The organism is Peribacillus sp. NPDC097264 (assembly GCF_050277925.1).
In the GTDB taxonomy this organism is placed as follows: Bacteria; Bacillota; Bacilli; order Bacillales; family DSM-1321; genus Peribacillus.
Genome location: NZ_JBNNSR010000004.1, coordinates 1 through 349,696 on the forward strand (window position 1 = coordinate 1; position 349,696 = coordinate 349,696).

The window sequence follows — 349,696 nt, forward strand, 5'->3', positions numbered from 1 at the left end:
TACGCTCGACGAAAAATCGAGGTAGAGAGTGTTTTTGGTCATATCAAGGGCAATAGGTCGTTCCGTCGCTTTTCGCTTCGGGGCTTAGCGAAAGTACAAACGGAGTTTGGCATCGTAGCCATGGCACATAATTTACTGAAGATAGCTGGGTTACGTCAGCTACTTTCAGTAAATTATTATAGAAATAGAAAAACAGGTGGAGAAAAACAACTCGTTTTTCTCCACCTGTTTTATTTTAGGGACTTATTAGACAGCCCCTTTTTTACCTATTTAATGACCGCATTAGCCGCTTCTTCTGCTTCAGCTCTTTGCTTTGCATAATACTCTTCGGCGATTTTGTCGATTTCTATTTTTAATTCCTCAACCATGGTTTCTTCAGGTACTTTACGGACGATTTTACCTTTTCTGAACAGTAAACCTTCGCCTCGTGCTCCGGCAATGCCTATATCAGCCTCACGTGCTTCACCAGGACCATTCACTGCACAACCTAGGACAGATACCTTGATTGGTGCTTTAATCGTCTGGATATACTCCTCGACCTCATTTGCGATGGAGATAAGGTCGATTTCAATTCGTCCACAAGTAGGGCAAGAGATTAGTGTGGCCATATTAGAAGCAAGCCCGAATACTTTAAGGAGCTCCCTTGCTACTTTCACTTCTTCTACAGGGTCTGCGCTCAACGATACGCGGAGTGTGCTACCTATACCCTGGCTAAGGATGGCGCCGAGTCCAGCCGCACTTTTAACCGTACCGGAGAAGAGGGTGCCCGACTCAGTAATTCCCAGATGTAATGGATAATCAAAAGCTCTTGAAGCTTTTTCATAAGCTTCGACTGCCAAAGTAACATCGGATGCCTTCATTGACACGATGATGTCATGGAAATCAAGATCTTCCAGGATCTTGATGTGGTGCAATGCACTTTCGACCATTCCATCTGCTGTTGGATAGCCATATTTGTCGAGGATTTTCTTTTCAAGAGAACCTGCATTGACACCGATACGAATCGGAATGCCTTTAGCTTTGGCAGCTGTTACTACTGCTTCCACTTTTTCTCGGCGTCCGATATTCCCAGGGTTAATCCGTATTTTGTCCGCTCCGCCTTCGATCGCTTTCAAGGCTAGCTTATAGTCAAAATGGATATCGACCACAAGTGGAATATGGATGCGTTTTTTAATTTCAGGGATGGCATCAGCCGCTCTTTCATCCGGGCAGGCCACACGTACAATTTGACAACCTGCTTCTTCAAGACGAAGGATTTCTGCAACGGTTGCTTCAACATCATGTGTTTTAGTTGTTGTCATGCTTTGGATGATTACTTCGTTATTGCCGCCGATTGTTAAGTTTCCAACTTTAATTGGCCGCGTTTTAGTACGATGTATGATTTCACTCAAGTGGAATTCTCTCCTTTAGGAAAAAATCAATTTTGATTTTTCATTTAGTTCACTAAAATATTGTATCAATGTCCATACCGCTTGACAAGGAATAGGACGCATTACTTTTTTATTATGAAGTAAGTATACTCTTTTCAGTCGAGATTTTCTCGATTGAAGTTCGGCTATTTCTAGAAGACATCAATCCCAGCATCGGATAAGATAGATATATCATTACGGTTTATTAGTATGTGGGTACTTTGTACGTTTTACCAATTTGCATATTTTCAGGTTTTAACCCTTCATTCAAACTTTGGAAATCTGATATGACTTCTTCAATTGGCTTGTTTGATGCTCCCCTTTCATTTTCCATGATGGAGAGTAAGGTATCTCCAGGTTTGATGAGGACTTCTTTATATGCGATTGAAGGGGCCGAAGGTTTACTTACGGGCTCGGATGGCTGAACTGAAGTTGCTGACGATGGGGAGGTGGGTAAAGTTCCTGTAGTCATGTCGAAATAAATGATAAATAGAATGAAACAAATTGAGAAAAACATCAGTAACCTTTTCATTATTTCATCCCCCAATATGGTCTTTCATACATATATATTTGGGAGGATGGTGTATTATGCCTGAAATTGGGCAGGTTTTCCTGAGTGTCTTTTAAATAGAGTTTGTTTGGGCTGTCCTTTTTGAAGTTCATTCAAAAATCCCTTTGGTCATGCCATTTCACCCCTTACATACTGATTAAACTCTTATTATAGGCTTATGTTCGGGAATAGTTTGTCGATTTTAGGTGAACGGGAAAAATGATGACTACAGTCACATATGGTTAGGGAACAGGGGTGTCATATGGAATAACGCCCTGTACAAAAAACCAGACAGGCAAGAGCAAGTCTGGTTTTGATTTATTCTTATGATCCTATTTCTTCAGGATTATCATTCGTTTCTTTAATGGATAAGTGAAGCATAATTAACGACACGAACCAGCTAATGAAGGAAGCGAAGGGGACTTCTGCTTGAAAGGCGTCCATGATTGTGAAGAAAATAGTGGACAGCGTGATGCTATATGCGGCAATCCTCCATAGGTGTCTATACGATATTGAACGCCCCATGGTGCTCCGGAATATCGTCCCGAATGCAGCAAGGATGGTCACTTTCAAGAATGTTCCAGCAGCCGTGAATAAATATAAAGTCAGGAGAAGCAACGGCAGGATGATCGGTAGGACGGATTCCACGGAATGGATCCATTTGTATAAATCTTCATTATTTCCTTCTAAGAGTGAATAAGGAGAAGTTTGTATATTGCCATTCGATACAAATACAAGTTCGGATTTTAAAAGGGCCACTGCTTCATCCGTTTTTTCGGAAACATCTTTTGGAGTTAAGGAACCAGTGCCATCCACGAATATTTGGTAGTTGTCTTTTTTCAAGACGAATGGCTCTTTGTCAGCAGAGGTTAGCGTTCCATTTTTAATTTCAAAATTAGGCATTTCCTCCGAGACAGTTTCTGAAATCGCGTTTATTCCATTCGTAATCATTGTACCTAAGTAAAATGCGGAAGGAAGGAAGAATATGAGGCTTAAGAAAAATACATATAAAATTGTCTTACCAATTCCCTGGTTTTGAAAGGAACCGATATCTTTCGGTGAATAGAGGCTCACCCATAGTTGTTTGAATATGTTCATGATTTCAGCACCTATCTTATGATATTCCCCTCAATTTTAACTAGAGTTATGGAATAAAACAACCTGTATCAGCATTCAATGGTTTCAACCGCATATAAACGGGCAAATATGAAGAGGTAAGGTGTATAAAATAGAAGGGATGTTTTATTTGTGGATACGCTATTTTGGATCATCATTATCCTGATGTTCATCATCGGTTTTGTCGGTTTGATTTTTCCCATCATCCCAAGCGTATTATTCATATTCGCAGGGATTTTGTTATATGGACTTTTTTATTCCTTTGAGCCTTTTGGTTGGTTTTTCTGGACGGTCCAAGTTTTGTTTGTCGTTCTTTTATTTTCTGCGGACTATATTGCGAATATGGTCGGCATCAAAAAATACGGAGGGACTAAGGCAGGTGTTTGGGGCAGTACAATCGGGCTCATTGTCGGTCCTTTTGTGATTCCATTTGTGGGAATATTGATTGGGCCCTTCATTGGAGCATTCCTGGCCGAGATCCTTTTCCATAAAAAAGATGTGGTTACGGCATCAAAAATCGGCCTTGGTTCCGTGGTAGGCTTCATAAGCAGCATTTTCACTAAAGGAATCATCCAACTTTTGATGATTGGGTACTTTTTATTCGTGATCTTCGCCTAAAGAACTATAAAATGAAAATAAATATAGGCATAAGATTTGAAACGGATAAGAAAATTTGGTAATCTAATGTTAACGAGCTTTAGGAATCTGAAGATGACTAGAGCCCCAAAAAACAGCTTACATAGGGAGGAATTTTATTATGGCTTTCGAACTTCCACAATTACCTTACGCATACGATGCGTTAGAACCACACATTGACAAAGAAACAATGAACATTCACCACACTAAACATCACAACACGTATGTGACAAACTTAAACAAGGCGCTAGAAGGAAACGAAGAGCTTCAAAGCAAAAGCGTTGAAGAAATCGTTGCTAACCTAGACGCAGTACCAGAAGCTGTACGTACAGCTGTACGCAATAACGGTGGCGGACATGCTAACCACTCATTATTCTGGGAAATCCTTTCACCAAACGGTGGCGGACAACCAACTGGTGAATTAGCAGACGCTATCACTTCTAAATTTGGAAGCTTTGACAGCTTTAAAGAGGAGTTCGCTAAAGCGGCAACTACTCGTTTCGGTTCTGGTTGGGCATGGCTTGCCGTTAACAACGGTGAATTAGAAGTTACTAGCACACCAAACCAAGACAACCCATTATCTGAAGGAAAGACCCCACTTCTTGGATTAGATGTTTGGGAACATGCTTATTACCTGAACTACCAAAACCGTCGTCCTGAATACATCAATTCTTTCTGGAATGTTGTTAACTGGGATGAAGTTGCAAAACGTTACAGCGCAGCTAAATAATTATACGCACTAATAATAAGGCGGAAATCCTTTCGGGGATTTCCGCCTTATTTGTTTTATGGGAACTAATCGTTTACAACTTACTTATTCCTCTTGGATAATCTAAAGGGATAGGCCTGATTGGGAACGCCGATTCATCAGTTTTCTTTCCCTTTCTCACATAAATGCCATTGTTTTTTCAAACACTAGAGTGGAATTTGAAGGGGAGTTAAAACAATGGGTATTTTAGTAAAATGGAAGGGAGAGGCGGGAGCGAAGAAGGATTTGCAGCTTCTCTTGCTGATTGGCGGATTATATAGCCTGAGTGTCGCTTTATCCAATACATTTGTTAATGTGTATCTGTGGAAACAATCCGGTCAAATTATTGATATTGCCGTTTACAATTTAAGTGTGGTTCTTTTCCAACCAATTACTTTTGTATTTGCCGGACGGTTAGCCAAAAAGGTCGACCGAATTATCGTTTTAAGGTTAGGCGTAAGTTTCATGGCTTTGTTTTATTTGACAGTCCTTTTGGTAGGAACGAGGGCCACGGATTTTCTTTTTCTATTGGGGGCCTTGCTAGGGATTGGCTATGGGTTTTATTGGCTGGCGTTTAATGTTTTGACTTTTGAAATTACTGAACCGGATACGAGAGACTTCTTCAACGGTGTTTTAGGGGCTCTACATTCCTTTGGGGGCATGATTGGTCCTATCCTTTCAGGGTTTATTATATCAAGGCTCGAAAAGTTCACGGGGTATACAATCATTTTTGGTTTATCATTATTACTGTTTACCATTGCCGTTTTTCTGAGCTTTTCCTTGAATAGACGCCCTGCTCACGGAAAATACTTTTTTATGAGAGTATGGAAAGAAAGAAAAAATGATAAGAACTGGCGTATGATCACCCGTGCCCATTTTTTTCAGGGGCTTCGGGAAGGAACGTTCATGTTCATCATATCCATCACCATCTTTGTACAAACGGGAAGTGAACTGGCTATAGGGAGCTATGGACTATTGAATTCAGCGGTGTCCTTCATTGCTTATTTTTTTGTTTCGCGGTACATAAAACAACCCATGCGGAAGAAAGCAATCCTTATCGGAGGCATCTTTCTTTATATGGGAGTCTGGCTCATCGCTTTCGATGTAACATTCGGTAAGCTTCTCGTTTATGGGGCCATCGTTGCAGGAGCATATCCGCTGTTGCTTGTTCCATATATTTCTTTGACCTATGACATCATAGGAAGGGCTAAGGATGCAGCTAAAATGCGAATTGAATACGTGGTTGTCCGTGAACTGTTCGTTCATCTTGGAAGGATTGTTTCTGTAGTAGGTTTTATCTGGATGGTCATGAGCTTTGATTTAAAAGAGAGCTTGCCCTTCTATTTGTTAATCGTTGGTGCGGGACATTTGATCATTTATTGGTTTGTGAGGAAAATCGATATCTATGATCGAGAATGAAAAAAGGCCTTGGAGGGCCTTTTTTTATTGTAAGATGGTGGTAAAAAAACGCGAATGAACGGCTTGAGCGTGCTTTTGGGCTAGATTTTCTTTATGTGTCTAATATTTCTAGAACATGAAGGTAGAAAAAAACAAAATTGTTCTATAGAATAGTATAGGACTATCATGACTATGGATAAAGGAAGTGTGGCTTGGTGTGGTAAATACAAAGAAAAAGAAAAAGACGCATGTACCTTTCAGATTGAATGTTCTTTTCTTTTTAGTATTTGTTTTGTTTTCTGGTCTGATTTTGCGTTTGGGTGTCGTACAGATCGTATACGGCGATGATTACCGACGCGAGATTGAAAGAACAGAAGAAGTAACCGTGAATAATTCGGTGCCTCGTGGCAAAATGTATGACCGGAATTTGAAATTGATGGTCGACAATCAGCCGCTGGATGCAATTACATATACAAGAAAGCAAGGTACGAAACAAATAGAAATGGTTGAAACGGCCGAGAAGCTAGCTAAGTTGATTGATAAAGAAGCCGATAAGGTCACGGATCGTGATAAAAAGGATTTTTGGATCCTGCGTAATCCAGAGCTTGCGGAGAAAAAGATTACGGATAAAGAAAGAAAAAAGGTAGAAGAGGGAGAGCTTGAAGAAGCTGATTTGTACAAGCTACAGCTCGAACGTATTACAGAAGAAGAAATGAAGCTTTCCAAAAAGGAAATGGAAGTCCTGGCCATTTATAGGGAGTTCGCCAGTGGTTATGCACTGACTCCACAAATCGTGAAAAACAAGAAAGTAACCAAGGAAGAGTTTGCAAGGGTGAGTGAAAATCTCGATTCGCTTCCAGGTGTGGATATTTCAACCGATTGGGACAGGTTCTATACCTATAATAAAACGCTTAAGTCTGTGTTAGGAAAGGTGTCTTCTTCAGAAGAAGGATTGCCTAGCGAAAGCCTTGATTATTATTTAGCACGTGATTACAGCCGGAATGACCGTGTGGGTAAAAGTTATATTGAGTTGCAATATGAAGATGTCCTCCAAGGCCAAAAGGCAAAAGTGAAGAATGTAACCGATAAATCAGGAAACGTTGTGGATTCAGAAGTCATTACTGAAGGACAGCGTGGGAAAGACCTGGTGTTGACGGTTGATATGGATTTACAGTTGGCAACAGAGGAAATCATTGAAAAGCATTTAATCAGCAAGAAAAAGATGGGGAACACAAAATTCTTGGATAGAGCGTTTGTCGTGATGATGGATCCGAAAACGGGAGAAGTTTTAACGATGGCAGGTAAAAAATATGACAAGGATGAAAAGACGGGAAAAAGGTCCATTAATGATTTCGCATTAGGAAACATCACGACTTCTTATACGATGGGTTCTGCTGTGAAGGGTGCGACTGTTTTGACTGGTTATCAACAAGGAGCCATTCAGCCCGGAACATTCTTCTATGATACAAAGTTGAAGATCAAAGGTACAAAGGAAAAAGGATCTTATAGCAATTTCGGGAACATAAACGATTTAACGGCTTTAAAAGTCTCTTCCAACGTTTATATGTTCAGGACCGCCATTAATATTGCAGGTGCACATTATGTGCCGAATGAGCCTTTAAACATTAAATCCAGTGCATTTTCAACGATGCGAAATTCGTTTGCCCAGTTTGGTTTAGGGGTTCGTACGGGAATCGATCTCCCGATGGAAATGAATGGTTTCAAGGGTTCCGAAACAACTCCGGGTAAATTACTGGATTTTGCTATCGGTCAGTATGATACATACACTCCTATGCAACTTGCGCAGTATGTGTCCACGATTGCCAATGGCGGGAACCGTATGGAACCCCACATTGTTAAGGAAATACGTGATCCGGTTGATGAAAATGATGAATTGGGTCCCATTTCCGAAGAAGTTTCACCAACTGTCCTGAATCGTCTTGATATGAAGGATGAATGGATTACCCGTGTACAAAAGGGCTTTGAAAAGGTAACGATGGAAGTAGGCGGAACCGCTTATTCTTACTTTGGAAATAAGTCTTATACAGTAGCGGCCAAAACAGGTACGGCGGAAGCATTCTATGATGGTCCGAGTAGATTGGATTATAGCGAGCCTCAAGCCACGATGAATATCACGCTTGTGGGTTATGCTCCAGCCGAAAACCCGGAAGTTGCATTTGCTGTTGTCGTTCCTTGGGCATATCAGGGACATTCAGGTCATTCCATGAGTAAAGAAATTGGTGCGGAAATCATGGATACTTATTTCAAGCTGAAAAAAGAGCGGACCGAGAAAAAAGATACGAATGCATCAACCGATTTGAAAGTTGAGAACGGTAAAGAGATTCAAAAAGAGCAAGCTGAAATAAGAGATAGTCAAGACGAATAAAGAAAAGATACACGCTTTTGGGATCAACCCAAAGCGTGTTTTTTTATGTTCAAATGGGGATGTTCAGGGTGCAACCACTTTTCTCTTAGCATCTTTACACTAGGTGAACAATCATTTACTGAATATTTACAATTCCTTTATACGAGGTTTACAGAGTAATCGTATGATTTGTATGTAGGACAAATTAATCATAAAAAAATATTAGGGGGACTTACGCATGAGATATTTCAAGGGGATGGCGATGACTGTAGTAATGGGTGGAGTGATAGCCATTGCGGCTGGTTGTGGTGCGGATGATTCGACTAAAACAAGCGGTGCAAAAGGGGAAGGCTCTAGCTCATCTTCATTGGCAGGGGAAGTCATCATGGATGGTTCTTCTACTGTATTTCCCATAGTAGAGGCAGTTGCGGAAGAATATATGGCTGAACAACCGGATGTGAAAGTTTCTGTAGGATCTTCAGGAACGGGCGGGGGATTTAAAAAATTCATTGCCGGTGAAACGGATTTAACGAATGCGTCCCGACCAGTCAAAGAGGAAGAAAGTAAATTGATTGATGAAAAAGGTATCGAATATACAGAATTGAAATTAGCATTTGATGGCATCTCGATAGTGGTCAACAAAGATAATGATTTTATTGAACACATGACAGTCGAGGAACTAAAAGAACTATGGGTTGATAATGGAACCGTGAAGAAATGGTCTGATATACGTCCGGAATGGCCAAAGGAAGAGATTAAGTTTTATTCCCCGGGTACAGACTCAGGCACATACGATTATTTCAATGAAGTCATACTCGAGGAAAAACCGATGGTGGAGAACGCGACACTTTCCGAAGATGATAATGTCTTGGTTCAAGGAGTAGAGGGGGATAAGAATGCCATAGGGTTCTTTGGATTCGCGTACTATGCAGAGAATAAGGATAAATTAAAGGTCATCTCCATCGATAATGGAAATGGGGCCGTTGAGCCAACCCATGAAACGATTAAAAGTGGGGACTATGCTCCTATGTCTCGTCCCTTATTTACCTATGTAGCGAACAAATCAGTAGCAGAGAAGGAACAAGTAGCGGATTATACGGAATTCATGATTGAAAATGCGGGAGAACTATCTGAAGAAGTAGGGTACATCAGCCTTCCGGAAGAGGAGTATAAAAAGGATCTTGATAAATTGAAAGAACTAAAGGAATAGACGGTTTAATCATGTCACTCCTTTCCGTCTCCTCATCTGAATTCAGAGCGGGGAACGGATGGTCATTCAAATATTGCGTGTTTGAAATGGAGGATGCATTTTGGAACTGAAACAAGCAGAAGCCTATTCTGTACAGCGAATGATCCTGGAGAGAAAAAATAAAAAAAGGTTCAATCTGGAAAAGCTGATTCCAGTCATGCTGTTCCTAACAGCGGCCATATCGGTCTTCACGACCATTGGAATTGTCTTTACCCTTATTTTTGAGACGTTTATATTTTTTGAGAAGGTATCGATAGTTGAATTTTTTACAAATGGTAAGTGGTTACCTTTTGCCGCCACTCCTTCTTATGGAATTATGCCACTTGTTGTAGGTACACTGAAGATAGCGGTAATAGCCTCGCTAGTTGCGGTCCCCGTAGGACTTGCCACTGCCATTTTCTTGAGTGAATATGCATCAGAGAAAACGCGGAGAGTGATAAAGCCGATTCTAGAAGTGTTAGCGGGGATTCCCACTATCGTTTACGGATTCTTTGCCTTGACCTTCGTTACACCGGTTTTGCGTGATCTCTTCCCCTTCCTGGAAATGTTCAATGCGCTAAGCCCTGGGATCGTCGTAGGAATCATGATCATGCCGATGATAGCCTCTTTATCGGAAGATGCACTTATCTCGGTACCGAAATCGATCCGTGAGGGTGCATATGCTCTAGGTGCCACAAAGCTTGAAACGACGATAAAGGTGGTCCTGCCAGCTGCTGTATCCGGCATTGTGGCTTCCATCGTCCTGGCTATCTCGAGAGCAATAGGAGAGACGATGATCGTGAGTGTGGCAGGTGGTTCGACTCCTAGCGTGAGCATGGACGTCACCTCATCGATTCAAACGATGACAGCCTATATCGTGCAGGTCAGTAGTGGGGATGCTGGGTATGGAACAACGATATACTACAGCATCTATGCGGTCGGAATGACACTGTTCGCTTTTACGCTAATCATGAATCTGCTGGCGCAGTTCATCTCCCGCAGGTACAGGGAGGAATATTAACATGAAACTGATAAATAAAGGTCTTGTAGCAAAGAAAATGCCTGTCCGGCTGGCGATTAACTCAATCTGTAAAGGGTTATTCTTCTTGGCAACCTTATTTGGGCTCCTGATCTTAGCCCTCTTATTCTATCGGATATTTACTCAAGGGATTGGTCACTTGAATGGGGATTTTCTCCAGAACTTCGCTTCCCGAAAACCTGAAGAAGCTGGGGTAAAGGCTGCTCTCATTGGTTCATTATGGCTGATGGCCGTCGTTGCACCGGTTGCTCTTATGTTGGGGGTTGGGACGGCCATCTATTTGGAGGAATATGCGAAAAAGAATTGGATCACCACATTCATCAAAGTTAATATATCTAACCTGGCGGGAGTTCCCTCCATTGTATTCGGATTGCTTGGTTTGACGGTTTTCGTCAGGGCTTTGGCCTTGGATCGCTCCATTTTGGCAGCAGGACTAACGATGAGCCTACTCGTCCTGCCAGTCATCATTGTAGCGGCACAGGAAGCCATTAGGGCTGTACCTCGTGAATTAAGAGATGCTTCTTATGGAATGGGTGCCACGAAATGGCAGACCATCTGGAAAGTGGTCCTGCCAGCAGCGATACCAGGGATTTTAACAGGTGGGATCCTTGCTTTATCCCGGGCAATCGGAGAAACCGCTCCATTGGTGGTGGTCGGCATTCCATTATTCATTGCCTTTTTACCGCAATCAGTCATGGATACGTTTACGGTGCTCCCTATGCAAATCTATAACTGGACATCGCGTCCTCAGGAAGAATTTCAACAGGTGGCTGCAGCAGGAATCATCGTGTTGCTCATTCTGCTCATTTTCATGAATTCAATTGCTGTGGTAATCCGAAATAAATTTCAGAAAAGATACTGATGGGGGGAGAAGATAATATGAACATGACCTTAGCGAAACAAGAGGTTCCACTAATTAAAAATGAAAAAAAGCCTGTTTCTTCAAGGGCTCCCGTATATAAAACGGCAGGGCTCAATCTATGGTATGGGGAAAACCATGCATTGAAAAATATTGATCTTGATATGCATGAGAATGAGGTGACCGCAATCATCGGTCCGTCAGGATGTGGGAAATCCACCTTTATCAAAACGTTGAACCGGATGATCGAACTTGTTCCAGGCGTAAGGACGACAGGACAGATTAAATACCGGAACCGTAATATCCTGGATCAATCTTATAAAGTGGAGGATTTGAGAACGCAGGTGGGTATGGTTTTTCAAAAACCGAACCCTTTCCCTAAATCAATCTATGAGAATGTGATATATGGACCGAAACTTCATGGCATCAAGAATAAAAAGATTTTGGACGAAATAGTGGAAAAAAGTTTAAGAGGTGCTGCCATCTGGGATGAAGTAAAAGACCGTCTTCAAGAAAATGCATATGGACTCTCAGGTGGGCAACAACAGCGACTTTGTATCGCTCGGTGTCTCGCCATTGAACCTGATGTCATTTTAATGGATGAACCGACATCAGCGCTCGATCCGATTTCCACATTAAAAATTGAAGAATTGATCCAAGAGCTAAAAAAAGATTTTAGTATTATAATCGTTACCCATAATATGCAGCAAGCGGCCCGAATCTCTGATAAAACGGCTTTCTTTCTAAATGGAGAAGTCATCGAGTATGACGACACCGATACCATCTTCTCGAACCCGCATGATAAGAGGACCGAAGATTATATTACAGGTAGGTTTGGATGAGAGAAAAGGGGGCAGATGCATGATTGTACGCGAAAATTTCGAACTTCAGTTAAAAGAATTACAAGGGAAAATCGTTGAGTTGGCTGAATTGGCATCAGGCGCAATCACTAAATCATTTATGGCACTCGAGAACAGGGATTTTGAAGAAGCGCTTGGAGTCATCGAGGATGATACGAAAGCAGATTTATTGGAAGAGGAAATTAACGACTTCGCCATTCTCCTAATTGCTAAACAACAACCGGTTGCCATCGATTTACGGAGGATTATTGCTGCCATCAAAATTGCATCCGATATGGAGAGAATGGCAGACTTTGGCGTTAATATAGCCAAATCGGCCATACGAATCGGTGATCAGCCTTTCATTCTTCCGATAACTTCATTGAAAGAGATGTATGATATCACACTGAAGATGATTGAACTTTCCATTGATGCCTTTGAGAGGGAAGATATTACTTTAGCGCGAGAAATCATTGAAATGGACGATGAGGTCGATCGTTTCTATGGGGATATGATCCGAAGTCTCCTAAGATTGTCGGATGAAAAGAACCTACAACAGGTGACTCAACTTTCCTTCATTGCCCGCTATCTAGAACGAACGGCTGATCATACAACGAATATTGCCGAAAATATATACTTCCTTGTGAGGGGGCGTTATATCAGCCGCAGGGATTGAATATAGGCAGTTTTAATAGAGAGACTTTGCCTGGCCGGCAGCCATTCAAAGTCTCTCTTTTATCATTATTGTGTCAGTGTCTTGGCCAATTGTCGATAGGTCATGTTATCCGTGACGACAAATTCGCCAATCTGAATGTTCTTGGAGAAGCCCTGATCTTCAACGTAAGACTCAAAACGTGCAGCGTCATCGATGATTTTTTCCTTTTCCAGTTTCGTTGCTATTTCTAGTGTAGTCATATTGGCTTTCACTTCTAAGGTATAGGAAACAACAGGATTATTCTTTTTGGGAACCTCTTTCTCTTGTTTCTTCTCCTCCTTGTCGATCCTTTTTTCTTCTTTTTCGGAATTTAGCCTTTCGTCTTTCTGCAAGGATACGAGATAGCCTTTTTCATTCAGCAATTTCTTAGCTTCTTCCACAGTCGGTCCAGTTTCTTCGTTGGGCTCCGTCATATAATAAAAACCAGCAAAGATTGTTGTGGAAACAATGAGGCCTGCTGAAAAGGCCTGAAGAGTCACTTTATTCATCTTCTTTTCCCCGCAATCCATATTCTTCAATGACTGAAAGGGTTTGTTCTTTCGTCAAAGAGGATTGTTTGGCGATCTGGTCCAGTGAAAGTCCTTGGTTGTATAAAGAAAGAACCTGGCTCTTTAAGATTTTATGAATGGACTCCCTGTCATTTGAAGGAGTGGTTGCTTTGAGACGGTTTGCCTCAGAGTGGTCTGGCCCGTCCTGGATCACAAATTCCTCTTCAAGAATCTTCACCTTTTTCTTCAATTGGTAGATATCCTGCATATAGGTTATAGTCATTTGTTCTAGATCTTCTTCTAATTTAGCAACCTTGTCTTGTTTGAAAAAAGAAATAATAAGAAGGATGATTGCCAATGAGAATAATAGAATAATTAAGATTTGCATGTTTTCACCTCAGGGAGAAAATTTTCGACATTTACATCTATTTTACACATATTTATTAAAAATTTGGTGATTTTCCTTTTATTATATTTTTAAAATAGCATTTCTTTTCCTAATCTGACGGATTTTCATTCGCTATTTGTCGAAAATGCACTCGTTTTTATAAAAAAAAATAAATATGGATAATAATTTTGATGTAAATCCCTTTATTTCTAAAGTAAATAAATTTCGACAAAATGTGTTTATTGTTCATTGGCGAATTCAATGCTAACATAAATGTAATAAAATAAACTGAAAAATCAAATAGTTTTATTTCTTAAACAAGGTAAAGCCTTTCTTAAAATTAGTGTGTAGGATTATGAGAGATTGAGTGTCACTGTCAGCGCCTATCGTTAAGTGTGATATAAATTCGAAAAGAGAAAGGGATGATTTTTATGAGTTCATTATCCGCATATATGCCACAGGATAACCGGGAAGTATTTCGAAAGGGGTTAAAGGCGGGGCTATGGATGGACGAGAGTTTTGATTGGTATCCTGAAGAGGATATGATGAGTCATCCCGGCGGGGAAATAAGGTCGCTTTTACAAACGTTTACCCAAGGAAAAATAACATTTTCAAAGTTCACGATAAGAAATACGTCCTTTGAGCCTAAATATCCAAAGATGTTCTTTCATTATGAAAACGCTTTCGAAAAGCAAGCGGTCGCTTTTTACAGTCCGGGTGAGCGGGCAATCCTACATGTTGCGACGCAGTCGATTGCCCTATTAGGAGGAGTTGTAAAGGGGAAAGGTATTTCACAATACTGTATTCAGGGGAAAGGGAGTCTCTATCAAGAAGGATGTTTTAAATCGTTGAAAGAAGGGATCCTTGCTTACTCACCACTTGCCAAAGGGGAGGTCACCAGTATGTTCACCCTGGAAACGGAAATCCTGCCAAAGGAATGTGTGGAAGTAGTGGCATGGGCCATACATGCTGAAACAAAAGAAGAAGCAAAACTCCTGAATCACAATCTTCTTCAAACCATGAAAAACGGCGAGAACTAGGAAAAAAAAAGTTAAATTAATTTTTCCCGAAAAACATACTAGCATTTCACAATAAATAATGCTATTATAGAAAAGTCCTATGTGAAAAAGTCAATATGTTTGGAGGGAAATACACATGCGCGTAAATATTACATTAGCTTGCACTGAATGTGGAGACCGTAACTATATTTCTAAAAAAAATAAACGTAACAATCCAGACCGTCTTGAGCTTAAAAAATACTGCTCAAGAGAAAAACGCAGCACAACTCACCGCGAAACAAAGTAAGCAACAGGATTTTCCTGTTGTTTTTTTTTTGCTTTTTTCCCTTTTAGCCATTAATCCTAAAATTCGACAACTTTCTATTTCGGCTTTCGTAAATGAGTTCATTTTATGAGATACTGATAGTAGTAGACTTAAAGGAGTATAAAATGATGAGAGAGAATAAAAAGATAATCAGGCAACGCATTCGAACTCATTTAATGGAAATGAGCAATGAAGAGCATGAGGAGCTATCAAATAAGATTGCCGAAAATCTATTTTCACTTGACGAGTGGAAACAGGCCAAAACCATCGGCATTACCATTTCCATCTACCCTGAAATTTCAACGGTCAGGATCATTGAACAAGCATGGAGAGAAGGCAAGTCGATTGCCGTACCGAAGTGCTACCCAGAAGAGAAGGCAATGGATTTTAAGAAAATCACTTCTTTCAATCAGTTAGAGTCCGTTTATTATGGTCTTCTTGAACCAATGGAGGATACGAAAAAAGCATCCGTCCGTGAATTGGATCTTTTGGTTGTCCCGGGTTTGGCATTTTCGAATGAAGGATATCGTCTAGGATTTGGCGGAGGTTATTATGATCGTTTCCTTTCTCATTACAGTGGAAAGACGTTAGCGCTTGCCTACGATGTTCAAATACTGGATGACTTGCCAATAGAGGTGCATGATATCGCCGTTGGTAAACTGATTACTCCCACGAAAGTTTTACGTACATATGCTCATTAGAGCAAGAAGAGGTTCCATTATTATTTTTCACTCATAAAAATCCTTTCCTGTATCACACTAATGGTAGGAGGGATTTTTATGTTACGAGTAATTGTACAAATATTTTTGATTGGTTTAGTGATTTATGCAGGTTTCAAAAATCGGTATCGTTTGATGAATATAGCCCTATCGAATGGCATGATAAGAAAATATCTAGTGACCAAGTCCTTAAACATGCCGATATTGAGGGATAAAATGATGCAAAGTATGTTTTCACAAACCAAATGATGAGTGAGTAGAAGGAACCTAATGAGAGGGTTCCTTTTTTTATGGGAGGTACATTTCTTTTTTTTACTTTTTTGATCATTTCGTCTATAGTTTGAATTAGATAATATAAGGATTTCATCAGGAAATGATTTGGAAAGTGGGGAATGTTTTGGGGTATAAAGAGGAGTATTTATTTTGGGAGATTGTCCGGCTATTGTCAGTTCAATATGATTACCGCATGATCACTGTCACGGAAAATCATGAGGAAATATGGCTAGAAAGCGAAAAAAACACGGATTTCCCCGTGATAAGATTGATTCGTCATGATCTTGATTGGGCAAATTGGCTTAAAAGGGATATAGACCGGACCTTGAAAAACGGCGAACAAGTCAGGAAAAAATTATATAAAAAACCAATGAGCATTTTAAGTATCTATGTGAGTAAATTTGCTCCTGTTGATGATTTTGAATTCAGCGCACAACCAGCTATGCTTCAAAAAACGAAAGTGAACACCTTTATATTTGCAAGCGAGTCTTTTCAGACTTCCAAACAAAATTTGGAGGCTACCCTGAAAACACCACTTTCGATTTCTGTACCGGAGGATGAAGAAATTGATGAAGGGCAAGTGCTCGAGTTAAAGAAGGTAGCCATCTCAGCTTCCGTCAAAAAGGCTAAGGCTGAACAAAAAGTATTCCAGCAGGCTAAACCATTCTTTACCTATATATTGATAGCGATACAGGTTGCTGTATTCATCTTGATGGGGTTTAGTGGAGGGAGCACCGATTCCAGGACTTTAATCGAGTTTGGAGCTAAATACTCGCCTTACATCCTTCAAGGGGAGTGGTGGAGGTTCTTTACTCCGATGGTTGTCCACATTGGTTTTATCCACTTACTCATGAATACATTTTCGTTGTACTTGATAGGGGCGGAAGTTGAAAGGATATATGGGAATGCTAGGTTTCTATTCATCTATATCTTTGCAGGTTTTGCAGGAACTCTAGGTAGCTTCATTATGACTCCAAACCTTTCAGCAGGAGCCAGCGGAGCTATTTTTGGTTGTTTTGGGGCCCTGTTGTATTTTGGGATGGTGTATCCAAAGTTATTTATGCGTACGATGGGTTCTACCGTCATTCTTCTCATCGTCATTAACCTGGTATATGGTTTTACCGTATCGGGAATCGATAATGCAGGACATATCGGTGGTTTGATCGGTGGTTTCCTAGCGGCCGGGGTGGTCCACCTACCGAAGACGCAAAAGGTGTTACGTCAGATGGCTTTTTTAGTTGGAACTGCCGTACTGACTTACTTTTTGCTGCAATTTGGCTATACTCATCAGAAAAATGATGATGAAACAATGGCCATGTTGGCACAGGATTACATTGAAGATGGTGAGGAAGCGAAAGCGGAGGAAATGTTGGCGGACTATGTGGAGGATAATTCTGATGCACCGATATCTCATTTCATCCTTGGGAACCTATCCTTTGATAATGAGGAATTCGAAGACGCTCGCCACTACTTTGAAAAAGCGATTGAACAAAACCCTAAGTTACATGAAGCACATTACAATCTCGCTTTGGCGTATGCCAAGCTCAACCTGATGGATGAAGCTAAAGAGCAGGCTCAAAAGGCCGTTGAGCTTGCTCCAAAGGAAAAATCATATAAGGAATTGCTAGAAGAATTGGAATAGGAAGTCTATAATTTTTGCCTTAGCAAATATGGGGTGCCGTCTTTACCGGAAAATAAGACGAGGACTTCCCTTTTATCTTTGGCTACTAACAATAGGGGGATGGTACTGCCTTGTGGACTCAAGGTGGTACCGTCCTCTTTTTTTATGCTTATTACATAATTTTTATAAAGGCCTTCCCAAAGTTTACCGACAATTTCTTCCCGCTGGAATGAAGGAAAGCTTGAAAGCCACTGATTTTTTCTGGCCGGTAAATCGGTTAGAGAGATCACTTTATATTGATTTGGGTCAATATCAAAGTGTTCTTCGGCTTTTTGTAAACTATTTTGGGTAATATTCTTGGTTACACTGTCCAGGACATGTTTCCACTCCTTCTGTTCCTCGGAAAGGGGATTATGGAAAGATTGAAAATCAGGTGTGGATATGGCATATAGTTTGTCTTTACTTAATTGTTGTGCGCTTGTGAAAATGGTATCAGAAGGGTGTAATTCGGCATAATGAAAGGTTATCGCATCATAACGCCCACTTTCTTTTTCCTTGAATTTGTCTGACTGTGAGAGCTCTTGTCGATTTTGTTTCCAGTTTTTTAACGTGCCTTCTAGATTCCCATTCTTGTAAAGGAGTGAAACGTCCTGACGCAAATAGGCTGTCTGATCCAATGAGGAGTGAACTTTCCATGTAAGGGAATAGGCGTCCTTTCCTGTTTCTTTCGCTACCAAATGAGTAGAAGCATGTTCAAATTGGAGGGAAGAGTCAATTGGGAAATAAATGATCGTTTCCTCTACCTGGTGTGTGTCCGAAAAATATAGGATAATAAAGATGGCAGCTACCATTAAAAAAACGGTATACTTCAATTGTAGTTTCATTTTTCGCCTCCGTTTTTGGCTGTATGCTATAAACAAGTTCATTTAAAAAGAAAAATGAATAAACGGAATGCTAGATGGAAATACCCACTGTTTCATCATATGAATGGTGCTGGACAAGAAGTACTGAAAAATAACATTAGAGGATTCACATGGCAAATTGATTATGCTGTATGGAGAAAATAGTAAAGAGGTTTAATATGAAAACATACTATGATTTACAACAATACTTGAAAAAGTTTGGGACATTCATTTATTTCGGTGATCGTGTGGCTGAGTTGGAAATGATGGAATCTGAAATCAGGGAAATCCATCAAATGCAAATGATGGACACGAAGGATTACCAGATGGCGATACTCTTGATTAGGCAGCAATTGGCTATTGAAAGAGAAAAAAATGATAAAAAAAGGTGATACGATGGAAAAGGTGCTGTTAGGGGTTGACTTGGGCGGAACCACAACCAAGCTTGCCTTAATCAATGTTTACGGAGAGATTATTCATAAGTGGGAAATTGCGACTGACATTTCCGAAAATGGAAAGAACATCACCATGAATATTGCAAAGGCGATTGATGCAAAGCTTGAGGAACTCAATGAACCGAAAAGTAAAATGCTAGGTATCGGAATGGGTGCCCCGGGCCCCGTCAACTTTACCAACGGATCCATTTATGAAGCGGTCAATCTCGGTTGGAAAGACTACCCATTGAAGGATTTATTGGAAGTGGAGACATCTCTTCCGGCCGTGATCGACAATGATGCTAATATGGCGGCATTGGGCGAGATGTGGAAAGGCGCTGGAGAAGGAGCTAAAGACCTTGTGTGTGTAACGCTTGGAACAGGGGTAGGCGGAGGGGTCATCCATAATGGCAAAATCGTACATGGTATAAGCGGAGCAGCTGGGGAAATTGGTCATATGACCGTCGTTACAGAAGGAGGGGCTCCCTGTAACTGTGGCAAGGTTGGCTGCTTGGAAACGGTTGCTTCGGCAACTGGAATTGTCCGACTTGCATCAGAAGCATTGGGAATGGCGGACGAACCCTCTCTGCTACAAGAAAGAATACAAGAGGGAAATCCGCTATCCTCCAAATTGCTTTTTCAATGCGCACTAGCAGGAGATTCTTTGTCTAAATCTGTGGTGGATCGTGTGGGCAATTATTTAGGACTGGCATTATCCCATGTTGGCAATGTCATGAATCCTGAAAAAATCGTTATCGGCGGAGGGGTTTCTAATGCTGGAGATATACTCCTGGAACCAGTCCGTAAGGCATTTGAACTTTATTCTTTTAAACGAGTTCGCAAATCGACAAAAATCCATCTAGCAACCCTTGGAAATGATGCCGGGGTCATAGGGGCTGCCTGGCTTATTAAAAATCGGTTAAATCCATCATGATCTTACTTGTAATGATTCAACCGATTATATAGGCATGGGTGGATGATGAATAGATGGAATATTGCAAAAGAAGTGACGGGAACTGAATGTAGGTATTGTTTGGCTCGGTCAATGTCCATGGAAAAGAAAGGGTCCTTTAAAAGGGGAGGTTCTTACATGTTTCCCTTTTTCATTTCATAAATATTAAGGAATGAAAGGGGACGATAGTGGATGATAATCATAAGTAGGAATGGTGACAGTTTGGACTATTACAGTAAACTGTTTCAAATCCCACAGGTGTTGGTGGAGGAGGCTAACAGAGATATCCAAGGCATTCTGCAGGAAGGACTTTATGTGAACATACCGGGGTTTATTCTTCAGAAGGAGTCAAGGAACGATTTTGATCTGGTGACAATCTCCAAACACTATCATTTGCCGCTGGATGCATTGATCCTGGTTAATCAGTCAAACCAAGGACCTTTTTCAGTACCCGTTCGAATCATGGGCCCTCTGCTTAATCCGGTCAAGTTCTATGATTATCAGTCACTTCTGGATGATTTGGAGGCTTTAACCGTACATTACCCATTTATCAAGGTGGAGTCGATTGGAAAGAGTGTGTTAGGCAAAGAGCTGTTGGAAGTAAGAATCGGCCAAGGTGAAAAAGTCATCCATTTTAATGGTTCATTTCATGCAAATGAATGGATCACCTCGGCCATTTTAATGAAATGGCTTAATGATTTGCTTCTCGCCCTAAGCAACGATGATCGCATATGCGGCATAGCGTGTTTGCCTTTTTTTCAGGAAGTGACCATTTCGGTCGTTCCTATGGTCAACCCTGATGGCGTAGACCTTGTACTTAAGGGGGAGGAAGCGGCGGAGGGGTGCGTAGATGTGCTCGAAATGAATAATGGCAACCCTGCTTTTTATGCCTGGAAGGCGAATATACGCGGGGTTGATTTGAACAATCAATACCCTGCCAAGTGGGAGATAGAAAAACAAAGAAAAGTACCACAGGCACCTGCACCGAGGGATTTTCCCGGTGAGGTGTGTTTGTCGGAGCCGGAAGCAATTGCCATGAAAGAATTGGCAGAGAAGCGGAACTTTTGCAGAGTCTTGGCACTCCATACGCAAGGTAAAGAGTTTTACTGGGGGTATGAAGGATGGGAGCCTAAGCAAAGTGAGGAAATCGCTAAAGAGTTTGAAGCGAGAAGCGGGTACCGTGCCGTTCAATATGTTGACAGTCATGCAGGCTATAAAGATTGGTTCATTCAAGAATTCAGGAAAGAGGCCTATACAATAGAGTTGGGCAAGGGGATCAACCCGCTTCCTTTATCCCAGTTTCCTTCTATATATGAAGAATCTGTGCATATTTTAATGGCGGCATTATATATGTGACCATGATTTTTGTCGGAATATACTTCCAAATAAATATAAGGTGATTAATCGCCACATTTCTTCTTTTTTACTTTATAATGAAGAACATAAGAGGTTCATTTGTAATCTCTTACTCTTTCTAATGTCTTGCTCACACATATGCCAGGCGTTTAGTTTCAAAGGAAGGTGTGTGGAGATTAAAGTGTTTAATGCAGCCCTCACTCAATTGCTGCCTATCTGTAAGATGGTAAGTATCGTTTTGTTGTGTATCTCCACTACCCTTCTTCTCTCGGCTTGTGAGCCTTCCAATGACCTTAGTAAACCCGTAGCTGATACGGAAAAAGAAAAATCCCAACACAATCAGGAATCTTCATTGAGCACATTAGAAATCCCGGCTTCAGAAAAGGGAAAAATCGAAGCTATTTATGGTTGGCTCGATTCCAACACCATTTTGTTTTCCGAAAAGAAAGATGGTATGGATTCACCACAGCTGATGGAATGGAATTTGAAAACGAATACTTCAGCTGTTTTTTATCAGCCTTCTTCGGATTTTAGTGAAGTGTCAATCAGTCCAACAGGGGCACATGTGTTGATTTCTTCCTTCACATCAGCAGGTAAAACGGCGATTACGATCTTGGACCGAACGGGTAACCCACAATATTCTCTCGTGTTACCTGCCTACGAATTATCTTTTGAGTGGAATTCGTTCCAAGAGGATATGTTGTTTCTAACCAGTTTTTATGAAGATTGGACATACAGCAGTTATGTGATAAACCCAGAAGAGCAAACGGTTCATTCCCTTGATTTTCCACAGCCTTTCGCTCAATGGGATAGTGGAAATGGGTTGATGTTTCTTGATTGGGATAGGGAAGAACCCGCTTTGACGGCTCCTTTAGAAAGAAAAGCGTTGAATGATGGGACAGTGGAAAACTTAATGCTGGATGTCATTCATTTTAAAAAAGTGAAACACGCGCTTATGACTATTCAAGTGGAGACAGAAAAACAAGATCGAGGTACATACGCATTTTATGATGAGACAAACAAACCGATCCATTCTTTTTCCGTACCACTATTGAAAAGCTTTTCAGATTGGGTTATACCAGCCTACGACATGATTGAAAAGAATAAGGAACTTTTAACGTTCGTTCCTGTAGAATCAAAAGACGCTGACCAATATGAAAGTAAGTTTACTTTAACTAAATTGAATTGGGAAACGGGTACACAAGAAGAATTGATGAAGGACATGGAAAATGAACCATTGAGCTGTTCGCTTGATGGCAGTCTATGCTTATATGGGAATCAATTTGAAAAAATCATTGATATGAAAACCCATCAAATAAAAAAATTATTCTAAGAAATATAATGACTAAATCAAAAGCTCGCCACATGGCGAGCTTTTTCTTTTAATGTGCAACTGGAAAACCGCTGTTGATGATAGTCATGACAGTAAACCAGCCAAATACGGCGGCACTGCCTGCTGCGAAAATGAATCCCAAGAAGTTTCTTTTTTTAATTGTGGTAACTACCGCTGCTAAACCAAGTATCGCCACAAGTCCGAAAATGACCATTAATACCATATCAAAACCCCCTTTTCCCTAATTGAAAACCCAATCCCTAATAATATACCCAGAGATTTAAGTAACTACCAAAAATATGTAGAAAAGATTGCATTTGTTAATATTTTAATATTTTTTCAATTATTTGTCGAGGCCTAAAAGATGACACTTCTATGTCATGGGTAAACTGTATCAACAAAAGAGCCAAATTGGTGTAAGATAAGGGTAATGAAAATATGGGAGTTGTTGAAGATGAAATGGACTCAAATACCTCTAGGACCGTTGCAAACGAATTGTTATATCGTTTCCGACGGACAGAATTGCTTAATTATTGACCCGGGCGAGGAGCCGCAGAAAATAATTCAGTACATACAAACTAAAAAGTTTAAACCGCTGGCCATTTTATTAACCCACGCGCATTTTGATCATATCGGAGCACTGGATGCCATCCGCGATCATTATGAAATTCCTGTGTATATCCATGAAAGGGAGGCCAAATGGCTGCTTGACCCTGCCCTGAATGGTTCACAGAACTGGTTCCCCGATAATCCGATGCGCATGAAGCCGGCTGACCATATCCTTGCCAACGAACAGGAGCTTACTATTGGCGGATTCACTTTTGAAGTGCTTGAAACACCGGGGCACTCGCCGGGCAGCGTCTCCTATTATGCAAAGGAAGAGCGGCTTCTCTTTTCCGGGGACGTCTTGTTTCAGGGAAGTGTAGGAAGAACGGACTTGATAGGTGGCAGTGAATCAGTGCTTTTAAAAAGTATTGATACGAAATTATTGCCCCTTTCTGATGATACAATTGTCTTTCCAGGGCACGGTCCCATTACGACCATTTTAGATGAAAAGAATACGAATCCCTTTCTGAAATAAGAGATGCTACAGGTGCCGGATCAGGTACCTGTTTTTCTTTGAATTATAATTGATTGAATATTTTGACTCGTGTAATTATACTGAAGGTACTCGAAAAAAGGAGGTGGGAATTTGGAAAAGTTCCTGTATGAACTGATAGGAAATAGTCCACATAAAAAAATATCCTATCAGGACTATATGGAAGCTGTTCTTTATTCACCTACTTTAGGCTATTATATGCGTGAAAAAGAGAAGATTGGCATGAACGGTGACTTTTATACATCTGGTAATGTTGGCGATGCATTTGGTAGGACTCTTGCTAGGTGGTTTGTCTTCTTAATGAAGGAAAGGGGGTTGCCGCCTTGTGTCGTTGAAATGGGGGCTGGAAATGGAAAGCTGGCCCATGACATTCTTAAGTATATAAGAGAAGAAGAACCAATGATGTGGGAGGATTTTACATATATCCTAGTGGATAGCAGTCCTTATCATAGGAAACTGCAACAAATGCGGATACCTCCATGCGAACAGGTCGTTTTTGCCACTGATCTCGAAGACTTCCCAATAGTGAAGGGAATCTTGTTTTCTAATGAACTTTTTGATGCATTGCCGGTCCATGTTATCGAAAAGAAAAATGGAGAGCTTGTAGAAATATTCATCACGGTGAAAGAAGATAAATTAGTGGAAATAAAGGAATCCCTTGAAAATCAGGAAATCCACTCCTACCTGGAGGAGCATAATATTGCATTGAAAGAAAATCAGCGTTATGAGGTCCCTTTAAAGATGGTAGAGGAATTTGAGAGAATCGTTAATCGCCTCCATGCGGGTATCCTCCTTACCTTTGATTATGGCTATACGGAACTGGAATGGGGCGAACCAGCTCATCAGCAAGGTAGCTTAAGAGGTTTTTATCAACATAACATGGTCAATGACATACTCCAACGACCAGGGGAAGCGGATCTGACTACGCATATCCATTTTGATACCCTAATCAAACATGGGACTAACCGGGGTCTATCCTTGAGAGATTTCCTGGTGCAACGGGACTTTTTACTGAAAGGGGGAATTCTTGAAGGGCTGAGGGATCACGAAGGAACAAACCCATTCTCCGAACATGCTAAGCGTAACCGTGCGATACGAAGCTTAATCATGCCTGGAGGCCAAAGTGAATACTTTAGGGTTTTAGTACAAACAAAGAATATAGACGAAAAGGTGAAATTGTTTCGTGAATGAGACATGATAAAACCCATGGACCAAGAGTCCATGGGTTATGTATTTTGCTCTTAATGTGCAGCGCCTGGGGTCATCATAAATACGCTCCAGTAGGAAAATCCTGCAAAGAAAACGGTAAGATAGGCACCGAAAACGTAAATATACATGCGTTCAGACAACTTCAGGTAACTCAATAGTACAAAAAATCCGGTTTGTGCGAAGAAAAGTAAAGATGTTTGGTACATATCGCCAAGATAAAAGAAAATTGCCATAACCCCTGTCCAAAATCCACAAACTCTAAACATGCGTTCCATCTGAATACCTCCCTGTGTCTAGTCGTGTTCATACTAAATAATTATAAATGAAATTGTAAGGTAATGTAAAGGATGCCTTTTGTTTCTAGGCGAGGATGGATGCCTTATAAGAACATGTTACGCAATTTTCCATCATATTATCCAATTCCACGATGTGGACATTGGTAAACAACGACTCAAACATTCCTTTTAAGAAGGAGTTGTGCATGGTGCAGATAGTGCTAGGGTCAACTTTGGCAACTTCTTTAAAGGGACAGTTATAAATTCTGAAGTGAATTTTATTTTCCGCCTCATCTGCCTGTATTTCAGGAGAGAACCCTGCAATTGATGCTGCATTTTTAAGCATGTTGACTTTTTCATCAAAGGTCAAGTCATCGATTGAGGTTGATTTAAGTTTGATTTGTTGGTGGATCAACTCTTCTCCAAATGTTTTTCCAGTTTCATAGAGCGCCTGTATGCCTGCTTCGCCGAGTGTCATCATAGTCTGGATGGCAATTTTTGAAAGTAACTGATAATCCCTGAAAGGAAAATGAAGTTGAATGACTTTATCCGATAAGTGGTAAATCCTGCTCGGACGGCCACCTTTTCCAGTTTTCCGTGCCTCTGATGTAAGCATATCAACATCTTCAAGTTTTGATAAATGAAGACGGGCAACATTTGGATGGATTTCAAAGGAGTCTGCAATTTGCTGGACTGAGACTCCTTGATGATTATTCACGATATATTGATAGATATAATATCGGGTTGGATCGGCTAATACGTTGGTAATTCTTAACGTTTGTTCCATTGTGCCCTCCTAAAATTCCAAGTTTAACTAATTATATTATAATACAGGCAAAAAAAATTGGAATGAAAGAAAGAACAAATTTCCCTTATTTAAGAAAAAGTTCACATTTCAATTGGATTTATAGTGCAAATGTATATACAAATGTTATACAAATATTGTACAATTCCATTATGGAAATCAAAAACAATAATTTGTGAACGGAGAGTGATGAAGGATGAATCGATTAACTTTCTATTCTTATCCAAGTTGTACTTCTTGCCGTAAAACAAAGAAGTGGTTGAAAGCCAACCATGTTAGCTTTGATGAGCGTCATTTATTCAAAGATACACCGAATGAAGAAGAATTGAAGAGAATCCTTGAATTAACAACCGAAGGAATGGATGAGGTATTGGCAACAAGAAGCGAAGCGTACAAAAAATTAAACGTGAACATTGATGAGATGATGCTTTCCGATGTACTCCATCTATTGACGAATGAGCCTAAATTATTGAGACGTCCGATTCTCATAGACGGTGAAAAGTTAGTGATTGGTCATAATGAAGATGCTTTACGAAATTTGGTTTCCCATAACTCAGAATTGAAAATGAGCATATAAGTCTATTCTCGAATTTTTTTTCGAGAATTTTTTTTATTTAGAAGGAATTTGTCTTATAACGTCGAAATTCTACTACAAGAAAATCTGGAGGTGATGAATGATTGATATCAACTGAAAAAACAGCAGAAAAAATCCTTACCAGTGCCATTAGGCTCTCGGCATCGGACATCCACGTTTTACCACGCAAGGAAGGCCCACTTATTCAATTTAGAATCGACAACAAGCTCGTACCACAAGAAACCCTATCCTTTTTTGAAACCGAGAGGCTCATTTCCCATCTTAAATTTCTTGCCGCAATGGATATTGGCGAGAAAAGAAGGCCCCAAAGCGGAGCCATTACCGTCAATCTCGCCAATAAAGTGGTTGGACTTCGCCTTTCCACCCTACCCACAGCTCACTCCGAGAGTTTGGTTATCCGTTTAATTCCTCAACAGAATATCCTACCTCTAGAACAGTTATCCTTATTTCCCAATACCGCTCAAAAACTGATAGCGCTTTTGAAACATTCCCATGGGATGATCATTTTCACGGGTCCTACTGGAAGTGGGAAAACGACAACATTATACTCCTTGCTTCATCATGCACAAGAAATGATTAACCGAAATGTCATCACGCTTGAGGATCCTATAGAAAATGAATCTGATAAAGTGTTACAGGTCCAAATTAATGAAAAGGCCGGCATTACGTATTCAGTCGGTTTAAAAGCGGCACTTAGACATGATCCCGATATTATCATGGTCGGGGAAATTAGGGATTCCGAAACGGCAAAGATTGCAGTACGGGCCGCATTGACCGGGCATCTAATCCTCACTACTATGCATACAAGGGATGCTCAAGGAGCCATTTCTAGGCTTCTAGAGTTCGGTGTAAGCTGGCTGGAGATTGAACAGAGTTTGATTGGCGTGACGGCGCAAAGACTGGTGGAATTGAAATGCCCGCATTGTGAGGGCGAGTGTGCACCCGATTGTTCCATGACCTACCGAAATAAAAGGGCCAGCGTATATGAGTTGCTGACTGGAAAAAGTCTAGCGGAAGTCTTGAAGGTGACGAAAGAGGAAAAAGGAAAGGGGAAAGCCACCTATCGTCAGCTGAAAGACGAAATTGGGAAAGCGGTAGCGATGGGCTATGTGAATCTCGATGAATTTGAACGGTTGGTTTACGAAGAAACCAAAAAGTAAATGGACGTTGAAAGAACAAGCTGTCTTTATAACGAAGCTGGGCGAATTATTAGCTCATGGTTATCCTTTAGCCGAGGCGATCCACTTCCTGGAATTTCAGGAATCCAGGAAAAAGGCCGGGGATTTCAATCAGGCCATTCAGGATTTAAGGAGTGGGCACCCTTTGCATCAAGTGTTGACGAATCTTACGTTTCATCCAGAGCTTGTAAGTTTTATATTTTATGGCGAACAATATGGCGACCTTGATCGAGCATTGAAGGAAGGTGGGGACTACTGGAAGAAACGGACGGAAGATACAGAAAAAGTGAAAAAACTCATGATCTATCCGATTTTCCTGTTCTTTTTTGTGAGCATTGTATTTTATGTACTGCAAAGTGTCCTTCTCCCCAAGTTTCAGACGATTTTTCAGACGATGAATGTTAAACAGAATATGATCCTGAATGTGTTGGCTGCATCCTCAGTCATCCTCCCGCTGATCCCCTTCATCCTACTTGGAATGCTCCTTATCTTCTATTTATTCAAACAATTCTGGTTCGACAAACTATGTCCATTAAGACAACGGCGATTATTGATGAAGATTCCGTTGGCAGGACCCTTCATCAAGTTGTATGAAACGTATTTTTTTGCAAGTCAGTTCAGCGGTCTCCTCGCTGGTGGACTTTCTATTAATGAGAGCATTAAATTATTCTCCGTAAACCAGCAGCAACCATTTTATCAAAAGCTTTGCTCCATCATTAAAGATGATTTAATGGAGGGCAGGTCGCTAGAAACCATCTTTCAAGAGCAACCCTACTTTGATAAGAACTTGTCGATTATCGCAGCGAATGGACAAAAGTATGGCAGGCTTGATTCTGAGTTACTCCATTACAGCCGTTTTTTATTGGAAAAGATTGAAGAGAGGATGAACACCATCATGAAAGTCATACAACCTCTTCTTTTTTCTATAATCGGGCTATTGATTATTTCTATTTATATGGCTGTCTTATTGCCGATGTTTTCTCTACTAGATGGAATATAAGGTACAAGAAAAAATGGGAGGTGAATCTGCTCAGAAAATATTGAGTGCATTCTTGTTATTTTCGTAATTAGCAGATTAATATGAAGAAATATTTAAACGAAAAAGGCTTTACGTTAATTGAAATGCTTATTGTATTGCTCGTCATCTCGATTCTGCTGATTATCACCATACCGAACATCACGAAGCATCAATCGACCATCCATTCTAAGGGGTGTGAGGCTTTTGTCAAAATGGTTCAGGCCCAAGTCCAAGCTTATGAGATAGACAATTCCAAGTTGCCTTCCGGTATTAATGATTTGGAAACTCAAGGATACCTTAAACAGAAATCCTGTCCGAATGGGGACGGCATCAGCATTGACAATAAAGGAAAGGTTACAGTCGTTGAGTAGAAAATTCGGGGAGGATAGCCCTTCCTCCGGAGGATTCACCATGTCCGAGACCCTGATTGTCCTTGTGGTATTTATTCTATTAAGCACTCTAGGCCTTAACCTATATCCAAGTTTTTCAAAGGGAATGCAAAATAAGATGTTCCTTAATCAATTGAATGAAGATATTTTTTATGCACAACAGTATGCAATAAGTCACGAAAGCTTGATTTATTTCTATGTGGATAACGATATTTACACGATTTACTCTTATAAGGAAGAAGTGATACTAGAGAGAAAGATACCGCCGGACGTACAGTTCATGAATGGGACATTAGGGGCTTCTTTTTATTTCAATCAATATGGAAATGCTTCAAAAGCCGGTACGATGACCATTGATACTTCAAAGGGGAAATACAAGCTGGTGGTCAATATCGGTAAAGGGAGGTTCAGGATTGAGAAACAGTAAAGGATACGTCTACTTAGAAATGATAGCCTCTTTTTCCATTTGTGTATTCCTAGTGATTTCCATGCTTCCTATTCTTGAAGATTCGATGTCCAATCGTAAGAACGTAGTTTTGAGGGCGGATGCCCATCATTTGCTGTATGAAAGATTGTTGGCATATATGGATGGGGAAATACAGGCTATCCACGAAGAAATTACGTACCAGGAAAAATCGTATGAATTGACCTGGAATGTCCAAAAGGAGTTTCCGGATATGGTTGAAGGATGTGTCCGATATGAAAATGCAAAGGGGAAGTATGAATCGATTTGTGATGTTGCGAAAAAGTGAAGGGTTTACCATGATTGAAATGCTCTTTTCCTTAATGATCCTGCTGACCCTTTCCCTTTTTATCCTCCAGTTTTTCTCAATCATTCAATCCCAGATAGGAACAAAAAATAGAATACATCCTAAAGAGTGGGAGATCTTTACGTTGCAAATGCAACAGGAAGTCAGAAGCTCCAAAAGCCAGGATGTTGTGGGGAATAAATTATATTTACTTTCAGGAGAGGATTTGTCTTTAATCGAGCAATATAATGACAAGCTTAGAAGACGGGTTAACGGGGAGGGCCATGAGGTCATACTCCAGAACATTTCGAATGTGAAGGTTGAAAAGGATGGCAACGTCATCGTGCTCAATATAACGGATAAAGCAGGTCAGACCTTTATACGAAGGTTCCATCCCTTCATTAAAAGTGAGTTGGTGGCTGATGAATAATCAAAAAGGAGTCATATTCCCAATGGTTATGATTATAGCTAGTGTTTTTATCATGTTCACGATACTGATGATTGATCAATTCATTATTGATAAAAAATTTTATAAAGAAGTAGAAGAGACCTTACTTTCCGATCACTTAGTGCATCTGGCCGTTAATGAAGTGACAGCCGAATGGGAGGATGAGGTACCCAAAAGCATTCAGGGGGAAATCGCCTATCCTAATGGTGATGTTCACTATAGGTTAACGAAGCAGGATGTGCGATATGCCTATATCGAATTTTCTTCTATCACCAAAAATAAGCGAGCAGGCCGAATCATCATTCTATATGATAAAAAACTAGGTAGAGTGATAGAATGGATAGAAAAACTGAAGGACTAACATGTCGATTTATGGTGAATACGAATATGGAATACGAATATGGGGCATACTTGGTCATGGGTGATAATGTATGTCTACGAACGCTTATATCAAATATATTACACAGCAAATCGTACAGTATTTCAATTTAACCAAGAGAGAAAGAAAAGAAAAGCGCCGTCATCGGAAAGAGGATAAGGAGCCTAGAGTTTCTCACTGGTTTGGGATTGTCCCTTTCGCCGTGTCCATGTTCATTAAAAAAGTCAAAAAAAGAAAGCAGATGTCTTGAATTCATAGACATCTGCTTTTCTTAATGATTGCTAAAGAGACCATTATGCTAATGATTGGTCGGATAAATAGAATAGCCCGCCATTGATGATGGTAATTTGGATATTTGGCTCATATTGGGCTTGCAATGCCTGTTTCTCAGTAAAATAGCTTTCGCTTTTATCTTCCATATCCTTATAAAAATGTTCCAATAGATTCAAGTCTGTCTGCCACCGTTCCATCGCTTCTTCCGCCCAGGTATGATCATCATTCTCGAAGCTTTTACGAATATATGTATCGAGTCTGGATAGCCCGCTTTTAGGCATGATCAAGGGGGAAAGTGTAAAAGAATAATCCGGTATTTTGGGAGTGACCTTGACCGACAGGAGACGCTCATGAAATCCTTCTATGAATTCACCGGAAATTAAATTAAGTCCTATGGACATGAAGATATCTTTTTTTCTGTCACACTGATAAGAGATTTTTACATTTTGGGTGAGCCAAGGAAAAAGTGGACTTTGGCCCGTCTTCAAGGGAGGCCTATCCTCAAAAAGCCTGATGAAACCTGCCAGCCTCTTGGTCGACTGGATAATTTGGTGGAGCCGTGGCGAACCAAAATGAATGATTTCCCCTTTCAAATCAGGCGGTGCCAGTTCGGGATGGGTGATGAACGTAAGCATGCCAGGATTCGGTATCCCACCGGTTTTTTCGAGATAGTGCCAGTAAAAAGGTCTGTTCATGAGTTCCTTATCCATTTCGATCGTTAACTGAACAGTGAGATATGAAGAGGTATTTTCCAACACCTCACATGCGTTGGATTGAAAGTAGGTTATTAAAAAATCATGAATTTCCTGTTGCTGCATGGATTTCACCATCCTTCATAGCTTGTGCGAACTGAATCATGGAAGACAAATTATCCATTTTAATTTTCATTTCTCCTTCTGATTTGGACTCTCCGACAACATCAATTAAATATTCCTCGATATTGTTAATATCCAACTTCGTTAAAATATCATCCAATTCTCCAATTACCTTTTCAAATAAGTGGATTTTTTCATATAGCAATTTCAAAATATGTTCTTCGACTGTATTTTTAGTGGCAAAGTTATAAATCATGACGTCTTCTTCTTGACCAAGTCGATGAATCCGTCCAATCCTTTGTTCCAACCTCATTGGATTCCAAGGCAAATCAAAATTGATCAAGTGATGGCAAAACTGTAGGTTGATTCCTTCTCCTCCGGCTTCGGTGGCAATCAATACCTGGATTTTCTTCTGGAATAGTTCCTTCATCCAATCTTTTTTACCACGCTTAAACCCTCCGCGGAATGGAACGGATGAAATGCCATGCTGTTGCAGGTACCATTGTAGATAAAGCTGTGTAGCACGATATTCGGTGAAAATAATGACCTTGTCATCAATTTTCTTAATCAGTTCCAAAGCCTTCTCTGCCTTTGAATTTTGTTCGGTGAGGTTTACTTTCTCAAACAGATCATCTAATCTTGCTTCAAAGTCAGCCGATGGTTCTTTGTATTTTTCCTTCATATTCTTCAATGTATAGTAGACTGCTTCTCGGCTGCTGCATGCTTCCCTTTGAAGGGTGAGTGAAGAAAAAGCACTTCCTTTTGTTCCGTCTGATATTGGTTTAAACTTCGTTACGGCATCATACAAGGCTTGTTCAGTTGGTGAAAATTCAATGATGATCGTCTCTACACGCCGTTTCGTCCATTCGATTCCAGTATCGGCACGTCGGTTTCTTATCATGACCGTATTGACAAGCTCCTTTAAGTGCTCATCTTCTAGAATGTTCCGGCCTTTCCCTTTGTATTTTTCGGAAAAGAGTGCGGCATTTCCTAGGTGTCCAGGCTTTAATAATGAAACGAGATTAAAGATTTCCTCGATTTTATTCTGAATGGGTGTAGCAGTCAGCAATAAACAGAATTTCTTTTTAAGATTTTGGACAAATTCATAATTTTTCGTTTTATTATTTTTAAGTTTATGAGCTTCATCAATAATGATAAAGTCATATTCTTGATTGAAAATGATATCCCGATGGGGGGCTCGCTTAGCCGTATCGATGGAGGATATGACGATGTCGCATGATTCCCATACATAACTCTTCCTTTGAACGACTGCAGGAATATGAAACTTCGTATTCAGTTCGAAAGCCCATTGGGTGACAAGTGATGCGGGTACAAGGATCAAAACCTTTTTAACCAGTCCCCGAATCATATATTCTTTTAAAATCAATCCCGCTTCGATAGTCTTACCAAGACCGACCTCATCAGCCAATATGGCTTTGCCATTCATCTGTTCAACCACCTGACGTGCAGCCTCTAATTGATGGGGAAGGGGAGTCAGTTGTTGAAGGTGCTTAGGCGCTTGTAAGCCTTCGAAATCAGGAATAATTAGGTTCTCTTCCATTTGGATGGCCAGTTTATAAAGATCCCAATTTCCCCATGGACCGTCGTTTTCCATCTTTTGCAGAAATTCATCATTCCAATCAGAACTGAAGGATATATTGATTTTCATTGATTCTTGCTCCTTCTTAAAACATAATTTTCTTAGTTTCTTTAGACCATGAACTTTTTTATAGGTTAATAAAATCTTTCTCCACGAAAGTTATTGCAGAGTAAAGTATCTTAGGGTAGGATGTAAATATATTTAGAAAATTGCAATAGTAATGAAGTTAGAAGGAAAATATTCTTCTTGGATAATAATTTTAGTTATTATAGTATTAGCATTTGGATAGTGCTTTATCCAAAGATCAACAATGAGCAGATTGGTACCCATTTCACGCAAATGGATGACCATCAGGTGGGAAATTTTCAGTCTTTTCCATCAATATGCGGGTGAGGATAAGGGGAGAGACTACCATCTACATATGTAGCGCCGAAGGAGCAAACTTAGCAGTGAATCTCTCAGGCAAATGAACTCTTATCGGACGCGACTCTGGAGAGCGCCGATTATTTAATGACGGCCACCAAAGGGGAAAACCTATAATAATAGGTAAACTTTCAGGTTTCAGGACAGAGAAAAAGCCATTTTGGCTTTCTCTGTCCTTTTTTGTGTCTTTTTTTAAGGAATATCAGGTGAAAGAAGAGAACAAGCAAAAAAATTGAAGGAGGTCATTTTTTGAGCAATTTAAAAAGAACGCCATTATTCGAGGTTTACAGTGAGCACGGTGGAAAAACGATCGATTTTGGTGGGTGGGAACTGCCTGTGCAGTTTACCGGCATAAAAGATGAACACGAAGCTGTGCGTACAAGAGGTGGCTTATTTGATGTGTCGCATATGGGAGAGATTGAGGTAAAAGGTTTCGGGAGCCTTTCTTATTTACAAAAGATGCTGACGAATGACGTAGCCAAGCTGAAACAGGGAGGAGCGCTATACACAGCCATGTGTTATGAAAATGGGGGGACCGTGGACGATCTTATCGTTTACCAAAAAGCGGAAGAGGATTATCTGCTTGTGGTCAATGCAGCCAACATCGAGAAAGACTTCAATTGGCTTCAGGCGAATGGTATGGAAGGTGTCAGCATCAATAATGTTTCAAACGATTATGCGCAACTTGCTCTGCAGGGTCCTCGAGCGGAGAAAGTATTGCAGAAGATTACCGACCAAACTGATTTAAGCACAATTGGCTTTTTTAAATTTAAAGAAGACGTCCACATTCATAATATATCCACGATGGTTTCACGTACAGGGTATACGGGGGAAGATGGTTTCGAGATATATTGCCGAAGTGAGGATGGTCCAGCCCTCTGGAGAAAAATTTTGGAAGCTGGTAAAGATGATGGGATACAACCGATTGGACTGGGGGCCCGTGATACCCTTCGGTTCGAAGCAAAACTACCGCTTTATGGTCAAGAGCTTTCGCCGGATATCACCCCAATCGAAGCGGGGATTGGTTTTGCGGTTAAACCGGATAAGGCGTCAGACTTTTTTGGGAAAGCCGTGCTTGCCGAACAAAAGGAAAAAGGGGCACCACGTAAGCTTGTTGGCATCGAAATGATTGACAGAGGCATACCTCGGTATGGCTATAAAGTATATAACGGGGAGAAACTCATTGGCGAAGTGACGACAGGGACTCAGTCACCAACATTGAATAAAAATGTAGGATTGGTCCTTATCGATAAGAATCACTCAAGTCTATCCACGGAAGTAGAAGTGGAAATCCGTTCTAAGAGACTGAAAGCCATTGTTATCCAAACACCTTTTTATAAAAATACACGAAAATAGAAGGGAATGGTCCATAAGATGAAACATCGTTACTTACCGATGACAGAGCAGGATAAAAAAGAAATGTTGGAAGTTATAGGGGTCACAACCGTCGATGATCTCTTCAGCGATATACCAGAAAATGTCCGATTTCAAGGTGAATATGACATAAAACCAGCAAAATCAGAGCCAGCCTTAATGAAGGAACTATCGAAACTGGCTTCCAAAAATGCGGATTTGAAAAACTATGCATCTTTCCTTGGGGCTGGCGTGTATGATCATTATTCGCCTGTCATCGTCGATCACGTCCTATCCCGTTCGGAGTTTTATACAGCCTACACTCCCTATCAACCGGAAATTTCTCAAGGAGAGCTTCAGGCCATCTTTGAATATCAAACGATGATATGTGAATTGACGGGTATGGAGGTGGCGAATTCCTCGATGTATGACGGTGGAACAGCCTTAGCCGAAGCGGCCATGCTTGCCGCCGGACAAACGCGCCGGAAAAAGATTCTATTATCATCTACTGTCCATCCTGAATCAAGGGAAGTGGTGAAAACCTACGCAAAGGGTCAACGGGTGGAGGTCATCGAGATTCCTCATAAAGACGGAGTCACAGATATTGCTGCTTTAAAAGACCTGGCTTCGGATGATATTGCAGGTGTCATCGTACAGTACCCCAACTTCTTTGGACGCATCGAACCGTTGAAGGAAATGGAAGCAATCATACATAACGAGAAATCGATGTTTATCGTATCGAGTAATCCGCTTGCACTTGGTGCATTGACTCCGCCGGGAAAACTCGGTGCCGATATCGTGACAGGTGATGCTCAGCCATTCGGCATTCCTGCCGCATTCGGCGGACCTCATTGCGGATATTTCGCGGTCACGAAAAAACTGCTACGGAAAGTCCCGGGCCGTTTAGTCGGTCAGACAGTGGATGAGGATGGAAAACGGGGCTTCGTATTGACGCTCCAAGCACGTGAGCAACATATACGCCGTGACAAAGCTACATCCAATATTTGTTCCAATCAGGCATTGAACGCATTGGCAGCCTCTGTAGCCATGACTGCTCTAGGGAAAAAAGGCGTCAGAGAAATGGCCGTCCAGAATATTCAAAAAGCCCATTACGCAAAAAAGACGCTCCAAGCACAAGGAATTGAAGTGGTCTTTGAAGGACCTTCGTTTAATGAATTTGTCATTAAGTTGCCTCTTCCCTACAAAGATATCAATAAGAGGCTCTTTGAAAAAGAAATGATTGGTGGTTTTGACCTGGGCTCCGTTTATCCCGAGTTGAAAAATCATATGCTAGTGGCTGTAACGGAACTAAGAACAAAAGAAGAAATCGATGCATTTGCGCAGGAACTGGGGGATCAACTATGAATAATCAAGATCAATCACTCATTTTTGAAATCAGTACAGCCGGTCGAATCGGGTATAGCCTTCCTGAAATGGATGTAGCGGATATTCCACTAGAAGAAATCCTGCCTGTGGAATATATACGTACGGAGGAAGCCGAGCTTCCGGAAGTTTCCGAGCTTGATATCATGCGTCATTATACGGCTTTATCCAAACGGAACCATGGAGTGGACTCTGGGTTTTATCCACTCGGCTCCTGTACGATGAAATATAATCCGAAAATTAATGAAAATGTCGCCAGGTACAATGGTTTTGCCCATATCCATCCATACCAGGACCCAGAAACCGTCCAAGGTGCTCTAGAGTTGTTATTTGATCTTCAGGAACATTTGACGGAAATTACAGGAATGGATCAAGTGACCTTGCAGCCTGCTGCCGGGGCGCATGGTGAATGGACTGGGCTCATGATGATCAGGGCTTTCCATGAAGCGAATGGAGATGTAAACCGTACGAAAGTCATCGTCCCCGATTCGGCCCATGGAACGAACCCGGCTTCGGCAACAGTTGCCGGACTAGAGACGATTACGGTAAAATCCAATGAATTCGGGCTCGTGGACCTTGAAGACTTGAAGCGAGTGGTAGGACCAGATACAGCAGCATTAATGCTTACGAATCCAAATACATTAGGCTTATTCGAAGAGGATATCCTGGAGATGGCACAGCTTGTCCATGACGCCGGTGGAAAGCTTTATTATGACGGGGCTAACCTGAATGCTGTTCTTTCCAAAGTGCGTCCAGGAGATATGGGTTTTGACGTTGTTCATTTAAATCTCCATAAAACATTCACTGGACCCCATGGCGGAGGAGGACCTGGTTCAGGTCCGGTTGGGGTGAAGTCGGATTTAATTCCCTATTTGCCTAAACCGATCGTGACAAAAGAGGGCGATCAGTTTGTCCTTGATTATGACCGTCCACAATCCATTGGAAGGGTCAAGCCCTATTATGGGAACTTCGGCATCAATGTAAGGGCTTATACGTACATAAGGTCAATGGGACCGGATGGACTTAAGGCCGTTACGGAGAATGCCGTCATCAATGCAAATTATATGATGCGACGTTTGGAACCATTTTTCGATTTGCCATATAATCGCCATTGTAAGCATGAATTTGTATTGAGTGGTCGGAGGCAAAAGCAGTTGGGAGTCCGTACATTAGATATTGCGAAAAGACTACTTGATTTTGGGTATCATCCACCAACCATATATTTTCCGTTAAATGTAGAAGAAGGAATGATGATCGAACCGACGGAAACGGAGTCAAAAGAAACACTGGACGCTTTCATAGATGCAATGATACAAATAGCCAAGGAAGCCGAAGAAACCCCTGAAATCGTTCAGGAGGCTCCCCATACCACGGTTATTAAACGCCTGGATGAAACATTGGCCGCTAGAAAACCAATTCTTCGTTATCAAGCATGATGCTGAAAAAACCCCTGCCAGATGGCGGGGGGTTTTTTATTTGGTAAAATTCATATGTATCTCGGGAAATAACATGCTTGGCCTGTTAAGCATGAGTTCCCTATTGAACAGTATGATATGTTTCAAAACCGGATAAGATGTAAGGTTTAGGCAATTGGCCTTATTTCTTCGCCTTGATCTTCCCTGTCCACATTTTGAAACCGCCTTTTAAGTGAAAAAGTTCCCTGTAGCCTTTTTTATATAGCATGGCTGCCGCTCTTCCGCTAATGATTTCACTTTGAGCATACAAGTATACAGGCTTGTCCTGCCTAATTTCCACTAAGCGGGTCTTCATTTGTGTCATAGGGATATTTCTTGCCCCTAAGATATGTCCATTATCAAAATCATTAGGTTCCCGTACGTCAATTAATTGAACTTTTCTGTAATTAGCGATAAATTCTTCCTGTGTTAAGGTTTTAACGATTTTACGTTGACGGAACCAATTAAATAGTGAATATGCAACGATGGCTACTATGATGATAATCAGTGTATATAAGATATCCAACCATAAAAACTCCCTTCTACCTAAACGAATACAGACAATGTCTATTATATAATTGGTTTCTCCAATAATCAAAAAAAATTTTATAAATATTTGGTGGAATAGCTTACTTTCTTTTTTACGTTGCTAAACTCTGGTAAACTACTACTTGTGAGTTTTTTTAGAGGGTTTAATAAGCCTACGTGAAAAGAGGGGTAATCGTGACGAAAGAAAAATGGGGATTCATTGATTCAGGCGATTGTTCACCTGCTTATAATATGGCAATGGACGAAGCACTTTTGAATTGGCAGAGTAATGGGGAAATCCCTCCCATGATCCGGTTTTACGGGTGGAACCCGGCTACATTATCCATCGGGTATTTTCAAAGGGCTGAGACCGAAATCGATTTGGCGGAAGTTGAAAGGCAAGGCTTAGGTTTTGTCCGTAGGCCTACAGGCGGTCGGGCTGTTTTGCATGAACATGAACTCACCTATAGCGTCATTGTCCCAGAGTCTTATCCGGGAATGCCGAATACAGTGACCGAAGCATATCGGGTGATTTCTGAAGGAATATTGAAGGGGTTCAGAAACCTCGGACTGGATGCCTATTTCTCTGTGCCTGAAACTGAACAGGATAAAGAGATGCTGAAATCTCCAAAGTCCTCAGTTTGCTTTGATGCGCCAAGCTGGTATGAACTGGTGGTTGAGGGAAGGAAAGTTGCGGGCAGCGCACAAACGAGACAAAAAGGTGTTATCCTTCAGCATGGAGCCATCCTGCTTGAACTTGATGAGGAGAAGCTATTTAGTGTATTCAAGTTCTCCGATGATAAAGTAAAAGAGAAGATGAAAAACAATCTGAGAAACAAAGCAGTGGCCATCAATGACATTGCTGGTAGAAAAATAACTATTTCCGAGGCGAAGGTAGCCTTTGAAAACGGTTTTTCTGAGGGTCTGTCGATTGATTTGAAACCATATGTGCTGAGTGAAAAGCAATTACAGGAAGTGAAGGACATCGCCAAAAATAAATATGAAAGTGATGACTGGAATTTTTTGAGGTAGAAAAAGAGGGGAAGCGAGAGTCGGGAATAAATAAGTTTTTTCAGATTTGTGTGAACAAGCATGTATTCCTTGTAACGTCAGTGCTTTGAAAGAGGCGGGCAAAATGCAATGTTCAAATTCATTGAAATCTGTCTAATTTTTATTATAAATCGACATTTTCCTCCCTTTTACTAACTCAATTAATTGATTCACCGTTTGACAAAATTAAAAGACAATCAACCACAACACAATATATAGTGGTTAAAATAAATACTTAAACACTACATGTTGAATTTTGTGTTTCGCTATGATAAATTTAGTGTAACTTGTTAAGCGAAACGGACATGTAGGTTACATATTGATTTTTGCAACAAGAACGGATCTGAAACATGTAAAGGAGAGGGAATTATGTCGGTTGTAATTAAAGAAGCTTTAAAGGTTGATCTAGAAAGGTTGAATAAAGATATATCTTTATTTCCCCAAGTTCATCCTGTAACGGCTGATATGAAAATGATGCATAAGGGCGTGTCCCGTCTAGTTATGCTTGACCGTTATTCTTTTAAGGATACTGAAAAAATCACACTCTCTGCTGGCGATTTTGTAGTATTGACAATTAAAGAAGATCCGAAATTTCCTGCACGTGGTCTTGGCCATATCGTTGAAATAGATTGGGAATCGAAAAAGGCAAAGGTTTTAGTGGATGAAGAGTTCCGCGGAGTGCTGGATAATCCGGAAGAAGTGGAAACAGGAATCATTAATCGGCCGCTTGATATCATCGAAAAGCCGCTTGAAATATATTACGAGCAAATTGCCAAGCGTAATGCAACTGGTTTGGCTTCAGTGGAAACGACTGAAGAAAAAAGAACGGAATGGTTCAATAAATTTTATGAAGAATTAAAGGACCTTAATTTCGTGCCGGCCGGCCGGGTATTATATGGCGCTGGTTCTAACACGGATGTAACTTACTTTAATTGTTATGTCATGCCGTTTGTACCAGATTCACGCGAAGGGATTTCCGAGCATAGAAAGCAAGTCATGGAGATCATGAGCCGTGGTGGTGGAGTCGGTACGAATGGCTCCACGCTCCGTCCAAGAAACACCCTTGCGAAAGGGGTCAATGGCAAGTCTTCAGGTTCTGTTTCATGGCTTGATGATATAGCGAAATTGACTCATTTGGTTGAACAGGGTGGAAGTAGACGCGGTGCCCAAATGATCATGCTTACTGATTGGCATCCAGATATTGCGGAGTTCATTATTTCAAAAATGCAAAACCCGAGGATTCTTCGTTACCTAATGGAGAACACAAAAGATGAAACCATAAAGAAATATGCATCGGATAAATTGAAGTTCACACCGCATACCGAACAAGAAACGGCGATGTACCAAGGAATCATTAATTATAAAGAGATTCCGGGTCTAGGTGGATTCAGTGAAAAAATCATTAGGGATGCTGAAGAAAAAGTTCGCGTAGGCGGAACGTATAGCGTCCACAATCCGGACTTTTTGACTGGTGCCAATATCTCAATCTGCTTAACCAAAGAGTTCATGGAAGCCGTCGAAAAAGATACGGAGTATGAGTTGCGCTTCCCTGATGTCGAAAGCTACGACGCGGAAGAAATGGCGATTTATAATGATGAGTGGCACAATGTAGGAGACGTACGCGAGTGGGAAAAAATGGGCCATAAAGTCCGGGTTTACCGTAAGATCCGTGCTAAGGAGCTTTGGAACCTGATTAACATTTGTGCGACGTACTCAGCAGAACCGGGAATATTCTTTATTGATAATGCCAATGAGATGACGAATGCAAAAGCTTATGGACAGCAAGTCGTTGCTACGAATCCATGTGGTGAACAGCCATTGGCTCCATTTTCAGTGTGTAACCTGGCAGCGGTCAATTTAGCTGAGATGGCGGATAAAGATAATAAGACCGTTAACTTCGAAAAACTTAAGAAAACAGTTGAAGTGGGCGTGCGGATGCAAGATAACGTCATTGATGCAACCCCTTATTTCCTAGAGGAAAACAAAAAACAAGCACTCGGCGAGAGACGGGTTGGATTAGGTGTCATGGGACTGCATGATTTGCTAATTTATTGTGAAACCGAGTATGGATCAGAAGAAGGAAAAATCCTGGTGGACAAAGTGTTTGAAACGATTGCTACGTCTGCTTACAGGGCTTCGGTTGAACTTGCAAAAGAAAAAGGCAGCTTCCCGTTCCTGAAGGGAACGTCGGATGAAGAAACGAATGAGCTTAGAACGCGCTTCACGAATACTGGATTCATGAAGAAGATGCCTGAGGATATTCGTACAAGCATTGCCGAGCACGGTATCCGGAACTCCCATTTATTGACCGTGGCTCCTACGGGCAGCACAGGTACGATGGTCGGCGTTTCGACAGGTCTTGAACCATACTTCTCGTTCACATATTTCCGTAGCGGACGTTTAGGGAAATTCATTGAAGTCAAAGCGGACATCGTTCAGGAATACTTGGATCGTCATCCTGAAGCCGATCCTGATAACCTTCCTGAATGGTTTATTTCGGCGATGGAATTGGCTCCTGAAGCCCATGCGGATGTTCAATGCATCATTCAACGTTGGATTGATAGCTCGATCAGTAAAACGGTTAACGCCCCAAAAGGGTATACCGTCGAGCAGGTCCAAAAAGTGTACGAGCGCTTATATAAAGGCGGCGCAAAAGGTGGAACGGTTTATGTAGACGGAAGCCGTGACAGCCAGGTTCTTACATTAAAAGCTGAAGAAAACCAAATGGAACAGCAGCTTGAAATGGATGGCTTAACAGATGTGGAAGAAAAGAAAAAAGTCGTTCTGGTTGATACCATCAATGAACTGCGTTCGACTAATGTAACGATAGGTTCGGAAGTGGGTAACACGTGTCCAGTTTGCCGTAAGGGTGAAGTCCAGGAAATGGGCGGATGCAATACTTGTACGAATTGTGGTGCCCAATTGAAGTGCGGGCTTTAAACCAGTAATGAAAAGATGTATCGTTCAAAAAAAACAGCCCTTTGGATTAAGATAGTCCAAAGGGCTGTTTTTTAATGTCTAGAGGATTTCAGTGTGATTTCAAGTAGAGGAATGTTCTATTATTGAAAACCTTTTTATGGATTCCTTAAATAAATATCCCCTATCAATTTTACTAAGTAATATTGATAGGGGATATTATATTTATGCATTGGGCTCTTCTATTTCTTCTTTCAATTCTTTAAACCATTTTAAGTTCACTTGATGATGAGAACGAGAATTTTCGTTCATGCGGCGAAAATAATCGATTTTACCAGGAAATTCTTTTGTGATGGCTAGATAATCATCGAGGAGAGCAATTCGAGCTTCAGTCTGGTCAATTTGTGCTTGAATTAATTTTAATAATTTATATTTATCGAAATCATCTGCAAAGAGTAACGCCACATAGCATTGTAAGTTGACATATTCGGATTTAGTTCCAAACTTCACCATTAATTTTTCGAATTCTTCCATTCCTGAATTTGTGATAGTAAAACGGTGGATTTCGCGCCCATTGCTTAAAATTGTTTGATGAACTTGTTCAATCAAGCCTTTTTCCTCAAGTTGTTGTAAGTTGTAATAAAATGAACCCTTCGTAAAGTTAACGATATACTTATAATGTCGTTTTTCCATTAAAGTTAGTAGTTCGTAGCCATGCGCTCCAGGATTTTGGATCAGCAGGCCAAGTATAAGCAAGGGGATTATGATTGCATCACCTTCATCATTTTTGCTTCAAATTCAGCGTATGTGATTTTGCTTAAAGCCATATTCATACTATGAATATAAATTTGTTCTGTTTTTGAATAGTCAGTATTGGTTTTTAATGATTGTTCTTCATTCGAAAGAGGTGTTAGGACATCGCACTTTTTCGAAAATGCCTCGTAGTAGCGATAACCAAATTTTCGTTGCGAAACAGCGTCCAAATGAATACCGTCCGGATTGGCTGTTAAGCCTTCTGCCGTTACAAAGTAACAGTTTTGCTGAGTATGAGCAAATCGGAGTAACTGTTCATTAACTTGTTGAGACTCTGTTGCGTATTTTCCAAAACCTATTTTCCCTAAAAAGTCACCAAGTCCACCAATGATTAAAGGGACATCTTCAAGTTCTAATTCTTTTCTTAAAGTATCAATAATCAGGACAAATTTCTCATAATATGTTTCATGAAGACCATGGTTGCTATCACTTTCGCCTTGGTGCCAAAGAATACCGCAGATTTCACTAGACTCAAGCGCAAATCGAGCTTCAGATAAAGCATGTTTAAAAAGGGTACCTTCTGGATGCCAATCATTTAAAGAACTGCCGCCTTCCGCACAAGGAATTAAGCCAATTTCATCATCAGGATTGACTTTCGACCATTCCTCTGCAAAAGATGCTGCGAGACTTACACCAGCAACAGGACGATCGTAATTAATCGGTTCGGTCATCATTTGCCATTGACCATTGCGTAGCATTTTTATTTTTTCATTATAGATAGGATCTACTTCATGCAAGAATCCACGTCCTGCCATATTTGACTGACCTAACATTAAAAAAGATTTTGTCATTTAATTTTCACGCCTTTGGATAACTGATATAGCCTAATTAGACTTTCATCATTATATAGTCTAATTAGACTATCATCAACTTGTTTGTCTACAAGGAACTTTTACTAACGAAAAATATAGAATCCCATCATGCTGATTACTTTATATGTCATACTTAAACTTATTAAAAAGCTACAAAGAGTCGTCGAGGTAAGCTAAGGAGCTTTCCTCGACGACTTTTTGAGTTATTCCCTATTAGTACGTCCCAACCCTTTTTTTTGGAAAATGTCTTTATGAAGTATTTTCAGTTTTATGGTTAGACTATTCATTATCAACATTAATGAGGTGTTTGAATGGAAAACCAGAAAGGTAATAGTAAGGTTAGCGTGTGGTGTATTGTAAGCATGGCTTCGATTCCTCTCGTTATGACCCTGGGGAATTCAATGCTTATACCCGTACTACCGGTTTTTGAAGAGAAAGTAAATATCACTTCATTTCAATCGAGTATGATAATCACCAGTTATTCGGTCGCGTCCATCTTTCTTATCCCCGTGGCGGGTTACTTATCTGATCGCATAGGAAGAAAAAAAGTCATACTACCGAGTCTAATATTAGCTTTAATTGGAGGATTGATTGCAGGGTTCGCATCCTGGAAAATGGACAGTCCATATACCTGGATAATCATTGGGCGGATCCTTCAAGGGATTGGAGCATCTGGGGCGTCACCGATTATTCTTCCGTTAGTGGGGGACCTTTATAAGGATGACGATGAAAAGACCAGCTCGACGCTTGGCATCATCGAAACGTCAAATACGTTCGGCAAAGTTTTAAGTCCAATTTTAGGATCTTTGTTTGCAGCTGTCCTTTGGTTCCTTCCGTTCTTTTCCATTTCCTTTTTTAGCCTGATCTCAATCATTTTCGTATTCTTTTGCATCAAGGTTCCAAAAAGTGAAGATGAGCCCCTTAAGTTCAAGGAATTCTTAAAAAAAACGAAGGCTACCTTTAAGAAAGAAGGAAAATGGCTGTTCGTAGTCTTCATATTGGGTGTTTTCGTCATGCTCATTCTTTTTGCGGTGCTATTTTTCTTATCGGATAATCTGGAGAAATTGCATCATCTAAAAGGAGTGAAAAAAGGCTTTATATTGGCTATCCCTTTATTATTCCTGTGTATCTCCTCTTATATAGCGGGGAGGAAAATCAAAGGAAGCATTCCTTTAATGAGAAAGATCATTTTGGTCAGTTTAATACTGATGTCGGCAAGCGTGGCATTTGTAGGATATACAAAGGACAAACTCGTGATCATGCTCATTCTAGTGAGTATATTGGGGATTGCCATTGGGGCGCTACTTCCAACATTGGATGCGCTCATCACTGAGAATATCGAAAAGGAACAACGAGGAACCATCTCGTCTTTTTATAGCGCGGCCAGGTTTATCGGTGTCGCGGCAGGACCACCGCTCATGTCTGTGTTAATGAAAAATCATTTAAACATGAGTTATATTATTTCCGCCGTGATTGGTCTCATCTTGCTATTCCTCGTCTTTAAAATCATTAATAAAAAAACATTGAAACCGGACGACAAGAAAGGGGCTGTCTAATAAGTCCCTAAAATAAAACAGGTGGAGAAAAACGATTCGTTTTTCTTCACCTGTTTTTCTATTTTTATAATAATTTACTGAAAGTAGCTGACGCAATCCAGCTATCTTCAGTAAATTATGCGCCATGGCTACGATGCCAAACTCCGTTTGGACTTTCGCTAAGCCCCGAAGCGAAAAGCGACGGAACGACCTATTGCCTTTGATATGACCAAAAACACTCTCTACCTCGATTTTTCGTCGAGCGTAAATTTGTGCATTCGATTCAGACCAAAGGTTCACTTTTGCTTTCGCTTTTAGTTCTTCATAAACTGGATTAACATGCACTTGGCGATTTCCTGCCGCCTTTGTACATTGCGATTTTAATGGGCAATCCGTACAATCCTCACATTCATAAATTTTAAAGTCACGTGTGAATCCATTTTTATCCGTACGGGTCGAGTAACGCTTAAATAAAACCTTACGGTTATTTGGACAGGTGTATTCATCCTTTTGTTCATCATATGCCCAGTTACTCGCATGACGAATATCTTTTTTATAGCTCCGTTTTTGTTCCGTTAAAAAAGTATTGTAAGGAATCAAAGCTTCAAATTCTTCCTCCAAAGAGTAGAGGTAGTTTTCTTCACTGCCATAGCCGGCATCTGCGATGACGTTTTTCGGGAATGGTAGTGATGTATTCTTCAGTGCTTCTATGTGCGGCTTAAAACACCGTGTATCAGTTGGGCGTTGATGTATCGTATAAAAAAGAATGAATTGATTTTCCGTTGCCATTTGAATATTATAACCAGGTTTTAGTTGTCCGTTATTCATATGATCATCTTTCATTCGCATAAATGTCGCATCCGTATCGGTTTTAGAATAACTATTTCGATCCCCAAATAGAGCGTTTTGTTGTTTATATTTCACTAATCGTGGACCTAAGTCTTCGCGTACTAATTTCAATAGTTTCTTAACCGGACTGAGTTCCCGTCGTTTTTCTTTTCGTACCTGGACATCTTCTTCAAGTTGGATACCAGTCGTTTCTTTTTCCACTTTTTTCACTAACGCCTTTTCTATTTGAGTTAGTTTTTCCTCTGCCGTTAAAGAGGAGGTTTCGTCTTGAGCTGACAGTTCATGACCTTCTTTATCTGTAATGGTCTGAATCTGTTGGTAGGCTTCTTCGATTTTTTCTTGTAGCTTCGCCTCAAATTTGGTCGTCGCCTTTTTCCACACAAATGAATACTTGTTTGCGCTTGCTTCAATCTTTGTTCCGTCTAGAAAGTAGTTCTCCATTGTGATGTGCTTTTCTTCTATTAGTTGATGGATCATTTCTTCAAACAGCTTCGGAAGGAGCTTTTCCATTTGTTGTGTGCGAAATCGATTAATCGTTCGATAATCCGGTTTCTGCAAGGCAGCCAGCCACATGGTTGGGATATTTTCTTCAACCAGTTTGGCGATTTCACGACAAGAATAGACTTTTTGAGAATAGGCATACAAAATGACTTTCGTCATCATTTTGGGATGGTAAGAGCTACGTCCGCCACCATTATAGTGCTCGAAAAAGACTTTATCTTCTACTGATTCAATCATTTGATCAATCACACGCGCCACGTGGTGAGACGGAATGAGATCCTGAATGTCAAAAATCACAGTGGTTTGTTGGTTATCATAGGGAATAAAAGTAGGTGTGGAATTTCGTTTTTGGGGAACGGTAGTTTCCTCTTGAATGGTGAGTGGTAGTTTAGTTTGTTCCATGTTATAATTTTCTGTAGTGATCTTTGGATTGCTCATAAAAAATCGTCCTTTCGTAAATGTTGTCTGGTAACTTCATTTTACTAAAAAGGGCGATTTTTTTGTGTATAAATTTCATAAAAAAAGGGGGATTGCCCTAAAAGTCATTTTCCTGACTTTTGGGACAGCCCCTTTCTCTTTGTTGTATCTGTCAGTTGTTTTCCATTTGTTGGCCGATTTCTTTTTCGGCCAGCTCAAGATTTGCACTTCTTAAAATGGAGTACTTGTCGACAGAGTCTCCAGGGATACGCTGTGAAGTTGGATTTTCATTAACTGTGACAGTCATTTCTTTATTTTCGGTTACTTTTCGGAATGCATTTTGCTTCTTTGACATATTGCATCTCCTTTCCATTATTTACAGAATAAAAACCATCATGAGGATTTTAGAAGTGGCAAAAGCTATCCTTATATATAGGTTGTCTAGTTTAACTAAAACTATGACCGGATCGGTCAATGAATGGAGATGGATATGAAACCCTTTATCCCACAGCTTGTTTATATCGAACCACGGGCCCTTGAATACCCCTTAGGAAGAGAACTGAAAAAGAAGTTTGAGGACATGGGTATCGAAATCCGTGAAACGACCTCTCATAATCAAATTCGGGACTTACCCGGAGATAATGATTTTCAAAAGTATCGTGTAGCTAAATCCACACTGGTTGTAGGTATCAGAAAGACATTGAAATTCGATACCTCTAAACCTTCGGCCGAGTATGCCATTCCTTTGGCCACAGGCTGTATGGGGCACTGTCATTATTGCTATTTACAGACAACGCTTGGTACCAAACCATATATAAGGACCTATGTTAATCTGGATGAGATTTTTGAGGCTGCAGAAAACTACATGAACGAAAGAAAACCGGAAATTACCCGTTTCGAGGCCGCTTGTACATCTGACATCGTCGGCATTGACCATTTGACACATTCATTAAAACGGGCTATCGAATACTTTGGCAAAAGTGAATATGGTGTGCTTCGGTTTGTAACCAAATTTCATCATGTCGATCATCTCTTGGATGCAAAGCATAATGGTAAGACAAGATTCAGGTTCAGCATCAATTCAAGGTATGTGATCAAGAATTTTGAACCTGGTACCTCAAGCTTTGACGAGAGGATAGAGGCAGCACGAAAAGTGGCGGGTGCGGGCTACCCATTAGGATTCATCGTCGCTCCCATTTATAGGCATGAAGATTGGCAGGGAGGGTATTATGAACTCTTCCAACGATTGAGCGAGGGCTTAAAAGGAGTCGACATACCGGATTTAACGTTTGAATTAATACAACACCGCTTTACGGGGCCTGCTAAAAGAGTGATTCAAAAAAATTATCCCAAAACAAAGTTGGAACTGGATGAAACCAAACGGAAATATAAATGGGGCCGTTATGGAATCGGTAAATACGTTTATCAAAATGAAGAAGCAAAAGAGTTGGAAACGACAATAAGAGAGTATATAGAGGAGTTTTTCCCGAAAGCTGTAGTTCAGTACTTTACTTAAAGAGAAAAGTTTCGCCAAAACAGTCATAATAAGCCCTGCTCCTGCTTAAAAATGAATAGACCGGGTGGGGAGGGCAGCTATGATCATTGACGGCGTATTTTCCGGAGGCGGGATAAAAGGCTATGGATTATTGGGTGGATTCCAAGAGTTGGAGGAACGTGGATTTACATTTCATAGAACTGCAGGAACAAGTGCGGGTTCTATTATAGCTGCCTTCATAGCAGCTGGGTATACAGGGGAAGAAATGGAGAAACTCTTTATTGATATAAACCTATCTGGTTTATTGGATAGGAGACACGGTCTTATACCGATTCCTTTTGCAAAATGGCTTTTAGTTTATTGGAAATTGGGATTATACAAGGGGGAGGCATTAGAAAAATGGGTAGCTCAAAAACTGGCTATCAGAAATGTGGTTACCTTCAAAGATCTTCCCCCTCAATCTCTTCGCATAATCGCTTCGGATATCACAAATGGGAAGTTGGTCGTCCTACCTGATGATTTGAAGAACTATGGGATTGACCCTCATACTTTTTCAGTGGCTAAAGCGGTAAGGATGAGCTGCAGCATTCCCTATTTTTTTGAACCAGTCAAGCTGAATGTAGGGAAAAGTACGGCCCTATTCGTTGATGGAGGAGTATTGAGCAACTTCCCCATGTGGTTATTCAATTCTGAACATGTACGAAAGGAACGACCCGTCATCGGTTTGCGATTGAGTGCGGATGAAATATGGAAGCCACATGAGGTAGGAAACGCAGTGGAGTTATTCTCGGCCCTGTTCAAAACGATGAAGGATGCTCACGATGCACGTTATATATCCAAAAAACATGTTAACAACATCGTGTTTATTCCGATGAAGGGTATTTCCGCGATGGATTTCAATATGAATGATGAGATGAAGGGGGAATTAATAGAACGTGGACGAATTTACACAAGGGAGTTTTTAAAACGATGGACCTATTAAAAAGAAAAAAATCGGGCTCCTAAAATGAGGCCCGATTTTTCTTTTTATTTTTTTTTCCTTCAATGACCGTCAAGTGACTCTCCGTTTTCTTACGTGCTAAACCTTTCTTGGACGTTTTCGCTGCCGAAAAGCTAGCCACATTATCCTTTTTCGAAGTTTTGCTCTTTAGCCGCTTTTTCGACTGACGTGCAGCCTTACGAAATGCCTGTTGCTCTTTTTTCACTGGCTTACTCTTTGTTAATCCGGTGTAGATCATATAAATAATCCCAGCGACCGCGGCAATAATCAGAATATTCTTTAGGAGTCCGATTGGGTCAGTAACCATTCTGCTTATCAGTCCGAAGACTCCGAGGGCGATGATTCCGTATATCAAAATAGATATGAAACGTTTCAACAAAGACACCTCCTTAAGAGCATCATAAGCATTTTTAGCTTATTTTAAACATTATCCATTCAAAATATTCCCAAAAAGTAAAGAGGGAGTAATACTTATCATATTATTCCGAAAGTCAGTTATAAGTGTTTTACACAATAACATCCGAGTCTAAACCTTCCTCCGTACTTTTTTCCATCTTTAAGAGCTCATTGAAGGAAGCGAGTGCAACCTCGACCTGATCGTCTGAAGGGGATTTTGTGGTTAACAATTGAAGCCAAAGACCAGGATATCCAAGGTAACGAAGAACAGGAATATCTCTCACTTTATTCGTCAACTGCAATACCTCAAAAGCTATGCCTAGGACGACAGGGATAAGTAAAACGCGATCCACGACACGGAGCCAAAGAGGATCGGTCGGGACGAGAAGGTACACAAACATGCCGACAATGACAGTAAATAGAATAAAGCTACTGCCGCAACGGTAATGAAGCCTTGAACTTGCCTGGACATTGGCCACATTCAATTCTTTGCCACTTTCAAAGCAATTAATCACTTTATGCTCTGCCCCATGATATTGGAACACGCGCTTGATTAATGGGGTCATGGATACTACGTAAATATATACGAGCAGTAGTATCAATTTAAATAAACTTTCCACTAGGATCTGGGCCAGGTGACTAGAGAAAATGGGTCTTGTCAATTCTGCAAGGAAAACGGGAACGAGGGTGAACAGCAATTTCCCGAATAGGAATGATAGAACACCGATAACAGCCACACTTAACCATACACTAAACCTTGAAGACTCCTTGACTTCTTTTTTCTTTTCTACTTTGGTTCCTTCAGCTTCCTCTTCATACTGTTCTGTGGAAAAATTAAGATGTTTAGAGCCATTTGCACTTGATTGTATAAGGGCAACGATTCCCCGTACAAATGGGATTTTTTTTAGCCGATTCATCACAGGCTTTGATTCTCGTGGTAAATGGTAATACACGATCGTTGAATCCTTGCGACGGACAGCGGTGACTGTGTGATGCTTGCCGCCAAACATGACGCCTTCCACGACAGCCTGCCCTCCATAAACGGGTTTTTGAACCTCAGACATTTCTACACCAACCTAAATAGTTTTTCACGTAGCTCTCTCATGAATGCTAACATGTATAGCCAAAATATGTTCAGGTTTTTATAAATCGACCTTTCATCAATCTATTGATGATGAGCGGGGAACTTATTCCTAAACACGAACATAAATGAACCATCTCAGGAAGAAACATTCTTATACATATAAACTTCAACATTGAATGGATATTATCCTTTGAGAAAAGTACATTATTTATGAGTTAATCATACAGAATAATAACAAAAACCTCTAGTAAATCTACCCTCGAAGGCCCAAAAAAGAAAATATTCCTATTTAAGAAAGGACATACTATATATCGGAGGTGTTTAAGGTGTCTACAAATGAAACAGGTAATCATCAGCAAGAGAATAAAAGTTTGTTGCTTGCCAATGTATTTGCCATTGGTATTTTTGGGGGAATCTTTGCTAGTTTAGCCGGAGTGGCGGCACATTATTTTAAGTTTATGGAGTTTAGTCCGAAATTCATCTTAACTTCCTGGTCGGATATGTCCTGGATTGACCGTTGGCAGGGAACGATGATGACTTTGCTAGTGTTCGGAATCCTCTCCATTGGTGTTGCTTTCATATATTATGGGCTTTTAAAAAAAATTAAAAGCATTTTTGCTGGTCTGATTTATGGTGTGATTTGTTGGGCATTACTGGTTTTTGTTTTCAAGCCAATGTTTTCAGATTTGCCCGCTGTTTCGAAGATGTCATCCAATTCCATCATAACCAGTGTTTGCATTTTTATATTATACGGTCTTTTTGTAGGATATTCTATATCCTATGACCATCAGGAATATCTGCGTCAAAAAGAAATCGCTGAAAATCAATCGGGAAGCTGATCGGGCCGTTTGTAAAAAAGTAGTAAGACAATTTGTAATTATGATAGAATATTCATGGAAAGCATTATTTAACCATGAGCAGGTGTTGGAAAGATGATAAAAATTTTATTAATTAATGGTCCGAACCTTAATCGATTAGGTAAACGGGAACCGGTTCATTATGGCTCCTCTACCCTAGAAGATGTGGAAGCCCAATTGAATGAGCAAGCAGAAGGGTTAGATGTGGACTTGAGCTGTTTTCAATCTAATCATGAAGGTGCGATCATCGATAAACTACATTGGTCAGAAGATCATGGATTCGATGGGGTCATCATTAATCCAGGAGCATTCACGCATTACAGCTATGCGATTCGTGATGCGATTGCCGGTATTGATGTTCCGGTTATTGAGGTGCATATTTCGAATATACATGCCCGTGAGAGTTTCCGTCACGAATCGGTTACTGCCCCGGTATCAGCTGGACAGATTGTCGGATTGGGAATACATGGATATGAATTGGCATTACAGGCCATTACGAAAATTGCAAGGGGGAGAATTAAATGAATAAACTGGAACGGTTGCGCGAATCAATGGAAAAAGTGAACGTTGATGGGTTATTAATTACAAGTACATATAACCGCCGGTTTATGACTAACTTCACGGGAAGTACCGGTGTCGTGCTGGTTTCACAGAAAGAGGCTAAGTTCATCACTGACTTCCGATATGTAGAACAGGCCGGGACCCAGGCTAAGGGTTTTGAAATCGTTCAACATAAAGGAACACTCCTTGAAGAAGTCGGGAAACAAGTTGAAGAGATGAAAATTACCAAATTGGGCTTTGAACAAGACCATATGACATTTGCCACATATAAGGCTTATGAAAAGGCTATCAAAGCTCAACTTTTGCCGTTGTCGGGAGTAATTGAGAATTTACGCTTGATAAAGACTTCTTCAGAGATTAAGATATTAAAGGAAGCGGCTGCTATCGCTGATGCTGCCTTTACACATATTCTTGATTTTATTCGTCCAGGCGTCACTGAGCTGGATGTGTCCAATGAACTTGAATTCTTCATGAGGAAACAAGGCGCAACTTCATCTTCTTTCGATATCATTGTCGCATCAGGTGTTCGATCTGCTCTTCCACATGGTGTTGCAACGGATAAGACTATCGAAAAAGGTGACTTCATCACATTGGATTATGGTGCGTACTATAATGGATATGTATCGGATATCACCCGCACATTAGCAGTCGGTAAGCCAAGTGAAGAACTTATTAATATTTATGACATTGTTTTAGAAGCTCAATTACGCGGCATGGCTGGGATTAAACCTGGGATGACGGGTAGGGAAGCGGATGCACTAACTCGCAATTTAATTGAAGAAAAAGGGTTTGGACAATACTTTGGACACTCGACGGGACATGGAATTGGTCTTGAAGTCCATGAAGGTCCCGCATTATCCGTAAGGTCTGATATCATTTTAGAACCAGGCATGGCAGTTACCGTTGAACCAGGGATTTATCTACCGGGCATTGGCGGAGTACGCATTGAAGATGATACAATCGTTACATTAAGTGGTAACGAAGCACTTACTCATTCATCAAAAGAGTTAATCATTCTGTAAACATGTACATGTAGGAGGACAAATTTATGATTTCAGTAAACGATTTTCGCACAGGTGTCACCATTGAAGTAGATAATGGAATTTGGCAGGTTATTGAATTCCAACACGTTAAACCAGGTAAGGGAGCGGCATTTGTACGTTCTAAATTACGTAATCTTCGTACAGGTTCCATCCAAGAAAAAACTTTCCGTGCCGGTGAAAAAGTGGCGAAAGCACATATCGAGAACCGTAAAATGCAGTATCTTTATGCAAGTGGAGACAGCCATGTATTCATGGATAACGAAACATACGACCAAATCGAACTTCCAGCATCAAGTATCGAACGCGAATTGAAATTCTTAAAGGAAAACATGGAAGTACATATCTTGACTTTCCAAGCGGAAACACTGGGCGTCGAGCTTCCTAATACAGTTGAACTTGAAGTTGCTGAAACAGAGCCAGGCATTAAAGGCGATACATCTTCAGGTGGAACAAAAACTGCTGTACTTGAAACGGGCCTTTCCGTTCAAGTGCCATTCTTCATCAACCAAGGCGACAAATTATTGATTAACACAAACGAAGGTTCATACGTATCACGTGCCTAAGTTAACCTAAGTCATAAGAAGTCCGGGATTAATCATCCCGGGCTTTTTTTTATGTTTTTTTAGTCACAAAGATGAATTCAGGCGATGCTTCTTTGATTAGCTTGTCATCATTATATGATTCCCGGCATACATTTTATTGAAAGTGGTGTATACAGGAGGATTGCCTAAATGGAAATGGTACTTTCTTTTCTACCGAAAAAACTATGCGCACATCTCCAAGGGATGACCCCGATGATGATAGAAAAAATAGAAGAGCTGAGGATTCGAGTCGGCAGGCCGTTAGAAGTGATAGTAGGGGGAAATCCTTTCTTTTTCCCTTATGAAGTGACCCCGAGTGATGCAGAGCAATTACTGAATTCTATAGGCCAATTTTCGCTATATACGCTAGAAGAAGAATTAAAGCGCGGTTATATCACCATAGCCGGGGGACATCGTGTAGGACTAGCGGGCAAGGTCATACTGGAAAATGGGATGGTCAAGGCGATAAGGGATATCTCGTCCTTTAATATTCGGGTAGCACGTGAAAAGATAGGGGCAGCTGAACCACTCACGGCTTATTTATATAATGGGGAATGGCAGCATACCCTTTTAATCGGTGCCCCCCAGTCAGGGAAAACGACCATTTTGCGTGATATTGCCAGAATGATCTCGAGTGGAATCGATCGGAAGGGCATCCCTCCTCAAAAAGTGGGGATTGTGGATGAACGATCGGAAATAGCTGGTTGTGTTCATGGAGTTCCTCAACTTGAATTCGGCCCAAGGGTGGATGTCCTTGATGGCTGCCCCAAAGCGGAAGGGATGATGATGATGATTCGTTCTATGTCCCCGGATGTATTGGTTGTGGATGAAATTGGACGGGCAGAGGATACACAAGCGGTACTCGAAGCCGTAAACGCAGGAATTAAACTGATCATCACTACGCATGGCCATACACTGGAGGAAGTGAAAAAACGTCCTTTTGTATCGGAAATCTTAAGACAGAATATTTTTGAACGCTTTATTGAATTACAAAGAAGTAAGACAGGAGACCGGAGTTATAGGGTGTTCGATGCGGCGGGTGGCCAATTATTCTTAGGTGGAGCCGTGAGTCCTCATGTTTAAGATGATTGGAGCGGCCATCATTATTTTAGCCACAACATGGGCGGGCTTTGAAGCCGCCAAGAAATTGAGTATGCGCCCCCGCCAGTTACGTCAACTGAAAGTCGCCATGCAATCGCTTGAAGCTGAAATCATGTATGGGCAGACCCCTTTGAAAGAAGCAGCCCAGAAGCTCTCCAAGCAAATGCCAAAACCACTTTCCCACTTTTTCCATACGTTTGCCAATCGACTTGAATCAGGCGAAACCACTGTAAAAGAGGCTTGGGACGCTAGCTTGAAAAAGATATGGCAGTCCCTTGCTTTAAAGCAAGGGGAGTTTGAAATCCTATCTCAGTTCGGTGAAACCCTCGGGAGAAGTGATAAATATCATCAGCAAAAACAAATCATGCTAACGATGGCACACTTGGAACGGGAAGAGAACGATGCACTGGAACGACAGAGAAAGTATGAAAAGATGATGAAGAGCCTAGGCTTTTTATCAGGATTATTATTAATCATTTTGCTGATGTAGGGCATATGCGGGAGGGATAAACATGGGCATTGATGTGGACATCATATTCAAGATAGCGGGTGTGGGGCTTGTCGTGGCGTTTCTTCATACGATTCTCGATCAGGTAGGGAAAAAGGAATATGCTCAGTGGGTGACACTTTTTGGCTTTATCTATATTTTGTTTATGGTAGCTTCCGTGGTAGAGGATCTATTTCAAAAAATTAAGTCCGTATTCCTATTCCAGTAAAGGGGGTAATCGCGATTGAAATCATAAAAATCGTCGGAATTGCCCTAGTAGCCACCTTTTTAGCCTTGATAGTCAAGGAGCAGAAGCCAAATTTTGCTTTTTTGTTAGTCGTTTTTGTAGGTTGTACAATCTTTCTCTTTCTGGCGGATAAAATATACGAAATCATTTTGATGCTTGAAAAGATAGCTGTGAATGCGAATGTCAATACAGTTTATTTAGAGACAATCTTGAAAATTATCGGAATTGCTTATATCGCTGAATTTGCTTCTCAAATCACAAAAGATGCAGGTCAAGGGTCATTAGCTTCCAAAATAGAACTGAGCGGGAAGATTTTGATCTTGGCCATGGCCATTCCCATTTTGACGGTCATTATTGAAACGGTAATACAGATGCTCCCTAGTTAATGGACTATTCCAACTAGTCAATTGAGGTGAATGTATGAAGCGGCAGATGCCTTTCTTATTCTTCCTATTCGTTTTATTCTTTTTCCTGCATACATCTGTTGGACATGCTGCCGAAAATGGTGAAATCAAGAATGAGCCCATTAAGCAATCTGAGGAAGAACAGACATGGAGGGATAACCAGGAACCAATCATGCAATCAGAACTGGTACAAGCCCAAATTGAAAGATTAGGCGTTGACGAGCTCAAGCAATATTGGGATGACATCGTAACGGAATATGGCGGTTTCTTACCGGAAAGCCAAAAGGGTAGTTTTATGGATTTTGTGAGCGGTGAGAAGAAATTTTCATTCGAACAATGGTTTAAAGGCATAATGAAATTCGTCTTTCATGAACTCCTTGTAAACGGTAAATTACTGGGATCGCTTATTCTTTTGACCGTGTTCAGCATGTTTCTGCAAGCACTACAGAATGCTTTTGAACAGAGCTCAGTGAGTAAGGTGGCCTATGCGATCGTTTATATGGTATTGATCATATTGGCACTGAATAGTTTCCATGTGGCCATTGAATATACAAAAGATACGATTGATCTAATGATTTCCTTTCTAATGGCGCTCCTACCTTTGTTATTAGCTTTAATAGCGGCTTCAGGTGGTCTTGTATCTGCTGCATTCTTTCATCCAATCTTAATGTTCCTGATGAATACCAGTGGGATCTTGATCCAATATGTCGTCCTGCCACTCTTATTCTTCGCTGCCATTTTAAGTATTGTCAGCACATTGTCTGAACATTACAAAGTGACCCAACTCGCGCAATTGCTTCGTAATTTTGCTATCGGGATTCTGGGTGCCTTCATGACGATATTTCTCGGTGTGATTTCCGTCCAGGGTGCCTCATCCGCCGTTGCCGATGGAGTGACGATCAGGACGGCAAAATTCATTACCGGTAATTTCATTCCGGTGATAGGGCGTATGTTTACTGATGCGACTGATACAGTCATTAGCGCATCAGTCCTTCTTAAAAATACGGTGGGCTTGGCAGGTGTCGTCATCCTTCTGCTTATCATTGCTTTCCCCGCCATAAAGATCTTAATGATCGCTTTTGTCTATAAGTTGGCTGCCAGTCTTTTGCAACCACTTGGAGGAGGACCCGTCATCAATTGTCTCGACATTATCAGTAAGAGTATGATTTATATTTTTGCAGCGCTGGCCATCGTATCTCTCATGTTCTTTTTATGCATCACCGTAATTATCGCAGCCGGGAATATAACGCTGATGGTCCGCTAGGAAGGATGAAGTGTGAGTGAGCTTTTTAGCTGGTTGGATAACAAATATTATCGTATTTGTATTGCTGGCAACCGTGATTGATATGCTGCTTCCCAGTTCAGCACTGCAAAAATATGCAAAAATGGTCATCGGACTATTATTGATCGCGATAATCCTTACTCCAATTTTGGGACTATTTCATACGGATTTTGATAAAATTCTTTCCACTGTGACAAGTGAATTTGAAAACCCAAATAAAAAAGATTTAGGAAATTTAACAGAAATGAAGAAAAAAGAAATACAAGCTACCCAAGGTGCATATATTTTAGAACAAATGGCTGTTGACCTACGGACAGAAGTGGAAGAGGAGTTGGTGGAGGAGTACCAAGTGAAGATCAGTTCGATTGAAGTCGGAGTCACGAATGAAGAAAGTCCGAGCTTAGAAGAACTACAGCATATCAATATTTCATTGGAGGAGGCGGAAAAAAGAGACTCATCCTCCGCGATAGAGACGGTGGCTAAGGTGGACATCAGCACCCGGGAAAAGACCACACCTACTATGTTGAACCTCGAAGCCGTCAAGAAGTTTCTGGCAGCAAGTTGGTCTGTCGATGAAGAAATCATTGAAATTGCCGGGGAGAGGAGTGACTGAGATATGAATAAAGATAAGGGTCCATTATCCTGGCTAAACAAACTATTGAACAAAGATCCGGACCAAAAAGATCCGCAAGATAAAAAACCTTCGATGTATATCTATGCCTTAATTGTTGTCCTTTTGGGTGTGGGAATCATGATGGCCGGGAATCTATTGACCACCCCGAACCAAGCCGGGAAGATAACGGGCGATAAAGCGGTATTCAGTAATAATAAGCAGGAAGAAGAGGATGTGGAAACATTCGGTCAGAAAAACCAGACCGACTTCAAGTCGACAAAAGATTACGAAGTATACCTGGCGAACGAAATGAAGGAAGCCCTGGAATCCATTGTAGGTGTGGAGGATGTAAAAGTCGTAATCTATGTGGATGCATCCGAGAAAAAAGTCTATGAAAGAAATAAAACCACTCAAAAACAAGTGACTCAAGAAACCGACCAGGAAGGCGGAAAAAGAACCGTCGAAGACACCTCGGTAGATGAACAGCTTGTCCTGATTAAAAACGGGGAAAAAGAGGGACCAATCATTTCCGAAACCCAAAAGCCAAGCGTACGAGGGGTCCTCGTTGTCGCTAAAGGGGCAGATAATATACAAATTAAGAAATGGATTGTCGAAGCTGTAACACGCTCGCTTGATGTGTCAAGTCACCGGGTTTCTGTCATGCCTAAAAAATAAGGGGGAAAACGAACATGTTATTGAAAAAACAAACGGTTTGGTTATTGACGATGTTAAGTCTAGTAGTGGTGCTCTCGGTCTACTATTTAACGGCTCCTGAAGAAAATGCAGCAGATTTGCCGGCAACGGAAGAACAAAAAAATCAGACAGAAAGTCAAACGGAAAGCAAAGGAGACAGTAAAGAAGAAAGCAAAAAGGAAACGGAGACTTCCACAGGGGATAATGGTTCTTCTGTAACCATCGCTTCCGGTGACGAATTTGAGGCATTAAGAATGCAAATTGAGGACGAACGTGCGAAATTGAATGAAGAGTTAACGGTTAAAATGGGGGATACCGATCTATCCGCTGAAGAAAGAGATGAAGCTTATGCTAAAATCGAACAATTAAGTGAAACGAAAGTGAAGGAAAATATCATTGAAAACTTAATTGTAGCGATGGATTATAATGCTGCGCTTGTCCGGGTTGATGGAACGGATGTAAAAGTGAGTGTAAAAGCTGATAAACAAACGAAGACGGAAGCTAATAACATCATACGCCTTGTACGTAAAGAAGTGGAGAATGCACAAAATGTAGTCGTGAATTTCCAACCGGAAAAATAATTTTAAAGTGAGTGGAAACTGATACACAACAGTTTTTCGAAAAAGGAAATATGCATGCTGGTTCTTTTCTTTAGTAGAAAAGGCCTTTTTTTTCGGAAAAAAATGGATGGTCGCGATTTGGCGGTTCCAAAAAACGGAGACAAAAAAATAAAAATACCTCCCCTCGGCATTATCCAATGTAATCCCTTTAAAGTAATAAAAAAGGCGGTTTTACATGGTTTTTACCGTTTTAATAGGGAGAAATTCCGAATTATATTTTAAAAATAGATTTAAAAAATTCACAATCTTAAGATAAAAGTGTAATATAGAACTGTAAATAGCAAGTCCCAACTAATCTATCATTGAATATATACAAGCTAATATTGTATGATATTAGAAGCAGGTATTAAAAAATTCAAAACTTCCTGCTAGACATATTTTTTGAGGGATTTACTTCTGTTATATTACAGAAGGGGTATGTGAAATGTCTTTCGGTGTTTTAAAAGAAACGGCTCCGGTGCTAGAGACGGCAGAGGCCAAAGACGATGGGCAAATTACATATACATATTGAATTGTCTCAAATTTCCATTAAATCAGACAAGGGGTGCCTAAAATGAAGGTCCAAGAAATTCGTGAAATTATTAAGTTAGTCGATCAATCTAACATCGGTGAATTTGTTTATGAAAATGAAGGAACCAAAATTTTGCTGAAGAAAACGGAAGCTGGTACAGTAGCTTATCCAGCACCTGCTCAAGAAGTCGTACAAGCTAAAGCGGCTGTGGAAGTCACACCTACACCAGCAGCCCAGCCAGTAGCTAAAGCGCCAGAAGCAGCAACACCAGCAACACCAGCAACTCCTATAAATGAGCAAGAAAACTTACATAAAATCACATCCCCAATGGTGGGAACGTTCTATCAATCTCCTTCTCCTGATGCTGATGCATACGTGAAAGTAGGCTCCAAAGTAACGGCGGACAAAATTGTCTGCATCGTGGAAGCTATGAAACTTTTCAATGAAATTGAAGCGGAAGTAAACGGGGAAATTGTAGAAGTACTTGTAAAAGAAGGCCAACTTGTAGAATATGGTCAACCATTATTTTTAGTAAAGCCTGAATGAGGAGCTGTTTCTAAATGATTAAGAAGGTATTGATTGCAAATCGCGGTGAAATTGCAGTCCGGATTATTAGGGCTTGCAAGGAGCTTGGTATTGAAACTGTAGCGGTTTATTCAGAAGCCGACAAAGAGGCACTACATGTACAAATTGCTGACGAAGCTTACTGTATTGGTCCTAAACTATCAAAAGATAGTTATTTAAATACAACGAACATTATCAGCACAGCCAAGAAAACAGGTGCGGATGCCATCCATCCTGGATATGGTTTCCTTGCAGAAAATGCTAACTTTGCGGAGCTATGTCGTGAATGTAATATTATATTCATAGGACCAAGTCCTGAGGCCATCAATAAAATGGGAACTAAGGACGTGGCAAGGGAGACCATGCGTAAAGCTGGTGTTCCTATCGTACCAGGTTCAAAAGGAATCATTAAGGACACGGATGAAGGTGTGGCACTTGCCAAGGAAATGGGCTACCCAGTCATCATTAAAGCTACAGCTGGTGGCGGCGGTAAAGGGATCCGTGTTGCGAGAACGGAAGAAGAGCTCGTCAAAGGCATTAATATCACGCAACAAGAGGCAGCAACGGCCTTCGGCAACCCGGGCGTATATATTGAAAAGTATATCGAGGACTTCCGTCATGTTGAAATTCAGGTGATGGCTGATAACCACGGGAATGCCATTCATTTAGGAGAGCGTGACTGCTCGGTTCAACGACGTTTACAAAAGCTTGTTGAAGAAACACCATCTCCGGCCCTTGATGGGGAGACTCGTGCGGAAATGGGACAAGCTGCCGTTACAGCTGCTCTTGCCGTTAATTATTCCGGTGCAGGTACGGTGGAATTCATTTATGATTATGTGAATAGGAAGTACTATTTCATGGAAATGAATACACGTATCCAAGTGGAACATCCTGTTACGGAAATGGTCACAGGTGTAGACTTGATTAAAGAACAAATCAAAGTCGCTTCTGGCGATAAGCTTTCTCTTTCACAGGAAGAAGTGACCTTTAACGGTTGGTCAATCGAATGCAGGATCAATGCGGAAAATCCTGAAAAGAATTTCATGCCTTCCGCAGGGAAAATCCAGATGTATTTACCACCAGGTGGATATGGCGTCCGTGTGGATTCTGCAGCATACCCAGGATATACAATACCGCCATATTACGATTCCATGATTGCTAAATTAATTGTCCATGCACCGACAAGAGAAGAAGCAATCGAGAAAATGAAACGAGCTTTAGGCGAGTTTGTCATTGAGGGAATTAAGACTACAATTCCTTTCCATATTAAGTTACTTCAGCATGAACAATTTGTTTCTGGAGAATTTAATACCAAATTCCTTGAAATTTATGATGTAATGAACTCATAATGTAAAGGAAGACAGGAGGTGCTTTTAGAATGAGTGAATTGGAAGGCAAGTTACTCGAAATGGATGAATACAATAGTGGACTTGGTAAAGTTGAGATTGCACCTGAGGTTATAGAAGTTATCGCGGGTATTGCTGCATCGGAAGTGGAAGGTGTAGCACATATGCGGGGGAATTTTGCGACAGGCGTAGTAGAAAAGCTTGGCAAGAAGAACCACGGCAAAGGTGTTAAAGTAGACTTAACAGGTGAAACGATCAAAGTCGATCTATATTGTGTGATGAAATTTGGTGTGTCTATTCCGAAAATTGCACAGGAAGTTCAAGACAATATTCGTGAAGCGTTACTAAATATGACTGCTATCGACGCGGGAGAAGTAAACATTCATGTTGTTGGAATAGCTTTCGAAAATGCAAAAAATGAAACGGATTACGAGCAAGAAGTGTAATCGGCATCATTCTAACTAAAACCTGCAAAAACCCGACTATATGTCGGGTTTTTGTTTTGAGTCTTTATTCAATGAATCCATCCCGCTCTCATAATATTCTGTTATACGAACATAATAAGGCGGTGTATGGAAGTTTCCCTTTAATTTACGTGGGTTTTCTGTTAGAGTGTAAAAGATGAAATATGATCATGAAAGCTAAGCAGGGACTTTTGGCAGTTTCGAAAAAATATAACATGATCCGTTGTACAAAAGTTAAATGGCGAAACATCCATTTAACGTGAATCCTCATGAGAAATTGCATAGAGGTTCATGTCATGGAGAGTATTTTGACGTTTTTGTTAGCGGAAAATAGATGAATCTATAGAAATTACGATAAAGAACTTAATATTTTCGATAAATTGTTGATTATTGTTCGTCTGTACTAGCATTTTCATATATAATAGTAGATGTCAAAGGAGTAAGATTATGAAAAGAAGAGTAGCCCGTGAAAAATCCCTTCAAGCACTATACCAAATAGATATCGCCAAGTCAGAACCGGAAGAAGCTATGGAAAGTGTGCTGAACGGTGCACCCACTGACGAGTATTTCGAAACATTAGTTACAGGGATAGCGGAAAAGCGTGAACAGATTGATGGAATGATCAGAGATAATTTGGAAAACTGGACATTGGAAAGACTCGCAAATATCGATCGGAATCTACTGCGTATCGCAGTTTATGAAATGATCCATTGTGAGGATGTCCCGGTAAGTGTTGCGATGAATGAAGCTATAGAAATTGCTAAGAAATTCGGTGATGACCAATCAAGCAGCTTTGTGAATGCCGTTTTATCCAAAGTCAAAGAAAAAGTCGGCAACTAAAGCTATTTTAGGTACTGATGGGTCTCCGCAATTTCTTTAGCAAAAGTTAACTTGGGAGGAACTACACATGTCAGCTCAAATCATTAATGGTAAAGAAATTGCAGAGTCGGTAAGGCAGGATATTAGCAAGGAAGTCCAACAATTACGTGAAAAAAATGTTGTGCCCGGATTGGCCGTTATATTAGTCGGTGACAATCAGGCTTCACAAACTTATGTGCGAAATAAGCAAAAAGCTTGTGAAGATTTAGGCATGCATTCCGTGTTAATCCAAAAACCTGCGGATTTAACACAGCAGGAATTAATACAGAACATCGATGAATTAAACCAGGATGACAGCATTCATGGGATTTTGGTGCAGCTGCCGTTACCTGGACATATTCAGGAAAAAGCGATTATTGAAGCGATTTCACCTGAGAAGGATGTTGATGGGTTCCATCCAATCAACATCGGCAGGATGATGACGGGACAGGATGCTTTCTTGCCGTGCACGCCGTATGGAATTATGGTCATGCTTGAACATATCGATTATAACCTTGAAGGCAAGCACGTCGTTATTGTCGGAAGAAGCAATATCGTAGGGAAACCATCAGGACAGTTGTTTTTGAATGCGGATGCAACGGTTACATATTGCCACTCTAAGACGAGTGACCTTGCTTACTTTACTAAACAAGCTGATGTGGTCGTGGTTGCCGTCGGTAAAAGAGATACAATCACCAGTGCCCACATTAAAGAGGGTGCCGTCGTGATTGATGTTGGCATGAACAGAAATGATGAAGGTAAGCTTTGTGGAGACGTTTCGTTTGAAGAAGTGAAGGAAAAAGCTTCTTACATTACCCCTGTACCTAGAGGCGTAGGTCCTATGACGATTACGATGCTCATGAAGAATACTGTTAAATCTGCTCAGAAAACACTTAACTTGGATAAACAAACAATGAAAAGTTAAAAAAAATGCCAAATTATTTTAAAGAAGCGGACCTCTTGTTTTATAATAACAAGAGACCGCTTTTTTCTATGTAAAGATTAACTGGGACTATAAGTCTGTAGTAAAGGCTGGTTCCCTTTATATCCGATTCTGTCGGAAGGAGACATTATATGAGCGACCAACAATATTTAAGTGTGTCGGCTTTAACAAAATATATTAAACGAAAGTTCGATGTGGATCCGCATTTGCAAAATGCATACATAAAAGGGGAAATATCCAATTTCAAACAGCATACAAGTGGGCATATGTACTTTACTTTAAAAGACGAGAAAGCCCGTTTGCTGGCTGTCATGTTTGCGGCTAACAACAAAGGGATGAAATTCACACCTGAAAATGGGATGAAGGTACTTGTAAGGGGAGATATATCCCTATACGAAGCCAGTGGACAGTATCAGCTCTATGTGAAAAGCATGGCTCCTGACGGTGTGGGGGATCTATACATTGCATATGAACAGTTAAAGAAAAAACTGGAAGAAGCAGGATTATTCCTGGCTAAACATAAGAAAGCGATTCCGCAATACCCCAAATCGGTGGGGGTCATTACATCACCGACTGGGGCAGCTTTAAGGGATATTATAACGACCATCAAGCGGCGTTATCCCATTACTAAAATCATTGTTTATCCAGCTCTTGTACAAGGAAATAATGCTGCTAAATCGATTGCACAGGCGATTTCACTGGCCAATGCAAGAGCAGAATCCGATGTGCTGATAGTTGGGAGGGGCGGTGGTTCCATCGAGGAACTTTGGGCCTTCAATGAAGAGATAGTAGCTGAGTCGATATATGATTCGGATATTCCCATTATCTCAGCAGTGGGGCATGAAACGGATTTCACGATTGCTGACTTTGTTGCTGACATGCGTGCACCGACTCCTACGGGGGCAGCAGAGCTTGCAGTGCCTCACCTGAATGAAATATTGGAAAGGTTGATGAATCGCAAGAATCGTTTGACACGTTCCATCCAGGAGCAAGTGAATGCCAATCGTACACATTTGAGTAGGCTTGAAAGGTCTTACGCATTCCGTTACCCTCATAAAATGTACGAACAAAAACTTGAACAGTTGGATAGGGCAACAGAGAGGTTAGGGAAAACCAGTACGCGATATTTCCTGAAGAAAAGGGATGAATTGAATCAGATGACTGAAGTTCTGAATAAACAGCATCCTGAGCAATTGGTCAGGACTTCAAAGGAAAACCTGCAGCAGTACGAAAAAGCGCTGCGTAAGACTATGGAAGCCATCTATCGTCAAAAATCACAGCGATTCGTTTCAATGACTGCCACTCTATCGGCTCTAAGCCCACTGAAGATCATGGAGCGGGGCTATGGGTTAGTCTTTACTGAAGATGAGACGTTAATTAAAAGCACACAGCAAGTATCCACTGGAGATAAGATAGCTGTTTCGATAAAAGACGGAACACTTGAATGTGAGATAACCGAAATAAAGGAGCGGATTGAGCCATGACTAACAAAAAGGATATTACATTTGAAGAAGCGATGGAGAACCTCGAGAAAATTGTAGAACAGTTGGAAGAAGGAGATGTACCATTGGAAAAAGCCATTTCCATTTATAAACAAGGAATGGATTTATCCAGACTATGCCATACCAAGTTGAAAACTGTCGAGGATCAATTAACGCAAATTTTACGCGAAGATGGAGAACTGGAAAACTTTGCGGTTCAGGAGGAAGAATAATATGAGTACGGCAACGTTCGAAACTTTTTCGAAAGAGTATAAAGCGTTAATAGAGAAAGAAGTCGTTGAATATGTGAAGAAATTGAACGCTCCAGAAAGTGTCAAAGAATCTATGGCCTATTCCTTGGAGGCAGGCGGAAAACGCATCCGTCCTTTATTGGTCTTTTCGGTATTGTCGGCATTCGGAAAAGATTTGAGGTTGGGGATTCCGGCTGCAGCGGCAATTGAAATGATTCATACTTATTCTTTGATTCATGATGACCTGCCAGCGATGGATGATGATGATCTCCGACGCGGAAAACCGACGAATCATAAAGTTTTCGGTGAAGCGGTGGCCGTACTCGCGGGTGATGCCTTACTTACATATAGCTTCCAATTGGTGGCTGAAATGTCTGACCCCGAAGTGAGTGCGGAGATGAAGTTGGATTTAGTAACTGAAATTGCAAAATCCGCCGGTGCAGAAGGAATGGTTGGAGGACAAGTAGCAGATATGGAAGGCGAAGAAAAGCAGCTGACCCTTAAAGAAATGGAGTATATTCATGAACATAAAACGGGGAAACTATTGGCGGCAAGCATCCTTTCAGGTGCCATCTTAGCTGGAGCCGATGCCAATCAACGTCAGCATCTCCGCGATTTTGCTTATCACTTGGGACTTGCTTTTCAAATCCGGGATGATATCCTGGATATTGAAGGTTCGGTCGAGCTTATTGGTAAGCCTGTCGGCAGTGACGCGGCGAACCACAAAAGCACCTATCCTTCCCTGCTGACGCTACAGGGAGCCAAGGACAAGTTGAATCATCATATCCAATTGGCGCATGCTTCCTTAGCGGAAACGAAATTACAAACGGGCCTATTGAATGAATTAACGGATCTAATAGCGAATCGAGATCATTGAGCATTACCAAATTTGTTATCAAACAAAGTTTTATGGTATACTCATTGTGAAAATTTATGCAACAGAAAATGAATTCATAAATGACGATACGTGATAAAATAGGTATATAAAGCCGCCGAAATCACCTGGGTGTTGGCGGCTATTTTTTAACTTAAAAAGAATTTTTCGGTCAAGCCTTCTATAATAGTCGCTTTTGAGGCTCTGATTATGCTTACAACCGGAAATGACAGAAAGTGAGTGGTCCTGTTTGGATCTTCTATCTATAAAAGACCCTTCATTTTTGAAGAAAATGAATAATGAAGAGCTTGTCGAATTAAGTGTGGATATTCGTAAATTCCTCGTGGAAAAATTATCGGTAACTGGTGGGCATATCGGTCCCAATTTAGGCGTGGTCGAGTTGACAATCGCGCTTCATAAAGAATTTGATAGTCCGAATGATAAAATTTTATGGGATGTAGGTCATCAATCTTATGTTCATAAAATCTTAACAGGAAGAGCCGGAGAGTTTAATACGTTAAAGAAATACAAAGGGCTTTGTGGTTTTCCAAAAATGATTGAAAGCCCTCATGATGTATGGGAAACGGGACACAGCTCGACCTCTCTTTCCGCTGCCATGGGGATGGCTGCAGCCCGTGATATCAAAGGTGAAAAGAGTTTTATCCTACCAGTGATTGGGGATGGCGCCCTTACAGGTGGAATGGCTCTTGAAGCCTTGAATCATATCGGTGATGAGAAAAAGGACATGATCGTTATATTGAATGATAATGAAATGTCCATTGCCCCTAATGTAGGCGCCTTGCACTCGGTACTGGGAAGATTAAGGACAGCAGGAAAATACAACTGGGCAAAAGACGAGTTGGAAATGTTCTTGAAAAAGATTCCCGCAGTCGGTGGCAAACTAGCAGCAACGGCCGAACGCTTGAAAGACAGTATGAAATACCTGTTGGTGTCCGGCATGTTTTTCGAGGAGTTAGGTTTTACCTATCTTGGACCAGTAGATGGCCATAATTATGAAGAACTGTTAGATAACTTGAGATTTGCCAAGAAAACTAAGGGTCCTGTCCTATTGCACGTAATTACCAAAAAAGGAAAAGGGTACTCACCTGCTGAGCTTGATACGACAGGCAATTGGCATGGAACAGGCCCATACAAAATTGAAACGGGTGACTTCGTTAAATCACCTAGTAAAGGGCCAGCTTGGAGTGCGTTAGTAAGTGAAACGGTACGTAAGCTTGCACGAAATGACGAACGTATCGTCGCGATAACACCTGCGATGCCCGTTGGATCGAAGTTAGTCGGTTTTGCGAATGAATTTCCTGAGCGTTTTTATGATGTTGGAATTGCTGAGCAGCATGCAGCTACTTTCGCAGCCGGGTTGGCAACCCAGAAAATGAAACCGTTTTTGGCGATTTACTCAACCTTCTTGCAAAGAGCGTATGATCAGGTGGTACATGATATCTGCCGTCAAAACTTGAATGTCTTTATTGGCATTGACCGTGCCGGTCTTGTCGGTTCTGATGGGGAAACGCATCAAGGTGTGTTCGATATCGCGTTCCTACGCCATGTTCCTAATATGGTATTGATGATGCCTAAAGATGAAAATGAAGGTCAGCATATGGTCAATACAGCCATTAATTATGATGATGGTCCCATAGCCATGCGTTTTCCGCGCGGAAATGGACAGGGAGTCGTCATGGATACAGAATTACAACAAATCCCGATTGGTTCATGGGAAGTATTGAAAGAAGGATCGGACGTTGCCATTTTAACATTTGGGACAACTATTCCGATGGCTCTTGAAGCAGCAGCCCAACTTGAAAAAGAGGACTACTCTGTAAAGGTTATCAATGCTCGTTTCATAAAGCCTCTTGATGAAAAGATGCTTAGCAGCTTACTTGGCGAGAAAATGCCAATATTGACAATTGAAGAAGCCATTCTTCAAGGTGGATTCGGTAGTTCAGTACTTGAATATGCACATGACCAAGGGTTCTACGGGGCAATCATTGACCGAATGGGCATACCAGATTACTTCGTTGAACACGGTAGTGTGGACGAGTTACTGGAAGAAATCGGCCTAACAACGGATACGGTTAAGAAAAAGATTAAAATGATAACGCCAAAAAAAGAAAAAAGGGCCTGACAATATGAAAGTAGCGAAAGAAAGATTAGATGTTTTATTAGTAGAACAAGGATTGGCCGAAACGCGTGAAAAAGCAAAGCGTATGGTGATGGCTGGGCTTGTCTATGCAAATGAAGAAAGATATGAAAAACCAGGGGAAAAAGTGCCGGTTGATCTTGAATTGACGATAAAAGGGAAAGTGATGCCTTATGTATCAAGAGGTGGTCTGAAACTTGAGAAGGCATTGAAAGAATTTGATTTACACGTCGATGGAAAGATCCTTCTGGATATCGGCTCATCCACTGGGGGCTTTACCGATTGTGCTTTACAGAATGGCGCCATCATGTCTTATGCTCTTGATGTTGGCTATAATCAACTTGCATGGAAGTTAAGACAAGATGAGCGGGTTAAGGTCATGGAACGGACTAATTTCCGCTATGTCACACCTGCTGATTTAGATGGACAGATGCCTAACTTTGCAAGCATTGATGTATCTTTCATCTCGCTCACTTTGATTTTACCTGTGTTAAAAACCTTGCTTGTTCCAAAAAGCGACGTCGTGGCACTTGTAAAACCTCAATTTGAAGCGGGGAAGGGTCAAGTTGGCAAAAAAGGGATTGTCCGTGAACCTAAAATTCATAAAGAAGTGTTGAACAAGATTATTTCCTTTGCACAAATGGAAGGATACGATATTAAAGATGCTTCCTTCTCTCCTATTACTGGTGGGGACGGCAACATAGAATTTCTGCTCCATTTATTTTGGGAGGGCCCAAAAGAAGTGGGAGATATGCTACTATCCAAAACGGTGGATGATATCGTTGGGGAAGCCCATGCCCAATTTAAAAAAGAATAGATAAGTCTTCGTATGGCTCCTTTGGCTGAATGGTTAGCTAAAGGAGCTTTTTTTCTTGAAATGGTTCATGTTCATGCACCAAGGTTTAGAAAAAGTATGCAAAGAAAGTTTTAGTACAAAATAAGGGATAAGAAATGTATATTAGAGAAAAAAGTTGTACAATTGTATAAAAATCCGCTAACATTAATATTAGCCTCTTTCTTCGACGGTTTTCTTGTGTGTTAGGGACGTTTGTGAGGATTAGGAAAAGTAAAGCAATTACATATGGTCAGCTTGCTAAAGTTAGGGCAACGATGATAATTAAAATGAGCAACAGTTGAGAGGTGCTTCTACTTATGAATAAAGGACAGCGTCATATAAAAATAAGGGAAATAATTACGAATAATGATATTGAGACACAGGACGATTTAGTGGAAGAACTTAAAAATGCGGGGTATAACGTTACACAAGCAACTGTTTCAAGAGACATTAAGGAACTTCACCTTGTAAAGATACCGTTATCTGACGGCAGGTATAAATACAGCTTACCGGCTGACCAACGTTTTAATCCATTACAGAAATTAAAAAGAATGCTGGTTGATGCTTTTGTTCGCATTGATGCTGCAAATAATTTGCTAGTCATGAAGATGTTACCAGGAAATGCCCAAGCAATTTGTGCACTGATAGATAATTTGAATTGGCAAGAAATACTCGGAACCATCGGCGGTGATGATACATGTTTAATTATTTGCCGTTCTGAAGAAGACGCAAAGATCATTTCCGGCAAATTCTTGGACATGCTCTAATATTTTGAAGAGGTGATCTAGATTGTTAACAGAACTTTCGATTAGGAATTTTGCGATCATTGATAGCCTGTCCGTCTCTTTTGAAACAGGATTGACGGTATTAACGGGGGAAACAGGGGCAGGTAAATCCATTATCATTGATGCCGTGCATCTATTGGTTGGAGGGCGTGGTTCGGCAGAATTCATACGCCATGGTGAATCGAAGGCTGAGATAGAAGGCCTATTTCAAATAGAAGATGATACCCATCCGGTATTTGTTAAGGCGAAAGAATTTGGCATCGATATGAATGATGGAATGGCTATCCTGCGAAGGGACATTTCACTGAGTGGTAAAAGTGTATGCAGGGTCAATGGAAAATTGGTTACGATTGCGATATTGCGAGAGATAGGGCGAACATTAATCGATATTCATGGTCAGCATGAACATCAGGAATTAATGGATGAACGACTTCATCTTCCATTGCTGGACCAGTTTGGCGGGGAAAAAATCGCGGCCGCACTTGCTGAATACCAAAAGCTATATAAGAATTATGAAATGACATCCAAGCAGTTAAATAATTTGAGTCAGAACGAACAGCAAATGGTCCATCGATTAGATTTGATCCAGTTTCAGGCCGATGAAATCCAAAACGCGGAGTTGAAGCTTCATGAAGATGAAGAATTGATGGAAGAACGAAAAAGGATTAACAATTTCGAGAAGATTCATGAGGCCCTCCAGACGAGTTATAATGCCTTAAATGGAGAGCAACATGCCGTGGATTGGCTTTCAGTTGCCATGAGTAATATGGAGGAAGCGGCCAACTTGGATGAAGGACTGAAGAAAAGCTCCGAAACCGTCTCAAATAGTTATTTCTTGCTTGAGGAAGCGGTTTCTACTATTAGAGATCAATTGGATTCCTTGGATTACGATACTGAACGGGTGGAGTTCATCGAAAGCCGTCTAAATGAAATTAACCAATTGAAGCGAAAATATGGGCGCAGCATCGAAGAGATTTTAGAGTATGGTGCAGGTATTGAAGAAGAAATCGAAAAGCTTCAAAATCGGGAAAGTCATATCTTAAAACTGGAAAAGGAACTTAAATCAATAAAGGCGGATTTGATTATTGAAGCGAAAAATCTGTCTGAGCTCCGACAAACATTCGCCCAGCAATTAACGAAGAGCATTCATCAGGAATTAAAGGATCTATATATGGAAAAGACCATATTCGAACCACATTTTCATCAAACGGCCTATACTTTTGATGAGCTGTCAGAACGTGGGATTAATCAATCTGGTCTCGATCACATGGAATTTTATATATCCACCAATCCTGGAGAACCTTTAAAACCATTGTCAAAGATTGCATCTGGAGGAGAGTTGTCCCGGATTATGTTGGCGATGAAAAGTATTTTTTCCAAGCACCAAGGGATTACATCCATCATTTTTGATGAGGTAGACACAGGTGTAAGTGGTCGGGTTGCTCAATCCATTGCCGAAAAAATTTACAAAGTGGCCACGGGTTCCCAAGTGCTTTGCATTTCTCATTTACCTCAGGTTGCCGCGATGGCGGATACTCATCTATTCATCGCCAAGAATGTGAAGGCAGGTCGTACCAACACTTCGGTGAAGCCTCTGGTAGAAACCGAGAAAATCCGAGAAATTGGCCGGATGATATCCGGTGTCGAGATAACGGATTTAACCAAACAGCATGCCAATGAATTGATTCAGCTTGCTAAAAAGATGAAAATCACTTCATGATGTTTCTAAGTAAGAAGGTATCAGAACTTATCATAAGCATTCATTGTAAAGCTATCCAAAAACGGATAGCTTTTATTTTGTCCAGCTGTTATAAATGATTGTCATGAGGGCTAAATTAAAGGGGTAGCCATAAAGTTTTAGAGAGCGAGGAGAGTGAATGGATTGAAATTAGTATGGATCAACAGAATCATCGGTGGAATTCTCCTTGTTTCGCTATTAACATTAGGGTTATACCAGCCATTTCGTGAATATTTTTTAATTCCAAATCAGCTTGTACTCTTTGAGGGTAGTCACTATAGTATTTCCAAGTCATTACCTGTTTCAGCAAAAGCTTCAGATTCAAGTCAAGGAATTTCGGTCCATGATGAGAAAGCCTCCATTACACTAGGTGCCGAAAAGCCAGGTACGAACGAAGTGTTGCTTGATGTGGCGGGCTTACCTGCCAAGAAGGTTGATATAAGAGTGCTGAAAGATTTTAAAGTCATCCCCGGTGGGCAGTCCATAGGGGTTAAACTTAACACGTTGGGTGTGCTCGTGGTCGGTCATCATCTTGTTGATACACCTCAAGGAAAAAAATCCCCTGGTGAAAAAGCAAAAGTGGAAGTCGGGGACATCATTACGGAAATCAATGGCCAAACCATAAAAAAGATGGGCGACGTCACTCCTTTTGTCCAGCAGGCAGGTGAAAAGGGAGAACCGTTGAAGATCGTGATCAATCGTGATAATGAAGTGCTTCACAGTTCGCTCATGCCTCTAAAAGATAAAAATGAAGGAATCTTCAAATTAGGTCTGTATATCCGTGATTCAGCAGCGGGTATCGGGACGATGACATTTTATCACCCGGATACGAAAAAGTATGGAGCATTGGGACATGTCATATCGGATATGGATACAAAAAAACCAATCGTCGTGAAAGATGGGCAGATTGTACAATCAATGGTCACTTCCATCGAAAAGGGGAGTAATGGGGACCCAGGAGAAAAATTGGCTCGTTTTTCGGCTAACAGAGAAAAAATAGGTAACATTAATCGTAATAGTCCTTTTGGGATTTTTGGGAAACTAAATCAAGATTTCAAAAATGGTGTTATGGATAAGGCATTACCCATCACCCTTTCTCACCAGGTGAAGGAAGGGCCAGCCAAAATTCTTACGGTGGTGGATGGTTCAGAAGTAGAAGCCTTTGATGTGGAAATAGTCAGCTCCATTCCACAAAAGTTTCCTGCAATTAAAGGAATGGTTTTAAAAGTGACTGATAAAGAATTACTCAAAAAAACGGGCGGGATCGTTCAAGGAATGAGCGGTAGCCCAATCATACAAAATGGTAAATTAATCGGTGCCGTTACCCATGTATTTGTCAATGATCCTACAAGCGGGTATGGAGTCCATATTGAATGGATGCTAAACGAAGCCGGTATCAATATATATGACAAAGAGGATTATGAGAAAGCAAGCTAACCATCGAAGGTATCCAACTGGATACCTTTTTTTACTTGGTTCAATATCAATAGCAACTAAAATGATTTATCTTGGAAAAGAGGTTTTTTGAAAGAATTGTGCTAAAATGAAAATAAATGAAGATTTTTCGACAAAGCAGTTCTTCAGGTAGCAAACGAAGTCGAAAACAAGAGATATCCGGAGAAAAATATTGAATTCCTTTTATTTTTTCGAAAATAAAAGGAATTTAGTTTCCATTGTCGAAAAGTTCAATTACAATAGAATTTAGTCATATAGAAAAAAGACCATTGTAGTTGAGGAGGAAATCAAGAGTGAAAAAAATCAAGGTATGCGTGGTAGATGATAATAGAGAGCTGGTTGGTCTTCTGGAAGAATACATTTCTGCACAAGATGACATGGAAGTAATCGGTGTTGCACATAATGGTCAAGATTGCATGGGGATGCTAGAAAGCGTTGATCCGGATATTTTGATTCTTGACATTATTATGCCTCATTTAGACGGATTAGGGGTATTGGAAAAACTTCGTGAAGTTAAACGGGGAAACATGCCTAATGTAATTATGCTTACTGCATTCGGTCAAGAAGATGTTACGAAGAAGGCTGTGGACTTAGGTGCTTCATATTTCATCCTGAAACCTTTCGATATGGAGAACTTGTCCAACCATATACGTCAAGTGAGCAACAAAGGACAGTCAGTTCTAAAGAACCATAGTCAGTTTAGTTACCGTCCTCAAAATGAGTCAAAACCGAAAAACCTTGATGCAAGTATCACAAGCATTATCCACGAAATTGGAGTGCCGGCACACATTAAGGGATATCTATATTTAAGGGAAGCCATTTCAATGGTTTATAATGATATTGAGTTATTGGGATCCATAACAAAAGTGCTGTATCCGGATATCGCGAAAAAATATAATACAACGGCTAGCCGGGTTGAACGTGCCATCCGTCATGCCATAGAAGTGGCATGGAGTCGTGGGAATATCGAATCGATTTCGTCTTTATTTGGTTATACCGTCAGCATGACAAAGGCGAAACCTACGAATTCGGAATTCATTGCGATGGTCGCAGATAAGCTACGTCTTGAACACAAAGCTTCTTGACAGGGTTAGGGGATACGGATTGTTTTTAATGAACAACTGACCATAAAGAGGCTAGAGCCGCTAAATAAAATATAGTAGAACTCGTGGCGCTTTTAAGTTGATAAGGTGTAGTTGCCTTTTTTTAGGCAAGTATGAGTAAGTCCATGAGTTTTTTATAAACGCCTTTTATTTATTGGATTATTCCTGAAGAATCCAATAAATAAAAGGCGTTTTTGTTTGGATATAGGGCTTTATATAGGATGAATTTTTGCAAATATCAAATTACTTAGTAAAATATGTATGTTTTTAGATTTTTTTATGAGATCATGGCTTATAATTATAGGTATATATTCGTAGGCACGAGGAGGAAAGTTTGTGATTTATGAAGAAAATCAATATTTCATCTTGGAAATGGAAGAAGAAATAGTATATATGACCGTTTTTCAAAAAGGTTTTTCCATTCTGCAATTGAATCCAATCCTGAATAAATATCCACAAATCTCACTGGATAATTTTAAAGATTTAAAGGATGCACTTATACAGGCTAGCGGGGAAAAAATCAAAGTGGGTAAACAAAAACCACTCTTGGAGTGGAAGATAGCGGAAGACAAGCTGACAGCAAGTGTAAAGATTAATTGTTCTGCGGATTATTTGATGAATCACCAGTCAGAAATAGTGGGGATGATTTTACAGGATCTACAACGTGAGAATATTTCAGAAGGAATCTTAATGCATGTCATGCAAAATCAGTTACAAGTGAAAGAATCAATTGTTGTGGCTAAAGGCATTGAGCCGGTTCATGGAACGGATGCTGTTGTCACCTATTACAAAAGGTCGGATAGAAAGCCTGCGATACGTGAGGATGGAAAGGCCGATTATTACGATATGAATTTCCTTGATGAAGTAAAAAAGGGAGAGTGGCTTGGTGAAAAGACCCCTCCTACAGAAGGGACGATGGGAAGGTCCATTACAGGGGACTTTGTTCTCGCACAGAAGGGGAAAAATAAAAAGCTTCAATATGACCAAAAAACTGTGGAGGCAATTGAAAGTGAAGGTAAAATCGTTCTCAGGGCCATGACAGATGGAGTGGTGGAGTTCAAAGGCGGGAAAATCAGTGTAGGAAATCACCTTGTCATTGAGGGGGATGTCGGAATCGAAACAGGTAATATCGAATTCGAAGGAAGCGTTACCATAAAAGGATCGGTTCTTGACAATTTTTCGGTAACGGCAACCAAGGATATATCCATTTTAAGTGAGCTGGGGATAAGTAATGTAAAAGGAATTTATTCGAAAAAGGGGGATGTATTCATTAAAGGCGGTATTTTTGGAAAAGGGGTTTCCGAAATCTCTGCAGGTAGAAATATTTACGTAAAGCATGCTAATGAAAGCCATTTACATGCAGGGGAAAGCATACATATCGGATATTATTCGCTTGGAAGTTTTCTGAAAGCAAAAAATATCTATACTGATGAAAAGAAAGGAAAATTGATTGGGGGCGTTATTGAAGCTCATGGAAAAGTCAGGGCTGCCGTCATCGGGAATAGAATGGAACGGAAGACCATCGTAAATGTACAGGGCTTTAATCGTATGAATTTAAAAGAGGAATTGAATGAAACTTTACTCCGTTATAAGGCAAAGGTTCAAGAGCTGGAATTAATGAAGGAAAAGCTGGAGGTCTATGAAATGTTCGTCGGACAATTGAATGTTTCGCAAAATTATCAATATGAACATACCAAAGATCAGCTTGAACGCTTGAATGGTGAGATTTTTCAAATCGATGAAAAACGTAAATCATTGATGGATACACTTGAATCCAAGGGGGATGGGGAAATTACCATCGGGCAAATGGCATTTCCTGATACTCGACTGCAAATTAAAAGCATGGAGAAAAAATTGAACGACTTAACAAAAGGAACGTTCTATGCGGAAAATAATTATTTGCATTTTGATTAATCTTAAATTAATATCCGACTGCGCCTATTCATAAAATTGAAGATCTACTGAAATTTTTGTGGGGGGCAGTTTTTATGACGTTAATTTTCGCACACCGGGGATCGGCAGGAACCCATCCTGAAAATACGATGGTGGCTTTCCGAGAGGCTGCTCGTGTTGGAGCGGAGGGAATTGAAATGGATGTGCAGCTTTCAAAGGATGGCGAAGTAGTCGTTATTCACGATGAAAAGCTTGATCGAACCACAGGTGTCTCTGGCTTTGTGAAAGACAGGACATTAAAAGAGTTGCAAACCTTGAATGCGGCTTCATCCTATGCGGGTAAAGGGTGTGAAGAGCGAATTCCTACGCTTGATGGACTGTTGAAGTGGTTGTACCATACCCATCTATTTTGCATTATTGAGTTGAAGAACACCTTTTTTATGTATCCGGGACTAGAAGCAAAGGTCATTAGGCTCATCCGGGCGTATGAGCTGGAAGAACGAATCATTATTTCTTCCTTTAATCATTATAGTCTGGTTTTTTGCCATCAGTTGGCACCAGAAATAGAAACCGCACCATTGTACCGGGAATTTATGTATATGCCCTGGGTATATGCACGTGCGATTGGTGGAAGTGCGATACATCCTAGTATCCGATCAGCCCCAGACTCGATCATTCAATCTTCCATGGACGATGGGATCCTGGTTCGGCCCTATACCGTTAATAAAGAAGAAGATATGAAGCGGTTATTCAAATTGGGTTGCAGTGCCATCATCACCGATTTTCCGAAAAAAGCAAAAATAGTAAGGGCAAATTATGAAAAGTAAAAAAACAGGGGGCCATGTGATTCATGCCCCCTTGTTCGACGTGTTTAAAATTTGTTAAATCTACTTTGAACTTTGTCTTTTTTACGATCCCGGTGAAGAATAAACCCTGCGATAAAGGCTATCCCTCCTATCGTTATCAGCAGTCCAATTAAAAATTGGATCCAAAGCATGGGATAGGGAGGTTGGAGAATGCCGAATACCATATCCCGCATTATCTTAATTCCGTACGCGGCAAATGCTCCCGGGATAAAAAGGATGGAAAAAGCGATTAAACGTTTCATGTGTCAAGTCCCTTCCAGAAATTCCATATAAAAAATGATAAAGGATAATATATTTTTGTCAAGTATGGGTAATTGAGAAAATCATTGGAATGTGTGAACGGTCATTTTGGAATCAATATGGTAAAATCAAAGATATCATAGGCGGGAACTTACTATCGCAGAAGGAGGAAGTCATGCAAAAGGTGATGATCGTTGGTGGAGGAAAAGGGGGCAGTGCTGTATTGGAGCTCCTACTGGAAAGCAAAACCCTTTTCATTGATTGTATGGCTGATACGAATGAGGCTGCCGAAGGGATCCTGGCTGCAAAGGCACGAAAAATTTGTACAGTATCAAATTGGGAAAGTGCGATGGATAGGGAATTGGATATCATTATTGATACAACTGGTGACCCTGCTGTTTTTAAGGAGATAAAAAAGAAGACAGGACAGCAAACAATCCTGGTTCCTGGTAGTGTAGCCCATATTCTTGTTAATCTCATCGAAGAGAAGAATCATCTGATTAATAAGTTGGAAAATTCATCCTCCATAATGGACTTGATATTGAATGCAGCGAGTGAGGGCATGTTAGTGATCAATAAGGACGGCTATGTCACCTTATTCAATCATAATGCTGAACGAATAACCAATACAAAACGGGAAACGGTAATTGGCCGACATATCCTCGATCTTGTTCCTTCCAGTGGGTTATTAAGGGTGATGGAGACGAGGGAACGAGAAGAAAACCAACATATTTCCATCAGTAAATCGGGTATGGATTTCATTACGTCCAGGATTCCCTTGGTAAGTCACGAAAATGAAATGATAGGCGCATTCTCGCTGTTTAAGAAAAGAACGGAAGCGGAAGCGGTAAAATTAGCTGAACAAATAACGGATTTAAAAGAGATTCAGACCATGCTTGAGGCCATCATTCAGTCTAGTGATGAAGCAATATCGGTGGTGGACGAACGGGGATATGGTTTATTGATCAATCCAGCCTACTCTAGGATAACAGGATTGACGAAAAATCAAGTAATTGGCAAACCGGCTGCCATTGATATTTATGAAGGGGAAAGCATGCATATGAAGGTCCTTAAGACTAGAAAGCCTGTTCGCGGAGTTAACATGCGTGTTGGTCCTAAACATAAGGAAGTAATTGTGAATGTTGCACCAATCATTGTTGAAGGAGTATTGAAAGGAAGCGTTGGAGTCATTCATGACGTTTCTGAAATTCAATCGTTAACTCATGAATTGAACCGTGCAAGGCAAATCATCCGTACTCTTCAGGCAAAATATTCTTTTGATGATATCATTGGCACTTCGGAAGAGATGAAGTTACCTATCGATCAGGCTAAATTGTCTGCGAGAACCCCTGCTACCGTTCTATTAAGAGGTGAATCAGGAACAGGCAAGGAACTGTTTGCCCATGCTATCCATAATGAAAGTGATCGAAAGTTCAATAAATTCGTCCGTGTTAATTGCGCAGCAATTTCGGAATCTTTGTTGGAAAGTGAGCTATTCGGGTATGAAGAGGGTGCTTTTACGGGAGCAAGAAGAGGCGGAAAAACTGGACTGTTTGAGGAGGCCAACCATGGAAGTATATTTTTGGATGAAATCGGTGAGTTGCCGGCGAGTATCCAGGCTAAATTACTTCGGGTTCTCCAGGAACAAGAACTGATAAGGGTGGGTGGTACCAATCCCATATCTATTAATGTCAGGGTGATCGCTGCAACCAACATTAACCTTGAACAAGCCATAGTAAAAGGGACATTCCGTGAAGATCTTTATTTCCGTTTGAACCGGATGCCCATTTTCATTGCCCCATTGCGGAAGCGAAAGGGAGATATAAAAGAACTGGCAGAACATTTGATTCACAAGATCAACCAGGAATACGGGCGAAGCATCGAAGGAATTACAGATGAAGCAATTCATAAAATGCAAATGTATAATTGGCCAGGTAATGTTCGGGAACTGGAAAATATCCTGGGTAGAGCAATTATCTTCATGAAGTTAACCGAGACCATCATGGATGTCCAACACATTCCGGACTTTATTGAAGATAACATTCCTTTAATACAAGAGAAATCATTAAGAAATGAAGCGTACGTATCGGGAGAAACGCTCATGGAAATAATGGACAGGTATGAAGCGAAGGTTATTCAAGAGGCGATATATACGTATAAGGGGAACAAAACCCTTACAGCAAAGGCGCTTGGCATTTCAGTCAGAAGTTTATATTACAAAATGGAGAAAATGGGAGTGTGAAAAAAAATGCATGCAAATAATTGCACAGTGTGCAAAAAAATGCACGTTCTTGGCGTTTATTATTCTTCGATAAGCAGATGGAATGTATTAAATTAAAAAACTTATAGGATTGGATTTCTCTTCTGCTTCCACGTTTTACATCAATCCCCACTCCCTTTTCACAGGAATATATCCACCATATTTATTTTGTTGGCATGTAATTTGCATGTTATTGAATGGAATATGGATTTTTTGGGTAACAAATCGCGAAATGCGCACTATCATATAGGCAAGAGAACACTAATTAACAATATGAATTTAACCTTTATATGTCAGAAAAGAATGAGGATACAGGATGAGCCTCTCTTTTTTGGCAACTTTGAAAACATCTGAGGGGGATTCCATTATGGAAATTTTCAACTATTTAGAACGATATGACTATGAGCAGCTATTATTTTGTCAAGATAAACAATCAGGTTTAAAAGCGATCATCGCGATACATGATACGACACTTGGCCCAGCCCTTGGTGGTACTCGCATGTGGACATATGCTTCAGAAGAAGAAGCCATAGAAGATGCGCTAAGACTTTCAAAAGGAATGACTTATAAAAACGCGGCAGCAGGCTTGAATCTAGGTGGTGGAAAAACCGTGATTATCGGAGATCCACGTAAAGACAAAAATGAAGAAATGTTTAGGGCATTCGGTAGGTATATCCAGGGATTGAATGGCCGCTATATTACTGCCGAAGATGTCGGAACCACAGTGGAAGATATGGACCTTATCCATGAAGAAACAGATTATGTCACAGGCATTTCACCTGAGTTCGGTTCATCGGGGAACCCTTCGCCGGTCACCGCTTATGGTGTGTACCGGGGCATGAAAGCAGCGGCAAAGGAAGCATTCGGAAGTGATTCTTTGGAAGGAAAGGTGATTGCCGTTCAGGGGGTAGGGAATGTAGCTTATAATCTATGCCGTCACCTGAATGAAGAAGGAGCGAGACTGATTGTCACTGATATTAATAAAGAGAGTGTAAATCGTGCTGTTGAGACATTTGGTGCCAAAGCTGTAAACCCCGATGAGATTTATGGAGTGGACTGTGATATTTATGCACCTTGTGCATTGGGCGCTGTCATAAATGATGGAACGATTGGTAAAATCAAGGCAAAGGTGATTGCAGGTGCGGCCAATAACCAATTGAAGGAACCGATTCATGGGGACCAAATACATGAAAAAGGAATCATTTATGCACCTGATTATGTCATTAATGCGGGCGGTGTCATAAATGTTGCGGATGAACTGAAAGGGTACAATCGGGAAAGAGCCTTGAAAAAAGTTGAAGGTGTTTATGATAGCATTGAACGAGTCATTGAAATAGCAAAACGGGATAAAATCCCGACCTATAAAGCAGCTGATAGAATGGCAGAAGAGCGGATTGAAAGAATGAGAAATTCCAGAAGTCAATTTTTACGAGACGAGAAACATATCTTGAACCGACGTAGATGAGTTAAAAAACAACTTGGATTCCTGTGTTATCAGGATTGACATAGGAATTTCCAACAAGGAGGGATGAACATGGCTGAAGAATATGATCTTGTCATTCTTGGCGGAGGAACCGGAGGGTATGTTGCAGCAATCAGGGCGGCACAGCTTGGTTTAAAAACGGCAGTCGTTGAAAAAGAAAAGGTAGGCGGGACATGTTTACATAAAGGCTGTATTCCTTCCAAAGCTTTGTTAAGAAGTGCAGAGGTTTACCAAACGGCTATCAAAAGTGAGGAATTCGGTATTTTCACAGAAAACGTGAATGTGGATTTCAGCAAAGTCCAGGAACGGAAAAACAAGGTGGTCGACCAGCTTTATAGAGGGGTCCAGCACTTGATGAAGCAAGGGAAGATCCACGTTTACGAAGGAATAGGCCGAATACTTGGACCTTCCATCTTTTCACCAATGCCAGGAACAATTTCCGTGGAAATGAATAATGGTAGTGAAAATGAAATGCTGATTCCACAAAATATCATCATTGCTACCGGTTCACGCCCAAAATCATTACCAGGTTTATCAATCGATGGGGATTTTGTCCTTTCTTCTGATGAAGCACTTCAGCTAGACAGCTTGCCAAAATCAATCATTATAGTTGGTGGAGGCGTGATAGGTATTGAGTGGGCCTCGATGTTAAATGACTTTGGCGTGGAAGTAACGGTACTAGAATATGCAGATAAAATCATTCCCACAGAAGATCATGAAATTTCGGAAGAAATGCTTCGCCTATTGAAGAAAAAAGGCATTACTTTTCATACAGGCGCTAAGGTGTTGCCAGAGACGCTGAAAAAAGATAAATCAGTGTCCATCACTGCAGAAATCAACGGAAAACTCGAGGAGTTCGAGGCAGATAAACTATTGGTTTCCGTTGGAAGAATGGCTAATCTTGAATCGATTGGTTTGGATAATACGGATATCGTCATTGAAAATGGATATATTGTCACCAATGAATTTTTCCAAACGAAAGAAACACATATGTACGCGATTGGAGATTGTATCGGCGGCTTGCAGTTGGCCCATGTTGCTTCACATGAGGGATTGACGGCAGTTGAACACATGGCAGGAAAAAAACCGGAAAAGATCGACTATTCGCTTATATCGAAATGCATCTACTCCAGTCCAGAAGCGGCAAGCGTCGGCATGACAGAGGAACAGGCCAAAAAAGATGGATATGAATTGAAAATTGGAAAGTTTCCATTCCGGGCTGTCGGTAAAGCCCTTGTTTATGGTGAATCGGATGGATTTGTCAAAATCATTTCGGATAAAAGAACGAATGATATTCTGGGTGTCCACATGATTGGACCGCATGTTACGGATATGATTTCCGAAGCTGGCCTGGCAAAGGTACTGGACGCCACCCCTTGGGAAGTGGCAAAGACGATTCATCCCCATCCAAGTCTTTCGGAAGCAATCGGAGAGGCAGCTCTCGCAGTGGATGGCCTTGCCATTCACTCATAAAAAAGGAGGAGGTTTTTTGATAATGGTGGAAACACGTCATGAACAATTGGGTTTGAATGATGAAACCGTATTAGATATTTATCGGACCATGCTGCTGTCACGTAGGATGGATGAGCGAATGTGGCTGTTGAACCGTTCAGGGAAAATTCCTTTTGTGATTTCCTGTCAAGGGCAAGAAGCTGCACAGGTTGGAGCGGCATTTGCCTTGGATCGTCAAAAGGATTACGTATTGCCTTATTATCGGGACGTCGGTGTCGTTTTGTCATTTGGAATGACGGCGAAAGAATTGATGCTATCAGGATTTGCCAAAGCCGAGGACCCCAATTCCGGGGGGAGGCAAATGCCAGGTCACTTTGGACAAAAGAAAAATCGGATCGTGACGGGTTCTTCTCCAGTAACTACACAGGTACCACATGCAGTGGGAATCGCCCTCGCAGGGAAAATGGAAGGAAAGGACTTGGTGACATTCGTCACATTTGGGGAAGGTTCATCCAATCAAGGTGATTTTCATGAAGGGGCCAATTTTGCCGGTGTCCATAAGCTTCCAGTCATCTTCATGTGTGAAAACAACCAATACGCCATATCCGTTCCTATATCCAAACAGCTTTCCTGTGAAAAGGTATCGGACCGGGCCATTGGGTACGGCATGCCTGGAATCACGGTGGATGGCAATGATCCGTTGGAGGTATATAAAGCGGTTAAAGAAGCGGCTGATCGCGCTCGTAGAGGAGAAGGCCCCACTTTAGTCGAAACCGTTTCATATAGGCTGACTCCCCATTCAAGTGATGATGATGACCGCAGTTATCGTGAAGCTGAAGAAGTGGCTGAAGCGAAAACGAAAGATTCCATCATGACTTTTGGAGCGTATTTAAAGGAAGCGGGTATCATGGATGAAACCCTTGAAAAACAACTTAATGATGAAGTGATGAAAATAGTGAACGAAGCTACAGATTACGCCGAACATGCTCCATATCCAAAAGCTGAAAGCGCTATGGATCATGTTTACGAACAAAAGTAAGGGGGGAAAAGGATGTCGGTAATTTCTTATATAGATGCGGTGACAATGGCAATGCGCGAAGAGATGGAAAGAGATTCGCGAGTATTCGTTTTGGGGGAGGATGTCGGGAAAAAGGGCGGAGTCTTTAAGGCGACAAATGGTCTATACGAGCAGTTCGGTGAATCAAGGGTCATTGATACGCCCCTTGCAGAGTCAGCGATTGCTGGTGTAGGAATTGGGGCCGCCATGTATGGATTACGACCTATTGCCGAAATTCAATTTGCGGATTTTATCATGCCCGCTGTAAATCAAATTGTTTCCGAAGCGGCAAAGATCCGTTATCGGTCCAATAATGATTGGAACTGCCCAATGGTCATTCGTGCTCCGTATGGTGGCGGAGTTCACGGAGCGTTATATCACTCCCAATCTGTGGAAGCTATGTTTGCGAACCAACCAGGATTGAAAATTGTGATGCCTTCCACCCCATATGATGTAAAAGGCTTGCTTAAAGCTGCCATTCGCGACGAGGATCCGGTACTTTTCTTTGAACATAAGCGTGCGTACCGTTTGATTAAAGGTGAAGTTCCAAATGATGATTATGTACTGCCAATCGGTAAAGCTGATGTGAAAAGAGAGGGAGAGGACATTACGGTCATAACCTATGGCCTTTGTGTTCACTTTGCTCTCCAAGCGGCAGAAAAACTAGCCATGGATGGTATTTCAGCGCATATTTTAGATTTGCGCACCGTATATCCGTTGGATAAGGAAGCCATCATAGAAGCGGCTTCCAAAACGGGTAAGGTCTTATTGGTTACAGAAGACAATAAAGAAGGTAGCATCATGAGTGAGGTTGCAGCCATCATTGCCGAGCATTGCCTATTCGATTTGGATGCCCCAATCAAGCGACTGGCTGGTCCGGACACCCCCGCAATGCCTTATGCACCTACAATGGAAAAATATTTTATGGTGACCCCTGATAAAGTGGAGAAGACGATGAGAGAACTGGCTGAATTTTAATAGAAAAGAAGGAGGATTAAATGATGGCGATAGAACAAATGAAAATGCCCCAGCTTGGTGAAAGCGTGACAGAAGGGACCATAAGTAAATGGCTTGTTCAGCCAGGAGATCACGTGACGAAGTATGATCCACTGGCTGAAGTGATGACAGATAAAGTAAACGCTGAAGTTCCTTCTTCTTTTACGGGGATTGTTAAGGAGTTAAAGGCGGATGAGAATCAAACGCTGGCTGTGGGGGAAGTTATATGTTCCATTGAGGTCGAATCAACCAAGCCCAAGGAAGAGGAAAAAGAAGACCCAGCAGAGAAAAATGATGATGCAGTTCATAGCACGAAGCCTAACATGGAAACTCCGACTCCGAATAAAGTCCGGTTTTCCCCCGCTGTACTAAAGCTCTCCCAGGAACATGATATCGATCTCTCTCAAGTGAATGGGACGGGGAATGAAGGAAGGATAACGCGTAAAGACTTATTGAAACTCATTGAGTCCGGAAATCTGCCTAAACCGGCAGCTGATGTAAGAACTGCTTCCGAGCCAAAAGAACTTCTGCCCCAATCATTGCCATCAAATGAGAAAGAAACCGTCGTTCCTAGCATGACTGGAGATAGAGAAATACCCGTAACTGGGGTAAGGAAAGCGATTGCTTCGAATATGTCGAAAAGTAAGCATGAGATTCCACATGGATGGACAATGGTTGAAGTTGATGCGACGAATATGGTTAAACTTAGGGATTCACTTAAATCGGATTTCAAACAAAAAGAAGGGTACAATCTAACCTACTTTGCATTCTTTGTTAAAGCGATTGCGCAGGCTCTTACCGAATTTCCTCAAATCAATTCAATGTGGGCAGGCGATAAAATTATTCAAAGAAAAGAAATTAATATTTCAATCGCGGTTGCAACGGAGGATGCTTTATTTGTTCCGGTCATAAAAAATGCAGATGAAAAGTCGATCAAAGGGATTGCTAGGGAAATCAATGACCTGGCATCAAAGGTGAAAGCAGGAAAGTTAAGAGTCGAGGATATGCAAGGCGGTACCTTCACTGTCAATAATACTGGTTCATTTGGTTCGGTCCAGTCCATGGGAATTATAAATCATCCCCAGGCAGCGATTCTACAAGTGGAGACCATTGTAAAAAGATCTGTCGTCATCCATGACATGATAGCAGTCCGTGATATGGTCAATCTATGTTTATCACTAGATCATCGGGTATTGGACGGTCTTGTATGCGGCAGATTCTTAGCCCGAGTAAAAGAAATCATTGAAAAAATAACCTCGGATAATACATCTGTTTATTAATAGGGAAAAAGAAGGAGGTAACCATAAAGGTGCTTCCTTTTCTCTGTGCCTCTGTAACTGTTTATGAATAGAAATATAAGAGTATTTAGAAAATAGTCGACAATATTTTTATTTTTGCTATTATTTTATAGAGGCTCTTCTCATAATTATTCTCCATCTTCTATCATATGGTTTTTTTAACAGGTTTTGATAATAGCTAAAATTATAAGAATATTATGATAGAATATATATAAATTGATGGGAGAGTGTTTTTCTTATGTAATTGACTGAGCGTTCGGTCTACGTATTGACGATTGAACCAGTAGGAAAGCAAAATATAAGGGAGCGATTAAAATGGAATTGAAAGATGTAAAAAACATATCCTTTCCAAAACCTTCATTAGAAGAGTGGAAGGAAGCGGCAGAAACTAGTTTAAAAGGCAGAAGTGTCGAAAAATTAAAAACGAATACATATGAAGGCATTACTTTAAATCCCCTCTATACAGAGGAATCTGTTTCAGATGGAGAACAAACAGAGCTTCCCGGATTTGCTCCCTTTACACGTGGAATTGCTCCGACCGGTTATTACGAGCAGCCATGGTTTGTCGTACAGCCTGTAAGCGGTATCACGGCTGACGAGGCAAATGAAAAGATGCACGCCGCACTAGAGCGCGGTCAGAATATTATCGTCTATCCAGCTCATCTTCTTGCGGAGGGTGCGAGGGTTTCAAAACTTTTTAATGGCCTATCATTAAATGAACTTCCCGTTTTCATTGACCTGAAGGGAAAGCAAAAGGAACTATTCCCTCAATTCAAAGCTGTTGCAAATCAACAAAATGCGCAAATTAAGGGTGTGCTTGCAGAAGATCCGATTGCAGAATGGTTAGTCGGTGGTCAAGTTCCTGAAGATACAGAAACATATTTTGCAGAATGGGCAAAAACAATCCAAGATTATCAACAGATTGGTCCGGACTTAAAGTCAATTCTTGTTAACACGGCTAGTTTTCATAATGGAGGAGCCAATGCAATTCAAGAGCTTGCCTATGGATTGGCAGTTGCTGTCCAATATATATGGGAAGGGCAAAAACAAGGGATTTCCGTACGGGATATTATCGGAAAGATCGTGTTTTCCTTTGCAGTGGATTCCAATTACTTTATGTCGATTGCGAAGATACGGGCGGCTAGAAGACTTTGGGCTGGTCTAGCGGAAGCTTTTGAAGAGGATGCCGAGTATTTTAAAATGGTTATACATGCAGTTACATCCGAGTTGACAGAAACGCTCTATGATCAACACGTGAATATTCTGCGGACCACGAATCAAGCATTTGCTGCAGCAATTGGAGGGATTCAGTACTTGCAGATCCATCCATTTAATCATGCTTCAGGTGAGTGTAATGAATTTTCGGAAAGAATAGCACGCAACACGCATTTAATCCTTAAAGAGGAAACGAATATCACAACGGTGGTCGATCCTGCCGGCGGATCTTGGTATGTCGAGCAATTGACGGATGAATTGGCTGATAAAGCATGGGTGAAGTTCCTTGAGATTGACGAGGCAGGCGGGGTACTTGATGCCATTATGCAAGGGGCTTTACAAGCAGACATAGCAAAAGTCTACGAGGAAAGGGTCCAGAATGCGGCACTACGGAAAGAAAGTATTATTGGTACCAACGTTTATCCGAACCCTACCGATAAAATCAAAGTTCCTACAACTGAAACACAGAGATCATATATGGTGGTTCAGGGGCCAGTAGATATTACACCAATCAAGTTAGATCGTATATCATCCCAATTTGAACAGTTAAGATTACGAAGTGAAGAGTGTAAACAAAATGGCGGGAAAGCACCGACAATCGGCCTTATTAACTTGAATGAACTTAAATCTTATAAGCCTCGTGCTGATTTTATAAAAGGCTTTGTTGCAGCCGGTGGAATTGAAACGATGGAAAGTGAAGGATGCCATGATAGTAAGGAAGCGGTGGATTATATAGCTGAAACTAAGCTTTCCATATACTGTGTATGTGGAAGTGATCTTGATTACTCGGATAAGGCGGAATCCATCATAAAAGAGATTAAACAGCAATACCCACACATCAAGCTATATGTCGCTGGAAAGCAATCGGCAGAATTGGAGACTGTTTTATTGGAGTCTGGAGCGGACGACTTTATCCATGTTAAAACGAATGTTGTGGCGGTCTTGACAGAACTACTACAAGAGCTAGGGGTGAATGAACAATGAAAAAACCAAATTTCTCTACCATAAATCCTGCTAAGTCTGAGCGTAAAGGAACAGTTGAATTATGGAAACAAGAGGCAGAAGCAGCAGTTGGACAAAACATCGAGGAACTTTTATTCGAAACGAATGAACAAATCAAGGTTAAACCATTATATATGAAAGAAGATAGTCAGAATTTGGAGCACATGGAAAGTGTACCGGGAATTGCTCCATATACAAGGGGACCCTATCCATCCATGTATGTGAACCGGCCATGGACAGTACGACAATATGCAGGGTTCTCAACTGCAGAGGAATCCAACGCATTTTACCGCAGGAATTTAGCGATGGGTCAAAAGGGTCTCTCGGTGGCCTTCGATTTGGCAACACATCGCGGCTATGATTCGGATCATCCTCGTGTTGTTGGGGATGTAGGAAAAGCGGGTGTGGCGATAGACTCGATTTTGGATATGAAGATCCTATTTGATGGAATACCACTCGATCAAATGTCGGTATCCATGACAATGAATGGAGCGGTTTTACCTATTCTTGCTTTTTATATCGTTACAGCCGAGGAGCAGGGAGTCACCCAGGATAAGCTTTCTGGTACCATTCAAAATGATATCTTAAAGGAATACATGGTTAGGAATACGTATATCTATCCACCCGAGATGTCGATGAAAATCATTGCTGATATATTTGAATATACTTCAAAATATATGCCAAAGTTCAATTCTATATCCATTTCCGGTTATCACCTACAAGAAGCTGGAGCACCTGCGGATATCGAGCTTGCTTATACGTTGGCGGATGGCCTGGAATATGCAAGGACAGGAATGAAAGCCGGTATCGATATTGATAAATTTGCCCCTCGTTTGTCGTTCTTCTGGGCTGTTGGAATGAACTATTTCATGGAAGTGGCAAAAATGAGAGCGGGACGGTTCATATGGTCAAAACTAATGAAACAGTTTGAACCGAAGAATAAGAAAGCGATGGCTTTACGAACACACTCCCAAACATCGGGGTGGAGCCTTTCAGAGCAAGATCCTTTCAATAATGTAGCACGAACACTGATCGAGGCGCATGCAGCTGCCTTGGGCCATACCCAATCTTTGCATACGAACGCATTGGATGAGGCCATTGCCCTTCCAACCGATTTCTCAGCACGTATTGCCCGGAATACACAGCTTTATCTTCAAGAGGAGACTGGCATTACAAAGGTCATCGATCCATGGGCAGGTTCTTATTATGTCGAATCGCTAACAAATGAACTGATTGAAAGGGCTTGGGCTCATATCGAAGAAATTGAAGGTCTTGGGGGCATGGCAAAGGCGATTGAAACCGGTCTTCCGAAAATGAGGATTGAAGAAGCGGCAGCAAAACGTCAAGCTAAAATCGATTCTCAAGATGAAACAATCGTGGGTGTCAACAAATATCGCCTGAAAAAAGAAGATGCGATTGAAATCTTGGAGATAGATAATACCGCCGTCCGCGAAAGTCAACTTAAGCGTTTAAGCATCCTTAAAGAAAAAAGAGATCAGTCGAAAGTCGATGAAGCTCTTCAGGCATTGACGCAAGCGGCACGAACTGGTGAAGGTAACTTGCTTGAATTGGCAGTACAGGCAACTCGAGTCCGCGCTTCACTTGGGGAAATTTCCGATGCAATTGAAGAAGTGGCTGGTCGTCATAAGGCCACCATCCGTTCTATTAGTGGTGTTTATAGCTCAGCTTATTCGAAAGAAGCGGAAATTGAAGAAGTAATTGCCATGACTGACGAATTTCTTGAAAATGAAGGCAGACGCCCTCGTTTATTGATGGCTAAGATGGGGCAGGACGGCCATGATCGGGGATCGAAAGTGGTTGGTACGGGGTTTGCTGATTTAGGCTATGATGTTGACATCGGACCACTATTCCAAACACCGGAGGAAACCGCTCTTCAGGCTGTGGAAAATGATGTGCATGTTGTTGGGATGAGCTCGCTCGCTGCCGGCCACAAAACACTATTGCCGCAATTGATGGCCGAGTTGAAAAAATTGGGCCGGGAAGACATTATCGTCATTGTCGGTGGAGTCATCCCAGCACAAGATTATGATTATTTAATGCAAAACGGCGCATCAGCGATTTTTGGACCTGGCACGGTTATCCCGCAGGCAGCTAAAAAAGTGCTACAAGAAATATACCATCGCCTAGGATATGAGGAAGTGGCACAGTAATGAGTGAAGATAAGAAGCCGGAATGGGTCGATCCTAACAATCAGGATGGTTTTGCTTCTTCGTTAAAGCCTGGTGTGGAATTGGATGCTGGTCATAATAAAGCATCAAAAAGTAGATTTATCAAAAAGAAAAATGAGAGAATCTCGATACCGCAATTGAAAGATGGAATCTTGACAGGGGAGAGAGCAAAGCTTGCTAAAGGGATCACATTAGTGGAAAGCAATGCCGAACATCATTTCGAGTTGGCACAAGAACTTTTGCACTCAATTCTCCCACACACAGGTGCTTCGCTCCGCATCGGCATTTCAGGTGTCCCTGGGGCTGGTAAAAGTACATTCATCGAAACCTTTGGAACGTTTTTATGTAATAAAGGATATAAGGTTGCGGTACTCGCTGTCGATCCAAGTTCCTCGATTAATGGAGGGAGCATCCTTGGGGATAAGACGAGGATGGAGGAACTGGCACGGAATCCTCAAGCTTTTATCCGACCTTCCCCATCAGAAGGAACTTTGGGTGGGGTGCATAGGAAAACGAGGGAAACGATGTTACTTTGTGAGGCGGCCGGTTTTGATGTGATTTTGATTGAAACGGTGGGTGTAGGGCAGAGTGAAGCGATTGTCCGAAGTATGGTCGACTTTTTCATGTTGCTTGTCCTAACAGGAGCCGGAGATGAATTGCAGGGCATGAAAAAAGGAATCATGGAACTTGTTGATGGTATAGTGGTCAATAAAGCAGACGGTGAAAACATTCCGCTTGCGAACAGGACAAGGTCGGAATACAGTCGTATTCTCCATTTCCTTCAGCCTGCCACTAAGGGGTGGGCTGGAAAAGCGTATACATGTTCTTCTGTTACAGGAAAAGGGATTCCTGAAATTTGGGACGTATTACAGGACTTTTCGCAGACAACAAAGTTATCGGGTGTTTTTCAGGAACGGAGAAGAATGCAATCCAAAGAGTGGTTGTATTCATTAATAGACCATCAGCTTAAAACCATGTTCTATAAAAATGATACTGTCAAAGGCTTACTGCCCAAGCTTGAAAATGAAGTGATGTCCGGTAATAAAACAGTCACTAAAGCCGTACAACAAGCATTTCAATCGTTCTCTGAATCCTTAAGTTCGAATGAGTGCGGTCCCACAGATAACGAACGGATATAGCTCTCCTTTTCTTATCACCAATTGGAATCTTGATGTTTTTAATCATGGCCAGTTAAATTGATTGAATCCGGCTTCGTCAATTGTTATGATAGTGGTGAAGAGAAAAAGCTGGAAGGAGCACTATACTATGAATATGGATTTCAATTTTTTAATGAATGACGTGGTCAAACAAGCTCGCGATGAGATTAAGACTGCTGGATATACAGAACTGACGACTGCTGAGGAAGTAGAAGATGTATTGGCCCAAAAGGGTACGACGCTAGTTATGGTCAATTCCGTTTGTGGTTGTGCTGGGGGAATTGCTAGACCAGCTGCAGCCCATGCGATTCATAACGATAAACGTCCTAATCAGCTTGTAACTGTTTTTGCAGGTCAAGATAAGGAAGCGACTGAGAAGGCCCGTGATTATTTCGAAGGATATCCACCATCATCACCATCATTCGCTCTTCTGAAAGATGGAAAAATCATCACGATGATTGAGCGTCATGAAATCGAGGGTCATCATCCAATGTCTGTAGTGGAAAAATTGCAAGCTTACTTCGATGAATATTGTGAAGAAGTGTAAGACTTTGCTTATGCATTAAGCTTACTAGTATCTTTTAAGAAAACCGCCGAGTTTGGCGGTTTTTTTATTGGTGAATTTGCTTGGAATCGCTTGGGTGCGGAAGAAATTGGGTAGTAAATCAGGTGTATTTTATAGTAGGTAGAGTATTATATTAGAATTTGGTTAAAATAATATTCTAAAAAATAAATTTTTCATTAAGCTTATTGAATAATTATAAGAATGTGTTAAAATACACAAGAGTGCATGAATATTAGTTCGCATACGAGTTTAAGTTTATCGTAATTTGGCCATTGGCTCATACAAGAATCAAAAACTACTTGGAGGAATAATGATGAAATTGAAAAAGCGGGTAGCATTGTTGCTTACTTCTGTTTTATTAGTAGGTATTTTAGCAGCATGTGGAACCTCAGAGAAAAAAGAAGAGAATACATCAGGTAATAAAGATAAAAAAGTACTAGTAATGGGAACATCTGCGGATTATCCACCGTTTGAATATGTTGAAACATCCAAAAGCGATGAAATCAAAGGATTTGACGTAGATATCGCTAAAGCGATCGGTAAGAAATTAGGATATGAAATCCAGGTGAAGGATATTGATTTTAACAGTCTTGTTCCATCACTTGAAAATAAATCGGTAGATTTTGTTATCTCTGGAATGACTCCAACACCGAAACGTGAGAAATCCGTTGATTTTAGTGATATTTATTATACAGCGAAAAACATGATCATTACGACAGATGGCAGCAAGATAAAAACGGTAGATGATTTAAAAGGGAAAACGGTAGGCGTACAGCTTGCTTCCATTCAAGAGACATTGGCAAATGACTTGAATAAAAATGAAAATATCGGGATGAAGATTGAAAAACGGAATCGTATTCCTGAAATCATCCAGGAAATGGTTGCGAAACGTTTTGATGCCGTGATTATTGAAGATACAGTTGCTAAAGGATATTTGAAAGACAATCCGGATTTAGTAGGATATGAGATGGAAACTGGGGAAGAAGACGCTGGTTCCGCTATTGCATTCCAAAAGGGCAGTGATTTAACGGAAGATTTCAATGCTGAACTGAACGAAATGTTGGAAAATGGTGAAATGGAAAAATTAATTCTAAAATGGTTCGGTGGCAGTGAAACTAAATAATACAGAGAAAAGGGAAAACGTTCAGAAGTGATAAAATACGCCTTCTGAGCGTTTTTCCACGCTTTATTGAGTATAAAGTGAATAAGGAAGGCCTTTATAGGTCTTTATAAGAGAGGATGAATGGAGTGAATCTGGATTTTGAAAGGATTATGCCTTCCCTTCCATATATCATGGAGGGAATACCGACTACACTAAAAGTTGTGGCGGTTGCGGCTGTAATCGGTTTTGTTTTGGGGATCATCTTATCCATACTGAAAATCAGCAGAATTAAGCCGTTAAATTGGATTGCTGACTTTTATACATCGATTTTCCGCGGTACACCATTAGTTTTACAATTAATGCTTATTTATTTTGGTTCCCCACAAATTTTAGGGATTCAAATCGAAGCGTTTCAGGCTGCTTTCTTGGCTTTCGGCTTAAACTCTGCCGCGTATATCTCGGAAATCATCAGGGGTGGTATATTAGCGGTCGATAAAGGGCAACGGGAAGCCGCGCTTGCCCTTGGGGTTCCTTATTCAAGTATGATGTTGAATATCATCTTGCCACAGGCCATCAAGAACATTCTCCCTTCTTTAGTGAATGAAATCATTTCCTTAACGAAGGAATCCGCCGTGGTAACCATCATCGGTTTAGGCGATATTATGCGCCGTTCTTATATTGTCGGTGGTGAGACCTATAAATTCTTCGAGCCGATATTATTTGCCGGTCTCATTTATTATGTGATGGTCATGATTCTCACTATCTTAGGTAAAGTAATTGAAAGGAGAATGAGACGCAGTGATTAAAATAGATCAGCTTCAAAAGAGTTATGGCAAACTTAGCGTTCTAAAAGGAATCAGTACTGAAATTGGACAGGGTGAAGTCCTAGCGATAATCGGTCCCTCCGGATCAGGAAAGTCGACTTTCCTCCGGTGTATCAATATGCTTGAAACACCTACTGATGGTCAGATCTGGTTCAAAGATCAAAATATTACGGATAAAAAGACTAATATTATGAAAGTCCGGGAGAATGTCGGGATGGTATTTCAACATTTTCATTTATTCCCACACAAGACAGTGCTTGAGAACCTGACATATGCACCTATGAAGGTGAAAAAGTTATCGAAAGCAGACGCTGTGAAACAGGCAAGAGAGCTTTTGAATAAAGTCGGATTGGCTGATAAGGAAACAACGTATCCAAATCGTCTTTCCGGCGGGCAAAAACAAAGGGTTGCCATAGCACGTGCATTGGCCATGAATCCAGAAGTCATGCTGTTTGACGAGCCGACTTCCGCATTAGACCCGGAAATGGTAAAAGAAGTATTGGACGTTATGAAGTCACTGGCCCATACCGGGATGACAATGTTAATTGTTACGCATGAAATGGGATTTGCTAAAGAAGTGGCCGATCGGGTTCTATTCTTGGATGGCGGCTTGCTTGTTGAGGAAAGTGCTCCGGAAGAGTTCTTTTCCAACCCTAAAAGCCAGCGTGCCAAAGATTTTCTTCAAAAAGTGCTTTAGAATGAAAAAATGAACATGTAGTGAAAAAAGGTAACTTTAGTTACCTTTTTTATTTTATCCAAATAATGTATCATAGGTATAACGAATTATTAATAATTTAGAATTTTCCTTCATAAAGGACTGTAAAATTATCTGAATAGCTGATAGTATTATAATAGAAGTGAAAGAAGCAGGGTGATACATAACAATGTTCAAAATCGGGTATAGAACGATTAAAACTGCTATGGGGGCATCCATCGCAATTATTATTGCACAATTGCTGGGTTTGAATAATTTCTCTTCTGCTGGCATCATAACGATTTTATGTATACAGGTTACAAAAAGGAAATCGGTATTTGCCTCCTGGCATCGATTTTTGGCTTGTATGATCGCAATGCTTTATTCTACTTTACTGTTTCAGGGTATAGCTTTCCATCCCCTTGTAATCGGGCTAATCCTTCTCATCTTCATCCCGACTACAGTTGCCTTGAATGTTAGCCAGGGAATAGTTACAAGCAGTGTCATCATCCTACATCTCTATGGCTCTGGAAAGATTACTATTGCACTGCTCGTCAATGAAACGATTTTGATTGTCGTTGGAGTGGGTGTGGCACTTATCATGAATCTATACATGCCTAGTGTGGAAAAAAAATTAATTGCTTACCAGGATAGAATTGAGATGAATTTTAGTGCTATCTTAATGGCAGTTGTCCGCTATTTACGGGATAATGACCATACATGGGATGGAAAGGAAATTACAAAAACAGCAAATCTTCTTAATGAAGCCAAAAGTCTTGCCTTTAGGGATGTGGAGAATCATTTTCTTCGGGAAGAAGATCTCCATTATCATTATTTCAAAATGAGGGAAAAGCAATTCGAAATTATTGAGAGGATTCTCCCTTTGGTCACAAATATTCCTTTAAGAGTGAAGCAAAGCGGTATATTGGCAGACTTTATAGAGGATTTGGCTGAAAATGTTCATCCTCAAAATACGGCGATCCTTTACTTGAGGAAACTTGAGGAAATGGAAGAGTTTTTTAAGGGGATGGAACTTCCTCAAACCCGGGAAGAGTTTGAATCACGTGCAGCTTTATTGCAGCTTATGAAGGAAATGGAACGCTATTTATTGCTTAAGCATTCTTTCAAGGGATTCCCTAAGGAGAGTCATAATAGAATGAAAAAGAGGCCGTTGGCTTAAACTAAGCAAAAAAGTAAAGGAACTGATAGAAATGAAACGAATCCTTTCTTTATTGTTATTGCTTGTCTTGTCAGCTGTACCATCTCAGGCCCTTGCTCAAACCGTAAATCACGGAGAGCCATTCATTATTATCAATAAAGCGAATAATAAACTGGCTTTCATTGACGACAACGTGGTACAAGAGATACTTCCAGTCGGAACAGGCAAGAGTCAGGAATTGACGCCTGAAGGGTTATTTACCGTCAAAGTAAAAGCGGTTAATCCTTACTATCGAAAAAAGAATATCCCTGGTGGAGATCCCAGAAATCCGCTTGGGTCAAGATGGATTGGTTTTGATGCCAGGAATACAGATGGCAGGATTTATGGGATACATGGAACCAATCAACCATCCTCAATCGGGAAATACATTTCCAATGGTTGTGTGAGGATGCATAAACCGGATGTAGAGCGGTTATATGACAAGGTTCCGATTGGGACAAAGGTTCTAATAACTCTATCAAATGAAAGTTTCAACACGTTAGCCAGAAATATAGGGGCTATCAAATAAGAAAGAGGGAAGCTTTTAGCTCCCCTCCTGCAGCCTATTACAATAAAAATGCGATGCCTGATAGTAAGGTCGTCAATAACATCGAGATAAGCATGAGATAGACAACAACTTTTCTTACTTTTTTATTTTTCATTATGTTCTCTCCTCAAACAGTATGATTATTTTCATTTTAACTTGAACATATAGGAGAAACAAGCAAAAGTGCAATATTCTCATTATTCAAAAGAATGATATAGTTACATAATGAATTGATAGAAAATTCAATAGAGTGAAAATAGTACATAATATGGGGGAATAGTAAAATGATTAAGAATATTGATCATATCGGGATTGCGGTTAAATCAATACATGAAGCCTTGCCGCTTTACACTGAAACATTGAAATTGAAGCTTGAAGGAATAGAAACGGTTGAGAGCCAAGGCGTTAAAGTGGCATTTATCCTAGCAGGGAATACTCGTTTAGAGTTATTGGAAGCGTTATCTCCTGATAGTGCCGTCGCTAAATTCATTGAAAAACGGGGTGAAGGGATTCACCATGTGGCTTTGGGTGTAGAGCAAATAGAGGATCGAATCCAGGAAATAAAAGAATCCGGTCTTCGTATGATTGATGAGACTTCAAGAAAAGGGGCACATCACGCAGATGTCGCTTTTATCCATCCTAAATCGACGTCGGGTGTCCTATATGAGCTATGTGAAAGAACTGAATTAAAGGAGGAGCAAAAATGACTGATATCTATGAAACTATCAATGACTTGTACGATCGACGCCGAAAGGTAGAAATGGGCGGAGGGGAAGATAGAATTGAAAAGCAACACGAAAAAGGAAAACTAACGGCGAGGGAAAGAATCGAACTTCTAGTGGATGAGGGTACCTTCGTTGAGCTGAATCCCTTTATCAAACACCGGAACACCAATTTTGGCATGGAAAAAGCAGAAGGACCGGGAGAAGGAGTAGTAACTGGTTATGGGAAAGTCAATGGTCGTGACATTTACCTGTTCTCTCAAGACTTTACAGTATTTGGTGGGGCGCTCGGAGAAATGCATGCTCTGAAAATTGCCAATGTTATGGATTTGGCTGCGGAAAATGGTGCTCCCTTCATCGGGTTGAACGATTCTGGCGGAGCTCGGATTCAGGAAGGGGTTGTCTCCCTTGATGGATACGGTCAAATTTTCTATCGTAATTCGATATATTCTGGTGTGATCCCTCAGATTTCTGTCATATTAGGTCCATGTGCAGGTGGCGCGGTTTATTCACCAGCCATTACGGATTTTGTTTTCATGGTTGAGAAAACAAGCCAGATGTTCATTACAGGACCGAAAGTTATCGAAACGGTGACAGGGGAAAAAATTTCATCTGAAGGATTAGGTGGAGCGAAGGTACATAACACGGTCAGTGGTAATGCTCATTTCATGGGTGCTTCGGAGGAAGAGGTTTTAGCTGATGTTAAACGTCTTTTAAGCTATCTCCCGCAAAACAACCAAGAAAAGCCACCGGCTCTTGAAGCGACAGATGAAGACGACTATCGTCCAGATCTAACGGATGTTGTCCCATATGAAGGCATTCGTCCATACGATGTCCGAAAAGTGGTCAATCAAATTGTCGACGAGGATTCATTTATGGAAGTGCAAGCAGGGTTTGCGAAGAATATCGTGGTTGGTCTAGCACGCATTAAAGGAAAATCAGTGGGACTTATTTGTAACCAGCCTAAAGTGTTGGCTGGTGGACTCGATATTGATTCATCTGATAAAGCTGCCAGGTTCATACGATTCTGTGATTCATTCAATATACCATTGATCACTTTTGAAGATGTTTCTGGATTTTTCCCTGGCGTTAAACAAGAACATGGTGGGATCATCCGCCATGGTGCGAAACTTTTATATGCCTATTCAGAAGCAACTGTGCCAAAGTTAACGATCATACTCCGTAAAGCCTATGGTGGTGCTTATGTGGCCCTCAATAGTAAATCCATCGGGGCAGACCTTACGTTTGCTTGGCCAAATGCTGAAATTGCGGTGATGGGATCAGCTGGAGCTGCAAACATCATATTTGCCCGTGAAATTAAAAATAGTGAGAATCCTGAAGCCACACGTGCAGAGAAAATTGAGGAATATCGTGAAAAGTTTGCAAATCCATATGTAGCGGCAAGTCTTGGAATGGTTGATGATGTTATTGACCCTCGTGAAACAAGAATTAAAATCATCCAATCGCTTGAAATGCTACGTAATAAAAAAGAAACCCGTCCCTGGAAAAAACACGGGAATATTCCGTTGTAAGTACCAGTATGAGGGGAGCCTGAAACCAGGCTCCTTTTTTTGCTTTTATATGTTTTTATTGAAAGGAGATCTTCCTATCGGATTATTTGCCGGGTAACGGCTTTAGAGATATACTTATAAAGGATTACTTTTATGGAGGTTTAAATGATGATTAATGAAGAACGGTTAGTTAGTGAATTCTTTGAATTGGTGCAAATTGATTCAGAAACTAAAAATGAAGCAGCAATAGCTAAAGTTTTAAAAGAAAAGTTCACGGCACTTGGCGTGGATGTTTTTGAAGATGATACAATGTCTGTTACAGGTCATGGGGCTGGTAATTTAATTTGTACGCTGAAAGGCACGAAACCTGGCGTAGATACCATTTATTTCACATCACATATGGATACGGTCGTACCAGGTAACGGTATCAAACCGTCTATTAAAGATGGATACATAGTGTCAGATGGAACGACAATTCTAGGGGCAGATGACAAAGCAGGTTTATCTGTTATGTTAGAAACGTTGAAAGTGATTAAGGAGCAGAATATTGAGCACGGAACAATTGAGTTCATCATTACCGTTGGTGAAGAATCAGGGTTAGTAGGAGCAAAAGCTCTAGATCGTTCTCTTGTAACTGCAAAATACGGCTTTGCTCTTGACAGTGATGGTAAAGTTGGGAATATCGTCGTTGCTGCCCCTACTCAAGCAAAGGTAGCCGCAACCATTTTAGGCAAGACTGCCCATGCTGGCGTAGCTCCTGAAAAAGGGGTTTCTGCCATTACGATTGCTGCCAAAGCCATTTCAAGAATGCCTTTAGGCCGCATTGATGATGAAACGACAGCCAATATCGGACGTTTCCAAGGTGGACAACAAACGAATATCGTTTGTGATCATGTGGAAATTTTATCAGAAGCAAGATCATTGGTTCCTGAAAAAATGGAAAAACAAGTAGCAAGAATGAAAGAAGCTTTCGAGACTGCTGCCATCGAAATGGGCGGACGGGCCGAAGTGAAAGTCAATGTCATGTATCCAGGCTTTAAATATGGAGCAGGTGACCATGTGGTGGAAGTTGCAAGAAAAGCGGCAGAGAAAATTGGCCGTCCATGCGAATTGGTGAAAAGCGGCGGCGGTAGTGATGCAAATGTAATTGCTGGATTTGGCATTCCTACGGTTAATCTAGCAGTCGGCTATGAAGACATTCATACAACGAATGAAAGAATTCCAGTGGAAGAATTGACAAAGTTGGCTGAAATGGTCATCAGTATCATTCAGGAAGTTTCCGCAGAATAATTACGCGAAGATGGATGAAGCCATTTTCCCCGAGAATATCGTAAATTGGCTTGTTAGCCACAAAAAACCCAATATAGGTAGTGTGTAGCGAATATTGGAAGTCACTTGTCACATTAATAATGATCCCAAAAACTCGTTCATCTTTAGTTGACATAAAAGGGCTACAGGAATATATGTACAGTCATCAGTAATATGATGACTGTTTTTCTTAGAATGAAGCACTACTTCAATGGTTATCAAGGTTAGATTGGGGTATCTTAATGAAGAAGATTTAGTTTATATGGACCCAATTTCCTGAGATTTGTACCAACAAGGATGTGACAGTCACATGAAGGATATGTATCCTAAAAATGGAAAGGTCATTCTCCATGTAGACATGAATAGTTTCTATGCATCTGTGGAAATGTCCTATGATGAATCATTGAAAGGGAAGCCATTAGCGATTGCCGGTAATGTTGAAGAAAGAAAGGGAATCATCGTTACCTGTAGTTATGAAGCCAGAAAGTATGGGGTTAAAACGACCATGCCCATTTGGCAGGCCAAAAAACTATGCCCTCAATTAATCATTAAAAAGCCGAATTTCGATCGATATCGAAAGGCTTCCCTCGCCATATTTGAAGTATTGCGTCAGTATACGGTAATAGTTGAACCTGTTTCCATCGATGAAGGGTATCTGGATATCAGTGGGTGTGCAGAATGGGGTTCACCTTTGGAAATTGCCAAAAGTATTCAAGAGCGTATATATAATACAATGGATCTCCCTTGTAGCATTGGCATTGCCCCAAATAAATTTTTGGCTAAAACAGCATCGGATATGAAAAAGCCGATGGGCATCACGGTTCTAAGGAAAAGAGATGTTCCTAAGGTTCTCTGGCCCTTACAGGTGGTGGAGATGCATGGGATTGGCGGTAAAACGGCAGAAAAACTCCAGACAATCGGTATCCAGACAATCGGAGACCTGGCCAAGGCCAACGAAACCCAGTTAAAACAGTTGCTAGGGATAAATGGCATCCGTTTGAAGGAACGGGCTAACGGAATGGATTCTCGACTTGTTGATCCAGAGGCCATTTTTGACCATAAAAGCATTGGGAACTCGACAACCCTGCCTAAGGATACTACCAATCAAAGAGAGCTGGTCGGGGTATTGGAGAAGCTTTCGGAAAAAGTTGCAGTACGTTTGAAGAATAAACGTTTGCTAGGTCAGAAGATTGGAGTGACCATCCGTTATAAAGATCGGAGGACCATTACAAGAAGTAAGATGGTTTCCAATCCATTTTTTGAAAAAACGGATATTTTGGATTGGGCTACTGAGCTGTTTTTGAAGAACTGGAATGGAGAGGCCATTCGCCTGTTAGGTGTAACGGCTTATGATGTCATTGAAAAAGAATCTGCATTCAAACAACTCGATATCTTTTCCTTTGAAGAGGATGCTGACAAAGAACCTTTATACGAAGTGATGGAACACTTGCAAAATAAGTATGGAGAAAATATTATTAAAAAGGGCCTTACTTTGAAAGAACGGTCAATTGGTACGAATACCAGTTTTAGCAAAGACTTTTTTGAGCGAACCAGAAGTAAAAATGGACTAAGGTGACATACATCCAAATGAAGGGAAGGTAATCATGACAAAACAACAAATTGGCGTTATCGGACTTGCTGTAATGGGTAAGAACCTTGCATTTAATATCGAAAGCAGAGGGTATTCAATTTCCGTGTATAATCGTTCCGCTGCAAAGACGGACGAAATGATGGAAGAAGCGAAAGGCAAAAATGTAGTACCGGCATATACGCTTGAAGAATTCGTGAATTCGCTTCAAACACCAAGAAAAATTCTATTGATGGTAAAAGCGGGTGCCGCTACGGATGCAACCATTGATCAACTTAAGCCGCTTCTTGAAAAAGGGGACATCGTCATTGATGGCGGGAATACGTTCTACAAGGACACGCAGCGCCGCAATGAGGAATTGAGTGAACTTGGTATTCATTTCATTGGAACTGGTGTCTCAGGAGGGGAAGAAGGAGCCCTGACTGGTCCTTCCATCATGCCAAGCGGGCAGAAGGAAGCATATGATTTGGTAGCGCCGATCTTGAAGGATATTTCTGCCAAGGTTGATGGGGATGCATGTTGTACATATATCGGACCAGGTGGTGCCGGACATTATGTGAAGATGGTGCATAATGGAATTGAGTATGGTGATATGCAGCTGATTTCGGAATCTTATTTCCTTTTGAAAAATCTTCTGGGTCTGTCCGCTGAAGAATTTCATGAGGTGTTCACTGAATGGAATAAGGGAGAGTTGGATAGCTATCTTATTGAAATCACTGCTGACATTTTCAAACGCTATGATGAAGAGACAGGTAAGCCCATGGTCGATGTCATTTTAGATAAAGCTGGCCAAAAAGGTACAGGTAAATGGACGAGCCAAAGTGCACTGGATCTTGGTGTACCACTTCCAATCATAACGGAATCCGTTTTTGCACGATACATTTCAGCCATAAAAGAAGAGCGGGTAGAAGCAAGCAAGGTCCTCAGCGGTCCGGAAGCTAAATTTACCGGCGATAAAAAGGCTTTGATTGAAAGCATTCGCAAAGCGCTTTATATGAGTAAAATTTGTTCGTATGCACAAGGCTTCGCTCAAATGAAGGCTGCATCTGAAGAGAATAACTGGAACCTTCAATATGGGGACATCGCGATGATTTTCCGTGGGGGCTGCATCATCCGTGCTCAGTTCCTGCAAAAAATCAAAGATGCATATGATCGCGAGGCAAACTTGAACAACTTGCTTCTAGATCCTTATTTCCAAGAAATTGCCGAAAATTATCAAGGAGCTTTGCGTGAAGTGGTCTCTACCGCTGTGTTGAACGGCATTCCAGTTCCTTGCTTGTCTTCTGCACTCGCTTATTTCGATAGCTACCGTACAGAAACGCTTCCGGCCAATTTAATTCAAGCTCAACGCGATTACTTTGGAGCACATACGTATGAACGGATCGATAAAGAAGGTACCTTCCACACTGAATGGATGGACAAATAATCAAAAAAACTGGCTGGAATAGACATTCTATTTTAGCCAGTTTTTTTATTCGACAACTTAAAAAGAAGGAAGCACAAGTGTGCTCCCTTCTTCTACTAACGTCGATGCTCAACAAGGTCAATGACCCCTAATACAACATGTGCCAATCCGAAACCAAAAACCGTATTAGCGACCATCTTGTTTGAGCCACGGTTCTGCTTCATGGCATAACCTGCAGCAGTTACGGCAGTTCCTAACGCTGTTGGAATTAATCCTTCACGAACATCCATCGTAAAATCCCTCCGCATCGGTTAGTAGTGGTATTCAGATAAAGAACACCATTTATATTGTTACCACAGCTGGACGGTATCATTCGGCTATATGGAAAAAGGAGAGATGAAATAATAAACTGAACTCAATGAAAAAATGGGTACTTTGTATATTTCTTTTTTATGCCGAAAGTAGTAAGATTTATAGCAACCATCTTTAACAGTTTATGTACCTGTATAAAATGTATGGGATGATGAGCGTATAGTGAAGCAAGAAAAGGAGTGGTTGAATTGATGCACTTCATCTGGATGATCGTAGCCCTTGTTTTATTTTTTGTGGTTATTGAATCAAGTGTGACTTTTTGGCTTAATCATGGAACAGATTCAGAATCGAAGGATTTTATCCATGCCATTCGAGAGAAAATCATCAAAAAGAGTGCCTCATAAAATAGAGAAGAGGATGCAGGTTCACTGCATCCTCTTATTAGTTTACTGATTTTTTCTTTTTTCTTTTTCGATTTGCCACCAAACATGTCCATCTTCTGCTAAAAGCTCATCGGATGCTTTTGGTCCTGTCGAACCCGCTTCATAATTGGGGAAAGATGCTTCTTTCGTATTTTCCCAGGCATTCGAAATGGTATCGACAAATTTCCAAGAAAGTGCGACCTCATCCCAATGTGTAAAGTTTGTGGCATCTCCACGCATGCTATCAAATAAAAGCTTTTCGTAAGCTTCAGGTGAATTGATATGTTCGATTCCTTTGTTGGAAACCGTCAATTTCACTGGCTTCGTATTCATCGTCGTTCCCGATTTCTTCACATTTAAGTAAAGGGAAATACCCTCTTCAGGTTGGATATGGATGACAAGAAGGTTTGGTTGCAAGGTTTCTTCGGTTTTGTAATAGAGATTCATTGGAATGTCTTTAAATTGAACAACGATTTTCGTTGATTTTACATCCATTCTTTTACCAGTACGGATATAAAAAGGAACACCCGCCCAGCGGAAGTTATCAATCATCAATTTACCCGCAACATAGGTTTCTGTATTAGATTCAGGATCGACATTCAATTCATCACGATAAGCAGGGAGTGTTTGTTCCCCTACCGTACCTGAGCCATATTGACCACGGACGAAATATTCTTTGACTTCGTCCACTTTCATTTGTCGGAGTGACCGTAATGCTCGGACCTTTTCGCTGCGGACTTCTTCGGTAGTCAAGGCAATCGGAGGTTCCATGGCAAGCAGGGCGACCATTTGCAATAAATGGTTTTGGACCATGTCCCGTAAGGCGCCACTCGTTTCATAATAACGCCCACGTTCCTCGACCCCAAGTGTTTCACTTGAAGTAACTTGGATGTTGGAAATATAACGGTTATTCCATAGTGGTTCGAATAAGGCATTGGAAAAACGGATGACTTCAATGTTTTGTACCATTTCTTTGCCCAGGTAATGGTCGATTCGATAAATTTCATCTTCAGCAAATGCGGTACGTATTTGCTCATTCAAGATTTGTGCTGTTTCAAAACTGTGCCCAAATGGCTTTTCGATGACAAGGCGTTTGTAACCCTTGGTATCGGTCAAGCCTTGGGCTTTTACCTGTTCGGCAATGGTTCCGAAAAACTCCGGTGCCATCGCTAAATAAAAGATACGATTGCCTTCCAGATCATACTGGCCGTCTAAATTATCAGCAACCTGCTTTAATTGTAAATAGGACTCTGAACTAGTTACATCATGTGAATGATAGTGGAAATGGGAAACGAATTCATCGACCTTTTCCTCCGCATGTCCAAATGTCAGGATGGAGTCTTTTACACTTGCTTGAAACTCAGTATTGGTTAATGGCCTTCTGGCGACACCCACCACTGCGAATTTATTGATTTTTTCCTTTTGGAATAGTCGATATATCGAAGGAAACAGCTTTCGTTTCGCTAAATCTCCGGTAGCGCCAAAAATCATGATTAATGCTGTAGGTTTATTTTCTGTCATGTTAGAACCTCAACTTTCTGTAATTTCTGTCTTAAAGTTGGATATGTACTAATTCTTAATTTTACGGTTAGCTTTCCCTCAAAGCAATCTATTTGCGCATTTTTTCGTAATTTCATTAAAATCTTCAAAGAGACCGAATTTTAAAAGTTGAAAAATGAATCAGGGCCTCTGTTATGCTATAGTAAGGTATAAAGTTTTTGCAACGGAGGTAGGAATGTGGATTTTGTTTTTTTAGGAACGGGTGCTGGTGTTCCGGCAAAGGCGCGCAATGTGACGGCAATCGCCCTTCAATTATTAGAAGAACGGGGAAAAGTATGGCTTTTTGATTGCGGGGAAGCGACACAGCATCAAATTTTAAAAACGGCGGTTAAACCACGTAAAATTGAAAAGATTTTCATAACGCATTTGCATGGTGACCACATCTTTGGTCTTCCTGGTCTTTTAAGCAGCAGGTCTTTTCAGGGTGGAGTCGAAAAATTGACGGTGTACGGCCCAAAAGGCATTGATGCTTATATCACGACGAGTTTACAAGTGAGTGCCACTCATTTGAAATATCCATTGGAAATCATTGAAATTGAGGAAGGCGTCATATTCGAAGATGACCAGTTTACCGTGACGGCCCTGGAACTTGATCATGGCATTTATAGTGTCGGTTACCGAATCGTGGAAAAAGATCGGCAGGGGAGTTTACTGGTTGACCAGTTGCGTAAACAAGGAGTGCCACCGGGTCCCCTTTATAAAGCATTGAAAAATGGGGAATCGGTCCGTCTTGAAGATGGCCGGACCATTAATGGGAAAGACTATCTTAGTGCACCACAGAAGGGCAGAATTATTACGATACTTGGTGATACTAGGGTTTGCTACAATGCTCTCGTCCTTGCCGACTCAGCTGATTATCTCATCCATGAAGCAACCTTTTCTGCGGAAGAAACGGAATTGGCAACGGCCTATTTCCATTCAACTACTATACAAGCGGCTGAAACTGCCAAAAAAGCGGGGGTTAAGCACCTTGTTTTAACACATATCTCCTCACGCTATACTCTTGAGGATGCAGAACGGTTAAAAGAGGAAAGCAGTGCAATCCTTTCGAATACAACCATGGCAGAAGATTTATTGTCGATTAAAATCCCTTTATATGTACAAGAATAGGGAAATCATTACGATTATTTGGTATAATAGTTCAATTGCTTATTGGATATAAGGAGGGTGAAAAAATGACTGAACAAAATAATTTACATAACAAGGCGATGGATTTTCTTTTGAAAACAAGTCGTACTTTTTTTATCCCTATTAGTTACTTGCCATCAGGATTACAGGAAGCCATTGGTTCGGCATATCTTTGCATGCGGGCCATTGATGAAATTGAAGACCACCCGAATCTAGGTGCCGAAGATAAAATCGCCCTATTGCAGGCTGTTAGCAGCCTATTGAAAACCGATTATCGTAAAGAGGACATCCAGGATGTTTTTGAACCATATAAGGATGTGCTTCCGGAAGTGACCTTGCAACTTGGAGATTGGATGGATTATTGTCCTCCAGGTGTGCTTGGTAAGGTCCTTGAGTCTACCAAGGAAATGGCTGAAGGCATGGCGAAGTGGGTTTCGAAGAATTGGCTAATACATGATAAGGAAGAGCTTGATGAGTATACCTATTATGTCGCTGGTTTAGTTGGGGTGATGCTCTCTGATATTTGGAAATGGTATGATGGAACAGATACGGATCGCAATCTTGCCATTGCATTTGGACAGGGCCTACAAACGGTCAACATCCTACGGAACCGTGAAGAAGATGCAGAACGCGGCGTGAATTTTTATCCGAATGGATGGGGCTTCAAAGAGATGCTGAGCCATACAGAATATAATCTTGAATTGGCGGATAGGTACATCGAAGACATCGAGACAAAGGATATTGTCCATTTCTGTAAAATTCCTTTGGAATTGGCTAAAGCTACTTTGAAGGCGTTAAAAGAAGGAAAAGAAAAAATCGATCGGTCAACGGTTACCACTATCGTAAACCAGGTCGTCGATAATTAAGAAGAGCCAGCTACTGTATAAAGTTTATACAACTTTATACAGTAGCTTTTTTATTACTTCATAAATGTAATCGTAAAATTCTAAAAATTTAAAAAATATATTGGAATAGTGGCAGTAAACGATTATAATTTAGTACATAAAAGCGGAAAAGTTGACTTCGTTAGAGAGACAGAATTTTTAAAAAAGAGAAAAGCGGAGGAACATTATGAAAAAGAGATTATATTCAACGGCAGCCTTGACCTTGATTACTGGAATTTTACTTACAGGGTGTGGAAATGAAAACGAGAAAGACTCGGCAAAAAACGAAAGTGATAAGGATGCTTTCAAAGTCGGAGTGACACAAATCGTTCAGCACGATTCTTTGGATCAAGCATATGAAGGGTTTCAGGCTGCTTTGAAGGATAGTGACATTAAAGCAAAATATGATCTCCAAATTGCTCAGGGCGATCAAAACAACAGCCAGACGATAGCGAATAACTTTGTCGGGGATAAAGTGGATTTGATTTTTGCTAACTCGACGCCAAGCGCTTTAAGTTCATTGAATGCGACTAAAGATATTCCAATCGTCTTCACTTCTGTAACTGATCCAGTAGCTGCGGAACTTGTTACGTCCATGGAGAAACCAGGTGGAAATGTGACAGGTACGACCGATTCTCATCCGGATGCCATCAAAAATTCCATGAAGTTCCTGGCAGAAGAGCTTGGAGCGAAAACAATCGGGACGGTTTACAATACGGGCGAACAAAATTCAGTCGTTCAAATTAAAAACGTGAAAGCGGAGGCAAAAAAAGCGGGCTTGAAGGTCGTGGAAGCATCCGTCTCGACTTCAGCCGAAGTTAAGCAGGCAACGGAATCGTTGATTGGAAAAGCGGATGCTTTCTATATCATTACGGATAATACAGTAGTTTCAGCGTTAGAATCGGTGATTTCGGTAGCGAATGACCAGGATATCCCCTTATTTGTCGGGGAACTTGATTCCGTGAATGCAGGCGGTTTCGCAGCATATGGCTTCAGTTACTATGATATTGGCTACGAAGCAGGCCAGAAAGCGGTAGAAATATTAAAAGATGATAAAAAACCAGGTGATATCGCGGTTCAATATCCTCAAAAACTAAAATTGGTGATTAATGAAACAGCTGCAAAGGAAATGGGTGTTGAAATAAAAGAAGAATGGAAAGCAAATGCTGAGTTTGTTAAATAAGCTTTTGCGTTATTCCAGGGAAGGAAGATAAAAATGCCAACAGCCATATTTAACTCTTTTGAATCTGGAATGATCTATGCGATCATGGCACTTGGAGTCTATTTGACATTCAGAATTCTCGATTTCCCGGACATGACGGTCGAAGGTAGCTTCGTGACAGGAGCTTCTGTCGCCGCTATTATGATCGTCAATGGTTTCTCGCCGATTATGGCCACGTTTTGCGCCATGCTTGCCGGATTTGTGGCAGGGACGATGACAGGGCTGCTGCATACAAAAGGGAAGATAAATCCGCTTCTTGCCGGTATTTTAATGATGATTGCGCTCTTTTCCATTAACTTAAGGATCATGGGGGCTTCGAACATTCCCTTGCTTTCTCAAACGACGATTATCACGAACATCTCAGAAGCATGGTCTCATACTGGTTTGGATCAAATGTTTAATGGGATTTTTTCAATCATTGGCCTTGGTGATAGTTTGCCAAAAACATGGGGCATTCTCATTGTCATGTTTATTGTAGTAGTAATGATTCAAATGGGGATGTCCGCCTTTTTAAAAACGGATGTAGGCCTTGCGCTTCGGGCAACTGGTGACAATGAAGCGATGGTCAAGAGTTTTTCCGCTCATACAGGGAATATGAAGATATTAGGCCTTGCCATCGGGAATGCCCTAGTTGCTTTCTCTGGTGCTTTAGTTGCCCAGTACAATGGTTTTAGCGATATTGGGATGGGAATCGGGATCATCGTAATCGGTCTGGCCTCCGTCATCATCGGGGAAGCGTTATTTGGCGCAAAAACGATTGTACGCGCCACGCTAGCTGTCATTGGGGGAGCCATCATATATCGTATCGTCGTTACATTGGCGCTACGTGTAAAATTCCTTGATACGGGTGATGTGAAATTAATCACTGCGCTTATTGTAATCGGTGCCTTAGTCATCCCGCAAATTTCCGAAAAACAAAAAGAAAAAGGTCGTAAGAAAAAAAGACTCAAAGAATTGCAACTGCGCCGTATTGAGTCTACAAAGGGGGAAGAGGAATTTGCTGCAGCTAAATCAGATCTATAAGGTCTTCAATGAAGGGACTCCGGATGAAAAGCTTGCCCTTGGCAATCTGGATTTACAGCTGTCAAAAGGTGAATTTGTAACGGTCATAGGCAGTAATGGTGCTGGGAAGTCCACGTTGATGAATATGATTTCCGGTAAGACCCTTCCCGATGCTGGTGATGTCATCATTGATGGCCAAAATGTATCATCGATTGAAGAATATAAGCGGGCGAAAATGATTGGGCGGGTTTTCCAGGACCCCATGCTCGGAACGGCCCCGCACATGACCATTGAAGAAAATATGGCCATCGCGTATGGCAGGACGAATCGAAGGGGTCTTGGCTTTGGGGTAACGAAAAGACGGAAAGAGCTTTTTAACGATAGCCTGAGTACACTCCATTTAGGATTGGAAAATCGGATGAATGCAAAAGTGGGGTTATTATCGGGAGGGGAGCGTCAGGCATTATCGTTATTGATGGCGACCTTCACCGATCCGAAAATCCTGCTTCTCGATGAACATACAGCTGCTCTCGATCCATCCAGGGCAGAGCTTGTTACAAGCCTGACGAAGGAAATTGTTGAAAAGAACCGGTTAACTACATTGATGGTGACTCACAATATGCAGCAGGCCATCGATCTTGGTGATTCTTTAATCATGATGGATAAAGGCCAAATCATTTTCGAGGCAAGAGGCCCGAGAAAACAGGCACTGACTGTTGATAAGCTCTTGAATGAATTCCAGCGTATCAAGGGTGAAAAAATGCTAAATGACCGTGCGGTGTTGATATAAAGTGAAAGAGGCCTAGCGCTCAAGGTGAATGACCTTGGACCGAGGCCTCTTTTTTCGGCGGAATCGGAAGGGTTTACTATCGAGTGACTGAGTCTCGCCTTACGGAAGGCCAAGAGAACGGGTTGACTGCAGAGGACAGTGGACGTTCGGAGAGAATGCAAGGTCCTCCTGCTTAATCGCTATCAGCTGTGCTCCAAGGAGAATTGTCATCTTTTTTGGTTCCAAAAAAGTTTCTCATGAAGGACTTTTTCTTTGTTTTTTTAGCGGCGGCAGCTTCTTCGGTAGCGAGATAAAAATCTGCTGGTGGAATGGTGGCCGCTTCTAATGCTTCAATACGGGCTTCAAGTTTAGTGACGAGCTTATGCATGTCTTCCATTTCACTTCTATGCTGTAATAGTTGATAGGAAACAACGTCATCCGCTTTTGTTTTCAGACTTTTTTCGAGCCTGGAGACTCTTTCGTTTAGGTGATCTTGTCCTTTTTCCGACTCAATAGGTTGTTTAACAGTGGCCTTTCTGGTCTTCTTTTCTGAAATGCTCACCTTTTGTAAGACCACTCCCTCGTTCAGCTGGTCTTGGATTTTCCTCAATAAGTCAATATCCTCCTCCGAAAACTGGTAATGACCTAGCTGATTCCGTTCTACTTCCATGTTCAATTGGGTAACCCAGCGTTGAATGGTACTATGAGAAACGTTCAATAACTTGGCAACTGCACTTGTATTCATCTAGATTCCCCTCCTTTTGGTTGTAGAATTCTAGATAAAAGAAGCGATTCCTTTGCCGTTGACAAAACAAGTACTGATTCGCCAAAGATAGTGGATTTCCTACCTGTTTTTGCTGCCATGTCGATTTTATTTACCGGTACCGTCGTATTTCCAGTGGGTGTTCTTCCCGACGTAATATAATCATTTTGATGGGGAAAACGTATTTGCCAAGTAAGCTGGATAAGCGGGAAGGCGATTTAGAAATATTCCATTTGAAATATGGGTTAATTAATCAGGAAGAATGGATGACAGGTTCTCTTCGTTATCTTAGTCATGGCCATTTAGACACAATAGGCTGTTAACTCCCATTTGGGAGTCAACAGCCTGTTTACTTATTATTATTGGGGAACTACATATTTAGCCAGCTCTTTACTGATTTGATCTCCCATTCGCTTGGATTGCTCGGTGGCATCTTGAACACAGGAGATAAATGCTTCTTGTACCTGATGGGCTTGAAGTGCTTTCAGGCCAGCTTCCGTGGTCCCTCCCGGTGAAGTGACTTCTTTTCGCAGTACCGCTGGTGTTTTTGGCGATTTCTGCAGCATTTCGGCTGCACCGGTTAATGTCTGAAGGATTAATTGCTTTGCTGTTACGGCATCAAGGCCAATGGATTCCGCGGATCTTTCCAGAGCCTCGACCAGATAATAAATATAAGCGGGACCGCTTCCGGATAAGCCCGTTACGGCATCAAGCTGTGTTTCTTCGACGATGGCAACCGAGCCCACCGTTTCGAATAGTGTGATGGCCGTCTGCAATTGCGATTCAGTTGTATGTGCATTGGCCGACAGGGCAGTGGCTGACTGTCCGACGGCTGCCGATGTATTAGGCATAGCCCTTACGATGGCGACCGGTTTGGCTGCAATCCCTTCAAGGCTTACCGTATGGACCCCTGCCACAACGGAAATGATTAGCATATCTTCCCGGATGTATTCCTTTATGGATTGCATCGTGGTTAAAATATCTTTTGGCTTTACTGCAAGTACTACTATGTTCGCATTCTCTAGTAGTTGCGGAAGAGACCGTGTTGGGGTAACCCCATATTGTTCTGTTAGATAAGTGAATCGTTCATCATTTTTCTTGTTGGTCACAAAAATGTCAGCCGGGTTTATTACTTGCTGAGTGACCAAACCGGAAATGATTGCTTCGGCCATTGATCCAGCCCCGATAAAAGCTATTTTTTTCATTTCACTCACTCCTTTAATGCATACTAGTAACGGTCAGTTTTCCCAAATAAAATAAAAAAGACCCCTCATCCAATAAAGGACGAAAGGTCTGGCTTCCGTGGTACCACCTTTGTTCAACTCCTACAAAATAAAAAGGAAGTTGCACTTGAATCCGCTAACGTGGGATGAACGTCAGTTTTACTGAAGGCTCATAAGGTAGGTTCAATAATAGAGAGGACGGTGAAGCTTTTCAGCACATTTAAGAACTTCACTCTCTTTACGCCATCCATTATTTACTTGGCCTCAATCATAGCCGTGCCGTCTTTAATTACTTGTGATTATGAAGGATGCATGAGTACTCTGTCAATAGTAATATATGCTGAGCCTTAAAATATAGTCGTTAATTATGTGAAAATAATGACAATGTTCAGGATTATATGTAAAATAGTGATTACATACACAGTTTTCTAATAAAATAAGGAAATACCAAATTTTACGGATATATAAGCTTATTTAAATATAATATTAAGGTGGAAATAGACATGGTGAATTGGAATGGGGATATCGCAAAGCTTTCTCTGCCGACGCCGTTTGCAGTGGGCGATGTAAATGTTTACATAGTTAAAGGAGATGCCTTAACTTTAATTGATACGGGGGTTAAAACCGTACAATCAAAAGAGGCACTGAATGCTGGACTTGGGGAATTAGGGCTGCAACTATCTGATATTGAACAAATAATCTTGACGCATCATCATCCAGACCATGCTGGTGCACTCGATTTCTTCGATAAGAAAGTCCCGGTGTATGGTCATAAAAACAATCAGCGGTGGCTGACTCTAAGCGATGAGTTCCTTGACACCCATAATTCTTTCTTTCTAGACTTTGCAGGGAAATTGGGCGTGGCTGAAGAATTGAAACATAGATTGACCCATGACAAAGAAGAAATCCAATTCCTTAGTAAAAGGAACATGCAAGCACATTTGGCTGAGGGTGACGAACTTCCGGGCCTTCCAGGATGGCGAGTGATCGAGACTCCTGGTCATGCGCAAAGCCATGTTTCCTTTTATCGGGAGAGTGACGGCTTAATGATTGCAGGAGACCACTTACTTGCAAGAATTTCGCCTAATCCATTAATGGAGCCACCCTTGATTGTGGGTGGCGTTCGTCAACGGCCATTGCTTCAATACAATGCCTCCCTTCAAAAACTATTAGACTTTCCGATTTCTAAGGTTTATTCAGGACATGGGGGAGAAATTGATGGAGAGAAAGTGTCCGATTTGATTCGATATAGATTTGAGCGACAGCATAATCGGGCCATGCAGGTGAAAAGCATGCTCCAAGAAAAACCTTTAACGGGATTTGAAGTGTGTCAGCGTCTCTTCCCAAAAGTTTATCGTCAGGAAGTCGACTTGACACTCTCGGAAACGGTCGGTCAGTTGGATTATCTGGAGGATTTGGGTGAAATCGAATTGGAAATGCAATCGGGTGTCATTTTATATTCAAGTGCGACGACAGTTTCTAAGGGGATAATCTATTGAGTAAATTAAGCAGGAAAGTCATTGTCATTACCGGGGCTTCGGGAGGAATTGGAAAGGAAATTGCGATTCAATCTGCCCGACTTGGGGCAAGACTCGTTCTTTTGGCAAGGAGCCTGGATAAATTGCAGACTCTGAAGGAGAGCCTGACCAGCCAATACGGGGTCGATGTTTTTGTATGGAAGTTGGATGTTTCCGATACAGAACAAGTGGAAAGGGTCTTCGTTGACATCCACGACCAGGTCGGCACCGTGGATGTGTTGGTCAATAATGCCGGGCACGGCACGTTTAAAGAAGTCCTTGATACGGATTTAGAAGAGAGTAAAGGGATGTTTGCTGTCAATGTAATCGGCTTGATGGCCTGTACGAAGTTTGTGCTTCCACATATGAAGCGCAAACAAGCGGGCCACATCATTAATATTGCGTCACAGGCAGGGAAAATTGCAACACCTAAGTCCACACTTTATTCAGCCACTAAATTCGCGGTGCTTGGTTATTCGAATGCTCTCCGGCTTGAATTGATGGAAGACAACATTCATGTGACCACCGTCAATCCTGGGCCAATCGAAACCAACTTTTTTACTATAGCGGATGAATCCGGGACATATATGAAGGGCATTAAGAAATTCATGCTTAAGCCTGAGGATGTAGCAGCCAAAATCGTTGCTGCCATGCTAACTAATAAACGGGAAGTCAATCTGCCCGCCTGGATGAATATGGTGAGTAAGTTTTATACCTTGTTTCCAAGAATCACTGAGACCGTTGGGAAAAAAGCATTTTTTAAAAAATAGATACTTCTAAATATAAGTGAAGATTACTATTTTAATAAGAAATTAAGGGGAGTGTCATCTGACATTCCCTTTTTTTTGAATTTATTTGGATTAACTTTCCATTTTATGTAACCATTTCATTGGTAAATTCGTCTGTTTTATAGGAGGGATTTTGTATGAAGCTCGTTATGGGAAAGTCTTTTATCTTTTTATTCCTTTTTTTCATTCTGGGAAGCTGTCAATCCTTCTCTGAAGAGCAACCCCATAAGTCCATTGGCAAGGGAGAAGAAGGATTCATTACAGATTTAGATGATAAGCGGATTCTGATAAAAGGGACGTATTACAAGGTGAAAAATCATACGTATATACAAGATGAACATGGGGCAAAGCTCAGTTATTCAGACTTGGCAATCGGGATGAAAGTTAAACCATGGTACGGTGGAGAGGTCGAAGAATCATTTCCTTCGAAAGCGGATGCAGAATTGATACGGATTTTAAAGGATGAAGAGAGTCTAGAAGAGCAAAAGGCCGTAACTGCTGCACTTGAGCATGTGACTAAAGCTCCTAGTCAGCGTTTCATGGTTCTTGAAATCATTCATTTCCCTTCCGAGCATGTATACAATATTGAAATGATGAATCGCTCCAACTTGGACGCATCATTTACTGTGACCGTAGACGATTCTACTGAAGAAATCTTATATCTAAAATAATAACAGGGCAGAATCAAATAGATTCTGCCCTGCTTCGTTTTAGTCTTATGTTTTTTTATAAAGTTTTTGCACCCAGGTATTTTGGCGCCCAATAGGAGTTATTCATATCGGTGATGGTAATTCCTTTAGAAGAGGAAGCATGAATGAACTGATTGTTTCCAATGTAGATTCCAGCATGGGAAACACCCGTCTTTCCAGAAGAAGTATCAAAGAATACAAGATCGCCTTTTGATGGCGTTGATACTTTCAATCCGGTATTCGCATAAAGCTGGGATGTTGTCCGTGGTAGGGTAATTCCTTGTGATTTTTGGAATACATAATAGATGAACCCCGAACAGTCAAATCCTGCTGGTGTCGTGCCAGCCCATTTGTATGGCGAGCCTATCAATGTTTTTGCATAATTAATCATGCTTGTATTATTGATATTATAAACACCGAGCGCATTGAAGGTATTTCTTCCTGCAATCCCATCGGCAGTCAATCCTTTAGCTTTTTGAAAGTTTTTTACGGCAGTTGTTGAATAGGTTCCGTAGTAAGTAGTCGATGAACCAGTATATGTGAAATAACCTTTAGTTTTTAATAGGGTCTGTAGTTGTTTGACATCACTATGTGTCATTCCGGGTCTGAGGGTTTGATCTCCAATATTTGCAAACGCCTGAAGTGGCGTCAGCATTAATGCAGAAGCAACAGCAGCTGAGGCAATCCATTTCTTCATGTATCTCATTTCCTCTCTCTATCTCTCTATTTTTCTTTAACAATATTATCCTACAATACCATTGTGACAATCAAACCAGTTTTTGATTACATTTTCATTACAAAAAATAAGTAGTAATACTTAGTGAAAATCAGCGAAATCGTTTTTCTTAAATAGTAAAAGGGTTAAAAGACTCGGTTCCCCTTTTGGGCAAGATACCAACTAATTATATTTATAAAAACTAGTTGGATATAATGGATTACTTTTAAATTAAAGGGTATTTATGGGTATTTAAAAAGTTCCCATAAAAAGGTGGAAATTTGTCATGAAACTTCCATTGAATGCGAACGTTTATTCGTTTAGAATGAGGGATATAATATAAACACGAACGTATATTCTGTATAGGGTGAAGAAAAAATGGATTATAGCATGATGCCGAAACAATCAATTATGTGTATTGATATGAAAAGTTTTTATGCTAGCTGCTCAGCGGTCATGCATGGATTGGACCCGCTCGAATGTTATTTGGCAGTGGTGGGTGATAAGAATAGGGAGGGGAGCATTGTGCTTGCGGCTTCTCCAAAGCTAAAGAAGGAATTCGGTATAAAAACCGGTTCCCGGAAGTTTGAGATACCGAAAGATCGACGCATTCTAGTCGTTGAACCCAAAATGGCCACTTATTTGAGAGTTTCGACGGAGATTACGCGCTTGTTTCACCGCTATGTTCCAAAAGAAGCGATTCATGTATACAGTGTGGACGAAAGTTTTTTGAAAGTTGATGGAGCGGCTTCTTTATGGGGGGATGCCTGGAATATTGCCAGGAAAATAAAAGATGACATTGAAAGGGAATTACAGATTCCAAGTGCAATCGGGATTGGGCCGAACATGCTGATGGCGAAGCTTTCTCTTGATCTCGAGGCCAAACATACAGGAATAGCTGAGTGGACATATGAAGACGTACCAGCTAAGCTTTGGCCGATTTCTCCGCTTCGTGAAATGTGGGGGATAGGAAGGAGGGTGGAAAAGACCCTTCATGGCATGGGAATATTCACTGTCGGGCAACTTGCCAATTATGACCTTCAATTGCTTGAAGCGAAGTTCGGGATTATGGGCAATCAGCTTTATCATCATGCCTGGGGAATCGATTTGTCAGATCTCGGGGCGCCGATCATCGAGGGGCAGGTCAGCTTTGGTAAAAGTCAGATTTTACTCCGTGATTACAAGGAAGAACACGAGATCAAGCAGGTTATGGTAGAAATTTGTGAGGAAGTCGGAAGAAGGGCTCGTACCCATAGGAAGGCTGGACGGACGATCAGTCTGAGCATTGGTTATAGTAAGGATGAGTTTGGCGGTGGGTTTCATCGCTCCCGTTCGATTGAGGAACCGACAAATATCACAATGGAATTGTATAAAGTCTGTCTTGAACTTTTTCATGAAAACTATCATAAGCAAAAAACGGTTCGTAGCGTTTCGGTCACACTCTCGAATATTGTGGATGATAATGAGATGCAGCTGACTTTATTTGATGCTTCACGGTGGAAAAAGCGGGAATTGAGTTATACCGTTGACCGCATTCGACATAAATATGGTTCAAAATCACTGTTGCGCGCGGTTTCGTATACGAAAGCCGGGACGGCCGTTTATAGAAGCGGATTGCTTGGCGGGCATAAGGCTTGACAAAGTCGTCAGAGGAGGAAAAAGAATGATTCATGATCGGGGGCGTATCAAATGGACATCCATGATGCTACCGGAACATGTGAAGATGTTGCGGGATTGGGTGGCGGAGGATAGCCATGAAGCAAGACGCATTCTCGATGAACAGCAGTTTGAAGAAATGAATGCTGTGATGGGGGAAGCGATGGAAGAAGGTAGAGAGGTCATGATTGCCTATTATGACAGAACCCGATACCAGCTTTTAATCGGAAGCATTCATTATTATGATGAATGCTTGCAAAGACTTCATATTATTGACCATTTTCAGCAACCACATTATATTCAACTTTCCCATATAGCGGATGTAAGATTGATGGAATAAGAATGGTGGGATTATCCCCATGGATGCACAAGAGTGCGGGAAAAGGACAGGGGTCCTTTCATCGTTTATAATGGGGGAATGGAACGAATAGGGGGAAATGAGATGTACATTGTATGGACAGATAGAGCAGCCGAAAAACTTTCCGATAAAATACAGGGAAAAGAAGGACATTTACAGTTGAAATATGATACAGATGGCTGTGGTTGCGTAGTAAGTGGCGTGACAGCTCTTTGGCTCGTTGACGAGCTTGAGGAGGATAATCAAAAAGTGGAGACCAATGGAGTTCCCCTTTATGTCGAAAAATCTAAAATGATTTTTCTCGATGATATCATGACAATAGACTTTGTGGTCGAAGCAAACTGCTTTCAGCTAAAAAGCCCGAATCAAATCTTGAATCCAAGGATGAGTTACTTTAATAAACTCTAAAAAAAGCAAAGGGAGAATCCCGATAGTCGTGAGATTCTTCCTTTGTCTATTTCAATACAAGCTGTTCGAGAAATTGGTCGATCCGTTCCTCATATTCCTTGGGATTAGCATTATATGATTGTGCGTGAGCCCCGTTTTTTGCGAGGTAAAGTTGTTTTGGTCCTTTTTTTGCTTCATATAATTCAAGTGTCATGGAAGCGGGAATGAAAGTATCAGGTTCACTATGAATGAACAGCACTGGTTTTTCGATAGTACTAATGAAATCTATCGGTGATACTTCGTTCGTCCAATATCCATCACGAAGTTTGATGAACATGCGCCCAAGTGGAAAGATGCTCCAGGTTGGAAAAGGGATTTCCATACCGATTTGATGTTGAATTTGCTTTTCAAAATTGGAAAATGGACAATCGGCAATATAAAAATCTGCTCCATCTTCAAGCATGCCCGCATATAGAAGAAGGGTCACAGCCCCCATGGATTCACCATGAATGCCGAAGAAAAGGTCTGAACCTTTACGTTTTTTTAACTCGTCAATCACGGCTTTCAAGTCGAATTTTTCATAATGTCCATAGCTGCTTGTTTTCCCACCGGAGTCTCCATGACGACGGTGATCATAGATGACCGCATTGAATCCACGCTTAAGGAAAATGTTCATGTACTTGATCGAGTTCGTTTTATTTTCTGTCACGCCGTGAGCAATAATGATCCACTTATTCGTAGGATGCGGTTCAATAAACATGCATTTCAAGGAATACCCAGATGGAGAAGGTACCCAGATTTCGCTTTTAGGCAGGGTATCAAAATCCTCTTGAATGAACCGTTTAGCCAAGACTTCACGATATTTGATGAAATCATCTTCCTTCTTCTTCATGTACATGAGCCGATTAGAAAAATAAATACCGATGCCGACCATATACGTCAAGATGCCGGCAATTGCGAGACCCCATTTTTTCATGGTGAACCTCCTTGTTTTTAGTTTATTTTACCATGTTGAAAAATAAGAAAATACTGTTAAGAAATCGTCACGGGTAAAACCGGAGTCATGGTATAATAATGTATAATGTCAGGGGGTTTTAAGGATGAAAAAGAAACAGCCGCGCAATCAAAATCAAAGTAAAAAGCAAGATAAAGAAGCATCGTCATCATTGAAACTTGGTGATATGCTCAATCAAGATATCATGTCGCAGCTTCGCCAAAAACAAAAAGAATTAAACGATGCGGAACAAGAGAAGAGAGCAGCAGAAGAAGAAAAGAAACGTCAAGAAAGAAAACAGCGTGAGAAAAATAAATCATTCGAAGAGCTGTTGGGTGAAAGTGATCTTAACTGGAAAAACTATAAATGATTTTAATGAAATCGGGATGTTTATTATGACCCGACCAAAAAAACGATAAATGGAAAGCATCTTCGTTGGTACCCATATACTTATAACGGGGATGTTTTTGTATGAGGAAAATGACATGGAACAAATTAAATTCCTTCGTAATTCTGTTTGGACGGCCGAATCGCTTTATTTTATAAAGCATAACGATTATATTAAAAGTAAGTTTGATAGGTACCCGCTTATCGAATGGACTACTATTAGTTGGTGATGAAATGGAAAAAAGAATAGAATCTGTACTGGAAAATCAACTATGCTTCCTTCTATATGCAAATTCGAGGGAAATGACCAAGAAGTATAAACCACTACTTACCAAACTTAACGTAACGTATCCTCAATATCTCGTTCTGCTTTTACTATGGGAGCAAGACACGCTTACAGTGAAGAAATTAGGGGAGTTACTTGCACTTGATTCAGGAACGCTCACTCCCATGTTGAAACGGATGGAGCAGAATGGGCTCATTGTTCGTGAACGGTCCACTAAAGATGAAAGGTCTGTCATGATTCAGCTGACTCGAAAGGGACTTGATTTAAGGGAAGAAGCCTGTTTCATTCCTGAACGCATTTCAGATATGTCCGGTGAAGATAAGCAAGTGGTTGAGGATTTGAAAGCGTCGCTGCTTCAACTATTAAAAACCTTGCAAGCACTTTGAAGGAATAGAAAAACGCCTGGGTTCACTTCAAACCCAAGCGTTTTTTTGTGAAATTGCTTTATTCTACTTCAATTTCAATGGCAACATCCACATTGCCGTTGATTGCTTTTGAATAAGGGCACATTTGGTGAGCTTTATGAACGAAAGTTTCAAATGAATTTTTATCGATTCCTGATCCCTTTACGACTAATGTTACAGCCAAGCTGTATTGATGCATATCACCCATCAATAAACTGACATTGGCTGTGACGTTTGAAGTAAATGTAGCACCTTCAATCTTTCCAACCGATTGTAAAGCACTATCAAAACAAGCCGCATATCCTGCTGCAAAAAGCTGTTCAGGATTAGAAGCTTCAGGCATCTGTTTAGCCCTTGGCGTTCCGGGCATTGCAATATCAACCGTAAAGTTTCCATCAGCTGAAATGGCCGTTCCTTCTCTTCCTCCATCAACCGTTACGGACGTCGTAAATAGTGTTTTTGTCATTGTTTATCTCTCCAATCTTTTCATTTAGATTGTGCACAATTGAATTGTATAATATCAATTAAGAAATAGCAACAGAAAAGATCTTAGAAAGAACTCACCCTACACTTTTGCAGCTGAGTTATTTAAAAGTGTAGGGTATGACTCCCGGAATAAAAAAAAGCTATCCAACCGTAGGTGTACGGAAAGGATAGCTTTGCAGAGAAATGATTGCTAGTCTTTAAAGGGTGTTCAGGTTAGATTTATTCCCGGTGGTTTGCATATTTGCTTGCTTTGGTGAGTTGCTTCAACAGATCAAGTTCATCTTTTGAAAGAGAAGGGCTGTTGGCAGCCTGACAGTTTTCGCGAAGCTGTTGCACCGTGCTCGCCCCGGCTACGGCAGATGCAACGCATTGGTTCGATAATACATATTGCAGAGCCACAGCATTCAGCTTCTTGCCGGAAATCTTCTCTTTTAATTGTGGAAGTAAGTCCTTGAGTGCTTGATAGCTATAATCGAGGTAGCCGTCCTCACTAGCCTTGTTAAGCATTTTTTCACTTAGCAGCCCTTTGGCGAGAGGCCCCCGAGCAATGATGCTGACCTGCTTATTTTCCAAAAGTGGCATCCACTCTTCCGGACGGCGGTCCAGAAGGCTGTACTGCATCATCACGGAATCAATATCTGAATTCTCGACAAATGCCTTTATTACATTGGGCCGAATCGATGATATTCCATAGTACCGAATCAAACCTTCTTTTTTTAAGTCCTCAAAGGCTTCAATCGTTTCCTCCAAATTATCTTCAATCGTACCGCCATGCAGCTGATAGAGGTCAATATAGTCGGTGCCTAGTCTCTTTAGACTATCTTTTACGGCCGTCTTGATATAGTCACCAGATGGATCCCAGCTCCAGCCTTCTTTATTTTCCGTCCAGCGGTTTCCGACTTTCGTTGCTATGTACACTTGATCGCGAACTGGCTTTAGGCTTTCTCCCACAATTTCCTCGTTCACTCCAAAATCATATAAGTCAGCGGTGTCGAAGTAATTGATGCCTTCATGTAAAGCAGCCTTCACAATTTCGGCTGCCTTTTTTTGATCGGTTCCCAAAGACATGCATCCAAGTCCAATTTCGGATACAAGCAAATCCGAATTTCCTAATCTGCGTTTTTTCATGTTATCCTCTCCTTTATATCTTCATTGTAAAGGAGGAATCATTTTCACTCAAAGATTTCACTTGATCCTTTTTAAGGGGTGAGGTTCTTGTCGATGGATATCTGCAATCCAGTCATTGACATAAACATAGTCACTTTGTAGACTTTTGAGTTTTTGAACAATCTCCCAACTCTTTCCGGAGAAAACAATGCCATTTTCGAACACATGAATTTTCATCAAATCGCCCTCCATCCCTAGTATGGTAAAATGTATGAAGAATCATGCTGTAATTAGAACAGAGGAGTGGACAAGTTGAAAAAATTCGAAGAGAAAACATTATCAAGCAAAAAGATATTCACGGGTAAAGTAATCAATTTACAAGTGGATGATGTCGAGCTTCCTGATGGGAAAACGAGTAAACGAGAAATCATCAAGCATCCCGGGGCAGTCGCAATCATCGCTCTTACAGCTGAAGATAAGATCATCATGGTCGAACAGTACCGTAAAGCGTTGGAGAGAAGCCTGGTTGAAATTCCAGCAGGTAAGCTTGAAAAAGGGGAGGAACCCGTTCGGTCGGCAGAACGTGAACTTGAGGAAGAGACGGGCTATGAATGTGAAAGAATGGAGCATATCATCTCTTTTTATACGTCTCCAGGCTTTGCGGATGAGCTAGTCCATCTCTATTTGGCCCACAATTTGAAAAAGAAAAAAGATGCGGCACCATTGGATGAAGATGAGTTTGTCGAGGTGATCGAGCTGACATTGAAGGAAGCTCAAAACTATCTGGATGAAGGGAAGATCCAAGATGCCAAAACGGCCTACGCCGTACAATATTTGCAGTTGAAAAAGGCGTTGAATGAATAAATGAAAGAATACTATGCTGATTTCCATATTCATATCGGCAGGACGAGAAGTGGGAAGGCGGTTAAGATCACCGGAGCTAAAACGTTGACCTTCAGCAACATAATCGAAGTGGCAAGCGAACGAAAAGGACTCGATATGATAGGGGTTATAGACTGCCATTCTCCTGAGGTTATTGAAGAGATAGAAGCTGGAATTCACAATGGGGAAATTACGGAAATGGAGGGTGGCGGACTTCATTATCGGAACCTCACCATCATCCCAGGGTCGGAAATTGAAATATATGACCACAATTGCCATGGACCGATTCATGTTCTTGCCTATTTTCCAAATATGGAAGTGATGAAGAGGTTTTCATCATGGATGAGTAATTATGTGAAAAATATTACGTTGAGTTCCCAGAGGATTTATTGTGACGGGCGAAAGTTGCAAGAAATCGTCAAATCCCTTGGAGGGCTGTTCATCCCTGCGCATGTTTTCACCCCCTTTAAAAGCTTGTACGGTAAAGGCGTAAAGGAAAGCCTGGCGGAAGTGTTCGATCCGAAGCTCATTGATGCCATCGAACTTGGTTTAAGCTCGGATACCTATTTGGTGGAGGACATAAAAGAATTGAAATCGTATACCTTCCTGACGAATTCCGATGCCCACTCCCTTGGAAAGATAGCCCGTGAATATCAAATGCTATTGCTTCAAGAACCGAGTTTTACAGAGTTGGAAAAAGCGCTTAAGGAAGAAGAAGGTCGTAAAGTGACAGCCAATTATGGATTGAATCCCTTATTGGGTAAATATTATCAAACCGTTTGCGGAAGTTGCCTTCATAAAATGGCCATAAATGCTGAGGCATGCAGTGAATGCGGAGGCAAGAAGGTCATTAAGGGAGTTTCCACACGTATTGCCGAATTATCCGTTTCTGGAAAAGGGGAGGAAAAGAGGTCCCGTCCGCAGTATATTCATCAGGTTCCGCTTGATTTCATTCCGGGCCTTGGCCCGAAGTCCATGGACAGACTGTTGGGGGCCTTCGGAACAGAGATGAATATCCTTCATGAGGTGACTCTCGAACAGCTTTCAGAGGTCGTTCCATTGAAATTAGCCCACTTTATAGATTCCGCAAGAAAAGGGATATTGGGTTTTGATGCAGGAGGAGGCGGCAAATATGGGAAAGTTAAGATGTGATAACACAGGCTTTCCCGATATAAGCTTTTCAAAAGGCATTTCTAGATGGAAGTGCCTTTTGTGCTTGTTATAGATATCTTGGTAGCAATTAGTCTTTTTGTGAAATAGAAAAGGGATTCATTTAACACTTTGTATAATGACTAAAAAGCCAGGAAGTTACACAATAGGAATAGGAAATAAATCATAATAAGGAAGTGACACGAATATAGGCGCAACATGAAGGCGTAAACTCGCGACTGAAATTCCGAGTTTAATTATCTGAGTATTTTGTGAGTTTGTGGGTGACGGATTACATAAAGGAAATGCTTCACCCCTACATTATATAGTAAAATCTCGAACAATTAGGAGGAGTTATAATGACTGAAACAATAAAAGTAAAAGAATTATCTCATTTTATAGGCGGTCAAATGGTTGCAGGGCAAAACGGGAGATTTTCGGATGTATTCAACCCTTCAAGTGGAGAAGTCATTGCGAAAGTACCGTTAGCTTCGATTGAAGAAGTAAAGGGAGCCATTGATAAAGCCAAAGCTGCATTTCCCGCTTGGCGTGACATGTCCGTAGCAAGGCGTGCGGATATAGTGATCAAGTTTCGTAACTTGCTTACGGAACATACAGATGCCCTAATTGATCTGATTTGTACAGAAAGCGGTAAAACGGCAGAAGATGCAAAGGGCGAGATTACCCGTGGAATAGAATCTGTGGACCTTGCCATTGGAGCGCCCCATTTAGTGAAAGGGGAATATTCCGTCAACGTCGGTGGACAGATCAATGTCTATTCGGCGAAGTACCCACTTGGCGTCGTAGCAGCCATTTCTCCATTCAACTTCCCGATCATGGTGCCACTGGCCCAGACGAGCATGGCAATTGCTGTAGGCAATGCAGTCATTCTGAAAGCTTCGGAGCGAGTTCCGATGACAGCTTTATTCGTGAGTGAATTATGGAAGAAAGCAGGATTGCCGGACGGTATTTGGACCGTTATCAATGGTGATAAGGACGCTGTCAATGAATTATTGAGAAATCCAGAAGTGGAGGCAATCTCCTTCGTGGGCTCTACGCCGGTGGCTCAATATATTTATGAGACGGGAGCGAAACATGGTAAGCGTGTGACGGCTCTTGGTGGCGGGAAGAACAATATGGTTGTCATGCCTGATGCGGATTTAGAACAAGTGGCAAACTCTTTTATTGGAGCTGCATATGGAGCTGCATCCCAGCGTTGCATGGCCATTTCAACGCTCATGCCTGTTGGAGAAGAAACAGGGGATCGTTTAATAAAGATTTTAAAAGAAAAAATCGGCGCATTGAAAGTGGGCTCTTACACAGACCGGGAAGTTGACTTCGGACCTGTTATATCCCAACAATCAAAAGAGTTGGTAATTGCTGCGATTGACAAGAGCATTGAAGAAGGTGCAACGGTAGTGTGTGATGGACGGGAATTAGACATCGTGAAAGAATCCAGTGGTTTCTTTGTCGGCCCGACATTAATTGACCATGTAAAGCCAGGAATGGATATATATGAACAGGAAGTGTTCGGACCCGCCCGGAATGTTGTTCGGGTCGCTTCACTAGAAGAAGCGATTAAGCTGATCAACGAACATGAGTTAGGGAATGGTGTCACCATTTTCACCAATGATGGAGCGGCAGCTCGGAAATTCACAACGGAAATTGACGTTGGGATGGTAGGAGTTAATGTCCCGATTCCAATCCCTGTCGGCTACCATAATTTTGCTGGATTTAAAGGGTCTAGATTCGGTGAAGGTCATATGTTCGGACCAGACCAAGCCCGTTTCTTTACAAAAACAAAAACTGTCTCAGAACGATGGTTGACATCGTCCGCCAATACGGGGTCGACATTTGCCTTTCCAAGCAATAATGATTGAAGATTGAAATACAAAGAATCCCTGAAACTATTTTAGGGATTCTTTAGGTCCTTTTAATGAAGCTTCATAGAAAGAGAGTTAATTGGAACGTAAAGTATGGAAAGCCAAAGAGGATTAGTTTTGCTTTTTAAAGCTAATGGAGAGAGTCCTGACAGGGAAATCTGATGCTGCCAGGGCTCTTTTTAGTTTATTGTTTTTGCATAAATGCAAGTGTCTCGTAATGTCTTGCCGTCGGCGCTTAAAGCATCATTATGTAAAATCCCTTCCAGGGTAAATCCAAGCTTTTCAGGAATCCGTTTGCTGGTAAGATTGTTGGGATCACAACGGATTTCAATTCTCTTGGCCCCATAATGATTAAAGGCGAATCTTGTTAACCTTTCTACCACTTCAGTTATATATCCTTTGTTCCTGTATTCCGTATCGATCCAATAACCGATTTCAAACTTGGGGATGTCCCAGTTAATTCGATGGAGGCCAGTGGAGCCTATGAATTGACCGTCTTCTTTCCTATAAATATGGAGTCTAATATCTTCTTTTAAGATAAAATCAGCATATGCTTTCAGGACATTCTTTTCTGAAGCTTCTATTGATGGTTCTTGCTGGGCAAATGGAAGCCAGCTCTTCAACTCGTTTCGTGAACGAACTATGGCTTCATAAACGTCAAGTCCATCTCCTGGTAGGCAAGGTCTTAAATATAAGCGAGAAGTTTCAATTTTTTCTGGAAAATCCATTAGTATAGCTTTCATAGTACCCCTCCAAACAACTTTATGGAAAATTATAACACGTCTTTTGTGAAAAATGTTCTACGACTCTGTAAATTACGCTTGAATCCTTGTCATAAATAAAACAGAAAAAACATAGATTCTAGTAAGTGGAGTTGGGAGGATAGATAAAAGATGAAAAATAGATCTGCCATACAAAATGCTGTAAGGAAACATGTTAACGAACATTCCTCATTATACGTTTTTATCACTGTACTCTTTTTAATGGGTGTCATTTTTGGTGCTGTTCTCGTAAACAGTTTGAGCTTTACTCAAAAGGAAGATTTGTTCTACTATTTATCACAATTCTTCGGACAAGTTTCCAAAGGGGAATTTGCTTCTTCACACGATATGTTCAGTCAAAGTCTTATGCATAACCTTAAATATATTGGGGTCATCTGGATTCTTGGGGTTTCGGTTATCGGTTTGCCAGTGATATTAGTACTGTTATTTGTAAAAGGTATGGTTGTGGGATTTACGGTCGGATTTTTAGTCAATCAAATGGGGTGGAGTGGATTCCTATTATCATTTGTGGCAATCCTACCGCAAAATATATTCATTGTCCCGATCTTTATCGTGATCACGGTTCTGGCCGTATCGCTATCCATGAAGATGATCAGCCGCATTTTTCTTAAACAGGTTCGGGAGCCTTTAAAGCCGATTATTTCCCGCTATGTTTTTTCCTTGATCTTGTCTGGGGTATTTTTAATTGCAGCAGCTGCATTTGAAGCATATTTATCCCCTTCCTTAATGAAAAATGTCGTAAGCTTCTTGGGGTAATGAAGGATAGCTACGCATTCATCATGATTTTTTTGCTATTAATAAGGAAATCTATTTTGACAGTTTTCCCTCATTTGATATAATGTATAAGATAGCGGCGCGGGAGGGAATATTGGTATGGAAATAGAAAATAGAATTGATAGAATAAAAAAGCAGTTGCACTCGTCCAGCTACAAATTAACGCCTCAGCGAGAAGCGACCGTCCGCGTTTTACTTGAGCACGAAGAGGATCATTTAAGCGCAGAAGACGTTTACCTCCTTGTCAAAGAAAAGTCGCCGGAAATTGGATTAGCAACGGTATACCGTACGCTAGAGTTGCTGACTGAATTGAAAATAGTAGATAAAATTAACTTTGGAGACGGAGTTTCCCGTTATGATTTAAGACAAGAAGGCGCAGCGCATTTCCATCATCATCTGGTTTGTGTGGAATGTGGAGCGGTAGATGAGATCCAACAAGACTTACTTGAAGACGTGGAAGCCATTGTCGAGCGTGACTGGAACTTCAAGATAAAAGACCATAGATTAACCTTTCATGGCATTTGTCATCGATGTCATGACAAAGTCGAAGATAAAGATGAATAAAGTCGGACCTTCTCCCCTACCTGGAGAAGGTTTTCTGGTTTTAAAAGAAAATAGTTTGCCTGTTTAACCTGGGTTAGAAATAGATAGAACTTTTTTTCCTCTTCTTTACCGAAAGATGTATAAAACTTGTCCCGATGGGCATAGATTGATACAAAGTGCTCGGATAGGGAGGGGAAAGCATGAAAACGTCATTGAAGCTAGTTTTACATACAGCTAAAGTGATGATACTCTTCGTTAGCTTCACTGTTCTTTTTTACATAGGAATGGTATGGTTAAATCAGGAATATCATAGTTATCATCGGTACGATGAACCAAAAGGCACAGCTGTCAAAGTATCAAAAGCTGTTGATACAGGTGATGATGCATGGTTTGAACGCTTAATGTTGTTTTATTTAAACGGGGAGTAATGAATATGGAGAATCAAATTAAGGATTTCATTCATTTTTTGACCATTGAAAAGGGTCTTGCCAAAAACACACTCGTCTCGTATGAACGTGACTTGAAATCATATTGGGCCTATTTAATGAATGTAGAAATGATTACCGATTGGAATGACTCACGTCGGGCAAACATCTTACACTTTCTTGCTCATTTGAAAGACCAAGGGAAATCGTCGAAAACCATTGCCCGCCATATTGCTTCAATCCGATCCTTCCATCAATTTCTCCTTCGTGAAAAGGTGACTGACCAGGATCCAGCTCTACATATAGAAACACCCAAACCTGAAAGAAGCCTTCCAAAGGTGTTAAGCATGGAAGAGGTGGAAGCCTTATTGGAAGCCCCAAAGGTAATGAACGAATATGGATTACGTGACAAAGCGATGCTTGAACTGATGTATGCGACAGGAATGCGTGTCAGTGAATTGATCTCAATGGATGTGAGCGATGTACATGCGACGATGGGTTTTGTCCGTTGTATCGGAAAAGGGGATAAAGAAAGAATCATCCCTATCGGACAAACAGCACTGGGGGCCATCGGGAATTACTTAGATAGTGCCCGTGGTAAATTTGCCAGTCCAAAGCATCGGACGGATTCACTTTTTTTGAATCACCATGGAAACAGGTTGACGAGACAGGGATTTTGGAAGATCTTGAAAAAACTCGTGAAAGAGGCGAGAATCGAGAAGGAAATTACACCGCATACACTAAGGCATTCTTTTGCCACCCATCTTTTGATGAATGGAGCAGATTTACGGGCCGTTCAGGAGATGTTGGGGCATGCGGATATTTCGACGACTCAAATCTACACACATATTACGAATGTTCGGATAAAAGATGTATATTCTAAATTTCATCCAAGAGCTTAGGAAATTAGTAGATTGAAAGTGTAGGAGGAAAGGCCTCCTGCACAAGTAATGGTGAAACAGCCATCAGGAATAGGTGGCCCAATTTATTGGACCATGATAAGCTGGAACTATAAAAATCTTTTTTGAAATTATGAGTCTGTTTTCCTATATAAAGATTAAGGTACATAACAATTGTCTAAAACGATTGGTATCGTTTACAATAAAGAGGTCAGACTTCTGACGTTTCGGTTATTGTAGGTTAAATGGACAATATACGGGGAATATAAAAGGGTATAATACTATTTACTGGAGGGAATTAGCATGGAAAAAAATTCAGCATTTAAACGCATTTTTGTAGTTGTAATGGACTCAGTTGGGATTGGCGAAGCACCGGATGCAGATTTATTCGGTGATAAAGGAGCCGATACACTTGGCCATATAGCTGAGAGAATGAATGGATTGAACATGCCGACTCTTTCTAAAATGGGTTTAGGCAACATCCGGGATATTAAAGGTATCGCAAAAACAGAGCAACCGATTGCTTACTATACAAAAATGAAAGAAGCGTCAACAGGAAAAGATACGATGACCGGCCATTGGGAAATAATGGGTCTTAATATCACTACACCATTTCAAGTATTTCCGAACGGTTTCCCTGAGTTATTAATCAATGAACTTCAAGCGAAGACGGGACGTTCAATCATAGGGAATATACCTGCAAGCGGAACGGAAATCATTGAAAGACTTGGCGAAGATCACATGAAAACGGGAGCTTTAATTGTGTATACATCCGCTGATTCTGTTTTACAGATTGCCGCTCATGAGGACGTAGTCCCATTAGACGAGTTATATAAAATTTGTGAAATTGCACGAGAGTTGACGATGGCTGATGAATATAAGGTTGGACGCGTTATTGCAAGACCTTTCATTGGAGAGCCAGGAAGTTTCAAAAGAACACCTAACCGTCATGATTATGCATTGAAGCCATTTAACAGAACGGTAATGGATGAAATGAAAGATGCTGGGTTGGATGTTTTGGCAATTGGAAAAATCTCGGATATCTTTGATGGTGAAGGAGTCACCGAATCATTACGTACAGTCTCCAATATGGACGGAATGGATAAATTAATCCAAACCATCGATCAAGACTTTAAGGGATTAAGCTTCTTGAATCTAGTGGACTTTGATGCCTTATATGGTCACCGTCGTGATCCGGAAGGCTACGGAAAGGCTTTGGAAGAGTTCGATGCTAGAATGCCTGAAGTGATAGAGAAGCTGACAGAAGATGACTTGTTGATCATCACGGCCGACCACGGGAATGATCCGATTCATGAAGGTACAGACCACACTCGTGAGTATGTTCCATTATTAGTTTACTCAAAACGTTTCACAAAAGGCACGGAGTTACCAGTAAGAGATACTTTTGCTGATATTGGTGCAACAGTTGCCGCTAACTTTGATATAAAGATGCCTACATATGGGAAAAATATTTTAGGCGACGTGAAATAAGGGAGGGTAAATATGTTTAATAGCATTGAAACAGCTGCTGAATTTATAAAGAACAAAGTGGATGGGACTCCAGATATAGGCTTGATTCTTGGATCTGGTCTTGGGGTATTGGCAGATGAAATTGAAAACCCGATAATTATCCCTTATCATGAAATCCCGGAATTTCCCGTCTCGACTGTAGAAGGACATGCAGGTCAGCTTGTCATCGGAAACCTGAGTGGCAAACAGGTTGTAGCCATGCAAGGTCGTTTCCATTTTTATGAAGGATACTCAATGGAGAAAGTCACTTTCCCGGTACGTGTGATGAAACTGCTTGGTGTTGAAACATTAATCGTAACCAATGCTGCTGGAAGTGTGAATGAAAGCTATGCACCGGGAGATCTGATGATCATTACGGACCATATCAATTTAATGGGAACTAACCCATTGATTGGTGCGAATGAAGACCGCTTTGGTCCTCGTTTCCCTGATATGTCAGAAGCTTATAATAAAGAATTGCGGGCAAAAGCTAAGACGATCGCTTCTACGCTGGGCTTGGATGTAAAGGAAGGCGTCTATATTGGGAATTCTGGGCCGACCTATGAAACTCCGGCAGAAGTAAGGATGGCAAGAGTTCTTGGTGGGGATGCAGTGGGCATGTCCACTGTTCCGGAAGTTATCGTTGCTAGACATTGTGGGATGAAAGTACTGGGGATATCTTGCCTTACAAACATGGCTTCTGGTATTTTGGACCAGCCCCTGTCACACGTGGAAGTTATTGAAACGACAGAAAAAGTAAAAAGCAGTTTTCTGGAGTTTGTTAAGTCGATTGTTAAAGATTTATAAATCGGATTTAAAATAATACAAGCACAGTCGAAACTAAGGCTGTCTTTAAAGAATGGGGAATGACTTATGAGAATGGTTGACTTAATCGCAAAAAAACGTGATGGAAAGACACTTTCCACTGAAGAGATTCAGTTTATTGTGGAAGGCTTTACAAATGGAACGATTCCTGATTATCAAATGAGCGCATGGGCAATGGCAATCTATTTTCAAGAGCTGAACGAGCAGGAGCGTGCTGATTTAACGATGGCCATGGTAGAATCCGGTGATCAAATAGATTTATCGATGATAGAGGGAATTAAGGTCGATAAGCACTCTACAGGTGGCGTTGGTGATACGACCACACTTGTTCTTGGACCATTAGTGGCAGCTGTAGGCGTTCCAGTGGCAAAAATGTCAGGGCGCGGCCTTGGCCATACAGGTGGAACCATCGATAAATTGGAATCCGTTAAAGGGTTTCATGTGGAAATTGAAAATGATGAGTTCATTGAACTTGTCAATAAAAACAAGATAGCCGTTATTGGTCAAAGTGGTAATTTAACTCCTGCAGATAAAAAGCTTTATGCATTACGTGATGTAACGGCTACCGTCAATAGCATCGGGTTGATTGCTGGTTCCATCATGAGTAAGAAAATAGCTGCTGGTGCAGATGCGATTGTTCTTGATGTGAAAACGGGTGCAGGTGCATTCATGAAGACACTTGAAGATTCCGAGAAACTGGCACATGCAATGGTGAGCATAGGAAATAATGTCGGCCGTAATACGATGGCAGTCATTTCAGACATGAGCCAGCCTCTTGGTTACGCAATCGGGAACGCTCTTGAAGTTAAAGAAGCGATTGATACGCTTAAAGGTGAAGGTCCGGAAGATTTAACGGAACTATCTTTAACGTTAGGAAGTCATATGGTGTACCTTGCTAAAAAAGCGGGCTCCCTTGAAGAAGCCAGAACCCTGCTTGAAAATGCAATCAAGGATGGTTCAGCGCTTCGTTCATTCAAAATCTTCTTGGAGGCACAGGGAGGAGACGGCTCAGTTGTAGAACAGCCAGAAAAACTTCCACAGGCTGCATACACTTTTGAGCTTGAAGCTAAAGAAGACGGATATGTATCGGAAATCGTTGCTGATGAAATCGGTACGGCTGCCATGTTATTAGGTGCTGGACGTGCTACTAAAGAATCGGAAATTGATTTGGCTGTAGGTCTTATGCTTCGTAAGAAAATCGGTGAAACCGTGGCTAAAGGTGAATCACTTGTAACCATATACAGTAACTTTGAAGATGTTTCAAAAGTAAAAGAGAAATTATACGAAAACATTACAATTTCCAAGGAAAAAGTTGAAAAACCAACGTTGATCTATAAAGAAATCATGGAATAATGATTCGCCAAGCAGGTCACTCTTTTTAAAAGAGTGACCTTTTTTTACGTTCAGCATAATTTTATTCAGGCAACAAGGTCCTCTGTTTTTGTATATTCCTCATTAAAACTGTCCTCTCCCTTTTTAAATAATAATTCCACCAACTTATTTGTATAAAAATGGCTTATATGGAAAAAATGGAATATATAAAGATTGGAGGCTATGGAGATGAAGCGGATTCTTTCTCTATTTTTAATCGTGTTACTAGCAACTGGCTTTAGCATCCCGCATACTCAAGCATCAGAAAAAAAAGGTGTCAACTTAGCGGAAAATGCAAAATCAGCTATTTTAATTGAACGGGATACAGGTACAGTTTTGTATGATAAAAATGCAGATGAACGTCTTTCGCCTGCTAGTATGACGAAGATCATGACGATGCTCTTAATCATGGAAGCCATCGATAAAGGTGAACTCAACATGAAGGATAAAATCAGGACGAGTGAGTACGCTGCATCGATGGGAGGTTCTCAAATCTTTCTTGAATTAGGAGAAGAAATGACTACCGAACAAATGCTTAAAGGGATCTCGATCGGTTCTGCAAATGATGCATCGGTCGCTATGGCAGAGCATCTTGCTGGATCCGAAGAAGAATTCGTCAAACGGATGAATAAGAAAGCAAAAGACCTGGGATTAAAGAACACGAAATTTCAAAATGCAACAGGCTTACCAGTTAAGGACCATTACAGCTCGGCACATGATATGTCCATCATGGCAAAGGAATTGTTGAAATACGACATGATTACAAGATTCACGGGTACATACGAGGACTACCTCCGTGAAAATACAGATAAAAAATTCTGGCTTGTGAACACGAATCGACTAGTGAAATTTTACCCGGGAGTCGATGGATTAAAAACAGGGTTTACGAATGAAGCCAAGTATTGTCTGACAGCTACGGCGAAAAAAGGGAATATGCGTGTTATTGCTGTGGTGTTCGGTGCGGCTTCTCCGAAGGAAAGAAATGCCCAGGTAACGAAAATGCTTGATTATGCCTTTTCACAATTTATTACCTATCCGATTTACAAACGAGGAGAGGTCTTGGGCGAATCGAAAGTAAGCAAGGGCAGCAAAAAGATGGCAGTAGGGGTAACAAGTGAACCAATATCTGTTTTGACGGCCAAGAGCGGTGCGGCAAAAGACTTTACGAAAAAGGTTATTCTCGATAAAAACCTAAAGGCTCCCATTCAAAAAGGAGATCAAATAGGAACGCTCCAATTGATTAAAGACGGAAAAGTATATGTCGAATCACCGATTGTTTCAAAGGAAACTGTTGAAAAAGCCAGTTGGTGGCAACTGTATAAACGGGCATTCGGCATGTTTACACAAACGAAATGATTAACTTGTCGGAAAGGCGTGTAAATATACTAGTTTAGGCGAATGGCCACTAGTTTTGCCAGGAAGAAGGAATCTGAAGATTAAACAGAGAATTTGACTCATTATAAGACAGTGAAGGAGGCTGTATATAGTGAGTCTTACGATTGATATGGAGGCGAAGAGTAGAATATTATGCATTCGTCTCAAAGGTGATTTAGATCATCATACAGCAGAAAAGTTAAGAAAACAGGCAGAGGCGGCCATTCAAAAGCATGATATCCAACATATCATCCTTAACTTGGATGAACTGCATTTCATGGACAGTTCTGGATTGGGCGTAATTATCGGTCGGTATAAACAGGTACATCAGAAAAATGGTGAGATGGTTGTCTGTGCAATTTCTCCAGCAGTAAAGCGGTTATTTGAGATGTCAGGTTTGTTTAAAATTGTTAAACTAGAACTATCCGAACAAAACGCTTTGCAAAGACTGGGGGTTGCCTAACATGAAAAATAAAATGGAAACGAAATTTTCAGCACTTAGCCAAAATGAATCATTCGCAAGGGTGACGGTTGCGGCATTCATTGCTCAATTAGATCCCACGATGGATGAATTGACAGAGATTAAGACGGTCGTTTCTGAAGCGGTCACGAATTCAATCATTCATGGATATGAAAACGATCCGGAAGGGTGGGTCTACATTTCTGTAGTCATCGAAGGAGATACGGTCGAAGTGACAATTCGTGATGAAGGATTGGGCATTGAGGATGTTGAAGAGGCTAAGCAGCCACTATTCACGACGAAACCCGAACTTGAACGATCCGGCATGGGATTTACGATCATGGAGAACTTCATGGATGAAATCCATATCATTTCGCATAAGGGCGAAGGAACGATCATTCGATTAAAAAAGCACTTAACTACAAGCAGAGCTTTGTGCAATTAAGGGAGACTTGCATATGGATGTGGAGGTTAAATACGAGAAGAGCAAGAAAGGCCAGACCCATTTAAAAGATGAGGAATTGCGTAGGTTGATTAAACTCAGTCAGAGTGGGGACCAGGATGCAAGGAACTTAATTGTCAACAGCAATCTAAGGCTTGTATGGTCCGTTGTCCAAAGGTTCCTCAATCGTGGCTATGAACCGGATGATTTGTATCAGATTGGCTGCATCGGGTTATTAAAATCAGTTGATAAATTTGACTTAACGTTTGAAGTGAAATTCTCGACGTATGCTGTCCCCATGATCATTGGTGAAATTCAACGGTTTATCCGTGATGATGGTACTGTGAAAGTAAGCCGTTCTTTAAAGGAAATGGCGAATAAAATCCGTCGGGCCAGAGAAGAACTTTCAAAAACGCACGGTCGTGTTCCGACTGTCAATGAATTGGCAGAACATCTTGAATTATCACCTGAAGAAATTATCATGGCCCAAGAAGCTAGCCGTAGCCCTTCTTCCATTCATGAAACGGTTTATGAAAATGATGGAGACCCAATTACTCTTCTCGACCAGATTGCCGACCATAATGATTCATCGTGGTTCGACCAAATCGCTTTAAAAGAAGCCATCCAAGAATTGAATGAACGGGAAAGGTTAATTGTTTTTTTGAGATATTATAAAGACCAGACTCAGTCGGAGGTCGCCGTTAGGCTAGGAATATCACAAGTTCAAGTATCACGGTTGGAGAAAAAAATCCTTCAGCAAATGAAAGACCACATGAATCGTTGATTCATGTGGTCTTTCATTTGCTGGGAGAAAAAGTGGGATTTTGGAAATAGTAAGGAAGTGAAGGGGAAGTGTGCCACACAACATTTGGTAGGAATGTTGAAAAGGAAATATATATTTGTGAAAAAAGAAGAAAAAACGAATTTTTTAGTTGAATTTGAAGTTAAAAACGAATATTATAGTAAAGGTCGCTGGTTTCATTCGGATTTAAAACTATTTTCATAAGGTTTTTATCTCGTTGAAATTTGAAAGATGAAGTATTAATGCAAGGTCACCTTTGTGCAAGCGATTGAATGGTGTTTCCTTAATATATGGAGGTCAGAAAAATATGTTTTTAGAAAAGTTTTTTTCCTTAAAAGCAAATGGGACGAATGTTCGCACTGAAATTATGGCAGGTGTTACGACATTCTTCACCATGGTTTATATTATTATTGTCAATCCTGCTTTATTATCTTCAATAGGAATACCATTTGAACAGGTCTTTATGGCGACCGTCATTTCTGCAGTCCTAGGTACCTTAATTATGGGATTATTAGCGAAGTATCCGATTGCCGTTGCACCAGGTATGGGGCTGAATGCTTATTTTGCCAGTGTGGTAGGTGCACACGGTCTTTCTTATCAAACAGTTTTTGGTACAGTTTTCATAGCAGGTCTATTATTTATTCTGGTAAGTGTTACGAGCTTGCGCAAAATGATTATTGATGCCATCCCAAATTCGTTGAAATTTGGAATCACATCTGGTATTGGTCTATTCATCGCATTTATGGGTTTGAAAAATGCGGGGATTGTCGTACCGAATGAAGGAACCATGGTTTCACTCGGGGATTTACACCAACCAGGCACCGTTTTGGCCCTTATAGGTTTATTATTCACTCTAATCTTGATGTCTCGGAATGTTAAAGGAGCTATCTTCATTGGCATGATTGTTACAGCAATCATTGGTTACTTTATGGGGATGCTGAAATTTGATGGAATTCTATCAACACCACCTTCACCGGTCTTTTTCGATATTGATATTGCTGGAGTATTTAGCAATTCTTTATATACAGTCGTATTTGCCTTTTTACTTGTAACGATATTTGACACGACAGGTACATTAATTGGAGTGACGGAACAAGCGGGATTAACGAAGGATGGAAAGATCCCTCGTGCTAAAAAGGCCTTCTTGGGAGACGCTATTGCCACGACGGTTGGCTCGTTGTTTGGAACAAGCCCATCAACCGCTTATGTTGAATCGAGTACTGGAGTAGCAGCTGGAGGACGTACGGGCTTAACTGCCACGGTCGTTGCCATCTTATTCGCTCTTTCCATTTTCTTTTCTCCATTAATAGCGGCCATTTCCTCCGTTTCTGCCATCACGGCACCTGTATTGATAATTGTAGGTTGCTTGATGATGGAAGGTCTTGCGAAAGTGGATTGGAAAACATTTGATGAAGCTTTTCCGGCATTTGCAATCATATTAACGATGCCGCTTACTTCAAGCATATCGACAGGGATTGCAATGGGGTTCATTACCTATCCTTTGATGAAATTCTTCAGTGGAAAAGGTAAATCCGTTCACCCGCTCATTTATATTTTTGGCGTGGTTTTCTTGATTCAAATGATCTTCTTCCCAACTCATTAATTTATAAATATTTTACAAAAAGACATGCTGATATCCGGCATGTCTTTTTTTTATTTCATTTCTTTGAATTAGTAATATTTGGACATCATTTTCTTTCTGCATTTTCACTCTGTTTCCAATCCATACTACTATTATAAGGAAATAAAAGGTCGGGATGTGAAAAGTGATGGCAGTCATTTACACCAGAATGAGGAACCGGGTGCATGTAAATGTAAACCAAAAGGTAAGAATAAAAGATATTGCAAAAATTATTGGTCCTGAAGAATTGGTTTCTAGCATTGAAGGGGCCCTTTTATTAACGGTGAATAGTGAAGATAAGAATATCATTATCATCGATTTGGCCCAACTCATCATGGCCATACAGGCAATCGATCCACATATCGAAGTGGAGACATTTGGTCCCTCCCAGACAATCATCGAAGTCATTTATCCCAAAAAGAAAATGTCTTTCGTTACTTTCTCCGTTATCTGGTTGCTTATGTTCATTGGAGGGGGAATTACCATCATGAATTTCCATGTGGATGTAAGTATGGGAGAAGTTCATCAAAAACTCTTTACGCTAATAACAGGAAGGGTTGATGAAAAGCCTTTGTTGATCCAAATACCCTATAGTTTCGGTATTGGGATTGGAATGATTTTGTTTTTTAATCACTTCTTTAAAAAACGCTTTAATGAAGAACCTAGCCCACTCGAGGTTGAAATGTTCAATTACCAGCAGGATTTAGATCGGTACGTCATTATGAATGAGAATAATGAGAGCGTGCGTCATCTCGATGACAGGTAATATCATTTTCGGGATTTTTGTTGGGCTAGCCGGCGGTGTCGCTACAGGTGCTGGTTTTGTAGCTTTTCTGACTGTACTTGGTGTCATACCAAGGCTGACACAGCTGACAAAAACGTTAAAAATGGTTCGGTATTATGAAGTGGCCATAATTTCAGGAGTGGTCGGAGGAACATGGTTTGGCCTACAGGGGACGACCTTTGCTCTTCCTTCTTTCTTATTAATTCCAATCGGACTTGCGGACGGTATTTTTAATGGAATGCTTGCAGCTGCACTGACTGAGGTGTTGAATGTTTTCCCGATCTTGTCCAAACGAGTAGGCATACAAGATAAAATCATTTATCTGTTAATGGCACTAGTGTTAGGTAAAATAGTTGGATCCTTATTTCAATGGATTTATTTTGTCGATTTATAAGAACGACCATACGCATACCTGATGAAAGGAAGGCTCCTGATGGTGACCAAACGAAAAGTGATATTGATAACAGATGGAGATGTATATGCAAATCGTGCTGTTGAGCTAGTTGCAAGAGAAATCGGAGGGCGCTGCATTTCAATGTCACAAGGGAATCCGTCCCGTTATACAGGTTTGGAGCTGGTAGACCTTATAAAGAAAGCGAAGAATGACCCCGTGTTGGTCATGTTCGATGATAGTGGCTTCATGGGTGAGGGATTCGGTGAAACGGCGATGAAGGTGGTTGCAAGCCATCCTGACATCCATGTCCTGGGCATCATAGCCGTTGCTTCGAAAAGTAGAAGGGAAGAGTGGACTAAGGTGGATGTCTGTATCGATAGGGATGGGCAGTTGACGGAAAATGGGGTGGACAAATTCGGAGCCCAGGAATTTGAGATAGGGAAGATAACCGGGGATACGGTGTATTGCATTGATGAGTTAAAAGCTCCGATCGTTGTAGGCATTGGAGACATTGGAAAAATGTCACACCAGGACGACTTTAAAAAAGGAGCACCAATCACAAAACTTGCTGTGCAAATTATATTGGAAAGGAGCGGTTTTGATGGCATCAGAGGATAAACAAAATATGAAGCCCATTCCGACTAACGTGGTGGAAGTCGATACTTTCATGGAAAAGAGGGTCGGTCTGGGTGTCAGTTTTGATTTAGGCGTAAGGAAAATAAAAGTTTTAAGAAAAGAAGTTCACCTTTATTATGTGAATGGACTTACGGATACGGAATTCATCATTGAACTTCTTAACTCGATGGTCCATTCTCAAAATACGGAAATAAAAACGACAAAAGTATTTGATTTCATGAAAAATTTACTCGTTCACCAATCTGTGGAAGAAATACGTACGATGGATGAGTTGGTTGACCAAGTCCTTTCCGGTTTAATCGTCATTGTGATGGATGGATACGATATAGGGTTGGTTGTCGATGTCAGGAGTTACCCTGGACGACAGCCTGAAGAACCCGATACAGAAAAAGTTGTCCGTGGTTCTAGGGATGGATTTGTAGAAAATATCATTGTAAATACAGCCATCACTAGACGGAGAATCAGGGATGAGAGATTACGTTTCGAAATCATGAAGGTCGGCGAACGCTCTAAAACGGATATTGCGATAGGGTATATTAAAGATATAGCGGACCCGGGTTTAATTGAAATCGTTCGTACAAAATTGGAAGATATAAAAATAGATGGGCTAACGATGGCGGATAAAACGGTAGAAGAATTTATCGTTAAGCAAGGATATAATCCATACCCTCTTGTCCGATATACAGAGCGTGCTGATGTAGCCGCAACACACTTACTGGAAGGCCATGTACTAGTCTATGTGGATACCTCACCTAGTGTCATCATCACCCCTGCTCCCCTCTTCCATCATATGCAGCATGCAGAAGAGTACAGACAATCCCCAGCTGTTGGAACAATGGTACGGTGGACGAGATTTCTCGGGATAGCCGCTTCGTTATTTTTGCTTCCATTGTGGTTGCTGTTTTGTTTAGAGCCTGACTTCCTTCCAGATAAACTAGAATTTATCGGGCCAAATGAAAAAACGCATATTCCGATTGTTGTCCAAATTTTCATTTCGGATATCGGGATCGAATTTTTACGTATGGCCGCCATCCATACCCCGACCCCACTTTCAACTGCAATGGGATTAATTGCTGCGGTCTTGATCGGACAGATTGCTATTGATGTAGGGTTATTTGTGCCGGAAGTCGTTCTTTATGCATCGGTTGCGACCATTGGGACATTTGTCACCCCAAGTTTGGAATTAGGGGTTGCCAATAAACTGTCTCGATTAGCTTTGATCGTTTTGGTTGCCTTGTTCAAGCTGCCTGGGTTAATCATAGGAATAACGCTATATATCATTTTATTAACGAGCATAAAAGCATTGAATACACCCTATTTATGGCCGTTAATCCCGTTTCAACCAAGAGCCTTGTCACATATTATATTAAGAAGACCTTTTCCAGGTTCCAGAGAACGGCCGAGTATCGTCCATCCACAGGACAAATACAGGCAGCCAAGGAAATCTTAAGGTTGATGTTGTCGAAAAGTTGTGTTAATTTAATTTTATTCGAATAAAGCAGTAAAGTGGCTTCACAAAGAGTTTGGGCTCTTTGGAGTTAAACCAATCTGATTTCGAACTACGCAATTATATTTAATGGGAACGTGTAGAAACAGGTAAATAAGAATAGTAAACGAGGAATTTGGATGAGGAGATTTAATGGGATATCATCCTTTTCGAGGAACCTCTTACGATCCCCTCACTTCATTTAACCGTAAGTTTGGATCAGGAAGGTGAGACTATTATGCATTTGTTTGGGACTAGTCATGTAAATGACCGTGGACATCTACAAATTGGCGGAGTGGACACTGTTAAGTTAACAGAAAAATATGGTACGCCGTTATATGTCTATGATGTAGAGTTAATACGCGAACGGGCAAGAGGATTTAAGCGGACATTTGAAGAATTGGGAATACCGGCTCAGGTGGCGTACGCAAGTAAAGCATTTTCATCCATTGCCATGATTCAATTGGCCGAACAGGAGGGCTTGTCACTCGACGTGGTCTCAGCGGGGGAATTATATACAGCCATCAAGGCTAATTTCCCAACCGAACGTATCCATTTCCATGGGAATAATAAAAGTGTCGAAGAGTTACATATGGCACTAGATTACCAAATAGGGTGTATTGTGGTGGACAACTTTTCTGAATTGACACTACTTGAAGAAATCTGTTCAAACCGAGAAGAAAAGGTCAGAATTCTTTTACGTGTGACACCTGGCATTGAAGCGCATACACATGATTATATTTTAACAGGGCAGGAAGATTCGAAATTTGGTTTCGATCTAATTAATGGTCAGGCGGAAGGCGCCCTTAAACAGGCGTTAAAAAGCAAGTGGCTTGAAGTGCTCGGGTTGCACTGCCATATAGGTTCCCAAATCTTTCAAACCACTGGCTTTCTTTTGGCCGCCCAAAAAATCATTGGCAAGCTAAGAGAGTGGCATAAAGCAATTGGTTTTCAGCCAAAGGTGCTAAATTTAGGCGGAGGCTTCGGAATCCGTTATACAGAAGAAGACGATCCGCTTCCAGCATCTCAATATGTAGAAGAAATCGTGAGGGAAGTGCAAATACAGATTGCCCAATCTGATTTAGAAATGCCGGAGATTTGGATTGAACCTGGTCGCTCCTTGGTCGGAGATGCAGGTATCACCTTATATAAAGTGGGTTCAGAAAAGGAAGTGCCGGACGTCCGCAAATACCTAGCTGTCGATGGGGGCATGAGCGATAATATTCGTCCAGCCTTATACGAAGCGAAGTACGATGCGGTACTAGCCAATCGCCCACTTGATCCAGTGGAGGAGACGGTTGCTATTGCCGGGAAATGTTGTGAAAGCGGAGATATGCTGATTTGGGATTTACCCTTGCCAAAAGCTGGACGAGGAGATATTTTAGCTGTTTTCTGTACAGGGGCTTATGGGTATTCCATGTCTAACAATTATAACCGGATTCCGAGACCTGCGGTGGTTTTCGTTGAAAACGGGGAAGCGCGTTTAGTCATCAGGCGTGAAACCTTCGATGATCTTATCCGTCATGATTTAGCTTTTCACGAAGCGGTTGGTTTGAATAAAGAATAATCAAAAAGAGGATGTAACTCCTTTTTTAAAATAGTAAAAGGCAGAAACGTGATGAACGTATCTGCCTTTTGCTATTTATTTACCGGTCGTACTTCTAGGTACCGCCATTTTATTGTGAATCAGCTAAAAAAAGATTTGATAGCATCTATAAGACTATTGAAGACATCCTTTAATTTATCTAGAAATGATTGTCCTTCTTCAGATTCAAGGAAGTTGGACAATTTATCTTTAGCTTCTGTCAATTGGTCACCAACGGCGTTCCAATCAATATTCAATTCTTTTAATTTATTGAATAGATCGATCAGGCTTTGAATTTGCCCTTCATTTAAGACTAGGCCAAGATCATTTGCAGCGGATTCTACGATCTTACGAACATCCTCTGTAGTGGCAGGAGGGTTGTCTGCCATTTTCTCTTTGATTTTCGTTACGAGTGCAGAAGCCTCTTCCGTACCGATTTCATCTCCCAATTCAGCAGTGGTGACCATTTCTTCATTGGCAGCCTGTTTTACATCTTCGGAGATTGCTTTATCAGAAGATAATTCATAGGCTTTAATGACACCTGTTAAGGCAGCTGTACCGGAAACTGGAATAGGTGCTGTGACATAAACGGTAGCATCTTTAACCCCAGCAGTCGCAAGGGCATTGATATACATTTCATCAGTTACCCAATTAATGTTCTTGGATTCCAATTTTAGGCCTGTGCCTTTTTCCTCAAGCGTAATGGCAGAAGAGGATATAGCTTTTGTACCTATTAATCTGCTAGCTATATAATCTCCCAAATATTCATGTTCTTCCGCATTGGTGACTGTCAGGACCTCCACATCGTCAGGTGCTTTCATTTCTGAAAGGAGCATGCTTTTTTGTTCTTTAGACAAATTTTCTCCTAGTGTAACGATCATATCGCCAACTGCGGCATCCGCAAAGGCCTTATAAGGCAATAACAGACATAATAAAATGGTCACAATGACCCATTTTTTTGGACTTTTCATGATTTTCCTCCTTAACTTTTCCTCTGTTCTTAATAGATTATAACCTACTGATAGGGTTACATTAGATTGGACGAATCGAAGCGAAAAAAAGATACAGTTTTTATTAATTTTTTTCACCAAAAATTAGTCCCTATTAAAGTAGCTGAACGATCTTCCATCATTCGTAATGAAGATACAGGCCATGAAACCATTATATCCTTTATCAATGTAGTAAAAACAGAGCGAGATTGCAAGGGGATTTGTCAAAATGTGCTAAGTTATAGTAGAATGAATTCGATATTTAAATAGTTATTCATAAAAATAAAGGGAGTATGGGATGAGAAGGAGTAATAAAACACTTTTACTTATGATGCTTGTTGTGGCTTTGATATGGGGAATTATCTACTGGACATTTATCGCGTAGCACTAGGGAATCTATAATTCAAGTGCTGAAAGTGATGTTGAAACGAATAAAGTTTTTATGTATGATGTAAATGTCATAAGTGAGAGTAATCATCAAAGTGTATAAACTAGATAAACAGGTAAATAATAAAAAACGTTATTTAGTAACGAGGGATATTATGTTGATTAAGTATAAGAAAAGTTATGAAAAGTTTGCCATGGGGTTATTATCTTTCATGCCAAATGAAAAAGAGATAAAAGTGCTTCGGAATACCATGAAGAATTATGAAACAGATGAAAATTTGCAGTTATTCTTATGGAAAGATGAAGAAATCGTCGGCTTGATTGGAATAGAGACAAGTTCCAATTTCATCGAGATTCAACATATATCTGTAAATCCTTCTTTCCGTAAGCAAGGGATAGGCAAAGAAATGGTTAGGTCAGTGAAGGAACAATACCCTGACAAAGAATTAAAGGCAAACGAGCATACGGAAAGTTTTATTGAAAAGTGTTGAAAAACTTATCTAATCAAAAATAGAGGATGCTCTCATGAGCGGTCCTCTATTTTTAATTTCCTTAAGGAAAGTTGTTTGGCCCTTTCCAAGATAACGTCAGAACGATCGCGTGTTAAATGTTTATCGACCAACCCTACATTCGTACAATCACTGTCCATGCACCACGTGTATCCGTTCTGTTTGCATAAGGTTTGGCAATGTGCAAGTAATTCCGGGTCATTAATGGGAAGGTTAATGCTTCTATAGGGTTTTTTAAGCAACATTCGTTCATGTGTCAGTTGAAGCAAATCGAGCAGGGCTTCGGGATCAAGACCCAATTGTCGCAGCTCGGCTTTTTTTAAATGAAGGTTGGATATGGCCTTTGCAAGAGTTCTTGTAGCCCCTGCATTATTGCCCCTGCGATCATGGTATAGGGCAACGGCGATTTGAATCAGGCCGACCCAATGTGAATCACGTTCTTTAGGAGCTGTTTCTTTCCAATACTCTTCAAGTATTTCGTGACACTCAAAGTAATCTCGAGTTCCGTGAAAATGGATGAGGAAAGAGAGATAGTCTTCAGGTAAATGCAATAATAACCCCTCCTTGTGCCTTATTTTCCCTTAGGTTAAGAAAGCTTTTTTAGACGATTACCGCTTTTTAAGTATAAATACCATAGTACCATAAAAAAATGTCCAGAAAAATAAGGAAAGCTGATTGCTATGCAATCAGCTTGTGTCGTCAGTTTTCAATTATAACCAAGAAGCACCGACGATAACTAATAAAATGAATAATACTACGATAAACGCAAATCCGCCACCAAAACCTCCTGCATTGCCACCCATATAAGTACCTCCTTTATTCTGCTTATCTTACATTCTTAGACTATGTTCATTTTATAAATATGATTGGGCAACGACCCAATTTAAAAAATCCGCATGAAAAAACTTTAAATCAAGCAGAGCTTTATTTGTAATGGATAAAGGGCCGGTAATCCTCTATACTTGATTAATGAAGAAATAGGCCAATTAAAGGCCAATTAGATTTAAATGGGGTATTTTGATGGGTTATAATATTAAAATTGATGCATTCGAAGGACCGATGGATTTACTCCTTCATTTGATAAACCGTCTAGAAATAGATATTTATGATATCCCTATGGCTGATATCACAGAGCAATATTTAGGCTATATCCATACGATGCAGCATCTTGAATTAGATATTGCGAGCGAATATTTAGTCATGGCCGCTACTTTACTCGCCATCAAAAGTAAAATGTTGCTGCCTAAGCATGAAGATGAGCTATTGATGGATGAAGATGGGGAATTATTCGAAGAAGATCCTCGTGACGAACTTGTAGAGAAACTATTGGAATATAAAAAGTATAAATCTGCAGCAGAAGAATTCAAAGAACTGGAAGAAGAACGGAACTTGATATTCACTAAACCGCCAAGTGATCTTTCTGAATATGTAAAAGAAACGGAAAGTGAATTGCAGGAGTTAAATGTTAGCCTTTACGATATGTTGGGTGCCTTGCAAAAGTTGCTTCGCCGGCAAAAGATTCAAAAGCCCCTTTATACAAAAGTGACGAAACAAGAGATTTCCATTGAAAAACGCATGGAAGAAATCATGGCAGACCTCCAAACGTTTAAAGGTAAGAAGAGCTTTTTTGATTTGTTTCCAGAGCCAGTCAAGGAGCATATAGTGATTACATTTTTAGCGGTATTGGAACTGATGAAATTAAATGAAATTAAAGTTGAACAAGAAGATAATTTTTCGGAAATCATGATTGTAGCTAAGGAAGGTGTAGAACCAGTTGGAAGTTATTAATTGGAAAGGGATACTCGAGGCCCTTTTGTTTGCATCCGGAGATGAAGGTCTTTCCATCAAGCAAATTGCCTCAGTCCTTGAAATCACAGAATATCAAGCAACGGACATCATTGAAAGTTTAAAGGAAGACTATCTCACGGATACACGGGGGATTCAAATTATTGAAATAGCCGGTGTGTTCCAGCTGGCAACTAAGAAAGAACACTCCGATTATTTAAAGAAACTTGTGGAAACATCCAGTTCACAAGGGTTGACACAGGCAGCTTTGGAAACGTTGGCCATAATCGCCTATAAACAGCCGATTACGAGAGCGGAAATAGATGAGATACGCGGAGTGAAAACAGACCGTCCGATTCATACGCTTGTTACGAAAGTTTTAATTAAAGAGGTAGGTAGAGCTGAAGGGTCTGGTCGCGCTTATTTATACGGCACAACGAAAGAGTTTTTAGATTACTTCGGACTAAAATCCATAAACGAGTTGCCGCCACTTGCCGATAATACGGAAGAAAGCTTCGAAAACGGAGAAGCTGATCTGTTTTTCGAGAACTTCCAAAAAACAATCGAATAACAAATCTTCATGATTTTGTGATAATATAGAAAAAAATGGATGTTTGGAGGGGTTGCAGGTGCGCATTGTAGCGTGCAATGGGTATGCACTTGAAAAAGAAAAATCAAATTCTCCCGAGGAATTCTTTAACCGATCCACTGTCAAATACATACAGGCCGGTGAAGAAAAGGTATTGAACGTATTGTATCTTCGTTACTTCGATGAGATGATCGCCCGTTGGACTCCATATCCCCAAAATCCCGTTTTCAAAAGCCTGAATAGAGATATCTATATGGCTGATATTATCGCTTTGATTTGTCTCATCAAAGAACCAAGTTTGTCCAGCCGAAAGCGAATATATATAAATTCAGAAAAAGAGTTAGCAAGTTACCTTCTAAATATAAACTTTCCAAAACTAGAGGAAGTGTTTAGATCTATTGAACAAGCTAAACCATATGATATTAAAACATATTTAGACTTTTATCAATCATAATCATTATGAGGAGGGTTCACGGTTGGGGAATACATTGGTAAAATCACAGCTTGAGGATGTAAAAAGCTTTTTAGAAACGACAGTGGCTCAGCTAGAGGAGTTTCTGAATGAAACGACTTATTCTAAGTTGCAACAGGAAAAAAATGGTGAAGAAAGCTATTATAAAGGGATTCTCTCTAGTTTAAGAAGAATGCTTGTAAGTTGTGAAGAGGGTTTGGAAGCATGTCAAATCGTTCTTAAAAATGAGGTTTTTAATAAAGCTGCTGCGGAAAAGACGCTATATAGAGTGTATCATCAATGTATCGAAGAGTACTTTTCACCAAAATCGGACCGATGGTTTGAAGACAGTCGTTCAGCTTATACAGGGAAAAACTCCATCAAGTTCCATCAAACGGTACCGGATAGTATCATCACCATTCTTAAGACCGTAGAGAGTGGATTCCAAAACATGCGTGAAGAATTGGAGTTTTACGAAACCGATTATCGAACTAAGATGTTGCAATCTCGATAAGGAAACAGCAGGGCCTAATAGCCTTGCTGTTTTTTTGTTAAGGGTCTTTTCTTTTATTTGGAGCATAAAATGGGTTGATGTCTTATTTGAGATTTTTGGAGGGTGTGCTTATTGGATATAAGACAGTATGTGATGGATGTCAGTGAATGGATCGAACAAATGATGGGGTACATGGAGAGTATTGATATTAAGGATCGACGAATGATAGCAAATATGGAACAGCTTTCACGATGGACAAAGACATTGGAAACCGGAGATATAGATAATGAAGAACTACAAAAGATTGAAGAAGAAATAAACAGGATTTATAGAGAAATCAAAGAAAGGGCAACTGGTTTCCAATCTCAGAACGAAACAGAGGGATCTGTAGCTATCGGGAAACATACGCTGCCCCCCTTGCCATATTCATACGATGCACTAGAACCAATCATCTCGGCAGAAATTATGCGCTTGCATCATGATAAGCATCACCAAACATATGTGGATGGTTTGAATAAAGCGGAGTTAATGATGAAAAAGGCAAGAGAATCCAATGACTTTTCACTTTTGAAACATTGGGAAAGAGAGGCAGCATTCCATGGTTCCGGACATTATCTGCATACATTATTTTGGGAAGGCATGATGCCAGGAGGTGGAGGTCAGCCGAAGGGAGATCTCCTTAAACAGATTGAGAGAGACTTTGGAAGTTTCGAGGCTTTTAAAAGTCACTTTAGCGAAGCGGCCAAACAGGTGGAAGGCGTTGGCTGGGCCATTTTGGTCTGGGTTCCCCGATCACGTAGGTTAGAGATCCTTCAATCTGAGCGACATATGATTTTGACACAATGGGATACCATCCCTGTCCTTGTTCTGGATGTCTGGGAACATGCTTATTATCTTCAATATAAGAACAATAGGGCAGCCTATGTAAAAAAATGGTGGAATGTCATAAATTGGCCGCAAACCACATTACGGTTCAATAAAGCAAAAAAACTGATTTGGAAACAACAATGAATAGTAAATGAGTTCTCGCGAAAAGATAGGAAGGGATGGATGGGGCCATAGTGGTTCCATCTTTTTCGTTTAGATCATTTTCGGGGGTATGAAAAGTATGGAAAAATGACAGGAAGAGGAAATCAGGGACCGAAAGGGAGTGAATACTTCAGGTGAATATTCTCAATTGTAAATTATTGTTATTAGAATTAGGGCGTGATATTTCTTCTAAAATAATTTTATATTTTTCATATTAGTTCTTGATATAGTAATGTGGGTATGTTAAATAGACCATTCATAGGGATTATAACTTGTTTTTATGTATATTAGTATAAAGTTGTGTCGAAAATGTGAACATGACAATTATTAAGTTATATTTATTGACTAGTTACTAAATAATAATTATTATAAACAGGAAGCAAAAAATATTTTTTCTGGAGGAATAATAATATGTCATTAATTAATAAACAAGTTGAAGATTTTAAAGTTCAAGCATACCAATCAGGAGAGTTCAAAGAAGTGACACTAGAAGATGTAAAAGGAAAATGGGCTGTATTCTTCTTCTATCCAGCTGACTTTTCATTCGTATGTCCAACAGAATTAGCTGATCTTCAAGATAACTATGAAACATTCAAAGAAATCGGTTGTGAAGTTTACTCGGTTTCAACTGATTCTCATTTCAGCCATAAAGGATGGGCAGATGCTACTGATACAATCGGTAAAATCGAATACCCAATGCTAGCAGATCCAGCACTAGCTCTATCTCGTCAATTTGGAGTATTAGTCGAAGAAGATGGCGTAGCTTTACGTGGTACTTTCATCGTAAATCCAGAAGGCCAAATCAAATCATATGAAGTGAATGACATGGGAATCGGCCGTAATGCTGAAGAACTTATTAGAAAAGTTCAAGCTGCACAATTCGTAGCAGAACATGGAGATAAAGTTTGCCCTGCTAAATGGACTCCAGGTGAAGATACATTAGAGCCAAGCTTTGACCTAGTAGGAAAACTTTAATTTTAGGATATTTCCCTATACATATATCAACTAGTTGATATATAAAACAGCTATGATTGACAAAAGGCACTTACTTCAATAAGTGCCTTTTGTCCTTTAAAAATAAAATTTTTTAAACAGCAAGGAGATCAACTATGGAAAAAATATATGATTTATTGATTATCGGGGGAGGGCCAGCAGGTCTTTCTGCGGGAGTTTATGCAGGTCGAGCAAAATTAAAAACGATCATCCTTGAAAAAGGAACTGGCGGTGGGCAAGCAGCCACCACTTCAGAAATAGCTAACTATCCTGGTATTCACAACATCTCAGGTCCAAAGCTAGTGGAGGAAATGAAACTTCAAAACGAAGATTTTGGTGTGGAGTTCGCTAAATCAGATGTAACCGGCGTAGATTTCTCTGGGGAAGTAAAAACCGTAAAAACGCTTAGTGGGGACTATCATGCACGCGCTGTAATCATTGCAACGGGCGCCACCCCAAGAAAACTTGGGTTTCCAGGAGAAGAAGAATTCACTGGCCGAGGCGTAGCGTATTGTTCAACCTGTGATGGAGAGTTCTTTGAAGGCTTGGAAGTTTTCGTCATTGGAGCAGGATATGCAGCGGCTGAAGAAGCCATTTTCCTTACTCGCTTTGCAACAAAAGTAACCATTATCGCCCGCGAATCAGCCTTCTCATGTGCCCCTTCCATTGTCGATAAAGTAATGGCCAATGAGAAAATCGAGGTCAAATTCAATACAGAGATTCTTGGTGCTTATGGCGACGGCATGATTCAACGTGCCCGCTTCATCAATAACGTAACAAAAGAAGAGTGGGAATATGAAGCGAAGGAAGAAGATAGTACATTTGGCATTTTCGTGTTCATTGGTTATCAACCTCAAACGGCCATTTTCCAAGGCCATATTGAAATGGACCGTGCTGGCTATATCCTAACTGACGATGATATGAACACAAATGTAAAGGGTGTTTACGCAGCAGGTGACTTGAGACCGAAGTCCTTGCGTCAGATCATTACAGCAGTATCTGATGGAGCGATAGCCGCTACGGATGCGGGTAAATATGTTGCAGAAGAAAAAGACCGCTTAGGCATTAAAGATGAGCCGGTAGTGGAAGAAAAGAAAGAGGAAAAGAAAAAAGCTGCTGCACCAGCAGGTAAGAGCTCCTTACTGAGCGATACGTTAAGAGGCCAACTAAAAGGAATCTTCGATAAGATGGAGAATGACGTGACCTTAGTATCAATCGTGGATGAAAGCCTACCCAAATCGGTAGAATTACGTGATTTCTTATTAGATGTTGCAGAATTAGGGGACAAGCTTCATCTTGAGCTATATAATAAAGGTGAAAATAAAGATATGGAAGAAAAAGTGAATGCCGATAAATTCCCTGTAGTCTCCCTGTTAAATTCGAATGGGGAATACAGTGGGGTCAAATATCACGGTGTACCAGGCGGACATGAACTGAACTCCTTCATTTTAGCTATCTACAATCTTGCTGGTCCGGGTCAAGCGATGGATGCTGCTGTTCGGGATTCAATCAAATCAATTAGCAAGAAGACAAATATTAAAGTCATGGTATCTTTAGCGTGCCACTTCTGCCCTGACGTTGTAGTTGGAGCACAAAGAATCGCCATTGAAAATCCTAATGTTGAAGCTGAGATGGTCGACATCAGTAATTTCCAAGACATTAAGAAAAAGTATAAAGTTATGAGTGTTCCGGCTATGATCATCAATGATGAGGAAGTAGTGTTCGGAGCGAAGAAGATCGATGAAATTGCTGCTTTATTAGTTTAATAGATGAAAAACCGATGGATGGACATAACATGTCTGTTCATCGGTTTTTTTTCGTTTTTTTGTACCTTAACCTAATTGAATTATGCTTGTAACCTTCCTATTATCTTTAAAGACCTTCGATTATTTAATCATAACCCTTGTCCATTTGCATAAACTTGTACAAAAACAAGTAAAGAAACGGGAGGGCACTCATGCGTTTTCTATATAAAGAAATACCCAAATTGTGTATGGTCATTCTCATGTTTTCTTTTCTAGCACCATTACAGAGCGTTCAAGCCAACGTAGCCGTCAGTGCCCATAGTGCCATTTTAATGGACGAAGAAAGTGGAAGGGTCATTTATGAAGTGAATGCTCACGAAAAGAACCGAATTGCAAGTATCACGAAAATCATGACTGCTATCTTAGCTATCGAATCGGGAGAAATGGATGAGACCGTAACAATCAGTAGTAATGCTTTTGGTACTGAAGGGTCTTCCCTTTATTTGAAAGAAGGTGAAAAGATCAAGCTTGAAGATTTGGTTTATGGCTTGATGTTACGTTCGGGGAATGACGCGGCTGTTGCGATCAGCGAAAAGGTGGGAGGGAGCCTTGATGGTTTCATTTGGATGATGAATCAAAAAGCGGAAGAAATCGGTATGAAGAACTCCCACTTTACGAACCCTCATGGATTGGATAATACCAAGAATCATTATTCAACGGCATATGATATGGCTTTACTCACCCGTTATGCTATGCAAAACAAGACATATGCCAAGATAGCCGGCACTAAAGTACATCGGGCCCCTAACTCGACCGAGAATTGGGATTATGTATGGAAAAATAAGAATCGGCTACTCACGCAATTATATGAGTATTGTACCGGCGGGAAAACGGGCTATACTAAACTTGCAAAGCGGACATTGGTCACTACAGCGACTAAAAATAATCATAATCTTATCGCTGTCACGTTGAATGGGCCGGATGATTGGAATGACCACATCAATATGTATGAATCTGCTTTCAAGAATTACAGTTTGACTGAAATTCTTCCTGAAGGCGCCATAAAGGACATAAAGAATAAAACGTATAGAGGGCATGTTTATTTCAAAAATGATTTTTCCTATCCTCTTACTAAGGACGAAAGGAATTCAATAAAGGTTAAAATGAAATTCCTGAAGCCGAAGAAGAGTTGGGAAGACAAACGAAATATTCCGGAAGTAGTGGGCAAGGCTTATATCTATCTGGATGGAAAACAGGTCGGTTCGCGTTCCATCTTTTATGGTGAAACTGTAGAAAGTTTCAACCAGCAATCTTTTCAGTCCTCGTGGGCTGCTCTATTCGAAGCAGTATTGGGAATAGATAGAAATGGTTAATTATATCTGGGTTGGAATGACGGTAATCGGTATAGTATTCGCCATGATTAATGGGACCATGAATCAGGTGAATGAAGCACTTTTTGTTAGCGCCAAGGAAGCTGTCACCCTTTCGATAGGCTTGATGAGCATTCTGGTTTTTTGGCTGGGGTTAATGAAAATCGCGGAAGAATCGGGGCTGCTCGAAAAACTATCCGTTTTGTTCAAGCCTTTAATGAAATGGTTATTCCCTGAAGTCCCTCCCAATCATCCTGCAATGGGCTATATTTTATCCAATATGATGGCGAATACGTTTGGATTGGGAAATGCAGCGACACCATTAGGGATTAAAGCCATGGAGCAGTTAAAGAAATTAAATGGTAATAAAGCGACCGTAAGCCGTTCGATGGTTACCTTTTTAGCGGTGAATACTTCAAGTGTGACATTGATCCCAACGACCGTCATTGCTATAAGGATGAATTACGATGCCGTCTCCCCGACTGACATAGTGTTTCCAACTATCGTGGCTACAGCCATTTCGGCGGTAGGGGGAATAGCGATAGATCGATACTTTTATTACAGGAGAAAGCGGAATGGGAGGGAATAGGAATGCTACAATGGATGACCGCCATTTCGATTTGGTTGATACCACTTTTGATTCTCTCGATTTTATTATACGGTACGTATAAGAAGGTTCCCACCTATGAGACCTTCGTAGAGGGGGGGAAGGAAGGAATCAGTATGTCTTTCTCCCTTATCCCTTTCTTGGTGGGAATGCTCGTCGCCATTTCGGTGTTTAGAGCCTCAGGGGCTCTTGATTCCTTCGTACAGGCATTAAAACCGATTCTGGCCTTTCTTCACTTCCCGGCTGAGGTTTTCCCCCTGGCGATCATCCGTCCTATATCGGGAACGGCTGCATTAGGGATGACGAGTGACTTGATTTCCGTATATGGTCCGGATTCCTTTGTTGGTCGCTTGGCGGCTACAATCCAGGGAAGTACAGATACGACCCTGTATGTGTTGACTGTATATTTCGGAGCAGTGGGAATTAAAAAAATGGGTGATGCACTCAAGGTTGGCTTATTGGCGGATTTAGTCGGGGTTATAGCAGCAGTGGTTGTGGTCACGCTTGTTTTTGGTACAAAGTAAGCCGAGGAAATGGATGTATCCATTTCCTTTTTTTATTGATATCCTATATTTTACGATTTTAAGAAAAGGATACATTTTTTTGCCATGGAAAATTAAGCTATGTTACACTCATTATGGAAACCAGCCTATATAACAGATCTTAAATGGATGAAATAATAAAAGAAACGGCCATATTCACGAAAAACCTTTTGTTTTTGCCTCGCTATATGTAATAATTGTATGATTGTGTATGTACAGACAATAACAAACGAATGATTATACTATGAGGTGAAGATAGATGGAAAGATTACAAAAGGTAATAGCACATGCAGGATTAGCATCGCGTCGTAAGGCCGAAGAGCTAATATTAGAAGGCAAGGTAAAAGTGAACGGTAAAGTAGTGAAAGAATTAGGTGTGAAGGTAGGTCCTAATGACAAAGTACAGGTCAATGAAATCCCACTCGAGAAAGAACCACCTGTATATTTCGTATTCTACAAACCACGCGGAGTCATTTCAGCTGTTTCGGATGATAAAAATAGAAAAGTCGTAACGGATTACTTCCCATTCGTCCAAGAACGGATTTATCCTGTAGGTCGTCTCGATTATGATACTTCCGGTTTATTGGTTTTAACGAATGACGGGGATTTTGCGAATACACTCATGCATCCAAAACATGAAGTCGACAAAGTGTATGTAGCTAAAGTGAAGGGCATTCCTTTACGTGAGAGCCTAAGGAAATTAGAAAAAGGAATCATGCTTGAAGATGGAAAAACAGCTCCAGCTAAGACCAGAGTACTGACGACTGATAAGAAAAAGGAAACGGCCATTATAGAAATCACTATCCATGAAGGGAGAAACCGCCAGGTCCGTCGGATGTTTGAAGCGATAGGCCATCCTGTAATTAAATTAAAACGGGAGCAATATGGTTTCTTAACATTAGATGGACTGACTGCGGGAGATTCAAGAGAGTTAACTCCCCATGAAGTTAAATTAATGCGGACGATGGCATCGACTGACCCTAAACAGCGGAGAATGTAATACGTTTTTTCTCTTTATTAACAGGTTGAAACCGTTACCCCATTCATCCAAGCGGTTGAATGGGGTGGTGGAAAACAGCCTGTAAATTCCTTTTCTTTCATGATACGAAAAAGGTGTCGACGAATCTTCAAAATATGGTCATCGTGTAACATGTTATATTGGTATGGTGAAATATAGAGCTGCCTTAGGAGGATTTCTATGGATAGAAAAAAGCGACGCCTAGTGAGCAGGACCATCATTCTACTGTTATTAGGTGCAGCTTTAGTGTTTGCCCTTTATACGAACTTCACTAAAGATAAGAATGACAGTCTTCAAAAAGGAAAGGAAGCTCCTAATTTTGTTTTGACTGACATGGCAGGCAAAGAACATAAGTTGTCGGATTATAAAGGACAGGGTGTTTTCCTGAACTTTTGGGGTACATATTGTAAGCCTTGTGAATACGAAATGCCTTATATGGAAAGTCAATATCAAACATACAAGGACCAGGGTGTTGAGATATTAGCAGTCAATGTAGGGGAGTCTGAATATTCGGTCAATAATTATGCTGCAAAACATAATCTTACCTTCCCAATCATGATTGATAAAGGCAGGGAAGTGGAGAATGCGTATCGCGTTGATATTTTACCGGTCACCTTCTTGATAGATAAAGAAGGAAAGGTAATAGATATCATTACCGGAGCCTTGACAGAAGAGAGCATCCAAAAGCATATGGAGAGAATTAAACCATAATACTGGGGAGTTTTTGACATGAAAGAAGTAAAATGCGATTGTGGCCATGTAAATCCATATGGTACAAAAATTTGTGAAGTTTGCGGGAGTATCCTGGATAAAGAAGATAAAAAATTAATTGATATGCGCTATGAGGGAAGTGCCAGACGTTCACAGACTTATAACAAAACGATCATTGATAAAGTCTGGAATTTCTTCTCTTCCGTTAAGGTTGGGGTTACCCTTATAGTCCTGGCCTTGGTTGCTTCTGCAATCGGAACAATATTTCCACAGGAAATGTATATCCCTTCTTCTGTAACACCCGCCGAACATTACCAATCGGAGTATGGAACGTTAGGGAAGTTGTATTATGAATTCGGATTTCATAATTTATACAGTTCATGGTGGTATCTAATCATTATAGCGATGTTGGGCATATCCCTTCTGATTGCAAGTATCGACCGCTTTTTCCCATTATATCGGTCTTTAAAGAAACAAGGAATTACTCGCCATGATGGTTTCATGAAGCGACAAAGGGTATCGGGAGTGACGAAGCTTGATGGCCAGGGAGTAGATTTGGAAGAAGTAAAAGAGCGGTTGAAAAAGCAGCGCTATCATATACGTGAGGAAAATGGGAACATTCTTGCAGAAAAAAGCCGTTTTTCACGTTGGGGCCCTTACGTCAACCATATCGGACTTATCATTTTTTTAATTGGGGCTTTACTACGCTCAGTACCTGGAATGTATATTGATAAAGTGCTTTGGCTAAGGGAAGGCGAGACAAAAGAGATTCCTGGTACAAATGGTGAGTATTATCTTAAGAATAATGAATTCACACTGGAAGTCTATGATAAAGAGAATGAAGAAGACGAGCAATTCAGTGCCGCCATTGATAAAACTGGTACGATAGCTAAGACTTATGAAGCAGATGTGACATTGTTCGAGCGTCAAAATGAAGCGTTGCCAGGTGAAAAAGCAGAACTTGATAAAGTTAAGGATTTTAAAATAAAAGTGAATGAACCCTTGAAACACGATCACTTTGCTTATTATCAGGTGGATTATAAATTGGACGAGCTTAGTACCATGTCTTTTAATCTCATCAATAAAGAGACAGAAGAGAAATTTGGAAATATCACGGTGGATTTGAATAATCCGCAGAAGATGTATGAATTGAATAAAGGGTATTCTGTCGAGTTAATGAGTTATTTCCCCGATTTCGAATTTGATGAAAAAGGAGAACCGACGACGATATCAAAGGTTCCGAATAATCCGGCATTTATCTTTAATATGAAGACCCCAGATAAACCAGATGGAGAAGTGAGTTTCGTAGCTATAAAAGAGACGGTGGAACCATTAGGAGAAAATACATATAAACTGGCTTTTGCTGGAGTTGAAACGAAAGACGTTACAGCTTTGACTGTCAGGAAAGATCTTACATTGTGGATTCTTTTCACCGGGGGAATTATCTTCATGATAGGTGTTATCCAAGGTTCGTATTGGAATCATCGCCGTATATGGATTAAAAGAAATGAGAGTGAGATTTTGATAGCCGGCCATACCAATAAAAACTGGCATGGCATTAAGAAAGATATAAAAAATGCGATTGAATCAACACCACTTTGTGAACCAACAGATTTACTAGAAGAGGAGAAATCTTCTAATAAGGGGGAAGTTTTAAATGGCTGATTTGAGCGGTAATTTATTATATGCGGCCTTCTTTTTATATCTAATTGCGACCTTTATTTTTGGAGGCTCGATAAAGGATAAAAAAGGAGCAGAGGAGAAAAAACAAAATAACTGGGCAAAATTAGGAATCACCTTGACCATTTTAGGATTTGCAGCGCAGGTGGGTTATTTTATTACAAGATGGATTGCTGCGGGCCATGCACCTGTTAGTAACCTGTTTGAATTTACAACATTTTTCGGCATGATGATGGTAGGGGCATTCATCTTGATTTACTTTCTTTATAAAACGCCCGTCCTTGGGTTGTTTGCCCTCCCCATTGCATTATTGATCATTGCGTATGCAAGTCTGTTTCCGACGGAAATATCGCCGCTCATACCAGCCTTGCAGAGTGATTGGCTACATATCCATGTAACAACTGCAGCGGCAGGGCAGTCCATTCTTGCCATTAGCTTTATCGCCGCTATCATTTATCTGGTTAAATCGGTGGAACAGACAAAAGCAAGTAAACGGACATTTTTTCTTGAAATCATCATGTATACGTTAGTCAGTACACTTGCACTTGTAATAGTATCCTCCACTTTCTCCATGATGGATTATAAAGCTAGTTTTGATTGGGTTGATAAAAAAGATATGGCAGCCAAACAGGAATATACACTTCCTGCCTTGGTTGGTCCTCATGAAGGGGTTATGATTGAAAAGGGACAATTTCAACCATTGGTGGAGATGCCTGCAATAATCAATGCGAAAAAACTGAACACAGTCATATGGTCGATTGGTGCAGGACTCGTCCTGTATGGCTTGATAAGGTTGATTTCTCGGAAAAGAGTCGCTGCTCTAATAAAACCGCTTGTTAAAAATGTTAATTTGAACTTGCTGGATGAAATCAGTTACCGTTCCGTTCTAATTGGATTTCCGGTCTTCACACTCGGGGCACTTATTTTTGCCATGATTTGGGCCCAGATTGCTTGGACACGATTCTGGGGATGGGACCCGAAGGAAGTATGGGCCCTTATCACCTGGTTGTTTTATGCAGCCTTTTTACATCTGCGTATGTCTAAGGGATGGCAGGGAGAAAAATCAGCCTGGCTTGCGGTCATTGGTTTTGCCATCATGATATTCAATTTGATATTTGTGAATTTGGTTATCGCTGGTTTGCATTCATATGCCTAATTAAGGGAACCTTATCATTAGATGAAGGGGGTCTTTTGATAGTAATGTCGTTAATTTTATCGATATTCCTACCAAACGATCCCTTTTTTATGATTAAAGCGTTATTGCTAGGGAAATAAATCCTAGAGGGCTTTTAGAAAGCTTGTGGTAATTATTGTGACAATATAGTGAAAAGTTAAGGAAGAGCCTATAGAATTGGCTGTTTATCTGGATTTGTTAAGAAATAATATTAGGCATTAAAGCTTTCATTTTGTAAAATAAATGATAGGAGGCTGGTTACGAAATGTATAATGCTATTAAAATTCTTGTGGTGGATGATGAAGAAAGAATCCGCCGCTTGCTAAAAATGTATTTAGAAAGAGAAGAATACATAATTGATGAAGCTGAAAATGGTGATGAGGCTTTAGTGAAAGCTCTAGAAAATGATTATGATTTAATTTTATTGGATATTATGATGCCTGGCAAAGATGGTATTGAAGTCTGTCGGGAGTTGAGAGAGAAAAAAACGACACCTATCATCATGCTTACCGCTAAAGGTGAAGAAGTGAATAGAGTCCAAGGATTCGAAGTGGGGACAGATGATTATATTGTCAAACCCTTCAGTCCACGTGAGGTTGTATTAAGGGTCAAGGCGTTATTGCGCCGTTCTTCCAATGCAAATTACATGCAAACCGAAGCATCAGCAAAAGATGTAATCGTATTTTCCCACCTAACGATTGATAATGATGCCCATCGTGTGCTCGCGGATGGCAAGGAAGTATCTCTCACGCCAAAAGAATATGAATTATTATATTTCTTGGCGAAATCCCCCGATAAAGTTTTTGATCGTGAGCAGTTGCTAAAAGAAGTGTGGCATTATGAATTCTTTGGAGACCTTCGAACTGTGGACACGCATGTCAAACGCTTGCGTGAAAAGTTAAACCGTATATCCGAAAATGCTGCCAAAATGATTGTCACTGTTTGGGGCGTGGGTTACAAGTTCGAAGTTATTAACGACTGATGCTATGGGGCAGTGTTGTTGGTAAGCTTTGGGCAACGATTCTTTTGCTGGTATCCTTTGTTCTGATCGTTTTGACTGTACTTCTGGTTGAATTCTTTGATAATTTTCAGATAGAGAATGTCGAAAATGATTTAACCAAAATGGCACAGCAAATCATTACGGTCACGAATGAACATGGGGGCACTGGAGACGAAGTTCTCCAAATAGCTTCTGAATTGATAGGTGATGAAACGAAAGTGATCATCTTGAATGACAATAAAATGGTCTTTTCATCTGTTGATGAGAATGGGTTTAAGATAACGCCTGAATTCATTAAAGATGATCCCGAATTATTAAAGGTATTTACAGAGAGAAAAACTGTAAAAAAAGAGATGATGCTTTCGACTGAGGGGACAGATGAAGATACATTGTCAGCAATTGTAGTGGGGGTTCCTCTTGAATTAAATGGTCAGCAGGATGAGGTTTTCTTGATTCAGTCATTGGAATCGATGGAAGAAACAACGAAATCCACAACGCAGTTCATCCTCTTAGCTGCAGGGATCGCTATAATATTGACAACGATTTTCGCTTTCTTTTTATCTACGAGAATCAATGCTCCACTAGTAAAAATGAGGGAAGCTGCCTTGGCCATAGCTCGTGGTAAATTTGATACCAAGGTTCCCATCCTCACCCAGGATGAAATAGGTGAGTTGGCCATTGCATTTAATCAGATGAGAAAACAGCTGAAATTCAACATGAATGCCCTCAGTCAAGAAAAGGAACACCTTGCAAGCATTCTCAGCAGTATGGCAGACGGGGTTATTACCTTTAATAAAGATGGTACTATCCTTGAGACGAATCCTCCAGCTGACCGGTTCTTGCAAGCATGGTACTTTGAAAAAGGATACAATCGGGAAGACAATATGAATGTACCATCAGTACTCATGAATCTATTTGACGAATCAGAGTCCTATGATAAGGAACAAGTTGGAGAAATTACTTTACAGGGTAGAAATTGGGGACTGATTGTCAGTCCTTTATATTCAACTGCAGATAATATCCGCGGTGCTGTCGCCATCATCCGTGATATGAGTGATGAACGTCGCATGGATAAACTAAGGACGGACTTCATTGCCAATGTGTCCCATGAGTTAAGGACCCCGATATCGATGCTACAAGGGTATAGTGAAGCCATTGTAGATGATATAGCAGGCAGTGAAGCTGAAAAAATGGAAATGGCTCAGATCATTTATGATGAATCGTTGAGGATGGGACGTTTAGTTAATGATTTATTGGATCTAGCCAGATTGGAATCAGGGAAAATGAACCTTACTTATGACCTGGTTTCCGTCTCCCCCTATTTAAAGAGGATTACAAGTAAGTTCTATGGACTGGCTAGAGATAAAGGGATCACGATTACGACGCATCTTCAAGACGATGGGATCAACTGGAGTTTTGACCCTGATAGAATTGAGCAGGTATTGACGAATTTAATTGATAATGCAATCCGTCATACTCCTGCAGGCGGAAAAATCGATGTCATTCAAAAAATGAGTGATCGCAGAGGCTTGATTATAGATGTGAAGGACTCTGGTTCAGGTATTCCGGAAGAAGACTTACCATTCGTATTCGAGAGATTTTATAAAGCGGATAAAGCACGTACCCGTGGACGGTCTGGTACGGGCCTAGGTCTGGCCATTGTTAAAAATATCATTGATGCACATGATGGATATATTTCGGTGAACAGTTTACCAGAAAAGGGAACAACATTCAGCTTTATTCTACCTCGAATATTGGAAAATGCTGAATAAATGTCAGATTGCTTGGCAAATAATCTTGATACATGAGAAACAGAGTGGGCAAAGGCAATTGGATTCTCCTAATTGCCTTTGCCCATATTTTATTTGCGGGCAGTATATGGAGTGAATTGGGTAATTAGTATAAAATAAGTATGTAACTTTCATATGAAAATATCGACTATAATTATGAACGGATGTGGAGAAATAATGAATTCCATTTTCCACGATCTTTATGAAAAATATCACCAGGAAATTTATCAATTCATTTATTATATGACCAAAGACCGTGAAACGGCAGAGGACCTGGTTCAAGAAGTTTATATAAGGATAATGAAGGCCTATAATCGTTTTGAAGGCAATAGTAGTGAAAAAACCTGGATGTATTCCATTGCGAGAAATGTGACCATTGATTATTTTCGGAAACAAAAAGGATGGAAGAATAAAATCATTCCCAATATTGATTGGGATGGTCAGATGATTAAAGATAATCAGCCGATTCCCGAAGAAGTGGCCATTATGAATGATAATGTCAGAGAGATATATCGTTGCTTGAATCGATGTACTGTTAATCAAAAAGCAGTCATTATTTTACGGTACATACAAGGCATGTCCATTTCAGAAACCGCGGGTGTACTGAATTGGAGTGAAAGTAAGGTAAAAACAACGCAACACCGCGCTTTAAAAGCGATTAAAAAAATGATGGATGATTCATCAGAAGAGGGGAGGAATTCCTTTGAAGAAATCCCGTTGGAAAGAAAGAGAAATTGAGGACTTGCTTCGCCAACTTCCGGAGGTAAAAGATAAACGCTCGAAGAAAGAAGTGTTTTCGAGGATAGAAGGTAAGCAAAGAAGAAACCGTAAAAAACTTTGGATTCCTCGTATTGTGGGCATTGCCTCCTTATTCTTAATGATGATCATTGGATCTTCACTGATGATTGGAAAAGATGAATCTCAAGAGCAGGAGGTTAATAGCCACGGCAATGGAAAATTGGCCATTTCAGAAAGTAAGATCATTTTGGATAAGCAAGAAAAGCATGATATTGAATCACATGAAAAGCAGGATGTAAAGGAAGATATTGAGGGCGAACCAATAGAAAAAAATGAATTGAAAAGTAAATCTCAACAAGTGGAAAAAGAAAAAACACCCATTCGTGCGATCTACTCAGAAGATTTGCGGGGGAAGTCGACAATAACTCTAGGCGTGCCTGATCACCAACAGAATTTTATCGTACCTCTATCTTTTGTAGTCGATACTATCGAAGAAACGGAAGCCTTGGATCAGGTGGTAAAAAAGATGTCGACCATTAATGAGAAAAAATATGGCCTGTCCGATTATTTCCCTCTAGATATTAAGGTATCCCATGTTCCCACCAACAACACAGCAAATATCGAATTACGGGCAGGCAGTAATCTGTTGGATGAGGATATCGTGTTTCTTAGAACCATGGAAGAAACCTTATCCTATCTAAATATTGATAAAGTGACATTTACAACGGACGGAAAATCTGGTGCCAGTTTTGCTCATGCCGGAACAGTAATAGAAGAAGAAATTCCCCAGCACAAGAATCGCACATTCTTTCTTTATCACACGGATAAATCATCTTCAAGTTTCCTTGTGCCTAGCAATATCGATTATCAGAACATGGAAGAGGCCCTACAAGCGGCAAAGGAGGAACCTGGCATAGAAGGGATTTCTTCTGCTCTACCGGAGAGTTTGAAGTGGGAGAACCTAACATATGATGGGGGTTTAGTAACTGTAGAACTGGCACAAGAAGGCCGCTTGAAGAATGATTCAGAGTCGCTTCAAGGTTTGGAAGTCATTCTATTTACAGCTAAAGACTTTGGCTATGCAAAGGTGAAGTTTGAAAACTCCCCTGTAGAAATGGTAGGTTCTCTGAATTTATCGGAAGAGATTACAGTACCCGTTGCTCCTAACTTAGTTAATTAAAGGTCAAGTGCATGCTTGCGATGTGAGAGGCAGATGAGGGTCGTTCAACAAAAAAAGGATGCCCGCTAGTGGGGCATCCTTAAGTGGAAATTATAAAGCTATTCGGGCCATGAAAGTAATTTCTTGTGTTTCCTCTAAGAATTGCTTCATATTATCTTCTAATGGTTTATCGAAACTCAATACCATGATAGCTTCCCCGCCAGCTTCTTTACGACCAACTTGCATAGTCGCGATATTTACGGCATGATCACCAAGAATTTTACCGACGTTACCGATTACTCCAGGTTTATCAGTGTGTTGGATATAAAGTAAATTAGCTTCTGGATGGAAATCAATTTTGAAACCATTCAGATTGACAATCCGGGAACCATAGTTCTCGATATGAGTACCACTAATGGTTAATTCGCGAGTGTCGCCTTTTACTTTTAGACTGATCAGGTTAGAATAACCTAGAGAGTCAGTAGAAACCTTTTCGCCAATGGTAATGCCACGCTCTTTAGCAACCAATAGCGCATTCACTTCATTAACTGAAGCATCTACTCTTGATTTGAAGAAGCCTGCTATTAGGCTTTTTGTTAGAATAGCGGTGTCGAAGTCCAATGATTCACCTGCATAAGTTACGGAAATCTCCTGAATGCCTTCTTTCATGCATTGTGAGGCAATGGAGCCCATTTGTTGGACTAGTTGATAGAATGGCTGAACCTTTTCAAACACCTCTTTAGAAATGGCTGGAAGGTTAATTGAACTTGATACAGGATTACCTTCAAAATAGGTTAATACTTCTTGGGCGACTTGAACGGCAACATTCAATTGGGCTTCTTTAGTGGAAGCTCCTAAATGAGGAGTAGCGATGACGTTATCAAGTTCAAGTAATTTATGGCCAAGCGGTGGTTCTTCAACAAAAACATCCAATGCGGCTCCAGCTACATGTCCCTCGACAATCATTTCATATAAATCATCTTCATCAAGGATTCCGCCACGCGCACAGTTTAATACGTACACGCCTTTTTTACAGGTGAGTAACTTTTCTTTATTGATTAACCCTCTAGTTTCGTCCGTTAGAGGTGTATGTACAGTGATTATATCTGCTTTAGGGAGCAATTCATCTAAAGTCAGGGAAGTTACGGACATTTTTTTTGCACGATCGGCTGTTAAGAATGGGTCATAAACTATGACTTCCATGCCGAAAACTTTTGCGCGTTTGGCAATCTCTCCACCAATTCGTCCGAAACCAACAATGCCTAAAGTTTTTCCGCGAAGTTCCGTTCCTGTATAAGAAGATCGTTTCCATTCTCCATTTTTCAGGGAAGCATAAGCTTGCGGAATATGGCGCATCAAGGAAGCCATCATGGCAAATGTATGTTCAGCTGTTGAAATTGTATTTCCGTCAGGAGCATTCACAACAACGATTCCTCGTTTTGTTGCAGCAGGAATGTCAATGTTATCAACGCCGACACCTGCGCGAGCAATGATCTTTAGTTTTGGCATGCGGTTCATTAAATCTTCTGTAACTTTTGTTGCACTTCTAACCAGTATTGCATCGATCTGATCAAGTTCGTTTGCTGCTTCTTCTACAGTCTTCTGAATAAGAAGAATATTGGATGCCTCTGAAAGCGGTCCGAGTCCTTCTGGTTTGATGGCATCTGCTACTAAAATCTGATACACGTGTAAACACCTTCCTAGGTAAAATTCTCTTAAATTTCAGTTAATTTTACAATTGAAATGGGAAAACTGTCAATTTGGCATACCTATATGTAAGCGCTTTAATTAAAGTTGCTTTGAAATTCACTCGTCCAAAACCGCAAGGGCAAAGGGTTTGAGTCGTAATTTTCTAAAAATAAAAATTATTTTAGACCGAGTAAAATGTCGTGATTATAAATACATATTTTGTTTAAAATGAATAAAAGTGTAATATTCGATTGTCGTAAATTCATAGTTGCGATGAAAATACTATTCAAAAAAAGAAAAATCATTTATAATGAAAATTGTAAATTAATTTTATAGGTCTATCTTCGGGGCGGGGTGTAACTCCCCACCGGCGGTGATGAAGAAAAATTCTTCTAAGCCCGCGAGCCTTAGGGCAGGATTTGGTGAGATTCCAAAGCCGACAGTATAGTCTGGATGGGAGAAGATGGAGGTTCCTGAATGCGTTCAAACAGTCAAGTGCTGAACGTTTGTTTGATGAAACCTTTAATTTATCCCTTTAATTCTGTCGGAATTAAGGGGTTTTTTATTGAACATCAACATTCATGAAGGATCCCTAACCTCTTTTTCAAGGTAGATCAAGAAAAAGAAGGAGAGAGAACTATGAAATCGAACAAAGTTAAAAAGATGGTCACACTTGCAATGCTAGGAAGTCTTTCCTACCTACTAATGCTTTTGAATTTTCCATTTCCGGGATTTCCGCCTTTTCTGAACATTGATTTTAGTGACATCCCAGCACTGATGGCGGCATTGATTTTCGGACCGCTTGCAGGAGTTTTAGTTGAATTCCTGAAAAACTTATTGGATATGGTCATGACTGGAAGCGATACGGGTGTACCGGTTGGACATATCTCTAACTTTATAGCGGGGGTATTATTCATACTGCCAACATATTATGTATATAAAAAAATAAGTTCGAAAAAAGGAATGACATTTGCCTTGCTAGCCGGAACAGTTTCCATGGCGCTAATTATGAGTGTCTTGAACTATTATGTCTTTTTACCGGCATATACTTTCTTTATGGGATGGGATGCCATGACCGCACCAGAGTCAAGACAATTCGTAACTGCGGCAATACTCCCTTTTAACATCATTAAAGGAGTGCTCATTACTTCCGTTTTCATGCTATTATTTGTTAAACTCCAAACATGGATCAATAAAACAAGTGTTATATAAACATGCTTAATATATAAAAAGAGGCAGAAACAACCAGATGATAACTGGGTTGTTTCTGCCTCTTTAATGTATGGGGAGAAGTTTTAAAAAATACATAAAAAAAGCCATTCTCAAAATGAAAATGGCTTTTATTCTTATTCGAATTTTAAAGCGTCGCCCTCGAATGATTCGTCTGCGACTTTGATAGAGTCTGTGGGGCATCCTTCAAATGCATCCATCATGTCATCTATAAGAACATCGGGGATTTCAACGATTCCTTCGTTATCATCTAGCGTAACAAAAGCAATTCCTTCATCATCATAATCATAGATATCTGGTGCTGCAGCTCCACAAGCTCCACAAGCGATACATGTTTCTTTATCAACAATAGTAAATTTAGCCATGAATAAAACCCCTCCTAAGTTGATTTACAACTCAAAACCTTTTTATTATAGATTAACATCTCTTTCTTATTGTAAGACCGAATGCCGAACTTATCAATAGAAAATGTAACGATAATACGGCAGTATATGAAAAGTCAACACAAATTATTGGGAAAATTTCTTTATAACGAGTACGTATTTAGTTGTTTATTCACAAATATCGTTGCATATATGACATAAAAAAAGGCGGTATTTGCAGATTTTTGTTACAATATAATTGGATAAATGGAACAAGGATGTGAGTTTCATGAACAATTATCTTCAAGCAATCATTTTATATGCGATACAAAAGTTCCAAGGTGAGCGTTCCATCTACGCAATTTATCATATGCTTCAGGGTAAAAAATCGTCCCAGACTATTCAGGATGCGCATTTATTTGGTCTGACGAACATATTTGGGACTATGCCTCGTTTTACCCGGGAGGAGTTATCTCAAAACATAAAATTGTTTCTTGAACTGAAACTAATCGAACCAACGGAAAAAAATGATGTGTATTTGATTAGTGAACAAGGAGGAGGGGCGTTGGCCTCTTATTTCAAAAAGTGGCCTCTTCCTTTATCACTAAATGGGTGGAAATACCAAAACATCACCCCGGATTTTTGGAGAAGACTCAATCTTCTTATCCAAACTATATCCCATATTGTCCACAATGAAAGGCCTTTTTATCCGATACAACAGAATCAACGAGTACAGGAATTCGTAAAGGGTTTTTTATATGCCAACCAACAAAATCGAGAGTTACTTGCTCAGCATCTTTTTGATGAATTGGTCACCCTCTTAGAGATGCAAAGTGAGTTGAACCGTGACATTTTTGTTTTGAAAATTACGGGAGTCAATCGAATCGGACTTACGTTTGAGCAGATTGGAAAAAGGAAAGAAATTGATGAGTGGTTTGTGCACTACGTTTTTCTCGATTCATTGCATCAAATGCTCGCAGAGATATCAACAGTACGCGATTACCCTCTGTTGGCTTCTTTAATCCATGATTGGAAAAATGGTGGGCATCCTCATCTAACACAATCGACACATACGACTCTGCAATATATTCAGGCAGGGAAAACGATACAGGAAATTGCAGAGATTCGTCGCTTAAAAGGAAATACGATTGAGGATCATCTCGTAGAAATCGTGCTATCGGACAAAAGTTTTTCGATAAATGACTATGTTCCAATAGAGGATGAAGACAAAATCATTACGGTCATTAAACGGTTGAATACGAGAAAACTCAAGGCAATCAAGGAAGCTGTCGATAATGAGCAAATTAGTTTTTTTCAAATAAGGCTTGTACTTGCGAAAATAGGTGATAGAGGATGAACTTGAATACAGTCCTGAAAGATAAATTTGGATTTGACAATTTTCGTCCTGGACAGCATGAGGTAATCGAATCCTTGCTAGAAGGGACCGACACATTGGCAATGCTTCCCACAGGGTCTGGTAAATCATTATGTTATCAGCTCCCTGCTTACCTTATCAATAAGACGGCTATAATTGTTTCACCGTTATTATCCTTGATGCAGGATCAGGCGGATCAGCTTAAGATGAGAGGGGAAAAAAGTGTTCTGACCCTCAATTCTTTTTTGACCGCGTATCAAAAAAAACAGGCATTTGAACGATTGCAAACGTATCGGTTTATTTTTCTGTCTCCCGAAATGCTTGGGCTAGAAAGTGTAATCCAGTCTTTAAGGAAAATTGACATAGGCTTATTTGTCATTGACGAGGCGCATTGCATTTCTCAATGGGGATATGATTTCAGGCCGGATTACTTGAACTTGGGAGAAGTGAGGCGTAAGTTAAGTAACCCATTAACGCTTGCCTTGACGGCAACAGCAACAAAAGAAGTACGGCAAGATATAATCAGGAACTTGAATATCTCCCAACCCAAGGAAATCGTTTCATCCGTTGATCGGGAAAATATCGCGATACTTGTGGAAAATATATATAGCTACGAAGAAAAGCTTGCCCGTGTCCTCTCGCTTGTCAGGGAATTTCCAGGTAGTGGAATTATTTATTTTTCTTCGAAAAAAGTGGCTGAAGCGGTCTCGGGTTTTTTACAGGAAAATGGAGTCGGTAGTGTCAATTATTATCATGGAGGTATGGAACAGGAGCAAAGAATGCTCATTCAGCAGCAATTCATCTTGGGCCAGTTAAAAATCATTTGTGCAACGAGTGCGTTTGGAATGGGAGTCAATAAAGCTGATGTTAGATTTGTCATCCATTTTCATATGCCATCCACAATGGAATCATACCTTCAAGAAATAGGGAGGGCAGGCCGTGACCAAAAACAAAGTGTAGCCATTTTACTATATAGCGAAGGGGATGAAGGACTTCCGTTGCATTTGATGGAACAACAGCTACCAACTGACCATCAAATTGAGGCCGTTTGTTCGTATTTAAATGAAGCGAAAAGAAGTATGGCTGATTTAAGTCTTTCTGAAAAAGAGCATCTTCTTCAGAGCTTTTCCTTGAATGATATTCAATTCCGTTTTTTTACACAATTTCTGACGGATGATGACTCACCATTGCATAGAACAAGGATGAAAGACTATTGTCATACAAGAAAGATGCAAAATCAGGCAAAGCTGAACGTTTTTTTGAATTGGATTCATACTAAAATATGTAGGCGTTTGGGCATTTTGCATTATTTTGAAGAAGAGCAGCAAAAAGGGAATGACGTATGTTGCGATCGTTGTGGAATAGATGCAAAAAATATCTTGGATGTATGGCCGGCAGTAAAGGAACAGCAGGGTAATTCATATTCTACATGGAAACAGGAATTAGCTTTTATCTTATTGGATAAGGATAATGGGCATGAAAAATAAGCAGGCGCAATTAATTAAACAGCTGACAGACAAACAGTTACTATATAATTTGTTCCTGACCCAAATTATTCTCTTAACGATTGGCTTTTTTTTAGGTATTATCTTATTTGAAGATTTTTCTACCTTTCGTTCTTTATTTGACATTAAAGATATGGATATTTTGTTGATAGGTGTCCCTGCTGGAATCTTAGTGGTCATTTTTGATGTGGTTATGATGAAAGTGACCCCTGTTTCCTATCAGGATGATGGTGGAGTCAATGAACGCATTTTCAGTAGCCTACCATATCCCATGATCTTTATCGTCTCTTTGTTAGTAGCGGTTAGCGAGGAATTATTATTTCGTGGTGTTATGCAGACACATATAGGCTTATTGTGGACGAGCATTATCTTTGCGGCGGTTCATTATCGTTACTTATTTAATTGGTTTTTATTTTTGAATGTGACGCTTTTAAGCTTTCTCATCGGATTTTTGTTTGAATGGACCCAAAATATTTTAGTGACGATCACAGCCCATTTTTTAATAGATTTTATCCTCGGTATATTAATAAGACATAAGTATGTAAAGCTGGCAGTATGTGAAGAGGGTGGTGACTTAGATGAGTCGTGTAAAAGAGAATGAAAACGATCAAGCTGGAGAACTTCGTACGCGATCCGATCGTCATAAGGTGAAGTCATCTTTACCAAAAAGAAGTGAGGTTCATCAGAGTAAAAAGAAAAAAAGCAAAGTGAAGATAAAGTTCCCAATGATTAAATTATTATCGCTATTTTTCATTTTGCTTCCTATAGGATTTTATAGTCTTTATACATACCTTCAGGATAGGCCTGAAAAGGATACCAAAAGTAGTGAAGTGGTGAATTTTAGTGATGACGAAGAAACTATAGAAGAGGCTGTGCCGACAACGGCAACGGCCGGGGATATTAAGGAAAAAGAAGAAAAAGATACTGCTAAGCTTAAAGAAAAAAAGCAAGAGGAAGATAAGGCTGCAGAAGAAAGAGCAAAGAAAAAAGCCAAACAAGAAGCGGAAGCAAAGGCTAAAGCAGAGGCGGAAGTAAAAGCCAAACAAGAAGCGGAAGCAAAGGCTAAAGCAGAAGCGGAAGCGAAGGCCAAACAAGAGGCAGAAGCAAAGGCTAAAGCAGAAGCGGAAGCGAAAGCCAAACAAGAAGCAGATAATAAAGTAGCTTCTGGGGATGCCGCAGCTACCAAATCGGAGGCTGACGGATATAAAGTTGTTTACCATACGGTTCAGGCAGAAGAGACATTGTTCAGGATTGCGATGAACTACTACAAATCGCAGGAAGGCATTGCGCTAATTCAGAAATGGAACGGGCTGAATGGCAATGAGATTTCGAAGGGACAAGTCTTGAAGATACCACTGAAAAAGTAAAAGCAAAAGCACTCTGTCTCTTAAGATCGACAGGGTGCTTTTTTTCCTAAGGTTGGGTTATTTATAGTAAAGGTCCGCCCCCATTATCATTTTTTCCAAGACAACCTCATATCATGATTTGAAGGATTAGGAAAGAGGGGGAAGATAAATGGAACCGGCAATCATTTTATTGGATGATAAAACCGATCAGGCGGCAAAACAAATGTTACAGAATGTTGTGGTCCGCAAAAAAAAATTCGAGACGCTCAAAAAGAAGCATCTTCATAGTTTATGGGCAACAATGATTATCGCTGCTCTTTTCTTGATATATCTTTATTTATATATAGTTGTTCCTTATTCCTATTCGTTCTTTAAGATGTTCAGTGTCTTTGTTGACCATTTTAGCCATTTTTTATTTTTGGCTGCGACGACCGGAATCTATGGTTATATGATGATGATCAAAAAGAAAATGGATAAAGCAGAAAAGGAATTTCAATTGCTTCGATGTGAAATTATCAACAAAAGCAAACAGTTGTGGGAAAAAGAGGATGAATGGAAAAATCGGCACAAGGTATTTGACATGATGAAGAAGAACTATGATATTAACTTATTTCATGAAAATAAATAAACTCCTAGTTAGGAATATTGAATAGCGGGTATTATGGTTTTATGAGTAAGTTTCGGAAGGATTTCGGTAATTGAAAAGAAAGAAGGTTTAATGAAAGATGTTTTTGGTTTATGTGTTTTTGGGTTTGCTACTGCTTATATGTGTGATGGTTTTTTACATGTGGCGTACAGCTAAACAAGATAGGCTACTTATCCAGGATTTATATTTCAGCAACTTTCCGGAAGGATTTGGGGAAATTCGGATTTTTTTTATTTCCGATCTACATCGGAGAATTATATCGGATCGTTTAATCGAAGATGTCGTTGGTAAAGCGGATTTAGTCATTATTGGAGGGGATATCAGGGAAAGTGGAGTCCCCTTAGAGCGGGTAGAAAAAAATATCTTGAAACTGAAAGAGATTGGACCTATATATTTTGTATGGGGGAATAATGATTACGAAGGAGACTTTCATGAATTGGATGCCTCACTTCTGAATCTCGGGGTCAAGATATTGGATAACACTTCCGTTTCTTTTGAGTCGGAATCAGGAGAAAAGGTTGCTCTCTTAGGCATAGATGATATTTCCGTTGAAAGAGACAGACTCGACCTTGCTCTTTCGGACTGCGGGGATGAGCATTTTCGGATTTTGATCAGTCACAATCCACTTGTTAAAGAACAACTAAAGTCAGAAAATCGTATCAGTCTCGTTCTTTCGGGGCATACCCATGGTGGGCAGATACGCATATTTGGATTTGGCCCATATCGTTTGGGAGGCATAAGGAACGAAATGGAATGCATGTACATAACTAGTAATGGATATGGGACAAGTACTGTGCCATTAAGGCTTGAGGCAAAGCCGGAAACCCATCTGTTCACATTGAAAAAAGGGAAATCTACAGAATATGGAGAGGTTTTGGAGAAAATCTATTAGGCCGTTAACTCAATGAGCATATTTGAATTTTACAGAGTGGAATTAATCCACTATAATTTCATCAATGATGTTCTGTTATTGGAGGCCTTGTAAACTTATGCAAGAAGGTAAATATAATATTAAGGCAGTTTCTAAACTGCTAGGTATCCAGCCAGGTACTTTACGGGCGTGGGAAAGACGTTATCACTTTATTGAACCTATCAGGAATGATTCAGGTCACAGATTGTATACGGAAAAGCATCTGCAAATCCTAAAGTGGTTAATCAATAAAACAGACCAAGGGTTCACGATTAGTCAAGCCGTTTCGTTGCTTGAAGGATCTGAAAGGATAGCGGAAGATGTCCACGAAACCAAGCAAAATAATGAACAAACGCTCAAATTAGCGAATGAACTCCTTGATGCACTGTTAAGCTTCAATGAAAATAAGGCCCAGCTGATTATTAGTCAGGCATTCAGTATGTACAGTATCGAGCAAACGGTAGTTGAAGTACTTGGAGGTATCTTGGTTCAAATAGGCAATAAATGGGAAAATGGTGAAATTACTTCAGCCCATGAACATTTTGCTTCATCCATTATCAAAGCTAGAATCAGTTCGATTATGCATACTATCCCGACAAGTGGTTTATTGCCAAAAGCACTAACCGTTTGTGCGCCAGGGGAAAAGCATGAATTCGGTTTGCTGATTTTCACAATCTTCTTAAAAAGAAAAGGGTATGAAACGGTTTATTTAGGTGAATCGATAGCTGATGAAGACCTCTTTACTGTATTGAATATAATCAAACCATCTTACCTCTTTATGTCATGTTCGCTTTCTGAGAATCTCCCGGGAACTTTAAAGTTGATAGATGAGCTATGGCAGGAGTTCCCTGACCTGAAAATAGGTCTTGGGGGAGAAGCGCTGAATCATCTTTCTGACGATGACCGTAATAAATTCAAGCATGTATTCATTGGCGGTCTCCAATCGGATTGGAATAAGTGGTTGAAATTTTAATGTTTTCCTCATAAATAATGGATATGCACCTTGAGACCAAGTCTTCATATGATGTATGAAGATGGAAACCAGGGGGCATTTTTTTATGAAACTGGAACGATTAACGAACAATAAGATTAAGATTTTTTTGACCCTCGATGATTTAATTGATAGAGGCATCACAAAAGAAGACATCTTAGGGAATTCCTTGAAAGTGCACAAATTGTTTCAAGATATGGTGGAAGAAGCTTGTGAAGAGCTCAGTTTTAAAATGAGTGGTTCGATTGCCATTGAAATATTTTCCCTACCTGCTCAAGGGTTGATCATTATAGTAACGAAGGATGAAGAAGAATTATTTACTGAGGAAGAAGAATTTCTGGATTTGCAGGTTAAAGTTGATGAATCTCCCCATATTCTTTATGTTTTCCACGATTTTGAAGATGTAATTCAGTTGTGTCATCGTCTGACCCTCCAAGGGATGCTCAATAGTGCCCTTTATTTTTATGAAGGAAAATACTATTTATTGATTGAGGGTGTTAGGGATGCAACTTATGAAACGGTCATCTCCCTTGCAGCCGAATATGGCCATGCTTCGACGCTGACATTATCCCGCATAAATGAATACGGAACCCGCCTAATTGAAAAGGAAGCCATACATGTTTTAATCACGCATTTCATTTAGTAGAAAAGAGGAGACAGGGCAGACACTTCAAATATAGCCGAAAACGGTTTGCCTGGATAACCTCGTTCCTTTTCGGTTTAACCTCTAAGATTAGGGGAAGTATCAAGTATATAAACGTAAATGTTACCGTTTTCATTTTTTGAATATTTCTAACTTTTAAATTCCCATTTTTACTCTTTGCTTTAATATTGCGAAGGTGTATACTAGCACTGAAGAGCACTTATCACTAATAATAATGGATCTAGATTATATAGGGGGTACTATAATGGAATCGGCAAAAGGGAATAGCCATGTGAATGAGGAAGAAAAACATGACGTGCTAAAGTCTACCCAGACAGTAATACATAAAGCACTGGACAAACTGGGGTATCCTGAAGAAGTATTTGAGCTTTTAAAAGAGCCTTTACGATTATTGACGGTGAAAATGCCAATTCGTATGGATGATGGTTCCGTCAAAATTTTCACAGGATATAGGGCACAGCATAATGATTCTGTTGGTCCTACAAAAGGTGGCATTCGTTTTCATCCGAATGTGACGGAACGTGAAGTAAAAGCACTGTCCATTTGGATGAGCTTGAAATGTGGCATTGTTGATCTTCCTTATGGTGGTGGGAAGGGTGGAATTGTATGTGATCCACGTAATATGTCCTTCCGGGAATTGGAGAGACTTAGCCGGGGTTATGTCCGTGCAATCAGCCAAATCGTAGGACCCACAAAGGATATTCCTGCACCAGATGTATTTACTAATTCACAAATCATGGCGTGGATGATGGACGAATATAGCCGTATAGATGAATACAACTCGCCTGGTTTCATTACTGGTAAACCTCTTGTACTAGGTGGATCTCATGGACGTGAATCTGCAACAGCTAAAGGTGTGACCATCTGCATTAATGAAGCGGCTAAGAAACGCGGCATTGATATTAAAGGGGCACGAGTCGTCATACAAGGATTTGGGAATGCAGGTAGTTTCTTAGCGAAATTCATGCATGATGCCGGTGCTAAAGTGATCGGTATATCCGATGCCTATGGTGCACTTCATGACCCAGATGGTTTGGATATTGATTATTTACTTGACCGTCGAGACAGTTTCGGTACGGTTACAAAACTGTTCAAAACGACAATCACTAATCAAGAACTTCTAGAATTGGATTGCGATATTTTGGTTCCAGCCGCCATTGAAAACCAAATCACGGAAGAGAATGCTTCAAACATTAAAGCTTCCATCGTGGTTGAAGCAGCCAATGGCCCGACTACTATAGAAGCTACGCAAATTCTAACGGATCGTGGAATCTTATTGGTTCCTGATGTCTTGGCTTCGGCTGGGGGCGTTACCGTATCTTACTTCGAATGGGTCCAAAACAATCAGGGATATTATTGGTCTGAAGAAGAAGTTGACGAAAAGCTCGAAAAAATACTAGTGAAATCATTCAATAACATTTATGATCTTTCCCAATCCAGACGTGTTGACATGCGATTGGCAGCATATATGGTCGGTGTTAGGAAAATGGCAGAAGCATCTCGCTTCCGTGGATGGATTTAATAATTTAATGATGTATGATTAACTTGTATTGCTAGAGCGTACGAGCATTATCATTGAAAAGATATGTAAAAAATCCTATCATTTAATGATAGGATTTTTTAATAGGAGAAGAATATAACTTAATATTATTGTTGGAAAGGCAGTGCGTGTAAAATGAATGAAGAAGAAGTAATTATAATCGGTGGGGGCCCATGTGGACTGTCAGCTGCTATTGCTCTAAAAGAAGAGGGAATTCAGGCCCTTGTTATAGAAAAAGGAAACGTAGTCGATTCCATTTATCGATATCCTACCCATCAGACCTTTTTCAGTTCCAGTGAAAAGTTAGAAATAGGGGATACGGCATTCATTACCGAAAATCGGAAACCCGTGCGAAATCAGGCACTGGCCTACTATAGGGAAGTTGTCAGGAGAAAAGAATTACGGGTACATAAGTTCGAGAAGGTTGAAGAAGTGAGAAAACAGGATGACGGACGCTTTTTCGTTAAAACATCTAAAGGTAATTATACGGCGTCACGTGTCATCGTAGCTACAGGTTATTATGATCATCCTAATTATATGTGCATTCCGGGCGAAGAGCTTCCTAAAGTGTTCCATTATTTCAAGGAGGGACATCCTTACTTTAACTGTGACGTTACTGTCATTGGTGGTAAAAACTCAAGTGTGGATGCAGCACTGGAATTGGTCAAGGCCGGGGCAAGGGTTACAGTCCTTTATAGAGGATCCGAATTTTCTACAAGTATTAAACCATGGATTCTTCCTGAGTTCGAGTCATTGGTCCGTAATGGTAAAGTCGTGATGGAATTTAACGCCACTGTAGATAAGATCACTGAAGATAGTGTGGCTTATCATGTTGGTGACGTGCATAAGGTAATTAAAAACGATTTTGTATTTGCCATGACGGGTTACCACCCCGATCATTCATTTTTAGCAGCAATGGGCATTTCGATTGATCAAGAAACAGGAAGACCTACTTATGATGAGAAGACGATGGAGACAAATGTTGAAGGCCTTTATATCGCGGGTGTCCTGGCAGCAGGAAATAATGCCAATGAAATTTTCATTGAAAATGGCAGGTTCCACGGCGGATTAATTGCTCAACATTTAGCTTCAAAGGATATGTAAATAAGGAGCTGGGTAACAATGCAGAAAATATCATTAATCACGACAGGTGGAACGATTGCAAGTAAAGAAACCACGGGCGGCATGTTATCATCAGGCGCTTTGAGTGGAAAAGAGTTGGCATCCCTTTGCGAGCTACCAAAGGAAATTGAAGTTAAACTGGTTGATCTTTTTCAAATACCGAGCATGTCCATGGATTTAAATAGAATGGATGAACTTAAACAAGCAATTCAAGAAGAATTGAAAGATCCGGATGTGGCTGGAATAGTTGTGACCCATGGTACGGATACATTAGAGGAAACGGCTTTCTTCTTGGATCTCACAATTAATGACAATCGCCCGATTGTGGTGACAGGTTCGCAACGGTCTCCGCAAGAAGTTGGAACAGATGTGTATTCCAATTTAAGAAACTCTATCTTAACTGCTGCGAGCCCTCTTCTTGAAAATGTAGGGGTAGTCGTAGTTTTTAACGAAAGGATATATTCGGCAAAGTATGTTAAGAAAGTACATGCTTCCAATTTACAAGGATTCGAATCCTATGGGTATGGGTACTTGGGGATTATTGATAACGAAGTCGTTAGCATCTATCAAAAACCATTATACAGGGAGAGTTTTGAGATTCAACGTAATATACCGAGAGTTGATATCATCAAATGCCACACCGGCGCCGATGGTATTTATATTAAGGCTTCTGTCGAACATGATGCCAAAGGAATCGTACTTGAGGGGGTTGGTAGAGGTCAAGTAACCCCGCACATGGTGCCTGCCATCCAAGATGCAATCGATAAAGGGGTTACCATCGTCATGACTACAGCTGCTGAGGAGGGGAAGGTATACCCCGCATATGACTATGTAGGTAGTGCTGCAGACTTAAAGCATAGAGGAGTGATTCTAGGCGCGGATTATGACAGTAAAAAAGCGCGTATTAAATTAGCAATCATTCTGGCGAGTGAAGCAGCTATAGACGGAAAGCACTTTAAATATTGACCAAGTAAAAAAACAGGAAGACTAATTACAGGATTTTATTTTTCTCCATTCCATGGTACGATTAAGGAAAAGAAAAGAGGTCGGCCATGCTGGTCATTTTGTCAGCGGCTATTGCGCCAGGGTTGGCGTTACTCAGCTACTTTTATTTGAAAGATCAATATGATACCGAACCCATTTCGGTGGTCATCAAAACTTTTCTATTCGGTGTATTCCTTGTTCTACCAATTATGTTTATACAATATGTGCTCGAAACGGAACACATTTTAGATACTAATCTCGCCAATGCATTTTTATGGGCAGCTTTGCTTGAAGAATTTTTTAAGTGGTTCATACTTATCTACGTCATTTATCAGCATATTGCCTTTGATGAACCATATGATGGGATCGTTTATGGGGCAGGAGTTTCCCTTGGCTTCGCAACAATGGAAAACATTTTGTACCTGCTAGCGAATGGTGTGGAGCATGCTTTCAGTAGAGCGATCCTGCCGGTATCGAGCCATGCCTTGTTCGGCGTAATCATGGGGTATTATTTGGGTAAAGCAAAATTTTCCGCTGATAATAATAGGTTGTACGTATTCCTGGCATTGATTATCCCGATTTTGTTACATGGCATCTATGATTATATTTTAATTTCCCAGAAGTTCTGGGTACATTTAATCATGCCCTTTATGATTTACCTATGGTGGCTGGGAATGAAAAAAGTGAAAAAAGCCCGTTTATTGTCAAAGTTTCATGCAGAAAAGATTTCTCAAAATCATTATCTAAGTAAATAATATTATTTCTTATTTCGGAGTGTTGGCATAATTTGCCCACTCCGTTTTTTATTGCCTTGGAATAAAAGCGCGGGTTAAGAAGAAAATAGAATAACGTTAATTCAAGTAAAGAGGAGTGTTTTTGATGAAAGGAATTTCGTCAACGTGGAAGTGGCTCTTGCTACTTTCATGCATAACGATTTGTTTCGGAATTTTCCCGGAAACAAGAACAAATGCCTTTTCGAGTCAAGTTATTCAAAGGGGCGCTGTTGGCGATGATGTAATTGAATTACAGGCACGCTTACAAAACATTGGTTATTATCAAGGGAAAATCGATGGGGCATATGGCTGGGGAACTTATTGGGCACTACGTAATTTCCAAGAAGACTTCGGCCTGCCGATCGACGGTCTTGCAGGGTCAACGACAAAAAAGAAACTTTCAGATGCATCTAATTTCAATAAGGAATTTGTCCATGACCAGATCAATAAAGGAAATGAGTTTACCTATTACGGGGGAGTCGACATTGATAAGCAAGTAAAAGTTAAAGATAAAGAGAATGCCTCAACAAGTAAGGCGAATGACTCTACATCGGATAATAAGTCTACAGGTACCGCTACATCTGCGAACCTTCCAGGAGGATATTCACAGAATGATATCCAACTGATGGCAAATGCCGTATATGGGGAATCCAGAGGCGAACCATATACAGGGCAGGTTGCAGTGGCCGCAGTGATCCTCAATAGGGTGGAGAGCGCTTCGTTCCCAAATACCGTTTCAGGCGTGATTTTTGAGCCTCGTGCGTTCACGGCAGTTGCGGATGGGCAAATTTGGTTGACTCCGAACGAAAGGGCGAAAGAAGCGGTCTTGGATGCGATTAACGGTTGGGACCCAAGCGGTAATGCGGAATATTATTTCAATCCTGAAACAGCAACAAGCAAGTGGATTTGGTCCAGACCACAAATTAAAAAAATCGGAAAGCATATTTTCTGTAAGTAAAGAGGTGATGAATTATGGTTAGGAATATAGTAATTATCCTGCTTGTTCTAGTCGTTGGAGGAACTGCCTTTTGGGGATACCAAGAACATAAAGAAAAAAATGCTGTATTAATTAATGCCGAAAACACGTATCAGCGGGCCTTTCATGATTTAAGCTATCAGGTGGACCTATTACATGACAAAATTGGGAGTACGCTCGCCATGAATTCACAACATTCTTTAAGTCCAGCCCTTACCGACGTTTGGCGAATCACTTCTGAGGCACAGAGTGATGTTGGGCAGCTGCCACTGACCTTACTTCCTTTTAATAAGACAGAAGAACTTTTATCGAAAATCGCAGACTTCAGTTACCGAACGGCGGTTCGTGATTTGGAAAAGCAACCGCTGAGCGATAAAGAATACGCGAATTTAAATTCTTTGTATACTCAAGCTGGAGATATTCAAGGTGAGTTAAGAAAAGTGCAATATCTTGTACTTAAAAATAATTTAAGATGGATGGATGTCGAGTTAGCGCTAGCGACGGGTAAAGAGAATAATGATAATACAATCATTGATGGGTTTAAAACGGTAGAGAAAAAAGTCGCAGGATATGGTGAAACGAATGAAATGAATCCAACATATATCTCTGCAGAGCAGAAGGACAAAAATTATCAAAATTTAAACGGGAAAGCATTGACGAAAAAAGAGGCTGTCACGGCCGCGCGAGCGTATTCAAATAATCAAAGTGAAAATGTAAAAGTAAATGTTGAAGAAAACGGAAAAGGCTCTGATTATGGATTTTATAGCATAAGTATCCTGGATAAGGAAAAGGATACCGAGGTGAATATGGATATGACCAAAAAGGGTGGTTATCCCATCTGGTATATCAATAATCGGGAGGTGCAAAAAACGAATATTGATTTAAATCAAGCTTACGGTAAAGCATCCGCTTTTCTTAAGAAACATGACTTTAGATCGCTTGAGTTGTTTGAAAGTGTGCAATATGGTCACATAGGTCTGTTTAATTTTGTCTCTTCTGTCAATGGAATAAGGGTTTACCCAGACTCGGTCAAGGTAAAAGTGGCTTTGGACGATGGATCCATCATCGGATTTTCTGCAGAAGAATATTTAAAAGCAAATAAGATTAGGGATATTGGTGACGCCACAATTACAGAAAAAGAAGCGAAAGAAAAAATTAATCCGAACGTCAAAATCATGGAGCAGGGAAAGGCATTAATTATAAATGACATAGGTGAAGAGGTACTTTGTTACGAGTTTCTTGGAACGATTAAGGAAGATACCTACCGAATTTTCATTAATGCTGACAACGGCAGGGAAGAAAAGGTAGAAAAATTGAAAAATGCAGAACCTGTTTATGAAAAGTTAATCTAATATAACATCCACACTAATATCTAAAATAAATATAGGGAAAAGTGCCTAGGTACTTTTCCTTTTTCCATTTCCATGACATAATACAAATAAACTTTTTATGGATTATGTGGAATAAATTAAGGGTTTAATTTCATTAATTCCTTCAGTGGTGATCCTTTTTAAGAATAACGAAGGACGTGTAGACACAATGTTTAAAATAGGTGATATGCTGACGCTAGAGCAAAAATACTCTTCCCAAAAGGAAAAGTTTAAATGTATGGTCGTAGAAATGGAATCTGGTTGCGTTTACGTAGACTACCCCATAAATATCGAGACGGGAAAAGTTGTATTTCTAGTGGATGGAACTCAACTGAACATTTCCTTTACGGATGAGGAACAAGCCGTTTATATTTTTGATTCCGAGGTATTGGGCAAAGTGAAAGGGCAAATCCCGATGATTCAACTAATGGTACCCGAAGTAGAGACGTTTGTGAAAATTCAGAGGAGACAGTATGTCCGTCTTGATGTAACGGTGGATATCGCATTGCATCCCATACAGTATGAGTTTTCCCCATTCCGAGCCCTGACCGAGGACATCAGTGCGGGTGGGGCTTCAATCAGGCTTTTAAAAGGGGTGGATATCGGATCTGTCTCAGAACTATATCTATGGATGGCCCTTACATTAAAGTCAGGGGAAATTCAATACTTGCGGTTGAAAAGTAAAGTGATAAGGGTGACGGAGAAGGACCATGGCAATAGGTTACTTCATATTCAATTTATAGACCCTCCAAGAAATGAGGTTCAAACATTGATGAGGTTCATTTTTGAAAAGCAAGTGGACTTGAAGAAAAAAGGTCTGTATATGTAATTGAGGTGAATGAGAAGTCGGATTTCTTTCCATACTGATTGTATTACCTAGTTTGGAAGGGACAGTTCATGAAAACAATTGAAAGGCTTTTAATTAAAGTGATAATCATCCAACTAATCTGTTTGCTTTTTTTTCAACTTCTTCTAAGTAAGGAAGATCGCATCTTTGAGCTGACAAAGCTTTCAAAGTATGAAGGGGTCAATACAAATAACTATACTAAAATTATTGAAACCTTTAATGGGACATCAAAATAAAAGCGCGGGATTCCCGCCTTTTTCTAGATGAACACGCCTTTAGCAAGGAATCTCGGATAAATACCGATAAGGTGTTTTAAACAGACGTGATTTTCAATTGACACGCCCTTTTATTAATCTTTTTCTCGCTAATTGTGATAAAATGAAGGGGTAGTAAACTATCATCATGATCGTAGGATTCTTGGGAGGATTTATGACAAAAAAATTATCAGTTGCAATCGATGGACCAGCTGCTGCTGGAAAAAGTACGGTTGCAAAAATTGTTGCAGAAAAGTTCAATTACATATATGTAGATACAGGTGCGATGTACCGGTCATTAACTTATAAAGCGTTGAATCACGGGGTTGCCCTGAATGATGAGAACGCTTTATTCAATATGTTGATTGATACCGATATATCTTTAAGACCGAGTGAAGCGGGACAATTGGTGTTTGTGGATAATGAGGATGTTACCGCTCAAATTAGAAACAATGAAGTGACTGGGTCTGTCTCAGAAGTGGCAAAGCACAGAAGCATTCGGGAAGAAATGGTTAGAAGGCAGCAAATGTTTGGTGAAAATGGCGGAGTGGTCATGGACGGCAGAGATATAGGTACCCATGTACTGCCGAATGCCGAGGTTAAGGTATTCCTAATTGCTTCTGTGGATGAAAGGGCTCAGCGAAGACATCAGGAAAATCTACTAAAAGGATTCCCTTCTGATATTGAGATCTTAAAAGAAGAAATTGCAACTAGGGACAAGCTCGACTCCGAGAGAGAAGTTTCCCCTTTGAAAAAGGCAGAGGATGCTGTCGAGATTGACACGACTTCGCTATCCATCCAAGAAGTGGCAGAAAGTATCATGTCATTGATAGAAGAAAGGAAAAGATGACCTTGGATTTTTATACTTTTGGTAAAAACGTCGTAAAAGGCGTTTTAATGCCTGCTTATAGGGTTAAAACGTTAGGGAAGGAAAATATACCTGAAGAGGGAGGGGTGCTGATTTGTGCCAATCACATTGATAATTTGGACCCGCCCGTCGTCGGAATGACGTCTCCTAGGGATATTCACTTCATGGCGAAGGAAGAGTTGTTTCATGCACCTATATTAAAGGGTATATTACCTAGGGTAAACGCTTTTCCCGTAAAGCGGGGAAATAGCGATCGGGAATCACTTAGAAAAGGGCTGAAGCTTTTAAAAGAAGGCAAAGTACTTGGGCTATTTCCCGAAGGTACCAGAAGCAAAACGGGTGAATTGCAAGAAGGATTGGCAGGAGCCGGTTTTTTCGCATTGCGATCCGAAGCTGTGATAATTCCTTGTGCGATAATTGGACCATATAAATTATTGCGCCCTCTAAAGGTCGTTTACGGCCCACCAATTGACTTTACAGAATATCGGGAGAAAAGGATTTCAGCTGATGAAGCGACCAAGATCGTTATGGCGCATATCGGAAAATTGATTTCTGAACATAAATAATCCTTTCCGCTTGACAATTCACTGATTTTGTTAGAATTTATAAATTAGGGGTAATATTCCTTTATAGGAATAAAAAAGGTAATTTGACCTTTTTACTCTAAAAAGAGGCTGGTTTATCTTTATAAAAAGTGTATTTATCCAATCACTTTAAATAAAATATATGGCCGATGAATTTGCTGATCAGTCATGGGTTAAGGAGGAGTTAGTAATGACAGAAGATATGAATCAAGTAGAAGTGAACAATTACAATGTTGGGGATCAAGTTAAAGCAACCGTTTCAAAGGTAGAAGAAAAACAGGTCATTGTCGATGTGGAAAACAGCAAGTCCGGTGGAATCATTCCTATCAGTGAGTTGTCAAGCCTGCATGTCGAAAAAGCATCTGATGCCGTTTCAGAAGGAGACATCTTAGAGCTTGAAGTTATCAAAGTGGAAGAAGAAGCTCTTATTCTATCAAAACGTAAAATTGATGCTCTTAAAGCGTGGGATGACCTAGAAGAAAAATTTGAAAATGGAGTCGTATTTGAAGCAGAAATCAAAGATGTTGTCAAAGGCGGACTTGTTGTAGATCTAGGCGTACGTGGTTTTGTTCCAGCTTCTTTAGTAGAAGACTACTTTGTTGAGGACTTTTCTGATTACAAAAACCGAACTTTAACATTCAAGATTGTCGAACTAGAGAAGGATAAGAACCGTTTGATTCTTTCACATCGGGCAGTTGTACAGGAGCAAAAGGAAAAGCAGAAAGCTAGTGTTCTTGATGGAATTGAAAGTGGCCAAGTGATTGAGGGAACTGTACAAAGAATAACCGATTTCGGAGCTTTTGTTGATATTGGTGGCGTAGACGGACTTGTTCATATTTCTCAACTGTCTCACCAACATGTCGATAAAGCGTCAGATGTCGTGACTGAAGGCGATAAAGTACAGGTGAAAGTTCTTTCGATTGACCGTGATAACGAGAGAATTTCTTTATCCATAAAGGATACCCTTCCTGGACCATGGGTGGATATCGCTGATAAAGCAGCAAAAGGATCGATACAAGAAGGTGTAGTTAAACGTCTTGTTTCCTTCGGTGCCTTTGTTGAAATCTTTCCCGGAGTGGAAGGATTGGTCCATATTTCACAAATATCTCACAAACATATAGCAACACCGCAGGAAGTCCTGCAAGAGGGTCAGTCGGTCAAAGTGAAGATTTTGGACGTCAATGAAGCGGATCAACGGTTATCATTAAGCATTAAAGAACTGGAAGATCCACAATCTAATTACTCGTCGGATTATGAAATTCCAGCTGAAACAAAAGGGTTCCAGCTTGGTGAAATGATTGGCGATCAATTAAAAAAACTAAAATAAGATAATAATTGGAGAGAGCCTTGGAGAGAGCACAACGAAAATTAGACCATATAAACATTGCATTGAAAACAGGCCAGCAACGTAAATCCGGGTTTGAAGATGTTTCGTTTGTTCACCAAAGCTTACCTGGGATTTCATTGGATAATGTGGATATTACGGTGGAAATTGGCGGACTTACATTAAGTTCGCCAATTTCCATAAATGCCATGACCGGCGGCGGTGGACTGGAAACTGAAAAAATCAATAGGGAACTGGCCATTGCTGCCAGGGAAACTGGAATGGCAATGGCAGTCGGTTCACAAATGGGAGCCATTAAAGATCCAAGTCAGGAAGCTTCATATAAAGTGGTAAGACAAGAGAATCCTAATGGAATCCTCATTGGAAATCTTGGTGGTGAAGCCACTGTTGAACAAGCAAAGCGAGCGAGCGATATGATTGAGGCTGATGCATTCCAGATTCATATCAATGCCATTCAAGAGTTGACCATGCCTGAAGGAGATAGGGATTTTGCAGGTATACTGTCTAGGATAGAAGAAATCAATAAAAATTTAGGAGTTCCACTCATAATAAAAGAAGTAGGGTTTGGCATGAGTAAGGAAACCGTAGAGCAATTGCATTCTGTTGGAGTTTCCATAATAGATGTGGGCGGTTTCGGTGGAACGAATTTTGCTAGGATTGAAAATGAAAGACGCTCCAAAATACTCGGATATTTTAATGAATGGGGTATTCCCACTGCTGCTTCCATAGTAGAAGCGGTAAATGTTTCACCCGCATTGTCAGTCGTGGGTTCAGGCGGTATTCAGAATCCTTTAGAGATTGCCAAAAGCTTAGCTTTAGGAGCAAGAGGAATAGGGATAGCTGGCCATTTCTTGAAGGTGCACAAAGAAAGCGGTTTAGAGCAGCTAATTAGGGAAATAAATTACATACATGACGATTTTAAGATTATTATGACGGCACTTGGTGCTATTAATATTTCCGAGCTTAGAAAGGCAAAGGTCGTGATCTCCGGTGATACCTATCACTGGTTGACTCAAAGAGGGATAGACTGCACTTCCTATGCAAAATGACAATAAAAGAAGCACCATCTATTGTTATCATGACAATAGAGGTGCTCTTTTTTTAGTGGTCAATGGTTTCTATTTCTTGCATCTTCAGGACTTTCCAGCTTGGTTGCCCCTTTTTTATCGAGGGACTGGTCCCGATCCGATTCCAAACGTTTGCTTTCCCTTAATTTCTTTTCTTGGCGGTCTTTGCCCACGAGATTACACCTCCTTTATTGTCAGGCATGCATTTAGTAACTTATCAAAAAAATCGCCATGTTTATTCTTACCATAAATAACCCATAATGTTTCTTAAAAAGGGGAGAAGCTATTATGGATGGAATATTTTTTTATTGGGTTTCATGGATAGTGTGGGTATGTGTCATGTTTTTTATTCCTAAAACCGTTGCCTATCGATTCGATTTCCTTTTCCATCTGTTAGCTATCATGGTCCTTGTGGGATATACCCTTGAGGTATCCTCCTTTACTATGCATATTAGTGGGCTATATCTTTTTCTTATTCTGTGTGTATACATAAGAAAGCGATCTCCCTTGAAAACAATAGAGCTTGTTATAGGAAGTTTGATTGTCACTCTGGCCTATGCAAGTTTTCAGTTGTTCTCTTTACTAGATCCCATTTGGCTATTTATCAAGGCGCCCTATCTTCTTTGCATTTTCCTGAATTATTTGATTCTCTTACTGTTTAAAGACTGGAAATCGCGCATGTCGGTACTGTTGTTAGGAATGACGCTGGGCGATCTTGTGTATTCAGGCCTCCTTCATTTCCATTCGATGACTTACGTGGCGCTATCTTATGCATGGCATGATAATGTAGTCATGGTATTGACGACCAATGCTCTTTGGCGATTGCTCGAGGTCTTATGTGGATATATTTTTGCATCATCACAAGCAAGGGTATTGTCGGAGGAAAGGAAGGAGAACTTTACCCAATAGATAGGATGAAAATTTGTTTAATATAATACTTTTCATAAGGAGTTTTTGCGGGGAATATTGTAGGAGAATGGGCTTTTATGCATACAATCATTGTTGATTAGTGAGAAATTTGGTACTATAGGATAGTTAGAGGTCTGTAGATAAATCGTAAAGTGCTCTAATTATATTAAATGGAAGCTGTTGCCGAAGGTGTTTTTTGGCTGTCTTCATTTTTTCTTGGCTGTTTTTAATCATGTTTAGCAAGCAGCGGATTTGCCATATGTTCTCTTAGGAACAAGGGGATAGGCGGACTCATGCCTGTATATACTTGATACGTTTAACTTGCCAACAGTATAGGTATTTTCTTGTACTGATGGAAGTTTCCTTTATATGATGATCCATACAGCCTTTTCCTTAAAAAGGAATTAATGAAAATCACAGTGCAGATGAAATATTAAAAGAATGCATTCATGAATTTCGTGACTTTGACAGAGATATAGTAGCAGAAAGGGTGAATAGCAATGCCAAAACCGGTAATTGCGATAGTTGGTCGGCCAAACGTTGGTAAATCAACAATCTTTAATAGAATAGTGGGAGAACGTGTTTCAATCGTTGAGGACGTTCCAGGAGTAACAAGAGACAGGATTTATAGTTCAGGTGAATGGTTAACTCATGACTTTAATATCATTGATACAGGTGGAATCGACATCGGTGATGAGCCATTCCTGGAACAAATTCGTTCGCAGGCTGAAATCGCCATTGATGAAGCAGATGTTATCATCTTCATGACGAATGGACGTGAAGGTGTAACTCCAGCAGATGAAGAGGTTGCTAAAATCCTCTATAGATCGAAAAAGCCAGTCGTTCTTGCTGTCAATAAAGTGGACAACCCAGAAATGAGAGATCAAATTTATGATTTCTATGCTCTAGGTTTTGGCGATCCATTCCCAATTTCAGGTTCACATGGACTGGGGCTTGGTGATCTGTTGGATGAAGCCGCTAAACATTTCCCTAAATACGGTGGCCAGGATTATGCTGACGACGTAATCAAATTCAGTCTGATCGGACGCCCAAATGTCGGTAAATCATCCCTAGTGAATGCTTTATTGGGGGAAGAACGTGTTATCGTAAGTGATATCGAAGGTACGACACGTGATGCAATTGATTCACCGTACAAATTCAATGGCAAAGAGTATGTCATCATTGATACGGCAGGTATGAGGAAAAAAGGGAAAGTGTATGAAAGCACAGAGAAATATAGTGTTCTTCGTGCTTTAAGAGCAATTGAACGCTCTGATGTTGTTCTTGTCGTTCTGAATGCGGAGGAAGGCATCCGCGAACAGGACAAGAAAATTGCTGGATATGCTGATGAAGCGGGTAGAGCGGTTATCATCGTGGTCAATAAATGGGATGCCATCGAGAAAGACGAAAAGACGATGAAGGAATTTGAAGAAAAAATCCGGGATAATTTCCAATTCCTTGATTACGCTCCGATTATTTATCTATCTGCCCTAACTAAGAAACGCACGCATACATTGTTGCCGGTCATTGATCGAGCTAGCGAAAACCATGCTATACGCGTTCAAACAAATATCCTGAATGAAGTGGTTATGGATGCAGTGGCCATGAATCCAACACCTACACATAATGGTAACCGTTTGAAAATTTACTATGCGACACAAGTGGCAATCAAGCCGCCTACTTTCGTTGTATTCGTTAATGATCCAGAGTTAATGCATTTCTCATATGAGAGATTTTTAGAAAATCGTATTCGGGATGCCTTTGGATTCGAAGGAACGCCGATACGGATTTTTGGACGCCAAAGAAAATAGAAAGGCGGTATGTACAATGGTGAATGAAAAAGAAAGCATCGCTGTTATTGGTGCCGGTAGCTGGGGAACCGCTCTAGCCATGGTGTTAGCCGATAACCAGCATGAAGTGAGATTATGGGGACATAACCCGAAGCAGATTGATGAAATAAATGTAGAACATACCAATAATAAATATTTGCCAGGCATTGAGCTGCCATTGGGGATTAAGGGCTATTCCTCCATGGAGAAGGCTTTAAGTGGCATTGAAATCGTTATTTTGGCTGTTCCGACTAAAGCCTATCGTGAAGTGCTTGGGCAAATTGAAGCGGTTCACGATATTCCGTTAACGATTGTACATGTGAGTAAAGGTATCGAGCCAGATTCTCTACTTCGTATTTCCGAGATGATTGAAGAAGTCTCTTCGCCGGAATGGCTTAAAGATATAGTGGTCCTTTCTGGGCCAAGCCATGCTGAAGAGGTAAGTAAGCGCCATCCAACAACGGTTGCCGTATCATCTAAAAATATGAAAGCCGCAGAAAAGGTTCAAGACCTTTTTATCAATCATTCTTTCCGTGTCTATACGAACCCGGATTTGGTTGGTGTTGAAATCGGAGGAGCCTTGAAGAACATCATAGCTTTGGCTGCCGGAATAACGGATGGTTTGGGTTATGGGGATAATGCAAAGGCTGCCTTGATTACGCGTGGACTGGCGGAAATTTCTCGACTAGGAGTTGCAATGGGTGCCAATCCCCTTACATTTTCAGGTTTAGCTGGCATCGGCGATTTGATTGTGACATGTACAAGCGTGCACTCTCGGAACTGGAGAGCCGGAAATTTGCTTGGTAAAGGGCAAAACCTAGAAGAAGTATTAGAAAATATGGGTATGGTCGTTGAAGGTGTCAGAACGACTAAAGCAGCCTATCAGCTAGCTCATAAGTATGATGTGAACATGCCAATCACTGAAGCCCTATATCGTGTGTTATTTAATGGGGAAGAAGTGAAGAAGGCTGTTGATCTCTTGATGAACCGTTCAAAAACCAATGAAATGGAAGAACTTTTTAACATATTGGATAATAGACAGGAAAAATAATTCCATGGACTGTAAATCTGTTAAAAGAATTTCATTAAAATGGGCATTTGAGGATGCGAGTTACAAGGTATCAGCATACAATGCAACGAAAGTAAACTAGTAATTTGACCTCGGCACGGGGGATTTAGTCAAATGGCAGAAGATATCTTATTATCTTCTGCTTTTTTTTATGGAGAAATATCCTTCATATGTTCAAGTTTTTCCCCTGTCAGCAGTAAATGTTAACCAAGGGAACTCATCATCACTCGAATCGTGACTCCACAAGAGGGTTTTGGACGTGTGGAAGTGCCATTGTTTCTATTGGGCTATGAAACAATTCAAAACCATGTGTTGGCCTCTTTTCGGCTAAGTGAATGACTATAGCATCCTTCATGAAAAAAGTTTTTGCTGGGCTGTTATTTTGTCAAACTGGTTATTCTTTTCTTAACTTTTTAAACATTATTTTTAAACGAAAAAGCTAATTGAGCAATAATTTAAACAGTTTGGACAACGATTTAATACCTTTAACGTAATTTGGTATGTTATAATAATTTCTGGAAAAAGGAGTGAAGATGATATGACACCAGCTCTGCAAAAAATGTGGATATCCTTTATAGCGATGGGCTTTATGGTTATCTCTATCCTACTTATTTATGGAAGTCGTTATAAACTAAAAGGAATCTGGAAAGGCTTAACAGCAATTATTGCATACATACTTATGCTTCTAGCCGGCTTGATCATCCTTATCGTTGTTCTGAGCGGCCCAACCACTTAATAGGTGAGGAGATATGATGAGAAATTCTTTCAAAATATTATGTTTATTATGCATCTCTGGATTATTGACAGGCTGTTTGTATCCTCAGAAGCAAAAAGTTCAAAATCAATTACCATATAAAGAACAAATTCAATCCGTTCAAAGCGCTGTTGATCAATTTAAGGAAGACGAAGGCGGGATTCTTCCCATTGTGACGAAAGAAGCGGACACTCCGATTTATCAAAAGTATGTAATCAAGTTCACGAAAATCTCACCAAGGTATATGGCGGAACCGCCTGATAATGCTTATGAATCGGGAGGGGTTTTTCAATATGTCCTAGTGAACGTAGAGAACGATCCGACGGTGAAACTTTTGGATGTCCGGATGGCCCAGAAAATTCAAGATATTTCTTTACGGTTGCAGGCATATCAGCAAAGTAACGGGTATCCCCCTTATAAAGAGAGGATATCGGAAAATGTCTTTACGCTTGATTATAAAAAGATGGGTCTAAAGGAAGCACCAACTGTTACGAGCCCCTATTCACAAAAGGATCTTTATTTAGTGGTGGATGGGGATGGAAATCTTTATGTTGATTACACACCGGATTTATATGATGTACTGCAGCAGCATGATGGAAGAATCAAGACGGGAGAAGATATTCGGGAACTTCTTGTGGATAGTTCGGAATTCGTTCCAGCTTATTCACTGCCATATACCATCGATGAAAAAAGTAAAAGCCCAATATTTCTCACAAAATAGTCATAACCCTTCTTCTACAAAATATATTGTAGGGGAAGGGTTATTTCTTTATCTTCATTTTATCTTACTTTTAAAATAAAAACCCTTATATAAAATCTGTTGGTGGAGGAAGGTATGGGTACGGGAATAATCGGAATAAATTTTTCGGACAACATCATAGACATATAGTGTCCTAAACATGAGTAAATGGATAATCGTGATCCCAAAACGCTAATTCGGGAGGGGATACCTTGGAAAAGGTAGATATTTTTAAAGATATTGCTGAAAGAACCGGTGGAGACATATATTTAGGTGTAGTTGGAGCTGTCAGGACAGGGAAATCCACATTTATAAAAAAATTCATGGAGCTTGTTGTTATTCCGAATATACCGTCAGAAGCAGACCGAGCAAGAGCTCAAGATGAACTGCCGCAAAGTGCAGCGGGAAGAACAATCATGACGACTGAACCTAAGTTCGTGCCTAACCAGGCAGCCTCCATTCAGGTAGCGGAAGGTCTAGAAGTGAACATTCGATTAGTCGATTGTGTAGGGTATACAATACCTGGGGCCAAAGGGTATGAAGATGAAAATGGGCCCCGTATGATTCATACTCCATGGTACGAAGAACCGATCCCTTTCAATGAAGCAGCAGAAATTGGTACACGGAAGGTAATCCAGGATCACTCGACTTTAGGGATTGTGGTTACAACAGACGGGACAATTGGTGAAATTCCCCGCAGTGATTATTTAGAGGCCGAGGAAAGGGTCATCGAAGAATTGAAAGAGGTTGGAAAGCCGTTTATTATCGTCATTAATTCAGTGCAACCCCATCATCCAAATACGGTGGCACTGAGGGATTCTTTACAGGAAAAGTACGATATCCCTGTATTGGCGATGAGTGTGGAAGGGATGCGCGAATCGGATGTATACAGTGTGCTTCGTGAAGCTCTCTATGAGTTTCCGGTTCTTGAAGTCAACGTCAACCTTCCGAGTTGGGTAATGGTCCTCCGAGAAGACCATTGGTTAAGGGAAAGCTATCAGGAAGCGGTCAAAGAGACTGTAAAAGACATCAAACGTCTACGGGATGTTGACCGGGTAGTCGGGCATTTCAATGAGTTTGAATTTATTGACCATGCTGCACTCGCGGGGATAGAAATGGGGCAGGGTGTGGCTGAAATCGACTTATATGCCCCAGATGAACTCTACGACGATATCCTGAAGGAAATTGTCGGTGTCGAGATACGTGGCAAGGATCACCTCCTATCCCTTATGCAGGACTTTGCATATGCCAAGGCCGAATATGATCAAGTAGCAGATGCTTTAAGGATGGTTAAGCAAACCGGATATGGTGTAGCGGCTCCATCTTTGAACGATATGAGCTTGGATGAGCCGGAAATCATTCGTCAGGGAGCCAGGTTCGGGGTCAGGTTAAAGGCGGTTGCCCCATCTATTCATATGATAAAGGTAGATGTCGAATCAGAGTTTTCACCGATCATTGGTACGGAGAAGCAAAGTGAAGAATTAGTCAGGTATTTAATGCAGGATTTCGAAGATAATCCACTCTCCATTTGGAATTCCGATATCTTTGGCCGAAGCCTAAGCTCATATGTTAGAGAAGGAATTCAGGTGAAACTAGCCATGATGCCAGATAATGCTCGGTATAAGTTGAAGGAGACGCTTGAAAGAATCATCAATGAAGGTAGTGGTGGTTTAATAGCGATCATTTTATAAGGAACCGTATTATTAAATGGGACCAATTCCGTTCGTCGGATTGGTCTTTTTATTGTTAGGATTCCATCAGTCCTTATAAGGGTAAAAAGAATCTGACCGATACGATTTTTTAGTAAGTTTTTAATGGAATCTCTAAAAACCCTAGTGTTATGCGATTTTCAGTGGGATTAGGAGTTTACTTTCTATAAAAAAGGGAAATGATGATTAGCGGGAGACAAAATTTATAAATTATACAATTTTTTATGAAAAGATTCCCATTATTTTTTGAATTCCCTTGCTAAGCGAATAGGATTTGTGATAATCTACATACAGAAAACGCGTTATAACAGCGGTTTCAACCTATTTTTAACTTAGCTGATGTGTCCTTTTGAAAAATTATTCAAGATAGGTTACACATGGTTAGCAGTAGGAAAAGTTCCCATTGAATTAAATATCAAATCACTATTATCGTGTTGTAATAATGATTTTTTATAAAGATCCTTTTGGGAGGAGGTGAATGGCATGAACAAAACAGAATTAATTAATGAAGTTGTTACAGCAACTGAAATTTCTAAGAAAGACGCTACAAAAGCTGTTGATGCTGTTTTTGATACAATCTTAGAAGCTCTAAAATCTGGAGATAAAGTACAATTGATCGGTTTTGGTAACTTTGAAGTTCGTGAACGTGCGGCTCGTAAAGGTCGTAACCCACAAACTGGTGACGAAATCGAAATTGCAGCTAGCAAAGTGCCAGCTTTCAAACCTGGTAAAGCACTGAAAGATGCAGTGAAGTAATTTTACCATTACATACGGGTGCTTAACCGACAAAAAGGGCCGCGTGCATACGCGGTCTTTTTTTGCTTCTTAATTTCTATCTATGCTATTATAAAAGGCAGTGAATACTGAAGAAAAGATAATATAATAATAAGTATCAATGAATGCAATGAATGGTACATGAATTATTTATTGATCTTTATACTGGGTTAAAAAGCTTTTTGGTGAAAGAACATTAAATGCCAGGCGTTTTGTCTTGTGTTTTTTTCTAATACATATTAGTTCAATTTAAATAGGGGGTAAGGGAATGGCAAATGTCGACCATGCAAAAATAGAAGAAGCGGTGAAGATGCTTCTTGAGGCAGTTGGGGAAGATCCTGGGAGAGAAGGGTTACTAGATACTCCAGCGCGCGTGGCTAGAATGTATGAAGAAATATTTTCAGGGCTGAATCAGGATCCAAAAGAATATTTCGATACGGTTTTTGGTGAAGATCATGAAGAGCTTGTTCTTGTGAAGGATATTCCTTTTTACTCGGTTTGTGAGCATCATTTAGTGCCTTTTTACGGGAAAGCCCATGTCGCTTACATCCCTAAAAACGGAAAAGTGACAGGCTTGAGTAAGTTAGCCAGAGCTGTCGAGGCGGTTTCAAAACGACCACAATTGCAAGAACGCATAACATCGACCGTCGCAAATGCGATTATGGAGAAGCTGGAGCCACATGGTGTGATGGTTGTAGTGGAGGCTGAACATATGTGTATGACCATGCGGGGCGTGAAAAAACCAGGGTCTAAAACAGTGACCTCAGCGGTGAGAGGGTCTTTTGCAAAGGACCATCGTACTCGGGCCGAAGTATTGGCATTCATTAAAGACTAAGGATATAGGGGGAGAATAGAAATGGACGAAAAATTCTCAAGTGATTTTGTAGTCATTAAAGCCATTGAAGATAGCGTAAACGTGATTGGGTTGACAAGAGGGACCGATACCAAGTTTCATCATTCTGAGAAGCTTGACTCAGGGGAAGTGATGATAGCTCAATTCACGGAGCATACATCGGCCATAAAAATAAGAGGACATGCAAAGATTTACACTCCCTACGGTGAAATGGAAAGTGAGTCAAAAAAGAATCCAACCGTGAAGTAAATGATTCTCACCTAAAAGGTTATTCCTCACCTGGTTCACACATTTAATTAAGAAAACTTCTGCATCCAGTTGGTTAGAAAGAATAAAAGATGGGCTCCTTCCCATTCAGGGATGTATCATTTTATAAACGTTGTTCATTTCAACTGATTGTTTTTATGGTATAATAATGTGTATTTTACACAGAAAAGAAACGAATATGTATGAAAAAATTATCTTTCGGGGATGCAAAGGTGATCTCAATTGTTAAACATAACGAATGACTTAAGACAATTAAAACAAACGATAGAAAAAAAGGCTCAACATCCTTATTTACTTAAATATATCCAAAAGCCATTAGTTGATGAAAATAAACTAACATTGCTTTGGGGCTTGTTTAATGATCTGGACGTTTTAAACGAAGAACGGGATCAATACATTGAATCAACCATGCTCGTTCAAATTGCTCTTGATACCCATGAAATCGTCTCTAATTCATTCGATGGGCCGGAAACGCCTCAGGTTTTGAAAAATCGGCAATTACAAGTCCTTGCAGGTGATTACTATAGCGGCCTGTATTATCAGGGGCTCGCGAGTATCGGAAACATTGAGATGATCCGCGTACTTTCAAGTGCGATAAAGAAAATCAACGATAATAAAATTATTCTTTATCAAAAATGCATAAGCGATCTTCCTACACTTCTAAAAACGTTAAAGGCAATCGAATCCTCACTTGTTTATAAAATGGCCGAATATTATAAACGACCTGATTGGATGGAGATTTCGGAAGACCTGCTTCTTTTAAATCGACTGCAGACTGAAAAGACAAACTATTTGCTTACTGGCCAATCGATTGTCTTTGATAACATGAGAAATATCATCGATGAAGGTAAGCGTAATGACGTCCATTCATCAGAAAAAGAAGAACGAGTAAAGATTGAAATAGATAGATGTCTAAGAGATGTAAGTAAAGCTGTAGAACTTTCCTCTCGGAATGTAACAAAAAAAAATGAAGAAATCTTACAAAGAGTGAGCGAGATACTTAAGCAAACAAAGAATCAAGCGAATTCATGTGTGAAAGAAGGTTGAGCCATGGAACAGTCTAAAGAGCAAAAAGTTCATCATGTTTTTGAAAAGATATACGGAAATTATGACAAGATGAATTCCCTCATCAGCTTTAAGCAGCATCTAAAATGGCGAAAGGCGACCATGGATATCATGAAAGTCCCAAAGGGCGCCCATGCACTCGATGTATGCTGTGGAACGGCGGATTGGACCATTGCGCTCGCTAATGAAGTCGGACCGGAAGGAAAAGTAATAGGGTTGGATTTCAGTAAGAACATGCTGAAAATTGGCGAACAAAAAGTGAAAGATCTTAAATTGGATCATGTTTCTCTTATGCATGGTAATGCAATGGAACTCCCTTTTGATGATAATAGCTTTGATTACGTAACGATTGGCTTTGGCCTTCGGAATGTGCCAGATTACATGCAAGTCCTTAAAGAATTAAACCGAGTGGTAAAGCCTGGGGGAATGGTCGTTTGTCTCGATACCTCGCAGCCAACGATGCTAGGTTTTAAACAGGGCTATTACTTTTATTTTCGTTTTATCATGCCGGTTTTCGGCAAGTTGTTCGCTAAAAGCTATAACGAATATTCTTGGCTTCAGGAATCTGCACGCGATTTCCCGGGTATGAAAAAACTTGAAAGTATGTTTAAGCAGGCAGGCATGGAAAAAGTGAGTTATAAAGCGCATTTTGGTGGCGTTGCTGCAACACATTTCGGATATAAGCCTTTAAATAAAGCATAAAAGCAATGGACAAAGCTGGGTGGAATTTATGAAATATAGAATGATGTATTCCTTCTTGAATACAGATTTGCAATTAATTGAAAAAGAATTAGAAGCGGCAATTATAGCGGATTCCACGGTTTTGCGGGAAGCTTCACTACATTTACTGCAATCAGGTGGAAAACGTATTCGCCCGGTATTCGTCCTTTTAGGGGCGAAGTTTGGCGATTATGATATCCATGTAGTCAAGCATGTTGCAGCGACATTGGAACTGATACACACGGCTTCACTCGTACATGATGATGTTGTAGATGATGCGGATTTACGCAGAGGGTCTGCCACTATTAAATCGAAATGGGACAATCGTGTTGCCATGTATACCGGCGACTTCATTTTTGCAAGAGCACTGGAAATGATGGCAGTGATTGAGACCCCGCTTGCACATAAGATTCTCGCGGATACCATGGTCGAATTGTGCCTCGGGGAAATAGAGCAAATTAAGGATAAATACAATTTCAATCAAAACTGGCGAATTTATCTTCGAAGGATAAAGAGAAAAACAGCGTTACTCATAGCTTCAAGCTGCCAGCTCGGGGCGATTGCTGCCGGTGTTGATGAAAAAATCCATCAAAAGTTATTTAGATTTGGTTATTATGTTGGCATGTCTTATCAAATAACAGATGATATCCTGGACTTCACTGCATCTGAAGAAGAATTGGGTAAGCCGGCAGGCAGTGATTTGATACAGGGAAACATCACCTTACCCGTTTTGATTGCAATGGAAGACCCAATGCTTAAAAAGCTAATCGAAACGGTTAGGGAAGATATGTCCAAAGAAGATTTATCGAAAATCATTACAGCTATCAAGTCTTCAGGTGCCATTGAACAAGCGGCTAAGATAAGTGACCTTTATTTAGAAAAGGCTTTCTCGGAATTGAAAGGACTTCCCGCCATAAAGGCGAGGAAGACATTATCTGACATAGCAAAAAACATCGGAAAAAGGAAGTTTTAAAGCTTGCAGTTGCGAAACTGGACAAACCATGGTAGTATTCTAAAAGGATTGCCTTATAAAGGCAAATAACTATGATACATATTAGGAGTGACAATTATGGAAAAAACATTTTTAATGGTAAAGCCTGACGGCGTTCAACGTAATTTAATCGGTGAAATCGTTTCTCGTTTCGAAAAGAAAGGCTTCCTATTAGCTGGAGCAAAATTAATGGTTATCTCTCAGGAATTAGCTGAGCAACATTACGGAGAGCATAAAGAACGTCCTTTCTTCGGCGAATTAGTGGACTTCATCACTTCAGGCCCTGTTTTCGCAATGGTTTGGGAAGGTGAAAACGTAATTGCAACTGCTCGTCAAATGATGGGTGCTACTAATCCTAAAGATGCTGCAGCAGCTACAATTCGTGGCGACTTCGCAGTTACTGTAGGCAAAAACATCATTCACGGATCAGACTCAGCTGAAAGCGCTGCACGTGAAATTGGTTTATTCTTCAAAGAAGAAGAACTAGTTGAGTATTCAAAAATCGCTAACGAATGGGTTTACTAATTAGGTAGGTAAGAATATAAAAGCGGGTTTTGTCGAATGATTCGACAGAACCCGCTTTTTTTGTATCTTTGCAGTTATTGAAATTAAAGGCGTAAAGCGGCATTATTATTTAAAGAATCCCAAGCCCACTCCGATATAAAGAGAAGAACGACATAAATCAATAAGTTCGGGGGAGTCACAGCAATGCCTCAAGAATATGAAGAGTTTATTCGCAATATTAAAGTGTTGACAGGCATTGATTTGTCATTGTACAAGGAAGGGCAAATGAAACGTCGTCTCACCTCTCTGTATGAGAAAAGAGGGTATCGATCATTCCGGGAATATTTTAAAGACATTCAGTCCAATTCTAAAGTATTAAATGAGTTTTTAGACAGAATGACGATTAATGTTTCGGAATTTTATCGGAATGCGAAGAGATGGGAAGTTTTAGAGAAAAAAGTCCTGCCTTCCCTCTTAGCCAGCAAAAAAAAATTAAAAATATGGAGTGCTGCCTGTTCAACCGGTGAAGAGCCATATACAATTGCGATGATTTTATCGAAGCTTGTTCCATTAAGCCAAATTGAAATATTGGCAACGGATTTAGATGAAAACGTAATTGCCCGGGCCAAAATGGGGGTGTATCCTGAGCGTTCTTTGAATGAAGTGCCAGATGATATAAAGAACAAGCACTTTAAAAAAGAAGATGATTTTTATCGTGTTGAAGATGAAATTAAGCGAACAGTCACCTTTAAGAAACATAATCTACTTGCAGATCGATTTGAACAGGGTTTTGACTTAGTCGTCTGTCGAAATGTCTTGATTTATTTTACTGAAGACGCAAAGTGTCTTTTATATGATAAATTCAGTGCATCTTTGAAAAGTGGTGGTGTCTTTTTTGTGGGGAGTACAGAACAGATTTTTAATCCGGGAAAATATGAATTTGAAACCATAGACACATTCTTTTATAAGAAAAAGTAAATAGATTTACGGTATAGAGGGCTGAATGGAACATTCAGTTCTCTTTTCTATATACGTTATTGGACTAAAGGGCCATTTTTGGTAAGCTGAGAGAGAAGATGGGGGTGAAATGTTAGCTTGGGAAAGATTAAACTATATCGAAATTGTTTGAGAACATGTAAAATAATAAAAGAAAAGTGTTGAAATATAAAGAAATATTGATTTTGCTTTAACTGTATTCCCACTTTTCATAAAATTGTGTTATATTGATACATAAATCCTTTAAAGTGCTAAAAGGGGGCAGGAAAATGAGATATTTAACAGCGGGAGAATCACATGGTCCGCAGCTAACTACTATTATTGAAGGTTTACCAGCGGGTATGCCAATTACAAATGAGGATATTAACAAAGATTTGGGTCGCCGGCAAAAAGGGCATGGCCGAGGAAGAAGAATGCAGATTGAAAAGGATCAAGCCTTCATATCTTCTGGAATCAGACATGGTTACACGTTGGGATCACCGATCGCATTGGTAGTCGAGAATGACGATTGGAAGCATTGGACCAAGATCATGGGAAGTGAAGGTCTATCAGAGGAAGAAGCTGAAGAGATCAAACGCAAAATTACGCGTCCACGTCCAGGTCATGCAGACTTGAATGGTGGCATTAAATACGGTCATCGTGATTTACGGAACGTTTTGGAGCGCTCATCGGCCCGCGAAACGACCGTGCGTGTGGCAGCAGGTGCAGTAGCTAAAAAATTACTGGCTTTGTTAGGAATTGAAGTGGCATCACATGTACTTGAAATCGGTGGTATAAAGGCTGATCCTCCTCAATATGAGTCGATTCAGCAGTTACAGCATGTGACGGAAGAATCTTCAGTCAGATGTTTTGATAAGAATGTCGAGCAACAAATGAAGGATGCCATTGATGATGCTAAACAAAAGGGAGATTCAATCGGCGGCGTTGTGGAAGTCATTGTTGAAGGAATGCCAGTGGGCGTTGGAAGCTATGTTCATTATGACCGCAAACTCGATGCTAAGCTTGCAGCGGCAATTATGAGCATTAACGCTTTTAAAGGTGTCGAGATAGGTATAGGATTCGAAGCGGCTCATCGATTCGGTAGTGATGTTCATGATGAGATAGCTTGGGACAAGGATAAGGGCTACTATCGGAAAACGAATCACCTGGGTGGTTTTGAAGGCGGGATGACGACTGGTATGCCGATTGTTGTACGTGGTGTCATGAAGCCAATTCCGACATTATATAAACCGTTGAAAAGCGTTGATATCGATACTAAGGAAGTATTTGAAGCAAGTGTGGAGCGCTCTGATAGCTGTGCTGTGCCAGCTGCAGCCGTGGTTGCCGAGGCAGTAGTGGCCTGGGAACTTGCGACGGCAATCGTGGAACAATTTCCTTCAGACCGCTTTGATCGATTGGAAGAATACATAAATTCTTATCGGGAAGAAGTAAAGGAGTTTTAACGATGGAATCCATACAAATTAAAACGGCTTCCAAGCAATACCCGGTTGTAATAGGGAAGAATGCGATTCATGAATTATCCGATTTCATTTCCAATGAATATAGTCATGTAAGCAAGATTTTAATCATTACGGATGAAAAAGTAGCAGAATTGCATTTACAGACAGTCAAAAGCGCTTTAATTAAGACGGGAAAACCGGTGTTGCACCATGTTGTTCCGGAAGGGGAGCATGCTAAGACATTTGACGTATTTTATGAGTGCCAAAGCTACGCCTTATCCCAACGACTTAATCGGAAGTCAATGATTATTGCTCTTGGCGGTGGTGCAGTCGGCGACCTAGCTGGATTTGTTGCGGCCACTTTTATGAGGGGAATCCCGTTTATCCAGATCCCGACGACTTTACTTGCGCATGATAGTGCTGTTGGTGGCAAGGTTGCCATCAACCATCCACTAGGAAAAAATATGGTTGGTGCCTTTCACCAGCCTGAAGCGGTCTTTTATGACCTTGAATTTTTACATACGCTTCCATTACAAGAGTTACGTTCGGGTTTTGCCGAAGTAATTAAGCATTCCTTGATTGCTGATGAAGACTTTTACCGATGGTTAAGGTTGAATATTGTGGATCTCACCAATGTAACGGATGAGCAATTTCTAATCATGATTACAAAAGGGATAAGCATAAAAGCATCCATCGTAGAAAAGGACGAAAAAGAAACGGGTATCCGTGCCTATTTAAATTTTGGTCATACACTTGGTCATGCTATTGAAGGCTCTATGGGATATGGTAACTTTACTCATGGCGAATCCATTTTAATAGGAATGGTCTACGCCCTGAAATTAAGTCAGAAGAAACAGGATCTGGATTTTAACCTTAACGAGTTCATACAATGGGTTTCCTCTTTAGGTTATCAAACAACTATACCTCAGCAGCTTGAAAAAGAAGTATTGCTCCATTTGATGAAAACTGATAAAAAGTCCGTCCATGGCGGTGCTACATTTGTCTTGCTAAAACAATTGGGTTCTCCTGTGTTAATGGATATGGAAGATTCGCTACTGTTAGAAGAAATGACTGATTTAATGTGATTGAAGAATGGGGGAATCGTGTGTGATTAGAGGAATAAGGGGCGCAACAACCGTAGAAAATGACACAGAATCAGAAGTGATTTCTGCTGTTGAACTACTGTTGGAAGAAATTATTCGAAAAAACGATATTGAACCTGAAATGGTTGCCTCCGTATTTTTTTCTGCAACGGATGATATACGCTCCGTCTTCCCTGCCAAAGCCCTCAGGAAATTTGAAGGGTGGACATATGTACCGGTCACTTGTATGCAAGAAATTCCTGTGATAAATTCTTTGCCTTCCTGTATAAGAGTGATGCTTCATGTAGAGACGACGAAATCGCAGAGAGATATTGAGCATGTATATCAAGCGGGTGCCACTGTTTTGAGGCCGGATTTAACTAAAAAATTAGAATTCAAGAAAAAAGATATGGTATAATATTTGTACACTTTGTTGCTTTAAAGTAGTAAAAATAGGGGTGAATGATATGAAATGGAATGAAGCGGTCCTTTCCTTGAAATCTTATCAACCGGGAAAATCAACCGATGAAGTGAAGAAAATGTATGGTCTTGAAAAAATAGTGAAACTTGCTTCAAATGAAAATCCGTTTGGGTGTTCCGAAAAAGTTAAAGATAGCATAAAAAATGCAAGCCATTCTTTCGCTATTTACCCTGACGGATATGCAACCTCGCTTAGAGAGGCCGTTGCTATACATACAGGTGTTAAAGAGACACAACTTATTTTTGGGAATGGATCAGATGAGAATATTCAAATAATATCAAGGAGTTTGCTTGGAGCGGGAAAAAATACCGTTATGGCTACGGGGACTTTTTCACAGTATCGACATAATGCCACCCTTGAAGGGGCGGAAATTAGAGAAGTGCCGCACATTGACGGAGGTCATGACCTAGAAGGTATGCTTAATGCTATTGATGAAAACACATCTGTTATTTGGATCTGTACACCTAATAATCCGACAGGAAAATACATTCCCGAACCTGATTTAATTGCATTCCTTGAAAAAGTTCCGGAAGATGTACTTGTTGTTTTAGATGAAGCCTATAGTGAATATGCAGTGGCTGAGGATTATCCGAGAACCAATCAATGGATCAATAAATATAAGAATCTGATTATACTTCGAACATTTTCAAAAATATACGGTCTTGCCAGCTTTAGAGTTGGATACGGATTGGCTGATGAAGACATTATCCAGAAGCTTGATCCATCGCGTGAACCATTCAATGTGAATACATTCGGACAAAAGATTGCCGTCGTGGCATTAGAGGACCAGGCCTTCATAGAAAAATGTAGGACGGAAAACCAAAAAGGTCTACAACAGTATTATGAGTTTTGTGAATCGGAAAATCTCTCATATTATCCATCTCAGGGTAATTTTATTTTCATTCATTTCAATCATGACGCTGATGCAGTATTTCAGTTTTTATTGGAGCGGGGATATATCGCAAGATCAGGTAAGTCATTCGGTTTCCCAAATAGCGTCCGTGTGACGATTGGGTCGACGGAGGAAAATGAAGGAATGATCCGTGCTATTAAATCATTCTTGACTGAAGTAAGTTTGCCTTCTAATTCAATACATTAATTTCATCTAGGTTAGAGGACTAAAGGAGCGGGGGAGAGAAGAGTGAAAGGAAAGGTTTTCGTAATTGGCCTCGGACTAATTGGTGGATCGTTGGCCATGGCTATCCGCCATGCTCATCCTGACGCTGTAATTGTTGGTTATGATTTAAACGAAAAGAATTTACAACTAGCCACCTTATTAGGAATCATTGATGATTCCGTATCTTCTCTTGAAGCTGGCGCCTGTGATGCCGATTTAATCTTAATGGCGGTCCCCGTCAATGAAACGGTCCGGACTTTAGCGGAATTAGCTCATCTGGACTTAAAAAGGGATGTCATCATATCGGATGCTGCAAGTACGAAAACAACCGTTGTGAATGCGGCCAGCAGCTTGATCAATAGAGGTTACACCTTCATAGGGGGCCATCCAATGGCTGGTTCCCACAAGAGTGGAGCGGGGGCAGCCAAATTGCACTTATTTGAGCACGCGTTCTATTTACTTACTCCAGAGGAACATGTCGAGGAAGAAAGAATAGAGCAGTTAAAACAATGGTTAAGTGGCACAAGAGCTAATTTTTTGGTAGTCTCACCTGATACCCACGATAGAATTACAGGAGTGATCAGTCATTTTCCACATATCATCGCCTCAGGCCTTGTCAAACAGGCGGAAGCATACAGTCAGGAGAATGAGCTGATTTCAAGGCTTGCTGCAGGAGGCTTTCGTGAGATTACTAGAATAGCTTCCAGTAATCCCGAAATGTGGCGTGATATTTTATTACATAACCGTGAAGTGCTATTAGTGTTGATGAATGATTGGTTAAGGGAAATGGAATATATCAAAGAACTTGTAGCCAATGAAGATAGCGAAGAAATTTTTCGTTTCTTTACTGATGCCAAGGTATATAGGGATGACTTACCGAGCAATATGAAAGGTGCCATTCCGGCGTTTTATGATTTATATGTTGATATACCAGATTACTCAGGGGTCATTTCAGAGATTACTGGTTATTTGGCACAGGAAGGAATCAGTATAACGAATATACGAATCATCGAAACAAGGGAAGAAATATATGGCGTACTAGTAATCAGCTTCCAGACAGAGGAAGACCGTATTAAAGCTGCTGATTGTGTGGCGAGGCATACTGATTATGAAACGATTCTGGCATAAAATAATACATGGATGAAGGATGGTTGTATGAAGACAAAAAGGTTGCCAACGAACATTCAATCTTTGCGTGGAACGATCGCTGTACCGGGGGATAAGTCTATCTCCCATCGATCTATTATGTTTGGAGCGCTAGCTGAAGGGGTTACGGAGGTTACTAATTTTTTACCTGGTGCGGATTGCTTAAGTACAATCTCCTGTTTCAAGCAGCTTGGCGTGAGCATAGAACAAGAGGGTCAGCTAGTCCGTATAGAGGGGAAAGGATTCAATGGGTTGACTGAGCCTCGTGAAGTCCTGGATGTCGGAAATTCTGGAACTACGATTCGATTGATGCTAGGTATCTTGGCTGGACAAGACTTTTCTGCAGTCCTCGCTGGTGATTCCTCCATTGCTAAACGGCCGATGACAAGAGTGGTGAATCCCCTCCGTGAGATGGGAGCGCTCATAGACGGACGTAAAGACGGCGAATACACGCCCCTTTCCATAAGGGGAGGGCAATTACAAGGGGTTCGCTATCAATTGCCTGTAGCTAGTGCCCAGGTCAAATCTGCTATTATCCTTGCGGGGCTACAAGCTGAAGGAGAAACGATCATCGTGGAGCCGGAAGCGACACGAGACCATACTGAACGTATGATCCAACAATTTGGTGGAAAAATTGAAAAAGACGGTCAAACGATTAAAGTAAGTGGCAATCAGTTGTTCAAAGGAACTACTATACATGTGCCTGGCGATATTTCTTCGGCTGCATTCTTTATGGTAGCTGCAGCGATTACAAAAAATAGTGAAGTTGTTTTGAAAAACGTAGGCCTTAATCCCACAAGAACAGGCATTATTGAAGTGATGAAGGCAATGGGAGCAGATATAACGGTCGATTTACATTCTGGAAAAGGTGAACCCGCAGGAGACGTTACTGTACGGAGTTCCCAATTAAAAGGGACGACGATCAGTGGTGATTTGATTCCTCGTTTAATTGACGAGATTCCGGTCATTGCTCTCCTAGCCACTCAAGCGGAAGGTATTACCACAATCAAGGATGCTAGTGAGTTAAAGGTAAAAGAGACGAACCGGATAGACACGGTGGCCAATGAGCTTAAAATCCTGGGAGCGGATATAACGCCGACTGCAGATGGATTGATTATTAGTGGGCGTAAATCCCTTCAGGGAGGGACGGTCACGAGCCATGGAGATCACCGCATTGGAATGATGCTTGCGATAGCGGCATTAATTACTAATGGGGATGTTCAACTGGAAGACCCAGGAGCCATTGATGTTTCGTATCCGGAATTTTTTGACCATTTAACATACTTGATTAAGTGAATTGAAAAAAGTTTGCAGATATTTTGGTGCTGCAAACTTTTTTTATTTTTTTGTTTTTTGCTCCTATCCCTTTGTAAGCGTTGTCAAAATAACGTTTTATGAAATATAACGGTGGGGACTGATGATAAAGGTCCGATTAATCAAAAAGGAGATTCTCCTTTCCATGGAGAATTAGATAGTAACCTTTTTTTATGAAGAATGGGGGGAACTACATCAATGGAATTACCGGGCTGCAGTATGGTAAACTAAATATTACTGTTTTTACTAAACATCTTCACGATTCGTTTCATCCTTTTTATGATAGGAAAGTTGACGTTTTGCGTGATGTTGTTTGTCTAGAGACTAAGTTTATGCAAAAGGAAGGAAGCAGCTATGAATATAGTAGAACAAGTTATTCAGTATTTAAAAAAAGGGGAATTAACAGAAGCTCTTAAACATATAAATCGAATTAAATCATCAGAGTCGGCAGAGGACATCTTATTGTTGGCTGAGGAAATGTTCCAACTTGGGTTTGTCGAGGAAGCTAAGGATCTTTTTGAGCATCTACTGGCACTGTATCCAGACGAGGGCGAGTTGATTGTTTCTTTAGCAGAAATCCTTATCGATATGGATCAAGAAGATGAAGCCATGCTGATGCTTGAAAAAGTCAGCCCGGAAGATGAGGTCTATCCAAGTGCCCTATTACTAGAAGCAGACCTTTATCAATTACAGGGGATGAGCGAGGTCAGTGAAAGGAAATTGTTGCAGGCTAAGGAATTATTGCCGGATGAGATCATCATTGATTTTGCACTAGCTGAACTATTTTATCATCAAGGAAGAGACCAGGATGCCATTGCAAATTACATAAAGGTATTAGAACGGGAACATGAAATTGCAGGGGTGAACGTCAATCAGCGTCTTGCGGAAGCGTTGAGTAGTTCGGGGAAATTCGAGGAGGCCCTTCCTTACTTCGAGAAGGCCTTAGATGGTAGCGTCGAAATCAATACGCTATTTGAATACGCCTTTACTGCCTTCCAAGCTGGTCTATATGAAACTGCCGTGCGCAAGTTTATCGAACTGAAGGAAATAGACCATGAGTACCATTCCCTCTACTTATACTTAGCAAAAAGCTATGAACATCTAGAGGATCTTGATAAGGCTTTGAATACGGTTAAGGAAGGCATCAAGGCAGATGAGTTCAATAAGGAACTATATTTCTTCGGTGGTAAAATCGCCTTGAAAAGCGGTTTGGAGGATGAAGCGGAAAACCTATTCAAAGAGGCTTTGGCAATCGATCCCGGCTACTTAGAAGCTGCCCTTACCCTACTGAAGCTCTATATGCATAATGAAAGGTATGAAGATATTTTAGAATGCATTGGTGAGGTAAGGAGATATGGCGAGGATGATCCACAGTTTGAATGGATAGCTGCTGTCTGTTATCAAAAAACAGAGCAATATAAAGAGTCATTAACCAGCTATGGTAAAGCATATAATTCTTTCAGAGACAATCCGGATTTTCTGGAGGATTACGGTTTCTTTTTAATTGAAGAAGGAGACAGCGCTACTGCTAGAGAAGTATTTAACAAGCTGCTCGTAATAAATCCGGCAAATGATGAATATGCGATGATTTTGGAACGTTTAGGTGAAAGTTCAGGGCTATAAAAAAAATAGTAAGACAGAGGAGGGAATTCATGGTGGCTACCCCTGTTTCTGTAAATGAGAAAAAGGATTTTATTCGGTGGTTTTTAAATCATTATCAACTTAAAAGAAGAGAATGTGTTTGGATTTTAAATTATCTAATGAGTCACGACCAATTAATGAAAAAGGTCCATTTTGTAGAGAATGCACAATATTGTCCCCGTGGTCTTATCATGTCTACCCATTGTGTGGAGGAAGTGCCTTTCAGATTTTATAAATCCAATATCATGACAACCGATGCAGAGAAATCTTTTCATGATATTCGATTGAATCGGGATGAGGATATCTATATCCAGCTAAATTTTAAATCAGCTTATTCGTCTTATCAATACGCCGCAGTATTGGAAAATAACCCGTTCATGCCAAAATCAACAGCCGCTAATGAAAAAGATCAGCTACTTGCTGAGCAGTTTTTAGAGAAGAGTATGCTTCATTTCGAGAGAGACCGAATACTCAAGGCAATCGATGAAGCGTTGGATAAACATGATGAACAAGCTTTTAAGGATTTAACGGAACAACTCAATCAACTAAAAGTACTGGGATAAATTGCAAAGACCTTTCCTGAAGCAGGAAAGGTTTTTTATTTTTATTTTTTTAAAAAATATGGTTAAAAACTACATTTTTATGAATACTAGGGGTATATGGTAAAGATATTACGATAAATGGTACAATGAAAAGGAGTTGATTCGATAAAGTGGGAGTGGAGTAAAGAATATGAAGTGGTCAGCAAAAGAATTGGATATGTATATCCATGCAAAAGAGTTTGTGGATACGGCACTAATACCATTGGTTCCCCTCTCTTTTGGAGAACAAATGAAACAGTCCGGTTCGAATAACGAATTCATTACTATTTTGAGTATGGAAATCGAAAAGCAAATGAAGGGCAGAATGCTTTTAATGCCAACATTTCACTACCTAAGTGATGAGGAGGACAAGCTTTCCATTCTAAAGCGTTGGTCTGAAAAACTGGAAGCAAACAACTTTAAGCATGTATTTTTCCTTACATCGGATATCGAGTGGAAAAAGAATGAATTGGAATTGGAGCATCATTTGGTTTGGATTCCTGCCATCCCGCTTGAAAATTTAGAAAATGCCCAAGCTAGGGCTATGATTAGCCAACAAGTCAATCAAATTCTAGACATATTTACTCATTACTGGAAAAGCTAATAAAATAAGGGTTTTTTTCATTTTTTGACACATAGTTGCCACCTTTTGGGTTTTACAAATATTGACCTTGGGAAATTATTGATATATCATGGAAATGTCCTAGTTTTATAGTGTTGCTATTTAGTGGTCCAATGGGCTCTCAATATAGTAATAGAGGGGGGGAAAACGCATGAGCAAACATAATGTTTCACGACGTCAATTCCTTAATTACACACTTACTGGCGTTGGTGGATTTATGGCGGCCGGTATGTTGATGCCTATGGTTAGGTTTGCAATTGATCCAGTACTATCAGCTGATAAAGGCGGGGATTACATTGCAACTAAGCAGAAGGTAAGCGAACTGACTACAGAACCAGTCCGAGTTGATTTTAGCTTTAAGCAGGTCGACGGGTGGTATGAGTCTGAAGAAACAAACACAGCTTGGGTTTATAAAACGGATGATGGGAAGTTAGTTGCACTATCTCCAATTTGTAAGCATTTAGGTTGTACGGTAGCGTGGAATACGGATAAATCTAATCCAAACCAGTTCTTCTGTCCTTGTCATTATGGCAGGTACACGAAAGATGGCATGAACGTGAAAGGGACACCACCGATTTCACCTTTGGATGTCTTTGACACGAAAGAAAAAGACGGAATTCTTTATTTAGGTCAACTAAAACCGCACGGGGAGGCGTAAACATTGCTAACAAAGTTATATGACTGGGTGGACGAGCGTTTAGACATTACGCCGTTATGGCGGGATATTGCTGACCATGAGGTTCCGGAACATGTTAACCCTGCGCATCATTTTTCTGCATTCGTATATTGTTTTGGTGGGTTAACTTTCTTTATCACGGTCATTCAAATTTTGTCAGGTATGTTCTTGACGATGTATTATGTACCCGATATCAAGAATGCTTGGGAATCGGTTTATTATTTACAAAACGAAGTGGCCTTCGGTCAAATTGTCCGTGGCATGCATCACTGGGGAGCAAGTCTAGTTATCGTTATGATGTTCTTACATACTCTTCGTGTCTTCTTCCAGGGAGCTTACAAAAAACCGCGCGAATTGAACTGGATGGTTGGCGTATTAATCTTCTTTATTATGCTGGCATTGGGTTTAACCGGATACTTATTACCATGGGATATGAAAGCGCTATTTGCAACAAAAGTTACACTGACCATTGTCGAATCGGTACCTTTAATGGGACCGGCACTTAAGACATTGATAGCAGGAGACCCAACAATCGTTGGTGCACAGACATTGACTCGATTCTTCGCGATTCATGTATTCTTCCTTCCTGCAGCATTATTTGCATTATTGGCGGCTCATTTCTTAATGATTCGTAAGCAAGGTATTTCAGGTCCACTATAAAAGAATATGGAACAAGAATCATAAAAACCTTTTCATAAAGGAGGGGATCATTCAATGCATCGTGGGAAAGGTATGAAATTCGTAGGCGACTCGCGTATTTCTGCGAACCGTAAACCGAATATTCCGAAAGATTATTCTGAATATCCTGGGAAAACTGAAGCATTTTGGCCGAATTTCCTTTTAAAGGAATGGATGGTCGGAGCAGTATTTTTAGTTGGCTATTTATGCTTGACAGTTGCACATCCGTCCCCATTGGAAAGGATAGCCGATCCGACAGATACAGCGTACATTCCGCTGCCTGACTGGTATTTTCTATTCCTTTACCAATTACTTAAGTATACCTATGCTTCAGGTCCGTACAATGCAATTGGAGCCATGGTTATACCAGGTTTAGCTTTTGGAGCATTGCTTCTGGCACCGTTTTTAGATCGCGGTCCTGAGCGTAGTCCAGCTAAACGCCCATTTGCTGTAGGGTTTATGTTATTAGCTATTGCTGGAGTGTTTTATTTAACATGGGAATCGGCGGCCCATCACGATTGGGAAGCTTCTAAAAAGCAAGGGGCCATCGTAGAAGGTGCTGACATCGATAAAGATAGCGATGGTTATAAGCTTATGGATTCAAGCGGATGTATAAGCTGTCATGGAGCAGAATTGACAGGTGGGGCAGGAGCACCTAGCTTGATTGACACCGGTTTAACTCCAGAAGAAGTTTCTAAAATTGCTGTCAAAGGTCAAGGGGCGATGCCAGCTGGTATGTTCAAAGGTTCTGATGAAGAATTGAAGACATTAGCTGAATTCGTTTCTGGTTTATCAGCAAAATAAATGAATTCAGGTAGCATTATTTCGCTACTGTTGAATAAAATGGCTGACAACTCCGTTGTCAGTCATTTTTATTGAATGGCAATTTAAAAGAAAAACTTGGATTTGGAGGATAGAATCTGTAATATGATATATAGAGAATGCGAGGGAAAAGTGGATGAATGTGATTTATAGTTGGTTTGCGCATCGGCAAGTACTTGTTTTATTGTTAATAGTGAATGTATTCGGAACGGCATATGGATATTATTGGTATGGTTATCAATTAGCTGAAACACCTGCTATCTTTTTACCATTTGTACCTGATAGCCCAACGGCTTCTTTGTTTTTTTCACTTGTATTAGTAGGATTTCTACTCAAGAAAAACTTTGGTTTCATGGAAGCCTTGGCAATCATGACTTTATTCAAATATGGTATTTGGGCCGTTGTGATGAACGTACTTACTTTATTGACGACCGGCACATTGCCAATAGAAGGCTATATGTTAATGGCATCCCATTTAGGGATGGCAATTCAGGGGATATTATACGCACCATTTTACAGAATAAAACCTTGGCATTTAATTTTGGCCGGAATCTGGACCATACATAATGATATAATCGATTACGTTTTTAAGATGATGCCCAGTTATCGTGATTTATTTGAGTATATGGATATGATCGGTTATTTCACGTTTTGGCTCAGTATATTGTCCATTTTCGTTGCTTGGTATTTCGGATACAGAAAAGGGAGATTTACGCTTTCTTTCATAAAGTAAAAATGACCTTGTTCATAATTAAATGGGCAAGGTTATTTTTTTATCATGAACATGGTCTACTCATGTTTTTTTGCTCATATCGTTTTAGTAGAGATATGAGGAGGGACGAGTATCATGTTGAAAAAATTCATCTTAACCACTGCCCTTTTATTTTCCGTCTTGAATTTCCCTGTTTATGCACAATCCTCTTCAAATTTGGAGAAGTTGGACAACATTTCGGATAAAGCTCTCGAAATGGCCAAGTTGAAGCGATATGATGATTCAGAAAAGATGCTGACATTTTTTTCTGATCAGTTTATAAAAAAGACTGCAATAGAGCAAATTCTTGATATGGACGAACTTCGAATCATTACCGTTGCTCATAATGAAGCACTGATGACGATAAAGGATAGTAGTAAGGGAGATTCTGAAAAGATTAATTCCGTCACTAAGTTTAGACTTGTTATGGATGCAGTTAAGTCTACGCATCAACCCCTCTGGACTGAAATGGAAGATCAAATGATGAATTCTTTTAGACAAACCAAAGACGCGGCAACCAAACAAGATGCCATCACTTTTAATGATCAATTGAACTTATTCCTCTCGCAATATGAAATGATTTATCCCAGTTTAAAAGTGGACCTTTCCAGGGAAACCATTCAACAGTTGGATACCCGAATTCAGTATATGGATCAATATCGTCCTGAAGTGATTAGGAAAGGTGGAAATCAAAAAGAAATGGAAGACCTGCAGGAAGAATTGACGGCTGTCTTTGAGGAAATGGGAGAAGACGATTCAGACCCCTCTTTATGGTGGGTGATCATTTCAACGGGCAGTATAATAATTATGACGCTATCCTATGTAGGTTGGAGAAAATATAAGGGAGATCGTGAAAAGCCAACCAAGGAACGTAATGATTGAAAGGCGTTACCCTGAAGAACACTATATTTGACATGACCGTCCCGTATCCATAGAATAAAAGTAATTATAGTTCTTAGGAGGAAACCATGTATTTCATTTATTTGGCGATTATCATCTTAATCCCGATTTATGCACAAATGAAAGTGAAGAGTACATATAAAAAGTACTCTCAGGTGCCTGCTTCGTCAGGTATGAATGGTGCAGAGACTGCCAGGGCCATTCTCGACCAAAATGGTCTCTACAATGTAAGAGTAGAGGAAACACCTGGTATGTTATCCGATCATTATGATCCAAGAGATAAGACAGTTCGCTTATCCACAGATAATTATCATGGCCATTCAGTTGCTGGTGTAGCTGTTGCAGCCCATGAAGTTGGACATGCGATACAAGATAAGGAAGCTTATGCATTCTTGCGGATTCGCCATGCGTTAGTCCCAGTTGCAAACTTTGGTTCCAATATATCCTGGATTTTGATTTTGGTCGGGATGTTAGCAAACATACGTGGCTTATTATTAGCGGGTATCGTATTCATGGCTGCAGCTGTTTTATTTCAGGTAGTCACTCTGCCAGTTGAGTTTAATGCTTCCTCACGGGCAATGGATCAACTTGTTTCCGTTGGAGTCATCCGAAATGATGAAGAGAGAGAAACGAGAAAAGTGTTAAGTGCTGCCGCGATGACCTATGTAGCTGCTGCTCTTGTAGCTGTACTCGAATTAGTTCGCCTTCTGCTTATGTACACAGGTATGAGGGAAGAAGATTAAGAAAAGGCATGATTTCATTTTGAAATCATGCCTTTTTCAATCTCTACATTCACGTACGAACTACAGGGATATTTCAAGGATCATCCGAAAGCGTTATCGTATTATTGGATTTTTGTTTTCATCTAACGTAAAACCTTCTCCTAGAACGTCATGTACTTCACTGACAGACACAAAAGCATGGGGGTCGACTGACGTTATAGCACTTTTTAATCGGACAAGTTCATTTTTGGCAACGACACAATATAGAATTTCACGATTGTTTTTTGTGAATGAACCATAGCCTTTCAAGACGGTTACCCCCCGATCCATGTCATGCATGATCCTTTGTGCAATCTCTTCATTTTTCTCACTGATAATCATGGCTCCTCTTGCAGCGTAGGCACCTTCTTGCATAAAGTCGATGACGCGCGCCCCTATGAATACGGCTACGAGGGTATACATCGCTTCTCGATAATCCAAATAAGTTAAAATGGAAAGACCGATGACGACCGCATCGAATATAAACATGGTACGCCCCATCCCCATCCCTAAATAACGATGAGCAAATTGGGCAATAATATCAACTCCGCCCGTCGTTCCACCATACCGGAATATGATGCCCAGGCCAACACCGACAAAGACCCCTGCAAACAAGGCAACCAGCATTAAATCTTGGCCAAGATTTATTTCAAACTGATACCTTTCAAAAATCCAAAGCCAAGCCGATAAACCGACAGTGCCAACGATTGTATAAAAAAAAGAAGTTCGGCCCAAGTATTTCCAACCAACGAAGAAAAGGGGAATATTTAATATCAAATTGGAATATGACGGATTTAAACCAATGAGTTGATATATAATCAAGGTAAGGCCAGTGAACCCGCCTTCTGCCAAGTTATTTTGCATATTGAAATGGACAAGGCCGAATGCAAAAATTCCAGCTCCAATTAGGATGAACAGGATGTTTTTCACTTTTAAACCGTTTAGCATGTCTAGAGACCCCCAAAACGTATGTATTCAAGTAATTTACTTATTATAACCAATTAACCATTTGTGAGCAATTAATTACGGTGGGCGTATCGGTTGTCATCTCTTGCACTTTTAGCTAACATGGAGTAGAAATAAATATTTGTAATCGAATATCAAGAATGGGTGACAAAATGGAACAGAAAACGATTCAACAAATGCAAGCTGAGGTCGATCAATACATAGGACAATTTAAAGAAGGATATTTTAGCCCATTGGCCATGCTTGCACGCATGTCAGAGGAGCTCGGGGAACTTGCAAGAGAAGTCAATCATTACTATGGCGAAAAACCTAAAAAATTGACTGAAAAAGAAAATACAGTTGAAGAGGAATTGGGGGATATGTTGTTCGTGATGATCTGTTTTGCTAATTCCCTTGGCATTGATCTACAAAAATCGCATGATATGGTCATGCATAAATTTACAACCCGGGATAAAGACAGATGGACAAAAAAAGATGAGAACGTAGGGGGAATGAAGGATGAGTGAAGTGAGAGTGATTGTTGCGGGGCCGCGTGGCAGAATGGGAAATGAAGCGGTGAAATTGGTACATCGCACAGATGGATTTCAATTAGCCGCTGTTATAGATCGTAAGTTTAATGGAGAGAACTTATCTACTATCGAGGGGTTCAATGGCATTGAGGCACCAGTGTATTCAGATATTAATGAATGCTTTTCCAAGGCGGAAGCAGATGTATTGATTGATTTAACAACACCGGAAGTTGGGATGTACCATACAGAAACAGCCTTGAACCATGGTATTCGCCCTGTTGTAGGTACGACAGGTTTTTCTAAATCGGATTTAGAGAAACTGGATTCTTTGACTAAGGAAAAAGGCATTGGTTGTATCATCGCACCCAATTTTGCGATTGGCGCAATCTTGATGATGAAGTTTTCACAAATGGCAGCCAAATACTTTCCGGATGTTGAAATTATTGAAATGCATCATGATCAAAAATTGGATGCACCTTCCGGAACTGCCTCAAAAACGGCAGATATGATAGCGGCAGTCCGCGAAACAAAAGAACAAGGGCATCCAAACGAGAAAGAGACGATTCAAGGGGCTCGAGGAGCCAAGATCGATGGCATGCATATCCACAGTGTACGCCTTCCAGGACTTGTTGCCCATCAACAGGTACTATTCGGGAGCGATGGGGAACTCTTGACGGTACGCCATGATTCATTTAACCGTGCATCATTCATGACAGGAGTAAAGCTTGCTGTGGAAACAGTCATGAAACTCGATGTACTTGTTTATGGCTTGGAAAATATTATCGAGTAGGGATTAAGGAGGCGTATGATGAAGATTGCTTTAATTGCTCATGATAAGAAAAAGGAAGATATCATTCAATTCGTAATGGCCTATAAAGATGTGTTTCAACAACATGAACTATTTGCGACTGGTACAACGGGGCAAAGGATTATAGATGAAGTATCTTTGCCAATCCATCGTTTCCATTCTGGACCACTTGGAGGAGACCAAGAAATCGGGGCGATGATAGCTAGAGGGGAAATGGATATGGTGCTATTCTTTCGTGATCCTTTAACTTCCCAACCCCATGAACCGGATGTATCAGCACTTATCCGCCTATCTGATGTCTATGAAATCCCGCTGGCAACGAATATGGGAACAGCGGAGGTCCTTATTCAAGGACTTAAACATGGATATATGGACTGGCTCAAACTTAGAGAAAAACAAGGTGAGATAAATGACAAACAAAAATAATATAGATATCCTGGCATTCGGGGCCCACGCAGACGATGTAGAAATCGGGATGGGGGGCACGATAGCTAAATATGCACAGCAAGGTAAAAAAATTGTTATTTGTGATTTGACCAAGGCTGAAATGTCATCCAATGGGACTGTCCCATTAAGGATTAAGGAAGCATCAAAGGCGGCGGAAATCCTCGGGGTCGATAGAATCTCCCTAGACCTTCCTGACCGTGGGCTTTATATGAAAGAAGAATACATACAGAAAGTAATAGCGGTCATCCGTCAGTATAAGCCCAAACTTGTCTTTGCACCTTTTCTAGAAGATCGCCATCCTGACCATGGAAACTGTGCAAAGTTAGTTGAAGAAGCAGTTTTTTCTGCTGGTGTGAGAAAATATATGGAGAATGCTGGATTGGAAGCCCACCGTGTCAAAAATATGTATTATTACATGATAAATGGTTTTCATAAGCCTGATTTTGTCATTGACATTTCCTCTACGATATCAAAGAAACTTGACAGTCTTAGAGCTTACGAAAGTCAGTTTGAACAGAAGGATACCACAGTGGATACTCCGCTTGTTAACGGTTATATCGAAACAGTCGAAGCACGTGAGCGGATGTTCGGTAAAGAAGTCGGTGTCGATTATGCGGAAGGGTTCATGTCAAAAAAACCATTTTTGGTCGAAAACGATTTGTTAGGGGAAAATTAATCATATGAAATTAAAAATCGGAATTACCTGCTACCCGACTGTAGGTGGGTCAGGTGTCGTGGCTACCGAGTTGGGCAAAATGTTTGCGGAAAAGGGGCATGAGATTCATTTTATTTCTTCAAGTCTCCCGTTTCGGTTAAATAAGATGTACCATAATATTTATTATCATCAAGTGGAAGTGAATTCGTATTCCGTTTTTCAATATCCTCCTTATGATTTGGCACTTGCAAGCAAGATAGCCGAGGTTGTTAAACGGGAAGAACTTGATATTTTACATGTTCATTATGCGATACCTCACGCGGTTTGTGCAATTCTGGCTAAGCAGATGTCAGGTAATAAAGTGAAAATTGTCACAACGCTTCATGGAACGGACATCACGGTATTGGGTCATGACCCATCATTATCTAATTTAATCAAATTCGGTATAGAAAATTCGGATGTCGTCACAGGCGTCTCTCATTCACTCGTCAAGCAAACACATGAGTTGATTGCTCCGGATAAGGAAATTCAAACCATTTATAACTTTATTGATGAACGCGATTATCATAAAACCGACTCAGGATATTTACGGGACGAATACGGATTTGAGAAGAATGAAAAAGTCATCATCCACGTTTCTAATTTCCGGACAGTTAAACGAGTACAAGATGTGGTCCGTGCCTTCTATTTAACGCAAAAAAAGGTGCCAGCCAAGCTTTTACTTGTCGGGGATGGACCTGAAGTGACTACTGTATTGAAGTTGGCGGAAGATCTGGGCATCAGCGATAAGGTTCTATTCTTGGGCAAGCAGGATAACCTGGCAGAATTATATTCAATCAGTGATTTAATTTTATTGTTGTCCCAAAAAGAAAGCTTTGGGCTTGTACTGTTAGAAGCGATGGCCTGTGGAGTTCCTTGCATCGGAACGAATGTCGGCGGGATACCTGAAGTCATTGTTGACGGAGAAACGGGTTACATATGTGAATTAGGAGACGTCGAAATGATCTCTCAAAAAGCGATCAAACTATTAAGTGATCCCACCTTACATGAACAGTTCTCAAAAGCTGCTTTGGATCGTGCCAATACTGAGTTCCACTCAGATACGATCATGAAAGAATATGAAGAAATCTATATGCAGGTGCTTGGGACCAATTCATTGGAGTAGTGAGGAGGAGACATAGTTGGATCGGTTATTTATAGAAGCGGTACCCATTCTTGAAAGAATTGAAGAAGCGGGGTTCGAAGCTTATTTTGTTGGTGGATCGGTCAGGGACTATATTCTCGGCAGGCCCATTAATGACGTGGATATCGCAACCTCCGCTACACCTTTGGAAGTTAAAGGGATATTCCCAAAAACGGCGGATGTGGGAATCGAACATGGAACTGTATTAGTGATACTGGAGTCAGGGACATATGAAATTACTACTTTTCGAACAGAGAGTGGATACACGGATTATCGTAGGCCTGATTCAGTAAAATTCGTCCGTTCTTTGACTGAGGATCTACAAAGAAGAGATTTTACGATAAATGCAATCGCTATGGACAAATCGGGGGTCATCTTCGACCCATACAAGGGCCAACTTGACCTTTTTCAAAAAAAGATAACGACTGTTGGTAACCCACATGATCGTTTTGCTGAAGATGGTCTTAGGATGATGCGAGCATTAAGGTTCGTCAGTCAGCTGAATTTTCAACTTGATGAAGAAACATTCCAATCCTTAAAGGAGAACGGGCCTATTTTACGGGAGATTGCCGTTGAAAGAATTCTTGTAGAATTTGAAAAGCTATTAGCCGGCGACAATCGGATAAAGGCACTAAGTCTTTTACTGGATAGTGGATTATATCAGTTTCTTCCCCAATTTGCTGGTCAAAAGGAAAAGTTGGAAAGGGTATTGCTTCTCCCCCTTCATCAATTGACAGTGCCTGAGTTATGGGCGGTCGTCCTCATCCAGGCAGATATGGAGGATATTGAGGAAGTATTGAGAGCATGGAAGCTTCCTTTAAAATCAATCAGGAATGTCCAACGTATTATACAATTGGTCGAAAAGGAACCTGGATTTGAAGATTCCACTTTTGATGTATTCCAGGCAGGTCATATCGAAGCGGTTCAGGCAGCCAAAGTTAAGGCAATTCTCGAAGGCAGAAACGTATTAGAAGCGGAAAAGTCCATGTCTATCAAGTACGAAAACCTTCTTCTAAAGAGTATGTCAGATCTTGATGTAACTGGAGAGGACTTATTGTCATGGCATATAGAAAAACCGGGTCCTTGGGTTAGAAAATACTTGGAACTGATTTTGGCAGCTGTATTGAATTCGGAAATAACAAATGAAAAAGCTGAAATTAAGGAGTGGCTTATGACATGCAATCTGATTTAAGGACTAAACTGATGCAAGCCCTCTCTAAAGCGAATGGAACATTTATTTCAGGACAGGAAATTGCTGAGTATATTGGCTGTTCCCGTACCGCCGTTTGGAAACATATAGAGGATTTGCGCGGTGAAGGATATATGGTTGAAGCAGTCCGGAAGAAAGGGTACCGCATTGTATCGGCTCCAGAAAAAGTATCGAAAAGTGAAATTCAATTCGGGCTGGAGACGAAAGCCCTTGGAAAGATGATCCAATATCAGGAATCCGTTGAATCGACACAAAAAATTGCCCACCAGCTGGCTAACGAAGGGGCGGAGGAAGGCACCCTTGTGATAGCCGAGGAACAAGTTTCAGGAAAAGGAAGGCTCATGAGATCTTGGCATTCTCCAAAATTCAGCGGAATTTGGATGAGTCTGATCTTACGTCCAAAAATCCCTCTTCATCAGGCGCCGCAGTTAACCTTGTTGGCTGCAGTTGCTGTAGCACAGGCAATCGAGGATGTTACAGAACTTCAACCTCAGATCAAATGGCCAAATGACCTACTTATTAATCGTAAAAAAGTTACGGGAATCTTAACGGAAATGCAGGCTGAGTCGGATAGAATACATTCCGTCATCATCGGGATCGGAATGAATATCAACCAACAAAAAGAAGACTTTCCAGAGGACCTTCAGGAGAAAGCTTCTTCTCTTTCAATAGAAAGTGGAGTGAAGATTTCAAGGGCCAAGGTCATCCAAAGAGTCCTGCTTCGTCTAGAAGATCTGTATACACTTTATTTACAAGAAGGTTTCATGCCAATTAAGCTCCTGTGGGAGAGTTATGCAATCAGTTTAGGGCAAATTCTTAAAGCAAGTACCGTTAATGATACCATTGTCGGCAAGGCACTTGGAATCACGGATGCTGGCGTTCTTCTTCTCGAAGATGATCAAGGGACCATCCATTCTATTTATTCTGCAGATATAGAAATTCAGTAGATTTTTGTAGAATATAAGAAAAATAAATAGAATAATCGAATGTGGCTTGATATAATTCAAGTGGGCAGTATCGTGAAAGAACTGCACCCCAATAACACAAAAATATTTGAAAATCTGCCTTGATCCAAATGATTGGACGGGGACGGAGGGATGAAACTTCTAAAGATACCAAAGAGATCGACTAAAAGGAAAGTACTTTGAACGTTGATGATAAAGGCCATTTGTTTGGCCATTTTTATCTTCACGAACTAGGGACTCTATTTAGTCGGTCTTTTTTGTGCAGCGAATGTTTAGACACCAGTTTTTTAAAACACTGATGTTTTCATCTCCTCTAATAAAGGAGGAAACGTAATGAAGTTGATGTCCGGTGATTTTTTGAAAATGAAACAAAAAGGTGAAAAAATTGTCATGCTGACCGCCTATGATTATCCATCGGCAAAGTTAGCCGAGCAATCAGGGGTTGATATGATTTTGGTCGGGGATTCGTTAGGAATGGTGGTTCTAGGTTACGACTCCACCATTCCTGTGACTGTTGAAGACATGATTCACCATACAAAAGCGGTGAAACGAGGGGCTCCTGATACATTTGTCGTAACGGATATGCCTTTCATGAGCTATCATCTATCTTTGGATGAAACGCTCAAGAATGCAGCTCTCATTATGCAGGAAGGCCATGCCGATGCTGTGAAGGTTGAAGGGGCGGACGATGTGGTCGAAAAGATTTCGGCTTTGACGAAGGCAGGAATTCCGGTAGTCGCACACCTAGGATTGACACCCCAATCTGTAGGCGTGCTCGGAGGATATAAGGTTCAAGGAAAAGATGCCGAAGCTGCCCAAAAGCTAATGGAAGATGCAAGGAAATGCGAAGCGGCTGGGGCTCTGGCCATTGTTTTTGAGTGTGTACCTTATCAAGTGGGAGAGCGTATTACTAAAGACCTTACAATCCCGACGATTGGAATTGGAGCTGGAGCCGAAACGGATGGACAAGTATTGGTTTTCCATGATCTCATTACGTATGGGGTTGAACGGGTTGCAAAATTTGTCAAGGTATATGGAAATGCCAATGAATTAATTGGAAACTCAATTGAAAGTTATGTGAAAGAAGTAAAATCAAGCGATTTTCCGACGAGAGATCATTCATTTACGATGAAGGAAGAACAACTTCATGCGCTTTACGGAGGAGAAAAATGAAAACTTTTACATCAGCAATAGAATTGCAGAAAGTACTCCGTCATGACAGAACCAATAAAAAAAGTGTAGGCTATGTTGCAACGATGGGGTACTTACACGAAGGGCATGCCTCCCTTATAGAAAATGCCCGTAGAGAGAATGATATCGTAGTTTTAAGTATTTTCGTCAACCCGTTGCAGTTTGGACCCAATGAGGATTTTGCGTCTTATCCCCGTGATTTGGACCGGGATGAAAATCTGGCAGTCAATGCGGGCGTCGATTATCTTTTCTATCCGACCGTGGATGAAATGTATGGTGAAAATCCATCAGTCAAAGTAGTTGTTCAAAACCGCACCGATTGTTTATGTGGTAGAAAGCGACCCGGCCATTTTGATGGCGTAGCAACTGTCGTGACGAAGTTTTTTAATATCATCCTCCCTGATAGGGCGTATTTCGGGATGAAGGATGCCCAGCAGGTCGCAATAATCGACGGGTTGATACAGGACCTCAATTTCCCCATTGAGCTAGTGGCCGTTGATATAGTACGTGAGGAAGATGGTTTGGCAAGGAGCTCACGGAATGTCTTCCTGCTTGAGGATGAGCGTCATGAAGCAAAAGAACTGTACCAAAGTTTATTGAAGGCGAAAGATGCTATTATTTCTGGGGAAAGAAACCCTCAAAAGGTGATAGCTCTCGTCGAGGAGCATATCAAAGCCCGGACAAAAGGCAAAATTGACTATGTTGAAATTTATCAATATCCGGAACTGAAGCTACTTGATGTCCTGAATGGAAATATTATCATTGCTGTGGCCGTTAAGTTCAGACATGCAAGACTCATTGATAATATTATAGTAACGCTATAAAACGAATTCGAATAGTAGGGGGAACGATCATGTTTCGGACAATGATGAATGGGAAAATCCATCGGGCAAGGGTGACTGAAGCCAATTTGAATTATGTGGGAAGCATCACGATAGATGAAGATATTATTGATGCAGTGGGCATCGTGCCCAATGAGAAAGTGGCGATTGTCAACAATAATAATGGTGCTCGACTGGAAACATATGTGATAGCGGGAGAACGTGGAAGTGGGGTTGTCTGCTTAAATGGAGCAGCAGCAAGATTAGTCCAGCCTGATGATATTGTCATTATCATTTCTTATGTGATGGTGGCTGAAGAAAGGGTGAGTGATCACCAACCTAAAGTGGCAATCATGAATGAAAGGAACCAAATCATTGAATTGATTTCACACGAACCTGCAGCGACAATCTTGTAAGCAAAGAGGGCGGCTCAACATCTATATGTTGAGCATGCCCCTTTTTTATGCAACCAGACTCCTGAACCTATGTCCATCTGGCAATCGGAGTGTTTCCTTTATTCTGTGTAGTATGGTATAAAAAAGGTATAAAGAATTCCATCAGCTAGTGGAGAAAGTGAAGTTTGAGGTGTACAATTCATGACACAACGATATGTAGTGGTTGACTTAGAAACAACAGGGAATTCACCCAAAAAAGGGGATAGGATCATTCAGTTTGCTGGTGTGGTCATTGAAAATGATCAGATTGTTGATACCTATTCAACATTCATCCATCCTGGGCAGGAAATATCCCTTTTCATTGAAGAATTGACAGGGATAAGTAATGAGACAGTAAAGGATGCGCCAGATTTTGAAGATGTCGCGGAAAAAATTGCCCATCTTATAGAAGGGGCTTGCTTTGTTGCCCATAATGTATTATTTGATTTATCTTTTCTACAGGAAGAATTGGTAAGGTGCGGATTTGAGCCCTTTTATGGTTCTACGCTTGATACGGTAGAATTGGCGAAAATCATGAAACCGACTTCCGATGGATATAAATTGCATCAGCTGGCCAAAGAGGAAAATTTAGACCATTCGAGGCCACATCAAGCGGATAGCGATGCATATGCTACCGCTTTATTATTGTTAGAATTGAAAAAAAAGCTGTTGGACCTACCATTGATGACACTTAAGCAATTATACCGGCTATCTTTTTCCTTACAGAGCGAGGTTTCCGAATTAATAGATGCTTGCATTGCGAGCAAACTTACAAAAGCCGAGGTCCGTTTACCAGGTATTACGACATTTAGAGGACTGGCATTTAAAAAAGTAACCGATGATAGTGAGCATATTGAACAAGAAACAGAATTCCCACTCGATGACGAGGGGAAAATAGCCATGCTTCAAAATGCATACCCCGCTTTTGAAGCAAGAGATGGACAGCTTAGCATGATGAACTTAATTCATGATTCCTTCGAATCCCGACAGCATGCGATAATTGAAGCTGGCACGGGAATTGGAAAATCATTGGGTTATTTACTGCCGGCCGTATATTTTGCCAAGAAACATCATGAACCTGTCGTCGTTTCGACATATACTCTTCAGTTGCAGGATCAGCTCCTTCAAAATGAAGTACCTAAACTGAAGAAGATCCTTCCTTTTTCCTTTCAAGCCGTTTTGCTAAAAGGAAGAAGCAATTACCTGAGCCTGGCAAAGTTTGAGCGGGCATTGCGAGAAAAGGAAGATAATTATGAAACTGCTTTAACAAAAATGCAGATATTGGTCTGGTTGACGGAAACGGCAACAGGGGATAAAGATGAATTGAATCTTACTAGTGGTGGACAATTGTTTTGGAACAGGCTTCAAAGTGATGGTCTTACATATGTAGGTTTGAAAAAACCCTGGATTGAACTGGACTTCTTTGAACGGGCCAAGAAAACAGCCGCAAAAGCAGATATTATCATTACAAACCATTCCTTTTTAATGAGTGACCTCCTTACAGAAGACGCCCTTATTCCCAAAGAAGGGTATTTAGTCTTGGATGAGGCCCATCACTTGGAACAGGCGGCTTCCACACAACTTGGTAGGAGGCTCCATTATATTTCAGTAAAGACCATGCTAAACAGGCTAGGGACCTTCGATCAAAAGCAGTTATTTTATAGACTTGAAAAATTGCTTTCGAACAATGGATGGTCGGATGGCAGTCCAACCTATACATTTGATCAAAAGCTAAGTGACTTTTCATATGAATTCGATCAACTTTTTTATTTCTTGTCCAATCAAGCAGAAAAACTCTCACGGTCTATAGGTCCGAAGCGAATTGCTTTTAAAATAGAAGACCCTTCCTGGAAACAGGCGATACTTATAGCGGAACGGTTAGTGGATCTATCAGGTTCAATGATCATGGAACTTGAGAGGCGATTGCATCGTTTAATGGATAATGAATCATCTTTAGGGAAAAATGCCTTGTTTTACCTGAATGATATCGAAGTGTTGCTTGGACATCTTCAGGATACAAGAGATTCCTTACATGAATGTTTCATTAAGCCTCATGAAGAAAATATTTATTGGCTTGATTATACAAAAGCGGCGCCACAGCACGGTGTTACGTTGACGGTTCAACCGATATCAGGAAGCAAATGGTTGTGGGACTCTTACTTTGGACGTCAGAAGAGTGTAGTCATGACATCTGCTACGTTAGCCGTGAAACATTCCTTCCAGTATTTCAAGGCACAGCTTGGTTTGGAAAAAGAATTGATACAGACGGCCATCTACCCTTCACCATTCCCTTATAAGGACTTGGTAAAAGTGTTGGTGCCGAATGATATCCCCGATATAAACTGTTTAACAGTGGATGAGTTTTCCGAGAATGCAGCTAACCATATAATTGTTGCTGCCCAGGCTGCCAAGGGCAGGATGATGGTTTTATTTACTTCACATGAGATGTTGCGTGCCACATATTATGCCATAAAAGATTCCGAGGTCTTGGATGATTTCACTTTGTTTGCACAGGGGATTTCTGGTGGAAGCAGGATGAGGTTGTTAAGGAATTTCCAAAATTTCGAGAAAGCAGTGCTCTTCGGGACGACGAGCCTATGGGAAGGTGTCGATATACCAGGAGAAGATCTATCATGTCTGGTCATTGTCAGGCTTCCTTTTTCACCTCCCGATGAGCCGGTTACGGCTGCAAAATGTCAGCTACTCGAAAAACAGGGGAAGAACGCCTTTTCGGCATATTCCTTACCTGAAGCACTGTTAAGGTTCCGTCAGGGATTCGGTAGGTTAATCCGTACGCCAGAGGATCGGGGTTTGCTGATCGTATTGGATCGACGTGTTATCACGGCTAAATATGGGCATGAGTTTAAAAAATCGATTCCCCCTATCGATTGGAAAAATGTCTCCATCAGAGAAATGGCGGATTTGATAGAAGAGTGGATTTAATGACTCTTCTATTCTTTTCCTATTATAGGTGGAATTTTGCGAAATAATGAAGAAAAATAACCTATGAACTGGTATAATGTGAAAGGTAGTTATGCCTTCAAATTCCATACATACCAGTGGTTGTTGACAATTTTTAGTTAAAATGGAGGAGCATTTTCATGGAGAGCAAAATTGAAGTGATCTCGACAGTCAGGCTGCAAAATTCACCTGATTTGTATAAGATTGTGGATTCTTTGAATCGAACGTTGAAAAAGGACGATTTGATGTTCGGGCTGGCATTGGATTCACAAGATCAAGAAAAAGCGATATTTACTATTTATCGTACATAGAAAGAGGGAAAGCGGCTTTGAAAAAATGGTTGGTTATTGCTTCTATCCTAGTCCTTTGTTTTATCGGTTTTGTCAGCGGAGCATACATTAAAGCATTACAGCATAAAAAAGAAGCTGGTAATGAGGCTTTTGAAAAGGCAAAGAAAGCAGGCGGAATTGATACCAAGGATGAGTTTTACCTTTATAATGGTCAAACCTTATATTCTGTTATCATTGGCAAGACGAAAAATGGAAGTAAAAAAATCGTCTGGATTCCTGAGGACGAGAAGAAAAAAATAGTTGTGAGGAATTTTAAAGACGGTAAGACAAAAAAAGAAATTTTAAACATAGTGAATGATAAGCTAAAACCTGAAGAAATCATATCTGTTAAGCTTGGTATGGAAAAGGATGTTCCTCTTTGGGAGGTAACATATCTCGACGATTCTGAACGGTATAATTATGATTATTACGATTTCAAAACAGGGGAATGGCTTAAGTATTATCGAAGTATATAGAATGGAGGATTTTACTACTATGAAATTAGCTAATCGGGTTCAGTCATTAACACCCTCAACAACACTGGCAATCACAGCAAAAGCAAAAGAACTCAAAGCACAAGGTCTTGATATTATTGGCTTAGGGGCCGGCGAACCTGACTATAATACTCCTCAACATATTATCGATGCAGCCATGCAATCCATGAATGAAGGACAAACCAAATACACGCCTTCTGCTGGGCTTCCAAAACTGAAAGCCGCGATTGCAGCAAAGTTAAAACGTGATCAAGGCCTAGAGTATAAGCCTTCTGAAATTATTGTCGGATCCGGTGCAAAACATGCGCTTTATACATTGTTCCAAGCAATTTTGGACGAAGAAGATGAAGTAATTGTTCCTATACCATATTGGGTAAGTTACCCAGAGCAGATTAAGCTTGCTGGCGGAAAACCCGTGTATGTTGTTGGCTCTGAAGAAAACCAGTATAAGATCACAAAGGAACAACTCGAAGAATCCATCACTGATAAAACGAAAGCGGTCATCATCAACTCTCCAAGCAACCCGACTGGCATGCTCTATTCTAAAGATGAGTTAGAAGCCATCGGTAAAGTTTGCATAGATCATGATATTTTAATCATCTCGGACGAAATCTATGAAAAATTGGTATATGGAACTGCAAAACATATATCGATTGCAGAAATTTCTCTTGAATTGAAAAAGCAAACGATCATCATCAACGGGGTTTCTAAATCACATTCCATGACAGGATGGAGAATTGGTTATGCAGCAGGTGATGAGGCCATCATCAAGGCCATGACAAACCTAGCTAGCCATAGTACATCCAATCCTACTACCACGGCTCAATATGGTGCAATTGCAGCATATGATGGCCCACAGGAACCGGTAGAGGAAATGCGTCAAGCATTTGAAAGTAGATTGGATACGATTTATGCAAAATTAGTAGATATACCGGGAGTAAGCTGCATTAAACCGCAGGGGGCATTTTATTTGTTCCCGAATGTGAAACGTGCAATTGAATTAACAGGGTTCAGTAATGTCGAAGAGTTTACTACCGCTTTATTAGAAGAAGCTCAAGTGGCGGTCATCCCAGGTTCAGGATTCGGGGCTCCGGATAACATCAGATTATCCTACGCAACATCTTTGGACCTACTTGAAGCAGCCGTTGAAAGAATTCATACATTCGTTAAAGCGAAAATGGCGTAGTATTTGAAAAGCCTACAGGTCCCCTATTTCGTTTAGGGGGTTTGTAGGCTTTTTTATATCTTCCCTATTTTTTATATGGATAAAAGATTATGAGCAGTAAAGTAGACATTTATAGTAGATTAGCTGAATAATTTGCTTGTAATGAGCCCTATAGGTATAATAAATAGAGTAAATTTCTTAGTAGTTAAGTTATATTTGGAGGGAAATTCGGTGAAAATTACAATAAAAGATGCTAGCAAATTTGTCGATCAAGAAGTGACAATTGGAGGCTGGCTTGCTAATAAGCGTTCTAGTGGTAAAATTGCTTTCCTTCAAATCCGCGATGGCTCTGGTTTCATCCAAGGGGTAGTCGTGAAGGCTGATGTAGGAGAAGACCTTTTCTCTACTGCAAAGTCGGTATCACAAGAATCTTCCATGTATGTTACGGGAGTCATTCAGAAGGATGAGCGTTCACCTTTTGGTTATGAGCTACAGGTGAACAATATTGAAATCATTCATGATTCAGTTGATTACCCAATCACTCCGAAAGCTCATGGACCAGAATTCTTAATGGATAATCGTCATCTATGGCTTCGTTCGAAGCGTCAACATGCGGTTATGAAAATCCGTAACGAAATCATTCGTGCTACATATGAATTCTTCAATGATGAAGGTTTTGTCAAAGTGGACCCGCCGATTTTAACTGGTAGCGCACCAGAGGGAACGAGTGAGTTGTTTGCGACAAAATATTTTGATGAGGATGCCTATCTATCACAAAGCGGTCAGCTTTATATGGAAGCTGCAGCCATGGCGTTAGGAAAAGTATTTTCTTTCGGTCCGACTTTCCGGGCAGAGAAATCTAAGACAAGAAGGCATTTAATCGAATTCTGGATGATTGAACCGGAAATGGCTTTCGTGGAATTCAAAGAAAACCTAGAAGTCCAGGAACAATTTGTCACAGCCGTCATTCAGTCTGTTCTGAAGAATTGTCAGCTAGAATTGAATATACTTGGCCGTGACACGACAAAGCTTGAACAAATCAAGGCTCCGTTCCCGCGGATCACTTACGATGAAGCTATCAAGTTCCTTCATGAACAAGGGTTTGAAGATATTCAATGGGGAGACGATTTCGGCTCACCACATGAAACGGCAATTGCTGAAAGCTATGATAAGCCGGTCTTCATTACACACTATCCTACTAAAATTAAACCGTTCTATATGCAACCAGATCCAAACCGGGAAGAAGTCGTCTTATGTGCCGACTTGATCGCACCAGAGGGTTATGGTGAGATTATCGGTGGATCGGAAAGAATCCATGATCAGGAGCTTCTTGAACAGCGCATTGCTGAACATGGTTTGAGTGAAGATGCTTATAAATGGTATATGGAATTAAGGAAATATGGATCTGTCCCACATTCTGGATTTGGCCTTGGCTTAGAACGGACAGTGGCATGGATTAGCGGTGTTGAACATGTCCGTGAAACTATTCCTTTCCCACGTCTTTTAAATCGCTTATATCCTTGATTTGTAAAAAAAACGGTTATTTAGCCATACTGGGCGAATAACCGTTTTTTTCTATTAATTCTGTTAAAATTATAAGCTTATTCGTATCACATTTTTCATGTTATACTAATTTAGAGGTGTCCAAAACATGAATAAAGAACATTTATATGCTTGGTTTAAGGAAGGAACGATAACGATTCCATCCTTTTTGTTGACTCACTATAAGACAATGGGGTTGAATGAGCAAGAGATGGTTCTACTACTCCAATTGCAGAATTTTATCGATGGAGATAATCCATTTCCAGCACCGTCTCAACTTTCCGACCGAATGACATTACAGGAATCCGAATGCCTATTTTTAATACAACGTTTGGTTCAAAGAGGATTCGTCCAGATGGTCGTTGAAAATAATCAGGAAATTGGTCAGGAAAAGTATTCGCTCGATCCACTATATGAGAAAATGATGGACTGTTTCTTGAAGTCTTTGAAACAGGCTGAATCTGCCGAGGTACAGAAGGCAGGGGAGAGCCTGTATACAATATTTGAACAGGAGTTCGGGCGTCCATTATCTCCTTTTGAATGTGAAACCCTGGCAATGTGGATGGAGGATGACCATCAACCAGATATCATCAAGGCGGCTTTAAGGGAGGCTGTCATTTCAGGGAAATTGAATTTCCGTTATATAGACCGAATTTTATTCGATTGGAAAAAGAATGGGATTAAAACCTTGGAACAAGCAAGGGAACAAGGACAAAAATTTAGAGTCCATCAAAAAAGGGACCGTAAAATAGAACCGACACAACCACTGAAAGATGTACCCTTTTATAATTGGCTCGAACAGTAATGTGAATTAAAGGAGAACAAACATGCTGAATAAGGCTCAAATTCGTTATTGTCTGGATACGATGGGCGAGATGTTTCCTGATGCCCATTGTGAGCTGAATCACTCCAATCCATTTGAATTGGTGATTGCTGTTGCTCTTTCGGCTCAATGTACAGATGTATTGGTTAATAAAGTTACTCAAAATTTATTTCAAAAATATAAAACGCCTGAAGATTATCTTAGTGTACCGATTGAAGAATTGGAAAATGATATTCGTTCAATCGGTCTGTACCGTAATAAAGCAAAGAACATTCAAAAGTTGTCTAGAATGCTGATAGACGAATATGATAGAAGAGTTCCTAGGGACCGTGATGAGCTTACCAAGTTACCGGGTGTCGGTCGGAAAACGGCCAATGTGGTCGTCTCAGTGGCTTTTGGCGTGCCGGCGATAGCAGTGGATACCCATGTAGAGCGTGTGTCCAAGCGGCTGGGTATATGCCGTTGGAAAGACAATGTCCTTGAGGTGGAAAAAACCTTAATGACCAAAGTGCCAATGGATGAATGGTCCGTTACACATCATAGACTCATTTTCTTTGGTCGCTATCATTGTAAAGCCCAGTCTCCAAAATGTGAAACCTGTCCGCTTCTTGATTTGTGTCGTGAAGGGAAAAAGCGGCTAAAAAGGATAGAAGCCAAATGAACGATTTAAATTCAATAAATGTGCCGGTCGAATTAGACGATCCATTCTTCTTCCCTAAAGAAATAAAAGCTTTAAAAAAGGAAGACTATCAAGAGTGGAGAAATCCCAATGAAGTTGAAGTGTTTTCATATGAGCTGCTTTTTTACAGGGGGGAAGAAGTTTATTCACCTTGGAAGAGTGGGGAAATGCATATACCTGAACTGTTTGAAAAATGGAGGCTCATTAAAAAGGATTGCGAATTGTTATTTTCAAATAGAAAAGCGGGACTGGCTTTGGAGCCTATGAAAGAAGGAATTGGATTATTCCTTTCGGCAGTCTATTGGATGAATGAAAAACCTGTGCAGCTAAGTGCATGGAAGAAACAGATGGAAGCCTGTCCGGTTAAACCGATAAACTTGGTTGAAAGATTATCTTTCATCATGGAAAGACCGGCGTTTTACCATTCATTCAGACAGCTCAGCGAATTATTCATCGAATTGGAAAAGCTCTTTGTAAGAAGCAAGCTAAGAAAAGCGAAAAAAGGTCTAAGCGGTTAAGCTTAGACCTTTTTTTAATTGCCATTTTCTTTATCTTTGTTTTTATTTTTGTCTTTTTCTGGGTCAGGAGCGGGAGCGGGCTCAGGAGTATCCGCGGGTTTATCCTCATCAACTTTTCCTGGATCCTCATCTTCGACATCCTCATCGTCTTTGGTGGCATCATCATTGCCATTACCATTCCCGTTTCCATTGTTCCCGTTGTTATCCGTGTTGCCCTGGTCTGGGTTTTTATCTTTATCTTCGTCTTCATTACCCTCGTCTTCAGTAGGAGTATCTTGTTCCAGATCCTCATCCTCGGCTGGCTCTTCAATATCTTCCTCTTCCTCAGGCTCTTCTTCAATAGCACTAGGAATCTGTACTGTAGCACCAGCAGGGTCGCTTCGTTGATTATCAACGATGGCTACGACAGAAAAAGTATATTTACTTCCCGGTGTAGGGTTTGGAATGGTTAAACTAGTATCCTTCGATTTTTTCAGAACACTTTTTGAGCCGCCGTCAACAGACATTTGGACTTCAAATTGTGGATCTCCATCACTGTGAGACCATGAAAGCTGAATTTCATTGCTTTCCTGATTATAAGACGCACTGACACTAGGTGTATCTATTTTCTCATATTCTGTGGTAACTTGTGTTGGCTCGTGGCCTTTAACATAGTATTCATAACTGATTTTATCACTTGGAGTGTATTGGTTGGCTTTCACTACAGGATTCGATCCTTTAATGACACCAACTTTTGCAACACTGCTCGGCTGTTCAAAGTCTTTCGTTGTTTTTGATTGGGCCATGTGTTCCATCAAATTCTTAAAGATGTATTTTGGTATTCTTTGAGAAGAATCGCCTAGGTATTCCATCTTTTTACCTGCACTATTATCATAACCCGCCCATATGGCAACGGTATAGTTAGTCGTGTAACCAGCCATCCAGCTGTCCTTTACCCCTGAAGCAGGTATGTTGTTTGCTGCACGTTGTTCGGGCGTGAAGTTAGTGGATCCAGTCTTACCAGCGACTGGAAGCCCAGGTATGTTGGCCAATCTACCTGTTCCGTAACTTTCTGTCATGACGCTTTTCAGCATATCCGTCACGATGAAAGCCGTGGAATCTTTCATGACAGGTTTTGTTTCTGTTTTGTTCTTGATGGTTGTTTTATCACGTAATACAATTTTCTTCACGGTATGTGGTTCGTTATAAATCCCACCATTACCGAATGCCCCATATGCTCCGGCAAGTTCTAGAGTGGAAACATCTGTGCCACCGCCAATTGAAGCGGATTCGTTGATTTCCTTATCTTTATCAAAAGGAACGCCAAGGTCAATTGCAAAATCACGTGCTCGTTCCTTCCCGACTTCTTGGAAAGCTTTCAAGGCCGGTATGTTCAATGATCTCGCGAGAGCTTCTCGAATAGGAACCGTTCCATAATGAGTACCTGATGCATTTTTGAGGGGAGTTCCATCAAAGTAGGTATACTCCTCATCTTTAATAGGTTGATAGGTTGACCAGTTTAAATATTCGACAGCTGGACCATAATCTAAGATAGGTTTGATTGTCGACCCTGGTGAACGCTTAGCATCTGTTGCATAGTTCCACCCGCGTTTGACGTTCGTGTTCCTGCCACCACCAACGGCTTTAATTTCGCCTGTTTGCGTATCAAGCAAAGTAACACCGGCTTGTAGATCTTCACTTGGATAACTAACGATATCATTACTATTCAACATTTTATAAACGTATTCTTGGGCGTCTTTATCAATGGTCGTTTGGATTTCCAGACCATCTGTAAACACATTATAGTCACCCATATTTCCGACTTCTTCTATTACCAAATCTATGAAGGCATCATAAGCAGTCGTATCGATTTGGTTTTTATCGACCTCTTGAAGTCCGGCTGTTATTTTAACGTTTTGTGCCTTTTTCATTTCCTGTTCGCTAATGTATCCATGTTTATTCATGAGATGAAGTACAATATCGCGACGTTCTTTTGCCCGTTCTGGATATTTATATGGATCATAGCGACTTGGGCTTTGCGGTAACCCGACAAGCATGGCCACTTCGTTAAGGTCCAATTTATCCAAGTCTTTCCCGTAATATGTTTGCGAAGCCGTCAGAATCCCGTTTGCACGATTGGCAAAGAAAATTTTGTTCACATACATTTCCAGTATTTCTTGTTTTGTATATTTTCTTTCTAGCTGTATGGCCAGCCACATTTCTTGGACTTTCCTTTTAATCGTTTTATCAGGTGTTAAATAAGAGCGTTTGATAACCTGTTGGGTTAAAGTACTAGCACCTTCTGAACCAAAGCCATTTTTGACATTGGCGAGGACTGCGCTGCCTAGACGAAGGAAGTCAACCCCATGGTGGGAATAAAAACGGGAATCTTCTGTTGCCAGGAATGCGTCTTCGACTAGTTCAGGTATATCTTCATAATTGACAAAGTCACGATTCTCAGTGCCGACCTCTCCAAGTAATTTACCTTCTTCATCAAGGATCTTCGAGGTAACGGGGTCTTTTAAAAGGCTTTCGTCGAGCTTTGGAGCATCACTGATAAAGTAAGCTAATGTAGCTCCTCCAGCAACTAAACAAATAATTCCGATTGTAACGAGAATGAGAAAAACTCGCTTAAGCATGTTCGTGGGTTTTTTCGGCCCTTTTTTTGGTGCCTTCTTCTGTGCCTGACCCTGCTTTCTACGTTCTTCTCTTGTATTATATTTTTCAGCCATTACAGCTAACCTGCCTTTCTAGAAAAAAACTAAAAATTTTCTGCGATAAGTAAATCTACTACTTTAATATAGTCAATTCTCGGTTGAAAGCCAAGCGCAATCTTCTTTGAACTGGTCTTGACCTCTTCAAGGGTAATGGATTTGCGTCCACCGTCTTTCATCCGATTCCAATACAACACCAGTTGTTCGGAGCTCATTAAGTATATACTATCCGTCGCAGAAAAGCGGATAATAACAAATGCAATTCCATCATGCTGAACGATTTGCTTCATATGTTCAACTTGGTGTTCGTGAAAATTCTTGAGAGGGAAAGAGTTCCTATTTTTTGTTTCCTTGGCCTCAAAATCAATATATCTACCTTTATAGACCCCATTGTAATCCGTGGTCGATGCTTGCTTGAAGTAAGCTTCTTTAATAACGGCAGCACTTCTTTTAGGATAGTGGACATCCACAATTTGTACGGGTGTCGGCTTTTTATGTATGACAGCAATCCCGTGCGCTAAATAATACTGATTGGTTTCATTCAAATCATCCTCTAATGTTTTTCCACGATTACTGTAACTGAACTTCTTTAGTGGACTTTTCCTTTCTTTCATGGGCTGCGGTACGAACTTCCGTCCGTTGGGATAATTGAATGCCACTTTTACCCCTCCTTTTTTTTCACCTATCTATATTAGCAAAAAAAGAATCCAAAATGTGAATAAAAAGAATTGTTTCTTAGAACGATAGGATTTAACAATTGAAAAATGTCATAATTCCTGGAAGTGGTGGTTCTTATGTATCAGATTACAAGCATGGAAAAGCAATTGTTATCTATTATAAAAGGTCTAACTGCTAAATGGAACAAAGATAATATATCCAGAACCCAAGCTTATGAAAAATTCTTCCTGCTTCATCCTGAAATAAAATGGTCCTTTCTAGCAGGGATGGTTTCCCGTAATGCAGGTTGGAATATGTGTGATCTTAAAGGGGTCTGGTATTCGCAATTATTAGGTTCTAAATATAAACGGCAGTTATTCCTTGCTTACGAAGAAGCGAATTGGCGGATTTTTGAGGATGCCTATCCGCAGTTACTCATCTATCATTATTCGACGAAATTTAAGCGCCCTTTGTTTCACTTATGTCCATATTTTTTTATTACTGATTTCATCATAAATGAGTGGTACTCTTTTTGGGAGGATGGAAATCAGGAAAGATTAATCACCGCCCTTATTATAAATGAACAGAATATCATTGAACCCATCATAAAAAAGCGATCTCTCGTATTTCATTCCATCTTATTTTTTCTACAGGATTGTATGCATTTTAGCACCGTATTATTTCCCACATGTAAAGGGGTGTTATATGGCGCATCCGTTTCTCATTTTCGGAATCTAGATGAAAGAATCGAATTGGGGAAAAGATTGGCTGATCTTCTTTTTAGGAAAGAGCTTTTTCCATTATTTTTGGAATTCGCCAGTCGAACGGAGCCGACCGGATCGAGGTTTGATTATGAACAGTACAGAAAGATACCTAGGCTACATGAAACGCCGATGCTGCGTATGGTTTATCCAATCATCGATCATCATCCCATTCTCCCGGAGAAATGGTGTATAAAGAAAAGATTAAAAAAAGAATGGTTTTTCGAACCGCAGTGGAAAGAAAATCCTCTTTTGACCGATTGGTTCGATCGAAAACAAAAACAATTGCATACGGTCATCTTGCTCAAAAAGCTGGTCTTGAAAAAGAAGTAGGGAAGGCGATGTTTCCGCCTTCCCTGATGTGTGGTCATACCCCTATTCGTTTAGGTAGAGGGTTTGTTTTCACCACTAAGTTTTGGATTACCTTTTCCTGCCTTTTCTGCCGGCGGCTTTTGTCGTTTTTCGTTTTTTTGCTGTCTGCTTTCATTCGACTGCAAATAAATCACCTCCTACTTGTATTCTTGTTTAAAATGGCCAGCTTCATTCGCTCCATATTGTCGAAGGCCCCTATAAATTAAGAAAATTACACTTTCTTTGCCGATTCCCTTCTAGTTTTGTCAACCTAGAAGGGCTTTTTATTTAAAAAAAGAATAGTAACAGGTATAGAATGGGAGGGGTCAGCATGATCAATAAAAGTGTAGCAACAGAAGAAATTTTAAGTATGATAGCTGAAATTAGTACCAGTCTGGATCAATTGGAAAGTGCTTATGGTGAGACCATGAATACGGCTCGTTGTAAGCTATGGGCGGAGCAGCACAATTTAGTGGATGACGCACAGGAAGCGATGGAGAAAGCCGGGGATTTCTTGGTTGAGACAGAAGAAATAAGCCGACCTTATCCCGTTAAATCAATAAAATCAATGGTGGTACCCAAAATTTTAGCGGAAGTATAAAGTGTATAAGTATGAGTCGCTAGAATTTCATTTTTTCGTCAATTCGATTATACTGTTGGAAACATGCTACGGAGGAATTCATCGTGCAAAAAGAGAAACTTCAAAAATTAACCGAACAATTAATACATTACGTAAGTCAAGCGAATGAAATTTATGAAAGTGTTCGAAAGGAAGGAATAGAAAAAGACTTCTTTACGGAGGTCAAGCCGTTTGCCGATCAAGTCCAAGCAAATTGTGCGGAATGGGAGCATGGAATAAAAGAGTGGATGAAAGAAACGCCATTCAAACATCTATTTCCTGAACAAATCGAACAAACGGCCAATAACCTTTCGGATGTCGCGGTTCAGGCATTCTTTCCGAAGACCAGCTATAAACGGTTTAAAAGCCATGTTCAATCCATTGAGTATATCCTTCACAATGTGAAATCAGAAGTGGACAGATTACTATCATGATCTTCCAAACACTAAAATCCTCTTTTTTCATATAATAATGGAACCATGTCAGGAAAAAAGAGGAGACGCATAGAACATGATGAGATCGGATTATAATCCTGTCTTCCCTAATCAAGAGCAGTACCCGCAATCCATGCCTGAATACTGGGGGGGATATCAGCAACCAATGCCGTACCCTCAGCAGTCACCCATTCAGGACCCGAATATGCACCATTACTCTCCCCAGTATAATGGAGGCTTGGTGCCACCCTATCAAGACCCATACCAGCAACCTGCCTTTCCATCCTACCAACCGGTGCCACAACAGGCCATGAATACAGGGGCGGCCCCGGGCAGTAGTGTAATGCAGCCGATGCCACCGAATCAGACAATGCCACCCATGTCACCAATGCCACCTATTCAACCTATGTACCCCAATCAACAAATGCCTGTCAATCAATACATGCCAAAACAAACTCAAGGCATCAACCCTTTTGATAACCCGCTACAGCCGACGAAACGACCTCCGCAAATGCAACAACAAGTTTATAACCCATATCCAAAACAACAATTCATGCAAAAGCAGCAGCCTTCGGGAATTAAGTCTGTCATGAACCAATTTAAAACACAGGACGGATCGATGGATATTACAAAAATGATGAATACGGCTGGACAAATGATGAATACGGTCTCTCAAGTTTCTTCGATGGTCAAGGGAGTAGGGGGGTTCTTCAAAGTTTAGATGGGTAAAATAAAAAAGTAGACGTAAAAGTGACCCAGCCACTTTTTACGTCTACTTAAGTTTGCCCCTAATTCAACCGTTGATCTCAATTCGATTCCCTTTCACTTTAGGCAGATTAAGCGTTAGGATGCCATCGCGATGCCTAGCCCTTACATTTTGTTCATCGATTGGTTTTAAAAAGGAAATGGTTTTTGTTAACTGACTAGATGATTGCGAATTTTGAATGAAGCCTGGGGGTTGGCGAAACTTTTCCCCTACTTTGGACTTCGTGGAGATGGTCACGGATTGTGGCAATAAATCGATGGAAATTTGGCTCCTGGGAATACCGGGCAAGCTTGCGGTAAGGATATATTCCGAATTTGTTTCATCAAGGTAGATGGGGAAAGTTTGTTCTTTAGCTGAGCCAAAGAATCCGTCCAGGGACTGTAGCATGCCTCTGGCGGGCCTTTCAGAGAACAAACGATCCATTTTGTTAATGAAGTGGGTAAAAGGTTCTTTTCTTTCTTGGGGTTGATCATTCTTTTCAAAAGGGGTCATCACGGTCCTCCTATCTAAAAAACTCCTTTGCCTATAGGCTATGTAGAGGCTAAAGATGTGTGAATGGACATAAGTGGTTTAGATATAGACCCACGGGGAATAACAATATTAAACATAATCTTGGGGATGGGGGATTGAAGATGACTGGAAGCAGTAATTTATCATACATAGATCGAGGCGAAGGAAAAGATACACTATTGTTTATTCATGGATTTTGCGGGAGCCATGAATATTGGCAGAAGCTAATTCCAAACTTGCAGAAAAAGTATAGAGTCATTGCGGTCGACCTGCGTGGCCATGGAGCAAGCGAATCGAATGTAACATCTTTTTCTATTGAAGATATGGCTGAGGATATTGCACTCTTTTTAGAAGACCAGGATATCGAGCAGGTATATTTATTCGGGCATTCTCTAGGAGGCTATATAACTTTGGCCTTTGCTGAGAAGTTCCCGGAAAAATTGAACGGATTCTCACTTATTCATTCTACTGCTTTTCCGGATGATGAGGGAGGGAAGGAAGGGCGCATGAAGGCAGTTGAAAAAATTGAGGCTGATGGTATGCCGCCTTTCATTGATGGACTCATCCCTAAGTTATTTGCGGATTCCAATGACCCTCAAATCGAGCAGGTTAAGAGGATTGGATATCAAACGAGGGAAACAGCGGCAATTGGATCGTTACATGCTATGAGAAATAGAAAAGATAAAAATTACGTCTTACAGGATACCAAGCTACCAGTCCTTTTGGTCGCAGGTGAAAAGGATAAAGTCATCGCCCCGGAAAAGACCTTTTCCATAAAGGGTAAGAATATAAAAGAGGTAGTCCTAGAAGGATGCGGCCATATGGGAATGCTTGAAGACCCTGAAAGGCTTGCGAGTGAAATTGAACATTTCATTGAAGAAGTCAAATAGTAGAAGGTGAAAATTTTATCAATTGGTGAAAGCTAAAATTACACTAACTATGGACCTAAGCAGTTTTAGGTCTTTTTTTGTTTGGCAGTATATCCCAACTGGTCAACCAAACGTTTATTCGGTAAACTATTATGTACAAAGAGGTGACTAGTATGATTGGAAAGAAATCACTTTCGGAATTAATAAAAGAATTAAGGGAAAATGAAAATATCATTAATTGGCATGAAATTGAACCGCGGGAAGCGAAGACGAGACCGTTGCCTTCCAGCGTTGACGATAGAATTAAAAATGCTTTGCAAAAAAGAGGGATTGGTGACCTGTATAGCCATCAATACACAGCATATGAAACATTGAGGAAAGGAGAAAATATTGTAGCCGTAACCCCTACGGCTTCGGGAAAAACACTATGTTATAACCTTCCAGTGTTACAATCCATTGCAGAAAATGGGGAAAACCGTGCGTTGTATATTTTCCCGACTAAAGCTCTAGCCCAAGATCAGAAAAGCGAACTGAACGAGATAATCAGTGAAATGGGGATAGACATCAAAAGCTACACCTACGATGGGGATACTTCGCCTGCCATTCGCCAGGTGGTGAGAAAGGCTGGTCATATCGTGATTACAAACCCGGATATGTTGCATTCGGCCATTTTACCGCATCATACAAAGTGGGTGAGTCTCTTTGAAAATCTCAAGTATGTCGTCATTGATGAACTCCATACATATAGGGGCGTGTTTGGAAGCCATGTTGCCAATGTCATTAGAAGGTTGAAACGAATCTGTAAATTTTATGGAAGTAATCCGATCTTTATATGTACATCCGCTACAATCGCCAACCCGAAGGAATTGGCGGAGCAGCTAACTGGTAATCCCATGCGCTTAATAGATGATAACGGAGCGCCTAGCGGTAGAAAACACTTCGTTTTTTATAATCCGCCAATTGTTAATAAGCCCTTGAACATCAGGAAAAGTGCAACTGTAGAGGTTAACAACCTAGCAAAGGAATTCTTGAAGAATAAAATCCAGACCATCGTTTTTGCTCGTAGCCGAGTTAGAGTGGAAATCATATTAAGTCATTTGCAGGACCTCGTGAAAGGTCAAATCGGGTCGAAATCCATTAGGGGCTATCGCGGAGGATATCTCCCAAAACAAAGAAGGGAAATAGAGCGGGGCTTAAGGGAAGGCGATATTCTAGGTGTTGTCAGTACGAACGCTTTAGAATTGGGAGTGGATATAGGGCAGTTACAGGTATGTGTCATGACAGGATACCCGGGAAGTGTGGCGAGTACATGGCAACAGGCTGGGAGAGCAGGGAGAAGGCATGGGGAAGCTTTGATACTGATGGTGGCAAGTTCTACCCCCATAGATCAGTACATTGTACAAAATCCAGAATACTTTTTTGACCGTTCTCCTGAGTCGGCCCGGATTAATCCGGAAAACTTAATTATTCTGGTTGACCATTTAAAGTGTGCCGCTTACGAACTCCCTTTTAAGGAAAATGAAGAATTTGGTCCCTTGGATGTGAAAGAAATTTTGGAGTATCTAGTGGAAGAAAGGGTTATTCACCAAAATGGTGATACATTCTACTGGGCCAATCAATCTTTCCCGGCTGGAAATATCAGTTTACGGTCTGCGTCCCAAGAAAATGTCGTTATAGTCGATCAATCAGAAACGGCAAATGTAAAAATAATCGGGGAAATGGATAGGTTTAGCGCTATGACACTCCTACATGATGAGGCAATTTATTTACATGAAGGAGTCCAATATCAAGTTGAAAAACTAGATTGGGAACATAAAAAGGCATATGTGCGGGAAGTGGACGTGGAATATTACACAGATGCAAACTTAGCCGTACAGCTAAAAGTACTGGAAATAGATAAAACGGTCAATACGAGGGAATCGTCCATCAATTATGGCGATGTTACCATCAATATCTTACCAAGCATCTTTAAAAAGATAAAACTAACGACATTTGAAAACATAGGGTCAGGTCCCATTTACTTACCAGAGGAAGAACTGCATACTAGCGCAACTTGGTTGGAAATAAAAGAAGTTGATTCCACACTTGGCGAAAAAACACTGGAGCAGCTCCTACAAGGGGTTGCTAATGTTTTGGGACACGTAGTTCCCATTCTTGTTATGTGCGATAGGAATGATATCCATGTCGTTGCCCAAATAAAAGCAGCACATACCCAGCTACCCACTATATTTATGTACGATCATTATCCAGGTGGAATAGGGCTAGCTGAAGATGTTTATAAGCGTTTTGACCAGGTGAAAGAGGCAGCGAAGAATCTTATAAGAAAATGCCCATGCAAAGATGGGTGCCCTTCATGTATAGGGACTGAAATAGAAGGGGTACGTGCCAAAAAGAGAAGTGTGGAGTTGCTAGACCAATTTTAGTTGAAAGAAAGAACGAGTTAATTTTAAAGCTCTCCGGATGTTGAACCTGTATTTTCGGTAAAACCATTCAATGGCCGGATTACATGAATAGAGGTGTAGCTTTTTGTCATTGAAAAATAAACTGAATCGCCTGAAGACCCATATGAACCATGAAACACAAGATAGACAACCACTGATAAAGGAATGCGACGACATGGTGAAAACTGACATTCCATTTCTTGAAAAGTGGCTTGGAAATGACACGAGTGCCTACCATTTTGATGGAGATTATTGCTTCGTCCGTGAAGTTCGTTATCCCTTGGAACATAAACATGGTTTGTATTCGTTCCTGGAGTTGAAGGGGATAGTAAAGGCATGGAATCAATCTTCTGTAGAGCACCCCTTGTCTGCTAAAGGGATTAAGGGCGAAGATCTCTTTTTCTTTGATACGGAAACGACAGGACTAGGTGGTGGGGCAGGCAACACCATCTTTTTACTGGGTTACGCTTATTTTGAAGGGGATGAAGTCGTCGTCAAACAGCATATCCTGCCCCAGCCTGGTAGTGAGGTCCCGCTTTACCAAAGCTTTCTTGAGAACATCAATTATGAAACACTTGTTACGTATAATGGAAAGGCATTTGACTGGCCACAGTTAAAAACAAGGCATACCTTGATAAAGGAACATGTCCCGAAGCTTCCGGAATTCGGTCACTTTGATTTATATCATGCTTCAAGACGGCTCTGGAAAGATAAATTAGAACGAGTGAAATTATCTGCAGTGGAAACGGACATTTTAGGGTTTGAACGCGAAGATGATATCCCAGGGTACTTGGCACCAATGATTTATTTCGATTTTGTTGAACGGAAGAATCCGGACATTCTTTTTGGGATCATGAAACATAATGAATTGGATATTTTATCGCTAATCACCTTGTATATTCACTTGTCCCGAAAAATCCTACAAATGGACGGATATACGGAAGAATCATTGGAGATTGCCCGTTGGTTCGCCTACTTAGGGAAAAAGGAAGACTCTGTGGAGGCGTATGAAAAAATAAGGGAAGTCGGAAATGAGGAAGACCGGATCTCGGCAGGTCATGCAATAGCTTTTCAGAAAAAGAAACAAGGGAAATTTGACGAGGCACTTACAATCTGGAAGGAAGTAGCGTTAAATGGGATACCTCGGTTGAGGATTCAGGCTCAGATTGAATGCGCAAAAATTTTGGAGCACCAATCCAAGAATCCCGCTGCTGCCCTTACTTGCACCAAGAAGGCATATCAAGAAATGCTGGAAATGGGCAATGGGAATAGGCTGAACTTGGAGAAAAAACTTTTGGAATTAGAAAAAAGGATGTTGCGGCTTGAAAGAAAAAATAGACTCCTACAATAAAAGCTCTAATGATTAATAAGTAACTACCAATTGCCAAATTCTTCTTGTGATAAAAATGTAGTAAACAAGTATTGTAGCCTCAAGTCATAATGTGTAAAATGATAGTCGTCGAGGATGAATGTAGAAACATCCATCCGTTCAATAAATTTAATAGTGAAAGCGGAGCGAAGAAATGTATAAAACCACATTATTTCTATTTTTTGTTGTCCTATGTTTGACGATTGTTTTATTTACATCATTAAAAGATAGTTTTTATTCTTTTTTATAAAAAGCACGAGGTAAAGCTGCCCACATAAGATGAAAGGTAGTTTGAATTTTCCTTGATTATTGGATTAATTGATATAAATAGGTTATTTCATCAGTACACGTCTACCCTTTTTTTCATAGTCTGTAATGGTAAGGCAAAACTTATCTTGATGAAAGGGGACGAATTATATATGTATTTTCGTAATTGTGGGGGATATCACTCAAATGTAATGGGAGCACACTCCAATGTAATGGGGGCACAATCCAATGTAATGGGAGCACACTCCAATGTAATGGGGGCACAATCCAATGTAATGGGAGCACACTCCAATGTAATGGGGGCACAATCCAATGTGATGGGAGCAAAATCCAATGTAATGGGGGCACAATCCAATGTGATGGGAGCGCAACACTATCCGACTGCTGTTTCTCCAGTACATGGTCAAACCCAGGCTCTTCCTACGCAAACGGCACCGGCACAAGTATCTCCTACTCAGCAATACGTAAACACAAATGTATCTAATACAGTGATTCCTGTTATTCACCCATCTCATACAACAACGGTTAATAAACATTGCAACACATATAAACACTATTTCCCGCATACTCAATCTGTAGTGAACGAGTGTTACACTCAAAACTTGATTTGTGGTATGCCGCCAGTCAATCCTTGCTGCCCACCTAGGCAATTTGGATACTGAAAAAATTAAGGGCCTAATAAGCCCTTATTTTTCTTACATAATGTCTGAAAGGGGGAGTGGTCTTTAGATGAAGGTTTTGTATCTAACTGGTTATAAAGCATTCGAATTAGGGATATTTAAAAATGATCATGAAGGCGTACAATACATAAAAAAAGCGATTAGGCAACGGCTCATTCCCTTAGTCGAGGATGGACTTGAATGGGTGATCATTTCCGGTCAGTTAGGATCGGAGCTATGGGGGGCTGAGGTGGTATTCGAGGTGAAAGAGGAGTACCCTTCCTTAAAATTGGGTGTACTTACTCCTTTTTTGAATCAGGAAGAGTCATGGAATGAGACGAATCAGGATTTCTACCGTTCCATTTTGACACGTGCCGACTTTGTCGAATCAATTTTCAAGAAGCCTTATGAAGGACCACAGCAGTTGAAAGTTAAAAATCGTTACATGGTCAAGAAAAGTGATGCCATGTTGATTGTTTTCGATCCTGAAAAGGAAGGATCTGCAAAATATCCATATTATGAAGCCATGAAAAAAGCGGAATCCCTAGCCTATCCCATTTACCAGATTAGCTTTGACGATTTGCAGCAAGTAGCGGAAGAGGATAACTGGGCTAACGATTAAACCATAAAGCAATAAATCATGGACTAAATGTTGTTTCCAGAGCATAATCATATTATGATGAAAATTAGAAACAAAAGGTAGTCCTGCAAGTCGAAAAAAATTTGTCCTTATTTTAAATAAAAATGTGTTTGTTTGACAAATCCAAGCAGATTTGAAAAAATAATAAAAAGTCGATTGTATTGGCGAAAGTATTGAGGTGAAGTCTTATGCTATCCGATAAGATAAAATTAACGGCTAAAGATATTCTTGAAAAAGATTTTAAAACGGCTATGCGAGGTTATAAACCTGAAGATGTAGACCAGTTTCTAGATCTTATCATCAAGGATTATGAAGTGTTTCATCAGGAAATTGAAGATCTTAAACAAGAAAATCTTAAATTGAAAAAACAAACCGAAGAGAATCCGAAACGTCCGAGTCAACCTGCTCCAGGAGCAACTCCTGGAACTACAAACTTTGATATTTTAAAACGGTTATCCAACTTAGAAAAGCATGTCTTTGGAAATAAACTGTTCGATTAATTGCTTGGTTTTATTTCTTTTTTGAAATTGTATTGTGTTTTATTTGTTTATGGGTTATAATCATTAATGTTATGTTAACGTTTGGGTAATTGCTGCTGCATTTATGCAGTTGAGGAAAGTCCATGCTCGCACGGGCTGAGATGCCCGTAGTGTTCGTGCCTGGCGAAAAAATAAGCTTGGGCAGCAGTCTTTGACTGTTGACGGCCGGGAAAATGCCTAAGTCCTTTTGGATATGGCATGAATACCTATAAAAGTGCCACAGTGACGGAGCCTTTGCAGAAATGCAAAGGGTGGAACGAGGTAAACCCCACGAGCGAGAAACCCAAATTAATGGTAGGGGCGCTTTCTTCCTTGGAATTGAACGAGGAGAAGGACAGAAGCATCGCTTCTGTAGATAGATGATTACCGCCGAAGTACGAGACGCAAGTCGCTTGCAGTACTGAGGAACAAAACATGGCTTACAGAACGTTACCATATAACAATTAAAGAACAACTCTCCTTGTGAAAGGAGAGTTTTTGTTTTGTTTATGAAATTTTATCTAATCTAAATATGTCAAAACAATGTCGGATTTCCCCTTCTTAACACTACGTGTGTAAAATACTTTATCATGGAAGTATAAACTAGTGTACTATCGGAGGTTTTCAACATGAGGGATATGCAGGTTGGTTTTCCGGAAGTGTTTTCATTGGCTGATACCATGCTGCAGCAAATGCAGGAGGGGGCTTTGGTATATACTGAAGAAGGATTAATTATCCAATGGAATAAGGCGGCGGAGAAAATTATCGGATACTCTGATTTTAATCAATTTGGCCATTTATTTCCTTCTTTATTTGCCAGTGAGCATGAGGTTGAAATGATGAGTAAGGAATTACGAAGTAGTCAATCCTATACTGGCTCTCCAATTATGATCCGTAAAAATGGAGAGCGATTTAAAAGTAAAATGAAAATTAGTGGAATCTCATTAAAGGGACAAATGTTTTACTCTGTTATTTTTGATCATCATGATTTTCAGGTAAGGGAAGAAACAGAAAGGATCCTTGCTGAAAAAATTTACATGAATATTGAAGAGAGTGTCTTATATACGGACAAGCATGGTGTCATTCTATCCGTGAACCCAGCCTTTCAAATCGTGACAGGATATACAGAAGAAGAGGCAATTGGAAAAAAGCCAAATATTCTTCAATCCGGATATCATAAAAAAGATTTTTATGATGCCATGTGGAAAGAGATAGGGGAATGTGGAAGATGGAGCGGAGAAATCTGGAATAGACGAAAAAATGGTGAGGTTTTCCTTGAGTGGTTAACGATTCTTGCCATTACGAATGAATCTGGAGAAGTCACACACTATGTTGCGTTGTTTTCTGATATCACCGATAGGAAGCATCAGGAAAATCAACTGCAAAAATTGATTCGGTATGATGCTTTGACGGGAATGGCTAACCGTTCTTTATTGAATGAAGAGCTGTGCCGCTTAATCAAAATGTCTGAAAAATACAATCAAACACTCGCTGTGTTACACTTAGACCTTGCACGATTTAAAGCGATTAATGAAACACTAGGTCATGGATATGGGGATTTATTGCTGAAAAAAGTTGCAGCAAGAATAAAGAGAATGTTGAAAAACGAAAATGTGCTTGCACGAATTGGCGGCGACGAGTTTATCATTGTCTTGCCCCATTTAAAGCATGTAAAAGAAGCTGTCCACGTCTCTGAGGATGTCATTTCAACACTCAAACAGCCTTTTTATTTATATGACGAAGAGGTATATACATCAGTTAGTGTAGGAATTAGTTTATATCCCTTTGATGGCTCACAGGTTGAAACATTATTAATAAATGCTGAAAAATCGTTACAAAAAGCGAAGGCCAATGGGGTTAATAGCTTTGAATTATATCATGAAGATTTACAAACGGGTAATGATACCCGGAGAAGAACAATAGAAAATAGGCTACATACAGCAATCGAAAACAACGAGCTTCAGGTTCACTATCATCCGCAGGTCCATCTTGAAACAGGGAAAGTGGTGGGTGTGGAAGCACTCCTGCGTTGGAGTGTTCCTGAATTAGGACAGGTTTCTCCTGCCGAGTTCATTCCTATTGCGGAAGAAACGGGACTGATCATCCCAATCAGCCATTGGGTCATTAAACAGGCATGTGAGGAAATTAGAAAATTCCATATTTCTGGATATCCTGATTTAAAGGTAAGTATCAATATATCAGGATTCCATTTCACCCAGGAAAACTTTGCGAAAGAAGTCATTGGCCTCATACAAGACACTAACATCAATCCCCATCGTGTGGAGTTGGAATTGACTGAAAGCATAATCATGCCTAATGCCCAGAATTCGATAAAAAAATTAGTCGCACTCAAGCAACAAGGATTTAAATTGTCCATTGATGATTTTGGGACTGGTTATTCATCATTGAGTTACTTGCGAAAATTCCCTATTGATACTCTTAAAATCGATCAAAGTTTTATTAAAAACGTAGATAATGACAAAGATGACTCGGCAATAGTGATAGCGATTATTACTATGGCTAAGACGCTTAATCTGGAAATCATAGCAGAAGGCGTGGAACTTAAAAAGCAAGTAGACTTTTTGAAAACGCAAAAGTGTGATATCATTCAAGGGTTTTACTTGTCAAAACCGTTACCCGTTACTGAATTGCATGACTTTTTGGAAATGTGGAAACCGATTTTGATTATAGGAAAGAAGGTGCATGACGAATGAAACAATTCGATATTATTGCAACATCAGCAATGGGATTGGAATCTATTGTTGCAAAGGAAGTCCGTGACTTGGGTTACGACTGTGAAGTTGAAAACGGAAAAATTATGTACAAAGGGGACCAAATGGCCATAGCCCGCTCTAATTTATGGTTACGCAGTGCCGATCGTGTGAAAATTAAGGTCGCTGAATTCAAGGCGTATTCCTTTGATGAGCTGTTTGAAAAAACCAAAGCTTTGAATTGGGAAGATTACCTATCTGTAGATGTTGAGTTTCCAGTCAGCGGTAAATCAGTTAAATCTCAGTTGTATAGTGTTCCTGATTGTCAGGCCATCGTGAAAAAAGCGATTGTCGATCGATTGAAAAGTAAGTATAAGCAAGTTTCCTGGTTTGAAGAGACAGGCCCATTATTTAAAATTGAAGTATCGATTTTAAAAGATTTAGTAACACTTACGATAGATACATCAGGAGCTGGATTACATAAACGTGGCTACCGCACTGGGCAAGGTGAAGCACCTCTTAAAGAAACCTTGGCGGCAGCGTTGGTAATGCTCACGAACTGGAAACCAGATAAACCATTCATCGACCCATTCTGTGGTTCCGGGACGATTCCTATTGAAGCGGCATTGATTGGACAGAATATTGCTCCTGGATTTAACCGTGACTTCATTTCCGAAACCTGGTCTTGGATGGATAGCAAGGTTTGGGATGAAGCGAGAACCGAAGCTGAGGATTTGGCTGATTACGATCAGTATTTGGATATTTCAGGATGTGATATTGATCACCGCATGGTCGAAATCTCAAAAGCCAATAGTTTCGAAGCAGGTCTTGGAGATTTGATTGATTTCAAACAAATGCAGGTGAGGGATATCTCGACGAGGAAGGAATATGGCGTCATTGTGGGGAACCCACCATATGGGGAACGTCTTGGTGAAAAGAAAGCCGTTGAGCAGATGTATAAAGAGATGGGAGAGGCATTTAAAAAGCTTGATACATGGTCTATTTACATGATTACCTCAAACCCGGACTTTGAACAGTTCTATGGGAAACCAGCTACGAAAAAAAGGAAGCTGTTCAATGGATTCATTAGGACGGACTTTTATCAATATTGGGGAAAAAGGCCGGCAAGACAACCTAGAGGCGAATAAGTAGGTATAATATAATATAAGATTTTGAAAAGTCAGGACATTTTATCTAAAGTGGGTTCTATTCTTGATTATCCCTTCCATTTCTGTTATTCTGATAGTGAATTATTTTTGTTCAGATTTAAGGAATACCTTATTAATCAGTGAGCAAGGATAGTAATATAATGTGTGGCAAACACACTAGGAGGCAACAAAAATGGAACAAGGTAAAGTAAAATGGTTTAACGCAGAAAAAGGTTTTGGATTCATCGAACGCGAAGGTGGAGACGATGTATTCGTACATTTCTCAGCTATCCAAGGAGAAGGTTTCAAAACACTTGAAGAAGGCCAAGATGTTACATTTGATGTAGAACAAGGTCAACGCGGACCGCAAGCATCAAACGTAAACAAAGCTTAATTCAACCTTATAGTATTTACAGACAGGCTCTCTAGGGAGTCTGTCTTTTTGTTTTTTGGCAATCCCTAGCAATATAAACACCATAGTACATAAAACTTTTTAATAGCCATGACAAAATACCTTGACTATGTGAAGGAATTGAAGGATAATATACTTTTGCCTAGATATATTTTAAAACCTGAATTCATATACTTAAGATAGATAAAAGGGGAGACCAGGATGCTAAAAACACTGCCTTTTTCGGTAACAAAGGAAGATTCTTTTTATGATAAGCTTTCAGAATGGATGGGTGATGTTTTTTACGATATTCTTCCCGAAAAAGGATTCGAGCTACGTGACGAACAAATATTCATGGCTTTTCAACTAGAAAAGGCCTTTAAGGAAAAAAATATAAGTTTCGCAGAAGCTGGGGTAGGGACGGGTAAAACATTGGTTTATCTGTTATATGCAATCTGTTATGCCAGATACACCAATAAACCGGCAATCATTTCCTGCGCTGATGAGACTTTGATTGAACAGCTCGTTAAAGAGGAAGGCGACATACAAAAAATAAAGAGCGCCTTAGGTATTGAAGTGGACGTTAGGCTTGCGAAATACCACGATCAATATGTATGCCTAAAAAAGCTGGATCATGCTGTGAATCATGAGGATTCTGAGGGCATCGATCAGCTATTTGATGAACTCCCTAAATTTGTGCATAACAATTCTTCCATGAATGCTTATACGCCTTATGGGGATCGTAAACAATATCCATACCTCAATGATGAAGATTGGTCTAAAGTAGGCTGGGATCAGTTACAAAATTGCTTTACCTGTGATAAACGTCAGCGTTGTGGACAAACACTTTCCCGTGATCATTACCGGAAATCAAGTGACTTAATCATTTGTTCACATGATTTCTTCATGGAACATGTTTGGACGAAAGATAAGCGCAAGCGTGAAGGACAACTACCGTTATTGCCAGAACATAGTTGTGTAATCTTCGACGAAGGTCATTTACTCGAATTCTCTGCACAAAAGGCACTGACATATAAAGTGGGTGAACAAACCCTCGCTTCAGTTTTAGAGTTGTTAACAGCTAATCAAGTGCGTGAGGAAACGCTGTACATCATAGAAGATTTAATTGATATCAACGAAGAATTTTTTGATTTGCTCGACGAAAAGGCAATTCATGTAAGTGGTTCAAACCGATATGAAATACCGATGTCGAAAGAAATCACCAATTTTGCTAAAAGACTTCATGAAAAGGTGGAAGAACTAGAAGAAAGCCTTGTTTTTGAATCGGAAATGTATACGATTAACGACTATGATTTGAAAGTCACTGAAGAGTATTTAGAACAGTTGGGATACTCACTTTCTCTCTTCGTGAAAGATGAACAAGCCGTTTCGTGGTTTGAAGAAAATGAAATGACTAAAACGTTGGTCATCATGCCTAGACTTGTCCAGGATATTTTATCTGAACAAGTATTCTCGAAAAAAATTCCATACATTTTTTCATCAGCGACCTTATCCGATAATAAATCATTCCAATATATTGCGGATAGCTTGGGGATTAAAAAGTTCGATAGCTTCTCGGTTGAATCTCCATTTGATTATGAAGAAGTGATGAAGATGAACATGCCGACCTTTGAAAAAGGAGATCGGTTAGCTAAGCTCAATTATACAATGGGAACAATCGAGGAAAACAAAGGACGGACACTCGTATTGTTTCAATCAAAAGAAGAGTTGCTTTGGTTCAAGGAGAACTGCAAGAAGGGTGATTATCCTTTCTATTTTGAAGGTGAATCGGAGATTAGCGACCTTGTTAAAAAGTTTCAGGATGAAGAGCATTCCGTTCTGTTCTCCTATCATTTATGGGAAGGCCTGGATGTTCCGGGAGATTCATTGCAGAATGTAGTGATACACTCCCTCCCATTCCCGCCACATGATCCTGTATTCGAAGCTAAGAGGAACTCGGTCACCGATCCATTTGAAGCCGTTGACCTCCCGTATATGCTTCTTCGTTTACGTCAGGGTATTGGACGTTTAATCCGGACCAGCAACGACTCTGGAACTGTACAAATACTGATTGACAATGATTTATCAAATCAAGTTAAAGAAAAAATCATTTCTGTCCTTCCGGTATCTCTTTAATAAAAAAACATGTTAAGGTCCAAGGGAAATCCCCTTGGACCTTTTATGAATTCAATTCGTTCTGATGTGATTTTCCCTTGTATAATATGGTAAAGTGTAATGTGAAAGGGGATGTTTTATTTGACAGGTAGCGTAGAGCAAGTAGAAAGAGAATTTAAAGAATACGTCAAGAAAATATCGGCATATAACGAGGCGCTTGCACTCATATTCTGGGACTTGCGTACGGGAGCTCCCAAAAAGGGTGTGGAGCAACGATCTGAAGTGATTGGGGTGCTCTCCTCTGAAGTTTTCAATATGACCACAAGTTCCGAAATGAAGCGGTTTATTGATGAGCTCACAACAGAGAAAGCAGAACGAAAACTTAGTGAAGTAACGATGAAAATGGTACAGGAATGTAAGAAAACCTTTGAGAGAAATAATAAGATTCCAGCAGATGAATATAAGGAATTCGTGATATTACAATCCCGTTCGGAAAGTGCGTGGGAAGAAGCAAGGGAAAAAGCGGACTTTTCTATATTTGAACCTTACCTTGAGAGAGTTGTCGCCTATACTCGTAAATTTGTTGAATATTGGGGATACAAGGACCAGCCATACGATACTTTGTTAGATATGTATGAACCGGGTATGACCGTTGAGATCCTAGATCGAGTATTTGGTGAGCTTCAGGCGAGCATCGTTCCCTTGGTCAAGCAAATTGCCGATAGTAAGCATCAACCCGGGACGGATTTCCTTTATAAGGAATTTCCTAAGGGGAAACAACAGCAATTCAACCACGAAGTTTTAAAACAAATCGGGTACGATTTTAAGGCTGGTAGGCTTGATGAAACCGTCCATCCATTTGCAACTGGAATCAATAGAGGCGACGTTCGTGTTACGACCCGGTATGACGAACGTGATTTTAGAGGCGCAATTTTTGGCACCATCCATGAGTGTGGCCACGCTATTTACGAGCAGAATATTGCTGAGGAGTTAACGGGTACACTTCTCGATAGTGGGACTTCGATGGGAATCCATGAATCTCAATCTTTATTTTTTGAAAACTTCATTGGCCGAAGCTTAAGTTTCTGGAAAAACCAATATTCGCTTTTAAAGGAGTTTGCTCCCGAGCAGTTCGCGGATGTTGCACTTGAAGATTTCTATCGTGGAATTAATGAATCGAAGCCTTCTTTTATCCGTATTGAAGCCGATGAGTTAACATACCCACTACATATCATGATTCGCTATGAATTGGAAAAGGCTCTCTTTAATGGTGAGCTTGAAGTGAAGGACTTACCAAGTGCATGGAACAAAAAATACGAGGAGTATCTGGGTATCATACCTGAAGATGATGCAGTGGGTGTTTTGCAAGACGTCCATTGGTCTGACGGAAGTTTTGGGTATTTTCCATCCTATGCACTTGGCTATATGTATGCCGCTCAATTTAAACATGCGATGCTGCAGGATTTACCACAATTTAATGAACTTTTGGAAGCAGGTAACATTGAACCTATCAGGAATTGGCTTAACGAAAAGGTCCATAAATTCGGTAAGTTGAAAAAACCCTTAGAGATTTTGAAAGAAACAACGGGGGAAGGTTTGAATGTGCAATATTTAATCGAGTATCTAGAAGAAAAGTATAAAGCGGTTTATAAAGTTAAATAACATGGATAAAGTGAAGCCTTGGCAACTTGCCAAGGCTTTCTTTAATCACCATAATTTAAAACCCTTTGAACCTGGTGGGGCATTTTGAATGATATCAATAAATGGAATGGTATAGGCGAAAAGAATAAGTGCTGCGGTTATTCCAAGCCATAATTTCCAGTTTTCAAAAACGAGAGAAATCGTTGCATCCTCATTTGATTCACCTACTGGGAATTCTTCATTTCCCTTTGGAGCAAAGAAGGCCAATTGGATGAAAATAATAATATATAAAACGATTCCAATAAATAGTATGGTTCCACCGATTGCCTGGGCGATTTGATAAGGAATCCACTCAAGTGCCTGTGCTGACTCCCCATAAGTAGAAAAAGATGAGCGACGAGGTGCACCCAGTAGTCCGGCAATATGCATAGCCCCAGACATGATGGACATTCCGATTGCCCAAAAGATACCTTGAATGATGGCTAATTTATTAAGTTTTTTAGTCAATATCCGTCCAGTCAAATGAGGAACCAGCCAATAAGAAATGCCGAAAAAAGTTAGAATTACTGAAGTGGCCAATGTTAAATGAAAATGTCCCGTTACCCATATGGTATTATGAACAACCTGGTTCAATTGGTTCGATGCATTGACAAGTCCCCCGGCTCCAGCTGGGACGAAAGCCACCATCCCGATAAAAGGAACGGTAAAACGGGCATCGCCCCAAGGGAGTTTTAGGAACCATCCGAATAAACCTGTAGCATTTTGTGAACGTCCGTATTTTTCAAAAGTGCCGAATAAAGAAAAAGCAGTCATTAAAGAAGGGATTACGACCAAGAAAGTTAATACAACTTGTATATATTTCCAAACAGGGTCTATTCCTGGCTCAAGCAATTGATGATGAAGCCCGACAGGAATGGAGAACAACAGAAATAAAATAAAAGACATCCTCGCTAATGAATCAGAAAATATTTTACCGCCAATGATCTTAGGAATCACTACATACCAGCACATATAGGCTGGTAGCAACCAGAAATAAACAAGTGGATGACCAAAATACCAGAACAAAGTCCTGCTTGCTAAAATGTTAATCGAATCAACCCATCCTAAAGACCAAGGAAGAAGCTGGAACAAGACGGTGATAGCGACCCCCAACGTGGCTACGAACCATAATAAAGTATTGACCACAGCCATGAAACTTAATAAGGGGCTGGATTTTCCCTTGTTATTTTTCCGCCATTTATGGTATGTCACCAATAGGGAGCCACCGCTAACCCAACTGCCAACGATGACAAGTGTCAATCCCCCATAGAAAATAGGATGGGCTTGAAGAGGGGCATAAAAAGTATAAAGGACGGAAGCTTCGTTTAATAACACCATAAGAGCCGCCATTGCCGTTCCAACTGTCATTGTCCAAAAACCAACCCAGCCTGAGAATCTTGCCCATTTGGTTAAAGGTCCTATGGTTTTACTGACTGCTGAAAGATGAAACCCCAAAATGAAGAAGGTCGTAAGAATTAGTGCGAGTAAAACGCCATGGACAGTAAGTAGTTGATAATAGGTTATTCCTGCAGGCAATTCGACTTTGCCTGAACGTACAAGTGTTTGAAGGAGTCCCGCAAAGCCCCCTAGTTCCAAGGCAATGATGGCAACATAGAAATGTGCCATGGAAAGCTTCGCATCAAGTGGGTGAATTTTTTCGTTATCAATAGCTTTTGTCATTTTGAAACCACCTCAATTTGAGAGCTCATCATATGGTGACCAACTCCGCAGTATTCATTGCATATAATTAGGTTTTCCCCCACTTTATTGAAAGTAGCGGTATATTCACTGACATAACCAGGTTCAAGCATCATATTGACATTTGTCCCGGCTACTTCAAATCCGTGGATGACATCCTTGGTTGTCGCAATGATTTTGACAGTCGCCCCCTTTGGAATCTCCACCTTTGCTGGGCTGTACGAAAAAGCCGAAGCCACAAATACTAATTCATAATCCCAATCCTTTCCGTCTACTTTATGTAATCCGGGATCATTGAAGGGGGCAGTGGTATCAACCTTTTCAGGGTCGATGGTTACTAAACAGCTTGGTGGCTGGTTCCCTAAATAGAAAGCACTTACCCCTAGAACTGTTAAGAAAATGAGTAGGGCGACCGTTCCTAAAATGAGCCAAATCTTTTCAAACTTATGCATATGCATCATTTATCCTCCTCACTTAACCTAAACGACCCGTAAATAAAAAATAAATGCTGACCCAAATCACTATTAGAAAAATTCCAAGTAGTAAAACCGAAGCGAGTGTGCCTTTCAAATCAGAATCTTGTTTTATTTGTGTTTTGTTCTTGCCAGTAGGTTCGGACATTTTTTCACACCTTTCCCATTAGAAAAAAATAGAGTAACTAAGCTACTTAATCATACAAAAGTACCAGATGAATAGTAGCTGTTTTTTCTCATTTCACAAATTGTTCAATCATTGTCTTAACAAGTTGGAAATAGGGGAATATTGAAACGTTAAGGAAAGTGTTGGTTTGAAAGGAAGGTGTATTGTGAAAGTATTGTGAAGTTTATGAACTTGCCATTTATATTCCATACGAAAGGATATCTCCAAGATATATATTTTTGAATTTTCAAATAACACGAATGATAAACTATCATTTTAATTTAAAGTTCGTTTTTTTATCAAGTTTTTCTTTTCAAATTGTGAAGGCATTGTTATAATTCTTGTATTATTAAAAATAAATTTTTTTCACTCGTATAATCGCAGGAATATGGCCTGCAAGTTTCTACCGGATTACCGTAAATAATCTGACTATGAGTGAGTAATAGATCTTGTCGCGACTTGAAGGGACTTTATATATCCTTTTTCATGAATGCCCAAGAAATATTGCTTCACTCTACTATGTGATGCAATGTTTCTTGGGCATTTTTCATTTACCAGGAAACAATGACATGACTTAAAATAATCAATCATCTTAGATTGGGAGGAATCTTCATGCAACTATTAAAAGAAAAAATATTGTCAGAGGGGCAAGCGTTATCTAAAGACATTTTAAAAGTGGATTCATTCTTGAACCACCAAATGGATCCTGTGCTAATGAAAGAAATCGGTAAAGAATTTGTAAAACGATTTGCACATAAAGAGATAACAAAGGTGCTTACGATTGAATCTTCGGGGATTGGACCAGGTCTTATGGCAGCTTTGGAATTGGATGTTCCATTAATTTTTGCTCGTAAACGTAAATCCCTTACATTGACTGAGGGGCTAGTGACGGCATCGGTTCATTCCTTTACTAAAAAAGAAACCAATACTATTTCCGTATCGGATAAGTATATTAAAGCCGGTGATAAAGTCTTAATAATCGATGACTTTTTAGCTGTTGGACAGGCTGCCCGGGGGTTGGCGGATATTTGTAAACAGGTAGGCGCTGAAGTGGTCGGTATAGGAATCGTTATAGAGAAAGCTTTCCAAAGTGGTGGCAAAGATCTTAGGGACCAAGGTTTCCAAGTTGAATCCTTAGCAAGGATCAAGGAGTTGAACGTAGGCCAAATAACATTCATTGAGGAGCGGGAAGGAGCTATCGTTCATGTCTGAAAATCAATCCCCATTGAAAGTTGCATCGTTAGGGTTACAACACGTTCTTGCAATGTATGCTGGTGCCATTGTTATCCCCCTTATTGTTGGTGGTGCTATGGGATTGAACTCGACACAGTTGACCTATTTAGTTTCAATCGACATTTTAATGTGTGGTATTGCGACTTTATTGCAAGTCGTAAAAATGAAATATTTTGGGATTGGCCTTCCTGTAGTACTTGGTTGTACTTTCACCGCAGTAAGTCCGATGATTGCAATTGGTACTCAGTATGGGATGAATAGCATTTATGGGGCCATTCTGGTTTCAGGTTTGATTGTGGTTTTGATCAGTAAGTTTTTTGGGAAGCTATCGAGGTTCTTCCCGCCTGTTGTAACAGGATCGGTAGTTACAATCATTGGAATTACGCTCATTCCAGTGGCCATTAATAATCTGGGGGGCGGACAAGGAGCGGTTGATTTTGGTTCCTTGAATAATGTAGCCCTTGGTTTTGGAACGTTGCTATTCATCATTTTGATGTATAAGTTCTCAACGGGCTTTGCCAGGTCCATTGCTATTTTACTTGGATTATTCTTTGGGACATTTGTGGCTTTCTTCATGGGTAAAGTAGAATTCAGTGCCGTAGAGGGCGCTTCATGGCTTCATATGCCACATTTTTTCTATTTCGGTTTTCCTGAGTTTAATATCACGGCCATCATAACCATGACCCTGGTTGCTGTAGTAAGTTTAGTGGAATCAACAGGTGTTTACTATGCTTTGGGGGAAATCACAGATAAAGAAATTTCTGAAGATGACTTGGCGCGGGGGTATCGTTCGGAAGGATTGGCCAGTATAATCGGTGGTCTGTTTAATGCATTTCCATATACGGCTTTTTCGCAAAATGTGGGCCTGATTCAATTATCGGGCATCAAAACAAGAAATGTCATTTATGTAGCTGCGAGCATGCTCATATTAATTGGTTTCGTACCTAAAATAGGTGCGTTCACAACGATCATTCCTCCATCCGTTTTAGGAGGCGCGATGGTAGCCATGTTCGGGATGGTGATTGCAGCGGGAATTAAAATGCTGAGCAGGGTGGATTTTTCCTCCCAGGAAAATTTATTGATCATTGCCTGTTCAGTAGGTATGGGAATAGGGGTGACGGTTGTTCCCGAGGTGTTCGCAAATATTCCTGGCGGCATCCAGATTCTAACCGAAAATGGTATCGTTGCTGGAAGTTTAACTGCGATCTTCTTGAATATCATTTTCAATGTTATCCCGACAAAAGGGAGAGTAAAGAAAGTGCGTATCGAAGGACAAAAAGTAGCCTGATTATTTTCACATGATCAAAAAATGAGACTGTCTTCCTTATCCGGTTCGGTGGGGGGGCAGTTTTTATTTGTCCCCTAGATAACTGAATTAAAATGGTTGGTTTAAAAAATAAAAAGGAAACTCTCTTCACTTTCTGAATATATTATTAGTATCTGTTTAAGAAAGAAAGTGATAGGAATGGAAAAAAAATATTGTATGCATTGTCGGACCATTTTGAATCAGGAATGTAGATGTTTTGTCTGTGGGAAAGAGGAATTTCAGAACATCATCATACAAGTACAAAATCAATCTTCCGTGGAGAAAGAAGAATGAAAGAACCCCCTTACCAGATATGAAGGTAAGGGGGTTCTTTCATGTTGAAACTAGCTTTCAATCATCAGAATAATATGAAGGGTTCCAGCCCCTTCGAGGACGACAGGCAAATTGATGGCTTGATTGAAGCCATACATTTTCGTTTGACCGACAAGGACGGTTGGTGGTGTTATATCCATTAAGGTATCATCATTTGCTAAGGAAGATGCGAGATTACCTGCAAGCATATTACCAAGCTCTGCGGCGAATGACTCTAGCATTTCGCCTTCTAGAGGCATTCCAAACATGACTTCACCTATTTTACTTACACAGTCACTTGTTCCTTCGATAATTAATCTACCCCGAACGGCACCCGTCATTCCAATAAGTACAGAGATGGATTCCTGTTCAAAAGGTTGCATAATGAGGGAAGGCTTCTGGACATCCGAAGAAAAAGGAAGGACGGACTTCACTGCTGAAATCGTACCGTTTAAAACTTTCGTAATGCTAGCGCTGATTTCCATTTAAATTCCTCCGATTGTATGGTTAATCCTATAATATCAAATTTATAGGGTGAAATACCTATTTTATTGAAAAAAATAATGAAAAAATACGTATTTAAGACTACGTGGTTTTTTAGAATCAAATTCAAAGGGAATGGGAAGCTTAACCATATATTGCTTAATAAGGAGTGAATTCATGTCATATCTTTTATCTGCTTCCCACATAAAACTCCCTTATCAACTTTCACAGGAAAAAATCATGGAGTTTTCCCGCGAAATTTTCGGTGCATCTTTTAAGAATATAGAACGATTATTGCAGGCGTTCAAAAACGGCCAAGTTGAAAATAGGTATTTTTCCAATGACCTGGATTGGTTTAGGGAAGATCATACTTTTCAAGAAAAAAATGAAGTATATGTTAAACAGGCTGTCGAATTCGGAAAAGAGGCCGTAGAAAAGTGTTTGGCTAATACTGATTTCTTGAAAAATGGGATTCATCCTAATGAAATTGACGCCTTTTTTTATATTTCAAGTACTGGAATAGCCACCCCAACCATAGATGCGAGGATCATGAATGAACTTCCTTTTAATTCTCATATGAAAAGGATACCGATATGGGGGCTGGGTTGTGCCGGGGGGGCAAGTGGCCTATCACGCGCATTTGAATATTGTAAAGCGTTTCCGAAAGCAAAGGTTATCGTATTGTGTGTAGAACTGTGTAGCTTAACCTTTCAGAAAAATGATATTTCCAAAAGTAATTTAATTGGGACCTCTTTATTTTCCGATGGAATTAGCTGTGTCTTGATCTGCGGTGATGATGCTAAGGTTGAAGGAAAATCAAATAAAGACCACCATCTGCATTTCTTGAATTCACAATCCACCCTTATGCCCAATTCATTGGATGTGATGGGGTGGGATTTGAAAGACCAGGGCCTCCATGTCATCTTCTCAAAAGACATACCTACTATCATCAAGGAATGGCTTAAACCGAACGTGGAAGACTTTTTAAAGGAGGAAGGACTTAGACTTGGGGATATTAAGGATTTTATAGCCCACCCTGGCGGAAAGAAGGTTATTGATGCCTATCATGAATCGTTAGGTTTCAACGAAGGGATGACGGCGGAATCAATGGCGGTTTTAAGAGAGTTTGGTAATATGTCATCGGCTACGATTTTGTATGTACTGGAGAGATTCATGAAGCGTAGTGGTCAAACTGGTCAATATGGTCTTGCCGCTGCATTGGGGCCAGGATTTTCATCTGAATTAGTATTAATGAGGTGGAACTGATGCTATTTGGGATTTTTATAGGCTTGATTGCCTTACAGCGCCTTGCTGAATTATACATCGCCAAGCAAAATGAAAAGCAGATGAAGAGAATTGGGGGAGTCGAGTATGGAGTGGACCATTATCGGTGGATGGTCCTCTTGCACTTGAGTTTCTTTTTAGCACTCATATTTGAGGTAGTTGGATTTACTAGAGCTTTTTCTCCCCTTTGGCCGATTTGGTTATCGTTGTTTTTATTGGCCCAAGTAGGCCGGGTTTGGGTGATCATGTCTCTTGGTAAGCATTGGAATACAAAAATCATAGTCGTTCCTGACGCGGAAGTAATCATCAAAGGCCCCTATAGGTATGTTAAACATCCGAATTACCTCATCGTGGCCACTGAAATAATCGTTATTTCACTGTTATTCAATGCTTATTATACAGCAATGATATTCAGCCTTTTAAATGTCTGGATGATGTCAGTGAGGATACCACTAGAAGAAAGGGCTTTAAAAGAACATACGGAATATTCTACAGCTTTTAAGCAAAAATAATAAAAAGTTTGGTTTTCTTATTGAAAATGATTATCGTTCGTGATAAGATTCTAAATGAAGATGAAAATTATTCTCAATGGTTGTATTGAAAAGAAAAACTATGACAATTAAAACTAAAAATGTACGAATATAAAAGAGGATGGTGTTTTGTAATGATTTGGTTATTCATTTTATTGACAGTCGCTACATATACATTTGTGATGAAACATGTGTTGAATAATATCCAAAAACCGGCTAAGGTGAATCGTTCTTTAACCCAGTCAAATAACGAAAATCAAGCTAGTTACCACCCAACACCCTCACCTCGGTAAGAATCTGCATTCAGTAAAGCAATAAGCCTTATGAAAGCCCACAAAATTGTGGGCTTTTTTGAGTTTTCCAATGCATTACGGCGTCTTTTACTAGTAAAACATCAAGCAAACGGTATGAATAACAAACGAAATCGTTTACAATAGGAGTATCAAAATGACGATAGAATAAGGGGTATGGAAAGATGATTTCTGAAGTAACCAAGCAACAGTCTAAATTGGGGATTTTGACTGCCATGTATGAAAAATTCCAATTGGCAGGTGATACGGGTAATGCCGATAAACTGAAACAGTTAATCATGAAAGTGAATAAAGAAGAATTTATCATTGCTTTTTGTGGTCATTTTTCCGCAGGGAAATCAAGCATGATCAATTACTTTTTGGGTGATCAAGTATTGCCTTCGAGTCCGATTCCTACGAGTGCCAATACAGTTAAAGTTCAAAAAGGAGATGACTATGCCAAGGTCTTTTATCATCATCAGCCACCGGTAGTATTTCCTGCACCATATGATTTTAAAAAGGTAAAGAAATTCGCCAAGGACGGCGATTCCGTATCGGCCATTACCATTAGCTCCAATCAGTTTCAATTGCCAGATTCTTGTGCAATCATGGATACGCCGGGAATTGACTCGACCGATGATGCTCACAGGGTATCGACTGAATCAGCCTTGCATCTAGCAGATGTCGTTTTTTATGTTATGGATTATAACCATGTCCAATCTGAAGTGAATTTCCTTTTCACGAAAGAATTAGTAGAAGCGGAAAAACCGACGTACTTAATTATCAATATGATTGATAAGCATGATGAAAATGAGCTGAGCTTCCAGAATTTTAAATTATCGGTTTCAGAAGCTTTTGCGAATTGGAATGTATATCCTGATGGAATCTTTTTTACGTCTGTTAGAGATTTGGACAATAGCGAGAATGAAATTGAAACTGTACGGAATTTTCTGTATGAAATGGCGGAAAATGGTTTGTCGAATGGTAAGGACGCCATTATGCAATCTGCGAATGCTCTTGTTGAAAGACATCTTATCTGGTTAAAAGAGCAGTATGAAGAAGAACATGCCAGTGAATTTGAAGTACTGTCGGAGCTTCCTAATGAAGAGCGGTTAAAGTTGACAGGCCAAGTGGATAAACTAATCAAGGAAAAGGGATCTTTAACGGATCGCTTGGAGAAGATAAAAGCCCAGTTTGCCGAGGATTTGGAAGTCATTTTGAAAAGCGCGTATATCATGCCGGCAACTACTCGCGATTTGGGAAAATCATTCTTGGAATCCGTCCAGCCCGATTTTAAAATGGGATTATTATTTGCAAAGAAAAAAACGGAAGCTGAACGTGCGGAGCGCCTTCAATCCTTCTTAGCTGATTTGCAAGAAAAGGTTAAGACTCAACTTGAATGGCACCTTAAAGAGTTGGCGGTAAAGACTCTTACTGAGGCAGAAGTACATGATGCAACGCTAGAAAGTGATGCCCAGACATTACATATCGAGATTACAGAAGAGTATATCCGGAAATCTCTGAAACCACAGGTCAATGTTACAGGGGAATATGTATTGAACTATACCAATGACCTAGCTTCCACGATTAAAAAGAAGTCCCGTGATGAAGCGGATGTATTTTTCAATAAAGTGATTGTCGCCCTGGAAGAAAGAATTGGTTTACAATCAGAATCCATTGATAAAGAGCTGGAAGGTTTTGCTGATTTTGCAGAAGCCCTTAAGGTTACAGCAGCAATGCACGGTGAAATAGCCGCTCATAAGGAACAGTTGGATGCCATTGCTAATCAGACTGTACAGTCAGCCAAGGAAAGTGATATTGAGGCACTTCTGACTCAATGGGATGAAGAAGATAAAAATATCAAGGTTAAAATAATGAATACGAGTGAAACCGAAGCGGTAAATCAGGAAAAGAAACAGAAGCCATCCCAAACGTCCATGGAAGAAAAAAAGGTGCAAATCGAATCGGTCACCCCTTCTATGAGTAAAGGGGACTTACGTGGTAAGGAAAAATTGATGGATACGGCAAGAAACTTACAAAGTGCAGCCAAACTGATTCAACCTTTGAAAGGTTTCCAATCGCTCTATAAAGAATTAACAGAGAAGGCGAGTAGACTCGAAAAGCAGACATTCACTGTTGCATTATTCGGTGCTTTCAGTGCCGGCAAGTCATCTTTCGCCAATGCATTGATGGGGGAAACCGTTTTACCGGTATCACCGAACCCTACCACTGCCGCAATCAATAAAATCTTGGCTTCGGACAGTGAACATCCACATGGTACAGCGACTGTTAAATTAAAAACCGAAGAAATGCTCCTAGAGGATGTGAAATTGGCTTTAAGTGCGTTTGGCCAAACTGCCAAGTCACTGAGTGAGGCACATCAACTAGCTTTGGAGATTATCGAAAAAGCGGGTGAAGTGGATAAAGGGAAAACTCATCTATCCTTCCTTCGTGCGTTCCATCAAGGAATGCCGCCATACCAAAAAGATTTAGGGTCAGTCATAACGGTGGATTTGGAAGGATTCAAGAGTTTTGCAGCAGAGGAATCGAAGTCATGTCTCGTGGATTTGATTGAATTACGTTACGACTGTGAAATGACAAAGCAGGGCATGGTGCTTGTCGATACCCCTGGAGCGGATTCCATTAATGCCAGGCATACTGGAGCTGCCTTCGAGTATATTAAAAACTCGGATGCGATTCTCTTCGTGACCTATTACAACCATCCCTTTTCAAAGGCTGACCGAGAATTCCTGATCCAACTTGGTCGCGTTAAGGATTCTTTTGCAATGGATAAAATGTTCTTTATCGTCAATGCAGTCGATCTTGCCCAGAATACTGACGAGTTGGAAGAAGTGATGGAGTATGTTACGGATCAATTGAATGGCTTCGGTATCCGTTTTCCAAAGCTATTCCCGCTTACTAGTAAAGGTGCTTTGGCAGAAAAGAAACTTCCTGGTTCATTCAAGCACTCTTTCCTTCAGGATAGTGGAATAACGGAATTTCAATTGCAATTCGATTCGTTCATCGAACATGACTTAACGGGGCTTGCAATCGAATCGGCGCAGGCGGCTGTACGAAGGACCGAAGAATTAATGCGTGATGTTATTACGGCCTCTAAGCAAGATGAGAAAGCCAAGCAAAAGGCCCTTGAGACATTGGCGCAAGAGGCTCAGACCATAACAGGCATTTTGGAAGTCATTAAAGGGGATGCCGAAAAACTACGGTTGAAAAAAGAGATTGATGAATTGACTTTCTATAGTAAACAACGGGTGTTTTTCCGGTTCAATGACTTTTTCAAGGAATCATTCAACCCTGCTGTCATAAAGGACGACGGACAGGACTTGAAACAGGTCCTTAAGTTAGCCTTAAAGGACCTACTCGAATCATTAGGATTCGACCTATCACAGGAAATGCGTGCCACAGCATTGAGGACTGAGATGTTTGTCAATAAATTGTTGAATGAAAAACAAGTCGGTTTGCTCCAACAGATCCAGAATGTCCGAAAAACAATTTCGTTACAACCATATGAACCAAGTGAGAAAGAGTCCCTTGAGTTCACAAGTGCTTTTAACCAAATGGATGCGGGTGAATTCAAAAAAGAGTTAGCTCAGTTCAAGAATCCAAAAAGCTTCTTCGAAAAAAATGAAAAGGTAAAAATGAGTGAGGATATCCAATTGCGCTTGGATGAGCCTGCCTTAATTTACGTGAAAGAACAGGGTGCCCGTCTTTTTGAATTATATACAACGATTCTGGATCAGGAATTGCTATCGATTCAAAAGAAATTCCAAGCGGAAATAGCCGATGTGTTTGCTGGGTTACGTGCTGCTTTAGAGGAAAAGGTAGATTTACCTTACTATGAGGCTGCTGTAGAAAAATTGGTAAAAATGAATTCTTAGAATAATAATGAAAACGAGGTTACTTTATGAAAGAAAACCTTATTTCACTTTTGTCCGAACTTGAAAAGCGTGAACATATTAAAATCATGATGGCTGCTGTAACAGGCAGCCATTCTTTTGGTCTATCATCATCAAGTTCGGATTTCGATGTCAGATTTATTTATGTCCAAAATGAAGTCAAAACCTATTTATCGATAAGCAAGCCTGTCGACTCCATCCAGTTGGTTGAGGGCTCTTTAGACCTCGTAGGATGGGATTTGTTCAAGGCCTCCCGGCTCATGTTAAAGAGTAACCCTTCTGTTTATGAGTTAGTTACGTCTCCCATTCAACTTATCGACGAGCCAACCTATCGCAGAAATATGCTAAGTTTAATGAATGTAGCTTATTCCAAAAAGGTTTTAGGGCATCATTACCTCCGCATGATTATGAGCAATATTCAACGATTGGCTGAAGAAAAGGATACGGAAATTAAAACGTTTAAAACTTGGGTACAAGTTTATCGATCGTATTTGACGTTACACTATCTAATCCAAAAAAAATCGCTACCACCCATAGATGTGTGGGAATTGCTGGAGTCCGTGGTGCTTGAAGAAGATATGAAAAAGAGGATGACTACAATATTCATGGCTAAAAAAAACGAAGATTTTCCGAAACTTGCAAGTGAAGAAAATCTTAAGGTCTTGAAAGGAACATTCCCCTTCTTGGAAGAGAATGTAACAAAGCTTCCGGTGGGAAGGGACATGGAGAAGGAACTCAATCATATAAATTGGTCCATTCTAAAGGGGGAGAGATAGTAAAATGGGATATATAATAGAGGTAGAAGAGTTAATATCCATGAGCAAATTAGAGGATGTCAGAATTTGTGATTGCCGATATAAGCTTGGGTCACCAGAAGTGGGCGGTAAAGAATACGAAAAAGAACATATTACAGGTGCCGTATATTTTGATTTAGAAAAAGACTTATCTGGACAGGTTGAAGAACATGGAGGGAGACATCCGCTTCCGAATTTGGTTCAGTTTAAAAATAAGCTAGAATCATATGGAATAACCAACGATACAATTTTAGTTGCCTATGATGGTGGGGAGGGTAGCTTCGCTTCAAGATTCGTTTGGCTGCTTTCCTATATTGGGCACCAGAATGTCTACATCCTGAATGGTGGATATCAGGCATGGAAGGATGGATGGTACCCTTCGGATTCCAATATACCAGAATATAAACAGGCAGAATATCGACTACACATACATGAACCCATTTTGGCTTCTTACGAAAAGGTGAAGGAGTTTAGCGAAAAGAGACCGGATGACGTGGTGTTGATAGACTCAAGGGAAACTAAACGGTTCTTAGGAATTGTAGAGCTTATCGATAAAAAGGCAGGGCACATACCGGGGGCAATCAATAAGGTATGGACGAATGTTCTTGATGGGGGATATTTCTTGAAAAGGGATGAACTGAAGAAAACATTCGAGGGTATTAGCGGTGATAAGGAAATCATCGTTTATTGTGGTTCAGGTGTGACGGCTTCTCCCAATTATATTGCACTGAAGGAAGCCGGTTTCACTAATGTCAAGGTATATGTAGGAAGCTTCAGTGACTGGATTTCCTACCCGGATAATCCTATAGGATGATTAAGTTATTTCCAATTAACAATCCTCAAAAAGGTGTACAGCTATGGTAAAATAGATATACATCATGATAGAGGTGATAAAGTGTTAACGAATGAAAAAGAACAGCAGCCTTCCTTTATGCTTGTCGATGGAATGGCACTTTTATTTAGAGCCTTTTATGCAACGGCTGTCACAGGCCAGTTTATGATTAATTCTAAAGGGGCCCCCACAAATGCTGTACAGGGTTTCTTAAAGCATATGCTCACAGCGGTAAATCATTTCTCCCCTAGTCATATTGCAGTTTGCTGGGATATGGGTAGTAAAACATTCCGTAATGAATTATTTGATGGGTATAAGGCGAACAGAACGTCTGCCCCAGTGGAAATGATTCCACAATTCGAATTAGCGAAACAAGCGGTCGAGGCTTTTGATATTCCTAATATAGGGCTTCCAGGGTATGAGGCCGATGACTGTATCGGTACCATTGCAAAAGCTTCAGCCAATCATAGTCGCGTCGGAATCCTAACGGGTGACCAAGACATGCTTCAGCTGATTGAAGATAACATTTCCGTTCTCTTACTAAAAAAGGGTTACGGCAATTATGAAGTGCATAACCCCACTAGTTTCTTTGAATGGAAAGGGATTACCCCTAGACAAATGATCGACCTTAAAGCATTGATGGGTGATACTGCAGACAATTATCCAGGTGTAAAAGGGATCGGGGAAAAAACAGCGTTGAAGTTATTGATACAATATCAAAGTATTGAGGGTATCTTGGAAAATGTTGCTTCATTGACGAAGGGACAGCGGACAAAGATTGAATCAGCTCTTGATATGCTTCATTTATCAAGGCAGCTGGCGGAAATCAAATGTGATGTTCCGATATCATGTACCTTAGATCAGGCAATCTATCGATTCGACCGCGAGAAAGTCCAAAATCTTGCCAGGGATCATGAATATAAAACACTATTGCGGATGATATAAAATGAAATGAGCGAATTCCTTATGATAGGGAATTCGCTTTTTATTTAAATAGGGGTTTTTGTCGAAAAATGGATAGGCAAAATCCCTAATTTACGGTAAGATGTAAAAAAGTATGAATGTTGGAGTGGATGCAGTAGTGGGGCAATCAACTGAAGAATATGTGAGATTTCTTGAAGGAAAAGGTTTCTCTTTCGGAGATGATGCCATAGGCTTTATTTATTTTGGCAAACGGTATACGGAAGCGAGTGATACTTTAGTCAATACGGCAATCGAATTGACCTTGAAAATCCAAAAAAAGTTCGATGGCAGTTTTTATATCTCCTTCCTTGAAAACCTAAAGCAAAATGACATTGAAACGCGCTTTGCAGCGGTAGCGTTCGCTAAAGAACAAGGTTTACTTAAATAGGCTGGACTTCGTAAGTAGAAGTCCAGCCTATTTACGTGACTTCCCTTGGTATAGATTTTCTTTGTGGAAGTTCAGCAAGAATCATGCCGGCAAAAATGAATCCACAACCGGTTAAAGAAGCAACTGTCAATTTTTCATCAATCCATATGTATGAGGTCAATGCTGCAAATACAGGTTCCATGGAAAAAATCAAGGCAACCCTAGTGGGCGTCGTATAGGCCTGAAAATAGGTTTGTACAAAAAAAGCAAATGAGGTGGCCATGACTGAAGTTACTAATAAGGCCGTCCAAACCTCTGTCTGTAGCATGACCTCAGCCTTGAAGACTACTGAATAATTCTCACCAAAAATCAAGGCGGAGAGAAAGGATAAAAGGGATACCGTCCCTATTTGTATTAGCGTCAATGGAAGCGCCGGAAGGGTTTTTGCATATTTTGCGGTCGTGATGATTTGCATGGCAAAGCTGATGGCACACAGAAACACTAAGAAATCCCCGACATTCACAGATGAATGGTCAACGAATGCCATTAAGTAAAGGCCAAAAGTTGCAGCAACGACTCCTAGAACCATATTGCGTGACAGCTTCAATTTTAGGAGCACCAACGAAAAAACGGGGACCATCACCACACTTAATCCCGTAATGAAGCCTGTCTTTGCAGGAGTCGTTAACTCTAGCCCTTTTGTTTGAAAGGCATAACCCAAGAAAAGCCAAACCCCGATATGAAGTCCTGCCAACATTGTTTCATTATGGTATCTATTCCCTTTTTTATGTAAAGTCAAAAAATATGGTACAAGCAAAAACAGAAAGGCAATGAAAAAGCGGATAGCATTAAAGCTAAAGGGTTCAAGAAAAGAGATCGCATTTTGAACCATTACGAATGTGACACCCCAAATAAATACCACGAATAGTAAAGTTGCATCAGCAGTCTTTTTCATGTTGATCCTTATTCAGACGTATGGCCCGTCGAGCTAACTCATCCGCCGATTTATTCTCTATACTTGGTATCCATTTCACGAAAAACAACTCTAGTTGGTCGGTTAGTTTAAGTGCTTCATAAAGTAAGGGCCCGTATTTCTTTTTAGCAAATTTCTTTTCAATAGCCTGGTTAATTGCCTGGGAATCCGTACGGAATGAGACGACTTGATAATTACTGGCAACACAAATCTCTAAAGCCTTAATTAATGCATGGTATTCCGCCTCGTGGTTTTCCATACAGCCAAGTGGAATTGAATGACGCTCTACCACACCGTTATTATTTATGAAAATGCCTGCGCCACTTGGTCCAGGGTTTCCGGCACTTGCACCATCTATATACACTTCAATCATGATGTTCCTCCTCGAGTACACAATATTAATATGATATGATTAAAACTTGTTTCCTATATCATTCTCACTTTGGAAACGAAAAATATTTCATTTCCAAAGTGAGAAATTCGTGTTGTTTAGGGAACTACTATAAAGGAATATTATAAGAATATTTATTAGTATATTTTATATTATAGATGGTATTACGGAAAATAGGTATGAAAATTGTCGAACTTAATCGTATGAAATAGAGCGATTTTAAGGAGCTGAAAATCATTGAAAGTAATCATGCATTGGAAATATAAAACCTCCAGGAAACCTTCAGCGGATTTCACTTCAGATTGGCTTGATGCCGGAAGTGCTTTAATCATAGCTGACGACCTTGAAAAAACGGGCCGACTGAAGGACGTAGAATTCAAGGATGATTTCGATACAACATGGACGAAGAAAGAATTAAAGAAACTTTTGACAGTGGTTGAAGAGGAGCCGCAGGATGTGACGGTCTTTTTTGATGGGGGCTACCAAAAAGATCAAAAAACTGCTGGAATAGGCGTAGCCATTTATTATCGGCAGGGAAAAAAACACTTCCGCAATCGCTCGAATGTAAAGCTTGAACAATTGGAATCCAACAATGAAGCGGAGTATGCTGCATTTTATGAGGCGTTGAATCGGATGGAAGACTTGGGTGTGCATCATCAAAGCTGTTCCTTTAAAGGAGATTCCCTTGTTGTATTGAATCAATTGTCGGGAGATTGGCCATGCATGGAAGAGACCCTAAATAAATGGTTGGATCGCATAGAAGCGAAACTGGAAAAGATGAAAATCATTCCGGTCTATAAGCCAATTTCGCGGAAGGAGAATCAGGAAGCGGATCGTTTGGCAACACTCGCTCTTCAAGGTGAATCCATTTTTAGTAATTTGGAAATTATTGATCAAAGGAGTCGTAATAGCGATGAATCGGAAAAAAATATATGAAGAAGTAGAAGAGGTGATTGTATCTTACTGCCAGGATTGCTTTCTGCAAAAACAATTCCGAAAAGATAAAGGTCGTTCATATGCTCATAAGTTCTGTATATCACAGTGTACTGTGGGAGAAAAATTAAGAGAGCTGGGAAACAAACTGGTTGATGATACACAGGTATAAGAAGTGGATCCTACTTTTTTCACAATAACATAGAATAATATGGTATTATGGGGAAAAAGAAGGAAAAGTGTGGAGCTATGAATAAAAGAAAAGGAAAGTTAAATAAAGAGTGGAAAGTACCGCTTACCATTCCCGAAATCGATTCTTTGTTGGAAGAACTGAATAAAAAGACAAAAGAAAACCAAGAGTCGTCAGTTAGTGACCTTTATGATAAACAAAAAATGGGGGATCACCTACACCACCAAATAAACGATATTACGGTACAAATAAAGAATATATTTGATGACATACGCAAAGAAGAGAAAATTCAACGCAGGACAATTGACGGAATTCAAGCGGAAATTGTCCCAGTCATTCAAGAGGCAGCCAGGATTCCGGATATTTACTACTTATTCGAAGAAATGCAGTCCAAAAACGAATATACGTATAAGCATAATATAGGGGTCGGGATCATAGCGACCTATTTAGGGAAGAAGCTCGGATTGTCGAGTGAAAGTCTCTCCAATCTTACATTAGCGGCAACCCTTCATGATGTTGGTAAAACTAGGATACCTGAGAGTTTATTAGACAAGCCGGGGAAACTAACCTTAGCAGAATATGAAGAAATGAAACGGCATACGATTTATGGATACGAGCTACTTAAGAACATACCAGGGCTCCATCCTTCTATAGCATTGACGGCACTTCAGCACCATGAGCGTGAGGATGGGCATGGATATCCATTAAACCTGAACGGGAATAATATTTACTATCTTTCCAAAATCGTAGCAATAGCTGATGTGTTTCATGCCATGTCCTCAAATCGGGTTTATCATCAGGCCATGCCATTTTATATGGTCATCGAACAAATGAACCGAGATGTATTCGGAAAATTCAATCCTGAAATTTTGTTGGTATTCATTAATTCCTTGATGGAAACGCTAGTGGGAAAAGAAGTCATGCTGACGAATCAGCAGATTGGGACGATTATCATGATAAACCCATATGACCCTCTTAAAGTACTGATGAAAACCGATGCAGGTTTCGTGGATTTAAGAATGGAAAAGGAATTACAAATTGAGCGGATCATGAGTTAATGAGAAAAAGAGCCGGATTTAAATATCGGGCTCTTTGTCCTTTGGCTTTACCGAATCGAAATAGGCTTTTAACATTACTCTATTTTCAACGAAATCGGCAATTGTATATTGATCAAGAACCTTAAGAAAAGCGTCTAAGGCATTATTAAGTACAAATTTTAAAGAACATACGGGAGAAATCACACAGTTATCATCATCTTTGAAGCATTCTACTAAGTAAAAATCTTCCTCCGTTTTACGGACCAATTCTCCAACATTTATCTCATCAGGTTTTTTTGCCAGCCGTAACCCACCATTTCGTCCGCGTACTGTCTCAATATAACCCAATTTACCAAGGTTATAGACAATTTTCATCAGGTGGTTTTTCGATATATGATAGACTTCAGAAATCTCTTTTATATTTGTCAACGTGCTTTGTTCCTGGGAAGCTAGGTAAATCAAAACTCTTAGTGAATAATCTGAATAACTCGTTAGCCTCATGTTTTTCGCCTCACATTCTATCCCTTTGACTATATCATAAATGTGAACATTTTTTAACATCAATGCTAAAGTGCTAAAAAGAAGTATTCTAGATATTGCTTTTATCGATATTTGGTTTTAAGATAAACATGTATTTAAAATACTTGTTTTTTTAAAAGAGGAGCCTATACATGTTATCTCAAAAAACCATTGATATCATAAAATCCACCGTGCCTGTATTAGAAGTGCATGGTACTACCATTACAACTGTTTTTTATAAAAATCTTTTTGAAGCCCATCCAGAGCTATTGAATATTTTTAATCACACTAACCAGAAAAAGGGGCGTCAACAAAACGCATTAGCGAACACGGTGCTAGCTGCCGCTAAATATATCGACCAGCTTGAAACGATTTTACCGGTAGTTAAACAAATTGCTCAAAAACATAGAAGCCTTATTGTGAAACCTGAGCATTATCCTATTGTCGGAGAATACTTATTGGCTGCTATCAAGGAAGTGTTGGGAGATGCAGCTACCGAGGAGATCCTTCAAGCATGGGGAGATGCATACGGTGTCATAGCTGATGTTTTCATTAACATGGAGAAGGAAATGTATGACCAGGCATCTAACCAGAATGGGGGATGGACTGATTTCAAACCGTTTACTGTTATTAAGAAGGTACGGGAAAGTGAAGTCATAACCTCTTTCTATTTAAAACCTGCCGATGGAGAAGCTGTCCCATCATATTTACCTGGGCAATATTTAACAGTACGCATCGAAATCCAAGGTGAACAGTATTTATTCAACCGTCAATATAGTTTATCGGATGCACCAGGAAAAGAATATTTCCGTATCTCAGTCAAAAAAGAAAAAACACAAGTCTCTCCTGATGGAAGGGTCTCGAACCACCTGCACGATGCCATTCAAGTTGGGGATAGTATTGAGGCGACGGTTCCTGCAGGAGACTTTACCCTGGACTTAAAAAAACAATCACCAATTGTCTTTCTTAGCGGAGGTGTTGGAATCACGCCTTTCATGAGTATGATGCATTCCCTTGCTGACCTACAGTCTGAACGTGATGTACAATTGGTCCATGCTTGTGAGAATGGGGCAGTTCAGCCGTTTAGAGAAGAATTGGCAGGACTTTCACAAAAGCTAGTAAACTATCAATTATCGTATGTTTTCAAGAACCCTAGTAAAGAAGATCAAGATCTTCCAAACTATGAAAAACAAGGATACATGGATGTTGAGCTTTTAAGTAATCATATTAAAGCGGATGCAGATTATTATGTATGTGGTCCTGTACCATTTATGAAAACGATCATCACTCACTTGAAGGAGCTAGGGGTCGATTCCGAAAAAATTCATTATGAGTTTTTCGGTCCAGCAATGGCCCTTTAAGATTTAGTAAGGCACCTGGAATGTTGTTGACATCACGACGATAATTTTGCATACTATATTAAAACAATGAACGTTGAGAGAAGATTAGTATGCGAAATATTACTGTGACAGAGAGCGGAGTTTATAGCTGGAAGACCCGCGACAGAAAAGCGCAGAACCTGCTTCTTGAGTCCTATGCAAAACATAGGCGCGAACCCTGGCGTTATTAGGTAAAGTGGGATGTATACATGTGCATCCAATGAAGGTGGTACCACGGAGAGAGCTCTTTTCGTCCTTATTTCGAGGATGAAAAGGGCTTTTTTTCATTTTTAAGATAGTTATTGGAGGAAAAAATCGATGGAAAAGAAGCGCATCGTTGTAAAGATAGGAAGTAGTTCTTTAACAAACAACCAAGGTGAAATCGACCAAAAGAAATTTTCCGATCATATTCACGCAGTAGCGGCCTTACGTTCAGCTGGACATGAAGTGGTTTTAGTTTCATCCGGAGCGGTAGCAACTGGCTTTCGTAAATTAGGTTATCCGACAAGACCTGTTACATTAAAAGGAAAACAAGCGGCAGCCGCCGTCGGTCAAAGTCTATTGATTCAGTCCTATATGGAGCAACTGGGCCAATTCGGGATCGTCCCGGCGCAAATTTTGTTAACAAGAAATGATTTTTCGAATAAAGAACGCTATCAAAATGCCTATGCTACATTGATGGAATTACTTGAGCGGGGGATTCTTCCGATAATTAATGAAAATGATACCGTATCCATTGCGGAACTGACATTCGGGGATAATGATATGTTATCTGCCCTTGTTAGCGGCCTTGTCCATGCGAACCAGTTAATCATCCTAACCGATATAAACGGGCTTTATGATTCTAATCCGCAGACTAACCCCATGGCTAGCAGATTCGGCCAGCTTTCTGAAATTACCGAAGAATTGCTGCAAATGGCTGAAGGTGCGGGGTCAAGTGTGGGTACGGGTGGTATGAAATCTAAGCTGATTGCAGCTCAGACAGCCCTTTCCCTGGGAGTTAAGGTGTTTATTGGATCCGGAGAGGGGAGAGAGAAACTCCTTACCATCCTAGAAGGAAACGGTGATGGCACATATATCGGCAATGAGGTCCTAACGACTGTTACCAAAAATAAGCAGTGGATTTCCCTTCATTCAAAAGTATCAGGGGCGATTTACATCGATGAAGGTGCTGAAAAGGCTTTAGTTTCGAAAGGGTGCAGCTTATTACCTGCAGGGATATATGAGATCAAAGGGAACTTCACCAAGGGGGATGTCGTCGAAGTGTTCGGTGCCAGCGGTGTTTTGGGACGCGGAGAGGTTCTATACTCATCCTCCGAATTGAAGCAGGCGATGGGAAAGCGCACGACTGAGCTTGTCCTTTCTTCGATAGAAGTCATCCATCGTGATAAATGGGTGAAAGCTTAATCAAAAAAATTCAAGGGGGTTTATGCATATGAGTGAAGTGTTAGCAAAAGGAAAAGCGGCCAAGAGCGCAAGTTATCAGCTGATCGGCCTGTCTACTGAAGTGAAAAATGAGGCACTTGAAAAAGTAGCTCAACGCCTGGTCTTAGATAAGGAATACATTTTGGCCGAAAACAAAAAGGATCTAGATATGGGCCGCCAAAAAGGAATGAATGAATCGGTATTGGACCGCATCATGCTGAATGGAAAACGGATTGAAGATATGGCGGCGGCCATTCGCCTTTTAGTTGACTTAAAAGATCCAGTTGGCGAAGAACTAGAAACGATTGAAAAGGATAATGGCTTATTGATTAAAAAGCTACGAGTTCCGATTGGGGTCATTGGCATGATTTATGAAGCAAGGCCGAATGTGACCATAGATGCTGCGACTTTATCTTTGAAAACGGGTAATGCAGTCATCTTACGTGGTAGTTCATCCGCCAAATCTTCTAATAAGGCCTTGGTTTCGTCTATCCACAAGGCATTAGAGGGTACAGCCATCCCCGTGGATGCCGTTCAACTAATTGAAGACACCAGTCGTGAAACGGCTAAAGAGCTATTCCATCTTAACGATTATTTAGATGTCTTGATTCCTCGCGGAGGAAAGAATTTAATTGAAACCGTCATGAAAGAGTCAAGTGTTCCGGTTCTTGAAACCGGGGCAGGCAATTGTCATATTTTCATTGATGAAACGGCTGATCCAGCTATGGCGGAGAAGGTAGTCTTGAACGGAAAAACTCAGCGCCCTTCCGTGTGCAATGCCATTGAAAGTTTGCTAGTTCATGAAAATTGGTTTGAAAGCCATGGACATGGTTTATTAGAAGCCTTGGATGAAAGAGGTATAGAGATATTTGGGGATGATACGGTCTGTGCCGCTTTTTCACCAGCCAAAATGGCGACGGAAGAAGATTGGTCCGCTGAATATTTAGCACTGAAAATCAGTGTGAAAATTATCAAGGATGTATCTGATGCCATCGACCATATTAATCGTTATGGTACGAAGCATTCCGAAGCGATCCTTACCAACGACGATTCAAATGCGGCGACCTTCTTGAAAAAGGTAGATGCAGCCGCTGTTTATCATAATGCTTCGACACGCTTTACAGACGGTTTCGAATTCGGATACGGTGCCGAAATTGGCATTTCCACGCAAAAACTTCATGCTCGTGGACCTATGGGATTACCTGCCTTGACCTCAAGCAAGTATTTTATATATGGTCAAGGTCAAATAAGAGAGTAGAAGCATTCTAGTTCATGATGGTTAGTAAAGCATTTTAACGGGTAATGGTATACTACATTACTTTTTAAAGGAGCAGATACCATGGACAAGAGATTTATAGAAATTTTTAATAATGAAAATGAAGCAATGGTAGCAGTTGAACAGTTAAAGAAAGAAGGATATACATCCGATCAGATTTCAGTTGTGGCAAAAGATAGTAAGAATTTGTCTAATGAAATTGAAGAAGTGAGTCCTACTAAAACGGATGGATTTATAGCGGGTGCAACGGCGGGAGGGGCAGTTGGTTTAACTGGTCTACTTATTGGAATGAGTGCACTTGCAGTACCTGGCATCGGACCAATTTTGGCCGCAGGCCCGTTATTTGCCACATTTGGTGGAGCTGCTGCAGGTGCAGCATCAGGTGCAGGTGGATTGGAAAAACCATTGATGGATTTTGGATTGGATAAGGCTGAAGCAAAACAGTATGTAGAGGATATCAAGGCTGGGAAAATCTTGGTCGTTGCAGATACTCATTTAGATAAATGACAGATAGATTAACTATTGAGAAATACATACCAGAACGTTTCTGTTTCTATGTTAGGAATGTTAGTACTTAGAGGATGCTTAGGCATTCTCTTTTTTTTGTGCGTACAGGTTGTTTCGGGCACTTGAGTGAAACAAAATGTCAGGCTATACCTAGACCTGACATGGAGTAGCACTCTCTTATATTATATTATCAATGTTTACGAGAGGTAATGACTCTTATGTAAATAAAAGCTTTGCTGCTTGAATGGAAAAGTATATACCGATTCCTATTAAAGAAACTCCCGATATTATCGAAATGCCTGTGAGTATAGGTTTCGATAAAAATCGTCTAAGGGAACTGGAGACGATAGCCATCGTGAAATCCCATAATAAAAGTCCAAGAAGAATTCCCAAGCTATAAATGAGTAAATGAGACATATCATATTTTGAAACGGAGTTTGCAAGTACCGAACCATAAATACCTAACCAAAACAAAATGGATAAAGGGTTCGAAAGCGACATAATGAACCCAGATAAGAATGAAGAAGCAAGTCGGTCATTGGACTTTTGATTATTTACTTCAATCTTTCCAGCGCTTAGGAGGCTTTCAATCCCTGTATAAGTCAGAACGAAAAATCCAAAAATCCATAAAAACGTCTTCAGGAAGGAGTTGTCCATAAAATGGATAAAACCAAAAAAGACAAGGGCTATAAAGACAGTATCCGCTAAAATGGCGCCCCAGCCGAAAATCCAGGCATGGAAAAACCCTTTCTTAATTCCAATGTCCAATTGAGCAGCATTAATAGGACCGATAGGAACCGCTATTGACAAGCCTAAGAATACGTAGCTTAAAAAAACAACTAAATCCAAAGTATCACCTCTTCGTCGATATGTCTTAATTGAATGTATTCAAACGGGTTGACTCTCAAACCCATTTTTTTATAATCCTAAAAAGATTGTTCAAAAGAGGGGGGAATCTATTAGATGTCGTGTGCTTGATTTATGTATTCATATTAAATATGGGGTGATTCAGACTTAGATTGTGCACAGAACCTTCCAGGTAAAAGTAATAGGTTGGGGATTTTCTCATAGAATGTACAAGTTATTACCTAAACGAATGGAGGGATGCTTTTGAGTGTACATTTACTTTTAAGTTACTTCTTTTTAGGAATAACCCTTGCTGCCCCGATTGGGCCGGTAAATTCCGCTCGAATAGATAAAGGAATCAAGAATGGATTTTGGCATGCGTGGATTGTAGGGGCAGGATCCATGATAGCAGATGCCATTTTCATGATTTTAGTTTATATTGGCATGGTAAGGTTCTTAGAGATACCAGTCGTTCAAATTTTCCTTTGGCTCTTTGGTGGATTCGTTCTCATTTATACGGGGTTCGAAAGCGTTGTTCAGTCCAACAAAATAACCTTAAATCAATATAGAAATAGGGATTCCTTACTTTCCTGTTTTTTAACCGGGTTCATTATGTCGGTAACCAGTCCATTATCCATTTTGTTTTGGTTAGGGATATACGGGTCGATTTTAGCTAAAACCGCATCCAGTTATGGTACGTCACAAGTATTCATTTATAGTGGGATGATATTTCTGGGTCTCACTTGCTGGGATTTTTTTGTAGCCTTATTGACGAATGGGTTTAGGAGATTTTTAACAGAAAGAAGCTTAAGGGTCATATCCATCACCTCGGGTGTATCACTTTTAGGCTTTGGTGGTTATTTTGCTTATCAAGGCATTAAAGCCATCGTTTCATAAGGTTCTAAATCCCTTTAACACATTTCTATTTCATTATGGAACTTCTTTCTAACATAATTCATTGAAGGTTTATTCATACTATGGATGATGGAAGGGGGAATTCTTATGAAAAAAAAGGCCAATTGCAGCTCAGCAAAAGGGAATGCCGCTAAAAACTCTGCATCAAGTGAACAACAAGGTGACATGCAATGGTGGCAGCTATCTTTAGTCGGTGTCGGATGCACGATTGGGACAGGGTATTTTCTAGGTTCGACAATAGGAATTAAAACAACTGGACCATCCATTGTATTTTCCTTTGTATTGGCTGCGTTAGGTACATATATCGTATATAATCTGCTTGCTAAAATGACAACTGCAGACCCTCAAAAGGGTTCATTTTGTTATTATGCTAATAAAGCATTCGGAAGATGGGCTGGCTTTAGCAGTGGCTGGAATTATTGGTCCTCCAATATTTTGATAATGGGGAGCCAGCTAACAGCACTTTCGCTCCTCTCTCAATTTTGGTTTCCAAAGGTGCCATTATGGCTATTTGCCTCTGGATTCGCACTTGTTTCAATAGTGGTCGTTTTGCTGGGAACAAAGGGTTTTGACAGAGTTGAAAACATCCTTGCAGTTATCAAGACAGCGGCTATCTTCATGTTTATTATCATTGCCATATGTGCGGTAGTCGGTTGGTTTGGACTAGATGGTGGGAAGCCGCCTTCATTTCCGAATACGTACCATGAATTATTTCCAAAAGGTATGAAAGGTTTTTGGACATCGCTCATTTATGCTTTTTATGCATTTGGTGGCATTGAAGTGATAGGGCTGATGGCGATGCAGTTGAAAAAGAAAGAAGATGCGCAAAAGGCAGGAACCATCATGCTTTTAGTGCTGACCATCATCTATGTAATATCTTTAGGATTAGCCGTGACAATGGTTTCATTGGATGCATTCAGTGAAAAAGAAAGTCCCTTTGTAACAGCCATTGATAGCTATCATCTTACATTTTTCCCCCATGTTTTTAATGGAGCCATCATCATAGCGGGCTTTTCAACGATGACCGCTTCATTATTTGGGGTAACCAATTTGTTGGTGACGCTTGCGGATGATGGAAATGCCCCTTCATTTTTCATGAAGAAGATAAAGAAGTTTAAAAATCTTCCGTTACCTTCTCTCGTTCTGGCAGCCATCGGGCTCCTGGGGTCCATTATTACAGCTTTACTACTGCCCAGGAAAGATCTATGAATACATTACAACATCAGCTGGTATCTTACTTTTGTATAATTGGGGTTTCATCATACTTTCTTCGCTTAAAATTCTCGAACATAAATTGTGGAGTAAAGTCATTGCTATTTTCGGGATTGTATTAATACTTATAACAGTTAGTGGAACCCTTCTTGAAAAGGAGATACGTCCTGGATTCTTCATCAGTTTATTATTCATCATAATCATCGGGCTTGCTACCATTTATATGAAGTTAAAGGTTTGGAATAAGGACAAGGCGATGACGGCGAGGGCAAAAAGATCGGAACTAGATTAAAAAATGGAACCCGACTTATCGTGTCGGGTTCCATTTTTTGTTTAGATTTTGTTAACGGATTTAACTATGGGAGGAGCTGTTCTTTCTTTGTTCTTCTTCGGCCAGAAACTCAATGAAAACATTCATCGCTAAAAAAGGGTGCTCATTCACTTTTTGATAATAATTAATTTTCCTTGCATCCGTTAGATAGGTACTTTTTTTCATTCTCTCAAGGACAAACTTTTGGCTCATTTTCACTATTTCTTTTTGGTTATGTTTATTTTCTTTCATTAAAGCAAATCCTATTGCACCTATTAGTGCATAAATACATAGTGCTATTTTAGAAATAGGAAAAGAATCATTCATAAACAAGAGGAAAAAAAGATTTATGACGGAAAATCCTATCATTACGGTGGAAAAGAAACCATACTTCATATTTTTCTTCAATAAGGGATTTAATTTCATTTGGATTTTCTTCAATTCACTTTGCATTGAGTGTGGAATATTCTTGACCTTTATATTCATCGTATCCTCCTTTAGTAATCGCTGCTGCTAGTTTTTCCTTCTATATAAAAAGATCATCCATTAATATAATCATTTTAAAAAATCTTTCATAGTAATTCGTGATTACATACATTCTAACGTGTAAAAAATTATTTGTCATTTATTATACGTTAAAGGGGGGACACGAGAAATGGCTAGTAAGAGTGAGAAAGAGTAGAAGAATCTTAGGGATTGGAAAATGGGGGATTATACATGAAAATCTTTAATAATTTAGTAATCACGTATTTTTTTGTCATAAATACATGACTTTTGTTCTGTTTTATCAAGGTTCGGCTAATTAAAATCGAGTTTTCGACTAAATCCAGCTATAATGAGTAAGCTAGAAGGATTTATAAGGTTAAGGAGGAAATAGAATGATGTCATGGACGTTAGCCATTTTGTTTGGTGTGGCAGTTTTACTCTTCATTTTTTCGTTTATAAAGACGGATTCGATGAAAGTAGAACAGCAAATTGAACAGGTTACAAGTACTTTTGGAGACGAAGTAAGCCAATTACAAATGCAAATAAGAAGTCTTGAGATAGATGCTGAAATAATGGCACAAGAAGCAGGTTTACTGTCTGGACCCCCTGAGAAGTGGATTTTGTTGCACGATGTACTAGATTTATATAAACGTGGATATTCAATCGATAGCATAGCAGCAAAAAAAGAACGATCTATTGAAGACATAGAAAACCTACTTGCTCCTTACATAAAAGCAAAGAACGAAAGGAGAAAAGTTGTCAATGACATCTAAATCGATGCGCAGCTTTGCCGGTGGCATTCTTGTTGCAGCAGGTATATGCGGAGCAGCATATTTCTTCGATTCTGAAGAAACGGCTAGCACAAAAACAGTAGAAAAATTATCTGATGATGAGATGAAAAACAAGTTAACTTCTGAAGGGTATGTCATTCATACCGAAATAGAATATCAAGAGCAACTTGATGAATTGAAAGCCAACCAGGAGGTAGCTGAAAAAGGGACGAGCGAAAAGATTATTTATCGGACGGTCCTGAAAGTTACCAAAGGCATGACCAGCATCGATGTTGGTAAACATCTTAAACGGTCGAAAATCATCCCGAATGCCCAAGATTTCTTTAATGAAGTCGAAAAGAAGGGCAAGGCGAACAATTTACGTCCGGGTTCTTATGTGATAGATAGTGAAATGGAGACTGAGGAAATAATCTCTATTATCTTTAAGTAAGCATATTAATGAAGCAACTCATATGAAAAGCCGACTATCAAATGGATAGTCGGCCTTTTATGTCGTCTACAAACGCCATATCATTTTCGAACTGACTACCTGACTGCAGCAGGATAGTTCAATGTTTTCAAATGGGGACCTGGGACAAAAGCGACCCCCTATCTTTCCGATTTTCATAATTAAGGTATAATATAAGTGTGAAAGTTATTTTGTAACGGATTAGGTGAAGAGAATATGAAGCTGATCATTGCCGAGAAACCTGATCAAGGTTCAACATTGGCAGCTCAATTTAAATCGAAGAAACAGCAAGGATATATAGAAATCATGCCAAACGAGCTTTTCCCCGATGGCGCTTATGTAACGTGGGCAGTCGGTCATTTATGTCAACTAGTATCACCGGAAACCTATCATTCTAACTGGAAAAAATGGTCGATTGATACCCTGCCGATGATACCGGAAAAATTTCAATACGAAGTGACCCGCCAAAAGGCCAAACAGTTCAATGTGGTCAAGACTTTGCTGAGTAAACCGAATGTTGATGAAATCATTCATGCTGGGGATGCTGGTCGCGAAGGGGAATTGATTGTACGTAATATCATTTCACTATGTCATGTCAAAAAGCCGATGAAACGTTTGTGGATTTCCTCACTGACTCCAAAGGCCATATATGAAGGGTTTCAAAATCTAATCAGTGAAGAGAAAACCAGGCCACTTTATCATGAAGCGTATACGCGTGCTTGTGCGGATTGGGTAGTAGGCATGAATGCATCAAGGGTATATAGCATTCTCTTGAAAAAAAAGGGTGTATCGGATGTATTTTCAGCAGGTCGCGTTCAGACCCCAACCCTTGCTTTGATAGTCAAAAGGGAATTGGAAATCGAACGGTTCAAATCAGAACCGTTTTGGGAAGTATTTGCAGACTTCAAGATGGATGGAAAGAAGTATCAGGGAAAATGGCAACAAAATAATGATTCGAGAATCCAGACTAAAGAGATGGCAGAGAAAATAGCTGCATTTTGTAAGGGAAAAGAAGCTGAAATTGCCGATATGACAACGGAAAGAAAAGAGTTTCAGCCTCCGCTCTTATTTAATCTGTCGTCATTGCAAGCAACTGTGAATAAGCTCTATAAGTACTCACCTAAAAAAACCCTGGATATCGTTCAAAGTTTATACCAAAAAGGAATTGTATCCTATCCACGGTCGGATTCCAACTATGTCACTAAAGGCGAAGCTGAAACATTTCCGGACATTATGCAAAAATTAAGTGGATTTTCAGAATATCAACCCTTTTTCCCGTTACCTGTCTCCAGTATCAGCGACAATAAACGATTTGTTAACGAAAAAAAAGTTACGGATCACTATGCCATCATTCCGACAGAACAGGTTGTAGATCCAAAACGACTTTCCGGTGAGGAACGTAATATATATGATTTAGTGGTACGTAGACTGATTGCGGCACATTATGAAAAAGCCATTTTTGATTACACGACGATCAAGACAAAGGTCGAGAAGAGGGCCGAGTTTATTTCAAAGGGTAAACAACAGATTCAAGAAGGGTGGCGTAAGGTCATTTTTCAAGATGAGAAAGATGATGATGTTCTTTTACCCCTCCTTAAACAAGGCGATTCTGGGCTAGTGTCCAAGGTAAAAGTGAAAGAAGGAAAAACCCAGCCACCGAAGCGTTATACAGAGGGTCAGCTAATAACCTTGATGAAAACGGCGGGAAAGCATCTGGAAAATGAAGAGCTTGAAAAGGTCCTGATGAAAACAGAAGGCTTAGGAACCGAAGCAACACGTGCGGGGATCATTACCATGCTGAAAGATCGAAAATATATTGATGTTAAGAAAAACCAGGTATTTGCAACCGATAAAGGGAAGGTTCTAATTACAGCAATTGGCGAGAAAATCCTTGCTTCTCCAGAAATGACGGCTAAATGGGAGCAGCGCCTAAGGGAAATCGGGGAAGGTAAGGCTTCCGCGGGTGCTTTCATGGAAGCCGTTAAAAAGATGTCCACAAAGATTATTAGCGATGCCGTTGAGTCTTGTGAAGCCTGGGACTTTCAAGGTCTAGATATCGATTCGATTCAAAGACCGGGTTTTAAGAAAAAAAGTGTGACATCAGTAGGAAGTTGCAAGAAATGTGGTGCTAAAGTTGTCGATAAAGGGGAATTCTATGGATGTGCAAGTTATCAGAAAACCAAATGTAACTTTACCGTCTCAAAAAAAATCCTTAATAAAAAAATCAGTCAGGTCAATGTTAAAAAGCTTTTATCCCATGGAGAAACCGATGTGATCAGTGGTTTCAAAAAAGGGGACAAGACGTTTGATGCTGCTTTAATTTGGTCTGATACCGAGAAGAAGGTAATTTTTAAATTTATATCGGATCAACCAGTTAAGCAAAATTAAGCGTTTCTACCATGCCCTGAGACGATATAATCTTGTTTCAGGGTCGTTTTTATAGTAAGATTTTTAGATATGCGTTTGAATGGGAGGATTCCTGATGCCTACACCGAGCATGGAGGATTACATAGAACAGATATATTTACTTATAGAGGAAAAAGGATATGCAAGGGTTTCGGATATTGCTGAAAACCTATCTGTACATCCTTCTTCAGTGACGAAGATGGTACAAAAGTTAGACCACGAAAAGTATTTAATCTATGAGAAGTATCGTGGTTTGGTTTTGACAGCAAATGGTAAAAAAGTGGGTAAACGACTTGTTTACCGTCATGAATTATTGGAGCAGATGCTACGATTGATAGGGGTCAAGGAAGAAAATATCTACCATGATGTTGAAGGAATCGAGCATCACCTGAGCTGGAATGCGATAGACCGAATTGGTGACCTTGTAGAATTCTTTGAGGAATCACCTAGCCGGGTTGAGGATTTAAGAAATATACAAAAGAAAAATGAAGAAAATGCAAAATAAGCTGCCATGGGCAGTTTTTTTTTGCTCTAAAACCATCATTCGTTTCTTAAATAAGCAACCACATGACGGGGAAAAGAGGATTTTTAGTCTTAAAACAGAATAGGTATTATAAAGGGGATATTTTGAAATACCATAAGATATATCCATTTAAATCATGAAAAAGTGCGATCAGTAAATCTGAAAACTATGTGAAATGGGGAATGACATTTGAATGTAAAAACTTGGCATAAAGAAGCAGAAAAGAAATGGGATGTTTTTGCCCCTACATGGGCGAAGAATTCACAGGAAATGTGGGAGACCGGTAGTCGTAAAAAGATCATCCCTTTCTTTTCCGAGTATGTGGAGTCGGGATCGAAGGTTGTGGATATAGGTTGCGGAGACGGGGTCGGTTCTTCAAAACTCGCCCAAGCCGGTTACGCTGTTACAGGTGTGGACCTTTCAACCGTCATGGTTGAATTGGCTAAGGAAAATGCCGACCAACAACCCGGCCTTTCTTTTACTCAAGGAGATTTTTACAGTCTCCCATTTAAGGATGATGAAATGGATGCCGCTTTGGTGATCAATTCACTTGAATATACTGGTGAGCCACTGACGGTGATGAAGGAAATACATCGAATTATAAAGCCCGGGGGGTATGTATGTTTTGGAATACTTGGACCTACGGCGGAGCCTCGTAAAAAATTTAGCTACCAACGGTTATTAGGTGAAGATGTGATCATGAATACGATGCAGGCCTGGGAGTTTGAAAAGCTTGCACTATCTACTGGTTGGAAGCTAGTCGCTGAGACTGGTGTTGAAAAAAGAGGGGTGGACTACTCCAAGCTAGGTCACTTTTCAAAAGAATTGAAACAATCCGTTTCATTTATGTGGCTCTTCCTCTTTCAAAAAGAAGGTATTCAATGATGGAAAAATATCATATCAATCAATTTGTCGAAAAAACGAAACAGCAGGATAAGGGCCAGGGATTATTTGAATTGGAGACGGAACGAATTCTTGAAATCAATCTCGAACAACAAATCTGGGCCAAAATGGGGACGATGATTTCATACCGGGGCAGTATTAAGTTCGAACGAGAAGGCATGCTGGAGCATGGGATTGGAAAATTATTTAAGAAAGCCTTTACTGGTGAAGGTACCTCTTTAATGAAAGCGACAGGGAAAGGGAAGCTATATGTGGCCGACCATGGAAAGAAGATTTCGATTATACAATTGAATGGAGAGGCCATTTGTATAAACGGCAATGATTTACTTGCCTTTGAATCAAGTGTGAAATGGGACATTAAAATGATGAGACGCATTGCCGGATTGTTGGCTGGTGGATTGTTCAATGTCAGGCTTGAAGGAAATGGGATGGTTGCGTTCACATCACACTATGAACCCCTCACTTTACTTGTTGAAGAGGGAAAGCCAGTCTATACAGATCCAAATGCGACCGTCGCCTGGTCAGGGAACTTACAGCCAGACTTCGTAACGGATGTATCCTTGAAATCATTTTTTGGGAGAGGAAGCGGAGAGTCAGTTCAGATGAAATTCGAAGGACAGGGGTTTATTGTTGTCCAGCCCTATGAAGAAGTATATTTTGGCGATAAAGAGTCTTAAAAAGTAAAATTAGATTCCTTTTTTATGATAATAGAAGAGTAGTAAATGAATGATTTGAGAATGAAGAAAAAGGATGAGTAGATACACGTTTGCATTTAACAGACATAGGTATTCAATATCATTTCATTCTAGTGCGAAATAAAAAAATCCTGAGTTTCTCATCAGGATTTTTCCTTAGACAGATGTGTGGCAGGTTCCCCCAAAAAGGGCAATCAACGGACAAAGACCCTTTTTTTCTTTCGCTTTCAATCCCAATCATATGGCGTGGATTGATAGACGTAATAATTGAGCCAGTTGGAAAACATGAGGCTACAGTGACTTTTCCAACGATGCAACGGAGTTTTAGATGGGTCATTATCCGGAAAGTAGTTTTCGGGGAGCTGGGTTTCGATTCCGCGTTCAATATCGCGTTTATATTCGTCACCGAGCGTTCCCGCATCATACTCGAAATGACCAGTCACCATAATTCTCTTTGAATCGGTGGAAGCGGCTATTAACACACCGGCTTGATCTGATTGTGCTAAGATTTTCAGTTCGGGATGATTCACTAACTTTTGATAATCTATGTCAGTATAGCGAGAATGAGGAGCCAAGAAATAATCGTCGAAGCCACGGACGAGGTCTTCATTCGGTTCAAGAACCTCATGTTTATAGATGCCAAAGCATTTTTCCGGAAGCTCATATTTACCTATACCATAATGGTGGTATAGAGCTGCTTGAGCCCCCCAACAAATATGTAGGGTGGATGTGACATTTTTGCTTGACCAGTTCATGATATCTTTTAATTCTTCCCAATAATTAACTTCTTGAAAGTCCATCTTTTCGACAGGTGCTCCCGTGATGATCATCCCATCATATTTTTTTGAACGAATGTCTTCAAAAGAATTATAAAATTGATTTAAATGAAATTTACTTGTGTTTTTGGATTCATGGGTACTCAAACCCAGAAATGATATATTTACTTGAATAGGCGTGTTGCCAAGAAAACGCAGTAACTGTGCCTCTGTTTTTTCTTTTTCGGGCATAAGGTTTAAAATCAATATATTTAATGGCCGGATTTCCTGGCTGATTGCCCGTTCCTCATCCATTACAAAGATGTTCTCTTCTTCTAAAATCTCTTTAGCTGGCAGGTGTCTTGGTATTTTGATTGGCATAGTTAGCTTTGCCTCCTTTGTGAAATCATAATATTTCAATTATATAGAAAATTTAAAAATAGAAAAGCAATTTTTTTATTTTTTTAGATCCTCATAAGAATTTTGTAGAATGGTAAAATGATGATGAGTTATATAAAACTTGTTTATGACAGTTAAGAATCTAGAAGAGGGGTATATGGATATTGTTTGATCCTACAGCATATGAGAATATGAAAGTGGTATTGGAAGGAGCGGTATATGACCGCGACCTCATTGGGGATATATTGGTTATTGGTCGTGATGATATCGTCAATCTCTCAACACTTGCAAGGAAATATAAAATTGAGTTAGAAATGAAAGAATCAGAGCATACTGATTCTGTGACCGGCGGCTTTGAGGTATACGCTTCACTGGAGAATTTAAGTTCCGAGCTGCTGCAGTCGAACCTGAATGAAACGCATTCCGGTTGTGCCGTGAATTTATTTATTTCCATACCGAGAAAGCTCAACAGCTTGGAAGTTAGAAATATATTAATTGAACTCGAGACCCTTTGGGGGAGTGAGAGAATCATTAAATTGACTACTTCTGAAACGGTTAGTGAAAAAGAACCATCCTCATCATGCCATTCAACATTTGGTATTTCTTTCGGAAGACTTATAAAGGAAGAGCAAATGGAAGATTTAGAAGATATGGTAGAGTATCTGATACAATCTATACAAATTGTTGAAGGTTCTTTAAATAACTAATCAAGAACACTCAAACTGGAAAAGTTTCCTTCACTTAAGGTAAAATGACCTCATCAGGGCTAAAGGGAGAGATCATATATGTCCATTTATGAATTTAAAGTGAAAAAGATCAATGGTGATGTCATTTCGCTTGAGGAATACAAGGGAAAAGTATTGATTATAGTTAACACGGCTAGTAAATGTGGATTTTCACCACAGTATGATGACCTGCAGAGCCTATATGTGCAATACAAAGAGGACGGTCTGGAAGTTCTAGGGTTTCCTTGCAATCAGTTCCTCAACCAAGAGCCTGGCGACGAGCTTGAAATCGATTCCTATTGTAAGCTCAATCACGGTGTAACCTTTCCAATGTTTGCGAAAGTGAATGTGAATGGAAAGGACGCTCACCCGCTATTTAGCTATATAACGGAGAATGCACCAGGAATGATGGGATCGAAGTCAATAAAATGGAACTTCACCAAATTCTTGATCGACCGTGAAGGGAATATTGTGAACCGCTATGCTCCCAAAACAAAACCGCTTGAAATGGAAGAAGATATAAAAAAATTGCTATCATGATTCAATGGCCCACCGTGTTCTTATCGGTGGGCTTTTTATTTAAGGAATAAAAGGGTCCGTAATTTAAAGGGGGAAAAATGGGGATGAAGTGGAATATAATAGGTAACAACTATTTTACCCAGGAGGGAAACAATGGAACGGATTGCATGGGTTACGGACAGTACGGCTTTATTGGACGAGGAACTATCTCAAAATGAACATGTATATGTCGTTCCTATGATTGTCATCATGGATGGTGAGGAATACGAAGATGGTGTCGACCTACTACCTGAAGAACTGTATCGCAAAATGAAGGAGGAAAATAAGGTCCCGACCACCTCCCAGCCATCCGTGGGCACCTTTTACGAGTTGTATAGGAAACTTGAAAAAGACTATGATCGGGTGGTTTCCATCCATCTCTCAAGTAAATTGAGTGGGACGGTCTCCTCAAGCCGTCAGGCAGCACAACTTGTCACGATACCTGTGGATGTTTTTGACACCTTGCTTATATCGTATCCGATGATTCTGTTATTAAAAAGGCTCATGCACTATATTAACAGCGGGTTCTCAATGGAAGAAGCTTTCACCCTTACACGGAAGTATGCAGATAGCCATGAGACATATGTCTTGATTGGCTCATTAGACCAACTACACCGGAGTGGGCGGTTAACGGGGACTCAGTATTACCTTGGAAGTCTATTGAGCTTAAAACCGATCATAACCATAGAGAATGGGTTGCTGCAAACCAAAACGAAAACTCGAAATCTTAAGAAAGCGGAAAATCAAATATTCCATGAATTACGCAAATCCATTTCATTGGGCAAGGTAAAAGAATGCAGTATCTTGTACGGAGGTTCACCTGTTCAGGCCGAACCATGGGAAAAGAGGATTACAGAAGAGTTTCCAGAAGTGAAAATACATATATCACCACTAGGTAGTGCAATAGGGGTGCATACAGGTGAACAGACAATCGGGATCAGTTGGTTCAAGGAAGTTTAGGGCAATTTCCCTTTCTAAAAATTAGAACCATGGTAAAATAGAAAGGACATGGAGTGGTGAAATGCAAAAAACAATAATTGAACAAACGGAATCATTTGTCTACGAACAATTAAAATCTGATGTCAGTGGCCATGATTGGTATCATATCAATCGGGTTCGGAAGCTGGCCTTACATATTGCACGTGAAGAAAAAAAGGGTAATGAATTCATAATCGAGATGGCAGCCCTCCTTCATGATATTCCAGATGATAAATTGAATGATGATATGGAAGCAGGTTGGAATAAGCTCGATGATTGGTTGAAGATGACCGGGGTGGACCTGAATACGGTTAAGGAGATAAAGGAGATTATTTCTACCATTTCCTACAGTGCTGGAGAAGTGAATCTGACGTCCGTCGAAGCTGAAATTGTTCAGGATGCCGATCGTTTGGATGCTCTCGGGGCGATTGGAATTGCAAGAACATTTGCGTATGGGGGTAAAAAGGGACAATCTATGTATGATCCATCTCTCTCGGTCCGTGAAGAGATGACCAAGCAGGAATATCGAATGGGTAAAAGCTCTTCCGTCCACCATTTTTATGAAAAATTATTACGTTTACAAGACTTGCTTAACACAGATACAGCGAAGAATATCGCGAGTGAACGCCATGAATACATGGTTCGTTTTCTAGAAGAATTCTATAAGGAATGGGATGTACGTTTATGAAAGTTTTTAGCATGGAACATGTAATGAAAACCCAAGGAGAGAAGCTTCTTTTTAAAGATGTTTCTTTATCCATCAGTGAAGGTGAAAAGATCGGGATCGTCGGTATAAATGGGACCGGTAAATCCACGCTGTTGAATATTATAGCTGGATTGGAAGAAAGTGACCTGGGTACGAAGGATCATCCGAATGACTATACAATTTCTTATTTATCACAAGATCCTGACTTTGATGAACAATTGACCATTATGGAGTATATGTATGAAAGTTCGACACCCGTATTCTCCTTGATAAAAGAATATGAAAAAACATTGGTGCAATTGCAAATCGATCCCCAAAATAGTGAAGTGCAAAATCGATTATTGAAGCAACAGCAATCTATGGATGCTCTTAATGCCTGGGATACTAGCGCCAATGCCCGGACAATCTTGACTAAGCTAGGCCTTCCTGATCATTCACGGAAATTGGGTGAGCTTTCAGGTGGACAAAAGAAACGGGCAGCATTGGCAAAGACATTGATAGAAACTCCTGATTTGCTCATTTTGGATGAGCCAACCAACCATCTGGATTTTGAAAGTATCACCTGGTTGGAAGAATACTTATCAAAGTATCAGAAATCCGTCTTATTTGTGACCCATGATCGATATTTTCTTGATCGTGTGTCCAATAAAATATGGGAAATAGCTCAAGCTCAGCTTTTTGAATACAAGGGGAATTATGCAGACTACCTTGAATCAAAAGCCATAAGGGAAGAAAATGAATCAACTGAACGTTCAAAAAAAGAGAGTCTCTTCAAAAAAGAATTGGCCTGGATCCGCAAAGGGGCCAAGGCGCGCTCAACGAAGCAAAAGGCTAGGATTCAGCGTTTTGAAACGTTAGAAACCGGTGTTAAGGATAAGCAGAAAAACGAAAGCCTTGAAATGGAATTAAGCGGCGCCCGTCTAGGGAAAAAAGTGTTGGAACTGCAAGGCATCTCCAAATCATTCGGTAATCAGACAATTATCAAAGATTTATCTTTCCTTTTCAAGCCAGGCGATCGTATTGGGATTGTCGGTAATAACGGAAGTGGAAAATCCACACTATTGAATATCTTGGCCGGACGCGAACCGTTGGATGGTGGGAATCTTGAAATCGGGCAAACCGTCAAAATCGGCTACTATACGCAAGAAAGCATCGATATGGATGGAAATCTCCGAATGATCGAATATATCCGGCAAACGGCTGATTCAATTGCTCTTAAAGATGGTAGCTTCATATCCGCTGCACAAATGCTTGAGAGGTTCTTGTTCCCCATGGGTTCGCATGGCACTCCGATACGGAAACTTTCAGGAGGAGAAAAAAGACGACTTTATTTATTGAACATCTTGATGGGTTCACCCAATGTCCTTTTATTGGATGAACCGACAAATGACCTGGATACACAAACCTTGACAGTCCTTGAAGACTATTTAGAAACGTTTTCGGGAGTCGTCATCACCGTTTCGCATGATCGGTACTTTCTTGATAAAACTTGTCACCAACTACTCGTCTTCAAAGATAAAGGTAAAATAGATTTTTATTACGGAAACTACTCTGAGTTTTTAGAGGAAAAGACAGAAGAAACGGTTCCTCAAAAAACTATCGAGCCACAGCCTAATCGGACGGAAAAGAAGAAGAAAAAGCTTACTTATGCGGAAAGTAAGGAATGGGAAGAAATCGAAGGGAAAATGGAGCAAGTCGAAGGTCGCCTGAAGGATATCACAGCCGAAATGTCAGCAGCCGGCAGTGATTTTGAAAAGGTCCGCCTGCTTCTAGAAGAAGAAAAAGAGCTTAACGAAAAGTTAGAGTATACAATGGAAAGATGGACATATCTTGCTGAAAAACTTGAAGGGGAATAAGCTGAAGACTGGGCCAGGATGCGTTAGCTTGGCCCGGTCTTTTTTTCGGTGAATCTCAATTGCATGAGAATCTCTTGCCAGTGTGATAAAATCTAGGACACGAGGAAACGTATTGATAAAGGAGAGAAAAGCATTGAATATTAAATCGATAGAACCTACGCCAAGTCCAAATACAATGAAAATTAATCTTACGGAAGAATTGCCAGCAGGAAAGAGCAATAATTATAAAAAAGATCAAGCGGAACTTGCGCCGAAAATGATAAAAGACATGTTACAAATTGACGGTGTCAAGGGTGTATACCATGTGGCTGACTTTTTAGCAGTCGAACGTAATGCGAAATTTGATTGGAAAGATATTTTGGTCCAAGTTCGCCAAGTTTTCGGTGAGGATACTGGAAAACAAAATCAACAAGCGCAAATAAATGAGCATTATGGAGAAGTTTCCGTTTCCATCCAACAATTTAAAGGTATTCCCATGCAGATTAAAGCAAATGATAGCACACACGAAAAACGTTTTGCGTTACCGGAGTATTTCATTAAGGGCATATCAGCTGCGCAAAAAGAAGATGATAATGTCGTCCTACTTCGTAAATGGAAGGATTACGGCATTCGCTACGGAGAAATGGAAGACATCGTCAAGGAAGTAGCGGCAGAATTGGTTGCAGCTTATCCGGAGGAAAGAATTAATAAATTAGTTGATGCCGCCCAAGAAACCGTGGATAAAAAAGAACCGGTCATCAATCGCCCCAAAATAAAATTGACCGTTGACATGTTAGACGATGAAAGTTGGGAAAAGAGATATCAATTATTGGATCAGATGAGCGATCCGACGGTTGAAGATATTCCGGTACTGGAAAAAGCCCTTGCCGATAGCAAAGTTTCCATTCGTCGACTTGCTGCTGTATATTTAGGGATGATTGAAGACCCAAAAGTCCTTCCTAGCTTATATAAAGCATTGAGGGATTCAAGTGCCGCTGTAAGAAGGACGGCCGGGGACTGTTTATCTGATCTTGGGTTTGAGGAAGCAATGGGTGAAATGGCATTATCTCTATCGGATAAAAATAAACTAGTGAGATGGAGGGCAGCCATGTTTTTATACGAAGTAGGTGATGAATCCATCCTACCTTTTTTAAAGAAAGCTGAACAAGACCCCGAATTTGAAGTCGCACTCCAAGTGAAAATGGCCCTTGATAGAATCGAGAATGGGGAAGAAGCGAAAGGTTCTGTATGGAAACAAATGACGGAATCAAGAAAGTAAAAAATAAGTAAGTTTAAAGACCGAAAGAGGATAATCACAGACCGTGTAAGGACGTGTTTGTTGGTCATCCTCTTTTTTTTATAAAAAAGGGATGAAAGATTAGGTGAAAAATGGATAAAATAATCCATTTATATGAATAAATCCCTTTTCTACTATTTTAGAAAAATGTTTATGTAGAAAACTTTGAGCTAGAATGGTTACATTTGACCACATTTATGTTAGAATTTTTAGAGTATTATAAAAAGTTAATATATTCAATGTTAATTTGCTAAAATGAGGGGGCTACATAAATGTCTACAGCAAAAATGAGAAGCGACATGATTACAAAAGGGGTTGACCGTGCTCCACATAGAAGTCTATTGCGTGCAGCGGGTGTTAAAGAAGAAGATTTCGGCAAACCGTTCATTGCGGTTTGTAATTCATATATTGATATCGTTCCTGGGCACGTCCATCTTCAGGAGTTCGGTAAGATCGTGAAGGAAGCAATCAGGGAAGCTGGCGGGGTTCCATTTGAATTTAATACAATCGGAGTAGACGATGGAATCGCCATGGGACATATTGGTATGCGTTATTCTTTACCAAGTCGTGAAATCATTGCTGACTCCGTAGAAACGGTTGTTTCTGCACATTGGTTTGATGGGATGGTTTGCATTCCAAACTGTGACAAGATTACACCAGGTATGATGATGGGGGCACTTCGTGTCAATATCCCGACGATGTTCGTCAGCGGAGGACCTATGAAGGCTGGAAAAGATAAGAATGGTAAGTCTCTATCCTTAACATCGGTCTTTGAGGGTGTTGGAGCCTATCAAGCAGGTAATATTGAAGCAGAAGACTTAGAAGAAATCGAACAAGTGGCATGTCCTACGTGCGGTTCTTGTTCAGGGATGTTTACTGCCAATTCGATGAACTGTTTAGCTGAAGGATTAGGTCTTGCCCTTCCAGGTAATGGTACTATTTTAGCCGTAGCTGAAGAACGAAAGGAATTCGTAAAGAAATCAGCTAAACAACTGATGGAACTAATCAAAATGGATCGTAAACCGCGCGATATCGTTACGATGGAAGCGATTGATAATGCATTTGCTTTGGATATGGCCATGGGTGGATCGACCAATACCGTACTTCATACCCTTGCTTTGGCCCATGAAGCAGGTTTTGAGTATCCAATGGAGAGAATCAATGAAATAGCCGGAAGGGTACCACATCTTGCAAAGATTGCACCGGCATCGGATTATCATATTGAAGATGTCCATAATGCGGGTGGGGTCAGTGCTATTATTCATGAGTTACTGAAAAAGCCAGGAGCTTTCAATGGTGATTGTTTGTCTGTATCCGGTAAAACGCTACGTGAAAATGTGGAAGGCTGCGAAATCTTGAATACGGATGTCATCCATCCCCTAGATAACCCGCATTCCGAACGTGGAGGACTTGCGGTATTATTCGGGAATCTGGCTCCTCTAGGATCGATCATTAAAGTGGGTGCCGTAGACGAGTCTGTCGGCGGGTATCACCGAGGTCCCGCAATCTGCTTTGATTCCCAAGAAGATGCATTGTCAGGAATTATTACTGGTAAAGTAAAAGAAGGGGATGTCGTGGTCATTAGATATGAAGGACCTAAAGGCGGACCGGGTATGCCGGAAATGCTGGCACCAACTTCGCAAATCGTCGGCAGGGGTCTTGGGGCCAAGGTAGGTTTAATTACCGATGGGCGTTTCTCAGGTGCTTCTAGAGGGATCAGTATCGGTCATATATCTCCTGAAGCAGCCGAAGGAGGACCAATAGCCTTTGTAGAAAATGGAGATATCATTGAGCTGGATTTGAATAACCGTATCATCCAATTGGAAATTTCTGACGAAGAATTTGAAAAACGCAAAGCGAATTGGAAAGGCTTCGAACCAAAGGTAACAAGAGGGTATCTGGGTCGTTATTCCAAGCTTGTCACCAATGCAAGCACTGGCGGCGTCATGAAGATTTAATTCACAAATGAAAGGGTGGCAGCAGATAATTCTGCTGCCTATTTTCTATGCAGGGCTTGGATGTTGGTAAACCTAAATTGTGTGGATTCAAGGTTAAGGTTCGCCTTTCGTAGAAGGTTTAAGCGTCAACTTTGCATTATGAACATAAATTATAGTATCCTTATAGTCATCTAGTTATTTCAAGGGGGAATTATTATGTCTATGGCTTATGATGAATACATGAAACAAATGGTGAAGCCAATGCGTGCTGAATTGGTGCAAGCGGGTTTCAAGGAATTGGAAACAGCTGAAAAGGTTGAGGAATTCATGGAGGCAGCCGAAGGGACTACACTTGTTGTCGTCAATTCAGTTTGTGGCTGTGCTGCAGGTTTAGCTCGTCCAGCAGCGACTCAAGCTGTACTCCAAGCAGAGAAGAAGCCAAATAATCTAGTCACTGTATTTGCAGGGCAAGATAAAGAAGCGACAGCTAAAATGCGTGAGTACTTTAATGGGATTGAACCTTCTTCTCCATCCATGGCTCTATTAAAAGGGAAAGAGGTCGTTCATTTCATTCCTCGCCATGATATTGAAGGCCAGCCTATGGAAGCTATCATGGAAAATCTCTTGGTAGCATTCGATAATGTAAAGTAAAATAAAATAAGTAAAAAAAAGAATGTCCTGTAAAAGGGCATTCTTTTTCAAATTCAGAGTATTAAAGGAGCAGGTACATGTTTGTGACTACAGCTGGACGAGCTGACCAAGATGTTATAGAGTTGGCAAAAGAGTTCGCGATGGATCAAAAGATTCCTTTTGTATCGAGGAGAAAACGTTCGATTCAGGATATCCAAAGGGAAAACGACAAGGATGATTGTCTCGTTTTCGGGAGAAATAGAATGGAAATATACCGGTACGGAGAGAGGGAGCCTTTCTTTTTCCATCCTAACTTAGCGACGATTCGATTGAAGCGATTACTGAATGGGGAGGCTGATCCATTTCTTATTGCAGGGGATATTAAAGAAGGGGACTCCGTGCTTGATTGTACATTGGGATTAGGTGCTGACTCCATTGTCGCTAGTTTTGCAGTCGGTAGTAAAGGGCGTGTGTTAGCGCTGGAGGAAAATAAATACTTAGCATTACTTGTGGACCATGGTTTAAAGACTTGGAGTGATGCAGAAGAGTGGATGTTATCAGTAATGAGGCGGATAGAAGTTATGGAGGCTAATCATAATGAGTTATTGAAAACTTTACCGGATAATCATTTCGATGTCGTCTATTTTGATCCGATGTTTGAGGAGACCATTGAAGAATCTAATGGCATTAAAGGCCTGACCCATTTTGCTGCAAATCATGATTTCACCATGGAAATAATAAATGAAGCCAAGCGGGTCGCACGAAAAAGAGTTGTGTTGAAAGATCATTTTCGCAGTACCCGCTTCCAGAGATTTGGATTTGACGTGTTGGAACGAAAAACCTCAAAATTCCATTATGGCTTCATTTCCATTTTATGAATTCATTCGGTCTGATAATCCCCTTCATCAAGACCCATTGCACAGCCTTCACGGCTGGAATCAGCAGCGCCATAATTCGAACCGTCCAATGGGTTGATTTGTATGGCCTGGACATTACCGATTGAGTGGGGGACTTCATTGAAGGCAAATCCCATTCCTTCGAGGTGTCCCTTGCTGTTCATATCAATCCCGGCTTCCCATTCAATATGTGGGCCCATCGGCGTGAAAATTCTTGGTTCTTCGATTGCCGCCTTTAAGTCCATTTTGAAATCGAGCACATTAATGATGGTTTGGACAACTGAGCTAATGATTGTCGGTCCCCCAGGGGAACCAAGTGTTAAAATGGGTTGATTGTCTTTAAAAATGATGGTCGGACTCTTACAGCTTACTGGTCGTTTATTAGGCTGTACTTCATTCATGCCGCCTGGAATGGAATCAAAATCGGTCAATTCATTATTCAACATGAAACCATAGTCGGAAACCATGATGCCAGAACCGAAAGGGTGCTCAACAGTCGAGGTGCAAGCAGCGATGTTGCCCCATCTGTCGCGCACCGTGAAGTGGGTGGTTTCACTGCGTTCTTCATCATTTGGCTGTTGAATCACTTCCCTTTGCTTCACGGAATCATACTTCCATGGATTTCCGAAATCAATGGCATTGTTCCGTGACTTGAAATTAATGAACTTCCGTCGTTCAGCTATATATTCGTCATGCATAAGACCCGTAAGCGGTAATTCGGCAAATTCGGGATCAGCCAGAAATGCCTTTTTATCTGTAAAGGCCAGACGCATCGCTTCCGCTATCAGATAATATTTCTCCCAGGAACGTACATCATATTGCTCTAGATGGAATGATTCTAATATCTTTAATATTTGAATGACGGTAAACCCTCCCGCGCTAGGAGCCATCGAAGAGACAATTTTATAATCTTTATAGGTGCCGACCATGGGTTCATCAACGGTTGCTTTGTAATCTCTTAAATCGGCCATTTCCATGAATCCGCCTTGTTCCTTGATACAGGAAATGATTCCTTCGCCAATCTCGCCCTCATAAAAAGCAGCTACCCCTTCGCGTTGTAAAATCCTATAAGTATTTGCCAGCTTTTCCTTAACTAATATATCTCCCACCTGGTATGGTTTTCCTTCGGGCATGAAGAAGTTTCGCGCTTCATCACCCAATCGATATTCAAAGTTTTTAAGGGCATCACAAAGTACCCAGTTGACCGGGACCCCATTTTCAGCAAATTCTATAGAGGGTTCAATGAGTTCGGCTAATGGCTTGCTACCATATTCATTGAGCGCTTCATCCATCGCCTTTAGAATTCCTGGAATGCCAACTGCCGTCCCTTTTGTCGAACGCTCTTTAAAGGGAATAACCTCCCCATTTTCATCCAGGAACAATTCAGGATATGCCGCTTTAGGTGCCCTGACATGTCCATCGAATATCTTCGTTTTTTTACTTTTTTCATTATAAACCATAAGGAATCCACTGCCGCCTATTCCTGTCATCATAGGTTCCACGATATTTAATGCAAATTGGATGGCTACTGCTGCATCAACGGCATTTCCGCCATCGCGTAAGATCTTTTCCCCGATTTTAGTCGCAACTGGATGAGCCGTGACGACCATACCAGCTTTTCCTGTTGCCGTTTCCCTTTTATAGTTTTCTTCTTTGGTTTTTTCATCGATGTTTTCCATCAAAATTCCTCCAGTATATCGTCTTAAGTTCTTTCTTGAGCTAGAGACGAACTTCATTGAAAAGAAAACCTTGTCATTAATAGAATGACAAGGACTCTTTCATAAGTATTTTAGTCTTAATCAGCAAATGATAAATATACGAAAAATGCTAATGTAACAAGACATAAAGCCACCATGGCGGTTGTAGTCAAAGCCATTTATAAGCCCTCCTTAAAAAGATACCTGAATCTATTTAAGTTCTACAAATTACCTAATAATCCTTTAATTTATATATTTATAGTGAAAAATGGTATAAAAGATGCAACACGTATGTTGCATATAGGTATTTATCCTTTTTGGCGATTTTTGAAACATGGGGTATTATATATTCGTATTACCTGGAAAATCGCAGTATACTAGAAAAAAGGAACAACAGGAGGGGGGATAATGGTTTGAAAACGGCAACATGGTTTAGGAAAAGTCTTGTCATTTTAGTTTCCGTTTTAACGTTTGGACTTGTCACACCTACAGATTTGGCATGGTTAGCTGATGCTGACTCTCTAAAAGATCCGAAAAAAGGGGTAGTGCAAGAAGACCATACACCATTTCCTTCTGCACAGGAATCTAGTGGCTTCAATCATTTCGACCGTGATAACTTTTTATCGGATATACTTGATAAAGCAGAAGAAAGCGCTTATGTGAAATTTGGTGAAAAAATAAACCCTAAAATAGGTGATGAGTTCAAAATGATCATTTTGCCGAAAATAGAAGAGACGGTAAACGATATGGCGAACCAATTTCCTGATGAAAAACTGCAACAGCTAACTATCACAGAGCGGCCAAGTGCAGGTAGATCCGAAAAAATTTTTCATATTTATGACTCGATAAGTGGAAATGATGTAATTCGATTCCATGTTAGGCAGGAAAATCCACCGTTAGAAGGATATTGGTTTAATTTTCATTATCACACGTACCACGATTCTTTTGCCACGCATTATGACATCGGGAAAATATATTGGGATAAAAACACTCCTCCCAAATGGACGAATCAAGATAGAATATCCTAAATCTCTTCGTTCATTGATTTTATCTAAAGGGAAGAGTATGATGATAATGAACATACATAAAGGTAAGTTCATAATGTTCTTTTTGGATACGTTGTTCTGCAACGTATTTATTTTGTGTGAAATAATACATAGCATGAAAAACTGCGCTGTGCCTCTAGAGAGCACTTGCAGTGAATTTTATAGTTTTGCAGAGGTGCTTTAATCATGTCAGTAGAATTGCTAAATAAAATCTTCCATACCTATTCCCAGTTTTTTGATTGGGATATGTGGGGGGAAGTACTAACAGACCCTGTTAGCTGGGGATTAATTGGGACACTTGTCTTAATGGAAGGCCTTTTATCGGCTGATAACGCTTTGGTATTGGCCGTTATGGTTCGGCATCTTCCGGAAAAACAAAGGAAAAAGGCCCTTTTCTATGGATTATTGGGTGCATATGCATTCCGTTTCTTAGCCATTGGAATAGGTGTCTATCTCATCAAGATTTCTTGGGTAAAAATCCTCGGAGCTGTTTATCTTGCCTGGCTTTCATTCAAGTATTTCCGAGATAAGAGAAATAAACAGGCTAACCAGGATGAAGAGTTACAGGGAATGAGTAAAAATAGTTTATTAATCCGTATGTTCGGTAATTTATGGGGAACGGTTGTCGCTGTTGAGATGATGGATATTGCTTTTTCCGTTGACAGTGTCTTGGCTGCCTTTGGGGTGAGTGAAAAGATTTGGGTCCTCCTGTTGGGCGGAATGATCGGTGTCCTGATGATGCGGGGCGTTGCCGGAGTCTTTTTGAAACTGATTGATAAGATTCCTGAATTGGAAACGGCTGCCTATGTCTTGATAGGGTTCATATCGATTAAAATGCTTCTTTCGGTGGCGAAAATCGAAGTTCCACATGTCATCTTCTTTTTGACCATTCTTGTTATTTTTGGAACGACCATCTTGCTTCATTTTCAGAGAGAAAAAAAGCTTAAAGAACACAGTAAATAATCTTACGGAAAAGAGCTGATACCAAAATGGTGTCAGCTCTTTCTTTGGAAATAAAACTCAAATAGATGAAAAAGGAGAGTGAAAAATGTAAAAAAGAGCAAAGGGTATAACAGGTTTAGCCATAGTGATGTGAGGAATGGATGCAGCAAGATGCCAAAGAAAATCGAAAATAGCAATAGGTCTAGAATGATGAACACTTTTAAACTGTAAATTTCCAGTACTTCCTCGGCTAGTTCATGTGGTTCTGGCAGGATGAGACTTCTGTTAACTGGTTTCATGGTATCACCTTGAACCTTTTTTGATTATATTATTTTATATGAAAATACTGGGTGATCCGTGCCTCGTGAGAAAAGAATATTCCACTTATTTTTACCAAAAATACATCAATCAATTATAGAGGAGTTTCATGTTATACTAGAATAATAAATTGGGATTGAAGTATACATATTTCTTTGAAATATCCTATTAAACCATGGAAAGGATGTAGAAGGTGACAAATAAAAAGTGGATTGGATTATTCATTTTGGCAGGCTGTTTCCTTTCTATGCTTTCCATCTCTTTTGCTAAGGAAGATGGTTTAAAGTGGAGGGACTTGAAAAAAGATAGCCTACTAAGGCAGGCAGCCATTTTTCAGGATCAAGAGACATTACAGAACTTGTTTATATATCCTGTAGATGAATTTGATGAAGAGGAAGCCTTAAACATAGTTGAAACAATCAATAAACTCCCGCATTCCCTTCAAGTGAAAATTATTGATCGGGGTGTGAAAATAAAGCTTTTCAGTGGGAGCCTGACAGACAATCGTTCTGCAGCTCATTTAAAGGGGCAGACACCAAGAGGGTATGTTAATCCCAGCACTACATGGGATGATGTTCCGGGTATGGGGGGCTCGCATATGGTCTTGGTTAAAATCGGCGCGAGCGATAAAGGTAACGGCCATAGTTCTATAAATCTCGAACTCCATGAAATTGCCCATTCCCTCGATAAAATCGTGTATGGCGGCATTCGTGAGGATATGGATTATTTAAGCGTATGGGGAAAAGAAGTAGATGCACTGTTTCCTGGTCAACCTTATTTTTCTACATATCCCGAAGAATACTTTGCGGAAGCGTTTGCGATGTTTTATGTAAATCCGGAACAAAATCAATTGCTAAGACGGAAAGCTCCAGAGACCTACCATTTTATTAAACAACTAGATTGAATGATTTAATTCAATCGTAATTCACATTGACACATTGAACTGGTAACAGTAAAAAGTTAAAATAAGAAGAATGAATGTTGAAAAGGTGGTTTACCATGAAGCAATATTTGGATTTATGTAAGCATGTACTTGAAAATGGAACTCAAAAAGGCGATCGTACCGGAACAGGAACAATCAGCACCTTCGGATATCAAATGAGGTTCAATCTGCGTGAGGGATTCCCTGTTTTGACTACGAAAAAAGTCAGTTTAAAAGCAATCATCCATGAACTCTTATGGTTTCTAAAAGGCGATACAAACGTACAATACCTTCAGGAAAATAATGTGCGCATTTGGAATGAGTGGGCTGATGAAGCAGGAAATCTAGGTCCCGTCTATGGGCATCAATGGCGCTCATGGGGTGCAGCGGATGGAAGGCAAATCGATCAAATCAGTGAAGTGATCGAGCAAATCAAAACGAACCCAAATTCAAGGAGATTGATCGTAAGTGCCTGGAATGTCGGAGAGCTTGAAGAGATGGCCTTACCTCCCTGTCATGCATTCTTTCAATTTTATGTGGCGGACGGTAAGCTTTCCTGCCAACTTTACCAGCGTTCTGCGGACGTATTTTTAGGTGTGCCGTTCAATATCGCTTCTTATGCACTCTTAACGATGATGATAGCCCAAGTATGTGACCTGGAGCCTGGTGAATTCGTTCACTCTTTTGGGGATGTCCATATCTATTCGAACCATATGGATCAAGTGAAATTACAGTTGACACGAGACCCTAAACCACTGCCTACGATGAAAATCAATCCTGCAGTGAAAGATATCTTTGAGTTTCGGTTTGAAGATTTCGAACTTGAAAATTACGAAGCTCATCCCCACATTAAAGGGAAGGTGAGTATATGATTTCCTTAATTGTAGCCATGGATGAAAAACGTGTGATTGGAAAAGATAACAAGCTGCCTTGGCATTTGCCAGCGGACCTTCAGTACTTTAAAAAGGTAACGATGGGTCACCCAATCGTCATGGGGCGCAAAACATTTGAATCCATCGGGCGGATTCTGCCTGGAAGGGAAAACGTCATCGTGACCAGGAATCATGAATTTAAAGCGGAAGGCTGCACCATTTTGCATGATGTTGATCAGATTAAGACGTATGCTGACAATAGCAAACAAGAGGTATTCGTTATAGGGGGAGCGGAAATCTTCAAAGAAATCCTGCCAGTAACCGATCGGTTATATATAACTGAAATACATGAAGTCTTTGAAGGGGACACGTTCTTTCCAATCATTAATGAGACGGAGTGGGAAACCGTGGAGACGACCCCTGGTGTAACAGATGATAAAAATCTATATGCCCATGATTTTATTGTTTTACGAAAAAAATGATATTAGTAACCGATTTATGGTGAATAAGCCATAGTCGGTTTTTTTGTACAAGATCAAAGAGATAGAATTTTTAGAAAAATCAGTTACATACTTATGATAAAGTGCTATAATTATAGAATTGATTAGGAAGGAAATGAGGGATAACTATGAACCAGACAGCATCAGTGAATAGGGGGATTCAGTTGGAGGATATTCTAATTGCCTATAGAGAATTGAAGGATATTGTCTTACATACACCTTTACAAAAGAATCAGCGTTTATCCAGTAAGTATGAATGCAATGTCTATTTGAAACGTGAGGACCTTCAACATGTTCGTTCCTTTAAGTTAAGGGGAGCTTACTATAAAATGAAAAGTTTGACTCAGGAAGAAACAAAGAATGGTGTCGTGTGTGCAAGTGCCGGGAACCATGCACAGGGAGTGGCTTTTTCCTGCAGTGAGTTAGGAATCGATGGGAAAATTTACATGCCTGCTACGACGCCAAGGCAGAAGGTCGATCAAGTCCGGTTATTCGGTAGGGATAATATTGAAATTGTCTTAATTGGTGATACATTTGATGACGCATTCGCAAGTGCAATGGAATGTTGCGAGAAGGAAGGGCGTTCTTTCATCCATCCTTTCGATGATGAAAAGGTGATTGCCGGTCAAGGCACTACGGCGGTTGAAATCCTGAATGATTGTGAAGATAAGATTGATTATGTGTTCGCAGCAATCGGTGGCGGCGGATTAATGGCTGGGGTTTCAAGTTACTTCAAATCAGTGTCCCCTGATACGAAGTGTATTGGAGTAGAACCGCTCGGAGCCGCGTCCATGAAAACTTCCTTCCAAGAAGGAAAAGTCGTTGAACTTGAGAATATCGATACGTTTGTAGATGGTGCAGCCGTGAAGTGTGTAGGGCAAATGACATACCAAACATGTAAAGAGAATCTTGAGGATATCGTTGCAGTGCCTGAAGGCCATATCTGTACGACGATTCTCGATTTATATAATCAGCATGCCATTATTGCTGAACCAGCGGGTGCTATTTCCGTTTCAGCCCTTGATTTTTACAAAGACCAAATAAAGGGGAAAACGGTCGTGTGCCTTGTAAGTGGGGGTAATAATGATATAGGCCGTATGCAGGAAATCAAGGAAAAGTCCTTATTATATGAAGGCCTGCTATATTACTTTATCGTGAATTTCCCACAACGTGCTGGAGCATTAAGGGAATTTCTTGATGAAGTGTTGGGACCCAATGATGATATTAGTCGATTTGAATATACGAAGAAAAATAATAAAGAGAGTGGCCCGGCCCTTGTTGGTATTGAGTTAAAAAACAAATTTGATTATACAGGACTTATTCAGAGAATGAATAAGAAGGGTTTCTCAAGCGTGGAAGTCAATAAAGACAGCAATTTATTCCACTTATTAATTTAAACTAGACAAAATTTTAAATTGGGTTAGAATAATATATATATTTTTACATATTATTCAACTTATCCAGCAGTCGTGTTTTGTCGATAATTGTTACCGTTGTATGACGATTTGCCAGGTTCCTTTCATTTGGCTGAAAATGGTATTATAATTAAAAGCAGAATAGGTTGAATTATAACATCGAGGGGGATGTATTCATGTCGAATATTGGAATACCTGGTCTAATTATCATCTTGGTATTGGCCTTAATCATTTTTGGTCCGAAGAAGCTTCCCGAAATCGGACGTGCTTTTGGACAAACGCTTCGAGAATTCAAGAAATCCACGAGTGAACTGACAAAAGGCGACTATGAAGAGGATAAGAAAATACAACAACCAAAAAATCATGAATGATTAAATGCAGGGCGTAAGATGGACCTTCTTACGTCTTTTGTTCTGTAGCAAAGAAACGGATTTTCAAATGAAGGCGTGATTTATTTTGGAAGATAAAGAATTAAATATCATCGATCATCTCGATGAATTGAGAAAACGGCTAATCATTACGGCTGTAGCTTTTTTCGTCTTTTTTATTGTCAGTTTTATTTATGTGGAAAAAATCTACTATTGGTTTGTTAAGGATCTTGACTTCGAATTAATGGTCTTAGGTCCAAGTGATATCATCTGGATTTACTTCATGCTTTCAGGAGTCGTTGCCATTGCTGCAACGATTCCGATTATAGCACTTCAAATTTGGTTGTTCGTTAAGCCAGCTTTAATGCCTAATGAAGTGAGGGCCACCCTTGCCTATATTCCAGCTCTTTTCATCTTGTTTATTGGAGGCCTTGCTTTTGGTTATTTTGTCATTTTTCCGACCATCCTTCAATTTTTAATTGAGTTGGGTGAAGGCATGTTCATAACCAATTTCACCGCAGATAAGTATTTTTCATTTGTCTTCAATATGACGATTCCTTTTGCCTTTTTATTCGAGCTACCAGTCGTTACGATGTTCCTGACCTCCATCGGTCTTATCAACCCTTACGTGCTTCAAAAATTAAGGAAGTATGCTTACTTTGTTCTCGTGGTCATTGCCGTTTCCATCACACCGCCAGATTTCATGTCGGATTTTTTGGTCACGGTTCCCTTACTGTTACTTTACGAAGTTAGCATTTCGCTTTCTAAAATTGTCTATCGACGAAGGGTAAAACGGGAGAGCTTGCTGGAAGAAACTCTTAATAATGAAGATGGCATATAAAAAAATGGCCCAAAGGATTTATTCCTTCGGGTCATTTTTTATGGCTGAAGTTATTGAATCGGCATCATTCAGCCATAAAGTTGATTAGATCAAAATAAGATATATGCCTTTTTACAAAGTTTTCTTCTGATTTTCAACGTATATGTGTCCAAGAGAATCATTATTCTGAAAAAAATATAAGCTTTAGTTTGAAAGCGTACTTTGAATAGGTATAATACAATAGATACGTTAATTTAGGGATGTGTAAAGATGAATAAAGTGAAGATTGTAACAGATTCAACAGTGGATATGACCCCAGAAGAATTTGAGTATTATGGCATTACAATGGTCCCCTTGTCTATTTCTATTGATGGAGAGACCTTTTTGGATAAAGTGGAAATTGAACAGGATGAATTTTTAAGAAGAATGAATCAGTCAAAAGAACTCCCTAAAAGCTCCCAACCGGCAGTAGGGACTTTTTTAGAAGTATATAATGAACTTGGAAAGGATGGCAGTGAGATTATTTCTATCCATATGACTGGTGGCATGAGTGGTACAGTACGTTCGGCTGAAAGTGCAGCAGGGATGTCCGATGCTAAAGTTACCGTTTATGATTCGGAATTCATCTCAAAAGCCATGTCGTTCCAAGTGATAGAGGCTGCCAAGATGGCGAATGAAGGCAAATCCACCGAGGAAATAATGCAACGGCTTGAGACCATTAGGAAACAGTCGAGTCTAATCATCGTCATTGAAACGCTGGACAATCTCGTGAAAGGCGGAAGGATTGGTAAAGTATCAGCATTCATCGGATCTCTTTTACATATTAAACCGATTGCGCTTCTGGATGGCGGCGTGCTAAATCCCGTTTCAAAAGCAAGGAGCCAATCACAGGTTGTAAAATTCATTTCAAAGAAATTCAAAGAAGATACACAAGGAAAACAAGTAAAAGGCATTGGTTTCGTTCATGCAAATGGCTATGAAATGGCCGATAAAGTTCGCAAAGCGATTACTGAAATTTCAGGGGTCCAGGATATCAAGCTAGAAGCTACAACGGCTGTGGTCAGTACACATACGGGCGAAGGTGCCATGGCTATCATGTATTACTGGGATTGATGTTCGCTTTTAGTACGTCCAAAGAGCAGAAGATGATTGCTAAGTAATGTAGTCAAATGTTCATTTTATGATAAAAATAGTGGCTGTTTTCATACTGGTGGTCTGGTAGAATGAAAGAAGTGACAGAATATTTATACATAAAAGGCGGGGTATGGATGAGGAAGCTGCATTTGTTGAAGGCAGCTATGGGCATTGGGGTATTGTTGATGCTGGCAGCATGTGGTTCAAATGGGGTGCCTGATGCGAAAAATTGGGATATCGAAGATTTTAGTTATGTGGACCAGGATGGGGAACCCTTTTCCAAAGCTGATTTAAAAGGAAAGGTCTGGGTAGCCGATTTCATTTTCACAAATTGTGAGGATGTATGTCTCCCCATGACTGCCAATATGGTGAAGTTGCAACAAAAACTGAAGGATGAGGGAATTTCAGATGTTGAGTTCGTGTCATTTTCCGTGGATCCTGAAGTGGACAAGCCTGATGTCTTGACAGCATTTGGCGACCAGTTCAACGTCGATTACAAGAATTGGCACTTTTTGACCGGTTATGGTCAAGATGAAATCGAGGCGTTTGCCATGGATAACTTCAAAACGATTGTAATGAAGCCTGACAATGAAGATCAGGTGATTCATCAGACAAGCTTTTATCTAATGGATCAAGAGGGAAAAGTCATCCGGGATTACACGGGTCTTCAGGATATTCCTTTTGATGAGATGATTAAGCATATAAAAATACTACAGAACTATTGAACAGGGGAATGACCTGTTCAATAGTTTTTTAGTTCCTATAGTAATCACGTAATGACGCATGGAACAAATAGCTATTACGAAGAATGAATTTACTCATCAGGTACATGCTAAAATTCATGGGATAAGCTTTAATTCCCAGCTTTTTTTCATACTATACAGTGATAAATACAAATAAAACCGACAAGTAAAGGTCAAATTGATTCAATTTTATATTTTCCCCATGATATAATATTTAGGTAGGGAAGGTGAGGTTATGAGACACAAAATCACCTGTCTTTTTATATGCCTAGTTTGGATTTCAGGTTGCTCTCAGAGGACTACTTCAGAACAGCCACACGTTCAGCAGCATAATGTTGTTGAATTAAGCAAAAAGGAAACCATTCCAGCTAGCTTTTTTCCGGATCCTGTTCAAATCGTGTCAATAGGTGATTCCCTAACTCAAGGTGTCGGCGATAGTAAAGATAATGGGGGATATCTCCCTTACTTGCAGAAAAATCTTGAGAAAGAGCCATCTATTACTTCAGTTGAGATGATCAATCACGGAGTTCGGGGAAACCGGACCGACCAATTATTAAAAAGGTTGGATAAATCCCGTGTTCAAGAAGATATTGAACAAGCCGATTCCATTGTCGTCACAATTGGTGGAAATGATATCATGAGAGTATTTAAACAGAATTTCTCCAACTTGGAACTGAACCAATTCGATTCAGCTAAAATAGGGTATGAAAAAAGATTAAGACAGATATTGGATAAGGTGCGCTCTGAAAATCAACAGGCACAGATTTATTTAGTGGGCGTGTATAACCCATTTTCAAAGTGGTTTGCTGATTTTTATGAACTAGATGAAATCATGAATGATTGGAATGATAGCGGAAAAAAGATTATCACCGAATATGATTCTGCATATTTTATCGAAATAGATGATATTTTCCAAAATTCCAAAGAAGACTTGCTATATACGGAAGATTACTTCCATCCCAATGATCGGGGATATGAATTGATTGCAGAAAGAATCTATAATAACATGGAAGTTTTAACAATCGGAAAGGATACAATGGAAGCTAGCGCCAAAGGAGATGATGACCAAGAATGACAAAAGTCAAATGGAAGACTTTGTTTATTACTTTATTAGCCGTTAACATCCTGGTCATCCTTTCAATCCTGGTTTTAATTAATTTACCGGCAAAAGATTCAGATATGAAGCCAGTTGTAACTAAGGAAGAAGATATCCAGTTTCAGATTCATACAAACCGGGAAGATTTGACCCGATTAATCAACCAGTATCTTGATAAAGAAGGCTTGACTGGATTGATACATTATGAAGTGTATTTAAGAGATGAAGTGGAGTTATACGGGAAAATGCCTTTTTTCAACCGTGAAGTGGAAATGAAATTAACATTCGAACCCATTGCGCAAAAGAACGGGGATTTGGTTTTAAAACAAAAATCGATTGCGATTGGCCAGATGAACCTTCCTGTTTCATATGTGATGAACTTAATTAATGAACGGTATAAAATGCCGGATTGGGTCACCATAAATCCCAATGAGGAAAACATATATGTGTCTTTACAGGACATGAAATTAAAAAGTGACGTCAGGGTCAAGGCTAATGAATTTGATTTAAAGAAGGATGATATTTCATTTTTATTAACTGTCCCCTCTTCTTTACAATAAGTGAAAATGAAAGATGAAAAGCCAGGTCAAATGCATCCTGGCTTTTCATCTTTTTTTGTATTAAGGTGTTAAGATAAGTGTTTCTAAGCCAGGTTGACCCTGACTGGTGCCGATTATATAAATGGATAATGGGGTATTTGCCTGAATATCTGTATTGGGTAAGGAGAGGGCTACTTCTTTCGAATCGGCTTTCCTTACTTCAAAATCGACTTGCATGGGGTAGAGATTCAGGTATTCACTTGCTTTGCGATACGGAAGTCTTGAAAATACGACATCGCCATCCTTTACAGCGATATCCACCGGTGACGTATCAAAAGACAAGTGGACAAATCGAACCTTGGATTCATCTTGGGGGACATAAGGATTGTCTTCGAAAGTAAGTAGTTTTGGCATTTCATTGGATCCTGTAGCAACGACAGTATACAGTTTTTCACTTTCCAGATCGACTTTACGGCTAAGGAAGGTGGACGTGGTTTGTCCGGCAGGATATATATCAATTTGGTATTTACCCGGGGGTAAAGATAAATAGTTGCTATTGTCTTTGTAAGCGAAATTCTGAAGGATGCGCATTTCGTTTACATATACATCGACCGCAGGTGCTTTTGGAGCTGCATGTAAAATACGGACCTGTGCCGGTTTTACCGTATTGATTTGTTCACTTCTCATTGGTTGCATGGCTTTTTCCATGCTCTTTAAGTGTTTATGATAATAATAATCATGTAAATGTGGGTTAGTATATTTATAGTAGCAGGATAATGCATCATAATTCATGGCCTTTTGTAAATGTTTGTCTTTATGGTTCATGTCTATCACCTCTCATTTGAATCATTATGAAGACATCATATGGTAGCATGCTTGGGCATGTGTCTTTCGTATACTCAAATTTGATTGGTTTTTTTAATCAGTCCAGTTTCATCAACAAAAGAAGTTTAGACAGCAGATGATTTTACATGACCTTATAAAAGGTTTAAAATGCATTCAATAGAACTTTTCCAAAAAAGGAGGATATTACAGTTGACCAACCATTTAGACAAAGCAACATTTGCTGGAGGATGTTTTTGGTGTATGGTAAAACCCTTCGATGAACAGCCTGGTATTGAATCTGTCATTTCCGGTTATACAGGGGGGACAACGGAGAATCCTACATACAAAGAGGTTTGCTCGGAAACGACGGGACATTATGAAGCTGTCCAGATTACCTTTGACCCTTCCATCTACCCTTATAAAGATTTAGTTGAATTATTTTGGCAACAGATTGATCCAACAGACGCTGGAGGCCAGTTCTTTGATCGTGGCAGTTCCTATCAAACGGCCATTTTCTATCACGACGAAAAGCAACGGGAAATAGCGGAAGCTTCCAGGGCAAACCTACAGGAGAGCGGCATTTTTTCTAAGCCCATTGCCACACCCATTCTACCGGCCAAAACCTTTTATCCGGCAGAAACGTATCACCAGCATTATTATAAAAAGCAACCAGAGCACTACGAGAGATATTCAGTTGGCTCCGGGCGCAAGGCTTTTCAAAAACATCATTGGGGGGAAAAGAAATGAGCAGTAAAGATGATTTGAAGAAAAAATTAACACCCATTCAATATGAAGTCACACAAAATAGCGGGACAGAGCCTGCTTTTCATAATGAATATTGGAATTTGAATGAAGATGGACTGTATGTGGACATTGTTTCCGGTACACCGCTATTCACTTCCAAAGATAAATTTGACTCCGCCTGTGGCTGGCCAAGCTTTACCAAGCCACTGGATGATGGTGAAGTTGTGGAAAATTTGGATACAAGCTATGGCATGAGAAGGATCGAAGTGCGTTCAAAAACGGCCGATTCCCATCTTGGACATGTGTTTGATGATGGACCAGGACCAACCAAGTTACGATATTGCATCAATTCTGCTTCGTTAAGATTCATCCCACTCGAAGATCTTGAAAAAGAAGGATACGGTGAATATAAGAAACTGTTTCTTTAATAAACAAGTAAGCCCCTATCATCCTGTGATAGGGGCTTACTTGTTTTAGTGGTTTGAATCATTGGTGATGATGGAAGAAAGCCGCACATGTGTGGTAGGGAGGTCCTTGGAGGTTTCTCTCCCTGAAACTACAAAACGCACGGTGTGAGGACCGGGAGAAAGGCCATTGGCGATGAATAAATACCTTTCGCGGGCAAAGGGCCACCACGTATGAAGGGATGTATTCAGTTTGCCGTCAATGAATACATCAACTTCTCCGCCATCTGGGCTTCTGAGTAATTTAACTCCAAGTATATTTCCTTCGAATCGGTATTCAATATAACTCCCTGTCTCATCACTTGTGTAATAACCGCCTCTTGGTCTAAACCCCACCATTGAATCATAGTTGTCATTATCTCTTAAATTTATTTCGGAGCCTTGATGAAATTTAGGAGGAAGACTAGCGACAGGTTTTTCTTTTTGTGCATTTTCAATAAACTTTTGGTAAATCGCATTTGCATAGAATTGATAGCCAAGGCCATTTGGATGAATCAAATCTTTCGTCAATTCCTTGTCAGTGAACCCTGAAGAATTGAAAACTGGACGCATGTCAATATTGGTGGCCCCATAATAGTCAGATAACAGACCGATAGCATTCGCAAATTCCTCGTTTTCCAAACAACTTTCCGTAATCGTGAACAATTCAGCATGAGGATATAGGTGCTTTGCTTTTCTAATCAGAGCCTCGTACGTCATTTTGAAATCGTCCACATTCATGTATTTACGATCATTTTCACCGAATACAATGAAAATCAAATCCTTATGGCCCATTCTTTTTATTTGAGAGAGCTTATAAAGACCTTCAAAAGCAGTGGAGCCGCTTTGAACAACGTAATCCCCTTTAAAGGGAACTGAATGGTGCTTGCTCATTTTATTTTCCAGTTGTTTAAACCAAGTTTGACTCGGATTTTCAGCCCCGGACCCCCTGCCTATGCTATCGCCAATAATCAGATAGTCAATCGGCTGACCATCCTGGTATTTTTGGTATACATTTAAGTTCTCATCGGAACCGTATGTTTTTGGAACTTTTTGAAGGATGTAAATGAGAAGGAGTGTGAGGACAATTCCTGCGAATGGAATGAGGGATTTCGAGACTTTTTTCAATTCATTTCCTCCGATTAACATTATTGTAGGTTGGTGTGGTAAGTATAGGCCGAAAAGCATATTTTAACCTTATTATATCGCAAATTTAAGGTAATACAATAAGGTTTGGTTTCATTTCCCGTTTTTAAAACCAATTGATTACACGTTTTATTGAGGGGGATTTATATAGAAGAATGGAGGAGTTTTTGCTTAAATAAAAAAAAATGGGCAAATACACAGACCAAGGCGGGCATATCGACATATGGTAAGGGTGTAAAGAGAAAACAGAAATCAAGAAGGAGTGAAACTTTATGTACGGATATGGTGGAGGATATGGTGGCGGCTGCGGCGGCGGTTATGGTTACGGCGGAGGATACGGTGGCGGATGCGGTGGCGGTTTTGGTTCAGGCTTCGCATTAATCGTTGTCTTATTCATTCTGTTGGTTATCATCGGCGCATCATTCTGCTGCTAAATATAACACTAAAAGACCAGCTATCAGCTGGTCTTTTCTTATGGAGGCCATTCTTTATAACAGAATTACCCAAGATTAAGCCTTGGCTAGGGACTGGCTCAAGGGTGGAGTTTTAAAAGGGATTCGATTAAGAACATATGTTTCTTTTGTGTTATAATCAATAATGAGCCATGATTTTCTTTTGTTCTGTATATCTGCTAAAATAATTTAAGATGTAATATATTTAGGGGGAAAGAGATATGAAACCTTCTCGTTTAAAACGCGGGGATGAAATCCGGGTTATTGCACCATCGAGAAGTCTTGCGATTGTAAAAGGTGAGCAACGCAGACTGGCAGAGGAAAGATTGGTGGACCTCGGTTTTAAAGTTACATACGGTAAAACAGCTTTGGTACATGATGACTTTTTCTCGAATTCGATTGAGGACAGGGTTGAAGATTTGCATGATGCGTTTAGAAATCCGTCTGTAAAGGCAATCCTTGCTGGCGTAGGTGGATATAATGCCAATCAATTGCTACAATATATCGACTACGATTTAATAAAAAAGAATCCTAAAGTTTTGATGGGCTATAGTGATATTACGGCCATCGGTTTGGCCATTTATCAAAAAACTGGTTTGACTACATATTCTGGTCCTGATTTCTCTACTTTTGGGATGAAGACTGGGCTGGACTATACAATGGACTACTTTAAGAAAGCGGTTCTTATGGATGATGGCTTTGATTTAGAACAAAGTGAAACCTGGAGCGATGATTCATGGCATCTGGAGCAGGAGGACCGTTCCTTCCATCCAAATTCGGGATATATGGTCATACAGGAGGGCGAAGCAGCTGGTACCATCTTAGGTGGCAACCTTTGTACGATAAATCTTTTGCAGGGGACGGAGTATATGCCATCGTTACGGGACCGCATTCTTTTTATTGAGGATGATGAAGAAAGCCATCCTTTTAGTTTCGATCGGGATTTACAATCCTTGCTACAGTTGCCTGATGCAGATGGTATCAAGGGAGTTATCATAGGTCGATTTCAAAAGGATTCAGGGATGACACCTTACGCCCTTCAGCAAATCATTGCAACTAAGAGGGAACTGAATGGTATCCCTGTCATAGCGAATGCAAACTTTGGTCATGTCCATCCTTTTGCTACTATACCGATGGGCGAAAGTGTTAAGATGACCGTGAGGAACGGTAACGCGAAAGTGACCATCCTCTCTTGAAAAATAGATGGACTTATCGTCAGACTACCTATATATAGGGCAACTTAAGAGGATGAACCGAGATTATCGGTCATTGTCTGTATCGGTCCCTGTTTTTGGGTAAAATAGGGTTTTATCCCTGTTCATTTTCCTATTTTACAAGCATTATTAGGGAATATGAGGCTAATAGTTCAAATTCTTTATTTTTCTGATATAATACTAAGAGATTTAAAATAGAAAAGGTGATTATGTGTTATTAACAATTCCCGCATCCATTCGTTTAGAAGGCGCTTTATCCGAGTATAATAAAAAAGGCCGGGTAAGCCATACCTGTTTCGTTTGTAACGAAGACACTTCTAATGGGGATGCAAGCAACTTGAATTACTATAAGTTAGGTACTAAAAAAGTCTGTCTTTCTTGCATGAAACATGTCTTGCGTCATCCAACATTAAAAGAGTATGAATACGTACATACCTCAGTCATTGACAAAGCGGCTTTTTATAAAAGTGTGCTGGCCATTTTAAAGGATGAAAGCTTCATAGATTCCATTCGTCAAGACAAACTAAATAGCTCATTATAAGAAAAAAAGTGTATCTCTCGTGGATACACTTTTTTTTGTCGTATTTCCTTACTTTCCCCACGGTGAATAGATTCCCCATCCTTCTAAAACCTTCCTATAAAAATAGTTTGAAAGAGTTGCAACAATTCCTTAGCAAGATTTCCCTAGTAGGGACATACACTTTAGCATAAGCCATAATTGGTGGTAGAAGGAGAGTGTGGGCATGGAGCAGTCTTCATTGATCAAGCCGTTCCTTGGCGTCGCCTATCCGACAATTAGTCATGGGAAGGGCGTCTATTTATACGATAAAGAAGGGAAGGACTATCTGGATGCATCTTCCGGTGCTGTAACCTCCAATATTGGTCATGGGGTGCAAGAAATTGCAGATGCCATGGTTCAACAGGCAAGCCAAGTGTCATTTGTGTATCGTTCCCAGTTCACGAGCGAGGCAGCAGAGAAGCTTGCCCAAAAAATTGCGGATTTAACCAATGGGAAGCTCCCCTATAGTTTTTTTGTTAATAGTGGTTCAGAAGCGACCGAAACTGCACTAAAGATTGCCATCCAGCATTGGCAGGAAAAAGGGAAACCCAGGAAACAAAAGATAATATCCAGATGGATGAGCTACCATGGCATTACGATCGGCGCTCTTTCAATGTCTGGTCACCCTATACGCAGAGAGCGATTTACCGCTCTACTTGAATCATACCCTTCTGTTGCTCCTCCTTATTGTTACCGTTGTCCATATCAATTAGATCACCGAACATGTGGGATGGCCTGTGCTTTGGATTTGGAATCATCCATCCGGCGCATTGGCGCAGATAACATCGCAGCATTTATATGTGAGCCAGTTATCGGTGCAGCAGGTGGGGCAATCGTTCCGCCTAATGGTTATTTTCAGAAACTAAAGAAAATTTGTGAGGAACATGACATTCTATTCATTGCTGATGAGGTTATGACTGGATTCGGTCGGACAGGTAAGATGCTAGCCTCTGAACATTGGGGAGTAGAACCGGATATTATTACGTTTGGGAAAGGGATAAGCGGGGGGTACACGCCTATCGCTGCCGCTGCCATGACAGAAAAAGTGTTGGAACCCATCATGAATGGTTCCCGTTCAATCATGGGCGGACATACACTTAGTGCCAATCCATTGTCGTGTGCCATAGCGCTTGCCGTTTTGGAATATATGGAGGATAACGATCTCGTAGAACACTCTGCTAAAAGAGGGAAGGAGTTATTCAACGGTTTAAAAAAGCTTGCAAAGAAATACTCGTTTATCGGGGACCTCCGCGGTAGGGGTTTATTGATCGGGATGGAATTTGTCCAGGATAAAGAAACGAAGGAACCTTTTCCAAAAACTTTAGATGTGACTGCTGAAATTATAAAGGCGGGGATGAACAATGGGATTATTTTATACCCTGCATCAGCGGGGCTTGATGGCATTAACGGGGCAGCCATCATCATTTCTCCGCCCTTAATCATTACAAAGGAAGAAAGTGCTGAATTGCTAAGGAGACTGGACTCAACCCTCCGTGAATTTAAAGATAAGATCCTCCCTGGATATCTGCCGTCTTAAATAAGGAAGTGAACAGAATTGAATGATAATGCATTCCATAAAGTTTGCCGTTTTGAGGATGTCCTGCACCTCTTTGAAGACGGTCAGTCCATTCTTTTTGGCGGGTTCGGTGGAATTGGCACTCCTCCGGGCCTCATCAATCTAATCTTGGAGACGGGTATACAACACTTAACTTTAATCGGAAATGATACTGGCTTCCCTGATATCGGAATAGGTAGGCTGGTTACTCAAAGGAGGGCAAAAAAAATCATTGTTTCTCATATCGGTTCCAATCCGAATGCCGGACTATCCATGAATAATGGAGAGTTGGAAGTGGAGTTCTCTCCGCAAGGTACACTGGTTGAACGAATCCGTGCAGGGGGGATGGGTCTTGGCGGAATATTAACCGATATTGGTCTGGATAATGATATCGTCAGGAAAGGGAAACAAACCGTCAAAATCGGGGAGAAAAATTACCTAGTGGAACCTGCATTGACTGCCGATATCGCTATCGTTTATGCAGCAAAAGCAGATCCCTATGGCAATCTCATTTTCGACAAAAGTGCTCGAAATACAAACCCACTCGTGGCAACGGCAGGTCAAATCACGATTGTGGAAGTCGAGGAAATCGTTCCTCTGGGCAGCATGGATCCAGAGAAAATCATTGTACCTGGTGCTTTTGTAGATTATATCATTCCTTCAAAAGGAGTCGATTGGAAATGGGTTTGGGAGCCGAGGCGAGAAATCGATTAGCCAAAAGAGCGGCAGCTGAAATTAGGGATGGCATGCTGGTCAATTTAGGTATCGGCATTCCATCTTTAGTGCCGAATCATCTACGAGCCGATCATCAAGTGATGTTTCAAGCAGAAAATGGGATTGTTGGTATGGGAAGCTCTCCAGCCATGGGCCATGAAGACGCACATCTTTGTAATGCAGGAGGCCTCCCCATAACCATCCGGGAAGGAGCATCCTATTGCGATAGTACACTCGCCTTTGGGATGATTCGCCGTGGCCGTGTTGATGTTACGATCTTAGGCGCTCTTCAAGTAAGTGAATATGGGGATCTGGCAAATTGGATTGTTCCCGGTAAGCGAGTACCTGGAATGGGTGGGGCAATGGAACTTGCGGCAAAGGCGAAAAAGGTCATTGTCCTAATGGAGCACACCGACAAAGACGGTATCTCCAAAATAATGAAGAACTGTACATTGCCATTAACGGCGAAACGATGTGTACATAAGGTTATCACGGAACTGGGCGTTTTTTCTGTTACTCCAAAAGGTCTCCTATTAACTGATTTATTCGCTTCCACTACAATAGAAGAAGTCAAGAAAAGAACGGAAGCCGATGTTAAAGTGTCTAGCAAGCTATGTATAGTAAAAGAATGAGAGAGGAGTATGAGGGCATGTATGGAGAGCAAATCAGTGCATGGTTGAAAGAGCATCGAAATGATGGCATTAAATTACTTCAAAAATTAGTGCAGGAACCCAGCAAACGCGGGCAGGAAGGGAGTGCACAAGCCATCGTCGTCGAAAAGTGCCGGCAGATTGGTCTTGACATCGACCTATGGGAGATTGGGGATGGTGCACTAAGAAATCATCCTCATTTTTATTGTGACCGAAAAGATTTTAAAGGGAATCCAAACCTTGTCGCGGTTAGGAAGGGAAGTGGCGGCGGCAGGTCGCTTATATTGAACGGTCATATCGATGTCGTTCCTGAAGGTGATAGAACAGCATGGAAGGATGATCCATTCAGTGGAAAAATAGAGAATGGGAAAGTGTATGGGCGGGGGACGACGGATATGAAAGGCGGGAATGTTTCATTATTATTAGCGCTTGAATCCATCGTTGAAACAGGCATAAGGTTGAAGGGCGACGTGATATTTCAGAGTGTAATCGAAGAGGAAAGCGGTGGGGCGGGTTCACTCGCAGCTGTATTGAGAGGATATAAAGCTGATGGAGCGATCATTCCAGAACCAACGAACATGAAATTTTTCCCCCTTCAACAAGGATCGATGTGGTTTCGACTGAAAATAAAAGGCAAATCAGCACACGGGGGAACCCGGTATGAAGGACAAAGCGCGATAGATAAAGCTTATCTTGTAATCGAGGAAATCAAGAACCTTGAAAAGGAACGTAACCAAAAGATGGATCATCCACTTTATCATAATATCCCCATCCCCATTCCCATTAATATCGGGAGCATCCAAAGTGGGAATTGGCCTTCTTCTGTGCCTGATACAGCGATTCTAGAAGGTAGATTTGGAGTTGCCCCTAAGGAAACCATGGAAGCGGCACAACTCTCCTTGAAAAACAAGATTGACGATTTGAATCGTAAGGATAATTGGTTCAAGGAAAAACCAATTGAATTGGAATGGTTCGGAGCTAGATGGATACCGGGAATCCTGGAATTGGATCATCCGTTGATTCAGGCATTGTCCACCCACTATGAAAAAGTCATGGGAGAACAGCCGACTGTGGAAGCTTCCCCTTGGGGAACGGATGGAGGGTATTTATCTTCGGTCGGTTCCATACCGGTAGTGGTTTTCGGACCAGGCGAAACAAAATTGGCCCATGATGCCAATGAATATATAGAAGTGGATAAAATGTTGGAATCGGCCGAAATCATTGCACGAACAATTTTGGAATGGTGTGGAGTGGAGGGACATATAAGGGGTACCGGGTCTGATTCCTAAAATAGGGTCAGGCCTTCTGTTACACTATTAGATAGAGAAGGAAGGAGAGAGCCGAATGGATATTGTTGAAAAAAGAATTCAATTGTCCCATTCTACACTACACATAATGATGGATCGTTTTAATAAGCGCGTACGGGTCGAAGACTATTTGGGCCATTTTCAAGATTGCGTCGAAGAATCTTTGAAAGCAGCTGATAATATATCAGCGGAGAAAATCATATTCAAGGCACGAACGGAAAATGTACTGGAGCTGCTGAGCAAAGGTTTTTTATATGAGGGAAGTATCGATAAGTTCTTTTTAGGAAGTGATTGCCACTTCCTTGTTAAATATACCCAAGATCAGCGAAGGGCCAGTTCTCATTGGATCAAGGAGGATGAAATTCTAGAAAATGTACAGAAACTTCCAACAAAAGTAGAGCTAGAGGCCCTCCCATCAACCTATATAGGAAGGAAGGCGGAGGAAATAGATGCCGTGAAGCTTGCTGAATTGTACGGAAAAGTATTTGAAATTTACCCAACCCCAATGAATGAACCAGAATATGTGAGGAAATGCATGAACAGCGGGACGGTCTTTTACATATACGAACATGATGGAGTAATCGTCAGTGCGGCATCCGCTGAAATAAATGACTTCTACCGTAATGCGGAAATAACGGATTGTGCAACACTGCCCGATCATCGGCAGTATGGATTAATGAAGCACTTGATTGAGAAGCTTGAAAGTCACCTCGTCTCACATGACATTTATTGTATCTATTCTATCGCAAGGGCGCTATCATTCGGAATGAATGCAGCATTGCATCAGCAAGGCTATTATTACAGGGGTAGATTAGCCAATAACTGCTTCATTTTCGATAAATTGGAGGATATGAACTTATGGGTGAAGAACTATACATGAATGCCCATTTTCGGGCATGCATATGACAAGTTTTCGGCACTACTTCATATATATGATGGAAGGAATGTGAGAGAGGGGGAAGACATTGATCAGTGAATGTTTTAATACAAATCAGGTCTTAGAAGCGATTCTGGCAAGCATTGATGAGGGAATTCATGTAATCAATCCAAAAGGTCAAACGATCTTTTATAATGAAGTGGCGGCCAACCATGATGGAATGAAGGTAGAGGAAGTGCTTGGAAAACCACTGCTTGAAGCGTTTCCGTCCTTAAATCATAAATCTTCGACCTTGCTGCGTGTCATCCAATCCGAAAAGCCCATCTACCATCATAGACAATCTTATGTAAATGCACATGGTCGAATCATTGAGACCTTCAATACAACCCTGCCTATATATGTAGACGGTTTCATAATGGGGGCAATCGAAATTGCGAAAGATTATTCTAGCCTGAAACAATTATCGGAACGCTTAGCAGACTTGGAAAGCTCTCTTAAAACGACGACAAGTAAAGAAAAAAAAGTAGCCACGAATGGTACGTTATACACTTTTGCTGATATTCTAACCCAAGATCCACCATTTGAAAAGTTGATTGCACAAGGGAAAAAGGCTGCCCGGTCATCGTCTTCGGTTTTAGTTTATGGTGAAAGTGGTGTCGGAAAGGAACTTTTCATCCAAAGTATACATCACAACTCCAATAGGCGAAAAAAGCCCTTCATTGCACAAAATTGTGCGGCACTCCCTGAAAATTTATTGGACTCGCTTTTATTTGGGACTTCGAAAGGTAGTTACACGGGAGCTGTCGAACGCCAGGGATTATTTGAGCTGGCGAATGGAGGGACTCTATTTCTTGATGAACTGCAATCGATGCCCATTGATTTACAGGCGAAGCTGCTTCGTGTACTTGAGGATGGGGCCGTTAGGAGGATAGGGGCGGCAAAAAGCATTCAGGTAGATGTCAGGATCATGACTGCGATGAATGTAAACCCGAAGACGGCTGTCACGGAGAAAAAGCTCCGTGAGGATTTATTTTATCGCTTACATGTTTTGAGCTATGAGCTACCGCCGCTAAGAGAGCGTCCAGAGGATATTTTATTGCTTACGGAGCATTTTATTATAAACTTTAACGAGAAGATGAATCGCTCCGTAAAAGGAATCGATGAAGAGACCAAGGGAATCCTACATGCCTATCATTGGCCAGGTAACGTAAGGGAACTCAAGCATACGATTGAGTTCATGATGATACATGCCGAAAGTGAAGTCTTGACAGCGGGTGACTTGCCCCCATTTTTAAAAAAGAGCACAGTTCCTAAAGAGAAGGTATTGCCGCTGCGGGAAGCCATGAAGGAAATGGAAACAAAACTTATATCAGAGGCACTTTTGCAAACCGAAGGAAATGTCTTTCAAGCTTCAAAGCTATTGGACATCCCGAGGCAGACCCTCCAATATAAAATCAAGAAACATACTTGAACGCTAAAAAATCCGGTATATCGTATATAACCGGATTTTTTAGCGTTCATATTTAGTTTTTGGGCAATTTTGGCACCCTTCTTGCATTAAATACTACTATCAAGACTTAGGAGGTATGGCTATGTTATTTGATTTATATAAACCAGATCGTCATTGGAAAGATATAGAGTTATGGAAAGATGTAACTGATGAACAATGGAACAATTGGTTGTGGCAATTGACAAATACAATAAGAACTGTGGATGATTTGAAGAAAGTAATCGACCTTACTCCAGACGAAGAGGAAGGGGTGCGAATCTCCACCAAAACGATTCCCTTAAACATTACCCCCTATTATGCGTCACTTATGAATAAAGAGGACCCTAGGTGTCCAATAAGGATGCAATCCGTGCCCATATCGGAAGAAATGCATAAAACTAAGTATGATATGGAGGATCCACTACATGAAGATGAGGATTCACCCGTACCGGGATTGACTCACCGGTATCCCGACCGTGTGCTTTTCCTGGTGACGAACCAGTGCTCGATGTATTGCCGATATTGTACGAGAAGGCGTTTTTCAGGTCAAATTGGCATGGGCGTTCCAAAGAAACAATTAGATGCAGCAATCGGCTATATTCGGGATACACCAGCGGTCAGGGATGTGCTAATTTCCGGTGGTGATGGATTATTGATCAACGATACCATCCTCGAATATATCTTGAAGAATTTGCGAGACATTCCCCATGTTGAAATAATTAGAATCGGTACACGGGCTCCAGTGGTTTTTCCTCAGCGTATCACTGAAAACCTGTGTAATATTCTAAAAAAATATCACCCGGTTTGGTTAAATACGCATTTCAATACGTCGATAGAAATTACGGAAGAGTCGAAGAAAGCGTGTGAGATGCTCGCGGATGCGGGTGTGCCAGTCGGAAACCAAGCTGTAATCTTAGCGGGCATTAACGATAGTGTCCCTATCATGAAGAAGCTAATGCATGACCTTGTCAAAATCCGTGTACGCCCTTACTATATTTATCAATGCGATTTGTCAGAAGGAATTGGTCATTTTCGGGCCCCGATATCTAAAGGAATCGAGATCATCGAAGGCTTACGGGGTCATACATCCGGTTATGCAGTACCTACATTCGTTGTTGATGCACCTGGAGGCGGAGGGAAAATCACTTTACAGCCAAATTACATCCTGTCTCAATCCCCGACGAAGACAGTCCTACGGAATTTCGAAGGTGTAATCACGACCTATCCGGAACCGGAGCAGTACACACCGGGACTTGCCGATGATTATTTCAAGGGGATTTATCCCGATGTTGAAGCAAAACAGTCAGATTCAGGGATAGCGGGTCTTATGAACGACAAACAATTTAATTTAGTACCTGAAGGCCTGAAACGGATGAACCGTCGTGAAAAGTACCATACCAACCCAGAACATGCCTCTTTAAAAAACCAACGCGAAAAACGTGACCAGCTAAAAGAAAAAAAATTTCAGGCACAGCAGATAAAAAATATAGCTCCACAAAGCGAAAAGGAAGAAGGGGAGTAAAATGGAAGTATGTCCGTGGTGTGAAACAGGAAAACTCTCTTCCATAAAAGGTACAGTTTATTGGGAATTACCTGATGGAACGAGGGCTGTTGAGATTACCGAAACGCCATCATCCTATTGTGAAAATTGTAACGCCCTTTTTCAACGTGATGAAATCGTGAAAGAAATTGAAGACCAGCTGTTTTTAATTGATACGAAACAGCTAGATAAGCAGACTACGTATGAGGAACTATTAAAGATGAAGCGAATGCTGAAACGGAATTATTTTGACTTTTCTTAGGAGGAGCGAATTCTATAAAAAATAAAAACTATGATTTTTGATAAAACATTTATCCGATCCTCGGGATTGGATAGATGTTTTTTTGAATTGAACCTAGATAAAATCGGCTAAACGGACTGATTATAAGTGCAAGAATAGCTGAGGTTTTCTGCAGAAAAAGCCCCTAATATTGTCCACTATAACTCTTTCACACTAATGTCCGACGATCTCTTCTGCAGCAAGTTCCATGTAATAATTAATAGGCTTAGACTAGAATAAGCTACTTTCCTTATTTTATAAGTTTAGAAAAACTTTTCCACATTCGTTTTTATTTTGACTTTAGTTGGTTAGTAACGCGGAAGGGAGGGTGTACGAATGTTCAAAAGGATGGATTATTATAGTTAAAGCCACCATATCTTAATCCTGGTGGCTTTAGGTATATGTTGATCTAGGTGCGTAGTTAGCCTATTTATAGTTTAGGCAAAGTGATGAAAAAACATGTTCCTTTTCCGAATTGACTTGAAACACGTATGCTGCCACGATGGAAATCCACTACCTCTTTGACAATTGCCAGTCCCAGACCAGTGCCTTCTTTTGTCCTAGAAGCGTCCGCTCGGTAAAAACGTTCGAACAAATGAGAAAGTTCTTCTTCTTTAATCCCCATACCGGTATCTCGAAATTGAATGAAAACATCATCGTTTGTTTCTTCAACGATAATTTTAATGGAACCGTTCGGTTTATTGTACTTTAAAGCATTTGTAAGTAAATTATCCCAGACAGTTTCCAATAGACCTTCATCACCATTGAAACGGATTGGTGCAATTTTATAATATAGTTCGATGCCCGAATCTTCAATGAGCCACAAATATTTTTGAATCAGCGTCTTAAGTTGTTCATCCAATGCAAATGAGGAGCGTTTTAATGCACGTGTAGGCTGGTCTAAAAAGGTTAGCAGTAGTAATTGCTTAGTTAAGAGAGATAATCGCTTAGTCTCTGTCTCGATAATCGATGTGTATGTTAGGCGATCTTCTTCTGTAATGCTGGGTGACTTCAATAGTTCAGAATATCCTTGGATATTTAATAACGGCGATTGGAAATCATGAGAAACATTGCTTATGAATTCTTTTCTTGATCGATCTGTTTCCTGTAATTGCTTCGTCATTTGATTGAAACTTGATGCAAGCTGTCCAATTTCATCGCGTCGTTTAACCTTCAGTAGAAGGTCATAATTTTCTTTTGATATTTGTTTAGTGGCTTCCGTTAATTGTGTAATGGGTCGTATTAATTGTTTCGCAACAAATAGCATTCCAATCAGGCTGATTATCGCCATGGATATGATCAAACAAGCCAATATTGTATGCACTTCAGAAAATAATAAGCCAATATTGGGCCGAAGGAAGACCCCATACTGTTCGCCATTATATATAAAGGGGACACCGACAGTATTGATAATTTTATTCGTAAAAAAACCTGTCATGAATGACTGATTTGGATAGTTCTCCATACCATGAAAGATATTTCCTTTAAATACCGTTTCTTTGGCGGAAGGGGGTAATTCTGACGTTTTAAATGCCCCTCCAAAGAACTGAGAATAACCAGATTCCCCGACAACATAAAATTGATACCCTATATCGCCAAGTGTCGATAAATAATGTTCTAAATCCAAATCAGGCGTACTCTCGATATATCGTGTAATATTTTGTGCTATGGCGACATTCTTTTCATCATTTTGTTCCTTAGTAACCACATGGTAATACGTGTTTGTTAAAAAAAAGCCGACAATTGTACTGAATAGCATAAGGCTTAACGTAGTGATAATGAACTGTTGATACAAGGTTTTCATGAATGTTGAACCTCTAATTTATATCCTAAACCACGGATTGTGTTTATTTCAATATTAGCCCCTAGACGATCCAATCGGTTTCTCAGGCGTTTGATATGTGTATTAAGGGTCAGGCCGTCACCTTCATAATCATGTCCCCATATTTGTTCCATGATGGTAAATCGCTCGATGACATAATTGGGCCGATTTGCAAGTAATGATAGCAATTCAAATTCTTTTAAGGGCATGATCAGTGTTTCTGATTCGGTTGACACTTCAAAAATTTTACGATTAATCGTCACATTACCGATCCGAATGATATTTTGGCTGTCCTTATCAAATCTTCTAAGGATGACGGCAATCCGAAATAGTAACTCTTTAGGTTCAAAGGGCTTTACTACATAATCTTCGGAACCTGCTAGAAACCCTCTCGTTTTATCTTCTAATTGATCTTTTGCCGTTAACAGTAGAACAGGAATTTTATAATCTTGGTTGAGTATTTTTGTCAACTCAATGCCATCCATCCCGGGCATCATCACATCAACTACGGCTAAGTCAGGAACTACTTCTTCTAATAAGTAAAGCGCCTCTTTCGCATCATTAGCTTTTATGACATCATATCCTTCCCGCATTAAATGAATACTTACCAGCTGTAATATATGTTTGTCGTCATCACAAACCATTATTTTCAATACAATCACCTCAAACCATTTTTTGCTTTATATGTACATGGGTTCGCTTTCATGAAATCTATACTTACATGCATGTAAACAGGTAAGAACGCAGAGACATGTTGAAGTCTCTGCGTATGGCTTGTATATTTGTTTTTTCTTTTATTTCTTATCTTTCTCAAAGAATAATATTAATGCGGGCAATAGCATTCCACGCACTAAGAATGTATCCATTAAAATACCGATGGCAACGATGAATCCAAAGACGAATAAATCGGCTATTGGCATCGTAGTCAATGCCGCAAAGGTGGCTGCCAAAATTAAACCAGCAGATGAAATGACCCCACCTGTATTCCGAATAGCGATTTCCAAAGCCTGTTTCACTTTTTTTGTTTTGCGTTCTTCTAAGAAACGGGATATTAAAATAATGTTATAGTCTATCCCGAGAGCGACTAAGAAGATAAACGCATAAACAGGTACACGTGTACTTACTGCTTCATAACCGAACAGAACATCAATGAGGAACAGACCTAATCCTAATGCCGCCAAGAATGAAAGTAAAATGGTGGCCATCATATAAACCGACATTTTTACTGACTTCGTTAACACGAATAGGAGGATTAAAATTAATAATGTTTCTAGTAGGACGATCACCCAAATGTCACGATTATTGACATCACGCTCGTCAACAAGTTTCGGAGTAATTCCACCAAAATACACTTCACCGGATATATCTGCTTTACTTAGGATTTCATCATCGTTTTCAATTAACTCCTTCATCATATCGATTGCTTCGACAGAATAAGGGTTAAGGTCAAGCGTCATACTATATTTTACTACTTTCGCGTCGTCAGATACATTTGTTAGTCGAACTGATGTAACATCTTTTTCAGATTCGAGCGTTGTCCGTAATGCTTCGATCTGTTTTTCTGATAACGTTTCTTTTCCTTCGAATAAAATGGATGTTGGAGCCAATTCACCTTTGTCGTATTTCGCTTCGACGATTTCGTAGCCTTCACGTGAAGGTAAATCTTTTGGGAATGATTTCACTGTATCAAATTCAAAATCAAGGTTAAATACATTTAACGCTGACACAACCATTAAAATGGCGATAACCCCGCCAGAAAGGCCTGGTTTATTTATAACGAATTTTGCAACGGGTCCCCAGAAGCGATGTTTCACTTCTTTCGTTTCACCAAACTTCGGTACTTTCGGCCAGAAGGCTTTACGCCCGAATAGGGTGAACAGCGCTGGGACAAGTGTAATGGATGCTAACATGATGACAAACATTGTCGTTCCAAAAATTGGCGCAAAGTTTTGATAATCACGGAAGTTTGCAAAGAATAATACTAGCATTGCGGCGAGTACTGTTCCGCCTGCTAAGAATACTGGCAATCCTGTAGCACGCATCGCATGTTTCATTGCCTCATATTTGGTCTCATGGTGGTTCAGTTCTTCTCGGAAGCGAGAGAATATGAATAATGAATAGTCAATCACGGCCGCGAACAGCAAAATACTCATTATCGATGTAGTTGAATTGTTGATTTCAAGTCCACCAGCACCCATTAATCCGAGTGTTTGATTCACTACTTGGTATACGATTACTGTTGCTAATAGTGGGATAAAAGCCAATAATGGAGAACGGTAAATAACGATGAGCAGGATTAAAATAATCACTATTGTGGTAAATAGTAACACGAAATCTGCTTGTTCGAACAACTTAAGCGTATCTCCAGCAATTCCTGCAGGACCAGTAATACGGAAGGAAGTTTCAGACATACCCTCTGTAGCGCCATTTCCAACCTCAGCCATAGCATCTACGGTTTCGCCAATTTGGCGGCTATCAAGACCAGGGTCTAAAGTCATTGGAATGATGATCGTAGACTGGTCATCTGACTTGAACCCTTCGATTGCTTCTGGCGGTAATTGAGAGATATTGACGATTTCATCGACACCCTCAATTTTAGCACCGATGATTTTATTCATAATGCTTGTAACTTCTTCTAAGTTCACCTTACCATTTTCGTTTTGAAAGGTAAGAATACCAGGCGTCCCTTGATCATTAGGGAAGTATTTTTCTAATTTTTCATTTGCAATAATGGATTGTGCATCGTCGGGTAAGGATTGAAAGTTTGTCACTTTGTAATCACTTACTGCCGGACCGGCACTTAACCCAATCATTAAGACCAGCCATGTGACAATTGTAATCCACATACCTTTCTTAGTTGAAACCCAATCAGTTATTGGGCGTAAAAAAGAATTCATTTAATTATTTCCCCCTTATAGTTTAGAGCTGCAATGTGAAATGCGGACATCACATTTAAGCTCGTCATCACTTTCTATTTCATTGTAATGTAACTAAATGAACTGAAAATGAACTTTTAGTTAAATTATGAAAAATTGGAGGGGTAACCAGCTGGATAATAAAACATTTATCAGCGCCTGAAGATTTACTCTATATACACAAAATTCGTGGTAAAGTATCTAGATGGAATTTATAGTTGAAAGGGTAATTAACAATCAAGACTTGTATAGGTGTAGACGTAAGCGTTAGTTTCCGATATATTAAGATTTAAATCATAGTATTTTGATAAGGGGGCTCGACATGAGACCGTTTTACTTATTTTTAATGAAATATCGACAGCCGAAGGAAATTGATGAATTTACAAAATTCGCAAACCATGCATACGAAGATCACAGTTTTCCAAAGCAATCGGATAATTATCATGAAGTGAGCAGTTACTTGGAGTTAAATGGAGACTATTTAGATAGTATGACTATATTCGATCGATTATGGGATCAATATGTCCAAATAGAAGAAGGACTGCTATAGATACAGGAATAGGGGGAGCCGAAGGATGTTTAGAAGCCTTCAAGCCCGAATTTTGTTTTATTCTTTAATTATATCGAGCTTACCCGTTTTGATATTGGGAATCATTTCTTATGAATCACAACGCTCCTTGCTAGCTAAAGAAGCGAAGAGTACATTGAATTCAGGTTCACTTAATATGGTAAATGAAATGTACAGTTATTTAAATGAACGGATTAGTGATGTTAACTTAATGAGTACGAATACGGTATTGATCAATCCTGATTCTTCTAAAGAGGAGAAGACCGATGAATTGAAAAGATTCACAGAAGCAAAAGGTGAATACTTTGGTGCCGTATATTTAGATTTGGAAGGTACTGTCATGGCTGATACCTCAAATAAAATGGTCGGAACAAGCTTAGCTAATAGAATATGGTTTCAAGAAGGGCTAAAGGGGCATGAATTCCTATCGGATGTATATAAAACGAAAGCATTTGCTGAACCTATTATAGCCTTAAGTGCACCGGTAAATGATAATAAAGGGAAAATGATCGGTGTTGTGTCCCCGGCCTTTCGGATATCAGGCCTTTGGGATATGATGGAGAAAAAGGCCAATGACATTAGTGAAAAGTACCCTGTGAATTTTTATATGATCAATCAGGATGGCATTATGATTTCAAAAAAAGACCCGAATGGCATTCATGAGAGTTCTAATACGACATTGGAAGATATGGGCCTTACAAAAGAAAAGTTATTGGAATCCGCTAATTCCAATAATTTATATAGTGCAGAAAATGGAGAAAAGATATATTCCATTCAATACGTTCAACCGATAGCTCAAACGGAAAATAAATGGTTTGTGGTAGTGGGAGCTGACAAAAAACAAGTATATCAGCCGTTAAATGATCTTTTATCCCGCTATCTTTCTATATACACCATTGTATTTATGTCCATCATTCTAGGCGTCTATTTACTTACGAAATCTCTGGTGAAACCAGTACATAATCTAGTGGAAGTGACGGAAGATTTTATCCAGGGAAAAGAGTTCGTGGTCTCTGATAAAAGAAGTTTTGTAGAAATGGAGAAGTTGAATCATGCGTTTCTAAGGATGATGGATACGATTAAGGATAGGGAAAGAGAAATCGTCCGTACCGAAAAGTTAAAATATGTCGGACAACTGGCCGCAGGGGTAGCGCATGAAATCAGGAACCCATTGACGACCATCAGGGGTTTTCTCCAACTGTTGAAGAAGCAGGATTATGAAAAAGAGTTAATTGAAAAGTACAGTGATGTCATGCTTGGGGAAGTAGATCGAGTGAACGTTTTTGTTACACAACTCCTTGATTTAGCTAAACCCCACCAGCTTGAAATGGAGAATTTGGATCTGAAGGAATTCCTTGATGAACTGGTTGTTGTCTATTCGGCTTCTACTCTATATAAAGATGTCACACTCGTTAATACATTGACAGAACCCGTACATACCTATTCCGATAAAAACCGGTTGCGTCAGGTTATCCTTAATGTCCTGAATAATTCCTGCGAATCGTTTGAGTCAAAAGGGCAGATTGAAATGACCGTCGATACTTCACCTCATTATGTACAATTGAAAATCCGAGACGACGGAAAAGGGATTAAACCTGAGAATTTAAAAAATATCGGGATGCCCTTTTATACGACAAAGTTAAAAGGAAATGGTTTGGGAGTGGCAACTTGCATCCAAATCATGGATGAACTCAAAGGGAAATTTCAAATCGAAAGTAAATATGGACAAGGTACAGAAGTGATCTTGACGATTCCGACAACAAACCGTCTCATTTAAAGAGGCGGTTTTCCTGTCTTGCCCTATTTTTTTGATAGGTTACCATAATAAAAGTTTCTCGCATAACCTATCTAAATGAGTCAAATGCCCCCTCTTTTCCATTAACCACCTTGTTTGTTCATGCATATAATTTACTATCAAACGATAAGGACCATATTGGGGGATGTCTCTTATGGGCAAGAAAAATCAGCCAAAATTCAAATTAGGCGATACAGTCGTAATTATAATGTATGGGACAGTCGGGAATATAACCGATATAAAATATCTCGATGGTTCTTATGTGTATGAAGTAAATTACAGCGAAGGCCTATATATTGAAAAGACATTACAGTCTATAACTGAATACGAAGGAGAAATCCTTTATCAACAGGAACAAATCGATATCGAATATAAATATATTATCGGTGATTTAGTCCAGGTCGATGGATATGAATATGATTATTTTAAGATAATTGGCTATCGAACGGAGATTTGGCGCTATAAAGAGAATGCCTGGGAAGATGTGATATATGAATTATCACGTATCTCCGATGGGGAATGGCTGGAAGCGCATGAAGAAGAATTGACTTTAGTAGCCGATGCCAAACGTGCAGATGCAATCATTCAAAAATTGGGGCTGCTCCTTTCTAATAAGAATAACGAGCTTACTATCATTGCTAAACAAAACAACCCTGGTAAAGGTGAGCGAGATATGACTATGACAAAAAATGAAAAAATGGAAATGATTGATGGACTGTTGGATTTATATAATGATTATTGTAAGCTTTTTCATCACTTTGGCGATGATGAATATCAACATATCATGAAAATAGCTCTTGCTAAAATTGAGAAGGCGGCGGAAGAAATTTACCCAGGTCACAAAAAAGAGCATACGAAATAAAAGGTCTCGAAAAGGGATGTATACACTTTAGCACGAGCCGATGAAGACTCATCTCTAAGAAATTGAATCAACGAATAAAGTGTAGGATATGCGTAAGTTTTGAGAGAAAATGCCCTACTGGCATATTTATACCTATACATTCATACATCTTTAATTAAGGGGGCGATGATTTGCGAGAAATTGAGGTTTTTATTGATACTGAAGAGATAGCGGAATTCTTTTACCAAGAATTATTAAAGCGGGGCTATCTTCCAAAAGAATCTGAAGTTGAAGATCTTGCTGACATCACATTCGAATACCTTCTTGAAAAATGCATTATTGATGAGGAAGTCGATGAATGATGTATCATCAATCAATGGGCAGTTTTCTTGCCATTACTCCTTAAAAATCAACCAAAAAGACGGCGGGTTTCCGCCGTTTTGCTGCGTTCCACCGATCACTTAAAGAGTGTTATATCCTACTTCCTGCAGTAGATAAAGAAGTTCTATTTTCCTAATATGGGGTTGGTATGTTATAGTAATTGGGAATGTCATTTCAACCACTTCAAGGAGGGAATTTTAAGAATGAGCGTACATATTGGTGCTAAAGAAAATGAAATTGCGGAAACGGTTTTGCTTCCTGGGGATCCGTTACGTGCAAAATATATTGCTGAGACGTTTTTAGAGGATGCTAAATTATACAATGAAGTTCGTAATATGTTTGGGTATACAGGAACTTATAAAGGAAAACGCATTTCCGTTCAAGGTACAGGAATGGGTGTCCCTTCGATTTCGATTTATGTAAATGAATTGATGAATAGCTATAATGTCCAAAAACTTATCCGGGTTGGGACAGCTGGTGCCATTCAAAAAGATGTGAAGGTCAGAGATGTAATCCTGGCTATGAGTGCCTCTACAGATTCACAAATGAACCGCATGACATTCGGTGGCGTTGATTTTGCTCCTACTGCTGATTTTGATTTATTGAAAAAAGCTTATGATGCAGGGGTGGACAAAGGGTTGCAATTGAAAGTCGGAAACGTATTTACCGCAGATCAATTCTATAATGATAATAGTGAATTGGAAAAGTGGGCCAAGTACCAAATCCTTGCTATAGAAATGGAATCGGCTGCATTATATACACTTGCTGCTAAGTTTGGTCGTAAAGCATTATCCGTTTTAACGATTTCCGACCATCTTTTAACAGGTGAGGAAACAACCTCCGAAGAGCGCCAAACAACATTCAATGAGATGATTGAGGTTTCTTTAGAGGCAGCGATTCAAGACTGACTATAAACGTTATCATTTACGGGTAGCCAGGAATAGAAGAAACTAAGATATTTAGTTTCTTCTATTCCACGGAGTCCGTATTTTTGCACGTAAATAGAATGTGGATAAAGAATTGGTCTCTATAAGAAAGCTGGATTGGAGCAAGATGGTAGGCACTTACATATCATTCAAAAAATTTGATAACTAAAGTTTTCCGATTTGCTAGAAAGCTGATAAAATAGGATGTATTAGTTAATATTGTCATGAAGAATGAAAGTGGTGAGGCTTCAGTGGAAGAAGAAAATCAACAACAGCCCAAAGATGAAGGCAAAATTGTGAAAATAAAAAAGTTTACGTTTATTATGGGGATTTTCTTACTCATATTTTTGACAGCAGGGATAACTACAATCGCGTTGACCTTTGGCGATGAAAAAGTAGAGTCACTTGCACCGAGTAATCATCCTGAATTTGAAAAGTTATATTCTACATATGATACGATCAAAGATAATTATTATGAAGAAATCGATGAGAACACGCTCGTGGATGGAGCTATAAATGGAATGATAGAATCGTTGGATGATCCTTACTCCTCTTATATGGATAAGAAAGAAGCCTCCAGTTTCCATGAGAGCATCTCTTCTTCCTTTGAAGGAATAGGTGCTGAAATCCAAGAGAAGGATGGACAGATCATGGTGGTTTCCCCTATTAAAGGATCACCAGCTGAAAAAGCCGGAGTCCGGCCTAATGATATTATACTAAGTGTCAATGGCAAAAGCCTTGATGGCTTAAGTTCTTCGGAAGCTGTCTTGAAAATCAGGGGGAAAAAGGGAACAAAAGTGGAGCTTGCCATTTCAAGGGCGGGTGAAAAGGAACCGATTACTTTGTCCATTAAGCGTGATACCATTCCGATTGAAACGGTTTATTCAGAGATGCTTGATGATGGGATTGCCAAAGTGCAGGTTACAAGTTTTTCTGAGCATACGGTGGAAGAGCTGAATACGGCACTTGAAGACATGGATAAAGAAAAGATGAAAGGCCTAATATTGGACTTACGTGGAAATCCGGGTGGATTGCTTGACCAAGCGATCGCGATGGCAAACTTATTTATCCCGAATGGGGAAGTCATCCTTCAGGTCGAGGATCGAAAAGGAAAAAGAGAAGTCTATAAATCCCAGAATAATGGTGAGTTGAAGCTACCAGTGGTCGTATTAATTGATGATGGAAGTGCAAGTGCATCTGAAATCGTTGCCGCCGCTGTTAGTGAATCTGCGGGTATTCAGCTTGTAGGGGTAAAATCATTCGGAAAAGGGACCGTGCAAAAAGCCGCAGACTTTGATGATGGTTCCAACTTTAAGTATACAGCACAAAAATGGCTGACTCCGAAAGGCAATTGGATCCATAAAAAAGGGATTGAACCGGATATAAAAGTCAAGCTTCCCGAGTATGCCAATCTTCCATATATCTCTCCTGATAAAGGATTGAAAGTATCGGATTCCTCGAGTGAAGTAGAAGCAGCGGAGAAAATGCTGAAAGAAGCCGGGTATAATCCAGGAAAAGTGGATAAGTATTTCGATGAAGAAACAAAGGTAGCGGTCAAGGAATTCCAAAAGGATCATAAGATCAAAGAAACAGGTGTCATTAAAGACGATACAACCGTTAAATTGATGGAAGTCATTAGGGATAAAATCCTTAAAAATGATACTCAAGTGAAAAAAGCGGTGGAAGTATTGAAAAAGAAAATCAAATAATCTTTTATAAAAACAAGCGGCCCATCAGCAAGCATTTATTGCTGATGGGCCGTTTTTCGTATGCTTGACTTAGGTGTGTGTGTAATCCATAAGGTGACCATGGAAGAAGTACCAATGGGTGGGGAATGGAAGGGTATCCATGATGAAGTAGAATTTGAAGAAAACGAGCGGTAAACCCTGCTTGAGGAACATGAACTTTCATACAAGGCTAAGAATAATTACTACCGAAAAGCGGCAGAAAAATCAAAGAAGGCTAGATGCCACTCTGACTAAATTCTGCGATTATATCTATCAAAAAGAACCTCGTCAGAATAAATATAACAGGAGCAACTGAATGGGTTTCCAAGGTTAATCGTGAAAAGAATGAAGGGGCTGTCTAATAAGTCCTTATTCCAGTGAATTTCGCAAAAATAAAGAGGTAGAAATGTTGTTAAATCAACGTTTCTGCCTTTTACTATTTATTCAATTTCGGTGTGTAATTACACCTTTTGGGACAGCCCCTTGATCAATCCTTTATAAATAATTTCATTTTACAAAAAGCGGGATATTACTCCTGTAATCAGGTGAAATGATGCCATTTTCGGTAATGATGCTTGTAATAAGAGAATGGGGCGTAACGTCAAAAGCAGGATTGAATGTCTTCACATTTTCTGGTGCTATCCTGACTCCTTGTATAGAAGTGATTTCATCCCCATTCCTTTCTTCGATTGGGATGGAGATACCCGACTCGAGAGATAAATCGAATGTACTTGATGGTGCTGCTACATAGAAAGGAATATCGTAATGCTTAGCTAATATCGCCAAACCCAATGTACCAATTTTATTGGCTGTATCACCGTTTGCCGCAATACGGTCTGCTCCGACTATAATGGCTTCGATTTTTTTATGATGAATGGTGTGGGCTGCCATATTATCCGAGATTAATGTAACGTCCACTCCAGCTTGCATAAGTTCCCATGCGGTGAGTCGTGCCCCTTGCAAGACAGGTCTCGTTTCACAGGCATAGACCTTTATAGGAAAGGATCTTTCCTTGGCCAGGTGGAAAGGTGCGAGGGCAGTTCCGTACCGTGCAGTGGCTATCCCCCCAGCATTACAATGGGTTAAAATAGAATCACCCTCGTTGAATAAAGACAATCCGTATTCACCAATTTTTCGGCACATCTCCACATCCTCTGAAAATAGCTTTTTTGCTTCAGCAACAAGAGCGCTTTTGGCTGAAGCTATGCTATTGGCTGCTTGTAGAGTATTCTCCATTCTTTTCAGTGCCCAAAAAAGGTTGACCGCTGTTGGTCTTGAAGAAGCGAGTGTAGTAACATGTTTCGTGACATTGTGTTTAAATTGCCATAAATCCGTGGTATTTTCCTGGATTGCACCAAGAGCAACGCCAAATGCTGCAGTTAGCCCGATAGCGGGGGCACCACGGACCTTCAAGGTCAAGATGCTGTCATATACATCTTTAACCGTAAAAAGTTCAATGAATTCTATTTTTGATGGCAAGGCCTGTTGATTCAATAAGGTAATATGGGTATCATTCCATTGGACGGAATAGGGTAGTGGCGTTGTAGTTGTCATATGTATATCTCCTTATAGGGCTGAATAGGAAGGCAATGTATATTGCTTTACGGCTTCTATCACTGCTGAAATATTCAGTTCTTTCCGATTTTTGATTATATGGGCCCCGATTTTCAAGGTAGCCGTTTTAGCTGTAATTCTAGTTTCTTTATTCTCAATGCCATTTAAATCAGCAACATGAGATAGGCCAATGGTTCTTCGAATTAGTTCACATCCTGCAAAGCCATATGCATCACCTTTAAACTTGTTGAGTACATATGGAAGATAACCTTCGATCTTACTGTAAGGACTTTTATTTTCAGAATTCCACAGGTTCGTATAGGTTTCTTCAAATGTATTCCAAAATTCCTGAAGATGAGTAAAGATTTCTTCCTTCCCAGTGGCCTCGCGTGTTACTGCCTGGAATAGGAGATTCGCCATGTATTGTCCAAGGTCAAATCCAACAGGACCATAAAAAGCGAATTCAGGGTCAATTACCTTTGTTTCTGTATCACTTGCAAATATACTTCCCGTATGTAAATCGCCATGAAGAAGGGCCTCCTGCTCGGATTCGAAGCTTTGTTTTAACTTAGCCACTTCCAGTATTAAATCAGCATCTTTCCATATAGACTTGGCAGCCTCCAGCAACTCAAGCTCAAACTCGCCTGGATGTTCCTCCAAAAAAGGATCCGTGAAAATGAAAACCTCAGTAATCTTGCAGAGTTCTGGATTCGTGAAGTTCCGGGCAACCTCTTTTTTCGCTGCCGGTTCCAAATGAAAATCAGACGTATAAAAAGCGGTCTTTGCAACAAATTCACCAATGTGTTTGGATAATAGAGGGAAATGATCTCCTTCAATTAATCCGGTCCGGGCGATTTTCAAGTGTGATAAATCTTCCATGACGGTGATTGCAAGCTGTTCATCAGAATAATAGACTTGTGGGACAAGTTCGGGACAATAGCTTCTGAATTGAATTAATGCATTCGCTTCGATAGCCGATCTTTTTAAAGTCAATGGCCAGCTTTCACCAAGAACCTTTGCGTAAGGAACTGCTTGTTTGATGATGACTCCTTTATTTGTTACGGGATTTGTAACGTGAAAAACATAATTTAAATTTCCGTCACCGATTTCATTACATAGTAATGAGTCATCTGAATGCAGTAACCCAAGTTTCTTCGTTAGGTCAATTGCCGTTTCGTTTGTCAATAGCTTGAAATTTGATGGTTGAGTCATTGTTATCCCTCCAAGTACATTAAAAAATATGAAAAAGCCCCTTTCCCATAGAAAGAGGCAGAAGCTTCACTTCGAACCTCTTATCTCCCAGAAAGAATTCTTTCTGGTGGATTTGGCACCGTGCTCTGTGGATATAATCCGGCGGAATTCCCGCCCCATTTCACAATGGTATTACAGTCGGTTGCTGGGCTTCATAGGGCCTTTATCCCTCAGCCTGCTCTTGATAAGAGTATTGTATTTATTTTCAGAAAATTAATCTCGAATGAATGATATCAATATTTCAAATAGTTTGTCAATGGTAAATTAATAAAACTCGGGCCGCCGATCTTCGAAAACGGGTATTTTATTTCTTGCTTCTCCTACTTTTTCTAAGTCAAGGGTGCCGAGTAGAAGTTCTTTTTCTTCACCAGCCTCACAAATGATTTCTCCCCACGGGTCGATGATGATGGAATGTCCGGCAAAATGATTATTTCGGTCAGAACCGGAACGATTCACAGCCACAACGAATGCTTGATTTTCGATTGCCCTGCTGATTAACAGTGCCCTCCAATGATGGAGCCTAGGCTTTGGCCACTCGGCGGTCACGAAGATAACCTCCGCACCTCGTACCGTATGGGCCCGTTGCCATTCTGGAAAACGGATATCATAGCAAATGAATCCGGCGCAAATCTTTTCATCGAGGGAGAATAAGCCATCTTTTTTGCCAGGTTGTAAGTAATGGTGTTCATCCATCAATTGAAACAGATGGAGTTTATCATATTCTTTAACCAGTTTGCCTTCTTTATCGATGATGAGCATTGTGTTATAGATGCCTTCCTTAGTTTTCTTTGCAATCGAGCCACCGATTATGTTAATGTGGTGTTTTTTTGCAAGGGCTTTTAGAAAGGTAATGGTTTGTGCTGCTTCTTCGTCTGCAATTTCATGTAATCTCGTTAAGTCATAGCCGGTTGTCCATAGTTCCGGCAGCATGACGATGTCCGGTTTAGACTGTACAGCTTTTTCAATCCATTGTTTTGCCACCTGGAAATTTATATCTGGCTGTCCAAAGGCAATGTCCATTTGTAAACAGGCGATTTTCCATTTCATCATTTAAAACCTCCATATGTAAAAAAGTACTTTACAAGATTAAGATAAACATATATCATTTGTGACTATAATTTCAAGAAATTTCAGAGAAGGTGCAAAGATGGTGCAATTCGAAAAATCCAGACTTCTTCAAGAGCTTCCAAAGCAGTTTTTTGCTTCTTTAGTCGAAAAAGTTAATAACATAACATCAGAAGGCAAGGATGTCATTAATCTTGGGCAGGGAAATCCAGACCAACCGACTCCTGAACATATCGTGAAGAGCCTGCAGACAGCAGCAGGAAATTCCATGAATCATAAATATTCTCCTTTTAGGGGGCTTCCCTATTTAAAAGAAGCTGCGGCCCTCTTTTATGAACGTGAATATGGCGTCAAGCTAGATCCTAAAACGGAAGTGGCGATTCTTTTCGGTGGAAAGGCTGGTCTAGTCGAATTACCGCAATGCTTGTTGAATCCAGGCGATACAATTTTAGTGCCTGATCCGGGCTATCCAGATTACCTGTCAGGTGTAGCGTTAGCCCAAGCTAAAACGGAAATTATGCCCTTGACCGAAGAAAATGATTTTCTTCCCGATTATAAGGAAATAGATAAAGAGGTTTTTGACAAAGCGAAGATGATGTTCTTGAATTATCCCAATAATCCCACAGGAGCATCGGCGTCAGCAGAATTCTTCGAAGAAACGGTTTCCATGGCAAAAGAACACTCGATATGTGTGGTCCATGATTTCGCATATGGTGCAATTGGGTTCGATGGGAAAAAACCGGTAAGCTTCCTTCAAGCAGAAGGATCAAAAGAAGTGGGGATAGAAATTTACACCCTTTCTAAAACATATAACATGGCGGGGTGGAGGGTTGGCTTTGCGGTTGGCAACCAGAGTGTCATCGAATCGCTTGAATTATTGCAGGATCATCTTTACGTCAGCCTTTTTCCCGCAATACAAGAAGCCACGGCATGCGCCTTACTGGATTCACAAGAGTGTGTGAAGGAACTCGTGAACATGTACGAAGGACGACGAAATGTATTTATCGAAGGGTTACGATCCATTGGATGGGATGTACAGGCTCCAGATGCTTCCTTCTTTGCTTGGCTAAAGGTCCCTGAAGGATATACTTCAGCGAGCTTTGCAGATCATTTACTGGCACATGCCCATGTAGCAGTTGCACCAGGAAATGGTTTCGGTGAATTTGGTGAAGGATACGTCAGGGTGGGACTTCTCACTTCAGAAGACAGACTCCAAGAAGCGGTAGAAAGAATTCGTACATTGAATATATTCAAAGAAAATCAGTGAGATATTGAATAGTTTGAACATTATACCTATTGACAAAGTATGAATTGCGTGAAAGAATATAAAAAAGAATTCTAAATTTTTAGTTAAGATACATAAACGAAAATATAATAGCATTTTCTTATTTTGAGCAGGTGGAGGGACTAGCCCGATGAAGCCCAGCAACCGACTGTAATACCATTGTGAAATGGGGCGGAGATAATACCGCCGGATCATTTTATTGATTCCGTAAGGCACGGTGCTAATTCTTGCAGCTATAGAGCTGGGAGATAAGAAGATGGCTTTTTCAAAGCCTCTTCTTTAGGAAGGGGCTTTTACATTTTTAACAGAGAATTGGAGTGCAACTTTGTTCGCAGATGGTTAGAAGCTTGTTAAAGGAAAGACCAACAATGACAACTTTAAGAATGACTTTTACGTATTGGGAGTGATCAGATGAGCGAAATAATCGCTACGTATTTACTTCATGACTTCAAAGGAGAGCATGAGAAAAAAGCAGAAGGCATTGCTTTAGGATTGACTGTAGGGACATGGACTGAACTTCCTCACTTGGTGCAACAGCAACTGGAAAAACATAAAGGTAGGGTAGTTTCCGTAACACCCCTTCCCGAAGAAGAGCGAGTTAATCTCTATTTCGGTCAAAAAGTGTACCGTTCAACAATCAGGATTGCCTACCCGGCAGGTAATTTTTCTAATGATCTACCGGCTATCTTGACGACAGTATTTGGTAAATTGTCATTGGATGGGGAAATCAAATTGATGGATTTGGACTTTGTCGGCGATATTCAAAAAGCCTTTCCAGGTCCTCGATTCGGAATTAGTGGGATCAGGGAAAAAATTGATGTGTTTGACCGCCCCCTAGTGATGAGTATTTTTAAAGGTGTGTTAGGTCGAGACCTTGCCTTTCATAATGAACAATTGGAGCAACAGGCATTGGGAGGAGTCGATCTTGTCAAGGACGATGAGATTCTTTTTGACCAAGATCAGACGCCTTTCATCAATAGAGTCAAAACCGGAAAGGCCATTTTGAAAGGTATCTATGAGACAACGGGACATCGAACCTTATATGCTGTGAACCTGTCAGGAAAAACACTAGAACTATTGGATAAAGCTGAACTGGCAGCCGAAGCCGGCGCAGATGCCTTGTTATTTAATGTTCATACATATGGATTGGATGTTCTACAGGCTTTACGCGAAAATGACCGGATCAACTTACCGATCATGGCTCATCCGGCATATAGCGGAGCATTAGCTTCATCTTCATTTTATGGACTCAGCTATCCGCTTCTCCTTGGAAAACTGGTGAGGATATCAGGTGCAGATTTATCCCTCTTTCCCTCTCCATACGGAAATGTGGCACTCGATAAAGCAGAGACATTGGCGATTGCTGAAGGATTGACGAGAAATGAAGCATCTTGGAAAAGGACTTTCCCGGTTCCATCGGCAGGTATCCATCCTGGCATGGTTCCAGATCTCATCAAGGATTTTGGGATAGAAAGTGTGATCAATGCTGGTGGGGGCGTCCATGGTCATCCGGATGGTGCAAAAGGCGGAGCTAAGGCCTTCCGTTCCGCAGTAGAAGCTGTCCTTTCCGGAAAATCATTGTCAATCGCGGCTGAGGAAGATGAGGCACTTCAAAAAGCACTGGCCCTATGGGGAGGGCTATAATCATGGTCAAACCGATCATTTTCTGTGATTTTGATGGAACGATCACCAACTCGGATAATATCATCTCAATCATGAAGAAGTTTGCCCCGCCCGGCTGGGAGGCATTAAAAGATGGTGTTCTTCAGCAAAAAATCAGCATTTCCCACGGTGTAGGGGAAATGTTTTCCCTGCTGGATAGCGATTTAAAGGAGGACATCATTCAATATGTGAAGGAGACAGCGGGTATTCGCCAAGGGTTCAGTGATTTTGTGGAATTTACAAAAAAATCAGATATTCCTCTCTATATTGTCAGTGGTGGAATGGACTTTTTCGTTGAACCTCTTTTGAATGACCTCTTACCTGTAGAGAATGTCTACTGTAATCATGCCGACTTCAGTCAGGAAGAAATTATGATTGAGTGGCCGTATACTTGTGATGACCAATGTAATCATGGGTGTGGTTGCTGTAAACCTACGATTATGAGAAAGCTTTCTACAAAGGATCAGTATAAATTGGTGATTGGAGATTCCGTTACCGACTTTGAAGCGGCTAAACAGGCAGATTTTGTTATTGCCCGTGACAGGCTCCTTGAAAAGTGCCGCACAGAAGCCATTCCCCATAAAGAGTTTGAAACTTTCCATGATGTGATTGATATTCTAAAAAAAATGTAGGAGGTGTAAGGGTGACAGCTTCAAAAGAGTGGCAGGAACTAGCGCAAATAAAGGGAGAACTAGCCGAGAGAGATTGGTTCATGGGGACGAGTGGAAATTTATCGATCCGTGAGGCTAATAGCCCTTCTTTTTATATAACCGCAAGTGGCAAGGATAAACGCAAGCAGACAGATTCCGATTTTATTTTGGTGGATTTGTCAGGAAAACCAGTCGAAATGACCGAGCTCAGACCTTCCGCTGAAACTCTTCTTCATACAGAGATTTATCGGAAAACGGATGCCAATTGCGTCCTCCATGTCCATACAGTAGAAAATAACGTGATTTCCGAGTTATATAGTGAAGTTGGGGAAGTGACTTTTTGTCATCATGAAATTATCAAGGCTACTGGACGATGGCAGGAAGATGCAGAATTGAAGATACCCATCATCCATAACCATGCAGATATTCCGTTGTTGGCTGAGACATTCAGTCCCCATGTCGATGCAGACTCGGGGGCGGTGCTTATCAGAAATCATGGTATAACCGTATGGGGAAAAAGCGGGTTGGAAGCAAAAAAAATCTTAGAAGCATGTGAATTTCTGTTTCAATATCAGCTGTTACTTAACCAGCAAAAGATATTGACAGGTTCGCTCAGCTAAAAATATAAAGGAGGAAAAATAATGGCTACAATTAGATTCCAAGAAACAAATGAAGTAATTGAAACAAATGAAGAGGTTCAGAGCTTTTTAGAGACTCAAGGCGTAATTTACGAACAATGGGATATTTCAAAATTGCCAGCCCATCTGGTGGAAAAATATGATCTTACGGATGAAGATAAACAAGAGATTCTTGATGCTTTCCAGTCAGAGATTAAAGAAATTTCGGAAAGAAGAGGATATAAAGCGCATGATATTATCACATTATCCGATTCCAATCCGAATTTGGACCAATTGTTGCAGAACTTCAAGCAGGAACACCATCATGAAGATGACGAGGTACGGTTCATCGCTGGGGGAACGAGTATCTTCGCCATCGAGGGTAGCGAGGGAAAATGGTTCGATGTCCGACTTAACCCTGGAGATTTGATCAGCGTACCTGAATCGACTCGTCACTACTTCACGCTAGCGGAAGATAGAAGAACAGTCGCGGTCCGTATTTTCGTTACAGCGGCCGGCTGGGTTCCGATATATGAAAAAGATGAAGTTCAGGCATAATAAAAGTGTAAAAAAACCAGCTTTCGGGCTGGTTTTTTTATGTGGCCCCGCAGGGTGCTTAAGCGGGAAAAGTATGATAAAATTTTAACGGAAATAAAAATCGTGTACATTATAGGAGAAGATACTAATGAAAACGACCGAAGTATATATATTAGGCGGCTTTCTCGGTAGCGGGAAGACGACGCTTCTTCGAAATATATTAAAGCAGGAAAGTGAAGCGGGTAGAAAAGTGGCCGTGCTTTTAAATGAACTTGGCAGTGTATCGGTGGATAGTGGTTTGATTGGCGATGACGTACCGTTAAAGGAATTGTTTGATGGTTGCATTTGTTGTACCCTTCAGGACAAGCTTGAAATTCAGCTGCAAGAATTGTTGACCGAAAATGATCTAGATGCCGTTTATATTGAAACAACAGGTGCAGCACATCCAGTAGAAGTACTCGATGGAATCATGTCACCATTTTTTGCTAATAAGTTAGAGTATAAAGGGATTATCACGGTGGTCGATTTATTGAGGTGGCGTGACCGCGAACAGCTCTCGCCACAGCTTAGACAGTTGTTGTCCGAGCAAATACACCACGCAGATTTCATCTTATTAAATAAAGCGGATTTGGTAAGTGAAATGGAAGCATCCCAACTCATCTATTCCATTCAGGGGTTGAATCCAGAAGCCGTATGTTTATTGACGGAATATGCAGCCGTATCTATAGGTTCCCTGCAACAAATGCATAGGAACCAACATAAAAACCATCAAAAGCTCGAAGTACATAGCCATCTTCATTTAAGTGCAATCGTGCATACTTTTACAGGGACCATTAATCAAACGGACTTTGAGGATTGGCTCAGGGCCCTCCCTGAAACGGTATACAGGATGAAAGGATATCTTTCCTTCACGCATTCGCAGCATCCTTACTTATTCCAATATTCTTATGGGATGCCATTGTATATGAATGAAATGATTAAAATGCCTTTGAATATCGTCATAATCGGTGAAAAACTGGATAAAGAGAAGATAATCAATGAGTTAAAAGCTTTGGAAGTGAAAGCGACGATATAGGCGTTTACCACCAATCAAAACCGGGAAAAGAGAGGACTAGTTATCGAGGAGGTGGTTATGGATGCCGTGGAACAAAAGCGATTATCCTAATTCAATGAAAAATCTGGATGCAGATGTCCGTGAAAAAGCCATTGAGATAGCGAACGCTTTACTTGATGAAGGATATGAGGACGGGAAAGCTATTCCAATCGCCATTGATCGAGCAAAAATGGCAGTCGGAAAAGAATAAAAAAATCAGGCCCCTTAAAGCATGGGCCTGATTTTTTTATGACTGCAGTCCAAAAGCTGCAAATGTTTTCTCATCTTCAATAAGCCCACATGCTGCGCACTGTACTCGAACTTCAGGACCATTATAGGCTAGGTGAAACGGCTGAAGGGCATCATTTGAGTACTGTTCGACAATCTCACCGGATTGCGGATCTTTCTTAACAGGGGTGGGAAACTGTTCAATGAGATTGAAACGGGATTTATTTGTCCTGCAATTCGGACAACGATATACTTGAGACAATTCACTCACTCCTTTGAAGTAATAAAGTTAAAATATACTTATAGTCTTTACGAAGATGATTTTTAATATGTATAAATTAGTAATGGATGGAAGGGAAATGGATGAAAAAGTTAATGAATGATGAGACAATATTGGAGGCTTATCTAAGCCTATGGAATAACAGGAGGGTATTGAAGGGGGAAGAAGAACCGTCAAAAGTTCTGTCAGAACTTATCCGACGTGAACTCTTGGATGAAAATGCCCATCCTCGGGTAAGGAAGCCAATTCATGATAAATTTCATTTAAGTGTCAATCGGGTGAGGGAATCCTCTCTTACCGATGCAGAAAAGACAGCAATCATTTCAGCTTACCATGCGGTACAGGAACGACTGTTGGCTTCAAAGTGAAGCGGGAGTTGTTCATCATTTTTCTTTTTTGCTTCATACTTTTTTCACATTTTATTGTTAGAATATTTGAAAATAGCTTTTAAACGAATGAGGAGTCAAAGTCATGATGCGGGTCATTCCCCTTTTGCTTGCCGTTGCCCTGCTTTGTGGATGCGACAGCAATGAAACGTATACCAAAATAAACCTGGATAAATCTTTTTTGGCTACTGTCAACATTAAAGATACAAGCTTGACGTTCCTGGATGAAAACTATCAGCGCTTTGCCAGTTGGGATATTTCTGAACCCTTTACAGGAGCTTTGCTCTTAGCGGACAAAGATACGCTCCTTCTGTATGGAAAGGAGATGTCGACGATTGAAATCTTTTCCCTATCCGCTGGTAAACACATAAACAGCTGGAATTCAGGGAAGGGGATCGTCAATATGCTTATGCTAGAAGAAGACAAGGGGATTGTGGCTGTCAACCAATTGAATCATTCCATTTCCTTTTTAGATGAAGAAGGCAAGGAGCAAGACAGGGTCAGGGTTGGTCAAAGCCCCTTAACCGTACTTCAAGGGAAGCAATCACATAATTTGTTTGTCGTTAACTTTGGGGATACCATCTGTTCGGTGATTGATCTTGAAACAAAAAAAGTTGATCGGGAGTTTACGATAAAGAGTTCCTCCACAGGCGCTTTAGTAAGGGAGGAAAATGAAGAAATTTGGATAGGCGGTCATGGTGAGGGAAAAAAGGTAGAAGAAAATCTCTATATTTATTCGACAGAGACGGGAAAGTTGAAGAAAAGGATTAAGGCGGCGACTATGCCAATAAAATTCATTGAAAATGATGACGGGATTTTTATTCTGAGTCATGGTTCAAGTTCTTTATATAAATTGAATGACAAATATGAAGCGATCAAGAGCCTTGTTGTAGGTGTCAATCCTTTTGAAATGGGAAACTTCAAGGAGGATTTGATAGTGGCAGGGTATGACAGTGATGAAGTGTATATAGTGGATACTGAAACCATGGAGGTCAAGAAAACGGCAAAAGTCGGTGAAGGTCCATTTCAAATGTTGGTTAGGGAGTAGATAACATGCATCATTACACCATTTTAATCGTTGATGATGAAGAAGATATGCGTAACTTGGTAGAAATGTATTTGCTTAACTCAGGATATAAATGTCTTCAAGCGGATAATGGGAGAATGGCTATATCCCTGCTTGAAGTTCATGATGTAGATTTGATTTTAATGGATATCATGATGCCGGAAATGGACGGTTTTTCCATATGTGAAAAAATCCGCTCACAATCTGAAGTCCCTATCATTTTTGTCAGTGCAAAAGGTGAGGAATGGGATATGGTAAAAGGATTAGGGATAGGCGCCGATGATTATTTGGTGAAACCTTTTAATCCAGGTGAACTGGTGGCCAGGGTTGGAGCTGTACTACGCAGAGCAGGGAAAATGTCATTGAAACGAGAAGATACAAATAGCATTCAGCTGGGTGAAATTAACGTCAACCTTGATTCCAGAACTGTGTCTCTAGAGGGGAAGCAAGTGATATTGACATTGAAGGAGTTTGAATTGCTCGTATTCCTCATCCGTCACCAAAATCAAGCGCTGAGCCGCGAGCAGCTCCTCGAGAACATTTGGGGCGGAGAATATGGGGGTTCTTTACGTACGGTAGATACCCATATCAAAACGTTAAGGATGAAATTGAAGACTGACGACTATATTCAAACGGTATGGGGCATTGGCTATAAAATCGAGGAAAAACATGTGGAATAAGCGACCGTCCCTATCTATTAAAATATGGGTAACGATTATTGCCGCAATTATTCTATCGGTTCTATTCGCATACTCGCTATCACAATATTATTACAAAAACTTATATGTAAAAAAAATTAAAACAGATTTAGTTAATGAAGCCAGCTTGCTTGGTGTGGACTATTCCGGAGGGGAAATCACTGAAGATTTCGTGGAAAAGGTAGAATGGTTCAATAGTAAAAATGATAGTGAAGTCTTTGTTGTCAGCAACCCAAGGGAATTAAGTGCTTGCCTGCCCTTTGAAATCGATTATGACACCCTCATTTCAGAAGAAGAAAGGCAACTCCTATTGGCCGGACAAGCCGTAGAAAAAGAAGGGTATGAGAAAAGGTTCGATAAGAATATTGTAGCGGCAATTATTCCTTTAAACGATGGAGATCGCCTTGAAGGCATCATCTATACATATATTCCCGTTGATTCGATTACCGATTTACTTAGAGAGTTTGCAGCAAAATGGTTGGGGGCCGTATTTTTATTTTTAATTGTTGTGATTTTCCTTATGACAAAATGGTTGAAAAAGTTGGTCAAGCCGATCAAGGAAATGGAACACGCTGCCAATCGCGTTTCGGATGGTGATTATAATATTAAGCTTCAAGTCAAGAGCCAAGACGAAATAGGGAGTTTGGCTCAAGCATTCAATGAGATGGCACAGTCCATTTATTTAGAAGAAGAAAGAAAAAAAGAATTCCTCGAAAATGTAGCACATGAGCTTAGAACACCATTGAGCTACGTTTTAGGATATACACAGGCCATTAAGGATGGCATTGTGAAAGATGAAGAAGAAAAACAAAAATACCTTCAACTCATTTCAAGGGAAACGCAAAGGCTGCAAAAACTTTTAAGGGATTTAATGAATTTAGCTAAGTTGGACAGTGAACAAATTGGTCTTCATAGTACGCCAATTGCCTTTGCCCAATTCATAGAAGAAGTGTTGGTTAAATATGAGCCTATTATGAAAGAAAGGCAAATCCGGTTGGAGGTTGAACTAGATTCTGACCCGATTATTATGGGTGACGAAGGAAGAGTAGAACAAGTTCTTCATAATATCCTGGATAACGCCATTACATATACGGAAAATGGGGGCACCATCTACTTAACATTGACCCAGCAAAAAGAAGAGTGTGAGCTAATCATCGGAGATACTGGAAGAGGAATACCGGCATCAGATATTCACCATGTGATGGAACGCTTTTATCGAGTGAACAAAGCACGAAGCCGATTTGATGGGGGCTCGGGGCTGGGGCTTTCCATCGTCAAAAAATTGGTGGAGCAGCAAAAAGGTAAAATTACTATAGAAAGTGAGGAACAGATAGGTACAAAAGTTAGCATAGTGCTACCGACTATAGTAGATGAATGGAATTAATAAAAAAGGGGAATGGCAATGAAAAAAATGATGATTGTAATGTGTGTAGCTTTAGCCCTACTGGCTGGTTGTGGTAAAGAAGAGGAGATTCCAAAACTGCTGAATGTAGATCTAACGGTCGAACCTACTAAAGGGGAAAGGGACGAGCCTGTAACATTCAAGGCAAAAGTGACCTATGGTGAAGAAGAAGTGAAGGATGCAGATGATGTGAGCTTTGAAATATGGCTGGCAAATAGTGAGGATCATGAAAAAATAGCCGCCACCCATAAAGGAAATGGAATCTATGAATTGGAAAAGTCGTTTAATGAAGAAGGAACTTATTATGTATATGCCCATGTAACCGCTAGGGATATGCACAATATGCCTAAGAAGGAATTCATAATCGGAACTCCAAGCTCACCCGAGGAAAATGGTGGTTCCAAAAATATGGATGAGATGGATCATGACGAAAGTGATCATTGAAAATAATTTTTTTTGTCACAATTTCTCGTAGTGAAAAAAGGTTCGGTAAAACTCGAACCTTTTTTCAATTCTATTGAATCTTCATTATTTTTCAAAAAAAGAAAGAAAAAGGAACATTATAAATGTGTTTCATACGAAATATTTGTAATATAAAAGTAAAAAAAGTCATATCAATAAGGGTTTATACAAGTTGTCAACTAAAAGTTATTAGTATTCCATGGTAATGGTAATACGTATCTTCCATTGACAAAAAAATCATGGAAAATATATGAATATGTAAGAAATAGCAAAACATTGATAGAATAAGGTTTATCTCTATGACTATGAAACTAGGATAATATTCCTTCCGATCAATTGTTGTTGGATGTGTCATTGGAAATTGATGGTGCCTTTATTACAAAAAATGCATGATATGATATTTCCAGAGCCAAGACACATCAATGAATTAACGGGAGGAAATACAAATGAAAAAGAAAATGTTCATATCAGCAGCAGCAGCTGCAGCTATAATTTTTACAGGAGCGGGTGCTAGCCAAACTGAAGCGGCAAGCTGTGAAACTGTGAAACAAGTAACATATAAATCTATCAATCAGGAAGATATACAAAAAGTACTTGAACAATACTTAGCTAAGTATAATATTGCAATGCCAACTTCACACTTCGCATTCCAACAATTAGTACAGCAAGTACAATTAACACCGGAAGCAAAAGCTGAAACACCGGAAGAAGTAGCAGCACCAGAAGCACAACCTGAAGCAACAGAAGAAGTAACAGCACCAGAAGCACAACCTGAAGCAACAGAAGAAGTAACAGCACCAGAAGCACAACCTGAAGCAACAGAAGAAGTAACAGCGCCAGAAGCAAAACCTGAGACAACAGAAGAAGTAACGACAGAGAAAACAAATGAGGAACAAAAAGAGACAAGCTCAGAATTAAGTGCTTTTGAACAAGAAGTAGTTACACTAACAAATGCTGAGCGAGCAAAACAAGGTCTAGCAGCTCTTGAAATTGATACAGAATTGAGCAAGGTAGCCCGTGCGAAGTCTCAAGATATGAAAGACAATAATTATTTTGATCATAATAGCCCCACGTACGGTTCTCCATTCGATATGATGAAACAATTCGGAATTAGCTATACATCAGCTGGAGAAAACATCGCACAAGGTCAACAAACACCAGAAGAAGTGGTTGAAGCTTGGATGAACAGCCAAGGCCACCGTGAAAATATCATGAATGCAAGCTTTACTCATATCGGTGTTGGATATGTAGAATCAGGTAACTACTGGACTCAACAATTCATCGGTAAATAATAAGTTTAATAGAATAAAAAGAGTGTTGGTATTATCCCCTACAGGTAGACGGAGTAAAAAGAGAACATGATAAAATGTTCTTAACAGTCTATCTGGGAGGGGATTTTTCTATGGCAAAAA

The 349,696-nt window shown here is 40.3% G+C and carries 359 protein-coding genes, 1 other RNA gene, 1 pseudogene, 6 riboswitches and 1 other annotated feature; of the genes and pseudogenes, 302 read left to right on the forward strand and 59 right to left on the reverse strand.

What is annotated here, in order from left to right; translation table 11 throughout:
- On the forward strand, window positions 1-321 hold a 321-nt coding region (locus ACQKL0_RS07020), incomplete at its 5' end, for a transposase (protein WP_427686816.1).
- On the opposite strand, the gene ispG is transcribed toward ACQKL0_RS07020, so the two are convergent.
- The 3 genes from ispG to ACQKL0_RS07035 form a co-directional block, all read right to left on the reverse strand.
- Window positions 267-1,382, reverse strand: a complete 1,116-nt coding sequence (gene ispG / locus ACQKL0_RS07025; RefSeq protein WP_402869891.1) for a flavodoxin-dependent (E)-4-hydroxy-3-methylbut-2-enyl-diphosphate synthase — start codon at window positions 1,380-1,382, stop codon at window positions 267-269. The two genes, ACQKL0_RS07020 and ispG, sit on opposite strands and share 55 nt — an antisense overlap.
- A gap of 232 nt (window positions 1,383-1,614) precedes the next feature.
- Window positions 1,615-1,941, reverse strand: coding sequence for a LysM peptidoglycan-binding domain-containing protein (locus tag ACQKL0_RS07030; protein ID WP_427590516.1), 327 nt, complete (start codon window positions 1,939-1,941; stop codon window positions 1,615-1,617).
- A 342-nt stretch (window positions 1,942-2,283) separates the two neighbouring features.
- Window positions 2,284-3,057, reverse strand: a complete 774-nt coding sequence (locus ACQKL0_RS07035; protein ID WP_427686818.1) for a DUF1189 domain-containing protein — start codon at window positions 3,055-3,057, stop codon at window positions 2,284-2,286.
- 150 nt (window positions 3,058-3,207) lie between these two features.
- Between ACQKL0_RS07035 and ACQKL0_RS07040 the strand changes: the two genes are divergently transcribed.
- The 9 genes from ACQKL0_RS07040 (at window position 3,208) to phoU (ending at window position 12,863) form a co-directional block, all read left to right on the forward strand.
- A complete protein-coding gene (locus ACQKL0_RS07040; protein ID WP_402869528.1) occupies window positions 3,208-3,693 on the forward strand; it encodes a DUF456 domain-containing protein in 486 nt (161 codons plus the stop codon).
- Between the two features lie 139 nt (window positions 3,694-3,832).
- Window positions 3,833-4,441, forward strand: coding sequence for a superoxide dismutase SodA (gene sodA / locus ACQKL0_RS07045; RefSeq protein WP_402869526.1), 609 nt, complete (start codon window positions 3,833-3,835; stop codon window positions 4,439-4,441).
- A gap of 216 nt (window positions 4,442-4,657) precedes the next feature.
- A complete protein-coding gene (locus ACQKL0_RS07050; RefSeq protein ID WP_402869525.1) occupies window positions 4,658-5,878 on the forward strand; it encodes an MFS transporter in 1,221 nt (406 codons plus the stop codon).
- Window positions 5,879-6,074: 196 nt separating this feature from the next.
- On the forward strand, window positions 6,075-8,243 hold the full coding sequence (locus ACQKL0_RS07055; RefSeq protein WP_402869523.1) for a peptidoglycan D,D-transpeptidase FtsI family protein: 2,169 nt from the start codon (window positions 6,075-6,077) through the stop codon (window positions 8,241-8,243).
- Between the two features lie 217 nt (window positions 8,244-8,460).
- Window positions 8,461-9,432 (forward strand): PstS family phosphate ABC transporter substrate-binding protein, encoded by a 972-nt coding sequence (locus tag ACQKL0_RS07060; RefSeq protein WP_427686820.1) that lies wholly within the window; start codon window positions 8,461-8,463, stop codon window positions 9,430-9,432.
- Between the two features lie 139 nt (window positions 9,433-9,571).
- Window positions 9,572-10,471, forward strand: a complete 900-nt coding sequence (gene pstC / locus ACQKL0_RS07065) for a phosphate ABC transporter permease subunit PstC (RefSeq protein WP_402869889.1) — start codon at window positions 9,572-9,574, stop codon at window positions 10,469-10,471.
- A gap of 1 nt (window position 10,472) precedes the next feature.
- Complete coding sequence (gene pstA / locus ACQKL0_RS07070) at window positions 10,473-11,351, forward strand: phosphate ABC transporter permease PstA (RefSeq protein WP_407408277.1); 879 nt, start codon at window positions 10,473-10,475, stop codon at window positions 11,349-11,351.
- Window positions 11,352-11,374: 23 nt separating this feature from the next.
- Window positions 11,375-12,190, forward strand: a complete 816-nt coding sequence (gene pstB, locus ACQKL0_RS07075; RefSeq protein WP_402956959.1) for a phosphate ABC transporter ATP-binding protein PstB — start codon at window positions 11,375-11,377, stop codon at window positions 12,188-12,190.
- A 19-nt stretch (window positions 12,191-12,209) separates the two neighbouring features.
- Window positions 12,210-12,863 carry a phosphate signaling complex protein PhoU gene (gene phoU / locus ACQKL0_RS07080; RefSeq protein ID WP_402869517.1) on the forward strand — a complete coding sequence of 218 codons (654 nt, stop codon included), beginning with the start codon at window positions 12,210-12,212 and terminating at the stop codon, window positions 12,861-12,863.
- A gap of 65 nt (window positions 12,864-12,928) precedes the next feature.
- Here phoU and ACQKL0_RS07085 read toward each other — a convergent pair whose 3' ends face one another.
- Window positions 12,929-13,390, reverse strand: coding sequence for a hypothetical protein (locus tag ACQKL0_RS07085; RefSeq protein WP_402869515.1), 462 nt, complete (start codon window positions 13,388-13,390; stop codon window positions 12,929-12,931).
- On the reverse strand, window positions 13,383-13,778 hold the full coding sequence (locus ACQKL0_RS07090) for a hypothetical protein (RefSeq protein ID WP_402956525.1): 396 nt from the start codon (window positions 13,776-13,778) through the stop codon (window positions 13,383-13,385). Before ACQKL0_RS07090 ends, ACQKL0_RS07085 begins: the two co-directional genes overlap by 8 nt.
- A 431-nt stretch (window positions 13,779-14,209) precedes the next feature.
- Between ACQKL0_RS07090 and ACQKL0_RS07095 the strand changes: the two genes are divergently transcribed.
- The 5 genes from ACQKL0_RS07095 to ACQKL0_RS07115 all read left to right on the forward strand — a co-directional run bounded on the left by ACQKL0_RS07095 (window position 14,210) and on the right by ACQKL0_RS07115 (window position 17,735).
- On the forward strand, window positions 14,210-14,818 hold the full coding sequence (locus ACQKL0_RS07095) for a hypothetical protein (protein WP_402869511.1): 609 nt from the start codon (window positions 14,210-14,212) through the stop codon (window positions 14,816-14,818).
- A gap of 115 nt (window positions 14,819-14,933) precedes the next feature.
- Window positions 14,934-15,083, forward strand: a complete 150-nt coding sequence (gene rpmG, locus ACQKL0_RS07100; protein WP_028391797.1) for a 50S ribosomal protein L33 — start codon at window positions 14,934-14,936, stop codon at window positions 15,081-15,083.
- A 146-nt stretch (window positions 15,084-15,229) separates the two neighbouring features.
- Window positions 15,230-15,802 carry a 5-formyltetrahydrofolate cyclo-ligase gene (locus ACQKL0_RS07105; protein ID WP_402869509.1) on the forward strand — a complete coding sequence of 191 codons (573 nt, stop codon included), beginning with the start codon at window positions 15,230-15,232 and terminating at the stop codon, window positions 15,800-15,802.
- 78 nt (window positions 15,803-15,880) lie between these two features.
- A complete protein-coding gene (locus ACQKL0_RS07110; protein ID WP_402869507.1) occupies window positions 15,881-16,069 on the forward strand; it encodes a hypothetical protein in 189 nt (62 codons plus the stop codon).
- 124 nt (window positions 16,070-16,193) lie between these two features.
- Window positions 16,194-17,735 (forward strand): rhomboid family intramembrane serine protease, encoded by a 1,542-nt coding sequence (locus ACQKL0_RS07115; protein WP_402869505.1) that lies wholly within the window; start codon window positions 16,194-16,196, stop codon window positions 17,733-17,735.
- A gap of 5 nt (window positions 17,736-17,740) precedes the next feature.
- Here the strand turns inward: ACQKL0_RS07115 and ACQKL0_RS07120 are convergent, their stop codons facing one another.
- Window positions 17,741-18,598, reverse strand: coding sequence for a hypothetical protein (locus ACQKL0_RS07120; protein WP_427651468.1), 858 nt, complete (start codon window positions 18,596-18,598; stop codon window positions 17,741-17,743).
- 197 nt (window positions 18,599-18,795) lie between these two features.
- Here ACQKL0_RS07120 and ACQKL0_RS07125 point away from each other — a divergent pair, with 197 nt between their 5' ends.
- From ACQKL0_RS07125 to ACQKL0_RS07140, 4 genes are all read left to right on the forward strand, one after another.
- Window positions 18,796-19,008 (forward strand): YqgQ family protein, encoded by a 213-nt coding sequence (locus ACQKL0_RS07125; protein WP_402869501.1) that lies wholly within the window; start codon window positions 18,796-18,798, stop codon window positions 19,006-19,008.
- A 4-nt stretch (window positions 19,009-19,012) separates the two neighbouring features.
- Complete coding sequence (locus ACQKL0_RS07130) at window positions 19,013-19,984, forward strand: ROK family glucokinase (RefSeq protein ID WP_402987334.1); 972 nt, start codon at window positions 19,013-19,015, stop codon at window positions 19,982-19,984.
- A gap of 210 nt (window positions 19,985-20,194) precedes the next feature.
- On the forward strand, window positions 20,195-21,358 hold the full coding sequence (locus ACQKL0_RS07135) for a M14 family metallopeptidase (RefSeq protein ID WP_402956533.1): 1,164 nt from the start codon (window positions 20,195-20,197) through the stop codon (window positions 21,356-21,358).
- A 169-nt stretch (window positions 21,359-21,527) separates the two neighbouring features.
- Window positions 21,528-22,691, forward strand: coding sequence for a hypothetical protein (locus tag ACQKL0_RS07140; RefSeq protein WP_402956535.1), 1,164 nt, complete (start codon window positions 21,528-21,530; stop codon window positions 22,689-22,691).
- 49 nt (window positions 22,692-22,740) lie between these two features.
- On the opposite strand, the gene ACQKL0_RS07145 is transcribed toward ACQKL0_RS07140, so the two are convergent.
- On the reverse strand, window positions 22,741-22,914 hold the full coding sequence (locus ACQKL0_RS07145; protein ID WP_402869495.1) for a DUF2759 domain-containing protein: 174 nt from the start codon (window positions 22,912-22,914) through the stop codon (window positions 22,741-22,743).
- A gap of 231 nt (window positions 22,915-23,145) precedes the next feature.
- On the opposite strand from ACQKL0_RS07145, the gene ACQKL0_RS07150 reads away from it, so the two are divergent.
- Complete coding sequence (locus tag ACQKL0_RS07150) at window positions 23,146-23,772, forward strand: MBL fold metallo-hydrolase (protein WP_427686823.1); 627 nt, start codon at window positions 23,146-23,148, stop codon at window positions 23,770-23,772.
- A gap of 111 nt (window positions 23,773-23,883) precedes the next feature.
- The gene (locus tag ACQKL0_RS07155; RefSeq protein WP_402869491.1) at window positions 23,884-24,981 is read left to right on the forward strand and encodes a class I SAM-dependent methyltransferase; all 1,098 of its coding nucleotides are present in this window, start codon (window positions 23,884-23,886) and stop codon (window positions 24,979-24,981) included.
- Window positions 24,982-25,031: 50 nt separating this feature from the next.
- Here ACQKL0_RS07155 and ACQKL0_RS07160 read toward each other — a convergent pair whose 3' ends face one another.
- The gene (locus ACQKL0_RS07160; protein ID WP_402869489.1) at window positions 25,032-25,274 is read right to left on the reverse strand and encodes a DUF2626 domain-containing protein; all 243 of its coding nucleotides are present in this window, start codon (window positions 25,272-25,274) and stop codon (window positions 25,032-25,034) included.
- Window positions 25,275-25,359: 85 nt separating this feature from the next.
- A complete protein-coding gene (locus tag ACQKL0_RS07165) occupies window positions 25,360-26,061 on the reverse strand; it encodes a helix-turn-helix transcriptional regulator (RefSeq protein WP_402869487.1) in 702 nt (233 codons plus the stop codon).
- Between the two features lie 214 nt (window positions 26,062-26,275).
- Here ACQKL0_RS07165 and ACQKL0_RS07170 point away from each other — a divergent pair, with 214 nt between their 5' ends.
- The 9 genes from ACQKL0_RS07170 to ACQKL0_RS07210 all read left to right on the forward strand — a co-directional run bounded on the left by ACQKL0_RS07170 (window position 26,276) and on the right by ACQKL0_RS07210 (window position 31,085).
- Window positions 26,276-26,656: a Spx/MgsR family RNA polymerase-binding regulatory protein gene (locus tag ACQKL0_RS07170; RefSeq protein ID WP_402869485.1), complete on the forward strand. Its 381-nt coding sequence runs from the start codon at window positions 26,276-26,278 to the stop codon at window positions 26,654-26,656.
- Between the two features lie 101 nt (window positions 26,657-26,757).
- The gene (comGA, locus tag ACQKL0_RS07175) at window positions 26,758-27,834 is read left to right on the forward strand and encodes a competence type IV pilus ATPase ComGA (RefSeq protein ID WP_403121930.1); all 1,077 of its coding nucleotides are present in this window, start codon (window positions 26,758-26,760) and stop codon (window positions 27,832-27,834) included.
- Complete coding sequence (comGB, locus tag ACQKL0_RS07180; protein ID WP_402986237.1) at window positions 27,794-28,852, forward strand: competence type IV pilus assembly protein ComGB; 1,059 nt, start codon at window positions 27,794-27,796, stop codon at window positions 28,850-28,852. Before comGA ends, comGB begins: the two co-directional genes overlap by 41 nt.
- Window positions 28,853-28,932: 80 nt before the next feature.
- The gene (gene comGC, locus ACQKL0_RS07185; RefSeq protein ID WP_402986235.1) at window positions 28,933-29,241 is read left to right on the forward strand and encodes a competence type IV pilus major pilin ComGC; all 309 of its coding nucleotides are present in this window, start codon (window positions 28,933-28,935) and stop codon (window positions 29,239-29,241) included.
- 40 nt (window positions 29,242-29,281) lie between these two features.
- Entirely contained in the window at window positions 29,282-29,686 is a 405-nt protein-coding gene (comGD, locus tag ACQKL0_RS07190; protein WP_402869477.1) for a competence type IV pilus minor pilin ComGD, read from the forward strand.
- A complete protein-coding gene (locus ACQKL0_RS07195; RefSeq protein ID WP_402869475.1) occupies window positions 29,673-30,011 on the forward strand; it encodes a hypothetical protein in 339 nt (112 codons plus the stop codon). The genes comGD and ACQKL0_RS07195 overlap by 14 nt, the downstream gene beginning before the upstream one ends.
- Window positions 29,959-30,438, forward strand: coding sequence for a competence type IV pilus minor pilin ComGF (gene comGF / locus ACQKL0_RS07200; RefSeq protein WP_402869473.1), 480 nt, complete (start codon window positions 29,959-29,961; stop codon window positions 30,436-30,438). Before ACQKL0_RS07195 ends, comGF begins: the two co-directional genes overlap by 53 nt.
- Window positions 30,439-30,460: 22 nt before the next feature.
- Window positions 30,461-30,817 (forward strand): competence type IV pilus minor pilin ComGG, encoded by a 357-nt coding sequence (gene comGG, locus ACQKL0_RS07205; protein ID WP_402986232.1) that lies wholly within the window; start codon window positions 30,461-30,463, stop codon window positions 30,815-30,817.
- A gap of 70 nt (window positions 30,818-30,887) precedes the next feature.
- A complete protein-coding gene (locus ACQKL0_RS07210) occupies window positions 30,888-31,085 on the forward strand; it encodes a YqzE family protein (protein ID WP_402869469.1) in 198 nt (65 codons plus the stop codon).
- Between the two features lie 43 nt (window positions 31,086-31,128).
- On the opposite strand, the gene ACQKL0_RS07215 is transcribed toward ACQKL0_RS07210, so the two are convergent.
- On the reverse strand, window positions 31,129-31,926 hold the full coding sequence (locus ACQKL0_RS07215) for a YqhG family protein (RefSeq protein ID WP_402869467.1): 798 nt from the start codon (window positions 31,924-31,926) through the stop codon (window positions 31,129-31,131).
- Window positions 31,904-33,592 carry a DEAD/DEAH box helicase gene (locus tag ACQKL0_RS07220; protein ID WP_402956549.1) on the reverse strand — a complete coding sequence of 563 codons (1,689 nt, stop codon included), beginning with the start codon at window positions 33,590-33,592 and terminating at the stop codon, window positions 31,904-31,906. Before ACQKL0_RS07220 ends, ACQKL0_RS07215 begins: the two co-directional genes overlap by 23 nt.
- A 320-nt stretch (window positions 33,593-33,912) precedes the next feature.
- Window positions 33,913-34,007: riboswitch (glycine riboswitch) on the forward strand.
- A 3-nt stretch (window positions 34,008-34,010) separates the two neighbouring features.
- Window positions 34,011-34,095, forward strand: a riboswitch (glycine riboswitch).
- A 100-nt stretch (window positions 34,096-34,195) separates the two neighbouring features.
- On the opposite strand from ACQKL0_RS07220, the gene gcvT reads away from it, so the two are divergent.
- The 3 genes from gcvT to gcvPB are packed head-to-tail and all read left to right on the forward strand — an operon-like array spanning window position 34,196 to window position 38,118.
- Window positions 34,196-35,302: a glycine cleavage system aminomethyltransferase GcvT gene (gene gcvT, locus ACQKL0_RS07225; RefSeq protein WP_427686825.1), complete on the forward strand. Its 1,107-nt coding sequence runs from the start codon at window positions 34,196-34,198 to the stop codon at window positions 35,300-35,302.
- Window positions 35,303-35,320: 18 nt separating this feature from the next.
- A complete protein-coding gene (gcvPA, locus tag ACQKL0_RS07230) occupies window positions 35,321-36,664 on the forward strand; it encodes an aminomethyl-transferring glycine dehydrogenase subunit GcvPA (protein WP_403079312.1) in 1,344 nt (447 codons plus the stop codon).
- Window positions 36,661-38,118 (forward strand): aminomethyl-transferring glycine dehydrogenase subunit GcvPB, encoded by a 1,458-nt coding sequence (gene gcvPB / locus ACQKL0_RS07235; RefSeq protein ID WP_402869460.1) that lies wholly within the window; start codon window positions 36,661-36,663, stop codon window positions 38,116-38,118. The genes gcvPA and gcvPB overlap by 4 nt, the downstream gene beginning before the upstream one ends.
- 160 nt (window positions 38,119-38,278) lie before the next feature.
- Here the strand turns inward: gcvPB and ACQKL0_RS07240 are convergent, their stop codons facing one another.
- Window positions 38,279-38,662, reverse strand: coding sequence for a rhodanese-like domain-containing protein (locus ACQKL0_RS07240; protein ID WP_402869458.1), 384 nt, complete (start codon window positions 38,660-38,662; stop codon window positions 38,279-38,281).
- A 197-nt stretch (window positions 38,663-38,859) separates the two neighbouring features.
- On the opposite strand from ACQKL0_RS07240, the gene ACQKL0_RS07245 reads away from it, so the two are divergent.
- Together ACQKL0_RS07245 and ACQKL0_RS07250 are read left to right on the forward strand one after the other, a co-directional pair.
- Window positions 38,860-39,696, forward strand: coding sequence for a lipoate--protein ligase family protein (locus ACQKL0_RS07245; protein ID WP_402869456.1), 837 nt, complete (start codon window positions 38,860-38,862; stop codon window positions 39,694-39,696).
- Window positions 39,697-40,083: 387 nt separating this feature from the next.
- Window positions 40,084-42,654, forward strand: coding sequence for a vitamin B12-dependent ribonucleotide reductase (locus ACQKL0_RS07250; RefSeq protein ID WP_402869454.1), 2,571 nt, complete (start codon window positions 40,084-40,086; stop codon window positions 42,652-42,654).
- A gap of 201 nt (window positions 42,655-42,855) precedes the next feature.
- Here ACQKL0_RS07250 and ACQKL0_RS07255 read toward each other — a convergent pair whose 3' ends face one another.
- Together ACQKL0_RS07255 and ACQKL0_RS07260 are read right to left on the reverse strand one after the other, a co-directional pair.
- On the reverse strand, window positions 42,856-43,395 hold the full coding sequence (locus ACQKL0_RS07255; protein WP_427687024.1) for a PadR family transcriptional regulator: 540 nt from the start codon (window positions 43,393-43,395) through the stop codon (window positions 42,856-42,858).
- Complete coding sequence (locus tag ACQKL0_RS07260; protein WP_407408594.1) at window positions 43,392-44,234, reverse strand: sialate O-acetylesterase; 843 nt, start codon at window positions 44,232-44,234, stop codon at window positions 43,392-43,394. The genes ACQKL0_RS07255 and ACQKL0_RS07260 overlap by 4 nt, the downstream gene beginning before the upstream one ends.
- Window positions 44,235-44,566: 332 nt before the next feature.
- Between ACQKL0_RS07260 and ACQKL0_RS07265 the strand changes: the two genes are divergently transcribed.
- Window positions 44,567-45,811, forward strand: a complete 1,245-nt coding sequence (locus tag ACQKL0_RS07265) for an MFS transporter (protein ID WP_427686828.1) — start codon at window positions 44,567-44,569, stop codon at window positions 45,809-45,811.
- Here the strand turns inward: ACQKL0_RS07265 and ACQKL0_RS07270 are convergent.
- Both ACQKL0_RS07270 and ACQKL0_RS07275 read right to left on the reverse strand, forming a co-directional pair.
- Window positions 45,743-47,542 carry an IS1182 family transposase gene (locus ACQKL0_RS07270; RefSeq protein WP_427687026.1) on the reverse strand — a complete coding sequence of 600 codons (1,800 nt, stop codon included), beginning with the start codon at window positions 47,540-47,542 and terminating at the stop codon, window positions 45,743-45,745. The two genes, ACQKL0_RS07265 and ACQKL0_RS07270, sit on opposite strands and share 69 nt — an antisense overlap.
- Before the next feature lie 187 nt (window positions 47,543-47,729).
- A complete protein-coding gene (locus ACQKL0_RS07275; RefSeq protein WP_402869450.1) occupies window positions 47,730-47,912 on the reverse strand; it encodes a hypothetical protein in 183 nt (60 codons plus the stop codon).
- A gap of 135 nt (window positions 47,913-48,047) precedes the next feature.
- Here ACQKL0_RS07275 and splB point away from each other — a divergent pair, with 135 nt between their 5' ends.
- Window positions 48,048-49,073: a spore photoproduct lyase gene (splB, locus tag ACQKL0_RS07280; protein ID WP_402869448.1), complete on the forward strand. Its 1,026-nt coding sequence runs from the start codon at window positions 48,048-48,050 to the stop codon at window positions 49,071-49,073.
- 79 nt (window positions 49,074-49,152) lie between these two features.
- Window positions 49,153-50,034 (forward strand): patatin-like phospholipase family protein, encoded by an 882-nt coding sequence (locus ACQKL0_RS07285; protein ID WP_402869446.1) that lies wholly within the window; start codon window positions 49,153-49,155, stop codon window positions 50,032-50,034.
- A gap of 19 nt (window positions 50,035-50,053) precedes the next feature.
- On the opposite strand, the gene ACQKL0_RS07290 is transcribed toward ACQKL0_RS07285, so the two are convergent.
- Window positions 50,054-50,428 carry an SA1362 family protein gene (locus ACQKL0_RS07290; RefSeq protein ID WP_402869444.1) on the reverse strand — a complete coding sequence of 125 codons (375 nt, stop codon included), beginning with the start codon at window positions 50,426-50,428 and terminating at the stop codon, window positions 50,054-50,056.
- A gap of 130 nt (window positions 50,429-50,558) precedes the next feature.
- Window positions 50,559-51,512 (reverse strand): DUF1385 domain-containing protein, encoded by a 954-nt coding sequence (locus tag ACQKL0_RS07295; RefSeq protein ID WP_402986208.1) that lies wholly within the window; start codon window positions 51,510-51,512, stop codon window positions 50,559-50,561.
- A 346-nt stretch (window positions 51,513-51,858) separates the two neighbouring features.
- Between ACQKL0_RS07295 and ACQKL0_RS07300 the strand changes: the two genes are divergently transcribed.
- From ACQKL0_RS07300 to ACQKL0_RS07435, 28 genes are all read left to right on the forward strand, one after another.
- Entirely contained in the window at window positions 51,859-52,371 is a 513-nt protein-coding gene (locus tag ACQKL0_RS07300; RefSeq protein ID WP_402869440.1) for a YqhR family membrane protein, read from the forward strand.
- A 93-nt stretch (window positions 52,372-52,464) separates the two neighbouring features.
- On the forward strand, window positions 52,465-52,914 hold the full coding sequence (gene aroQ, locus ACQKL0_RS07305; RefSeq protein ID WP_402986205.1) for a type II 3-dehydroquinate dehydratase: 450 nt from the start codon (window positions 52,465-52,467) through the stop codon (window positions 52,912-52,914).
- Window positions 52,911-53,972, forward strand: a complete 1,062-nt coding sequence (locus tag ACQKL0_RS07310) for a M24 family metallopeptidase (protein ID WP_402986203.1) — start codon at window positions 52,911-52,913, stop codon at window positions 53,970-53,972. The genes aroQ and ACQKL0_RS07310 overlap by 4 nt, the downstream gene beginning before the upstream one ends.
- A 26-nt stretch (window positions 53,973-53,998) precedes the next feature.
- Window positions 53,999-54,556, forward strand: coding sequence for an elongation factor P (gene efp / locus ACQKL0_RS07315; protein ID WP_402869434.1), 558 nt, complete (start codon window positions 53,999-54,001; stop codon window positions 54,554-54,556).
- A 168-nt stretch (window positions 54,557-54,724) separates the two neighbouring features.
- Window positions 54,725-55,657, forward strand: coding sequence for a stage III sporulation protein AA (gene spoIIIAA / locus ACQKL0_RS07320; RefSeq protein WP_402869432.1), 933 nt, complete (start codon window positions 54,725-54,727; stop codon window positions 55,655-55,657).
- On the forward strand, window positions 55,650-56,165 hold the full coding sequence (spoIIIAB, locus tag ACQKL0_RS07325; protein ID WP_402869429.1) for a stage III sporulation protein SpoIIIAB: 516 nt from the start codon (window positions 55,650-55,652) through the stop codon (window positions 56,163-56,165). Before spoIIIAA ends, spoIIIAB begins: the two co-directional genes overlap by 8 nt.
- A 22-nt stretch (window positions 56,166-56,187) precedes the next feature.
- A complete protein-coding gene (gene spoIIIAC / locus ACQKL0_RS07330) occupies window positions 56,188-56,391 on the forward strand; it encodes a stage III sporulation protein AC (RefSeq protein ID WP_034308319.1) in 204 nt (67 codons plus the stop codon).
- Window positions 56,392-56,414: 23 nt separating this feature from the next.
- The gene (gene spoIIIAD / locus ACQKL0_RS07335) at window positions 56,415-56,795 is read left to right on the forward strand and encodes a stage III sporulation protein AD (protein ID WP_402869884.1); all 381 of its coding nucleotides are present in this window, start codon (window positions 56,415-56,417) and stop codon (window positions 56,793-56,795) included.
- A gap of 34 nt (window positions 56,796-56,829) precedes the next feature.
- Window positions 56,830-58,077 (forward strand): stage III sporulation protein AE, encoded by a 1,248-nt coding sequence (spoIIIAE, locus tag ACQKL0_RS07340; protein ID WP_402869427.1) that lies wholly within the window; start codon window positions 56,830-56,832, stop codon window positions 58,075-58,077.
- A 16-nt stretch (window positions 58,078-58,093) separates the two neighbouring features.
- Window positions 58,094-58,708 (forward strand): stage III sporulation protein AF, encoded by a 615-nt coding sequence (gene spoIIIAF / locus ACQKL0_RS07345; RefSeq protein WP_427686830.1) that lies wholly within the window; start codon window positions 58,094-58,096, stop codon window positions 58,706-58,708.
- Between the two features lie 3 nt (window positions 58,709-58,711).
- The gene (gene spoIIIAG / locus ACQKL0_RS07350) at window positions 58,712-59,383 is read left to right on the forward strand and encodes a stage III sporulation protein AG (RefSeq protein ID WP_427686832.1); all 672 of its coding nucleotides are present in this window, start codon (window positions 58,712-58,714) and stop codon (window positions 59,381-59,383) included.
- A gap of 14 nt (window positions 59,384-59,397) precedes the next feature.
- A complete protein-coding gene (locus tag ACQKL0_RS07355) occupies window positions 59,398-59,982 on the forward strand; it encodes a SpoIIIAH-like family protein (protein ID WP_402869419.1) in 585 nt (194 codons plus the stop codon).
- A gap of 592 nt (window positions 59,983-60,574) precedes the next feature.
- Complete coding sequence (gene accB, locus ACQKL0_RS07360) at window positions 60,575-61,078, forward strand: acetyl-CoA carboxylase biotin carboxyl carrier protein (protein ID WP_427686834.1); 504 nt, start codon at window positions 60,575-60,577, stop codon at window positions 61,076-61,078.
- Window positions 61,079-61,092: 14 nt separating this feature from the next.
- Window positions 61,093-62,445 (forward strand): acetyl-CoA carboxylase biotin carboxylase subunit, encoded by a 1,353-nt coding sequence (gene accC / locus ACQKL0_RS07365; RefSeq protein ID WP_402869415.1) that lies wholly within the window; start codon window positions 61,093-61,095, stop codon window positions 62,443-62,445.
- A 29-nt stretch (window positions 62,446-62,474) separates the two neighbouring features.
- Window positions 62,475-62,888, forward strand: coding sequence for an Asp23/Gls24 family envelope stress response protein (locus ACQKL0_RS07370; protein ID WP_402869413.1), 414 nt, complete (start codon window positions 62,475-62,477; stop codon window positions 62,886-62,888).
- A gap of 465 nt (window positions 62,889-63,353) precedes the next feature.
- Window positions 63,354-63,746 carry a transcription antitermination factor NusB gene (nusB, locus tag ACQKL0_RS07375; RefSeq protein WP_427686836.1) on the forward strand — a complete coding sequence of 131 codons (393 nt, stop codon included), beginning with the start codon at window positions 63,354-63,356 and terminating at the stop codon, window positions 63,744-63,746.
- A gap of 67 nt (window positions 63,747-63,813) precedes the next feature.
- Window positions 63,814-64,689, forward strand: coding sequence for a bifunctional methylenetetrahydrofolate dehydrogenase/methenyltetrahydrofolate cyclohydrolase FolD (folD, locus tag ACQKL0_RS07380; protein ID WP_402869409.1), 876 nt, complete (start codon window positions 63,814-63,816; stop codon window positions 64,687-64,689).
- A 149-nt stretch (window positions 64,690-64,838) separates the two neighbouring features.
- Complete coding sequence (xseA, locus tag ACQKL0_RS07385) at window positions 64,839-66,191, forward strand: exodeoxyribonuclease VII large subunit (protein ID WP_402869407.1); 1,353 nt, start codon at window positions 64,839-64,841, stop codon at window positions 66,189-66,191.
- Entirely contained in the window at window positions 66,188-66,421 is a 234-nt protein-coding gene (locus ACQKL0_RS07390) for an exodeoxyribonuclease VII small subunit (RefSeq protein WP_402869405.1), read from the forward strand. The genes xseA and ACQKL0_RS07390 overlap by 4 nt, the downstream gene beginning before the upstream one ends.
- A gap of 1 nt (window position 66,422) precedes the next feature.
- A complete protein-coding gene (locus ACQKL0_RS07395; protein WP_427686838.1) occupies window positions 66,423-67,316 on the forward strand; it encodes a polyprenyl synthetase family protein in 894 nt (297 codons plus the stop codon).
- Between the two features lie 247 nt (window positions 67,317-67,563).
- Window positions 67,564-69,456 carry a 1-deoxy-D-xylulose-5-phosphate synthase gene (gene dxs, locus ACQKL0_RS07400; RefSeq protein WP_402869401.1) on the forward strand — a complete coding sequence of 631 codons (1,893 nt, stop codon included), beginning with the start codon at window positions 67,564-67,566 and terminating at the stop codon, window positions 69,454-69,456.
- Between the two features lie 4 nt (window positions 69,457-69,460).
- Window positions 69,461-70,288, forward strand: a complete 828-nt coding sequence (locus tag ACQKL0_RS07405) for a TlyA family RNA methyltransferase (protein WP_402869399.1) — start codon at window positions 69,461-69,463, stop codon at window positions 70,286-70,288.
- Window positions 70,289-70,623: 335 nt separating this feature from the next.
- A complete protein-coding gene (ahrC, locus tag ACQKL0_RS07410; RefSeq protein ID WP_402869397.1) occupies window positions 70,624-71,073 on the forward strand; it encodes a transcriptional regulator AhrC/ArgR in 450 nt (149 codons plus the stop codon).
- 22 nt (window positions 71,074-71,095) lie between these two features.
- Window positions 71,096-72,811, forward strand: coding sequence for a DNA repair protein RecN (recN, locus tag ACQKL0_RS07415; protein WP_427686840.1), 1,716 nt, complete (start codon window positions 71,096-71,098; stop codon window positions 72,809-72,811).
- Window positions 72,812-72,964: 153 nt separating this feature from the next.
- Window positions 72,965-74,266 (forward strand): SpoIVB peptidase, encoded by a 1,302-nt coding sequence (spoIVB, locus tag ACQKL0_RS07420; protein WP_402869393.1) that lies wholly within the window; start codon window positions 72,965-72,967, stop codon window positions 74,264-74,266.
- Window positions 74,267-74,577: 311 nt separating this feature from the next.
- Window positions 74,578-75,369: a sporulation transcription factor Spo0A gene (gene spo0A / locus ACQKL0_RS07425; protein WP_402869392.1), complete on the forward strand. Its 792-nt coding sequence runs from the start codon at window positions 74,578-74,580 to the stop codon at window positions 75,367-75,369.
- Between the two features lie 354 nt (window positions 75,370-75,723).
- Complete coding sequence (locus ACQKL0_RS07430) at window positions 75,724-77,301, forward strand: DUF342 domain-containing protein (RefSeq protein WP_407408373.1); 1,578 nt, start codon at window positions 75,724-75,726, stop codon at window positions 77,299-77,301.
- A gap of 74 nt (window positions 77,302-77,375) precedes the next feature.
- Window positions 77,376-78,107: a glycerophosphodiester phosphodiesterase gene (locus tag ACQKL0_RS07435; RefSeq protein WP_407408375.1), complete on the forward strand. Its 732-nt coding sequence runs from the start codon at window positions 77,376-77,378 to the stop codon at window positions 78,105-78,107.
- A 44-nt stretch (window positions 78,108-78,151) separates the two neighbouring features.
- Here the strand turns inward: ACQKL0_RS07435 and ACQKL0_RS07440 are convergent, their stop codons facing one another.
- Entirely contained in the window at window positions 78,152-78,388 is a 237-nt protein-coding gene (locus ACQKL0_RS07440; RefSeq protein WP_402869389.1) for a DUF2627 domain-containing protein, read from the reverse strand.
- 173 nt (window positions 78,389-78,561) lie between these two features.
- Here ACQKL0_RS07440 and ACQKL0_RS07445 point away from each other — a divergent pair, with 173 nt between their 5' ends.
- The 15 genes from ACQKL0_RS07445 to ACQKL0_RS07515 all read left to right on the forward strand — a co-directional run bounded on the left by ACQKL0_RS07445 (window position 78,562) and on the right by ACQKL0_RS07515 (window position 97,407).
- Window positions 78,562-80,628, forward strand: coding sequence for a sigma 54-interacting transcriptional regulator (locus ACQKL0_RS07445; protein ID WP_407408377.1), 2,067 nt, complete (start codon window positions 78,562-78,564; stop codon window positions 80,626-80,628).
- A 385-nt stretch (window positions 80,629-81,013) separates the two neighbouring features.
- Window positions 81,014-82,111 (forward strand): branched-chain amino acid dehydrogenase, encoded by a 1,098-nt coding sequence (gene bcd / locus ACQKL0_RS07450; RefSeq protein ID WP_402869385.1) that lies wholly within the window; start codon window positions 81,014-81,016, stop codon window positions 82,109-82,111.
- A 69-nt stretch (window positions 82,112-82,180) separates the two neighbouring features.
- Entirely contained in the window at window positions 82,181-83,602 is a 1,422-nt protein-coding gene (lpdA, locus tag ACQKL0_RS07455) for a dihydrolipoyl dehydrogenase (protein ID WP_427686842.1), read from the forward strand.
- 22 nt (window positions 83,603-83,624) lie between these two features.
- Window positions 83,625-84,620, forward strand: coding sequence for a thiamine pyrophosphate-dependent dehydrogenase E1 component subunit alpha (locus ACQKL0_RS07460; RefSeq protein WP_427687028.1), 996 nt, complete (start codon window positions 83,625-83,627; stop codon window positions 84,618-84,620).
- Between the two features lie 12 nt (window positions 84,621-84,632).
- Entirely contained in the window at window positions 84,633-85,616 is a 984-nt protein-coding gene (locus tag ACQKL0_RS07465) for an alpha-ketoacid dehydrogenase subunit beta (protein WP_427686844.1), read from the forward strand.
- A 23-nt stretch (window positions 85,617-85,639) separates the two neighbouring features.
- A complete protein-coding gene (locus tag ACQKL0_RS07470; protein ID WP_427686846.1) occupies window positions 85,640-86,914 on the forward strand; it encodes a dihydrolipoamide acetyltransferase family protein in 1,275 nt (424 codons plus the stop codon).
- 333 nt (window positions 86,915-87,247) lie between these two features.
- Window positions 87,248-89,131, forward strand: a complete 1,884-nt coding sequence (locus ACQKL0_RS07475; RefSeq protein ID WP_427686848.1) for a methylmalonyl-CoA mutase family protein — start codon at window positions 87,248-87,250, stop codon at window positions 89,129-89,131.
- Window positions 89,128-91,320, forward strand: a complete 2,193-nt coding sequence (gene scpA, locus ACQKL0_RS07480; protein ID WP_403121888.1) for a methylmalonyl-CoA mutase — start codon at window positions 89,128-89,130, stop codon at window positions 91,318-91,320. Before ACQKL0_RS07475 ends, scpA begins: the two co-directional genes overlap by 4 nt.
- A complete protein-coding gene (meaB, locus tag ACQKL0_RS07485; RefSeq protein ID WP_402956589.1) occupies window positions 91,320-92,477 on the forward strand; it encodes a methylmalonyl Co-A mutase-associated GTPase MeaB in 1,158 nt (385 codons plus the stop codon). The genes scpA and meaB overlap by 1 nt, the downstream gene beginning before the upstream one ends.
- Before the next feature lie 127 nt (window positions 92,478-92,604).
- Entirely contained in the window at window positions 92,605-93,042 is a 438-nt protein-coding gene (locus ACQKL0_RS07490; protein ID WP_402869372.1) for a BrxA/BrxB family bacilliredoxin, read from the forward strand.
- A gap of 337 nt (window positions 93,043-93,379) precedes the next feature.
- The gene (locus tag ACQKL0_RS07495; RefSeq protein WP_402956967.1) at window positions 93,380-94,183 is read left to right on the forward strand and encodes a transporter substrate-binding domain-containing protein; all 804 of its coding nucleotides are present in this window, start codon (window positions 93,380-93,382) and stop codon (window positions 94,181-94,183) included.
- Between the two features lie 125 nt (window positions 94,184-94,308).
- A complete protein-coding gene (locus ACQKL0_RS07500; protein ID WP_402869370.1) occupies window positions 94,309-94,968 on the forward strand; it encodes an amino acid ABC transporter permease in 660 nt (219 codons plus the stop codon).
- Window positions 94,961-95,683, forward strand: a complete 723-nt coding sequence (locus ACQKL0_RS07505; RefSeq protein ID WP_427686851.1) for an amino acid ABC transporter ATP-binding protein — start codon at window positions 94,961-94,963, stop codon at window positions 95,681-95,683. Before ACQKL0_RS07500 ends, ACQKL0_RS07505 begins: the two co-directional genes overlap by 8 nt.
- A gap of 187 nt (window positions 95,684-95,870) precedes the next feature.
- Window positions 95,871-96,860 (forward strand): aromatic acid exporter family protein, encoded by a 990-nt coding sequence (locus ACQKL0_RS07510; protein WP_402986171.1) that lies wholly within the window; start codon window positions 95,871-95,873, stop codon window positions 96,858-96,860.
- Between the two features lie 31 nt (window positions 96,861-96,891).
- Complete coding sequence (locus tag ACQKL0_RS07515) at window positions 96,892-97,407, forward strand: L,D-transpeptidase (protein WP_402869365.1); 516 nt, start codon at window positions 96,892-96,894, stop codon at window positions 97,405-97,407.
- A gap of 37 nt (window positions 97,408-97,444) precedes the next feature.
- On the opposite strand, the gene prli42 is transcribed toward ACQKL0_RS07515, so the two are convergent.
- Entirely contained in the window at window positions 97,445-97,540 is a 96-nt protein-coding gene (prli42, locus tag ACQKL0_RS07520) for a stressosome-associated protein Prli42 (RefSeq protein ID WP_402869363.1), read from the reverse strand.
- A 169-nt stretch (window positions 97,541-97,709) separates the two neighbouring features.
- Between prli42 and mce the strand changes: the two genes are divergently transcribed.
- From mce to gndA, 5 genes are all read left to right on the forward strand, one after another.
- Window positions 97,710-98,132, forward strand: a complete 423-nt coding sequence (gene mce, locus ACQKL0_RS07525) for a methylmalonyl-CoA epimerase (protein WP_427686853.1) — start codon at window positions 97,710-97,712, stop codon at window positions 98,130-98,132.
- The gene (locus tag ACQKL0_RS07530) at window positions 98,129-99,679 is read left to right on the forward strand and encodes an acyl-CoA carboxylase subunit beta (protein ID WP_402869359.1); all 1,551 of its coding nucleotides are present in this window, start codon (window positions 98,129-98,131) and stop codon (window positions 99,677-99,679) included. The genes mce and ACQKL0_RS07530 overlap by 4 nt, the downstream gene beginning before the upstream one ends.
- Window positions 99,680-99,826: 147 nt before the next feature.
- Window positions 99,827-100,948 carry a tripeptidase T gene (locus ACQKL0_RS07535; protein WP_402956969.1) on the forward strand — a complete coding sequence of 374 codons (1,122 nt, stop codon included), beginning with the start codon at window positions 99,827-99,829 and terminating at the stop codon, window positions 100,946-100,948.
- Between the two features lie 328 nt (window positions 100,949-101,276).
- Window positions 101,277-102,542 (forward strand): DNA polymerase IV, encoded by a 1,266-nt coding sequence (locus ACQKL0_RS07540; protein ID WP_427686855.1) that lies wholly within the window; start codon window positions 101,277-101,279, stop codon window positions 102,540-102,542.
- Window positions 102,543-102,570: 28 nt separating this feature from the next.
- Window positions 102,571-103,980 carry an NADP-dependent phosphogluconate dehydrogenase gene (gene gndA / locus ACQKL0_RS07545; protein WP_402869354.1) on the forward strand — a complete coding sequence of 470 codons (1,410 nt, stop codon included), beginning with the start codon at window positions 102,571-102,573 and terminating at the stop codon, window positions 103,978-103,980.
- Between the two features lie 95 nt (window positions 103,981-104,075).
- On the opposite strand, the gene ACQKL0_RS07550 is transcribed toward gndA, so the two are convergent.
- A complete protein-coding gene (locus ACQKL0_RS07550) occupies window positions 104,076-104,249 on the reverse strand; it encodes an asparagine synthase (RefSeq protein WP_402956599.1) in 174 nt (57 codons plus the stop codon).
- A gap of 270 nt (window positions 104,250-104,519) precedes the next feature.
- Here ACQKL0_RS07550 and ACQKL0_RS07555 point away from each other — a divergent pair, with 270 nt between their 5' ends.
- The gene (locus tag ACQKL0_RS07555; protein WP_402986157.1) at window positions 104,520-104,675 is read left to right on the forward strand and encodes a hypothetical protein; all 156 of its coding nucleotides are present in this window, start codon (window positions 104,520-104,522) and stop codon (window positions 104,673-104,675) included.
- A 42-nt stretch (window positions 104,676-104,717) separates the two neighbouring features.
- Here ACQKL0_RS07555 and zwf read toward each other — a convergent pair whose 3' ends face one another.
- On the reverse strand, window positions 104,718-106,214 hold the full coding sequence (zwf, locus tag ACQKL0_RS07560; protein WP_427686857.1) for a glucose-6-phosphate dehydrogenase: 1,497 nt from the start codon (window positions 106,212-106,214) through the stop codon (window positions 104,718-104,720).
- A 216-nt stretch (window positions 106,215-106,430) separates the two neighbouring features.
- Between zwf and rnz the strand changes: the two genes are divergently transcribed.
- From rnz to ACQKL0_RS07585, 5 genes are all read left to right on the forward strand, one after another.
- Window positions 106,431-107,363 (forward strand): ribonuclease Z, encoded by a 933-nt coding sequence (rnz, locus tag ACQKL0_RS07565; protein WP_427686859.1) that lies wholly within the window; start codon window positions 106,431-106,433, stop codon window positions 107,361-107,363.
- Between the two features lie 65 nt (window positions 107,364-107,428).
- Complete coding sequence (locus ACQKL0_RS07570) at window positions 107,429-108,247, forward strand: squalene/phytoene synthase family protein (protein ID WP_427686860.1); 819 nt, start codon at window positions 107,429-107,431, stop codon at window positions 108,245-108,247.
- Window positions 108,248-108,452: 205 nt separating this feature from the next.
- Window positions 108,453-109,448, forward strand: a complete 996-nt coding sequence (locus ACQKL0_RS07575; protein ID WP_427686862.1) for an ABC transporter substrate-binding protein — start codon at window positions 108,453-108,455, stop codon at window positions 109,446-109,448.
- Between the two features lie 33 nt (window positions 109,449-109,481).
- On the forward strand, window positions 109,482-110,510 hold the full coding sequence (locus ACQKL0_RS07580; RefSeq protein WP_427650661.1) for an ABC transporter permease: 1,029 nt from the start codon (window positions 109,482-109,484) through the stop codon (window positions 110,508-110,510).
- Window positions 110,485-111,279 (forward strand): ABC transporter ATP-binding protein, encoded by a 795-nt coding sequence (locus tag ACQKL0_RS07585; RefSeq protein WP_427686864.1) that lies wholly within the window; start codon window positions 110,485-110,487, stop codon window positions 111,277-111,279. The genes ACQKL0_RS07580 and ACQKL0_RS07585 overlap by 26 nt, the downstream gene beginning before the upstream one ends.
- 172 nt (window positions 111,280-111,451) lie before the next feature.
- On the opposite strand, the gene ACQKL0_RS07590 is transcribed toward ACQKL0_RS07585, so the two are convergent.
- The gene (locus ACQKL0_RS07590; RefSeq protein ID WP_402956605.1) at window positions 111,452-112,003 is read right to left on the reverse strand and encodes a MerR family transcriptional regulator; all 552 of its coding nucleotides are present in this window, start codon (window positions 112,001-112,003) and stop codon (window positions 111,452-111,454) included.
- Window positions 112,004-112,206: 203 nt separating this feature from the next.
- Between ACQKL0_RS07590 and ACQKL0_RS07595 the strand changes: the two genes are divergently transcribed.
- Window positions 112,207-112,344, forward strand: coding sequence for a hypothetical protein (locus tag ACQKL0_RS07595; RefSeq protein ID WP_427650660.1), 138 nt, complete (start codon window positions 112,207-112,209; stop codon window positions 112,342-112,344).
- 36 nt (window positions 112,345-112,380) lie between these two features.
- Here the strand turns inward: ACQKL0_RS07595 and proC are convergent, their stop codons facing one another.
- On the reverse strand, window positions 112,381-113,226 hold the full coding sequence (gene proC / locus ACQKL0_RS07600; RefSeq protein ID WP_402986145.1) for a pyrroline-5-carboxylate reductase: 846 nt from the start codon (window positions 113,224-113,226) through the stop codon (window positions 112,381-112,383).
- 521 nt (window positions 113,227-113,747) lie between these two features.
- On the opposite strand from proC, the gene ACQKL0_RS07605 reads away from it, so the two are divergent.
- The 3 genes from ACQKL0_RS07605 (at window position 113,748) to ACQKL0_RS07615 (ending at window position 116,220) form a co-directional block, all read left to right on the forward strand.
- Window positions 113,748-114,743, forward strand: a complete 996-nt coding sequence (locus tag ACQKL0_RS07605) for an MBL fold metallo-hydrolase (RefSeq protein ID WP_402869333.1) — start codon at window positions 113,748-113,750, stop codon at window positions 114,741-114,743.
- Window positions 114,740-115,531, forward strand: coding sequence for an SDR family NAD(P)-dependent oxidoreductase (locus ACQKL0_RS07610; RefSeq protein ID WP_402986143.1), 792 nt, complete (start codon window positions 114,740-114,742; stop codon window positions 115,529-115,531). Before ACQKL0_RS07605 ends, ACQKL0_RS07610 begins: the two co-directional genes overlap by 4 nt.
- A 155-nt stretch (window positions 115,532-115,686) precedes the next feature.
- Complete coding sequence (locus ACQKL0_RS07615; RefSeq protein ID WP_402869330.1) at window positions 115,687-116,220, forward strand: DUF3221 domain-containing protein; 534 nt, start codon at window positions 115,687-115,689, stop codon at window positions 116,218-116,220.
- A 55-nt stretch (window positions 116,221-116,275) separates the two neighbouring features.
- On the opposite strand, the gene ACQKL0_RS07620 is transcribed toward ACQKL0_RS07615, so the two are convergent.
- Entirely contained in the window at window positions 116,276-116,935 is a 660-nt protein-coding gene (locus ACQKL0_RS07620; protein WP_427686866.1) for an NlpC/P60 family protein, read from the reverse strand.
- 396 nt (window positions 116,936-117,331) lie between these two features.
- Here ACQKL0_RS07620 and ACQKL0_RS07625 point away from each other — a divergent pair, with 396 nt between their 5' ends.
- The 3 genes from ACQKL0_RS07625 (at window position 117,332) to ACQKL0_RS07635 (ending at window position 119,375) form a co-directional block, all read left to right on the forward strand.
- Window positions 117,332-118,591 (forward strand): Y-family DNA polymerase, encoded by a 1,260-nt coding sequence (locus tag ACQKL0_RS07625; RefSeq protein ID WP_402869326.1) that lies wholly within the window; start codon window positions 117,332-117,334, stop codon window positions 118,589-118,591.
- Window positions 118,592-118,616: 25 nt separating this feature from the next.
- Complete coding sequence (locus tag ACQKL0_RS07630; protein ID WP_402956615.1) at window positions 118,617-118,949, forward strand: YolD-like family protein; 333 nt, start codon at window positions 118,617-118,619, stop codon at window positions 118,947-118,949.
- Between the two features lie 102 nt (window positions 118,950-119,051).
- Window positions 119,052-119,375, forward strand: coding sequence for an iron-sulfur cluster biosynthesis family protein (locus ACQKL0_RS07635; RefSeq protein WP_427686869.1), 324 nt, complete (start codon window positions 119,052-119,054; stop codon window positions 119,373-119,375).
- A 46-nt stretch (window positions 119,376-119,421) separates the two neighbouring features.
- On the opposite strand, the gene ACQKL0_RS07640 is transcribed toward ACQKL0_RS07635, so the two are convergent.
- The gene (locus ACQKL0_RS07640) at window positions 119,422-120,330 is read right to left on the reverse strand and encodes an alpha/beta hydrolase (protein ID WP_427686871.1); all 909 of its coding nucleotides are present in this window, start codon (window positions 120,328-120,330) and stop codon (window positions 119,422-119,424) included.
- A 124-nt stretch (window positions 120,331-120,454) separates the two neighbouring features.
- Here ACQKL0_RS07640 and ACQKL0_RS07645 point away from each other — a divergent pair, with 124 nt between their 5' ends.
- Both ACQKL0_RS07645 and ACQKL0_RS07650 read left to right on the forward strand, forming a co-directional pair.
- On the forward strand, window positions 120,455-120,718 hold the full coding sequence (locus ACQKL0_RS07645) for a YqkE family protein (protein ID WP_402986133.1): 264 nt from the start codon (window positions 120,455-120,457) through the stop codon (window positions 120,716-120,718).
- A gap of 251 nt (window positions 120,719-120,969) precedes the next feature.
- Entirely contained in the window at window positions 120,970-121,407 is a 438-nt protein-coding gene (locus ACQKL0_RS07650) for a MarR family winged helix-turn-helix transcriptional regulator (protein WP_402869313.1), read from the forward strand.
- Window positions 121,408-121,465: 58 nt separating this feature from the next.
- On the opposite strand, the gene ACQKL0_RS07655 is transcribed toward ACQKL0_RS07650, so the two are convergent.
- From ACQKL0_RS07655 to mciZ, 3 genes are all read right to left on the reverse strand, one after another.
- Complete coding sequence (locus ACQKL0_RS07655) at window positions 121,466-121,891, reverse strand: Ohr family peroxiredoxin (RefSeq protein WP_402869311.1); 426 nt, start codon at window positions 121,889-121,891, stop codon at window positions 121,466-121,468.
- A gap of 239 nt (window positions 121,892-122,130) precedes the next feature.
- Window positions 122,131-123,039, reverse strand: a complete 909-nt coding sequence (locus tag ACQKL0_RS07660) for an aldo/keto reductase (RefSeq protein WP_402956619.1) — start codon at window positions 123,037-123,039, stop codon at window positions 122,131-122,133.
- Between the two features lie 57 nt (window positions 123,040-123,096).
- Window positions 123,097-123,255, reverse strand: a complete 159-nt coding sequence (mciZ, locus tag ACQKL0_RS07665; RefSeq protein WP_402869307.1) for a Z-ring formation inhibitor MciZ — start codon at window positions 123,253-123,255, stop codon at window positions 123,097-123,099.
- A gap of 75 nt (window positions 123,256-123,330) precedes the next feature.
- Between mciZ and ACQKL0_RS07670 the strand changes: the two genes are divergently transcribed.
- The 3 genes from ACQKL0_RS07670 (at window position 123,331) to ACQKL0_RS07680 (ending at window position 126,929) form a co-directional block, all read left to right on the forward strand.
- The gene (locus tag ACQKL0_RS07670; RefSeq protein ID WP_402869305.1) at window positions 123,331-123,882 is read left to right on the forward strand and encodes an NUDIX hydrolase; all 552 of its coding nucleotides are present in this window, start codon (window positions 123,331-123,333) and stop codon (window positions 123,880-123,882) included.
- Window positions 123,883-125,052 carry an endonuclease Q family protein gene (locus tag ACQKL0_RS07675; protein WP_427686873.1) on the forward strand — a complete coding sequence of 390 codons (1,170 nt, stop codon included), beginning with the start codon at window positions 123,883-123,885 and terminating at the stop codon, window positions 125,050-125,052. It begins immediately after the preceding gene.
- A gap of 356 nt (window positions 125,053-125,408) precedes the next feature.
- On the forward strand, window positions 125,409-126,929 hold the full coding sequence (locus ACQKL0_RS07680) for a CoA-acylating methylmalonate-semialdehyde dehydrogenase (protein ID WP_427650652.1): 1,521 nt from the start codon (window positions 125,409-125,411) through the stop codon (window positions 126,927-126,929).
- A 182-nt stretch (window positions 126,930-127,111) separates the two neighbouring features.
- Here the strand turns inward: ACQKL0_RS07680 and ACQKL0_RS07685 are convergent, their stop codons facing one another.
- Window positions 127,112-127,675: a GNAT family N-acetyltransferase gene (locus ACQKL0_RS07685; RefSeq protein WP_407408420.1), complete on the reverse strand. Its 564-nt coding sequence runs from the start codon at window positions 127,673-127,675 to the stop codon at window positions 127,112-127,114.
- 150 nt (window positions 127,676-127,825) lie between these two features.
- Here ACQKL0_RS07685 and spoIIM point away from each other — a divergent pair, with 150 nt between their 5' ends.
- From spoIIM to lysA, 17 genes are all read left to right on the forward strand, one after another.
- The gene (gene spoIIM, locus ACQKL0_RS07690) at window positions 127,826-128,470 is read left to right on the forward strand and encodes a stage II sporulation protein M (RefSeq protein WP_402956628.1); all 645 of its coding nucleotides are present in this window, start codon (window positions 127,826-127,828) and stop codon (window positions 128,468-128,470) included.
- Window positions 128,471-128,593: 123 nt separating this feature from the next.
- On the forward strand, window positions 128,594-129,052 hold the full coding sequence (locus tag ACQKL0_RS07695; protein WP_402869878.1) for a Fur family transcriptional regulator: 459 nt from the start codon (window positions 128,594-128,596) through the stop codon (window positions 129,050-129,052).
- Window positions 129,053-129,231: 179 nt separating this feature from the next.
- Window positions 129,232-129,459 carry a YqzK family protein gene (locus ACQKL0_RS07700; protein WP_402869295.1) on the forward strand — a complete coding sequence of 76 codons (228 nt, stop codon included), beginning with the start codon at window positions 129,232-129,234 and terminating at the stop codon, window positions 129,457-129,459.
- 5 nt (window positions 129,460-129,464) lie between these two features.
- Window positions 129,465-130,358 (forward strand): site-specific tyrosine recombinase XerD, encoded by an 894-nt coding sequence (xerD, locus tag ACQKL0_RS07705; RefSeq protein WP_402869293.1) that lies wholly within the window; start codon window positions 129,465-129,467, stop codon window positions 130,356-130,358.
- A 300-nt stretch (window positions 130,359-130,658) separates the two neighbouring features.
- The gene (deoB, locus tag ACQKL0_RS07710; RefSeq protein ID WP_402956630.1) at window positions 130,659-131,846 is read left to right on the forward strand and encodes a phosphopentomutase; all 1,188 of its coding nucleotides are present in this window, start codon (window positions 130,659-130,661) and stop codon (window positions 131,844-131,846) included.
- A gap of 12 nt (window positions 131,847-131,858) precedes the next feature.
- Complete coding sequence (locus tag ACQKL0_RS07715) at window positions 131,859-132,671, forward strand: purine-nucleoside phosphorylase (RefSeq protein WP_402956632.1); 813 nt, start codon at window positions 131,859-131,861, stop codon at window positions 132,669-132,671.
- A 66-nt stretch (window positions 132,672-132,737) separates the two neighbouring features.
- On the forward strand, window positions 132,738-134,042 hold the full coding sequence (locus ACQKL0_RS07720; protein ID WP_402869288.1) for a pyrimidine-nucleoside phosphorylase: 1,305 nt from the start codon (window positions 132,738-132,740) through the stop codon (window positions 134,040-134,042).
- Between the two features lie 207 nt (window positions 134,043-134,249).
- A complete protein-coding gene (locus ACQKL0_RS07725; protein ID WP_402956634.1) occupies window positions 134,250-135,416 on the forward strand; it encodes a D-alanyl-D-alanine carboxypeptidase family protein in 1,167 nt (388 codons plus the stop codon).
- A 130-nt stretch (window positions 135,417-135,546) separates the two neighbouring features.
- Window positions 135,547-135,897, forward strand: a complete 351-nt coding sequence (gene spoIIAA / locus ACQKL0_RS07730) for an anti-sigma F factor antagonist (protein ID WP_402869284.1) — start codon at window positions 135,547-135,549, stop codon at window positions 135,895-135,897.
- 1 nt (window position 135,898) lies between these two features.
- Window positions 135,899-136,339, forward strand: a complete 441-nt coding sequence (gene spoIIAB / locus ACQKL0_RS07735; protein WP_402869282.1) for an anti-sigma F factor — start codon at window positions 135,899-135,901, stop codon at window positions 136,337-136,339.
- A 13-nt stretch (window positions 136,340-136,352) separates the two neighbouring features.
- Complete coding sequence (gene sigF, locus ACQKL0_RS07740; protein ID WP_402869281.1) at window positions 136,353-137,120, forward strand: RNA polymerase sporulation sigma factor SigF; 768 nt, start codon at window positions 136,353-136,355, stop codon at window positions 137,118-137,120.
- 325 nt (window positions 137,121-137,445) lie between these two features.
- Window positions 137,446-138,741: an NCS2 family permease gene (locus tag ACQKL0_RS07745; protein WP_402869279.1), complete on the forward strand. Its 1,296-nt coding sequence runs from the start codon at window positions 137,446-137,448 to the stop codon at window positions 138,739-138,741.
- A gap of 166 nt (window positions 138,742-138,907) precedes the next feature.
- Entirely contained in the window at window positions 138,908-139,525 is a 618-nt protein-coding gene (locus ACQKL0_RS07750) for a stage V sporulation protein AA (protein WP_427686875.1), read from the forward strand.
- The gene (locus ACQKL0_RS07755) at window positions 139,515-139,937 is read left to right on the forward strand and encodes a stage V sporulation protein AB (protein WP_402869275.1); all 423 of its coding nucleotides are present in this window, start codon (window positions 139,515-139,517) and stop codon (window positions 139,935-139,937) included. Before ACQKL0_RS07750 ends, ACQKL0_RS07755 begins: the two co-directional genes overlap by 11 nt.
- A gap of 39 nt (window positions 139,938-139,976) precedes the next feature.
- The gene (locus ACQKL0_RS07760) at window positions 139,977-140,555 is read left to right on the forward strand and encodes a stage V sporulation protein AE (RefSeq protein WP_427686877.1); all 579 of its coding nucleotides are present in this window, start codon (window positions 139,977-139,979) and stop codon (window positions 140,553-140,555) included.
- Window positions 140,539-142,023: a spore germination protein gene (locus ACQKL0_RS07765; protein ID WP_427686879.1), complete on the forward strand. Its 1,485-nt coding sequence runs from the start codon at window positions 140,539-140,541 to the stop codon at window positions 142,021-142,023. Before ACQKL0_RS07760 ends, ACQKL0_RS07765 begins: the two co-directional genes overlap by 17 nt.
- A 274-nt stretch (window positions 142,024-142,297) precedes the next feature.
- Complete coding sequence (gene lysA, locus ACQKL0_RS07770; protein WP_402869269.1) at window positions 142,298-143,626, forward strand: diaminopimelate decarboxylase; 1,329 nt, start codon at window positions 142,298-142,300, stop codon at window positions 143,624-143,626.
- Between the two features lie 119 nt (window positions 143,627-143,745).
- On the opposite strand, the gene ACQKL0_RS07775 is transcribed toward lysA, so the two are convergent.
- Window positions 143,746-144,615, reverse strand: coding sequence for a DUF1002 domain-containing protein (locus ACQKL0_RS07775; protein WP_402869268.1), 870 nt, complete (start codon window positions 144,613-144,615; stop codon window positions 143,746-143,748).
- A gap of 560 nt (window positions 144,616-145,175) precedes the next feature.
- On the opposite strand from ACQKL0_RS07775, the gene ACQKL0_RS07780 reads away from it, so the two are divergent.
- Entirely contained in the window at window positions 145,176-145,511 is a 336-nt protein-coding gene (locus ACQKL0_RS07780) for a GNAT family N-acetyltransferase (RefSeq protein ID WP_402869266.1), read from the forward strand.
- Window positions 145,512-145,543: 32 nt separating this feature from the next.
- Here ACQKL0_RS07780 and ACQKL0_RS07785 read toward each other — a convergent pair whose 3' ends face one another.
- Both ACQKL0_RS07785 and ACQKL0_RS07790 read right to left on the reverse strand, forming a co-directional pair.
- Window positions 145,544-146,080 carry a DUF309 domain-containing protein gene (locus ACQKL0_RS07785; RefSeq protein WP_427686881.1) on the reverse strand — a complete coding sequence of 179 codons (537 nt, stop codon included), beginning with the start codon at window positions 146,078-146,080 and terminating at the stop codon, window positions 145,544-145,546.
- A 159-nt stretch (window positions 146,081-146,239) separates the two neighbouring features.
- Window positions 146,240-146,332 (reverse strand): YjcZ family sporulation protein, encoded by a 93-nt coding sequence (locus ACQKL0_RS07790; RefSeq protein WP_402869262.1) that lies wholly within the window; start codon window positions 146,330-146,332, stop codon window positions 146,240-146,242.
- 217 nt (window positions 146,333-146,549) lie between these two features.
- On the opposite strand from ACQKL0_RS07790, the gene ACQKL0_RS07795 reads away from it, so the two are divergent.
- The 18 genes from ACQKL0_RS07795 to ACQKL0_RS07880 all read left to right on the forward strand — a co-directional run bounded on the left by ACQKL0_RS07795 (window position 146,550) and on the right by ACQKL0_RS07880 (window position 164,424).
- Window positions 146,550-147,317, forward strand: a complete 768-nt coding sequence (locus ACQKL0_RS07795) for a segregation/condensation protein A (RefSeq protein WP_402869261.1) — start codon at window positions 146,550-146,552, stop codon at window positions 147,315-147,317.
- Window positions 147,304-147,885, forward strand: a complete 582-nt coding sequence (scpB, locus tag ACQKL0_RS07800) for an SMC-Scp complex subunit ScpB (protein ID WP_402869259.1) — start codon at window positions 147,304-147,306, stop codon at window positions 147,883-147,885. The genes ACQKL0_RS07795 and scpB overlap by 14 nt, the downstream gene beginning before the upstream one ends.
- A gap of 58 nt (window positions 147,886-147,943) precedes the next feature.
- Window positions 147,944-148,357, forward strand: coding sequence for a hypothetical protein (locus tag ACQKL0_RS07805; protein ID WP_427686883.1), 414 nt, complete (start codon window positions 147,944-147,946; stop codon window positions 148,355-148,357).
- A gap of 22 nt (window positions 148,358-148,379) precedes the next feature.
- Window positions 148,380-148,868 carry a YpuI family protein gene (locus ACQKL0_RS07810; protein WP_402869256.1) on the forward strand — a complete coding sequence of 163 codons (489 nt, stop codon included), beginning with the start codon at window positions 148,380-148,382 and terminating at the stop codon, window positions 148,866-148,868.
- 111 nt (window positions 148,869-148,979) lie between these two features.
- Window positions 148,980-149,858, forward strand: a complete 879-nt coding sequence (locus tag ACQKL0_RS07815; RefSeq protein WP_427686885.1) for a superoxide dismutase — start codon at window positions 148,980-148,982, stop codon at window positions 149,856-149,858.
- Between the two features lie 429 nt (window positions 149,859-150,287).
- Window positions 150,288-150,851: an alkyl hydroperoxide reductase subunit C gene (gene ahpC, locus ACQKL0_RS07820; RefSeq protein ID WP_402869253.1), complete on the forward strand. Its 564-nt coding sequence runs from the start codon at window positions 150,288-150,290 to the stop codon at window positions 150,849-150,851.
- A 134-nt stretch (window positions 150,852-150,985) separates the two neighbouring features.
- Window positions 150,986-152,635 (forward strand): FAD-dependent oxidoreductase, encoded by a 1,650-nt coding sequence (locus tag ACQKL0_RS07825; RefSeq protein WP_427686887.1) that lies wholly within the window; start codon window positions 150,986-150,988, stop codon window positions 152,633-152,635.
- Window positions 152,636-152,826: 191 nt separating this feature from the next.
- Entirely contained in the window at window positions 152,827-153,987 is a 1,161-nt protein-coding gene (locus tag ACQKL0_RS07830) for a D-alanyl-D-alanine carboxypeptidase family protein (RefSeq protein ID WP_402869250.1), read from the forward strand.
- The gene (locus ACQKL0_RS07835; protein WP_402869248.1) at window positions 153,980-154,573 is read left to right on the forward strand and encodes a nucleoside recognition domain-containing protein; all 594 of its coding nucleotides are present in this window, start codon (window positions 153,980-153,982) and stop codon (window positions 154,571-154,573) included. The genes ACQKL0_RS07830 and ACQKL0_RS07835 overlap by 8 nt, the downstream gene beginning before the upstream one ends.
- A 2-nt stretch (window positions 154,574-154,575) precedes the next feature.
- A complete protein-coding gene (locus tag ACQKL0_RS07840; RefSeq protein ID WP_407406941.1) occupies window positions 154,576-155,115 on the forward strand; it encodes a spore maturation protein in 540 nt (179 codons plus the stop codon).
- A gap of 277 nt (window positions 155,116-155,392) precedes the next feature.
- Entirely contained in the window at window positions 155,393-156,133 is a 741-nt protein-coding gene (locus ACQKL0_RS07845) for a pseudouridine synthase (protein WP_402869246.1), read from the forward strand.
- Window positions 156,134-156,331: 198 nt separating this feature from the next.
- Window positions 156,332-156,862: a thiol-disulfide oxidoreductase ResA gene (gene resA / locus ACQKL0_RS07850; RefSeq protein ID WP_402956650.1), complete on the forward strand. Its 531-nt coding sequence runs from the start codon at window positions 156,332-156,334 to the stop codon at window positions 156,860-156,862.
- Between the two features lie 18 nt (window positions 156,863-156,880).
- Window positions 156,881-158,527 carry a cytochrome c biogenesis protein ResB gene (gene resB, locus ACQKL0_RS07855; protein ID WP_427686889.1) on the forward strand — a complete coding sequence of 549 codons (1,647 nt, stop codon included), beginning with the start codon at window positions 156,881-156,883 and terminating at the stop codon, window positions 158,525-158,527.
- Complete coding sequence (gene ccsB / locus ACQKL0_RS07860) at window positions 158,520-159,698, forward strand: c-type cytochrome biogenesis protein CcsB (RefSeq protein WP_427686891.1); 1,179 nt, start codon at window positions 158,520-158,522, stop codon at window positions 159,696-159,698. Before resB ends, ccsB begins: the two co-directional genes overlap by 8 nt.
- 283 nt (window positions 159,699-159,981) lie before the next feature.
- Window positions 159,982-160,698, forward strand: coding sequence for a response regulator (locus ACQKL0_RS07865; protein WP_402956654.1), 717 nt, complete (start codon window positions 159,982-159,984; stop codon window positions 160,696-160,698).
- Complete coding sequence (locus tag ACQKL0_RS07870; protein ID WP_407406986.1) at window positions 160,695-162,488, forward strand: ATP-binding protein; 1,794 nt, start codon at window positions 160,695-160,697, stop codon at window positions 162,486-162,488. Before ACQKL0_RS07865 ends, ACQKL0_RS07870 begins: the two co-directional genes overlap by 4 nt.
- 174 nt (window positions 162,489-162,662) lie before the next feature.
- A complete protein-coding gene (gene sigX / locus ACQKL0_RS07875) occupies window positions 162,663-163,244 on the forward strand; it encodes an RNA polymerase sigma factor SigX (RefSeq protein WP_427687030.1) in 582 nt (193 codons plus the stop codon).
- Window positions 163,210-164,424, forward strand: a complete 1,215-nt coding sequence (locus ACQKL0_RS07880; RefSeq protein ID WP_427686893.1) for a hypothetical protein — start codon at window positions 163,210-163,212, stop codon at window positions 164,422-164,424. Before sigX ends, ACQKL0_RS07880 begins: the two co-directional genes overlap by 35 nt.
- 90 nt (window positions 164,425-164,514) lie before the next feature.
- Here ACQKL0_RS07880 and serA read toward each other — a convergent pair whose 3' ends face one another.
- Window positions 164,515-166,089 (reverse strand): phosphoglycerate dehydrogenase, encoded by a 1,575-nt coding sequence (gene serA / locus ACQKL0_RS07885; protein WP_402956658.1) that lies wholly within the window; start codon window positions 166,087-166,089, stop codon window positions 164,515-164,517.
- A gap of 339 nt (window positions 166,090-166,428) precedes the next feature.
- Window positions 166,429-166,561, forward strand: a riboswitch (FMN riboswitch).
- Window positions 166,562-166,731: 170 nt separating this feature from the next.
- Between serA and ACQKL0_RS07890 the strand changes: the two genes are divergently transcribed.
- Complete coding sequence (locus ACQKL0_RS07890) at window positions 166,732-167,304, forward strand: ECF transporter S component (RefSeq protein ID WP_402956660.1); 573 nt, start codon at window positions 166,732-166,734, stop codon at window positions 167,302-167,304.
- 134 nt (window positions 167,305-167,438) lie between these two features.
- On the opposite strand, the gene ACQKL0_RS07895 is transcribed toward ACQKL0_RS07890, so the two are convergent.
- On the reverse strand, window positions 167,439-167,687 hold the full coding sequence (locus tag ACQKL0_RS07895; RefSeq protein ID WP_402869232.1) for a ferredoxin: 249 nt from the start codon (window positions 167,685-167,687) through the stop codon (window positions 167,439-167,441).
- 286 nt (window positions 167,688-167,973) lie between these two features.
- Between ACQKL0_RS07895 and ACQKL0_RS07900 the strand changes: the two genes are divergently transcribed.
- From ACQKL0_RS07900 to fni, 20 genes are all read left to right on the forward strand, one after another.
- Window positions 167,974-169,041, forward strand: a complete 1,068-nt coding sequence (locus ACQKL0_RS07900) for a helix-turn-helix domain-containing protein (RefSeq protein WP_427686895.1) — start codon at window positions 167,974-167,976, stop codon at window positions 169,039-169,041.
- Window positions 169,038-170,546 (forward strand): RecQ family ATP-dependent DNA helicase, encoded by a 1,509-nt coding sequence (locus ACQKL0_RS07905; RefSeq protein WP_427686897.1) that lies wholly within the window; start codon window positions 169,038-169,040, stop codon window positions 170,544-170,546. The genes ACQKL0_RS07900 and ACQKL0_RS07905 overlap by 4 nt, the downstream gene beginning before the upstream one ends.
- Entirely contained in the window at window positions 170,536-171,165 is a 630-nt protein-coding gene (locus ACQKL0_RS07910) for a CPBP family intramembrane glutamic endopeptidase (RefSeq protein WP_402869226.1), read from the forward strand. Before ACQKL0_RS07905 ends, ACQKL0_RS07910 begins: the two co-directional genes overlap by 11 nt.
- Window positions 171,143-171,931, forward strand: a complete 789-nt coding sequence (locus ACQKL0_RS07915; RefSeq protein WP_402986111.1) for a LysM peptidoglycan-binding domain-containing protein — start codon at window positions 171,143-171,145, stop codon at window positions 171,929-171,931. The genes ACQKL0_RS07910 and ACQKL0_RS07915 overlap by 23 nt, the downstream gene beginning before the upstream one ends.
- Window positions 171,932-172,079: 148 nt before the next feature.
- Window positions 172,080-172,538 (forward strand): DUF2663 family protein, encoded by a 459-nt coding sequence (locus ACQKL0_RS07920; protein ID WP_402869222.1) that lies wholly within the window; start codon window positions 172,080-172,082, stop codon window positions 172,536-172,538.
- Between the two features lie 157 nt (window positions 172,539-172,695).
- Window positions 172,696-173,448, forward strand: coding sequence for a metallophosphoesterase (locus tag ACQKL0_RS07925; protein WP_427686899.1), 753 nt, complete (start codon window positions 172,696-172,698; stop codon window positions 173,446-173,448).
- Between the two features lie 97 nt (window positions 173,449-173,545).
- Window positions 173,546-174,439, forward strand: a complete 894-nt coding sequence (locus tag ACQKL0_RS07930; RefSeq protein WP_402869220.1) for a MerR family transcriptional regulator — start codon at window positions 173,546-173,548, stop codon at window positions 174,437-174,439.
- Between the two features lie 85 nt (window positions 174,440-174,524).
- Window positions 174,525-175,100: a genetic competence negative regulator gene (locus tag ACQKL0_RS07935; protein ID WP_402869218.1), complete on the forward strand. Its 576-nt coding sequence runs from the start codon at window positions 174,525-174,527 to the stop codon at window positions 175,098-175,100.
- A gap of 265 nt (window positions 175,101-175,365) precedes the next feature.
- The gene (locus ACQKL0_RS07940) at window positions 175,366-176,643 is read left to right on the forward strand and encodes a Glu/Leu/Phe/Val family dehydrogenase (protein ID WP_402869216.1); all 1,278 of its coding nucleotides are present in this window, start codon (window positions 175,366-175,368) and stop codon (window positions 176,641-176,643) included.
- Between the two features lie 153 nt (window positions 176,644-176,796).
- Entirely contained in the window at window positions 176,797-177,765 is a 969-nt protein-coding gene (locus ACQKL0_RS07945; RefSeq protein WP_427686901.1) for a YpdA family putative bacillithiol disulfide reductase, read from the forward strand.
- Window positions 177,766-177,783: 18 nt separating this feature from the next.
- Window positions 177,784-178,749 (forward strand): asparaginase, encoded by a 966-nt coding sequence (locus ACQKL0_RS07950; RefSeq protein WP_402869211.1) that lies wholly within the window; start codon window positions 177,784-177,786, stop codon window positions 178,747-178,749.
- Window positions 178,750-178,835: 86 nt separating this feature from the next.
- Entirely contained in the window at window positions 178,836-179,522 is a 687-nt protein-coding gene (prsW, locus tag ACQKL0_RS07955) for a glutamic-type intramembrane protease PrsW (RefSeq protein ID WP_427686902.1), read from the forward strand.
- A 121-nt stretch (window positions 179,523-179,643) separates the two neighbouring features.
- Window positions 179,644-180,498: a spore cortex-lytic enzyme gene (gene sleB / locus ACQKL0_RS07960; protein WP_402869207.1), complete on the forward strand. Its 855-nt coding sequence runs from the start codon at window positions 179,644-179,646 to the stop codon at window positions 180,496-180,498.
- A 14-nt stretch (window positions 180,499-180,512) separates the two neighbouring features.
- A complete protein-coding gene (gene ypeB / locus ACQKL0_RS07965; RefSeq protein WP_427686904.1) occupies window positions 180,513-181,868 on the forward strand; it encodes a germination protein YpeB in 1,356 nt (451 codons plus the stop codon).
- A gap of 187 nt (window positions 181,869-182,055) precedes the next feature.
- Window positions 182,056-182,715: a flagellar brake protein gene (locus ACQKL0_RS07970; RefSeq protein WP_402869203.1), complete on the forward strand. Its 660-nt coding sequence runs from the start codon at window positions 182,056-182,058 to the stop codon at window positions 182,713-182,715.
- A 68-nt stretch (window positions 182,716-182,783) separates the two neighbouring features.
- On the forward strand, window positions 182,784-182,969 hold the full coding sequence (locus tag ACQKL0_RS07975) for a YpfB family protein (protein ID WP_402869200.1): 186 nt from the start codon (window positions 182,784-182,786) through the stop codon (window positions 182,967-182,969).
- 193 nt (window positions 182,970-183,162) lie between these two features.
- A complete protein-coding gene (gene cmk / locus ACQKL0_RS07980) occupies window positions 183,163-183,837 on the forward strand; it encodes a (d)CMP kinase (RefSeq protein ID WP_402869198.1) in 675 nt (224 codons plus the stop codon).
- A complete protein-coding gene (locus ACQKL0_RS07985) occupies window positions 183,834-184,421 on the forward strand; it encodes a lysophospholipid acyltransferase family protein (protein ID WP_402956676.1) in 588 nt (195 codons plus the stop codon). The genes cmk and ACQKL0_RS07985 overlap by 4 nt, the downstream gene beginning before the upstream one ends.
- 208 nt (window positions 184,422-184,629) lie before the next feature.
- Complete coding sequence (gene rpsA / locus ACQKL0_RS07990; protein WP_402869194.1) at window positions 184,630-185,766, forward strand: 30S ribosomal protein S1; 1,137 nt, start codon at window positions 184,630-184,632, stop codon at window positions 185,764-185,766.
- A gap of 20 nt (window positions 185,767-185,786) precedes the next feature.
- Window positions 185,787-186,833 carry a type 2 isopentenyl-diphosphate Delta-isomerase gene (gene fni, locus ACQKL0_RS07995; RefSeq protein WP_427686905.1) on the forward strand — a complete coding sequence of 349 codons (1,047 nt, stop codon included), beginning with the start codon at window positions 185,787-185,789 and terminating at the stop codon, window positions 186,831-186,833.
- Between the two features lie 59 nt (window positions 186,834-186,892).
- On the opposite strand, the gene ACQKL0_RS08000 is transcribed toward fni, so the two are convergent.
- Window positions 186,893-187,024 (reverse strand): YpzI family protein, encoded by a 132-nt coding sequence (locus ACQKL0_RS08000; RefSeq protein WP_402869190.1) that lies wholly within the window; start codon window positions 187,022-187,024, stop codon window positions 186,893-186,895.
- A 115-nt stretch (window positions 187,025-187,139) separates the two neighbouring features.
- On the opposite strand from ACQKL0_RS08000, the gene ACQKL0_RS08005 reads away from it, so the two are divergent.
- The 29 genes from ACQKL0_RS08005 to ACQKL0_RS08145 all read left to right on the forward strand — a co-directional run bounded on the left by ACQKL0_RS08005 (window position 187,140) and on the right by ACQKL0_RS08145 (window position 214,023).
- Window positions 187,140-187,760 (forward strand): YphA family membrane protein, encoded by a 621-nt coding sequence (locus ACQKL0_RS08005; RefSeq protein ID WP_427650631.1) that lies wholly within the window; start codon window positions 187,140-187,142, stop codon window positions 187,758-187,760.
- Between the two features lie 500 nt (window positions 187,761-188,260).
- A complete protein-coding gene (der, locus tag ACQKL0_RS08010; protein ID WP_402869186.1) occupies window positions 188,261-189,571 on the forward strand; it encodes a ribosome biogenesis GTPase Der in 1,311 nt (436 codons plus the stop codon).
- A gap of 16 nt (window positions 189,572-189,587) precedes the next feature.
- A complete protein-coding gene (locus ACQKL0_RS08015) occupies window positions 189,588-190,640 on the forward strand; it encodes an NAD(P)H-dependent glycerol-3-phosphate dehydrogenase (RefSeq protein ID WP_402869184.1) in 1,053 nt (350 codons plus the stop codon).
- Window positions 190,641-191,196: 556 nt separating this feature from the next.
- Window positions 191,197-191,394, forward strand: coding sequence for a DUF2768 domain-containing protein (locus tag ACQKL0_RS08020; protein WP_402869182.1), 198 nt, complete (start codon window positions 191,197-191,199; stop codon window positions 191,392-191,394).
- Window positions 191,395-191,410: 16 nt separating this feature from the next.
- The gene (locus ACQKL0_RS08025; protein WP_427686907.1) at window positions 191,411-192,133 is read left to right on the forward strand and encodes a hypothetical protein; all 723 of its coding nucleotides are present in this window, start codon (window positions 191,411-191,413) and stop codon (window positions 192,131-192,133) included.
- A gap of 230 nt (window positions 192,134-192,363) precedes the next feature.
- Window positions 192,364-193,842, forward strand: coding sequence for a stage IV sporulation protein A (spoIVA, locus tag ACQKL0_RS08030; protein WP_402869179.1), 1,479 nt, complete (start codon window positions 192,364-192,366; stop codon window positions 193,840-193,842).
- Window positions 193,843-194,343: 501 nt separating this feature from the next.
- Window positions 194,344-194,616 (forward strand): HU family DNA-binding protein, encoded by a 273-nt coding sequence (locus ACQKL0_RS08035; protein ID WP_318683240.1) that lies wholly within the window; start codon window positions 194,344-194,346, stop codon window positions 194,614-194,616.
- A gap of 286 nt (window positions 194,617-194,902) precedes the next feature.
- Entirely contained in the window at window positions 194,903-195,469 is a 567-nt protein-coding gene (folE, locus tag ACQKL0_RS08040; protein WP_402869176.1) for a GTP cyclohydrolase I FolE, read from the forward strand.
- A gap of 21 nt (window positions 195,470-195,490) precedes the next feature.
- Entirely contained in the window at window positions 195,491-195,736 is a 246-nt protein-coding gene (gene mtrB, locus ACQKL0_RS08045; RefSeq protein ID WP_402869175.1) for a trp RNA-binding attenuation protein MtrB, read from the forward strand.
- 240 nt (window positions 195,737-195,976) lie between these two features.
- Window positions 195,977-196,801: a heptaprenyl diphosphate synthase component 1 gene (locus ACQKL0_RS08050; protein WP_407406973.1), complete on the forward strand. Its 825-nt coding sequence runs from the start codon at window positions 195,977-195,979 to the stop codon at window positions 196,799-196,801.
- A gap of 3 nt (window positions 196,802-196,804) precedes the next feature.
- Complete coding sequence (locus ACQKL0_RS08055; RefSeq protein WP_402869172.1) at window positions 196,805-197,521, forward strand: demethylmenaquinone methyltransferase; 717 nt, start codon at window positions 196,805-196,807, stop codon at window positions 197,519-197,521.
- Window positions 197,522-197,549: 28 nt separating this feature from the next.
- Window positions 197,550-198,512: a heptaprenyl diphosphate synthase component II gene (gene hepT, locus ACQKL0_RS08060; RefSeq protein ID WP_402956690.1), complete on the forward strand. Its 963-nt coding sequence runs from the start codon at window positions 197,550-197,552 to the stop codon at window positions 198,510-198,512.
- A gap of 96 nt (window positions 198,513-198,608) precedes the next feature.
- Complete coding sequence (ndk, locus tag ACQKL0_RS08065; protein WP_402869169.1) at window positions 198,609-199,055, forward strand: nucleoside-diphosphate kinase; 447 nt, start codon at window positions 198,609-198,611, stop codon at window positions 199,053-199,055.
- Between the two features lie 183 nt (window positions 199,056-199,238).
- The gene (locus ACQKL0_RS08070) at window positions 199,239-200,012 is read left to right on the forward strand and encodes a CheR family methyltransferase (RefSeq protein ID WP_407406976.1); all 774 of its coding nucleotides are present in this window, start codon (window positions 199,239-199,241) and stop codon (window positions 200,010-200,012) included.
- A 287-nt stretch (window positions 200,013-200,299) separates the two neighbouring features.
- Window positions 200,300-201,472 carry a chorismate synthase gene (aroC, locus tag ACQKL0_RS08075; protein ID WP_427686910.1) on the forward strand — a complete coding sequence of 391 codons (1,173 nt, stop codon included), beginning with the start codon at window positions 200,300-200,302 and terminating at the stop codon, window positions 201,470-201,472.
- Between the two features lie 2 nt (window positions 201,473-201,474).
- Window positions 201,475-202,554: a 3-dehydroquinate synthase gene (gene aroB / locus ACQKL0_RS08080; RefSeq protein WP_402956694.1), complete on the forward strand. Its 1,080-nt coding sequence runs from the start codon at window positions 201,475-201,477 to the stop codon at window positions 202,552-202,554.
- A gap of 22 nt (window positions 202,555-202,576) precedes the next feature.
- Entirely contained in the window at window positions 202,577-202,969 is a 393-nt protein-coding gene (gene aroH, locus ACQKL0_RS08085) for a chorismate mutase (RefSeq protein ID WP_402869162.1), read from the forward strand.
- A gap of 49 nt (window positions 202,970-203,018) precedes the next feature.
- Entirely contained in the window at window positions 203,019-204,131 is a 1,113-nt protein-coding gene (hisC, locus tag ACQKL0_RS08090) for a histidinol-phosphate transaminase (RefSeq protein WP_427686912.1), read from the forward strand.
- A 42-nt stretch (window positions 204,132-204,173) separates the two neighbouring features.
- Window positions 204,174-205,277, forward strand: a complete 1,104-nt coding sequence (locus ACQKL0_RS08095; protein ID WP_427686914.1) for a prephenate dehydrogenase — start codon at window positions 204,174-204,176, stop codon at window positions 205,275-205,277.
- Between the two features lie 27 nt (window positions 205,278-205,304).
- Window positions 205,305-206,591, forward strand: a complete 1,287-nt coding sequence (aroA, locus tag ACQKL0_RS08100; RefSeq protein WP_427686916.1) for a 3-phosphoshikimate 1-carboxyvinyltransferase — start codon at window positions 205,305-205,307, stop codon at window positions 206,589-206,591.
- Between the two features lie 372 nt (window positions 206,592-206,963).
- Entirely contained in the window at window positions 206,964-208,232 is a 1,269-nt protein-coding gene (locus ACQKL0_RS08105; RefSeq protein ID WP_402956702.1) for a tetratricopeptide repeat protein, read from the forward strand.
- 29 nt (window positions 208,233-208,261) lie between these two features.
- Entirely contained in the window at window positions 208,262-208,813 is a 552-nt protein-coding gene (locus ACQKL0_RS08110; RefSeq protein WP_402869153.1) for a ReoY family proteolytic degradation factor, read from the forward strand.
- A gap of 169 nt (window positions 208,814-208,982) precedes the next feature.
- On the forward strand, window positions 208,983-209,435 hold the full coding sequence (locus ACQKL0_RS08115) for a YpiF family protein (RefSeq protein ID WP_402869151.1): 453 nt from the start codon (window positions 208,983-208,985) through the stop codon (window positions 209,433-209,435).
- A 169-nt stretch (window positions 209,436-209,604) separates the two neighbouring features.
- Window positions 209,605-210,111, forward strand: a complete 507-nt coding sequence (locus tag ACQKL0_RS08120) for a ubiquinol-cytochrome c reductase iron-sulfur subunit (protein ID WP_402869149.1) — start codon at window positions 209,605-209,607, stop codon at window positions 210,109-210,111.
- Window positions 210,112-210,114: 3 nt separating this feature from the next.
- On the forward strand, window positions 210,115-210,789 hold the full coding sequence (qcrB, locus tag ACQKL0_RS08125; RefSeq protein ID WP_034307974.1) for a menaquinol-cytochrome c reductase cytochrome b subunit: 675 nt from the start codon (window positions 210,115-210,117) through the stop codon (window positions 210,787-210,789).
- Window positions 210,790-210,843: 54 nt separating this feature from the next.
- Window positions 210,844-211,611 carry a menaquinol-cytochrome c reductase cytochrome b/c subunit gene (locus tag ACQKL0_RS08130; protein ID WP_402869148.1) on the forward strand — a complete coding sequence of 256 codons (768 nt, stop codon included), beginning with the start codon at window positions 210,844-210,846 and terminating at the stop codon, window positions 211,609-211,611.
- Window positions 211,612-211,765: 154 nt separating this feature from the next.
- Window positions 211,766-212,362 carry a DUF1405 domain-containing protein gene (locus ACQKL0_RS08135; RefSeq protein ID WP_427686918.1) on the forward strand — a complete coding sequence of 199 codons (597 nt, stop codon included), beginning with the start codon at window positions 211,766-211,768 and terminating at the stop codon, window positions 212,360-212,362.
- Between the two features lie 114 nt (window positions 212,363-212,476).
- Window positions 212,477-213,262 carry a sporulation protein YpjB gene (gene ypjB / locus ACQKL0_RS08140; RefSeq protein WP_427686920.1) on the forward strand — a complete coding sequence of 262 codons (786 nt, stop codon included), beginning with the start codon at window positions 212,477-212,479 and terminating at the stop codon, window positions 213,260-213,262.
- Between the two features lie 86 nt (window positions 213,263-213,348).
- Window positions 213,349-214,023, forward strand: a complete 675-nt coding sequence (locus ACQKL0_RS08145; RefSeq protein WP_407407128.1) for a zinc metallopeptidase — start codon at window positions 213,349-213,351, stop codon at window positions 214,021-214,023.
- A gap of 93 nt (window positions 214,024-214,116) precedes the next feature.
- Here the strand turns inward: ACQKL0_RS08145 and ACQKL0_RS08150 are convergent, their stop codons facing one another.
- Window positions 214,117-214,989: a YitT family protein gene (locus ACQKL0_RS08150; protein ID WP_427686922.1), complete on the reverse strand. Its 873-nt coding sequence runs from the start codon at window positions 214,987-214,989 to the stop codon at window positions 214,117-214,119.
- Window positions 214,990-215,159: 170 nt separating this feature from the next.
- Here ACQKL0_RS08150 and ACQKL0_RS08155 point away from each other — a divergent pair, with 170 nt between their 5' ends.
- The 18 genes from ACQKL0_RS08155 to ACQKL0_RS08240 all read left to right on the forward strand — a co-directional run bounded on the left by ACQKL0_RS08155 (window position 215,160) and on the right by ACQKL0_RS08240 (window position 231,741).
- Window positions 215,160-215,513 (forward strand): nucleotide pyrophosphohydrolase, encoded by a 354-nt coding sequence (locus ACQKL0_RS08155; protein ID WP_402956708.1) that lies wholly within the window; start codon window positions 215,160-215,162, stop codon window positions 215,511-215,513.
- Window positions 215,506-216,306, forward strand: coding sequence for a 4-hydroxy-tetrahydrodipicolinate reductase (dapB, locus tag ACQKL0_RS08160; protein WP_427686924.1), 801 nt, complete (start codon window positions 215,506-215,508; stop codon window positions 216,304-216,306). Before ACQKL0_RS08155 ends, dapB begins: the two co-directional genes overlap by 8 nt.
- Before the next feature lie 18 nt (window positions 216,307-216,324).
- Window positions 216,325-216,750: a methylglyoxal synthase gene (locus tag ACQKL0_RS08165; RefSeq protein ID WP_402869137.1), complete on the forward strand. Its 426-nt coding sequence runs from the start codon at window positions 216,325-216,327 to the stop codon at window positions 216,748-216,750.
- Entirely contained in the window at window positions 216,734-217,447 is a 714-nt protein-coding gene (gene bshB1, locus ACQKL0_RS08170; protein ID WP_402869135.1) for a bacillithiol biosynthesis deacetylase BshB1, read from the forward strand. The genes ACQKL0_RS08165 and bshB1 overlap by 17 nt, the downstream gene beginning before the upstream one ends.
- A 4-nt stretch (window positions 217,448-217,451) precedes the next feature.
- Window positions 217,452-218,591, forward strand: a complete 1,140-nt coding sequence (gene bshA / locus ACQKL0_RS08175; protein ID WP_402956712.1) for an N-acetyl-alpha-D-glucosaminyl L-malate synthase BshA — start codon at window positions 217,452-217,454, stop codon at window positions 218,589-218,591.
- A gap of 16 nt (window positions 218,592-218,607) precedes the next feature.
- A complete protein-coding gene (locus tag ACQKL0_RS08180) occupies window positions 218,608-219,801 on the forward strand; it encodes a CCA tRNA nucleotidyltransferase (protein ID WP_427650622.1) in 1,194 nt (397 codons plus the stop codon).
- Window positions 219,786-220,766, forward strand: coding sequence for a biotin--[acetyl-CoA-carboxylase] ligase (locus ACQKL0_RS08185; protein WP_427650620.1), 981 nt, complete (start codon window positions 219,786-219,788; stop codon window positions 220,764-220,766). The genes ACQKL0_RS08180 and ACQKL0_RS08185 overlap by 16 nt, the downstream gene beginning before the upstream one ends.
- Window positions 220,767-221,126: 360 nt before the next feature.
- On the forward strand, window positions 221,127-221,957 hold the full coding sequence (gene panB / locus ACQKL0_RS08190; protein WP_427687032.1) for a 3-methyl-2-oxobutanoate hydroxymethyltransferase: 831 nt from the start codon (window positions 221,127-221,129) through the stop codon (window positions 221,955-221,957).
- Entirely contained in the window at window positions 221,954-222,799 is an 846-nt protein-coding gene (gene panC, locus ACQKL0_RS08195; RefSeq protein WP_402869128.1) for a pantoate--beta-alanine ligase, read from the forward strand. Before panB ends, panC begins: the two co-directional genes overlap by 4 nt.
- 29 nt (window positions 222,800-222,828) lie before the next feature.
- Window positions 222,829-223,212 carry an aspartate 1-decarboxylase gene (panD, locus tag ACQKL0_RS08200; protein WP_402869126.1) on the forward strand — a complete coding sequence of 128 codons (384 nt, stop codon included), beginning with the start codon at window positions 222,829-222,831 and terminating at the stop codon, window positions 223,210-223,212.
- A 180-nt stretch (window positions 223,213-223,392) separates the two neighbouring features.
- Window positions 223,393-226,173, forward strand: a complete 2,781-nt coding sequence (gene dinG, locus ACQKL0_RS08205; protein WP_427591751.1) for an ATP-dependent DNA helicase DinG — start codon at window positions 223,393-223,395, stop codon at window positions 226,171-226,173.
- A gap of 158 nt (window positions 226,174-226,331) precedes the next feature.
- Window positions 226,332-226,502, forward strand: coding sequence for a YpmA family protein (locus tag ACQKL0_RS08210; protein ID WP_214772022.1), 171 nt, complete (start codon window positions 226,332-226,334; stop codon window positions 226,500-226,502).
- Window positions 226,503-226,519: 17 nt separating this feature from the next.
- Window positions 226,520-226,996, forward strand: coding sequence for a DUF5590 domain-containing protein (locus tag ACQKL0_RS08215; RefSeq protein ID WP_427686926.1), 477 nt, complete (start codon window positions 226,520-226,522; stop codon window positions 226,994-226,996).
- A 19-nt stretch (window positions 226,997-227,015) separates the two neighbouring features.
- On the forward strand, window positions 227,016-228,200 hold the full coding sequence (locus ACQKL0_RS08220; protein WP_427686928.1) for a pyridoxal phosphate-dependent aminotransferase: 1,185 nt from the start codon (window positions 227,016-227,018) through the stop codon (window positions 228,198-228,200).
- 210 nt (window positions 228,201-228,410) lie between these two features.
- A complete protein-coding gene (asnS, locus tag ACQKL0_RS08225; protein WP_427686930.1) occupies window positions 228,411-229,703 on the forward strand; it encodes an asparagine--tRNA ligase in 1,293 nt (430 codons plus the stop codon).
- A 127-nt stretch (window positions 229,704-229,830) separates the two neighbouring features.
- Window positions 229,831-230,526, forward strand: coding sequence for a DnaD domain-containing protein (locus ACQKL0_RS08230; protein ID WP_427686932.1), 696 nt, complete (start codon window positions 229,831-229,833; stop codon window positions 230,524-230,526).
- Between the two features lie 22 nt (window positions 230,527-230,548).
- The gene (nth, locus tag ACQKL0_RS08235; RefSeq protein ID WP_402869114.1) at window positions 230,549-231,205 is read left to right on the forward strand and encodes an endonuclease III; all 657 of its coding nucleotides are present in this window, start codon (window positions 230,549-230,551) and stop codon (window positions 231,203-231,205) included.
- Window positions 231,202-231,741: a YpoC family protein gene (locus ACQKL0_RS08240; RefSeq protein ID WP_427686934.1), complete on the forward strand. Its 540-nt coding sequence runs from the start codon at window positions 231,202-231,204 to the stop codon at window positions 231,739-231,741. Before nth ends, ACQKL0_RS08240 begins: the two co-directional genes overlap by 4 nt.
- A 14-nt stretch (window positions 231,742-231,755) precedes the next feature.
- Here ACQKL0_RS08240 and ACQKL0_RS08245 read toward each other — a convergent pair whose 3' ends face one another.
- On the reverse strand, window positions 231,756-234,452 hold the full coding sequence (locus ACQKL0_RS08245) for a PBP1A family penicillin-binding protein (RefSeq protein ID WP_427686936.1): 2,697 nt from the start codon (window positions 234,450-234,452) through the stop codon (window positions 231,756-231,758).
- Between the two features lie 29 nt (window positions 234,453-234,481).
- A complete protein-coding gene (gene recU / locus ACQKL0_RS08250; RefSeq protein WP_402869109.1) occupies window positions 234,482-235,093 on the reverse strand; it encodes a Holliday junction resolvase RecU in 612 nt (203 codons plus the stop codon).
- 135 nt (window positions 235,094-235,228) lie between these two features.
- Here recU and ACQKL0_RS08255 point away from each other — a divergent pair, with 135 nt between their 5' ends.
- The 4 genes from ACQKL0_RS08255 (at window position 235,229) to ACQKL0_RS08270 (ending at window position 237,977) form a co-directional block, all read left to right on the forward strand.
- Window positions 235,229-236,185 carry a DUF2515 family protein gene (locus ACQKL0_RS08255; RefSeq protein ID WP_427686938.1) on the forward strand — a complete coding sequence of 319 codons (957 nt, stop codon included), beginning with the start codon at window positions 235,229-235,231 and terminating at the stop codon, window positions 236,183-236,185.
- Window positions 236,186-236,534: 349 nt separating this feature from the next.
- On the forward strand, window positions 236,535-236,804 hold the full coding sequence (locus ACQKL0_RS08260; RefSeq protein WP_427686940.1) for a hypothetical protein: 270 nt from the start codon (window positions 236,535-236,537) through the stop codon (window positions 236,802-236,804).
- Window positions 236,805-236,887: 83 nt separating this feature from the next.
- Window positions 236,888-237,256, forward strand: coding sequence for a YppE family protein (locus ACQKL0_RS08265; RefSeq protein WP_402956741.1), 369 nt, complete (start codon window positions 236,888-236,890; stop codon window positions 237,254-237,256).
- A 76-nt stretch (window positions 237,257-237,332) separates the two neighbouring features.
- Window positions 237,333-237,977, forward strand: a complete 645-nt coding sequence (locus tag ACQKL0_RS08270) for a YppG family protein (RefSeq protein ID WP_427686942.1) — start codon at window positions 237,333-237,335, stop codon at window positions 237,975-237,977.
- 72 nt (window positions 237,978-238,049) lie between these two features.
- Here the strand turns inward: ACQKL0_RS08270 and ACQKL0_RS08275 are convergent, their stop codons facing one another.
- Window positions 238,050-238,514 (reverse strand): Hsp20/alpha crystallin family protein, encoded by a 465-nt coding sequence (locus ACQKL0_RS08275; protein ID WP_427686944.1) that lies wholly within the window; start codon window positions 238,512-238,514, stop codon window positions 238,050-238,052.
- Window positions 238,515-238,654: 140 nt separating this feature from the next.
- Between ACQKL0_RS08275 and ACQKL0_RS08280 the strand changes: the two genes are divergently transcribed.
- From ACQKL0_RS08280 to ACQKL0_RS08335, 12 genes are all read left to right on the forward strand, one after another.
- Entirely contained in the window at window positions 238,655-239,422 is a 768-nt protein-coding gene (locus ACQKL0_RS08280; protein WP_402869098.1) for an alpha/beta fold hydrolase, read from the forward strand.
- Between the two features lie 155 nt (window positions 239,423-239,577).
- Window positions 239,578-241,824: a DEAD/DEAH box helicase gene (locus tag ACQKL0_RS08285; protein ID WP_402869871.1), complete on the forward strand. Its 2,247-nt coding sequence runs from the start codon at window positions 239,578-239,580 to the stop codon at window positions 241,822-241,824.
- A 103-nt stretch (window positions 241,825-241,927) separates the two neighbouring features.
- On the forward strand, window positions 241,928-243,193 hold the full coding sequence (locus tag ACQKL0_RS08290) for a ribonuclease H-like domain-containing protein (protein WP_403079395.1): 1,266 nt from the start codon (window positions 241,928-241,930) through the stop codon (window positions 243,191-243,193).
- 437 nt (window positions 243,194-243,630) lie between these two features.
- A complete protein-coding gene (locus tag ACQKL0_RS08295; RefSeq protein WP_427686945.1) occupies window positions 243,631-244,140 on the forward strand; it encodes a CotD family spore coat protein in 510 nt (169 codons plus the stop codon).
- 67 nt (window positions 244,141-244,207) lie between these two features.
- Window positions 244,208-244,759: a DUF1273 domain-containing protein gene (locus tag ACQKL0_RS08300; protein WP_402869092.1), complete on the forward strand. Its 552-nt coding sequence runs from the start codon at window positions 244,208-244,210 to the stop codon at window positions 244,757-244,759.
- Between the two features lie 206 nt (window positions 244,760-244,965).
- On the forward strand, window positions 244,966-245,277 hold the full coding sequence (gene gpsB, locus ACQKL0_RS08305) for a cell division regulator GpsB (RefSeq protein ID WP_402869090.1): 312 nt from the start codon (window positions 244,966-244,968) through the stop codon (window positions 245,275-245,277).
- Window positions 245,278-245,354: 77 nt separating this feature from the next.
- An RNA gene (rnpB, locus tag ACQKL0_RS08310) (RNase P RNA component class B) lies at window positions 245,355-245,743 on the forward strand.
- 181 nt (window positions 245,744-245,924) lie between these two features.
- Window positions 245,925-248,009, forward strand: coding sequence for a sensor domain-containing protein (locus tag ACQKL0_RS08315; protein WP_427686947.1), 2,085 nt, complete (start codon window positions 245,925-245,927; stop codon window positions 248,007-248,009).
- Window positions 248,006-249,154: a THUMP domain-containing class I SAM-dependent RNA methyltransferase gene (locus tag ACQKL0_RS08320; protein ID WP_402869085.1), complete on the forward strand. Its 1,149-nt coding sequence runs from the start codon at window positions 248,006-248,008 to the stop codon at window positions 249,152-249,154. Before ACQKL0_RS08315 ends, ACQKL0_RS08320 begins: the two co-directional genes overlap by 4 nt.
- 193 nt (window positions 249,155-249,347) lie before the next feature.
- Window positions 249,348-249,548, forward strand: a complete 201-nt coding sequence (locus tag ACQKL0_RS08325; RefSeq protein ID WP_034307871.1) for a cold-shock protein — start codon at window positions 249,348-249,350, stop codon at window positions 249,546-249,548.
- A gap of 219 nt (window positions 249,549-249,767) precedes the next feature.
- Window positions 249,768-251,681 carry an ATP-dependent DNA helicase gene (locus tag ACQKL0_RS08330; protein WP_402869084.1) on the forward strand — a complete coding sequence of 638 codons (1,914 nt, stop codon included), beginning with the start codon at window positions 249,768-249,770 and terminating at the stop codon, window positions 251,679-251,681.
- A 120-nt stretch (window positions 251,682-251,801) separates the two neighbouring features.
- Window positions 251,802-253,322: a carboxypeptidase M32 gene (locus tag ACQKL0_RS08335; RefSeq protein WP_427686950.1), complete on the forward strand. Its 1,521-nt coding sequence runs from the start codon at window positions 251,802-251,804 to the stop codon at window positions 253,320-253,322.
- A gap of 45 nt (window positions 253,323-253,367) precedes the next feature.
- On the opposite strand, the gene ACQKL0_RS08340 is transcribed toward ACQKL0_RS08335, so the two are convergent.
- Window positions 253,368-255,020 (reverse strand): b(o/a)3-type cytochrome-c oxidase subunit 1, encoded by a 1,653-nt coding sequence (locus ACQKL0_RS08340; protein WP_427686952.1) that lies wholly within the window; start codon window positions 255,018-255,020, stop codon window positions 253,368-253,370.
- Window positions 255,017-255,496, reverse strand: coding sequence for a cytochrome c oxidase subunit II (locus tag ACQKL0_RS08345; RefSeq protein WP_402869078.1), 480 nt, complete (start codon window positions 255,494-255,496; stop codon window positions 255,017-255,019). Before ACQKL0_RS08345 ends, ACQKL0_RS08340 begins: the two co-directional genes overlap by 4 nt.
- A gap of 531 nt (window positions 255,497-256,027) precedes the next feature.
- A riboswitch (purine riboswitch) is annotated at window positions 256,028-256,129 on the forward strand.
- A gap of 160 nt (window positions 256,130-256,289) precedes the next feature.
- On the opposite strand from ACQKL0_RS08345, the gene ACQKL0_RS08350 reads away from it, so the two are divergent.
- Complete coding sequence (locus ACQKL0_RS08350) at window positions 256,290-256,889, forward strand: xanthine phosphoribosyltransferase (protein WP_402869076.1); 600 nt, start codon at window positions 256,290-256,292, stop codon at window positions 256,887-256,889.
- Window positions 256,882-258,198 (forward strand): nucleobase:cation symporter-2 family protein, encoded by a 1,317-nt coding sequence (locus ACQKL0_RS08355; protein WP_402869074.1) that lies wholly within the window; start codon window positions 256,882-256,884, stop codon window positions 258,196-258,198. The genes ACQKL0_RS08350 and ACQKL0_RS08355 overlap by 8 nt, the downstream gene beginning before the upstream one ends.
- 362 nt (window positions 258,199-258,560) lie before the next feature.
- On the opposite strand, the gene ACQKL0_RS08360 is transcribed toward ACQKL0_RS08355, so the two are convergent.
- Window positions 258,561-259,013, reverse strand: a complete 453-nt coding sequence (locus tag ACQKL0_RS08360) for a chemotaxis protein CheX (RefSeq protein WP_402988082.1) — start codon at window positions 259,011-259,013, stop codon at window positions 258,561-258,563.
- A 175-nt stretch (window positions 259,014-259,188) separates the two neighbouring features.
- Here ACQKL0_RS08360 and ACQKL0_RS08365 point away from each other — a divergent pair, with 175 nt between their 5' ends.
- From ACQKL0_RS08365 to ACQKL0_RS08400, 8 genes are all read left to right on the forward strand, one after another.
- On the forward strand, window positions 259,189-260,277 hold the full coding sequence (locus ACQKL0_RS08365; protein WP_402869071.1) for a type III polyketide synthase: 1,089 nt from the start codon (window positions 259,189-259,191) through the stop codon (window positions 260,275-260,277).
- Window positions 260,277-260,807: an isoprenylcysteine carboxyl methyltransferase family protein gene (locus tag ACQKL0_RS08370; RefSeq protein ID WP_402869069.1), complete on the forward strand. Its 531-nt coding sequence runs from the start codon at window positions 260,277-260,279 to the stop codon at window positions 260,805-260,807. The genes ACQKL0_RS08365 and ACQKL0_RS08370 overlap by 1 nt, the downstream gene beginning before the upstream one ends.
- Before the next feature lie 152 nt (window positions 260,808-260,959).
- Window positions 260,960-261,118, forward strand: coding sequence for a hypothetical protein (locus tag ACQKL0_RS08375; protein ID WP_402988084.1), 159 nt, complete (start codon window positions 260,960-260,962; stop codon window positions 261,116-261,118).
- A 182-nt stretch (window positions 261,119-261,300) separates the two neighbouring features.
- A complete protein-coding gene (locus tag ACQKL0_RS08380) occupies window positions 261,301-265,011 on the forward strand; it encodes a dynamin family protein (protein WP_427686954.1) in 3,711 nt (1,236 codons plus the stop codon).
- A 26-nt stretch (window positions 265,012-265,037) separates the two neighbouring features.
- On the forward strand, window positions 265,038-265,805 hold the full coding sequence (locus ACQKL0_RS08385) for a DNA polymerase beta superfamily protein (RefSeq protein WP_402988089.1): 768 nt from the start codon (window positions 265,038-265,040) through the stop codon (window positions 265,803-265,805).
- Window positions 265,806-265,809: 4 nt separating this feature from the next.
- Window positions 265,810-266,637: a sulfurtransferase gene (locus tag ACQKL0_RS08390; protein WP_427686956.1), complete on the forward strand. Its 828-nt coding sequence runs from the start codon at window positions 265,810-265,812 to the stop codon at window positions 266,635-266,637.
- 117 nt (window positions 266,638-266,754) lie between these two features.
- The gene (locus tag ACQKL0_RS08395) at window positions 266,755-267,600 is read left to right on the forward strand and encodes a 5'-3' exonuclease (protein ID WP_402988796.1); all 846 of its coding nucleotides are present in this window, start codon (window positions 266,755-266,757) and stop codon (window positions 267,598-267,600) included.
- 112 nt (window positions 267,601-267,712) lie between these two features.
- The gene (locus ACQKL0_RS08400; protein WP_402988092.1) at window positions 267,713-268,006 is read left to right on the forward strand and encodes a DUF6123 family protein; all 294 of its coding nucleotides are present in this window, start codon (window positions 267,713-267,715) and stop codon (window positions 268,004-268,006) included.
- A 31-nt stretch (window positions 268,007-268,037) separates the two neighbouring features.
- On the opposite strand, the gene ACQKL0_RS08405 is transcribed toward ACQKL0_RS08400, so the two are convergent.
- Together ACQKL0_RS08405 and ACQKL0_RS08410 are read right to left on the reverse strand one after the other, a co-directional pair.
- Complete coding sequence (locus ACQKL0_RS08405) at window positions 268,038-268,940, reverse strand: DMT family transporter (RefSeq protein WP_427686958.1); 903 nt, start codon at window positions 268,938-268,940, stop codon at window positions 268,038-268,040.
- On the reverse strand, window positions 268,924-269,331 hold the full coding sequence (locus tag ACQKL0_RS08410) for a reverse transcriptase-like protein (RefSeq protein ID WP_402869059.1): 408 nt from the start codon (window positions 269,329-269,331) through the stop codon (window positions 268,924-268,926). Before ACQKL0_RS08410 ends, ACQKL0_RS08405 begins: the two co-directional genes overlap by 17 nt.
- Before the next feature lie 255 nt (window positions 269,332-269,586).
- On the opposite strand from ACQKL0_RS08410, the gene ACQKL0_RS08415 reads away from it, so the two are divergent.
- From ACQKL0_RS08415 to ACQKL0_RS08425, 3 genes are all read left to right on the forward strand, one after another.
- The gene (locus ACQKL0_RS08415; RefSeq protein ID WP_402869057.1) at window positions 269,587-270,285 is read left to right on the forward strand and encodes a ribonuclease H family protein; all 699 of its coding nucleotides are present in this window, start codon (window positions 269,587-269,589) and stop codon (window positions 270,283-270,285) included.
- Entirely contained in the window at window positions 270,263-270,454 is a 192-nt protein-coding gene (locus ACQKL0_RS08420; protein ID WP_402869055.1) for a zinc-finger domain-containing protein, read from the forward strand. Before ACQKL0_RS08415 ends, ACQKL0_RS08420 begins: the two co-directional genes overlap by 23 nt.
- Window positions 270,455-270,531: 77 nt before the next feature.
- The gene (locus ACQKL0_RS08425) at window positions 270,532-271,530 is read left to right on the forward strand and encodes an HD-GYP domain-containing protein (RefSeq protein WP_402988097.1); all 999 of its coding nucleotides are present in this window, start codon (window positions 270,532-270,534) and stop codon (window positions 271,528-271,530) included.
- A gap of 18 nt (window positions 271,531-271,548) precedes the next feature.
- Here the strand turns inward: ACQKL0_RS08425 and ACQKL0_RS08430 are convergent, their stop codons facing one another.
- Window positions 271,549-272,010, reverse strand: a complete 462-nt coding sequence (locus tag ACQKL0_RS08430) for an RrF2 family transcriptional regulator (protein WP_402869867.1) — start codon at window positions 272,008-272,010, stop codon at window positions 271,549-271,551.
- A gap of 170 nt (window positions 272,011-272,180) precedes the next feature.
- Here ACQKL0_RS08430 and hmpA point away from each other — a divergent pair, with 170 nt between their 5' ends.
- The 4 genes from hmpA (at window position 272,181) to ACQKL0_RS08450 (ending at window position 276,615) form a co-directional block, all read left to right on the forward strand.
- Window positions 272,181-273,389, forward strand: coding sequence for an NO-inducible flavohemoprotein (hmpA, locus tag ACQKL0_RS08435; protein WP_427686960.1), 1,209 nt, complete (start codon window positions 272,181-272,183; stop codon window positions 273,387-273,389).
- Window positions 273,390-273,453: 64 nt separating this feature from the next.
- Window positions 273,454-273,668, forward strand: a binding site (T-box leader).
- A 57-nt stretch (window positions 273,669-273,725) separates the two neighbouring features.
- Window positions 273,726-274,814: a glutamate 5-kinase gene (proB, locus tag ACQKL0_RS08440; RefSeq protein WP_402869051.1), complete on the forward strand. Its 1,089-nt coding sequence runs from the start codon at window positions 273,726-273,728 to the stop codon at window positions 274,812-274,814.
- Window positions 274,815-274,842: 28 nt separating this feature from the next.
- On the forward strand, window positions 274,843-276,090 hold the full coding sequence (locus ACQKL0_RS08445; protein WP_427686962.1) for a glutamate-5-semialdehyde dehydrogenase: 1,248 nt from the start codon (window positions 274,843-274,845) through the stop codon (window positions 276,088-276,090).
- Between the two features lie 81 nt (window positions 276,091-276,171).
- Window positions 276,172-276,615 (forward strand): general stress protein, encoded by a 444-nt coding sequence (locus ACQKL0_RS08450; protein WP_402869047.1) that lies wholly within the window; start codon window positions 276,172-276,174, stop codon window positions 276,613-276,615.
- 216 nt (window positions 276,616-276,831) lie between these two features.
- On the opposite strand, the gene ACQKL0_RS08455 is transcribed toward ACQKL0_RS08450, so the two are convergent.
- A complete protein-coding gene (locus ACQKL0_RS08455; RefSeq protein ID WP_402956776.1) occupies window positions 276,832-277,464 on the reverse strand; it encodes a LysE family translocator in 633 nt (210 codons plus the stop codon).
- Window positions 277,465-277,725: 261 nt separating this feature from the next.
- Here ACQKL0_RS08455 and ACQKL0_RS08460 point away from each other — a divergent pair, with 261 nt between their 5' ends.
- Both ACQKL0_RS08460 and ACQKL0_RS08465 read left to right on the forward strand, forming a co-directional pair.
- The gene (locus ACQKL0_RS08460) at window positions 277,726-278,358 is read left to right on the forward strand and encodes a LysE family transporter (RefSeq protein WP_427686965.1); all 633 of its coding nucleotides are present in this window, start codon (window positions 277,726-277,728) and stop codon (window positions 278,356-278,358) included.
- 105 nt (window positions 278,359-278,463) lie between these two features.
- Window positions 278,464-279,880, forward strand: a pseudogene (locus tag ACQKL0_RS08465) (amino acid permease).
- A gap of 60 nt (window positions 279,881-279,940) precedes the next feature.
- Here the strand turns inward: ACQKL0_RS08465 and ACQKL0_RS08470 are convergent.
- Complete coding sequence (locus ACQKL0_RS08470) at window positions 279,941-280,384, reverse strand: DUF5392 family protein (protein WP_427686966.1); 444 nt, start codon at window positions 280,382-280,384, stop codon at window positions 279,941-279,943.
- A 392-nt stretch (window positions 280,385-280,776) separates the two neighbouring features.
- On the opposite strand from ACQKL0_RS08470, the gene ACQKL0_RS08475 reads away from it, so the two are divergent.
- From ACQKL0_RS08475 to ACQKL0_RS08500, 6 genes are all read left to right on the forward strand, one after another.
- Complete coding sequence (locus tag ACQKL0_RS08475) at window positions 280,777-281,157, forward strand: hypothetical protein (protein WP_402869039.1); 381 nt, start codon at window positions 280,777-280,779, stop codon at window positions 281,155-281,157.
- Entirely contained in the window at window positions 281,147-281,605 is a 459-nt protein-coding gene (locus ACQKL0_RS08480) for an aminodeoxychorismate lyase (RefSeq protein WP_427686968.1), read from the forward strand. Before ACQKL0_RS08475 ends, ACQKL0_RS08480 begins: the two co-directional genes overlap by 11 nt.
- Before the next feature lie 234 nt (window positions 281,606-281,839).
- Window positions 281,840-284,011 carry a DNA topoisomerase III gene (locus ACQKL0_RS08485; RefSeq protein ID WP_427686970.1) on the forward strand — a complete coding sequence of 724 codons (2,172 nt, stop codon included), beginning with the start codon at window positions 281,840-281,842 and terminating at the stop codon, window positions 284,009-284,011.
- A 94-nt stretch (window positions 284,012-284,105) separates the two neighbouring features.
- Window positions 284,106-284,534, forward strand: a complete 429-nt coding sequence (mntR, locus tag ACQKL0_RS08490) for a transcriptional regulator MntR (protein ID WP_402869035.1) — start codon at window positions 284,106-284,108, stop codon at window positions 284,532-284,534.
- A 207-nt stretch (window positions 284,535-284,741) separates the two neighbouring features.
- Entirely contained in the window at window positions 284,742-285,437 is a 696-nt protein-coding gene (locus ACQKL0_RS08495) for a class I SAM-dependent methyltransferase (RefSeq protein ID WP_407406530.1), read from the forward strand.
- Window positions 285,437-286,132 (forward strand): AIM24 family protein, encoded by a 696-nt coding sequence (locus ACQKL0_RS08500; RefSeq protein WP_427686972.1) that lies wholly within the window; start codon window positions 285,437-285,439, stop codon window positions 286,130-286,132. Before ACQKL0_RS08495 ends, ACQKL0_RS08500 begins: the two co-directional genes overlap by 1 nt.
- Window positions 286,133-286,377: 245 nt before the next feature.
- On the opposite strand, the gene metA is transcribed toward ACQKL0_RS08500, so the two are convergent.
- A complete protein-coding gene (gene metA, locus ACQKL0_RS08505) occupies window positions 286,378-287,286 on the reverse strand; it encodes a homoserine O-acetyltransferase MetA (protein WP_402869030.1) in 909 nt (302 codons plus the stop codon).
- A 182-nt stretch (window positions 287,287-287,468) separates the two neighbouring features.
- Here metA and ACQKL0_RS08510 point away from each other — a divergent pair, with 182 nt between their 5' ends.
- From ACQKL0_RS08510 to ACQKL0_RS08550, 9 genes are all read left to right on the forward strand, one after another.
- Window positions 287,469-288,011 (forward strand): hypothetical protein, encoded by a 543-nt coding sequence (locus ACQKL0_RS08510; RefSeq protein ID WP_402956782.1) that lies wholly within the window; start codon window positions 287,469-287,471, stop codon window positions 288,009-288,011.
- A 78-nt stretch (window positions 288,012-288,089) separates the two neighbouring features.
- A complete protein-coding gene (locus ACQKL0_RS08515) occupies window positions 288,090-288,569 on the forward strand; it encodes a glutathione peroxidase (RefSeq protein ID WP_427686974.1) in 480 nt (159 codons plus the stop codon).
- Window positions 288,570-288,701: 132 nt separating this feature from the next.
- Window positions 288,702-289,547, forward strand: a complete 846-nt coding sequence (locus ACQKL0_RS08520; RefSeq protein ID WP_402956784.1) for a DegV family protein — start codon at window positions 288,702-288,704, stop codon at window positions 289,545-289,547.
- Between the two features lie 61 nt (window positions 289,548-289,608).
- Window positions 289,609-290,253 (forward strand): HD domain-containing protein, encoded by a 645-nt coding sequence (locus tag ACQKL0_RS08525; protein ID WP_427686976.1) that lies wholly within the window; start codon window positions 289,609-289,611, stop codon window positions 290,251-290,253.
- Complete coding sequence (locus ACQKL0_RS08530) at window positions 290,250-292,127, forward strand: ABC-F family ATP-binding cassette domain-containing protein (protein WP_427686977.1); 1,878 nt, start codon at window positions 290,250-290,252, stop codon at window positions 292,125-292,127. Before ACQKL0_RS08525 ends, ACQKL0_RS08530 begins: the two co-directional genes overlap by 4 nt.
- A gap of 133 nt (window positions 292,128-292,260) precedes the next feature.
- Window positions 292,261-293,385 (forward strand): conserved virulence factor C family protein, encoded by a 1,125-nt coding sequence (locus ACQKL0_RS08535; RefSeq protein WP_427686979.1) that lies wholly within the window; start codon window positions 292,261-292,263, stop codon window positions 293,383-293,385.
- Between the two features lie 290 nt (window positions 293,386-293,675).
- Complete coding sequence (ilvD, locus tag ACQKL0_RS08540; RefSeq protein ID WP_402956790.1) at window positions 293,676-295,361, forward strand: dihydroxy-acid dehydratase; 1,686 nt, start codon at window positions 293,676-293,678, stop codon at window positions 295,359-295,361.
- Between the two features lie 195 nt (window positions 295,362-295,556).
- Entirely contained in the window at window positions 295,557-295,991 is a 435-nt protein-coding gene (locus ACQKL0_RS08545) for a BrxA/BrxB family bacilliredoxin (protein ID WP_402956792.1), read from the forward strand.
- Between the two features lie 77 nt (window positions 295,992-296,068).
- On the forward strand, window positions 296,069-296,848 hold the full coding sequence (locus ACQKL0_RS08550) for a class I SAM-dependent methyltransferase (protein ID WP_427686981.1): 780 nt from the start codon (window positions 296,069-296,071) through the stop codon (window positions 296,846-296,848).
- Window positions 296,849-296,850: 2 nt separating this feature from the next.
- Here the strand turns inward: ACQKL0_RS08550 and ggt are convergent, their stop codons facing one another.
- Window positions 296,851-298,545, reverse strand: coding sequence for a gamma-glutamyltransferase (gene ggt, locus ACQKL0_RS08555; protein WP_427686983.1), 1,695 nt, complete (start codon window positions 298,543-298,545; stop codon window positions 296,851-296,853).
- 431 nt (window positions 298,546-298,976) lie between these two features.
- Between ggt and ACQKL0_RS08560 the strand changes: the two genes are divergently transcribed.
- The 12 genes from ACQKL0_RS08560 to ACQKL0_RS08615 all read left to right on the forward strand — a co-directional run bounded on the left by ACQKL0_RS08560 (window position 298,977) and on the right by ACQKL0_RS08615 (window position 309,299).
- Window positions 298,977-299,591 (forward strand): YpjP family protein, encoded by a 615-nt coding sequence (locus tag ACQKL0_RS08560; protein WP_427686985.1) that lies wholly within the window; start codon window positions 298,977-298,979, stop codon window positions 299,589-299,591.
- Window positions 299,592-299,795: 204 nt separating this feature from the next.
- Complete coding sequence (locus ACQKL0_RS08565; RefSeq protein WP_402869007.1) at window positions 299,796-300,572, forward strand: TerC family protein; 777 nt, start codon at window positions 299,796-299,798, stop codon at window positions 300,570-300,572.
- 490 nt (window positions 300,573-301,062) lie between these two features.
- Complete coding sequence (locus tag ACQKL0_RS08570) at window positions 301,063-301,773, forward strand: anthrax toxin lethal factor-related metalloendopeptidase (RefSeq protein WP_402869005.1); 711 nt, start codon at window positions 301,063-301,065, stop codon at window positions 301,771-301,773.
- A gap of 95 nt (window positions 301,774-301,868) precedes the next feature.
- Window positions 301,869-302,663 (forward strand): thymidylate synthase, encoded by a 795-nt coding sequence (locus ACQKL0_RS08575; protein WP_402869003.1) that lies wholly within the window; start codon window positions 301,869-301,871, stop codon window positions 302,661-302,663.
- Window positions 302,660-303,145 carry a dihydrofolate reductase gene (locus tag ACQKL0_RS08580; protein WP_402988173.1) on the forward strand — a complete coding sequence of 162 codons (486 nt, stop codon included), beginning with the start codon at window positions 302,660-302,662 and terminating at the stop codon, window positions 303,143-303,145. Before ACQKL0_RS08575 ends, ACQKL0_RS08580 begins: the two co-directional genes overlap by 4 nt.
- Before the next feature lie 146 nt (window positions 303,146-303,291).
- Window positions 303,292-304,560, forward strand: coding sequence for a threonine ammonia-lyase IlvA (ilvA, locus tag ACQKL0_RS08585; protein WP_403121814.1), 1,269 nt, complete (start codon window positions 303,292-303,294; stop codon window positions 304,558-304,560).
- A gap of 194 nt (window positions 304,561-304,754) precedes the next feature.
- The gene (tatA, locus tag ACQKL0_RS08590; RefSeq protein WP_402868997.1) at window positions 304,755-304,949 is read left to right on the forward strand and encodes a twin-arginine translocase TatA/TatE family subunit; all 195 of its coding nucleotides are present in this window, start codon (window positions 304,755-304,757) and stop codon (window positions 304,947-304,949) included.
- 85 nt (window positions 304,950-305,034) lie between these two features.
- Window positions 305,035-305,787: a twin-arginine translocase subunit TatC gene (gene tatC, locus ACQKL0_RS08595; RefSeq protein ID WP_402956799.1), complete on the forward strand. Its 753-nt coding sequence runs from the start codon at window positions 305,035-305,037 to the stop codon at window positions 305,785-305,787.
- A 249-nt stretch (window positions 305,788-306,036) separates the two neighbouring features.
- Window positions 306,037-306,879, forward strand: coding sequence for a DegV family protein (locus ACQKL0_RS08600; RefSeq protein ID WP_427686987.1), 843 nt, complete (start codon window positions 306,037-306,039; stop codon window positions 306,877-306,879).
- A gap of 155 nt (window positions 306,880-307,034) precedes the next feature.
- Window positions 307,035-307,625, forward strand: coding sequence for an SCO family protein (locus ACQKL0_RS08605; RefSeq protein ID WP_427687034.1), 591 nt, complete (start codon window positions 307,035-307,037; stop codon window positions 307,623-307,625).
- Between the two features lie 253 nt (window positions 307,626-307,878).
- Complete coding sequence (locus ACQKL0_RS08610; RefSeq protein ID WP_427686989.1) at window positions 307,879-308,718, forward strand: SGNH/GDSL hydrolase family protein; 840 nt, start codon at window positions 307,879-307,881, stop codon at window positions 308,716-308,718.
- The gene (locus ACQKL0_RS08615) at window positions 308,715-309,299 is read left to right on the forward strand and encodes a YpmS family protein (RefSeq protein ID WP_427686991.1); all 585 of its coding nucleotides are present in this window, start codon (window positions 308,715-308,717) and stop codon (window positions 309,297-309,299) included. The genes ACQKL0_RS08610 and ACQKL0_RS08615 overlap by 4 nt, the downstream gene beginning before the upstream one ends.
- Before the next feature lie 60 nt (window positions 309,300-309,359).
- Here ACQKL0_RS08615 and ACQKL0_RS08620 read toward each other — a convergent pair whose 3' ends face one another.
- A complete protein-coding gene (locus ACQKL0_RS08620) occupies window positions 309,360-310,103 on the reverse strand; it encodes a DUF4397 domain-containing protein (RefSeq protein WP_402868987.1) in 744 nt (247 codons plus the stop codon).
- A gap of 261 nt (window positions 310,104-310,364) precedes the next feature.
- On the opposite strand from ACQKL0_RS08620, the gene msrA reads away from it, so the two are divergent.
- Together msrA and msrB are read left to right on the forward strand one after the other, a co-directional pair.
- Window positions 310,365-310,850 carry a peptide-methionine (S)-S-oxide reductase MsrA gene (msrA, locus tag ACQKL0_RS08625; protein ID WP_402869865.1) on the forward strand — a complete coding sequence of 162 codons (486 nt, stop codon included), beginning with the start codon at window positions 310,365-310,367 and terminating at the stop codon, window positions 310,848-310,850.
- A complete protein-coding gene (gene msrB, locus ACQKL0_RS08630; RefSeq protein ID WP_402868984.1) occupies window positions 310,847-311,275 on the forward strand; it encodes a peptide-methionine (R)-S-oxide reductase MsrB in 429 nt (142 codons plus the stop codon). Before msrA ends, msrB begins: the two co-directional genes overlap by 4 nt.
- A 45-nt stretch (window positions 311,276-311,320) precedes the next feature.
- On the opposite strand, the gene ACQKL0_RS08635 is transcribed toward msrB, so the two are convergent.
- On the reverse strand, window positions 311,321-312,418 hold the full coding sequence (locus ACQKL0_RS08635) for a GDSL-type esterase/lipase family protein (protein WP_402868982.1): 1,098 nt from the start codon (window positions 312,416-312,418) through the stop codon (window positions 311,321-311,323).
- 290 nt (window positions 312,419-312,708) lie between these two features.
- Between ACQKL0_RS08635 and ACQKL0_RS08640 the strand changes: the two genes are divergently transcribed.
- The 11 genes from ACQKL0_RS08640 to ACQKL0_RS08690 all read left to right on the forward strand — a co-directional run bounded on the left by ACQKL0_RS08640 (window position 312,709) and on the right by ACQKL0_RS08690 (window position 323,055).
- On the forward strand, window positions 312,709-312,870 hold the full coding sequence (locus ACQKL0_RS08640) for a YjcZ family sporulation protein (protein ID WP_402868981.1): 162 nt from the start codon (window positions 312,709-312,711) through the stop codon (window positions 312,868-312,870).
- 239 nt (window positions 312,871-313,109) lie between these two features.
- Window positions 313,110-314,084 (forward strand): S66 family peptidase, encoded by a 975-nt coding sequence (locus ACQKL0_RS08645; RefSeq protein WP_402868979.1) that lies wholly within the window; start codon window positions 313,110-313,112, stop codon window positions 314,082-314,084.
- 229 nt (window positions 314,085-314,313) lie between these two features.
- Complete coding sequence (locus ACQKL0_RS08650; protein ID WP_427686994.1) at window positions 314,314-314,643, forward strand: hypothetical protein; 330 nt, start codon at window positions 314,314-314,316, stop codon at window positions 314,641-314,643.
- Between the two features lie 202 nt (window positions 314,644-314,845).
- Window positions 314,846-316,198 (forward strand): aspartate aminotransferase family protein, encoded by a 1,353-nt coding sequence (locus ACQKL0_RS08655; RefSeq protein WP_427686996.1) that lies wholly within the window; start codon window positions 314,846-314,848, stop codon window positions 316,196-316,198.
- A gap of 63 nt (window positions 316,199-316,261) precedes the next feature.
- Window positions 316,262-316,930, forward strand: a complete 669-nt coding sequence (locus ACQKL0_RS08660) for a CoA transferase subunit A (RefSeq protein WP_402988805.1) — start codon at window positions 316,262-316,264, stop codon at window positions 316,928-316,930.
- Window positions 316,897-317,562 (forward strand): 3-oxoacid CoA-transferase subunit B, encoded by a 666-nt coding sequence (locus ACQKL0_RS08665; RefSeq protein ID WP_402956810.1) that lies wholly within the window; start codon window positions 316,897-316,899, stop codon window positions 317,560-317,562. Before ACQKL0_RS08660 ends, ACQKL0_RS08665 begins: the two co-directional genes overlap by 34 nt.
- 17 nt (window positions 317,563-317,579) lie before the next feature.
- Window positions 317,580-318,869, forward strand: a complete 1,290-nt coding sequence (locus ACQKL0_RS08670; protein WP_427686998.1) for a peptidase — start codon at window positions 317,580-317,582, stop codon at window positions 318,867-318,869.
- Window positions 318,870-318,924: 55 nt separating this feature from the next.
- Window positions 318,925-319,767, forward strand: a complete 843-nt coding sequence (gene ablB / locus ACQKL0_RS08675) for a putative beta-lysine N-acetyltransferase (protein ID WP_427687000.1) — start codon at window positions 318,925-318,927, stop codon at window positions 319,765-319,767.
- 85 nt (window positions 319,768-319,852) lie between these two features.
- On the forward strand, window positions 319,853-321,235 hold the full coding sequence (locus ACQKL0_RS08680) for a sigma-54 interaction domain-containing protein (RefSeq protein ID WP_427687002.1): 1,383 nt from the start codon (window positions 319,853-319,855) through the stop codon (window positions 321,233-321,235).
- A gap of 121 nt (window positions 321,236-321,356) precedes the next feature.
- Complete coding sequence (gene ablA / locus ACQKL0_RS08685; protein WP_402956818.1) at window positions 321,357-322,775, forward strand: lysine 2,3-aminomutase; 1,419 nt, start codon at window positions 321,357-321,359, stop codon at window positions 322,773-322,775.
- Window position 322,776: 1 nt separating this feature from the next.
- Window positions 322,777-323,055, forward strand: a complete 279-nt coding sequence (locus tag ACQKL0_RS08690) for a YokU family protein (RefSeq protein WP_402868964.1) — start codon at window positions 322,777-322,779, stop codon at window positions 323,053-323,055.
- A 448-nt stretch (window positions 323,056-323,503) separates the two neighbouring features.
- Here ACQKL0_RS08690 and ACQKL0_RS08695 read toward each other — a convergent pair whose 3' ends face one another.
- The 3 genes from ACQKL0_RS08695 to ACQKL0_RS08705 form a co-directional block, all read right to left on the reverse strand.
- Window positions 323,504-324,877 carry a HAMP domain-containing sensor histidine kinase gene (locus ACQKL0_RS08695; protein WP_427687005.1) on the reverse strand — a complete coding sequence of 458 codons (1,374 nt, stop codon included), beginning with the start codon at window positions 324,875-324,877 and terminating at the stop codon, window positions 323,504-323,506.
- A complete protein-coding gene (locus ACQKL0_RS08700) occupies window positions 324,874-325,548 on the reverse strand; it encodes a response regulator transcription factor (RefSeq protein ID WP_402868959.1) in 675 nt (224 codons plus the stop codon). The genes ACQKL0_RS08695 and ACQKL0_RS08700 overlap by 4 nt, the downstream gene beginning before the upstream one ends.
- Window positions 325,549-325,689: 141 nt before the next feature.
- On the reverse strand, window positions 325,690-327,792 hold the full coding sequence (locus ACQKL0_RS08705) for an MMPL family transporter (protein ID WP_427687006.1): 2,103 nt from the start codon (window positions 327,790-327,792) through the stop codon (window positions 325,690-325,692).
- 340 nt (window positions 327,793-328,132) lie between these two features.
- On the opposite strand from ACQKL0_RS08705, the gene ACQKL0_RS08710 reads away from it, so the two are divergent.
- The 6 genes from ACQKL0_RS08710 to ACQKL0_RS08735 all read left to right on the forward strand — a co-directional run bounded on the left by ACQKL0_RS08710 (window position 328,133) and on the right by ACQKL0_RS08735 (window position 334,030).
- Window positions 328,133-328,360: a YozE family protein gene (locus ACQKL0_RS08710; protein WP_427687008.1), complete on the forward strand. Its 228-nt coding sequence runs from the start codon at window positions 328,133-328,135 to the stop codon at window positions 328,358-328,360.
- Window positions 328,361-328,385: 25 nt separating this feature from the next.
- On the forward strand, window positions 328,386-330,155 hold the full coding sequence (locus ACQKL0_RS08715) for an ATP-binding protein (protein WP_402956826.1): 1,770 nt from the start codon (window positions 328,386-328,388) through the stop codon (window positions 330,153-330,155).
- Between the two features lie 172 nt (window positions 330,156-330,327).
- Window positions 330,328-331,035 (forward strand): hypothetical protein, encoded by a 708-nt coding sequence (locus ACQKL0_RS08720; RefSeq protein ID WP_427687010.1) that lies wholly within the window; start codon window positions 330,328-330,330, stop codon window positions 331,033-331,035.
- 170 nt (window positions 331,036-331,205) lie between these two features.
- Complete coding sequence (locus ACQKL0_RS08725) at window positions 331,206-331,376, forward strand: YozD family protein (protein ID WP_402868951.1); 171 nt, start codon at window positions 331,206-331,208, stop codon at window positions 331,374-331,376.
- Between the two features lie 222 nt (window positions 331,377-331,598).
- The gene (gene deoD, locus ACQKL0_RS08730; protein ID WP_402868949.1) at window positions 331,599-332,303 is read left to right on the forward strand and encodes a purine-nucleoside phosphorylase; all 705 of its coding nucleotides are present in this window, start codon (window positions 331,599-331,601) and stop codon (window positions 332,301-332,303) included.
- A 242-nt stretch (window positions 332,304-332,545) separates the two neighbouring features.
- Entirely contained in the window at window positions 332,546-334,030 is a 1,485-nt protein-coding gene (locus tag ACQKL0_RS08735; protein WP_402868947.1) for a S41 family peptidase, read from the forward strand.
- A 525-nt stretch (window positions 334,031-334,555) separates the two neighbouring features.
- On the opposite strand, the gene mtnA is transcribed toward ACQKL0_RS08735, so the two are convergent.
- The 3 genes from mtnA to ACQKL0_RS08750 form a co-directional block, all read right to left on the reverse strand.
- Window positions 334,556-335,602 carry an S-methyl-5-thioribose-1-phosphate isomerase gene (gene mtnA / locus ACQKL0_RS08740; protein WP_402988218.1) on the reverse strand — a complete coding sequence of 349 codons (1,047 nt, stop codon included), beginning with the start codon at window positions 335,600-335,602 and terminating at the stop codon, window positions 334,556-334,558.
- A gap of 12 nt (window positions 335,603-335,614) precedes the next feature.
- Window positions 335,615-336,820 carry an S-methyl-5-thioribose kinase gene (gene mtnK / locus ACQKL0_RS08745; protein WP_402988807.1) on the reverse strand — a complete coding sequence of 402 codons (1,206 nt, stop codon included), beginning with the start codon at window positions 336,818-336,820 and terminating at the stop codon, window positions 335,615-335,617.
- Window positions 336,821-336,891: 71 nt separating this feature from the next.
- Window positions 336,892-337,044: riboswitch (SAM riboswitch) on the reverse strand.
- Between the two features lie 73 nt (window positions 337,045-337,117).
- Window positions 337,118-337,900 carry a carbon-nitrogen family hydrolase gene (locus ACQKL0_RS08750; RefSeq protein ID WP_427591792.1) on the reverse strand — a complete coding sequence of 261 codons (783 nt, stop codon included), beginning with the start codon at window positions 337,898-337,900 and terminating at the stop codon, window positions 337,118-337,120.
- 100 nt (window positions 337,901-338,000) lie between these two features.
- Here ACQKL0_RS08750 and ACQKL0_RS08755 point away from each other — a divergent pair, with 100 nt between their 5' ends.
- The 7 genes from ACQKL0_RS08755 (at window position 338,001) to ACQKL0_RS08785 (ending at window position 343,973) form a co-directional block, all read left to right on the forward strand.
- Window positions 338,001-339,185 (forward strand): pyridoxal phosphate-dependent aminotransferase, encoded by a 1,185-nt coding sequence (locus tag ACQKL0_RS08755; protein WP_402868943.1) that lies wholly within the window; start codon window positions 338,001-338,003, stop codon window positions 339,183-339,185.
- Window positions 339,186-339,300: 115 nt separating this feature from the next.
- A riboswitch (SAM riboswitch) is annotated at window positions 339,301-339,458 on the forward strand.
- Between the two features lie 156 nt (window positions 339,459-339,614).
- Window positions 339,615-340,847 (forward strand): 2,3-diketo-5-methylthiopentyl-1-phosphate enolase, encoded by a 1,233-nt coding sequence (gene mtnW / locus ACQKL0_RS08760; protein WP_427687012.1) that lies wholly within the window; start codon window positions 339,615-339,617, stop codon window positions 340,845-340,847.
- A 2-nt stretch (window positions 340,848-340,849) separates the two neighbouring features.
- Window positions 340,850-341,497, forward strand: coding sequence for a 2-hydroxy-3-keto-5-methylthiopentenyl-1-phosphate phosphatase (locus ACQKL0_RS08765; protein WP_427687014.1), 648 nt, complete (start codon window positions 340,850-340,852; stop codon window positions 341,495-341,497).
- Window positions 341,498-341,508: 11 nt separating this feature from the next.
- Window positions 341,509-342,135, forward strand: a complete 627-nt coding sequence (locus ACQKL0_RS08770) for a methylthioribulose 1-phosphate dehydratase (protein ID WP_402868937.1) — start codon at window positions 341,509-341,511, stop codon at window positions 342,133-342,135.
- Window positions 342,136-342,156: 21 nt separating this feature from the next.
- The gene (locus ACQKL0_RS08775) at window positions 342,157-342,690 is read left to right on the forward strand and encodes a cupin domain-containing protein (protein ID WP_402868936.1); all 534 of its coding nucleotides are present in this window, start codon (window positions 342,157-342,159) and stop codon (window positions 342,688-342,690) included.
- A 127-nt stretch (window positions 342,691-342,817) separates the two neighbouring features.
- Window positions 342,818-343,744, forward strand: coding sequence for a CobW family GTP-binding protein (locus tag ACQKL0_RS08780; RefSeq protein WP_427687016.1), 927 nt, complete (start codon window positions 342,818-342,820; stop codon window positions 343,742-343,744).
- 61 nt (window positions 343,745-343,805) lie between these two features.
- Entirely contained in the window at window positions 343,806-343,973 is a 168-nt protein-coding gene (locus ACQKL0_RS08785; protein WP_402869899.1) for a hypothetical protein, read from the forward strand.
- 36 nt (window positions 343,974-344,009) lie between these two features.
- On the opposite strand, the gene ACQKL0_RS08790 is transcribed toward ACQKL0_RS08785, so the two are convergent.
- On the reverse strand, window positions 344,010-344,252 hold the full coding sequence (locus ACQKL0_RS08790; protein ID WP_427687018.1) for a DNA alkylation repair protein: 243 nt from the start codon (window positions 344,250-344,252) through the stop codon (window positions 344,010-344,012).
- Between the two features lie 101 nt (window positions 344,253-344,353).
- On the opposite strand from ACQKL0_RS08790, the gene ACQKL0_RS08795 reads away from it, so the two are divergent.
- From ACQKL0_RS08795 to ACQKL0_RS08820, 6 genes are all read left to right on the forward strand, one after another.
- Window positions 344,354-344,638 carry a hypothetical protein gene (locus ACQKL0_RS08795; RefSeq protein ID WP_427591784.1) on the forward strand — a complete coding sequence of 95 codons (285 nt, stop codon included), beginning with the start codon at window positions 344,354-344,356 and terminating at the stop codon, window positions 344,636-344,638.
- A gap of 103 nt (window positions 344,639-344,741) precedes the next feature.
- On the forward strand, window positions 344,742-345,704 hold the full coding sequence (locus ACQKL0_RS08800; RefSeq protein ID WP_427591785.1) for a YncE family protein: 963 nt from the start codon (window positions 344,742-344,744) through the stop codon (window positions 345,702-345,704).
- Between the two features lie 5 nt (window positions 345,705-345,709).
- Complete coding sequence (locus tag ACQKL0_RS08805; RefSeq protein WP_402956871.1) at window positions 345,710-346,402, forward strand: response regulator transcription factor; 693 nt, start codon at window positions 345,710-345,712, stop codon at window positions 346,400-346,402.
- Complete coding sequence (locus ACQKL0_RS08810; protein ID WP_427687020.1) at window positions 346,392-347,804, forward strand: sensor histidine kinase; 1,413 nt, start codon at window positions 346,392-346,394, stop codon at window positions 347,802-347,804. Before ACQKL0_RS08805 ends, ACQKL0_RS08810 begins: the two co-directional genes overlap by 11 nt.
- A gap of 18 nt (window positions 347,805-347,822) precedes the next feature.
- The gene (locus tag ACQKL0_RS08815) at window positions 347,823-348,266 is read left to right on the forward strand and encodes a FixH family protein (protein ID WP_427687022.1); all 444 of its coding nucleotides are present in this window, start codon (window positions 347,823-347,825) and stop codon (window positions 348,264-348,266) included.
- A gap of 464 nt (window positions 348,267-348,730) precedes the next feature.
- A complete protein-coding gene (locus tag ACQKL0_RS08820; RefSeq protein WP_402988238.1) occupies window positions 348,731-349,576 on the forward strand; it encodes a CAP domain-containing protein in 846 nt (281 codons plus the stop codon).
- Window positions 349,577-349,696 lie beyond the last annotated feature (120 nt).

What these genes read in the sequence shown, in the direction of transcription:
- ACQKL0_RS07625 (WP_402869326.1), top strand. Translation starts at nt 117,332, where the DNA reads ATGGATTATAGCATGATGCCGAAACAATCAATTATGTGTATTGATATG.
- mciZ (WP_402869307.1), bottom strand. Translation starts at nt 123,255, where the DNA reads ATGAAAATTCATGTGTTCGAAAATGGCATTGTTTTCTCCGGAAAGAGT.
- ACQKL0_RS07940 (WP_402869216.1), top strand. Translation starts at nt 175,366, where the DNA reads ATGGAATCGGCAAAAGGGAATAGCCATGTGAATGAGGAAGAAAAACAT.
- ACQKL0_RS08355 (WP_402869074.1), top strand. Translation starts at nt 256,882, where the DNA reads ATGTCTGAAAATCAATCCCCATTGAAAGTTGCATCGTTAGGGTTACAA.
- ACQKL0_RS07970 (WP_402869203.1), top strand. Translation starts at nt 182,056, where the DNA reads ATGTTTAAAATAGGTGATATGCTGACGCTAGAGCAAAAATACTCTTCC.
- ACQKL0_RS07915 (WP_402986111.1), top strand. Translation starts at nt 171,143, where the DNA reads ATGAGTCGTGTAAAAGAGAATGAAAACGATCAAGCTGGAGAACTTCGT.
- ACQKL0_RS07825 (WP_427686887.1), top strand. Translation starts at nt 150,986, where the DNA reads ATGGAAAAAATATATGATTTATTGATTATCGGGGGAGGGCCAGCAGGT.
- ACQKL0_RS07210 (WP_402869469.1), top strand. Translation starts at nt 30,888, where the DNA reads ATGTCTACGAACGCTTATATCAAATATATTACACAGCAAATCGTACAG.
- spoIIM (WP_402956628.1), top strand. Translation starts at nt 127,826, where the DNA reads ATGAAAAATAGATCTGCCATACAAAATGCTGTAAGGAAACATGTTAAC.
- ACQKL0_RS08360 (WP_402988082.1), bottom strand. Translation starts at nt 259,013, where the DNA reads ATGGAAATCAGCGCTAGCATTACGAAAGTTTTAAACGGTACGATTTCA.
- accC (WP_402869415.1), top strand. Translation starts at nt 61,093, where the DNA reads ATGATTAAGAAGGTATTGATTGCAAATCGCGGTGAAATTGCAGTCCGG.
- ACQKL0_RS08020 (WP_402869182.1), top strand. Translation starts at nt 191,197, where the DNA reads ATGACACCAGCTCTGCAAAAAATGTGGATATCCTTTATAGCGATGGGC.
- ACQKL0_RS08640 (WP_402868981.1), top strand. Translation starts at nt 312,709, where the DNA reads ATGTACGGATATGGTGGAGGATATGGTGGCGGCTGCGGCGGCGGTTAT.
- ACQKL0_RS07120 (WP_427651468.1), bottom strand. Translation starts at nt 18,598, where the DNA reads ATGAAACTACAATTGAAGTATACCGTTTTTTTAATGGTAGCTGCCATC.
- spoIIIAA (WP_402869432.1), top strand. Translation starts at nt 54,725, where the DNA reads ATGGAAATGGTACTTTCTTTTCTACCGAAAAAACTATGCGCACATCTC.
- panD (WP_402869126.1), top strand. Translation starts at nt 222,829, where the DNA reads ATGTTTCGGACAATGATGAATGGGAAAATCCATCGGGCAAGGGTGACT.
- ACQKL0_RS08365 (WP_402869071.1), top strand. Translation starts at nt 259,189, where the DNA reads ATGTCATATCTTTTATCTGCTTCCCACATAAAACTCCCTTATCAACTT.
- ACQKL0_RS07845 (WP_402869246.1), top strand. Translation starts at nt 155,393, where the DNA reads ATGGAAAGATTACAAAAGGTAATAGCACATGCAGGATTAGCATCGCGT.
- accB (WP_427686834.1), top strand. Translation starts at nt 60,575, where the DNA reads ATGAAGGTCCAAGAAATTCGTGAAATTATTAAGTTAGTCGATCAATCT.
- sigX (WP_427687030.1), top strand. Translation starts at nt 162,663, where the DNA reads ATGAACGGATGTGGAGAAATAATGAATTCCATTTTCCACGATCTTTAT.
- ACQKL0_RS07905 (WP_427686897.1), top strand. Translation starts at nt 169,038, where the DNA reads ATGAACTTGAATACAGTCCTGAAAGATAAATTTGGATTTGACAATTTT.
- ACQKL0_RS07535 (WP_402956969.1), top strand. Translation starts at nt 99,827, where the DNA reads ATGATTAATGAAGAACGGTTAGTTAGTGAATTCTTTGAATTGGTGCAA.
- ACQKL0_RS08610 (WP_427686989.1), top strand. Translation starts at nt 307,879, where the DNA reads ATGAGACACAAAATCACCTGTCTTTTTATATGCCTAGTTTGGATTTCA.
- ilvA (WP_403121814.1), top strand. Translation starts at nt 303,292, where the DNA reads ATGAACCAGACAGCATCAGTGAATAGGGGGATTCAGTTGGAGGATATT.
- ACQKL0_RS08515 (WP_427686974.1), top strand. Translation starts at nt 288,090, where the DNA reads ATGTCCATTTATGAATTTAAAGTGAAAAAGATCAATGGTGATGTCATT.
- ACQKL0_RS07540 (WP_427686855.1), top strand. Translation starts at nt 101,277, where the DNA reads ATGAAGGATATGTATCCTAAAAATGGAAAGGTCATTCTCCATGTAGAC.
- ACQKL0_RS07220 (WP_402956549.1), bottom strand. Translation starts at nt 33,592, where the DNA reads ATGAAAATCAATATATCCTTCAGTTCTGATTGGAATGATGAATTTCTG.
- dinG (WP_427591751.1), top strand. Translation starts at nt 223,393, where the DNA reads ATGACACAACGATATGTAGTGGTTGACTTAGAAACAACAGGGAATTCA.
- ACQKL0_RS07755 (WP_402869275.1), top strand. Translation starts at nt 139,515, where the DNA reads ATGACAGGTAATATCATTTTCGGGATTTTTGTTGGGCTAGCCGGCGGT.
- xseA (WP_402869407.1), top strand. Translation starts at nt 64,839, where the DNA reads ATGAGCGACCAACAATATTTAAGTGTGTCGGCTTTAACAAAATATATT.
- ACQKL0_RS08370 (WP_402869069.1), top strand. Translation starts at nt 260,277, where the DNA reads ATGCTATTTGGGATTTTTATAGGCTTGATTGCCTTACAGCGCCTTGCT.
- comGC (WP_402986235.1), top strand. Translation starts at nt 28,933, where the DNA reads ATGAAGAAATATTTAAACGAAAAAGGCTTTACGTTAATTGAAATGCTT.
- ACQKL0_RS08655 (WP_427686996.1), top strand. Translation starts at nt 314,846, where the DNA reads ATGGAGCAGTCTTCATTGATCAAGCCGTTCCTTGGCGTCGCCTATCCG.
- ACQKL0_RS08470 (WP_427686966.1), bottom strand. Translation starts at nt 280,384, where the DNA reads ATGAATATAAAGGTCAAGAATATTCCACACTCAATGCAAAGTGAATTG.
- ACQKL0_RS08005 (WP_427650631.1), top strand. Translation starts at nt 187,140, where the DNA reads ATGGATGGAATATTTTTTTATTGGGTTTCATGGATAGTGTGGGTATGT.
- ACQKL0_RS08815 (WP_427687022.1), top strand. Translation starts at nt 347,823, where the DNA reads ATGAAAAAAATGATGATTGTAATGTGTGTAGCTTTAGCCCTACTGGCT.
- ACQKL0_RS08275 (WP_427686944.1), bottom strand. Translation starts at nt 238,514, where the DNA reads ATGACCCCTTTTGAAAAGAATGATCAACCCCAAGAAAGAAAAGAACCT.
- ACQKL0_RS08070 (WP_407406976.1), top strand. Translation starts at nt 199,239, where the DNA reads ATGCCTCAAGAATATGAAGAGTTTATTCGCAATATTAAAGTGTTGACA.
- bcd (WP_402869385.1), top strand. Translation starts at nt 81,014, where the DNA reads ATGGAAATTTTCAACTATTTAGAACGATATGACTATGAGCAGCTATTA.
- ACQKL0_RS07920 (WP_402869222.1), top strand. Translation starts at nt 172,080, where the DNA reads ATGGAACCGGCAATCATTTTATTGGATGATAAAACCGATCAGGCGGCA.
- ACQKL0_RS08295 (WP_427686945.1), top strand. Translation starts at nt 243,631, where the DNA reads ATGTATTTTCGTAATTGTGGGGGATATCACTCAAATGTAATGGGAGCA.
- gndA (WP_402869354.1), top strand. Translation starts at nt 102,571, where the DNA reads ATGACAAAACAACAAATTGGCGTTATCGGACTTGCTGTAATGGGTAAG.
- ACQKL0_RS08810 (WP_427687020.1), top strand. Translation starts at nt 346,392, where the DNA reads ATGTGGAATAAGCGACCGTCCCTATCTATTAAAATATGGGTAACGATT.
- ACQKL0_RS07700 (WP_402869295.1), top strand. Translation starts at nt 129,232, where the DNA reads ATGAAAACGTCATTGAAGCTAGTTTTACATACAGCTAAAGTGATGATA.
- efp (WP_402869434.1), top strand. Translation starts at nt 53,999, where the DNA reads ATGATTTCAGTAAACGATTTTCGCACAGGTGTCACCATTGAAGTAGAT.
- comGB (WP_402986237.1), top strand. Translation starts at nt 27,794, where the DNA reads ATGAATTTGAACGGTTGGTTTACGAAGAAACCAAAAAGTAAATGGACG.
- ACQKL0_RS08580 (WP_402988173.1), top strand. Translation starts at nt 302,660, where the DNA reads ATGATTTCCTTAATTGTAGCCATGGATGAAAAACGTGTGATTGGAAAA.
- ACQKL0_RS07715 (WP_402956632.1), top strand. Translation starts at nt 131,859, where the DNA reads ATGTTTAATAGCATTGAAACAGCTGCTGAATTTATAAAGAACAAAGTG.
- ahpC (WP_402869253.1), top strand. Translation starts at nt 150,288, where the DNA reads ATGTCATTAATTAATAAACAAGTTGAAGATTTTAAAGTTCAAGCATAC.
- ACQKL0_RS08715 (WP_402956826.1), top strand. Translation starts at nt 328,386, where the DNA reads ATGTTTAGAAGCCTTCAAGCCCGAATTTTGTTTTATTCTTTAATTATA.
- ACQKL0_RS08665 (WP_402956810.1), top strand. Translation starts at nt 316,897, where the DNA reads ATGGGTTTGGGAGCCGAGGCGAGAAATCGATTAGCCAAAAGAGCGGCA.
- rpsA (WP_402869194.1), top strand. Translation starts at nt 184,630, where the DNA reads ATGACAGAAGATATGAATCAAGTAGAAGTGAACAATTACAATGTTGGG.
- ACQKL0_RS07640 (WP_427686871.1), bottom strand. Translation starts at nt 120,330, where the DNA reads ATGAAAAAATGGGGTCTCGCAATTGCCGGCATCTTGACGTATATGGTC.
- mtrB (WP_402869175.1), top strand. Translation starts at nt 195,491, where the DNA reads ATGGACGAAAAATTCTCAAGTGATTTTGTAGTCATTAAAGCCATTGAA.
- ACQKL0_RS07865 (WP_402956654.1), top strand. Translation starts at nt 159,982, where the DNA reads ATGTATAATGCTATTAAAATTCTTGTGGTGGATGATGAAGAAAGAATC.
- metA (WP_402869030.1), bottom strand. Translation starts at nt 287,286, where the DNA reads ATGCCAATCAAAATACCAAGACACCTGCCAGCTAAAGAGATTTTAGAA.
- ACQKL0_RS08705 (WP_427687006.1), bottom strand. Translation starts at nt 327,792, where the DNA reads ATGAATTCTTTTTTACGCCCAATAACTGATTGGGTTTCAACTAAGAAA.
- ACQKL0_RS07295 (WP_402986208.1), bottom strand. Translation starts at nt 51,512, where the DNA reads ATGTCTGAGGTTCAAAAACCCGTTTATGGAGGGCAGGCTGTCGTGGAA.
- ACQKL0_RS07890 (WP_402956660.1), top strand. Translation starts at nt 166,732, where the DNA reads ATGAAATCGAACAAAGTTAAAAAGATGGTCACACTTGCAATGCTAGGA.
- resA (WP_402956650.1), top strand. Translation starts at nt 156,332, where the DNA reads ATGGATAGAAAAAAGCGACGCCTAGTGAGCAGGACCATCATTCTACTG.
- ACQKL0_RS08450 (WP_402869047.1), top strand. Translation starts at nt 276,172, where the DNA reads ATGGACAAGAGATTTATAGAAATTTTTAATAATGAAAATGAAGCAATG.
- ACQKL0_RS08245 (WP_427686936.1), bottom strand. Translation starts at nt 234,452, where the DNA reads ATGGCTGAAAAATATAATACAAGAGAAGAACGTAGAAAGCAGGGTCAG.
- ACQKL0_RS08720 (WP_427687010.1), top strand. Translation starts at nt 330,328, where the DNA reads ATGGGCAAGAAAAATCAGCCAAAATTCAAATTAGGCGATACAGTCGTA.
- ACQKL0_RS07435 (WP_407408375.1), top strand. Translation starts at nt 77,376, where the DNA reads ATGACGTTAATTTTCGCACACCGGGGATCGGCAGGAACCCATCCTGAA.
- resB (WP_427686889.1), top strand. Translation starts at nt 156,881, where the DNA reads ATGAAAGAAGTAAAATGCGATTGTGGCCATGTAAATCCATATGGTACA.
- meaB (WP_402956589.1), top strand. Translation starts at nt 91,320, where the DNA reads ATGAGTGAAGATAAGAAGCCGGAATGGGTCGATCCTAACAATCAGGAT.
- ACQKL0_RS07840 (WP_407406941.1), top strand. Translation starts at nt 154,576, where the DNA reads ATGCTACAATGGATGACCGCCATTTCGATTTGGTTGATACCACTTTTG.
- ccsB (WP_427686891.1), top strand. Translation starts at nt 158,520, where the DNA reads ATGGCTGATTTGAGCGGTAATTTATTATATGCGGCCTTCTTTTTATAT.
- ACQKL0_RS08405 (WP_427686958.1), bottom strand. Translation starts at nt 268,940, where the DNA reads ATGAAAAAGACTGCTGATGCAACTTTACTATTCGTGGTATTTATTTGG.
- ACQKL0_RS07580 (WP_427650661.1), top strand. Translation starts at nt 109,482, where the DNA reads ATGCCAACAGCCATATTTAACTCTTTTGAATCTGGAATGATCTATGCG.
- hepT (WP_402956690.1), top strand. Translation starts at nt 197,550, where the DNA reads ATGAAATATAGAATGATGTATTCCTTCTTGAATACAGATTTGCAATTA.
- ACQKL0_RS08795 (WP_427591784.1), top strand. Translation starts at nt 344,354, where the DNA reads ATGAAAAAGTTAATGAATGATGAGACAATATTGGAGGCTTATCTAAGC.
- ACQKL0_RS08475 (WP_402869039.1), top strand. Translation starts at nt 280,777, where the DNA reads ATGATGTCATGGACGTTAGCCATTTTGTTTGGTGTGGCAGTTTTACTC.
- zwf (WP_427686857.1), bottom strand. Translation starts at nt 106,214, where the DNA reads ATGACAGAAAATAAACCTACAGCATTAATCATGATTTTTGGCGCTACC.
- ACQKL0_RS07395 (WP_427686838.1), top strand. Translation starts at nt 66,423, where the DNA reads ATGAGTACGGCAACGTTCGAAACTTTTTCGAAAGAGTATAAAGCGTTA.
- aroQ (WP_402986205.1), top strand. Translation starts at nt 52,465, where the DNA reads ATGATAAAAATTTTATTAATTAATGGTCCGAACCTTAATCGATTAGGT.
- cmk (WP_402869198.1), top strand. Translation starts at nt 183,163, where the DNA reads ATGACAAAAAAATTATCAGTTGCAATCGATGGACCAGCTGCTGCTGGA.
- ACQKL0_RS07910 (WP_402869226.1), top strand. Translation starts at nt 170,536, where the DNA reads ATGAAAAATAAGCAGGCGCAATTAATTAAACAGCTGACAGACAAACAG.
- ACQKL0_RS08615 (WP_427686991.1), top strand. Translation starts at nt 308,715, where the DNA reads ATGACAAAAGTCAAATGGAAGACTTTGTTTATTACTTTATTAGCCGTT.
- ACQKL0_RS07895 (WP_402869232.1), bottom strand. Translation starts at nt 167,687, where the DNA reads ATGGCTAAATTTACTATTGTTGATAAAGAAACATGTATCGCTTGTGGA.
- ACQKL0_RS07390 (WP_402869405.1), top strand. Translation starts at nt 66,188, where the DNA reads ATGACTAACAAAAAGGATATTACATTTGAAGAAGCGATGGAGAACCTC.
- panC (WP_402869128.1), top strand. Translation starts at nt 221,954, where the DNA reads ATGAAAACTTTTACATCAGCAATAGAATTGCAGAAAGTACTCCGTCAT.
- ACQKL0_RS08755 (WP_402868943.1), top strand. Translation starts at nt 338,001, where the DNA reads ATGGTGCAATTCGAAAAATCCAGACTTCTTCAAGAGCTTCCAAAGCAG.
- mntR (WP_402869035.1), top strand. Translation starts at nt 284,106, where the DNA reads ATGCCTACACCGAGCATGGAGGATTACATAGAACAGATATATTTACTT.
- ACQKL0_RS08670 (WP_427686998.1), top strand. Translation starts at nt 317,580, where the DNA reads ATGTATGGAGAGCAAATCAGTGCATGGTTGAAAGAGCATCGAAATGAT.
- ACQKL0_RS07130 (WP_402987334.1), top strand. Translation starts at nt 19,013, where the DNA reads ATGGAAAAGGTGCTGTTAGGGGTTGACTTGGGCGGAACCACAACCAAG.
- ACQKL0_RS07620 (WP_427686866.1), bottom strand. Translation starts at nt 116,935, where the DNA reads ATGAAGAAATGGATTGCCTCAGCTGCTGTTGCTTCTGCATTAATGCTG.
- ACQKL0_RS07655 (WP_402869311.1), bottom strand. Translation starts at nt 121,891, where the DNA reads ATGACAAAAACACTATTTACGACGTCCGTAACGGTTGATGGAGGAAGA.
- ACQKL0_RS08565 (WP_402869007.1), top strand. Translation starts at nt 299,796, where the DNA reads ATGTCAGTAGAATTGCTAAATAAAATCTTCCATACCTATTCCCAGTTT.
- ACQKL0_RS08820 (WP_402988238.1), top strand. Translation starts at nt 348,731, where the DNA reads ATGAAAAAGAAAATGTTCATATCAGCAGCAGCAGCTGCAGCTATAATT.
- ACQKL0_RS07630 (WP_402956615.1), top strand. Translation starts at nt 118,617, where the DNA reads ATGATTCATGATCGGGGGCGTATCAAATGGACATCCATGATGCTACCG.
- ACQKL0_RS07405 (WP_402869399.1), top strand. Translation starts at nt 69,461, where the DNA reads ATGAAAGTAGCGAAAGAAAGATTAGATGTTTTATTAGTAGAACAAGGA.
- pstC (WP_402869889.1), top strand. Translation starts at nt 9,572, where the DNA reads ATGATCCTGGAGAGAAAAAATAAAAAAAGGTTCAATCTGGAAAAGCTG.
- spoIIAB (WP_402869282.1), top strand. Translation starts at nt 135,899, where the DNA reads ATGAAAAATAAAATGGAAACGAAATTTTCAGCACTTAGCCAAAATGAA.
- ACQKL0_RS07575 (WP_427686862.1), top strand. Translation starts at nt 108,453, where the DNA reads ATGAAAAAGAGATTATATTCAACGGCAGCCTTGACCTTGATTACTGGA.
- ACQKL0_RS07110 (WP_402869507.1), top strand. Translation starts at nt 15,881, where the DNA reads ATGTTACGAGTAATTGTACAAATATTTTTGATTGGTTTAGTGATTTAT.
- ACQKL0_RS07470 (WP_427686846.1), top strand. Translation starts at nt 85,640, where the DNA reads ATGGCGATAGAACAAATGAAAATGCCCCAGCTTGGTGAAAGCGTGACA.
- ACQKL0_RS08130 (WP_402869148.1), top strand. Translation starts at nt 210,844, where the DNA reads ATGCATCGTGGGAAAGGTATGAAATTCGTAGGCGACTCGCGTATTTCT.
- ACQKL0_RS08710 (WP_427687008.1), top strand. Translation starts at nt 328,133, where the DNA reads ATGAGACCGTTTTACTTATTTTTAATGAAATATCGACAGCCGAAGGAA.
- ACQKL0_RS08520 (WP_402956784.1), top strand. Translation starts at nt 288,702, where the DNA reads ATGGAACGGATTGCATGGGTTACGGACAGTACGGCTTTATTGGACGAG.
- comGF (WP_402869473.1), top strand. Translation starts at nt 29,959, where the DNA reads ATGAAAATGCAAAGGGGAAGTATGAATCGATTTGTGATGTTGCGAAAA.
- ACQKL0_RS07060 (WP_427686820.1), top strand. Translation starts at nt 8,461, where the DNA reads ATGAGATATTTCAAGGGGATGGCGATGACTGTAGTAATGGGTGGAGTG.
- ACQKL0_RS08035 (WP_318683240.1), top strand. Translation starts at nt 194,344, where the DNA reads ATGAACAAAACAGAATTAATTAATGAAGTTGTTACAGCAACTGAAATT.
- ACQKL0_RS08395 (WP_402988796.1), top strand. Translation starts at nt 266,755, where the DNA reads ATGCTTGTCGATGGAATGGCACTTTTATTTAGAGCCTTTTATGCAACG.
- dapB (WP_427686924.1), top strand. Translation starts at nt 215,506, where the DNA reads ATGAGTGAAGTGAGAGTGATTGTTGCGGGGCCGCGTGGCAGAATGGGA.
- aroC (WP_427686910.1), top strand. Translation starts at nt 200,300, where the DNA reads ATGAGATATTTAACAGCGGGAGAATCACATGGTCCGCAGCTAACTACT.
- ACQKL0_RS07445 (WP_407408377.1), top strand. Translation starts at nt 78,562, where the DNA reads ATGCAAAAGGTGATGATCGTTGGTGGAGGAAAAGGGGGCAGTGCTGTA.
- ACQKL0_RS08420 (WP_402869055.1), top strand. Translation starts at nt 270,263, where the DNA reads ATGAATCGGAAAAAAATATATGAAGAAGTAGAAGAGGTGATTGTATCT.
- ACQKL0_RS08390 (WP_427686956.1), top strand. Translation starts at nt 265,810, where the DNA reads ATGGGATATATAATAGAGGTAGAAGAGTTAATATCCATGAGCAAATTA.
- ACQKL0_RS08735 (WP_402868947.1), top strand. Translation starts at nt 332,546, where the DNA reads ATGAAGAATGAAAGTGGTGAGGCTTCAGTGGAAGAAGAAAATCAACAA.
- spoIIIAC (WP_034308319.1), top strand. Translation starts at nt 56,188, where the DNA reads ATGGGCATTGATGTGGACATCATATTCAAGATAGCGGGTGTGGGGCTT.
- ACQKL0_RS08525 (WP_427686976.1), top strand. Translation starts at nt 289,609, where the DNA reads ATGCAAAAAACAATAATTGAACAAACGGAATCATTTGTCTACGAACAA.
- ACQKL0_RS07930 (WP_402869220.1), top strand. Translation starts at nt 173,546, where the DNA reads ATGCAAGAAGGTAAATATAATATTAAGGCAGTTTCTAAACTGCTAGGT.
- ACQKL0_RS08270 (WP_427686942.1), top strand. Translation starts at nt 237,333, where the DNA reads ATGATGAGATCGGATTATAATCCTGTCTTCCCTAATCAAGAGCAGTAC.
- spoIIIAG (WP_427686832.1), top strand. Translation starts at nt 58,712, where the DNA reads ATGAATAAAGATAAGGGTCCATTATCCTGGCTAAACAAACTATTGAAC.
- ACQKL0_RS08500 (WP_427686972.1), top strand. Translation starts at nt 285,437, where the DNA reads ATGGAAAAATATCATATCAATCAATTTGTCGAAAAAACGAAACAGCAG.
- der (WP_402869186.1), top strand. Translation starts at nt 188,261, where the DNA reads ATGCCAAAACCGGTAATTGCGATAGTTGGTCGGCCAAACGTTGGTAAA.
- nth (WP_402869114.1), top strand. Translation starts at nt 230,549, where the DNA reads ATGCTGAATAAGGCTCAAATTCGTTATTGTCTGGATACGATGGGCGAG.
- ACQKL0_RS08185 (WP_427650620.1), top strand. Translation starts at nt 219,786, where the DNA reads ATGCAATCTGATTTAAGGACTAAACTGATGCAAGCCCTCTCTAAAGCG.
- ACQKL0_RS08385 (WP_402988089.1), top strand. Translation starts at nt 265,038, where the DNA reads ATGAAAGAAAACCTTATTTCACTTTTGTCCGAACTTGAAAAGCGTGAA.
- spoIIIAB (WP_402869429.1), top strand. Translation starts at nt 55,650, where the DNA reads ATGTTTAAGATGATTGGAGCGGCCATCATTATTTTAGCCACAACATGG.
- ACQKL0_RS07590 (WP_402956605.1), bottom strand. Translation starts at nt 112,003, where the DNA reads ATGAATACAAGTGCAGTTGCCAAGTTATTGAACGTTTCTCATAGTACC.
- ACQKL0_RS07775 (WP_402869268.1), bottom strand. Translation starts at nt 144,615, where the DNA reads ATGAAAAGTCCAAAAAAATGGGTCATTGTGACCATTTTATTATGTCTG.
- ACQKL0_RS07135 (WP_402956533.1), top strand. Translation starts at nt 20,195, where the DNA reads ATGATAATCATAAGTAGGAATGGTGACAGTTTGGACTATTACAGTAAA.
- ACQKL0_RS08210 (WP_214772022.1), top strand. Translation starts at nt 226,332, where the DNA reads ATGGAGAGCAAAATTGAAGTGATCTCGACAGTCAGGCTGCAAAATTCA.
- ACQKL0_RS07795 (WP_402869261.1), top strand. Translation starts at nt 146,550, where the DNA reads ATGGGTTATAATATTAAAATTGATGCATTCGAAGGACCGATGGATTTA.
- ACQKL0_RS07035 (WP_427686818.1), bottom strand. Translation starts at nt 3,057, where the DNA reads ATGAACATATTCAAACAACTATGGGTGAGCCTCTATTCACCGAAAGAT.
- ACQKL0_RS07950 (WP_402869211.1), top strand. Translation starts at nt 177,784, where the DNA reads ATGCAGAAAATATCATTAATCACGACAGGTGGAACGATTGCAAGTAAA.
- gpsB (WP_402869090.1), top strand. Translation starts at nt 244,966, where the DNA reads ATGCTATCCGATAAGATAAAATTAACGGCTAAAGATATTCTTGAAAAA.
- ACQKL0_RS07725 (WP_402956634.1), top strand. Translation starts at nt 134,250, where the DNA reads ATGAAGCGGATTCTTTCTCTATTTTTAATCGTGTTACTAGCAACTGGC.
- ACQKL0_RS07285 (WP_402869446.1), top strand. Translation starts at nt 49,153, where the DNA reads ATGATCATTGACGGCGTATTTTCCGGAGGCGGGATAAAAGGCTATGGA.
- msrA (WP_402869865.1), top strand. Translation starts at nt 310,365, where the DNA reads ATGGTAAAACCCTTCGATGAACAGCCTGGTATTGAATCTGTCATTTCC.
- ACQKL0_RS07675 (WP_427686873.1), top strand. Translation starts at nt 123,883, where the DNA reads ATGAAAGAATACTATGCTGATTTCCATATTCATATCGGCAGGACGAGA.
- deoD (WP_402868949.1), top strand. Translation starts at nt 331,599, where the DNA reads ATGAGCGTACATATTGGTGCTAAAGAAAATGAAATTGCGGAAACGGTT.
- prsW (WP_427686902.1), top strand. Translation starts at nt 178,836, where the DNA reads ATGCTGGTCATTTTGTCAGCGGCTATTGCGCCAGGGTTGGCGTTACTC.
- lpdA (WP_427686842.1), top strand. Translation starts at nt 82,181, where the DNA reads ATGGCTGAAGAATATGATCTTGTCATTCTTGGCGGAGGAACCGGAGGG.
- ACQKL0_RS07310 (WP_402986203.1), top strand. Translation starts at nt 52,911, where the DNA reads ATGAATAAACTGGAACGGTTGCGCGAATCAATGGAAAAAGTGAACGTT.
- ACQKL0_RS07050 (WP_402869525.1), top strand. Translation starts at nt 4,658, where the DNA reads ATGGGTATTTTAGTAAAATGGAAGGGAGAGGCGGGAGCGAAGAAGGAT.
- ACQKL0_RS07635 (WP_427686869.1), top strand. Translation starts at nt 119,052, where the DNA reads ATGTACATTGTATGGACAGATAGAGCAGCCGAAAAACTTTCCGATAAA.
- ACQKL0_RS07275 (WP_402869450.1), bottom strand. Translation starts at nt 47,912, where the DNA reads ATGTCAAAGAAGCAAAATGCATTCCGAAAAGTAACCGAAAATAAAGAA.
- mtnW (WP_427687012.1), top strand. Translation starts at nt 339,615, where the DNA reads ATGAGCGAAATAATCGCTACGTATTTACTTCATGACTTCAAAGGAGAG.
- proC (WP_402986145.1), bottom strand. Translation starts at nt 113,226, where the DNA reads ATGAAAAAAATAGCTTTTATCGGGGCTGGATCAATGGCCGAAGCAATC.
- ACQKL0_RS08480 (WP_427686968.1), top strand. Translation starts at nt 281,147, where the DNA reads ATGACATCTAAATCGATGCGCAGCTTTGCCGGTGGCATTCTTGTTGCA.
- ACQKL0_RS07615 (WP_402869330.1), top strand. Translation starts at nt 115,687, where the DNA reads ATGAAGCTCGTTATGGGAAAGTCTTTTATCTTTTTATTCCTTTTTTTC.
- folD (WP_402869409.1), top strand. Translation starts at nt 63,814, where the DNA reads ATGTCAGCTCAAATCATTAATGGTAAAGAAATTGCAGAGTCGGTAAGG.
- gcvPA (WP_403079312.1), top strand. Translation starts at nt 35,321, where the DNA reads ATGAAACATCGTTACTTACCGATGACAGAGCAGGATAAAAAAGAAATG.
- comGG (WP_402986232.1), top strand. Translation starts at nt 30,461, where the DNA reads ATGGTTATGATTATAGCTAGTGTTTTTATCATGTTCACGATACTGATG.
- ACQKL0_RS07750 (WP_427686875.1), top strand. Translation starts at nt 138,908, where the DNA reads ATGGCAGTCATTTACACCAGAATGAGGAACCGGGTGCATGTAAATGTA.
- ACQKL0_RS08530 (WP_427686977.1), top strand. Translation starts at nt 290,250, where the DNA reads ATGAAAGTTTTTAGCATGGAACATGTAATGAAAACCCAAGGAGAGAAG.
- ndk (WP_402869169.1), top strand. Translation starts at nt 198,609, where the DNA reads ATGGAAAAAACATTTTTAATGGTAAAGCCTGACGGCGTTCAACGTAAT.
- ACQKL0_RS07150 (WP_427686823.1), top strand. Translation starts at nt 23,146, where the DNA reads ATGAAATGGACTCAAATACCTCTAGGACCGTTGCAAACGAATTGTTAT.
- folE (WP_402869176.1), top strand. Translation starts at nt 194,903, where the DNA reads ATGGCAAATGTCGACCATGCAAAAATAGAAGAAGCGGTGAAGATGCTT.
- panB (WP_427687032.1), top strand. Translation starts at nt 221,127, where the DNA reads ATGTCCGGTGATTTTTTGAAAATGAAACAAAAAGGTGAAAAAATTGTC.
- ACQKL0_RS08220 (WP_427686928.1), top strand. Translation starts at nt 227,016, where the DNA reads ATGAAATTAGCTAATCGGGTTCAGTCATTAACACCCTCAACAACACTG.
- ACQKL0_RS07265 (WP_427686828.1), top strand. Translation starts at nt 44,567, where the DNA reads ATGGAAAACCAGAAAGGTAATAGTAAGGTTAGCGTGTGGTGTATTGTA.
- ACQKL0_RS08445 (WP_427686962.1), top strand. Translation starts at nt 274,843, where the DNA reads ATGAGTGAAGTGTTAGCAAAAGGAAAAGCGGCCAAGAGCGCAAGTTAT.
- ACQKL0_RS08750 (WP_427591792.1), bottom strand. Translation starts at nt 337,900, where the DNA reads ATGAAATGGAAAATCGCCTGTTTACAAATGGACATTGCCTTTGGACAG.
- ACQKL0_RS07975 (WP_402869200.1), top strand. Translation starts at nt 182,784, where the DNA reads ATGAAAACAATTGAAAGGCTTTTAATTAAAGTGATAATCATCCAACTA.
- ACQKL0_RS07650 (WP_402869313.1), top strand. Translation starts at nt 120,970, where the DNA reads ATGGAAAAAAGAATAGAATCTGTACTGGAAAATCAACTATGCTTCCTT.
- ACQKL0_RS08345 (WP_402869078.1), bottom strand. Translation starts at nt 255,496, where the DNA reads ATGCATATGCATAAGTTTGAAAAGATTTGGCTCATTTTAGGAACGGTC.
- ggt (WP_427686983.1), bottom strand. Translation starts at nt 298,545, where the DNA reads ATGGAAAACATCGATGAAAAAACCAAAGAAGAAAACTATAAAAGGGAA.
- ACQKL0_RS07900 (WP_427686895.1), top strand. Translation starts at nt 167,974, where the DNA reads ATGAACAATTATCTTCAAGCAATCATTTTATATGCGATACAAAAGTTC.
- ACQKL0_RS07115 (WP_402869505.1), top strand. Translation starts at nt 16,194, where the DNA reads ATGATTTGGAAAGTGGGGAATGTTTTGGGGTATAAAGAGGAGTATTTA.
- ACQKL0_RS07550 (WP_402956599.1), bottom strand. Translation starts at nt 104,249, where the DNA reads ATGGATGTTCGTGAAGGATTAATTCCAACAGCGTTAGGAACTGCCGTA.
- ACQKL0_RS08145 (WP_407407128.1), top strand. Translation starts at nt 213,349, where the DNA reads ATGTATTTCATTTATTTGGCGATTATCATCTTAATCCCGATTTATGCA.
- spoIIIAE (WP_402869427.1), top strand. Translation starts at nt 56,830, where the DNA reads ATGAAGCGGCAGATGCCTTTCTTATTCTTCCTATTCGTTTTATTCTTT.
- ACQKL0_RS07830 (WP_402869250.1), top strand. Translation starts at nt 152,827, where the DNA reads ATGCGTTTTCTATATAAAGAAATACCCAAATTGTGTATGGTCATTCTC.
- ACQKL0_RS07355 (WP_402869419.1), top strand. Translation starts at nt 59,398, where the DNA reads ATGTTATTGAAAAAACAAACGGTTTGGTTATTGACGATGTTAAGTCTA.
- ACQKL0_RS07935 (WP_402869218.1), top strand. Translation starts at nt 174,525, where the DNA reads ATGAAACTGGAACGATTAACGAACAATAAGATTAAGATTTTTTTGACC.
- ACQKL0_RS07125 (WP_402869501.1), top strand. Translation starts at nt 18,796, where the DNA reads ATGAAAACATACTATGATTTACAACAATACTTGAAAAAGTTTGGGACA.
- pstA (WP_407408277.1), top strand. Translation starts at nt 10,473, where the DNA reads ATGAAACTGATAAATAAAGGTCTTGTAGCAAAGAAAATGCCTGTCCGG.
- ACQKL0_RS08545 (WP_402956792.1), top strand. Translation starts at nt 295,557, where the DNA reads ATGTCTATGGCTTATGATGAATACATGAAACAAATGGTGAAGCCAATG.
- ypjB (WP_427686920.1), top strand. Translation starts at nt 212,477, where the DNA reads ATGTTGAAAAAATTCATCTTAACCACTGCCCTTTTATTTTCCGTCTTG.
- proB (WP_402869051.1), top strand. Translation starts at nt 273,726, where the DNA reads ATGGAAAAGAAGCGCATCGTTGTAAAGATAGGAAGTAGTTCTTTAACA.
- ACQKL0_RS08605 (WP_427687034.1), top strand. Translation starts at nt 307,035, where the DNA reads ATGAGGAAGCTGCATTTGTTGAAGGCAGCTATGGGCATTGGGGTATTG.
- ACQKL0_RS07835 (WP_402869248.1), top strand. Translation starts at nt 153,980, where the DNA reads ATGGTTAATTATATCTGGGTTGGAATGACGGTAATCGGTATAGTATTC.
- hisC (WP_427686912.1), top strand. Translation starts at nt 203,019, where the DNA reads ATGAAATGGAATGAAGCGGTCCTTTCCTTGAAATCTTATCAACCGGGA.
- ACQKL0_RS08330 (WP_402869084.1), top strand. Translation starts at nt 249,768, where the DNA reads ATGCTAAAAACACTGCCTTTTTCGGTAACAAAGGAAGATTCTTTTTAT.
- aroA (WP_427686916.1), top strand. Translation starts at nt 205,305, where the DNA reads ATGAAGACAAAAAGGTTGCCAACGAACATTCAATCTTTGCGTGGAACG.
- ACQKL0_RS08135 (WP_427686918.1), top strand. Translation starts at nt 211,766, where the DNA reads ATGAATGTGATTTATAGTTGGTTTGCGCATCGGCAAGTACTTGTTTTA.
- ACQKL0_RS08775 (WP_402868936.1), top strand. Translation starts at nt 342,157, where the DNA reads ATGGCTACAATTAGATTCCAAGAAACAAATGAAGTAATTGAAACAAAT.
- ACQKL0_RS08340 (WP_427686952.1), bottom strand. Translation starts at nt 255,020, where the DNA reads ATGACAAAAGCTATTGATAACGAAAAAATTCACCCACTTGATGCGAAG.
- ACQKL0_RS08380 (WP_427686954.1), top strand. Translation starts at nt 261,301, where the DNA reads ATGATTTCTGAAGTAACCAAGCAACAGTCTAAATTGGGGATTTTGACT.
- ACQKL0_RS08410 (WP_402869059.1), bottom strand. Translation starts at nt 269,331, where the DNA reads ATGATTGAAGTGTATATAGATGGTGCAAGTGCCGGAAACCCTGGACCA.
- ACQKL0_RS08350 (WP_402869076.1), top strand. Translation starts at nt 256,290, where the DNA reads ATGCAACTATTAAAAGAAAAAATATTGTCAGAGGGGCAAGCGTTATCT.
- ACQKL0_RS07570 (WP_427686860.1), top strand. Translation starts at nt 107,429, where the DNA reads ATGACTGAACAAAATAATTTACATAACAAGGCGATGGATTTTCTTTTG.
- ACQKL0_RS07260 (WP_407408594.1), bottom strand. Translation starts at nt 44,234, where the DNA reads ATGACAAAATCTTTTTTAATGTTAGGTCAGTCAAATATGGCAGGACGT.
- ACQKL0_RS08375 (WP_402988084.1), top strand. Translation starts at nt 260,960, where the DNA reads ATGATTTGGTTATTCATTTTATTGACAGTCGCTACATATACATTTGTG.
- ACQKL0_RS08800 (WP_427591785.1), top strand. Translation starts at nt 344,742, where the DNA reads ATGATGCGGGTCATTCCCCTTTTGCTTGCCGTTGCCCTGCTTTGTGGA.
- scpA (WP_403121888.1), top strand. Translation starts at nt 89,128, where the DNA reads ATGAAAAAACCAAATTTCTCTACCATAAATCCTGCTAAGTCTGAGCGT.
- ACQKL0_RS08230 (WP_427686932.1), top strand. Translation starts at nt 229,831, where the DNA reads ATGAATAAAGAACATTTATATGCTTGGTTTAAGGAAGGAACGATAACG.
- ACQKL0_RS07460 (WP_427687028.1), top strand. Translation starts at nt 83,625, where the DNA reads ATGGTGGAAACACGTCATGAACAATTGGGTTTGAATGATGAAACCGTA.
- ACQKL0_RS08765 (WP_427687014.1), top strand. Translation starts at nt 340,850, where the DNA reads ATGGTCAAACCGATCATTTTCTGTGATTTTGATGGAACGATCACCAAC.
- ACQKL0_RS08645 (WP_402868979.1), top strand. Translation starts at nt 313,110, where the DNA reads ATGAAACCTTCTCGTTTAAAACGCGGGGATGAAATCCGGGTTATTGCA.
- nusB (WP_427686836.1), top strand. Translation starts at nt 63,354, where the DNA reads ATGAAAAGAAGAGTAGCCCGTGAAAAATCCCTTCAAGCACTATACCAA.
- tatA (WP_402868997.1), top strand. Translation starts at nt 304,755, where the DNA reads ATGTCGAATATTGGAATACCTGGTCTAATTATCATCTTGGTATTGGCC.
- bshB1 (WP_402869135.1), top strand. Translation starts at nt 216,734, where the DNA reads ATGACAAACAAAAATAATATAGATATCCTGGCATTCGGGGCCCACGCA.
- ACQKL0_RS08600 (WP_427686987.1), top strand. Translation starts at nt 306,037, where the DNA reads ATGAATAAAGTGAAGATTGTAACAGATTCAACAGTGGATATGACCCCA.
- ACQKL0_RS07490 (WP_402869372.1), top strand. Translation starts at nt 92,605, where the DNA reads ATGAATATGGATTTCAATTTTTTAATGAATGACGTGGTCAAACAAGCT.
- ACQKL0_RS08260 (WP_427686940.1), top strand. Translation starts at nt 236,535, where the DNA reads ATGATCAATAAAAGTGTAGCAACAGAAGAAATTTTAAGTATGATAGCT.
- ilvD (WP_402956790.1), top strand. Translation starts at nt 293,676, where the DNA reads ATGTCTACAGCAAAAATGAGAAGCGACATGATTACAAAAGGGGTTGAC.
- ACQKL0_RS07530 (WP_402869359.1), top strand. Translation starts at nt 98,129, where the DNA reads ATGACTGATATCTATGAAACTATCAATGACTTGTACGATCGACGCCGA.
- ACQKL0_RS07270 (WP_427687026.1), bottom strand. Translation starts at nt 47,542, where the DNA reads ATGGAACAAACTAAACTACCACTCACCATTCAAGAGGAAACTACCGTT.
- splB (WP_402869448.1), top strand. Translation starts at nt 48,048, where the DNA reads ATGAAACCCTTTATCCCACAGCTTGTTTATATCGAACCACGGGCCCTT.
- ACQKL0_RS07515 (WP_402869365.1), top strand. Translation starts at nt 96,892, where the DNA reads ATGAAACGAATCCTTTCTTTATTGTTATTGCTTGTCTTGTCAGCTGTA.
- ACQKL0_RS07465 (WP_427686844.1), top strand. Translation starts at nt 84,633, where the DNA reads ATGTCGGTAATTTCTTATATAGATGCGGTGACAATGGCAATGCGCGAA.
- ACQKL0_RS07685 (WP_407408420.1), bottom strand. Translation starts at nt 127,675, where the DNA reads ATGAAAGCTATACTAATGGATTTTCCAGAAAAAATTGAAACTTCTCGC.
- sodA (WP_402869526.1), top strand. Translation starts at nt 3,833, where the DNA reads ATGGCTTTCGAACTTCCACAATTACCTTACGCATACGATGCGTTAGAA.
- ACQKL0_RS08785 (WP_402869899.1), top strand. Translation starts at nt 343,806, where the DNA reads ATGCCGTGGAACAAAAGCGATTATCCTAATTCAATGAAAAATCTGGAT.
- ACQKL0_RS08550 (WP_427686981.1), top strand. Translation starts at nt 296,069, where the DNA reads ATGTTTGTGACTACAGCTGGACGAGCTGACCAAGATGTTATAGAGTTG.
- mce (WP_427686853.1), top strand. Translation starts at nt 97,710, where the DNA reads ATGATTAAGAATATTGATCATATCGGGATTGCGGTTAAATCAATACAT.
- ACQKL0_RS07160 (WP_402869489.1), bottom strand. Translation starts at nt 25,274, where the DNA reads ATGGAACGCATGTTTAGAGTTTGTGGATTTTGGACAGGGGTTATGGCA.
- gcvPB (WP_402869460.1), top strand. Translation starts at nt 36,661, where the DNA reads ATGAATAATCAAGATCAATCACTCATTTTTGAAATCAGTACAGCCGGT.
- hmpA (WP_427686960.1), top strand. Translation starts at nt 272,181, where the DNA reads ATGTTATCTCAAAAAACCATTGATATCATAAAATCCACCGTGCCTGTA.
- ACQKL0_RS07095 (WP_402869511.1), top strand. Translation starts at nt 14,210, where the DNA reads ATGAGTTCATTATCCGCATATATGCCACAGGATAACCGGGAAGTATTT.
- ACQKL0_RS08015 (WP_402869184.1), top strand. Translation starts at nt 189,588, where the DNA reads ATGGTGAATGAAAAAGAAAGCATCGCTGTTATTGGTGCCGGTAGCTGG.
- ACQKL0_RS07985 (WP_402956676.1), top strand. Translation starts at nt 183,834, where the DNA reads ATGACCTTGGATTTTTATACTTTTGGTAAAAACGTCGTAAAAGGCGTT.
- ACQKL0_RS08695 (WP_427687005.1), bottom strand. Translation starts at nt 324,877, where the DNA reads ATGAAAACCTTGTATCAACAGTTCATTATCACTACGTTAAGCCTTATG.
- ACQKL0_RS07605 (WP_402869333.1), top strand. Translation starts at nt 113,748, where the DNA reads ATGGTGAATTGGAATGGGGATATCGCAAAGCTTTCTCTGCCGACGCCG.
- ACQKL0_RS07145 (WP_402869495.1), bottom strand. Translation starts at nt 22,914, where the DNA reads ATGGTATTAATGGTCATTTTCGGACTTGTGGCGATACTTGGTTTAGCA.
- ACQKL0_RS07510 (WP_402986171.1), top strand. Translation starts at nt 95,871, where the DNA reads ATGTTCAAAATCGGGTATAGAACGATTAAAACTGCTATGGGGGCATCC.
- ACQKL0_RS08240 (WP_427686934.1), top strand. Translation starts at nt 231,202, where the DNA reads ATGAACGATTTAAATTCAATAAATGTGCCGGTCGAATTAGACGATCCA.
- ACQKL0_RS08320 (WP_402869085.1), top strand. Translation starts at nt 248,006, where the DNA reads ATGAAACAATTCGATATTATTGCAACATCAGCAATGGGATTGGAATCT.
- ACQKL0_RS07085 (WP_402869515.1), bottom strand. Translation starts at nt 13,390, where the DNA reads ATGAATAAAGTGACTCTTCAGGCCTTTTCAGCAGGCCTCATTGTTTCC.
- ACQKL0_RS08300 (WP_402869092.1), top strand. Translation starts at nt 244,208, where the DNA reads ATGAAGGTTTTGTATCTAACTGGTTATAAAGCATTCGAATTAGGGATA.
- ACQKL0_RS07215 (WP_402869467.1), bottom strand. Translation starts at nt 31,926, where the DNA reads ATGCAGCAACAGGAAATTCATGATTTTTTAATAACCTACTTTCAATCC.
- ACQKL0_RS08620 (WP_402868987.1), bottom strand. Translation starts at nt 310,103, where the DNA reads ATGAACCATAAAGACAAACATTTACAAAAGGCCATGAATTATGATGCA.
- ACQKL0_RS08280 (WP_402869098.1), top strand. Translation starts at nt 238,655, where the DNA reads ATGACTGGAAGCAGTAATTTATCATACATAGATCGAGGCGAAGGAAAA.
- ACQKL0_RS07090 (WP_402956525.1), bottom strand. Translation starts at nt 13,778, where the DNA reads ATGCAAATCTTAATTATTCTATTATTCTCATTGGCAATCATCCTTCTT.
- ACQKL0_RS07925 (WP_427686899.1), top strand. Translation starts at nt 172,696, where the DNA reads ATGTGGCGTACAGCTAAACAAGATAGGCTACTTATCCAGGATTTATAT.
- ACQKL0_RS08780 (WP_427687016.1), top strand. Translation starts at nt 342,818, where the DNA reads ATGAAAACGACCGAAGTATATATATTAGGCGGCTTTCTCGGTAGCGGG.
- ACQKL0_RS08150 (WP_427686922.1), bottom strand. Translation starts at nt 214,989, where the DNA reads ATGCTAAACGGTTTAAAAGTGAAAAACATCCTGTTCATCCTAATTGGA.
- ACQKL0_RS07790 (WP_402869262.1), bottom strand. Translation starts at nt 146,332, where the DNA reads ATGGGTGGCAATGCAGGAGGTTTTGGTGGCGGATTTGCGTTTATCGTA.
- ACQKL0_RS08690 (WP_402868964.1), top strand. Translation starts at nt 322,777, where the DNA reads ATGGAAGTATGTCCGTGGTGTGAAACAGGAAAACTCTCTTCCATAAAA.
- ACQKL0_RS07645 (WP_402986133.1), top strand. Translation starts at nt 120,455, where the DNA reads ATGAAAAAGAAACAGCCGCGCAATCAAAATCAAAGTAAAAAGCAAGAT.
- ACQKL0_RS07250 (WP_402869454.1), top strand. Translation starts at nt 40,084, where the DNA reads ATGTCGGTTGTAATTAAAGAAGCTTTAAAGGTTGATCTAGAAAGGTTG.
- ACQKL0_RS08110 (WP_402869153.1), top strand. Translation starts at nt 208,262, where the DNA reads ATGGTGGCTACCCCTGTTTCTGTAAATGAGAAAAAGGATTTTATTCGG.
- ACQKL0_RS08485 (WP_427686970.1), top strand. Translation starts at nt 281,840, where the DNA reads ATGAAGCTGATCATTGCCGAGAAACCTGATCAAGGTTCAACATTGGCA.
- ACQKL0_RS07370 (WP_402869413.1), top strand. Translation starts at nt 62,475, where the DNA reads ATGAGTGAATTGGAAGGCAAGTTACTCGAAATGGATGAATACAATAGT.
- comGD (WP_402869477.1), top strand. Translation starts at nt 29,282, where the DNA reads ATGTCCGAGACCCTGATTGTCCTTGTGGTATTTATTCTATTAAGCACT.
- ACQKL0_RS07440 (WP_402869389.1), bottom strand. Translation starts at nt 78,388, where the DNA reads ATGAAACGTTTAATCGCTTTTTCCATCCTTTTTATCCCGGGAGCATTT.
- ACQKL0_RS07030 (WP_427590516.1), bottom strand. Translation starts at nt 1,941, where the DNA reads ATGAAAAGGTTACTGATGTTTTTCTCAATTTGTTTCATTCTATTTATC.
- ahrC (WP_402869397.1), top strand. Translation starts at nt 70,624, where the DNA reads ATGAATAAAGGACAGCGTCATATAAAAATAAGGGAAATAATTACGAAT.
- ACQKL0_RS07720 (WP_402869288.1), top strand. Translation starts at nt 132,738, where the DNA reads ATGAGAATGGTTGACTTAATCGCAAAAAAACGTGATGGAAAGACACTT.
- ACQKL0_RS08425 (WP_402988097.1), top strand. Translation starts at nt 270,532, where the DNA reads ATGAATAAAAGAAAAGGAAAGTTAAATAAAGAGTGGAAAGTACCGCTT.
- mtnA (WP_402988218.1), bottom strand. Translation starts at nt 335,602, where the DNA reads ATGACAACTACAACGCCACTACCCTATTCCGTCCAATGGAATGATACC.
- ACQKL0_RS07170 (WP_402869485.1), top strand. Translation starts at nt 26,276, where the DNA reads ATGAATCGATTAACTTTCTATTCTTATCCAAGTTGTACTTCTTGCCGT.
- ACQKL0_RS08120 (WP_402869149.1), top strand. Translation starts at nt 209,605, where the DNA reads ATGAGCAAACATAATGTTTCACGACGTCAATTCCTTAATTACACACTT.
- aroB (WP_402956694.1), top strand. Translation starts at nt 201,475, where the DNA reads ATGGAATCCATACAAATTAAAACGGCTTCCAAGCAATACCCGGTTGTA.
- ypeB (WP_427686904.1), top strand. Translation starts at nt 180,513, where the DNA reads ATGGTTAGGAATATAGTAATTATCCTGCTTGTTCTAGTCGTTGGAGGA.
- ACQKL0_RS08325 (WP_034307871.1), top strand. Translation starts at nt 249,348, where the DNA reads ATGGAACAAGGTAAAGTAAAATGGTTTAACGCAGAAAAAGGTTTTGGA.
- ACQKL0_RS08400 (WP_402988092.1), top strand. Translation starts at nt 267,713, where the DNA reads ATGAATGTTGGAGTGGATGCAGTAGTGGGGCAATCAACTGAAGAATAT.
- ACQKL0_RS07780 (WP_402869266.1), top strand. Translation starts at nt 145,176, where the DNA reads ATGTTGATTAAGTATAAGAAAAGTTATGAAAAGTTTGCCATGGGGTTA.
- bshA (WP_402956712.1), top strand. Translation starts at nt 217,452, where the DNA reads ATGAAATTAAAAATCGGAATTACCTGCTACCCGACTGTAGGTGGGTCA.
- ACQKL0_RS08105 (WP_402956702.1), top strand. Translation starts at nt 206,964, where the DNA reads ATGAATATAGTAGAACAAGTTATTCAGTATTTAAAAAAAGGGGAATTA.
- ACQKL0_RS08055 (WP_402869172.1), top strand. Translation starts at nt 196,805, where the DNA reads ATGGAACAGTCTAAAGAGCAAAAAGTTCATCATGTTTTTGAAAAGATA.
- ACQKL0_RS08805 (WP_402956871.1), top strand. Translation starts at nt 345,710, where the DNA reads ATGCATCATTACACCATTTTAATCGTTGATGATGAAGAAGATATGCGT.
- xerD (WP_402869293.1), top strand. Translation starts at nt 129,465, where the DNA reads ATGGAGAATCAAATTAAGGATTTCATTCATTTTTTGACCATTGAAAAG.
- ACQKL0_RS08155 (WP_402956708.1), top strand. Translation starts at nt 215,160, where the DNA reads ATGGAACAGAAAACGATTCAACAAATGCAAGCTGAGGTCGATCAATAC.
- pstB (WP_402956959.1), top strand. Translation starts at nt 11,375, where the DNA reads ATGACCTTAGCGAAACAAGAGGTTCCACTAATTAAAAATGAAAAAAAG.
- ablB (WP_427687000.1), top strand. Translation starts at nt 318,925, where the DNA reads ATGGATATTGTTGAAAAAAGAATTCAATTGTCCCATTCTACACTACAC.
- ACQKL0_RS08575 (WP_402869003.1), top strand. Translation starts at nt 301,869, where the DNA reads ATGAAGCAATATTTGGATTTATGTAAGCATGTACTTGAAAATGGAACT.
- prli42 (WP_402869363.1), bottom strand. Translation starts at nt 97,540, where the DNA reads ATGAAAAATAAAAAAGTAAGAAAAGTTGTTGTCTATCTCATGCTTATC.
- ACQKL0_RS07105 (WP_402869509.1), top strand. Translation starts at nt 15,230, where the DNA reads ATGAGAGAGAATAAAAAGATAATCAGGCAACGCATTCGAACTCATTTA.
- ACQKL0_RS07660 (WP_402956619.1), bottom strand. Translation starts at nt 123,039, where the DNA reads ATGAAAAAACGCAGATTAGGAAATTCGGATTTGCTTGTATCCGAAATT.
- lysA (WP_402869269.1), top strand. Translation starts at nt 142,298, where the DNA reads ATGCATTTGTTTGGGACTAGTCATGTAAATGACCGTGGACATCTACAA.
- ACQKL0_RS08315 (WP_427686947.1), top strand. Translation starts at nt 245,925, where the DNA reads ATGAGGGATATGCAGGTTGGTTTTCCGGAAGTGTTTTCATTGGCTGAT.
- ACQKL0_RS07765 (WP_427686879.1), top strand. Translation starts at nt 140,539, where the DNA reads ATGGCATCAGAGGATAAACAAAATATGAAGCCCATTCCGACTAACGTG.
- ACQKL0_RS07760 (WP_427686877.1), top strand. Translation starts at nt 139,977, where the DNA reads ATGGTGACCAAACGAAAAGTGATATTGATAACAGATGGAGATGTATAT.
- sigF (WP_402869281.1), top strand. Translation starts at nt 136,353, where the DNA reads ATGGATGTGGAGGTTAAATACGAGAAGAGCAAGAAAGGCCAGACCCAT.
- ACQKL0_RS08255 (WP_427686938.1), top strand. Translation starts at nt 235,229, where the DNA reads ATGTATCAGATTACAAGCATGGAAAAGCAATTGTTATCTATTATAAAA.
- ACQKL0_RS07165 (WP_402869487.1), bottom strand. Translation starts at nt 26,061, where the DNA reads ATGGAACAAACGTTAAGAATTACCAACGTATTAGCCGATCCAACCCGA.
- ACQKL0_RS08430 (WP_402869867.1), bottom strand. Translation starts at nt 272,010, where the DNA reads ATGAGGCTAACGAGTTATTCAGATTATTCACTAAGAGTTTTGATTTAC.
- phoU (WP_402869517.1), top strand. Translation starts at nt 12,210, where the DNA reads ATGATTGTACGCGAAAATTTCGAACTTCAGTTAAAAGAATTACAAGGG.
- ACQKL0_RS08025 (WP_427686907.1), top strand. Translation starts at nt 191,411, where the DNA reads ATGAGAAATTCTTTCAAAATATTATGTTTATTATGCATCTCTGGATTA.
- ACQKL0_RS07945 (WP_427686901.1), top strand. Translation starts at nt 176,797, where the DNA reads ATGAATGAAGAAGAAGTAATTATAATCGGTGGGGGCCCATGTGGACTG.
- ACQKL0_RS08115 (WP_402869151.1), top strand. Translation starts at nt 208,983, where the DNA reads ATGAAGTGGTCAGCAAAAGAATTGGATATGTATATCCATGCAAAAGAG.
- msrB (WP_402868984.1), top strand. Translation starts at nt 310,847, where the DNA reads ATGAGCAGTAAAGATGATTTGAAGAAAAAATTAACACCCATTCAATAT.
- ACQKL0_RS07745 (WP_402869279.1), top strand. Translation starts at nt 137,446, where the DNA reads ATGTTTTTAGAAAAGTTTTTTTCCTTAAAAGCAAATGGGACGAATGTT.
- ablA (WP_402956818.1), top strand. Translation starts at nt 321,357, where the DNA reads ATGTTATTTGATTTATATAAACCAGATCGTCATTGGAAAGATATAGAG.
- deoB (WP_402956630.1), top strand. Translation starts at nt 130,659, where the DNA reads ATGGAAAAAAATTCAGCATTTAAACGCATTTTTGTAGTTGTAATGGAC.
- rpmG (WP_028391797.1), top strand. Translation starts at nt 14,934, where the DNA reads ATGCGCGTAAATATTACATTAGCTTGCACTGAATGTGGAGACCGTAAC.
- ACQKL0_RS07475 (WP_427686848.1), top strand. Translation starts at nt 87,248, where the DNA reads ATGGAATTGAAAGATGTAAAAAACATATCCTTTCCAAAACCTTCATTA.
- ACQKL0_RS08165 (WP_402869137.1), top strand. Translation starts at nt 216,325, where the DNA reads ATGAAGATTGCTTTAATTGCTCATGATAAGAAAAAGGAAGATATCATT.
- ACQKL0_RS07680 (WP_427650652.1), top strand. Translation starts at nt 125,409, where the DNA reads ATGACTGAAACAATAAAAGTAAAAGAATTATCTCATTTTATAGGCGGT.